General features: G+C 72.7%; 374 protein-coding genes and 6 pseudogenes (2 of these 380 running past the window's edge). 200 read left to right on the top strand and 180 right to left on the bottom strand.

The annotated features are described in order from the left end of the window. Nucleotides 1–787: the 3' portion of an oxygenase MpaB family protein gene (locus ACIQ6Y_RS18280; RefSeq protein ID WP_404039529.1), read on the top strand. Its footprint begins 188 nt before the window's first position; only the last 787 of its 975 coding nucleotides appear in the window; the start codon falls outside the window, past its left edge; it ends in the stop codon at nt 785–787. Here ACIQ6Y_RS18280 and ACIQ6Y_RS18275 read toward each other — a convergent pair. Continuing rightward, entirely contained in the window at nt 773–1,297 is a 525-nt protein-coding gene (locus ACIQ6Y_RS18275; protein WP_404039526.1) for a PadR family transcriptional regulator, read from the bottom strand. The genes ACIQ6Y_RS18280 and ACIQ6Y_RS18275 overlap by 15 nt on opposite strands. 153 nt (nt 1,298–1,450) lie before the next feature. Here ACIQ6Y_RS18275 and ACIQ6Y_RS18270 point away from each other — a divergent pair, with 153 nt between their 5' ends. Continuing rightward, a complete protein-coding gene (locus ACIQ6Y_RS18270) occupies nt 1,451–2,206 on the top strand; it encodes an alpha/beta fold hydrolase (protein WP_404039523.1) in 756 nt (251 codons plus the stop codon). Nucleotides 2,207–2,278: 72 nt separating this feature from the next. Here the strand turns inward: ACIQ6Y_RS18270 and ACIQ6Y_RS18265 are convergent, their stop codons facing one another. Continuing rightward, nucleotides 2,279–2,878: a methyltransferase domain-containing protein gene (locus ACIQ6Y_RS18265; RefSeq protein WP_404039520.1), complete on the bottom strand. Its 600-nt coding sequence runs from the start codon at nt 2,876–2,878 to the stop codon at nt 2,279–2,281. A 152-nt stretch (nt 2,879–3,030) separates the two neighbouring features. Between ACIQ6Y_RS18265 and ACIQ6Y_RS18260 the strand changes: the two genes are divergently transcribed. The 5 genes from ACIQ6Y_RS18260 to ACIQ6Y_RS18240 all read left to right on the top strand — a co-directional run bounded on the left by ACIQ6Y_RS18260 (nt 3,031) and on the right by ACIQ6Y_RS18240 (nt 8,009). Then, nucleotides 3,031–3,801: an MHYT domain-containing protein gene (locus tag ACIQ6Y_RS18260; RefSeq protein WP_404039517.1), complete on the top strand. Its 771-nt coding sequence runs from the start codon at nt 3,031–3,033 to the stop codon at nt 3,799–3,801. 142 nt (nt 3,802–3,943) lie between these two features. Beyond that, a complete protein-coding gene (locus ACIQ6Y_RS18255) occupies nt 3,944–6,412 on the top strand; it encodes a nitrate- and nitrite sensing domain-containing protein (protein ID WP_404039514.1) in 2,469 nt (822 codons plus the stop codon). Next, nucleotides 6,409–6,846 (top strand): roadblock/LC7 domain-containing protein, encoded by a 438-nt coding sequence (locus tag ACIQ6Y_RS18250; protein WP_404039511.1) that lies wholly within the window; start codon nt 6,409–6,411, stop codon nt 6,844–6,846. Before ACIQ6Y_RS18255 ends, ACIQ6Y_RS18250 begins: the two co-directional genes overlap by 4 nt. Before the next feature lie 21 nt (nt 6,847–6,867). After that, entirely contained in the window at nt 6,868–7,281 is a 414-nt protein-coding gene (locus ACIQ6Y_RS18245; RefSeq protein ID WP_404039508.1) for a DUF742 domain-containing protein, read from the top strand. A 122-nt stretch (nt 7,282–7,403) separates the two neighbouring features. After that, nucleotides 7,404–8,009, top strand: a complete 606-nt coding sequence (locus ACIQ6Y_RS18240) for a GTP-binding protein (RefSeq protein ID WP_404039505.1) — start codon at nt 7,404–7,406, stop codon at nt 8,007–8,009. A gap of 15 nt (nt 8,010–8,024) precedes the next feature. On the opposite strand, the gene ACIQ6Y_RS18235 is transcribed toward ACIQ6Y_RS18240, so the two are convergent. Next, nucleotides 8,025–8,453 (bottom strand): PPOX class F420-dependent oxidoreductase, encoded by a 429-nt coding sequence (locus ACIQ6Y_RS18235; RefSeq protein WP_404039502.1) that lies wholly within the window; start codon nt 8,451–8,453, stop codon nt 8,025–8,027. Nucleotides 8,454–8,557: 104 nt separating this feature from the next. Between ACIQ6Y_RS18235 and ACIQ6Y_RS18230 the strand changes: the two genes are divergently transcribed. Together ACIQ6Y_RS18230 and ACIQ6Y_RS18225 are read left to right on the top strand one after the other, a co-directional pair. Further along, entirely contained in the window at nt 8,558–8,971 is a 414-nt protein-coding gene (locus ACIQ6Y_RS18230; RefSeq protein WP_404039499.1) for a roadblock/LC7 domain-containing protein, read from the top strand. Nucleotides 8,972–9,096: 125 nt separating this feature from the next. Next, nucleotides 9,097–10,059, top strand: coding sequence for a DUF6397 family protein (locus ACIQ6Y_RS18225; RefSeq protein ID WP_404039496.1), 963 nt, complete (start codon nt 9,097–9,099; stop codon nt 10,057–10,059). Nucleotides 10,060–10,064: 5 nt separating this feature from the next. On the opposite strand, the gene ACIQ6Y_RS18220 is transcribed toward ACIQ6Y_RS18225, so the two are convergent. Then, complete coding sequence (locus ACIQ6Y_RS18220; protein ID WP_399644138.1) at nt 10,065–10,931, bottom strand: acyl-CoA thioesterase; 867 nt, start codon at nt 10,929–10,931, stop codon at nt 10,065–10,067. Nucleotides 10,932–10,950: 19 nt separating this feature from the next. Next, nucleotides 10,951–13,464: a DEAD/DEAH box helicase gene (locus tag ACIQ6Y_RS18215; RefSeq protein WP_404039493.1), complete on the bottom strand. Its 2,514-nt coding sequence runs from the start codon at nt 13,462–13,464 to the stop codon at nt 10,951–10,953. A 145-nt stretch (nt 13,465–13,609) separates the two neighbouring features. Here ACIQ6Y_RS18215 and ACIQ6Y_RS18210 point away from each other — a divergent pair, with 145 nt between their 5' ends. After that, nucleotides 13,610–14,404, top strand: coding sequence for a metal-dependent hydrolase (locus ACIQ6Y_RS18210; protein WP_404039490.1), 795 nt, complete (start codon nt 13,610–13,612; stop codon nt 14,402–14,404). Nucleotides 14,405–14,460: 56 nt separating this feature from the next. Here the strand turns inward: ACIQ6Y_RS18210 and ACIQ6Y_RS18205 are convergent, their stop codons facing one another. The 4 genes from ACIQ6Y_RS18205 to ACIQ6Y_RS18190 form a co-directional block, all read right to left on the bottom strand. Further along, complete coding sequence (locus ACIQ6Y_RS18205) at nt 14,461–14,724, bottom strand: type B 50S ribosomal protein L31 (RefSeq protein WP_404039487.1); 264 nt, start codon at nt 14,722–14,724, stop codon at nt 14,461–14,463. A gap of 54 nt (nt 14,725–14,778) precedes the next feature. Next, a complete protein-coding gene (locus ACIQ6Y_RS18200) occupies nt 14,779–15,249 on the bottom strand; it encodes a DUF5709 domain-containing protein (RefSeq protein ID WP_404039484.1) in 471 nt (156 codons plus the stop codon). A 672-nt stretch (nt 15,250–15,921) separates the two neighbouring features. Further along, nucleotides 15,922–17,766: an ABC transporter ATP-binding protein gene (locus ACIQ6Y_RS18195; protein ID WP_404039481.1), complete on the bottom strand. Its 1,845-nt coding sequence runs from the start codon at nt 17,764–17,766 to the stop codon at nt 15,922–15,924. Beyond that, a complete protein-coding gene (locus ACIQ6Y_RS18190) occupies nt 17,763–19,604 on the bottom strand; it encodes an ABC transporter transmembrane domain-containing protein (protein ID WP_404039478.1) in 1,842 nt (613 codons plus the stop codon). Before ACIQ6Y_RS18190 ends, ACIQ6Y_RS18195 begins: the two co-directional genes overlap by 4 nt. 186 nt (nt 19,605–19,790) lie before the next feature. Between ACIQ6Y_RS18190 and ACIQ6Y_RS18185 the strand changes: the two genes are divergently transcribed. After that, nucleotides 19,791–21,389 carry a peptide-N4-asparagine amidase gene (locus ACIQ6Y_RS18185; RefSeq protein WP_404039475.1) on the top strand — a complete coding sequence of 533 codons (1,599 nt, stop codon included), beginning with the start codon at nt 19,791–19,793 and terminating at the stop codon, nt 21,387–21,389. A 67-nt stretch (nt 21,390–21,456) separates the two neighbouring features. Here the strand turns inward: ACIQ6Y_RS18185 and ACIQ6Y_RS18180 are convergent, their stop codons facing one another. Beyond that, entirely contained in the window at nt 21,457–21,945 is a 489-nt protein-coding gene (locus ACIQ6Y_RS18180) for a MarR family winged helix-turn-helix transcriptional regulator (protein WP_404039472.1), read from the bottom strand. A gap of 95 nt (nt 21,946–22,040) precedes the next feature. On the opposite strand from ACIQ6Y_RS18180, the gene ACIQ6Y_RS18175 reads away from it, so the two are divergent. Both ACIQ6Y_RS18175 and mltG read left to right on the top strand, forming a co-directional pair. After that, nucleotides 22,041–23,843, top strand: a complete 1,803-nt coding sequence (locus tag ACIQ6Y_RS18175) for an ABC transporter ATP-binding protein (RefSeq protein WP_404039469.1) — start codon at nt 22,041–22,043, stop codon at nt 23,841–23,843. Nucleotides 23,844–23,886: 43 nt separating this feature from the next. Beyond that, the gene (gene mltG, locus ACIQ6Y_RS18170; protein WP_404039466.1) at nt 23,887–24,729 is read left to right on the top strand and encodes an endolytic transglycosylase MltG; all 843 of its coding nucleotides are present in this window, start codon (nt 23,887–23,889) and stop codon (nt 24,727–24,729) included. Nucleotides 24,730–24,741: 12 nt separating this feature from the next. Here the strand turns inward: mltG and ACIQ6Y_RS18165 are convergent, their stop codons facing one another. Further along, the gene (locus ACIQ6Y_RS18165; protein ID WP_404039463.1) at nt 24,742–25,818 is read right to left on the bottom strand and encodes an NAD(P)-binding domain-containing protein; all 1,077 of its coding nucleotides are present in this window, start codon (nt 25,816–25,818) and stop codon (nt 24,742–24,744) included. A gap of 115 nt (nt 25,819–25,933) precedes the next feature. Here ACIQ6Y_RS18165 and ACIQ6Y_RS18160 point away from each other — a divergent pair, with 115 nt between their 5' ends. Continuing rightward, complete coding sequence (locus ACIQ6Y_RS18160) at nt 25,934–26,356, top strand: secondary thiamine-phosphate synthase enzyme YjbQ (RefSeq protein ID WP_404039460.1); 423 nt, start codon at nt 25,934–25,936, stop codon at nt 26,354–26,356. Between the two features lie 211 nt (nt 26,357–26,567). Beyond that, a complete protein-coding gene (locus ACIQ6Y_RS18155) occupies nt 26,568–28,124 on the top strand; it encodes an MFS transporter (protein ID WP_404039457.1) in 1,557 nt (518 codons plus the stop codon). Nucleotides 28,125–28,169: 45 nt separating this feature from the next. On the opposite strand, the gene ACIQ6Y_RS18150 is transcribed toward ACIQ6Y_RS18155, so the two are convergent. The 3 genes from ACIQ6Y_RS18150 to ACIQ6Y_RS18140 form a co-directional block, all read right to left on the bottom strand. Further along, nucleotides 28,170–29,084: a peptidoglycan-binding protein gene (locus ACIQ6Y_RS18150; protein WP_404039454.1), complete on the bottom strand. Its 915-nt coding sequence runs from the start codon at nt 29,082–29,084 to the stop codon at nt 28,170–28,172. Nucleotides 29,085–29,438: 354 nt separating this feature from the next. Further along, on the bottom strand, nt 29,439–30,761 hold the full coding sequence (locus ACIQ6Y_RS18145) for a hypothetical protein (protein WP_404039451.1): 1,323 nt from the start codon (nt 30,759–30,761) through the stop codon (nt 29,439–29,441). Between the two features lie 58 nt (nt 30,762–30,819). Next, complete coding sequence (locus ACIQ6Y_RS18140; RefSeq protein WP_404039448.1) at nt 30,820–31,212, bottom strand: DUF5997 family protein; 393 nt, start codon at nt 31,210–31,212, stop codon at nt 30,820–30,822. A 381-nt stretch (nt 31,213–31,593) separates the two neighbouring features. Between ACIQ6Y_RS18140 and ACIQ6Y_RS18135 the strand changes: the two genes are divergently transcribed. Beyond that, nucleotides 31,594–32,376: a LysR substrate-binding domain-containing protein gene (locus tag ACIQ6Y_RS18135; RefSeq protein ID WP_404039445.1), complete on the top strand. Its 783-nt coding sequence runs from the start codon at nt 31,594–31,596 to the stop codon at nt 32,374–32,376. Between the two features lie 18 nt (nt 32,377–32,394). Here the strand turns inward: ACIQ6Y_RS18135 and ACIQ6Y_RS18130 are convergent. After that, a pseudogene (locus ACIQ6Y_RS18130) lies at nt 32,395–33,120 on the bottom strand (glycosylase); the annotation flags it as partial. A 213-nt stretch (nt 33,121–33,333) separates the two neighbouring features. Here ACIQ6Y_RS18130 and ACIQ6Y_RS18125 point away from each other — a divergent pair. Continuing rightward, nucleotides 33,334–34,278, top strand: coding sequence for a sigma-70 family RNA polymerase sigma factor (locus ACIQ6Y_RS18125; RefSeq protein WP_404039442.1), 945 nt, complete (start codon nt 33,334–33,336; stop codon nt 34,276–34,278). Between the two features lie 130 nt (nt 34,279–34,408). Here the strand turns inward: ACIQ6Y_RS18125 and ACIQ6Y_RS18120 are convergent, their stop codons facing one another. Then, on the bottom strand, nt 34,409–34,888 hold the full coding sequence (locus tag ACIQ6Y_RS18120) for an Lrp/AsnC family transcriptional regulator (protein WP_404039439.1): 480 nt from the start codon (nt 34,886–34,888) through the stop codon (nt 34,409–34,411). Nucleotides 34,889–35,148: 260 nt separating this feature from the next. Here ACIQ6Y_RS18120 and ACIQ6Y_RS18115 point away from each other — a divergent pair, with 260 nt between their 5' ends. Beyond that, nucleotides 35,149–36,651, top strand: a complete 1,503-nt coding sequence (locus tag ACIQ6Y_RS18115; RefSeq protein WP_404039436.1) for an FUSC family protein — start codon at nt 35,149–35,151, stop codon at nt 36,649–36,651. Between the two features lie 177 nt (nt 36,652–36,828). Further along, nucleotides 36,829–37,860, top strand: a complete 1,032-nt coding sequence (locus ACIQ6Y_RS18110; RefSeq protein ID WP_404039434.1) for a lactonase family protein — start codon at nt 36,829–36,831, stop codon at nt 37,858–37,860. 71 nt (nt 37,861–37,931) lie between these two features. Here the strand turns inward: ACIQ6Y_RS18110 and ACIQ6Y_RS18105 are convergent, their stop codons facing one another. The 4 genes from ACIQ6Y_RS18105 to ACIQ6Y_RS18090 all read right to left on the bottom strand — a co-directional run bounded on the left by ACIQ6Y_RS18105 (nt 37,932) and on the right by ACIQ6Y_RS18090 (nt 41,967). Continuing rightward, on the bottom strand, nt 37,932–38,855 hold the full coding sequence (locus tag ACIQ6Y_RS18105) for a sirohydrochlorin chelatase (protein ID WP_404039431.1): 924 nt from the start codon (nt 38,853–38,855) through the stop codon (nt 37,932–37,934). A gap of 167 nt (nt 38,856–39,022) precedes the next feature. After that, nucleotides 39,023–39,970, bottom strand: a complete 948-nt coding sequence (locus ACIQ6Y_RS18100) for an N-acetylglucosamine kinase (protein ID WP_404039428.1) — start codon at nt 39,968–39,970, stop codon at nt 39,023–39,025. A gap of 164 nt (nt 39,971–40,134) precedes the next feature. Further along, nucleotides 40,135–40,812, bottom strand: coding sequence for a uracil-DNA glycosylase (locus ACIQ6Y_RS18095; protein WP_404039425.1), 678 nt, complete (start codon nt 40,810–40,812; stop codon nt 40,135–40,137). 69 nt (nt 40,813–40,881) lie between these two features. Next, complete coding sequence (locus ACIQ6Y_RS18090) at nt 40,882–41,967, bottom strand: WD40/YVTN/BNR-like repeat-containing protein (RefSeq protein ID WP_404039422.1); 1,086 nt, start codon at nt 41,965–41,967, stop codon at nt 40,882–40,884. Nucleotides 41,968–42,308: 341 nt separating this feature from the next. Between ACIQ6Y_RS18090 and ACIQ6Y_RS18085 the strand changes: the two genes are divergently transcribed. Further along, complete coding sequence (locus tag ACIQ6Y_RS18085) at nt 42,309–42,896, top strand: hypothetical protein (protein WP_404039419.1); 588 nt, start codon at nt 42,309–42,311, stop codon at nt 42,894–42,896. A 333-nt stretch (nt 42,897–43,229) separates the two neighbouring features. On the opposite strand, the gene ACIQ6Y_RS18080 is transcribed toward ACIQ6Y_RS18085, so the two are convergent. Next, entirely contained in the window at nt 43,230–44,885 is a 1,656-nt protein-coding gene (locus ACIQ6Y_RS18080) for a DNA alkylation response protein (RefSeq protein ID WP_404039417.1), read from the bottom strand. A 96-nt stretch (nt 44,886–44,981) separates the two neighbouring features. Here ACIQ6Y_RS18080 and ACIQ6Y_RS18075 point away from each other — a divergent pair, with 96 nt between their 5' ends. Beyond that, entirely contained in the window at nt 44,982–45,722 is a 741-nt protein-coding gene (locus tag ACIQ6Y_RS18075; RefSeq protein WP_404039414.1) for a PaaX family transcriptional regulator C-terminal domain-containing protein, read from the top strand. 87 nt (nt 45,723–45,809) lie between these two features. Here ACIQ6Y_RS18075 and ACIQ6Y_RS18070 read toward each other — a convergent pair whose 3' ends face one another. After that, nucleotides 45,810–46,589 (bottom strand): pectate lyase, encoded by a 780-nt coding sequence (locus tag ACIQ6Y_RS18070; protein WP_404039412.1) that lies wholly within the window; start codon nt 46,587–46,589, stop codon nt 45,810–45,812. A gap of 251 nt (nt 46,590–46,840) precedes the next feature. Between ACIQ6Y_RS18070 and ACIQ6Y_RS18065 the strand changes: the two genes are divergently transcribed. From ACIQ6Y_RS18065 to ACIQ6Y_RS18055, 3 genes are all read left to right on the top strand, one after another. Next, complete coding sequence (locus tag ACIQ6Y_RS18065; RefSeq protein ID WP_404040108.1) at nt 46,841–48,121, top strand: PHB depolymerase family esterase; 1,281 nt, start codon at nt 46,841–46,843, stop codon at nt 48,119–48,121. A 140-nt stretch (nt 48,122–48,261) separates the two neighbouring features. Beyond that, complete coding sequence (locus ACIQ6Y_RS18060) at nt 48,262–48,690, top strand: hypothetical protein (protein ID WP_404039409.1); 429 nt, start codon at nt 48,262–48,264, stop codon at nt 48,688–48,690. A 15-nt stretch (nt 48,691–48,705) separates the two neighbouring features. Beyond that, nucleotides 48,706–53,064, top strand: coding sequence for an HAD-IC family P-type ATPase (locus ACIQ6Y_RS18055; RefSeq protein ID WP_404039407.1), 4,359 nt, complete (start codon nt 48,706–48,708; stop codon nt 53,062–53,064). Between the two features lie 62 nt (nt 53,065–53,126). Here ACIQ6Y_RS18055 and ACIQ6Y_RS18050 read toward each other — a convergent pair whose 3' ends face one another. Continuing rightward, on the bottom strand, nt 53,127–54,206 hold the full coding sequence (locus ACIQ6Y_RS18050) for an NADH:flavin oxidoreductase/NADH oxidase (protein WP_404039404.1): 1,080 nt from the start codon (nt 54,204–54,206) through the stop codon (nt 53,127–53,129). Between the two features lie 97 nt (nt 54,207–54,303). Between ACIQ6Y_RS18050 and ACIQ6Y_RS18045 the strand changes: the two genes are divergently transcribed. Continuing rightward, nucleotides 54,304–54,657, top strand: a complete 354-nt coding sequence (locus ACIQ6Y_RS18045; protein WP_404039401.1) for an ArsR/SmtB family transcription factor — start codon at nt 54,304–54,306, stop codon at nt 54,655–54,657. Here the strand turns inward: ACIQ6Y_RS18045 and ACIQ6Y_RS18040 are convergent. The 9 genes from ACIQ6Y_RS18040 to ACIQ6Y_RS18000 all read right to left on the bottom strand — a co-directional run bounded on the left by ACIQ6Y_RS18040 (nt 54,654) and on the right by ACIQ6Y_RS18000 (nt 67,592). Beyond that, the gene (locus ACIQ6Y_RS18040) at nt 54,654–55,982 is read right to left on the bottom strand and encodes a UDP-glucose dehydrogenase family protein (RefSeq protein ID WP_404039399.1); all 1,329 of its coding nucleotides are present in this window, start codon (nt 55,980–55,982) and stop codon (nt 54,654–54,656) included. The genes ACIQ6Y_RS18045 and ACIQ6Y_RS18040 overlap by 4 nt on opposite strands. Nucleotides 55,983–55,999: 17 nt before the next feature. After that, nucleotides 56,000–57,313: a beta-galactosidase gene (locus tag ACIQ6Y_RS18035; RefSeq protein WP_404039396.1), complete on the bottom strand. Its 1,314-nt coding sequence runs from the start codon at nt 57,311–57,313 to the stop codon at nt 56,000–56,002. Beyond that, nucleotides 57,310–58,410, bottom strand: a complete 1,101-nt coding sequence (locus ACIQ6Y_RS18030; protein ID WP_404039393.1) for a glycosyltransferase family 4 protein — start codon at nt 58,408–58,410, stop codon at nt 57,310–57,312. The genes ACIQ6Y_RS18035 and ACIQ6Y_RS18030 overlap by 4 nt, the downstream gene beginning before the upstream one ends. Then, complete coding sequence (locus ACIQ6Y_RS18025) at nt 58,397–59,950, bottom strand: ArnT family glycosyltransferase (RefSeq protein WP_404039390.1); 1,554 nt, start codon at nt 59,948–59,950, stop codon at nt 58,397–58,399. Before ACIQ6Y_RS18025 ends, ACIQ6Y_RS18030 begins: the two co-directional genes overlap by 14 nt. Continuing rightward, nucleotides 59,947–61,833 carry a glycosyltransferase gene (locus ACIQ6Y_RS18020; RefSeq protein WP_404039387.1) on the bottom strand — a complete coding sequence of 629 codons (1,887 nt, stop codon included), beginning with the start codon at nt 61,831–61,833 and terminating at the stop codon, nt 59,947–59,949. The genes ACIQ6Y_RS18025 and ACIQ6Y_RS18020 overlap by 4 nt, the downstream gene beginning before the upstream one ends. Then, on the bottom strand, nt 61,830–64,211 hold the full coding sequence (locus tag ACIQ6Y_RS18015; RefSeq protein ID WP_404039384.1) for a lipopolysaccharide biosynthesis protein: 2,382 nt from the start codon (nt 64,209–64,211) through the stop codon (nt 61,830–61,832). Before ACIQ6Y_RS18015 ends, ACIQ6Y_RS18020 begins: the two co-directional genes overlap by 4 nt. Further along, on the bottom strand, nt 64,208–65,644 hold the full coding sequence (locus tag ACIQ6Y_RS18010) for a glycosyltransferase family 4 protein (RefSeq protein WP_404039381.1): 1,437 nt from the start codon (nt 65,642–65,644) through the stop codon (nt 64,208–64,210). Before ACIQ6Y_RS18010 ends, ACIQ6Y_RS18015 begins: the two co-directional genes overlap by 4 nt. Nucleotides 65,645–65,648: 4 nt before the next feature. Further along, on the bottom strand, nt 65,649–66,443 hold the full coding sequence (locus ACIQ6Y_RS18005; RefSeq protein ID WP_404039378.1) for a glycosyltransferase: 795 nt from the start codon (nt 66,441–66,443) through the stop codon (nt 65,649–65,651). A gap of 96 nt (nt 66,444–66,539) precedes the next feature. Further along, complete coding sequence (locus ACIQ6Y_RS18000) at nt 66,540–67,592, bottom strand: GNAT family N-acetyltransferase (RefSeq protein WP_404039374.1); 1,053 nt, start codon at nt 67,590–67,592, stop codon at nt 66,540–66,542. A 185-nt stretch (nt 67,593–67,777) separates the two neighbouring features. Between ACIQ6Y_RS18000 and ACIQ6Y_RS17995 the strand changes: the two genes are divergently transcribed. The 3 genes from ACIQ6Y_RS17995 (at nt 67,778) to ACIQ6Y_RS17985 (ending at nt 73,903) form a co-directional block, all read left to right on the top strand. Beyond that, nucleotides 67,778–71,962: a glycosyltransferase gene (locus tag ACIQ6Y_RS17995; protein ID WP_404039372.1), complete on the top strand. Its 4,185-nt coding sequence runs from the start codon at nt 67,778–67,780 to the stop codon at nt 71,960–71,962. Further along, nucleotides 71,959–72,753, top strand: coding sequence for a PIG-L family deacetylase (locus ACIQ6Y_RS17990; RefSeq protein WP_404039370.1), 795 nt, complete (start codon nt 71,959–71,961; stop codon nt 72,751–72,753). The genes ACIQ6Y_RS17995 and ACIQ6Y_RS17990 overlap by 4 nt, the downstream gene beginning before the upstream one ends. 76 nt (nt 72,754–72,829) lie before the next feature. Then, the gene (locus ACIQ6Y_RS17985) at nt 72,830–73,903 is read left to right on the top strand and encodes a GNAT family N-acetyltransferase (RefSeq protein WP_404039367.1); all 1,074 of its coding nucleotides are present in this window, start codon (nt 72,830–72,832) and stop codon (nt 73,901–73,903) included. A 44-nt stretch (nt 73,904–73,947) separates the two neighbouring features. On the opposite strand, the gene ACIQ6Y_RS17980 is transcribed toward ACIQ6Y_RS17985, so the two are convergent. Next, complete coding sequence (locus ACIQ6Y_RS17980; protein ID WP_404039365.1) at nt 73,948–75,279, bottom strand: FAD-dependent oxidoreductase; 1,332 nt, start codon at nt 75,277–75,279, stop codon at nt 73,948–73,950. Nucleotides 75,280–75,499: 220 nt separating this feature from the next. Between ACIQ6Y_RS17980 and ACIQ6Y_RS17975 the strand changes: the two genes are divergently transcribed. Next, complete coding sequence (locus ACIQ6Y_RS17975; RefSeq protein WP_404039362.1) at nt 75,500–76,075, top strand: DUF6214 family protein; 576 nt, start codon at nt 75,500–75,502, stop codon at nt 76,073–76,075. A gap of 10 nt (nt 76,076–76,085) precedes the next feature. Here the strand turns inward: ACIQ6Y_RS17975 and ACIQ6Y_RS17970 are convergent, their stop codons facing one another. After that, complete coding sequence (locus ACIQ6Y_RS17970; protein ID WP_404039359.1) at nt 76,086–76,751, bottom strand: DUF305 domain-containing protein; 666 nt, start codon at nt 76,749–76,751, stop codon at nt 76,086–76,088. A 197-nt stretch (nt 76,752–76,948) separates the two neighbouring features. Between ACIQ6Y_RS17970 and ACIQ6Y_RS17965 the strand changes: the two genes are divergently transcribed. After that, nucleotides 76,949–78,451 carry an LVIVD repeat-containing protein gene (locus ACIQ6Y_RS17965; protein ID WP_404039356.1) on the top strand — a complete coding sequence of 501 codons (1,503 nt, stop codon included), beginning with the start codon at nt 76,949–76,951 and terminating at the stop codon, nt 78,449–78,451. A 4-nt stretch (nt 78,452–78,455) separates the two neighbouring features. On the opposite strand, the gene ACIQ6Y_RS17960 is transcribed toward ACIQ6Y_RS17965, so the two are convergent. From ACIQ6Y_RS17960 to ACIQ6Y_RS17935, 6 genes are all read right to left on the bottom strand, one after another. Then, nucleotides 78,456–79,130 carry a TetR/AcrR family transcriptional regulator gene (locus tag ACIQ6Y_RS17960; protein WP_404039353.1) on the bottom strand — a complete coding sequence of 225 codons (675 nt, stop codon included), beginning with the start codon at nt 79,128–79,130 and terminating at the stop codon, nt 78,456–78,458. Between the two features lie 176 nt (nt 79,131–79,306). Beyond that, on the bottom strand, nt 79,307–79,996 hold the full coding sequence (locus ACIQ6Y_RS17955) for an HAD family hydrolase (RefSeq protein WP_404039351.1): 690 nt from the start codon (nt 79,994–79,996) through the stop codon (nt 79,307–79,309). Between the two features lie 25 nt (nt 79,997–80,021). Beyond that, complete coding sequence (locus tag ACIQ6Y_RS17950; protein WP_404039348.1) at nt 80,022–80,717, bottom strand: phosphatase PAP2 family protein; 696 nt, start codon at nt 80,715–80,717, stop codon at nt 80,022–80,024. Between the two features lie 187 nt (nt 80,718–80,904). Continuing rightward, complete coding sequence (locus ACIQ6Y_RS17945) at nt 80,905–81,843, bottom strand: M56 family metallopeptidase (RefSeq protein WP_404039345.1); 939 nt, start codon at nt 81,841–81,843, stop codon at nt 80,905–80,907. Nucleotides 81,844–82,057: 214 nt separating this feature from the next. Next, nucleotides 82,058–82,606, bottom strand: a complete 549-nt coding sequence (locus ACIQ6Y_RS17940) for a DUF5134 domain-containing protein (RefSeq protein ID WP_404039342.1) — start codon at nt 82,604–82,606, stop codon at nt 82,058–82,060. A 142-nt stretch (nt 82,607–82,748) separates the two neighbouring features. Then, nucleotides 82,749–83,141 carry a VOC family protein gene (locus ACIQ6Y_RS17935; protein WP_404039340.1) on the bottom strand — a complete coding sequence of 131 codons (393 nt, stop codon included), beginning with the start codon at nt 83,139–83,141 and terminating at the stop codon, nt 82,749–82,751. Between the two features lie 69 nt (nt 83,142–83,210). Here ACIQ6Y_RS17935 and ACIQ6Y_RS17930 point away from each other — a divergent pair, with 69 nt between their 5' ends. Next, complete coding sequence (locus ACIQ6Y_RS17930; RefSeq protein WP_404039337.1) at nt 83,211–83,756, top strand: GNAT family N-acetyltransferase; 546 nt, start codon at nt 83,211–83,213, stop codon at nt 83,754–83,756. A gap of 3 nt (nt 83,757–83,759) precedes the next feature. Here ACIQ6Y_RS17930 and ACIQ6Y_RS17925 read toward each other — a convergent pair whose 3' ends face one another. After that, on the bottom strand, nt 83,760–84,443 hold the full coding sequence (locus tag ACIQ6Y_RS17925; RefSeq protein WP_404039334.1) for a glycerophosphodiester phosphodiesterase: 684 nt from the start codon (nt 84,441–84,443) through the stop codon (nt 83,760–83,762). Between the two features lie 232 nt (nt 84,444–84,675). On the opposite strand from ACIQ6Y_RS17925, the gene ACIQ6Y_RS17920 reads away from it, so the two are divergent. From ACIQ6Y_RS17920 to ACIQ6Y_RS17900, 5 genes are all read left to right on the top strand, one after another. Next, nucleotides 84,676–86,073, top strand: a complete 1,398-nt coding sequence (locus ACIQ6Y_RS17920) for a DUF6421 family protein (RefSeq protein WP_404039331.1) — start codon at nt 84,676–84,678, stop codon at nt 86,071–86,073. Between the two features lie 38 nt (nt 86,074–86,111). Further along, entirely contained in the window at nt 86,112–86,858 is a 747-nt protein-coding gene (locus ACIQ6Y_RS17915; RefSeq protein ID WP_404039328.1) for an SDR family NAD(P)-dependent oxidoreductase, read from the top strand. Further along, nucleotides 86,855–87,925 carry a threonine aldolase family protein gene (locus ACIQ6Y_RS17910; RefSeq protein WP_404039325.1) on the top strand — a complete coding sequence of 357 codons (1,071 nt, stop codon included), beginning with the start codon at nt 86,855–86,857 and terminating at the stop codon, nt 87,923–87,925. Before ACIQ6Y_RS17915 ends, ACIQ6Y_RS17910 begins: the two co-directional genes overlap by 4 nt. A gap of 83 nt (nt 87,926–88,008) precedes the next feature. Next, nucleotides 88,009–88,602: a transglutaminase domain-containing protein gene (locus tag ACIQ6Y_RS17905; RefSeq protein ID WP_404039322.1), complete on the top strand. Its 594-nt coding sequence runs from the start codon at nt 88,009–88,011 to the stop codon at nt 88,600–88,602. Between the two features lie 156 nt (nt 88,603–88,758). Further along, a complete protein-coding gene (locus tag ACIQ6Y_RS17900) occupies nt 88,759–89,952 on the top strand; it encodes a hypothetical protein (protein ID WP_404039319.1) in 1,194 nt (397 codons plus the stop codon). Between the two features lie 15 nt (nt 89,953–89,967). On the opposite strand, the gene ACIQ6Y_RS17895 is transcribed toward ACIQ6Y_RS17900, so the two are convergent. The 3 genes from ACIQ6Y_RS17895 to ACIQ6Y_RS17885 form a co-directional block, all read right to left on the bottom strand. Then, the gene (locus ACIQ6Y_RS17895; protein WP_404039317.1) at nt 89,968–90,990 is read right to left on the bottom strand and encodes a hypothetical protein; all 1,023 of its coding nucleotides are present in this window, start codon (nt 90,988–90,990) and stop codon (nt 89,968–89,970) included. Between the two features lie 155 nt (nt 90,991–91,145). Next, nucleotides 91,146–91,874 carry a lysophospholipid acyltransferase family protein gene (locus ACIQ6Y_RS17890; RefSeq protein ID WP_404039314.1) on the bottom strand — a complete coding sequence of 243 codons (729 nt, stop codon included), beginning with the start codon at nt 91,872–91,874 and terminating at the stop codon, nt 91,146–91,148. A gap of 188 nt (nt 91,875–92,062) precedes the next feature. Beyond that, on the bottom strand, nt 92,063–92,479 hold the full coding sequence (locus tag ACIQ6Y_RS17885) for a DUF4395 domain-containing protein (protein ID WP_404039311.1): 417 nt from the start codon (nt 92,477–92,479) through the stop codon (nt 92,063–92,065). Between the two features lie 75 nt (nt 92,480–92,554). Between ACIQ6Y_RS17885 and ACIQ6Y_RS17880 the strand changes: the two genes are divergently transcribed. From ACIQ6Y_RS17880 to ACIQ6Y_RS17850, 7 genes are all read left to right on the top strand, one after another. Then, nucleotides 92,555–92,977, top strand: a complete 423-nt coding sequence (locus ACIQ6Y_RS17880; RefSeq protein WP_404039309.1) for a TlpA family protein disulfide reductase — start codon at nt 92,555–92,557, stop codon at nt 92,975–92,977. A 63-nt stretch (nt 92,978–93,040) separates the two neighbouring features. Next, nucleotides 93,041–93,121: a putative leader peptide gene (locus ACIQ6Y_RS17875; protein WP_399644847.1), complete on the top strand. Its 81-nt coding sequence runs from the start codon at nt 93,041–93,043 to the stop codon at nt 93,119–93,121. A gap of 43 nt (nt 93,122–93,164) precedes the next feature. After that, nucleotides 93,165–93,674: a flavin reductase family protein gene (locus tag ACIQ6Y_RS17870; RefSeq protein ID WP_404039306.1), complete on the top strand. Its 510-nt coding sequence runs from the start codon at nt 93,165–93,167 to the stop codon at nt 93,672–93,674. A 219-nt stretch (nt 93,675–93,893) separates the two neighbouring features. After that, the gene (locus tag ACIQ6Y_RS17865; RefSeq protein WP_404039303.1) at nt 93,894–94,682 is read left to right on the top strand and encodes an electron transfer flavoprotein subunit beta/FixA family protein; all 789 of its coding nucleotides are present in this window, start codon (nt 93,894–93,896) and stop codon (nt 94,680–94,682) included. A 53-nt stretch (nt 94,683–94,735) separates the two neighbouring features. Beyond that, nucleotides 94,736–95,698, top strand: coding sequence for an electron transfer flavoprotein subunit alpha/FixB family protein (locus ACIQ6Y_RS17860; RefSeq protein WP_404039300.1), 963 nt, complete (start codon nt 94,736–94,738; stop codon nt 95,696–95,698). A gap of 160 nt (nt 95,699–95,858) precedes the next feature. Next, nucleotides 95,859–97,154: a DUF6986 family protein gene (locus ACIQ6Y_RS17855; protein ID WP_404039297.1), complete on the top strand. Its 1,296-nt coding sequence runs from the start codon at nt 95,859–95,861 to the stop codon at nt 97,152–97,154. A gap of 95 nt (nt 97,155–97,249) precedes the next feature. After that, entirely contained in the window at nt 97,250–99,013 is a 1,764-nt protein-coding gene (locus tag ACIQ6Y_RS17850; protein ID WP_404039294.1) for a serine/threonine-protein kinase, read from the top strand. On the opposite strand, the gene ACIQ6Y_RS17845 is transcribed toward ACIQ6Y_RS17850, so the two are convergent. Next, nucleotides 98,959–99,762: a hypothetical protein gene (locus ACIQ6Y_RS17845; RefSeq protein ID WP_404039291.1), complete on the bottom strand. Its 804-nt coding sequence runs from the start codon at nt 99,760–99,762 to the stop codon at nt 98,959–98,961. The two genes, ACIQ6Y_RS17850 and ACIQ6Y_RS17845, sit on opposite strands and share 55 nt — an antisense overlap. A 7-nt stretch (nt 99,763–99,769) precedes the next feature. Then, nucleotides 99,770–100,846 (bottom strand): LacI family DNA-binding transcriptional regulator, encoded by a 1,077-nt coding sequence (locus tag ACIQ6Y_RS17840; protein ID WP_404039288.1) that lies wholly within the window; start codon nt 100,844–100,846, stop codon nt 99,770–99,772. 192 nt (nt 100,847–101,038) lie between these two features. On the opposite strand from ACIQ6Y_RS17840, the gene ACIQ6Y_RS17835 reads away from it, so the two are divergent. Next, on the top strand, nt 101,039–101,986 hold the full coding sequence (locus tag ACIQ6Y_RS17835; protein ID WP_404039285.1) for an ROK family protein: 948 nt from the start codon (nt 101,039–101,041) through the stop codon (nt 101,984–101,986). A gap of 160 nt (nt 101,987–102,146) precedes the next feature. Continuing rightward, complete coding sequence (locus ACIQ6Y_RS17830) at nt 102,147–103,301, top strand: MFS transporter (protein WP_404040105.1); 1,155 nt, start codon at nt 102,147–102,149, stop codon at nt 103,299–103,301. 33 nt (nt 103,302–103,334) lie between these two features. On the opposite strand, the gene ACIQ6Y_RS17825 is transcribed toward ACIQ6Y_RS17830, so the two are convergent. Next, nucleotides 103,335–104,873 (bottom strand): MFS transporter, encoded by a 1,539-nt coding sequence (locus ACIQ6Y_RS17825; protein ID WP_404039283.1) that lies wholly within the window; start codon nt 104,871–104,873, stop codon nt 103,335–103,337. A 174-nt stretch (nt 104,874–105,047) separates the two neighbouring features. Between ACIQ6Y_RS17825 and ACIQ6Y_RS17820 the strand changes: the two genes are divergently transcribed. From ACIQ6Y_RS17820 to ACIQ6Y_RS17810, 3 genes are all read left to right on the top strand, one after another. Beyond that, nucleotides 105,048–105,962, top strand: a complete 915-nt coding sequence (locus tag ACIQ6Y_RS17820) for an RNA polymerase sigma-70 factor (RefSeq protein ID WP_404039280.1) — start codon at nt 105,048–105,050, stop codon at nt 105,960–105,962. Between the two features lie 160 nt (nt 105,963–106,122). Next, nucleotides 106,123–106,332 carry a hypothetical protein gene (locus tag ACIQ6Y_RS17815; RefSeq protein WP_404039277.1) on the top strand — a complete coding sequence of 70 codons (210 nt, stop codon included), beginning with the start codon at nt 106,123–106,125 and terminating at the stop codon, nt 106,330–106,332. Nucleotides 106,333–106,476: 144 nt separating this feature from the next. Further along, nucleotides 106,477–107,517, top strand: coding sequence for an NUDIX domain-containing protein (locus ACIQ6Y_RS17810; RefSeq protein WP_404039274.1), 1,041 nt, complete (start codon nt 106,477–106,479; stop codon nt 107,515–107,517). Between the two features lie 128 nt (nt 107,518–107,645). Here the strand turns inward: ACIQ6Y_RS17810 and ACIQ6Y_RS17805 are convergent, their stop codons facing one another. Further along, nucleotides 107,646–109,001, bottom strand: coding sequence for a dipeptidase (locus tag ACIQ6Y_RS17805; RefSeq protein ID WP_404039271.1), 1,356 nt, complete (start codon nt 108,999–109,001; stop codon nt 107,646–107,648). A gap of 133 nt (nt 109,002–109,134) precedes the next feature. Between ACIQ6Y_RS17805 and ACIQ6Y_RS17800 the strand changes: the two genes are divergently transcribed. Next, the gene (locus tag ACIQ6Y_RS17800; protein WP_404039268.1) at nt 109,135–110,439 is read left to right on the top strand and encodes a geranylgeranyl reductase family protein; all 1,305 of its coding nucleotides are present in this window, start codon (nt 109,135–109,137) and stop codon (nt 110,437–110,439) included. Here the strand turns inward: ACIQ6Y_RS17800 and ACIQ6Y_RS17795 are convergent. Then, nucleotides 110,429–110,899, bottom strand: coding sequence for a nitroreductase family deazaflavin-dependent oxidoreductase (locus tag ACIQ6Y_RS17795; protein ID WP_404039266.1), 471 nt, complete (start codon nt 110,897–110,899; stop codon nt 110,429–110,431). The genes ACIQ6Y_RS17800 and ACIQ6Y_RS17795 overlap by 11 nt on opposite strands. A gap of 234 nt (nt 110,900–111,133) precedes the next feature. Between ACIQ6Y_RS17795 and ACIQ6Y_RS17790 the strand changes: the two genes are divergently transcribed. Beyond that, nucleotides 111,134–111,865 carry a TetR/AcrR family transcriptional regulator gene (locus tag ACIQ6Y_RS17790; RefSeq protein WP_404039263.1) on the top strand — a complete coding sequence of 244 codons (732 nt, stop codon included), beginning with the start codon at nt 111,134–111,136 and terminating at the stop codon, nt 111,863–111,865. On the opposite strand, the gene ACIQ6Y_RS17785 is transcribed toward ACIQ6Y_RS17790, so the two are convergent. Continuing rightward, nucleotides 111,849–112,634 (bottom strand): BTAD domain-containing putative transcriptional regulator, encoded by a 786-nt coding sequence (locus ACIQ6Y_RS17785; RefSeq protein WP_404039261.1) that lies wholly within the window; start codon nt 112,632–112,634, stop codon nt 111,849–111,851. The genes ACIQ6Y_RS17790 and ACIQ6Y_RS17785 overlap by 17 nt on opposite strands. A gap of 108 nt (nt 112,635–112,742) precedes the next feature. Between ACIQ6Y_RS17785 and ACIQ6Y_RS17780 the strand changes: the two genes are divergently transcribed. Genes ACIQ6Y_RS17780 through ACIQ6Y_RS17770 form a run of 3 tightly spaced genes read left to right on the top strand, consistent with a single transcriptional unit; the run spans nt 112,743 to nt 116,795 of the window. Further along, the gene (locus ACIQ6Y_RS17780) at nt 112,743–114,878 is read left to right on the top strand and encodes an MMPL family transporter (RefSeq protein WP_404039258.1); all 2,136 of its coding nucleotides are present in this window, start codon (nt 112,743–112,745) and stop codon (nt 114,876–114,878) included. A gap of 52 nt (nt 114,879–114,930) precedes the next feature. After that, nucleotides 114,931–116,133, top strand: a complete 1,203-nt coding sequence (locus ACIQ6Y_RS17775) for a sensor histidine kinase (RefSeq protein ID WP_404039255.1) — start codon at nt 114,931–114,933, stop codon at nt 116,131–116,133. After that, a complete protein-coding gene (locus tag ACIQ6Y_RS17770) occupies nt 116,130–116,795 on the top strand; it encodes a response regulator (protein ID WP_404039252.1) in 666 nt (221 codons plus the stop codon). The genes ACIQ6Y_RS17775 and ACIQ6Y_RS17770 overlap by 4 nt, the downstream gene beginning before the upstream one ends. Here the strand turns inward: ACIQ6Y_RS17770 and ACIQ6Y_RS17765 are convergent. Together ACIQ6Y_RS17765 and ACIQ6Y_RS17760 are read right to left on the bottom strand one after the other, a co-directional pair. After that, complete coding sequence (locus ACIQ6Y_RS17765) at nt 116,756–117,040, bottom strand: DUF6332 family protein (RefSeq protein WP_404040102.1); 285 nt, start codon at nt 117,038–117,040, stop codon at nt 116,756–116,758. The genes ACIQ6Y_RS17770 and ACIQ6Y_RS17765 overlap by 40 nt on opposite strands. A gap of 96 nt (nt 117,041–117,136) precedes the next feature. After that, nucleotides 117,137–118,630, bottom strand: coding sequence for an MFS transporter (locus ACIQ6Y_RS17760; RefSeq protein ID WP_404039249.1), 1,494 nt, complete (start codon nt 118,628–118,630; stop codon nt 117,137–117,139). Nucleotides 118,631–118,715: 85 nt separating this feature from the next. Here ACIQ6Y_RS17760 and ACIQ6Y_RS17755 point away from each other — a divergent pair, with 85 nt between their 5' ends. Next, nucleotides 118,716–119,117, top strand: a complete 402-nt coding sequence (locus ACIQ6Y_RS17755; protein ID WP_404039246.1) for a MarR family winged helix-turn-helix transcriptional regulator — start codon at nt 118,716–118,718, stop codon at nt 119,115–119,117. A 68-nt stretch (nt 119,118–119,185) separates the two neighbouring features. On the opposite strand, the gene ACIQ6Y_RS17750 is transcribed toward ACIQ6Y_RS17755, so the two are convergent. Continuing rightward, a complete protein-coding gene (locus ACIQ6Y_RS17750) occupies nt 119,186–119,926 on the bottom strand; it encodes a maleylpyruvate isomerase family mycothiol-dependent enzyme (protein WP_404039243.1) in 741 nt (246 codons plus the stop codon). A 270-nt stretch (nt 119,927–120,196) separates the two neighbouring features. Here ACIQ6Y_RS17750 and ACIQ6Y_RS17745 point away from each other — a divergent pair, with 270 nt between their 5' ends. Continuing rightward, a complete protein-coding gene (locus ACIQ6Y_RS17745) occupies nt 120,197–120,649 on the top strand; it encodes a phospholipase (protein ID WP_404039240.1) in 453 nt (150 codons plus the stop codon). Between the two features lie 41 nt (nt 120,650–120,690). Here the strand turns inward: ACIQ6Y_RS17745 and ACIQ6Y_RS17740 are convergent, their stop codons facing one another. From ACIQ6Y_RS17740 to ACIQ6Y_RS17730, 3 genes are read right to left on the bottom strand one after another with little or no spacing between them, the layout of a single operon-like run. Next, a complete protein-coding gene (locus ACIQ6Y_RS17740) occupies nt 120,691–122,196 on the bottom strand; it encodes an amidohydrolase (protein WP_404039237.1) in 1,506 nt (501 codons plus the stop codon). 21 nt (nt 122,197–122,217) lie between these two features. Further along, on the bottom strand, nt 122,218–124,050 hold the full coding sequence (locus ACIQ6Y_RS17735; RefSeq protein ID WP_404039234.1) for a glycoside hydrolase family 15 protein: 1,833 nt from the start codon (nt 124,048–124,050) through the stop codon (nt 122,218–122,220). 60 nt (nt 124,051–124,110) lie between these two features. Continuing rightward, on the bottom strand, nt 124,111–124,890 hold the full coding sequence (locus tag ACIQ6Y_RS17730; RefSeq protein WP_404039231.1) for a DeoR/GlpR family DNA-binding transcription regulator: 780 nt from the start codon (nt 124,888–124,890) through the stop codon (nt 124,111–124,113). A gap of 147 nt (nt 124,891–125,037) precedes the next feature. Here ACIQ6Y_RS17730 and ACIQ6Y_RS17725 point away from each other — a divergent pair, with 147 nt between their 5' ends. Beyond that, nucleotides 125,038–125,919: an SIS domain-containing protein gene (locus ACIQ6Y_RS17725; RefSeq protein ID WP_404039229.1), complete on the top strand. Its 882-nt coding sequence runs from the start codon at nt 125,038–125,040 to the stop codon at nt 125,917–125,919. A 107-nt stretch (nt 125,920–126,026) separates the two neighbouring features. Continuing rightward, nucleotides 126,027–126,893, top strand: coding sequence for a ketose-bisphosphate aldolase (locus ACIQ6Y_RS17720; RefSeq protein WP_404039226.1), 867 nt, complete (start codon nt 126,027–126,029; stop codon nt 126,891–126,893). 31 nt (nt 126,894–126,924) lie between these two features. On the opposite strand, the gene ACIQ6Y_RS17715 is transcribed toward ACIQ6Y_RS17720, so the two are convergent. Then, nucleotides 126,925–128,058 carry a methyltransferase gene (locus tag ACIQ6Y_RS17715; RefSeq protein WP_404040099.1) on the bottom strand — a complete coding sequence of 378 codons (1,134 nt, stop codon included), beginning with the start codon at nt 128,056–128,058 and terminating at the stop codon, nt 126,925–126,927. 67 nt (nt 128,059–128,125) lie between these two features. On the opposite strand from ACIQ6Y_RS17715, the gene ACIQ6Y_RS17710 reads away from it, so the two are divergent. Then, complete coding sequence (locus ACIQ6Y_RS17710) at nt 128,126–128,782, top strand: alpha-ketoglutarate-dependent dioxygenase AlkB family protein (protein WP_404039223.1); 657 nt, start codon at nt 128,126–128,128, stop codon at nt 128,780–128,782. 25 nt (nt 128,783–128,807) lie between these two features. Then, a complete protein-coding gene (locus ACIQ6Y_RS17705; protein WP_404039221.1) occupies nt 128,808–130,052 on the top strand; it encodes an ROK family protein in 1,245 nt (414 codons plus the stop codon). Between the two features lie 13 nt (nt 130,053–130,065). Here ACIQ6Y_RS17705 and ACIQ6Y_RS17700 read toward each other — a convergent pair whose 3' ends face one another. From ACIQ6Y_RS17700 to ACIQ6Y_RS17690, 3 genes are all read right to left on the bottom strand, one after another. Then, a complete protein-coding gene (locus ACIQ6Y_RS17700; RefSeq protein ID WP_404039218.1) occupies nt 130,066–130,830 on the bottom strand; it encodes an SDR family NAD(P)-dependent oxidoreductase in 765 nt (254 codons plus the stop codon). 4 nt (nt 130,831–130,834) lie between these two features. After that, on the bottom strand, nt 130,835–132,439 hold the full coding sequence (locus tag ACIQ6Y_RS17695; RefSeq protein ID WP_404039215.1) for an MFS transporter: 1,605 nt from the start codon (nt 132,437–132,439) through the stop codon (nt 130,835–130,837). A 74-nt stretch (nt 132,440–132,513) separates the two neighbouring features. Beyond that, nucleotides 132,514–133,098, bottom strand: coding sequence for a TetR/AcrR family transcriptional regulator (locus tag ACIQ6Y_RS17690; protein ID WP_404039212.1), 585 nt, complete (start codon nt 133,096–133,098; stop codon nt 132,514–132,516). Nucleotides 133,099–133,303: 205 nt separating this feature from the next. On the opposite strand from ACIQ6Y_RS17690, the gene ACIQ6Y_RS17685 reads away from it, so the two are divergent. Then, nucleotides 133,304–137,860: a DNRLRE domain-containing protein gene (locus ACIQ6Y_RS17685; RefSeq protein WP_404039210.1), complete on the top strand. Its 4,557-nt coding sequence runs from the start codon at nt 133,304–133,306 to the stop codon at nt 137,858–137,860. A gap of 1 nt (nt 137,861) precedes the next feature. Next, nucleotides 137,862–138,305 (top strand): hypothetical protein, encoded by a 444-nt coding sequence (locus ACIQ6Y_RS17680; protein ID WP_404039207.1) that lies wholly within the window; start codon nt 137,862–137,864, stop codon nt 138,303–138,305. 51 nt (nt 138,306–138,356) lie between these two features. On the opposite strand, the gene ACIQ6Y_RS17675 is transcribed toward ACIQ6Y_RS17680, so the two are convergent. From ACIQ6Y_RS17675 to ACIQ6Y_RS17665, 3 genes are all read right to left on the bottom strand, one after another. After that, entirely contained in the window at nt 138,357–138,542 is a 186-nt protein-coding gene (locus ACIQ6Y_RS17675) for a DUF1272 domain-containing protein (RefSeq protein WP_404039205.1), read from the bottom strand. Nucleotides 138,543–138,654: 112 nt separating this feature from the next. Then, nucleotides 138,655–139,239 (bottom strand): DUF4865 family protein, encoded by a 585-nt coding sequence (locus ACIQ6Y_RS17670; RefSeq protein WP_404039202.1) that lies wholly within the window; start codon nt 139,237–139,239, stop codon nt 138,655–138,657. Between the two features lies 1 nt (nt 139,240). After that, nucleotides 139,241–139,819 carry a TetR/AcrR family transcriptional regulator gene (locus ACIQ6Y_RS17665; RefSeq protein ID WP_404039199.1) on the bottom strand — a complete coding sequence of 193 codons (579 nt, stop codon included), beginning with the start codon at nt 139,817–139,819 and terminating at the stop codon, nt 139,241–139,243. A 138-nt stretch (nt 139,820–139,957) separates the two neighbouring features. Here ACIQ6Y_RS17665 and ACIQ6Y_RS17660 point away from each other — a divergent pair, with 138 nt between their 5' ends. The 3 genes and pseudogenes from ACIQ6Y_RS17660 to ACIQ6Y_RS17650 all read left to right on the top strand — a co-directional run bounded on the left by ACIQ6Y_RS17660 (nt 139,958) and on the right by ACIQ6Y_RS17650 (nt 143,549). Beyond that, nucleotides 139,958–140,245: an SHOCT domain-containing protein gene (locus ACIQ6Y_RS17660; protein ID WP_404039197.1), complete on the top strand. Its 288-nt coding sequence runs from the start codon at nt 139,958–139,960 to the stop codon at nt 140,243–140,245. Further along, nucleotides 140,242–140,991: an ABC transporter ATP-binding protein gene (locus tag ACIQ6Y_RS17655; RefSeq protein WP_404039194.1), complete on the top strand. Its 750-nt coding sequence runs from the start codon at nt 140,242–140,244 to the stop codon at nt 140,989–140,991. The genes ACIQ6Y_RS17660 and ACIQ6Y_RS17655 overlap by 4 nt, the downstream gene beginning before the upstream one ends. Continuing rightward, nucleotides 140,988–143,549: pseudogene (locus ACIQ6Y_RS17650) on the top strand (ABC transporter permease). Before ACIQ6Y_RS17655 ends, ACIQ6Y_RS17650 begins: the two are co-directional and overlap by 4 nt. Nucleotides 143,550–143,741: 192 nt before the next feature. Here ACIQ6Y_RS17650 and ACIQ6Y_RS17645 read toward each other — a convergent pair. Beyond that, nucleotides 143,742–144,281: an ATP-binding protein gene (locus ACIQ6Y_RS17645; RefSeq protein WP_404039192.1), complete on the bottom strand. Its 540-nt coding sequence runs from the start codon at nt 144,279–144,281 to the stop codon at nt 143,742–143,744. A 414-nt stretch (nt 144,282–144,695) separates the two neighbouring features. After that, entirely contained in the window at nt 144,696–145,019 is a 324-nt protein-coding gene (locus ACIQ6Y_RS17640; protein ID WP_404039189.1) for a hypothetical protein, read from the bottom strand. A 438-nt stretch (nt 145,020–145,457) separates the two neighbouring features. On the opposite strand from ACIQ6Y_RS17640, the gene ACIQ6Y_RS17635 reads away from it, so the two are divergent. Continuing rightward, nucleotides 145,458–146,582, top strand: a complete 1,125-nt coding sequence (locus ACIQ6Y_RS17635) for a PLP-dependent cysteine synthase family protein (protein WP_404039186.1) — start codon at nt 145,458–145,460, stop codon at nt 146,580–146,582. A 7-nt stretch (nt 146,583–146,589) separates the two neighbouring features. On the opposite strand, the gene ACIQ6Y_RS17630 is transcribed toward ACIQ6Y_RS17635, so the two are convergent. Together ACIQ6Y_RS17630 and ACIQ6Y_RS17625 are read right to left on the bottom strand one after the other, a co-directional pair. Then, on the bottom strand, nt 146,590–147,060 hold the full coding sequence (locus ACIQ6Y_RS17630) for an SRPBCC family protein (protein ID WP_404039183.1): 471 nt from the start codon (nt 147,058–147,060) through the stop codon (nt 146,590–146,592). Nucleotides 147,061–147,119: 59 nt separating this feature from the next. Beyond that, entirely contained in the window at nt 147,120–147,965 is an 846-nt protein-coding gene (locus ACIQ6Y_RS17625; RefSeq protein WP_404039180.1) for a DeoR/GlpR family DNA-binding transcription regulator, read from the bottom strand. 279 nt (nt 147,966–148,244) lie between these two features. Here ACIQ6Y_RS17625 and ACIQ6Y_RS17620 point away from each other — a divergent pair, with 279 nt between their 5' ends. Further along, nucleotides 148,245–150,752 carry a hypothetical protein gene (locus tag ACIQ6Y_RS17620; protein ID WP_404039177.1) on the top strand — a complete coding sequence of 836 codons (2,508 nt, stop codon included), beginning with the start codon at nt 148,245–148,247 and terminating at the stop codon, nt 150,750–150,752. 69 nt (nt 150,753–150,821) lie between these two features. Here the strand turns inward: ACIQ6Y_RS17620 and ACIQ6Y_RS17615 are convergent, their stop codons facing one another. The 4 genes from ACIQ6Y_RS17615 to ACIQ6Y_RS17600 form a co-directional block, all read right to left on the bottom strand. Continuing rightward, nucleotides 150,822–153,251: a right-handed parallel beta-helix repeat-containing protein gene (locus ACIQ6Y_RS17615; protein ID WP_404039174.1), complete on the bottom strand. Its 2,430-nt coding sequence runs from the start codon at nt 153,249–153,251 to the stop codon at nt 150,822–150,824. Between the two features lie 335 nt (nt 153,252–153,586). Continuing rightward, a complete protein-coding gene (locus ACIQ6Y_RS17610) occupies nt 153,587–154,189 on the bottom strand; it encodes a hypothetical protein (RefSeq protein ID WP_404039171.1) in 603 nt (200 codons plus the stop codon). Between the two features lie 172 nt (nt 154,190–154,361). After that, nucleotides 154,362–155,183 carry an MOSC domain-containing protein gene (locus ACIQ6Y_RS17605; protein ID WP_404039169.1) on the bottom strand — a complete coding sequence of 274 codons (822 nt, stop codon included), beginning with the start codon at nt 155,181–155,183 and terminating at the stop codon, nt 154,362–154,364. A 43-nt stretch (nt 155,184–155,226) separates the two neighbouring features. Continuing rightward, nucleotides 155,227–155,667, bottom strand: a complete 441-nt coding sequence (locus tag ACIQ6Y_RS17600) for a DUF6643 family protein (RefSeq protein WP_404039167.1) — start codon at nt 155,665–155,667, stop codon at nt 155,227–155,229. A 319-nt stretch (nt 155,668–155,986) separates the two neighbouring features. On the opposite strand from ACIQ6Y_RS17600, the gene ACIQ6Y_RS17595 reads away from it, so the two are divergent. Then, entirely contained in the window at nt 155,987–157,315 is a 1,329-nt protein-coding gene (locus ACIQ6Y_RS17595) for a TerD family protein (protein WP_404040096.1), read from the top strand. 16 nt (nt 157,316–157,331) lie between these two features. Here the strand turns inward: ACIQ6Y_RS17595 and ACIQ6Y_RS17590 are convergent, their stop codons facing one another. After that, entirely contained in the window at nt 157,332–158,525 is a 1,194-nt protein-coding gene (locus ACIQ6Y_RS17590) for a glycosyltransferase (protein WP_404040093.1), read from the bottom strand. Between the two features lie 39 nt (nt 158,526–158,564). Between ACIQ6Y_RS17590 and ACIQ6Y_RS17585 the strand changes: the two genes are divergently transcribed. Beyond that, on the top strand, nt 158,565–159,359 hold the full coding sequence (locus tag ACIQ6Y_RS17585) for a glutamate racemase (protein WP_404039164.1): 795 nt from the start codon (nt 158,565–158,567) through the stop codon (nt 159,357–159,359). 107 nt (nt 159,360–159,466) lie between these two features. After that, a complete protein-coding gene (locus ACIQ6Y_RS17580; protein ID WP_404039162.1) occupies nt 159,467–160,012 on the top strand; it encodes a hypothetical protein in 546 nt (181 codons plus the stop codon). A gap of 3 nt (nt 160,013–160,015) precedes the next feature. On the opposite strand, the gene ACIQ6Y_RS17575 is transcribed toward ACIQ6Y_RS17580, so the two are convergent. Continuing rightward, nucleotides 160,016–161,062, bottom strand: a complete 1,047-nt coding sequence (locus ACIQ6Y_RS17575; protein WP_404039159.1) for an O-antigen ligase family protein — start codon at nt 161,060–161,062, stop codon at nt 160,016–160,018. 201 nt (nt 161,063–161,263) lie between these two features. On the opposite strand from ACIQ6Y_RS17575, the gene lnt reads away from it, so the two are divergent. From lnt to ACIQ6Y_RS17555, 4 genes are all read left to right on the top strand, one after another. After that, nucleotides 161,264–162,874: an apolipoprotein N-acyltransferase gene (gene lnt, locus ACIQ6Y_RS17570; protein WP_404039156.1), complete on the top strand. Its 1,611-nt coding sequence runs from the start codon at nt 161,264–161,266 to the stop codon at nt 162,872–162,874. Between the two features lie 56 nt (nt 162,875–162,930). Then, entirely contained in the window at nt 162,931–163,410 is a 480-nt protein-coding gene (locus ACIQ6Y_RS17565) for an NUDIX hydrolase (RefSeq protein WP_404039153.1), read from the top strand. A 54-nt stretch (nt 163,411–163,464) separates the two neighbouring features. Then, a complete protein-coding gene (locus ACIQ6Y_RS17560) occupies nt 163,465–164,274 on the top strand; it encodes a 3-hydroxybutyrate dehydrogenase (protein WP_404039151.1) in 810 nt (269 codons plus the stop codon). A 76-nt stretch (nt 164,275–164,350) separates the two neighbouring features. Then, nucleotides 164,351–166,294 (top strand): helix-turn-helix domain-containing protein, encoded by a 1,944-nt coding sequence (locus ACIQ6Y_RS17555; RefSeq protein ID WP_404039148.1) that lies wholly within the window; start codon nt 164,351–164,353, stop codon nt 166,292–166,294. Between the two features lie 45 nt (nt 166,295–166,339). Here ACIQ6Y_RS17555 and ACIQ6Y_RS17550 read toward each other — a convergent pair whose 3' ends face one another. Together ACIQ6Y_RS17550 and ACIQ6Y_RS17545 are read right to left on the bottom strand one after the other, a co-directional pair. Next, nucleotides 166,340–167,728 (bottom strand): MFS transporter, encoded by a 1,389-nt coding sequence (locus ACIQ6Y_RS17550; RefSeq protein WP_404039146.1) that lies wholly within the window; start codon nt 167,726–167,728, stop codon nt 166,340–166,342. Between the two features lie 535 nt (nt 167,729–168,263). Beyond that, nucleotides 168,264–168,776, bottom strand: coding sequence for a transposase (locus ACIQ6Y_RS17545; RefSeq protein ID WP_404040090.1), 513 nt, complete (start codon nt 168,774–168,776; stop codon nt 168,264–168,266). Nucleotides 168,777–168,906: 130 nt separating this feature from the next. Between ACIQ6Y_RS17545 and ACIQ6Y_RS17540 the strand changes: the two are divergent. Next, nucleotides 168,907–168,996, top strand: a pseudogene (locus ACIQ6Y_RS17540) (alpha/beta hydrolase); the annotation flags it as partial. A 148-nt stretch (nt 168,997–169,144) separates the two neighbouring features. Here the strand turns inward: ACIQ6Y_RS17540 and ACIQ6Y_RS17535 are convergent. The 3 genes from ACIQ6Y_RS17535 to ACIQ6Y_RS17525 form a co-directional block, all read right to left on the bottom strand. After that, the gene (locus tag ACIQ6Y_RS17535) at nt 169,145–170,479 is read right to left on the bottom strand and encodes an enolase C-terminal domain-like protein (RefSeq protein WP_404039143.1); all 1,335 of its coding nucleotides are present in this window, start codon (nt 170,477–170,479) and stop codon (nt 169,145–169,147) included. 55 nt (nt 170,480–170,534) lie between these two features. Continuing rightward, complete coding sequence (locus ACIQ6Y_RS17530; RefSeq protein ID WP_404039140.1) at nt 170,535–171,872, bottom strand: gluconate:H+ symporter; 1,338 nt, start codon at nt 171,870–171,872, stop codon at nt 170,535–170,537. Nucleotides 171,873–172,339: 467 nt separating this feature from the next. Next, entirely contained in the window at nt 172,340–173,215 is an 876-nt protein-coding gene (locus ACIQ6Y_RS17525; RefSeq protein ID WP_404039137.1) for a LysR substrate-binding domain-containing protein, read from the bottom strand. A 154-nt stretch (nt 173,216–173,369) separates the two neighbouring features. On the opposite strand from ACIQ6Y_RS17525, the pseudogene ACIQ6Y_RS17520 reads away from it, so the two are divergent. The 3 genes and pseudogenes from ACIQ6Y_RS17520 (at nt 173,370) to ACIQ6Y_RS17510 (ending at nt 177,320) form a co-directional block, all read left to right on the top strand. Further along, nucleotides 173,370–174,558: pseudogene (locus ACIQ6Y_RS17520) on the top strand (mandelate racemase/muconate lactonizing enzyme family protein). A gap of 158 nt (nt 174,559–174,716) precedes the next feature. Further along, on the top strand, nt 174,717–175,637 hold the full coding sequence (gene kdgD / locus ACIQ6Y_RS17515; RefSeq protein ID WP_404039134.1) for a 5-dehydro-4-deoxyglucarate dehydratase: 921 nt from the start codon (nt 174,717–174,719) through the stop codon (nt 175,635–175,637). A 54-nt stretch (nt 175,638–175,691) separates the two neighbouring features. Beyond that, entirely contained in the window at nt 175,692–177,320 is a 1,629-nt protein-coding gene (locus ACIQ6Y_RS17510) for an aldehyde dehydrogenase (NADP(+)) (RefSeq protein ID WP_404039131.1), read from the top strand. Nucleotides 177,321–178,301: 981 nt separating this feature from the next. Here ACIQ6Y_RS17510 and ACIQ6Y_RS17505 read toward each other — a convergent pair. The 5 genes from ACIQ6Y_RS17505 to ACIQ6Y_RS17485 all read right to left on the bottom strand — a co-directional run bounded on the left by ACIQ6Y_RS17505 (nt 178,302) and on the right by ACIQ6Y_RS17485 (nt 184,157). Continuing rightward, a complete protein-coding gene (locus tag ACIQ6Y_RS17505; RefSeq protein WP_404039128.1) occupies nt 178,302–179,774 on the bottom strand; it encodes a glycoside hydrolase family 32 protein in 1,473 nt (490 codons plus the stop codon). 39 nt (nt 179,775–179,813) lie between these two features. Then, nucleotides 179,814–180,686 carry a carbohydrate ABC transporter permease gene (locus tag ACIQ6Y_RS17500; protein WP_404039126.1) on the bottom strand — a complete coding sequence of 291 codons (873 nt, stop codon included), beginning with the start codon at nt 180,684–180,686 and terminating at the stop codon, nt 179,814–179,816. A gap of 1 nt (nt 180,687) precedes the next feature. Beyond that, nucleotides 180,688–181,527 (bottom strand): carbohydrate ABC transporter permease, encoded by an 840-nt coding sequence (locus ACIQ6Y_RS17495; protein ID WP_404039123.1) that lies wholly within the window; start codon nt 181,525–181,527, stop codon nt 180,688–180,690. A gap of 170 nt (nt 181,528–181,697) precedes the next feature. Beyond that, nucleotides 181,698–183,002, bottom strand: coding sequence for an ABC transporter substrate-binding protein (locus ACIQ6Y_RS17490; RefSeq protein WP_404039121.1), 1,305 nt, complete (start codon nt 183,000–183,002; stop codon nt 181,698–181,700). A gap of 141 nt (nt 183,003–183,143) precedes the next feature. Next, nucleotides 183,144–184,157, bottom strand: a complete 1,014-nt coding sequence (locus tag ACIQ6Y_RS17485) for a LacI family DNA-binding transcriptional regulator (RefSeq protein ID WP_404039118.1) — start codon at nt 184,155–184,157, stop codon at nt 183,144–183,146. Nucleotides 184,158–184,451: 294 nt separating this feature from the next. Here ACIQ6Y_RS17485 and ACIQ6Y_RS17480 point away from each other — a divergent pair, with 294 nt between their 5' ends. The 4 genes from ACIQ6Y_RS17480 (at nt 184,452) to ACIQ6Y_RS17465 (ending at nt 192,625) form a co-directional block, all read left to right on the top strand. Beyond that, nucleotides 184,452–187,385 (top strand): GH32 C-terminal domain-containing protein, encoded by a 2,934-nt coding sequence (locus tag ACIQ6Y_RS17480; protein ID WP_404039116.1) that lies wholly within the window; start codon nt 184,452–184,454, stop codon nt 187,383–187,385. A 224-nt stretch (nt 187,386–187,609) separates the two neighbouring features. Beyond that, the gene (locus ACIQ6Y_RS17475) at nt 187,610–188,599 is read left to right on the top strand and encodes a carbohydrate kinase (RefSeq protein ID WP_404039113.1); all 990 of its coding nucleotides are present in this window, start codon (nt 187,610–187,612) and stop codon (nt 188,597–188,599) included. A gap of 182 nt (nt 188,600–188,781) precedes the next feature. Continuing rightward, entirely contained in the window at nt 188,782–192,138 is a 3,357-nt protein-coding gene (locus tag ACIQ6Y_RS17470) for a GH32 C-terminal domain-containing protein (RefSeq protein WP_404039110.1), read from the top strand. Between the two features lie 304 nt (nt 192,139–192,442). Beyond that, nucleotides 192,443–192,625 (top strand): hypothetical protein, encoded by a 183-nt coding sequence (locus ACIQ6Y_RS17465; protein ID WP_404039107.1) that lies wholly within the window; start codon nt 192,443–192,445, stop codon nt 192,623–192,625. Nucleotides 192,626–192,770: 145 nt separating this feature from the next. Here the strand turns inward: ACIQ6Y_RS17465 and ACIQ6Y_RS17460 are convergent, their stop codons facing one another. Next, the gene (locus tag ACIQ6Y_RS17460; protein ID WP_404040132.1) at nt 192,771–192,908 is read right to left on the bottom strand and encodes a hypothetical protein; all 138 of its coding nucleotides are present in this window, start codon (nt 192,906–192,908) and stop codon (nt 192,771–192,773) included. Between the two features lie 246 nt (nt 192,909–193,154). Between ACIQ6Y_RS17460 and ACIQ6Y_RS17455 the strand changes: the two genes are divergently transcribed. Then, the gene (locus ACIQ6Y_RS17455; protein WP_404039104.1) at nt 193,155–194,060 is read left to right on the top strand and encodes a universal stress protein; all 906 of its coding nucleotides are present in this window, start codon (nt 193,155–193,157) and stop codon (nt 194,058–194,060) included. Nucleotides 194,061–194,187: 127 nt separating this feature from the next. Here the strand turns inward: ACIQ6Y_RS17455 and ACIQ6Y_RS17450 are convergent, their stop codons facing one another. Further along, entirely contained in the window at nt 194,188–196,311 is a 2,124-nt protein-coding gene (locus tag ACIQ6Y_RS17450; RefSeq protein WP_404039101.1) for a SpoIIE family protein phosphatase, read from the bottom strand. Nucleotides 196,312–196,445: 134 nt separating this feature from the next. On the opposite strand from ACIQ6Y_RS17450, the gene ACIQ6Y_RS17445 reads away from it, so the two are divergent. From ACIQ6Y_RS17445 to msrA, 3 genes are all read left to right on the top strand, one after another. Further along, nucleotides 196,446–196,685, top strand: coding sequence for a hypothetical protein (locus tag ACIQ6Y_RS17445; RefSeq protein WP_404039099.1), 240 nt, complete (start codon nt 196,446–196,448; stop codon nt 196,683–196,685). 303 nt (nt 196,686–196,988) lie between these two features. Then, nucleotides 196,989–198,179: a S8 family serine peptidase gene (locus ACIQ6Y_RS17440; protein ID WP_404040087.1), complete on the top strand. Its 1,191-nt coding sequence runs from the start codon at nt 196,989–196,991 to the stop codon at nt 198,177–198,179. Between the two features lie 204 nt (nt 198,180–198,383). Continuing rightward, nucleotides 198,384–198,905 (top strand): peptide-methionine (S)-S-oxide reductase MsrA, encoded by a 522-nt coding sequence (gene msrA / locus ACIQ6Y_RS17435; RefSeq protein WP_404039096.1) that lies wholly within the window; start codon nt 198,384–198,386, stop codon nt 198,903–198,905. Nucleotides 198,906–198,911: 6 nt separating this feature from the next. Here the strand turns inward: msrA and ACIQ6Y_RS17430 are convergent, their stop codons facing one another. Both ACIQ6Y_RS17430 and ACIQ6Y_RS17425 read right to left on the bottom strand, forming a co-directional pair. Beyond that, entirely contained in the window at nt 198,912–199,781 is an 870-nt protein-coding gene (locus ACIQ6Y_RS17430) for an SGNH/GDSL hydrolase family protein (RefSeq protein WP_404039093.1), read from the bottom strand. Between the two features lie 28 nt (nt 199,782–199,809). Then, entirely contained in the window at nt 199,810–200,061 is a 252-nt protein-coding gene (locus ACIQ6Y_RS17425; protein WP_404039091.1) for a hypothetical protein, read from the bottom strand. A gap of 453 nt (nt 200,062–200,514) precedes the next feature. Between ACIQ6Y_RS17425 and ACIQ6Y_RS17420 the strand changes: the two genes are divergently transcribed. Further along, nucleotides 200,515–202,395: a rhamnogalacturonan lyase gene (locus tag ACIQ6Y_RS17420; RefSeq protein WP_404039089.1), complete on the top strand. Its 1,881-nt coding sequence runs from the start codon at nt 200,515–200,517 to the stop codon at nt 202,393–202,395. 63 nt (nt 202,396–202,458) lie between these two features. Here ACIQ6Y_RS17420 and ACIQ6Y_RS17415 read toward each other — a convergent pair whose 3' ends face one another. The 11 genes from ACIQ6Y_RS17415 to ACIQ6Y_RS17365 all read right to left on the bottom strand — a co-directional run bounded on the left by ACIQ6Y_RS17415 (nt 202,459) and on the right by ACIQ6Y_RS17365 (nt 218,559). Further along, nucleotides 202,459–203,691, bottom strand: coding sequence for a cytochrome P450 (locus ACIQ6Y_RS17415; RefSeq protein ID WP_404039086.1), 1,233 nt, complete (start codon nt 203,689–203,691; stop codon nt 202,459–202,461). 3 nt (nt 203,692–203,694) lie between these two features. Beyond that, nucleotides 203,695–204,453 (bottom strand): FkbM family methyltransferase, encoded by a 759-nt coding sequence (locus ACIQ6Y_RS17410; protein ID WP_404039083.1) that lies wholly within the window; start codon nt 204,451–204,453, stop codon nt 203,695–203,697. A gap of 14 nt (nt 204,454–204,467) precedes the next feature. Beyond that, entirely contained in the window at nt 204,468–204,677 is a 210-nt protein-coding gene (locus ACIQ6Y_RS17405) for an MbtH family protein (RefSeq protein WP_404039080.1), read from the bottom strand. Between the two features lie 40 nt (nt 204,678–204,717). Next, nucleotides 204,718–207,408 carry an amino acid adenylation domain-containing protein gene (locus ACIQ6Y_RS17400; protein WP_404039078.1) on the bottom strand — a complete coding sequence of 897 codons (2,691 nt, stop codon included), beginning with the start codon at nt 207,406–207,408 and terminating at the stop codon, nt 204,718–204,720. Further along, nucleotides 207,405–208,121, bottom strand: coding sequence for a thioesterase II family protein (locus ACIQ6Y_RS17395; protein WP_404039075.1), 717 nt, complete (start codon nt 208,119–208,121; stop codon nt 207,405–207,407). Before ACIQ6Y_RS17395 ends, ACIQ6Y_RS17400 begins: the two co-directional genes overlap by 4 nt. 26 nt (nt 208,122–208,147) lie before the next feature. After that, the gene (locus ACIQ6Y_RS17390) at nt 208,148–211,336 is read right to left on the bottom strand and encodes an amino acid adenylation domain-containing protein (protein WP_404039072.1); all 3,189 of its coding nucleotides are present in this window, start codon (nt 211,334–211,336) and stop codon (nt 208,148–208,150) included. Beyond that, a complete protein-coding gene (locus tag ACIQ6Y_RS17385) occupies nt 211,329–213,140 on the bottom strand; it encodes an amino acid adenylation domain-containing protein (protein ID WP_404039069.1) in 1,812 nt (603 codons plus the stop codon). The genes ACIQ6Y_RS17390 and ACIQ6Y_RS17385 overlap by 8 nt, the downstream gene beginning before the upstream one ends. Then, nucleotides 213,137–214,774 carry a PhpK family radical SAM P-methyltransferase gene (locus ACIQ6Y_RS17380; protein ID WP_404039066.1) on the bottom strand — a complete coding sequence of 546 codons (1,638 nt, stop codon included), beginning with the start codon at nt 214,772–214,774 and terminating at the stop codon, nt 213,137–213,139. Before ACIQ6Y_RS17380 ends, ACIQ6Y_RS17385 begins: the two co-directional genes overlap by 4 nt. Before the next feature lie 55 nt (nt 214,775–214,829). Then, nucleotides 214,830–215,855 carry a TauD/TfdA family dioxygenase gene (locus ACIQ6Y_RS17375; RefSeq protein ID WP_404039064.1) on the bottom strand — a complete coding sequence of 342 codons (1,026 nt, stop codon included), beginning with the start codon at nt 215,853–215,855 and terminating at the stop codon, nt 214,830–214,832. Next, nucleotides 215,852–216,547, bottom strand: coding sequence for a thioesterase II family protein (locus ACIQ6Y_RS17370; protein ID WP_404039061.1), 696 nt, complete (start codon nt 216,545–216,547; stop codon nt 215,852–215,854). Before ACIQ6Y_RS17370 ends, ACIQ6Y_RS17375 begins: the two co-directional genes overlap by 4 nt. Before the next feature lie 224 nt (nt 216,548–216,771). After that, a complete protein-coding gene (locus ACIQ6Y_RS17365) occupies nt 216,772–218,559 on the bottom strand; it encodes a condensation domain-containing protein (RefSeq protein WP_404039058.1) in 1,788 nt (595 codons plus the stop codon). Nucleotides 218,560–218,989: 430 nt separating this feature from the next. Between ACIQ6Y_RS17365 and ACIQ6Y_RS17360 the strand changes: the two genes are divergently transcribed. Both ACIQ6Y_RS17360 and ACIQ6Y_RS17355 read left to right on the top strand, forming a co-directional pair. Next, nucleotides 218,990–222,181, top strand: coding sequence for an amino acid adenylation domain-containing protein (locus tag ACIQ6Y_RS17360; protein ID WP_404039055.1), 3,192 nt, complete (start codon nt 218,990–218,992; stop codon nt 222,179–222,181). Nucleotides 222,182–222,287: 106 nt separating this feature from the next. Beyond that, nucleotides 222,288–223,139, top strand: coding sequence for an alpha/beta fold hydrolase (locus tag ACIQ6Y_RS17355; protein WP_404039052.1), 852 nt, complete (start codon nt 222,288–222,290; stop codon nt 223,137–223,139). Between the two features lie 45 nt (nt 223,140–223,184). On the opposite strand, the gene ACIQ6Y_RS17350 is transcribed toward ACIQ6Y_RS17355, so the two are convergent. Then, nucleotides 223,185–226,415, bottom strand: coding sequence for an amino acid adenylation domain-containing protein (locus ACIQ6Y_RS17350; RefSeq protein WP_404039049.1), 3,231 nt, complete (start codon nt 226,413–226,415; stop codon nt 223,185–223,187). A gap of 243 nt (nt 226,416–226,658) precedes the next feature. On the opposite strand from ACIQ6Y_RS17350, the gene ACIQ6Y_RS17345 reads away from it, so the two are divergent. After that, the gene (locus ACIQ6Y_RS17345; RefSeq protein WP_404039046.1) at nt 226,659–227,927 is read left to right on the top strand and encodes an MFS transporter; all 1,269 of its coding nucleotides are present in this window, start codon (nt 226,659–226,661) and stop codon (nt 227,925–227,927) included. A gap of 117 nt (nt 227,928–228,044) precedes the next feature. Here ACIQ6Y_RS17345 and ACIQ6Y_RS17340 read toward each other — a convergent pair whose 3' ends face one another. Further along, on the bottom strand, nt 228,045–228,869 hold the full coding sequence (locus tag ACIQ6Y_RS17340) for an SDR family oxidoreductase (RefSeq protein WP_404039043.1): 825 nt from the start codon (nt 228,867–228,869) through the stop codon (nt 228,045–228,047). Between the two features lie 192 nt (nt 228,870–229,061). Between ACIQ6Y_RS17340 and hchA the strand changes: the two genes are divergently transcribed. The 6 genes from hchA (at nt 229,062) to ACIQ6Y_RS17310 (ending at nt 239,948) form a co-directional block, all read left to right on the top strand. Continuing rightward, nucleotides 229,062–229,937, top strand: a complete 876-nt coding sequence (gene hchA / locus ACIQ6Y_RS17335) for a glyoxalase III HchA (RefSeq protein WP_404039040.1) — start codon at nt 229,062–229,064, stop codon at nt 229,935–229,937. 87 nt (nt 229,938–230,024) lie between these two features. Beyond that, nucleotides 230,025–231,209: a MalY/PatB family protein gene (locus tag ACIQ6Y_RS17330; protein WP_404039037.1), complete on the top strand. Its 1,185-nt coding sequence runs from the start codon at nt 230,025–230,027 to the stop codon at nt 231,207–231,209. Between the two features lie 151 nt (nt 231,210–231,360). Beyond that, nucleotides 231,361–234,489, top strand: coding sequence for a type 2 lanthipeptide synthetase LanM family protein (locus ACIQ6Y_RS17325; RefSeq protein ID WP_404039034.1), 3,129 nt, complete (start codon nt 231,361–231,363; stop codon nt 234,487–234,489). A 175-nt stretch (nt 234,490–234,664) separates the two neighbouring features. Next, the gene (locus ACIQ6Y_RS17320) at nt 234,665–234,865 is read left to right on the top strand and encodes a hypothetical protein (protein ID WP_404039032.1); all 201 of its coding nucleotides are present in this window, start codon (nt 234,665–234,667) and stop codon (nt 234,863–234,865) included. A gap of 95 nt (nt 234,866–234,960) precedes the next feature. Further along, the gene (locus ACIQ6Y_RS17315) at nt 234,961–237,969 is read left to right on the top strand and encodes a helix-turn-helix transcriptional regulator (RefSeq protein WP_404039029.1); all 3,009 of its coding nucleotides are present in this window, start codon (nt 234,961–234,963) and stop codon (nt 237,967–237,969) included. Between the two features lie 197 nt (nt 237,970–238,166). Next, on the top strand, nt 238,167–239,948 hold the full coding sequence (locus ACIQ6Y_RS17310; RefSeq protein ID WP_404039026.1) for a BTAD domain-containing putative transcriptional regulator: 1,782 nt from the start codon (nt 238,167–238,169) through the stop codon (nt 239,946–239,948). Between the two features lie 19 nt (nt 239,949–239,967). On the opposite strand, the gene ACIQ6Y_RS17305 is transcribed toward ACIQ6Y_RS17310, so the two are convergent. The 6 genes from ACIQ6Y_RS17305 to ACIQ6Y_RS17280 form a co-directional block, all read right to left on the bottom strand. Beyond that, nucleotides 239,968–241,335, bottom strand: a complete 1,368-nt coding sequence (locus ACIQ6Y_RS17305; protein ID WP_404039023.1) for an MFS transporter — start codon at nt 241,333–241,335, stop codon at nt 239,968–239,970. Beyond that, nucleotides 241,332–242,249 (bottom strand): DUF6895 family protein, encoded by a 918-nt coding sequence (locus ACIQ6Y_RS17300; protein WP_404039020.1) that lies wholly within the window; start codon nt 242,247–242,249, stop codon nt 241,332–241,334. Before ACIQ6Y_RS17300 ends, ACIQ6Y_RS17305 begins: the two co-directional genes overlap by 4 nt. A 2-nt stretch (nt 242,250–242,251) precedes the next feature. Beyond that, nucleotides 242,252–243,475, bottom strand: a complete 1,224-nt coding sequence (locus ACIQ6Y_RS17295; protein ID WP_404040084.1) for a radical SAM protein — start codon at nt 243,473–243,475, stop codon at nt 242,252–242,254. 56 nt (nt 243,476–243,531) lie between these two features. Then, on the bottom strand, nt 243,532–244,494 hold the full coding sequence (locus ACIQ6Y_RS17290) for a DUF6895 family protein (protein ID WP_404039017.1): 963 nt from the start codon (nt 244,492–244,494) through the stop codon (nt 243,532–243,534). Continuing rightward, a complete protein-coding gene (locus tag ACIQ6Y_RS17285) occupies nt 244,466–245,686 on the bottom strand; it encodes a glycosyltransferase (protein ID WP_404039014.1) in 1,221 nt (406 codons plus the stop codon). The genes ACIQ6Y_RS17290 and ACIQ6Y_RS17285 overlap by 29 nt, the downstream gene beginning before the upstream one ends. A 119-nt stretch (nt 245,687–245,805) precedes the next feature. Then, on the bottom strand, nt 245,806–245,928 hold the full coding sequence (locus tag ACIQ6Y_RS17280; RefSeq protein WP_404039011.1) for a hypothetical protein: 123 nt from the start codon (nt 245,926–245,928) through the stop codon (nt 245,806–245,808). 285 nt (nt 245,929–246,213) lie between these two features. Between ACIQ6Y_RS17280 and ACIQ6Y_RS17275 the strand changes: the two genes are divergently transcribed. Genes ACIQ6Y_RS17275 through ACIQ6Y_RS17250 form a run of 6 tightly spaced genes read left to right on the top strand, consistent with a single transcriptional unit; the run spans nt 246,214 to nt 253,267 of the window. Further along, entirely contained in the window at nt 246,214–247,296 is a 1,083-nt protein-coding gene (locus ACIQ6Y_RS17275) for a radical SAM protein (protein WP_404039008.1), read from the top strand. Further along, entirely contained in the window at nt 247,293–247,940 is a 648-nt protein-coding gene (locus ACIQ6Y_RS17270) for an iron-containing redox enzyme family protein (protein WP_404039005.1), read from the top strand. The genes ACIQ6Y_RS17275 and ACIQ6Y_RS17270 overlap by 4 nt, the downstream gene beginning before the upstream one ends. After that, nucleotides 247,937–248,146, top strand: a complete 210-nt coding sequence (locus ACIQ6Y_RS17265; RefSeq protein ID WP_404039002.1) for an aroma-sacti cluster domain-containing protein — start codon at nt 247,937–247,939, stop codon at nt 248,144–248,146. The genes ACIQ6Y_RS17270 and ACIQ6Y_RS17265 overlap by 4 nt, the downstream gene beginning before the upstream one ends. A 32-nt stretch (nt 248,147–248,178) precedes the next feature. Next, on the top strand, nt 248,179–251,832 hold the full coding sequence (locus ACIQ6Y_RS17260; protein WP_404038999.1) for an adenylate/guanylate cyclase domain-containing protein: 3,654 nt from the start codon (nt 248,179–248,181) through the stop codon (nt 251,830–251,832). Next, nucleotides 251,829–252,662, top strand: a complete 834-nt coding sequence (locus tag ACIQ6Y_RS17255; protein WP_404038996.1) for a S8 family peptidase — start codon at nt 251,829–251,831, stop codon at nt 252,660–252,662. Before ACIQ6Y_RS17260 ends, ACIQ6Y_RS17255 begins: the two co-directional genes overlap by 4 nt. 26 nt (nt 252,663–252,688) lie before the next feature. Further along, entirely contained in the window at nt 252,689–253,267 is a 579-nt protein-coding gene (locus tag ACIQ6Y_RS17250; RefSeq protein ID WP_404038993.1) for a GAF domain-containing protein, read from the top strand. Nucleotides 253,268–253,329: 62 nt separating this feature from the next. Here the strand turns inward: ACIQ6Y_RS17250 and ACIQ6Y_RS17245 are convergent, their stop codons facing one another. The 6 genes from ACIQ6Y_RS17245 to ACIQ6Y_RS17220 form a co-directional block, all read right to left on the bottom strand. Then, a complete protein-coding gene (locus ACIQ6Y_RS17245; RefSeq protein ID WP_404038990.1) occupies nt 253,330–254,232 on the bottom strand; it encodes a squalene/phytoene synthase family protein in 903 nt (300 codons plus the stop codon). Continuing rightward, nucleotides 254,189–255,973 carry an ABC transporter ATP-binding protein gene (locus ACIQ6Y_RS17240; protein WP_404038988.1) on the bottom strand — a complete coding sequence of 595 codons (1,785 nt, stop codon included), beginning with the start codon at nt 255,971–255,973 and terminating at the stop codon, nt 254,189–254,191. The genes ACIQ6Y_RS17245 and ACIQ6Y_RS17240 overlap by 44 nt, the downstream gene beginning before the upstream one ends. 8 nt (nt 255,974–255,981) lie before the next feature. Continuing rightward, complete coding sequence (locus ACIQ6Y_RS17235) at nt 255,982–256,398, bottom strand: lasso peptide biosynthesis B2 protein (protein WP_404038985.1); 417 nt, start codon at nt 256,396–256,398, stop codon at nt 255,982–255,984. A 15-nt stretch (nt 256,399–256,413) separates the two neighbouring features. Continuing rightward, nucleotides 256,414–256,689, bottom strand: coding sequence for a lasso peptide biosynthesis PqqD family chaperone (locus tag ACIQ6Y_RS17230; protein ID WP_404038982.1), 276 nt, complete (start codon nt 256,687–256,689; stop codon nt 256,414–256,416). Continuing rightward, a complete protein-coding gene (locus ACIQ6Y_RS17225; protein WP_404038979.1) occupies nt 256,680–258,530 on the bottom strand; it encodes an asparagine synthase-related protein in 1,851 nt (616 codons plus the stop codon). The genes ACIQ6Y_RS17230 and ACIQ6Y_RS17225 overlap by 10 nt, the downstream gene beginning before the upstream one ends. Nucleotides 258,531–258,611: 81 nt before the next feature. Continuing rightward, nucleotides 258,612–258,722 carry a keywimysin-related RiPP gene (locus ACIQ6Y_RS17220; protein ID WP_399644456.1) on the bottom strand — a complete coding sequence of 37 codons (111 nt, stop codon included), beginning with the start codon at nt 258,720–258,722 and terminating at the stop codon, nt 258,612–258,614. A gap of 425 nt (nt 258,723–259,147) precedes the next feature. On the opposite strand from ACIQ6Y_RS17220, the gene ACIQ6Y_RS17215 reads away from it, so the two are divergent. The 4 genes from ACIQ6Y_RS17215 to ACIQ6Y_RS17200 all read left to right on the top strand — a co-directional run bounded on the left by ACIQ6Y_RS17215 (nt 259,148) and on the right by ACIQ6Y_RS17200 (nt 262,614). Then, nucleotides 259,148–259,579: a tetratricopeptide repeat protein gene (locus ACIQ6Y_RS17215; RefSeq protein WP_404038976.1), complete on the top strand. Its 432-nt coding sequence runs from the start codon at nt 259,148–259,150 to the stop codon at nt 259,577–259,579. Between the two features lie 115 nt (nt 259,580–259,694). After that, on the top strand, nt 259,695–260,063 hold the full coding sequence (locus tag ACIQ6Y_RS17210) for a family 43 glycosylhydrolase (RefSeq protein ID WP_404038973.1): 369 nt from the start codon (nt 259,695–259,697) through the stop codon (nt 260,061–260,063). A 72-nt stretch (nt 260,064–260,135) separates the two neighbouring features. After that, nucleotides 260,136–261,806, top strand: coding sequence for a hypothetical protein (locus tag ACIQ6Y_RS17205; protein WP_404038970.1), 1,671 nt, complete (start codon nt 260,136–260,138; stop codon nt 261,804–261,806). Between the two features lie 61 nt (nt 261,807–261,867). Next, nucleotides 261,868–262,614: a hypothetical protein gene (locus ACIQ6Y_RS17200; protein WP_404038967.1), complete on the top strand. Its 747-nt coding sequence runs from the start codon at nt 261,868–261,870 to the stop codon at nt 262,612–262,614. Between the two features lie 18 nt (nt 262,615–262,632). On the opposite strand, the gene ACIQ6Y_RS17195 is transcribed toward ACIQ6Y_RS17200, so the two are convergent. Beyond that, entirely contained in the window at nt 262,633–264,414 is a 1,782-nt protein-coding gene (locus ACIQ6Y_RS17195) for an FAD-dependent oxidoreductase (RefSeq protein ID WP_404038964.1), read from the bottom strand. Between the two features lie 272 nt (nt 264,415–264,686). Here ACIQ6Y_RS17195 and ACIQ6Y_RS17190 point away from each other — a divergent pair, with 272 nt between their 5' ends. Both ACIQ6Y_RS17190 and ACIQ6Y_RS17185 read left to right on the top strand, forming a co-directional pair. Then, nucleotides 264,687–268,067, top strand: coding sequence for a S8 family serine peptidase (locus ACIQ6Y_RS17190; protein WP_404038961.1), 3,381 nt, complete (start codon nt 264,687–264,689; stop codon nt 268,065–268,067). A gap of 173 nt (nt 268,068–268,240) precedes the next feature. Beyond that, complete coding sequence (locus tag ACIQ6Y_RS17185) at nt 268,241–268,651, top strand: SseB family protein (protein WP_404038958.1); 411 nt, start codon at nt 268,241–268,243, stop codon at nt 268,649–268,651. A 1-nt stretch (nt 268,652) separates the two neighbouring features. On the opposite strand, the gene ACIQ6Y_RS17180 is transcribed toward ACIQ6Y_RS17185, so the two are convergent. The 7 genes from ACIQ6Y_RS17180 to ACIQ6Y_RS17150 all read right to left on the bottom strand — a co-directional run bounded on the left by ACIQ6Y_RS17180 (nt 268,653) and on the right by ACIQ6Y_RS17150 (nt 274,795). After that, a complete protein-coding gene (locus ACIQ6Y_RS17180; RefSeq protein ID WP_404038955.1) occupies nt 268,653–269,480 on the bottom strand; it encodes an arylamine N-acetyltransferase in 828 nt (275 codons plus the stop codon). Nucleotides 269,481–269,514: 34 nt separating this feature from the next. Beyond that, entirely contained in the window at nt 269,515–269,928 is a 414-nt protein-coding gene (locus ACIQ6Y_RS17175; protein WP_404038953.1) for a MarR family winged helix-turn-helix transcriptional regulator, read from the bottom strand. A 69-nt stretch (nt 269,929–269,997) separates the two neighbouring features. After that, complete coding sequence (locus ACIQ6Y_RS17170) at nt 269,998–270,348, bottom strand: VOC family protein (protein ID WP_404038950.1); 351 nt, start codon at nt 270,346–270,348, stop codon at nt 269,998–270,000. Between the two features lie 268 nt (nt 270,349–270,616). Then, on the bottom strand, nt 270,617–271,648 hold the full coding sequence (locus ACIQ6Y_RS17165; protein ID WP_404038948.1) for a LacI family DNA-binding transcriptional regulator: 1,032 nt from the start codon (nt 271,646–271,648) through the stop codon (nt 270,617–270,619). After that, complete coding sequence (locus tag ACIQ6Y_RS17160; RefSeq protein ID WP_404038945.1) at nt 271,645–272,550, bottom strand: carbohydrate ABC transporter permease; 906 nt, start codon at nt 272,548–272,550, stop codon at nt 271,645–271,647. The genes ACIQ6Y_RS17165 and ACIQ6Y_RS17160 overlap by 4 nt, the downstream gene beginning before the upstream one ends. Then, nucleotides 272,547–273,470 (bottom strand): carbohydrate ABC transporter permease, encoded by a 924-nt coding sequence (locus ACIQ6Y_RS17155; protein WP_404038942.1) that lies wholly within the window; start codon nt 273,468–273,470, stop codon nt 272,547–272,549. Before ACIQ6Y_RS17155 ends, ACIQ6Y_RS17160 begins: the two co-directional genes overlap by 4 nt. After that, nucleotides 273,467–274,795: an ABC transporter substrate-binding protein gene (locus ACIQ6Y_RS17150; RefSeq protein ID WP_404038939.1), complete on the bottom strand. Its 1,329-nt coding sequence runs from the start codon at nt 274,793–274,795 to the stop codon at nt 273,467–273,469. Before ACIQ6Y_RS17150 ends, ACIQ6Y_RS17155 begins: the two co-directional genes overlap by 4 nt. Before the next feature lie 183 nt (nt 274,796–274,978). Here ACIQ6Y_RS17150 and ACIQ6Y_RS17145 point away from each other — a divergent pair, with 183 nt between their 5' ends. The 8 genes from ACIQ6Y_RS17145 to ACIQ6Y_RS17110 all read left to right on the top strand — a co-directional run bounded on the left by ACIQ6Y_RS17145 (nt 274,979) and on the right by ACIQ6Y_RS17110 (nt 282,656). Next, a complete protein-coding gene (locus ACIQ6Y_RS17145; protein WP_404038937.1) occupies nt 274,979–277,000 on the top strand; it encodes a beta-galactosidase in 2,022 nt (673 codons plus the stop codon). 153 nt (nt 277,001–277,153) lie between these two features. Further along, a complete protein-coding gene (locus tag ACIQ6Y_RS17140; RefSeq protein ID WP_404038935.1) occupies nt 277,154–278,713 on the top strand; it encodes an arabinogalactan endo-beta-1,4-galactanase in 1,560 nt (519 codons plus the stop codon). Between the two features lie 188 nt (nt 278,714–278,901). Beyond that, the gene (locus ACIQ6Y_RS17135) at nt 278,902–279,189 is read left to right on the top strand and encodes an ArsR family transcriptional regulator (protein ID WP_404038933.1); all 288 of its coding nucleotides are present in this window, start codon (nt 278,902–278,904) and stop codon (nt 279,187–279,189) included. Between the two features lie 32 nt (nt 279,190–279,221). Continuing rightward, entirely contained in the window at nt 279,222–280,205 is a 984-nt protein-coding gene (locus tag ACIQ6Y_RS17130) for an SMP-30/gluconolactonase/LRE family protein (protein WP_404038930.1), read from the top strand. Between the two features lie 75 nt (nt 280,206–280,280). Continuing rightward, nucleotides 280,281–280,730: a fluoride efflux transporter CrcB gene (crcB, locus tag ACIQ6Y_RS17125; RefSeq protein ID WP_404038927.1), complete on the top strand. Its 450-nt coding sequence runs from the start codon at nt 280,281–280,283 to the stop codon at nt 280,728–280,730. Further along, on the top strand, nt 280,727–281,089 hold the full coding sequence (locus tag ACIQ6Y_RS17120; protein ID WP_404038925.1) for a DUF190 domain-containing protein: 363 nt from the start codon (nt 280,727–280,729) through the stop codon (nt 281,087–281,089). Before crcB (ACIQ6Y_RS17125) ends, ACIQ6Y_RS17120 begins: the two co-directional genes overlap by 4 nt. Beyond that, the gene (crcB, locus tag ACIQ6Y_RS17115) at nt 281,086–281,460 is read left to right on the top strand and encodes a fluoride efflux transporter CrcB (protein WP_404038922.1); all 375 of its coding nucleotides are present in this window, start codon (nt 281,086–281,088) and stop codon (nt 281,458–281,460) included. Before ACIQ6Y_RS17120 ends, crcB (ACIQ6Y_RS17115) begins: the two co-directional genes overlap by 4 nt. 176 nt (nt 281,461–281,636) lie before the next feature. Continuing rightward, nucleotides 281,637–282,656, top strand: a complete 1,020-nt coding sequence (locus ACIQ6Y_RS17110) for a LacI family DNA-binding transcriptional regulator (protein WP_404038919.1) — start codon at nt 281,637–281,639, stop codon at nt 282,654–282,656. Here the strand turns inward: ACIQ6Y_RS17110 and rfbB are convergent. Then, nucleotides 282,651–283,625 (bottom strand): dTDP-glucose 4,6-dehydratase, encoded by a 975-nt coding sequence (rfbB, locus tag ACIQ6Y_RS17105; protein ID WP_404038917.1) that lies wholly within the window; start codon nt 283,623–283,625, stop codon nt 282,651–282,653. The two genes, ACIQ6Y_RS17110 and rfbB, sit on opposite strands and share 6 nt — an antisense overlap. Next, nucleotides 283,622–284,683, bottom strand: coding sequence for a glucose-1-phosphate thymidylyltransferase (locus ACIQ6Y_RS17100; RefSeq protein ID WP_404038914.1), 1,062 nt, complete (start codon nt 284,681–284,683; stop codon nt 283,622–283,624). The genes rfbB and ACIQ6Y_RS17100 overlap by 4 nt, the downstream gene beginning before the upstream one ends. A 263-nt stretch (nt 284,684–284,946) precedes the next feature. Here ACIQ6Y_RS17100 and ACIQ6Y_RS17095 point away from each other — a divergent pair, with 263 nt between their 5' ends. The 14 genes from ACIQ6Y_RS17095 to ACIQ6Y_RS17030 are packed head-to-tail and all read left to right on the top strand — an operon-like array spanning nt 284,947 to nt 303,419. Further along, nucleotides 284,947–286,242, top strand: a complete 1,296-nt coding sequence (locus ACIQ6Y_RS17095) for an aspartate aminotransferase family protein (protein ID WP_404038911.1) — start codon at nt 284,947–284,949, stop codon at nt 286,240–286,242. Beyond that, complete coding sequence (locus ACIQ6Y_RS17090) at nt 286,239–287,276, top strand: ATP-binding cassette domain-containing protein (RefSeq protein ID WP_404038908.1); 1,038 nt, start codon at nt 286,239–286,241, stop codon at nt 287,274–287,276. Before ACIQ6Y_RS17095 ends, ACIQ6Y_RS17090 begins: the two co-directional genes overlap by 4 nt. Then, on the top strand, nt 287,273–288,082 hold the full coding sequence (locus ACIQ6Y_RS17085) for an ABC transporter permease (protein WP_404038905.1): 810 nt from the start codon (nt 287,273–287,275) through the stop codon (nt 288,080–288,082). Before ACIQ6Y_RS17090 ends, ACIQ6Y_RS17085 begins: the two co-directional genes overlap by 4 nt. Next, the gene (locus ACIQ6Y_RS17080) at nt 288,079–288,885 is read left to right on the top strand and encodes an ABC transporter permease (protein WP_404038902.1); all 807 of its coding nucleotides are present in this window, start codon (nt 288,079–288,081) and stop codon (nt 288,883–288,885) included. The genes ACIQ6Y_RS17085 and ACIQ6Y_RS17080 overlap by 4 nt, the downstream gene beginning before the upstream one ends. Nucleotides 288,886–288,892: 7 nt before the next feature. After that, the gene (locus tag ACIQ6Y_RS17075; protein ID WP_404038900.1) at nt 288,893–290,323 is read left to right on the top strand and encodes a hypothetical protein; all 1,431 of its coding nucleotides are present in this window, start codon (nt 288,893–288,895) and stop codon (nt 290,321–290,323) included. A 2-nt stretch (nt 290,324–290,325) separates the two neighbouring features. Further along, the gene (locus ACIQ6Y_RS17070; protein WP_404038897.1) at nt 290,326–292,422 is read left to right on the top strand and encodes a glycogen/starch synthase; all 2,097 of its coding nucleotides are present in this window, start codon (nt 290,326–290,328) and stop codon (nt 292,420–292,422) included. After that, nucleotides 292,415–293,548, top strand: a complete 1,134-nt coding sequence (locus tag ACIQ6Y_RS17065; RefSeq protein WP_404038894.1) for a sugar phosphate nucleotidyltransferase — start codon at nt 292,415–292,417, stop codon at nt 293,546–293,548. Before ACIQ6Y_RS17070 ends, ACIQ6Y_RS17065 begins: the two co-directional genes overlap by 8 nt. Then, nucleotides 293,545–294,465 (top strand): carbohydrate kinase family protein, encoded by a 921-nt coding sequence (locus ACIQ6Y_RS17060; RefSeq protein WP_404038891.1) that lies wholly within the window; start codon nt 293,545–293,547, stop codon nt 294,463–294,465. The genes ACIQ6Y_RS17065 and ACIQ6Y_RS17060 overlap by 4 nt, the downstream gene beginning before the upstream one ends. Before the next feature lie 15 nt (nt 294,466–294,480). After that, on the top strand, nt 294,481–297,528 hold the full coding sequence (locus tag ACIQ6Y_RS17055; RefSeq protein ID WP_404038888.1) for a Cof-type HAD-IIB family hydrolase: 3,048 nt from the start codon (nt 294,481–294,483) through the stop codon (nt 297,526–297,528). Further along, nucleotides 297,525–299,744, top strand: coding sequence for a 4-alpha-glucanotransferase (malQ, locus tag ACIQ6Y_RS17050; RefSeq protein ID WP_404038886.1), 2,220 nt, complete (start codon nt 297,525–297,527; stop codon nt 299,742–299,744). The genes ACIQ6Y_RS17055 and malQ overlap by 4 nt, the downstream gene beginning before the upstream one ends. Nucleotides 299,745–299,751: 7 nt before the next feature. Then, the gene (locus ACIQ6Y_RS17045; protein WP_404038883.1) at nt 299,752–300,918 is read left to right on the top strand and encodes a sedoheptulose 7-phosphate cyclase; all 1,167 of its coding nucleotides are present in this window, start codon (nt 299,752–299,754) and stop codon (nt 300,916–300,918) included. After that, nucleotides 300,915–301,286 (top strand): cupin domain-containing protein, encoded by a 372-nt coding sequence (locus ACIQ6Y_RS17040; protein WP_404038880.1) that lies wholly within the window; start codon nt 300,915–300,917, stop codon nt 301,284–301,286. The genes ACIQ6Y_RS17045 and ACIQ6Y_RS17040 overlap by 4 nt, the downstream gene beginning before the upstream one ends. After that, on the top strand, nt 301,283–302,362 hold the full coding sequence (locus tag ACIQ6Y_RS17035) for an ROK family protein (RefSeq protein WP_404038877.1): 1,080 nt from the start codon (nt 301,283–301,285) through the stop codon (nt 302,360–302,362). The genes ACIQ6Y_RS17040 and ACIQ6Y_RS17035 overlap by 4 nt, the downstream gene beginning before the upstream one ends. Nucleotides 302,363–302,402: 40 nt before the next feature. Further along, nucleotides 302,403–303,419 (top strand): SDR family oxidoreductase, encoded by a 1,017-nt coding sequence (locus ACIQ6Y_RS17030; RefSeq protein WP_404038875.1) that lies wholly within the window; start codon nt 302,403–302,405, stop codon nt 303,417–303,419. Between the two features lie 44 nt (nt 303,420–303,463). Here the strand turns inward: ACIQ6Y_RS17030 and ACIQ6Y_RS17025 are convergent, their stop codons facing one another. Further along, entirely contained in the window at nt 303,464–306,430 is a 2,967-nt protein-coding gene (locus ACIQ6Y_RS17025; RefSeq protein ID WP_404038872.1) for a carbohydrate binding domain-containing protein, read from the bottom strand. 481 nt (nt 306,431–306,911) lie between these two features. Between ACIQ6Y_RS17025 and ACIQ6Y_RS17020 the strand changes: the two genes are divergently transcribed. From ACIQ6Y_RS17020 to ACIQ6Y_RS16985, 8 genes and pseudogenes are all read left to right on the top strand, one after another. Beyond that, nucleotides 306,912–308,612: a carbohydrate-binding module family 20 domain-containing protein gene (locus ACIQ6Y_RS17020; RefSeq protein WP_404038869.1), complete on the top strand. Its 1,701-nt coding sequence runs from the start codon at nt 306,912–306,914 to the stop codon at nt 308,610–308,612. A gap of 208 nt (nt 308,613–308,820) precedes the next feature. Next, a pseudogene (locus tag ACIQ6Y_RS17015) lies at nt 308,821–311,946 on the top strand (alpha-amylase family glycosyl hydrolase); the annotation flags it as partial. 73 nt (nt 311,947–312,019) lie between these two features. Beyond that, nucleotides 312,020–315,133: pseudogene (locus tag ACIQ6Y_RS17010) on the top strand (alpha-amylase family glycosyl hydrolase); the annotation flags it as partial. 268 nt (nt 315,134–315,401) lie between these two features. After that, complete coding sequence (locus ACIQ6Y_RS17005) at nt 315,402–316,079, top strand: FadR/GntR family transcriptional regulator (RefSeq protein WP_404040081.1); 678 nt, start codon at nt 315,402–315,404, stop codon at nt 316,077–316,079. Beyond that, nucleotides 316,076–317,560: an amino acid permease gene (locus tag ACIQ6Y_RS17000; RefSeq protein WP_404038866.1), complete on the top strand. Its 1,485-nt coding sequence runs from the start codon at nt 316,076–316,078 to the stop codon at nt 317,558–317,560. Before ACIQ6Y_RS17005 ends, ACIQ6Y_RS17000 begins: the two co-directional genes overlap by 4 nt. 44 nt (nt 317,561–317,604) lie before the next feature. Next, a complete protein-coding gene (locus ACIQ6Y_RS16995; protein ID WP_404038863.1) occupies nt 317,605–318,615 on the top strand; it encodes an asparaginase in 1,011 nt (336 codons plus the stop codon). Between the two features lie 123 nt (nt 318,616–318,738). Next, on the top strand, nt 318,739–320,151 hold the full coding sequence (gene aspA / locus ACIQ6Y_RS16990; RefSeq protein WP_404038860.1) for an aspartate ammonia-lyase: 1,413 nt from the start codon (nt 318,739–318,741) through the stop codon (nt 320,149–320,151). A gap of 36 nt (nt 320,152–320,187) precedes the next feature. Next, nucleotides 320,188–321,129 carry a glutaminase gene (locus tag ACIQ6Y_RS16985; protein ID WP_404038857.1) on the top strand — a complete coding sequence of 314 codons (942 nt, stop codon included), beginning with the start codon at nt 320,188–320,190 and terminating at the stop codon, nt 321,127–321,129. 266 nt (nt 321,130–321,395) lie between these two features. Here the strand turns inward: ACIQ6Y_RS16985 and ACIQ6Y_RS16980 are convergent, their stop codons facing one another. Both ACIQ6Y_RS16980 and rho read right to left on the bottom strand, forming a co-directional pair. Further along, a complete protein-coding gene (locus ACIQ6Y_RS16980) occupies nt 321,396–322,592 on the bottom strand; it encodes a D-alanyl-D-alanine carboxypeptidase family protein (RefSeq protein WP_404038854.1) in 1,197 nt (398 codons plus the stop codon). 75 nt (nt 322,593–322,667) lie between these two features. Continuing rightward, the gene (rho, locus tag ACIQ6Y_RS16975) at nt 322,668–323,834 is read right to left on the bottom strand and encodes a transcription termination factor Rho (protein ID WP_404038851.1); all 1,167 of its coding nucleotides are present in this window, start codon (nt 323,832–323,834) and stop codon (nt 322,668–322,670) included. 289 nt (nt 323,835–324,123) lie between these two features. Here rho and ACIQ6Y_RS16970 point away from each other — a divergent pair, with 289 nt between their 5' ends. After that, on the top strand, nt 324,124–325,365 hold the full coding sequence (locus ACIQ6Y_RS16970; protein WP_404038848.1) for a cytochrome P450: 1,242 nt from the start codon (nt 324,124–324,126) through the stop codon (nt 325,363–325,365). Nucleotides 325,366–325,384: 19 nt separating this feature from the next. Next, on the top strand, nt 325,385–326,146 hold the full coding sequence (locus ACIQ6Y_RS16965; RefSeq protein WP_404038844.1) for a class I SAM-dependent methyltransferase: 762 nt from the start codon (nt 325,385–325,387) through the stop codon (nt 326,144–326,146). Here ACIQ6Y_RS16965 and ACIQ6Y_RS16960 read toward each other — a convergent pair. The 5 genes from ACIQ6Y_RS16960 to ACIQ6Y_RS16940 form a co-directional block, all read right to left on the bottom strand. Next, nucleotides 326,124–326,867 carry a GntR family transcriptional regulator gene (locus ACIQ6Y_RS16960; RefSeq protein ID WP_404038841.1) on the bottom strand — a complete coding sequence of 248 codons (744 nt, stop codon included), beginning with the start codon at nt 326,865–326,867 and terminating at the stop codon, nt 326,124–326,126. The two genes, ACIQ6Y_RS16965 and ACIQ6Y_RS16960, sit on opposite strands and share 23 nt — an antisense overlap. Nucleotides 326,868–326,991: 124 nt before the next feature. Then, a complete protein-coding gene (locus ACIQ6Y_RS16955) occupies nt 326,992–327,960 on the bottom strand; it encodes an acetylxylan esterase (RefSeq protein ID WP_404038838.1) in 969 nt (322 codons plus the stop codon). Between the two features lie 111 nt (nt 327,961–328,071). Further along, the gene (locus ACIQ6Y_RS16950) at nt 328,072–328,656 is read right to left on the bottom strand and encodes a hypothetical protein (protein ID WP_404038835.1); all 585 of its coding nucleotides are present in this window, start codon (nt 328,654–328,656) and stop codon (nt 328,072–328,074) included. Between the two features lie 129 nt (nt 328,657–328,785). Then, the gene (locus ACIQ6Y_RS16945) at nt 328,786–329,544 is read right to left on the bottom strand and encodes a ferredoxin reductase (protein ID WP_404038832.1); all 759 of its coding nucleotides are present in this window, start codon (nt 329,542–329,544) and stop codon (nt 328,786–328,788) included. Continuing rightward, nucleotides 329,537–330,142 carry a sulfite oxidase-like oxidoreductase gene (locus tag ACIQ6Y_RS16940; RefSeq protein WP_404038829.1) on the bottom strand — a complete coding sequence of 202 codons (606 nt, stop codon included), beginning with the start codon at nt 330,140–330,142 and terminating at the stop codon, nt 329,537–329,539. Before ACIQ6Y_RS16940 ends, ACIQ6Y_RS16945 begins: the two co-directional genes overlap by 8 nt. A gap of 155 nt (nt 330,143–330,297) precedes the next feature. Between ACIQ6Y_RS16940 and ACIQ6Y_RS16935 the strand changes: the two genes are divergently transcribed. Next, the gene (locus ACIQ6Y_RS16935) at nt 330,298–330,999 is read left to right on the top strand and encodes a GNAT family N-acetyltransferase (protein WP_404038826.1); all 702 of its coding nucleotides are present in this window, start codon (nt 330,298–330,300) and stop codon (nt 330,997–330,999) included. Nucleotides 331,000–331,003: 4 nt separating this feature from the next. Here ACIQ6Y_RS16935 and ACIQ6Y_RS16930 read toward each other — a convergent pair whose 3' ends face one another. Next, complete coding sequence (locus ACIQ6Y_RS16930) at nt 331,004–331,462, bottom strand: MarR family winged helix-turn-helix transcriptional regulator (RefSeq protein WP_404038823.1); 459 nt, start codon at nt 331,460–331,462, stop codon at nt 331,004–331,006. A 92-nt stretch (nt 331,463–331,554) separates the two neighbouring features. Between ACIQ6Y_RS16930 and ACIQ6Y_RS16925 the strand changes: the two genes are divergently transcribed. The 3 genes from ACIQ6Y_RS16925 to ACIQ6Y_RS16915 all read left to right on the top strand — a co-directional run bounded on the left by ACIQ6Y_RS16925 (nt 331,555) and on the right by ACIQ6Y_RS16915 (nt 334,607). Then, nucleotides 331,555–332,592, top strand: coding sequence for a hypothetical protein (locus ACIQ6Y_RS16925; protein ID WP_404038820.1), 1,038 nt, complete (start codon nt 331,555–331,557; stop codon nt 332,590–332,592). Between the two features lie 174 nt (nt 332,593–332,766). Beyond that, a complete protein-coding gene (locus ACIQ6Y_RS16920) occupies nt 332,767–333,567 on the top strand; it encodes a putative protein N(5)-glutamine methyltransferase (RefSeq protein ID WP_404038817.1) in 801 nt (266 codons plus the stop codon). Between the two features lie 137 nt (nt 333,568–333,704). Beyond that, nucleotides 333,705–334,607 carry a hypothetical protein gene (locus ACIQ6Y_RS16915; RefSeq protein ID WP_404038814.1) on the top strand — a complete coding sequence of 301 codons (903 nt, stop codon included), beginning with the start codon at nt 333,705–333,707 and terminating at the stop codon, nt 334,605–334,607. A gap of 6 nt (nt 334,608–334,613) precedes the next feature. Here the strand turns inward: ACIQ6Y_RS16915 and ACIQ6Y_RS16910 are convergent, their stop codons facing one another. After that, a complete protein-coding gene (locus ACIQ6Y_RS16910; RefSeq protein ID WP_404038811.1) occupies nt 334,614–336,692 on the bottom strand; it encodes a SpoIIE family protein phosphatase in 2,079 nt (692 codons plus the stop codon). 275 nt (nt 336,693–336,967) lie between these two features. Between ACIQ6Y_RS16910 and ACIQ6Y_RS16905 the strand changes: the two genes are divergently transcribed. From ACIQ6Y_RS16905 to ACIQ6Y_RS16890, 4 genes are all read left to right on the top strand, one after another. Next, nucleotides 336,968–337,840, top strand: coding sequence for a hypothetical protein (locus tag ACIQ6Y_RS16905; protein WP_404038809.1), 873 nt, complete (start codon nt 336,968–336,970; stop codon nt 337,838–337,840). Between the two features lie 168 nt (nt 337,841–338,008). Beyond that, nucleotides 338,009–338,377 carry a hypothetical protein gene (locus ACIQ6Y_RS16900; RefSeq protein WP_404038806.1) on the top strand — a complete coding sequence of 123 codons (369 nt, stop codon included), beginning with the start codon at nt 338,009–338,011 and terminating at the stop codon, nt 338,375–338,377. 99 nt (nt 338,378–338,476) lie between these two features. Beyond that, nucleotides 338,477–340,492, top strand: coding sequence for an FAD-dependent oxidoreductase (locus ACIQ6Y_RS16895; RefSeq protein WP_404038804.1), 2,016 nt, complete (start codon nt 338,477–338,479; stop codon nt 340,490–340,492). A gap of 22 nt (nt 340,493–340,514) precedes the next feature. Next, nucleotides 340,515–341,060: a PadR family transcriptional regulator gene (locus ACIQ6Y_RS16890; RefSeq protein ID WP_404038801.1), complete on the top strand. Its 546-nt coding sequence runs from the start codon at nt 340,515–340,517 to the stop codon at nt 341,058–341,060. Nucleotides 341,061–341,066: 6 nt separating this feature from the next. Here ACIQ6Y_RS16890 and ACIQ6Y_RS16885 read toward each other — a convergent pair whose 3' ends face one another. After that, entirely contained in the window at nt 341,067–341,603 is a 537-nt protein-coding gene (locus tag ACIQ6Y_RS16885; RefSeq protein ID WP_404038798.1) for a hypothetical protein, read from the bottom strand. Nucleotides 341,604–341,799: 196 nt separating this feature from the next. Further along, entirely contained in the window at nt 341,800–342,774 is a 975-nt protein-coding gene (locus ACIQ6Y_RS16880) for a fibronectin type III domain-containing protein (RefSeq protein WP_404038795.1), read from the bottom strand. Between the two features lie 509 nt (nt 342,775–343,283). On the opposite strand from ACIQ6Y_RS16880, the gene ACIQ6Y_RS16875 reads away from it, so the two are divergent. Then, nucleotides 343,284–344,000: a glycoside hydrolase family 75 protein gene (locus ACIQ6Y_RS16875; protein ID WP_404038792.1), complete on the top strand. Its 717-nt coding sequence runs from the start codon at nt 343,284–343,286 to the stop codon at nt 343,998–344,000. 19 nt (nt 344,001–344,019) lie between these two features. On the opposite strand, the gene dhaM is transcribed toward ACIQ6Y_RS16875, so the two are convergent. The 3 genes from dhaM to dhaK are packed head-to-tail and all read right to left on the bottom strand — an operon-like array spanning nt 344,020 to nt 346,055. Continuing rightward, complete coding sequence (gene dhaM, locus ACIQ6Y_RS16870) at nt 344,020–344,430, bottom strand: dihydroxyacetone kinase phosphoryl donor subunit DhaM (protein ID WP_404038789.1); 411 nt, start codon at nt 344,428–344,430, stop codon at nt 344,020–344,022. Then, complete coding sequence (gene dhaL / locus ACIQ6Y_RS16865; protein ID WP_404038786.1) at nt 344,423–345,022, bottom strand: dihydroxyacetone kinase subunit DhaL; 600 nt, start codon at nt 345,020–345,022, stop codon at nt 344,423–344,425. The genes dhaM and dhaL overlap by 8 nt, the downstream gene beginning before the upstream one ends. 40 nt (nt 345,023–345,062) lie before the next feature. Continuing rightward, the gene (dhaK, locus tag ACIQ6Y_RS16860) at nt 345,063–346,055 is read right to left on the bottom strand and encodes a dihydroxyacetone kinase subunit DhaK (RefSeq protein ID WP_404038784.1); all 993 of its coding nucleotides are present in this window, start codon (nt 346,053–346,055) and stop codon (nt 345,063–345,065) included. Nucleotides 346,056–346,231: 176 nt separating this feature from the next. Here dhaK and ACIQ6Y_RS16855 point away from each other — a divergent pair, with 176 nt between their 5' ends. Then, on the top strand, nt 346,232–346,873 hold the full coding sequence (locus ACIQ6Y_RS16855; protein WP_404038781.1) for a TetR/AcrR family transcriptional regulator: 642 nt from the start codon (nt 346,232–346,234) through the stop codon (nt 346,871–346,873). Here ACIQ6Y_RS16855 and ACIQ6Y_RS16850 read toward each other — a convergent pair. Next, entirely contained in the window at nt 346,858–347,325 is a 468-nt protein-coding gene (locus tag ACIQ6Y_RS16850; protein WP_404038778.1) for an ATP-binding protein, read from the bottom strand. The genes ACIQ6Y_RS16855 and ACIQ6Y_RS16850 overlap by 16 nt on opposite strands. A gap of 155 nt (nt 347,326–347,480) precedes the next feature. After that, complete coding sequence (locus ACIQ6Y_RS16845) at nt 347,481–350,669, bottom strand: TIM-barrel domain-containing protein (RefSeq protein WP_404038775.1); 3,189 nt, start codon at nt 350,667–350,669, stop codon at nt 347,481–347,483. Between the two features lie 302 nt (nt 350,670–350,971). Here ACIQ6Y_RS16845 and ACIQ6Y_RS16840 point away from each other — a divergent pair, with 302 nt between their 5' ends. Genes ACIQ6Y_RS16840 through ACIQ6Y_RS16830 form a run of 3 tightly spaced genes read left to right on the top strand, consistent with a single transcriptional unit; the run spans nt 350,972 to nt 353,969 of the window. Beyond that, nucleotides 350,972–352,231, top strand: coding sequence for an extracellular solute-binding protein (locus ACIQ6Y_RS16840; protein WP_404038772.1), 1,260 nt, complete (start codon nt 350,972–350,974; stop codon nt 352,229–352,231). A gap of 5 nt (nt 352,232–352,236) precedes the next feature. After that, on the top strand, nt 352,237–353,133 hold the full coding sequence (locus tag ACIQ6Y_RS16835; protein ID WP_404038769.1) for a carbohydrate ABC transporter permease: 897 nt from the start codon (nt 352,237–352,239) through the stop codon (nt 353,131–353,133). Further along, on the top strand, nt 353,130–353,969 hold the full coding sequence (locus tag ACIQ6Y_RS16830) for a carbohydrate ABC transporter permease (protein WP_404038766.1): 840 nt from the start codon (nt 353,130–353,132) through the stop codon (nt 353,967–353,969). The genes ACIQ6Y_RS16835 and ACIQ6Y_RS16830 overlap by 4 nt, the downstream gene beginning before the upstream one ends. A gap of 3 nt (nt 353,970–353,972) precedes the next feature. On the opposite strand, the gene ACIQ6Y_RS16825 is transcribed toward ACIQ6Y_RS16830, so the two are convergent. Beyond that, on the bottom strand, nt 353,973–354,758 hold the full coding sequence (locus tag ACIQ6Y_RS16825; protein ID WP_404038763.1) for a DeoR/GlpR family DNA-binding transcription regulator: 786 nt from the start codon (nt 354,756–354,758) through the stop codon (nt 353,973–353,975). Between the two features lie 172 nt (nt 354,759–354,930). On the opposite strand from ACIQ6Y_RS16825, the gene ACIQ6Y_RS16820 reads away from it, so the two are divergent. The 5 genes from ACIQ6Y_RS16820 (at nt 354,931) to ACIQ6Y_RS16800 (ending at nt 359,407) form a co-directional block, all read left to right on the top strand. Then, nucleotides 354,931–355,830 (top strand): SIS domain-containing protein, encoded by a 900-nt coding sequence (locus tag ACIQ6Y_RS16820; RefSeq protein ID WP_404038761.1) that lies wholly within the window; start codon nt 354,931–354,933, stop codon nt 355,828–355,830. After that, nucleotides 355,827–356,747, top strand: coding sequence for an ROK family protein (locus ACIQ6Y_RS16815; protein ID WP_404038758.1), 921 nt, complete (start codon nt 355,827–355,829; stop codon nt 356,745–356,747). The genes ACIQ6Y_RS16820 and ACIQ6Y_RS16815 overlap by 4 nt, the downstream gene beginning before the upstream one ends. Beyond that, the gene (locus ACIQ6Y_RS16810) at nt 356,744–357,691 is read left to right on the top strand and encodes a 1-phosphofructokinase family hexose kinase (protein WP_404038755.1); all 948 of its coding nucleotides are present in this window, start codon (nt 356,744–356,746) and stop codon (nt 357,689–357,691) included. The genes ACIQ6Y_RS16815 and ACIQ6Y_RS16810 overlap by 4 nt, the downstream gene beginning before the upstream one ends. Continuing rightward, nucleotides 357,679–358,572 (top strand): ketose-bisphosphate aldolase, encoded by an 894-nt coding sequence (locus ACIQ6Y_RS16805; protein WP_404038753.1) that lies wholly within the window; start codon nt 357,679–357,681, stop codon nt 358,570–358,572. The genes ACIQ6Y_RS16810 and ACIQ6Y_RS16805 overlap by 13 nt, the downstream gene beginning before the upstream one ends. A 265-nt stretch (nt 358,573–358,837) precedes the next feature. Continuing rightward, nucleotides 358,838–359,407, top strand: a complete 570-nt coding sequence (locus ACIQ6Y_RS16800; RefSeq protein ID WP_404038751.1) for a TetR/AcrR family transcriptional regulator — start codon at nt 358,838–358,840, stop codon at nt 359,405–359,407. Here the strand turns inward: ACIQ6Y_RS16800 and ACIQ6Y_RS16795 are convergent. Further along, a complete protein-coding gene (locus tag ACIQ6Y_RS16795) occupies nt 359,358–359,822 on the bottom strand; it encodes a TetR/AcrR family transcriptional regulator (protein ID WP_404040078.1) in 465 nt (154 codons plus the stop codon). The two genes, ACIQ6Y_RS16800 and ACIQ6Y_RS16795, sit on opposite strands and share 50 nt — an antisense overlap. Before the next feature lie 103 nt (nt 359,823–359,925). On the opposite strand from ACIQ6Y_RS16795, the gene ACIQ6Y_RS16790 reads away from it, so the two are divergent. Together ACIQ6Y_RS16790 and ACIQ6Y_RS16785 are read left to right on the top strand one after the other, a co-directional pair. Further along, entirely contained in the window at nt 359,926–360,741 is an 816-nt protein-coding gene (locus ACIQ6Y_RS16790) for an oxidoreductase (RefSeq protein WP_404040075.1), read from the top strand. 88 nt (nt 360,742–360,829) lie between these two features. Beyond that, nucleotides 360,830–362,764, top strand: a complete 1,935-nt coding sequence (locus ACIQ6Y_RS16785; RefSeq protein WP_404038749.1) for an alcohol dehydrogenase catalytic domain-containing protein — start codon at nt 360,830–360,832, stop codon at nt 362,762–362,764. A gap of 40 nt (nt 362,765–362,804) precedes the next feature. Here the strand turns inward: ACIQ6Y_RS16785 and ACIQ6Y_RS16780 are convergent, their stop codons facing one another. Continuing rightward, nucleotides 362,805–363,425, bottom strand: a complete 621-nt coding sequence (locus ACIQ6Y_RS16780; protein WP_404038746.1) for a dihydrofolate reductase family protein — start codon at nt 363,423–363,425, stop codon at nt 362,805–362,807. A gap of 193 nt (nt 363,426–363,618) precedes the next feature. On the opposite strand from ACIQ6Y_RS16780, the gene ACIQ6Y_RS16775 reads away from it, so the two are divergent. Then, a complete protein-coding gene (locus ACIQ6Y_RS16775; protein WP_404038743.1) occupies nt 363,619–364,650 on the top strand; it encodes a LacI family DNA-binding transcriptional regulator in 1,032 nt (343 codons plus the stop codon). A gap of 44 nt (nt 364,651–364,694) precedes the next feature. On the opposite strand, the gene ACIQ6Y_RS16770 is transcribed toward ACIQ6Y_RS16775, so the two are convergent. From ACIQ6Y_RS16770 to ACIQ6Y_RS16760, 3 genes are all read right to left on the bottom strand, one after another. Beyond that, on the bottom strand, nt 364,695–365,909 hold the full coding sequence (locus tag ACIQ6Y_RS16770; protein ID WP_404038741.1) for a cation:proton antiporter: 1,215 nt from the start codon (nt 365,907–365,909) through the stop codon (nt 364,695–364,697). 336 nt (nt 365,910–366,245) lie between these two features. Beyond that, nucleotides 366,246–367,136 (bottom strand): Gfo/Idh/MocA family protein, encoded by an 891-nt coding sequence (locus ACIQ6Y_RS16765; RefSeq protein ID WP_404040072.1) that lies wholly within the window; start codon nt 367,134–367,136, stop codon nt 366,246–366,248. Between the two features lie 83 nt (nt 367,137–367,219). After that, on the bottom strand, nt 367,220–368,131 hold the full coding sequence (locus tag ACIQ6Y_RS16760; protein WP_404038738.1) for an NUDIX domain-containing protein: 912 nt from the start codon (nt 368,129–368,131) through the stop codon (nt 367,220–367,222). A 204-nt stretch (nt 368,132–368,335) separates the two neighbouring features. Between ACIQ6Y_RS16760 and ACIQ6Y_RS16755 the strand changes: the two genes are divergently transcribed. The 8 genes from ACIQ6Y_RS16755 to ACIQ6Y_RS16720 all read left to right on the top strand — a co-directional run bounded on the left by ACIQ6Y_RS16755 (nt 368,336) and on the right by ACIQ6Y_RS16720 (nt 380,308). Further along, nucleotides 368,336–369,526 carry an MFS transporter gene (locus tag ACIQ6Y_RS16755; RefSeq protein WP_404038735.1) on the top strand — a complete coding sequence of 397 codons (1,191 nt, stop codon included), beginning with the start codon at nt 368,336–368,338 and terminating at the stop codon, nt 369,524–369,526. 20 nt (nt 369,527–369,546) lie between these two features. Beyond that, nucleotides 369,547–371,310 (top strand): beta-galactosidase family protein, encoded by a 1,764-nt coding sequence (locus ACIQ6Y_RS16750; RefSeq protein WP_404038732.1) that lies wholly within the window; start codon nt 369,547–369,549, stop codon nt 371,308–371,310. Further along, nucleotides 371,310–373,676: a beta-galactosidase gene (locus tag ACIQ6Y_RS16745; RefSeq protein WP_404038730.1), complete on the top strand. Its 2,367-nt coding sequence runs from the start codon at nt 371,310–371,312 to the stop codon at nt 373,674–373,676. The genes ACIQ6Y_RS16750 and ACIQ6Y_RS16745 overlap by 1 nt, the downstream gene beginning before the upstream one ends. A gap of 53 nt (nt 373,677–373,729) precedes the next feature. Beyond that, nucleotides 373,730–374,797 carry a LacI family DNA-binding transcriptional regulator gene (locus tag ACIQ6Y_RS16740; RefSeq protein WP_404038727.1) on the top strand — a complete coding sequence of 356 codons (1,068 nt, stop codon included), beginning with the start codon at nt 373,730–373,732 and terminating at the stop codon, nt 374,795–374,797. A gap of 309 nt (nt 374,798–375,106) precedes the next feature. After that, on the top strand, nt 375,107–376,087 hold the full coding sequence (locus ACIQ6Y_RS16735) for a RimK family alpha-L-glutamate ligase (protein WP_404038724.1): 981 nt from the start codon (nt 375,107–375,109) through the stop codon (nt 376,085–376,087). A gap of 28 nt (nt 376,088–376,115) precedes the next feature. Continuing rightward, nucleotides 376,116–377,396 (top strand): TerD family protein, encoded by a 1,281-nt coding sequence (locus ACIQ6Y_RS16730; RefSeq protein WP_404038721.1) that lies wholly within the window; start codon nt 376,116–376,118, stop codon nt 377,394–377,396. 29 nt (nt 377,397–377,425) lie between these two features. Continuing rightward, nucleotides 377,426–377,884, top strand: a complete 459-nt coding sequence (locus ACIQ6Y_RS16725; RefSeq protein ID WP_404038718.1) for an RpiB/LacA/LacB family sugar-phosphate isomerase — start codon at nt 377,426–377,428, stop codon at nt 377,882–377,884. Between the two features lie 54 nt (nt 377,885–377,938). Then, complete coding sequence (locus tag ACIQ6Y_RS16720) at nt 377,939–380,308, top strand: glycoside hydrolase family 65 protein (protein WP_404038715.1); 2,370 nt, start codon at nt 377,939–377,941, stop codon at nt 380,306–380,308. 61 nt (nt 380,309–380,369) lie between these two features. Here the strand turns inward: ACIQ6Y_RS16720 and ACIQ6Y_RS16715 are convergent, their stop codons facing one another. Further along, the gene (locus ACIQ6Y_RS16715) at nt 380,370–380,720 is read right to left on the bottom strand and encodes a hypothetical protein (RefSeq protein WP_404038712.1); all 351 of its coding nucleotides are present in this window, start codon (nt 380,718–380,720) and stop codon (nt 380,370–380,372) included. A 15-nt stretch (nt 380,721–380,735) separates the two neighbouring features. Beyond that, the gene (locus ACIQ6Y_RS16710; protein WP_404038709.1) at nt 380,736–381,086 is read right to left on the bottom strand and encodes a DUF6479 family protein; all 351 of its coding nucleotides are present in this window, start codon (nt 381,084–381,086) and stop codon (nt 380,736–380,738) included. Between the two features lie 60 nt (nt 381,087–381,146). On the opposite strand from ACIQ6Y_RS16710, the gene ACIQ6Y_RS16705 reads away from it, so the two are divergent. Together ACIQ6Y_RS16705 and ACIQ6Y_RS16700 are read left to right on the top strand one after the other, a co-directional pair. Continuing rightward, nucleotides 381,147–381,560, top strand: a complete 414-nt coding sequence (locus tag ACIQ6Y_RS16705) for a ferredoxin (RefSeq protein ID WP_404038706.1) — start codon at nt 381,147–381,149, stop codon at nt 381,558–381,560. A 173-nt stretch (nt 381,561–381,733) separates the two neighbouring features. Beyond that, a complete protein-coding gene (locus tag ACIQ6Y_RS16700; RefSeq protein WP_404038704.1) occupies nt 381,734–382,912 on the top strand; it encodes an acyl-CoA dehydrogenase family protein in 1,179 nt (392 codons plus the stop codon). 7 nt (nt 382,913–382,919) lie between these two features. On the opposite strand, the gene ACIQ6Y_RS16695 is transcribed toward ACIQ6Y_RS16700, so the two are convergent. After that, nucleotides 382,920–385,055, bottom strand: a complete 2,136-nt coding sequence (locus ACIQ6Y_RS16695) for a SpoIIE family protein phosphatase (protein WP_404038701.1) — start codon at nt 385,053–385,055, stop codon at nt 382,920–382,922. Nucleotides 385,056–385,179: 124 nt separating this feature from the next. Here ACIQ6Y_RS16695 and ACIQ6Y_RS16690 point away from each other — a divergent pair, with 124 nt between their 5' ends. Then, nucleotides 385,180–386,775, top strand: coding sequence for a phytoene desaturase family protein (locus tag ACIQ6Y_RS16690; protein WP_404038698.1), 1,596 nt, complete (start codon nt 385,180–385,182; stop codon nt 386,773–386,775). A 52-nt stretch (nt 386,776–386,827) separates the two neighbouring features. On the opposite strand, the gene ACIQ6Y_RS16685 is transcribed toward ACIQ6Y_RS16690, so the two are convergent. Then, nucleotides 386,828–388,573, bottom strand: coding sequence for a serine hydrolase (locus ACIQ6Y_RS16685; protein ID WP_404038695.1), 1,746 nt, complete (start codon nt 388,571–388,573; stop codon nt 386,828–386,830). 138 nt (nt 388,574–388,711) lie between these two features. On the opposite strand from ACIQ6Y_RS16685, the gene ACIQ6Y_RS16680 reads away from it, so the two are divergent. Together ACIQ6Y_RS16680 and ACIQ6Y_RS16675 are read left to right on the top strand one after the other, a co-directional pair. After that, nucleotides 388,712–389,821 (top strand): NAD(P)H-dependent flavin oxidoreductase, encoded by a 1,110-nt coding sequence (locus tag ACIQ6Y_RS16680; RefSeq protein ID WP_404038692.1) that lies wholly within the window; start codon nt 388,712–388,714, stop codon nt 389,819–389,821. Further along, on the top strand, nt 389,818–391,362 hold the full coding sequence (locus tag ACIQ6Y_RS16675; RefSeq protein WP_404038689.1) for an acyl-CoA synthetase: 1,545 nt from the start codon (nt 389,818–389,820) through the stop codon (nt 391,360–391,362). The genes ACIQ6Y_RS16680 and ACIQ6Y_RS16675 overlap by 4 nt, the downstream gene beginning before the upstream one ends. A 15-nt stretch (nt 391,363–391,377) precedes the next feature. On the opposite strand, the gene ACIQ6Y_RS16670 is transcribed toward ACIQ6Y_RS16675, so the two are convergent. After that, the gene (locus ACIQ6Y_RS16670) at nt 391,378–393,789 is read right to left on the bottom strand and encodes a penicillin acylase family protein (RefSeq protein WP_404038687.1); all 2,412 of its coding nucleotides are present in this window, start codon (nt 393,787–393,789) and stop codon (nt 391,378–391,380) included. Nucleotides 393,790–393,901: 112 nt separating this feature from the next. On the opposite strand from ACIQ6Y_RS16670, the gene ACIQ6Y_RS16665 reads away from it, so the two are divergent. Together ACIQ6Y_RS16665 and ACIQ6Y_RS16660 are read left to right on the top strand one after the other, a co-directional pair. Continuing rightward, nucleotides 393,902–395,425 (top strand): acyl-CoA synthetase, encoded by a 1,524-nt coding sequence (locus tag ACIQ6Y_RS16665; RefSeq protein ID WP_404038685.1) that lies wholly within the window; start codon nt 393,902–393,904, stop codon nt 395,423–395,425. A 144-nt stretch (nt 395,426–395,569) separates the two neighbouring features. Next, nucleotides 395,570–396,487, top strand: a complete 918-nt coding sequence (locus ACIQ6Y_RS16660; RefSeq protein WP_404038683.1) for a hypothetical protein — start codon at nt 395,570–395,572, stop codon at nt 396,485–396,487. 11 nt (nt 396,488–396,498) lie between these two features. On the opposite strand, the gene paaK is transcribed toward ACIQ6Y_RS16660, so the two are convergent. After that, a complete protein-coding gene (gene paaK / locus ACIQ6Y_RS16655; protein WP_404038680.1) occupies nt 396,499–397,794 on the bottom strand; it encodes a phenylacetate--CoA ligase PaaK in 1,296 nt (431 codons plus the stop codon). Nucleotides 397,795–398,003: 209 nt separating this feature from the next. Here paaK and ACIQ6Y_RS16650 point away from each other — a divergent pair, with 209 nt between their 5' ends. Next, nucleotides 398,004–398,855: an alpha/beta fold hydrolase gene (locus ACIQ6Y_RS16650; RefSeq protein ID WP_404038677.1), complete on the top strand. Its 852-nt coding sequence runs from the start codon at nt 398,004–398,006 to the stop codon at nt 398,853–398,855. Here the strand turns inward: ACIQ6Y_RS16650 and ACIQ6Y_RS16645 are convergent. Both ACIQ6Y_RS16645 and ACIQ6Y_RS16640 read right to left on the bottom strand, forming a co-directional pair. Further along, nucleotides 398,827–400,548, bottom strand: a complete 1,722-nt coding sequence (locus tag ACIQ6Y_RS16645; protein WP_404038675.1) for a sulfatase — start codon at nt 400,546–400,548, stop codon at nt 398,827–398,829. The genes ACIQ6Y_RS16650 and ACIQ6Y_RS16645 overlap by 29 nt on opposite strands. A gap of 144 nt (nt 400,549–400,692) precedes the next feature. Then, nucleotides 400,693–402,303 (bottom strand): acyl-CoA synthetase, encoded by a 1,611-nt coding sequence (locus ACIQ6Y_RS16640; RefSeq protein ID WP_404038672.1) that lies wholly within the window; start codon nt 402,301–402,303, stop codon nt 400,693–400,695. 166 nt (nt 402,304–402,469) lie between these two features. Here ACIQ6Y_RS16640 and ACIQ6Y_RS16635 point away from each other — a divergent pair, with 166 nt between their 5' ends. The 8 genes from ACIQ6Y_RS16635 to ACIQ6Y_RS16600 all read left to right on the top strand — a co-directional run bounded on the left by ACIQ6Y_RS16635 (nt 402,470) and on the right by ACIQ6Y_RS16600 (nt 409,025). Continuing rightward, complete coding sequence (locus tag ACIQ6Y_RS16635) at nt 402,470–403,270, top strand: crotonase/enoyl-CoA hydratase family protein (RefSeq protein WP_404038670.1); 801 nt, start codon at nt 402,470–402,472, stop codon at nt 403,268–403,270. An 18-nt stretch (nt 403,271–403,288) separates the two neighbouring features. Beyond that, entirely contained in the window at nt 403,289–404,239 is a 951-nt protein-coding gene (locus ACIQ6Y_RS16630) for a Zn-ribbon domain-containing OB-fold protein (protein WP_404038667.1), read from the top strand. After that, nucleotides 404,236–405,285, top strand: coding sequence for a thiolase domain-containing protein (locus ACIQ6Y_RS16625; RefSeq protein ID WP_404038664.1), 1,050 nt, complete (start codon nt 404,236–404,238; stop codon nt 405,283–405,285). The genes ACIQ6Y_RS16630 and ACIQ6Y_RS16625 overlap by 4 nt, the downstream gene beginning before the upstream one ends. Then, on the top strand, nt 405,282–406,448 hold the full coding sequence (locus ACIQ6Y_RS16620) for a thiolase domain-containing protein (RefSeq protein ID WP_404038661.1): 1,167 nt from the start codon (nt 405,282–405,284) through the stop codon (nt 406,446–406,448). The genes ACIQ6Y_RS16625 and ACIQ6Y_RS16620 overlap by 4 nt, the downstream gene beginning before the upstream one ends. Before the next feature lie 83 nt (nt 406,449–406,531). Next, nucleotides 406,532–406,774, top strand: a complete 243-nt coding sequence (locus ACIQ6Y_RS16615) for a DUF397 domain-containing protein (RefSeq protein ID WP_404038658.1) — start codon at nt 406,532–406,534, stop codon at nt 406,772–406,774. Between the two features lie 109 nt (nt 406,775–406,883). Next, on the top strand, nt 406,884–407,801 hold the full coding sequence (locus tag ACIQ6Y_RS16610) for a universal stress protein (protein ID WP_404038655.1): 918 nt from the start codon (nt 406,884–406,886) through the stop codon (nt 407,799–407,801). A 21-nt stretch (nt 407,802–407,822) separates the two neighbouring features. Continuing rightward, entirely contained in the window at nt 407,823–408,392 is a 570-nt protein-coding gene (locus ACIQ6Y_RS16605; protein ID WP_404038653.1) for a CGNR zinc finger domain-containing protein, read from the top strand. Nucleotides 408,393–408,527: 135 nt separating this feature from the next. Then, nucleotides 408,528–409,025, top strand: a complete 498-nt coding sequence (locus ACIQ6Y_RS16600; RefSeq protein ID WP_404038651.1) for a hypothetical protein — start codon at nt 408,528–408,530, stop codon at nt 409,023–409,025. A 69-nt stretch (nt 409,026–409,094) separates the two neighbouring features. Here the strand turns inward: ACIQ6Y_RS16600 and ACIQ6Y_RS16595 are convergent, their stop codons facing one another. After that, nucleotides 409,095–411,026, bottom strand: a complete 1,932-nt coding sequence (locus ACIQ6Y_RS16595; protein ID WP_404038648.1) for an N-acetylmuramoyl-L-alanine amidase — start codon at nt 411,024–411,026, stop codon at nt 409,095–409,097. A gap of 266 nt (nt 411,027–411,292) precedes the next feature. Continuing rightward, nucleotides 411,293–412,471 (bottom strand): aminoglycoside phosphotransferase family protein, encoded by a 1,179-nt coding sequence (locus ACIQ6Y_RS16590; RefSeq protein WP_404038645.1) that lies wholly within the window; start codon nt 412,469–412,471, stop codon nt 411,293–411,295. A gap of 245 nt (nt 412,472–412,716) precedes the next feature. On the opposite strand from ACIQ6Y_RS16590, the gene ACIQ6Y_RS16585 reads away from it, so the two are divergent. Next, nucleotides 412,717–414,210 (top strand): hypothetical protein, encoded by a 1,494-nt coding sequence (locus ACIQ6Y_RS16585; protein ID WP_404038642.1) that lies wholly within the window; start codon nt 412,717–412,719, stop codon nt 414,208–414,210. A gap of 33 nt (nt 414,211–414,243) precedes the next feature. On the opposite strand, the gene ACIQ6Y_RS16580 is transcribed toward ACIQ6Y_RS16585, so the two are convergent. Further along, on the bottom strand, nt 414,244–415,650 hold the full coding sequence (locus tag ACIQ6Y_RS16580) for a PP2C family protein-serine/threonine phosphatase (protein WP_404038639.1): 1,407 nt from the start codon (nt 415,648–415,650) through the stop codon (nt 414,244–414,246). A gap of 405 nt (nt 415,651–416,055) precedes the next feature. On the opposite strand from ACIQ6Y_RS16580, the gene ACIQ6Y_RS16575 reads away from it, so the two are divergent. After that, nucleotides 416,056–416,469, top strand: coding sequence for an SsgA family sporulation/cell division regulator (locus ACIQ6Y_RS16575; protein WP_404040069.1), 414 nt, complete (start codon nt 416,056–416,058; stop codon nt 416,467–416,469). Nucleotides 416,470–416,490: 21 nt separating this feature from the next. Here ACIQ6Y_RS16575 and ACIQ6Y_RS16570 read toward each other — a convergent pair whose 3' ends face one another. The 3 genes from ACIQ6Y_RS16570 to ACIQ6Y_RS16560 all read right to left on the bottom strand — a co-directional run bounded on the left by ACIQ6Y_RS16570 (nt 416,491) and on the right by ACIQ6Y_RS16560 (nt 420,408). Beyond that, entirely contained in the window at nt 416,491–417,504 is a 1,014-nt protein-coding gene (locus ACIQ6Y_RS16570) for a Gfo/Idh/MocA family protein (RefSeq protein ID WP_404038637.1), read from the bottom strand. 100 nt (nt 417,505–417,604) lie between these two features. Further along, nucleotides 417,605–418,699 (bottom strand): chemotaxis protein, encoded by a 1,095-nt coding sequence (locus tag ACIQ6Y_RS16565; RefSeq protein WP_404038634.1) that lies wholly within the window; start codon nt 418,697–418,699, stop codon nt 417,605–417,607. Nucleotides 418,700–418,767: 68 nt separating this feature from the next. Continuing rightward, nucleotides 418,768–420,408, bottom strand: a complete 1,641-nt coding sequence (locus tag ACIQ6Y_RS16560; RefSeq protein ID WP_404038632.1) for an alpha/beta hydrolase — start codon at nt 420,406–420,408, stop codon at nt 418,768–418,770. Between the two features lie 299 nt (nt 420,409–420,707). On the opposite strand from ACIQ6Y_RS16560, the gene ACIQ6Y_RS16555 reads away from it, so the two are divergent. Then, the gene (locus ACIQ6Y_RS16555) at nt 420,708–421,415 is read left to right on the top strand and encodes a chaplin family protein (RefSeq protein WP_404038629.1); all 708 of its coding nucleotides are present in this window, start codon (nt 420,708–420,710) and stop codon (nt 421,413–421,415) included. Nucleotides 421,416–421,759: 344 nt separating this feature from the next. Beyond that, nucleotides 421,760–423,541, top strand: a complete 1,782-nt coding sequence (locus ACIQ6Y_RS16550) for a glycoside hydrolase family 15 protein (protein ID WP_404038626.1) — start codon at nt 421,760–421,762, stop codon at nt 423,539–423,541. Here ACIQ6Y_RS16550 and ACIQ6Y_RS16545 read toward each other — a convergent pair. The 10 genes from ACIQ6Y_RS16545 to ACIQ6Y_RS16500 form a co-directional block, all read right to left on the bottom strand. Next, complete coding sequence (locus tag ACIQ6Y_RS16545; RefSeq protein ID WP_404038623.1) at nt 423,513–424,277, bottom strand: class I SAM-dependent methyltransferase; 765 nt, start codon at nt 424,275–424,277, stop codon at nt 423,513–423,515. The two genes, ACIQ6Y_RS16550 and ACIQ6Y_RS16545, sit on opposite strands and share 29 nt — an antisense overlap. Nucleotides 424,278–424,289: 12 nt before the next feature. After that, on the bottom strand, nt 424,290–428,618 hold the full coding sequence (locus tag ACIQ6Y_RS16540; RefSeq protein ID WP_404040066.1) for an aminotransferase class I/II-fold pyridoxal phosphate-dependent enzyme: 4,329 nt from the start codon (nt 428,616–428,618) through the stop codon (nt 424,290–424,292). A 187-nt stretch (nt 428,619–428,805) separates the two neighbouring features. After that, complete coding sequence (gene galE, locus ACIQ6Y_RS16535; RefSeq protein WP_404040063.1) at nt 428,806–429,906, bottom strand: UDP-glucose 4-epimerase GalE; 1,101 nt, start codon at nt 429,904–429,906, stop codon at nt 428,806–428,808. 5 nt (nt 429,907–429,911) lie between these two features. Further along, nucleotides 429,912–430,166, bottom strand: coding sequence for a hypothetical protein (locus ACIQ6Y_RS16530; protein WP_404038621.1), 255 nt, complete (start codon nt 430,164–430,166; stop codon nt 429,912–429,914). Between the two features lie 157 nt (nt 430,167–430,323). After that, nucleotides 430,324–430,710: a hypothetical protein gene (locus ACIQ6Y_RS16525; protein ID WP_404038618.1), complete on the bottom strand. Its 387-nt coding sequence runs from the start codon at nt 430,708–430,710 to the stop codon at nt 430,324–430,326. Between the two features lie 4 nt (nt 430,711–430,714). Further along, complete coding sequence (locus ACIQ6Y_RS16520; protein WP_404038615.1) at nt 430,715–432,160, bottom strand: hypothetical protein; 1,446 nt, start codon at nt 432,158–432,160, stop codon at nt 430,715–430,717. A gap of 544 nt (nt 432,161–432,704) precedes the next feature. After that, nucleotides 432,705–433,058, bottom strand: coding sequence for a hypothetical protein (locus ACIQ6Y_RS16515; RefSeq protein ID WP_404038612.1), 354 nt, complete (start codon nt 433,056–433,058; stop codon nt 432,705–432,707). A 4-nt stretch (nt 433,059–433,062) separates the two neighbouring features. After that, nucleotides 433,063–433,791 carry a VWA domain-containing protein gene (locus ACIQ6Y_RS16510; protein ID WP_404038609.1) on the bottom strand — a complete coding sequence of 243 codons (729 nt, stop codon included), beginning with the start codon at nt 433,789–433,791 and terminating at the stop codon, nt 433,063–433,065. Between the two features lie 57 nt (nt 433,792–433,848). Next, complete coding sequence (locus tag ACIQ6Y_RS16505) at nt 433,849–434,955, bottom strand: hypothetical protein (protein WP_404038606.1); 1,107 nt, start codon at nt 434,953–434,955, stop codon at nt 433,849–433,851. Next, nucleotides 434,952–435,971 carry a protein phosphatase 2C domain-containing protein gene (locus tag ACIQ6Y_RS16500; protein WP_404038603.1) on the bottom strand — a complete coding sequence of 340 codons (1,020 nt, stop codon included), beginning with the start codon at nt 435,969–435,971 and terminating at the stop codon, nt 434,952–434,954. Before ACIQ6Y_RS16500 ends, ACIQ6Y_RS16505 begins: the two co-directional genes overlap by 4 nt. A gap of 498 nt (nt 435,972–436,469) precedes the next feature. Here ACIQ6Y_RS16500 and ACIQ6Y_RS16495 point away from each other — a divergent pair, with 498 nt between their 5' ends. Beyond that, nucleotides 436,470–437,246 (top strand): GNAT family N-acetyltransferase, encoded by a 777-nt coding sequence (locus ACIQ6Y_RS16495; protein WP_404038601.1) that lies wholly within the window; start codon nt 436,470–436,472, stop codon nt 437,244–437,246. 95 nt (nt 437,247–437,341) lie between these two features. Here ACIQ6Y_RS16495 and ACIQ6Y_RS16490 read toward each other — a convergent pair whose 3' ends face one another. The 3 genes from ACIQ6Y_RS16490 to ACIQ6Y_RS16480 form a co-directional block, all read right to left on the bottom strand. After that, nucleotides 437,342–437,782 (bottom strand): SPW repeat protein, encoded by a 441-nt coding sequence (locus ACIQ6Y_RS16490; protein ID WP_404038598.1) that lies wholly within the window; start codon nt 437,780–437,782, stop codon nt 437,342–437,344. A gap of 164 nt (nt 437,783–437,946) precedes the next feature. Beyond that, nucleotides 437,947–439,329: a cryptochrome/photolyase family protein gene (locus ACIQ6Y_RS16485; protein ID WP_404040060.1), complete on the bottom strand. Its 1,383-nt coding sequence runs from the start codon at nt 439,327–439,329 to the stop codon at nt 437,947–437,949. Nucleotides 439,330–439,495: 166 nt separating this feature from the next. Continuing rightward, the gene (locus tag ACIQ6Y_RS16480) at nt 439,496–440,791 is read right to left on the bottom strand and encodes a PQQ-binding-like beta-propeller repeat protein (protein WP_404038595.1); all 1,296 of its coding nucleotides are present in this window, start codon (nt 440,789–440,791) and stop codon (nt 439,496–439,498) included. A 120-nt stretch (nt 440,792–440,911) separates the two neighbouring features. Here ACIQ6Y_RS16480 and ACIQ6Y_RS16475 point away from each other — a divergent pair, with 120 nt between their 5' ends. Beyond that, on the top strand, nt 440,912–441,832 hold the full coding sequence (locus ACIQ6Y_RS16475) for an aldo/keto reductase (protein WP_404038592.1): 921 nt from the start codon (nt 440,912–440,914) through the stop codon (nt 441,830–441,832). Here the strand turns inward: ACIQ6Y_RS16475 and sph are convergent. The 3 genes from sph to ACIQ6Y_RS16460 form a co-directional block, all read right to left on the bottom strand. After that, nucleotides 441,805–442,791 (bottom strand): sphingomyelin phosphodiesterase, encoded by a 987-nt coding sequence (gene sph, locus ACIQ6Y_RS16470; protein WP_404038589.1) that lies wholly within the window; start codon nt 442,789–442,791, stop codon nt 441,805–441,807. The two genes, ACIQ6Y_RS16475 and sph, sit on opposite strands and share 28 nt — an antisense overlap. Nucleotides 442,792–442,931: 140 nt before the next feature. Beyond that, nucleotides 442,932–443,390 carry a pyridoxamine 5'-phosphate oxidase family protein gene (locus tag ACIQ6Y_RS16465; protein ID WP_404038586.1) on the bottom strand — a complete coding sequence of 153 codons (459 nt, stop codon included), beginning with the start codon at nt 443,388–443,390 and terminating at the stop codon, nt 442,932–442,934. 80 nt (nt 443,391–443,470) lie between these two features. Then, nucleotides 443,471–443,887 carry an ester cyclase gene (locus tag ACIQ6Y_RS16460; RefSeq protein WP_404038584.1) on the bottom strand — a complete coding sequence of 139 codons (417 nt, stop codon included), beginning with the start codon at nt 443,885–443,887 and terminating at the stop codon, nt 443,471–443,473. 269 nt (nt 443,888–444,156) lie between these two features. On the opposite strand from ACIQ6Y_RS16460, the gene ACIQ6Y_RS16455 reads away from it, so the two are divergent. Both ACIQ6Y_RS16455 and ACIQ6Y_RS16450 read left to right on the top strand, forming a co-directional pair. After that, complete coding sequence (locus ACIQ6Y_RS16455) at nt 444,157–444,549, top strand: VOC family protein (RefSeq protein ID WP_404038581.1); 393 nt, start codon at nt 444,157–444,159, stop codon at nt 444,547–444,549. A gap of 47 nt (nt 444,550–444,596) precedes the next feature. Further along, nucleotides 444,597–445,661 (top strand): adenosine deaminase, encoded by a 1,065-nt coding sequence (locus tag ACIQ6Y_RS16450; protein ID WP_404038579.1) that lies wholly within the window; start codon nt 444,597–444,599, stop codon nt 445,659–445,661. On the opposite strand, the gene ACIQ6Y_RS16445 is transcribed toward ACIQ6Y_RS16450, so the two are convergent. Together ACIQ6Y_RS16445 and ACIQ6Y_RS16440 are read right to left on the bottom strand one after the other, a co-directional pair. Beyond that, complete coding sequence (locus ACIQ6Y_RS16445) at nt 445,649–446,158, bottom strand: DinB family protein (RefSeq protein ID WP_404038576.1); 510 nt, start codon at nt 446,156–446,158, stop codon at nt 445,649–445,651. The two genes, ACIQ6Y_RS16450 and ACIQ6Y_RS16445, sit on opposite strands and share 13 nt — an antisense overlap. A gap of 17 nt (nt 446,159–446,175) precedes the next feature. Next, entirely contained in the window at nt 446,176–447,069 is an 894-nt protein-coding gene (locus ACIQ6Y_RS16440; RefSeq protein ID WP_404038573.1) for a LysR family transcriptional regulator, read from the bottom strand. A 120-nt stretch (nt 447,070–447,189) separates the two neighbouring features. On the opposite strand from ACIQ6Y_RS16440, the gene mgrA reads away from it, so the two are divergent. From mgrA to ACIQ6Y_RS16415, 5 genes are all read left to right on the top strand, one after another. Continuing rightward, nucleotides 447,190–448,182 (top strand): L-glyceraldehyde 3-phosphate reductase, encoded by a 993-nt coding sequence (gene mgrA / locus ACIQ6Y_RS16435; RefSeq protein ID WP_404038570.1) that lies wholly within the window; start codon nt 447,190–447,192, stop codon nt 448,180–448,182. 200 nt (nt 448,183–448,382) lie between these two features. Continuing rightward, the gene (locus tag ACIQ6Y_RS16430) at nt 448,383–448,793 is read left to right on the top strand and encodes a hypothetical protein (protein ID WP_404038567.1); all 411 of its coding nucleotides are present in this window, start codon (nt 448,383–448,385) and stop codon (nt 448,791–448,793) included. A 59-nt stretch (nt 448,794–448,852) separates the two neighbouring features. Beyond that, complete coding sequence (locus ACIQ6Y_RS16425) at nt 448,853–451,201, top strand: FHA domain-containing protein (protein ID WP_404038564.1); 2,349 nt, start codon at nt 448,853–448,855, stop codon at nt 451,199–451,201. Between the two features lie 6 nt (nt 451,202–451,207). After that, entirely contained in the window at nt 451,208–451,795 is a 588-nt protein-coding gene (locus ACIQ6Y_RS16420; RefSeq protein WP_404038561.1) for a hypothetical protein, read from the top strand. Beyond that, complete coding sequence (locus tag ACIQ6Y_RS16415; protein WP_404038558.1) at nt 451,785–452,759, top strand: serine/threonine-protein kinase; 975 nt, start codon at nt 451,785–451,787, stop codon at nt 452,757–452,759. Before ACIQ6Y_RS16420 ends, ACIQ6Y_RS16415 begins: the two co-directional genes overlap by 11 nt. Nucleotides 452,760–452,824: 65 nt before the next feature. On the opposite strand, the gene ACIQ6Y_RS16410 is transcribed toward ACIQ6Y_RS16415, so the two are convergent. Further along, entirely contained in the window at nt 452,825–454,087 is a 1,263-nt protein-coding gene (locus ACIQ6Y_RS16410; protein ID WP_404038555.1) for a streptophobe family protein, read from the bottom strand. Between the two features lie 179 nt (nt 454,088–454,266). Here ACIQ6Y_RS16410 and ACIQ6Y_RS16405 point away from each other — a divergent pair, with 179 nt between their 5' ends. The 3 genes from ACIQ6Y_RS16405 to ACIQ6Y_RS16395 all read left to right on the top strand — a co-directional run bounded on the left by ACIQ6Y_RS16405 (nt 454,267) and on the right by ACIQ6Y_RS16395 (nt 456,473). Further along, a complete protein-coding gene (locus ACIQ6Y_RS16405; RefSeq protein ID WP_404038552.1) occupies nt 454,267–455,385 on the top strand; it encodes a DUF6777 domain-containing protein in 1,119 nt (372 codons plus the stop codon). Nucleotides 455,386–455,476: 91 nt separating this feature from the next. Beyond that, nucleotides 455,477–455,932, top strand: a complete 456-nt coding sequence (locus ACIQ6Y_RS16400; RefSeq protein WP_404038550.1) for an ATP-binding protein — start codon at nt 455,477–455,479, stop codon at nt 455,930–455,932. Nucleotides 455,933–456,056: 124 nt separating this feature from the next. Then, on the top strand, nt 456,057–456,473 hold the full coding sequence (locus ACIQ6Y_RS16395) for a helix-turn-helix domain-containing protein (protein WP_404038547.1): 417 nt from the start codon (nt 456,057–456,059) through the stop codon (nt 456,471–456,473). A gap of 6 nt (nt 456,474–456,479) precedes the next feature. Here the strand turns inward: ACIQ6Y_RS16395 and ACIQ6Y_RS16390 are convergent, their stop codons facing one another. Both ACIQ6Y_RS16390 and ACIQ6Y_RS16385 read right to left on the bottom strand, forming a co-directional pair. Continuing rightward, the gene (locus ACIQ6Y_RS16390) at nt 456,480–457,082 is read right to left on the bottom strand and encodes a ClpP family protease (protein WP_404038544.1); all 603 of its coding nucleotides are present in this window, start codon (nt 457,080–457,082) and stop codon (nt 456,480–456,482) included. Nucleotides 457,083–457,084: 2 nt separating this feature from the next. Beyond that, on the bottom strand, nt 457,085–457,391 hold the final stretch of the coding sequence (locus tag ACIQ6Y_RS16385; protein WP_404038541.1) for an ATP-dependent Clp protease proteolytic subunit. The gene runs 332 nt beyond the window's last position; only the last 307 of its 639 coding nucleotides appear in the window; its start codon lies beyond the right edge, outside the window — the gene reads right to left on this strand; the stop codon is at nt 457,085–457,087.

Here is a 457,391-nt window from a genome sequence, read left to right as displayed (position 1 = left end):
CGACCGCACCCAGAAGCGCTACGACGACACCTCGCTGCTCCTCGACGCCGTCGTGGAACACGGCTTCGACAGCGAGCAGGGTCGCGCCGCGATCCGCCGCATCAACCAGATGCACCGCAGCTTCGACATCAGCAACGACGACATGCGCTACGTCCTCAGCACGTTCGTCGTGATGCCCAAGTGGTGGATCGACGCCTACGCCTGGCGCAGGATGTCCCGCCACGAGATCGTGGCCTCCACCGTCTACTACCGCACCCTCGGCCGGCGCATGGGCATCAAGGACATCCCCGAGACGTACGAGGAGTTCGAGACCTGCCTCGACGACTACGAGGCCGCCCACTTCGCCTGGGACGAGGGTGCGCGCCGGGTCTCCGACGCCACGCTCGACCTGATGGCCTCCTGGTATCCGCGCCCCATGGCACCGCTGCTGCGCACCGCCACGCTCGCCCTGCTCGACGACTCGCTGCTGCGGGCCTTCCGCTACGCACCTCCCCCCGCCGCCACGCGTACGCTCGTGCGCCGGGCGGTGCGGCTGCGCGGGCGTGCCGTCCGACTCCTGCCCCCGCGCCGCGCGCCCCACTACGCGCGGCAGAACTGGGAGATCAAGGGCTATCCCGACGGCTACGAGGTGAACGAACTGGGCACCTGGCCGGTTCCCGGAGTGCGCGGTTGCCCGGTCCGGCACCTGGACACCTCGGGCACCTCGGAGGCCCCGGTCGCGGACACCTCGGGCGCTCCAGGCGGTCCAGGCACTTCAGGCGCTCCGGGCACTTCAGGCGCCGAGTGACCCGAGCGTGGCACGCAGCCAGGTGAGTTCGGCCCGGGACGTGGCGCGCGCGATGGTGAGGATGCCGCGCCGGAAGGGGTCGTCCAGTTCCTCGGCGGACAGCGGCCGGTCCCCGTCGTAGAAGAAGCTCGCGGGCTCCTCCAGGAAGCCGAGCCTGCGCCGTAGTACGGCCGCCTGGGCGGCGGGGTCGTCCAGGTGCCGTAGGAAGGCGAGCACCGTGAACCAGCGGTTCTCGTCCGTGATGTCGAGCCGGTCGGGCTCGGCTAGTCGACTGCGCAGGTCGTCCCGGCCCGCCTCGGTCAGGGACAGGACGTGCCGCGGGGCGGCTCCCGCGCCGGGCTCCGTGGTGCGCTCCAGGAACCCCGCCTTCTCCAGGCGCTTGATGGCCGGATAGAGCGTGCTCTCCGCGACGGGCCGGACGTGCCCGGTCAGCGCCGTGATCCGCTTGCGCAGCTCATAGCCGTGCAGCGGGGCGTCGTAGAGGAATCCGAGGATGGCGAGCTCCAACATGCCCGCATTTTCGCATCCCGCTGTACATCGGTTGAGCGGTACCTCAGGTGGGTCATACATCTGCGCTGCAATACATCGGTGGCGAAGTACTACGCCACCGATGTATCTTCCGGTGTGCCGGAAGCGAGCCGGTGGCGGCGAGAGGAGCATGTGATGCGTCAGACGGAGTTCGACGACAAGGGCAGCTGCATCCGGTGGACGGAGGTGCCGGGTGAGGAACCCGCGCGCGTGTATGTGCACGGGCTCGGGTCGATGTCCTCGGTGTACCACGCGCATGTGGCCGCGCGGCCCGAACTCGCGGGGCGGCGCAGCCTGTTCGTCGATCTTCCCGGTCACGGCATCAGTGACCGGCCCGAGCGCTTCTCGTACAGCCTTCAGGCCCACGCCGACGCCCTCGCGGCGGTGCTGGACGCGACCGGGCTGAGCGGCGCCGAGCTGATCGCGCACAGTATGGGCGGCGCGGTGGCGCTCGTCCTGGCCCACCGCCGGCCCGACCTCGTCTCCCGGCTGGTGCTCACCGAGGCCAACCTCGATGCCCACCCGCCCCTCACTGCGGCGAGCAGCGGCATCACCACCTGGGACGAGGACGCCTTCGTGGAGCACGGGCACACGCGCGTACTGGAGAAAATCGGCCCTGTGTGGGCGGCGACGATGCGTCTGGCGGACCCCCGCGCGCTGCACCGCACGGCGGTCGGGCTCGTCGGCGGATCCACGCCCGTCATGCGCACGATCCTGGAGGCGGCGCCCGTCGACCGTGTCTACCTTCAGGGTGAGCTCAGCGGCGAACTGGCGGGCAGGAAGGCCCTGGAGGCGGCAGGCGTGCGCGTGGTGACGGTGCCGGGTGCGGGGCACAACGTCATGTTCGACAATCCGGAGGCCTTCGCGGCCGCCGTCGCCGGACGTCTCTGAGTGCCAGTCCGTCGGCATGGCCCGGGCGAGGCCGAGGCTCAGTCCTCCGCACGGCCCGGGCGAGTCCGAGGCTCAGTCCGTCCGCACGGCCAGGGCGAGAAAGCGGGCGTCCTCGTCGACGTACGACGTCATGCGCCAGCCCGAACGTGCCAGCAGCGGGCGGAGGTTGGGCTCGGCGCGAAGATCTGCCGGGGTGATCTGCCGTCCCTGCCGCGCCGCCAGGGCCGCCCGGCCGATCGGGTGGAAGAGTGCCAGGGTGCCGCCGGGGCGCACCACACGCCACAACTCCCGGAGGTTCTCCTCCGGTTCGGACAGATGCGAGATGAGTCCCGCGCCGAAAACGGCGTCGAGCGCCTGCGAGCGCAGCGGCAGCGCGGCGACGTCCGCGAGCAGCAACTGTCCGTCCCGGTCCCGTCCGGCCGCCACGGCGGCCTCCAGCATGGCCGGCGTGAGATCGGCCCCGAGGACCACTCCCGAGGGCCCCACGGCGGCGCGCAGCGGCGGCAGCGCCCGCCCGGTGCCGCAGCCCGCGTCGAGCACCCGGTCGCCTTCCCGCAGGCCGAGCTCGGCCACGGCTGACGCGTAGGCGGGGCCGTCGGCGGGGAAGCGGCTGTCCCAGTCGGCGGCGCGGGCCGTGAAGAACTCCTGGACGTGCGTGCGGTCGTCGCTCATGCTCCGCATGATCCCTCACCGACACGGATGACGCCTCGGTGCACATGTTCGAGCGGGAGGCGATCGTTCCGGAACATCTAGGCGTCATATTCCAGCAGCTTTCGAAATGCGCCCCCTCTGTGCGCCCGTGCCCCCGCTAGCGTCCCCGGGCCATGGGACACCTGGACCACGCCACCTTCGGCTGGCTGACCCCCGCGCTGTCGTACCTGATGGCCTGCACGGGCGCAGCGCTCGGACTGCGATGCACCGTGCGCGCCCTCGGCGCCACCGGACGGTCGCGCCGCAACTGGCTCTTGACCGCCGCCTCGGCCATCGGTACCGGCATCTGGACCATGCACTTCGTGGCCATGCTCGGCTTCGGTGTCCATGGCACCGACATCCGCTACGACGTGCCGCTGACCATCCTCAGCCTGCTCGTCGCCATGCTCGTCGTCAGCGCCGGCGTCTTCGCCGTCGGCTACGGCCGCGAACGGGGCCGGTCGCTGCTGATCGGCGGCCTGACCACCGGCCTCGGCGTGGCGAGCATGCACTACCTGGGCATGGCGGCGGTGCGGCTGCACGGCGATGTGACCTACGACCCCGTCATGGTCGCCGTCTCCGTCCTGATCGCCGTCGTCGCGGCCACGGCGGCTCTGTGGGCGGCGCTGAACATCAAGTCACCCCTCGCGGTCACCGTCGCCTCCCTGGTCATGGGCGTGGCGGTCAGCAGCATGCACTACACCGCCATGTTCGCGGTGGACGTGCGAGTCACGCCCTCCGGCGAGGTGCTGCCCGGGGCCACGGCGATGCAGTTCATCTTCCCCCTCGCCGTCGGCCTCGGGTCCTACCTCTTCCTGACCTCGGCCTTCGTCGCCCTGTCGCCGACGGCGGGGGAGCGCGAGGCGACCGCGTCGGCCCAGCGGCCGGTGGAACTCGCCCGCTGACCCGCCGCCGTGGAGCCCCGGCCTTCACCTCATGGCCGCGACCGGCGGCCCACCACCCGCGACCGCCCCCGTCACGCCCACGGCCACCGTCTCGGCGGGCCCTGACGGCACGTCCCCCGACCCCCTTCCGAGCGAGGAGGCCATGCGTACACCCCGCAGCACCCCCATAGGCGCCCAGTCGCCGCCCCCACCGCCGCGCGGCCGCCGCGCCCACGCCGGGCTCCCGGCCGACGAGAACCTCGCCGACCCGACAGGTGCCGGCCCGGAAACCGCGCCCACGCGCGTGGGACGCCGGTGGACTCGTCCGCGCACGGTGCGCGCCCGGATCATCTGCCTGCTGATGGTGCCGGTGGTGTCGCTGCTGGCGCTGTGGGCGTACGCGACCGTGACCACCGCCCAGGACGTCTCCCGACTGCGGCAGTTGCAGCGCGTGGACGCCGAGGTCCGCACGCCTGTCACGGCCGCGGTCGCCGCCCTCCAGGCCGAGCGCGCCGCGGCCGTCCGTCGGGCGACCTACCCCGCCGCCGGCAGCGGCGACGACCTCGACCGCCTCGCGCGCGCCACCGACCGCGCGGTCGCCCGGCTGCGGCTCGACGAGCACAACACCGTCGCCGACAGCCAGGAACTGCCGCCCGGAGTCGCCCAGCGCCTGGAGGCCTTCGTCACCGGCGCCGAGCGGCTGCGCGGACTGCGCACCGACCTGAAGGACGGACGTGCCGACTGGCAGGAGACGTACGAGCGCTACAGCCGTACCATCGCGGACGCCTTCGCCGTGGGCGGCGCCCTCAGCGGCATCCAGAGCGCCGAACTCGGCTCCGACACGCGCGTGCTGCTGGAGTTCTCCCGCGCGGGTGAGGCGCTGGCCCGGGAGGACGTGCTGCTGGCCGGCGTAGGTCCGGCCAAGGGCTTGTCAGGCGAGCGGCTGCGGCTGTTCACCGGGGCCGTCGACACGCGCCGTACCCTCACCGAGTCCGCCGTCGTCGACCTGCGCGGCTCGGAACGGGCCGCCTGGCGCGAGCTCGCCGACAGCGACGCCTACGCCACCGTCACCGCACTGGAGGACGAAGCCCTCACAGGTGAACCCGCCGGCGCCGCCTGGAACAGCGCCCACGCGCGCGTGCAGAGCGAGATGCGGGCCATCGAGCAGGACGCGGCCCGTGACGTGGCCGGCCGGGCCGACCCGCTGACCCACGGACTGCTCACCCCGGCCGGCGCGGCCGTGCTGTTCGGGCTGGCAGCCGTCGCCGCCTCCCTCGTCATCTCGGTGCGCATCGGCCGCGGCCTCGTCGTGGAACTCGTCAGCCTGCGCAACAGCGCCCTGGAGATCGCCCGGCGCAAACTCCCCGACGCCATGCGCAAGCTGCGCGCGGGCGAGGAGATCGACATCCGCGCGGAGGCGCCGCCGGGGCCGCCTGCTGAGGACGAGACCGGACAGGTCGCCGAAGCTCTCAGCACCGTGCACCGGGCAGCCCTGCGGGCCGCCGTGGAGCGCGCCGAACTCGCCAGCGGCATCTCCGGCGTCTTCGTCAACCTCGCCCGGCGCAGCCAGGTCCTCGTCCACCGCCAGCTCAGCCTGCTCGACAGTATGGAACGCCGCTCGGACGACCCGAACGAGCTGAGCGACCTCTTCCGCCTGGACCACCTCACCACCCGCATGCGGCGCCACGCCGAGAGCCTGATCATCCTCTCCGGCGCCGCCCCCGGCCGGGCCTGGCGCATGCCGGTCTCGCTGACCAATGTCGTGCGTGCCGCGGTCTCCGAGGTCGAGGACTACGCGCGCGTGGAGGTACGGCAACTCCCCGAGGCGGCCGTCGTCGGCGCGGCCGTCGCCGACCTCACTCACCTGCTGGCCGAGATCATCGAGAACGCCGCCCAGTTCTCCCCGCCGCACACGCGTGTGCGGGTCACCGGCGAGCCCGTCGGCAACGGCTACGCCATCGAGGTGGAGGACCGCGGCCTGGGCATGGGCAAGGAGACCCTCTCCGAGGCCAACCGGCGCATCGCACAGTCCGAGGCCCTCGACCTGTTCGACAGTGACCGCCTCGGTCTGTTCGTGGTGAGCCGCCTCGCGGCCAGGCACAGCATCCAGGTCCATCTGCGGCCCTCGCCCTACGGCGGCACCACCGCGGTCGTCCTGCTGCCCGTCGCGCTGCTGCACAACGGGGCGGCGGAACGATCCGGCAGTCAGGCCACCGGGACACCCAGGCCCACCGAACGCGAGTACGCGCGCGTGCCCGCAGGCGCCCCGCATCAGGAGACCGTCCACCGGGCCGCCGACCGTCCGGTGCTTGCCGCCCCCGCCCCGCCCTTGTCCGACACGCCACCGCCGGGGGTGACCGCCTTGCGCCCGCACCGCACACCGGACGACACCGAGACGTCCGAGAACCTGCCGCGTCGGGTCCGCCAGGCCTCCCTCGCCCCCCAGTTGCGGAAAGGGCGCCCCGAGGGACCCGCCCGGCCGCCCGGGCCCCCCGACGACGACGGGCGCACCCCCGAACTCGTACGGGACCGCATGGCCGCCTACCGCGACGGCTGGGCACGCGGCGGCGGCAGACGACCCGGGCGCGGCGCGGGCCCGGCAGGCGACAGCAGCGAAGGAGACCCCGCATGATCCAGGACCCGAGCAGAAGAACCGCCCAGCGGTCCGGCGAACTCGACTGGCTGCTGGACGACCTGGTGCTGCGCGTACGCGAGGTACGGCACGCCGTGGTGCTGTCCAACGACGGGCTCGCCGTGGGCGCCTCCAGCGACCTCAGCCGCGAGGACGCCGAGCATCTCGCCGCGGTCTCCTCAGGATTCAACAGCCTCGCCAAGGGCGCGGGCCGGCACTTCGGCGCCGGAGGCGTACGCCAGACCATGGTCGAGATGGACGAAGGCTTCCTGTTCGTGGCGGCCGCGGGCGACGGCTCCTGCCTCGCCCTCCTCACCGCCGTGACCGCCGACATCGGCCTCGTGGCGTACGAGATGGCACGTCTGGTCAAGCGTGTCGGCGAGCACCTCCACACGCCGCCCCGCGTCACCGCGCGGCCGCCCGCGGCGGGATGAGTGGGAAGGCGGTCCACGACGATGACCGACGACCTGCGGGGCGCTCCGAGCGAACCGGGCAGCCAGTGGTACGACGGCGAGGCCGGCCCGATCGTCCGCCCCTATGCCATGACCGGCGGCCGGACCCGGCCCGGGCCCACCGGAGTCCGCTTCGACCTGATCGCTCTTGTCACCCTCGACCCCGCGGCGCCGGGGGCCGAGGACGACGCCGCGCTCGGCCCCGAACACCGCGCGCTGGTCGACCTGTGCCGTACGGAGACACAGTCCGTCGCCGAACTCGCCGCAGGCACCGACCTGCCGGTCGGCGTGGTCCGGGTGCTCCTCGGTGACCTCCTGGAACTGGGCCGGGTCACCGTCACCCGTCCCGTACCACCCGCTCAGCTCCCCGACGAACGGATTCTGCGCGAGGTGATCGAAGGGCTGCGGGCGCTGTAGAGGAGCTTGCGAAAAACGAAGTGGGCGCGCACCGGCGCTCATTGAAGACGCATCGGCACACCGCCCGTGCGCCCCACACCCCCCACGTCGACCGATTCCGGCACTCCCGAGAGAAGTGATCCATGGTCTCCGAGCACTCCGACGCCACAGACGACGAGACGGCCGCACTGGCGTTGAAGATTCTGGTCGCCGGCGGTTTCGGCGTGGGCAAGACGACCCTGGTGGGCGCGGTCAGCGAGATCAGGCCGCTACGCACGGAGGAACTGCTCAGCCAGGCGGGCCAGTCGGTGGACGACACCGACGGCGTGGACCAGAAGGTCACCACCACCGTGGCCATGGACTTCGGACGGATCACCATCCGGTCCGGGCTGTCCCTCTACCTGTTCGGCACCCCCGGACAGGACCGCTTCTGGTTCCTGTGGGACGAGTTGGCACAGGGCGCGCTCGGCGCCGTCGTCCTCGCCGACACCAGACGCCTCGAGGACTGTTTCCCGGCCGTCGACTACTTCGAGCACCGGCACATCCCGTTCGTGGTCGCGGTCAACTGCTTCGCCGGTGCCCGCGCACATGACGTCGCCGATGTACTGCGCGCGCTCGATCTCGACCAGGGCACACCGGTCGTGCTCTGCGACGCCCGCGACCGGGACTCCGGCAAGGAAGTGCTCATCCGGCTCGTGGAGTACGCCGGACGCGTGCACAGCGCCCGGCTGCTCGACTCCGTCGGCTGACGTCCGGCAGCGGTTTCAGCCGGAGACGGCCTTCTCGGAGACGACCTTGTCGATCGACACCCGGACGAGAAGCTCACCCGGTACGGCGTTGCGCGCGCCGAACTCCTCGGCGCGCTCCTCGCCCATGTACCGCGCCCCCAGGCGAGTCGCCCAGTGACGCAGGTCCGCCTGGTCCTCCGACACCCGGGCGCGACCCTGCAGCACCACGAAGTCGAAGGGTGGCCGGTCGTCGTCCACGCACAGGGCGACCCGTCCGTCGCGCACCAGATTCCGCCCCTTGACGGTGCGGCTGCCGGTGGTGAACACCACCTCGTCGCCGTCGAGGAGGAACCAGATCGGCGCCACGTGCGGGCTGCCGTCAGCCCGGACGGTGGACAGTTTGCCGGTGCGTGTTCCGTGGGAGACGAACGCCCGCCATTCGTCGTCGGTCATCTTGTGTGCCATGGCCACATCCTCCTTGCCCGCACGCCGCTCGTGGGGAAGGCTGGCGAAGAGTTCCTCCGACACGGAGGAGACGTCACACGGGGAGAACACGGGGAGACCGGAACATGGGGCAGAACCAGGGACTCGGCTGGCTTCTGGACGATCTGACCGAGCGCGTCGACCAGGTACGGCACGTGCTGGTGCTGTCCAACGACGGACTGGTCACCGGCGCGAGCACCGGACTGCGGCGCGAGGACGCGGAACACCTCGCCGCCGTCGCATCCGGACTGCACAGCCTCGCCAAGGGCTCGGGACGCCACTTCGGCGCCGGACAGGTACGCCAGACGATGGTCGAGTTCGACGACGCGGTGCTCTTCGTCACCGCCGCGGGCACCGGAAGCTGTCTGTGCGTCCTCAGCGGCGCCGACGCCGACATCGGGCAGATCGCCTACGAGATGACGCTGCTCGTCAACCGGGTCGGCGAGCACCTCGCCGTCGACGCCCGGCATCCCGAGCGCACCCCCTCCATAGATCTCTGACCTGCGCTTTCATCTCCCGTCGCAAAGTTATCCACAGGCTCGCCACGAGATCGGCCGCGGCCGCTACGGTCTTTTCCACGGGCATCGCACCGAGCGAGCCACCGACTCCACGGGGGAGACCGACCATGTCAGGCGACACCATCACGCGACCCGACCACCTCACCTGCACGCCGAGCCGCGCCGCCCGCGAACTGGGCCTCAAGCGCAACGACTTCGATCTCGCGGTGCACCTCGGGCGTATCCGTACCGTGCCCGACGAGGGCGGCGGAGGCCGCCGGGTCCCGTACGCCGAACTCGACCGACTGCGCGCCGAGCCGGACTTCCCGCAATCCCTTCAGGACAGCGTGCGCGTCGTGGGCACCAGCGAGGGAGCGGCCCTCATGGAGGTGCCCGCCACCCGGTTCACCCGGCTCGCCCGCCTGGGCCTGGTGGTGCCGGTGCGCTTCTATCTCAACCGCTACCGGGCCGTGGTCTGGCTGTATCTCGCCGACGAGCTCCGGCAGTTCGCCGCCGACGCGGACAACACCCCACTGCTGACCGGGCGGATGCCCGCCGGATTGCGCGGCCAGGCCGAGGACGGCCTCGACCTGCGGGCCCGGAACTGGCGCGGACGCCACCTCGGATTCCTGCTCCGCCAGGCCGACGATCCCTGGCAGCGCGCGGGAGCACTCGCGGCCCTGCTCGCGCCCGTCGAGATCGCCCAGCTCGTGCCGGACCCCTACGAGCGCTCCCATGTGAACCGCTTCCGCCCGGGACCGCCCGGCAACGGCTCGCCGGGCTCCCCGTCCGCCCATATCGCCGAGCGCATCATGACGGCGGGCGACCCGGACGAGATCGCCTGGCTCAGGTCCGAGCTGACCGCGACGCTGGAGGAAGCCCGCCGACACCGGCCCGCACCGCGCCCGGCGCACCGGCAGGACACCCCGCCGGCCCCAGCCGAGCCCAGCGGCAGCGAGATGGCTCTCCCTGAAGAGGCCCGCGGGTCCACACCCCACGCCCCCGGGCGAACCCGGACGGGGCTGCTGGGCCGACTGCGTCGCGGCAGGGCACGTGTCCGACGCGCGGAACGCGCACCGCAGCGCTCCTGACCGGGCTACAGGGCCCTGAACAGGCCTTCCTGGACGACCGAGACAAGCAGCCGGCCCTCCAGGTCGTAGATCCGGCCGCGGGCCAGTCCCCGCCCGCCCGTGGCGATCGGCGACTCCTGGTCGTAGAGGAACCACTCGTCGGCGCGGAACGGCCGGTGGAACCACATCGCGTGATCCAGCGACGCCATGTCGAAACCACGCGGCCCCCACAGCGGTTCCACCGGGATGCGCACCGCGTCCAGGAGGGTCATGTCACTGGCGTACGTCAGCGCGCAGGTGTGCACGAGCGGGTCGTCACCCAGCGGCCCCACCGCGCGCATCCACACCGCGCTGCGCGGATCGGAGCCCTGGACCTCTTCCTTGGTCCAGCGCAGCCGGTCCACGTACCGGATGTCGAAGGGCTGACGGCGCGCCATCCGCTCCAACTGCTCGGGCAGTGCGCCCAGATGCTCCCGGATCTCGTCCGTGACCGTCGGAAGGGACTCCGGGTCCGGGACCTTGCGGGCCGGCGGCAGCTGGTGCTCGAAGCTCCCTTCCTCAGGCTTGTGAAAGGAGGCGGTCAGATTGAAGATCGTGCGGCCCTGCTGCACGGCGGTGACCCGGCGGGTCGTGAACGACCGCCCGTCCCGCACCCGCTCCACCTGGTACACGATCGGCACGCCCGGCCGGCCCGGACGCAGGAAGTACGCGTGCAGCGAGTGCACCGGGCGGTCGCCCTCGGTGGTGCGCCCGGCGGCCACCAGCGCCTGGCCGGCCACCTGCCCTCCGAAGACCCGCTGCAGGGACTCCTCGGGGCTGCGGCCACGGAAGATGTTGACCTCGATCTGCTCCAGGTCGAGCAGGTCCACGAGCCTCTCGGCCGGGTTCGTCATGGGCGTGTCTCTCCTGTGCTCACAGCTGGCCGACGTCCGTCACACGGACAACCGCGCGTCCCTCCGCGTCGGAGGCCTCCAGGTCGATCTCTGCGCTGATGCCCCAGTCATGATCCCCGTTCGGGTCGTCGAAGATCTGCCGGACCCGCCACAGTCGGTTCTGCGGTTCCTCCTCGATGACGAGAAGCTTGGGACCACGGGCGTTCGGACCGGTGCCGAGATCCTCGTACTCGTCCCAGTACTTGTCCATCGCCTCGCCCCAGGCGTCCGCGTCCCAGCCGGACTCGGCGTCCATCTCGCCCAGCTCGTCGACCTGGTCGAGGGCGGCCAGCTCCACCCGCCGGAACATGGCGTTGCGGACCAGGACCCTGAAGGCACGCGCGTTGGTGGTGACCGGCTTGACCTCGTCGGCCTTCTCCTGCGCCTCCTCGGCGGTCATCACCTCCGGGTTGGCGAGCTGCTCCCACTCGTCCAGCAGGCTGGAGTCGACCTGGCGGACCATTTCGCCGAGCCACTCGATCAGGTCTTCGAGATCCTCGGACTTCAGGTCGTCCGGGATGTTGTGGTCGAGAGCCTTGTAGGCGCTGGCGAGGTAACGCAGCACGATGCCCTCGGTGCGGGCCAGTTCGTAGTGGGAGACCAGCTCGGTGAAGGACATGGCCCGCTCGTACATGTCGCGGATCACGGACTTCGGCGACAGCGGGTGGTCGCCGACCCAGGGGTGGCTCTTGCGGTACGTGTTGTACGCGTGAAAGAGCAGCTCCTCCAGCGGCTTGGGGTAGGTGACGTCCTGGAGGCGCTCCATGCGCTCCTCGTACTCGACGCCGTCCGACTTCATCGCGGCCACGGCCTCGCCGCGCGCCTTGTTCTGCTGGGCGGCGAGGATCTGCCGCGGGTCGTCCAGGGTGGACTCCACGACCGACACCATGTCCAGGGCGTACGACGGCGACTCGGGATCGAGGAGCTCGAACGCGGCCAGCGCGAAGGTGGACAGCGGCTGGTTGAGCGCGAAGTCCTGCTGGAGGTCGACCGTGAGCCGGACGATACGGCCCTCGGCGTCGGGCTCGTCGAGCTTCTCGACGATGCCGCCGTCCAGCAGCGAGCGGTAGATGGCGATGGCCCGGCGAATGTGCCGCAGTTGCTGCCTGCGCGGCTCGTGGTTGTCCTCCAGCAGATGCCGCATCGCCTCGAAGGCGTTGCCGGGACGGGCGATCACCGACAGCAGCATCGTGTGCGTGACACGGAAGCGGGAGGTGAGCGGCTCCGGCTGGGACGCGATCAGCTTCTCGAAGGTGTCCTCGCTCCACGCCACAAAGCCCTCGGGTGCCTTCTTGCGCACCACCTTGCGCCGCTTCTTCGGGTCGTCGCCCGCCTTGGCGAGCGCCTTCTCGTTCTCGATGACGTGCTCGGGAGCCTGCGCCACGACGAAGCCCGCCGTGTCGAAGCCGGCCCGGCCGGCCCGGCCCGCGATCTGATGGAACTCCCGGGCGCGCAGCGTGCGCACACGGCTGCCGTCGTACTTGGTGAGCGCGGTGAACAGCACCGTGCGGATGGGCACGTTGACGCCGACGCCGAGGGTGTCGGTGCCGCAGATGACCTTCAACAGGCCTGCCTGCGCGAGCTTCTCCACCAGACGCCGGTACTTGGGCAGCATGCCCGCGTGGTGCACGCCGATGCCGTGCCGGACGTACCGGGAGAGGTTGCGGCCGAACTTGGTGGTGAAGCGGAAGTTGCCGATCAGCTCGGCGATCTGCTCCTTCTCGTCCTTGGAGCACATGTTGATGCTCATCAGCGCCTGCGCCCGCTCCACGGCCTGCGCCTGGGTGAAGTGCACGATGTACACCGGCGCCTGCTGCGTCTGGAGCAGCTCGGTGAGCGTCTCCGTCATCGGGGTGCGCTGGTACTCGTAGGACAGCGGCACCGGGCGGGTCGCGGAGCGGACCACCGAAGTGGGGCGTCCGGTGCGTCGGGTGAGGTCCTTCTCGAACATCGAGACGTCGCCGAGTGTGGCCGACATCAGGATGAACTGCGCCTGCGGCAGCTCCAGGATGGGGATCTGCCAGGCCCAGCCGCGGTCCTGCTCGGCGTAGAAGTGGAACTCGTCCATGACGACCTGGCCGACGTCGGCGTTCCTGCCGTCGCGCAGCGCGATCGAGGCGAGCACCTCGGCGGTGCAGCAGATGACCGGCGCGTCGGCGTTGACGGAGGCGTCGCCGGTGAGCATGCCGACGTTCTCGGTGCCGAAGAGCTTGCACAGCTCGAAGAACTTCTCCGACACCAGCGCCTTGATCGGGGCCGTGTAGAAGGTGACCTCGTCACGGGCGAGCGCGGCGAAATGGGCGCCCGCGGCGATCATGCTCTTGCCGGAGCCCGTGGGCGTCGACACGATCACGTTCGCGCCGGACACCACCTCGATCAGCGCCTCCTCCTGATGGGGGTAGAGCGTGAGACCCCGCTCCTCGGCCCAGGACTCGAAGGCTTCGTAGAGGGCGTCGGGGTCTGCGGTCGGCGGGAGCTGATCGATGAGGGTCACGCCCCCATCTTGCCTGGCCTCCGCCCCGATGCGGGAATCGGATGCCCGCCCGAAGATCACGACCGCTACGCTGTGTCGCCGACGTGGCGTCAGTCCACGCGGCCAACTGGACAGCGGCAGACGAGGAACGGGGCGGGCAACGGCGATGATGGGACCAGCACACTCACTCTCGGGCGCCGCGGCCTGGCTCGGCGTCGGAGCGGCCGCCGCCGCGGCCGGGCACACGATGCCCTGGCCGGTCCTCCTGGTCGGTTCCCTGCTCTGCGCCGGCGCGGCGCTCGCCCCGGACCTCGATCACAAGGCGGCCACCATCTCGCGCGCGTTCGGTCCGCTGTCGCGGGGTGTGTGCGAGATCGTGGACAAGCTCTCCTACGCCGTCTACAAGGCCACCCGCAAGCAGGGCGACGCGCGCCGTTCGGGCGGGCACCGCACGCTGACGCACACCTGGCTGTGGGCGGTGCTGCTCGGGGCGGGCGCCTCGGCGCTGGCGATCACGGGCGGCCGCTGGGCGGTCCTGGCGATCCTCTTCGTGCACATGGTGCTGGCGATCGAAGGTCTGCTGTGGCGGGCCGCCCGCGGGTCGAGCAGCGACGTGCTGGTGTGGCTGCTGGCCGCGACCAGCGCGTGGATCCTCGCCGGAGTGCTGGACAAGCCGGGCAACGGCGCGGACTGGATGTTCACGGCGCCGGGCCAGGAGTACCTGTGGCTGGGCCTGCCGATCGTGCTCGGCGCTCTGGTGCACGACATCGGGGACGCGCTGACGGTCTCGGGATGCCCGATCCTGTGGCCGATCCCGGTGGGCCGCAAGCGCTGGTACCCGATCGGCCCGCCCAAGGCCATGCGGTTCCGGGCGGGAAGCTGGGTGGAGCTGAAGGTGCTGATGCCGGCGTTCATGGTGCTCGGGGGAGTGGGCGGCGCGGCCGCGCTCAACTTCATCTGAGCGATCCGCGCCGCGGTCCCAACCGTCGGCGTGGCGGTTGGCTTCGGCGCCTGCGGTCAGGCGTTGCCGCCGGACTGGGCACCGCCGTAGCGCCGCTCGAAGGCGGCGACGCGGCCCTCGGTGTCGATGGTGCGGGCCTTGCCCGTGTAGAACGGGTGGCTCTCGGAGGAGATCTCCACGTCGACGACCGGGTAGGTCTCGCCGTCGTCCCACTCGATGGTCTGGTCGCTGCTCGCGGTGGAACGGGTGAGGAAGGCGTATCCGGCGGCCCGGTCACGGAAGACGACGGGGTGGTAGTCGGGGTGCTTGTCCTGCTGCATGCGTGCTCCTGGTGCGGCGTGGAAAGAGGGTCGGGCGGAAGGTCGGGTGCGACGTCAGCCGTACAGGGCCTCCTCGTCGACGATGTGCATGGCCGCCTCCTCGGCGGAGGCCGCCGCACCGTCGATGCCGACGTCCGTGGCGACGAGCGCGCTCTCCTCGTCCTCGTGCGCTCCCTCGTCGGGGGCCACGAGGCGGCCCGAGCGAGCGGCGCCGACCTCGTTGTCCAAGAGCTCGCCGTCGGTGTCGCGGTCGCCGATGCCGTCCCCGTCATCGGCCGCGTCCACGTCAGGCACCTCCTCGGCCAGCCGCTGGTCCAGGGTCTCGCCCTGCCAGCGCTCGGCGGCCGTCACACCGTCGTGCTCGACGGCCCAAGGCTTCTCCGGAGGGGACCAGCCCCGGTCCAGTGGGTCGCCCACACCGTCGTACTCGAGGGTGTCCTCCGCATCGAGCAGCCCGGTGTCCTCGCGCTGGTCGGACGCGTCGGGCTGGTAGACGTCGTCTCCCCATCCGTCGGCGCTGTTCACGGGTACCTCCAGGTGGTGGGGACGGTGCCGTCACGGCCTCGGGTGGCGGGATGTCGTCCCCGCGCGGTGCGTGGGCCGTCACGGCATCGGCGGGCCGCCGGGTACTCCCGCGGCCGGTGCCGCTTTCCAGAGTTCCACCCTTCGTCGGAACCGCGCAACGGCACGAGGCGGGGCCCGGCCGGGGCCGGGCTCCCGCACCCGTCGCCCGGCCGCGCCGCAGGTGGGCCCACCGACACCGTGGCCTGCGACAGCACCCCCGCGCTCCCTGTTCCGACCCTCTCGGGAGGCGCTTCACGGACCCGTCGAGGCTTTCTGATGTTGGTCCGCGGGGGAAGGCGCAGGTGGCCGGGGCGAGCGCGCCGGGCGGACGAGCGGGGGAGGGTGCCGGCCGTGGTGAGGGCCGGGTCTTCCGGCCTGGCGCGTCCCGGGGCTCGGTCGGAGGGCTGGTGGGATTCGCTGTCGAGGGACGGTGCCGAGTCCCGCGACCCGGTGCGTCCCGGGTCGCGGGCGGACGGCCGATACGGGGTGCCGTCGCTGGTCGGGGCCGCGTGCCCCAGCCTGGTGTGTCCCCGGACCGCGTCCGGTGGTCACGGCGACGGGCCTACGGTGGGACGCGCCGAGTCCCCCGGCCCTGCGCGTCCCTCGATCCCGGCCCTCCGTGGGCCGGTCGTGTCATCCGTGCCAGGACCGCCACAGTGCCGCGTAGGCCCCGTCCGCCGTGACCAGTTCGTCGTGGCTGCCCAGTTCGCTGATGCGGCCGTTCTCGACGACGGCGATGATGTCGGCGTCGTGGGCCGTGTGGAGGCGGTGGGCGATGGCGACGACGGTGCGGCCGTCGAGGACGCGGGCCAGGGACCGTTCGAGGTGCCGGGCCGCGCGCGGGTCGAGCAGCGAGGTCGCCTCGTCCAGGACGAGGGTGTGCGGATCGGCCAGCACCAGCCGGGCGAGCGCGATCTGCTGGGCCTGGGCGGGGGTCAGGGCGAAGCCGCCCGAGCCCACCTCGGTGTCCAGCCCGTCCTTGAGCGCGCGCGCCCAGCCGTCCGCGTCGACCGCGGTGAGGGCCTCCCACAGCTCGGCGTCGGTGGTGTCCTCCGACGAGCCCGGCGCGTGCCCCTGCGCCGGCACCACTGCGCCCGCCCCGAGCCGCGATCGCGGAACAGCGAGCAGCAGGTTGTCGCGCAGGGTGCCCACGAAGACGTGGTGCTCCTGATTGACGAGGGCCACATGGGAGCGGACCCGTTCCGCGGGCATCCGGGACAGCTCGGCGCCGCCCAGGGTGATGCGGCCGGACCGGGGCGCGTAGATGCCGGCGAGGAGGCGGCCCAGCGTGGACTTGCCCGCGCCGGAGGGTCCGACGAGGGCCAGCCGGGTGCCGGGGGCGACGGAGAGGGACACCTTGCGCAGGACGTCCACGCCCTCGCGGTAGCCGAAGTGCACCTGGTCGGCGTGCACGTCCCGCCCCACCGGGGCCACGGCGGCGTCACCCGCCTCGGGCTCGATGTCCCGCACGCCGACGAGCCGGGCGAGGGACACCTGGGCCACCTGGAGCTCGTCGTACCAGCGCAGGATGAGGCCCACCGGGTCGACCAGCATCTGCGCGATGAGCGCGCCGGTCGTGAGCTGGCCGACGCCGATCCAGCCCTGAAGGACGAAGACCCCGCCGAACATGAGCACGGAGCCCAGCACCGTCACATGCGTGATGTCGACGACCGGGATCAGCACCGACCGGAGCCACAGCGTGTAGCGCTCCCAGCTCGTCCACTCCTTGATGCGCTGGTCGGACAGGGCGACCCGGCGTTCGCCCAGCCGGTGCGCCTCGATGGTGTGCCCGGCGTCCACGGTCTCGGCGAGCGCGGCGGCCACGGCGGCGTACCCGGCGGCCTCCGAGCGGTAGGCGGCGGGCGCCCGCTTGAAGTACCAGCGGCATCCGACGACCAGCAGCGGCACGGCGACCAGCACGGCGGCGCCGAGCGGCGGTGCCGTGACGACCAGCCCGCCCAGCAGCAGCGCCGCCCAGACGAGGCCGATCGCCAGTTGCGGGACTGCCTCGCGCATGGCGTTGGCGAGCCGGTCGATGTCGGTGGTGATCCGGGACAGCAGGTCACCGGTTCCGGCCCGCTCCAGGACACCGGGAGGCAGGCCGACCGACCGCACCAGGAAGTCCTCGCGCAGGTCGGCCAGCATTCGCTCGCCCAGCATCGCCCCGCGCAGCCGCACCTCGCGCACGAAGACGGCCTGCACGAGCAGCGCGGCCACGAACAACGTGGCTGTCAGCCCGAGATGCAGCTCGCGGGCCTCGTCCGAGACCCGTTCCACCAGGTCGCCGAGGAGATAGGGCCCGACCATCGAGGTGACCACGGCGATGGTGTTGACGCCGATGAGCAGCAGAAAGGCGCGGCGGTGCCGCTGGAACAGTTCCTTCACATACGCGCGTACGGTCGCCGGGGCACCGACGGGGAGTGTGCTCGCCGTCGTCGGGGCCGCCGGGTCGTACGCCGGTGGCGCCACGCCGATCATGCCGTCTCCTCGATCTCTTCCAGTGCGTCGGTCTCTTCCAGTACCTCGGTGTCGTCCAGGGCGTCCGTCAGAGCGGCGTCCGCCCGGGAGCGCGAGCCCGCGGCATCGTCCTCGGTGTCGCGGGTGACCACCGCCCGGTACCGGGGCTCGGCGTGCACGAGTTCGCGGTGCGGGCCCACCGCGACGACCTCGCCGTCGTGGACGAGGACGACCCGGTCGGCCCGGTCCAGCAGCAGTGGGGAGGAGGTGAAGACCACCGTGGTGCGCCCGTCGCGCAGTTCCTGCAGCCCCTGCGCGATCCGCGCCTCCGTGTGCGAGTCGACGGCGGAGGTCGGCTCGTCCAGAACCAGCACCTCGGGGTCGGTCACCAGGGACCGGGCGAGGGCGAGGCGCTGGCGCTGGCCGCCGGACAGCGAGCGCCCGCGCTCGGTGATCCGGGCGTCCATCGGGTCCTCGGCGTCCAGCGAGCCCTGCGCGAGCGCGGCCAGCACGTCCTCGCACTGTGCCGCGGACAGCGCGTCGCGCGCGTCGACGTCACCGGAGGCGGGTACGTCGAGCAACTCGCGCAGGGTGCCGGACAGCAGCACGGGGTCCTTGTCCTGCACCAGCACGGCAGTGCGCGCGTCGCCGAGCGGCAGATCGTCCAACGGCACCCCGCCCAGCAGCACCGAGGTGCCCGGCTCGCTCGGGTGCCCGCCCAGCCGCTCCGCGAGCCGGCCCGCCGCGTCCGGGTCGCCGCACACGACGGCGGTGAGCCGCCCTGCCGGTGCGAGGAGGCCGGTCGTCGGGTCGTACAGATCGCCGGCCGGTGCCTCACCCGCGAGGGATCCGCCGCTGTCGGTGGCGCGTTCCAGGGACAGCACACGGGCGGCCCGGCGCGCGGAGGGGCGGGAGAAGGAGTAGGCCATCGCGATCTCCTCGAAGTGCCGCAACGGGTACGTGAGGATCAGGACGGAGCTGTAGACGGTGACGAGTTGACCGACCGTGATCCGGCCCTCGCGGGCCAGGTGGACGCCGTAGCAGACGACGAAGATCAGCAGCAGCCCGGGCAGCAGGACCTGGATCGCCCCGATGAGCGACCACATACGGGCGCTGCGGACGGCGGCGTGGCGCACCTCCTGGGAGGCACGGCGGTAGCGGTCGAGGAACAGTTCCTCGCCGCCGATGCCGCGCAGCACGCGCAGGCCCGCCACGGTGTCGGAGGCCAGCTCGGTGGCGCGTCCTGCCTTCTCGCGCTGCTGGTCGGCCCGCCGGGTGGCCCGCGGCAGCAGCGGCAGCACCGCCAGCGCCAGGACGGGCAGTCCGACGGCGACGACCACGCCCAGCGCCGGCTGGTAGACGACGAGTCCGACGCAGACCACCACGACCGTCAGCGCGGCGGCCGTGAACCGGGACATCGCCTCCACGAACCAGCCGATCTTCTCCACGTCGCCCGTGGACACGGCCACCACTTCTCCGGCGGCCACCCGCCGGGTGAGGGCCGAGCCGAGTTCGGCGGCCTTGCGTGCCAGGAGTTGCTGGACGCGTGCGGCGGCGGTGATCCAGTTGGTGACGGCGGCGCGGTGCAGGCCGGTGGAGCCGATCGTGTTGCCCGCGCAGGCAAGCGCCATCAGTCCGCCGGCGGCGGCCAGGCGGGCGCCGGACCGGTCGACCACGGCCTCCACCGCCAGGCCGACACAGAAGGGCAGCGTGGAGACGGACAGGAAGTGCAGCAGCCCCCAGGCCAGGGACTTCAGCTGCCCTCCCACCTGGTTCCGGCCGAGCCACCACAGGAATCGGGGCCCGGAGCGTGCATCGGGAACGCCCGGGTCGGGATACGGAAGGTCTTGGATCTGCATGACGTCCCAGTGGCTCGTCTCAGGAGTACGGGACCGCCCACCGGCGGCAACAAACCGTGAAAGGTTCGCGTCCTTGCGTAGTCGATGGCAAGCGCTTTTCCCGATGCCCGTACGGCATCGGCCACTTGAGGACGCCTTGCGGAACGCCTCATTGCCACAGCGCCCGACTCCCCGTAGAACACCGGCATGAGAAACCGGATCATCATGTCCATGCTCACAGGGGCGACCCTCCTGGCGAGCACTCTTCTCGGGGCGGGTCCAGCCCGATCGGCCGACGTCCCGGCCGAGTTCGGCACCGACTGGCACGACCCGGTCGTCGCCGCCCCGCCGGTCACCGAGCCCGCCGGGAAGACCTGCCGAGTGACGCTCGCCGAGGCACAGTTCCGCGACTTCACGCCGTACAAGGGCAGATACAGCCCGCCCGAGGGCTGCGGCGACCGCTGGAGCAAGGTCGTGCTGCGGCTCGACGGCAAGGTGAAGGGACGGCAGTACGACCGCCTCGGATACGTCCATGTCGGAGGCGTCGAGATCCTGCGGACGTCGACCCCGCAGCCCTCGCCCGACGGCATCGAGTGGTCGGTGTCGAAGGACGTCACCCGCTACAGCGACACCTTCCGGGCCGACCGGGACGTGGAGATGCTGATCGGGAACGTCGTCAACGACACCTACACCGGCGTCATCGACGTCAAGGTCACGCTCACCTTCTTCGCGGGAGGCGCCGCGGCCCGCCGCACCCCCGACCAGGTGCTCACCCTCACGGACGGCGCCACCCTCACCGCCCCGCGCAACAGCGAACGCATCCTCGCCGAGGTGTACGCCACCGGATCGGGCGGCGGATGCGAGGAGTACTGGTACCTGACCGTGCCCGGCTCCGCCCCCTACTCCTGCCCGGCCGACGACGGCCCGTACCGCGAGGTGCAGATCCGGGTCGACGGCCAACTCGCCGGAATAGCCGCCCCGTTCCCGACGGTGTGGACAGGCGGATGGTCGAATCCCTTCCTCTGGTACGTCGTACCGGGCCCGCGCGCCTTCGACATCAAGCCGATCGAGTACGACCTGACGCCGTTCGCCGGCCTCCTCAACGACGGCCGCCCGCACCGCGTCGAGGTGTCCGTCGCCGGTGTCCCGGCAGGTCAGAGTGGCTGGAGCACACCGGTGAACGTACTGGTCTGGCAGGACGCCGGCCGCACCCACGTCCCCGGCGCGCTCACCTCGACGAAGGCCACCGACCTGGTGAACGACTCCTCGTACACGCCCGGTTCGGAGCACCGCGTGGACACCGAGGGCGGCCATGCGCTGACCGTCGCCGGGTACGTCGACACCTCGCACGGCCGGGTCACGACCACCGTTTCCCGCACGCTGGCCAACACCTCGGTGCACCGCTGGACCGACGGCGAGACGGTCGACGGGCTCGACGCCACCTGGACCGACGCGGAGAGCCGGACCGTCGACGGGCCGGGTGCGGCGCGGACGACCCGTACGCAGCGGACGTACGCGATGGACGGCACGACCACCCTCGGCGCCGCCGACCGGCTGCGCACGGTGCTGACTCTGGGCGACCGGGCCGCGACCACCGAGACGCGAGGCGGCGTCCGCACCGCCTGGTCACGACTCGACGACACCTACACGGGCGACGCCACCTACACGATCAACGTGCCGCGTGACCAGCGGCACGCGGTCGGTACGACGAGCGAGCGCTACCGGCTGTACGGCTCGGCGGGCTGCTACGACCGCACGCTGACGACGGCTCAGGGTGTGCTGACGGAGGACCGCCTGCGCTGCTGAGCGCACGGCATCGCGCCTGCCGCGGCCGCTCCCGCCAGGGAGCGGCCGCAGTGGCGTCCGAAAGGTTTCAGCAGCGTCCCGTCCCGACGCCGCCCATGCCACCGATGCCCCCCAGGCCCTCCCCGTCGCCGTCGATCAGTGTGTCGAGGAGCCCCAGCAGCACCGTCCGCTCCGCCGTCGTCAGCGGGGCGAGGATCTCCTCCGCGGCCGACCGCCGCGCCTCGCGCAGCTCCCGCAGGGCCTTGCGGCCCTCCTCGGTGACCTCGATGCGGATGACCCGGCGGTTGGCCGGGTCGGGCACCCGGCGCACCATGCCGCTCGCCTCCAGACCGTCGACCAGCGTCGTGACCGCACGGGGCACGACCTCGAGGCGCTCGGCGAGGTCGGCCATCCGCGGCGGTGAGCCGAAGTGTGCCAAGGTGCGCAGCAGCCGGGACTGGGCTGGAGTGATGCCCAGGTCACGGTGTTCCAGATGCCGTTTCTGGATGCGGTGCACCCGGCGGGTGAGCCGCAGGAGTTGCTCGGCGAGCAGGCCCTCGGAATCTGGGGTGGTCATGCGGGAACAATATCAGGACCCCATTCATTGTGAGTATAGGTAACAATGAGCTACGATCCGTCGGCCACCGGCCTCGTCCCATCCCGTAGGAGCCCATGCACCCCGATCACGACCCCACCTGGATCCCGCCCGCCGACGCGGGCGAGCAACCCCGGCAGGTGCGCCGCATCCTGGCGCTCTTCCGCCCCTACCGCGGCCGTCTGGCCGTCGTCGGCCTGCTGGTCGGCGCCGCCTCGCTGGTCTCCGTCGCCACGCCCTTCCTGCTGAAGGCGATCCTCGACGAGGCGATCCCCGAGCGGCGCACCGGCCTGCTCACCCTGCTGGCTCTCGGCATGATCCTCAGTGCCGTGCTGACCAGCGTCTTCGGCGTGCTGCAGACCCTGATCTCCACCACGGTCGGCCAGCGCGTCATGCACGACCTGCGCACCGCCGTCTACGGCCGGCTCCAGCGCATGTCGCTCGCCTTCTTCACGCGCACGCGCACCGGCGAGGTGCAGTCCCGCATCGCCAACGACATCGGCGGCATGCAGGCCACCGTCACCTCCACGGCCACCTCCCTGGTCTCCAACCTCACCGGCGTCATAGCCACGATCGCCGCGATGCTCGCGCTGGACTGGCGGCTCACGGTCGTCTCGCTGCTCCTGCTGCCGGTGTTCGTGTGGATCAGCCGCAGAGTGGGCAACGAACGCAAGAGGATCACCACCCAGCGCCAGAAGCAGATGGCCGCCATGGCCGCCACCGTCACCGAGTCGCTGTCGGTCAGCGGCATCCTGCTCGGCCGCACCATGGGCCGCGCCGAGTCGCTGACGCAGTCCTTCGCCGATGAGTCCGAGCGGCTGGTCGAGCTGGAGGTCCGTGCGAACATGGCGGGCCGCTGGCGGATGGCCGTCATCACGATCGTCATGGCCGCCATGCCCGCCGTCATCTACTGGACCGCCGGCCTCGCCTTCCATCTGGGCGGCCCCGACGCCTCGCTGGGCACCATCGTGGCGTTCGTCTCGCTCCAGCAGGGCCTGTTCCGGCCCACGGTCAGCCTGCTCGGCACCGGTGTGCAGATCCAGACCTCGCTCGCGCTCTTCCAGCGCATCTTCGAGTACCTGGACCTGCCGATAGACATCACCGAGCGCGAACGCCCCGTACGTCTCGACCGGATCAAGGGCGAGGTCCGCTTCGAGGAGGTCGAGTTCGGCTACGACGCCAAGGACGGCCCCGTCCTCGACGGCATCGACGTCACCGTCCCCGCGGGCGGCAGTCTCGCGGTGGTCGGCCCCACCGGCGCGGGCAAGTCCACGCTCGGCTACCTGGTGCCGCGGCTGTACGACGTGACGGGCGGGCGGGTCACGATCGACGGGGTCGACGTGCGCGACCTCGACTTCGACACACTCGCCCGCGCGGTCGGCGTCGTCTCCCAGGAGACGTACCTCTTCCACGCCTCGGTCGCCGACAACCTCCGCTTCGCCAAGCCCGACGCCACCGACGACGAGCTGCACGCGGCGGCGAAGGCCGCGCAGATCCACGACCACATCGCGGCGCTGCCCGACGGTTACGACACGGTCGTCGGCGAGCGCGGCCATCGCTTCTCCGGCGGGGAGAAGCAGCGCCTCGCCATCGCCCGTACGATCCTGCGCGACCCGCCGGTGCTGATCCTCGACGAGGCGACCAGCGCGCTGGACACCCGCACCGAGAGCGCGGTCCAGCAGGCGATCGACGCGCTGTCGGCCGACCGGACCACGCTCACCATCGCGCACCGGCTGTCCACCATTCGGAGTGCCGACCAGATCGTGGTTCTCGACGCCGGCCGGGTGGCCGAACGGGGCACGCACGAGGAGCTGTTGGGGCTCGACGGACGGTATGCGGCCCTGGTGCGAAGAGACGCCCGACTGGAGCCGACAAAATGAAGATATGCCGGGTTTGTGGCGATATGCGGGTTACCGTGCCCACATGCAGACGAACACTCCGCCACGGAGCTCGATCCGGCTGACGCGCCGGGGCCGTATCGTCCTCATCGCGACCGGGGCCGTCGTGGCCGCCACCGCCGTGGCGGTGCCGCTGCTGACACTGGGCGGCGAGCAGGACGCCAAGCCCACCTCGCTGGTGATCCCCGAGGGCTGGCGCGCCGGCCAGGTCTACGAGGCTGTCGACAAGGCCCTCGAACTGCCGCCGGGCGCCACCAGGAAGTCCCTGGCCAAGGCCCACCTCAGGCTGCCTATCGACGCCGAGGGCAACCCGGAGGGCTACCTGTTCCCGGCGACCTATCCGCTCCAGGAGAAGGCGACGCCCGAGTCGCTGCTGGCGTACATGGTCGACACGGCGAACAAGAAGTTCAACGGCGCGCCCATCGCGGCCGGTGCCCAGCGCAACGCGATGAACGTCTACCAGGCCGTCACCATCGCCAGCATCGTCCAGGCCGAGGCCGCCACCAAGGCCGACATGGGCAAGGTGGCCCGGGTGATCTTCAATCGGCTGGAGCGGGGCATGCCGCTGCAGATGGACTCCACCATCAACTACGCGCTCGGCCGCTCCACGCTGCGGACGACGCTGGACGACACCCGGCTGGACAGCCCCTACAACTCCTACCAGCGCATGGGTCTGCCGCCCACGCCGATCACCAACCCCGGCGAGGACGCCCTGCGCGCGGCGATCAGCCCGACGCCGGGCGACTGGCTGTACTTCGTCACCGTCAAGCCGGGCGACACCCGCTTCACGGCCGACTACGCCGAACACCAGCGCAATGTGGCGGAGTTCAACGCCCAGCAGAAGAAGAGCGCGCAGCCCGCAAAGTGACCTGGTGAGGCGTCACGCGGCGACCGGCTCCCCGGCCAGCAGCCTTCTGATGTCCCGTACGGCGGCGCGGCCGGCACGGTTGGCGCCGATCGTGCTGGCGGACGGGCCGTAGCCGACGAGGTGGATGCGGGGATCGGCGACCGCGCGGGTGCCCTCGATGCGGATGCCGCCGCCTGGCTCGCGCAGCCGCAGCGGGGTGAGGTGGTCGATCGCCGCGCGGAAACCGGTCGCCCACAGGATGACGTCGGCCGCGATCTGCCGGCCGTCGTCCCAGGCGACCCCGTCGGGTGTGATGCGGTCGAACATCGGCTGCCGGTCCAGGGCTCCGTCCCGCAGCCCCTGCCGGATCGCGTCGTTCAGTGGCAGTCCGGTCACCGACACCACGCTCCTCGGCGGCAGTCCCTGCCGCACGCGCTCCTCGACGAGGGCGACCGCGGCGCGGCCCGCTTTCTCGTCGAAGGGGCCCTCGCGGAAGACGGGCGGCCGCCGGGTGACCCAGGTGGTCGAGGCGGCGTACGGGGCGAGCTCCAGCAGGTGCTGCGTCCCGGAGGCACCGCCGCCGACCACCACGACGCGCTGCCCGGCGAACTCCTTGGGGCCCGGGTACTGCGCGGTGTGCAACTGGCGTCCGCGGAAGGTCTCCTGGCCGGGATAGCGCGGCCAGAAGGGGCGGTCCCAGGTGCCGGTGGCGTTGATCAGCGCCCGGGTCGCCCAGGTGCCGGCCGAGGTCTCCACCAGCAGCCGCCCGTCCGGGCCCTCGCGGACCGCGCGGACGTCGACGGGACGCCGTACGCGCAGGTCGAAGGTCCGCTCATAGTCGGCGAAGTACTCGGAGATCACCTCCGAGGAGGCCCGCTCGGGGTCCGCGCCCGTCAGCTCCATGCCCGGCAGGGCGTGCATGCCGTGCACCTTGCCGTAGGTGAGCGAGGGCCAGCGGAACTGCCAGGCGCCGCCGGGTCCGGGGGAGTGGTCGAGGACCACGAAGTCGCGCTCCGGCTCGAAACCGGAGCGGCGCAGGTGATAGGCGCCGGCCAGACCCGCCTGCCCGGCGCCTATGACGACGACCTCGACCTCACTCAAGTTGTTCACGTTTCTACCAACCGCGTGGGTGCGGTAGATCTTCCCGGCCGGCCCGACCACGGCGAGACACCGGAGGGAGACATCCTGAGCCGGCAGCGGCCGTCCATGGGCCAGGATGGAGGGCATGCCAGATGCGTTCACCACCCATGTGCTGCGGGTCTCCTCCGGTTCCAGCGAGCGGATCGTCGACCTCACCGCCGACTGCGAGGCCTTCCTCAGGGAGGCGGCCGACGGCCGTGACGGCCTCCTCAACGTCTTCGTCCCCCACGCCACCGCCGGCGTCGCCATCATCGAGACGGGCGCGGGCAGCGACCACGATCTGCTCGCCGCCCTGCACACCCTGCTCCCCGCCGACGACCGCTGGCAGCACCGCCACGGCAGCCCCGGCCACGGCCGCGACCACGTCCTGCCCGCCATCGTGCCCCCGCACGCGACCCTCCCGGTGATCGGTGGCCGCCTGGAACTCGGCACCTGGCAGTCGGTCTGCCTGGTGGACACCAACAAGGACAACCCGGACCGTCAGGTACGCCTGTCCTTCCTCGGCTAGTTCCCGTAGCGCGCGGCGCACCGGAACGAGCCGTGTCAACTGGGGAATCGGGCGGGCCCTTGGACCGCTGGGGCGTGCAGGGCGTCACCTGGAGCCGAGGCGATGATCGACTGGTGACGCCCGGAGGGCGGGCGTAGCGTCGGACGGGTGGACCAGCGGTGGACGCACCCGTCCGTCCACCGACCCCCCTCGCCCCGAGGGCGTGACGCGCATGAGCAGCCATCCCCAGCCGACCTCCGCAGCACACACCGCCACCCCCGAACCGGGTGGCGGCGGCAACGCGATGGCCCTTCTGGTCATCGCGTCCTGCCAGCTGATGGTGGTGCTGGACATCACCATCGTGAACATCGCGCTGCCGGACATCCAGCGCTCCCTGGAGTTCTCCACCACCAGCCTGTCCTGGGTGGTCAACGCCTACACCCTCACCTTCGGCGGCCTGCTGCTGCTCGGCGGCCGGGCCGGCGACATCCTCGGCAGACGGCGCGTGTTCGTGTTCGGCGTGCTGCTGTTCGTGCTCGCCTCCCTGCTCGGCGGACTCTCCCAGAACGCCGGTCAGCTGCTCGCGGCACGCGCACTGCAGGGCGTCGGCGGCGCCATCGCGTCCCCCACCTCGCTGGCACTGATCAGTACGACCTTCCGCGAGGGCCCGGAACGCAACCGGGCGTTCGGCGTGTTCGCCGCGGTGTCCGCGGGCGGCGGCGCGATCGGACTGCTCATGGGCGGCATCCTGGTCGAGTGGCTGGACTGGCGGTGGGTGCTGTTCGTCAACGTGCCCATCGGCCTGCTGATCGTGCTCGCCACACCACGCTGGATCAAGGAGTCCGAGCGGCACCCCGGCCACTTCGACATCGCGGGCGCACTCACCTCCACCGCGGGCATGGTGCTGCTGGTGTACGGCTTCATCCGGGCCGCGCAGGACGGCTGGCGGGACGCCTACACGCTGGCGTCGTTCGGCGCGGCCGTGGTCGTGCTGGCGGCGTTCGTCCTGATCGAGCGCCGGTCCAGGCAGCCGATCACGCCGCTGCACATGTTCGCCGACCGCAACCGCGCGGGCACCTACGGCATCATGCTGTGCCTGGCCGCGGCGATCTTCGGGATGTTCTTCTTCCTCACGCTGTTCGTGCAGAACGTCCTGAACTTCAGCCCGCTCGCGGCCGGGTTCGCGTTCCTGCCGGTCAGCGCGGTCATCGCGGTCGGCGCCGGACTGGCCTCACGGTTCCTGCCCGTCTACGGCCCCAAGCCCTTCATGGTGCTCGGCGCGATCCTGGCCGCCTCCGGCCTCGCCTGGCTGACCCTGACGGACGTGCACTCCACGTACGCCGGCAGCATCCTCGGCCCGATGCTGGTGTTCAGCCTCGGCATGGGCATGGAGTTCGTGTCGCTGACGCTGATGGCGCTGTCCAACGTCGCCGTCCGCGAGACCGGCGCGGCGTCCGGGCTGCTCAACGCCACCCAGCAGGTGGGCGGCTCGCTGGGCCTGTCCATCCTGGTCACCATGTTCGGCACGGCCAGCGGCAACGAGGCCGACAAGCAGATCCCGCTCTTCCTGCAGCAGGCCACTTCCGTCGAGAGGCTGCGCTTCGAGAAGACGGGCCAGCTGCCGCCGCCGTACGCCGACGAGATCCTGACCGCCGGCGTGTCCAGCGCGTTCATCGTGGCGGCGATCTTCACCGCGCTCGCCGCGCTGATCGCGGTCCTCGTCATCCAGGTGCGCCCCTCCGATCTGGAGCGCCTCCAGGGCGGCGGCTTGGGCCCCGGCCCCGGCTGAGTCCGGAGCCAGGGTGCCGAGGTGCCGCGATGATGGGGGGCGCTGTCAGGAGAACAGCAGCTTCCAGGTCAGCGGCCCGGGGAATCCGTCGGCGTCGCCGCGCAGCTCCGGGCGGGACTTCTGGAAATCACGCACGTTGAGCCGGTCGGCCTCGCCCCAGGTCCGGCCCGGGCCGACCTTGTAGTGGTCGCCGAAGCCGCGCTTGACCAGCTGCTTGCCGAGCTTCAGGACATGGTCGTTGATCGCGCCCTCGCCGAAGAACTTGCGGCCCGGGAACGCCGGGATCTTCGGCCGGCTCGGCGCCGGCTGGGCCGGCGGTTCGTCCAGGTCCAGGTCCGCCCTGGCGCGCCGCAGGATGTCGGTGAAGTCGATCGCGCCGGGGTCGCCGTGCTCGTTCTCGGGGACGTGCATATGGCCGCACACTCCCGAGAACTTGCTCCACTTCGAGTGGCTCATGCGCTGCTTGTGGCCGTTGCCGAACGAGTCGGGGTAGGCCGGCCACGCCTTGGGTCCAGCGAGGGGCACGCCGTGCTCCTCGTGCATCCAGGACAGGAACCGCGCGACGCCTTCGAGCGCCCATTCCGGGGCCTCGGGCCAGAAGATGTGCTCCTGTCCCGCCTTCTTCCACTTGCGGTGCGTCTTGGGGTCGCAGGTGCCGACCAGCTCGACCTGGCAGACGTTGAGCGTGTTCGTCTCGACGCCGCCCTTGAGATTCTGCAGCGCCCGGGAGGAGACCTCGACGTCGAAGTGCTGGAACCAGCGCAGCCGCTTCGCGTCGAGGTCGGGCACCGCGGTGAGGTTCGGAGCGGAGCCACCGCCGCCGTAGCCCGGCAGGTTCGGGCCTTCGGTGGTGTGCAGGACGACGACGTTGACCTCCATCGGGTCACCGGGGAAGTCGTCCTGGTACCAGTTCGCGCGGCTGGAGCCGGGGTACCGCTGGGGGCCGGTTTTCACGCTCATGCGCAGCCTTTCCGAGTCATGAGGTTCCCGGGGGCCTGGTGCGGCCCGGGGCATGCCTGATGATGTCTCAGTTGGCTGGCCACATGCTGAAGTTGACGGAACGCGACACGTTTCGTGCATGCTTCGTGACAATTTGGACCGAGCGGGGACGAAGTGGATGCTCGGCCAGCGGGCCAGCGGGCCAGCGGGCCAGCGGGCCAGCGGGCCGCCGGGCCGCTGGAGTAAGGAGAAGTGCCGGCTCGGCCCCGGCCGCTGGGGCGCTGGAGTAAGGAGAAGTGCCGGCTCGGCCCCGGCCGCTGGGGCGCAGGAGTAAGGAGAAGCGCCTGTTCGGCCCCGGCCGCTGGGGCGCAGGAGTCAGGAGAAGCGGCTGCTCGGCACCGGGCCGCTGGATCGCAGGGCCGTGCGCTCGCCGCGCAGCCAGGTGCCGCGCATCGCCGTGGCGAATGCGGCGAACGCCTCGTCGGGGTCGGCCGGTGTCTCGCCGTCGCCCTCGTCGGGGGCGGGGTCGGCGGACAGGATCTCCTCGGCGATCCGCGCCGCGGGCCGCTCGTCGGCCGGCTCCGGGCCCACTTCGCCGTCCTCGCCGACCCGCAGCCGCTCGCCCCAGGGCGCGACGGCCGACTGGTGCAGCAGCGCCACGCTGTCCGCGGTGACCGTCGGGGCGTCCGTCCAGCAGCTCGCGTGCTCGTGCAGCACCTGACCGGCGGCACGCTCGTGCAGCTGCCCCAGCAGCTCCGGGCCCTCGGGCGTGTCGAGTAGCCCGTTCAGGTCGTAGGCGACCACGACGGTGTCCTCGCGGCCGGGTACGAAGGGCTCCGCGGGGAGGCCGAGCAGGCCTGCCGCCGCACGGCCGAGGATCTCGCTGTCGCGGTCGGGCAGCAGGGACACGGACCGCGGCCGCAGCTCGGCGGCCTCCATCAGCGTCCTCAGCCGCAGCAGCCCGCGCAGGCACAGCTCGGGCGTGTCCTGGAGCCAGGCGAAGCGACCGTTCATCCCGGCCCCGAAACCGTACGGAGAGATCGTGCCGAGGATGCTCCCGCCGATCACGTACTGCCATCCGCGCAGGTCGGACAGGTCCAGCGGGGTCGTCGGCGCGGCGGCCGCGGCGCGCTCCAGCATCCGGGTCTGCCGCTGCCGCGCGGGCAGCCACTGCGGGTCCTCGGGGTCGGCGAGCAGCGCGTGCTGCCTGCGGGCCAGCTCCAGGTCGCCCGCCATCAGCGCGTTGTACACGAGCAGATAGCGGTCCGGCCACGGCGGGAGCGCGGCGTCGTACCGGCCGAGCAGCTCGACCGCCTCCCCGTGCCGGCCCTCCCGCTCGTACGCCGAGACCAGCTCGCGCACCACTCCGAGCGCGTCCGGGTGGGAGCGCAGCACCTCGCGCAGTGCGGGGACCGCCAGGTAGGACACGCCGCGCTCGACGCAGGCGTACCCGAAGTCGTACAGCGCCTTGGCGTCCTCCGGCCGGGCGGCGAGCGCCTCCGCGGCCTGCCGCAGGTCGTCGAAACCGGCCCCCTCCGCGGCCCGCGCCGCCACCAGCGCGACCTCGCCCAGCGGCAGGGTGTCGGTGTCGGAGCGCAGCCGCCGCAGGGCGCCGGGTATGTCACCGGAGTCCAGCAGCTCCCAGGCCTCGAGGACGGCGGGGGACTTCGGGCGGCGGCGATTCCTGCGGGAGAACATGGCGGTGATCATCACCGAGGGCGGCGCACGCCCTCAACCGGATTTCCCGCCCGGGACGTCAGTGCTGCTGCTGCGCGCGCTCCGCGTCACGCTTCTTCAGCCGCGCCGCCTCCTTGCGGACCTCCGCCTGCGTGGCGCGCTCCTTCTGCAGCCACTCGGGCATCTCGGCCTTCAGCGCCTCGATCTGCTCGGTGGTGAGCGCTTCGGTGACGCCGCCCCGGGCCAGACCCGCGATGGACACACCGAGCTTCGCCGCGACCACGGGGCGCGGGTGCGGACCGTTCTGTCGCAGCTCGCTCAGCCACGCGGGCGGGTTCGCCTGCATCTCGTTCAGCTCGGCGCGCGTGACGACCCCCTCCTGGAACTCGGCGGGGGTGGCGGGCAGGTACACACCCAGCTTCTTCGCCGCGGTGGCGGGCTTCATCGTCTGGGCGGTCTGGTGCGACTTCATGCAGACCAGACTATCCGCCGGGTGCGGGGTCGCCGACCACAGCGCCGCGCGCGGGGCGCGGGGCCGCGGGCTACAGCGCTGTTCAGCGGGCGCGGTCCGCCGGCCGCAGTGCCGCTCGCCGGGTGTGCGGGCAGGGCCCCGCAGTGCTGTCCGCCAAGCCCGGCCCCGCCGGCCACAGCCCCCGCCCGCCGATCCCAAGCCCAGCCCCGCCGGCCACAGCCCCCGCCCGCCGATCCCAAGCCCAGCCCTGCCGGCCACAGCCCCCCGCCCGCCATCCCAAGCCCGGCCCCGCCGGCCACAGCCCCTCCGCCCAGCCCAAGCCTGCCCACCCCCACGGCCGCCCGTGCGGGTCGGCCGGCTCGTACCCGGTAACCTGGCGGAGTGACAGGCCCCGAAACACCCCCCTCGTTCCGGCTCGCGTACGTTCCCGGGGCCACGCCCGGAAAGTGGGTGCGGATCTGGGCGGAACGCCTGCCCGACGTCCCGCTCGTGTTGCTGCCCGTGGCTGCTGCGGAGGCTCCCGAGGTGTTGCGGGCGGGGGAGGCGGACGCGGGTGTGGTGCGGCTGCCGGTGGACCGTACGGTCTTCAGCGCGATTCCTCTCTACACCGAGACGTCGGTCGTGGTCGTGCCCAAGGACCACCTGCTGACCGCGGCCGAGGAGGTGACGGTCGAGGACCTCGCGGACGATGTCGTGTTCCACCCCCTGGACGACGTACTCGGCTGGGAGCGGCTGCCGGGCAAACCGGCCATCGAGCGGCCCGCGACGACCGCGGACGCGATCGAGCTGGTCGCGGCGGGCGTCGGTGTCCTGGTCGTACCGCAGTCGCTGGCGCGGCTGCATCACCGTAAGGACCTCACCTACCGCACGGTGACCGACGCGCCGCAGTCGAGCGTCGCCCTGTGCTGGCCGGAGGACGCGCACAGCGACTTCGTCGAGGACTTCATCGGCATCGTGCGTGGCCGCACGGTCAACAGCACGCGCGGCCGGCAGCGGACGGCCGAAGAGCAGGAGCGCAAGCAGGAGCGTAAGCAGAAGCCGGCCACCGCTTCCGCCGCCCGCCGCAAGCCCGCCCCCGCGAAGGGCGGCCGCCCCCGCACGGGCGGTGCCAAGGGCGGCGGCAAGGGCGGCGCGGGCCGCGGCAAGCCGCGCCGCCGCTCCTAGACGTCAGCGTCGATACCGTCAGCGTCGATACGACGCTCCCTCAGCCGTTCGTACGACCGTGTCGGCGTCGGCTCGCGACAGCAGCCCGGCCGCGACCCAGGCGTCGGCCGTCGCCCGTACGCGTACGACCAGCGCGTTCCTGCTCGCGAAGGGCGCGCCCGCCCAGATCTCGTCGAGCAGGGTCGTGCCGTCGGCCTTGGCCGGGTTGGCCACGCCGGAGTCGATGCCGCCGAACACCACGCGTGGCTCCGAGCGCCGGAAGTAGGCGTGGGTGGGGTCCTCGGTGCCCTCCAGGAAGGGGGCGATCTCCCGGCCGTCCAGCGTGAAGTGCAGGGGCTTGCCGGTCACGGGGGAGAGCGAGGGCAGCAGGTCGCCCGACAGGGCGGCGTTGCGGTACAGGCCCAGCTGGAGATGCGTGGTCGCCGGGTTGCGACCAGGTTGACCGGGCCGAGGAACAGGGTCTGCAGCGACGGGTCGTCCAGGGCCTTCTCCACCCGCAGCCGGAAGGGGAAGGAGACCCGCACGAGGTCGCCCGAGCGCCAGGTGCGGGACACCGGGAAGTAGGAGCAGGGCCGCGGAGTGCCGCTGACCGCACGGCCGTTGACCGTCACCCAGGAAGACCGCGGTCGCCCAGGACGGCACGCGCAGCAGCAGCGTGACGGTGCCGCCGCCGCGGACGGTGAGCGTGCTGCCCTGCTCGAAGGGGGAGTCGGTGGTCTGCGTGACGGTGATGCCGCGCTCGGCCGGTGAAGTGGCCGCGCAGATTGCCGTCGCGGCGAGCAGTGCGCCGCCGATCAGGGTGCGTTGGGACAGGGGCGGGGCCATGTACTCTTCCCCGGTTGTTCGATATCGCGAACGCTGTGCGGATGGTCGTCCGGACGCTAGAGGCGTGCGGAAAGGTCGTCAACGGTACTGACAGGTTCGGCAGTTGCGGCCGGGGCCGGTAACGTCACCCCCATGGGGGATACGACGACCGACCTGGAACTCGACGCGTACCGTGCCGAACTCACCGGCTACTGCTACCGGATGCTCGGCTCGGCCTTCGAGGCCGAGGACGCCGTGCAGGAGGCGCTGCTGCGGGCGTGGAAGCACGGCGACCGCTTCGAGCAGCGCTCGTCGGTGCGCACCTGGCTCTACCGCATCACCACCAACGTCTGTCTGGACGCCCTCGCCGCCCGCGGCCGGCGCGTCCTGCCGATGGACCTCACCGAACCGGCCGTCGGTGCCACCTCACCGGGTGCGCCGCTCGACGCCGCCATGTGGATCGAGCCGTGCCCGTACGGCGACCCCGCGCACGCGGCCGCCGCCGACGAGTCCGTACGCCTCGCCTTCGTCGCCGCGCTGCAGCACCTGCCGCCCAAGCAGCGCGCCACGCTTCTGCTGCGCGAGGTGATGGGCTTCTCCGCCCAGGAGGTCGCCGAGCTGCACGAGTGCAGCGTGGCCTCGGTCAACAGCGCGCTCCAGCGGGCCCGTGCCACCCTCGCTGCACGCCGCGCGCCGGACGGGGAGAGCCCGGCCGAGCCGTCCGGCACCGTCCGGTCGGCCCTCGCCCGGCGCTATACCGCCGCCTTCTCCCGCTTCGACATGGAGGAGCTCGGCATGCTGCTCCACGTCGACGCCACGCTGTCCCTGCCGCCGTACACCGTGTGGATGCGCGGCGCCTCCGACATCCGGGCCTGGCTGAGCGGGCCGGCGGTCGGCTGCCGCGGGTCACGCCTGGTGCCGGTCGAGGCGAACGGCTCGCCGGCCTTCGGGCAGTACCGGCCCGCCGGCGCGACCTACGCGCCGTGGGCGCTCCAGGTCCTCGACGTGCGCGGCGACCGGGTCACCGCCATCCACGCCTTCCGGGACACCGAGCGGCTGTTCCCGCTGTTCGGGCTGCCGGAGAGTATCCCGGCCTAGGGCCGCCTCGCGCCCTGCCGATTCTCCCGGCCTCGCCGCCCGGCCGCTTCTTCCCGGCCCAGGACTGCCTCGCCGCCCGGCCCGTTCTCCTGGCCCAGGACTGCCTCGCCGCCCGGCCCATTCTCCTGGCCTAGGACTGCCTCGCCGCCCGGCCGATCGACTCGACCAGAGGCAGCAGTCGGTGCGGGACGCGTTCGCGCAGGGCGACCTCGGTGCGGGTGCGGACCACGCCCGGCAGACTGATCAGCTTCTGGATGACATCCTCCAGATGCGCGTTGTCGCGGGCCACCACGCGGGTGAGCAGATCGCCCCCACCCGTGATGGAGAACGCCTCGACGATCTCCGGCACGGACGCCAGCGCGTCGCCCACGTCGTCCAGGTGCCCCTGGGTCACCTCGATGTGCACGAACGCCAGCACCGGATGGCCGAGCGCGGCGGGGGAGAGGGCCGGACTCGTGCCGGTGATCACGCCGTCCCGCTCCAGCCGGTCCAGGCGGGCCTGGAGGGTGCCGCGGGCCACGCCGAGGATGCGGGCGTACTCGCGGACGCTGGTGCGGGGCTGCTCCAGGAGCAGCCGCAGAATGCGGGTGTCCAGTTCGTCCACGGCCATGGCGCACGGCCTCCTCGTCGCTTGTTGATCTTCATCGACTGTACCAATGGCCCATCACCGCGCGACCGGGCTGGACCACGGCCGGTGGTCCGTTGGCCCTCCTCTGGCCGAGCAGCGATGGCCCCGGCTGTGCCATTGGCCCACCGGTAATGAGCCGACTTGAGCCACTGGCGGCCGGGATGCTGTCATGGAGATGTCGATGGCGCTGCGGATCCCGCGGCGCCTTTTTCATGCCGGTCGTTACGAGGGGGCGGTAGACAGTGCTGAAGAGGGTGTTCGTGGCGGCGGACCCGGGGCGGACGCGACTGCGTTTCGCCACGCGGGCCGTCCTCGGCATCGGGCTCGCCGTGGTCGTCTGCGGACTGGCGGGGCATTCCCTCGTCGGCGCCGTCATCGGTGGTCTCGCCGCGCTCCTCGCCCTGTTCACCGTCACCGACACCACCATCCGCGGTCAGGCGGTCACCACCGCCCTGCTGCCTGCCGTCGGCCTGCCGGTGCTCGCCCTCGCGGCCGAGCTGCACGACCGGCCCGTCGCCCGTGACCTCGCCTTCCTGGCCGTCGTCGGGGTCGGCGTGTACGCCCGTCGCTGGGGGCCGCGCGGCCACAGCCTCGGCGTGTTCGCGTTCATGACGTACTTCATCGCCCAGTTCCTGCGCGCCACCCCGGACCGGCTGCCCGAGCTGTACGCCGCCGTCCTGCTGTCGGTGCTGTCCGCGGCCGCGGTGCGCTTCGGGCTGTGGTGCTACGAGCGCCGGCTGCCTCCGCCGCCCGCGGTCGCGCCGCCGGGCGGCACCGGGCTGGCCCGCATCACCACGCGGCAGGCCGTGCAGGCCACCGCGGGAGCGGGCTTCGCGCTCGTCGTCGGGCAGCTGGTGTCCGGGCAGCGCTGGTACTGGGCCGTCGGCGCCACCTGGTGGATCTTCGTCAACACCACCTCGCGCGGCGAGACCCTGGTCCGCGGCTTCCGCCGCGTCCTCGGCACGGTGATCGGCATCGGCATCGGCCTGCTCGTCGCGGTCCCCGTGGCGGGCGACCCCGTGGCCACCTGCGTTCTCCTCGCCGCCTGTGTCTTCGGCATCTTCTACACGGCCGCCGTGTCCTACACCTGGATGATGCTCTGCGTGACGCTGCTCGCGTCCCTCCTCTACGGCCTGCTGGACCTGCTCGACCCCGCCCTGCTCGCGCTGCGGCTCGCCGAGACGGGGGTGGGCGCGCTCGGCGCGGTCCTGGCCGTGCTGTTCGTCCTGCCCGTCACCACCCACGCCGTCACGGACGCCTGGATCCAGCGCGCCCTGACCTGCGTACGGGCCGCCACCACCGAGGCCGCCGCGCGGATGGCCGGCGTTCCGGACGCCGACCCGGCGCCGCGCGTGGCCGAACTCGAGCAGCTGCTGGGCCGGGTACGTCTCGCCGTCGCGCCCCTCGTCCACCCGCTGAACCCGATGCTCGTCCGCAAGCGGCGCGCCCGCCAGGTGCTGGCCCTGCTCGACGCCTGCGCCCGCGAGATCCGCGGCCTGGTCGCCGTCGCCGCCGACCCCGAGGCCTCCCACGACGCCCGCCTGGCCACCGCCTGCCACCGCGTCGAGGCCTCCGTCCAGGCCCTGATCGACAGCCCGGCGAGCAAGGGCCCCCGCCCGCCCGAGCCCGGCCCCGCGCCGGTCGCCGAGCCCGCCCTCGCCCACCTCCACGGCCTCGAACGCGCTCTCTCCGAACTGGCGACCCCACTGCGGGCCCCTTCGGGCTCGCCGCTCGTGGGGGCGTGACGCGCCCCACCCTCCCGCCGCACGGCCGTCTCGGTACGCACCACCGTGCCCGACACCCTCCCGCCGACCCGCCTCACGGCCGTCCCGGCACGCACCACCGTGCCCGCTCGCACCCTTGGTCTAGACCGCAACTGCTACCGTCGCCTCCGACGGGCAGTCGACCGAAAGGGGACAACGGTGGCAGACGGCGGCATGCGGCGGGTGCGGGCGTTCATCGGGTCGTTCACGGCGGCCGGGGGCCCCGGGGTGGTCGTGGCGGCCGTGGAGCCCGCCGATGGCTCACTGGCCGTCGTGGGCGGCGTCAACGGCCTGCCCGACCCCTCCTACCTGGCGCTCTCGCCCGACGGCGGCACGCTGTACGCCGTGAGTGAGACGGCCGACGGCGCCGTCGCCGCGTACCGGGTGGCCGGGGACGCCCCCGAACCCCTCGGCAAGCCGGTGTCCGTCGGCTCGGGACCCACCCACCTCAGCGTCTTCGCGGACCACCTGCTGACCGCCGACTACGGCTCCGGCAGCGTGTCGGTCGTGCCCCTGCGGCCCGACGGTACGCCGGAGGGCGCCGCGTCCGACGTGCTCCAGCACACCGGCTCGGGCCCGCACACGCCCCGCCAGCAGGGCCCGCACGCCCACCAGGTGCAGCCCGACCCGAGCGGCCGCTGGGCGGTCAGCGTCGACCTCGGCACCGACTCGGTGCGGGTGTGCACCCTGACGGACGGCAGGCTGAAGCTGCACCGCGAGATCGCCCTGCGCCCCGGCTGCGGGCCCCGCCACCTGGCCTTCCACCCCGACGGCGACCGCGCCTACGTCGTCAACGAGCTCACCCCCACCATCACCGTCTGCCACTGGGACGCCGCCGACGGCACCCTCAGGCCGCTCACCGAGACACCGGTACTGCCCGGCGCTCCCGACGGCGACGCCTACCCGTCGGGGATCGTGGTCTCGCCCGACGGCCGGTTCGTGTGGACCGCGGTCCGCGGCGAGGACGTGCTGTGCGTGCTGTCCGTCGAGGGCGACGAGCTGCGCCTGGTCGCCACCGTCCCCTGCGGGGGCCACTGGCCGCGCGCCCTCACCGTCTCCGGCGGCTGCCTCTACGTCGCCAACGAACGCTCCGGGGACGTCACCTGGTTCCACCTCGACCCGGACACCGGACTCCCGCGACGCACGGGCTCCCTCCGGGTGCCCGCCGCCTCCTGCGTCGTCGTCGGCTGACCGCACAAAAGGGCCCGCTCCCCGGCCGGGAGCGGGCCCTTCGGTCGTACGGCGTCCAAGGCCGGCCCGGGTCAGCGGACCGGCGCGCCCTGCGGGGTCTGCGGGGCGATGCCCAGGGCCGTGGTGTACTGCGCCAGCGCGAGCTTGCCGATCGCCGGGTAGGGGCCGAGCGCCTCGGCGGCGGGGCAGCCCGCCTCCTGCGCGGCCGCCTCGACCAGCGAGGCATCGATCTCCGGGCCGATCAGGTACGGCGCCAGCGCCAGCTGCTGCGAGCCGGAGGAACGCAGCTGCTCGGCGACGGACGTGATCGAGCCCTCCTGGTCGAGCGCCGCGGCCATCACCGGCACGGCCAGCCGCGCGGCGAGCAGCATGCCGGTGATCCCGGCCGCCTGCACGGCCTCCTCGCCGCCCACGGACGCCAGGATGATGCCGTCCGCGGCCGTGGCCACGGTGAACAGCCGGGCACGGTCGGCGCGGGCCAGACCGGCCTCGGACAGCCGCACGTGCAGCGCCTCGGCGAGCAGCGGGTGCGGACCGAGGACGTCCGTCAGCTCGGCGGCGACCCGGCTGTCCATGACGGCCTGACGGACCTGGCGCAGCAGCGCGTTGTCCGGGCCGGCCAGCAGCGGCACGACGACCGCGACGGGACCCTCGGGCTCCTTGGCCTCCAGGCCGGCGACCAGCGCCTGCTCGTAGCGGGCGGTGCGCTCGTCGGCCGCGTGCGCGAGCACGGCCTGCAGCGAGGGGAACTCCGCGTCGTCCCCGTCGAGGTACCCGATCCGGGCATCGAGGCCGGGCAGCTCGGAGCGGGCGATGCTCACGACCTCCTCGGCAAGGCCGCGGGTGGCGGCGCTGGGCGTGCCCGGAACCGCGAGGACGAGCGCGGGCGCGCCCTCGGGAGCCGCCAACGGCTCGGGTCGGCGGTGCCGCCCGGGCTGGCGGGGGCGCGGCATTCGTACTGGCAGGCCGGACGCGGGCCCAGTGGGGGAGCTCATGGCGCCGCATGTTACTGGTTTCCTGGGCTCCCCTGTTCGGGGAGGGGGCAGGTGAGCGGTATCCGTCCGGTTTTGTCTGATGAGTTCTGATGAGTTACGGGCGGATCAGCCACGATCCGTCCACAACTCGGCCCTCACCGGCCCCCGTCACGTGCTGTGACCGCCCGTCACCTCTCCAGGGTCATGACCTGCAGCATTCGCTCGTCGCGCGGCAGCGCGAGCCGCCCCTCGGCGAGCGCCGTCGCGACGCGCACCGCGCCCAGCATCGGATCGCCCTCGGCCTCCACCTGCCGCGCCCGGGGCAGCCGCTGCCCCAACTCCTCGGCCAGCGGTTCCAGCAGCGGCTTGCCCATGCGGAACAGCCCGCCCGTCAGCGCGATGACCGCCTCGCCCTCGCCGGGGCACACGGCGGCGGCCGACTCGGCGATGTGCCGTGCCGCGGCCCCGAGGATCCGCTCGGCGACCGGGTCGACGTCCGCGCACGCGGCGACCTGCGGCGCGAACGAGGCCAGCACGGCGGGCCGGTCCGGCCGCGGATACAGCTTGCCCGGCAGCCCCGCCATCGGCCCGAACACCTCCTCGGCGCGCGAGAGCAGCAGCGCGGAACCGCCGTCGCGGCCGTCGTGGGCGCGCAGCGCCGCCTCCAGTCCGGCCCGGCCGATCCAGGCCCCGCTGCCGCAGTCGCCCAGCAGATGCCCCCAGCCGTCCGCCCGGCGCCAGCGCGTCAGATCCGTACCGATCGCGATCATGCCGGTGCCGGCCGCGACCACGGCACCCGGCCGCTCCCCGAGGGCACCCACGTACGCGGTGACCGCGTCGGCGGCGAGCGCGACCGTCCCGACCCCGAACTCCCGCCGCAGAGCACCCGGCAGTTCGGCGCGCAGCGCATCCCCCAGCGTGCTCAGCCCGGCCGCGCCGACCGCGGCGGTGCCCAGCTCGGCGACCCCGGTCTCGGCCCTCAACGAGCGGACCAGCGGCAGCAGTTGGGTCATGAGATGGTCGGGGTCGATACCCCCGGGCCCGGTCCGCACCGGCACCGCCGACTCGCGTCGCGCCGACACGGCACCGTCCGCCGTACCGACGACGACCCGCAGGCCGGAGCCTCCGGAGTCCACGGCGAGAAACCCGGCGGGCCCGCGGCCCCCACGCCCGGTGCAGGACAGCGGTGCGCTCCCTGCGTCGGCCGCCCCGTCCGTCGCCGACTCCGGTGTCCGCGACGGCCGTGGTGTCGGCGACGGCCGTGGCGTTCGCGGTGTCGGCGCCGTTCCCCCCGGACCGGTCACGGCAGGCGCCAGTCCACGGGCTGGCCGCCCTGCTGGATCAGCAGGTCGTTGGCCCGGCTGAACGGCCGCGAACCGAAGAAGCCGCGGTCGGCGGACATGGGGGAGGGGTGCGCCGACTCCACCGAGGGCAGGCTGCCCAGCAGCGGCCGCAGATTGCGGGCGTCCCGGCCCCACAGGATCGACACCAGCGGCTTGCCCCGTGCGGCCAGCGCGCGGATCGCCTGCTCGGTGACCTCCTCCCAGCCCTTGCCGCGGTGCGCGGCGGGGCGGCGCGGAGCCGTGGTGAGCGCCCTGTTGAGCAACAGCACGCCCTGCTGGGTCCAGGGCGTCAGATCGCCGTTGGACGGCTGCGGGACGCCGAGGTCGGAGTTGAGCTCGCGGAAGATGTTGATCAGGCTGCCCGGCAGCGGCCGTACCTCCGGCGCCACCGAGAACGACAGCCCGACCGCATGCCCCGGGGTCGGATACGGGTCCTGCCCGACGATGAGGACGCGGACCTCGTCGAAGGGCTGCTGGAAGGCCCGTAGGACGTTCGCCCCCGCGGGGAGGTAGGTGCGCCCCTCGGCGATCTCCCTGCGAAGGAAGTCGCCCATCTCGGCGATCCGCCCGGCCACCGGTTCCAGAGCCTTCGCCCAGCCCGGTTCGACGATTTCATGCAACGGTCGTGGTGCCACGGCGTCACCCTACTGCCGTACACGGCACGGCGATCAACCGGTGGCGGCCGACGGCGGATCGGGAAGACCTCATCCGACCACCGCGGCCCGCACGCACAGCACATCCGGCAGATGCGAGGCCAACTGCCGCCAGCTGTCGCCGTGATCGGCCGAGGCGAACACCTCGCCGTTGCGATTGCCGAAGTACACCCCCGCGGGGTCGGCGTCGTCGGTGCACAGGGCGTCGCGCAGCACGGTGCCGTAGTGGTCCTCCTGCGGCAGGCCGGCCGTGAGCGGCTCCCACGACTCTCCTGCGTCCTCGGTGCGGTAGACCCGGCAGCGGCGGTCGGCCGGGACCCGGTCGGAGTCGGCGGTGATCGGGAACACGTAGGCGGTGTCGCCGCGGTGCGGGTGGGTGGCCATCGCGAAACCGAACGTCGACGGCAGGCCCGCCCCGATGTCCGTCCAGTGCGCGCCGGCGTCGTCGCTGCGGTACACGCCCCAGTGGTTCTGCAGGTACAGCCGGTCCGGGGTCACCGCGTCCCGCGCCACCTTGTGCACGCACTGCCCGAACTCCGGGTTCGGGTCCGGCAGGAACACCGCGGAGACACCGGAGTTGGAGGGCGCCCAGCTCGCGCCGCCGTCGGACGTACGGAACACGCCGGCCGTGGAGACGGCGACGGTGATCGCATCCGGGTCGCGCCGGTCGGTGAGGACGGTGTGCAGGCCCTCGCCGCCACCGCCCGGCACCCACTGCGAGCGCGTCGGGTGCTCCCACAGCGGCCGCACCAGCTCGAAGCTCTCGCCGCGGTCCTGCGAGCGGTACAGCGCGGCCGGTTCCGTGCCCGCGTACACCACGTCCGGCTCGGCCGCCGCGGGGTGCAGCTGCCACACCCGCTCCAGCGAAGCGCCCGTGTCCTGCGGGAACTTGACGGCCGGCCGGGCCGGTTCGGTCCATGTCCGGCCGAGGTCGTCGGAGTGGAACACGGACGGGCCCCAGTGCGCGCTGTCGCCTCCGGCCAGCAGGCGCGGGGTGTCGCCGCGGGTGTCGATCGCGACCGAGTAGACGGCCTGCGCGTTGAAGTAGGGAGTCTCGTCGAACTCCCATGCGCCCCCGCGCCGGCGCCCGATGAAGAGGCCCTTCCGGGTGCCCACGGCCAGCAGTACGTCGGACATGCCGCTCACCTCCGCTGTGCTTCGACGTATGCGTCTCAGACACCGGCCAGTCTGCACCCCACCACTGACAGTCACCCCTGGAAGCGGCGTCGCCGCAGGTCAGGGCGTGTCGATGGGCGCCGGGGCAGGAAGGCGGGAGCGGCGGCGGGAGCACATCCGAGCCACCGTCGGGGGACTTTTCCGCGAAGTCGCCCGCACGGAATGCGGCGCATGGCACCGTCTTGGCGGAGGCCGCCCCTGAGCATCGGCGGGCCGCCGCCCGTATGGGAGGCCGGTGGGGTGGTCGTGCGCTGATGAGGAGGCGGGCTTCGATGGGCCTGCAGGGTGTGAGGGGTCGCCGCATGCGGCGCGTGCGGCGGATACGGCGGGTGTGGCTGTGGCGCTGGCGGCGCAATCCGCTCAGGCGCCGCTCCGACGCGGTCGAGGCGTGGGTGCTTCTCGGAGCGTGGACGTTGACCGTGCTGTGCGGGGTGCTCGCCGGGGTGACCGTCGCCGGGTCCGTGGAGCGGGGGATGGCCCGCGAGCGGGTGGAGTGGCGTCCCACCACCGCCCGGCTCACCGAGGACGCGGTCGGCACGTCCGCCGTGCCGGCCGCGGCGGGCGGCTCCCAGGTGTGGGCGAAGGTGGGCTGGACCGCACCGGACGGCTCCCCGCGTGCCGGACAGGCCCGGGTCCGTCCCGGCACCGCCGAGGGCACCCCGGTCACCGTGTGGATCGACCGCACCGGCCGCCTCGTCACCCCGCCCGCCAGCCCCGACCAGGCCCGTGTCCGCTCCGCCCTCGTCGGCACCCTCGCCGGCCTCGGCGCGGCCGCCGTTCCCCTCGCCTGCGGCCGCGCCGTCCGCAGCCGCCTGGAGTCCCGCCGCCTCGACCGTTGGGACGCCGACTGGGCCCACTTCGACCCGTTGTGGGGCCACCGCACAGGGTGAGACGACGACACGTCGGCGGCCCCCAAGGGACGCGGGGAACTGCGCGACCGGCTATACAGGCCCCCGCACCCGGAAACGCACAGCAACCACCCCCGACAGGCGCCGGCCACTGCGCCCTCCAGCGAAGGCCCCTCCCCGCTCCGGAGGCCTGGCCCGAGGCATGGGCGAGGCGTGTGGCGCAGAAGGCGTCGGCGACGGCGGGAAGGGCGTGCCGGACAAGGACCCGGCACTGGCGCTGGACCAACGGGGGCCCCGGGCCGGACGCACCACCGGGCCAGGCGGCTCCCGGCCCGGCGGCACCATCAGGCCCGGCCGCCCCGCCCGACCCCGCCCTCAGTGACCGAACCCCAGCGCCCGCCCCAGAATCCCCTCCAGATCCGCCGAGTCCGGCAGCGTGCCGAAGGCGTGGCCCCAGTCGCCGGCCAGGCGGGTGGCGCAGAAGGCGTCGGCGACGGCGGGAGGGGCATGCCGGACGAGGAGGGAGGCCTGGAGGGCGAGGGCCATGGCCTCCACCAGGCGGCGGGCGCTCGACTCGGACGCCGTGGTCAGGCCCTCCTTCAGACGGCTCACCGCCGCGTCCAGCCGGGCGTCCGCCCCCTGGGCGAGGGCGAGTTCGGCGAACAGGGCCTCGGACGTGCGCGGGTCGCGGGTCAAGGCCCGTAGGACGTCGAGGGCGTTGACGTTCCCGGAGCCCTCCCAGATGGACAGCAGGGGCGCCTCGCGGTAGTGGCGGGGCATGCTCGAGTCCTCGACATAGCCGTTGCCGCCCAGGCACTCCAGGGCCTCAGCGGTGAAGGCGGGACCCCGCTTGGTGACCCAGTACTTGCCGACGGCCGTGGCGATCCGGCGGAACGCGCGCTCGCCCTCGTCCCCGCGTACGGCCCGGTCGGCCGCCCCGGCGAGCCGCAGGGTGAGTGTCGTCGCGGCCTCCGACTCCAGCGCCAGGTCGGCCAGCACATTGCGCATCAGCGGCTGGTCGGCGAGGCGCGCGCCGAACGCGCTGCGGTGCCGCGCGTGATGCCCCGCCTCGACAAGGGTGCGGCGCATCAGCGTCGCCGACGCCATTACACAGTCCAGGCGGGTGCAGTTGACCATCTCGATGATCGTCTTGACGCCCTGCCCCTCGGGCCCGACCAGCCAGGCGACCGTCCCGTCGAACTCGGGCTCGGAGGAGGCGTTGGACCGGTTGCCCAGCTTGTCCTTGAGCCGCTGGATGCGGAAGGCGTTGCGGGTGCCGTCCGGCAGCACGCGCGGGACGAGGAAGCAGGAAAGGCCCCCCGGCGCCTGGGCCAGCACCAGGAACACATCGCACATCGGCGCCGACGTGAACCACTTGTGCCCGCGCAGGGTGTAGACGCCGGACTCCGAAGTCGGCGTCGCCGCCGTGGTGTTGGTGCGGACGTCCGAGCCGCCCTGCTTCTCGGTCATCCCCATGCCGGCCAGCAGGCCGCGTTTCTGCGCCGGCACCCGCAGCCCGGGGTCGTACTCGCGGCTGGTCAGCAGCGGTTCGTAGACCTTGGCCAGCTCCGGCTCCCGGCGCAGCGCCGGGATCGCCGCGTACGTCATCGAGGTGGGGCAGCCGTGCCCGGCCTCGCTGTGCCCCCAGACCAGCCCACCGGCCGTACGGGCGACATGCGCGCCCGGCCGGTCGTCCGCCCAGGGTGCCCCGGCCAGGCCCTCGGCGACCGCGACGCCCATGAGGCGGTGCCAGCTCGGGTGGAACTCGACCTCGTCGACGCGATTGCCCCACCGGTCATGGGTGCGCAGCTCCGGCTCGTGCCGGTTGGCCTGCTCGCCCCACTCCTGCGCCTCGGCCCCGCCCGCCAGCAGCCCGAGCCGGCGGACGTCCGGCTCGGCCCAGCCGGCGCCCTCCCGGCGCAGCCCCTCCAGCAGGGCCACGTCCTCGGAGGCGTCGTAGGGGGCCAGCGGCGGAGGCTGGTTGGTGACGTCGTGCGTCGCGTACGGCAGCTGCGCGGGTGTCGGGACCATAGCCCGAGTGTTGCACTCGTGCTGCGGTCGCAGCAATAGTGCAACACCTGCCGGTGGCCCGTACAGTACGAGGCCATGGCCGGCCCACCACAAGAGATGACCGCTTCGGATGCCGTCGAGCTGCGTCCGCTGTCCGCGCGGTCCGTCGTCCTGAGCCTGCTGCTCGGCGCGGACCCGCCGGAGATGGCGGCGAAGGACCTCGCCCGCGCGGTGGCGCCCTTCGGGGTCGGCGGGTCGACCCTGCGGGCCGCGCTCAGCCGGATGGCGGCCGCGGGCGATCTGCGCCGCACCGGCACCGGCTACCGGATCGGCGAGCGGCTGCTGGAGCGCAGACGCCGGCAGGACGACGCCGTACGGCCGCGCACGCGCGCGTGGGACGGAGACTGGGAGATGGTCGTGGTCACCGCGACTGGCCGCGGCCCCGCCGAACGCGCCGATCTGCGCACCCGGCTGGCCGGCCTGCGCCTCGCCGAACTCCGCGAGGGCGTCTGGCTGCGCCCCGCCAGCCTCGCCCGGGAACTGCCCGAGGATCTCGGGCAGGTGGCCGAGTGCTACACCTCCCGTCCCGCCCGGCCCGCGCGCGAGCTGGCCGCGAGCCTGTGGCCCCTGGAGGCCTGGGCGGCGACGGCCGACGCCCTGCTGGCCCATGTCGCGCGCGTGGAGCGCCCGGCCGACCGGCTCACCGCCTATGCGGCCGTCGTACGGCACCTGCTCGCCGACCCCGTCCTGCCGGACGCCCTGCTGCCCGCCGAGTGGCCGGGCCCGGCCCTGCGCGCCGCCTACGCGGACTACCGCCGTGAACTGCAACAGCAGGTGCACGCGCGCGTGGCGGACTGAAACGCGGACGCGCAGAACAGCACAGGCGGCCGTACGAAGCGCGGTGCGGGAACGCTCCGTACGGCCGCCGCCCTCACCCCCGAGCCGTCACCGGTAGGTGATGTCCGAGGCGGAGTAGAGGCAGTTGGTGCTGTCCGGGCCGACACCGACCGCCGTGTTGTTGTTGTACTTCTGGCACGGGATCACCTTGCGCGAGGCGTCGTTGAGGATCGTGATGCCGCGCAGGGTGGCCACGTCGTTGCGGTTGACGTTGATGCCCACCAGCCGGGCCGTGGTGCCGGTGCCGGTCACCTCGATGGTGTTGAGGTTGACCTTGCGGGTGTACTGCGTGGAGCAGTCGCCGCAGGAGCGGTAGAGCGTCTTGAACTCCTGCACCGCGAAGTTCGAGATGTTCACGGTGCCGCCGCCGTTGTGCTGGAACACCTTGTCGGACGCCTTCTTCGCGCCGCCGCCGACGACGTTGTAGGTGGCGCCGCTGCCCCCGCGGAAGGTGGCGGCGTCCTCGCCGACGTCCTCCCACCAGACGTTCTGCAGCGTGCAGCTGCCCAGACAGTGGATGCCGTCGGCGCCGGGCGCGCCGATGATGACGTTCTTCAGCGTGACGCCGCCCGCGAGCGTGAGGATCGGCTGCTGGTCCTCGGACTGGTCGCCGGTGCCGAGGGCGCCGCTGCCGTAGAGGCGCAGCATGCCGTAGTCCTTGGAGCTGGTCAGGTTGATGGTCGCGGTGACCGGCTGGCTGCCGGAGGCGGACGGCCAGGTGGCGGCGTGCGCCGGAGTGAGCGCGCCACTGGTCATGAGCATGCCAACAGAAAGCGCGGCCAGTGTCCCGACGTGCCTCCGGCCGTGCGGGTGTCGTGCGTGGGGCATGTCCCGATTCCTTCTTCCGTGTCGTGGGGTCTGCGGCTCGAATCGGTCATGGTGCTGAACGGAACGTAGATGGAAAGCGCTTACTGGTCAAGGGTGTGTGGGAGCGCTTCCACGTCGGGCGTGTCCATGTCACCATGCTTCTCGGGACGTCTCTCCTCACGAAGGGGCAGTCGATGTCGACTCCACGTATGTGTACGTACGTCAGCGGGCTGATCGACCGTGCGGGCAGAGCCCCCGGCAGGGCGCCCACCCTGCTCCGCACCCTCCTCGCAGCGCTCGTGCCCCTGCTGCTGGCCCTGCTCGCGGCACCCCCGGCCGCCGCGCGCGGCACCGAGGCCGAGCCGGTCGCGCCCACCGCGGCGCTGACCGAGATCACCGGCTTCGGCGCCAACCCCAGCAACCTGCAGATGTACCTGTACGTCCCGGACAGCGTCACCGCCCACCCGGCCGTCGTGGTCGCCGTGCACTACTGCACCGGCTCCGGCCCGGCGATGTACAGCAACACCGAGTACGCCTCGCTGGCCGACCGCCACGGCTTCATCGTGGTCTACCCGTCCGTCACGCGTGCCAGCAAGTGCTTCGACGTCGCCTCCCCGCAGGCCCTGCGGCGCGACGGCGGCAGCGACCCGGTGGGTATCAAGTCGATGGTCGACTGGGTGGTGCGCACCTACGACGCCGACACCCGGCGGATCTTCGCCACCGGCATCTCCTCGGGCGCGATGATGACCAACGTCCTGCTGGGCGACTACCCGGACGTATTCGCCGCGGGCGCCGCCTTCTCCGGGGTCCCCTTCGCCTGCTTCGCCACCACCAACGGCTCCGAGTGGAACAGCGACTGCGCGAACGGCACCGTCATCCGCACCCCGCAGGCCTGGGGCGACCTCGTCCGCCGGGCGTACCCCGGCTACACCGGACCGCGGCCCCGGATGCAGCTGTGGCACGGCACCGAGGACGACGTCCTGCGCTACCCCAACTTCGGCGAGGAGATCAAGCAGTGGACCAACGTCCACGGCCTGAGCCAGACGCCCTCCGCCACCGACAGCCCCGCCGCCGGCTGGACCCGTACCCGCTACGGCGGCACCGGTGACCAGGCACCCGTCGAGGCCATCAGCCTCCAGGGCGTCGGCCACAACCTCTACGCGTCCGGCATGGGCGCCCGGGCCGTCACCTTCTTCGGCCTCGACACCGAGGGCCCGGCCCCGCAGCCCCAGCCCGGCGGATGCCGGGTCACCGTCACCACCAACGCGTGGAACACCGGCCTGACGGCCTCCGTGACGATCACCAACACCGGCAGCACCGCGATCAACGGCTGGAAGCTGGGCTTCACCCTGCCGTCCGGCCAGACCGTCACCAACGGCTGGGGCGCCGCCTACGCCCCCACCAGCGGCTCGGTGACCGCCACGAACGTGTCGTACAACGCCACGATCGCGCCGAACGCGAGCGTGAGCATCGGCTACCAGGCCACCCACACCGGCAACAGCGCGGCCCCCTCGGCCTTCACCCTCAACGGTGCCGCCTGCGCCACCGGCTGACCTCGCCGTCGTACGGCGGCCCCGGACGCCGACCCGGGGCCGCCTGCGCTTTTGCCTCCATGTCGGACGGATGAGCGGCCGGATCATGGGCACTCGGCGGTGCGCAGAGGCCGATCACTGTCTGGGAGGCGAGTAGAGCCATGGCACGCGAGAATGCCGGCCTTCCCCAGCCGCTGCGCGCCACCGCGTCGGTGCTGGGCCGGGTGCCGGGAGCCGGAGCGGTGGGCCACGCCGCCGAGGGCGCGCTGAACGCCGTCGGGACCGTGTCGCCGCGCGGCCGGCGGATGGCCGCGTACGCGGGCGCCGGAATCCTCGGCGCCGCCGGAGTGGTGGAGTGGCCCGTCGCCCTGACCGGGGCGGCCGTCGTCTGGCTCACCCAGCAGAAGCCGGGTGCGCGGAGCGAGAAGACCGGGAAGGCGACGTCCGGGGCCGCCGGCTCGCCGAGCCGAGCCAAGAGCGCCACCATCGCTGCAGGCCGGCCGAAGGGCACCGCCGGCACCCCCACGCGCACGGCGTCCCACCCGGGACACGGCCGCGCACATCACAGCCGTACCACCGAAGGCGACTGAGGAGGCGGGCAGCGGATGGGGCTGATCACCGGAACCACGGCGGCGGTCCTCGCCGGACCACGGCTGCTCGCGCGCGGTGCCGTGCCCGCGGCCGGGGCGGCCGCCGGCGCCGCGGCGGGGGCCGCGCGGGCCGGGGTGCGCGGCGCCGACAGCGCGGTGCGGGTCGCCCGCGTCGCGCGCAACGCCCTGCCCGGCGGCGAGCGGTCCTGGCGCTCCGGCCGACGGGCCCACCTCGCGCTTCAGCCCACCGCCCCCGCGCAGGTGCAGCGCGCGGGCGGCACCCAGCGGGCCCTGCGCAAGACCGCCGCGGCGATCGCCGAACGCCCCGAGGTCGCGTACGCCTACTGGGACGGAGGCCTGCGCCGGCTGGTGGTGGCCGCCGTCGACGACGCGGTCGCGGACCGTGTGGTCGAGCGGGCCACGGCCCTCGCCGCCCGGCACGGGCTCGGCCCGGCGGACGGCGGCGTGGAGGAGTTCTCCCACCCCGGCGACCCGGCGGGGGTGCGGTTCGCCGCCGCCGCGCTGGCCGCCGACGTGGCCGGTGCCGCCGTCGCGGTCACCGCCCGCGCCCTGCGGCTGCCGCCGACGCCCCGCACGCTCACCGCCACGGTGTCGGTGCTGCGCGAGAACCCCGCCTTCCGCGGCCTGCTGCGCTCCCGCCTCGGCCGCTCCCGCTCGGACCTGCTGCTGGCCGTCGCGCACGCCGCCGCACGGGGCGCCGGCCAGTCGTCGACCTCCTTGCTGCTCGCCGCCTCCCTGCGGGCCCTCCAGCTCGGGGAGACCGTCGCCCGCGCGGCCGCCTTCGACGCCGACCACGACCGGCTGTGCGTCCCCGGCCGCGAGGACGTCGCCGCCGACCGCTGGCCCAGGCCGCCGCTGCGCAGCACCCCCGCCGAGGACTACGCCGGTTCCGCCTCGGCCGGTCGGCTCCTCGGTGCCGCCGCCGCGCTGGTCGTCAAACGCGACACCAACGAGGCGGCCGAGGCGGCCCTGGCCGGTTCGCCCAAGGCCGCCCGCTACGGGCCCGCCGCCTTCCACGCCGTCCTCGGCTGCGCGCTGGCCCGCACCGGCGTCCTGGTCCGCGACACCGACCGGCTGCGGCAACTGGAGACGGCCGGGACACTGCTGCTGCACCCCAGCGCGCTGTGCCGGCAGCAGGAGTCGGGCGAGGACGCCTGCGACCCCTGGGGCGAGGCCGTGCTGGACGCGGCGCGGCGGGCCGGTATGCGGGTCGTCGTGGTGGACGACCCGGTGGTGGGCGAACTCACCGGCCTGGCCGACCAGGTCGTGGAACCCGGGCGGCCGCTCGCCGACGTCGTCGCCGAGCTGCGCGAGCCCGACGGCACCGTCGTGACCGTGGCGCGGCCGCGGTCCGCCGACGACGAGGACGTCCTGTCCGGCCTGCTCGCCGGGGACATCGCCGTCGCCCTCACCGACCCCGGTGCCGCCGTCGCCTGGGGCGCCGACGTCCTCGCGGTGCAGGGACTCCTCGACGTGTGGCGGCTGCTGGTGGCCGTCCCGGCCGCCCGCCGTGTCGGGGACCACGCGCAGGTGCTCGCCAAGTCCGGCGCCGCGCTGTCCGGGCTGCTCGTCGCCATCGGCGAGTCCCCGCACGGCAGGCGGCGCAGGGGCCTGGCCGCGCTGCGGGACGTGCCCGTCGAGACGGCCGCCGCCGCCTCCCTGTTCAGCGGGGTGCGCGCGGCCCTCGGCGTGGCGGTCACCCGTGCCCCGCACCCGCGGCCACGCGTGGCCTGGCACGCCCTGGGGACGGACGCCGTGCTGTCCCGGCTGGAGCAGGAGCCCGGCGTACGGCCCGAGGGGCTGGCCCGGACCGCCGACCGGGTGCGGACGAGGGCGCGGTCCGTCGGGCGGACACCGGTGCTGGCGCCCGCCCGCTGGACCCTGAGCCTCGCCCGCGCGGTACGCGGCGAACTGGACGACCCGCTCACCCCGATCCTCGCCGTCGGCTCCGCCGCCGAGGCCATCCTCGGCTCCGCCGTCGACGCCCTCCTCGTCCTCGGCGCCCTCGACCTCAACGCCCTGGTCGGCGGCGCCCAGCGGCTGCGCGCCGAGCACGCGCTGTCCAAGCTGGTGGCGGAGCAGAAGCAGAAGGCGCGGCTCGCTCCGCGCGAGGAGGCCGGGGCAGGCCAGGACACCGGGGCCTCACCGTCGTACGGCACCGCCCCCGAGGACGAACCCGCCGACGCCCTGCGTACGGTGGACGCCTCCCGCCTCGCCCCCGGCGATGTGATCGACCTGCGTGCCGACGACGTGGTGCCCGCCGACGCGCGGTTGCTGTGGCAGGACGGCCTGGAGGTCGACGAGTCCGCGCTGACCGGCGAGTCGCTGCCCGCGGACAAGCAGACCGACGCGACCCCGCGGGCGACGGTCGCCGACCGGCACTGCATGGTCTTCGAGGGCACGACCGTGGTCGCGGGCCGGGCCCGTGCCGTGGTCGTCGACACCGGCGCCCACACCGAGGCGCACCGGGCCGTCGCCCTGGCCGCACGGACTCCGCCGTCCGCCGGTGTGCAGGCCCGGCTGCGGGAACTCACCGAGAAGGCCCTGCCGATGACCCTCGCGGGCGGTGCCGCCGTCTCGGGCCTGGCCCTGCTGCGCGGTACGCCGATCAGGGAGGCGGTCAGCGGCGGCGTCGCGGTCGCCGTCGCCGCGGTGCCCGAGGGCCTGCCGCTGGTGGCCACGGTCGCCCAGCTGACGTCGGCGCGCAGGCTAAGCCGCCGCGGCGTGCTGGTGCGCACCCCGCGCACCCTGGAGGCGCTGGGCCGCATGGACACCCTCTGCTTCGACAAGACCGGCACCCTCACCGAGAACCGGCTGCGCCTGGTCCGGGTCTCCGACGCCGCGGGGACGGTGCACCGGCCCGGCGAGGACGGCGCCGACCCCACCCTGCGCGCTGCCGCACGGGCCTGTCCGCGCCTGGACGGCGGCGACGAACGCCCCGCGCACGCCACCGACGAGGCCGTCCTGGACGCGGCCGGCCCCGACCCTGAGTGGGAGCAGAGCGAGGGCCGGCCCTTCGAGGCGGCCCGCGGGTATGCCGCCGCCGTCGGCCGTGCGGCGGACGGCTCGCCGGTGCTGGTGGTCAAGGGCGCCCCGGAGACGGTCCTGCCCGCCTGCCGCGACGTGCCCGACGACGCGTCCGACAGGGCGCACCGCCTGGCCCGCGACGGACTGCGGGTCCTCGCGGTGGCCCAACGGAGCCTCAGCGAGGGCGAGTCGGCGGCGGAGGTTCTCGAAGCGCCGCTGCAGGAGCTGGAGTTCACCGGCCTGCTGGGCCTCGCCGACACGCCCCGTGAGACGTCCACGGCCCTTGTCGAGGGCCTGCGCAACGCGGGCGTACGGCCGGTGATGCTGACCGGCGACCATCCGCAGACGGCCCGGGCGATCGCGGCCGAACTGGGCTGGCCCGAGGACACGGTGGTGGTGACGGGCGAGGAACTCGCCGCCGCGGACCGCTCGGTGCGGGCACGGATGCTGCGTGACGCCGGAGTCGTCGCGCGGGTCGCGCCCGAGCAGAAGCTCCAGGTGATCGAGGCGCTCAGGGACGCGGGCCTGGTGGTCGGCATGGTCGGCGACGGCGCGAACGACGCCGCGGCGATCCGCGCCGCCGATGTCGGCGTCGGCATCCAGGCGCGGGGCTCGGCGGCCGCCCGCAACGCCGCCGACATCGTGCTCACCGGCGACGACCTGACGGTGCTCATCGAGGCGGTGGGGGAGGGGCGCGCCCTGTGGCACGGCGTCGCCGACGCCGTCGCCATCCTGATCGGCGGCAACGCCGGCGAGGTCGGCTTCGGCATCCTCGGCACCCTGCTCTCGGGCGCCGCGCCGCTGTCCACCCGGCAGATGCTGCTGGTGAACCTCTTCACCGACCTGTTCCCGGCGATGGCGGTGGCCGTGACGCCGAAGGGCGAGGAGGGAGGTGCGGAGGACGGCGTGCCCGAACCGGGTCCGCAGCCGCTCGGCACCTCGCTGCTGGGCGCCCCGCTGATCCGCCAGATCCGCCATCGCGCCCTGACGACCTGTCTCGGCGCGACCGCGGCCTGGCTGTTCGGCCGCTTCACGCCCGGCACCCGGCGCCGCTCCACCACGATGGCCCTGTGCGCCCTGGTCGGCACGCAGCTCGCCCAGACCCTCGCCGACCGGCGCGGCAGCCCCCTCGTCCGGGCCACCGCGATCGGCTCCGCGGCCGCGCTGTTCCTCCTGGTCGAGACCCCGGGCGCGAGCCAGTTCTTCGGCTGCACCCCGCTGGGCCCCTTCGCCTGGGCGGCGGTCGCCGCGTCGATCGCCCTGGCGGTCACGGGCCAGCGGGCCCTGCCCCGCCTGGAGCGGACGGTGTCCCGGCTGGCCCGCTGAGACGGCGCGGCCGACCCGGGACGGTGTCCCGGCTGGCCCGCGACGGCGCGGCCGACTCGTCGTCAGACCGCCCAGCCGTACTGGTCGGGCACCCGCACCTCGTCGCCCAGCTCCTGGGCGGCGTGCCGGGCCCAGTAGGGGTTGCGCAGCAGCTCGCGGCCGAGGAGGACCGCGTCGGCCTCGGCATTGGCGAGGATCTTCTCGGCCTGCGAGGCATCGGTGATCAGGCCCACCGAGGCGACCGGGAGGGTGGTCTCGGCCTTGACCCGGGCGGCGAAGGGCACCTGGTAGCCGGGGCCGGTGGGGATACGGGCGCCTGCGACGTTGCCGCCGGTGGAGACGTCGAGCAGGTCGACGCCGTGTGCCTGGAGGTCGCGGGCGAAGCGGACGGTGTCCTCGGCGCTCCAGCCGCCCTCGTCGAGCCAGTCGGTCGCCGAGACACGGAAGAACACCGGCTTGTCCTGCGGCCAGACCGCGCGCACCGCGTCGACGACCTCCAGGGCGAAGCGGGTGCGGTTCTCGTACGAGCCGCCGTAGGCGTCGGTGCGGCGGTTGGAGTACGGGGAGAGGAACTCGTGGACCAGGTAGCCGTGGGCGCCGTGCACCTCGACGACCTCGAAGCCCGCGGCGAGCGCCCGCCGGGCCGCGTCGGCGAACCGGCCGACGATCTCCCGGATCTGCTCCACCGTCAGCTCCTCGGGCACGGCGTGCCCCTCCTTGAACGGCACCGCGCTCGGCGCGAGCGGCGTCCAGCCGTGGGCGTCGGCGCCGACCGGCTCGCCGCCCTTCCAGGGCTGGGCGGTCGAGGCCTTGCGGCCGGCGTGCGCGAGCTGGATGCCCGGTACGGTGCCCTGCGCGACGAGGAAGCGGGTGATCCGGCGGAACGCCTCGGTCTGCGTGTCGTTCCACAGACCCAGGTCGTACGGCGAGATACGGCCCTCGGGGCTCACCGCGGTGGCCTCGGTGAGGATCAGCCCGGTACCGCCGGCCGCGCGGGCCGCGTAGTGACCGAAGTGCCAGTCGTGCGGGGCGCCCGCTTCGGGGCCGTCCGGCGCGGCCGAGTACTGGCACATCGGGGCCATCCACACACGGTTGGGGATGGTCAGTTCACGCAGGGTGTAGGGCTCGAAGAGCGCGCTCACTGCGCCTCCATTCGTCGCGGGTCCGATGCCGAGTCGTACGATAGTCATCGTAGTACGGGAAATGTCAAACTACGAGAATCCTCGTACAATGGCCCGCATGGCCATCACCGCACCCACCGGCAGCCGCGACCTCCCCCATCCGGACCGCGAGGAGATCCGGCTGGAGGACGTCCTGCACGCCCTCTCGGACCCGCTGCGGCTGCAGATCGTGCGGGAACTCGCCGGCACCGGGGGCGGGGAGCTCGCCTGTTCCCAGTTCGTGGTGCCGGTCGCCAAGTCCACGACGACCCACCACTTCCGGGTGCTGCGCGAGGCAGGCGTGATCCGGCAGATCTACCGGGGCACGGCCAAGATGAACGGCCTGCGCAAGGACGACCTGGACGCTCTCTTCCCGGGCCTTCTCGACGCCCTCCTGGCCGGCGCCGACCGCCAGGCCGCCCGGCTCGGCTAGACCGCCGGCCGGTCGAGCCTCGGGCGGCCGGGTGCGCGCAGGGTCCAGCCGGCCGCGCGCCAGAGGGCGGGATCCAGCGTGTGCCGGGCGTCCACGACGGCCGGGACGCGCACCACGGCGGCGAGGGCCTCGGGGTCGAGTCCCCGGTACTGGGCCCACTCGGTGAGGTGCAGAACGACATCCGCCTGCTCACAGGCCTTGCCGACCTCCAGGGCGAACTGAAGGGCGGGATGGGCCGCTCGGGCGTTGTCGACCGCCTCCGGGTCGTGCACCCGGACCTGGGCGCCCCGTTGCCGGATCGCCTCCGCGACGGCGAGCGCCGGCGAATCGCGGACGTCGTCGCTGCGCGGCTTGAAGGCGGCTCCCAGGATCCCGACGTTGCGACCGGCGAAGGACCCGCCGACCAGCCGTTCGGCGAGCCGGACGACCCGCAGACGCTGCCGGGTGTTGATGGCGTCGACCTGCCGGAGGAAGGCCACCGACTCGCCGAGGCCCAGTTCCTCGCCATGGGCGGCCAGCGCCCGGATGTCCTTGGCCAGGCAGCTGCCGCCGAAGCCGAGACCGGGGACGAGGAAGCCGGAGCCGATCCGGGAGTCCGCGGCCATCCCGCCGGCCAGGGTGAGGACGTCCGCACCGGTGGCGTCGCAGATCTCCGCCATGGCGTTGATGAAGGAGATCTTCGTCGCGAGGAAGGCGTTGGACGCGAGCTTGACCAGCTCGGCGGTCGCGGTGTCCGTGACGATGAGCGGCGTGCCGGCCCGTGCCATCGGCGCGTAGATCTCCCGCAGCCGCGCCTCGGCGTGCGGCGTACGGACGCCCGCGACGACACGCTCGGGGCGCAGGGTGTCCTGGATCGCGTGGCCCTCGCGCAGGAACTCGGGATTCGAGGCGACGTCGGCGGCCGGGCCCAGCCGGGCGACGAGCCGCTCCGCCGTTCCGACGGGCACGGTCGACTTGCCGACGAGCAGGACCTGGTCGCGGCCGCACGCCCGTGCGTACGTCATCACGCTGTCCGCGGCGGCCTGGAAATGGCTCAGGTCGGCCGCGCCCGAGTCGCGCCGCTGCGGCGTGGGCACGCACAGGAAGTGCGTGTCGGCGAACTGAGCGGCCTCGGTCAGGGAGGAGGTGAAGCGCAGCCGGCCCGAGGCGAGGGTCCGGCGGAGCAGGGCGGCCAGGCCCGGCTCATGGAAGAACGGGCGACCGGCGGCGAGGGCCGTGGCCTTCTCGGGGTCGATGTCCACGCCGAGGACGGTATGGCCGAGATCGGCCATGCAGACGGCGTGGACCGCTCCGACGCGTCCGGTGCCGATCACTGTCATTCGCATGTCCGTCTCCCAGGAGGCTAGTCCAGCCGCCGGATCATCGCCGCGTAGTCGTCGAGCGAGGAACCCGGTGTCCCGTCGTAGAGGTTGTCGTCGAAAGCCCACATCAGGCCCTGGAGGTGACAGGACCGGACCTGGGCGGCGGCGTCGTCCATCACGCCGTTGTAGTACGGATGCACATGCGTGCCCGCGCTCTCGCCGCTGACGGCGAATCCCTCGCGTCGGGCGATCGCGGTGACCCAGCGCACCGAGGACCAGCCCCGTACGCGGGAGTCGTCCACGGAATCGAGGTCGACGGCCGCGTCCGCGACGGGCCGGCAGGAGTTCGCGGGAGGATCGCCCGTGCCGTTGACCAGGGACGTGGCGACGATCTGGACGTCCTTGTCCTGCCTGAGCTTCCCGATCGTCCGGTAGAAGCCGGCGCCGAGACCGAGCAGTTCGCTGACGTCAGGCCCGGCGAAGTACTCGTCCACGGCCTCCGCGTAGTCGCTCGGGTAGTACCCCTGGCCGGGGACCAGCACCTTGAGCAGACCGTCGTACCCCAGCGAACGGTAGGTGCGCTGCTGCCAGTTGACGGCGTCGGCCAGAGCGTCGAGATACCAGTCGTACCAGCGGGCCGCCTCTTCCCGGGTGAAGTACTTGCCGCGGTACTCCCGCTGACCCGGCCGCCAGCCCGGGTACGGATTGGGCGGCACGGTGGCCGCCCGCTCGTCCGGCGGCGACTCCCGCTGCGCGTTGCTGTCGAAGGCCCAGTAGTCGGGGCCGGGGCGGTCGTCGTCCGGCACCTCCGGCGGATAGGTGAACTCGCCCGTGTCGTTGGTCCCGACACGCACGGCCCAGAACTTGTCCAGGCCGACCTTCTCGTCCAGGACCTGGATGTAACGGCGTACCTCGTTCCTGATCTCCTGGCTGAAGACGACGTTGGCGATGTCCTCGTAGCGGTCGCCGTGCTCGTCGGTGAACGTCGCGTCGGGGTACTGCTCGTACACCCACTCCGGGGCGTGGTTGACGCCGATCCCGACCTCGACGCGGGCGCCGGCGTCACGCAGGGCCCGCAGGTCGTCCTTGATCTTGTGGACGTAGGCCTCGTCGTACTCACCGTCCTCCGGCTCGAACTGCGCCCAGCGGATGGTCATGTGCGCCACGTCGATGCCGTTGCGATGCTCCAGGTGCGCCTTGTCCGGGTCGGTGCGGAGCGTGCCGAAGTAGTACGTCGGACGCTCCGCCTGGGAGTCCGCCGACCGGTCCCTCGACGGCAGGGCGAGCACCGCTCCGCCGGCCAGGACCGCGAGGGCGAGTCCGGCCGGCAGATGACGGCGCAGGGCGGCCCTCATGGCAGCAGCTCACGGTAGAGAGCGGCGTACCGCGCGGTGAACCGGTCGACGCCGAACCGGGCTTCCACCGCGCGCCGGCCCCGCTCGGCCAGCAGATTCCAGCGCCGGGGCTCCTGGAGCAGCCGGCACAGCTGCCGGCCCGCTTCGGCCGGGGCGTCCCGCGGGGCGCGCACCACCGCGTCACCGAGAGCGCGGAACTGGGGATGGTCGCTCAACACCGCGGGGCGCCCGGTGGCGAGGGCCTCCAGGACGGTCAGGGGGATGTCCGCCTTGCCACCGAGCCGGCGCGGCAGGTACAGCAGGACGTCCGCGCGGTCCATCAGCGACCGCATGTCGTCGACGGTGCCGAGCACCTCGACGTCGGGGATGCCGTGCTCCGCCGCCCGGGCGCACAGCTCGGCCCGCAGCGCCCGCGGGTTCTGCCCCGACCGGGGCCTGAGGGCCATGACCAGCCGCAGGCGCACCCCGGCCGCGGCGGCGGCCGCGACGGCCGCGAGGCTCTCCTGCGCGCCTCCCGCCGGGTCGTGATGGCCGGTCACCAGGACGACCGGCACGGCGTTCGACGACCGCGGACGCCGCGGCCAGCGGTCGATGCGCAGGGGAGGCGGGATCACGGACACGTCCCCGAAGCCGGCCCGCAGCAGATCGCCCGCGGTGGCTTCGGAAAGCGCCACGGTCCTCCCCAGGGGGCGGCACCGGCGCAGCAGGGCGGGGTCTCTGACGCCGGGCACCGTGTGCAGCACCGGCCGGCCGCGCAGCAGCGGCGGCCAGAGCCGGGAGAACAGCGGATAGCCCGCGCCGATCGTCAGCACGGCATGGACCAGGTCGGCCCGGTGCCCCAGGACGGTGCCGGCGGCGGCCACCTGGAGCCGCTGCCATGGATGGGGCAGTCCGTCCAGGGACACCACGGGAACCGGCCGCCCGCCGGCCACCCGGGGCCGCAGGCCGCGGCTCGGCCAGCGGGTGAACCACAGGAAGTCGACGTCCGGCACGGTCTCGGCGAGCACCGCCGCCAGCTGGATGTCGGCGCCCTCCTGCCCCTCCAGCGGCCCGCTGGTCAGGAGCAGCACGCGCGGCCGTGCCCTAGTGGCGCACATCGGGCTGCCCCTTGACGGAGCGCTGGGGCGGCAGCAGGTAGAGGGCCACCGTGCCGTACATGTCGCTGTGGGTGCTGTGGAGCAGCGTGCCGTTGCCGACGATGCGCCGCATCTGGTCCGGCGTGAAGCGTCCATAGCCGTCCTCGAGGAGTTTCCAGGGGACGACGATGTAGCGGAACCTGGACGGGTGCGGTCCCAGCCGCCTGACGTCGTAGATGTCCCTGAGGACCCAGCCGGTGATGCCACGCGTGGTCACGCCGTCCCCCGAGATGACGGTGCTGCCCTTCGGGACGTGGGCCGTCATGTAGCTCCGCATCTGCGCGTAGGCGTCCTGCGTCTGCGTCCGGGACCGCGCATAGGACACGCCGGAGGCGGTCACGACCGCGACGACGAGGACCGCCGCCGCGACGCGCAGGACGTCGTGCCGCCGGCTGGGCACCGGCCGTTTCGCCACCGCCTCGGAGAAGGCCACGGTCACCGCCGCCAGGTTGGGGACCACGAGCAGGTAGAGGAACTGCTCCTCCAGCGTGCCCAGCGCGAGCGCGTACGCGAGCGTGAGCCCCGCCGACAGGTGGAACAGGGCCAGCAGGCGGTGCGCCCGGTCCCGGTGCCGCAGCAGGAGGGCCAACGCGATCGGTCCGAGGGCGAGCAGGAGGTAGGTGGGCCAGAAGGTGGGCAGTTCCTCGTAGAGGCGCTCGGACAGCGAGTTGCCCCTCGGGGCGTTGAACCCCGTTTCCTGGACGAACCCCAGCAGGCGGCGGATGCCGTAGGTCTTCACGTCCAAGTAGAGGGGCAGGTGGCCCGAGGCCGCGACGATGCTCACATAGACGCCGTAACAGGCCACGGCGACACCGGTGGTCAGGGCCACGAGGCGGCGCGGTGGCCCCCACTTCAGGACCAGGGCCAGCACCATGGGCAGCACCGTGATCAGGGTGCTGTGCTCCTTCGTCAGAATGGCCAGGCCGAAGCAGAGCCCGGCGCCCGCGGCTCGCAGTGCCGCCCGTCTGGGCGGCGGGTCCTTGGTGAGGGCGAGGAGCAGCACATAGCCCGCCACGACCCACAGCATGGTCTCGGTCTCCAGCTGGGCCCGGTTGTTGTGCCGCAGGCAGTACGGGTCGACCGCGAAGATCAGGCCTGCCACGAGACCGGCCCGCCAGGTCGCGAGACGGCTCACGAAGAGCACCAGGAGGGCTGCCGTGGCGGCTGCCAGCACGGCGTTCAGGGCCCTTCCGTCGTACACGCCGACGACGACGTCGGGAGGGTCGCCGAGCAGGAGGCCCCAGCCCGCCCGCAGATAGAAGAAGCCCGGCGGGTGCAGGAAGAACAGCCCGTTGTCGTCGTGGGGGAAGCCCCCGTGCCCGGTGCTCTCGCTCAGCTCGTAGTAGATGATCTCGTCGACGAACAGGTCCGCCGAACGCTCGGACCCCAGCAGCCTCAGCACGCAGGTCAGCACGCCCACCGCGGCGGCGACGGGAAGCAGCGGCGTCGTGGCCGCTCGGACCCGGGACGGCGTGGGGCTGGGAGCTGTCGTCGTGATCACCGTGGTCTCCGGCTGGCTGCTGTGTCGGCGGGACGGGTGTGCCGCACCCCGCCGCGTGCGGGGGCCTGAAGGTCCGCGGCGGGTTCGTCGAGCACTCGCTCGACGAGGGAGAGGTAGTGCTGGGCCATGGCGTCGGCGGTGAACCGCCGTGCCGTGCGGGCGGCTTCCTCGCCCAGACATGCGCGGCGGACGGGGTCGGCGGCGAGCTCCTTGATCCGGTCGGCGAACAGACCGACGTCGAAGGCCGGTACGCGCACCACGCCGGCGCCCCCGGTCCAGCGCAGGGCGGGCAGATCGAAGTGCACGACGGCTTTGCCGTGGGCCATCGCCTCCAGCGCCACCACACCGAATGTCTCCTGGCGCGACGGCATGACGACGAACGTGCTGCCCTGGATCAGACGGCGCTTGCGCTCGCCCTCGACATGCCCCACCGCCCGCACCGCCGGCAGGCACCCGCCCCCGTCGCCGGCGGGCAGGCGCAAGGCGGCGAGGAGCCGCGCCAGCCGCTGTTCCTCGGCCTTGGTGCCCCGGCCGGCGAGGACCAACGGCAGGCTCACGCCGGACGCGGCATAGGCGGTGAGCAGCAGATCGAGGCCCTTCTGCCAGGTGTCGATCCGTCCCAGGAACAGCAGATAGCCCTGGCCGTCGTCTTCGTCGGCGCCGGCCGGGCCCGCGCCGGCCTCGTCCCGCTCCATGGCGTCCGGCGTGGTCGGGTCGACGCCGTTGGGGATCACCTCGACCGCGGTACGGGGACTCAGTCTGCGGATCTCGGCGGCGTCGGCGTGGTTCATGACGATCAGGTCCTGGTAGCGGCGGTAGCCGACGCGTTCCACGAAGCCGAAGGGGAGGTGGTACTTGCGCCGCATGAACTCGCCGTAGCGGACCTTGTCGATGCCGACGACGGGGGCGCGTGCCACCAGCGGCAGCAGGCCCGCCGGGAACGGCGGGGTGAAGTTCTCCAGCCACAGGTCGTACGACAGGCGGCGGGCGATGAACGGGAGCATGGCCTGGAAGAGGATCTGCCCTCCGCGCGGTCCGGCCCAGGACACCGGCAGGATCCGGTACGTCACGGCGCCCTCGGTGCGGGTCAGGGCGTGCCGGCCGGCGGTGACCACCGTGACCTCGAACTCCGTGGCGAGGCTGCGGGCGACCCGTTCCAGGGTGACGGCGCTGCCTCCGGCGTACTCGCGCAGGCCGGTGTTGTCGAAGTTGGAGATCACGACATGGCGCCGCCGTACGCACGCGGCAGGGGCGCCCGCGGACTCCTCGAGGACCAGGCGCAGCGCGTCGGCCGACTGCAGGGAGACATGCCGGCCGGCCTGCATCCGCCGCACCGACGGTGCGCGTCGCGCCCACCGCTCGTACCGGACGGTCCGGCGGTCCGCCGGTCCGGCTCCGTGGAGCCGCGCTCCGAGAGGCGCCGGCGGGCCGTCGAACAGCAGGGTGACGTCGTAGCGGCCGATCAGCCGGGCCAGCCTGCGTGCGGTGGCGGAGTCCGGGGCGGGGTCGAACTTGGCCAGGGTGTCCAGGGGTCCCCGGTCGGTGATGATCACGGTGGGCCGGCCGTGCCGGCGCCGCAGGGACCGGCGCGCCGCGGCGAGACGGGTCCGCAACTCGACGGTCTCCACGAGCGCGTGGCCCTGAGCCACCCGCAGGCGCAGGGCGGCGCGCAGACCGTGCCCGCGCTCCGGCTGGTCACGCCAGTGTCGGTGCAGGTGCAGCCGTCGGCAGAACACGCAGCCGTAGCAGTGGAAGCCCGCCACGGCGTATCCCCGTCGCCGCAGGGTGACCGCGAGGAGGTGGGCCAGTGTGGTCTTGCCGCTGTGGTCGGGGCCGGACACCGCCACCATCAGCGGCCGGGCCACCGTGCTCGTCGAGGTCATGAGCGGCCTCCCCTCAGGGTCTTGGTGACCACCAGCGGCAGGCGCAGCGCGGCCTCGCGCGCGGCGGTTCGCCCTGCCCCGCGGCCGGCGAGGTGCCGCGCGTGCTCGGCACCGGCACGCAGCGACACCGGCACGGGCAGCGTCACGGGCAGCGGCACCGCGTCGCCGTCGTCGAGCCGCTCCACGGCCGCCGTGGCCACGCCGAGGGCCGCCAGGAAGCCGGACTGCCAGCCCTCCCGCGCCGCGTGCCGCCGGGCGCGCGCGATGACATCCGGTCGCAGCAGGGGGCGCAGGGCCAGGAGTTCGGAGAGGTTCAGGGTGAGGTTCTGGAACAGGGCGTGGGCCAGCCAGATGCGCAGTGCGGCCGCCTCCTCGGGCAGCAGACAGCCGCAGGACGGGTCCGGTGCCGCCTGGGCGAGCAGCCGGTCGGCGGAGATGACGGGTACGCCGAACCAGGAGACGGCGGAGTGCAGATGCGCGGCCGGTCCGCGGGGCGGCCGGAGCAGGACCTTGGTGGAGCGCTCCAGCCAGTACGTCTCCCGGCGCACGGCCCACCCGGACAGAGCCTGTTGGGCGTCCTGCCACTGGGCGGCGGGGACCACGAGATCGAAGTTGTCGTAGGTGTAGACACCGGCCGGGTCCCCCTTGATGAGCACCGCGGGGACGCCGTGCGCACGCAGGCGGTCGGTGGCCTCGGCGAGGTTGTCGCGGAAGTCCCGGGTGGCCGACTCCGCTGCTGCCAGCGTGTCCGCCAGCTGCTCGGGATAGGCCCGGGCGAGGTGGCCCTCCACCTGGTTGCGCCGGGCGAGAGTGAGGGCGCGGCGCAGCGTGTCGTCGGTGGCGGGGGGAGGCGTGCCGGTCCAGAGGGCGTCGCGCAGGACGCGGGCGGCGTCGCCGTCCGGCGCGGTCGGGTGCGGTGCCGCCGCCTTGGCAGGGCGGGCGTTCGGGTCGGCCGGGGGCGTACCGCGGTGCCCGAGGAAGCGCGCGGCCGTGCGGACGCCGGCCAGCGTGGCGACCGCCAGCCAGATCAGGGGGGCGGGTCGGACGGCGATCAGGACGGCGGTGATCAGCAGCGGCTCCAGCAGGGCGGGCCGGGCGAGGAACCCGATGCCCCGCCGGCGCATCTGCCGTCCGACGAGCAGGGCCGCCGCCGGTACCGTTCCGCACACCGAACCCGCCGCGAGGCCGATGATCCCGCCGGCCTGCCATCCGAGCAGCGGCGCCGCCACGCACAGGACGAGGCCCACCGCCTGGGTCCGCACGCACCGGAAGTCGTCGACCGCCTGGGAGAACGTGGCCGCGAGGTTCAGTGCGCCGACCGCGCAGCCGGACACCGCGGCGAACGCCAGCAGTGCGCTCATCCGGGCGTACTCGGCGGGGAAGAGGACGCCGATCACGGCGGAGGGAACCGTCGCGCAGACCGCCGAGACGGGCAGGGCGATCACGAGGTACATGCGGACGGCGCTCGCGGTCAGCGAGTTCGTGTCGCCGCGCCGGGACAGGGCCGGGAAGAACGCCGTGGAGATGGCCCCCGCCAAGAACAACGGCACTCTGCCGAGCATGGCGCTGGCCTGGTAGCTGGCGGCGTCCGCGTCCGCCACGGGCAGCAGGGCGACCAGCACCACGTCGACGGAGGCGACCAGGGCGACCATCGCCTGCACGGCGGCGATGCCGCGGACCCGGCGCCCGAGGTCCCGGTGCACGCGCGTACGCGGCCGGCGGACGGTCCGTGCGGCGTGCGCCCGGTAGGGCCAGCAGACCACGAGGGGCAGGACGCAGATGCCGAGGGCGGCGACGGCACCGGTGTCGCTCAGTCCGACGACGGCCACCAGCAGCACGCCCGCGGCGAACTTCAGCGCCGCCTCGCCGACCGTGATGCAGGCCAGGGTGCGCAGCCGCTCCGTGCCCTGCAGCCAGCCGAGCGTCGTGGTGGTGACGTACATGAGCAGGGTGGCCAGGGCGAGCATCAGGGTGGTGGCGGGACCGGCGAACTGCCCGGCGATCAGGGCGACCACGCCCGCCGCGACCAGGCCGGACACCAGTCCGAGGGCGGCGGTGAACCGGATCGCTCCGCCCCGTTCGGCCTCCGAGCCGGCCCGGGCGAGGGCCTGCGCAAGCACCCACGGAAGGGCGACGAGCGCCACGCTCGCCGCGGCCAGCACGACACGCTGTCCGGCGGCGAACACCGAGAAGGCCCGTACGTCCAGCAGCCGGGTCAGGACCAGCGCGTAGCCGTAGTTGAGCACTCCCACGGCCACCGCGCCGGCGGTGATCCACCGGGCGCCGCGCTCCGCCGTGCCGTGGTGGGGGGCCGACGGGGGCGGCCGGTGCGGCAGGCTCGGCGCCGTGTGGTCGAGACCGGTGTCCGACACGGTCATGAGCCTTCCTTCCCGCCCAGCAGAAGGTCCCGTCGCCCGGCGAGCCGGGTCTGGGAGATCTCGCTCTCGCTCACCCCGAGCCGGCGCAGCACGGCACGGGCCTGCACTTCGTCGCAGCCGTGGAGGAGCACCTGGAAGGAGGTGCCGGACCGGTCCCACTCGTCGGTGTCGCGCAGACCGCGGCGCAGGGCCCGTTCCATGGCGTCCGCGTTCCCGTCCCCGGCGTGGAACCGCGTGCGCACGGTCAGGTCGACGGTCCGGCGGCGGGAGCGGCGGTGGCGGTGGATGCGGTGCAGTTCCTCGACCACCACCGCGGCCAGCCGCTCCGCGCTGTGGTCCCAGGAGAACGCCCGGCTCCAGCGACGGCACCGCTCGGCCCACCGCTCCCGCTCGGCGGGGTCGGCGAGCTGCTCCAAGGCGCTCTGGACGCCGTCCGCGAGGTCGGTGCCGGGCGCCAGCAGCCATCCGGTGGAGCCGTCCAGGACGGCGTCGCGCAGCCCGGGCACGTCGAAGGCGAGCGCCGGCTTGCCGAGGGCGTTGGCCTCGATCACCGTGAGCCCCCAGCCCTCGGCGGCGGAGGGCACGACGGTCAGCCAGGCGCGGGCCAGTACCTCCCGCTTGCGCTCCTCGCCGACATGGCCGTGGAACGTCACGCTCTGCGCCACCCCGAGGCGGGCGGCGTACTCGCGCAGCCGGGGCAGGGCCTCACCCGTGCCGCAGATGTCGACCCGCAGCCGCGGGGTGCCCGCCAGGAGCTTGGGCAGTGCGCCGATGAGCAGATCGACCCTCTTGTGCGGCACCAGTCGGCTCACGACGGCGACGGTGGGGGTGGCGGCGACGGGCGCGGGAGCGGGGTCGGACGCGAGTGGTTCGGGAGCGCCGTTCGGGACGATGTGGGTCGGATTGCGGAAGCCGAGGACGCGGCGGATTCCCTCACGGGTGGACGGCGAGACGACGACGATCGGGCGTCCTCGGTAGACCCACCTGCTCAGCCGCTTCTCCATGAACCGCCCCACGGCGTTGAGCGGCCAGGGGAACCAGACGTCGAACTGCTCCTGGTGCACGTGATGGATGACGCAGATGTCGGCGGTCCAGCGCGGCGTGAACAGGGGGGAGTAGAAGGGGATGCCGTTCTGGAAGTCGATCACCGCGTCGTACGCGTGCCGGTGGCTCAGCATGTGCCACGCGGCGGCGGCGTACACGCCGAACGCACCGCCGCCGCGGAGTATCCGGACGCCGTCCTCCTGGACCGTGCGGCGGACGGCGCCGGGATGACGGGCCGTGAAGACGGTGACCGCGGCGCCGGCGTCGGCGAACCGCCGTGCCATCTCGAAGCAGTACGCCTCGGCGCCGCCGGCCTGGGGGTGGCCGGGACCGCGCCAGTTGAGGAAGAGGACGTCCGTCGTGGACAGTCGATCGAGCGCAGTAACCACCGTGTCACCGCCAGGAGAGAGAGATCCTCAGAAGGTCGGCCATCGAGCGCAGGCCGTCGCGGCGGGCCGAGAACGTCGAGCCGGGGACGTCGGACCAGGCGACCGGGACCTCGACCACGTCGTGTCCGGCGCGGATCAGGGCGGCGAGGATCTCGACGTCGAAGGCGAATCCGTTGACGCGGCAGTCGGCGATGACGTCCCGTACGGTGTCGCCGTCGAAGAACTTGAAACCGCACTGGCTGTCGGCGATGCCGGGCAGTGTGAGCCGGGTCAGTTCCCGGAAGACCCAGGAACCCCAGCGGCGGCTGAGCGACTGCTCCACCTCGTAGTGCGCACCGGGGGCTCGCCGGGAGGCGATGACGGCGCGGTGCCCGTCCTGGAGCAGTGCCATGACCTGGTCGAGGGTGTCGATGGGGGTGGCGCTGTCGGCGTCCAGGAAGCCGACGAACCTGGCCCGGGAGGTGGCGATGCCGCGCCGCACCGCCGCGCCCTTGCCGCGCTCGCTGCACCCGATGACATGGAGGGGGACCGGGGCGGCGCCGAACCCGTCGGCGGCCTCGAGGGTGCCGTCGACGCTGTTGTTGTCCACGACCACGACGGCCGACGTCCAGCGCCTGCTGGTGAGGTAGTCGAGGGTGACGCCCAGGGTGCGAGGCAGCCGGCGTTCCTCGTTGAAGGCCGGGACGATCAGTTCCACGTCCACCGCGGGGCGGACCAGTCCGGCGGGCAGGGGGGCGGATCGTGCCGCGTACCGTCGTAGGGCGAAGACACCCGAGCCGGCGCGTGTCGACTGAGTCAACGGGATCACTCCCCATCAGTCGTTCGTTTACGACGTATACGTACACAGTCGGCCCAAGGTGCCGGAATTGTCAACTCCTGCCCGGCTGTGCCCAGATCAGTTGTCCTGGAAGCGAATCGCCCGCTTGGCGGCCGTCCGTAGCGCGCGGTCGACCGTATGGGCCCCGAGCCGCTCGCGGTAGTAGCGCGGGGACGGCAGCTCCCGCGTCCCGAAGGTCTGCTTGAAGTGGGCCAGCGGGGCGCCCGGGCGGGCCTCTCCCATGTCGTACTGCCGGCAGCCCGCCTCACAGGCGTCCTCGATCGCCAGCCGGTGCAGAAGATGGTTGGCCCGGACGGGGTGGGCCAGTTCTCGGTTCATGGCCCCGTGCCAGTACAGGGCGTGGTGGCCGTGCCGCAGGACGACGATGGCCGCCGCGGGCTCTCCGGCGTACCAGGCCGTCCAGATGGTGCAGGACTCGCCCAGCCCGGCGGTCACCGTCTCCAGCAGCCGCTGGGGGAAGAGGTGCTTGCGGCGCCACCGGGCCAGCGGCAGGGGTTCGTGCTGCTGGGCGGCCCAGCGCACGATCGACTGCTCGAACAGGTCGTAGAAGACCGGCACCAGGCGTCCGGCGCGGTCCACCTCCACCTCCACGCCGGAGCGCTCCGCGCGGCGGACCCCGCGGCGCACCCCCTGATCGAAGCGGCGCTCCCAGACGGCGCCGAATCCGCCGTCCAGATCGAGCACATGCGCCCGGTGCTCCTCCAGCCGGAAGCCGGCCGGCACGGCCCGCGCCCACACCTCGCCGTCCTCGGGCCGCAGCCACACCCCGACCCGGGCGGCCGGCCGCCCGGCGAGGTCCTCGAACACCACGCGGGCCTCGGCCGAGCTGATCCCGCCGGGTGACACCGGCCCCCCGACGCCCCACTCGCCCGGCCAGGACTCCTCCGTCGCCAGCCACCGCGGGCGCCGCGCGGACACCAGCGGAAGAACCAGCCGCCCGCCGCCCTCGAAGCGGTACAGCCGGCTGGTGTCCCGGTACGGCCCCGCGGCGCAGACGCAGTCGAGCCAGGCCGGTGTCTGCGTGACCTGGGTCGCCGGGTCCTCGGCGGCAAGCTCCCACCAGGTCTCGCGGGGGGCCGGGGTGGTGATCTGCACGGCCGGTGCGCTCATGGCCTGCTCCTGCGACGGGGGAACAAAATGGAGCATTTCTTACAAAAGGAGAGTATGGTCGTTTACGGCGTAAACTTCCAGCGCATACGGAAGGGGCGCTGTATGTCCTCGGACCAGGCCGTCGGGTCACCGCTCCCGTCACAGCGGGCCCCGGCGGCACGCCGTGAAACCGACCGCGCTCCGACATGACCTCCACGGACAGTTCCGTCGCCCTCGCCGCGGCATGCCCGGACGACGTCACCACCGTGCGCGGAGCGCGCTGGGTCACGGCGGCCTCGTTCGCCGTCGGAGCGCTCAACTACGGCTATGCCCTGCTGCTGACGCGGCTGCTGGACGTCGACGTCTTCGCGACCGTCGCGGCGGCCCAGGGACTGCTGCTGTGCGCGTCGACCGTCGCCTCCGTCGCGATCCCGTGGGTGCTGGCCCAGGCCCTGGCCCGGGCCTCCTCGCAGACCGCACGCCGTGACGCGGCCAGGTTCGCCACCGGCATCGCGGTCCTCGGCGGCACCCTGGCCGGCGGGATCGTCGCCGCCGTGGCGGCGCAGTTCGCGGGGCCCGGCGTCATCGCCGTACTCGGTGTCACCACGCTCCTGGTCTACCTCAGCCGGGTCGGCAGCGGCTGGCTGCAGGGCACCGAGCGGATGCGGACGCTGTCCTGCGTCCTGGCCGGCGAGGCCGCCCTCAAGGTCGTCATCGGCCTGCTGTTCGTCGCGGCACTGGGCCTCGGAGCCGTCGGCGCCCTGGCGGCGTACGCGGTGGCGGCGGTCCCGGTCCTGATCTGGTGGCCGTACCGCGTGATCAGCAGCGGCCAGGGGCGGTGGTTCTCCCCCCGGGCACACCGCGAGCTGTGGCATCGTGCGGTCGAACTGGGCGCCGTGCAGGGCCTGGTGGCGGTGATGGCGACGGTCGATGTCGTCGTGATCGCCCTGCTGCCCGCCGACGGGCCGGCCACCGCCAGCTACCAGGCGAGCGTCATGGTGGGGCGCGTCCCGCTGTTCCTCGCCGGTGCCATCGCGGTGGCCTTCTTCCCGGCCCTGTCCCGGCGCCGCATGGGCGCCCCCCTGGCCGCGAACGCCGTGCGCATGTACCTCATCGTCGCCCTCCCGTTCGCGGCCGTGTGCGCCACCGCGCCGGACGAGGTGCTCGGCGTCCTCTTCCCGTCCGGGTACGAGACGATGGGCCGACTGGTGATGTTCACCGCCGTGTCGGGGTTCGCCATCGGCGGCGTCGACCTCGTCTCCACGTTCTTCCAGGCCGTCAACGACCAGTCCTGTCTGCGTCGCCAGGTGCTCGGCGTGTTCGTCTTCCTCGGATGCGCGCTGGCCGGCTGGTCGATCGCCGGAGTGCAGGGATTCGCGAGCGGCGGCGCCGTCGGTGCCGTGGCGGCTCTGCTGCTGTTGGTCCACCTGTTGGTGCGCCACCAGGGAGGCGGCGTCTTCTCCCAACTCCCCTTCCTCGAACCGGTCGTCGTCGTCGGCGTGCTCGTGATGCTGCGTGCCCTGCCCCTCGTGTGGCTGATCGCCGCGACCGCCACCGGAATCGTGGCGATGGCCCGGTTCTTGGGCCACCGGCCGAGTCCCCCCGACCCTGAGCCCGGCATCGCGGGCTCACCGCGGGACGCGGGCGGGGAGCCGGTCGCACTGCTCCTCGACGCCGTCTGGCACCGCGTCCCGCGGCCCGCCGGGGACGAGGAACTGCGCCGGGCGCTCACCGCCGCTCGCCGCGGCGGGGCCGACGGTCTGCTCGCCCGTGCCTACCCGCGGCAACTGGCCGGGACCGTCGTCGAGGTGAAGCGCGCCGAGGCGCTGTTCCGCAGCACGGTGCGCCAGGCGACCGAGCGGCTGCACGACGCCGGCATCCGCAGTGTGCTCGTCCTCGCGGACGGGCCGGGCGACCACCGCCGCGGCGACCTCGACCTCCTGGTGCCCGACGGACAGTGGGCGGCGGCACAGGAGGTCCTGGTGCGGTGGCGCGGGCGCCCCGGGCGGAGCGGGCCGGAGCACGGCACGAAGCCGGACGGCCCTGCCGTGCGCCTGCGTTCCCTGGTGCGCTGGTTCGGCGTCCCCGTGCTCTCAGACGCCCCCTTGTTCGACCGCGCCGCCCGCGCGGACGGGCATCCCTGGCTGGAGCCCCGTCCCGCCGACCGGCTGCGCATCCGGCTCGCCCACGGTCTGTTCCGCAAGCGGGCGCTCGATCTGTCGGATCTGCTGGCGATCAGGCCGCTGCTGCGGGCGGACGTGCTGGCCGAGGCCGCGCGGGAGGCGGGCCGGGAGGGGTGGGGCGAGGCACACGCCCACGCCCTGCGGACGGCCCGCGAGGCCGTCGACCGGATCGACCGGGGGGAGGTCGTCGACCTGCCGGTGCCGCTCGCGGCCTCGCTCGCGCACGGTGCCGCAACGACATACGCAGGCCGTGCGCCGCAGCAGGACCGGCTCGGCGTCGCCGCACGGAAGGCCGCGCTGCGGGCCTCCTCTGTTCCTCGCCGGACAACCGTTGTCAGCCAGGAGGACGGAAGCCGCGTCACCACCGCCCCTGCCCCGCCCAGGACGCCCGGCGGACCCGCGCCCACCGCCCGCCACGGGCTCGGGCGCCGCCATCGGCCGCCGGATCTTCTGCTGGTGGCCGTGTCGGGCCCCGACGGAGCCGGCAAGACCACCCTGGTCGGTCATGCCGCGTCGGCGCTGCGCGAGCACGGCTACACGGTCGCGAGGACGTACTGCCACGGCTGTGTGATCTGCCGCCGGTTCCCCGGCCGCCCCCGGTCCGGGCAGCGCACGGTTCCCCCGTCGAGGCCCAGGAGCTGGGCCGGTACGGCGCACGCACAGCTCGACGCCGCCGAACTCGCCCTGAGGCTGGCCGGCGCCCGGATCAGGGCGGCATGCCACCGCCACGACCACCGCCCCGCCGTGATCCTCACCGACCGTGGCCCGCTGGACTGCCTGGCCGAGTTCGCCCCGGCCCCGGGCTCACGCACCGCCGCACTCTTCGAGCGACTGAACGGCGCCTACGACCTGACGCTGCTGCTCGGAGCGGACCCGGCCGACTCGGACCGCACACGGGAGGGATGCGGACGCCCCCCTCGCACCCGCTACCGGCGATGGGCGGACAGGGAGACCAACGTCGTGAGGTTCCCCGGCTGGGACGCCCGCCCGGCGACCGATGCCGACCCGGCCCTGCAACTGATCGAGGAACGCGCCGAGGCCCTGCGGCCCGCCCCGCTCGGCCCCACCGCCCCCCGCGGGCGCGGCCGCGTCGCCATCTCGATCTTCGACGACGCCGACAACGCGGACTACCGGGGCGGCGGCTCCGTCGTCGTGGAGCGGGTGGCCCGGCGGCTGGCCGGGGAGTTCGACGTCACCGTCGTCACCGCGGCACGACACGGGGGCACGCGGATGCGGGACGGAGTGCGTTACCGCTTCCTGCCCGTGTGCCGGGCCGGACCACGGGTCGCCCAGCTGCTCTTCCAGGCAGCGCTGCCCTTCATGGCGCGGCGCGTCCCGCACGACGTGTGGCTGGAGAGCTTCACGCCGCCCTTCTCGACGAGCTTCCTGCCCCTGTTCACCGGCAAGCCCGTCGTCGGGATCAACCAGTGCCGCGGCAGCGAGGTCACCTGGCGGAAGTACCACGTGCCGACCTTCCTCGTCGAACGTCTCGGTCTGCGCCTCTACCGCCATCTCGTCGTCCTCAACGACACGGACGCCGCCGACGCCCGGCGCCACAGCCCCAAGGCGGACGTGCACCTGATCGAGAACGGCGTGGACGTGCCGGACCTCGACGACGCTGCGTTCGGCGCGGGCGGGCACATCGTGTACCTGGGCCGGGTGGACATGCGGGCCAAGGGCCTGGACCTGCTGCTCGAGGCGTACGAGAAGGCCGCCCCGGACCTGCCCCTGTACATCGCCGGACACGGCACACCTGCCGAGGAACGCAAGCTTCAGGCGGCGCTGGCCCGGACTCCGGGAGACGTCCGCTGGCTGGGTTACACCGTGGGGGAGAGCAAGGAGCGGCTGCTCGCCCAGAGCGCCTTCATGGTCATGCCCTCGCGCTACGAGACCTTCGGCCTCGTCGCCCTGGAGAGCATGGCCCACGGCAAACCCGTGATCCACTTCGCGCTGCCGTGGCTGCGCTGGATGGCGGGGAAGGGAAACGTCGGGGTGCCTCCCTTCGACGCGGACCGGCTGGCCGAGGAGATCGCCCGTCTCGCCGCGCACCAGGACGTCCGCCGGGCGCTGGGCCGACAGGCCCACCGGGCCGCCGGAGACTACACCTGGGAGGCGATGACCGGTTCGTATCTGGCCCTGGTCCGGAGTCTGCTCGCGACCACCGCGGCGCCCTTCGAGGCGCCCGGCACGGCAGGTGGCCACCCATGACCGCAGATCCCCTCACCGCGGCCCTCGACCGAGGCGCTCCTGTGGTGGTGCTCTCGCCCCACCTCGACGACGCGGTGCTGTCCTGCGGAGCGCTGATGGCACACGCGCGGCCTCGGGTGCCGGTCACCGTCGTCACCGTGTTCACCGCCGGCTCGCCGCCGCCCTACACCCTGTCGGGGCGGCGCTGTCTACGGCTGGCCGGGATGCGTGACGCGCGGGAGCTGTACGCGGCCCGCCGCGCCGAGGACGAATCGGTGCTCTCGGACATGGGCGTCGCCTGGCGGCATCTGGGGTTCTCGGAGGGGCTGTTCCGCGTGAAGCCGGGACGCGGCGGCCGGGTGCGCCGACTGCTGCCGGAGCGGGACCACGTCTATCCCACCTACCGCGGGCATCTCACCGCGGGCCGGATCTCGCCCCACGACGACGAGGTGCTGCGCTCGATCACGCAGACCGTCACCGCACTCGCCGCCACGGCCGGGCCGGCGCCGCCGCTGCTGCTCGCACCGCTCGCGGTCGGCGGTCACGTCGATCATCTGCTGCTCAGGCAGGCCGCGGAGCGAAGCGGGCGGCATGCCGTCTACTACAGCGAGTTCCCCTACAACCGGCGTCATGAGCCCGACGCCGAGTTCCTCCGGCGCAACGCCCTCGGCAGACCGGTCACCTGGTCCGCCGGGGTGCGCGACAAGGAGCCCTGGATCCTCGGCTACCGCACACAGGCCCGTGCCATGTTCCCCACGGGGAGGGTTCCGCTGCGCCCCGAGCTCTATCTGTGCACCGGAGACCCACCGTGATCGGCCGGGTTCACGACCCAGTACACCGGCGGGTGCCCTCCCCGTCCCTCGCCCGTCCCCGGAAAGGAGCCGCCCCGTGACGACGACCGTCCTCCACCCGGACGACCTCGGCGCCGCCGACCTCGCCGCGTGGCGCGCCCTCCAGCTGGCCGTCCCGGCCCTGGCCAGCCCCTTTCTGTCGCCCGAGTTCACCCGCGCCGTCGGCCGCCGGCGGCCGACGGCCCGCGTGGCGGTGCTCTCGGACGCGTCGGGGCCGGTGGGCTTCTTCCCGTTCGAGCGGCATCGGTTCGGCCTCGGCCTGCCCATCGGCAGCGGAATGAGCGACGCCCAAGGGCTGGTCCACGCCCCGGGACTGGACTGGGACGCGCAGGCAGTGCTGCGGGCATGCGGGCTCAGAGTGTGGCGGTACGACCACCTGGCCGAGGGACAGACGCCGTTCGAAGGGGGCCTGGTGCGCCGGTCGGCGTCACCGGTGATCGATCTGACGCGGGGCTACGAGGCCTACGACGCCGCGCTGCGCCGCGCATCGGTCGACCGGGCCAGGCAGCTGAGGGCGAAGGAGCGCAGACTGCGGGCCTGCCTGGGCGAGCTCCGGCTCGTCTTCGACGAACGGATGCCCGAGCATCTGGACCTGCTGATGCGATGGAAGTCGGCCCAGTACCGGGCGAAGGGACGCGTGGACCTGTTCGCACGTCCCTCCGCGGTGGCCCTGCTGCGGGAGCTGAGCCAGGCGCGGTCCGCCACCTGCACCGGCACGCTGTCGGCGCTGTACGCGGACGAGCGGCCGGTGGCCCTGCATTTCGGGCTGCGCTCCGGACGTGTCCTTCAGTACTGGTTCTCCGCCTACGCGGTCGAGGCGGCACGCTTCTCGCCCGGCATCCTGCTGCTGCTGAGGCTGGCGCAGTCCGCGGCGCAGGAGGGGATGGAGCTGCTGGACCTCGGCAAGGGCGGCGAGCGCTACAAGCAGGAGATGAAGACGGGCGACCTGAGCGTCGGGGAGGGGCAGGTCACGCTGGGCACCGTGCCGGCGAAGCTGCTGCACGCCCGGGCGGAGTCGGCACGCAGACTCCGGGCGACGGTCTCGGCCCACCCCGCACTCCGCTCGGCCGCCCTCCGCGTACTCAACTCCACAGCAGGCCCAGGCAGTTGACAGGAGAACGATCAAGGGGCCGTTCACGATAGGAAGGAAGCGGCCTACACCGCCGAGTCGGCCGCCTGCGCCGCGGTCAGCAGCGACTGCCAGTCGGGGAGCTTCACCACGCCCCGGCCCAGCGACGCGCCGAGTTCCGCCTCGGCCCGTTCGATGGCCTGCCACCCCGCCCACTCCACCGGGGCGAGGCCCAGCGCGCGCAGGGCGGGCAGCGGATCGTCCGGTACGTCCGCGAACGCGAGCACGGGCGCGTCCTCCAGCAAGGACATCACCGTCTCCTTCGCGCAGGGACGGTTGGTGCCGATGACCCCCGTGGGACCCCGCTTGATCCAGCCCGCCACGTACACGCCGGGCGCGACCCGGCCCGCGTCGTTCGGGACCGTGCCGGTGGCCTCGTCGAAGGGCAGGCCCTCCACGGGCACCCCGCGGTAGCCGACCGAGCGCAGCACCAGCTGGGCCTCGATCTCCTCGAACCGGCCCGTTCCGACGACCCCGCCGCGCCCGTCGGGCACGGTCCGCTCGAAGCGCACCGCGCCCACCCGGCCGCCGTCCGCGAGGAGTTCGACCGGACGCAGGAAGAAGCGCAGGCGGATGCGGCGCGGCGCCTCACCCGGCGGCAGCGCGGCCCAGCCGCGCAGCACCTCCACATTGCGCCGCGGCACGGCAGGCAGTTCCGACGGGTCGGTGTACGCCGGGTCGAGTGCCAGCTCCGCCGGATCGACCCGGACCTCGGCGCCCGGCAGGGTACCGAGCTCGCGCAGCTCCTTGGTGGTGAAGCGGGCCTGGGACGGTCCGCGCCGGCCCACCATGTGCACGTCGGTCACCTGGCTCGCCGCCAGGGCGGAGAGCGCCGCCTGAGGCATGTCCGTCGGGCTCAGCTCGTCCGCGCCACGCGCCAGGATGCGGGTGACGTCGACCGCGACATTGCCCACGCCGATCACGACGGCCGACCGCGCGCCCCGGACGAACCCGTCGTCGACGGCGTCCGGATGTGCGCTGTACCAGGACACGAACCGTGTCGCCGACCAGCTGCCCGGCAGGTCCTCGCCCGGGATGCCGAGGTGCCGGTCGGTGGCGGCGCCCACGCAGTACACCACCGCGTGGTACAGCTCCTGCAGCCGGGCCGCCGGCACGCCCCGCGCGCCCACCTGGACGCCGCCGAGGAAGCGGATCCGCTCGTGCTCCAGCACCGTACGCAGATTGTTCTGCAGCGACTTGATCTTCTCGTGGTCCGGCGCCACGCCGTAGCGCACCAGGCCGTAGGGGCAGGGCAGCCGGTCCAGGACGTCGACCAGCACCCCGGGGTCCCGCTCGACGAGGGTCTGGGCGGTGTAGACCCCGCTGGGTCCGGAACCGACGACGGCGACACGCAGCACTGCGGAACTCCTTGTCCGACGGTGTGGCAGGAGATCGCTGATGTCTCCAGCATCGCACCGGCGGGCCCGCGGGGGGAGGGGGCGGGGCTGCGCCGTCGGAGTGCCCGGTGTGCGTGTCCCCTGGGTGCTTTCGTATGGAATGTGATGATGCGGTTACGTTGCGTGTGTGCTAGAAGCATCCTTTCTTAATCTTTCTGATCGCCGTTTCGAGGACGGTGCGGTGTCCGTGTGGCCCGCCTGGGAAGTGCAGGAGAGCGACGGGGCCACCTCCTGGTTCCAGGTGCGGCTCGGCTTCGCCGACGGCGCCCGCGTCGACGCCCTGGCCGTGCTGACCGCGGGATGCCTCTCCATCGAGGACGTCCGCGCCCAGCCGGCGCTCTCCCTCGCCGACCTCACCGTGCTCGCCGACTGGATCGAAGGACCGCTGGCCGAGGCGTGCGGCATCGAACCGGGCGAGGAGGAGGCATACGACGAGGAGGCGCGGGCCGATCTCCCCGCGCAGGACGGCCTCCCCGCGCAAGACGGCCTCCCCGCGCAGGACCGCCTCCCCGCGCGGGCCGGCCTCCCCGCACAGGACGCCGACCCGCCGGCCCCGTACCGCGCCCGCCCCGCCTGGCCGCGCGGCATCGAGGGCCGCAGGCTGGTCGCCCAGGAGTACCGGGCGGCACAGGAGGAGGGCTTCGATCCCGTCCTCGCGGTGATGTGCGCGACGGGCCACAGCCGCCGCAGGTCCCTCAAGCTGATCGCCCAGGCCCGCGACGCGGGCTTCCTGACGCCACGTCACGCCCGGCGCTGAGCCGGGGCGTTCAGATCATGTCCCGCATCCGCGAGATCTCGCTCGTCTGCTGGGCCACCACATCGTCGGCCATCTCCTCGACCTGGATGTTGTTGCCCTGCGCCTTCACGTCCGTGGCCATGGTGATCGCCCCCTCGTGATGGGCGATCATCAGCCTCAGGAACAGTGCGTCGAACTCCCTGCCCCGCGCGGCCCGCAGCTGCGTCAGCTGGGCCTCGGTCGCCATCCCCGGCATCGCGGTGTGGTCGTGGCCCGAGGCCTTCTCGCTCTGCCCGTGCGTCTCCAGCCAGCCCTTCATGGCGCCGATCTCGGGCCCCTGCGCGGCCGTGATGCGGTCGGCGAGCCGCTTCACCTGGGTCGACCCCGCCTGCTTCGGGGCCAGTTCGGACATCTCCAGGGCCTGCTGGTGGTGCTCGATCATCATGCGTACGTACGACACGTCCGCCGAGTTGGGGGTGTCGTCCTCGGCCTGCTGAGCCGCCGCCTCCTCGGCCGACAGGGTCCGGTTCTCCTCACCCGGAAGCCCCGGCACCAGCACCGAAGGCCCGCTCGCCGCGGGCGACTTGGCGCCGTCGGCGGAGTCCGCGTCCGAGTCGCAGCCGGCGAGCGCGAACGCGGCCAGTGCGGCGAGCGACGCCGTGGCGAGGGATGCGCGCAGGGCGCGGCGGAAGTGCACGACGGCCTCCTGTGGCAGGCGATGTGAGAGGGGCACACCTTGTGAGTGTTGGTGACTGTCCTAGCACTGTTCCGTGCACGACTGATCAAAAACCTGGATTACATCTACGTTTCACCCCTGTTGATCTGTGCATGATGAAGACGATACTTCGGGGGTCCGTGAACCGTTCCACCGCGAACGGCACAAGGGAGGAAGCAGTGACCCTGTCCAACGATCCCCGAACGCGGCGCAGACGTCTGGGAGTTGCCACCGCGGCGGCCGGACTTCTGGCCGCGCTGCTCACGGCCCACCCGGCGATCGCGACCCCCGACCCCGGGGACGCCCCGACGACCCAGAAGGAAGTGTCCCGCAGCGACCAGGCCGAGGTGCGGGAGGCCATCGCCGACGGCGCGATACCCGGCCAGGACGAGATCGTCCACTCGGCCAACATCGAGCACCTGGCGAACGTCCCCAAGGACCTGGTCAAGGGCACCAACTCCGACCTCGCCTTCCAGGGGAAGTACGCCTTCGCCGGCAACTACGACGGCTTCCGCATCTTCGACATCAGCGACCCGAGCGCCCCGAGGACGGTCGCCCAGGTGCTGTGTCCCGGCTCGCAGAACGACATCTCGGTCTCCGGGAACCTGCTGTTCCTGTCCACCGACTCCTCGCGCAGCGACAGCAGTTGCAACAGCACCACGCAGCCCGCGACCGAGAAGTCCTCCTGGGAGGGCATGAAGGTCTTCGACATCAGCGACAAGGCGAACCCGAAGTACGTCGCCGCCGTCGAGACCGCCTGCGGCTCGCACACCCACACGCTGGTGCCCGAGCGCCGCAACGTCTACATCTACGTCTCCTCCTACTCGCCGAACGCGACCTACCCGGACTGCCAGCCCCCGCACGACGGCATCTCCGTCATCAAGGTGCCGCGCAGCGCCCCCGAGAAGGCGGCGGTCGTCGGCTTCCCGGTCCTCTTCCCCGGTGACGGACCCGACGGCGGCGGCAACCCGGGCGGGCCCACCAACCCGGGCGTCAGCAAGACCACCGGCTGCCACGACCTCACCGTCCTGCCCTCCAAGGACCTCGCGGCGGGCGCCTGCATGGGTGACGGCATCCTGTTCTCCATCGAGGACCCCGAGCACCCGAAGGTCATCGACCGGGTCCAGGACAACGTCAACTTCGCCTTCTGGCACTCCGCGACCTTCAACCAGAAGGCCAACAAGGTCGTCTTCACCGACGAGTTGGGCGGCGGTGTCGGTGCCACCTGCAACACGGCCACCGGCCCCACCCGCGGCGCCGACGGCATCTACGACATCGTCGGCCGCGGCGAGAACCGCAAGCTGGTCTTCCGCAGCTACTTCAAGATCCCGCGCATGCAGGCCGACACCGAGAACTGCGTCGCCCACAACGGCTCGCTCATCCCGGTCAAGGGCAAGGACCTGATGGTCCAGGCGTGGTACCAGGGCGGTGTGTCCGTCTGGGACTTCACCGACTCCTCGAACCCCAAGGAGATCGCCTACTTCGAGCGCGGCCCGCTGTCCACGGGCAGCCTCACGGTCGGCGGCTCCTGGTCGGCGTACTACTACAACGGCCACATCTACTCCAACGACATGGCCAAGGGCTTCGACGTACTGAAGATCAGCGACAAGCTGACCGACCCGGCGCGCCGCGTCCGGCTCGGCGAGCTCAACGTGCAGACGCAGCCGGACTACTTCGACTGACGCCCTACTCCTGCTGATCCGCGGGCCGCTTGTCCGTGGCGAAGAACCGCGACAGATCCGTGTCGCACGTCCCGCCGGGTGCCTCGGTGTCCGGCGGGACACCCATGTTCCAGTCCAGGCCGTAGCGCCGGAACAGCTCCGCGCGCAGCGGCGCGATCGGCATGCCCACATTGGGCAGCACCATCGCGTACACCGCGCCCATCAACTGCGCCCGCAGCAAGGGGTAGTCGACGTCCGGGTCGCAGGAACCGTGCCGGGAGACCGTCTCCAACAGCAGGTGGGCGAGCCGCTGTTGCTCCGGGCACTGCACGAAACCCTCGGCCTGCAGCAGACCCGCCATGTGCTGGCGCATGAGGACCGGGCGGTCCCGGGCCAGCCCCAGGATCGCGTCGATCGCCCGCGCCATGCGCTCGCGGCCGTCGTCCGTGCGCGGCTCGCGCTCCAGCCCCTCCTCCAGCGTGCGGTGCATCAGCCGGTGCACCGCGGACTGCACCAGCTGGCGCTTGCCGGGGAAGTAGTACGACACCAGACCCCGTGCCGAGCCGGCCCGGTCCGCGATGTCGCCGAGGGTCGTGGCGTCGTAGCCGTGCTCGTTGACCAGCTCGACCGCCGCCTGCAGAAGCCGTTCCCGAGAACGCCGCCGCAACTCTTCATTGACCTGGGCGCTGCGCGGGGACATCCTGGACTCCTGCGTTGACTGGCTGCCAGCCAACTATACTCAGCGCAGCGGGATCCGCCTCTGGATCGGCGTGGTTCCGTTTTGCCGTCCGCCCTGGGCGACGCGGGGGATCGTCCAGGGTGGACGTCTTCTCTCGCACATAAAGTCGCCTGAGGCGACTTGGCCGGGGGGGCTCGTCAGCCCGCCAGCTCCAGCACCGGCCGCAGCCCGTCCGGGCGCCGCTCGGCCGGCAGCGGATCCACGAAGTGCACCGGACAGCCCAGCGCGGCCGCGCCGCCGTCCGCCCGCCGGTCGTCGCCCACCATCAGCACCTCCCGCGGCTCTGCGCCGAGCGCCTCGCACGCCGTACGGAACAGCCGCGGATCGGGCTTGCGGATGCCGTGCTCGTACGACAGGACGTACGCGTCGACGAACGGGTCCAGGCCGTGGGCGCGGAACACCGGGCGCAGATCCCAGCCGATGTTGCTGACCACGGCCACCTTGATCCCGCGCTCGCGCAGCCCGCCGAGGACCTCGGCCGCGTCCGGGTAGGCCGTCCACGCGGCGGGCGTCCTGTGGCGCTCGTACAGCGCGTCGTGCAGCCCCGGATCCGGCAGGACGACCTGACGGGACAGGCCCGTGTACGCGGCCCGGTGCAGCTCGGCGCTCTCGTCACGGGTCTCCCACACCTCGGCCAACTGCCCGGGCACGCGCAGCGGCGGCGCGCCCCCCGGCAGCGCCCCGGCCTCCTCCAGCGCCCGCGCGGTGTCCGCCAACTCCCGCTCGGGCAGCGCGATCCGCGCGTCGGAGAGCACCGCGCCGAGCCAGGACTCGGCGGACTCGATACGGAAGAGGGTGCCGGAGAAGTCGAACATCACAGCGAGCATGACCGGAGTGTAGGGTCCCGCTTTCCTACGGCGCCGAGCCGGGCGTCCGCCGGGGCGGCTCGGGGCGCCACCGCTGATGTGCCGCCACCGCCAGGGCGACGAGCGTCCCGCCCAGGAGCCAGCCGCCGAGCACGTCCGTGAGCCAGTGGACGCCCAGCCAGACGCGGGTCAGCCCCACCCCGACGACCGAGACGGCCGCCACCGCCAGCCCGGCCCGGAACAGGCCCCGGCCCACGCCGAAGCCGTGCAGCAGCCACAGCAGCAGACCGCACACCACGGTGGCCGTCATGGCGTGCCCGGACGGGAAGGCCGCGTAGTGCGCCGAGTCGACGGGGTCGGGCCACACCGGTCGCTCCCGGTCGACCGCCGCCTTCAGGCCCTGCTGCACGAGGGTGCCGACGGCGACGGTGAGCGCCAGCCAGGACGCCGTCCACCAGGCCGCTCTGCGCCACACCAGCCACAGGATCACTATCAGGCACAGCAGACGCATGGTGGTCGGGTCCCAGACCCAGTCCGTCAGGATGCGGCAGGCGTGGGTGAGCGTCCGTTCGTCCACGGCCCAGCGGTGCGTGGTGCGGGCGACCTCGCGGTCGGCGGAGATCAGCGGGTGCCATGCCGTGCCGACCAGCACGAGGAGGACGAGTGAGCACCCGGCCAGGGCGCCGGCGAGGCGCAGCGGGGTGCTCCGCTGGGGGGCCTGAGTCGGTGAGGCGGTGCGCATGGTGCGATCCTCGCGGAAAGGGGCCTTCCGGTGCCAACCCCTCCGGTGCCAACCCCTCCGGGGTCTCGCCCCGGGGCTTTCCGTGCGTTGCCAGGTGCGGGCCCTTCGTGGCTGGTCGCAGTTCCCCGCGCCCCTTTGAGGGACATGCAGCTGATGGGCCTTAAAAGGGCGCCCCTCCCGAGGCCGACTACCCCAGGGCGCGCAGGCCCGGGACGAAGGCCACCAGCACCGGCACCACCGGTACCAGCGCGGCCGTCGCCGTCAGGCGCAGCCGGTGGGCCGCGGTGAGGCGGTCCGGCGGGGCGAGCAGGCGGTGCACGCGCTGGGTGACATGCGCCTGGGCCGCGGGACCCGGGCCGAACACGCCGCGGCCTTCGTTGAGTTCCACCAGGGCCAGCGCGGTCGTGAGCCGCCCGAAGCGCCGGGAGGCCATGTCGTCGGCGGCCAGCTCGACCAGCCGGTGCATCTCGTCGCGGAACGCCGCGAAGACCGGGACCTGCGGAAAACCGGCGGCCAGCGCGGCCGAGCAGTGCAGCAGCCAGTCGTGGCGCGCCTGCGCGTGGCCCTGTTCGTGCGCGACGACGGCGTCGAGCTGGCGTCCCTTGAGCCGGCGCAGCGCCGCGGTCGTGATCACCAGGCGGGGCGTCGCGCCCGACAGCCACCAGGCGTCCGGCCGCTCGCCCTCCAGCACCACCAGCGGTCCGCCGCCGGGCTCCTCACCGGGCAACAGCGGGGCCCGTACGAGCAGTTCGGCCCGCCGCTGCCGGCCCCTCGCCCGCGCCCGGACGACCTCACGCACCAGCATCGCCCCGCTCCACGCCCCGGCGAGCGCCAGAGCCACCGCCGTGGCCGCCGCCCAGGGGCCACCGGCCGCGCCGAGGGCGTAGGCCTCCACGACCGGGCGCGGGGCCGGGGCGAACAGATGGCCGCGCACCGCCTGCCAGGCGGCCGCCGCGCTGAGCGTCATCGACAGCGCGCAGCACAGCAGCACGGCCGCGACCACGCACTGCCACGCCCACAGCGCGACCACCGGCTCACGGTCGGGCCAGTCGACCCGGGACAGCAGGCGGGGCGCGACGAAGGCGGTCAGGGCGCCGAGCAGCATCAGTGCCACGGGGACCATCATGTCCGCCACCCTAAGAGCCCCGGCTACTGCGCGGTACGGCCCGCGGCGGCAAGTGACGCAGACCACGGTTTCGTACGGCCGTGGCTCACAAGGCGCCGGTACGGCCGGAGTTCACAACGCGCACGTACAGCCCGGGTGCACAACGGGCATGTACAGCCGGGGTTCAGGACGCGCAGGTGCAGCCGGGTTCACGACGCGCAGGTGCAGCCGTGGTTCACAACGTCAGCAGCATCGCCACCATCGCGATCCCCATCGACAGCCGGCAGGCCCGCGACAGTTCCGGCCGGTCGCCCCATGCGACGGCCCCGCCCGGCCCGGCCGGAGTACCGGCGACGGGCACGAGCCGCGCACCGGACAGCAGCACGTATCCGCTGAAGTACAGCAGCAGTACGCCGGTCAGCGCGGGCACACCGGAGCCGCCGTGGCCGTGGCCGCCGGGGGAGCCGGCCATCGCCAGGGCCATGTACACCATGGCCGTGTCGCCGACCAGGTGATGCAGATGGTGCGCGTCGGCGCGCGCGGCCCACAGCGCGCGCAGCGCGGCCCCGCCGAACACCGTCGCATAGGCGGCCGCGGCCCACGGCGGCGGCGCGAACACCGCGGCGGGCACCGCCATCGCGGCCATCCCGAACCCCATGAGCGCCTCGGTGCCCGCGCTGCGGCGCTGCTCCTCGACCCCGCTGCGCATGCGCAGCAGGCAGTACGCGCCGGTCGCGGCACACAGCGCGACGAGCAGCCAGCCGGGCGACGCCGGTCCGTGCACACGTACCCCCTCGCTCGAAGGTCGCTCCAGCGAAGCGATGCCCGAGCCGTGCGGGGCGTACGCAAGCGCAAGGGTGTACACGGGGAGCACGCGAGGGAGCGCGGCGCCTGTCTTCCTCTCGCGGCCGGCGGCGCAGGCCGCCTCAGATGCCGGGCCGGAAGCGCAGGGGATGCTCGGCGGGCACCTCCACCAGCACGATCTCGGTGCCGTCCGGGTCCCTGATCCACATCTCGACCAGACCCCACGGCTCGGTGACCGGAGGCCGCACGATGTCGACGCCCTTGGCGCGCAGTTCCTCGTGCGCCGCCGCCACGTCCGCGACCTGGAGCCACAGCCGCACCGCCGGGGACGGCCCCTCCTCGGTGCGCCCGGAGACCTCCAGGAATCCGCCGCCGAGGAAGTAGACGGTCCCGCGCTCGGGCCCCGTACCGAACTCGCGGTACACGGCGAGGCCCAGATCACCGCCGTAGAAGGCCCGTGAGCGCTCGGGGTCGTGGGGGCGCAGGAGGATGCGGCTGCTCAGTACATGCACCATGGCCTCGGAGCGTAGTGGCGGGGTTAGGCTCGTCCTGCTTCAGCCGCGCCACAGAACGGAGCCGCCTCCATGGAATCCGCCGTCACCGCCACCGGACTGACCTTCCGCGATGCCACCGACGCCGATGTGGACGTCCTCGTCGCGCTGATCGAGTCGGCGTACCGGGGTGACGCCAGCCGGGCGGGGTGGACGACCGAGGCGGACATCCTGGAGGGGCAGCGGACCGACGCCGAGGGCGTGCTCGCGGTGATCAAGTCGCCGGACAGCAGGCTGCTGACGGTGGAGCGGGACGGCGAGGTCGTCGCCTGCTGCCAGCTCGAACACCGCGGTGATCACGCCTACTTCGGGATGTTCGCGGTCAGCCCCCGGCTGCAGGGCGCGGGCCTGGGCAAGGTGATCATCGCGGAGGCCGAGCGGCAGGCCCGCGCGACCTGGGGCGTGACCGAGATGCACATGACCGTGATCTCCGTGCGCGACGACCTCATCGCCTGGTACGAGCGCCGCGGCTACCGCCGTACGGGCCGGATGACTCCCTTCCCGTACGGCGACGAGCGCTTCGGCGTCCCGCAGCGCGACGACCTCCAGTTCGAGCTGCTGGTCAAGCCGCTGGGGTGAGTCTCACGCGGTGAAGCGGCCGGTGCGTTTGATGTCCGGGTGGTCGGTGGTCGCGCCGTCCAGCTCCAGGGCGCGCACCAGCCGCAGATGGTCCTGGTTGTTGACCACCCAGCCGAAGATCCGCAGGTGCGCCGCGCGCGCCCGCTCCACGACCTCCAGGGTGATCCTGCGGATGTTCAGACAGAGGGTCGGGGCACCGGCCGCCACCGCGCGGTCCACGATGTCGGTGCCGTAGTGGCTGCCGATGAGGGCGGTACGGACGCCCGGCACCAGGCGCGCGATCTCGGTGACCGCCTCGTCGTGGAACGAGGACACCTCCACGCGGTCCACGAGGCGCCGCTCGCGTATCACGTCGGCCAGCGCTCGCGCCGCCGCCACGTCCTTGATCTCGGCCTGGAGCGGTGAGCGCACCGCGTCCAGCACCTCCTCGAAGACGGGGATGCGCTCGCCGCGCCCGGCGTCCAGGGCCCGCAGCTCGGCGAGCGTCTTGTCGGCCACGGCGCCGGAGCCGTCCGTGGTGCGGTCCACGTCCTCGTCGTGGATGACGACGAGGGCGCCGTCCTTGCTCAGATGCAGATCCAGCTCGATGACGTCCAGGCCGGCGTGCTCGGCGGCGACGAAGGACCTCAGGGTGTTCTCGGGCTCCACGCCCATGACTCCGCGGTGACCGATGGTGAGGAAGTTCAAGGCAGACCTCGCTTCCGTCGACGGCAGTCGGGGCCGCAGCCTAACCGCCCGCGCGCGCCGTGCACCCGGACGTGCAAGGAAGCGCGGAAGCATCCCTTCCCGGGCCGCCATGCAGAAAAACCTACGGTGACCAAGGGGGGTCGACAGAAGAATTTCCCGAGGTCCTCTTGCTGGACGCAACCGCATATGCCTACGGTGTCCTTACGCGAGGTTCTCCCGTGGAGGATGGGACATGACGGAAATTCTTGTGCAGGCGGCGACGGGGGAGCAGCTTTCTCCCACGGCCAGGGTGGTGGAGCACCCGGCATGGCCGGTGCTCAAGGATGCCGTGGAGCAGATCCGGCCCTGGCAGTCGAAGGACGGCTCGATCGACTTCGAGGCCGAGGGCGCCCCCGGGCGCGCCGACGCCGAGGCCGCGGTGCGCCGGATCACGGACGCCGTCGAGGCGCTCTCCCCGCTGCTCCCGCACGACGCCGAGTACCACAAGGCCCTGGTCGCCGACCTGAGCCGGTGGGCCGCCGAGGGCTTCCAGGTGCCGGACTTCCTGGACTCGCTGCTGGCCTTCCAGCCCGCGGCGAGCCGCGCGGACGGCCTGCAGCACCTGGTCGTCTTCCCGATGTACACGCAGAACGGCAACCCGGACCGCAACCTCGAGGCGGTCGTGCTGCGCATGGTCTGGCCCGACTGGCTGGCCGAGCTGGAGCGCACCCGCTACGACAACCCGCTGTTCTGCGGCATCAAGTTCGAGGACTTCACGGCCGGCTACGACACCAACTCCGCCGTGCTCTTCCCGGAGACCATCGCCGTGCGCGAGGCGCCGGAACGATTCACCTGGGGCGGCATCTTCTGCGACCGCGAGGCCGCCCGCTTCCGCCGCGTCACCGACGCCGCCGTGGACATCCTGGGCCTGGAGCTGCCCGAGGACATCGCCGCGATGGTCCACGACCAGAAGCGCTGCGAGGAGGCCTTCGTCCTGTGGGACATGGTCCACGACCGCACCCACAGCCACGGCGACCTGCCGTTCGACCCCTTCATGATCAAGCAGCGCCAGCCGTTCTGGATGTACGGCCTGGAGGAGCTGCGCTGCGACCTCACCGCCTTCAAGGAGGCCGTGAAGCTGGAGGCCGACGGCGTCCCGCAGGCCCGTGACGTCCAGTACGCCGTGCTGTTCGACCGGATGTTCCGCTTCCCCGTCACCGGCGACCGCAACCGCAACTACGACGGCCTCGGCGGTCAGCTGCTCTTCGCCTACCTGCACAAGCACGACGTGGTCCGCTGGACCGACAACAAGCTGTTCATCGACTGGCAGCGCGCCCCGCAGGTCACCAACCAGCTGTGCGCCGACATCGAGAAGCTCTACCGCGACGGCATCGACCGTCCCAAGCTCGTGCACTGGTTCGCCGGCTACGAGCTGGTCTCCACCTACCTCGCCCCGCACCCCGGCTCCAAGTGGGCCAAGGGTCCGGACGCCCTGGATCTGACCCAGCCGCCGCGCAAGCTCGTCGATGACGTGCTTCCGGACGAGTTTCCGCTCAGCATGTTCTATGAGGCACTGTCCAAGAAGCTCAAGAACGTCATCGCGTCGACCCGCGGCATCACCGCGTCCGGCGCCGAGCGGGTCGCCGCGTGAGCGACCGCCTCCAGAACACGGCCGTGAAGGGGAAGAACATGGGGAACGGGGCTCTCGACGGTGCGGTGATCGCGGTGGCCGGCGCGGGTGGACCCGCCGGCCGGGCGGCACTGCTCCGCCTCGCCGAGGCCGGCGCCACGGTCATCGGCGCCGACAACGACCCGGAGCGGCTCGCCGAGGCCGTGGACGCGGCGCGCTACGCGTCCGGCGGCGCCACGGTGACCGGCGAGACGGTCGACCTGCTCGACCTGCAGTCCACCCGCGACTGGGCCGCGCGCACCGAGAAGGAGTTCGGGCGCGTCGACGGCCTGGTCCACCTGGTGGGCGGCTGGCGCGGCAGCGAGACCTTCACCAAGACCAGCCTGGACGACTGGGACTTCCTGGAGCTGCTGCTGGTGCGCACCGTGCAGCACACCTCCCTCGCCTTCCACGAGGCGCTCCAGCGCAGCGACCGCGGCCGCTACGTCCTGATCAGCGCGGCCGGCGCCACCAAGCCGACCGCGGGCAACGCCGCGTACGCGGCGGGCAAGGCCGCCGCGGAGGCGTGGACGCTGGCCATGGCCGACTTCTTCCGCAAGGCCGGGGGCGAGCAGGGGGCGACGTCCGCTGCTGCGATCCTGGTGGTGAAGGCGTTGGTCCACGACGCGATGCGTGCCGAGCGGCCCAACGCGAAGTTCGCGGGCTTCACGGACGTCAAGGACCTCGCCGAGGCGATCGTGGGCGTCTGGGACAAGCCCGCCGCGGAAGTGAACGGAAACCGTCTGTGGCTCACCGAGAAGCCGTGAACCCGCCGAAGACCGACGCGCGTCGCCACCACGACCCCGAGGTCCGCGGTTTCGCCAGCGACAACTACGCCGGGGCGCATCCCGAGGTGATGGCCGCCCTGGCGCTGGCCAATGGCGGCCATCAGGTCGCGTACGGCGAGGACGACTACACCGAGAACCTCCAGGGGATCGTCCGCAGCCACTTCGGGCCCACGGCGGAGGCGTTCCCGGTCTTCAACGGCACCGGCGCGAACGTCGTCGCGCTCCAGGCGGTCACCGACCGCTGGGGCGCGGTGATCTGCGCCGAGAGCGCGCACATCAACGTCGACGAGGGCGGCGCACCGGAGCGGATGGGCGGCCTGAAGCTGCTCACCGTGCCCACGCCGGACGGCAAGCTCACCCCCGAGCTGATCGACAAGCAGGCCTGGGGCTGGGAGGACGAGCACCGCGCGATGCCGCAGGTCGTCTCGATCACCCAGAGCACCGAGCTGGGCACCCTCTACACGCCCGACGAGATCCGCGCGATCTGCGAGCACGCCCACGCGCACGGCATGAAGGTGCACCTGGACGGCTCCCGGATAGCCAACGCGGCCGCGTCCCTGAACGTGCCCATGCGCACCTTCACCAACGCGGTCGGCGTCGACATCCTCTCCCTCGGCGGCACCAAGAACGGCGCCCTGTTCGGCGAGGCCGTCGTCGTGATCAACCAGGACGCCGTCCGGCACATGAAGCATCTGCGCAAGCTGTCCATGCAGCTCGCCTCCAAGATGCGCTTCGTGTCGGTCCAGCTGGAGGCGCTGCTCGCCAAGGACCTCTGGCTGCGCAACGCCCGCCACGCCAACGACATGGCCCAGCGCCTCGCCGAGGGCGTCCGCGCGGTGCACGGCGTGGAGATCCTCTACCCGGTCCAGGCCAACGGCGTCTTCGCCAAGCTGCCGAACGCCGTCAGCGAGCGGCTGCAGAAGAAGTTCCGGTTCTACTTCTGGGACGAGGCCGAGGGCGTCGTGCGCTGGATGTGCTCCTTCGACACGACGGAGGAGGACGTGGACGCGTTCCTCGCGGCCCTCAAGGAGGAGATGGCCCGCTAGACGGCCACACGCGAGTGCATAGCTATGCGGTCACCTGAAAAGTCATTGACTGTCGGGTGATCGCATTCCTATGCTCTGCAGCCATGGAGCTGATCCAGAACACGCCCGACCTGTCCGCGTACTTGGCCGCTGACGAGGTCATCGACCATCACCACCCGCTCGTCCGCGAGACAGCGGCACGTCTGGCCGACAGCGCCGACGACTCGTATGACTATGCGCGGCGTGCGTTCGAGTTCGTCCGCGACACCATCCCGCACTCCGCCGACGCCGACGACCCGCGCGTGACCTGGCGCGCGTCGGACGTCCTGCGGGAGAAGACCGGCATCTGCCATGCCAAGGCCCATGCCCTGGCCGCGCTCCTGCGGGCCGAGGACATCCCGACCGCCCTGTGCTACCAGCGGCTCCTGCACGACGACGGCTCGGGCCACTGCGTGCACGGCCTCGTCGCGGTCCGCTTCCACGGCGCCTGGCACCGCCAGGACCCCCGCGGCAACAAACCGGGCGTGGACGCCCAGTTCTCCCTCGCCGGCGAACAACTGGCCTTCCCGGTCGATGTCTCGTCCGATGAGGTGGACTACCCGGACCTGTACGCAGAACCGCATCCGACCGTGGTCGGCGTACTCAAGGCGGCCTCGGACCGCGAGTACCTCTGGAAGACACTCCCCACGGTGCTGTGAGCCGGGAGGTGGGGGGATGATGTTTGGAGGGACGTCGGCCGCATGTCCCTCAGGGGCGCGGGGAACTGCGCGAACGGCCCACGACCACCCGCAGCCGGCAACGCCACAAGGCCCCCGGACGAAAGGCCGAAAAACCCTCCCGCTAGGGTCCACCGCATGAACGACGGGGGAGCAACACAAGACGTGGTGACGGTCGACGAACAGGGCGGCGGCCGGTGGTCATGGCTGAGACGGCACCGGCTGATGGCCTCGGCCATCGCCCTCGTCGTCGTCGCCGGCGGCACCACCGCCACGATCACGCTCGCCGCAGGCGAAGACGCACCCCCCTGCCAGACCGTCCCGAAATCCACCCGCACCCTCGCCGCCCGGCCCGCGGCAGCGACCCGCGCACTGGACCCCGGCGACGACCTCTCCCGCTTCGACGCCGTACGCGACCTCCTGCGGTACGACAACCCCTGCGGCGACGGAGCCGAGGTGCTCGGCGCGGTCGTCGAGGCCGCCACCCGGGCGCCCGGCCCCGGCACCCCGCACAGCCTCGCCCAGGCGCGCGCCGCCTACGGGGTCGCCGCCGCCCTGGACGGCGCCGAGGTGCCCGAGGGCATGGCCCCCGCGGTGGCCCGCATGCTCGCCGACTATGTCGTGGACGAGGCCCGCTACCTCATGCACGACGACGAATCCGGCGGCCCCGCGGTGTCCGCCGAGGCCGCCGCGCCGGACCCGTACGGCTGGACGTCGTACGGCCGATTCCTCGCCCCCGGCGAGGCCCACACGGACTTCGAGTACGACCAGCCCTACGGACCCGCCGAGGCCGACCCGGAGATGCTCGTGGCCGAACTCGCCGAGGACCCCGAGGCGTTGGCGATCCTCTACGACGCCGAGCGCGCCTACTTCGCGCACTACCTGGAGCGCCTGACGAGCCAGGGCGGCGACCCCGCCTTCCGCCCCGACCCGAAGGAGAAGAGCGACTACGCCAGCACTCCGACGACCTGGCCGGACAACGACCTCGAGGACATCGCCGAACGCGTCGGCAACCTGATGAAGCACCGGGCCGCCCTGGCCCGGGAGGGCACGACCGACGACCTCGACGCGTACGACGACGTCGTACGCCGGCATCTGCGCGGCACCTACCGGACCGCCCCGCGCCAGGTCATGACCCGTCCGCCGATGGCCGCCATCGCCGCGCGGCCGGTCGACGGGCCGATCGAGGGCGACCCGATGGACGGCCGGCACCAGCTGTTCACGGTGTTCGACGCCTGGGCGAAGGACCGTGGTGTGCCCGCCGGGCGGGCCGCCGCGATGCGGCAGATCATCGACGACGCCTATGTACGGGGCCTTTGGATGAGGTTCTGAAGCCCTGCTCGGGTCTCAGCCCGTCACGCGCAGCCCCGTGCAGTCCCGCTCCCGTACCTGGGCCTGCGCGAACGCCTCCAGCAGCTCCCGCTGTTCGACCTTGCCGACGCCCGGGATGCCCTTGTCGGCGGAGAGGGCGAAGCTCGCGGTCTCGCCGTCGCAGCGGGCGGTCGCCGTCAGGCTGCGCGGCACGCCCTCGTAGGTGACCAGACGCCCGCTCCAGTCGCCGTACCAGGCGGCGAACGTCATCCCCAGCTCGCCCTCGCCGTTCTCGTCGTCCTGCCCGGTGAGCAGATCGCAACGGCCGGTGGGTGCGGCGGCGTTGAGTCCGTCGGCCAGCCGCCACTCGGACGGCCGCGGCAGTACGGTATTCAGCGCGCGGGCACAGGTGCTGTCGGCCGCCTTGTCGAAGGGGACCGTGCGCAGGTCGTCCTCGGGGTCGGGTGGTGCGGCGTCGCCCTTCGGCGCGTCGAGCGGCTCGGCACCGCAGCCGAGCCGGTCGGAGGCGGCGGCGACCAGCGCGACGGCGGCCTCGTAGGCGGCGCGCTGCCCTGCGGCGGCGTCCCGGCCGAACGCCGTGCGCACCAGCATGCGGCGCTGCCGTCCGTCGTCGTCGCGGCCCAACTCCGGGCAGGGGACGAGGAACTGGAGGCTGCCGAAGCGGTCGGTGAAGCCGGGCAGTCCGTCGGGCAGGGCCGCCTGCGGGGTGAAGCCCTCCTCGTCGAAGAGGGACCTGTACTCCCGGTCCTGGTCGTCCCGCCGGGTGTACGCCTCGGCCCTCAGCAGCAGTTCGCTGTCGCCGTCCTCGTCCTCGAAGGACACGGAGCAGCTGAAGGAGCCCAGCCGTTCGTGCGTGGCCGACTCGGCCTCGGTGAAGTGCGAGCCGTGCACGGCCAGTTCGCGGACCGCGTCACCGGGCAGGCCGCCCGCGCACGCGCTGCGCAGCAGCATCCAGTCCTGGACGTACGGCTCGGCGATCCAGCCGCCGATCCCCAGGACGGCCGCAGCCGCCACCGCCACTTTGACCCAACGCCGCATCGAAGCGCCCCCGTCAGCCGCCGACCGTCCGCCTTACCGCGGGGACCCTACCGGCCGCAGTCGGGCCGTACGGACGCGGGGTCGGCCGCCCGGGCGCTGCGCGCCGAGGGACACGGGGTCGGCCGGCCAGGGCACTTCGCGCCGAGGGGCGCGGGTCAGCCGGCCTCGGCCGCGCGGACCTCTTCGGGCGTCGGCGCGGTGCCGCCCAGGTGGGCCGGGAGCCACCAGCTGTCCTCGGGGCCCTTGGGGCGGCTCGGGTAGGCGCGCTGGGCGGCCTCCAGCAGTTCCTGCACGCGCCCGCGCAACTGGCGGGTGATCGCACCGGCGTACTTGTCCTTGGGCGCCTCGACCGCCTCGCCCACGCGAATGGTGACGGGGATGTGGCTGCGCCGGAAGTTGCGCGGGTGGCCCTTGGTCCACAGCCGCTGGGTGCCCCACACGGCCATCGGGATCAGCGGGACGCCCGCCTCCTGGGCCATGCGCGCGGCACCGGACTTGAAGCTCTTGAGGGCGAACGACTGCGAGATCGTCGCCTCGGGGAACACGCCGACCACCTCGCCGGAGCGCAGCGAGCGCAGCGCGTGCTCGTAGGCCGCCTCGCCCTGCTTGCGGTCCACCGGGATGTGCTTCATGCCGCGCATCAGCGGGCCGGACACCTTGTGCCGGAACACCGACTCCTTGGCCATGAAGCGCACCAGGCGCTTCTGCGGCAGCGCCGCCAGGCCGTTGAAGACGAAGTCCAGGTAACTGATGTGGTTGCTCACCAGCACGGCGCCGCCCGACCGCGGGATGTTCTCGGAACCCTCGCAGTCGATCTTGAGGTCCCAGACCTTGAACAGCGTCTGGGCGAACCCGATGACGGGGCGGTACACGAGCTCAGCCATAGGTGGGACGGGCCCTTTCTGCTCTGCCTGGGAAAGGGGGCTCCCGGCGGGAAGTTACGCAGCCGTAGGTTTTACGGCATGTCGCAGATCGTGCCCCAAGAACGCGTGGGGAGCCAGCCCGCGTGCCCGTCCAGGGCGAGATTCTCGTCACGTCGCCCCGTGATCCACCTCGGTGTTTTAACGGCCCTTTACTCCGGGCGTACCGTCAGCCTCCGGAGCAGCAGGTACATCTCGCACCCGAGGCAGTATCCGAACGCCGCGTTGAGAAAGGCCGCCGCGAGCGCCGCCCCGGTCGCCGCGAGACCCAGCCATTCGGCGCCCGTCGCGTATCCGACAAGCCCCACGCCGGCGAAGACCAGCCCCACCGCCTGCGCGAACCTCGGCGGCTCGGGCGCCTCGAAGTCCGTGGGCGGCCCGAGCCGCGGCCGCACCAGCCTGCGGAACACCCAGCCATAGGGCGAGCGCCCCACCCCGCCCGCCGCGCCCAGCGCGAACGCCAGCGTCTGCCACGCCAGCAGCCAGGCGCTCCCGGTGACCAGAACGGCCGCCAGCACCACGGCCGTCACCGCCGCGCCGAACCGCGGCCCCCTCACGTCGATGTCCATGAAGCAAGCATTCCGCATGCCGGACCGTGCCAGGGCTCGGGAATCTTTGCGGTCGTGTGAACGCTGCACCCCAGGATGACCGGACTTGTGGTGTGCGTGGCGTTGCTCGCGGCGGCGAGCGCCTTCGGAGTGCTGCAGCGGCGGCGGAACGGGAGAGTACGGGTGCGCGGGCGCGACGAGGGCAAGCTGCTCGGGCCGGCCGAGCTGGGCGAGGACCTGGGCGAGCGCGCCACGCTGGTGCAGTTCTCCAGCGCCTTCTGCGCCCCCTGCCGGGCCACCCGCAGGGTGCTCGGTGAGGTCGCCGCACTGGTGCCCGGGGTCACCCATGTCGAGATCGACGCGGAGGACCGCCTGGAGCTGGTCCGGGCCCTGGACATCCTCAAGACCCCGACCGTGCTGGTCCTCGACGCGAACGGCCGCGTGGTGCGGCGGGCCGCAGGACAGCCCCGTAAGGCGGACGTCATCGCGGCCCTCGGGGAGGCGGTCGGGGCGCAGTGAGGCCGCTCCCATATCCCGGGACGTACTTGACTGGGCGTACCACATATCGCCAGCCTGGCCGGTATGCCTTCGGAACTCCTTCTCCACGGCCGGGTGCACATCGACCTGGTCCGCACCGCGAGCGCACGCTGTCCGGGTTGCTGAGCACCCGCGACCCGCTCGTCCCCTCCAGCAGAAGGACAACTCCATGACGGCCACGTCCGACCTCGGCACCGTCCAGCTCGCCTCTCCCGACCTGCTGCGCTCCGTCTTCCGGCGGCACGCGGCGGGTGTCGCGGTGATCACCGCGCGCGGTGCCGCAGGCCCCGTCGGCTTCACCGCCACCTCCCTCACCTCGGTGTCCGCCGAGCCCCCGCTGATCTCCTTCGGCATCGGCACCGGTGCCTCCAGCTGGCCCGCGATCGCCGAGGCCGAGCACGTGGGCGTGCACATACTCGGCGAGCACCAGCAGGCGCTCGCCACCACCTTCGCCCGCAGCGGCGCCGACCGCTTCGGCCCCGCCACGGCCTGGCACGAGGGCCCCGAGGGCGTGCCGGTCCTCGACGACGTGCCGGCCTGGCTGATCGGCCGGGTCGTGAGCCGCGTACCGGCCGGAGACCACCGGATCGTGCTGGCCGAGGTCGTCCTCGGCGACCCCTCGGGCGCGGGCCGCCCGCTCCTCTACCACCAGGGCCGGTTCACCGCTCTGCGGGATTGATCACGCCTCGCCGCTTCTGCGGAGCCGTCCGATTCCGGTTACGCTGCGTTGCGAAGGTCACAGTTCAAAGCGCTTGCTTAGCGGGCAGGAACTGGGTGTACTGACGAGTAATATTTCGGTCGGAGCGCGGTGTCGCCCCGACCGGGATCGGCCACTTGAGGCGCCTATGCTGCCTGCAAGAGGCAGCCGAGAAATGACGATTGCAGTAGGAGAGCCGGCGTGAGCTTGAGGATCGTTGTCACTGTGAAGTACGTGCCCGACGCCACTGGCGACCGGCACTTCGCCGATGACCTGACCGTCGACCGGGACGACGTGGACGGTCTGCTCTCCGAGCTCGACGAGTACGCCGTCGAGCAGGCGCTGCAGATCGCCGAGAACTCGGACGACGACGTCGAGGTCACCGTCCTGACGGTCGGCCCGGAGGACGCCAAGGACGCCCTGCGCAAGGCGCTGTCCATGGGCGCCGACAAGGCGATCCACGTCGAGGACGAGGACATCGAGGGCACCGACGCCATCGGCACCTCCCTGGTGCTGGCCAAGGCCATCGAGAAGGCCGGCTACGACCTGGTCGTCTCCGGCATGGCGTCCACCGACGGCACCATGGGCGTCGTCCCGGCCCTGCTGGCCGAGCGCCTGGGCGTCCCGCAGGTCACCCTGCTCTCCGAGGTCTCCGTCGAGGACGGCACCGTCAAGGGCCGCCGCGACGGCGACGCCGCCTCCGAGCAGCTCGAGGCCTCCCTGCCGGCCGTCGTGTCGGTCACCGACCAGTCCGGCGAGGCCCGTTACCCGTCCTTCAAGGGCATCATGGCGGCCAAGAAGAAGCCGGTGGAGTCCTGGGACCTGTCCGACCTGGACATCGACGCGGACGAGGTCGGCCTGGAGAACGCCTACACAGTCGTCGAGTCGGCGGAGCCGCGCCCGGCCCGCACGGCCGGCACCATCGTCAAGGACGAGGGCGAGGGCGGCAAGCAGCTCGCTGAGTTCCTCGCGGGCCAGAAGTTCATCTGAGCCCGATCAGTCGCTGACCGCCCCTCAACTTCGTTACGCAGGAGAGCAATCCCATGGCTGAAGTCCTCGTCTACGTCGACCACGTGGACGGTGCCGTCCGCAAGCCGACCCTCGAGCTGCTGACCCTGGCCCGCCGCATCGGCGAGCCCGTCGCGGTCGCGCTGGGCAACGGCGCCGCCGACACCGCCGCCGCCCTCGCCGAGCACGGCGCGGTGAAGGTCCTCACCCACGACGCGTCCGAGTACGCCGACTACCTGGTCGTGCCGAAGGTCGACGCCCTCCAGGCCGCCGTCGAGGCCGTTTCCCCGGCCGCCGTGCTGGTCCCGTCCTCCGCCGAGGGCAAGGAGATCGCCGCCCGTCTGGCGCTGCGCATCGGCTCCGGCATCATCACGGACGCCGTCGACCTCGAGGCCGGCGCCGAGGGCCCGGTGGCCACCCAGTCGGTGTTCGCCGCGTCCTTCACCACCAAGTCCCGTGTCTCCAAGGGCACCCCGGTCATCACGGTCAAGCCGAACTCGGCCGCCGTTCAGGCCGCCCCGGCCGCGGGTGCGGTCGAGGCCCTCGCCGTGACCTTCTCCGACAAGGCCACCGGCACCAAGGTCACCGCGCGCACCCCGCGTGAGTCGACGGGCCGTCCGGAGCTGACCGAGGCCGCGATCGTCGTCTCCGGCGGCCGTGGCGTCAACGGCGCGGAGAACTTCGCGATCATCGAGGCCCTCGCCGACTCGCTCGGCGCGGCCGTCGGCGCCTCGCGTGCCGCGGTGGACGCCGGCTGGTACCCGCACACCAACCAGGTCGGCCAGACCGGCAACTCGGTCTCCCCGCAGCTGTACATCGCCTCCGGCATCTCCGGCGCGATCCAGCACCGTGCGGGCATGCAGACCTCGAAGACCATCGTGGCCATCAACAAGGACCCCGAGGCCCCGATCTTCGAGCTGGTCGACTACGGCGTCGTCGGCGACCTGTTCGACGTCGTCCCGCAGCTGACCGACGAGGTCAAGGCCCGCAAGGGCTGATCGCCGCCCGGCTGTCCGAGGCCCCCGTGACCCACGCCGGTCACGGGGGCTTCTGCGTGCCGGGGTGCTGTACTGAGGGTGTTGACCAGTCGGAGGTCCCCGGATAACTTTCATTCAACGGATTGTTGATTCCGTACAGCGGAAAACTGGAGGGTGTGGGATGGGTCAGGGCCAGCAGGAGAAGGTGGCGACGAGCCTCGCGGGCACCGTCAGCGAGGAGATCAGCGCCTCCCTCGCCGAGGTCGACGCCGAACTGGAGCGCGTGTACCCCGGAGACCCCGGCACCCGCCAGCCCGTCCACACCGTCTACGTCCCCGGCGACGTCTTCGCCGCCGACACCCTGCGCACCTGGGGCGACCAGGCCCTCGCCGCCCTCGACGAACACGCCCCCGACGCCGCGTCCTTCGCCGCGGTGCTGGGCCTCGCGGACGAACTGGCCGAGCCGGTGTACTCCCGCGTCCGCGCCAAGCTGGAGCGCGAGCCGATCGAAGACCTGCGCGTCGACTTCGAGGACGGCTACAAGGGCCAGGACGAGGACCGGGACGCGGCCCGCGCCGCCCGCCTGATCGCCGAGGCCTACGCGAACGGCACCGCGGCCCCGTACATGGGCATCCGCATGAAGTGCATGGAGGCCCCGGTCCGCGACCGCGGCATCCGCACCCTCGACATCTTCCTCACCGGCCTGATGCAGGCGGGCGGCCTGCCCGACGGGCTCGTCCTCACCCTGCCCAAGGTGACCTACCCCAAGCAGGTCACCGCCATGGTCCGGCTCCTGGAGTCCTTCGAGAAGGCGCACGCCCTGGAGCCCGGCCGGATCGGCTTCGAGATCCAGATCGAGACCAGCCAGTCCATCCTCGCCGCCGACGGCACCGCCGCCGTCGCCCGGATGATCCAGGCCGCCGAGGGCCGCGCCACCGGCCTGCACTACGGCACCTTCGACTACAGCGCCTGCCTCGGCGTGTCCGCCGCCTACCAGGCCAGCGACCACCCCGCCGCCGACCACGCCAAGGCGATCATGCAGGTCGCCGCCGCGGGCACCGGCGTACGCGTCTCCGACGGCTCCACCAACGTCCTGCCGGTCGGTACCACCGCCAAGGTTCACGACGCCTGGCGCCTGCACTACGGCCTCACCCGCCGCGCCCTGGCCCGCGCCTACTACCAGGGCTGGGACATGCACCCCGGCCACATCCCCACCCGCTACGCCGCCGTCTTCGCCTTCTACCGCGAGGGCTTCGAGCAGGCCGCCGGCCGCCTCGCCCGCTACGCCAGCCACACCGACGGCGACGTCATGGACGAGCCCGCCACCGCCAAGGCCCTCAGCGGCTACCTCCTGCGCGGCCTGGACTGCGGCGCCCTCGACATCGCCGAGGTCGCCCGCCTCACCGGCCTCACCCGCGCCGACCTGGAAGGCTTCGCTGCGCCGAGGCGCGGTGACCTGACGGCTTCGGCGAAGTAGCGGAATCGTCACAGCAGCCACCGGCGACTGCCGCTGTCACCCCTGCCCCGTAGTCTGTACGGCACTCATGGACGTGTCACAGGAACGGGGCAGCGGTGTCTTCGGGGGAGTACGGCGAGCACGGCCAGTACGGCCATACGGACGGGGTCGGCAGACTGCTGGCCGGGCGCTACCGGGTCACGGCGCGGCTCGGGCGCGGCGGCATGGGCGTGGTCTGGCGGGCCGTCGACGAGGTCCTCGGCCGTGAGGTCGCCCTCAAGGAACTGCGCACCTACACCGACTCCGGCGGGCCCGAACTCGCCGACCTGCGGCTGCGCATGCAGCGCGAGGCCCGCGCCGCGGCCCGGGTGCGCCACCCCGGCGTGGTCGCCGTGCACGACATCGCGGAGGTCGACGGCCGCCCGCTGATCGTCATGGAGCTGGTGGACGGCCCCTCCCTGGACGACGTCCTGCGCGAGCGCGGCACCCTCGACCCGCGCGAGGCGGCCGGAATCGGCGCCAAGGTGATGGACGCCCTGGCCGCCGCCCACCGCGTCGGCGTCCTGCACCGCGACGTCAAGCCCGGCAACATCCTCCTCGACCGCTCCGGCCGGGTCGTCCTCACCGACTTCGGCATCGCCGCCATGGACGACCCGGGCGACGGCTCCGCCACCCACCTCACCCGCAGCGGCGAGATCATCGGCTCCCTGGACTACCTGGCCCCCGAGCGCGCCCAGGGCGGCGACCCCGGCCCGGCCTCCGACATCTGGGCCCTCGGTGCCACCCTCTACGCGGCCGTGGAGGGCGACTCCCCGTTCCGCCGTACGTCGACGTTCTCGACTCTCACCGCCATCGTCTCCGAGCCGCTCCCGGAGCCGCGCAGGGCCGGCCCCCTGGGCCCCGTCCTGGCCGCCCTCATGGCCAAGCACCCCGACGCCCGCCCGGACGCCGACCGTGCCCGCGAACAACTGGAGTCGGTGGCGGCGGGCCCTGTCACGGACGTCCCCACGTCCTCCCTGCACGGCACGCCACCTCCCCCTCGCACCGAGACGGAACTGAGCGTGCCGTCGGTGCCTCCGGGGTTCGGGCCCGCGCAGCCCTGGCCGGGCGCGGCCGGGCACATCCCCGCCGCCCCGACCGGCACCCCCGCGACGAACCCCACCGCCACCACCCCGCCACCCCGTCGGCAGCGCGGCCGCGCCCTCTCGGCCGCTGCGGCCGTCACCGTCGTACTCGCCGCGGCCGGGATCACGGTGGCGCTGCTGGACAGACCGGGCGACGCGGAGCCGGGAGCCGCGCCCGGCGCGTCGGCGGCGGCCATCAGCGGGTCGGCGTCGGCGTCCGGCGCGCAGTCGGCGAGCCCGCGGGCCACCGAGGCGAGCCCGAAGGCCGAGGCGTCCGAGAAGGGCGAAACGGCGTCCCCGAGCGCTTCGCAGACACGGGTGGACAAGGACAACAAGGGGGACGAGGAGGACGAGCAGAACAAGGACGAGACGGGCGCAGGCACCTCCACCGGCCGGACCGCGAGTCCGTCCCCCTCCAAGACTCCGACGAGCGGTACGGGCGACGGCGGCGGCACCGCCACCCAGGAACCCGCCCCCGTCTGTCACCCGATCGACGGCGGCAAGTACAACTGCCAGGTCTGGCGCACCGCCAAGTCCTACACGGCGTCCGGCACCGAGGTCGGCATCCTCGGCGAGGGCACCAACTATTTCTACTGCCAGCAGAACCTGGGCCGCCGCGAGACGTACGGCGAGTGGACCAACGTGTGGTGGGCCAGGACGGACGACGACAGCGGCAACACGAACGTGTACGTCAGCGACGTCTACATCCAGGGCGGCGACAACGACGCCCCGGTGCCGGGACTGCCCGTCTGCTGAGGGCGCACGTACGCCTCGAGGCCGGACGCCGTCACCAGCTTCTCCTCGGCGAACAGCAGCGTGCCGGCCTCGCACAGCGCCGCGTCGGCACGTGCCCGGGTGACGAACTCCTCGGGCGTCATCCCGAACAGCTCCCGCAACCGGGGGAGCGCGAGGAGAAGTTCGCTGATCAGCGCCCGCTGACCCGGGTGCGAGCGCGGCGCGCCGGTGCCGTTGTGCAGGACGCCGCGCCGGTTGACGTACGAGTACACGCCCGGCAGCGCCTGCCCGTCCTCCAGCTCCACGCGCACGACGGAGTCGGGCAGCCACGCCCGCCGGAAGTTGCCGGCCGGCAGCGGGACGCCCTCGCTGGCGTCCACCACCGCGAGCTGCTCGGCGTCCAGCCACGTCACGAACAACTCCCGTACCGCGCAGGGCGCATGGACCGGCGAGGCGGAGACGTAGCCCATGCGGCTGACATGCGCGGAGACGCCCACGGCGATCCCGGTGACGCGCGCCCTGACCATCGGCAGGGGAGCGCGGATGCCCGACAGGGCCATCTTGCGGCGAAGTTGGGCGGGGGAGGCGTTGGAGCCGACGGCGAGCACCGGGGTGCGTTCGGGGTGGACCAGGCGGTCCAGGGGTAACAGCCGGTCCCCGTCGAGGAGTCCGGACCGTGCGGGCCAGACGCCCGGGTAGCTCAGCGGGTCGTCCCGTGGCACGCCGGCCAGCCCCAGGGCCTCCAGCGTGTGCGCGTCCGGTTCGTCCATGGGCCGCTCAGTCCGCGGGCGGCAGTTCGCCGGAGCCGCGGGTGACCAGGCGGGTGGGCAGTTCGATCCGCTCGGGCGTGACCAGGGTGCCGTCCAGCTGGCGGAAGAGCCGCTCGGCGGCGGTACGGCCGAGCGCCGCCGCGTCCTGGGCGACCACGGTGAGTCCGGGCTGGAGCAGGTCGGCCAGCTCGATGTCGTCGAAGCCGACGAGGGCGACGCGCCGGGAGTGCTCGGCGAGCACCCGCACGACGGTGACGGTCACCCGGTTGTTGCCGGCGAAGATCGCGGTGACCGGGTCGGGCCCGGACAGCATCTCCTCGGCCGCCCGCCGCACCCGCACCGGATCGGTGACGCCCAGGGACATCCAGGACGCGGCGACCGGTATCCCCGCGTCCTCCATGGCGGCCCGGTAGCCGCGCAGCCGCTCGGCCGCGGTGTGGATACGGGGCATGTCACCGATGAACCCGATCCGGCGGTGCCCGTGCGCGATGAGGTGGGCCACGCCGTCGCGCGCGCCGCCGTAGTTGTCCGACAGCACCACGTCCGCGTCGATGCGCCCGGCGGGCCGGTCCACGAACACCGTGGCCACACCCGCCCGGATCTCCGGCTCCAGATAGCGGTGGTCGTCCCCGGCCGGGATCACCACGAGCCCGTCCACCCGCCGCGCGCACAGGGCCAGCGCCAGTTCCTGCTCGCGGTCCGGGTCCTCGGCGCTGGAGCCGTTGATCAGCAGCGCGCCATGGGCGCGGGCGACCTCCTCGACGGCGCGGCTGAGCGGGCCGTAGAAGGGGTCGGCGAGATCCTCCAGGACCAGGCCGATGCTGGCGGTGCGGCCCTTGCGCAGCACGCGCGCGCTGTCGTTGCGGCGGAAGCCGAGCGCCTCGATGGCGTCCTGCACACGCCGTTCGGTGTCGGGCGTGACGCCCGGCTCGCCGTTGACGACCCGGGAGACCGTCTTCAGGCCGACGCCGGCCCGCGCGGCCACGTCCTTCATCGTCGGGCGGTTTCCGTAGCGGGCGGCGGTGAGACCGTCTGCTCGGCGGATGGCATCGGCCACGGTGCGGTGTCCTGTCCTGTGATCCACGGTGATCACGTTCGATCTAGGGCGTGCGTCGATCCGAGGATTGTATGAGGATGTGGCGTCGAGCATAGAGCCTGGACAACGTTGTCATACGCAGGGGAGACTGTCCACCGCACTCTGCGGCCCCGCGCGCCCCACTTCCGGACGGGACTGCACCTTTCCTGCACTGTCCCAGGTTGACGGGGAGAACTGACCTTGACGCACACCGCCCTCGTGGCCGCGCTCGACATCGGCGGCACCAAGATCGCCGGCGCCCTGGTGGACGGCGACGGCCGCCTTCTGGTGCGCGCTCAGCGCCCGACGCCCGCCCAGGAGGACGGTGACACGGTCATGGGCGCGGTCCGCGAGGTGCTGCGGGAACTGCGCGCCTCGCCCCTGTGGAGCCGCGCGAACGCCGTCGGTATCGGCAGCGCCGGCCCGGTGGACGCCTCCACCGGCACGGTGAGCCCGGTGAACGTGCCGGGCTGGCGCGACTATCCGCTGGCCGCGGGCGTCCGGGAGGCGACCGGGGGACTGCCGGTCCAGCTGATCGGCGACGGCGTGGCGATCACGGCCGCCGAACACTGGCAGGGCGCGGCCCGCGGTCACGACAACGCGCTGTGCATGGTCGTCTCCACCGGCGTCGGAGGCGGCCTGGTCCTCGGCGGACGCCTGCACCCCGGCCCCACCGGCAACGCCGGGCACATCGGCCACATCAGCGTCGACCTCGACGGCGATCCGTGCCCCTGCGGCGCGCGCGGTTGCGTGGAGCGCATCGCCAGCGGCCCCAACATCGCACGCCGCGCCCTGGAGTCGGGCTGGCGGCCCGGCCCCGACAACGACTCCTCCGCCGCCGCGGTGGCCGCCGCCGCCCGTGCCGGTGACCCCGTCGCCGTCGCCTCCTTCGAACGCGCCGCCCAGGCCCTCGCCGCCGGCATCGCCGCGACCGCGACCCTTGTCGAGATCGACATCGCGGTCGTCGGCGGCGGCGTGGGCAAGGCGGGCGAGATCCTCTTCACGCCCCTGCGCAAGGCCCTCGCCGACTACGCGACCCTCTCCTTCGTCCGGCGCCTCACGGTCGTCCCGGCCCGCATGGGCACGGACGCGGGCCTGGTGGGAGCCGCGGCCGCCGCTCTGACGGGCCGTACGGCAGCGGGCGTCTGACACCCCGGCCCTTATGCGGTTGCGGCTCGGTCGATCCGCCCGCTGAGGTGGGCCCATGGACCGGGCCACCGAGCAGGCGCAGCGGACGAGACCAGGACGTGACGGCAAGGGCGTGCTGCGACCGTCTCCGTCGGCCAGGGTGGCTTTGCTCGGGGCGCTGATGCTGGGCGCGTTCACGCTGAACACGGCCGAGAGTCTGCCGGTCGGTCTCCTGGAGCGCATCTCCGACAGCCTGCGGGTGTCGGAGGCGGCGGTCGGACTGCTCGTCACCGGGTACGCCGTGACGGTGGCCGTCGCGTCCGTGCCGCTGGCGCACGCAGTGCGGCAGGTGCCCCGGCGGCAGGTGCTCGTGGGGCTGCTGGCCGCGCTGGTCGTGGCCGGCCTGGTCGCCGCCCTGGCCACCTCCTACGGGCTCCTCCTCGCCGCGCGGCTGCTGACCGCGCTCGCGCAGGCCCTGTTCTGGGCGGTGATGGGGCCGGTGGCGGTCGGGCTGTTCGCGGTCGAGGTGCGCGGGCGGGTCGTCGGGGCGCTGTCCATGGCCGGTTCGCTCGCGCTCGCGCTCGGTGTGCCGGCCGGAACGTGGCTCGGCAGGCAGAGCGACTGGCGGGTGCCCGTCGCGCTGCTCGCCGTCCTGGGCCTCGTCTCGCTCGTCACGATCGCCGCACTGCTGCCCGTCTCCCCGCCGGAGAAGGAGCCCGCCGCCTACGGCACCCGCCCCGACACGCGCCGCTTCAGGACCGTGCTGGCCGCCGGGACCCTGTCCGCCGCGGGGGCCTTCGCCGGATACACGTACATCGTGACGTTCCTCGGCCGGGTGAGCGGCTTCTCCCCGGGCGCGGTCAACGTCCTGCTCGTCGTCTTCGGCGCCGCCTGCCTGGCCGGGGTGAGCCTCACCGGGGCGCTGCTGGACCGCTTCCCGCGCTCCGCGCTGACGACGGCCGTGGCCACCCAGACCGTGGGCCTGCTCGGGCTGTACGCGGCCGGCTCCCACCCCGTCGCGGCGGTGGTCTTCCTGGTGCTGACGGGCGGGGCGCTCGGCCCGGTGTTCATGGCCACCCAGAACGAGATGCTGCACTGCGCTCCGGGCCGCACCGACCTCGCCCTGGCGGCCAACTCCGGCCTCTACAACGCCGGTATCGCCGCGGGCGCCGCGGTCGGCGGACTCGTGCTGTCGCTCGCCGACGTACGGGGCGCCTTCCTCGCCGGCGGGGTGCTGGGCGTGGCGGCCTGCGCGGTGCTGCTGGGGTCTTTCGCAAGACCACGCCGGACTGTGTCGTCGTACGACAGGAAGGCGCCAGTGAGGCCCGTGCGCTGACGGGGTCTCGGCGCACGGGCCCCACGCCTGGGGTCAGCCCGCGTGGACCGGGGTCTCGAAGGCCTTGGTCTCCCGGCCGGGTCCAGGTGCTCCGGCCTGGCGGCCCGGTGCCCCTGCGTTGATGAGGACGCCCGCGACCAGCGCGGCCAGCAGCATGATGCCCGCGGAGATCCAGGTGGCCACGGAGTAGCCGTGCACCGTGGCCTCCGCGAGCGCCGCCCTCACCTGCGGTGTCTGCCGCGTGGGGTCGATCCGGTGGTCGGCCAGCCAGTCGGTGGTGACGCCGGCCGCGATCGTGTTGAGCAGCGCGGTGCCGACCGAACCGCCCACCTGCTGCATGGTGTTGAGCGTCGCCGAGGCCGCCCCCTGCTCCTGCGGGGCGACCCGCCCCGTGGCCGTGGAGATCGCCGCCATGAAGGTGACACCCAGGCCGAGGCCCATCATGCAGATGCCCGGCAGGACACGGCCCGCGTAGGGCGCGTCGACGTCGATGGTGGCCAGGACGGCCAGCCCGCCGGCGGCCAGCGTCAGACCGGGCACGATCAGCGTCCGGGCCGGCACCTTCTGCAGCAGCCGCGCCGAGATCTGCGTCGACCCGATGATCATGGACGCGGTCATCGGCAGGTACGCCACACCGGTCCGCAGCGGCGACCAGCCCTTGATGCCCTGCAGATAGAAGGTCAGGAACAGGAAGACACCGAACATGGAGATGGTGACCAGGGCCATCGTCACGTAGGCGCCCGCCCGCTGACGGTCCCTCACGATGTGCAGCGGCAGCAGCGGCGTCCGGGCGCGGGTCTGCCACAGCGCGAAGAGGCCGAGGAGCGCCATGCCGCCGATCAGCAGCGTCAGCACCAGGCTGTCGTCCCAGTCACGGGACTCGGCCTCACTGAAGCCGTAGACGATGGACAGCACCCCGGCGGTGCCCAGCAGGGCGCCCACGATGTCCAGCCGGGCGCCTGCCGTGCGGCCCGGGTCCTTGAGCAGCACCAGCGCGCCGACCACCGCGACGGCGGCCACCGGCGCGTTGACGTACAGGCACCAGCGCCAGTCGAGGTACTGGGTCAGAGCGCCGCCCACCAGCATGCCGATGGCCCCGCCGGCGCCCGCGATCGCGCCGAACACCCCGAAGGCCTTGCCGCGTTCGCGGGGGTCGGTGAACGTCGTGGTCATCAGCGACAGCGCCGCCGGGGCCAGCAGCGCGGCGAAGACGCCCTGCAGAGCCCGGGCCGCGAACAGCATGCCGGGGCCGGTGGCGGCGCCGCCCAGCGCGGAGGCCACGGCGAAGCCGATCAGACCGACGACGAAGCTGCGCCTGCGTCCGAACAGGTCACCGAGGCGGCCGCCGAGCAGCAGCAGACCGCCGAAGGCGAGCGTGTAGGCGGTGACCGCCCACTGCCGGTTGCCGTCGGTCATGCCGAGGTCCTGCTGCGCGGACGGCAGGGCGATGTTCACGATCGTCATGTCCAGCACCACGATCAGCTGGGCGAGAGCGATGACCACCAGCGCCCACCAGCGCCGGGGGTCGGGGGAGGGCGGGGAAGAGGCGCCTGTGCTCATGTCTGTGGTCATGTCCATGCTCCTGTCCGTGCCTTTCGTGCAGCGACAACCACGAGACGTCGCCCGTGCCGCCCCTGTGACACCGCCGTCGTGTGACGTGGGCCACTCGCCGCGATGTCACAAAGCGGCGGCCCACGGCGTCTTGTGCGCATGGCAGTGCTGAGGAACAACAGTCAGGAGCGGGGCATGGGCGAACGCGGCGAAGAAACGACGGCAGAACGGGTGGACCGCGCCACCGAGGCGTTCGTCACCCACCGCAACCTGCTCTTCACCGTCGCCTACGAGATGCTCGGCTCGGCCACCGATGCCGAGGACGTCCTTCAGGAGACCTGGCTGCGCTGGGCCGGCGTCGACCCGGGCGGCGTGCGCGAGGAGCGCGCCTACCTGGTGCGCATCGTCACCCGGCTCGCCCTGGACCGGCTGCGCGCACTCGGCCGCCGCAAGGAGTCCTACGTCGGCCCCTGGCTGCCCGAGCCGCTGCTCACCGCGCCCGACGTCGCCGAGGACGTCGAGCTCGCCGAGAGCGTCTCCATGGCGATGCTGCTGGTCCTGGAGACCCTCACCCCGACCGAGCGGGCGGTGTTCGTGCTGCGCGAGGTGTTCGACCTCGACTACGACGACATCGCCGAAGCCGTCGACAAGAACCCCGCCGCCGTACGCCAGATCGCCCGCCGGGCCCGCGCCCACGTCGCCGCCCGCCGCCCCCGGGGCACCGTCTCCCCGGCCGAGACCCGGGCCGTGATCCAGGCCTTCCAGCGGGCGGTGGAGACCGGCGACCTCCAGCGGCTGCTCGACATCCTCGCCCCGGACGTCGTCGCCCTCAGCGACGGCGGCGGGGTCAGACGCGCCATGCTGCGGCCGATCCTCGGGGCCGACCGGGTGGCCCGGCTGCTGGCCACCGGCTGGTACCGGCGCGACGCCGCGAGGTCGCTGGAGCCGGTGCAGGTCAACGGCAGCCCGGGACTGCTCGTCCGGCTCGACGGCGAACTCCACGGCGTGCTGGCCCTGCGCATCGACCACGGCCGCGTGAGCGGCCTCTACCACGTGCGCAATCCCGAGAAGCTGTCGTACGTGGACCGGGAGACACCGGTGAGCCGCTGAGAATCGTCGAGAGTCGCTGAGAATCGTCGAGAGCCGTTGAGGAGCCGCATAGAACCGCATAGAACCGCTTAGAACCGCTCAGAGCTGCTTAGGACCGCTTAGGGCCGCCGCCCGAGGCCCCGGGCGTGACCATCCCGGCCCCGACGCCGTTGGAACGGACATGAAGAAGCGCAGCATGCTCGCCATCGCCTCCCTCGCCACCGGGTTCGTCGTCGCGGCGGTCAGCCCCTCCCACGCCCTCGGCGACTCCCCCCTCGGGGACCTCGACGTGCAGGACACCCTCAGCACCCTCGACCACACGATCGCCAGCGAGAGCCTGTCGGGGGTCGACGAGTCCGCCCTCGGCGGAGAGGCCGGCGCCGACGGCTGACCGCCCGCACGTTCCGCCCACAGGGTGCCGGACCCCGCAGCAGGGGCCCGGCACCCTGCTGTGCGTACACCCTCAACTGCGCCTGGTTTCCATGGCAGGGTGTTGCGGGCAAGCCACAGGGGGCCGAACAGAAGAGGGGGCAACGTGACCGTCGTCTGGATCAACGGCGCGTTCGGTGCGGGAAAGACGACCACCGCACGGGAGCTGATCGACCTGATCCCGAACAGCACGCTCTTCGACCCCGAGCTCGTCGGCGGGGCACTCACCCAGCTGCTCCCGGCCAAACGCCTGGCCGAGGTGACCGACTTCCAGGACCTGCCGATCTGGCGCAGACTCGTGATCGACACCGTGGCCGCACTGCTCGCCGAACTCGGCGGCACCCTCGTGGTGCCCATGACCCTGCTGCGCCAGGAGTACCGCGACGAGATCTTCGGCGGACTCGCCGCCCGCCGGATCACCGTACGCCACCTCGTCCTGACCCCGGCGGAAACGATCCTGCGCGAGCGGATCGCCCAGCGCGAGGTCCCGCCGGACCCGCCCTACGGCGAGATACGCCCGCGCCAGTGGGCCCTCGACCACATCGAGCCCTACCGTGCCGCCCTGGCCGGCTGGCTCGGCGCCGACGCCCACCCCGTCGACAACGGCACCCTCACCCCGTACGAGACCGCCGTGCGCATCGCCGCGGCCGTCGCCTCCGAGGCCGCGCCCGCCTGCGCCATCGTGCAGACCGCCGAGCCCACCGCGGAGACCGTCGCCTCGGGTGTGCTGCTCTTCGACGAGCACGACCGGGTGCTGCTCGTCGACCCCACCTACAAGCCCGGCTGGGAGTTCCCCGGCGGCGTCGTCGAACCCGGCGAGGCACCCGCCCGCGCCGGCGTGCGCGAGGTCGCCGAGGAGACCGGCATCCGCCTGGACGACGTACCGCGACTGCTCGTCGTCGACTGGGAACGCCCCGCACCGCCCGGCTACGGCGGACTGCGCCTGCTCTTCGACGGCGGCCGCCTGGACCGCGCGGCCATCGACGGACTCCTGCTGCCCGGCCCCGAACTGCGCGGCTGGCGCTTCGTCACCGAGGAGGAGGCCGCCGCCCTGCTCCCACCCGTCCGCTACGAACGCCTGCGCTGGGCCCTCCGAGCGCGGGAACGGGGCGCGGCGCACTACCTGGAGGCCGGGGTGCCCGTGTAGCGGACCTCAGGTCGACGCACCCAGGGGCGCGGGGAACTGCGCGACCGGCCACGACGGGCCCGCAGGCCCGAAACGGTCGGTCACCACGCAGCTCGGACCGCGCCCTGCACCGCCGCAGCTCCCCGGCGTCAGCTCGCCGCGTAGTTCCGCAGGAACAGCGCCTCCGCCACCGACAGCCGCTCCAGCTCCTGCGGGGACACGCTCTCGTTCACGGCGTGGATCTGCGCCTCCGGCTCGCTCAGGCCGATCAGCAGGATCTCCGCCTGCGGGTACAGCGCGGCGAGGGTGTTGCACAGCGGGATCGACCCGCCCTGACCGGCGTACTGCATCTCCTCACCCGGGTACGCCACCGCCATCGCGTCGGCCATCGCCTGGTACGCCGGGCTGGAGGTGTCCGCGCGGAACGCCTGCCCCTGACCGACCTGCTCCGTCACCACCCGCGCACCCCACGGCGTGTGCGCCTCCACATGCGCCTGCAGCAGCTTCGTCGCCGCGGCCGCGTCCACGCCCGGCGGCACCCGCAGGCTGATCAGCGCACGGGCGCTCGCCTGCACCGACGGCGTGGCGCCGACGACCGGCGGGCAGTCGATGCCGAGCACGGTGACCGCGGGCCGCGCCCAGATCCGGTCGGCGACCGTGCCGGAGCCGATCAGCCCGACCCCGTCCAGCACCTTGGCGTCCTCGCGGAACTGCTCCTCGTCGTACTGCAGCCCGTCCCACGGCGTGCCCTGGCCGAGCCCGTCGACCGTCGTGGAGCCGTCCTCCGCCCGCAGCGAGTCCAGTACGCGGATCAGCGCGGCCAGCGCGTCCGGCGCGGCCCCGCCGAACTGGCCGGAGTGCAGGTTGCCCCGCAGCGTGTCGACCTGCACCCGCAGCAGGGTCATCCCGCGCAGCGTGTTCGTCACCGTGGGCAGGCCCACGCGGAAGTTGCCCGCGTCGCCGATGACGATGGTGTCGGCCTGGAGCAGCTCCGGGTGGGCCTCGGCGTACCGCTCCAGACCGCCGGTGCCCATCTCCTCCGAGCCCTCGGCGATGACCTTCACGTGCACCGGTATGCCGCCGTTCGCCTTCAGCGCGCGCAGCGCCAGCAGGTGCATGATCACGCCGCCCTTGCAGTCGGCGGCGCCCCGCCCGTACCAGCGGCCCGCCCGCTCGGTCAGCTCGAACGGCGGGGTGTCCCAGCCGGCCTCGTCCAGCGGCGGCTGCACGTCGTAGTGCGCGTACAGCAGGACCGTCTTCGCGCCCGCGGGCCCGGGCAGGTAGCCGTACACCGACTGCGTGCCGTCCGGGGTGTCCAGCAGCGCCACGTCCTCGAAGCCCTCGGCGGCCAGCGCGTCGGCGACCCAGCGCGCAGCGCCCTCGCTCTCGCTCTTCGGGAACTGGTCGAAGTCCGCCACCGATTTGAAGGCCACCAGCTCGGCGAGCTCCGCCTTCGCCCTGGGCATCAGGGAGGCGACGGTCTCGGCGACCGGATTCGACGACATGGGCACGCTCCTCATGGGTGCGACGTGGGACATGTGGGTAACGCGATCCTCCCACAGTGGCCTGCGGTGATGTCGGTCGTAGGATGCGGGGGACAGATGCGGCAGGCGGCTGGACCGGGAGCGGTAGACCATCGTGAGCAGCGAGAACTCTTCGGCGGACTCTTCGGCGGACTTTTCGGCGGATCACGAGCGGCAGGTGTGGGACGTCGTCGTGGTGGGCGCGGGACCCGCGGGAGCCTCGGCCGCGTATGCGGCGGCGGTCGCGGGGCGGCGCGTACTGCTGCTGGAGAAGGCCGACCTGCCCCGCTACAAGACTTGCGGCGGCGGCATCATCGGCCCCTCGCGCGACGCCCTGCCGCCCGGCTTCGAACTGCCCCTGCGCGACCGGGTGCACGCGGTCACCTTCTCCCACAACGGCCGCTTCACCCGCACCCGCCGCTCCAAGAACATGCTGTTCGGGCTGATCAACCGCCCCGAGTTCGACCAGCAACTGGTCGAGCACGCCGAGAAGGCGGGTGCCGAACTGCGCACCGGCGTCACCGTCTCGCGCGTCGAGCAGCACGGCTCGGCGGTGCCCGACCGGCGCACGGTCGCCGTGGTCCTCCAGGGCGGCGAGACCCTGCTCGCCAGGGCCGTGGTCGGCGCCGACGGCAGCGCCAGCCGTATAGGGGCCCACGTCGGCGTCAAGCTCGACCAGGTCGACCTCGGCCTGGAGGCGGAGATCCCGGTGCCGGAGACGGTCGCCGAGGACTGGAAGGGCCGGGTGCTCATCGACTGGGGCCCCATTCCCGGCAGTTACGGCTGGGTCTTCCCCAAGGGCGACACCCTCACCGTCGGCGTGATCTCGGCGCGTGGCGAAGGCGCCGCCACCAAGCGCTACTTGGAGGACTTCATCGGCCGGCTCGGCCTCGCCGGCTTCGAACCGAGCATCTCCTCCGGCCACTTGACCCGCTGCCGCGCCGACGACTCGCCGCTCTCGCGCGGGCGTGTGCTGGTCTGCGGGGACGCGGCCGGGCTGCTGGAGCCGTGGACCCGCGAGGGCATCTCCTTCGCGCTGCGCTCCGGGCGGCTCGCGGGGGAGTGGGCCGTCCGCATCGCCGAGGCGCACGACGCCGTCGACACCCGCCGCCAGGCCCTCAACTACGCCTTCGCCGTCAAGTCGGGCCTCGGCGTCGAGATGGCCGTCGGCAAGCGCCTGCTCGCGGCCTTCGAACGCCGCCCCGGGCTCTTCCACGCCGCCCTCACCGGATTCCGCCCCGCCTGGCGCGCCTTCATGGACATCACCCGCGGCTCGACGTCCCTGGGCGAACTCGTCCGCAACCGCCCGATCGCCCAGCGCGCGCTCACGGCATTGGACCGCCGGCCGGTGGCCGACCCGGCGAGTGAGCCGGTGACCGGTCCGGACAGGCCCGGTGACGTCGAGGACGTCACTTCCTGACCGCGATCCGGAAGACCGGGTGGTCGCAGGCCGCCGCGAGGAGCTCCTCGTCGGAGGACTTCGCGGTGACGCCCTGGAAGTACTGGTTGACCTCCCAGCCCCACTTCTCCAGATAGGTCCGCAGGATCGGGAGCTTCTCGGCGTCGGGAAGCTCCTGTGCGGTGAAGGTGCGCACCTTGCGCCCCACGCGCAGCTCGCCCTCGCCGGCCGCGCGCATGTTCCGCACCCACTGGGAGTGGCCCCGGGCCGAGACCAGGTACTGCGCGCCGTCGTGGCTGTGCGGGTTGACGGGCAGACGCAGCATGTTGCCGCTCTTGCGTCCGCGCACGGAGAGCTCCGCGGTGCCGGCGAGGCTCAGACCGTGCCGGGCGAGCCAGCCGATGGCGCGGTTGAGGCGGGTGGCGACGGGGCCGGCCTTGAGGTAGTAGGGCGAGGCGGCGGACGAGGACGACGACGACATGGGGACCCCCGGGGCGATGGTCGGGTGGAGCGGCGCTCTGTTTTGTGAGCGGTGCTCTCGCTTGAGAACAGTGTGCACGGGAGCGGCGCTCCAAAGCAAGAGCAGTGCTCTCAATTTTGAGCGCCGCTCACGCGCATCGGCTCGCCGCCGCCACCCCCGCGTGCGCGTCCAGCCCGCCCGGAGCACTGCTCTCGTTTGTGTGCACTGCTCTCCCCCTATGGCAGACTGCACCCCATGAGCACCGCACAAGGAGCCCGCGCTCGCGCCAGGATCGAGATCACCGCCGCCATCAAGGACGAGGCGCGCAGGCAACTCGCCGCCGAGGGCGCCGCCAAGCTGTCCCTCCGGGCCGTCGCCCGCGAACTCGGCATGGCCTCCTCGGCGATCTACCGCTACTTCCCCAGCCGGGACGACCTGCTCACCGCGCTGATCATCGACGCCTACGACTCCCTCGGCGCAGCGGCCGAGGCGGCGCATGACGCTGTCGCCGACGCCGGGCCCGTGCGTCGCTGGACGGCGGTCTGCGAAGCGGTACGCGCCTGGGCGCTCGCGCATCCGCACGAGTACGCGCTGATCTACGGCTCCCCGGTCCCGGGGTACGCGGCGCCGCAGGCGACCGTCCAGCCCGCCTCCCGGGTCGGCCTGCTCCTCATCGCCATCGTCCGCGACGCCCACCGCGGCCTCGGCGTGGCCCGCCCGAAGCTGCCGGCCGAGCTGCGCGCGGAGGCGGACCGGATCGCGGCCGACCTCGCTCCCGACCTGCCCGCCGAGGTGGTGGCGACGCTGGTCGCGGCCTGGGCGCAGCTGTACGGGCTGGTGGGGTTCGAGTTGTTCGGGCAGTTCAACCGGATCGTCGAGGACCGCGAGCCGTTCTTCCGTCACGCGGTCACCCAGCTCGCGCACTCGGTGGGCCTGGTCTACCCGCAGGAAGGCCGCTCGAAGGGCGCGGTCAGCCCGCGGCCGTAGCCAGCAGCACCGGGTCCTGGCGCAGCACCCGCGCGTGCAGGGCGCGCAGCGCGGGCCCCGGATCGGCGCCCAGCGCGTCGGCGAGCCGCCGCCGGGCCGCCTCGTAGGCGGTGAGCGCGTCCGTCGGGCGCCCGGTCCGGCACAGGGCGAGCATCAGCAGTTCGACGAGCCGCTCCCGCAGGGGGTGCGCGGAGACGAGCCGCATCAGTTCGTGGACGTACCCGAACGCGCGGCCCAGCTCGATCTCGCCCGAGAGCCGTTCCTCCAGCACGGTGAGCCGCTTCTCGGTCCAGCGCAGCCGCTCCGCCGCGAGCCAGGGCGCCCGTAGCCCCTCGGCGAACTCGCCCCGCCACAACTCCTCGGCCTGCCGGGCCAGTTCGACGGCACCCGCGGTGTCCCCGGCGTCCCGTGCCGCCAGGGCCGCGTCGACCAGCAGCCGCCGCTCGCGCAGGTCGGCGACGTCCGTGCCGGTCAGCCGGTACCCCGTGCCCGTCCACACCAGCTCGGGCCCCTCGCCGAGCGCCCGGCGCAGCCCGGAGACGTACTTCTGCACGAGGTTGCGCACATGGACCGGCGGGGCGCCGCCCCAGACGGCCTCGACGAGCCCGTCGTAGGAGATCGGCCGCCCCTCCTGGAGCAGCAGGACCGCGAGCACCGCGCGCTGCATGGGCGGGCCGAGCGGGATCTCCACGCCGTCGCGCAACGCCCGCAGTGGGCCCAGCAGTTCGAAACGCAGGCCGTGCGCTGCCCCGGTCGTCCCCTCACCCATGGGCCGAGCCTAACCCGCGGGCCGCGTTCCAGTGGATCTTCCAGCGGACGTTCCAGCGGGCCGGGCGACGGTGTCCGCCACCCCGAACTCCTGGCGAAAGGCCCCCTCATGCTCACCCGGCTCGGCCGACTGGCCGTGCACCGCAGCCGTGCCGTCCTGATCGGCGCCCTGCTCACCTTCCTCGGCCTCGCCGCGTACGGCGCCGGCGCGCAGGACGACCTGGACCTGTCGCGGTGGAGTTCGCCCGGCACGGAGTCGGTGCGTGCCGCCGACGAGCTGCGCGACTCCTTCCGCACCGGCAACCCCAACCTCGCCCTGCTGGTCACGCCGCGCGACGGCGACGTGGACAGCCCCGCCACCGAGCGGGCCGCACGCGAACTCGTCGTCGAAATAAGCGCGTTGCCGCTGGTCACCGACGCCACCTCCTACTGGGACGCCGACAGCCCCGCCCTTCGCTCCACCGACGGCCGCCGCGCGCTGATCCTGGCCCGCCTCGAAGGCACCGCCACCGAGACCCGTGAGGAACTGGCGGAACTCTCCCCGCAGTTGACCCGTACGACGCCCGCGATCGACGTCCGTGTCGGCGGTCAGGAGGAGATCTCCCGGCAGGTCGGGGAGGAGGCCAGGGCGGACTTCCTGCGGGCGGAGGCGTTCGCGCTGCCGGCCGTGCTGCTTCTGCTGATCCTGGTGTATCGCCGCACGGTCGCCGCGCTGCTGACCGTGGCGGTCGGACTGTTCGCGGTGGTCGGCACCCTGGCCGGGCTGCGGGCGATCGCGCAGTTCACGGAGGTGTCGACGTTCGCCGCGAACCTCGCGCTGGTCCTCGGACTCGGCCTCGGCATCGACTACAGCCTCTTCGTCATCACCCGCTACCGCGAGGAGCGGGCGGCCGGTCACGACCAGCCGCGGGCCGTGGTCCGGGCGACGGCGGGGGCGGGCCGTACGGTCGTCTTCAGCGGCGTCACGGTCGCCGTGTCGCTGTGCGCGCTGCTGGTGTTCCCGTTCTTCTTCCTGAGTTCCTTCGCCTACGCCGGAGTCCTCGTCGTCCTGGCCGCCGTCGCCGGGGCGGTGTTGTTCCTGCCCGCCGCGCTGGCGCGCTGGGGGCACCGCGTGGAGCGTTCCGCGGTCCCGGCGTCCGGCTTCTGGCATCGCACCGCGCTGCGCGCCATGCGCCGCCCGCTGCTGGCCGGTGCCGGGGTCCTCACCGTGCTGCTGCTGGCCGCCTCCCCGGTGCTCGGGCTGCGCTTCGGCCTGCCCGACGAACGCACGCTGCCCGAGGGGACGTCCTCGCGGACCGTCTCCGCGACCGTGCACCGGGAGTTCGCGGCCGAGCCGACCGACACGGTCCAGATCGTGCTGAACGAGAAGGCCGACACGCGCGCGTACGCCGCCGAACTCTCCCGGCTCTCCGGTGTGTTCCAGGTCGACGCACCCGAGGGCACCTACCGCGACGGCCTGCGCACCGGCGCCCCCGGCCAGGACCGGCTGACCGCGCCGGACGGCCGGGTGCGGCTGGCCGTCGTACCGACGCAAGGGGCGATGTACGGCGACGTCCCGGGGTTCGTCGAGCGGCTGCGGGACACGCCGTCGCCGGCGCCCGCGCTGGTGGGCGGGTACCCGGCCGAGACCACCGACTTCCGGGCGACGCTGCTGGACCGGCTGCCGCTCGCGGTCGGGATCGTGCTGGTGGCGACGTACGTGATCCTCTTTCTGATGACCGGCAGTGTGCTGCTGCCCGCGAAGGCGACCGTGCTCAATCTGCTGAGCCTGTCGGTGATGTTCGGCTGTCTGGTGTGGGTCTTCCAGGACGGGCATCTGTCCGGGCCGCTCGGGTTCACGCCGACCGGCGCGATCGAGCCGAGCATCCCGGTGCTGATGTTCTGCGTGGCGTACGGCCTGTCGATGGACTACGAGGTGTTCCTGCTGGCCCGGATCAAGGAGGAGCACGACCGCACCGGGGACACAGGCCGGGCGGTGGGGGAGGGCATCAGGCGCAGCGCGCCGCTGGTGACGGCCGCGGCCGGAATCCTGGCGCTGTCCTTCCTGTCGTACGCGACCTCGGGGGTCGTCTTCCTCAAGGAGCTGGGCGTCGGCACGGCCCTGACGATCCTCGTGGACGCCACCCTGATCCGGGTCGTGCTGCTGCCGGTGACGATGCGGCTGGCGGGGCGGGCCAACTGGTGGGCGCCGCGGTGGCTGGCAAGGTGGCGCGTGCGGGACGTACTTCCTGGGGAGTACGTGTGATCACCTCGCCCGGCTGACGCCCCGGGCGGCGGGCGCGGTCTAGCGTGGCGGCATGGAAGCACAGCCCGTCCGTCAGCCGTGGGCGCACGACCGTGAGGTCTCGTGGCCCTGGCGCTCGACCCTGCTGATCACCGTGTTCGTGCTGGTCGGCTCGCACTTCGCGGCCGAGCAGCAGGAGGGCGAGCGGGCGGCGCTGGACGTCTTCGCGCGGGTGCTGCTGGTGCTGGCCTGCGGACTGCTGCTGTGGCGGCTGCGGCATCCGGTGCCGGTGGTGTTCGGCACGGCGGCCGGCGCGGCCGTCTACCTGGGTGCCGGGTATCCGTACGGGCCGGTCTTCCTGACGGTCGCCGTGGCCTGTTTCAGCGCGGTCGTCGCCGGTCACCGGCGGGCTGCCTGGACGGCCGTGGGCATGCTGTGGGCCGCGCATGTGCTGGTGGCGCACTGGCTGTACCGGTGGCTGCCGCCGTCGGGGGACTCGGCCGCGTCCTGGGGGCAGGAGGCGGTGATCGCCGCCTGGGTGGCCGCGATCGTGGCGCTGGCGGAGCTGGCCCGCGTACGGCGCGAGCAGTGGGCCCGTGAACGGGCCGAGCGCGCCCAGGCGGCCCGGCGCCGCGCCGACGAGGAGCGGCTGCGCATCGCCCAGGAACTGCACGACGTCCTCGCCCACAGCATCTCCGTGATCAATGTGCAGGCCGGTGTGGGGCTCGCCCTGCTGGACACCGACCCCGAGCAGGCGCGGGCCGCGCTCACCACCATCAAGTCCGCCAGCAAGGAGGCGCTCGGCGAGGTCCGCCAGGTCCTCGACACCCTGCGCACCCCCGGCGACGCGCCCCGCGCCCCCGCGCCCGGCCTGGACCGGCTGCCGGAGCTGGTGGAGCAGGCGGCGAGCGCTGGCCTCACCGTCCGGGTCGAGGGCGAGGTGCCGCGCCTGCCGCCGGGCGCGGACCTCGCCGCGTTCCGGATCGTGCAGGAGGCCCTCACCAATGTCGTACGGCACTCGGGGTCGCGCCGCGCGCGCGTGCGGCTCGATCACGGCGACCGTACGACGCTACGGCTGTGTATCGACGACGACGGACCGGCGACGGGCGCCGACGCGGGCGGCAGCGGCAACGGGCTGGCCGGAATGCGGGAGCGGGCGGCCGCGCTGGGTGGCACGATCGAGGCGGGCCCCCGGTCCGACGGCGGCTTCCGGGTGCTCGCCGTGCTGCCGTTGCGCACTGAGCCGAGGTCGAGTGGTGAGGAGGCCGGCCGGTGATCCGAGTGCTGCTCGCCGACGACCAGTCCCTGGTGCGGGCCGGTTTCCGCGCGCTGCTGGACGCGCAGCCGGACATCGAGGTGGCCGGTGAGGCCGCCGACGGCGAGGAGGCGCTGCGCGCGGTGCGTGAACTGCGCCCGGACGTCGTGCTGATGGACATCCGCATGCCCGTGCTCGACGGCCTGGCCGCCACCCGGTGCATCACCGCGGACGCGGACCTGAAGGACGTGAAGGTGGTCATGCTGACCACGTTCGAGCTGGACGAGTACGTCTTCGAGGCGATCCGCTCCGGCGCGTCGGGCTTCCTGGTGAAGGACACCGAGCCGGACGAACTGCTGCGCGCGGTACGGGCGGTGGTCGCCGGGGACGCCCTGCTCTCGCCGGGCGTGACCCGCAGGCTGATCGCCGAGTTCGCGGCCCGCTCCAAGGAGCCCGCGGCGGCCGGCGAACTGGCCCGGCTCACCGAACGGGAGCGGGAGGTGATGGCCCTGGTCGGCATCGGCCTGTCGAACGAGGAGATCGCCCGCCGCCTCGTCGTCAGCCCGCTCACCGCCAAGACCCACGTCAGCCGCACGATGGTGAAGCTCGGCGTGCGTGACCGGGCCCAACTCGTGGTGCTGGCCTACGAGTCGGGGTTGGTGCGGCCGGGCTGGCTGGGCTGAGCCGGCCGCCGGAAACGTACGAGAACGGAGATCACGCGGGCGACGAACAGGACGGCCGCGAGGGCCATACCCGTGCGCAGAAGGAGTGTCTCCACCCTGCCCGGCAGGTCGAAGAACAGTGCCGGGCCGGCGATCGCTCCGAAGACGACCGCGGCCGCGAAAGCGGCGCTGAACAGCGCGTATCCGATCTCGATGGTGAGCGCGTCCCGTTGGGCCTGGGTGCGCCGTCCCGTGTGCGTGGTCATGAGTCCCCCGTGCTTGGTCATGACCGGAGTCAAACAGGCGAGTGCCCGGCGGGGCAAACGGCCCCGCCGGGCACTCGTGGAGGCGGTACCCCCGGTTCAGTCGCGGACCGCAACGCGCTCCGCGTCCGCCTCCTTCACGGTGGACCTGGCGACGACGACCGAGTGCGCCTTCGGCCGGCGTCGGGTGAGCAGACCCGAGAGGGTGATCAGCAGGCCGAGCGCGGCGACCCCGGCGACCACGAGAAGACCGGGCCGGTAGCTGTCGAGGACGGCCTGCGGGGTGGCGTCCTCGGGGGCGCCGGCGGTGACCACGGCCGTCACGACGGCGAGGAAGATCGCGCCGCCCACCTGAAGGGAGGTGTTGAGCAGTCCGGAGACCATGCCCTGCTCGTGGTCGTCGACGCCGTTGGTGGCCTGGATGTTGAGCGAGGGGAAGACCAGCGCGCAGGCCGCGCCGATCAGCAGCATGCTCGGCAGGATCGCGACGGCGTACACCGGGTCGAGGTCGACGCCGAGGAACAGCGCGTAGCCGACGACCATCAGGGCGAAGCCGGCCGCGATCAGCCGCTGGGTGCCGAACCTGTCGACGATCGCACCGACCTTCGTGGACGAGATCGCCACCAGGGCGCCGGCGGGCAGGAAGGCGAGCGCGGTGTGCAGCGCGGACCAGCCGAGCAGCGACTGCATGTACAGCGTGACCAGGAACTGGAAGCCGACGTACGAGCCCAGGAAGGTCATGGCGCCGAGCTGGGCGCGGATCTGGTTGCCCGAGCGCAGCACCCCGAGCCGGATCAGCGGTCCGGCCGAGCGCCGCTCGACGAGGACGAACACGGTCAGCAGGACGGCGACGGCCAGGAAGGACAGCAGGGTGCGGGCCGAGGTCCAGCCGACCTCGGGGGCCTGGACGACGGTGAAGACCAGCAGCAGCATCGAGGCGGTGCCGAGGACGGCGCCAGGGACGTCGTAGCCGTTGTGGTTCTTCTCGCGGGTGGTGCGCGGCAGCAGCTTCAGGCCGGCGGCCAGGGCGATCAGGGCGATGGGCGCGGGCAGCAGCATGGTCAGGCGCCAACTGGCCTCCGTGAGCAGGCCGGACAGCACCAGGCCCATGGAGAAGCCGGTGGCGGCGCAGGTGGTGTAGATGGACAGGGCGCGGTTGCGCAACGGGCCCTCGGGGAACGTGGTGGTGATGATCGACAGCCCGGCCGGGGCGGTGAAGGCCGCGCTGAGGCCCTTGATGAAGCGGCTGGCGATCAGCAGGGGGCCGGAGTCGACGAGGCCGCCGAGCAGGGAGGCAAGCGCGAAGACGCCGAGGGCGACCAGGAACACCTGGCGCCGGCCGAGCAGGTCGGCCGTGCGTCCGCCGAGGAGCAGCAGGCCGCCGTAGCCGAGGATGTACCCGCTGACGATCCACTGCAGCGTCGAGGTGGACAGGCCCAGGTCGGAGCCGATGGAGGGAAGGGCGACGCCGACCATGGACACGTCCAGGGCGTCGAGGAACATCGCGGCGCAGAGCACCAGCAGGGTGCCCCAGAGCCGGGGAGTCCAGCGAGCCGTCGACGCGGCCGCCGAAGTGGTGAGCGGAGAGGTCATGGCGAAGACACTACATGCATGTGCATGAGATGCAAGCGCATTTAATTCCGATGCAATGAAGTGGAGTCTCTGCTACGGTGCGCCCATGTCGGCGAAGAATGCCCAGCAGGCGCTCGTGGACCAGTGGCGCGACATCCTGGCGCTGCACGCCCGCACCCAGTGCGAACTCGACCGTGCCCTCGGGCAGCACGGCCTGTGCGCAAGCGACTTCGAGGTGCTGGACGTGCTCTCCGAGGGAGGCTCCTACCGCGTCCAGGAGATCTCCGAGCGCGTACACCTCAGCCAGAGCGCGCTGTCCCGGCTGATCGCACGGCTGGAGAAGGACGGCCTCGTCGAGCGCGGCCTGTGCCCGGAGGACCGCCGCGGCGTGCGGGTGGCGCTCACCGGGAAGGGGCGCGCACTGCACGGGGCGGTCCTGCCGGAGCAGCGCGCTGTGCTGACGAGGATGCTGACGGCCGAAGAGGGCGAGGATCTGCAGTCGGCCTGAGCCGGCGGGCTGGTCCTAGGGCCTGTCCGACACATTCCCGCCTGCCCCGCGGCGACGCCTGACAGGCCCTAGCCGATCGCCGACCGCTCGCGCCACAGGGTGGCGAGTGCCGCGTCACCGGTGATGTGCGGAACCGGCAGCCGGTTCCACAGGGCGAGGTACAACTCCCGTGCCGGGCCGGAGAGTTCGGCGTCCGCCGGGTCGTCCTCGTCGAGCGTGGTCACCGGAGGCGCCGCCGCCGACAGCCGTACGCTCCACACCGCGTCCGGGTCCGACGCCCGCACCCGCAGCAGGCGCGGCTCGTCCGTGCGCACCCGGCTCCTGTCCCGGGCGTGGAAGCCGCGCAGCAGCTCGTCGATGCCGTCGGCCGCGAACTCCCCCTCCACCGCGGCCGGTTGTCCGCCGAGCGCGCTCTGTGCGTCGAACCGGTGCACGGTCGTCTCATGGGCCTGGCGGCGGGTCCAGAACGCCAGGGGCGAGGGGTTCGGCGCCGGGTGGAAGGTCCAGCACTCCACATCGGCCGGCGCCTCGGCCAGGGTGTCCACGAGCCGGCGGTGGCTGTCGCGGTACCAGGCGACCAGCTCGGCGCCGTCGAGAGCGGGCTCCTCGGCGATGGGGCGGGGCTCGGTGATGCCCTCCCGCACGAACGCGGCGGCCCATACATGCACGGCCCCCGTGTGCCGCAGCAGGTCACGTACCTGCCAGTCCGGGCAGGTGGGCACCTTGGCGTCCACTCCGGCCTCCGCCGCGGCGTCCGCGAGCATCCGGCCTTCGGCGTCCAGGGTTGCGAGGTGTCGGGCGATCTCCATGGCAGGAGTCTGCCTGATGGAGTGTGCTCCAGCGCAAGCCGTTTGCGCCGCCGGTGAGGGCGGTCCCGTCAGCCCGCCCGAGGCGGACGGTGCGTCGGCGTCGCACCTGCCCCTGCGCGCGACTTCCGCCTTGCCGTCAAGTGGCCTGTGGGGCCCCAGAGTTCACTGAGCATTGGGGTGAGGTAGGGGTATGCGGCCGCCCTCCCGGCGAATCATCTTGGCATGAACCTGCGGCCCGATCGGCGGGCCGCAGCCTCATGGAGGTGTGGGATGCACCGCAGACTCGCCACCGGTCTGGCCGGCTCGGCTCTCGCCCTGGCCACCGTCGTCGGCACCGCGACCGCCGCCGACGCCGTACCGGCCGACAAGCAGCAGGTCCTCTCCAGCTGGACCCAGACCAGCGCGTCCAGCTACAGCCTCTGGGCGTCCGCCCGGGCGAACCAGTCCGCCTGGTCCGCCTACGCGTTCGACTGGTCCACCGACTACTGCTCCTCCTCGCCGGACAACCCGTTCGGCTTCCCCTTCAGCATGTCCTGCGCCCGCCACGACTTCGGCTACCGCAACTACAAGGCGGCCGGGACGTTCAGCGCCAACAAGGACCGACTGGACAGCGCCTTCTACGAGGACCTCAAGCGCGTCTGCAACAACTACAGCGGCGCCACCAAGACCGCCTGCAACAGCACCGCCTGGACCTACTACCAGGCGGTGCGGGCGTTCGGCTGAGACCCCGCCGGGGCGCGGCGGCCCGCACGGCCGCCGCGCCCTCAGCTGGGGCCGTGCGTGAAGCGCCCCGCCAGCAGCGTGGCGTGCACCGGCAGCTCCCGCAGCGTCCGCACGTCCGCCTCCAGCGGGTCCACGTCCACCACCACCAGATCCGCCGGGTCCCCGGCCCGCACCGCCACGCGCCCGCCCGCCGACGCCGCGAGGGACGCCCGGACCGGGAGGCACTGCTCCGGATGCCAGGCAGGGCGCTCGTCCCGGGTGCGGCCGACCGCCGCCGCGATCGCCGACCAGGGGTCCAGCGGCGCCACCGGCGCGTCCGAGCCGAACTCCAGCCGGGCGCCGGCCGCCAAAAGGTCGGCGTAGGCGAAGGCCCGGCCGGTGCGCCCGGCCCAGTGCCGTTCGGCCACGTCACGGTCGTCCGGCGCGTGCGCGGGCTGCACCCCGGCCGTCACCCCGAGCGCCGCGAACCGCGGCACGTCCTCGGCCGACAGCAACTGCGCGTGCTCGATCCGGCCCCGGCAGCCGACCTCCGCGAACGCGTCCAGCGCCAGGGTGTTGGCCCGGTCGCCGATCGCGTGCACGGCCGGCTCGATGCCATGCGCCCAGGCGTGCCGCATCAGCCGCACCAGCTCCTCGTACGACGTCTCCTGCACGCCGTACGCCTCCGCGGTGCCCTCCAGACCGGGATAGGGGTCGCGGCACAGGGCGGTACGGGTGTTGAGGGAGCCGTCGGTGAACAGCTTCAGCGGGCCCACCCGCAACAGGCCGCCCGTTCCCGGCAGTTCGTCGCCGGTGCGCAGGCCGCGCTCGATCGCCGCGTCCAGGTGGGCCGGGTACACCGCCGCGTCCACGCGCACCGTGAGAGGGCCCGTCGCGGCGCGCCGCGCCCAGTCGGTGAGGTTGTCGGCGAAGTGGAAGTCGATCAGGCCCGTGACCCCGCGCGCCGCGGCGGCCCGGCAGGCCTCGGCCACCCAGCGGTCCACCACCTTTGCGGGCACCTGCGGCAGCGCGGCCACCGCCGCGAAGCACTCGCCCTCGCGCAGCAGCCCCGTCGCATGCCCGGCCCGCCCGACCAGCGCCAGCCCGGCCGAGTTCAGCCATGCCGCGTGCAGATCGGCGCTCACCAGCGCGACCGGCCGCCCCGGACTCACCGCGTCCAGCAGCGACTTGTGCGGCGCGTCCGGCCACAGCCCGTCCCGGAACCCGTAGCCGACGAGCACCTCCCCGGCAGGCAGCGCGGCCGCGTACCGTCGTACGGCGTCGGCGGCCGCGCGCGCCGAGTCCGCGCCGGCCAGGTCCAGCCGGTGCCGTACGCTCGCCCACTGCGCGGCGTGCACATGCGCGTCCCGCAGACCGGGCAGCAGGGTGCGCCCTTCGAGGTCGAGGGCCGGACCTGCGGGGGTCTGCGTCATGACCGCGGCCACCCGTCCGCCCTCGATCCGCACCGAGCCCAGCGGACCGCCCGGCCCCAGCCGTACCCGCGTCAGAGTCAACCCCTCAAGGGGTTCGTCGGGCCGGGGCGGCAGGGCTGTACCGAGGCTCGTCATCCAGGCTCCAGGTCGGGGTCGTCAGCCGAGGGCGCGGTCGAGGTTGAAGGCGGCGCTGATCAGGGCGAGGTGGGTGAACGCCTGGGGGAAGTTGCCCTGTTGCTCACCGGTGCTGCTGATCTCCTCGGCGAAGAGACCGAGATGGTTGGCGTACGTCAGCATCTTCTCGAAGGCGAGTCGGGCCTCGTCCAGCCGGCCCGCCCGCACGAGCGCCTCGACGTACCAGAAGGAGCAGATGGAGAAGGTGCCTTCGTCGCCGCGCAGCCCGTCGGGGCTGGCCTGCGGGTCGTAGCGGTAGACCAGCGAGTCGGACACCAGGTCCTGGGTGAGGGCGTCCAGCGTGGACAGCCACTTGGGGTCGGTGGGCGCGATGAACTTGGCCAGCGGCATCATCAGCACGGCCGCGTCCAGGACTTCACCGTCCTCGTGCTGCACGAAGGCCTGCCGGGACGCGGACCAGCCACGGCTCATGATGCGCCGGTAGATGGTGTCGCGGGCCTCCCGCCAGCGGTTGAGGTCGGCGGGCAGCCCGCGCCGGTGGGCCATCCGGATGGCCCGCTCGATCGCCACCCAGCACATCAGGCGCGAGTAGAGGAAGTTCTTGCGTCCGCCCCGGGTCTCCCAGACGCCCTCGTCCGGCTGGTCCCAGTGCGCGCACACCCAGTCGACGAGCGCGCACACGTCGTCCCACTGGTCGCTGGAGACGGGCTTGGCCCACTTGTCGTAGAGGTAGACGGAGTCGATCAGCGCGCCGTAGATGTCGAGCTGGAGCTGGTCGGCGGCGGCGTTGCCGACCCGGACGGGCGCGGAGCCGTGATGGCCTTCCAGATGGGGGAGTTCACGCTCCGTCAGATCGGTGCGGCCGTCGATGCCGTACATGATCTGCAGCGGTCCGGAGGCGCGGCCGTCGCCGGGGGTGATGTGCCGGGTCACGAACTCCATGAACGCCTCGGCCTCGCCGGTGAACCCCAGCCGCAGCAGGGCGTAGACGCAGAACGCGGCGTCACGCACCCAGACGTAGCGGTAGTCCCAGTTGCGTTCGCCGCCGAGCTGTTCGGGCAGGCTGGTGGTGGCCGCGGCGACGATCGCGCCGGTGGGAGCGTACGTGAGCAGCTTCAGGGTGAGGGCGGAGCGGTGCACCATCTCGCGCCAGCGGCCCCGGTAGCGGGACTGGGCGAGCCAGCGCCGCCAGTACGCGACCGTCGCGGTGAACTGCCGTTCCGCCTCGGTGCGGGCGCAGCCGCGCGGCTGGACGTCGCCGCCGACCTGGTCGAGGGCGAACACCGCCGACTCGCCCTCGGCGAGCTTGAAGTCGGCCCGCGCGTCCGGGCCCCGGACCTCCAGCGGGACGGTCGAGGTCAGCGCGAGGGAGAGCTTCTCGGACTCGAACACCGCCATGTCGCCGACCATGCGCAGGGTGTGGGACAGCGCGCCGTAGTCGAAGCGGGGCGCCACCCGCACCCGGAACGGCAGCGAGCCGCGCACGCACACCACCCGCCGGATCAGCCGGTGCCGGTCGGCCTCGACCGACTCGCCGCCGACCGGCATGAAGTCCTGCACCTCGCCGACGCCGTCCTCGGTGAAGAAGCGGGTGATCAGGACATTGGTGTCGGGGAAGTAGAACTGCTTGGTACGGGCCGGGCCGATCGCCGCGAGCTCGAAGCAGCCGCCCCGGTCGGCGTCCAGGATCGAGGCGAAGACGCTGGGCGCGTCGAAGGCCGGGCAGCAGTACCAGTCGATCGTGCCGTTCGTGCCCACCAGGGCCACACTGCGCAGGTCGCCGATCAGGCCGTGGTCGGAGATCGGCAGATACCGGCCCTCACCGACCGCCTCGAATCTCGGTGTCCCGGCCATCGCAGCCTCCCTCACGGGCTCGCACAGCGCGGCTACCAGCTTAGACACGAACCCCGTGGGTCACACGGCGCGGACGGTGATCCCGGCCTCCTCGAAGCGGCGGACCGTCTCCTCCTCCACCGCCGAGTCGGTGACCAGCGTGTTCACGGCCTCGGCCGCGCAGATACGGGCGAAGGCGCGGCGGCCCAGCTTGCTGGAGTCGGCGGCGACGACCACGCGCTCGGCGCGCTCGCACAGCAGCCGGTTGATGGCGGCCTCGGCCTCGTCGTGCGCGGCGGCCCCGTGCGTCACGTCGAAGGCGACGACCCCGAGGACGGCGACATCGAGGGTGATCTGGCCGAGCACCCCGTCCGCGAGCGGCCCGATGAGCTCGTACGACTGCGCGCGGGCCACCCCGCCCGTCACCACGATCTTGAACTGGGGCCGCACCGCCAGCTCGTTGGCGATGTTCAGCGCGTTGGTCACGACGGTCAGCGCCGGCGAGCCCGAGGTGAGGTCGGCCCGCACCGCCAGGGCGCGCGCCACCTCCGTGGTGGTCGTCCCGCCGGTCAGGCCGACCGCCTCGCCGGGCGCTATCAGGTCCCCGACGGCCCGCGCGATGCGCTGCTTCTCCGAGGCGCGGCGGGCCGTCTTGTAGCGCAACGGCAGCTCGTACGACACCCCGTGCACGACCGCGCCGCCGCGCGTGCGCACGAGCATCTGCTGCTCGGCGAGCTGGTCGAAGTCGCGCCGGATCGTCGCGGCCGACACCTCCAGCTCGGCCGCCGCCTCCTCGACATCCAGCCGGCCGCGCTCCACCAGCAGCTCCAGCAGCGTCTTCCAGCGGGCGTCGCGCGACATCCGCACCTCCAGCCAATCCCAAGGTCACCGGCGTTCCGGGCGACCCTAGCGCACCCGCCGCCAGCAGGAATGGCAGCGAAATGCTTGAAGATGCTCGAAAGCCCGCGCTATCTTGCATGAACAATCACCGCTCGGGAGGGGTACGGCATGACCCATGTCGAGGACGAGCTCAGCAGCCAGCCGGAGTGCTGGACGCGGGCCGCGCAAGCGGCACCGGAGCACCGCGCGGCGCTGCCCGCGGCGGGGGAGCGTGTCGCGATCGTCGGCTGCGGCACCTCGTACTTCATGGCGCAGGCGGCCGCGGCCCTGCGCGAGGGTGCGGGTCAGGGCGAGACGGACGCGTTCGCCGCCTCGGAGTTCCCGCGCGGCCGGTCCTACGACCGTGTCGTCGCCCTCACCCGGTCCGGCACCACCACCGAAGTCCTGGAACTGCTGGCCGAGTTGCGGGGACGCGCACGCACGACCGCGATCACCGCCGACCCGCACACCCCGGTCATGGACGCCGCCGACGACCTGGTCGTCCTCGACCACGCCGACGAACGCTCCGTCGTCCAGACCCGGTTCGCCACCACCGCGCTGACGTTGCTCCGCGCCCATGTGGGCCTGCACAGCGACTCCGCCGTGACCGACGCCCGCACCGCACTCACCGAGCCGCTGCCCCAAGGCCTCGTCGAACTCACCCAGTTCACCTTCCTCGGCCGGGGCTGGACCGTGGGCCTGGCCAACGAGGCCGCGCTCAAGATGCGCGAGGCGTCCCTGTCCTGGGCGGAGGCCTACCCGGCGATGGAGTACCGGCACGGGCCGATCAGCGTCACCGGGCCCACCACCGCGACCTGGATGTTCGGCCAGGCGCCCGAGGGGCTCGCCGACCAGGTGCGGGCGACCGGCGGCCGCTGGCTGGCCGGGGGCCTCGACCCGCTCGCCGAACTCGTCCGCGCCCAGCGCCTCGCCGTCGCGATCGCCGCCGCGCGCGGCCTGGACCCGGACAATCCGCGCCATCTGACGCGGTCGGTGATTCTCACGCCGTGAGCGCGTGAGCGCGTGAGCGCGTGAGCGCATGAGCGCATGAGCGCGTGAGTCCCTGAGTTTCTGAGCCCCTGAGTCCCCCGACAGCCCTCGCCCCAGGGAGAGCCCGCGTGTCCCTCAGCACCACCGGTGAGCTCGTCGCCCGCGCTGCCGCGGACCGTCGTGCCGTCGCCGCCTTCAACGTCGTCACCCTGGAGCACATCGAGGCCGTCATCGCAGGCGCCGAGAGCGCCGGCGCGCCCGTCGTGCTCCAGGTCAGCGAGAACGCCGTCAAGTTCCGCTACGGACGCCTGCTGCCGCTGGCCCGCGCCGCCGTCGCCGCGGCCGAACGGGCCGATGTGCCCGTGTCCCTGCACCTGGACCATGTGCAGAGCGACGCACTGCTGCGCCAGGCACCCGAGGCGGGGTTCAGCTCGGTGATGTACGACGCCTCACGGCTGCCGTACGCCGAGAACCTCGCCGCCACCCGTGCCGCCGCCGACTGGGCCCACGCTCAAGGCCTCTGGATCGAGGCCGAGTTGGGCGAGGTCGGCGGCAAGGCAGGGCGTCCCGCGCTGGACGCGCACGCGCCGGGTGCCCGGACCGACCCCACTGAGGCCCGGGCGTTCGTCGCGGACTCCGGCGTGGACGCCCTCGCCGTCGCCGTCGGCAGTGTGCACGCCATGACCACGCGCACCGCCACCCTCGACCACGACCTGCTCAAACGCCTGTCGACCGCGCTGGACGTGCCGCTCGTGCTGCACGGCTCCTCGGGCGTCCCCGACGACGAGCTGACCGCCGCGGTCACCGGCGGCATCACCAAGGTCAACATCGGCACCGCCCTCAACGTGGCCATGACCGGCGCCATTCGGGAGTTCCTCGCCGCCCACCCCGAGGCCGTCGACTCCCGCACCTACCTCAGCGTGGGCCGCGAGGCGATGGCGCAGGCGGTCGCGGGCACGGTGCGGCTGCTCGGCAGCGGCCCGGCCGCCGCCTGACGTCTGCGCCTGACGTCCCGCCCCCGGGCGACTACCGCCTGACCGCCTTCAGTACCACGAACTTCGGGTCGCTCGCGACGAGTTGGCTGTTGCCGAACACCTTCCGCAGCTTCACGTGGTACCCCAGGTGCCGGTTGCCGATCACCCACAGCTCGCCGCCCGGCCGCAGCACCCGCCGCGCCCCGGTGAACATCCGCCACGCCGTCGAGTCGGTCGTCGCCTGGTGGGAGTGGAAGGGAGGGTTGTTCAGCACGAGGTCGACACTGCCCTCCGCCACTCCCGCCAGCCCGTCCCCGACCCGGAACTCGGCATGCCCCGGCACGCCGTTCGCCCGGTACGTCGCCTCCGCGGAGGCCACCGCCTGGAACGACTCGTCGGTGAACAGCACCTCCGCCTCGGGGTTGGCCAGCGCCACCGCCGTACCGACCACGCCGTTGCCGCAGCCGAGGTCCACCACCCGGCGGGCGCCGCGCGTGGCGGGCAGGTGGCCGAGGAAGAACCGGGTGCCGATGTCGAGGCGGTCGGCGCAGAAGACGCCCGCGTGGTTGACGACCGTACGGCCCGAGACGGGACCGACTCCGCCGGGGAGGTCGTAGCGGTACGGCCACGGGTTGGCGGGCCGCTCCAGCGCGGCGTCCGGCGTGCAGAAGATCAGCCGTGCCTTCTTCTCGGCGAGCGAGGTCCGGGTCGGGCCGATGATCCGCTCGAACAGCTGGAGCGTGGAGGTGTGGATCTCCTTGACCATGCCGGTGCCGACGACGACCGTGCCCTCGTGGAGCGCGGGCGCCAGCCGCTGGAGCTGGTCCTCCAGCAGGGCGAGGCTCTTGGGCACCCGCACCAGCAGCACGTCGATCCTCGGCGGCGGCGTGTCCTGCGTGGTGAGCAGCTGCACGGCGCCCGGCTCCACACCGGCCCGCGCCAGGTTGGCCCGGCTCGCCTCCTGGCCCAGATAGGAGTCGGTGATCTGCACCGGCCGGTGTGCCGCCAGTGCCGTCACCAGCGCGCCCCACCGGTCGCCGAGCACCACGACCGTTCCGGACAGGTCGACGCCCGCGTCGGCGAGATGCCGCAGCAGGTACTCGTCGGAGGCGTCCCAGGCGCGCAGCCTGTCGCGCGGGTCCTCGGGGAAGCGGGCCAGCTGAAGCTCGCCCCAGGGAGTCGTCATACGGTCGTTCATCGTGCGTCCAGGCTAGCCGAGCCGCAGCTCAGCACAGGTGGGGGAGGATGGGCACATGGACGCCGAGCTGTTCCCCCGCGTGCGCACGGAGCCGGCGCCGGGCGCGGTCCATGTGCCGGACTGGCTCGACGAGGCCCGCCAGCGCGAGCTGCTGGCCGCCTGCCGCGGGTGGGCGCGCCCACCCGCCGGCCTGCGCACGGTCCGCACCCCCGGCGGCGGCACCATGACCGCCCGCCAAGTGTGTCTGGGCTGGCACTGGTACCCGTACGCCTACGCCCGCACCGTCGTCGACGGCGACGGCACCCCGGTCAAGCCCTTCCCGGCCTGGCTCGGCGAACTGGGCCGGCGGGCGGCGAGCGAGGCCCTGGGGGAGCAGGCGCCCCCGTACGACATCGCGCTGATCAACTTCTACGACGGTGACGCCCGCATGGGCATGCACCGCGACGCCGACGAGCGCTCCGACGCGCCGGTGGTGTCGCTGAGCCTCGGCGACACCTGCGTCTTCCGCTTCGGCAACACCGAGACCCGTAACCGGCCGTGGATGGACGTCGAGCTGCGCAGCGGGGACCTGTTCGTGTTCGGCGGGCCGTCGCGGTACGCGTACCACGGTGTGCCGAGGGTGCTGCCCGGCACCGCGCCCGCCCGGCTGGGCCTGACCGGACGGCTGAACGTCACCCTGCGGGTCAGCGGCTTCCCGGTGATCGGCCCCTGATGGGGATCATGGGAGACTCGCCCTCATGAGCGGCAAGGCGGACCCCCGGCCGGCGGGGGAAGGGACCACCTCGAGGACGCGGTTGGACCGGGGGCGCGGTGCGCTCGGGCCCGCGTTGGAGCTCGTGCACACCGGACGGGCGCCCACCCGCGCCGTGCTGACCGCGGAACTCGGCGTCACCCGCGCCACGGCCGGCGCGGTCGCGGCGGAGCTGGAGGCGCTCGGCCTGATCCGGGTCGACGCCCGGCCGGGAGCCGCCGCCGGTTCGCAGGGCCGGCCCTCGCACCGCCTGGAGGTTGCCGAGAACGGCCCTGTGGCACTGGCCGCGCAGGTGCACTCCGACGGGTTCCGGGCGGCGCTGGTCGGCCTCGGCGGGCGGATCGTGGCGACCGCGCCGGGCTGCGAGGTCGTCGACGCCGACCCGTCGAAGGTGCTCGGCTCGGTCGTGGAGGCGGGCGCCCGGCTGCTGCGGGAGACCGGGCGGCGCTGTGTCGGCGCCGGGCTCGCCGTGCCGTCCGCGATGGCCGAGCCGGAGGGCCTCGCCCTCAACCCGCTGCACCTGGCCTGGCCGGCGGGCGCTCCGGTGCGGGAGATCTTCGCCGACTGTGTGCGCGAGGCGGGCATCGAGGAGCCCGCCTTCGCCGCCAACGACGTCAACCTCGCCGCGCTCGCCGAGCACCGGCACGGAGCCGGACGCGGCGCCCGTGACCTGCTGTGCGTGGCCACCGGGCACCGCGGCGTCGGCGGCGCCCTGGTGCTCGACGGCCGGCTGCACACCGGCAGCGGCGGGCTCGCCCTGGAGGTCGGCCACCTCACCGTCAACCCCGAGGGCCGCCCCTGCCACTGCGGCAGCCGCGGCTGCCTCGACGTCGAGGCCGACCCGCTGGCCCTGCTCACCACCGCCGGACGCACCCCCGGCCCCGAGGTGTCCCTGCTTCAGCAGGCCAATGACCTGCTCCGCCGGGAGTACGCCGACCCGGTCGTGCGCACCGCCGCCGAGGCCCTCATCGACCGCCTCGGCCTCGGCCTCGCCGGGCTGGTCAACATCCTCAACCCGGACCGCATCGTCCTCGGCGGCCTGCACCGTACGCTGCTGGAGGCCGACCCGGACCGGCTGCGGGCCGTCGTAGCCGACCGCAGCCTGTGGGGCCGCAGCGGTGGCGTCCCCATCCTGGCCTGCTCCCTGGACCACAACAGCCTGGTCGGCGCGGCCGAACTGGCCTGGCAGCCGGTCCTGGACGACCCGCTGGGGGCACTGGCCAGGACCTGAGCCATCGGTACGGCTACAGCGCGGCCCCTCCGTCGATCACCAGGTCGGTGCCCACCACCGAGCCCGCCGCGTCGGACGCCAGGTACAGCACCGCCTGGGCCACCTCCTCCGTCGCCGCGACACGGCCCAGCGGCGACTCGTCCTTCATGCGCACGGCGCGATCGGCCTCGGTCTCCCCGGGGTGGAGGGACATGGTGGTGTCGGTGGCGCCCGGGCTGACGGTGTTGATGCGGACGCCGTCGGCGATGTACTCCAGGGCCGCGCCGCGGGTCAGCGAGGTGACGGCCGCCTTGCTCGCCGAGTAGGCGGTGGCGCCGGGGACCTGCTTGTGCCGGCCCAGGTTGGAGGAGACGTTGACGATCGCGCCGCTGCGCGGCTGGCTGCGCATCTGCGCCACCTCGGCCCGCAGAGCGAGGAACACACCGGTGACGTTGATGTCGAACAGCTCCCGCCAGTCCTCCTCCGGCATGTCGGCGACCGGCCCGCCCCGGAAGACGCCGGCGTTGTTCACGGCCACGTCCAGCGACCCGAACTCCTCGGCCACGCCCCGCACGAGCGCCTCCACCTCGGCGGCCCGTGACACATCGGCGACCCGGGCGACGGCCGTGCCGCCGGCCTTCTCCGCGAGGGCGACGGTCTCCTCCAGCGCCCCGATGCGGCGCCCGGCCGCCACGACACGGGCCCCCTCGGCGGCGAACGCGAGGGCGATGGCCCGCCCGATGCCGGAGCCGGCGCCGGTGACAAGGACGGTACGGCCGGAGAAGCGGTTGTCGGACATGAGATCAACTTCCTTTCGGTGAACGGAAATCCGAGGGCCTGCCGAGCGCGAACGCGGCGCAGGCGAACAGGACGGCCGCCGCGGCGAGGCTCGCCCGGTCGCCGCCGACGGCGAGCAGAAGGGCGAAGACGACGGTCGGGCCCGTCTCCATCGCGGCGTTGTGCACGCTGCCGGCGAGCCCGGTGCGCTCGGCGGGCACCCGGTCGGTGGCCAGTACGGCCGCCCCGGCGAAGGACGCGGCCGCCCCGGCAGGCAGCAGCAGAAACCCGGGCAGCACCCCGACGGCGTACGGCACGCCGGTGTCGAGCCCGAGCAGGGCGAGCAGCGCGAGCCCCGCGGCGGCCACGGCCAGTCCGCCGCCGGCGACGACGGCGGGGCCCAGACGCCCGACGAGCGGTCCCGCGAGGCGCCCGGCGGCGAGCAGCGCGAGGGCGAACGGCAGGAAGGCGGCCGACGTCCGCAGCGCCGACCAGTCGCGCACGTCCTGGAGGTGGAGGGAGAACAGCACGAACACCGTGCTGGTCCCGGCCGCCGTGAGCGCGGTGGCGGCGAGCCCCCGCACCCGCCGGCCGTCGCGCAGGAACCCGGGCGGCAGCAGCGGGTCCCGCACCCGCCGCTCGACCAGCGGGAACCCTGCGAGCAGCACGACCCCGACGGCCAGCGGAACCAGCACCCGGCAGGACGCCCAGGGCCAGGCGTCGGTGAGCACGAGCCCGTAACTGGCCGCCACGATCCCGCCGGTGGCCATCACCGCCCCGGCGACGTCGAGTCCCCCACGGCCCGCCGTACGCGCGCCGTCGGCCGGCAGCGTCTCGGGGACGCCGAGTCCACCGCGGCCCGCCGTACGTGCGGGGCCGGGCGGCAGCTCCCTGGTGACGTCGAGTCCACCGCGGCCCGTCGCACGCGCGCCGTCGGCCGGCAGTGTCCCGGGGATGCCGAGGTCCTCACGGCCCGCCGCACGCGCGCCGCAGGCCAACACCGCCTCGGCGACGTCGAGACCCCCACGGCCCACCGCACGCGCGCCGCCGGCCGGCAGCACGCGGGGTGCGAGCAGCAGCGCGGCCGTGGCGGCGACCGGTGGCAGGGTGAGGGCCCAGCGCCAGGACAGCAGGGCCGACACCACCCCGGACAGCAGGTTCCCGGCCGTCGCGCCCAGTACCGACAGGCCGCCCCAGGTCGCCATCGCCCGCCGGTACGAGGCCGGTTCGGCGAACAGCGTCCGCAGGGCGGCCATCGCGGCCGGCGCGGTCAGGGCCGCCCCGGCGCCCTGCGCGAACCGTGCCGCGAGCAGGGCGCCGTACGCCGGGGCGAGTGGTGCGGCGGCCGACGCGACCGCGAAGATCGCCAGCCCGGTCAGCAGCGCGCGCCGGCCTCCCCAGCGGTCCGAGAGCCGGCCGCCGAACAGCAGCAGCCCGGCGAAGGTCAGCCCGTAGGCGGCGCTCAGCAGCACCAACTCCTCGCGGCGCAGGACGAACCGGGCCCCGATCTCGGGCAGCGGCACGGCGATCGCGGCCAGCGTGAAGATCAGCGTGACCTGGATCGAGCCGAGCAGCGCGAACGCCCCGCGCGTGCCGGGCGCAGTCCGCGTGACACGGACGGTCGTGGTCATGACTCCCCCTTTCTTGACCGATCGGTTCAGAATCTGGGCGTGCGAAACCCCGCCCTGGCGACGGGCGGGTCCGCTCAGTCCAGCAGCCCCAGTGCCTGTTCCGCCGCGTCCCGCACCCGGGCCGGGTCCGTGGAGGCCTTGCCGACCACCCGCAGCCCCTGCATCAGCACCAGCAGCATGCGGGCCAGGGCCGCCGGATCGCGGTCCCGGGGGAGTTCGCCCTGCTCCTGGGCGCGTACCAGTGCCGAGTGCAGCAGCGTCTCCAGGTGCTCCCAGCTCAGCTCGACGCGGCGGGCCATCGCGCTGTCGTGCGGGGCGAGTTCGGCAGCGGTGTTGGTCATGAAACAGCCGGTCTCGCGGCGGGAGTCGTCGGCGGCCTCCGCCGCGAACCGGCGCACCACCGTGCGTACGGCCGGCAGTGCGGGCCCCGGCTGCGACAACTCGCGCAGCAGATGCGGGTCGGACTGCTCGCCGTACCGGTCGAGCGCCTTCAGGTACAGGTCGCGCTTGTTGCCGAACGTGGCGTACAGGCTGGCCCGGCCGATGCCGAGGTGCTCGACGAGGTCGGCCATCGAGGTGGCCTCGTAGCCGCGCCGCCAGAACAGCTCCAGCGCGGACTGCAGAACGGCGTCGGGGTCGAACTCCTTGGTACGGGCCATGAGTTGAACTCTAAGCAATTCAAGAACGATCGGTCAACTATGACCGAGGGAACCGGACTTGCCGCTTCCCTTTGTGGGCGTGACATGTGCAGGTCTAAGCTCAGCCGATCTTCAGCCAGGATGACTGAAAGGACCCCCTGTGCCTCACTCCGCGTCGGCCGGCCCGGCCTCGGGCGGGCGAAGACCCCGCCGCAAGCAACGAGCCGTGGCCGCAGCGCTGTTGGCCGCCCTCGTGTGCGCCCCGCTGCCCCTGCTCACCGACCCCGCGTTCGCCGAGGACACCGACCCGGCCGCCGGGGCCGCCGCGGCGCCGGAGGCACCCCGGGCCGCGCGGACCGAACTCGTCTCCGAGCGCACCGAGTCCACCACCACCTGGGCCAACGCCGACGGCTCCACCACCGTCGAGGCGTACACCGGCCCGATCCGCGTCAAGCAGTCCGACGGCACGTGGAAGCCCGTCGACACCACCCTCGTCGCCGAGGACGGCGTGGTGCGGCCGAGGACCGCGGCCGCCGACATCGCCTTCTCCGGCGGCGGTTCGGGCGAACCGCTGGCCGAGGTCTCCCGCGGCGGCCGCACCCTGGGCCTGGACTGGCCCGGGAAGCTGCCCGAGCCGCGCCTCGACGGCCCGACCGCCGTCTACCCGGGCGCCGTCGAGGGCGGCGATCTCGTGGTGACCGCCCTCAAGGAGGGCTTCTCCCACTCCGTCGTCCTCAACGAGCGCCCCGACGGCCCGGTCAGCTACCGGCTGCCCGTCTCCGCCGACGGCCTCACCCTGCACGAGACCGCGGACGAACGCCTGCGCTGGAGCGACAGCAGCGGCCGTACGGTGGCCACCGCGCCGCTGCCGGTCATGTGGGGCGCCGGGGAGAGGACCGCCTCCGGCGAGCCCGAGGACCTCGCGGCCATCGACGTCACCGTCGAGCGGGACACGGCCACCGGCGACCAGGTGCTGGTCCTTGAGCCCGACGACGAGTTCCTCTCCGACCCAGGCCTCGAGTACCCGGTCACCATCGACCCGACCGACTCCCTGCTCGGCCCGGTGACCGACACCTGGGTGCAGTACGACGACTACCTCACCTCGCAGCGCGGCTCGACCGAGCTGAAGGCCGGTACCTACAACGGCTCCGAGAAGGCCCGCTCGTACCTGAAGTTCGACGTGGCGAAGTACGCCGGCAAGCACGTCCTGGACACCGACCTGCGGCTGTACTCGTACTACTCGTCCACCTGCAACACCGACAACGCCGGCAACCAGGTCCGCCGTATCACGTCCTCCTGGGACCCGTCGGCCATCACCTGGGACGCACAGCCGACGACCACCTCGACCGGCGCCGTGACCTCCACCGCCGCCAAGGGCTACAACTCCACCTGCCCGGCCGGGCATGTCTCCTGGGACATCGACGGCATCGTGCAGGCCTGGGCGGACGGCCAGCCGAACCACGGCGTGCGGATCGCGGCCGTGGACGAGACCGACCCGCTGACCTGGCGCCGCTACCACTCGGCGAACCAGACGGACGGCTCGCACAACGCCGCCTACGAGCCCTCCCTCACGGTCACCTACAACTCCAGGCCCGGTACCGCGGCGGCCGTCTCCCCGCTGTCCGGCACCTACACCTCGGACACCACGCCCACGCTGTCCGCGAAGGCCGTCGACGACGACGGCCAGCAGCTCACGCTGAGCTTCGAGGTGTGGGCGGCGAACGGCACCGCGGCCCTGCAGACCGGCACCTCCGCCTCCGTCGCCTCCGGCGCGGTCGCCACCCACACGGCCGCCACGCTGACGCCCGGCGACTACAAGTGGCGGGCCAGGGCGTCGGACGGCACCGACACCGGGGCCTGGACGGCGTTCCAGACGTTCACCGTCGACACGACGGCCCCCTCCACCCCGGCCCTCACCTCCACCAGCCACCCGTCCACGACGGCCTGGTACGGCGCCACCACGTTCACCGGCACGCTCGCCTCGACCGACGCCTCCGGCGTGACCGGCTACGCGGTCAAGCTCGACCAGAGCCCGACCACCGCCGCCGGGACCACCGTCACCCAGACGACCCCCGACGTGACCTGGTCCGGGCGCACCGACGGCACCTGGTGGGTGCACGCGGCCGCCCAGGACAAGGCCGGCCTGTGGTCGCCGACCCGGCACCTGTCCTTCAACGTCGACACCACCGCCCCCGGCACGCCCGGCGGCCTGGCCTCCTCCACGCACCCCGTGACGACCAGCGCGTATGCCGGCCGCACCGCGTCCTTCAGCTGGTCGGCACCCACCGACCTGTCCGGCGCGGCCGGGTACGCGGTCACCGTCGACCGCGTCGCCGACACCCTGCCGGCCACCACCGGCACCGTGCAGACGGGGACGAGCCTCACCACCACCGTCGACGCGGACGGCACCTGGTACCTGCACGTACGGGCCAAGGACCGGGCCGGCAACTGGTCGGCCGGCGCGGCGCATCTGCCGTTCCGGGTCGACATGACGCTGCCGCCGAGCCCGGTGATCAGCTCCACCACCCACCCGGACCAGAGCGGCGCGTACAAGAGCGGCTCCTTCAGCGCCACCTGGACCGCGCCCACCGGGGCCTCCGCCGGCTACAGCGTCGTCGTCGACGCCCTCGCCGACACCGTCCCGGACACCACCGCCGAGACCACCGCGACCTCGTACGGCACGACCCGTACCGAGGGCACCTGGTACCTGCATGTGCGCGGCATCGACGGCAACGGCACGGGCGGGGCGGCCTCGCACTACCGCTTCACCGTCGACACCACCGCACCCGGCGCCCCGGCGGTGACCTCCGCGGCCTACCCGGCGGACGCCTGGGCCGGCGGCGCGAACGTGACCGGCACCTTCACCCTGACGCCCGCCGGCACCGACACCCGCAGCCTGACGTACACGCTGGACGGCGGTGCCGCGCAGACCGTCACCACCACCGGCGGCCCCGTGGACCTGCCGGTCACCCCGGCGACCGAGGGCAGCCACCGGCTCACCGTCACGGCCACCGACCGGGCCGGCAACGTCTCGGCCGCGACCCAGCGCGCCTTCCACGTGGGCCGGGCCGTCGTGACCGCGCCCGCCAACGGCGAGGTGCTCGTCGGCACGGTCGACCTCGCGATCGCCGCCCCGGCCTCGCTGACGGACGTCACCTTCCTGCAGCGGGCCTCGTCCGCCGACCCCTGGCAGGTCATCCCGGTCGCGCAGGTCACCCGGGTCGACGGCACCGCCGTGACCTGGCCGGTGGCGCTCACCGGCGGCAGCGCGCCCAAGCTGCTGTGGGACACCTCGTCCCTCTCCGGCAGCGGCGGTCTGCAGATCGGCGCCCGCTTCGGCGGCGCCTACGCCCCACCCGCGGCCGAGCCGGTCTCCGTGGTCGTCGACCGTGTCGAGGTCATCGACGGCGGCGGCGCGGGCGACGTGCCGGAGGCCGAGCCCGCCCAGGCCTACGCCCTGCAGCAGGCCGAGGCCCGCGCCGCCGAGGCGCCCGACGCCTACGCCCCTCCTTACGTCGACCCGGTTTCGGGCGACCTGGTCGCGCCGGTCGTCGAGGAGTCGTCCGCCGACGAGGCGGCCGCCCCCATCCAGGTGACGCAGGTCCCCGCGGACGAGGGCACCGGTCTGCCCGCCGAGGACACCGAGGAGGGCACCAAGCCGGACACCACCACCGACGAGTCGGAGGTGGCGGTACCGCCCGCCGACGGCTCCGCGGAGACCACCGGCGAGGAGTCCTACCCGATGCCGGAGGACACCCCCGAGACGGCCCCCGCTCCCACCGGCACGACCGTCACCGAGCAGATCACCCCGCACACCGAGGTCGTGGAGAACAGCGTCACCGCACTGCAGTCCGTGCGCGACGAGGTCCTCCTGCTGCCGGAGACGGAGCTGCCCGGCGCCGGCGACCTGCACGTCGCCTATGTCGACGCCGTGGAGAACCGCGTCGTCGTGGAGACCGAGACGGCCGCACCGGCCCTCGTCACGGCCCTCGGCGAGCGCTACGGCACCGACGCGGTGGCCGTGGAGGTCGCGCCCGGCACCGCCGACGTGCAACAGCAGGCCAACCGCCAGTACGACACCTCGCCCTACTACGGCGGCGCGCGCATCAAGTCGTACGTCTCCGACACGTCGGCCAAGTGGTGCACCGCCGGCTTCTCCTGGCGGTACGACGGCAAGTGGTACATGGTCACCGCCGGCCACTGCACCTCCGGCAACGGCGCCATCCTCGACCCGGCCGAGAAGGACTACATCGGCCCCGTCGTCCGCGACAACTGGAAGAACGGCTCGGGCTCGGTGAAGCTGTCCGGCCAGAGCTACTACTCCGGTGACCTCTCCCTGTACCGGGTCCTTCCGGGCAGCACGGCGTCGGCCCGTATCTACAAGGGCGGCAAGACGTCCAGCACCTCGCGGGAGGTCCACGACTACTGGCGGCGCTGGGCGCAGAGCGGTGACCAGTTCTGCACGGGCGGCATGATGACCGGCGAGAAGTGCGGCTGGAAGGTGAAGTCGACCCAGGCGACCATCAAGTACGACGAAGGCTCCGTCGCCAAGAACATGGTCGTCGCCAAGAAGACCTCCGGCACCTGCACCATCAAGGGTGACTCCGGCGGCCCGACGTACACCGTCGACGGCAGCGGCCGCGCCTACGCCAAGGGCATCATCTCCGGCGGCGGAGGCGGCGGCGGGGACAACAGCGGCGGCCTCTTCGACCCGTGCTGGCTGTACTTCACGGACATCGGGCTGGCCAACAGCGCGTTCCCCGGCACGGTGGCGAGGTACTGACATGCGCCGCGCATTTCTCCCGCCCCTGCTGGCGCTGGCCCTGACCGGATGCTCGTTCCTCGGTCAGGACACGCCCTGCACCCGGGCCGACGGGGAGTCGGCGGTCTCGCTCGTGTGGCGGCCGTCGGACTTCGGCGGCCGGGACGCGGCGACGATCCGGCTGTGTGTGAACGACGCCTGCAAGGAGCGGACTTCGGGCGATCCCGCGGACCCGTTCATGTCGGTGTCGGTCCGCCTCGCCGACGACATCGGGGCCACCACGGTCCCGGTGCGGCTGCTCGTCGACTTCGCCGACGGCCGGCCCCCGCTCGCGCAGGACAGCACGGCGAGGCTGAAGGAGCAGCACCCCAACGGCTCCGCCTGCCCGCCCACCGTCCGGACGGCGACCTACCGCGTCGACCCCGACAAGGGCCTCACCTCACCGAAGGGCCTGTCCCTCCAGTAGCGGCCAAGTGCCCGTCCTCCCAACCGGCTTGGGGGGACGGGCACCCGCCGTTCAGACCTCGACCGCGCGCCGCGGCCTCGCAACCAGCTCCCCGCCGCAGTTGGGGCACACCCCGGCCATCGCCTCGGTGCACGGCACACAGAAAGTGCACTCGTAGGTACAGATACGGGCCGGCGCGTCGTACGGCAGCTCCGCCGTCGTACACCGCTCGCAGCGGTCGCGCATCTCCAGGGCCATGGCCGTTCTCCTCGTCTCACGCTGTGCGTACGCCCTCATCGTCGTCGCACGGCACCCGCGCGTCAGCGCCCGCGAGGGCCAGAGATCCTCAGGATCGGGCCACCGACCGGGCTCACCACTGCCGGCCCCTCGGCAGCGACTTGCGGCCCGGCGCCGACAGATGCAGCACCTGGAAGACATCGCCCTCCGCCTCCGGCCGCTCCCGCGCCCACAGCGAGAAGTGCACCGTCTCCCACCGGCTCGGATCCACGGCCGCCGCCGCGCACACCGCCCCGTCGCGCCCCGCGAGCCGCCCCGCCTCACGCGCCGCGTCCTCCATCACCTCCGCCAGCACCCGTCCGTCCGGAACCGGCCGCGTGTGCCGTACGGCGACCAGGGCGGGCGCATCGGCCGCGCCGCCCTCCTCGTAGGCGAGGCCCGTCCACTGCCGCACCACCGGCCGGCCGAAGTCGTCGGGGATGCCCTGGAACGGGCCGCCCCACAGGAAGGAGTTCATGCCCTCGACCGTGTTCCACAGGTAGAAGGGCGCGTACTCGTTCACGGGCGACCCGGCCACGCCGCGCTCCCGCATCAGATACGCCTTGAAGCCCAACCCCTCGAAACCGTCCATGAGATGGCCGCGGGTGGCGACCCGGGTGCGGATGATGTCCATGTCGTAGTCGGCGGGCAGGGTGACGGGGTAGTGCAGTGCGTGCATGTCATCTCTCCTCAGGGGCCAGCAGGGTGAGCAGACCTCGGACGCCGGCGTCGAAGGCGGCGGTCGAACCGGAGGCGCGGGCCAGGACGTAACCGCCCTGCACGGTCGCGACGACCGTCGCGGCGATCTCCTCGGGCACCAGAGCGGGCCCGAACTGCCCCTGGTCCTTGCCCTCCTGGACGATCCCGGCGAGCCGGGCATGCAGCCAGGCGAGCGTCTCCTCGACCGGCGCCCGCAGTTCCTCGCTCGCGATCACGTCCGGGTCCATCGTCAGCCGGCCGACCGGACAGCCCCGCAGCACATCGCGCTCGTGCAGCAGATAGGCCCGGACGCGCTCGTACGGCGTGCCGGGCCCGCCCAGCACCGCCTCGGCGGCCCCGCGCAGCTGTTCCGCCGTGCGCCGGATGGCGGCCAGGGCGAGATGGGGCTTGCCCTTGAAGTGGTGGTACATGCTGCCCTGCCCGGCGCCGGCGCGCTCCAGGATCGCCTTGGGGCTCGTGCCCACGTACCCGCGCTCCCAGAGCAGCTCCTGGGCGGACTCGATCAGACGCTCCGAGGTGCTCATGCCACCACTGTACATACTAGTAGTTACAGACGTCCGTACTCCCCGGGAGGTATCCGCACTGCCCCCGCCCGTACGACGACCCGGACCCCCTCCCGGAGCCAGGCTCGAGACATCACTCGAAGTCCGTTCCTGGAAAGAGGGAGTTGAACCGCCATGCAGACACTCGCCCACTGGGACGGCGGCCCCGGGCCGTGGATCCTGCTCTTCCCCGTGATCTGGGCGGCCGTGGTCGTCACCGCCGTCACCCTGCTGCGCCGCACCGTGTGGCGCGGGCGCCGCGCCCCCTGGCGGCCGCCCGAGGACCGCACGCCCTCCGGCGACTCGCCCATCGCGATGCTCGGCCGCCGGTTCGCCTCCGGCGAGATCGACGAGGACGAGTACTGGCGCCGGCTGTCCGTCCTCGACGAGCAGTTCGGCCGTACGAAGGGCGGTGCGGCATGACGGTGACCACCGAGGTGCGCACCGCCGCCCGGGTCGTCGACGCCGTGAAGGTCTACGGCCACGGCGACACCGAGGTCAGGGCCCTGGACGGGGTGAGCGTCGGCTTCCCGGCCGGCCGCTTCACCGCGATCATGGGGCCCTCCGGCTCCGGCAAGTCCACCCTGATGCACTGCGCGGCCGGCCTGGACACCCTCACCTCGGGCGCCGCCTTCATCGGCGACACCGAACTCGGCGCCCTCGACGACCGCAGGCTGACCCTGCTGCGCCGCGACCGGGTCGGGTTCGTCTTCCAGGCGTACAACCTGGTGCCCACGCTGACCGTCGCCGAGAACATCACCCTCCCGCTGGACCTCGCGGGGCGCGGCGGCGACCCGGAGTGGATCGACACGCTGATCGACGTCGTCGGCCTGCGCGACCGGCTGCGGCACCGGCCCGCCGAACTCTCCGGCGGCCAGCAGCAACGCGTCGCCGTCGCCCGGGCGTTCGCCGGCCGCCCCGACGTGGTCTTCGCCGACGAGCCGACCGGCAACCTCGACTCCCGCAGCGGCCAGGAGGTCCTCGGCCTCCTCGGGCGTGCCGTGCGGGAGACGGACCGCACGGTGGTCATGGTCACCCACGACCCCGTGGCCGCCGCCCACGCCGACGAGGTGCTGTTCCTGGCCGACGGGCGCCTCGTCGACCGGATGGAGGACCCGACCGCCGACAAGGTCCTGGACCGCATGAAAGCCTTCGAGGTGCCCTCATGAACGCCTCCCTGCGCCTGAGTCTGTCGTCCCTGCGCGCCCACAGACGGCGCTTCGCCGGTACGTTCCTCGCCGTGCTGCTCGGCGTGGCGTTCCTGGCCGGCACGCTCGTCATGGGCGACACCCTGCGGGCCAGTTTCGACTCCCTGTTCGGCAACGCGACCGCCGGCACCGACGCGGTCGTCCGCAGCGCCGACGCGATCACCACGCCGGGCGAGAGCCAGGGCGTGCGCGAACCGCTGGACGCCGGCCTGACCGACCGGATCGAGGACGTGCCCGGCGTCGCCGCCGCCGCGCCCGACATCCAGGGCGCGGGCCAGCTCGTCGGCAAGGACGGCGACCCCGTCGGCGGCCAGGGCCCGCCCACCCTCGCCGGCAACTGGATCACCGACCCCGAGCTCAACCCCTACCGGCTCGCCGAGGGCCGCGCCCCCGAGAGGTCCGGCGAGGTCGTCGTCAACCGCGGTGCCGCCGACAAGGGCGGCCTGAAGATCGGCGACACCACGACCCTCCGTACGCCCGACCCCGTACGGGTCACCGTCGTGGGCCTGGCGACCTTCGGCGGCGAGGACGGCATGGCCCAGGTGACCTTCACCGGCATGACCCGCGCCGACGCGGAGAAGTACCTCACCGCCCGACCGGGCGAGGCGGCGTCGATCCTGGTGCGGGCCGAGCCCGGAGTGGGCCAGGAGGAACTGGTCGACCGGCTGACCCCGGCCCTGCCGAAGGGCGTCGAGGCCATCACCGGCCAGGACGCGGCCGCCGAGAACACCGACATGATCTCCAGCCAGTTCCTGACCCTGTTCACCACCTTCCTGCTGGTGTTCTCCGGGATCGCGCTTCTGGTCGCGACCTTCTCGATCCACAACACCTTCGCCATCGTCGTGGCCCAGCGCACCCGCGAGAACGCCCTGCTGCGCGCCCTCGGCGCCTCCCGCCGCCAGGTCACCGCCACCACCCTCGCCGAGGCGACCGTCGTCGCGGTGAGCGCGTCCGCGGCCGGCCTCGCGGGCGGCATCGGCATCGCGGCCGGACTCCAGGCACTCTTCCCGGCGATCGGCTTCCCCTTCCCCGACGGCGACCTCGTCGTCACGACCCTGTCGATGGGGCTGCCCCTCGCGGTCGGTGTCGTGGTCTGCCTGCTCTCCGCCGTGCTGCCCGCCGTACGCGCCGGACGCACCGCGCCCCTGGCAGCCCTGCGGGAGACGGCCGTCGACACCTCGGGCGCCTCACGCGCGCGTGCCGTCCTCGGCATCGGGGTGCTCACCGCCGCACTGGCCGTGACCCTCACCGGCGTACTGCTCTCCCCGTCCCTGTGGCTCGCGGGCACCGGCGCGGTCCTCGCCCTGGCCGCGTTCGTGATCCTCGGCCCGGTCGCCGCCGGTTCGGCCGTACGGGTCCTCGGCGGGCCCCTCGACCGGCTGCGCGGCGTCACCGGCTCACTCGCCCGGCGCAACGCCCTGCGCAACCCCGGGCGGACCGCCGCCACCGCCAGCGCGCTGATGATCGGCGTGGCCGTGGTGTCGCTGTTCACGGTGTTCGGGGCCTCGCTGAAGGCGACCATGGACCAGACGGTGTCCCGCTCCTTCGCGGGCGATGTCGCCGTCAGCACTCCGTCCTTCGGCGCGGGCGGCAGCGGGCTGAGCCCGAGGCTCGCCGGAGCGGTCGCCGCCCTGCCCGAGGTGGACACGGCCGTCGGACTCGGCCGGGGCGTCGCCGAGGTCGAGGGGCAGGGGCGGGCCCTGACCGTCACCGACCCGGTGGCCCTGGAACGCACCTTCGACCTCGGCCAGGTCCGGGGCTCCCTCGGCGACCTCGGCACGGACGGCATCGCCGTCACCGAGAAGGAGGCCGAACGGCAGCACCTCGCGGTCGGCGACCCCGCCCGACTGACCTTCACCGATGGCGAGCGGCGGACCTTCACCGTCCGCGCGCTGTACGAGCAGTCCGAACTCGCCGGCGACTACGTCGTCACCCGCGCGGCGTGGGCCCCGCACCGCACCCAGGACGCCGACTCGCTGGTCGCCGTCTCCTTCGAGGACGGGGTGGACACGGCCGCGGGCAAGGCGGCGGTGGAACAGGTCGCCGAGCACTACGGCAATCCCGAGGTGCAGACCCGTGACGAGTAAGCCGAGTCCTCCGCCGGCGGCATCGACATGATGCTGACCTTGGTCTACGCGCTGCTCGCCCTGGCCGTCCTGATCGCCCTGCTAGGCATCGCCAACACCCTCACCCTGGCCGTCCACGAGCGCACCCGCGAACTGGGCCTGCTGCGTGCCGTCGGCCAGACGCGGTCCCAGCTGCGGGCCATGGTCCGCTGGGAGTCCGTCCTGGTCGCCGCCTTCGGCACAGCCGGTGGCCTGGGCCTGGGCGCCTTCCTCGGCTGGGTCCTGGTCAAGTCCTCCGACGCGTCGAGCGACAGCGCGTTCGCCTTCGCGCTGCCGCCGATACAACTCACCGTGGTCGCACTGGTGGGCCTGGCGGCGGGCGCCCTCGCCGGCTGGAGGCCGGCGAGGAGGGCGGCACGGCTGGACGTACTGAGGGCGGTGGCCATGGAGTGACCGGACTTCGGGGGCAGGGTGGCAGTGCCTGTACGAGGCTCGGAGCAGTGCCCTCAGGGGCGCGGGGCCGTATCGACATGCGGCTCCGCCGCGTGGGCGCGAAAAGCCACGACGAACCCGCACCCGGAGGACGACCTCGCCGCAGCTTCCCGCCTCGCCGCTCCTTCCGGCGAAGCGTTCCTCACCGCCCGGTCAGCCGACAACGGCCGACCGGGCGGGAGCGTGTTCGACCAACGGCGCGTCGGCCGCGACGGCGACAGGCTCCACCTCGGGGAACACGGTCGTCTCCAGCCCGGCCCGCCGCAGCGGGCGCCCAGCAGCGTCGCTCTTCCCGGCGACAGCCGTCGGCAGGCTGAACCACACCACCTTGCCGTCCTCGCCGTCCGGCCGCGCGCCCCAGCTCTCGCTGACCGCCGCCACCATGGCGAGCCCACGCCCGCAGGTCGCGAGCGGATCGGCGTCTTCCACGACGGGAAGCCGTGGGTCGTGGTCGCGCACCGACACCGTCAGCCGGTCGAGCAGCAGCTCGATCTGCACAGTGCACGTCTTGTCGGGTTGGGCATGCCGGTGGACGTTCGACAACAGCTCGGTCACACCGAGCGTCGCCCGGTCTATCAAGGGATCAAGATGCCAGTAGCGCAACTGCGCAGAAAGGATTCTGCGGACCTGGCCGATCCGCGACGGCAGGGCTTGGAGCTCCACCGTGCAGTGTCTGCTTGGGTGACTGATCACGGCTGCGACTCCCCGACGTTGAGGTCCGGAAGAACACGGAGGACGGATCCAGCAGGGGTCCGAGTCGAGACGACCGCCTGCTGTCGTGCCCGGCGGGCTGGTTCGCAGCGTTGTCGCCGGTAAACCCAGAGTGACGTGAGACCAGAGTGACGCAAGGGGTGAAGAGCCGCAACTCGCCGTGCCGCGACGGTCACACCGCGCAGCTCTTCCGGAGGCCCGGCGGTCGCGCCGCGCGGCTTCGGCGGTGGCTCGGCCGTCGCCCCGCGTAGCTTCGGCGGAAGCTCGGCGGTCGCCCGTCGGGGCTTCCGCGCAGGCTCGGCGGTCGCCCGTCGGGGCTTCCGCGCAGGCTCGGCAGTCACCCTTCGGGGCTTCCGCGCAGGCTCGGCGGTCGCCGGCGCGGCTTCGGCGGAGGCCTCAGCGGTCGCGCCCCGTGGCCCGGCGCACGGCCTCGACGAACCGGCGCGCCGCGGGTGGCCCCGACTCGCCGGGAGCGGGGTCGTGGTCGCCCAGCGTCAGCGTGTACCGCTTGCCGCCGAGGTCGGCGACGGCCCGGTCCTCGGACCCGAACCACGGCTTCGACGCCCGCACCGTCTTCAGCGGCGCGCTGTCGATCTCGCTGCCGTAACTGGTGAGCAGCTCCAGCCTGCCGTCGTTGATCCGGACCTGCCCGGCGCGGGTGAGCGACCGCAGACCCTTCCCGATCCGCACGCCCGTCGCCGTGAACTCCGGCTCCGCCATGGCGCCCTGCCCCCTTGTCGCATGTGCCGTATGCGGCCGTACGCCCGAACGGGTCGCCGGCCGCGTGTCGTGAACCCCTGTCGACACCGACGGGACACCCTTCGGGTACCCCGCGCGTGCAGTCTGCCTCCACCCGGCGCCCCGCACCAGTGCGCGCGTGGGGCTCGCGCCGGGCGCGGAAGCACTCGGCCGAATGCGCCCCGGTCCGGCAGGCGGGCCGCGGCGGGTCTCCCGAGGGGCTCGCGCCGGAGCGCCGCAGGGGCGTGCGCCGGTGCCTCGTACGCCTGCGTGTCGGTGCTTCGTACAGCCGTGCCCCAGGGCGCCTTTGGGTGGCTCAAAGATGCGTTTATGCAGGTGGGAAGCGTTCGGAGAGGTGCTTATGATCGAAGGGACGGCACCGCGCGGACGCGGGTGCCGCGCAGCGTGAGGAGCGACGCCGTGAGCACCATCCAGCAGATCCCGACCGGCGCGACCCTTGACGTCGACCGCACTGACGCGCGCTACCGCGACTGGCTGAAAGAAGCCGTCCGCAAGGTCCAGGCCGACGCCAACCGGTCGGCCGACACGCACCTGCTGCGCTTCCCGCTGCCGGAGAAGTGGGGCATCGACCTCTACCTCAAGGACGAGTCCACCCACCCCACCGGCAGCCTCAAGCACCGGCTCGCCCGCTCGCTGTTCCTCTACGGGCTGTGCAACGGCTGGATCCGCCCCGACCGCCCGGTCATCGAGGCGTCCAGCGGTTCGACGGCCGTGTCCGAGGCGTACTTCGCGAAGCTGATCGGCGTGCCCTTCATCGCCGTCATGCCGCGCACGACCAGCGCCGAGAAGATCCGCCTGATCGAGTTCCACGGCGGCCGGTGCCACTTCGTGGACGACCCGCGCACGATGTACGAGGCCTCCGCCCGCCTCGCGGCCGAGACCGGCGGCCACTACATGGACCAGTTCACCTACGCCGAACGGGCCACGGACTGGCGCGGCAACAACAACATCGCCGAGTCCATCTTCCGCCAGCTGGAGCTGGAGCGGTTCCCCGAGCCCGCCTGGATCGTCGCCACGGCCGGCACCGGCGGCACCTCCGCGACCCTCGCGCGCTACGTCCACTACATGCAGCACGACACCCGCATCTGTGTCGCCGACCCCGAGAACTCCTGCTTCTTCGAGGGCTGGACCACGGGCGATCCGGACGTCACCTGCGACTGCGGCTCACGCATCGAGGGCATCGGCCGGCCACGCATGGAGCCGAGCTTCGTGCCCGGCGCGATCGACCGCATGATGAAGGTCCCCGACGCGGCGAGCGTCGCCGCCGTACGCGCCCTGGAGCGGGCCATCGGCCGCAAGGCGGGCGGCTCGACCGGAACCGGGCTGTGGAGCGCGCTGAAGATCGTCGCCGAGATGGTCGCCGCGGGGCGGACGGGCAGTGTCGTCACCCTGCTGTGCGACCCGGGCGACCGCTACCTCGACAAGTACTACTCCGACGACTGGCTCGCCGCGCAGGGCCTCGACATCGCCCCCTACGCCGCGGCCATCGACACCCTGCTGGACACGGGCGTCTGGCCGCACTGAGCGAGGCTCAGCGGCCCAGCCGCCGGTCCAGCGCCGTCATCGCGCCCCGGAAGGAACGGTCGAGGCCGGGGCGGGCCAGCCGCAGCGCCAGCAGGAAGGGCGCCGTGCCGTCGGCGGCGAAGGTCCAGCACACGCGCGTGCCCGCTCCGGCGGGCGCCAGCCGCCACTCCTCGACCAGGGCGTGCGCCCCCGGCGCGTTGGTGACATCCACGCGATAGACGTACAGGTCGGGCTCCTTCGCGACGAGGACCGTCTCCTCGAACCGCGTACCGCCCCGCAGCCGGACCTCCCGCCCGGCGCCGTCCCGCAGCGGCCGGGCGAGTGTCACCGCGCCGAACCACTCGCTCCAGCCGGGTACGTCCTCGGCGAGCGCGCGGTAGACGTGCTCGGGCGCGGCGGCGATGTTGCGCGCGAACACATGACGTACGGGCGCGTCCCGCACGAAGCCGGCCTCGACCGGACGCAGACGGCGAGCCATACGAACCCCCAGGGCGGTGCACGACGGCAGGACGGCCGCCCACCTTACCTGACCGATCGTCAGGCGTCTGCACCACCCGGCTCGCCCAGCTCCTCGTCCTCGCCCGCCACCACCAGGCGCCGCAGATGCTCCGACACCTGCGCGCGTGCCTCGGCCGGCAGGCCCGCGTCGGTCACCAGCGTGTCGACCTGGTCCAGCGTGGCGAACGAACTCAGGCCCACCGTGCCCCACTTGGTGTGGTCGGCGACCACCACCACCCGGCGCGCCGCCTGCACGAGCCGCCGGTTGGTCTCCGCCTCCGCGAGGTTCGGCGTCGACAGACCGGCCTGCGGCGATATCCCGTGCACACCGAGGAACAGCAGGTCGAAGTGGAGCGTGGAGATGGCCTGATCGGCCACCGGGCCCACCAGCGAGTCCGACGGAGTGCGCACCCCGCCGGTCAGCACCACCGTCGCAGCGCCCTGCCGCGGACCCGTCGACCGCTGCGCCGCGTGGAACACGTCCGCCACCCGCACCGAGTTGGTGACGACCGTCAGATCGGGCACGTCCACCAGCTGCTGCGCCAGCGCGTACGTCGTCGTACCGCCCGACAGCGCGATCGCGCTGCCCGGCGGGACCAGGCGGGCGGCGGCCCGCGCGATGTCCTCCTTGGCCGTCGGCTCCAGACCGGACTTGGCCTCGAAGCCGGGCTCGTGCGTGCTCGCCTCCACGACCGGGACCGCGCCGCCGTGCACCTTCTCCAGCACACCCTGACGCGCCAGCGCGTCCAGATCACGGCGTACGGTCATGTCCGACACACCGAGCTTGCGGGTCAGCTCGTTGACCCGGACCCCGCCGCGGCGCCGGACCTCGTCAAGGATCAGGGCGCGCCGCTGCTCCGCGAGGAGGTTCTGATTCTCGCTCACGTACGCTCCGGTCCTTTCGTCCACTGCCGTCCGACCCGTCCTCACACCTGCTCCGACAAGGACGTTTCCCTGTCGTCGCGCGCGCGGGCGTCCCATCCTCGCACGACCCGGCACCGGTCGCGCCACCGGCCGTGCGGTCGCGCACATGCCACCCACGACCCCTGTTCCTCGCACGGATCGGGGAGATTCGGTGACGAGGGGTGTACGCAGAAGGCCCTGTCGAGATCCTGATGCGTGCACGAACAGTTGCCGACGCAGCGTCACGGGGGAAGTGGCACAGTGGAACGCACTCAGGAAAAGACCCTCACGGAGGACCCGGCGACCGCCCTGGAGCTCCTGGTCCACGGCGTCGGCGGCACCACGCCGGAGCAGATGCTCGGCGATCCGCGCACCGTACGGATCACCGGGGACGACACCGCGGCCGTCTTCCGCCGCGCCGCCGACACCGCACCCGAGGCCGACGCCGACGCCACGAGGCGCCGTCCGGTCCCCGAGGCGTACGTCTGGTGCAACCTCACCTCCGGCAACGGCACCCGCGCCCTGTGGCTGCTGTTACTGCCGTTCATGGTGGTCAACCTGGCGCACTGGATGCGGCCGGGCGCCCACGGCCGGGTCCGGACCGTGCGCCTGTACGGACTCCTGGTGCGGCTCGCCGGCCTCACCCTGACCGTGCTGCTCGTGGCCGGGGCCTGCGAGGTGGCGCTGGATCTGGCGGCCTGGCAGTGCGCGGGCACACGCCCGTGCGCCGACCGGCACAGCTGGCTGGGCTTCCTGTCGCCGGCCGGCTCCGACGGCGGCTGGTGGAGCCGCCCCGGCCGCCGGCTCGCCCTCGCCGCATTGCTGCCCGCCGCCCTCACCGGCCTGCTGTGGTACCTGTCCCACCGCACCTGGAACGCGTACGAATCCCAGCGGCCCCTGGCCTTCAACGCCGGCCCCGGCGAGGACAGTGGCAGTACGGCGCTGGGCGGATGCGGTGAGGGCAGTGGCAGTACGGCGCTCGGCGGATGCAGTGAGGGCAGCGGCAGTACGGCGCTGGGCGGACGCGGTGAGGGCAGCGGCGGCACGGCGCTCGGCGGATGCGGTGAGGGCAGCGGCAGTACGGCGCTGGGCGGACGTGGAGAGGACGACGGCAGCACGGCCCTCGGCCGGCCCGGCTTCTGGTACGGCCGCCGCCTGGTGGCACGCCTGCGCGCCGCGCACACCGCGGCCGGGCTGCTGACGGTCGCCGCCGTGCTCACCGCGGCGGCCTCCGGACACGACCGCGAGCCCGGCGGCCCGGCCGCCCTCGACCTGCTGGGCCGGCTGCTCGGCGCGGGACTGCTCGCCGGGGCGCTCGCCGTGGTGTGGGTGGTGTGCCGACGGGGCCGCAGCGAGCGGCGCCTGGACCGCGAGCTCGACGCCCGCCTCGCCAGGCTCCTGCCGCTCGGCGCCCTCGCCGCTCTCGTGCTCGCCCTGGTCTACGCCGGCTGGGAGCGGCCCGGCTGGCAGTCGGCCGGGCGACTGCCCGGCGACGCGGCCTTCGGCGGCATCGCCCTCGCCCAGGGCGTGCTGGTGATCGCCCTCGCGGTCGTCGCGCATGTGCTGCACCGGGCCCTGCCCGACCCGCGCGCCGCGCTGCGCGGGCTCGGCGGGCCCGTCGTCGCCCTGCTGGGCTGCGCGCTCGGCGGCGTGATGGCGGGCGGTGTCTCGCAGCGGGTCGCGGACTGGCTGGACGGCACCGGCGCCTCCATCCCGGGGCCGCCGGTGCTGCTGACCTGGCAGGCCTCCGTCATCCCGCCCCTGCTGCTGGTCCTCCTCGCCGTCTGCGCCCTCCTCGGGTGGCGCACCGTGCGGCTGGCCCGCGCCGAGCGGGCGGCGGTCGAGCGCGACTACCCCGACGAGATGCGCGAGCCCGCGCGCACCCGCCGTATCGCCCGGGTCCGGGCCCTGGCCACGCTCACCGACAGCGCGCCGCTGATCGTCGCCGTCACCGCCGTCACCACGCTGCTGCTCGGCGCCGGCGCCCTCGTCGGAGCCTGGCTCAGCGACCGCACGCCCGGCCGGGCCGCCGAGCACGCCCACCCCTTCGTCCAGGGCGCCGCCGAGACCGCGCAGGCGCTGGGCTCCTGGCTGATCGGCCTCGGCTTCATACTGTTCGTCACCTGGGGCCGGCGCGCCTACAAGGACGCCTCCGCGCGGCGCACCATCGGCATCCTCTGGGACGTCGGCACCTTCTGGCCGCGCGCCGCCCACCCCTTCGCCCCGCCCTGCTACGCCGAGCGCGCGGTGCCCGACCTGACCTGGCGCATGACCAGTTGGACCCGTGCCACCGGCGGACGCCTCGTCATCTCCGGGCACTCCCAGGGCAGCGTCCTCGCGGCCGCCGCCGTCTGGCAGCTGAGCCCGGCCGACCGCGGCCGTGTCGCCCTGCTGACCTACGGCTCCCCGCTGGAGCGCCTCTACGGCCGCTGGTTCCCGGCCCACTTCGGGCCCGCCGCGCTCGGCGCGCTGCACCAGGAGCTGGACTGCTGGCGCAACCTGTACCGGCGCACCGACCCGATCGGCGGGCCCGTCCGCCTGCCGGGCGACTGCGGCCCCGAGGTGGACCGCCCCGCGCTGAAGGACCCCCTCGCCCACGGCCGCACCGACCGGCATCCGCTGCCCGCGCCCGTCCTCGGCCACTCCGAATACCAGGCCGACCCGGCCTTCGCCGAGGAACGCGAGCGGCTGCTGGCCGACCTCGGGCCCGGCGGCGGCGTGCCGACCCCGCGCCACACGCGTGCGCGGCGGGAGGCGCAGGGCATCTGAGGCAGGTCTCTGCTGTCCGGCAGGAGGCTCAGGGCAGCTGAGGCAGGTCTCTGCTGTCCGGCAGGAGGCTCAGGGCAGCTGAGGCAGGTCCTCCTCGAACAGCAGCGTCAGATCGTCCGTGCTCGGCTCCACCACCTGCGCCACCCGGCCCGCGTGACGCTCCACCATCGCCTCGAACGTCTGCCGCGCGGTGCGGCCGTTGCCGAACGCGGGCCCCTTCGGCAGGTCGGTGAAGTACTTCAGCAGCGCTTCAGGCGTGCCCGGCGCCAACCGGTACTCGTGCTCCTCGGCCTGCTGCTCCACGATCCGCAGCAGTTCCTCGGGCCCGTAGTCGCCGAAGGTGATGGTCCGCGAGAAACGGGACGCCACACCCGGGTTGACGGACAGGAAGCGCTCCATCTCGGCGGTGTAGCCCGCGACGATCACCACGACCGCGTCGCGGTGGTCCTCCATCAGCTTCACCAGCGTGTCGATGGCCTCCTTGCCGAAGTCACGGCCCGCGTCCTGAGGCGACAGCGCGTACGCCTCGTCGATGAACAGCACACCGCCACGCGCCCGTTCGAACGCCTCCTGGGTGCGGATCGCCGTCGAGCCGATGTGCTCGCCGACCAGATCCACCCGGGACACCTCGACCAGATGGCCCTTCTCCAGCACACCGAGGGAGGCGAGGATCTCGCCGTAGAGCCGGGCGACGGTCGTCTTGCCGGTGCCGGGGGAGCCGGTAAAGACCAGATGCCGCTTGACCGAGGCCGCCTTCAGGCCGGCTCGCTGCCGGCGTCGGCCCACCTCGATCATGTCGGTGAGGGCCCGGACCTCCCGCTTGACGCTCTCCAGGCCCACCAGCGCGTCCAGTTCACCGAGCACCGCCTTGGAGGTGCGGGCCGGTTCCTGCTCCGGGGCGGGCTCGGGGGTGGCGGGACGCTGGTCGGGCACCGCGCCGAGCAGCCCGGCGGTCTGCGTGACCGTCGCGACGGCCGGTTCCGACGCGGCGGCCTGCCGTCGGACGCCCGCGCTCTCGTCGCTGGTGCAGTCCTCGACGACCGGCCCGGAGCCCGACCCGGTGTCCGGGCCGCCGTCCGCGAACTCGTAACCCCCGCGCGCGCACCGCTCCGTCCGGCACTTCTTCAGCGTCGTACGGCAGCCGTCGATCACATGGAAGCCGTAGCCGGCACTGCCGGTCACCCGGCAGCCCAGGAAGCTGCCGCGGCCACCGGCCGACACATAGAAGCCGGCCTCGGTGGGGGAGTCGACCGTGCAGCGCTCCACGGTCGGGTCGGCGCCCTTGGTGACGATCACGCCGGTCTGGGTGCCGTCCAGGGTGCAGTTGCTGAGCGTGCCGCCGCTGCCGTGGTCGCGGAACCACGCGCCCGTCGCCGCGTCCCGGATCCGGCAGTCGTCGAGCTGCGCCGTCGCCCCGTCGCTCACGGACACGGCCGTGTTGCGCACCTGCGACAGGTCGGTGTCCACCACGTCGGCGCGTGAGCCGCGGTCCAGCACGAACAGCGCGTCCGGTACGTCGTGCACCCGGCAGGAGTCCAGCACCGCGGTCGCGCCGTCGCTCACCCACACCGCCGGGTAGTCGCCGGTGCTGTCGAAGATCTCGCACTGGTGGGCGTCCACCCGGGTGCCCGGGTCCCACACCGACAGGCCGTTGCGCCCGAACTGCCGCACGCTGGTGCGGGTCAGGGTGAGGACCGAGCGGGAGCGCAGGTCGACCGCGTTCTCCGGGATGTCGTGGATCCGGCAGTCGGCCAGGGTCAGCACGGCGTCCGTGTCCAGGGTGACCCCGTCGGCGGTGGTGCGGTGCACATCGCAGTTGACGAGGTGTCCGGTGGCGTGCGCGGTGACCTGCACACCGCTGCCCCGCACCTCGTAGACCTCGCAGCCCACCGCCTCCAGCGAGGAGTTCTCGCCGGTCACCGCGAGGCCCGTGCCCGCCGCGTGGTGCACCCGGCAGCGCTCCAGCCGGGGATGGCCGCCGCCGCGCACGGCGACGCCCGCCTGCCCGGCCGCCAGCACCTCGCACTCCTCGAACACCCCGCCCCCGCCGTCGACCACCGCGATACCGATACCGGCCGGGTTGTCGACGGTGCAGCGCCGCACGGTGGGCCGCGCCGTGCCGCGCACCTCGATCCCGGCCGCGGACCGCGTCACGATCCGCAGGTCGGAGATCTCCGGGGTGCCGTCCTCCACCAGCAGCGCGGGCGCCGCCGCGTCCTGCCCCTCCACATGCAGGTCCTGCACGACCGCGGACGCGCGCACCGTCAGCGGCACGCCCTCCGTCGGCGCGATACGCACCGAGCCGGGGGAGCCCTCCGGGCCGCGCAGGGTCACCGCCCGCTGGACGACGAGGTTCTCCCGGTAGGTACCGGGGGCGATGGTGAGCACGTCACCCTCGGCCGCGGCCTCCAGGGCGGCGGCGAGCGATGCGTACTCACCTGTGCGGCGCCGCCACCGCGAAGTGCCGGTGTGCGTCACCTGGACCGTGCCCTGTGCCATGGCGTTGCTGTGCCCCCACCTCGTCGTACTGATGGCTCGCTCGCGCGCATTGATGCCGAAGGGGTTCGGCCGGTCCACCGTAGCGTGCGGGAGGGCAGTGGGTTGACCGGAGCGGGAAGGCGACCTACGGCCGCCAACTGTCGGGCTGTGCCCGGCGGGAGGGGGCGGTGTGCCGGGTCGGTGTGCTGCGGGGCGTGCTGTGTGCTGTGTGCTTTGTGGCCGTGTGCTGCCTGCCGCGGGCGGATTCGGCGCGGGAGGCCGTCGCGTGCCGCGTGCGGTTCCTTAGCCAACAGCCAACCCCCTGCACGTCCGCTGCCCGTCCGAGCAGGACCTCGTCAGATGCCCGTGCCCGTTCGGCCCCAGTCCGGGCCCGCTCGGTCCCAGGCCTGGTCCCAACAGGCGTATCTGCGGCGGATCATGCGCCACAGCGCGAGGCGGCGGGCGAGTTCGACGAGGAGGGCCGCGAGGAGGGCGGCGCCGATGCCGGCGATTACGGCGTGGGTGGTGGCGGTGGCAGGGTCGAGGGGTCTGACGGCGGGGCGGCCCTGCCGGTCGGTCCATAGCGCGAACCGGTCGCCCGGCTCAGGGTCGCGCAGCGGGGCCGTCACCGGGCCCCGCCGCTCGGTGCCGTCCGGGGCGGACCAGGAGGCGAGGACCCGGCTGCGGGTGTCGCGCGAGGCGGTCTCCGGGTCCGCGGCCGGTGCGGTGTGCTTCAGCTCCTCGACCACCCGGGCCGTCACCTGATGGCGGCGGCGCTGCTGCTCACGCACGGAGCGCTGCAGGGACTCGTCCGCGGCGGAGCCCACCAGGGTGCCGATCACGGGAGCGGCGACCAGCATCAGCAGCAGCGCGGCCAGACACACCCAGGCCTCGGCCAGATCCGTCCCGCGACGCAGCGGGTTGTGCCGCCAACGCCAGAGACCAGAGATCGCCCGCACTCTTCCGCCCCCTTCCCCGCTCCGTGATACCTCCTGGCGGAGGCGTCCACCGCGGACCCGGCCGAAGAGAGAGTGACGTCACCTTCAGGGAAGGGCGGCACCGCGTCGGCCGGGACCTCTCACGAACTGCTCACGCAAGCCCAACGTCCGGGCCCGGGGCCGAGGTTCCCGGCTACTCCAGGATCCGCACCTCGTCGCCGACCCGGATCGTGCCGCCCGACAGCGGGACCAGGTTCTGCCCGAAGGCGAGCGAGCCGGCGAAGCGCCGGTGCCGGCCGAGGGTGTGCAGGGGCTCCTTGCCCCGTACGGCGGTGTCCTGGTCGGTGGTGGTCACCACGCAGCGCCCGCACATCTTGGCGACGCGGAAGGTGACCTCCCCGATGGCGACGCGCGACCAGTCGTCCTCGGCCCACGGCTCGGTGCCGGACACGACCACGTTCGGCCGGAAGCGGTTCATCGGCAGGGGCCCCTCCGCGGCGTGCGGGCCCTCGGCGATCAGGGAGTTGAGGGAGTCGAGCGAGGACGCGGTGGTGAGCAGCAGCGGAAAGCCGTCGGCGAAGGAGACGGTCTCACCGGGCAGCGCGAACTCGGGGTCGACGGGCCGGCGCGTGGCCGGGTCGTCCATGTGCACCAGCCGCACCGGGACACCGAGATAGGCGCTGGCCCAGTCGTGTGCGCTCCGGTCGGCGAGGACGCCCTCGACCTTGTCGCCGAAGATGTCGAGCGTGACCGTGTCCCCCGGCTCCGGGACGGTGACGGTCAGCGGCTCGGCACCGGGCGCGGACAGCACGACGCCGCCGGGTACGAGCCCGGCGGCGGCCTGCGCGAGATGTGGCTGCTGGCGTTGTGTGACGACCTTTCCCCCGTCGTCGATCAGCACCCAGCGTCGGTCTCCGGCCAGCCCCCAGGGCTCCACGACAGCCTCCCGGGGTGCCAGACCCCGGAACGCCTTGACCGGATGGACGTGTATCGACTGCAGTTTCGCGTTCCCCATGGGGCCATCGTGCCACTCGGCACCGACAGCCCGGGAGATCGCGTCAGTAGCCGCGGTACTGCTGGTTGTTGTACGGGTCCTGGTACGGCGTGGGGGCCGGACGGGGAGCCGCGGGGCGCATCGACTCGTAGCCGGCGGCGCCCGACATCGGCGGACGCTGCGGCTGCTGCTGCGGGCCGGGGTACCCGCGCGGAGCGGCGGCCTGCTGCGGGATGTAGGCCGTGGGCGCAGCCTGGTGCAGCGGCGCGGGCTGCTGCATCTGCTGCGGGTAGCCGTAGGAGGGCTGGGAGGGGGCCGCCGGGAGGGCGGGCAGCGCCGACGGCAGCGCGGGCAGGCTGCTGCCCGGCGTGTCGTAGGCGGCGGGGACCCGGATCGGGGCGATCTGCGGGGTGCCACGCTCGGCCACGAGCGAGTCGTAGATCGGGGTGTCCGGGAAGGAGGCGGAGTAGTAGCCGCCGCCATAGGTGGAGCGGGGGGAGGTCATGGCACATAAGTTAAGCCCACGATGTGCTGGTTGGGGAGACCGATAAGAGGGTTGTTTTCCGTGTCCGCGGAGGCCCGTGTTCCCCAATGCGAGCGAATTCGGAGAAAAAGGGGCGGCAAACCTCGCCCGGATCGTGTAAAGCCTCAGCTCCCAAGGGGTTACCGGCGGTTGGACACCCCCTGTTCCGGCCCTTCGGGAGGGCTTGTGGAGCCGTCCGCATAGGTTGTCCGCGGCGGTCCGCATAGGTTGGGCGGACACAGGCCGATGGAACTGCCGGGCGCGACCGGCACGGTGACCCGCGATGGGGGCGGACATGTCAATGCCGAAGGGATCGAACGTTCCGGTGCCGACGACGGCCCTGCGGGTCGAGCTGGGCTGGCGTGCCGGACCGGGCGTGCCCGACGCCGACGCCTCGGCCCTGCTGCTGACCGGCCGCAGGGTACGGTCCGACGCGGACTTCGTCTTCTACAACCAGCCGGCGCATTCCTCCGGAGCCGTACGCCACGAGGGCAAGCGCACCTCCGGCGGGCAGGTGACCGACACGCTTCTCGTCGACCTCGCGCGCGTGGAGCCCTCGGTGGAGACGGTGGTGCTCGCCGCGTCCGCCGACGGCGGAACGTTCGGCCAGGTGCCCGGCCTCTACATCGAGGTGCGGGACGCGGGCAGTGGCGCGGTGGCCGCGCGGTTCGACAGCACGGACGCGAGCGTCGAAACCGCCTTCGTGCTCGGCGAGTTCTACCGCCGCCAGGGCGCCTGGAAGTTCCGCGCCGTGGGCCAGGGCTACGACAGCGGCCTGGAGGGCCTCGCCACGGACTTCGGCATCACGGTCGACGAGCCGCAGCACACGGCCCCGCCGGTGACGGCGGCACCACCCACGGTCACCGCGCCGCCTCCCGCCCCGCCGACGGCTCCCACCCTCGCCGCGCAGCCCGTCCCGCCCGCGTACACGCGCACGCCCCCGCCGCCGCCCGCCCCGCCCATGGCCCCGCCTCCGCCGCCGGCCGCGCCGGTGAGCCTGTCCAAGGTCACGCTGACCAAGGCGGCCCCGTCCGTGTCGCTGACCAAGCAGGGCGGCACCTCGGGCGCGATGCGGGTGAATCTCAACTGGGAGGTGCGCAAGCAGTTCTCCGGCTGGGCCGGCAAGTTCGGCCGCCCGGTCGCGATGCACTCGGACCTCGATCTCGACCTGTGCGCCCTCTACGAGCTCTCCGACGGCAGCAAGGGCGTCGTCCAGGCCCTCGGCAACGCCTTCGGCTCCCTGCACCAGCCGCCGTTCATCCACCTCGACGGTGACGACCGCACCGGCGCGGTCGCGAGCGGCGAGAACCTCACCATCAACCTCGACCACAAGCGGTACTTCCGGCGCATCCTCGTCTTCGTCACCATCTACGAGGGCGCCCGCTCCTTCGCCGACCTGCACGCCACGGTCACCCTCCAGCCGCAGTTCGGCGCGCCCATCGACTTCTCCCTCGACGAGTGCACGGTCCCGTCGACCGTGTGCGCCCTCGCCCTGATCACCGCCCAGGGCGACGACCTGATCGTCCAGCGCGAGGCCCGCTACCTGGTCCCCGAGCGCGGCGTCAGCCCGCAGCGCACCGTCGACTACGCCTACGGCTGGGGCATGAACTGGACGCCCGGCCGTAAGTAACGCCTGTACGGCGCCCTCAGCCCTCGTCGGCGACCGTGTCCGGACGTGCGTAGGTGCGGCCCTTCCAGGCCGCGCCGCGCCCCCGGTAGTGCTGCACCGCCGAGTCGACGGTCATCAGCAGATACAGCAGGGCCGTGAACGGCAGCAGCGGGGCCAGCCACAGCGGCTGCCCGTAGTAGCGGACCATCGGCGTGTACGTGCCCGTCATCACCAGCCACGCCAGCCCGCCGCACACCGCCGTCGCCCAGCTCCCCGCGGCCAGGCCCAGCACCAGGGCCGCGGGCGGCACCAGGTACACCAGGGCGAGCCCCGCCACCGTGCCCGCCAGCAGCAGCGGGTTGTGCCGCAGCTGGGCGTAGGCGCTGCGCGAGACCATCCGCCACAGGTCGGCCAGACGCGGATACGGCCGCACGCTGTCCACCCGGTCCGCGAGCCCCAGCCAGATGTGCCCGCCGCCCTGCTTCACCGCGCGCGCGAGTGCCACGTCGTCGATCACCGCGTGCCGGATCGCGTCCGGGATCCGCGCCCGCTCGGCCGTCTCGGCCCGCAGCAGCACACAGCCGCCCGCCGCGGCCGCCGTACGCGACCCTCTGCGGCCGATCCGGCGGAAGGGATACAACTGCGCGAAGAAATAGACGAACGCCGGCACCACCAGCCGCTCCCAGCCGCTCGCCACCCGCAGCCGCGCCATCTGCGACACGGCGTCGAAGCCGCCGGTGCGCGCGGCCGCCACCAGCGTGCGCAGACTGTCCGGCGCGTGCGCGATGTCGGCGTCCGTCAGGAGCAGGAATTCCGGCTCACGCGCGCGTGCCAGCGCGATGCCGTGCCGCACCGCCCACAGCTTCCCGGTCCAGCCCGCGGGCGGCTCACCCGGTGAGCCGACGGTGAGGGGCAGCCCACCGTGCCGCCGCGCGAGGTCGCGCGCCAGCTCACCGGTGCCGTCCGTGCTGCCGTCGTCGACGAGGAACACCTCCGCGCGCCCCGGATAGTCCTGGGCGAGCAGCGAGGGCAGGCTCGCGGCCAGCACGGCCGCCTCGTCCCGGGCCGGTACGACGACACAGACGGACGGCCAGTCGTCGAGGTCGCGGCGCGGTGGGAGACGTACGTCCGTACGCCAGAAGAAGCCCTGACACAGCAGCAGCCACAGCCAGGCGGCGAGTGATCCGGCGGAGATCCACACGAAGGCGCTCACCCGCGCAGTGTGCCCCACGCCGGCGGGCCGCCGGAGCACATCGTCTATCGTGGCCGGGTGAAGATCGCGCTCATGGACTCCGGAATCGGCCTGCTGGCGGCCACCGCCGCGGTACGGCACCTGCGGCCCGACGCAGATCTCGTGCTCTCCCTGGACCCCGACGGCATGCCCTGGGGGCCGCGTACCTCCGAAGACCTGACCCGGCGGGCCCTGGCCGTCGCCGAGGCCGCCGCCGCGCACGGGCCGCAGGCGCTGATCGTCGGCTGCAACACCGCCTCCGTGCACGCCCTGCCCACGCTGCGCGCCCGGCTGGAACCGGGACTGCCGGTCGTCGGTACGGTCCCCGCGATCAAGCCGGCCGCGGCCGGCGGCGGCCCCGTGGCGATCTGGGCCACCCCCGCCACCACCGGCAGCACCTACCAGCGCGGTCTGATCCGTGACCACGCCGACGGCGTCCCGGTCACCGAGGTGCCCTGCTGGGGTCTCGCCGAGGCGGTGGAACAGGCCGACGAGGCGGCGATCGACGCCGCTGTCGCCGCGGCCGCCGCCCTCACCCCGGCGGACGTCACGACCGTCGTGCTCGGCTGCACCCACTACGAGCTCGTCGCCGAGCGCATCCGCGCCGCCGTGCAGCGCCCTGGCATGCCGCCCCTCGTCCTGCACGGCTCGGCCGACGCGGTGGCCGCGCAGGCGCTGCGCCGCATCGGCGAGGCCCCGGCCCCCGACGCCCCCGCCTCCGGCACCCTCACCGTGCTCCTCAGCGGACGCGAGGGCGCGCTGCCGGCAACCGCGCTGGCGTACGAGGAGGGACGGCTGCTGCCGACCGCGATCACGGCGGCAAGCCTCGGGTAGGGGCATCCCGACCCCTCGCCCGCGCCCGGAATCCCGGCACGCCCATCCGGAGCAGTCACGCTCTGCGACCTGGTAACGGCGGAGCGAAACCTGAGTAACCTCGAACCATGAGGGAGCACCCCCACGGCGTCGACGCGCCGCATCCCGATGTCTGGACCGGGCGGGCGACCAACCGGTTCCAGTGGTTGCTGGCGCTGGTCGGCGCCGCCTGCGTGGCCCTCGGCATCGAACTGGCCGTGGCCTCTCCCTGGGACTTCGGGGCGGCTCCCCTGGTGATGGCCGTGGTCGGCTGCATCGCCGGCGGCCTGCTGGTGCTGTTCGGCACCGTCGCCTTCGTGCATGTGGCGCTGAAGGTCGACAAGGAGTGCCTGGAGGTGCGCTGCGGCCACATGGGTGTGCCGCGCCGCCGTATCCCCCTGTCACATGTGGCCGGGGCCGACTTCGCCCCGCATGTCACGCCCCGCCACTGGGGCGGCTGGGGCTACCGCTGGCGTCCCGAGAGGGGCACCGCGGTCGTCGTACGCCGGGGTGAGGGCGTGGTGCTGCGGCTGTGGGACGGGCACACCTTCACGATCACCGTGGACAACGCCGAGGCGGCCGTGAGCGTCATCAGGGACCGGCTGCACGCGGGCCGGGCGGGCACCGCGCTCTGACCATCACCGCGGGTCGTACGACGGCTCCGCGAGCGGCTGTGCCGTGGCCAGGCCCGCCAGCAGCCCGGCGCCGACCGACACGGGGGTGAAGCTGAGCGCGTTGCCGACGGCGGCGACGGCCGCGAGGGCGGTCAGCGCGGCCCCCGCGGTGAGCGCGACCGGTGTCGGGCGGGCGGTGCGCCACAGCGCGTGCAGCACCCAGGCGAACGCGGCCCCCAGCAGCACCAGCCCGACCACGCCCTGCTCGGCCAGTTGCTGAAGCGGCGCCGAGTGCGGCTTGCCGTCGGGAAAGGGAGCCGCGGCCGCCGCCGGGCTCAGTTCACCGAAGCGGCCCGGACCCACGCCGAGCAGCAGGTCCTCGCCGCTCAGGTGCAGCGCGTCCTGCCACAGCTCGACGCGCTGCGCGGTCAGCCGGGCCTGGAGGGACAAGGCGAGGCCGTCCGGCAGGGCGTGCTCGGCGACGGCCCAGATCGTGCCCGTGACCAGCGTCGCGGCCAGCGCGAGGCCCGCGATGCCCGTCCCGCGGCTGCGCATCGCGCCCGCGGCCAGCGAGCACAGCAGCACCGCGACGCACAGCACGGCCCCGGCCGGCGAACCCAGCAGCGCGGCGGCCACGGCGACGCCCGCGGCCAGCACACGCAGAGCCAGCCGCAGCGCCGGTACGGCGGTGCCCCACGCGGCACAGCAGGCCGCGCCGGTGCACAGCACGAGCAGGCCCGCGGCCGCGCCCGCGTGCCCGAGCGGTACGCCCGGCTCCGGTCCGGGCACGAGGTACGGCGTGCCGATGGCCAGGCCCAGTCCGGCCAGGGCGGCGCCACACAGCGCGGCGACCGGCAGCAGCGCGCCGCAGATCCGCCCGGCCGCGTAGCCGGCCGCCACCGCCAGCACCGCGAGCAGCACACCCTCGGGCCGGCCGCCGTGCACGCTCGCGGAGATCACCGACCAGATCGCGCAGGACCCCAGCACCACCACGCCCGCGCCGTCGGACACCCGGCGTCTGTCGCCGTCGGCCTGCGGCCCGGCCGTGGACGTCGTCCTCGTCGCCCCCATCTGTCCCCCCGTACCCCGGTCGCCCCCGACCCGCGCCGCACCCCCTCGCCCCCGGATCGGACGCACGGCTGGGCACACCGTAACGGCTCGCGGGCCGAATGTGGATGACTGGGTGCGAGGGGTGCAGGAACGTTGCAGCAGGGGCGAGGGGGACGTAGCCGCCGCTGTCGGCGCTCCTGACGGGCGCCGTACACTCCGGGAGTGACCGTCACCGCAACCACCGTGGGTGAGTCGGACCAGGCCCCGCCGCAGACCGTGCCCGTTTCGGGTCGCGCGCGGCTGCTGCGTCTGGTGCCGGCCGCCGTCGCGGCGCTCTCCGGAGTGCTGCTCTACGTCAGCTTCCCGCCGCGCACCCTGTGGTGGCTCGCCCTGCCGGCCTTCGCCGGCCTCGGGTGGGCCTTGCGCGGCCGTGGCTTCAAGGCGGCGCTCGGTCTCGGCTATCTCTTCGGCCTCGGCTTCCTGCTGCCGCTGCTGGTGTGGACGGGCGTCGAGGTGGGCCCCGGGCCGTGGCTGGCCCTGGTGGTGATCGAGGCGGTGTTCGTCGCGCTGGTCGGCGCGGGCGTCGCCGCCGTCTCCCGACTGCCCGGCGGGGCCGTGTGGGCCGCCGCGGTGTGGACGGCGGGCGAGGCGGTACGCGCGCGTGCCCCCTTCCACGGCTTCCCCTGGGGCAAGGTCGCCTTCGGCCAGGCCGACGGCGTCTTCCTGCCGCTGGCCGCCCTGGGTGGCACCCCCGTACTGGGCTTCGCGGTCGTCCTGTGCGGCTTCGGCCTGTACGACGTCGTACGGCTCCTTGTGGAAAACCGCCGCACACGCGTGTGGCGGAAGGGCGCCGCGGCCGCCGCACTGCTGAGCGTGGCCGTGCCGGTGGGCGCCGCGCTGGCGGCCCGCACCCTCGTCAGCGACAAGGCCGAGGACGGCACCCTCACGGTCGCGGTCGTGCAGGGCAATGTGCCGCGGGCGGGGCTGGACTTCAACGCCCAGCGCCGGGCCGTCCTCGACTACCACGCGCGCGAAACGCGCCGGCTGGCCGCCGAGATCGACGCGGGCCGGGCGCCGCGGCCCGATGTGGTGCTGTGGCCGGAGAACTCCTCCGACATCGACCCGTTCGCCAACTACGACGCCCGCGCGGTCATCGACGGGGCCGCCAGGGCGATCGGCGCGCCCATCTCCGTCGGCGGTGTGGTCGAGCGCGACGGCAAGCTGCTCAACGAGCAGATCCTGTGGGACCCGGACAAGGGCCCGGTCGCCACGTACGACAAGCGGCAGATCCAGCCCTTCGGCGAGTACCTCCCGCTGCGCGGGCTCGTCGGGGCGATCAACGACAGCTGGACCGGTATGGTCCGCCAGGACTTCAGCCGCGGCGACGAGCCCGGCGTGTTCACGGTCGCCGGGACGAAGATCGGCCTGGCCACCTGCTACGAGGCCGCCTTCGACTGGGCCGTGCGCGACACCGTCACCGACGGCGCCCAGCTGATCTCCGTGCCCAGCAACAACGCCACCTTCGGCCGCAGCGAGATGACCTACCAGCAGCTCGCGATGTCCCGCATCCGCGCGGTCGAGCACAGCCGCACCGTCACCGTGCCGGTGACCAGCGGGGTCAGCGCGATCATCCTGCCCGACGGCACGATCACCCAGCGGACCGGGATGTTCGTCGCCGACTCCCTCGTCCAGAAGGTGCCGCTGCGCTCCTCCCAGACGCCCGCGACCCGGCTGGGCATCCTGCCGGAGATCGCGCTCGTGCTGGTCGCGGCCGGCGGTCTCGGCTGGGCGGGCGCGGTCGCGGTGCGCGGGCGGCGCGCGGGTGGCGTGTAGCGGTACACCCGGCGAACGCCCCCGAGCCGCAAGATCGTCTCGGTTAGGGTCGGGACATGCCTACTCCTGACTTCATCCGCTCGCTCAGGGCCTCGGTCGGCCACGACCTGCTCTGGCTCCCCGGTGTCAGCGCCGTCGTCCTCGACGACGAGGGCCGGGTGCTGCTCGGCCAGCGCTCCGACAACCGCCGGTGGTGCGTGCCGTCCGGGATCCCCGACCCGGGTGAGCAGCCCGCGCAGTGCGCGGTGCGCGAGGTGTACGAGGAGACGGGCGTGCGCTGTGTCGTCGAGCGGATCGTGGCCGTCAGGGCCACCAAGCCGGTGACCTACCCCAACGGCGACCAGTGCCAGTTCATGGACGTCACCGTGCGCTGCCGGGCCGTCGGCGGTGAGGCGCGGGTGGGCGACGACGAGTCGCTGGCCGTCGGCTGGTTCGAGGTGGACGCCATGCCGGAGATGACGGAGTCGCAGCGCTTCCGGATCAAGCAGGCGCTGTCCGATGAACCCACATGGTTCGAACCTATGCCTTCTGAGTGAAGTGTGGTGTCTGACCACATGGGGCGGGGCGTGGGCGCTGCCTAGGGTCGATCCATGACCCCGCCCTCCCTCCTCCCGGGCCTGCCCGGCCCCCACGCTCCCGCACTCGACCTCGGCGGCCGCACCGCCCTCGTCACCGGCGCCGCCGGCGGCATCGGCCGTGCCTGCGCGCTGCGCCTGGCGGCCGCCGGGGCCAAGGTCAGAGCGGTCGACCGCGACGACACCGGACTCCAGGCGCTCGCCGAGGGGGCCGCGGGCCTGCCCGGCAGCATCGAGCCCCAGCTCCTCGACCTCACCGACCTGGACGCCGCCGAACTCGCCGCCGCGGGCACCGACGTCCTGGTCAACAACGCCGGACTGCAACTCGTACGGCCTCTGGAGGAGTTCCCGCCCGACGTCTTCCACACCGTGCTCACGGTGATGCTGGAGGCGCCGTTCCGGCTCATTCGCGGTGCCCTGCCGCACATGTACGGGCAGGGGTGGGGCCGCATCGTCAACATCTCCTCCGTCCACGGACTGCGCGCCTCCGCCTTCAAGTCCGCGTACGTCGCCGCCAAGCACGGCCTGGAGGGGCTGTCGAAGACCGCCGCCCTCGAGGGTGCGCCGCACGGCGTCACCTCCAACTGCGTCAATCCCGCCTACGTCCGCACGCCCCTGGTCGAGAAGCAGCTCACCGACCAGGCCCGGGCGCACGGCATCCCCGAGGAGCGCGTCCTCACCGAGGTGCTGCTCCAGGACAGCGCCGTCAAGCGCCTGATCGAGCCGGAGGAGGTCGCCGAGGCCGTGGCGTACCTGTGCAGCCCGCAGGCGTCCTTCGTCACCGGCACCTCGCTCGTCCTCGACGGCGGCTGGACCGCCCACTGAGCACGGCCGAGGCCGGGGCGCCCGGAGTTATCCACAGGGCTGCCGGGACGCCCAGGTCATGGGGAATCCTGTGAGCATGTCCCGCGATCACGTGCAGTCCGCCGACCAGGCCGTCCGCCACACGGACCTCGGCCCGCCGGCCGAGGCTCCCTTTCTCGAGCTGCTCGCCCGAGGCGCCTCCGCCGACGCCTACGAACAGCTCGTGCTGGCCGCCCGCGCCCTCGGCCTGCCCGCCGAGCGGATCGCCGAGCTGGAGCGGGCCAAGCTGCTCGCCCTGCGTGTGCGCTCCGAGCTGGAGGGGCGCCGCCGCCGGGAGGCCGAGCTGTCGGCGTTGTTCGAGACCGCGCACGACCTCGCGGGACTGCGCGACCTCGACGCCGTCCTCCAGGCGATCGTGCAGCGCGCCCGCTCCCTGCTCGGCACGGACGTGGCCTACCTCAGCCTGAACGACCCCGCGCGCGGCGACACCTACATGCGTGTCACCGAGGGCTCGGTCGCCGCCCGCTTCCAGCAGCTGCGCCTCGGCATGGGAGAGGGCCTCGGCGGGCTCGTCGCCCAGACCGCGCGGCCGTACGTCACCGACGACTACTTCAAGGACGCGCGCTTCCAGCACACCAGCAGCATCGACGCGGGCGTCCGCGACGAGGGGCTGGTCGCCATCCTCGGTGTGCCGCTGATGCTCGGCCACCATGTGATCGGCGTGCTCTTCGCCGCCGACCGGCGCGCCCGGGTCTTCGAGCGCGAGCAGATCGCCCTGCTCGGCTCCTTCGCCGCCCTCGCCGCGGCCGCCATCGACACCGCCAACCTCCTCACCGAGACGCGCTCGGCCCTCGCCGGCCTGGAGCGCGCCAACGAGATCATCCGGGACCGCAGCGCCGTCATCGAGCGTGCCTCCGACGTGCACGACCGGCTCGCCGAACTGGTGCTGCGCGGCGGTGGGGTGCACGACGTGGCCGCCGCCGTCTCCGAGGTCCTGGAGGGCACCGTCGAGTTCACCGAGGCCCACACCGCGCCCCCGTCCGCGCTGGAGGCCTCCCGCGCCGAGGGCCACGCCGTGCGGCACCAGGACGACTGGATCGCCGCCGTCGCCGCCGGCGGTGAGCTGCTCGGCGCGCTGGTGCTGCGCGGCCACCCCGGACTCGACCCCGTCGACCAGCGCACCCTGGAGCGCGCCGCGATGGTGACCTCCCTGCTGCTGCTCGCCCGCCGCTCCGCCGCCGAGGCCGAGCAACGCGTGCGGGGCGAGCTGCTGGACGACCTTCTCGACGCCCGCGACCGCGACCCGCGTCTGCTGCGCGAGCGCGCGGCCCGGCTGCGCGCCGACCTGGACGCCACCCAGGTCGTGCTCGCCGCCCGCCTGGACGGCCCCACGGCCGACGCCGAGCAGGAGGCCGACGCCCGCAGACGCCTGTGGTCGGCCGCCTCCCATCTGGCCGCGACCCGCCAGGGCCTGGCCGCCGCCCGCGACGGAGGCACCGTCCTGCTGCTGCCGCTCGCCCCCGGCGACACCGCCACCGACCTGGCCCGCCGCACCGCACGCCAGCTCGGCACCGCCGTCCACGAGGCCGTCACCGTCGGCGCCTCCGCGCCCGTCGAGCACCTCGCCACGCACCCGGACGCGGTCGCCGCGGCCTACGCCGAGGGCCGCCGCTGCCTGGACGCGCTGCGCCTGCTCGGCCGTACCGGCGACGGCGCCGCCGCCGAGGACTTCGGCTTCCTCGGCCTGCTGCTCGCCGGGGACCGGGACATCGCCGGCTTCGTCGACCGTACGATCGGCCAGGTCGTCTCCTACGACGAGCGCCGCGGCACCGATCTGGTGCGCACCCTCGACGCCTACTTCGCCTGCGGTATGAGCCCCGCGCGGACCAAGGACGACCTGCACGTCCACGTCAACACCGTCGCCCAGCGGCTGGAGCGGGTGGGCCGGCTGCTCGGCGACGACTGGCAGAGCCCGGCCCGCGCCCTGGAGATCCAGCTCGCCCTGCGTCTCCACCGGCTGGCGTCACCCGCACAGCACTGACCCCCGTACGCGGGGAGCGCACGGGGGTCGGTACGGCGGAGCGGGTCAGATGGTGTGCACGTCGGCGGGCCGGGCGGGTGCCGGGTCCGTGGTGTCCGCGTCGTCCTCCACCTCGGCCAGGTCCCGATGGCGGGTCTCCTTCGCCACCCCGACCGCGATCAGCGTGATCACGGCCGCCGCGATCACATACAGGGAGATCCAGGTGGAGCCGCCGGTGCCGTCGAGCAGGGCGGTGGCGATCAGCGGGGCGGGTGCCCCGGCCGCGACCGAGGCGAACTGGGCGCCGATGGACGCGCCCGAGTAGCGCATCCGGGTCGCGAACATCTCCGAGAAGAACGCGGCCTGCGGGGCGTACATCGCGCCGTGCAGCACCAGCCCGACGGTCACGGCGAGCAGCAGGCTGCCGAAGTCGCCGGTGTCGACGAGCGCGAAGAACGGGAACATCCACAGGCCCACCCCGGCCGCGCCCAGCAGATAGACCGGACGGCGGCCCACCCGGTCCGACAGCGCGCCCCACATCGGGATCACCGCGAAGTGCAGTGCGGAGGCGATGAGCACCGCGTTCAGCGCGGTCTGCTTGGTGACGTCGGCGGCGGTGGTGGCGTAGACGAGGATGAACGCGGTGATCACGTAGTAGCTGATGTTCTCCGCCATGCGGGCGCCCATCGCGACCAGCACGTCACGCCAGTGGTGGCGCAGCACCGAGACGAGCGGCAGCTTCTCGGCGGGCGCGTCGCGCTCGGCCTTGCGGGCCTCCGCCTGCGCCAGCGCCTGCTTGAACACCGGCGATTCATCGACAGAGAGACGAATCCACAGACCGACGATCACCAGGACCCCGGACAGCAGGAACGGAATCCGCCAGCCCCAGGTGTTGAAGGCGGAGTCGGACAGCACGGCCGTCAGCAGCGACAGCACACCCGTCGCCAGCAACTGACCCGCCGGCGCGCCGGTCTGCGGCCACGACGCCCAGAACCCGCGCCGCCGCGCGTCCCCGTGCTCCGACACGAGCAGCACCGCGCCGCCCCACTCGCCGCCCAGCGCGAAGCCCTGCACCAGGCGCAGCACCGTCAGCAGCACCGGTGCGGCGGTGCCGACCGTCGCGTGCGTCGGCAGCAGACCGATCGCGAAGGTCGCCCCGCCCATCAGCAGCAGGCTCAGCACCAGCAGCTTCTTGCGGCCCAGCCGGTCGCCGTAGTGCCCGAACACCAGCGCGCCCAGCGGCCGCGCCGCGAACCCGACGGCGTACGTCAGAAAGGACAGCAGCGTGCCGACCAGGGGGTCGGAGTCGGGGAAGAACAGCTTGTTGAAGACGAGCGCCGCTGCGGAGCCGTAGAGGAAGAAGTCGTACCACTCGATGGTCGTGCCGATGAGGCTGGCGGCGACGATGCGCTTGAGGCTGTTCGGGGATGGGGGAGCGGATGCTGCGGAGGCCATGTGCGCCACTTCCTCGTGTGCGGTGGGGACGATTGTGTGTCGCCACACCGTAGGAACGCGCAGGTCAGAGGCGTATGTGGTGGGACACCATAGTTCTTGGGACCAGAGTGCGTGCGCGCACCATGGGTCGGGGTTCGTTGGCTTCGAGTCGGTGTCGACGGCAAGGGATGGGCGATGTCCAAGTTGCCCTGTTGGGACATGGTTTAGAGGTGGGGTGCTGGCTCCCGTGCTGGTTCGGTGCTGACTAAAAGCCCACGTCATCACCCGTCCTCACCTCTCCCGTGCTGACTTGGTGCTGACTTGGTGCTGACTACGCTGCGTTGAACTCGAGCAAAGCGCGCCTTGAGGCGTGGCATGCGCTCCCCGGTTCCGCCTTCCCGGTAGCAGTACGGAGCCGGTAGTTGGCTCGGTCCGGAGTGTGAAACGTGGAACCTTCGCCGGTCGAGCCTCAGCGGTCCTGGACCGAGGGAGGTGCCGGAACTTTGGGTCCAGAGAGCGCGGAGCGGTTCCCGCTGGAGGGCGTCTGAAAAGCCTGTCAGCGGGCTGATCTTGCAAGGCGGCGCACGAGGAGCATGGCCATGGTGAGGTAGATGGCGTTCTCCGAGCAGACGCGCAGGTACTCGTAGTCCTTCGACAGGCGGCGACACCGTCCCAGCCAGGCGAACGTCCGCTCTACCACCCAGCGTCGCGGTACCACCGAGAACAGGGGCACTGCCGGAGGCGGTGCCCCTACCTTCGCCCAGGTCGAGCGGAACCCTCCGTCGCGGCGCTGCACGACCTCCACGATGGCCGCGCTGGGAAGGGGATCACGACCGAGCTGCACTCGCTCGCGTTCGCGCAGCGCCGTCAACATTCGCTCCCACACGCCCTCTTGCTGCCATCGCCGCCAGTAGTGGTAGACGGTCTGCCACGGAGGCAGATCATGCGGCAGCAGTCTCCAGGCACAGCCGGCCCGCAGCCAGTACGCCAACGCGTTGAGGATCTCCCGCCGCGCGTGTTTCGCCGGTCGCCCACCGGGCTTGACCGCTGGAACCAGCGGACAGAGGATCTCTCACTCCGGATCGGACAGATCCGTTGAGTAGCGGGTACGCAGCCCGCACACCCCGGCCCCCGAAAGTGCGTCACCGCCCCGCTACCAGGCAGCTTGCCCGCTGACAGGCTTTTCAGACGCCCTCTAACGGCTGCCGGTCCTCGACCTGTTCGACGCCTTCGGCACCGAGGAGAAGACGCTGCACGCCAATCTGGGCGGGCACGCCGGCACCCTGTGATTCGAGGTTGACCACGCGGCCCGGTTCTTCGCCGGGCACCTGAAGTGATGCCGGGCCGTAAGGCCGACAGCGGACGGTAGGCGGTGGCCTGCGGATGCACGCTCGCCCCGAACAGGCGGTACCGGCCGATGACCACCGCCGTCACGAACTACCGGACCAGGCAGGGCCGCTTGGGGTCGAACTTCCAGTCGTCCACCAGGTACTGCATGCCGAGCGCGTCGTCCCGGGCGCCCAGCGCCTTCTCCTTGTACAGCTCGTGGGCGGCGAGGAGGCGGTCCATGTCGAGCTGGACACCGAGGCCGGGGGCGTCGGGTACTGCGATCTCGCCGTCGATGATGCGGGGCGGGGACAGGGTGAGCTGTTCCAGGCCCTCCTGCCATATCCAGTGCGTGTCCAGGGCGTTGTACGCGCCGGGCGCGGCGGCTCCGCAGTGCGTGACCATGGCCAGGGAGATGTCGAAGTGGTTGTTGGAGTGGCAGCCCCAGGTCAGGCCCATGGCGTTGCAGAGCTGGGCCACCCGTACCGAGCCCTGCATGGTCCAGAAGTGCGGGTCGGCCAGCGGGATGGAGACCGACTGGAGGGCGAGTGCATGGGTGAGCTGCCGCCAGTCGGTGGCGATCATGTTGGTCGCGGTGGGCAGCCCTGTCGCGCGGCGGAACTCGGCGAGAACCTCACGACCGGAGTAGCCGCCTTCGGCACCGCAGGGGTCCTCTGCGTAGGCGAGGGTCCCGACGAGAGGCGTGCAGAGTTCGATGGCCTCGCGCAGCGACCATGCCCCGTTGGGATCGAGGGTGATCCGCGCCTGGGGGAAGCGCTCCTTGAGCGCGCGTACCGCCTTGACCTCCTCGGCGCCATCGAGGACACCACCCTTCAGTTTGAAGTCGCGGAAGCCGTACAGGTCGTAGGTGGCCTCGGCCTGGCGGACGATCGCCTCGGGGGTCAGGGCCTCCTCGTGACGGATGCGGTACCAGTCGACCTCCGCGTCGGGGGCGCGGACGTAGTCCAGGTCGGTACGGCCGGGGTCGCCGACATAGAAGAGGTAGCCCAGGACTCGTACACTGTCGCGCTGCTGGCCGTCTCCGAGAAGTGCCGCGACCGGCACGTCGAGGTGCTGGCCCAGAAGGTCCAGGAGCGCCGACTCCACCGCGGTGACGGCGTGCACGGTGGTGCGCAGGTCGAAGGTCTGGGCGCCGCGGCCGCCGGCGTCGCGGTCGGCGAAGCGGTGCTGGATCTCGCGCAGGACGCGCTGGTAGTCGCCGATCCTCGCCCCGACCACGAGGGACTCGGCGTCGCGCAGGGTCTGGGTGATCTTCTCTCCGCCGGGCACCTCTCCCAGGCCCGTACGGCCCTCGGAGTCGGTCAGGACGACGATGTTGCGGGTGAAGTAGGGGCCGTGGGCGCCGGACAGGTTGAGCTCCATACAGTCGCGGCCCGCTACGGGGTAGACGGCGAACGCGGTGATGGTCGGCTGCTTCGTGCTCATGCTCTTGGCGATTTCCTTGTGAGGGAGCGGGGCGGGTGGCGGTGAGGTCCCGGTGTCAGAGGCCGAGGGCGGTGATGGTCCATTGGCCGGCCAGTACGCCGCCGAGACCGAGGCCGGCCAGCACCGTGGTGTACGACGTACGGACCTTGATCGCCTGGATGACGGAAAGGTTGAAGTACTCCTTGAACAGCCAGAAGCCGGGGTCATTGACGTGCGAGAAGGCGATCGACCCGCAGGAGACGGCGAGCACCATCATCTCGGGGCTGACGCCGCTTCCGGCGAGCAGTGGCAGGACCACCCCGGAGGCCGTGACGACGGCGACGGTCGCCGAGCCGAGCGCCACCCGGAGGATGACGGCGATCAGCCAGGCGAGGACGAGCGGGGATATGGGCCAGGAGTGGGTGACGTCCTTGATGTAGTCGGAGATGCCGCCCTCGACGAGGACGTTCTTGAAGGCGCCGCCCGCACCGATCACCAGCAGGATCATCGCCATTGCCTGGGCCGCAGAGGTGCACGAGGCGCTGACGTCGGACATGCTGCGGCCGATCCTCGGTCCGAATGCCCAGATGGCCAGGACCAGGGTCAGCAGCAGCGCGATCGGCGCCGAGCCGATGAACGCGATGGTGTGCAGGAGGGGGCTCTCGCCGGAGACGGCCATGTCGGTCACCGCGGCACCGGCGATGAGGACGACGGGGAGGAGAGCAACGGACAGTGACCAGCCGAGGCCCGGCATCTCCTCGTCGGTGAACTCGCGTTCGCTCACCAGGCCGGTGGGGATGGTGGGATTCATCGCCTTGATGAACGGCAGGCGGGGCCAGAGCAGTGCGATGAGCGCACCGGCCGGCACTGCGATGAACAGGCCGTAGAAGAGGGTCAGTCCGACTGAAGCGTGGAAGGTGGCCGCGACGGCGGTGGGTCCGGGGTGGGGCGGCAGGAAGCTGTGCATCGTGGACAGGGCGATCGACATCGGCAGCCCGACCCACAGCAGCTTCGCGCCGGTCACCCTGACCAGGGTGAACGCGATGGGCACGATGATGATGAAGGCCACCTCGTAGAACATGGTCACGCCGATGAGCATGGAGGTGACCACCATTGCGACCTGCACCCAGCGTGGCCCGAACGCGTCGAGGAGCTTGGAGGCGATCCGCTGGGCGGCGCCGGAGTCCCCCATGACGCGGCCGACCATGGCACCGAGCCCGATGGTGAGCATCGTGTCACCGATCTGGCCCCCGATGCCGTCCGAGAGGACATCCGGGATGTCCTTCACCGGGATCCCCTGCACCAGGGCGACACCGACCGCCACCAGCAACAGGGCCGCGAAGCCGTTCAGTTTCAGCCTGGTCATGAGTAGCAGCAGGACCAGAACACTGATCGCGACTACGACGAGCGGCATGTCAGCTCCCCTTTGAACTGTGGAGTGGAGCAGCCGGACCTCATGGGCAGGGGCGGTACGGCTGTGATGCGGACTGGAGCCAGCCGGCCGGGGGGCACGGGGGTCGGCCTGGTGGCGCCCGGGAGTACGGGGGGCGAGGCGGACGCCGGCAGCACTCCGGGGTTCTGCGACATGGGAGACGGCCGGCGCCCACCGGCTCACGGTTCGGCGGCCGACGACACCCTCGGGTTGCCTGATCGGCGGGGCTCGTCCTGCCGGACGGGAGCAGGCATGGTCGTTCTCCTAGACCTGGGGAATGCGGCGGCGATGCCGCATGCGGTCCGAGCCACAGAACGGGTGGCTGAGTTGACCGTAGAGATGGTTTCGATTCACGTCTAAGTCGAATTTTGTTGGCTGCCATACCTTCTCTGTATGGCGGCCTCCCGGCACAGCTCCGCCTGCCGAATGCCGCTGAGGTCGTGCGGGTGTCACAGGTGCCGCAGAAGTGCCTTGAGCGCTGGGTTGTCGTTGCCTTCCCGCCACACGTAGTCCAGTGCGACCGGCTGCGGCTCCGGCAGGTCCACCGGCCGGAAGACGATGCCGCCGTAGCGCATCCGGACCGCGCCCTCGGGTACGAGGGCGATGCCCCAGCCTCCGTTCACCAGGGCCAGCATGCTGTGCACCTGGGTGAGGTACTGGGTGAACACCGGCTGTGCTCTCGCCGAACGGAAGACGCTGACCAGCAGCTCATGGAAGTAGCGCGCCTCGATGGGCGAGTACATCAGGAAATCCTCGCCGGTGAGGTCCTCGACGCGCATGGGTTCCGCGCCGGCGGCCAGCCGGTGCCCGGCGGGCAGCGCCGCCACCAGGCCCTCCCGCACGGCAGGGCGGGAAACGAGGTCCGGTCCTGTGGCCGACGGACGGACCAGCCCGAGGTCGAGTGAGCCTTCGCCGAGAGCCTTGAGCTGGTCGCGGGTGACGAGCTCCTGCAGGAGGATCTCGACCCCCGGCAGGGCCGCCTGCGCGGTTTCCAGGAGGCTGCCGAGCGCGGAGTAGGCGCTGGCCGCCGTGAAGCCGACGGCGATCGCCCCCGTCTCTCCGGTGGAGACGCGCCGCACAGCGAGTGTGGCGTGCTCGGACTGGTGCAGGATGCGGCGCGCCTCGGTCAGGAAGGCCCGGCCGGCCGGGGTGAGTCTGACCGTGCGGTTGGTCCGGTCGAGTAGCTGGACACCCAGGTCGTTCTCCAGCAACTGGATCTGCCGGCTCAGCGGTGGCTGTGTCATGTTCAGGCGCTCCGCGGCACGCGTGAAATGCAGTTCTTCTGCGACCGCCACGAAGCTCGTCAGCTGGGCCAGCGTGAACATTGATGCTCTCCAGGTATTGCAGGATCCAAAACCGGTGTTGGACGTGAATTATTGACGACCGTAGCGTCACGTTCAGACGGACGCGGCGCCGCCCCTGCCGACCGGTCTCGGGGCGTCAGAGCCAGCCGCTCCCTCGCAAACCTCCAGCATCGAAGTGGTGAGCACGATGAACACGACGCAGGACGGCCCGCCCGGGCAGAGCGCGGGAGAGGCGACGCTCGACCGGATCGCATGGCTTCGCCTGTCCTCGGTGACCCTCCCGCCGGCCGCGCCGATCAGTGACGCGAAGGCGTTCACCGGCCGGCAGAAACCGATGACGGAGGTGGCGGTCCTCTTCGTGGAGATCGTCACAGAGCAGGGCCATGAGGGACTCGGGTTCGGCTACTCGAAGCGAGCCGGGGGCCCCGGCCAGTTCGCCCATGCCAAGGAGATCGCCGAGCAGGTGATCAGTGAGGACCCCAGTGACATCGCCAGGATCTGGACCACGCTCGTGCGGGCCGGAGCATCGGTGGGCCGCAGCGGCCTGGCCACGCAGGCGATCGCCGCGTTCGACGTGGCCCTGTGGGACCTGAAGGCCAAGCGGGCCGGACTGCCGCTGGCGAAACTCCTGGGTGCGCACCGGGACTCGGTCCGCTGTTACAACACCTCGGGAGGCTTCCTGCACGTCCCGACCGAGCAGCTCCTGGACAACGCGGCCGCTTCCCTGGCCGACGGCATCGGCGGCATCAAGATCAAGGTCGGACACCCCGACAGCCGGTACGACCTCGCCCGCCTGACCGCCGTACGCGAGCGTGTCGGTGACGACACCCCACTCATGGTCGATGCCAGCCAGCAGTGGGACCGGGCTGCAGCGCAGCGCTTGGGCCGTGCCATGGAGGAGTTCGGCCTGGTCTGGATCGAAGAGCCCCTCGACCCCTACGACGTCCAGGGCCACGCCGCGCTGGCCGCCTCCCTGGACACCTTCGTGGCCACCCGGCGAGATGCTGTCCAGCGTCGCCGAACACGCCGAGCTGATTCGCCACCGGGCCGCCGACTTCATCCAGCCGGACGCCCTTCGCATCGGCGGCATCACCCAGTTCCTCAGGCTCGCCGTGCTGGCCGAACAGCACCACCTCCAGCTCGCGCCGCGCTTCGCCATGGAGATTCACCTCCACCTCGCCGCCGCCTACCCGACCGAGCCCTGGGTGGAGCACTCCGACTGGCTGGAGCCCCTCTTCAACGAGCGCATCACCATCCGTGACGGTCGCATGCACATCTCCGCCCGTCCCGGGCTTGGGGTCACGCTGACCGACAAGGCCCGCGCCTGGACCGTCGCCACCTTCGAAGCGGGCGTCCGTCCCTGACGCCGGGCGCCGAGAGCCGGCGCGGGCGGCGCCGAAACGGACAGCCGCGCCGCCCGCGCCGCACTCCCCGCCGCCGGCGAACGGCTGTCGACGGCCGGCACCGGCACAACACCGCACCGCCTCCGCCCCCATCACGCACGACATCAAGGAGCACTCCCATGACGTCCTTCACCCCCGCAGAGCTCGGCCGGCGTATCGGCTCCGGGCTGCTGTCCTTCCCGGTGACGCACTTCCGTGACGACCTGTCCTTCGACGAGGCGGCCTACCGTGAGCACGTCGTCCGGCTGTCCAAGTACGACGTCGGAGGGCTGTTCGCCGCCGGCGGCACGGGCGAGTTCTTCTCCCTCACCCCCACCGAGGTCGAACGCGTGGTGGCCGCGGCGGCCGACAGCGCGCCGGACGGCACCCCGATCCTGGCTCCCGCCGGGTACGGCACCGCCACCGCCATCGAGTTCGCCGCCGCGGCCGAACGGGCCGGCGCCGACGGCATCCTGCTCTTCCCGCCCTACCTCACCGAAGCCGGGCAGGAGGGCCTGGCCCGGCACGTCGAGGCGGTCTGCCGTGCTACATCCCTCGGCGTCGTGATCTACAGCCGTGCCAACGCCGTCTACTCCGCCGACACCGTCGCCCGCCTGGCGGACACCTGCCCCAACCTCGTCGGGTACAAGGACGGCGTAGGCGACATCGACACCGTCACCCGCATCCACGCGCGGCTGGGCAACCGCCTCACGTACATCGGTGGCCTGCCCACCGCGGAGACCTTCGCCCTGCCCTACCTCCAGCTGGGTGTGACGACCTATTCCTCGGCCATCTTCAACTTCCTTCCGGAATTCGCCCTCGCCTTCTACGCCGCCGTTCGAGAGCAGCGGCAGGCCGACGTCACGAGGATGCTCTCGGCCTTCGTCCTCCCGTACACCGAGATCCGTGACCGCCAGGCCGGGTACGCGGTCAGCATCGTGAAAGCCGGCATGGCGGCGACCGGCCGGAGTGCCGGACCAGTCCGGCCTCCGCTGACCGACCTGACCCCGCAGGAGCACGACTCCCTTACGGCCCTGATCGCCCGAGTGCCCACCGCCTGATCCACGCCCTCCACCGCGTGACCCGTGCCCCCGCTCAGGAAGAAGGCTTCGCCCATGAGCAGCACCCCCGCCCCCGGCCCTTCGGCCCACCCGCCGGCGACCGATCTGACGGGGGCCATGTTCATCGCCGGTGAACGAATCACCGGTGCGGGCGCCGAGATCCGTTCCGTCGACGCCCGCACCGGCCAGGAGCTCGACCCGCCGTACCGCTACGGCGGCACGGCCGATGTGCGGCGGGCCTGCCGAGCCGCCGAGGACGCCTTCGACACCTTCCGCGACCTGCACCCTTGGCGCCGCGCCCGCTTTCTCGAAACGATCGCCTGCAACCTCACCGCCCTGACCGACGCCCTGGTCGACCGCGCCCACCAGGAGACCGGGCTGTCTACCGACCGGCTGGCCGGCGAAGTCGAACGGACAACGGGCCAGTTGCGGCTGTTCGCCTCCGTCCTGACGGAGGGCAGCTGGTACGGCGCCCGCATCGACCCCGCACAACCCGACCGCACGCCCCAGCCCCGTCCGGACATCCGCCAGCAGCGCATCCCCCTCGGCCCGGTGGCGGTCTTCGGTGCCAGCAACTTCCCCCTGGCCTTCTCCGTCCTGGGCGGGGACACCGCCTCCGCCCTCGCCGCGGGCTGCCCCGTCGTCGTAAAGGCGCACGATGCACACCTGGGCACCAGCGAGCTCGCCGCCCACGCCGTCCAGGCGGCCGTCGCCGAGCATCAGCTGCCGCCAGGTGTCTTCTCCCTGCTCATCGGCGACGGCCCCACCCTGGGCATCGATCTCGTCACCGACCCACACATCCAGGCCGTCGGCTTCACCGGGTCCCGCAACGCCGGACTCGCCCTCCTGCGCGCTGCCGCCGCACGGCCCCAGCCCATCCCGGTCCACGCCGAGATGAGCAGCATCAACCCCGTCGTGCTCATGCCCGGGGCCCTCGCCCGACGCGCCGAGGGCCTCGCCGAGGCGTACACGACGTCTCTCACCCTGGGGGCGGGCCAGTTCTGCACGAACCCCGGCCTCGTCATCGCCGTGGACGGCCCCGATCTGGAACGCTTCCTGTCGAGGGCGCGCAGAGTGGTCGACGGCTACGCCGGGGCCACCATGCTCGCGCCGCGCCTGGCCATGTCCTACCGCAGGGAGACCGAGACCGTCTCCTCGCGCCCGGGTGTCGAGGTCCTCGCGCGGGGCGCCGAACCGCGGTCCGCCAGCCCCGGCCGGGCCCTGCTGATGAGCGTCCACGCGGACGACTTCCTCGCCGATCCGGAGCTCCGGCGCGAGATGTTCGGGCCGGCCGGCCTCGTCGTACGCGCCCGCGACCTGGCCCAGCTGACCGACGTGCTGCACCGTCTGGAGGGCCAGCTCACCGCGACCGTTCACACAGCGGACGACGACCTCCCGCACGCCCGCCGACTCCTGCCCCTCCTCGAACGACGCGCCGGCCGTGTGCTGTTCGACGGCTGGCCCACCGGGGTCGAGGTCGGCCACGCCATGGTCCACGGAGGCCCCTACCCCGCCACCTCCGACAGCCGGACCACCTCGGTCGGCTCCCGCGCCATCGAACGATTCCTGCGTCCCGTCGCGTACCAGAACGTCCCGCACGCTCTCCTGCCGCCTTCCGTGCGGGACGACAACCCCTACGGCGTCCCGCGTCGCGTCGACGGCAACCTGCGCTCCACCGACTGAGTCGCTTTCGGACAGCGACGGGCTGCCGCCGGCGTGCGGACCGCTGCCGCGAGGGCGCCTACCGGCTGCTCGCCCAAGTCCACCTGTCCTCGCGAGACACGGCGGCCGCCCTGCAAGAAATCCGTATGCCGCGTGATCCAGTTGTCGTACTGGTCGCGGATGATGGCGAGGGCGTCTGCCACCGTGGAGGTCCGGCGGACGTGAACGGCGTAGTCGTAGGCCGGCAGATATCGCTCGGCGATGGCCCGTGCTGCGTGGCCGGCAAGGGGCGGCAGGACGATGCTGTGTGGGGCGTGCGGATCGCTGTGTCCTTCGCCAAATCGTTCGGGCGCGAAGGCCCCGATGAGATAGCCCTGCTGGCGGCCTGGGCGGTCAGAGCAGCAACTAGGTGCCCGAGGCCGAGCCCCTCAACGCCGGGCACATCGGTCCACGAGGTCAGCCACTCAGTAGTGCTGGGGAACGCCCCGTTCATCTGTTGTCGGAGAGTCGAGTTCCAGGCATGCTCGGGCGCACCAGCCTCGCGGGGTCTCGTCGACCTGCAGGTCGCGAGCGACTGCGGCCACAATGGCCAGGCCACGCCCGTGCTCCATGCAGCACAGCATTGGTCAGGAGCTCGCTGATCACCAGTTCCGCAGTGGCCTGGGCCTCGGCGCTCAGCGTCCAGGCGGCGAAGAGAGTGGACGCTCGTTTCCTGAGAAGGCCGACGGATTCAGGCCGTGCTGGTGCTGTCACGCGCACACTGCGGACCGTGGAAGCCAGGTACCGGGGTCGGCGGGGCTCTGTGCGGGAGGTCCTGATGAGATGCATGGTGCTTCCCAGAGGTTGGGGCGTGTCAACCGTCACCGCTGCAGGCTGCTCGTCCGCAACCTGTCCGGTTCCGGGTCTGGTTCCGCAGCTGGCTCCTGCCGTCGCGGCCGCCCCAGTTTCACGGCTGGGGCGGCGGCCTCACGGGCGACAGGTGTCACGGACGGGCGAGGCGCTTCATGTGAGCGCGGACTGGGCGCTCGCTTCTTCTTCACGCCGCACGGTGTACGGGCGCAGGTTCCACGCGGCGACGGTGTAGCCGATGTGACCCCCTCCTGCGGCGTGGGCTTCGAGGCGCCACGGGCTGCCACCGGTGGGGTAGAACCGCAACGTCAGGGTCCGGCCCGAGGGAAGGTACAGCTCGGCGACGGAACGGTCCACCACCAGACGCAGCTCGATCGCGGCACCGGAGGCGGTCTTCGCCTCGGGGCAGGGGATGCGGTACGTACCCCCGTGTGCGCGCGGGTCGAGTGAGGCATGCTCACGGTCCACGACGAGCTCGCCGGTGGTGGGGTCGATCCTGATGTCGAGGTACTCGCTGCCGTCGGCAGAGGTCACCAGCCGCAGTCCGCCTGACGTCGCCGGGGCGTGGAGTTCCAGACGGGCGGTCAGGTCGAAGCTCGGGTCCACGGTGCCCAGTTGGGCGGCTGAGGAGGTCTCGCCTGAAGCCGTGAGGGCACGTCCGTCGCGCAGCGACAGGAGTTCTCTGGCCGGCTGCTGTCGTACGGAGCCGTCCTCGCCGAGGGTGACCTCGCGCGGCAGGGTCAGCAGGCCGGCCCAGCCGGCCGCATTCACCCACTGCTGGTCGCGGGCCTCCCATGACCAGCCCCACAGCAGCCACCGGCCGTCAGGAGCGGGCAGCAGCGCCGGTGCGTAGAAGTCGGGGCCGTGGTCAAGTAGGACGGGGGCGTCGGCGAGGAAGCGACCTTCCCGCTCACGCCCGGAGTAGGCCACCGTCCGGCGGGGTCCGAGCTCCGGGTCCCAGGCGCTGACAATGAGTGCGCCGCGTCCGTCCGGGCCGTGCAGGTACTGGGGGCATTCCCAGCCCAGCCCCGTGTCAGCGCCTGGTGCCAGAGTCTGGGGGGTCCGGTCCAGGAACGGGCCCTGGTAGTGCCACTGTTCGAGGTCGGAGGACTCGTAGAGGAGGGCTGCTGCGCGGCCGTCCGCCAGGGCGGAGCCGACCAGCATCCGCCAGCGGCCGCCCTCGCGCCATACGTAGGGGTCGCGGTACATGCTGACGCCCTGGGGCAGATCGGGTATCAGCAGGCTGCCGCGCGGTGTCCAGGTGCGGCCGCCGTCAAGAGACTCGGCGGTGGTGACGGGCTGTGCCCAGCGGTCGGTGCGGAAGGCGGAGTAGAAGGCGACCATGCGCTCGCCGTCGGAGACGGCGTTGCCGGAGTAGCAGCCGTCGGCGTCCTCGCCGCCCGGGGTGGGGGCCAGGGCGACGGGGAGCTCCTCCCAGGTCAGCAGGTCGGTGCTGCGGAAGTGGCCCCAGTGCATGTTCGCGTGCTCGGGTCCGTACGGGTTGTGCTGGAAGCACACGTGGTAGTGGCCGTCGTGGAAGGCCAGCCCATTGGGGTCGTTGATCCAGTTGCGGGGCGGGCGCAGGTGCGCGACGGGCAGGTGGGGGTCTGCGGGCAGGACGGACACGCGGAGGTCCTTTCCAGTGAGGGTGTCGAAGGCGTGCTGTCAGCCCTTGACGCCGGTGGAGGCGATGCTGTTGACGAAGGAGCGCTGGAAGGCCACGAACAGGGCCAGGATCGGCACGGTGATCATGGAGGAGTAGGCCATGATCTGGCCCCAGCCGACGTTGAGTTGGAAGAAGTAGGAGATGCCCACCATCACCGGCCGGAGGTTCTCGCTCTGTACGACCATGAGCGGCCACAGGTAGGAGTTCCAGGCGGGCAGGAAGGTGAGGATGGCTACGGTGGCGACGGCCGGTCCGGACAGCGGCATGATGATCCGCCGGTAGATGGTGAACCAGCCGGCGCCGTCCATGACCGCGGCCTCGTCGATCTCCTTGGGGATGCTCTGGAAGTACTGGTGGAAGAAGAAGATCGAGAAGGCGTTGGCCACGAACGGCACGATCTGCACCTGGTAGGTGTCCATCCAGCCGGTGGTCCACTCCAGGTGGAAGCCGTTGACGCGGAGCAGCGGAAGCTGGTTGACCCACCACACCAGCGGCAGGGCGAAGGTCTCGAACGGCACGATGAGGGTGGCGATGACCGCGGTCAGGACGACCTTGCGGCCGGGCCAGGTCATCCGTGACAGGGCGAAGGCAGCCATGCTGTTGATGACGATGCCGAGGATCACCGTGACTGACGAGATGATCACCGAGTTCAGCAGGAACTGTGCCGCGGGGACGCGCTCGAAGACGTCGGTGTAGTTGTCCAGGGACAGGGCGCCGACGGGGAGGAAGGAGCGCAAGGAGCCCAGGTCGTCGAAGATCTGGTCGTCCGTTTTGAACGAGGAGACCAGCATGAAGAGGAGTGGGAGCGCGAAGACCAGGGTCAGGACGACCCGTCCGGCGTGACCGCCGAGGTTCTTGAGGAAGGAGGTCATGTCAGTCCTTCTCCCGGGTCAGGAAGCGCTGGACGAGGGACACGCTCAGGACGAGCACGAAGAAGACCAGGGAGATGGCCGCGGCGTAGGCGGTCTGCTGCTGGTCGTAGCCGGCGTGCACCGCCTGGTAGACGACCGTCGTGGTGGAGTCCAGCGGCCCGCCTTGGGTCATCACCCTGATCTGGGTGAAGAGGCTGAACGCCGCGATGGTGATGGTGACGAGCACGAAATTGCGAGTGGCGCGCAGGCCGGGCCAGGTGACGTGCCAGAAGCGGTGCCAGCGGGTGGCTCCGTCCAGGTCGGCGGCCTCGTACAGCTCGGCGGGAATGGTCTGCAGCCCGGCCAGCCAGATGATCATGTGGAAGCCCACGCCTTGCCATACCGACATCAGGATGATGGCGGGCATGGCGGTGTGGGGGTCGCCGAGCCAGTCCGGGCCCTCGACATGGCCGAAGGTGAGGGCCGAAATCACGTGGTTGACGAGGCCGTCCTTGCGGTAGAGGAAGGTCCACAACAGGGAGACGACGACCATCGAGGTCACGACGGGCAGGAAGTAGACGGTGCGGAAGAAGTTGACGCCGCGCACTTTCGCGTTGACCAGCAGCGCCAGCGCGAGGGCGAGGCCGGCCTGCAGCGGGACGACGACGGCGGCGAAGTACGCCGTGTTGCGCAGGGACTTGTAGAAGACCGGGTCGTCGAAGAGCAGTTGAAAGTTGCGCAGGCCCACGAAGCGGGCCGGGGTGGGCGAGACGAGTCGTGCGTCGGTGAATGCCAGGGCGAAGGCGAGGACGACCGGTACGACGAGGAAGACGATCAGCAGCACGATGGCCGGTGTGGCCATGCCGAGGGCGGTGAGGCTCTCACGGCGACGGGTACGTGTCGGTCGTGTTCTCTTTACCGGACGCAGCCGGCCGAGGGCTGCGGTCTTGGTGGTCACGGTAGCTCCAGGGGATCCGGTCCGGTTCGGGCACGCGGGGAAGCGCGGTCAGGCCCGAACCGGACCGGGGTGGGTCATCCGGCGTAGTTGTTGTTCGTCTTGAGGTTGTTGTCGATGTCCTTCGCGGCCTGGCCGAGCGCGTCCTTGGGGTCGGCGCCGGCCAGGATGTCCTGGGCCGCCTTCTCGAACTCGGTGGAGATGTAGGGGTAGGCCGGGGTCACCGGGCGCACCACCGCGAACTTCCGCGCGAACTCGACGAGGTCGTTGAACTTCCCGCCCGGCTGGTAGCCGTCGATCTGCTGGGCCGCGGCCTCGGTGGCCGGGAGCGTGCCGGTGGCCTTGGCGTAGTCGACGAAGTACTTCGTCTGGCGGGAGAACTTCAGCCACGCCTGGGCGCCGTCCTTGTTGGAGCAGCTGGAGCTCATCGCCCACTGCCAGGAGGCGCCGCCGATCTTGGGTCCGTTGCCGAAGTCGACCGGCGGGATGATCGCGAGGTCGCCTCCAAGCTTGTCGGCGTTCTTGGCCGCGTTCCAGCTGCCGTCCCACTGGATGGCGCTCTTGCCGGCCAGGAAGTCCTTGTTGGGGTCGGCGCCGGACTTCTTGGCGATGTACCCCTTGGAGACCAGGGACCGGAACCAGGTGGCCCATTCGACGGCGTCGGGGCCGTCGAGGGTGCCCGAGGCGGTCTTGTATCCGTCGCGGTCGATCAGGTCGCCGCCGAAGCTCTGCAGCTGCGGGGAGTAGGCGTAGGACCACCATTCACCGCTGCCGCCGGTGCCCATCTCCAGCGGGTACTCGAACTTCCCGCTCTTCTTCAGCTTGGCCAGGGCCGCGTCGAACTCGGCCTTCGCCCAGGGCTTGTCCATGGTGGGGATGCGGATGCCGTGCTCTTCCAGCACCGACTTGCGGGCGAAGTGGGTCAGGGCGACGTCGTAGAAGCCGAAGGCGTACAGCTTGTCCTGGTAGCGGCCGACGGTGCTGGGCAGCTGGTCGGTGAGGGGAACCTCGCTGCCGGAGACGTCTATGGGGGCGAGGTAGCCGCCCCATGCCCAGTTGGCGACGTTGGGGCCGTCGACATCCAACAGGCAGGGCAGCTTGCGGGCCGAGGCCGCGGCCACGACGGAGCTGTTGTAGTCGTTCTGCGGGAATGCCTGGAGCTTGACCGTGTACGTGGTCTGGGAGGCGTTGAAATCCTTGATGATCTTCTTGACGACGTCGAGCTCGGCCGAGTTGCCGGCGTTGTGCGTCCACAGGGTCAGTGTGTCGCCGCTGGCTCCGGACGTGGCTCCGCCGTCTCCGGACGCGCATCCGGCGACCAGGGCGGCCGCCGTTGCAGCGGCTACACTCGCACCAGCGAGGCGCCTTGTTTTCCACACCACGGGGTTTCCTCCATCTCACTGAGGCGGGTCTTGCCGGACCCGCCGGGGCGACCGGTTGCGTCGGTCGCTGTCTTTCGGTGACCGTCCTGTCGCCTGGGTCTTCGCCCGGGCGGCGGGACGAGCGTTTTTCGGGGGCCGGCGTCAGTCCGTGGCGGGGGCGCCGATGGAGTCACGCTCCTGCAGAGGCATGGCCACCCGGTGGACGGCTGCTTCGAGCGGTCCCTGGCTCACGATCAGCTCGACGGCCAGGCGGCCGAGCTGATAGTGCGGCAGCTTCACGGTCGTGAGCGCCGGGCGCAGCGCGGTCGCGATGTCCTGGTCGTCGAAGGACACCACCGAAACGTCCCGGGGCACGGACAGCCCCGCCTCGCCCAGCGCCTGGTAGGCCCCGTGGGACACCCGGTCGGTCAGGCACACCAGCGCCCGCGGGCGGTGGCCTGCGGCGAGCAGCGCGGAGACTTCCCGGTAGCCGTCCTGGGTGTTCCAGTCGCACTCGATGACGCCGTCCAGGCGGGCACCGCCCGCTCGCAGGACCTCTTCCAGGCCGCGCATCCGCTCGTTGCCGGCGATGTTCCCCTGAGGGGAGGCGGGCACGGCCAGGTGGCCGCCGATCGCCCAGATGCCCTTGGTGTGGCCGGCAGCGAGCAGGGCGCGGGCCGCGTCGCGGCCGGCCTGCAGTTCGTCGGGGACGACCGAGGGCGCGTCGAAGCCGGGGGCCAGGCAGTTCAGCAGCACCACCCGCTGCCCGTAGAGCTCCCTGGGCGGAGTGATGTAGCGGGTGAACATGGCGGCGTAGATCACGGCGTCGACCTGGCGGTCGAGCAGCGCGTGGACCAGCGATGACTCGGCGGCACGGTCTCCGCCGGCTTCCGTGATGAACAGCAGGTGATCGCGTTCACGGGCGGCCTCGAGCGCGCCGCGGATCACGTCGCCCGCGAACGGGGTGGTGGTGATCATGTCGGACACGAACCCGATGGTCTGGGTCGACTTGGTGCGCAGGCTGCGTGCCGTGACGTTCGGGCGGTAGCCCAGTTCCTTGGCGGCCTCCAGTACGCGGGCACGGGAGGCGTCGGAGATGCGCATGTCGGTGCGGCCGGAGAGGGCGAACGACGCAGTGGTCGGCGAGACACCCGCTAGACGGGCAACGTCAGCCATCGTTACGCGGCGTTCAGACATCGGTGGCTCAGCTCCGTTGTTAAATCGGATTAGCAAGGTTGTGACGAGATTGAATCGCTGGTAGCCCGATGTCAACACCTTGGGCGTTGCAAACCGCCGACGGGTGCTTGTCTGTCCTTTTTGTTCGATATGTTCGGTTTTTAGGCAACGCAAATGTAACTCGCTGTGCGTTAGCTCTTGCGTTAGCGGATACGGCAGGCGAACGATCCGAGCCACGCAGTTAAACCGATTTGGCACGGGCGTAGCCGTGCCGCACCGTTCCAGGAGTCAGCCATGAGGAGAAGAACGGCCCTCGGCGTCGTGTCCACCGCCGTGGGCGGCGCGATCGTCCCGTTCTCGTTCGCTTCCGCCCCCGCCGCCGCGCGGAACCGGGCCCTGCCCGCACCTCCGACCGCCCGCTGGGACTTCGACGAGCGAGCCGGCGCAGTCACCCTCGAGGCCGTCTCCGGTACGGCCGACCCCATCGGCTACGTCTTCAACGACGCCCGCTACAAGCCGGACAGCGATCCCCTGCGGCGCCGCGGGGTTCGCGGCCGGGCGCTGTACTTCGACGGCTACTCGACCGTCGTCACCGCACAGGGACCCGGCGACCTCGACCCCGCAGGCGGGATCACCGTGGATGTGTGGATCGCGCCCTACGCCTACGAGCACGGCATCGACGGCAAGCCTCAGGCCCTGGTCAACCAGCACAACCCCGATACCCGGAGCGGATTCCTGCTCGGCCTGCGCCGCTTCGGGCAGATCGTCTTCCAGCTCGGCTTCGCCGACAGCCTGATCGAGGTCCAGGGCGCCCCGGATCAGCCCGCCGCCAAGAACCGGTGGACGCACGTGGCGGCGACCTACGACCCCGCCGCCCATCAGCTGCGCCTCTACCGCGACGGCCGGCTGATCGGCACCGCCGCCACCCCGGACAAGGCCCCCGTACTCGCCCCTGACGAGGCGCTGCTGATCGGCAGGCACAACCGCTCCACGCTGCTGGGCGGCGAGTTCCACGCCAACATGTACATGGGGCTGATGGACAGCCTCGTCATCCGCCCCGGCAGCCTGGACGATGCCACCGCGCAGCAGGAACACGCCGGGCAGATCGCGGCCCTCGCGGGCCATCGGGTACCGCGGCCGGACCTCACCCCGCACCGCAGCCGTTTCGACGGGGACCGGCACCGCCCCCAGTTCCACATGCTGCCGCCCTGGCACTGGATGAACGAGCCGCACGCCCCGGTCTACTTCAAGGGCAAGTACCACATCTTCTACCAGCACAACCCGCTCGGCCCGTTCTGGGGCCAGATCCACTGGGGGCACGCGGTCAGCACCGACATGGTGCACTGGCGCGACCTTCCCATCGCACTGGCACCCGCCGCCGGCTCCGTCGGACCGGACGGCTGCTGGTCGGGCTCGGCTTGCGTCGACGGCGAACGCGGGCCGGTCCTGTTCTTCACCGGCGGCGACGACCGGCTGCCCTACCGCCAGCGGACCGGGCTCGCCGTGTCGTCCTACCCGGCCGACAAGGACACCGACCTGCCGACCTGGACGATGAAGTCCGAGCCGGTCACCGAAGCCCCCGCAGGTCTGCCCGCCGGGCCCGGCACCGCATGGGCGGAGAACTTCCGCGACCCGTTCGTCTGGCAGGAGGACGGCGTCTGGTACCAGCTGGTCGGCAGCGGCATCGTCGACTACGACGGCACCCGGGTCGCCCGCAAGCACGGGGGCGCCGCCCTCGTCTACACCGCCCGCAGGCCCGAAGGCCCCTGGACGTACCGCGGACCCCTGCACCACAACGACCTCGCCACCCGCCCGGAGCCCGGCGAGGTGTGGGAACTGCCCGTCCTCCTCCCTCTTCCCGGCCCCGGCGGCAGGCGCAGCGGCAAGCACATCCTGCTGATCTGTCCCTGGTGGGAGGGGTTCAACCCCAACGCCGTCAAGCACACCTACTACTGGATCGGCACCTTCGACAAGCGGGAGTGCCGCTTCGTGCCCGACCACGACGAGCCCCGTGAGTTCGACTTCGGCGAGCACTTCACCGGCCCGTCCGGCCTCGTCACCCCCGACGGCCGCTCCGTCGTCTTCAGCATCACCCAGGACCGCCGCACCGAGCAGCAGCACGCCCAGTCCGGCTGGGCCCACAACGCAGGCATGCCCGTCAGCCTCTCCCTGCTCCGTGACGGCCGCCTCGGTGTCGAACCCATCGCCGAGGCCGCCGGACTGCGCGGCAAGCAGCTCACCCGGATCCGGCAGACCTCCGTCAAGGAGGCGAACCGGCAGCTGGCCGAGGTCCGCGGCGACCTGCTGGACGTCCACGCCGTCATCGAGCCGCGCGGCGCGCGGACCATCACCCTGGCGGTGAGGACCTGCGCCGAGGGCATCGAGGAGACGCTGCTGTCCTACGACACAGCCGAGCGCCGCTTCTACATCGACCGCAACCGCTCCAGCCTCGACCCGGACGTACGCAAGGGCGTGCACGGCGGCACCGTCGAACTGGACGACGGACGGCTGCGCCTGCGCGTCCTGCTCGACCGTTCGATGCTGGAGGCCTACGTGAACGGGACCAACAGCATCACCAGCCGTGTCTACCCCACCAGAGAGGACGCCACCGGCCTGCGCCTGACGGCGGAGGGAGGCTCCGCGAGGGTGGTGGAGCTGGACGTCTGGCGGATGAACGGCGCCTGGGACACCCCCGTCGCACCGGCCGCCTATGACCCGCCCCGCCCGACGGACGTCGACGCACTGCCCAACCACGACTTCGCCACCGGCGACCTCACCGGATGGACCGTGGTCTCGGGCACGACCTTCAGCGACGCCAACGTCACCACCCGCACCGACTGGGGCTGGGGCGGCCCCTTCTACCAGGCCGACACCGACGAAGATCCGCACGGCCACCACCTGTGGGGCTTCAACCCGGACGCGGGCGGCGACGACGCCACCGGCGTGCTGCGCTCCGCCACCGTGGTCCTCGGCGGCGACGGCCTCATCGACCTGCTCGTCTCCGGCGGAAACGACCCCGACCGGCTCTATGCCGCTGTCGTCCGCGCCGACGACGGCAAGATCCTGGCCAAGGCGACCGGCCGCGGCGGCGAACAGTACCGCCGCGTCATGTTCGACCTCGCCGCCCACATCGGTGAGCGCATCTACATCGAGGTCGTCGACCGGGCGGCGGGCGGCTGGGGCCACATCAACGTGGACGACGTCAACGTCCCCGTCCGCCGCCGGTGACACCCCGCGACCCGGCGGACGACCCCCCCCGCGCCGCCGGGTCAGCTGATCTCAAGCCCGCGCGACCGGCCGGTCACTGCAGCACCGCGACCGGCCGGCGGGCGGCACTCCACCGTGCGCCGCGCCGGTGCGTCCTCCGCAGTCGGCAGCACCCCAGGCTCCAGCGCGTTGCCCCCCGGCACGCCCTCATCCGTACGCGTTTCTCAGAAGGACAGACCCCCACCATGCCTCGACCCCCCTCCTCCGGCGGCGTCACCGTACTCGGCGAGTGCGTGGCCGACGCCTTCGCCGACCCGGCACGGTCCGGCCCGCAGGAACTGGACCTGCGCGTCCTGCCCGGCGGCGGCCCAGCGAACACCGCAGTCGCCCTCGCCCGGCTCGGCACCCCCACCCGCCTGCGCGCCAGGCTCTCCCATGACGTCCTCGGAACCCTCTTCCGCAACCGCCTCACGGACGCCGGCATCGACCTGTCCGCCGGCGTCAGCGCCGACGAGCCCAGCGTTCTGGCCATCGCCGGCCTCGACGAGAGCGGCCAGGCCACGTACACCTTCTACGCCGACGGTGCCGCCGACTGGCAGTGGAGCACCGACGAACTCGCCGCCGCCCCGTACGATGACACCCTCTGCCTCCACACGGGCTCCCTCGCGCTGATACATCAGCCAGGCGGCAGCCGGATCGAGGACCACCTCGCTGCTGTGCGCGAGCAGCTCACCATCTGCCTCGACCCCAACGTCCGCCCCCACCTCGTACCGCCCGCCGCCTATCGTGAACGGCTTCCCCGCTGGTGCGCCCTGGCCGACATCCTCCGCCTCAGCGAAGACGATCTCGCTCTGCTCCTGCCGGAGGCCGGCCCGGAACAGGCCTGCGACATCTGGCACGCCCTGGGCGCGCCCCTCGTCGTCATCACCCGCGGCCGCCACGGCGCTCTGGCCTCCCTCAACGGCCGACGCGTCACCGTCCCCGCCCCCGCTGTCGACGTCGTCGACACCGTCGGCGCGGGCGACTCCTTCACCGCCGGCCTGCTGCACCGCCTCGCCGCCCTCGGCCATCTCGGCGGCCGGCTCGACGCGCTGAAACTCGACGACCTCGCCGACGCCTGCTCCTTCGCCGCCCGCGTCGCCGCCCTGACCTGCTCAGTGCCCGGCGCGAACCCGCCCAGCGCCGAACAGGCAGCACAGACAGGCGACTTCGAACGGCTCCGGCCGCCCGCCTGACACGGCACGCTGCGGGTCTCTGTCCCTGCCGCAGCACGCGCAGCCATCGTGTCGGCGCTTGCCTGCGCGCAGCAACAAGGCATCCGTCTGCCTGGTCACGGACTCTTCCGCGTGCCGCCGACGGCTTCGAAGGCGGCGCACGACCTGGCCTGTTCCCTCATCACCCACCACCGGAGGTATGCATGCGCACCCGCTCGCCAGCAAGAGGCACGTCAAGTCCCCCGCTCACCCTCGTACGAGCGCTGCTCGCGCTCGCCCTGTGTCTCGGCCTCATGTCACCGCTGATGACGGCGACCGCCCGCGCCGGCGAAACCACTCTGTCGAATCCGGGTTTCGAGAGCGGCAGCCTGAGCGGCTGGACGACGACGGGGACGGCGTTCAACAACGCCGTCAGTAACAAGCCCGGTTGGGGGTGGGGCTGTTGCTTCAACCAGCAGGGGACGTACCACCTGTGGGGCTTCGCCTCAGGCGGTGACGCGCCCACCGGAACCGTCACTTCCGAGCCGTTCACCCTGACCGGCACCGGCATGGTCAGCGCGCTCGTCTCCGGTGGCCGTAACGACAGCGATCTCTACGTCGCTCTGACCACCCTCGACGGCACGGTCCTGAACAAGGCCACCGGCACCGACGACGAGACCTATCGCCGCGTCACCTGGGACGCCCGCACGCACCTGGGCGAGCAGCTGCGCATCACCGTCGTCGACAAGGCCACCGGAGGCTGGGGCCACATCAACCTCGACGACGTCCGCGTCGGCACCGACCCGGCACCGAGTGTGAGGATCCTGTCCAATCCGGGTTTCGAGAGCGGCAATCTGAGCGGCTGGACGACGACCGGGGCAGCCTTCACCGGGGCGGTCAGTGACAAGCCGGGCTGGGGGTGGGGCTGTTGCTTCAACCAGCAGGGGACGTACCACCTGTGGGGCTTCGCCTCAGGCGGTGACGCGCCCACCGGTACCGTCACTTCTGAGCCGTTCACCCTGACCGGCACCGGCATGGTCAGTGCCCTTGTCTCCGGTGGCCGTAACGACAGCGATCTCTACGTCGCTCTGACCACCCTCGACGGCACGGTCCTGAACAAGGCCACCGGCACCGACGACGAGACCTATCGCCGCGTTACCTGGGACGCCCGCACGCACCTCGGCGAGCAGCTGCGCATCACCGTCGTCGACAAGGCCACCGGCGGCTGGGGCCACATCAATCTCGACGACGTCCGCGTCGGCACCGACCCGGCGCCCGACCCGTCCCAGGTCGGACTGGCCGCCCACTGGGACTTCTCCGAAGGCCAGGGCACTGCGACCAGGGAAAAGGTCAGCCAGGCCGCCGACCCCATCAGCTACGTCTTCAACGATGCACAGTACAAGCCCGACAGTGACCCGCTGTGGCGGCCCAAGCGCGAGGAGGACGGAGTCCTTTCCGGCGCGCTGCTGTTCGACGGGTACTCCACCTGGGTCTCTCGCGCCGCCGCACAGACCCAGCTGCCCACCGACGGCCTGACGGTCCAGGCGTGGGTCGCGCCGCGCGCCTTCGAGTGGGGAGATGACGGCAAGCCCTCCGCGGTCGTCAACCAGCAGGACAAGGGCGCCAAGCGGGGCTTCTCCCTCGGCGTCGGCCGACACGGAAGGTGGCAGTTCGGCATCGGCACGGGCGACGCGTGGTACGAGGTGACTGTCCCCAAGACCGCCGCCCTGACGGCGGGCAAGTGGGCGCACCTGTCCGCGGTGTTCGCACCCGCCGACGGAGCCATCAGGCTTTTCCTCAACGGCCAGCAGGTCGCCCAGACCTCCATCCCCACCAGCGCGCGGCTGGCCAAGGCCGACGTCCCGCTGATCATCGGCCGGCACAACCAGCCCGCCATCATCAACGGCACGTTCGCGGTGAACATGTTCAACGGCCTCATCGACGAGGTGAAGATCCACACCGGGGCGCTCACCCCCGCGTCGGTGGCCGCCGGACACCAGAACGACGTCCAGACCTTCGCCGGCGGCGTCACGCCCACGGCGCGGATGGCGATGGACCGCTCACGCTACGACGGTGACCGCTACCGTCCGGGCTACCACTTCACCGCCCCCAACCACTGGATGAACGAGCCCCACGCCCCCATCCAGTACAAGGGCAAATACCACCTCTTCTACCAGCACAACTCGCACGGCCCCTACTGGCACAACATCGCCTGGGGACATGCCGTCAGCGAGGACCTGGTGCACTGGCGCGACCTGCCCGTCGCGCTCGCACCCACCGAGGACAGCGTGGCACCCGACGGAGTCTGGTCCGGCGACGCCGCCTACGACGAGAACGGCGTACCCGTCCTGTTGTTCACGGCCGGCAACGACTCCCAGCGCCCCAACCAGGCCACCGGCCTGGCCCGTCCCGTCGACCCCAGCGACAGCGACCTCGTCGAGTGGAAGATGCATCCCACCCTCGTCACCAGCCAGACCGCCGACCTCGACGTCGGCGCCGGGCGCAAGGTCCGCTTCGGAGACTTCCGCGACCCGTTCGTCTGGCAGGAAGGCGACACCTGGTTCCAGTTGATGGGATCCGGCGTCCAGGCCACCGACGGCCGCGACATCGGAGGCACGGCCCTTCTCTACACCTCCAAGAACCTCACCGACTGGACGTACTCCGGACCGCTGATGGTCGGTGACGTGGCGGCCTACCCCAAGACCGGCCAGGTCTGGGAGCTGCCCACCTTCCTGCCGATCGGCAAGGACGCTCAGGGCCGCGAGCGCCGGGCCCTGCTCGTCAACCCCGCCTTCCCCGCCGGCCCCGGCGAGTACAGCAGCAAGTACGTCTACTACTGGGTCGGGACCTGGGACGGCCAGGCCCGACGCTGGACACCCGACACCACAGAGCCGAAGCTGATGGACTACGGCGACCACTTCACCGGCCCCAGCGGAACGGTGGACGACAAGGGACGCTCCCTGGTCTTCAGCATCGCCCAGGACCGCCGCACCGAACGTGCCCACTACGACGCCGGATGGGCCCACAACGCGGGCCTGCCCATCCAGCTGTCCATGCGGCCCGACGGCGACCTCGGTTTCAGCCCAGTCGAAGAAGTCGCACGCCTCCACGACGGCGAACCCCTCGTCAACATCACGGCCCCTACGTCCGTCGCCGCCGCGAACGAGCGCCTGACGAACGTCAAGGGCGACATGCTCCACATCAAGCTGACACTCGAACGCGGCGGTGCCAGCACCTTCGGCCTCGACGTCCTGCGCAGCCCAGGAGACGAAGAGCGCACACGCCTGTTCTACGACGCAGCCGGCGCGCAACTGGGAGTCGACCGAACCAGGTCCGGGAACAACTCGAGCGCCGAGCCCAACCTCGGCATCCACAAGGGCCCACTGACACTCTCCAACGGCACCCTGACGCTAGACGTCTTCGTCGACCGCTCGGTGATCGAGGCATACGCCAACTCCCACAAGTCGATCACCACCCGTGCCTATCCGTTCCGCCAGGACTCCCTCGGCCTGCGCCTCTTCGGCGACGGAAGCACCGTCAAGTCCATGACCGTCTGGAAGATGAGCAGTATGACCAGCTGACGTGGCACGCGCCCCTCAACGGCACAAACTACAGAAAGGAAGCACAGGCAAAGAACCGCTCACCCAAGCTGAGCGAGCCAGGGAGCCGAGCAGGAAGACGGACATTCCTTTCCAGCCGCTAGTGTCCCTGACCGAACGCAGCCCACAGCGACGCCCCGCTGACACAGGTCGGCGGGGCGTTGCCTTGACGCGTAACAAAGGGCGGCCGCGAGGGCTAAGAGGGGCCCTTGAACCCGACCGAAAGTCGCGGGGACGAGACCGCTTCGTCCACACAGACAGCAGCCGAATCACCCTCGACCCGAGCGTGCAGATCGACTGGACCGAGTTCCGTAGCCTCGCGCGCGGGGCCTTCGACGCCGATGCCGGCCGAGACGCCGTCCTGTTCGGTCACCAAGCCATCGCGCTGCGGCATTGGGGAGAACCGCGTCAATGCCGTCGTGACAAAGTGCGGCCCGCATCCCCTGAGCGGGGCATCGAGCAGGACTAGACGGCGATTGCCCCCGAGGCCACTACGGTGAGTGACCGTTTTCGGCGCCTGGCGTCATGGGCTGCGGTCGGTCTCAGCAGGCACACTCTCGATTCCCACCCAGCACGAGACTTCCTGGTGCTGGTTCGGTGCTGACTTTCGAGGGTCAATGACGGGAAAACAGCAGGCCGTAGCTCTGGTCGGATGAGTTGTCGTACCACTCGATGGTCGTGCCGATGAGGCTGGCGGCGACGATGCGCTTGAGGCTGTTCGGGGATGGGGGAGCGGATGCTGCGGAGGCCATGTGCGCCACTTCCTCGTGTGCGGTGGGGACGGGTGCGTGCTGGCACACCGTAGGAAGACGCAGGTCAGAGGCGTATGTGGTGGGGCACCATAGTTCTGGGGCCAGCTATGCGTGCGGCCACCATGCCTCGGAGGAGGGAGGCTGTACGGCCCTCGGCCGGGGCCGGTCGGCCCCTCTTGGGTCGGCGTCGACGGGGCACTCTGGGAGCAGGGCGTGGACCCGACGATGACCTGGGAGGTGAGGGTCATGATCAGGTCGGTCGTGGCCGGTGTGGACGGTTCGCGCGACAGCGTGGCCGCGGTGGACTGGGCGGCCCGGGAAGCCCTGCGCCGAGGTCTTCCGCTGCGGCTGGTCCACGCCTGGGAGGCGGGCCTGCCGGGCGGCGACGCGGCCCCCGACTCCTCGCCTGAGCTCAGGGCCGTGCAGCAGCACGCCCGCCAAGTGCTGCGCAGCGCGCTCGACCGGCTGAGCCGGCGGTACCCGCCGCTGGCCGTCTCGGCCGAGCAGGTGGGCAGGCCGCCCGTGCCCGCCCTGCTCGCCGAGGCCGAGAACGCCGACCTTCTGGTGATCGGCGGGCAGGGGAGCAGCGGGCTCGGCGGATTCGTCTCCGGAACGGTCGCGCTGGCCACCGCGGCCCGCACGGAACGGCCGATCGTCCTGGTACCGGCCGGTGAGAGCGCCGAGACCGAGCACCTTCCCGACGCCGACGGACGACCCTCGGTCGACACGCCCTTCCGTGACGTCACGGTCGCCGTCGACATCGACGGGACGTACGACGACGTCCTGGACTTCGCCTTCCGGGCCGCCGAGGTGCGCGGGGCGCCGCTGCGCGCGGTGCACGCCTGGCACGTGCCGTTCCCGCACAGCCGCCCGGCCGCCGGGGAGCGCGCCCGCCTGCGAGGCGCCGCGGAGGACGAGCTGGCCCGGCTGCTGGAACCCTGGCGGGTGAAGTATCCGGCCGTCGACGTCCGCGAGGACCTGCACGAGGGCCGCCCGGCCCACGCCCTCGTCCGCGCGACGGGCGGAGCGGGCCTGCTCGTGGCCGGCATCCGCCGCCACCGCACGGTGGCCGGACGGCCCACCACCGGGGCGGTCGCGCATACGCTGATCCATCACGTGAGGTGCCCGGTCGCGCTGGTCTCGCACGAGTGAAGACATCGACCGTGCGCGGACTCGCGGTGCGCGCGGCGGCCGAGGACAGCGCCTGCGCCATCTGGACAGGATCCGCACCCACGGCACCGACCGGCCCCCCTCGGCCGACCGGGCCCGCCGCCGGAGGCTACCCAGGCCCGCCCATATGGTGCAGGACGAGCAGCGCGACGTCGTCGGTGCGCTGCCAGTGGGTGCCCGCCTTGTCCACCAGGGTGTCGATGAGGCGGTCCAGGTCCCGGTCGTCGGCCTCGGCGAGGTGGTGGGCGAGCTCGGCGATGGAGTCGTCGATATCGGCACCAGGTGTCTCGACGAGACCGTCGGTGTAGAGGGCGAGCATGAACCCGGGCGTGAACGGGATGTCCGTCAGCGGGAAGACGGCATCGGGGTCGATGCCCAGCAGGGGACCGGGCGGCACGTCGACCGGCCGGGCGCCGTGCCCGGGGCGGCGCACGATCGGGGGCGGATGACCGGCGCTGGCCAGGGACACCCGGCGCCCGGCCAGGTCGAGGCGGACGTAGAGGCAGCTGGTGAACAGTTCGGCGTCCAGGTCGATGAGGAGGCGATTGGTGCCGGACAGCACCTGGTCCGGGGTCGCACCGACGGCGGAGTGGGCGTGGACGGCCGTCCGCACCTGCCCCATGAGAGCGGCAGCCGCCGCGTCATGTCCCTGGACGTCGCCGATGACGGCCGCGACGGCTCCGGCGCCGAGGGGGATGAGGTCGTAGAAGTCCCCGCCGATGTCCATGCCTCGCGTGGCCGGCAGATAGCGGGCCGCCACCCGCAGGCCGGTGACCTGGGGCAGCGTCCGCGGCAGCAGCGCCTGCTGGAGGCTGTGCGCGAGGTCGTGCTTGGCGTCGTAGAGGCGGGCCCGGTCGAGGGCCTGGGCGACGAGCCCGGCCAGCGAGGTCAGGACGGCGCGTTCCTCGGCCGGGAAGTCGTGCGGCCGGTCGTAGGACAGGATGCAGCAGCCGACGGGCCGGCCGGAGACGATCAACGGCAGGAAGGCCCAGGCCTGCTTGCCGCTGATCTGCGGCGCCTCGGGGTAACCGCGTCGCAGCTCCTCCGGATCGGCGAAGAACGCGGGTGCGCCGGTGCGGAGCACCTGGCCGGCCGGGGTGAAGGCGGTGTTCAGGGGCAGGCCGTCGAGGCGCTCGATGGTCTCGGGGGAGTAGCCGCGGTGCCCGGTGATGCGCAGCCGCCCGGCCTCGGCGGAGGACAGCACCAGGCCCTGGGCGCCGAAGGCGGGCACGATCTGGTGGGCGATCAGATCGATCACGTCCTGGACGCCGACGACCTCCGTCAGCCCGGCGGCCAGGTGCGTCAGCTGGTAGAGCCGGCCCGCGCGCGTCGGGGTGACCGAGTCCTGGGGCCGGTGGGGCGCCGGAGAAGGCGGCGGCGGTTCACCGCTCGGGATGATCCGTACGCTGATGCCGCTCGCGTCGGGATAGAGGTGGAAGTCCAGCCAGCGGTCCGGAGGGCGGCACGCGGTGAACGCCACGGGCTCACGGGAGAGCACCGCCGCGCGGTAGCGGTCCTCGTACGACGGGTCGTCCAGCCAGCGCAGGGAGTGCCACGGCCGGGTGCCCAGCAGCTGATCGGCCTCCCGCCCGAGCAGCTCGCAGGCGCCTCGGCTGAGCAGGGTGAAACGGCCCTCCAGGTCCAGCGCGCAGCTGCCGCCGGGCAGCCGCTCGACGAAGTCCGCGGCGCTGTGTGCCGGGTCCGTCGACCAGCGCCACGAGCCGGCGGAGACCACCCGGGGCCCGTCGGCGGGCGCCGGCGGCGGGCCGCTGTGCAGGGCGTCCTCCAGCACCCGGGCGAGCCGTCCGCAGCTCGCCCTGATGTGCCCGCGCTCGCGCCTGGTCATGTACCCCGGCCGGGTGGCCGGCCACATCAGCATCAGGGCGCCCCATCGACGGACGCCCGCGACCGGCGCGGCGGCCAGCGCCAGCGGGTACGGCAGGGCCATCGCGGTGCGCGGATAGAGGCGGGCCATCTCCTGCCGGCTGCCGACCCACACCATGCGGTCCTCCCGCACGGCCTCGGCCACCGGCGCGGGGGCGGTCATCGGAACCGTCCTCCAGGGCGCCGCCAGCTCCGCCGGCGCCCCGCACAGCACGTCCAGGAACAGCTGCTGCCCGTCCGGCGTCAGCAGGTACAGGGCGCCGACCGACGCCCCTGTCGCGCGCACGGTCTCCACGAACGCGGCGTCCAGGCCGTCCGCGTACGCCGCCGTCTCACCGGCTCCCGCCACGGCGCACCTCCCGCACTGTTCGGGAAGGCTCCGGACAGACACGGCAGCGACCCGCCCCGGGCCACTCGTACACCCACGCCCGACTTCCCCTACGGGGACGCTACGCCCCTACGCCGAGGTCGGCACCCCTGCGGGTGACGCGGGTCCGCTTCGGCGCCGCGGCGGGTTCCTCGGGGAAGCCACCGGCACGAAACGACGAGGCCGAGCAGGACGAGGCCCGGCCGGCGAGCCCGGGGTCCGACGGGGCGGCGGGTCCTGCGGGGCGGGCCGGCGGTGCCCGCTGTTTCGTCCACCTCACCTCGCCGTACGCGTCCGCCACCACCGGCGGCGCCGTACGCGTGGACGGCGGCTACGTGGACTCGATCCTGCCGTGAGGGGGGAAGGGCGCGCCGGCGTGTGCGGACGGTGAAGAAATCCGCACGGATCATTCGAGTGCGTTTCTTGGCGATTCAACCACCGTGAGGTGCTGGGGGTTTGCAGTCGGGTTGCTTCACCTTTGCGGGAATCCTGTGGAGATCACCCCGCCCGCCAAAGGCTGACGCACGTCAGGGGATTGATCTGCTCGCGACAAGTCGGCAGGCTCCAGGGCACGCGCAGCGCTGCCGTTCGAACGCAAACCCCCCACGTCAACCCCCCACTTCACGAGGAGACCCCTCTTGACGGCGCATCACATACGCATGGGCAAGGCCAAGGTCGTCACCGCGATCGCGGCCGTCGCGACAGTCGCCGGCACGGCGCTGTTCGTCTCCCCCGCCGCTCAGGCGGAGCAGCCCGCGCAGGGCACGGTCTACGGCCTGAACGCCGAAGGCGCGGTGCCCGGCAGCTTTGTCGTCCTGCTGGACGAGAAGACCTCCGCGGCCGAGAAGCGAGAGCTGGCCGCGGAGTACGGCGGCAAGCTCAGCCGTACCTACGGCTCGGCGGTCAACGGCTTCTCCGCGGGCAGCCTCACCGCGACGGAGGCCAAGCGCCTCGCCGCCGACCCCGCGGTGTCCACCGTGGTCCAGAACAAGAAGTTCCACATCACCGCCACCCAGGACAACCCGCCGTCCTGGGGCCTGGACCGCCTCGACCAGGCGGACACCGCCGGCGACAGCAAGTACACCTACCCGGACAAGGCCGGGGAAGGCGTGACCGCATACGTCATCGACACCGGCGTACGCATCACCCACAAGGACTTCGAGGGCCGCGCGTCCCACGGCTTCGACGCCGTCGACAACGACGAGACCGCCGACGACGGCAATGGCCACGGCACCCATGTGGCGGGCACCATCGCCGGCGCGTCCTACGGTGTGGCCAAGAAGGCCAAGATCGTCGCGGTCCGCGTGCTCGACGACAACGGCTCGGGCACCACCGAGCAGGTCGTCGCGGGCATCGACTGGGTCACCAGCCACCACCAGGGGCCGTCGGTGGCCAACATGAGCCTCGGCGGGGGCGCCGACCCGGCGCTCGACGCGGCGGTGCAGAAGGCCATCGCGGCGGGCGTCACCTTCGCGGTCGCCGCCGGCAACGAGTCGTCCGACGCGGGGCAGGGCTCGCCCGCCCGGGTCCCCGAGGCCATCACGGTCGCCTCCAGCACCAAGGACGACGCCCAGTCGGACTTCTCCAACTTCGGCCAGATCGTCGACCTGTACGCGCCGGGCTCGGACATCACCTCCGCCTGGAACGACAGCGACGAGGGGACCAAGACGATCTCCGGCACCTCCATGGCCACGCCCCACGTGACCGGAGCGGCAGCCGTCTACCTGGCCGGGCACCCCGACGCCGCCCCTGCGGACGTCGCCGCCGCGCTCGTCGGCGGGGCCACCAGCGACAAGATCACCAACCCGAGCAGCGGGACCCCGAACAAGCTGCTGAAGGTGACCGAGTAACCGCTCCAGGTCACCCCGCCGGCCCGGAACGGCCGTGAGGGCCCGGCGGTGCCACCCGCTCCTGCGAGGTGGCGCCGCCGGGCCGCTCGGGTTCGCGGCGGCCGTCGTAAGCTGGGAGATCTGCACTAGCTGGGGGAGCCGGGAACCGTACGGCCTGGACAGGCGCGCCCACGGAACAGCGGCTCGAATGTGAGGGAGCAACCGATGACGTCGCAGACCGAACGAGCCGTGCTGGCCGGCGGTTGTTTCTGGGGGATGCAGGACCTGATCCGCAAGCAGCCGGGCGTGCTGTCCACCCGCGTCGGCTACAGCGGCGGGGACACGCCGAACGCCACCTACCGTGACCACGGCGACCACGCCGAGGCGATCGAGATCCTCTTCGACCCCGCCGTGACGAGCTACCGCGACGTGCTGGAGTTCTTCTTCCAGATCCACGACCCCACCACCCGGGACCGCCAGGGCAACGACATCGGCCGCAGCTACCGTTCCGCCATCTATTACGCCGACGAGGAGCAGCACCGCGTCGCCCTGGACACCATCGCCGACGTCGAGGCGAGCGGCCTGTGGCCCGGCAAGGTGGTCACCGAGGTCGAGCCGGTCGGTGACTTCTGGGAGGCCGAGCCGGAGCACCAGGACTACCTGGAGCGTTACCCGAACGGCTACACCTGCCACTTCCCGCGCCCCGACTGGAAGCTCCCGCGCCGCAGTTCCTCCCAGGCGGGCTGAGACCCCCTACTTGAGATACGGGGCGAGCGCGAGGTTCTGCCTGCGTACGTCTCCTGCGACGAGGCCTGCGACGCGCTGGGCGCCGTAGGTCTCGAAGTGGGTGCGGTCGTTGCAGAAGAAGGCGCCGACGGGGCCCGAGCCCCAGTCGCCGGTGTGGGGGCAGAAGCGAAGGCTGTTGTAGAGGGACACGCTCAGGGTCTGCAGGTCGATGACCGGTGACCCGGTGGCGGTACCGGAGGCGTAGGTCTCGCTGACGAAGCCGCGGTTCTTGGTGGCGATGGAGCCGGAACACGTGAGGGCGGCGACCGGGGTCAGGAGCACCGGGTGGGCGCCCCGGGCCAGGGCGGCCCTCGCCATCATGGTCATCAGCTGCTGGTAGCGGGCCGTGCCGACGTGCCGGGGGCAGGTCGGGGAGGAGTCGTTGATGCCGAACTGGATGAACAGATAGTCGCCGGCTTTCATGCCGGTGGTGGAGTTCAGCATCGCCTGCCAGCGCGACGAGTAGGCGGTGGAGGTCAGCACGCACTCGCCGTCGGAACCCATCGTGCCGCTCACGGCCGACTCGTACAGCCACGTCTGGATGCTGCGGCCGCCCACGGCGAGATTCCGGACGGTGACGTCACTGGTGAACAGGGCGCCGAACTGGCTGCCCCAGCCGACCGGGCACGCCGCGCTCGGGTTGGCCATGGTGGAGTCACCGGCCAGCCAGACGGTGACCGGCTCGGCCACCGCCGCCCCCCTGCCGGCCGGTGCCGCGGGGCGCGAGGCGTCCGCGCAGTGCGCCGCGGTGCTGTCGGCCGCCGAGGCGGCCTGTACGCCCAGGCTCGACAGGGCGAGCGCCAGGGCGGTGGTCAGGAGGATCCGGAGCTTCTTCATCGTCGTGTCTCCTGGGAACGGGCGCCGGTCAGCGCAGGGAGGAGGCGAGCGGCAGGCCCTGCTCGCGGATGCTCTGGAGCACCAGCCCGGCCATCCGGGTCGCGCCGTACTGCGAGAAGTGGGTGTTGTCCGTGACGCCGTCGACGGAGGAGCGGAGGTGGAGCGCGGCGGACGCGGTCGGGCCGCGGGACTCGACCAGCGCCCTGCTCCTCGCGGTCAGATCGACGACCGGCACCCGCTGCGCCGCGCCGACCGCGCGCATCTCCGCGGGCAGGTCCACCCCGACGCCGTTGATGGCCGACGGCCGCCTTGAGTGTCGGGCGCCGCTCGGCCGCGGCGAGCGCTCCACCGTCGCCCATCGAACGGCCCACCACCGACAGCCGGTTGGGGTCCACCCGGTCCCGCACTGGGCAAGCCCAGGACAACGGCGACAACTGAGGCGATTCATGAGCGAGTTCGAGATCGGGTGTGTTCGTCCGACAGCAAGGTGAACCTCCTTGGCGGAGCGTTGTGAACGTTCCCAGGCGCTTCCCAGATAAGAGGGTCCATCGTCAGGCTGTCAATCAGTCGGAGCCAACAAAGTAACGGATCCAAACATTGCCGAACACCGAACTCCGACAGAATCCTTGACGACGCGTCAGCGCCTCTCTACCCTCACACGCCGTGGGAGCGGTCCCACATTCTCCCCCGAGCGCACCCGCACCCGCACACCCCCCTCGCATCGGAGGTCGTCGTGACCTACGCACGCCCCACAGCACACCCCCGGAAGGTGAGACGCCGACTCATCGGCGGCATCACGGCCGCCGCCGCGGTGGCCGCCTCCACGCTCGTCGGACTGCCGCAGACCGCGCACGCCGCGACCGCCCGGCAGGTGGAACGCCTCGACCGGGGACTGACCAGCGTCCACACCAGCAGCGGCAACCTGGTGTCCTGGCGCTGGCTGGCCACCGACCCGAACGACGTGGCGTTCAACGTCTACCGGGGCTCCATCAGGCTCAACTCCTCGCCGATCACCGCCTCGACGAACTACTTCGACTCCGGCGCCCCGGACTCGGCCGACTACACCGTACGAGCGGTCGTGGGCGGCACCGAGCAGCCGGCCTCCGAGCATGCGCTGCAGTTCAGGGCCGGCTATCTGGACGTGCCGATCTCACCGCCGGCCGGCGGCACCACCCCGGACGGAGTCGCGTACACCTACGAGGCCAACGACGCGAGCGTCGGCGACCTCGACGGCGACGGCCGGCTCGACCTGGTCCTGAAGTGGCAGCCGACCAACGCCAAGGACAACTCCCAGTCCGGCTACACCGGCAACACGATCGTCGACGGCATCAAGCTGGACGGCACCCGGCTGTGGCGCGTCGACCTGGGCCGCAACATCCGCTCCGGCGCGCACTACACGCAGTTCCAGGTGTACGACTACGACGGCGACGGCAAGGCCGAGGTCGCCATGAAGACGGCCGACGGCACCCGGGACGGCGCGGGCACGGTGATCGGCAACTCCTCGGCCGACTACCGCAATTCGTCCGGCTACATCCTGTCCGGCCCCGAGTACCTGACGATGTTCAACGGGCAGACCGGCCGGGCCATGCAGACGGTCGACTACGTCCCCGCCCGCGGCACGGTCTCCTCCTGGGGCGACTCCTACGGCAACCGCGTCGACCGCTTCCTCGCCGGCACGGCCTACCTGGACGGCGCCCGCCCCTCCCTGATCATGGCGCGCGGCTACTACACCCGTACGGTGATCGCCGCCTGGGACTGGCGGAACGGCCAGTTCACCCGCCGCTGGACCTTCGACACCACCTCCTCCACCAACGCGGGCAAGGGCTACGACGGCCAGGGCAATCACGCCCTGTCGGTCGCGGACGTCGACGCCGACGGCCGGGACGAGATCGTCTACGGCGCGATGACCGTGGACGACAACGGCGCCGGACTCTGGACCACGAAACTCGGCCACGGCGACGCCGCCCACCTCGGCGACCTCAACCCCTCCCGAGCGGGCCTGGAGTACTTCAAGGTCTCCGAGGACTCCAGCAAGCCCGGCTCCTGGATGGCCGACGCGCGCACCGGCCAGATCCTGTGGCAGACCGCCTCCGGCTCCGACAACGGCCGCGGTGTCTCCGGCGACATCTACGCCGGCAGCCCCGGCGCCGAGGCGTGGTCGGCCTCCGACACCACCCTGCGCTCCGCGACCGGCGCCTCCCTCGGCCGCGAGCCGTCCAGCATCAACTTCCTGTCCTGGTGGGACGGCGACACCGTCCGCGAACTCCTCGACGGCACCCGCATCGACAAGTACGGCACCTCCGGCGACACCCGCCTGCTGACCGGGTCGGGCGTCTCCTCCAACAACGGCACCAAGTCCACCCCGGCCCTGTCCGGTGACCTCCTCGGCGACTGGCGCGAGGAGGTGATCTGGCGCACCAGCGACAACCGTGCCCTGCGCATCTACTCGACCCCGAGCCAGACCGGCACCAGGATCACGACCCTCCTCCACGACACCCAGTACCGCACCGCGCTGGCCTGGCAGAACACCGCGTACAACCAGCCACCGCACCCGAGCTTCTTCATCGGCTCCGGCATGCCCACCGCACCGCGCCCCACCGTCTACACCCCCTGAGCGACGACCGCGGCCGGGGCCCCGTGGGTGTGTTCCCGAGGCCCCGTGCGGGCGTTGCGGTGATCAGCGCAGGGTGACCGGCAGGCGCTCGATGCCCCACATGAAGTTGGAGCGCAGTCGCTCGACCGGCCCGGCCAGTTCCATGTGGGTCACCTTCTCGGCCAGCACCTGGAGCAGCACCTTCAGTTCCGCCTTGGCCAGCGGAGCGCCGATGCAGAAGTGGGGGCCGATGCCGAAGGTGAGGTGACGGTTCGGAGTGCGGCCGAGGTCGAAGCGGTCCGGGTCGGGGAACACCGTCTCGTCGCGGTTGATCGAGGAGTTCCACAGGGCGACGGTCTCCCCGGCGCGGACCAGCTGGTCGCCGACCTGGACGTCCTTCTTGGCGACCCGGGTGACATGCAGGGCGGGACTGGTGTACCGCAGCACTTCGTCGACCGCGGCCTCGATGTCCACCTCCCCACCGCGCAGCCGCTGCCACTCGCCCGGGTTCTCCATCAGCGCGAGCAGCCCGGCGGCGGAGGCGTGCCGGGTGGTCTCGTTGGCGCCGGTGAGCAGCCCGTCGCAGTTGAGCAGGACCTCCTCGTCGGTGAGCCGGCGTCCGTCCAGGTCACCCTGGATGAGCGCGCTGACCACATCGGCGCCGGGATTGCGCCGCCGCTCCTCCACCAGCTCCGTGTAGTAGAGGAAGATCTCGGCGTGCGCCTCGGTCTTCTCCATGGTGCTCATCGGGCACTTGGCCTCGCCACCGACCGAGGCGCCGAACGCCTTGCTGGTCAGGTCGATCATCATGGCCCGCTCGGACTGCGGGATCTCCATGATGTCGCAGATGATCGCCGCAGGCAGCACCGCGGCGATCTCGCTGACGAAGTCGACCACGTCCCTGCGCAGCGCCTCCTCCACCAGCGGCTCGATCACCCTGCGCATGGACGCCTCCAGCGTGGCGACGACCCTCGGCAGGAAGGCCGAGTTCATCAGCTGGCGCAGCCGGGGATGCGTCGGCGGGTCGGTGACGATGAGCATCTTCCCGGCCGCCGCCTCCACCGCGGCCGGGTCGGAGTCGACGCGCATCCCCAGCTCGGAGGTGAACGCGTCGGTGTTCCGGTACACCTGCAGCGCCGGCTGGTACGCCATGACGGCCCAGAAGCCGGGCCCCGGCGGGTGGTTGTTCCAGTGGACGGGAGAGGTGGCCCTCAGGTGCGCCCACAGGGCCACCGGGTCCCCGGACTCGTAGAGCGCCGGGTCCGCCACATCGATCGTGGCGGGGTCGGCCGCCGCGAAGCCGATCGTGTCGACCACGCCTCAGCCCGCCTTCCGTACGGCGAAGACCTCGTAGATCTCCGTGTCCGCCAGCAGCGCGTCCTGCTCCACCGCCACGTCGAAGCCGTGCTCGTCGAGGAGCGACACGAACGCCTTCAGGGTGCCGTCGAGGTCGTGGACCTCGGCGACGACCTGGCGCACCTTCGGCCAGTCGGCCTCCGACAGGCCCCGCAGGACCTCCAGTTCGCTCTTCTCCACGTCGACCTTGAGCAGGTCGATGGAGGTGACGCCGCGCTCGGCGATGACGTCGGACAGCGTCCGCACCGGCACCTCGATCTCCACGGTGTCGTGCCGGCCCGCCAGCATGTCCTCGACGTCCTCCTCGTCGAAGCCGCTGCGCACCAGGAAGGTCCGGGTGAGCGCCGCCTCCGACTGCGCGTCGGCGTGGAAGCCGGACATCACCGTGGAGTCGGGGTAGTACGTCAGCCGGCCGGTGCCCGCGTGGTCGGACAGCGCGCACCGAGTGGCCGTGGCGTCGATCCCGTGCGCCGCGATGTTGGCGCTCAGCGCCGCGTACGGGTCCGGTGCCGGCTCGAAGGCGTGGAAGGTGAGGCCTGCGCACTCGGTGTGGAAGAACAGCGTCGACATCCCGATGTTCGCGCCGACGTCGAACACGGTGGAGCCGGGGGTCAGCGTGATGCCGTGCTGCATGTAGCAGCGCTCGGCGAAGATGTCCCGGTAGAGCAACGCCGTCTCGCCCGTGCTGACATGAGACACCGTCAGGCCGTTGGGCAGTTTCATCGTCTCCATGGTCGTTACGCCGCCGAGCCGTCCAGAGCCTGGCGCAGGCTCAGCGGACGCATGTCGGTCCAGTGCTCGTCGACGTAGCGGACGCACTCCTCCTCGGTGCCGGTGAAGTCAGCGGGCCGCCAGCCGGCCGGGGTGGGCAGCTCGGCCGGGAACAGGCCGTACTGCTCCTCGGCGTTGATCAGGACGGTCCAGCGCTCGGGGCCGTTGTCGCTCATGGTTCGTTTCCTCCGGTGTGCTGTGGTGGGTGTAAGGCGGTCAGGGCGCGGTCAGGGCCTCGGCCAGTCGCCGGACGGTGGGGTGGCGGTAGAGCATCCGGACGGGCGCGTCCGTGATGCCCTGCTCCCGCAGCCGGACCATCACGCGGATGGCCAGCAGTGAATTGCCGCCGATCAGGAAGAAGTTGTCGTCCGGGGCGACCGGGGTGCCCAGCACCTCGTGCCAGGCCCCGGCAATCCGCGAGGCGAGTTCGGGCGTCTCGGGTGCCGGTGCGGCGGGGGGCGGTTCCGGAGCCCGGCCGGGCTCCGGCAGACGCGCCGTGTCCAGCTTCCCGTTCCCGGTCACGGGCAGCCGGTCCAGGACCGTGAGCGTGCTGGGCACCATGTAGGCGGGCAGGGTCCGCTCCAGGTGCTCGCGCACCGTGGCCGGGTCGGCCGCCGGGCCCACCACGTACGCGTCCAGGTGCGCGTCGCCGGCCTCGCCGCGGCGGCGCAGCACGACGGCCGCCGCACGCACCTCGGCCGCTTCGAGCAGACGGTTCCTGATCTCGTCGAGCTCGATGCGGTACCCGCGCACCTTCACCTGCCCGTCGAGCCGCCCCAGATGCTCGAGTTGGCCGTCGTGGCGCAGCCGCCCGCGGTCGCCGCTGCGGTACAGCCGGGCCCCGGGGACCCCGGACAGATGGTCCGGCCGGAACCGCTGCGCGGTCAGCCCGGGCCTGCCGTGGTAGCAGCGGGCCACTCCCGCACCGCCGACATGGATCTCACCGGGCACACCGGCCGGCAGCGGACGGCCGTACGGATCGAGGACGTGGAGCGTCCAGCCGGGCAGCGCGGTGCCGATGGACCGGCTGCCCGCGAGCGCGTCGCGCCGGGTGAGGTCGGTCCAGGTGCAGTGCACGGTCGTCTCGGTGATGCCGTACATGTTGACCACGCGGCACCGGTCCTCCGGGTGCGCGTCGAACCAGGGCAGCAGGGTGCGCGAGTCCAGCGGCTCACCGCCGAACACCAGCAGCCGTACGTCGAGCGGCGACGCCCCGGCCGTCTCGGTGGACAGCAACTGCACGAACGCCGACGGGGTCTGGTTGAGGACGGTGACGCGCTGGGCGTGCAGCAGCTCCCGGAACTCCTCCGGCACCCGGGTCACGTCCTCCGGTACGACGACCAGCCGGCCGCCCGTCGCCAGACAGCCCCAGATCTCCCACACCGAGAAGTCGAACGCGAACGAGTGGAAGAACGTCCACACGTCACCCCCGCCGAACCCGAACTCCTCGCGCGTCCCCGCCAGCAGCGCGGCGAAGTTGCGGTGCTCGACCACCACACCCTTGGGCCGGCCGGTCGAGCCCGAGGTGTAGATGACATACGCGGGGTCCGCGGGCACGGCGTCCTTGCCCACGGCCGGCACGTCCTCGGCCACCGGCGGCGGCACCAGGTGCGGGCACCCGTCGAAGGCCGCGCGGGGCTCATGGGCCAGCACCAGCGACAGCCCCGCGTCCTGGGCGAGGTAGCGCAGCCGGTCCTCGGGGTATGCCGGGTCCAACGGCACATACGCCGCACCGGACTTGAGCACGCCGAGCAGCGCGGCCACCAGCTCCGCGCCACGCCGCAGGCACACACCGACCCGGTCCCCCGGGCCGATGCCGCGCGAGCGCAGCGCATGACCGATCGTGTCGGCCCAGCAGTCGAGTTGACGATACGTCAGCTTGCCGTCGGGTGCTGTCACGGCGACGGCGTCCGGCCGCTCCTCGGCCCGCGCGGCGACCAGGCCGTGGATCGTGGCATCGGCCGCCACCTCGCTCACGCACGGGGCGACGGCCGGCCCTGTCTCCCCGGAGACGTACCCGGCCACCTCCGCGAGCAGCGCCTCCACCGCCTCGCGCGCCACGACATCGGCGGCGAAGTCGCAGGTCAGCGTGGCTTCCTGGGTATGGGTGTCGAGGTCGAAGGACAGCACGGCCGACGCGGGCGCCGTCCGCAGCAGCAGCCGCAGCCCCGCCGCCTCCAGCCGGTCGGCGGTGGCCGGGGGAGCGGGCAGCCGCAGTTCCACGTCGTGCGCCGGGACCGGCCCCGACGACCAGCGCGCGGCGGCGAGGACCTCCTCGGCCACGCTCACCGAACCTCCGCCGTCCGGCTGTACGGTGGTGGCAGTGTCCTTCCTCGTCAGGTCGCCGTCGGCCGGGCCGGGCCGACGCAGCGTCAGGTGCGGGGCGTCACCGCCCGTCCGGCGGGCCAGCGCCGTGGCCAGCGCCGCCAGGAGGGCCGCCTCGCCGGCCTCGGCGCCCAGCGGGACGGCGAGGCTGTCCCGGGTGCCGGGCCGGGCGCTCGCGCCCGACGCCCAGTCCAGGGGGAGCCGCTCGACCGGCTCCGGCTCCGGCTCGCCGGCAGGCCGGGGCAGCGACACCGGCCCCGACGGCTCGCCGACCAGCAGGCAGGCCAGACTCCCCAGGCCACCCTCGTCCAGCACCTCGGGGCGCGCGCTCACCACCAGGTCCTGGACGCGGTCGGCGTACGTCAGCAGGCACACCCGGACGGCGGGACCGTCGCCCGGGGCGAGCGGACGCGAGGCCGTGCGCCGGCGGAGCCGGTCGGCGCGCGGGTCCTCGCTCGGGTACGGCAGGGCCTCGGCCCACACGGCCGGGTCGCGCGCCCACGGCCCGGAGAGCCCGCCGAGCCGCTGCCGGACCGCGGCCGCGTCCACCCGCCGCAGCGCGCGGAGCACCAGGGCCCTCACAGGCGCTCCGGCTGCGGCCGGGCGGCGACCAGGTCGGCCATCGCGCGCAGCACGGGCACCGGGTCCTCCGCGAGGTACATGTGACCGCCCGCGAACTCCACCTCGGAGCAGTCCTTCGTGGTCACGTCGGCCCAGCCCCGGCAGTCCTCCTCGCTGACCAGATGGTCGGCCGAGCCGCGGAACACGGTGACCGGCACCGGCAGCGGCTCGCCGTCCGCCGGCCGGTAGGACTCGTGCAGGGCGACGTCGGCCCGCAGCACCGGCAGCACCACCTCGCGCAGGTCGGGGTCGGCCAGCGCCGGGTGGACGTACCCGGCGAGCTGCTCCACCCGGGCCACGAACTCCTCGTCGTCCAGGCCGGCCGAGTGCCGGCCGAGCGGCACCCCGGGCGCGGCCGAGCCGCTGACCATGAGCCGGCCGGGCGCGGGCAGCCTGGCGGCGGGCAGGGCCCGGGCCAGTTCGTAGGCGAGGATCGCGCCGAAGCTGTGCCCGAACAGGGCGTACGGCCCGGCCTCGGCGTACGGGGCGACCAGCCGGGTCAGGTCCGCCACCGCCGACTCCAGGTCGGTGTACGGGTCCTCGTGGTAGCGCTCCTCGCGGCCCGCGGGCTGCAGCGGGACGAGGTCGATGCCCGGGGGCGGCGCGGGCCAGCCGCGGTAGAAGGTCGCGCCCGCTCCGGCGTAGGGCAGGCAGAGGATCGAGGTCGGGGTCATGGGGTGCTCCAGTCTTCGAAGGGGGCTCAGGAGGAGGCCATGCGCTCGCGGATGGCCTCCTCGACGTAGGCCGCCAGATCCCTCAGGACGGGGTTCTCGAAGACGGCGGTCATCGGGATGACGAGCTGCGCCTGGCGCTTGAGCCGGGCGACCACCCGGATGGCGAGCAGCGAGTGGCCGCCGACCTCGAAGAAGTGGTCGGTGGGGCGTAGCCCCTCCACCCCCAGGACCTCCTGGCAGATCCGGATCAGCAGTTCCTCGGTCGCGGTGCGCGGGCCGTCGTCCGCGGCCTGCGCCGAGGGCTCCTCCGCCTCGCCGGGCGCGGCCGGCTTGAGCTCGGCGAGCGCCACCCGGTCGAGCTTGCCCGCCGGGGTCAGCGGCATCTCGTCCAGGAGGGTGTAACTGGAGGGCCGCATCCACTCGGGCAGCCGCTGCTCGGCGTGCTCGCGCAGCTCGCGCACCCCGGTGCCCGGGGTCGTGCGGACGTACGCCGCGAGGACGGCCTCGCCCTCGTGCTCCTTGCGGACGACCCCGCAGTCCAGCGTGCCGGGGAACTCGGCGAGCACCGACTCGATCTCGCCCAGCTCGATGCGGTAGCCGCGCACCTTCACCTGGTGGTCGGTGCGCCCCAGGTACTCCAGGCGGCCGTCCCAGGTCCAGCGAGCGCGGTCGCCGGTGCGGTACATCCGGGAGCCGTCGGCCGCCCACGGGTCCGGCACGAAGCGGGAGGCCGTCAGGCCGGGGCGGCCGAGGTAGCCGCGGGCCACCGAGGGGCCGCACACGAACAGTTCACCGGGCGTGCCCACCGCCACCGGCCGCAGACCGGCGTCCAGCAGCCGTACGGTCCGGCCGGGCAAGGTGGAGCCGAGGTGCGGCGCGAAGCCCTCGCCCACGGCTGCCCAGGTCGTGTCGACGGCCGTCTCGGTGGTGCCGTAGACATTGACGGCGTCGAGGACGCCCCGGTCGGTCAGCTCGCCGAGCCGCTGCCACAGCGCCGCCGGCAGGGCCTCGCCGCCGATCCACAGCCGCAGCCCGCTGCCGGGCCGCAACGCCTCGGCCAGCGGGCCGACCAGGTGCTCGGCGTGCGAAGGGGTGAGGTCGAGGTCGGTGAGGCGCTGCTCGGCGACGGACCGGGCCAGCTGCTCGGGGTCGCGGCGCACGGCCTCGTCCACGATCACGACCGTGTCCCCGCGGCAGACCCGGACCCACTGCTGCACCGAGGCGTCGAAGGACGGGCTGGCGTTCCAGCCGACCCGGCCTGTGGACGGGCGCACGACACCGGCCTGCTCCAGGCCCGCCAGCAGACCGGCCACGGCACCGTGGCTGACCTGGACTCCCTTGGGGCGTCCGGTGGAGCCGGAGGTGTAGATGACGTAGGCGCACCGGTCCGAATGGATCTCGGCGACCGGGCCGGGCGTGCTCGCGGGGACCTGCGCGGAGTCCAGCAGCACGACGGTGGCCAGGTCGTCGAACCGGCCGTCGTACGACGTCGAGGACATGGTCAGGACCAGCCGCACCCCGCTGTCGCGGACCAGGTGGTCCAGGCGTTCGGCCGGGTACTGCGGGTCCAGCGGAAGATAGGCGGCACCGGCGCGCAGGACGCCGAGGATCGCCGCCAGGAGTTCGGCGGAGCGCGGCAGGCACAGGCCGACCACCGTGTCGGGGCCGACGCCGTGGGCCGTGACGAGCCGGGCGATGTCCGCGGCGCGCGCGTCCAGTTCGGCGAACGTCAGGACGGTGTCGCCGTCCACGACCGCCGGGACGTCCGGGCGCGCCTCGACCGCCGCGCGGAACCGCGCCGGAAGCAGGGGCGCGTCGGCGGTGGCCTCCGGTCCCGCACCGAGAGCCAGGACGCGGGCCTCCTCCTCGGCGTCCAGCACCGGCAGCACGGCCAGGGAGGCGTCCGGCCGTTCGGCGACCGTACGCAGCAGGAACGCGAACCGGCGGGCCAGGCCCTCGATGCTCTCCTGCTCGAACAGGTCGCTGGCGTAGTAGAAGTCGCAGCGCAGGGCGCCCGACGGCTGCACGATGTAGTCGACCGCGAGGTCGTAGCGGGTGATGTCGGGCTGCACGTCCAGCGCCTCGACCGCCACGCCGTCGATGCTGAGCCGCGGCTGCTTCTCCATGTTGAACGCGACCTGGACCAGCGGGTTGTGGGCCAGCGTCCGCTCCGGCGCGATCTCCTCCACCAGACGGTCGAAGGACAGCCCCTGATGGTCGTAGGCGTCCAGGGACGACTCGCGGACCCGCGCCACCAGGTCGCGGAACGTGCCGGACGGGTCCACGGTGGCGCGCAGCGGCAGCAGGTTCATGAAGAAGCCGACCAGCTCCTCCGTCTCGGACGCCTCACGGTTCGCGGCCGGCATGCCGACGACGAAGTCGTGCTGCCCCGACCAGCGCGCGATCAGCAGCTGGAACGCGGCGAGCAGCACCATGTGCGCGGACGCGCCGCACTCCTTCGCCAGCGCGGCCAGCGCACCCGCGTCGGCCGCGGGCACCTCGAACGACAGGAACCGCCCGTCGAAGGACTGCGCGGCCGGCCGCGGACGGTCCAGCGGCAGCGCGAGCACATGCGGACAGCCGTCGAGGTGCTCCCGCCAGAACGTCAGGTCCTCGGCGAACTCCCCGGCCGCGAACCGCTGCCGCTCCCAGGAGGCCACGTCCACGAACTGTACGGCCAGCTCCGGGAATTCGGCCTCGCGCCCGGAACGCAGCGCCTCGTACGCCTCGCCGATCTCCCGGAAGACGATCTCCATCGACCAGCCGTCGGTGGCGATGTGATGGATCACCAGCAGGAAGACATGCTCGTCCGGCCCGACCTGGAACAGCCGGGCCCGCAGCACCGGTCCCGTCGCCAGGTCGAACGGCCGGGCCACCGCGTCACGGATCTCGCCCTCCAGCGCCTCCGCCTCGACCGGCGTGGCCTCGAGTCCCAGCGAGAACGGCATGTTGACCACCTGGAGCGGCTCGCCGTCACGGGAGACGAAGGTGGTGCGCAGCGTCTCGTGCCGGGCCACCACCGCGTCGACCGCACCGGCGAGGGCCCGTACGTCCAGCCGGCCGGTCAGCCGCAGCGCGTACGGATAGACGAACTCCAGCCCGCGCCGGCCCATCTGGTCGGCGAACCACAGGCGCGCCTGCGAGAAGGAGGCGGGGGACGGACCGTCCTGGCCGAGACGGGTCAGGAGGGAACGCTGCGCAGGCTGATCAGTCACGGGGCGGGATTCCTTCGTTGCTCGGTAGGGGGGACGGGGACAGCCGTTCGGTCTCGTGGCGTACGGCCGCGGCGAAACCGCGGAGCGTGGGGTTCTCGAAGAGCGCCCGGGCCCGCAGCCGCACCCCGAAACGCTCCCGGCACCGGTTGAGGACTTTTCCGACCGCCAGGGAGTCCCCGCCGAGGTCGAAGAAGTTGTCGGCGGCGCCGATGCGCTGCACGCCCAGCACCTTCGTCCAGATCAGCGCGACCTCCCGCTCCAGCGGGCTCGCGGACTCCTCGGGGGCCGCCGCCGTGAAGGCGGGCCGGGGCAGGGCGGTGTGGTCCACCTTGCCGTGCGGGCCGACCGGCAGCGCGTCCAGCAGCACGACGACCGCGGGGACCGCGTGCCCGGGCAGCAACGCGCCCAGCCGCTCGCGCAGCACGGGCCCGTCCACGGACGGCGACCCGCCCGCGGCCGGTACGGCGTACGCGACGAGGCCCGGGCCCGCCGGGAGGTCGTCGCGCAGCACCACCGCGCCGCCCGCGACCTCGGGCAGCGAGGTCAACGCCGCCTCCACCTCACCCAGTTCGACCCGGTGGCCGCGCACCTTCACCTGGCGGTCACGGCGCCGTACGAACTCCAGCCGGCCCTGGTCGTCGTACCGTACGAGATCCCCCGTGCGGTACATCCGCCCGCCGTCCCCGGCGAACGGGTCGGGCAGGAAGACGGCCGCGGTGCGCCCGGGCTGCCCGCGGTAGCCGCGTCCGACACCGGGCCCGGCGAGGAACAGCTCACCGGTCTCGCCTGCCGGTACGGGCCGCAGGGCGGTGTCCAGCACATGGCAGCGGACGTCCGGCAGCGGGGCGCCGAGGTGCGGAGTCTCTCCGTCGACGGGTGCCGTGGTGGCGTCGACCGTGCACTCGGTCGGGCCGTACATGTTCCAGGCGCGCAGCCCCTGCGTGTGCCCCAGACGGCGCAACTCCGCCCACAGGGCGGGGGCCACGGGCTCACCGCCGACCAGCAGGCGCAGCGGCAGGCCCGCGGCGGCCAGGGGCCCCGTCAGCAGCGCGAGGTGGGAGGGCACCACGTCCAGGTCGGTCACGCCGTGCCGTACGAGGTCGTCGACCAGGGCGGCCGGATCGGCGCGGACGTCCTCGTCCAGCAGGACCAGCGTGTCCCCGCGGCACAGGCGCACCCACTGCTGGACGGAGGCGTCGAAGCAGACACTCGCGTTCCAGGCGACCCGGGCCGGGCCGACCCCGCTCAGCACCGACGCCTGAAGGCCGCGCAGCAGGCTCGCCACATTCGCGTGCGTGACCTCGACCGCCTTGGGGCGGCCGGTGGTGCCCGAGGTGTACAGCACGTACGCCAGGTCGTGCGGGTGGACCGTTCGTACGGCGGTGTCGTCCGACGGAGGAGCCGGGGGCGACGGGGGCAGCGGCAGGGCCACCTCCGTCACCGGGCAGTCGACCGGCCAGTCCTGCGGCGGCTTCAGGCCGGGCCCGGTCAGGAGCCGGGCGGCGCCGGAGTCCGTGACCATGTGACGCAGCCGGTCGGCCGGATAGCGGGGGTCGAGCGGCAGATAGGCGCAGCCCGCCTTCAGCGCGGCCAGCAGCGCGACGACCTGCTCGGCGCTCCGCGCGAAGTGCAGGCCGACCACCGACTGCCGGGCCGTCCCGGCGCGTACCAGGTGTGCACACAGCCGGTCGGAGAGGTCGTCCAACTCCTCGTACGTGAGGGTGACTTCGTCGGTGACGACCGCCGCGCGGCGCGGATGGGCACGCGCCGCGGCGGAGATCGCCCCGTGGACGCCGGCGGTCATGAGGTGGCGTAGCCGAAGCGCGCGGGGGCCATGTCGAGGGCGGCCACGTCCTTGGCGAGCTGCTCGTTCAGCACGGCCACCCGGGTCGGGTCCGGGCGCTGCCCGTCGCGCTCGCGCATCAGCTCCTGCGTGGTGCGCAGCAGCGGGACCAGCTCGTCGACGCCCAGGCCCTTGCCGTCCAGGTACGGCAGCGACCAGAAGTCGAAGTCGTACAGCGGCAGCCACACCGACTCGGTCACCCGGTCGAACATGGTGTCGCACCAGGCGGCGGCCTCGGCCGAGTTCATCGTCGCGTGGCGCCAGTCGTAGGCCGCGCCCTCGATCCCGTACACCTCCTTGTTGCGGTAGACGGGCGAGCGCGGGTTGCCCCACCAGGGCTGGGCGCGCCAGAAGGTCGGGCCGGTCTCGTTGACGAAGTCGATGGTGTTCTGCATCGTGCGCTCGTTCTCGCCCGGGAAGCCGACGATGATCGAGGCGAAGGTGGTGATGCCGCGCTCCTTCAGCCGGGCGATGCCGGCCCGGTACTGCGAGTCCTGCGCCAGCTTGTTCATGTTGGCCAGGATGTCGGCGTCACCGGACTCGATGCCGAGGAACACGCCCCGGCAGCCGCTCTGCGCGGCCAGGTCGAAGGTCTCCTCGTCGCGCGCGTTGGAACAGCGGAAGTAGGAGTACCAGTCGAGACCGAGGTCCTCCTCGATCATCATCCGGCACAGCTCCTTGAACCGCTTCGGCGGCACGTTGAACGTGTCGTCCACGAACACCAGGTTCTTCACGCCCAGTTCGGCCATCGCCCGCAGCTCGCGGCGGACCGTGTCCACCGACGCCGTGGTCAGCGCGCCGGCCCGGGTGGGGTAGTCGCAGAAGCTGCACTTGAAGGCGCAGCTGCGGGCCGTGCGGGTCTGCGCGGTCACCCCGATCTGCTCGGGCGTGAAGCTCTGCCAGTCGATCGCGCAGGCGTCCAGGTCGTTGGCCTCGGGCTTGCGCCGGTTGGCGACCCAGTCGTCCTCCGGGCAGGTGATCAGGTTGGCGACCTCCTCCAGCGGCTGTCCGCGCAGCACCGCCCGGCACAGCTCGGCCAGCGCGTGCTCGCCCTGCGACTCGCGGACGTAGGAGTCGGCGCCCATGCCGTGGAACAGGTCCTGCACCTCGTCGGTGATGCCGTCCAGGCACAGGTTGTCGATCAGCGGGCCGCCCACCACGATGTGCGAGGTGGGGGAGTGGCGCCGGACGAAGTCGACGATCGGCGTGACCGACAGGATGTTGACGTAGAACGTCGTGGTGATCGCCACGACCGCCGGGCGCTCGGCGAGCAACCGCGCCAGCCGCTCCTGCTCGGCCCCGAACAGCGACACCGCGTCGGTCCGTATGCCGTGCCGGCGCAGGAAGTTGGTCAGATACAGGCCGGCCAGGTTGAAGACCTCACCGACGTGATAGCGGTCGTTGCGTCCGGTCGCCCTGTTGCGCAGGGTGCTCAGGACGTCCATCCACGGCATGGGGCGGCCGTCGATCTCCAGGTGTTCCTTGCGGTAGATCTGCCACTCGGGCGAGTTCGGGCCGCTTCGCTCGCACATCAGGCGGTAGTCCTGGAAGTCGCCCTCGTTGTAACCGATGACGACGCAGTCGAGTTCCGGCATCTGGTGGATGCTCCAAGTCTGGGGAGGAGAACGTTCGGGCGAGTGACGGGAACGTTCAGGCGAGGGGCCCGGGAGCCGGCCGCACGGTCGGTGCGCAGTCCTCGAGGGTCACCGGCTCGCCCATGGCGACCAGGATCTTCCGGCCGCCCTGGTAGGCGTCGCGTCCATGCGCGGACAGGATGTTGTCGACGAGCATCAGATCGCCCGGCTGCCAGCTCTCGCGCCGGGTCGCCGCGTCATAGGCCGCGTTGAGCGTCGCCACGTCCTCGGCGGTCAGCGCGCCGCCGTCGCCGAAGGCGGTGTCGAAGGGCAGGCCGTCCTCGCCGTAGGTCATGGTCAGCACGTCGAGGACCTCCTCGTCCAACGACCAACGGCTCCAGAACGCGGCGTGGTTGAACCACACCTCCTCGCCGGTCGCCGGGTGGCGGACCAGCGCGGAGCGGCGCTGGACGGTGCGCAGGCCGGACTCGCCGGTCCACTCCCAGCCGATGAGATTGCGCGCGCAGTACTCCTCCACCGCCTCGGGGCGGTCGGTGGCGAACGCGGTGGGCCAGGGCAACCCGACATGGCTGTGGTAGTTGCGGGTGAGCAGCCAGCCCGCCTTCCGGAACCGCTCGACGAGGTCGTCGGGCAGCGCCGCGAGCACCTCGCGGACGTCCGCCACGGTGGTGGCGCCGCCCTTCTCGGGAGCCTCCAGACAGCAGAAGACCAGCAGCCCGGGGAAGTCCAGCGTGTAGCTGTTCTCGTTGTGCAGGTGGATGGGCTGGGCGGGCGGCAGGTCCGTGGAGGAGTACACGTCGTCGCCGTACGCGCTGCGGGGCGTGGCCTTCTCCTTGTAGGCGGCCCGCGACTCCACCAGGACGTCGCGCAGTTCGGCGAACTCCTCGGGCCGGGTGATCGGCAGGCCCCGGATCAACAGGTGCCCGTGGCGCAGCAGTTCGGTACGGATCGCCGACCGCTGCTCCGACAGCCAGGCGCGGGCCCCGGCGAGGTCCGGCAGCTCGGGTGCGGGCAGGACGGGTGGCTTGCCGGGCTCCAGGAGGAGGGGCAGTTCGGTGGGGGCAGTTGCGTCGGGATTCATATGAGGGAACTCCGCTCCTGAAGGTGCCGGCGCACCACCGCGGTCAGGGTGGCCATGTGGTCGTGGAGGTAGAAGTGGCCGCCGGACAGGACGTGGATCTCGCTGTGGCCGGTGCCGAGTTCGCGCCACCGCTGGAGCCGGTCGACGGGGACGGCCGAGTCGCTGTCGCCGCCGAACGCGATGACCGGGCAGTCCAGGCGGCGGTCTTCGTCCCCGTAGGCGTAGCTGTCGGTGACGGCCATGTCCGAGCGGCAGGCGTCGAGCACCAGGTCGATCAGGTCGGGCTCCGCCAGGATGTCCTCCGGCATGCCGCCGCGCTCCTTGAGCAGCGCCAGCAGCTCGTCGTCGGTGAGCCGGGCCGGGGAGACGGCCGCGGAGCGGTGGGCATGCGCCGCGGCGGCGGCCGACGGGTAGAACGCGGCCGCCGGGCGCCCGGCCTGCTGCAGCCGCCAGCACACCTCGAAGCCGAGCAGCGCGCCGAGGCTGTGACCGAAGACGTGCACCGGCGTGTCCAGTCCGGCCAGCACCTCGGCCAGCGGGTCGGCCAGGGCCGCGATCTCGGTGGCCGGTTCCTGCCCGTAGCGGGCGCCCCGGCCGGGGTACTGGGCGGCGACCACACGGACGCTGCTCGGGAACCACTGGCCCCAGTCGCCGTAGGCCTGGGCGGAGCCGCCGGAGTGCGGCAGCAGCACGAGTGTCTGGCCGACAGCTGCGGGGCGGGGGGTGACGTCCCAGAGCCAGTCTCGGGGCTGGGGCGTTCCCGTGTGGTCGGGTGCGGGTCGAGTGTGGTTGCTCGCGCCGTTCCCCGCGCCCCTTGGGGCCGTGGGGGGTGAGGGTGTGTGGTTCTGTGCGGGTTGTGTGTGGTTGGTCGCGCAGTTCCCCGCGCCCCTGGTTGATGCCGGGGTCGGTAGTTCGGTCATGTGCGGTCGGCCCCCTCGGACCCCATTTCGGCTGCCTGGGCTCCGGCGGCCTCTCGGATCAGCCCGGCAAGATGGGCGGCCAGGGCGGCGAGGCCGCTGTTGCGGAAGACGTCTCGCACCGGGACCCGTACGCCCAGCTCCTCCGAGAGGCGGTTGGCGACCCGGGACGCGGCCAGCGAGGTTCCGCCGACCTGGAAGAAGTTGGCCTCACGGGTCAGGGAGTCGCGGCCGAGGAGCTCGCTCCACACGGAGGCGACCAGTTCCTCCAGCACGCCTTGGGGCGCGGTGCCCGCCGGTTCGGGGGCCTGAGCTGTTTCGTCGGAGGGCGTGTGCCCGGCCGGTACGGCCGCTTCGGTCGTGAGCTGCTGGAGCGTCAAGTCGGGCTGCCCGGCGGCCGTTTCGAGGAGGCGCAGGTAGGCCCCGCCCAGCTCCTCCATCGTCGAGCGGTCGAACAGGTCGGTGCGGAAGGCGAAGTCGCCCCGGACGCCCTGGGCGCCGGAGGTGAGGTAGAAGGTGAGGTCCTCCTGCACGTCGAGCCCGTGCGGCGGCAGGTGCTCGACGGTGAGGCCCGACAGGGCCAGCGGCGCGGTGAGTTCCTGGTGCGAGGCGACCGTGACCTGGACCAGCGGATTGTGGCCCGCGGCGCGCGGCAGCTCCAGCCGCTCCAGCAGCAGCTCGAAGGGCAGCTCGTCCTGCTTGTAGGCGTCGATCAGGCTCCGCCCGGTGCGGACCAGCACGTCGGCGAAGCTCTCGTCGGGGGAGAGGACACCGCGGATCGGCAGCACGTTGACGAAGAACCCGATCAGCTCCTCCGTCTCCGGCAGGGCGCGGTTCGCCGTCGTGATGCCGGTGATCAGGTCCCACTGCCCCGACCAGGCGGCGAGCAGCGCCTGGAACGCCGCGAACTGCACGGCGAAGGGCGTCGTCCCGCGGGCCGTCGCCAGGTCCGCGACGGCGGCCGAGACGTCCGACGGGACGGCGAAACCGATGCGGTCGCCCGCGCTGGAACGGACGGCCGGACGCGGCCGGTCGGTCGGCAGCGCGAGCAGGTCCGGCGCCCCGGCGAGCACCTCGCGCCAATGCGCCAGGGCTTCCTCGTGAGCTGCCTCGTCGTCCGCGAGAGAACGCTGCCAGACGGCGAAATCCGGATACTGCACAGGGATTTCGGCCAATTCCGCGACGTCCGCCAGAACCTTTACATCGGTCACCGACGGCAGATCGGACGCGGCGTCGTAAAGCGCGGCCAGCTCCCGGTGGAAGACGTCCATCGACCAGCCGTCGTTGGCGATGTGATGGAACACCGCGACCAGCACATGCTCCTGCGCGTCGAGCCGGAACAGCCGGGCCCGCAGCAGAGGATCACGCTCCAGGTCGAACGGCAGCCGCGTGAAGTCCCGTACGGCGGCGTCCAGTTCCTCCGGGCCCGCGATGTCCTCGGGGACCAGCCGGAAGGGCGTCGGATCGGCCACGACCTGGAACAACTCGCCCTGCCGGACGGCGAATCCGGTGCGCAGCACCTCGTGCCGGGCGAGGACCGCGCCCAGCGCAGAGGCCAGCGCGTCCACGTCGAGCGGGCCGGTCAGCCGGTAGGCGTGCGGGGCGGTCAGCGAACGGTCGTCGTCCCCGGCCACCTGCTGGGCGAGCCACATGCCCTGCTGGGCGTGCGACGCCGGCAGCGGCCGCTCCCGGTCCGCGCGGGGCACCGTACAGGCCGGAGCATCTCCCGCCCGGTCGAGCCACGCCTGGAGTATGTCGACAGCCGGATCAGGCTGTTGGTCAGCCATGCAGAAGCGCCCTTTCCCCCGGGATAACGGTGCGAAAACGCTTGGCGGTGAATTGACGGTCAGTCAATGCACCCGGATTGGTTGCTGGTTGAAGCCAGTATGAGGATGAACTCCGAACAAGATCCAGTCTTGACTCTCGTGATTTTTGAAGCATATGTTGCCGTGAGTATCGACCCGCACCGCAGATTTTTCGGACATCAGGCACCAGATCCGTCGCACCGGTGAGCGCCGCTGAGCACCGGTGGGCACCGGTGGGCACCGTCCATCGTCCTGGTGCCGCGCTGCGGCTCTCCGGCCCGGACGTGAGCGGACGTAAGGGCTCCGTCGACAGTTCCCTGACATTCCCGCCGAGCCGGGGTCGGCCCCGAGCGGGCGCACGGGCCGGGGTCACCGACCGGCTTCAGCCACACCGAGGAGAAGTGGGATCCCCATGAGCTCGTCCCAGCAACCGGCTGCCGACCCGGACGACCGGGCCCAACTGCTGCAGCGCTGGCTGGCCGGCCGGCGCGGATCTTCGGACGCGCCCGCCGTCCCGCGCGCCGACCGGTCGGCCCCGCTGCGCGCGTCCTCAGGCCAGCGCAGACTCTGGTTCCAGGACCACGCCGAGGACGTCTCCGGGGACCGCAACATCCCCTTCGCCTGGCGGCTGACCGGCGCCCTCGACACGGACGCGCTGTTCGGGGCGCTCGACCTGATCGTGCGCCGCCACGAGGCCCTGCGCACCGCCTTCCGAGAGGACGACGCCGAACTCCTCCAGGAGGTGCGCGACCCGTACGCGTTCGACCGTACGGTCGTCGAGGTCGCGGCGGAGGCACTGGCCGGACCGGTCGAGACCGCCACCTACGAGCCGTTCGACTGGACCGAGGGCAGGCTGCTGCGCGCCCGCCTCTTCCGGCTCGCGCCCGACCGGCACGTCCTGCTGCTGGTGGCACCCCACCTTGTGGTCGACGACTGGTCGGCCGGTACCCTCCTCGCCGAACTGACCGCCGGATACACGGCCCTGACCGCGGGCGACGAGCCCGCACTGCCCGAACTGGCCGTGCAGTACCCCGACTTCGCCGAATGGCAGCGCACCCGGCTGGAGAACGGGGCGCTGCAGCCCGGCATCGACTTCTGGCTGCGGGCCCTGGACGGCGCGCCCACCGTCCTGGACCTGCCCACCGACCGGCCGCGCCCCGCCCACAGCAGCCACCGGGCCGGCTGGACGCCGCTGCGCGTGGACGCCGCGACCGCACGGGCCGTCGAGGAGTTGTGCGCCCGGGAGAAGGCCACCTCCTTCATGGCCCTGCTCGCCTCCTACGCCGTCCTGCTCGCACGCCGCTCCGGCAGCCGGGACCTGGTCATCGGCAGCCCCGTGGCCGGCCGGAGCCTGTCCGAGCTGGAACCGCTGATCGGCTTCTTCGTCAACACCGTCCCGCTGCGCGTCCGCGTCGATCCGCAGCAGCCGTTCAGCGCCCTGCTGCGGCAGGTGCGGGAGACCGTGCTGTCCGCCATGGAGCACCAGGACGTGCCCTTCGACCACTTGGTGCAGCTGATCGCCCCGGAGCGCTCGACGGCCGCCAACCCGCTGGTGCAGGTGGCGTTCTCGCTGAACGCCGCCGCCGGACGAGCCCGCCCGCTGCCCGGCCTCGAACTGGCCGACCACCCGGTGGCCGGCCGCTCCAGCCGCTACGACCTCGTCCTCGCCCTCGCCCCCGAGGACGAGGGCCTGCACGGCGAAGTCGTCTACGACGCCGACCTGTTCGACCCGGAGACCGCCGAGCAGCTGGCCGCCGAGTACCTCGCGACCGTGCGCGCTCTGGTGGCCGACCCGGAGCTGCCCCTGCTGCGCCTGCCGGGGGAGACGGCCGACGCGGCGCTCGACGGGCCTGTCGCCGACTTCGACGCCGGCCTGAACGTGGCCGAGCTGGTCGCCGAGGTCGCACGGCAGGACCCGGACCGGGTCGCCGTACGGGCACCCGACGGTGGGTTCGACTTCGCCGGACTGGACCGGCGGGCGAACGCGCTGGCGGCCGCCCTGCGCGAGCACGGCGCCGGACCCGAGCACGCCGTGGGAGTCCATCTGGGCCGGTCCCGTGACCTGGTCGCGGCGCTGCTCGCCGTGTGGAAGACCGGAGCGGCGTTCGTGCCGCTCGACCCGGCCCACCCGGTCGACCGGCTGGCCGCCACGGTCCGGGACGCCGGTGTGACGGTGCTGGTCGCGGACGCCGCCGCCCCCCTGGCGCGGACTGCCGACGGTGTGCCCGTGCTCGACCCCGCCACTCTGGCGGCGGCCGAGGCCCCCGAGGTGCGCCCGGAGCGCGCGCTGCCCGACGCACTGGCGTACCTCGTCTACACCTCGGGCACCACCGGCGAGCCCAAGGGCGTCGGCGTCAGCTACCGCAACCTCGCCAACCTGGTCGCGGCCGTCGCCCCGCTCGCCCCGGCGCGGGACGGCCTCGGCGGCAATGTGCTCGCCCCGGCCTTCGACGGCTGGATCTGGTCCACCGTCCTGCCGCTCGCCCACGGCCGCGGTGTCGTGCTCGCCGACCCGCTCGACGGGATGGACACGGTCCTCGACGGGACCGTGGACCTGATCACGGCGACCCCCTCGCTGCTCGCCGCGCAGCCGACGCCGGCCGCCGGATCGGGTCCGCGGACCGTGGTCGTCGCGGGCGAGGCGTCCGCGCCCGCGCTCGTCGAACGCTGGTCGCAGGGACGGCGGTTCATCAATGCGTACGGCCCCACCGAGACGACCATCTGCGCCACCTGGGCCGACTCGGCCGCAGGCGACGATCCGGTCACCATCGGCCGGCCCCTTCCCAACTACCGCATCCGCGTGCTCGACCGCTATCTGCGGCCGGTCCCGGCCGGCACGCCGGGCGAGCTGTTCATCGCCGGCGAGGGCGTCGCCCGCGGCTACCGCAACCTGCCCGGCCGGACCGCCGCCCGCTTCCTGCCCGACCCGCTCGGCGACGGCGGCCGCATGTACCGCACCGGCGACCTGGTGCGCGTGCGGCCCGACGGGACACTGGAGTTCGTCGGACGGGCCGACCAGCAGATCAAGGTCCGCGGCTTCCGGGTGGAACCCGCCGGCATCGAACGCGCCACCAGCGCGGTGCCCGGCGTCCGCAGCGCGGCCGTCTTCACCGTGCCGGGCCCGGTCGCGCCCGCGCTCGGCCTGGCCGTCGTCCCCGACGACACGGCAGGGGAGAAGCTGGAGACCGAGGTGCGCACCGCGCTGGAGGCGGCGCTGCCCGACTTCATGGTGCCCTCGTACGTCCTGCGCGTCGACCGGCTCCCGCTCACCGCGACCGGCAAGGTCGACGAGCCGGCCCTGGTGCTGCTCTGCGAGGAGAACACCGACCGCGACCGTGCGGGCGAGGCGCCCTCGACGCCCTCCGGGCGGCTCGTCGCCAGGGCCTGGAGCACCGTGCTGAAGAAACCGGTGGACAGCGTCGAGGACAACTTCTTCGAGCTCGGCGGCCACTCCCTGGTCGCCACCCAGGTGGTGTCGACGCTGCGCAAGGAGACCGGGCTGCGGCTGCCGATGAGGCTGCTGTTCGCCCACCCGACCGTGGGCGCGCTGGCCGCCGAGCTGGACCGGCTCGCGGCCGAACGGGAGGCCACGCCCGAGGCGTGACCGCGCGCCGACAGGCCCCGGCGGCAGGCCGTACGCCGCCGCCGGGGCCTGTCGGCATGCCCGCACCCTTCACGGACCCCGCATCCCCGACCGAAAGGCAGCAGACATGCCCACGTTCACCGCGTCCGACGGGACCCGGCTCGCCTACCAGGTGCTCGGTGACGGGCCGCCCCTCGTCTGCGTCCCCGGCGGACCGGGCCGCGCGGGCACGTACCTCGCCGGGCTGGCCGGGGCCGTGGGTCGGCGCTCCCTGATCCTGCTCGACAACCGGGGCACCGGCGCCTCCGCGGAACCCGCCGACCCGGCGTCGTACGGGATGGAACGGCTCGTCGACGACATCGAGGCGCTGCGCATCTGTCTCGGCCTGGAGCGCATGGACCTGCTCGGCCACTCGTCCGCCGGGAACACCGCGCTGCTGTACGCCCTCCGCCGGCCCGAGCGCGTCGCGCGGCTGGTGCTCCTCGCGCCGAGCACCCGGGCCGTCGGCATCGGGGTCGACGACTTCGAGGAGGCGCTGGACCGGCGGGCCGACGAGGACTGGTACGAGAGCGCGCGGGCCGGGATCACGGGCTGGCTGGGCGCGCCCACGATCGCCGACAGCCTGCCCCACCGCGAGCAGGCGGCCCCCTTCTTCTACGGCCGCTGGGACGAGGCCGCCCGCGCGCACGCCCGCGCCGAGACGGAGGAGCTGTCCGAGCCGGCCGCGGCCGGCTTCTACGCCGACGTCACCCTCGATCCCGCCGAAGTGCGGGCCGTGGCCGCCGAGTCGGCGACGCCGGTGCTCGTGGTGACGGGCGAGCGGGACCCGTTCCCCACCCCGGCGACCGGGGAGCGGCTAGCCGCGCTGTTTCCGCACGGTGAGTCGTACGTCCAGCCCGGCGCGGGCCACTACATGTGGCTGGACGACCCGAAGGCGCTGGGTGGAGCGCTCGACGCCTTCCTGGCCCGCGCGGTCTGAGGCGGGGGTGGTGCGGGCCGTGGACGGCGGCCCGCACCCGAGCGGCTACCCGTCCGCGGTGGCGGCCGCGACGACCGCCTCCTCCAGTTCACGGGCGAGGTCGGCCAGCACCGGATGGTCGAAGACGGTCCGCAGCGGCAGCCGGCAGCCGCTGAGGTCGGTCAGCCGGGACAGCACGCGCGTGGCGAGCAGCGAGTGGCCGCCGATCCGGAAGAAGTCGTCCTCCGCGCCGACCCGTTCCACACCGAGCACCTCCTGCCAGACCTCGGCGACCAGTTCCTCGATCGGGCCGCTGGGCGCCCGGTAGGCGGCGGCCGCACGGAACTGAGGCGCGGGCAGGGCGGCCCGGTCGACCTTGCCGTTCGCGGTCAGCGGCAGCTCCGCAAGCACGGTGTAGGCCGCGGGATGCATCCAGACGGGCAGCGCCCGCTCGGTGTGCGCCCGTACGGCGTCCAGGTCCGCGCCCGCTCCCAGGCAGACGTACGCGCACAGCTGCGCCTCGCCGCCCGGCTGGGCGTGCAGGGCGACCGCGGCCTCGGTGACGCCGGGGTGGGCCGCGAGCACGGCCTCGATCTCGCCGGGCTCGATGCGGTGGCCGCGGATCTTCACCTGCGCGTCGGTGCGGCCCAGGTACTCCAGGCGCCCGTCGGCGCGCCACCGCGCCCGGTCACCCGTGCGGTACATCCGGCTGCCGCCCCCGCCCCACGGGTCGGGCACGAAGCGGCCGGCGGTGAGTCCGGGGCGGCCCAGATAGCCGAGCGCGACACCCGGCCCGGCCAGGAACACCTCACCCGGGGTGCCCACCGGGACCGGGCGCAGCCAGGCGTCCAGGACACGCACCCGCATTCCGCGCAGCGGGCCGCCGATGTGGACGGCCCCGCCCGGCTCCAGTCGGCCGCAACTGGCCGCGATGGTCGCCTCGGTGGGCCCGTAGAGGTTGTCGAGCGTGAAGGGCAGCTCCGGCGGGACGCCGGTCAGGCTGTCCCCGCCGATCTGGACGGAGCGCAGGGAGGGGCGGTCGGAGGGCAGGGGCTCGGGCGCGGCCGCTGTCGCCGGCGCGTCCGCCGTTGCTGCCGTTGGTGCCGCTGCCGACGCTGCCGCCGCGAAGAGCGGCGTGGTCAGGAAGGCCACCGTGACCCCCGCCTCCGCCAGCCGGGACCAGAGCCGGCCCGGGTCGAGCCGGGCCTCGTCCGGCAGCACGGTCAGCGTCGCCCCCGCGGCCAGCGCCGGAAGGGTGTCCAGCAGACCCGCGTCGAAGCTGGGGCTGGCCAGTTGGGAGAGGCGGTCGTGCGGGGTGAGGGCGTAGTGGTCGACGTACCAGGAGACGAAGTTGCCGATGCCCTCGTGCGACACGAGGACACCCTTGGGCCGGCCGGTGGAGCCGGAGGTGTAGATCAGGTACGCGGGCTGCAAAGGCTGTACATCCGGGCCAGGTTGGGCGGCGGACGACGGTGTCGACACATCGAGGAGGTCGACATGTGCGGGCCATTCGGGCCGGGACCGGGTGGTGTCGTCGGTGAGCACCAGAGGGCAGCCCGAGTCGCGCAGCAGATGGTCGAGGCGCTCGGCGGGGTAGGCCGGGTCGAGCGGCAGATACACCGCCCCTGCGCGCAGTACACCGAGCAGGGCCGCGACCTGGGCGGCCGAGCGCGGCAGGCAGACCCCGACCGGAGTGGCCGGGGACGAGAGGCGGGAGGCGATCAGAGCGGCGACACGATCCACCTCGGCGCCGAGCTGGGCGTAGGTGAGCCGCGTGTCGCCGTCCACCACCGCCTCCGCGTCGGGGCGTTCGCGCAGCTGCCGGTCGAAGAGGTCGAGGACCAGCGGCGGTGCACCGGCGGGCGCGCCGGTGGCGAACGCGTCGAGTTCCGCGGCCTCTCGGTCGGTGACCGTCGGGATCAGCGAGAGCCTCGTGCCGGGGGAGTGCGTCAACTCCTCCAGCAGGGCGACGAATCGCTGTGCCAGCCCTTCGATGGCGCGAGGTGTGAACAGGTCGGCGGCGAAGTGCGCGTCGACGGCCAGTGCGCCCCCCTCGCCCGGGCCCGCGGCGAAGGTCAGGTCGAACTGGGTCCGGGTGGTCTCCCGGAACTCCAGCCGCTCGCCCCACGCGGACTCCGTCCCGGGGACCGGCTCGGCCAGGGTGAACACCGCCTGCACGAGCGGGTTGTGTCCCGGTGCACGGGTGGGCGCGACGGCCTCGACCAGCCGGTCGAAGGACACGCCCTGGTGGTCGTAGGCGTCGAGGACGGTGTCCCGGGTGCGGGCGACCAGGCGCGTGAACGGCTCGGACTCGTCCACTCGGCCGCGCAGCGGCAGCAGGTTGACGAAGAGGCCCACGATCGGCTCGGTCTCGGCGGAGCGGCGGTTGGCCGCGACCGAGCCCACGATGAGATCCGGCTGACCGGTCCAGCGCGCCAGCAGCACCTGGAAGGCCGCGAGCAGGGTCTGGAACACGGATGCTTCGCAGTCCCGGGCGATCCGCTCGACCGCCGCCACGGTGGCGGCCGGAATCTCGAACGGGTGGCACCCGGCGGCGAAGGTACGGTCCGCGGGCCGGGGCAGGTCGGTCGGGAAGGACAGCACCTGGGGCACCCCGGCGAGGTGCTCCCGCCAGTGCGCGAGGGCGTCCGCGAACGCCCCGCGCTCGAACTCGGACTGCTCCCATGCGGCGAAGTCGGCGTACTGATGGTCGAGTTCAGGAAGATCCGCGGCGCGTGAGCGGTAGAGCTCGCCGAGTTCGCGGTGAAGCAGGTCCATCGACCAGCCGTCGGTGGCGATGTGGTGGATCACCAGGAAGACGATGTGGTCGCGGTCCGTCAGCGTGAACAGCCCGGCGCGCAGCAGCGGACCGCGCTCCAGGTCGAACCCGGCGGCGAAGAACTCCGCCATCCGCGCCCGACGGACCTGTTCGTCCCCGCCGCAGTCCTCGACATGCAGCTTCAACGGCCCGGAGGAATCGACGAGTTGATGGAGTACGCCGTCGGAGGCGAGCGAGTAGCGGGTGCGCAGCGACTCGTGCCGGGCCACCAGGGACTCCACGGCCGTCTGGAGGGCCGCCCTGTCGACCTCCTCGCGCAGGCGCAGTGCCAGCGTGGAGTGGTAGACGGTGCCGCCGTCCGGGTCCGCCTGGGAGCGCAGTTGGTGGTCGAACCAGAGCCGGCGCTGGGCGGTCGACGCGATCAGCGGACGGGACCGGTCCGCGTGCGGCATGGCGGCCCGGCGCGGGCGGGAACGGAGCCAAGCGGTGATGTCGTCGTCAGGAGAGTCAAGCGACACAGTGCCCTCCGAAAGGGGCTGTTGCGACGGGATCCTTGGGGGTGGGCGGTGCCGTCGACGGCACCGCACAGTTGATCAACTCGCGCCGGACGGCAGCAAGGCTCCCGGCAAGTGACCTGCGCCACTCGGGAGTTGGCCGACGCGGAGCATCTGTGGCCGGAACCGGAGGGCGCCGCAGCACCTGCGGTCGCGGGAGCTTCGAGCGCAACGCCCTGCGGTGTCGGGCGACTGTAGAGTCCCCGCATGACCGGACGACGAGACCGGGCCACAAGCCCGCTGCCGCGCGCCTATTACCTCTGGCTGTCAGGAGCACTCGCCTCGATCCTGGGCGACGCGGTCCTGTATTTCGCCCTCGGCTGGGCGGCGGCCACGCACGGCGGCGCGGTGGCCGGTCTGGTGCTCACCGCGATCAACCTGCCCCGGGTACTGCTGCTGATCGTCGGCGGCACGGTCGGCGACCGGTTCGGTGCCCGCCGGGTGATGATCGCCGGTGACGCGGTGATGCTGGCCGGCACGATCGTGCTCGCGGCGGTCTCCCACCGGACCGGACCCGCCGTCTGGCTGCTCGTGGCCACTGGCGTCCTGGTGGGCGTGAAGGACGCCTTCTATCTGCCCGCCTCCGGGTCCATGCCGCTGCGGCTGGTCGGCAAGGAGCCGCTCCCGCGCGCGCTCGCGATGCGGCAGGGCGGCGCCCAACTGGTGACCTTCGTCGCCGGCCCGCTGGGCGGCGCGCTCGTCGCCGCGGGCGGCCTGACCGGGACGGCCCTGCTGAACGCGGCGACCTTCGCCGTCATCCTCGTCGTCCTGATCGCCGTACGTCCCGTCTTCGACATACCGCCCGCCCAGAGCAGCGGGAGCTTCCTGCGCGACGCGCTGGACGGCGTCGGCACCGGCATGAAGGACCCCGTGCTGCGCGCGGCGCTGCTCGTCACCGGCGGGGTGGCGGGCTTCCTGCTGCCCGTGATCCCGCTGCTGCTGCCCCTGCTGGCCCGTCAGGAGCACTGGAGCGCGGGCTGGACCGGCGTGATCTTCGGCGCGCAGAGCCTGGGGCTGCTCGGCGTCACCCTGGTGGTCATGGTCCGTGGCGCCCTGGGCCGGCCCGGCCTGGCCGCGGGAGTGGGCGTGCTGGTCGCGGCCGCGGGTCTGGGCATACTCGCCCTGGCCCCGGCCGCCGCAGTCCCGGCGGCCGTCCTGGTCGGCCTCGGCTCGGGGCTCTTCGCCTCCCACATCGGCCCGCTGGTGCTGATGAGCGCCCCGCACTCGCACCTCGCCCGGATGCAGGCGCTGCTCACCCTCGTGCAGAGCGTGGCGCTGCTCGCCATGAACAACGTCCTGGGCAACCTCTCCCGGCTGACCGGCCCCGGCACCGCGATCCTGGCCTGCGGGGCGGCGATCGCCCTGACCGGCCTCGCGGCGCTGGCGTCCCGGCCCCTGCGCACGGCGACCACCGCTGCGCCGGAGCCGGAGCCGGAGGAGGAACTGAGCACAGCAGGCGCGGCAGACCCGGCGTGAGGGGCCGGCGACTCGTCGAGCCGCCGCGGCCGGATCCCGTCGGGGGGCCTCAGCGCACCGTGAACCCGCCGTCCACGGGTACGACCGCCCGCCGGGGCCGGATCCCGCCGATGGGCCTCAGCGCACCGTGAACCCGCCGTCCACCGGTACGACCGCCCCCGTCACCTGACGGGACTCGTCACTGGCCAGCCACACCGCCGTGGAGGCGATGTCGGTGGCCTCGACGAGCCGGTTCATGGGCTGGGACTCGGCGAAGGTGCGCTCGTGGTCGGCGGTGGGCACGTCGAGGCAGCGGGCGATCTCGACGAGCATCCGGCCCTCCAGGGCGGGTTCGTCGCGCACCGAGCCGGGGCACAGGGCGTTGACCCGGATGCCGTGGGGAGCGTAGTCGAGGGCCGCCGCACGGGTGAGGCCGATCAGCCCGTGCTTGGCGGCGACGTACGCCGCGAAGTAGCGGTAGCCGACCATGCCCGCGGTCGAGGAGACGTTGATGACGCTGCCCGAGCGCTGGGCGACCATCGCCGGCAGCACCGCCCGCATGGCACGCCAGGAGCCGCTGAGGTCGATGTCGAGCATCAGGCCCCACTCGTCCTCCTCGATCTCGTGCACCGGGCGTCCCGAGGGCGCCGCGATGCCGGCGTTGTTGACCAGGACGTCGATGGTGCCGAAGCGGTCGAGGGCGCTGTCCGCGGCCGAGCGGAGATCCTCGGCGACCCGCACGTCACCGGCCTGCTCGACGACCGAGGCACCGGCGGCCCGGCACTCCTCCGCGGTCGCCTTCAACTGGCTGGCCGTGCCGAGGGGATACGGACAGCCCGGCGCGTCGGCGCAGATGTCGAGCAGCACCAGGTCCGCGCCCTCCTTCGCGAAGGCGACGGCCGTGGCGCGGCCTATGCCGCGCGCCGCCCCCGTGATCAGTGCCGTCTTGCCTGCCAGCCGCATGGGTGAACCCCTTTGGACGTAGGTCACGAATGGACGTAGGTCACGAACGTAGGTCCGAATCCTATGACGCATGATCACCTCGGCACCGGCCCCGCAGAAGTCCGCCCGGCGTGGCTGTCCGGTCGCGTCCCTCCAGGGCCCCGGGCAGTATGGCCAGTGTGATCTGGAACACCTAGCGAAACGGGTCGTCGCATGTCGCAAGCCGCACCTGAGCCGAGCAGGGCCCCCACGCCGGACCCGGCCGAGGACGACGCCTACTTCCCGTCGCCGTACTCGCTCGGCCAGTACACCGCGCCCCGGACCGACTTCGACGGGGTGCGGCACAAGGGCGCGTACACGCAGGGCAGGTGGAAGGTGCTGGTGATCGCGGCGGAGGAGCGCTATGTGCTGATGCAGAACGGCACGCAGTTCTCCAGCGGGAACCACCCGGTCGAGACGCTGCTGCCGCTGCACCACCTGATGGAGGCCGGCTTCGACGTCGACATCGCCACCGTCGAGGGCTACCCGGCGAAGCTGGAGCTGTGGGCCATGCCGCGCGACGACGAGGCGGTCCTCGGCACGTACGAGGCCCTGAAGCCGAAGCTGAAGCGGCCCAGGAGGCTCGCCGACGTGGTCGCCAAGGAGCTGGGCCCGGACTCGGACTACCTCGCCGTCTTCATTCCGGGCGGACACGCGGCCATGGTCGGCCTGCCGACCAGCGAGACCGTGGGCCGAACGCTCGACTGGGCCCTGGCCGAGGACCGCTTCATCATCACCCTGTGTCACGGCCCGGCGGCGCTGCTCGCCGCCAAGCTGGGCAAGACCGAGTCGCCGTTCAAGGGCTACTCGCTGTGTGTCTTCCCCGACGCCGCCGACGAGGGCCCGAACGTCGACATCGGCTACCTCCCCGGCCGCCTGCCCTGGCTGGTCGCCGATCTGCTCAGCAAGCAGGGCCTGAACATCCTCAACGACGGCCTGACCGGCAGCACCCACCAGGACCGCAGGCTCCTCAGCGGCGACAGCCCCCTCGCCGCCAACAAGCTCGGGCTGCTCGCGGCGGACGCCCTGGTCGAGGCGGCCGCGGGATAGCGAACCGGCGGACCCGCGGGGGAGCCGCACCTGCGGAGCTGCGGGGAAGCCGCACCTTCCCGGCCCGGGCTCGCCTACGTTCGGCCCATGGACAGGATGACGCGTGACACCTTCGCGGCGGACGGCACCGGCCCGCTGTCCCGGCTCACTCTGACGCAGCTGCGACGGCGTACGAGCATGAAATGGCGGACCTACCCCGAGGACGTACTGCCCCTGTGGGTGGCCGAGATGGACGTCCCGCTGGCCGAGCCGGTCGCGCGGGCCCTCACGGATGCGGTCGCGCTGGGGGACACCGGCTACCCGGCCGGAACGGCGTACGCCGAGGCACTGGCCCGGTTCGCCCGCGCACGGTGGGGCTGGGACGAACTCGCCGTGGAACGCACCGCGATCGTGCCCGACGTGATGCTGGGCATCGTCGAGATGATCAAGCTGCTGTCGGGCCCCGGCGACCCCGTCGTGGTCAACTGCCCTGTGTATCCGCCCTTCTACCAGTTCGTGGGCAGCATGGGGCGGCCCGTCGTGGAGGCGCCGCTGGACCCGCACGGGCGGATCGACCTCACCGCGCTGGAGGATGCCTTCCGGCGGGCCGCTCGGGGTACGGGCCGCCCGGTGTACCTGCTGTGCAGCCCGCACAACCCGACCGGCACCGTGCACACCGCCGCGGAGCTGACGGAGGTCGCGCGGCTGGCCCGGACGCACGGCGTGCGCGTGGTGGCGGACGAGATCCACGCCCCGATCGTCGCCTCGGGCGTGTCCTTCGTGCCGTATCAGAGTGTGCCCGGCGGCCAGGACGGGATATCGCTGATGTCGGCGTCCAAGGCCTGGAACCTGGCCGGGCTGAAGGCCGCCCTCGCCGTCGCCGGGCCCGAGGCGGCCGGCGACCTCGCCCGCCTCCCCGAGGAGGTGAGCCATGGCCCCAGCCACCTCGGGATCATCGCCCATACGGCGGCCCTGGACGAAGGCGGCGACTGGCTCGACGCCGTGCTGTCCGGGCTCGACGCCAACCGCCGTCTGCTGGCCGGCCTGCTCACCGAACACCTGCCCGCCGTGCGCTACTCACCCGCGCAGGGCACGTACCTCGCCTGGCTGGACTGCCGCGGACTCGGCCTCGGCGACGACCTGGCGGCCGTCTTCCTCGACCGCGGCCGGGTCGCCCTGAACTCCGGGACACCGTTCGGCACCGGCGGCACGGGATTCGTCCGGATGAACCTGGCCACCTCCCCGGAACTGATCACCGAGGCGGTGCGCCGGATGACCACCGCCCTGTCCTGACCTGCCCGTGCTCCCGTGCTCGGAGGCCTCTGCGCGCAGGCCCCGAAAACATGGGGGGTAGTTCCCCATGTGGCCATGGGGGTCCTCGTACGAGGATCAGGTGTGCCGGGGGAGCACACCGGCGGGGGGAACGGGAAGCGGGGGAGGGACGATGGCGGCAGAGGCCGGACAGGCACGGGCGGGGGCGCCGCTGTCGGAGGCCGGGCGGTGGTGGGAGGCCGGCCTGGTCAGCGGGGACGCGGGTGAAATACGCCCGGACTGGGCGGAGTTCGCGCAGGAGGCCTCGGCCGCGGCCCCGGCGGAGGCCGTCGCCCCCGAGGGGGACCAGCCGGGGCTGAGCGGCTTCGAGTGGGTGCTGCGGCCCTTCACCGCCCGTGCGGGGGAGCGCCTGGAGCAGAGCGTGTCCGGCCGGGCCCGCGCACTCGCCGACATCACTGCCGTACGGCAGGACCTGGAGCGGCAGCTGGCCGGCCGGCTGGCCCGGGCGGCGGCGCGGACGCTGGTGCTGGAGCTGCACGAGGCGCGGACCGCCGAGCGGCTCGACGGGGACGAACCCCGTGCCCGGTTCCGCGACTTCCTGGGGCGGATCGGCTCGCGGAGCGGCCTTTCCGCCCTGCTGGCCGGACGGCCGGTGCTGGCACGCATCCTGGGGCGGACGGCGCTGGACGCGGCGGACGCGACGACCGAGATGCTGGAGCGGCTGGCGGACGACCATGCGCTGCTGACCCAGGGGGCTGGCCTGTTGGCGCGAGCGGGGCATGGCCCAGGGCTGCTCGTGGGTGTCGAGGCGGGAGCCGGTGACGGACACCGGGGCGGACGGGGCGTGATGCTGCTGCGCTTCGCCGACGGCACCCGGCTCGTGTACAAGCCGCGGCCCCTCGCCGCGCACCGGCACTTCAACGACCTCGTCGGCTGGTTCAACCGGCTGCCCGGCTCCGTGGACCTGCGCACCCTGCGCCTGCTGGACCAAGGTGCCTACGGGTGGGTGGAGTTCGTCGCCGCGCAGCCCTGCGGCTCGGCCGCCGACGTGGAGACGTTCTACCGCCGTCAGGGCGCCCTGCTGGCGCTGCTGCATCTGCTCGACGGGACCGACCTGCACCACGAGAACCTCATCGCGGCCGGCGCCCACCCGGTGCTGGTCGACGTGGAGACCCTGTTCCACCCCCCGCTGCCGGACGCCGCCACCCCGGACCCGGCCGCCCGCGCCCTGCACGACTCGGTGTACCGGGTCGGGCTGCTGCCCCAGCTGCTGGTCGGCGACCACAGCGCGCTGGACGTGTCCGCGGTCGGCGGTGGCCACGAGGCCGTGTCACCCGTCGTACGCGCCGACTGGGCCGACGCCGGCACCGACCGGATGCGCCTGGTGCGCCGGGCCGGCCGGTTCGCCGAGTCCGCCAACCGGCCACGCCTGGCGGGCGGTGAGCCCGCCGAGCCGGGGGCCCATGTCGAGGCGCTCTGTGCCGGTTTCCGCGCCGGGTACTCGGCGATCAGTGCGGCGAGGGAGGAACTGCTCGGTTCTACGGGCCTGTTGGCCGCGTTCGCGCAGGACGAGGTACGGGTGGTGCTGCGCCCGACCTGGGTGTACAGCATGCTGCTCGACGAGTCGACCCACCCCGATCTGCTGAAGGACGCGGACGCCAGGCAGCGCGTCCTGGAGACCCTGCGGACCGACCTGCTCGGCACGGCTCCCGGGTCCGGCCCGGTCGACGAGGAGATCGGCCAACTCTGGGCGGGGGACGTGCCGTTGTTCACCGCCCGCCCCGGCCAGGACGAGCTGTGGGGCACCCCCGGGCGAGGGCCGGCCGGGCGCACGGAGCTTCCAGGGCTCGACCGTGTCGCCGCGAAGCTCGCCGCACTGGACACCGTGGACCGGCAGGACCAGGAGTGGATCGTGCGGGCCGCGATGGCGACGACCTCCCGCGAGCCCGCGCACCGGCCCGCCGAGGGCCGCCGCCGCACCCGTACGGCGGACCGTGCCCCGGAACCCGACCGGCTGCTGTCGGCGGCCCGGTCCGTCGGGGACCAGCTCGTCTCCCTCGCCTACCGCGAAGGCGCCCGCAGCAACTGGATCGGCCTGGAACTCCTCGACGACCGCTACTGGCGCATCGGCCCGATGCCGGCCGACCTGGCCGGCGGCTACACCGGACCCGCCCTGTTCCTGGCCCAGTTGGCCGCCCTCACCGGCGCCGGGCACTACGCCGAAGCGGCCCGTACGGCCCTCGCGCCGGTGCCCGCGCTGCTGGACACGCTCCGGGCCCGGCCCGGCGACCTCGGCGCGGTGGGCTCGGGCGCCTTCTGCGGCCTCGGCGGCATCGCGTACGCCCTCACCGAGACCGCGCGGCTGCTCGACGACCCGGAGATCGGCTCCTGGGCGTCGGCCCTGCTCCGGCTCGTCGGCGGGGCGAGCCGGTCCGAGCGGGAGTACGGGGTCGGCACGGGCGTCGCGGGCGGGCTCGTCGCCCTGCTGGCCGCGCACGAGGGCGGTGCTGGGGCGCAGGAGGACCGCAAGGAGAACTGGCTCGCGGCCCGTGCCTGTGCGGAGCGGCTGCTCACCGCCGACCTCGCGGCTCTCGGCCGGGACTTCGCGACAGGGGCGGCCGGGATCGGCTGGGCGCTGCTGAGGTTCGCCGACAGCGCCGACAGCGCCGACAGCGCCGACAGCGCCGACAGCGCCGACAGCGCCGACACCAACGACACCGCCGACAGTGCCGCGGCTACCGGCTCCGGTGACGAGCTCGCCGGACGCTGCCGTACCGCGGGCCTGTCGGCTCTGCGGGTCGCCACCGGCGGGGGACCGGACGGGGCGCGTGGCTCGGCGGAGGGCCGGCACGAAGAGGCCACCGACCGCGACGCCAGGCCCTCCGCCTGGTGCCGGGGCCGGGCCGGGATCGCCCTCGCCGTGCTGGACGCGCCGGGCGCGCCGGAGGACCCCTGGCTCGCGGGCTGGTCCCGCGCGACCGTCGAGGAGCTGGGCCGGGACCGGCCGGCTCCGGACGACAGCCTGTGCCACGGCGAGGCCGGACTGTGCGAACTCCTGGGCCACGGCGCGCTTTACGAGGCCCGCCCGCACTGGGTCCGCCGGGCCGGAGCCCTGCTCGCCTCCGTCGAGGAGAACGACGCCCGCAGCGGCGCCCCCGACGGGGTCCCGCACCCCGGCCTGCTCACCGGCCTCGCGGGCATCGGCCACGGCCTCCTGCGGGCGGGCTTCCCGGAGCACGTACCGCCCGTGCTCCTGCTGCGGACGACGGCGCCGGAAGCCGACTCGAAGGACGGGCCCTGACCCGGTCCACCACCGGAACCCGACCCGAAGGACCGGCCCCGGCCCGGTCCACCACAGACCACCCTTCCGCACCACAGTCGCACCATCACAGGACCACCCATCCGCACCACCACCGCACCACCGGCACGGCTCGCACCACCCCACACCCCTGCGGACAAAGGACGAGCGAGGACCCATGCAGATCAGTGACTCGGTGAGGTACGTCGACGGCGCCACCGGCCCGGACACCGCGGCCCAGGACCACCCGGTGGGCGAGGTGACCCTCGGCGCGAGCGCGGCGCTGGGGCTGCGCAGCCGTCTGCTGAGGACGGTCGACTGCGACGCGGTCGCCTCGCTGGACATGCCCTTCACCACCGGCACCATCACGGTGTGCTGAGGCAGGACCACACGTAAGGCGAGCAGGACGAGCAGAGGGCCGGGGGACCCCCCGGCCCTCTGCCGTGCGCAAAAAGGATCACGTAGCCTGCGCCCATGCGAGCGACGTCGTCGGTCATCGTGGGGCGGGACGCCGAGGTCGGGCTGCTGGATCAGGCCCTGGACAGTGCGGGGAGGGGGGCCGGACGGGCGGTGTTCCTGGTCGGCGAGGCGGGGATCGGCAAGTCCCGGCTGGCCGGCGAGTGCGCGCTTCGCGCGTACGACCGGGACATGCCGGTGCTGCGCGGCCGCGCCACGTCCACCGGGCTCGTCGTCCCCTTCCGGCCCCTGGTCGAGGCGCTGTCGTCGCGGTTCCGCGCGGCCGGCGCCCCGAACGACCCCGAACTGGACCCGTACCGGCCCGCGTTGGCCGGGCTGGTGCCCGAGTGGCGCTCCGGCACGGCGGCGCCCGGTTACACGATCTCGCTGGTCGAACTGGCCGAGGCGCTGCTCAGGCTGCTGGCGGTGCTCGGCCGCGAGCGCGGCTGCGTGATCCTGCTGGAGGACCTGCACGACTCCGACACAGAGACGATCGCGGTCGTCGAGTACGTCGCCGACAACGTGGCCGGGCTGCCGGTCCTGCTGGTCGGCACCCTGCGCCCGGACCCCGGCCCGGCACTCGACCTGGCGCTCGCCGCGGAGCTGCGCAACACCGCCGCGTTACGGGAGTTGACGCCGCTGGACGAGACCGCCGTACGGGACATGGTGGAGGCGTGTCTGGACGCCGGGCCGGGTGAGGTGCCCCCGGCCGCGCACCGGCATCTCGCGCAGCGAGCGGGCGGCAACCCCTACCTGGTGGAGGTGCTGCTGGCCGACCTGCTGGACACGGGACGGCTCAGCCGGGCCGAGGGCGGCTGGCGGATCGCCGACCAGGGCGGGGCGAGCGTACCGACGGGTGCCGTGCGCAGTTGGGCGCGCCGGCTGAGCCGGCTGGACGAGCCGGTGCGCGAACTGCTGCTCCTCGCGGCGACGCTCGGCGGCCGGTTCTCCGTCGAGGCGCTCAGGGCGGTGACGGGGCTGGACGACCGCGCGTTGTTCGCCCATCTGCGCTCGGCCTCCGAGGTGGGGATCATCGCCCCGGACGGGGCCGCCCACGACCACTACACCTTCCGCCACGTCCTGACCGCGGACGCACTGAGGGCCTCGCTGCCACCCGCAGAACAGGCCGCGCTGGCCCGGCGCGCGGCCACCGCCATCGAGGAGTCCGCCGGTGAACTGACCGGTGAGCAGCGCCAGTTGGTGGCCACCCTGCGCCTTGCGGCGGGCGACAAGGTGACGGCGTCTCGGCAGTTCGCCCAGGTCGGCCAGGAGTTGCTGGACGCCGGTGCGTCCGGCTCGGCCGCCGTGCTGCTGGAGCGCGCCCGCGGTCTCGCCGCCGACGAGGACCGCGAAGCGATCACCGTCCATCTGGCCATCGCCGAGGCCGAGTCCGGGCGGCTCGACGCGGCGTCCGCGCTGCTCGACGACCTGCCCCCGGCGCCCGCCGGGACGCGCGCGGCACAGGAACGGGCCCAGGCGCACACCCAGGTCGCGTGGGTCGCGACCATGGCCGAGCAGCAGCAGGAGGCGCACCGCCGCATCCGCGCGGCCCGCGCCCTCCTCGGCACGGCCCCGCGCCCGGAACAGGAAGCGGCACTTGTGGTGGTCGAGGGCCATCTCGCGCTGCTCCCGGAACCCGACGGCGCACGCGACTCCCGGCATGGGCTGCCCGATTCCGCCCCCACTCCCGCCGACAGACGGCGGCTTGAAGAGGCGGAACGTTCCGCCCAGGCCGCCGCGCTCACCGCGGAGGAACGGGGGCGGCCCGTCGTGGCGTGCCGGGCCTGGCAACTGCTGGCCCTGCTGTCCCGGGCGCGCGGATTCGACGAGGCCGACGCCTGTCTGGTGCGCATGCTGGAGGTCGCCGAGAAGCACCGGCTCGCGCCCTGTCGGGCCGAGGCGCTGGTACGGCTCGGCACCAACGCGTTCATGCGCACCGGCGAGGCCACCTCCCTGGAGACCGCCCGTGCGGCGGCCCAGGAGCTCGGTCACCTGGCCCTGCTCCAGACCACCGACGGCCTGCTCGCCATGCAGAGCGTGCTGGGCGCGCGCTGGGACCGGGCCCGGGAGATCGTCGAACGGTCCCTGGAGGCCAGCGCCCGTCTGCAGAACCTGTCGGCGCACCGCTATCTGCTCCTCGTCGACGCCACCCTCGCCGCCCACCAGGGCCACGCCCGCGAGCAGGACCGCGCCCTCGCCCGGTTCCGCCGTGCGGGCGGCGAGGAGTCGATGCTCGTGCCCCTGCAACGGGGACTGTGCCAGGCCATGGGCGCCCTCATGGCCGAGGACCGGCCCCGGGCGACCGCCGAACTCGACGCCGCCCTGGCCTGGGAGCGCCGCCACCCCAGCTTCTTCTACCTCAGCGGCCGCTACGGCCTGCGCCCCTTGCTGCGGGCCCTCGACGGCGACGCCGACAGCCGGGACATCCACCAGGAGGCGCTGGCCTCGCCCGGAGGCCAACTTGCCTGGAACCGCATGTTCCTGAGCCTCACGGACGCGGTCCTGCGCGGCCGGGCGGGCGACCCGGACGGTGCCCGGCACGCCGTGGCGGAGGCCGCCCGGTCGGCGGCGCTGTTCCCGCAGGCCTGGCACCTCGCCCTGCGGCTGACCGCGGAAGGCGCGCTCGCGGACTCCTGGGGCGAACCCGTCGCCTGGCTGCGCACCGCCGAGGAGTACTTCCACGAGGCGGGCGTCCAGCCCGTCGCCGGCGCCTGCCGCGCCCTGATGCGGCAGGCCGGCGTCAGCGTCCCGCAGCGCCGCGGCGGCCACGAGCGCATCCCCGCCGAGCTGCGCACCGCGGGTGTCACACCGCGCGAGTACGAGGTGTTCGTGCTGCTCGCCGAGCGGCCCGGCAACCAGCAGATCGCCCAGCGCCTGTGCATCTCGCCCCGCACGGTGGAGAAACACATGGCGAGCCTCATGGCCAAGACCGGCTCCGCGGACCGCTCGGCCCTGTGCAAGCTGTCGGCGGACCGGGCCGAGGACCAGGGACGGCCCGGCGCCGCCCGGCCGGTGACCCCCGCCTGACCCGCACGGACGGCCGTTCCTGGGGGCTGCGCGGGCCCGGCATGGGGGACGCCCCCGCCCGTATGGGGGTCCGTTCCCCCAGGAGGCGCGTGAGCGCGCCGTGACTCTGCGGGCCCGGCCCCGATGCGGGCCGGACCGGGGCGGCGGATCATCGATCCGACCGACCAACCCCCCTCGCCCTCACGGAGGTTCGCTCGATGCCGCGTCCGTCCGCGCAGCCCGCAGCGTCACCCGGCCCGCTCCGGTTCTCCGTCCTCGGCCCGCTCGCGGTCCACCGCGACGGCCGCGCGCTGCCCCTCGGCCCGCTCAAGCAGCGCGTCGTCCTGGCGACGCTGCTCGGCTCCGCCAACTCCCCGGTGTCCGTGGACGCGTTGACCGACGCGGTCTGGCCCGAGGAACCCCCGCGCACCGCCCGCAAGAACCTCCAGGTGTACGTCAGCGCCCTGCGCGCCCTGCTCGGCGAGGCGGACGGCGGTCCACGGCTCACCCACACCTGCGGCGGGTACGTCCTGCGCGTCACCGAGGACGAGTTCGACCTCCTGCGGTTCCGCTCCCTGGTCCGCGCCGCCGAAGGACAGCCCCCCGGCTCGGCCGCCCCGCTGCTGCGCGAGGCCCTCGACCTCTGGCAGGGCCCGCCGTTCGGCGACGACCTGCGGCACTCGCCCCGGCTCGCCGAGGAGGCCGAGCGCCTCGAACTGCGCCACGTCACGGCGTACGAGAACTGGGCGGAGGCCGAACTGGCGGTGGGCGGCGCGTCGGCCGTGGTGGAGGGGCTGCGCGATCTCGTGGAGCGGCATCCGCTGCGCGAGCGGCTGCGCTCCGCCCTGATGTGCGCGCTGAGCCGCTCCGGCCGGCAGGCCGAGGCACTCGCGGTGTACGACGACTACCGTCAGCTCCTCGCCCGCGAACTGGGCCTGGAACCGAGCCGCGCCCTGGCCGCCCGCTACCGGGCAGTCCTCGCGGGCGAGGACCGGCCCCGCGCGCGGACCCCGTCGGGCCGTGACGCCCTCCCGCCCGACCTCGCCGACTTCACCGGACACACCGACGAACTCGCCGACGTCCTCCACCTGTTGGACGGCTCCGGGGGCGTCGTCCTGCTGTCCGGCCCCGCCGGAGCCGGGAAGACCGCCCTCGCGGTACGCGCCGCCCATCTCCTCGGCGACCGCTTCCCCGACGGCCGCCTCTGTGTGAGCCTGCGGGACGCCGACGGCGTACCCCGCCCGCTGCCCGACGTCCTCGCCGAACTGGCCCAACACGTCGGCCACGCCGGGCCGTTGACGCCCGAGTCCTGGCGGGAGTGGCTGGCGGCCCACCGCGTGCTGGCCGTCCTGGACGACGTACCCGGAGAGAGTGCCGTACGCCCCCTGCTGCCGTACGGCGGTCAGGGCCGGGTCCTGCTCACCGCACGGGGCCAGCTCGGCGGCCTGGCACCGGTGCACCGGGTCCCCGTACCCCCGCTCCGCACCGCCGAGGCCCTGCACCTGCTCACCGGGCTGGTCGGCGGCAGCCGGGTACGGGCCGACCGGGAGGCCGCGCTGCGCATCGTGCACGCCTGCGGCGGCTCACCCCTCGCGGTGCGGGTGAGCGGGATGCGGCTCGCGGTGCTCCGCCATGTGCCGCTGCGGGAGTTCGCCGACCGCCTCGCCGACCCGGTCGGCGCGCTGGACGAGCTGACCTCCGGAGACGTGTCCGTACGACGCCGGCTCGCACGCGGCTGGCAGGCGCTGCCGGCCGAGTGCGGGCGGCACGCGTCCCGGCTGGCCGAGGGCACCGGGGACGGCCCGTTCGGCCTGGCGGAGGCGGCCGAGGCCCTCGGCTGCGACGAGCGGCACGCCGTACGGGTCGTGGAGACGCTGATCGACGCCGGGATGGTCACCTCACCGGGCGGCGAGGTGACGGCCCACGCGGCACAGTACGAACTGCCGCACCTGATACGGCTCTACGCGCGCGGTGCACTGGCCGGCAGCACTGCTCCCTAGAGGCCGTCGGAGCGTTGAGTCACTCGTCGTCGTCGCTGTGGGCGACGACCTCGATGTCCTGGTTCTTGCTCTTGCTCGGCGCCGGGTCGGCCTCGTCGGCGCTCTCTGCGCCGGGCAGCGCGATCCAGGCGTAGAACCCGGCCAGCACGACGATCACCCCGGACGCGGCGAAGACCAGGTCGACGGGCCCGAAGTGGAGCCCGCCGAACGAGCCTCCGGCGTCCCGCAGCAGCGAACCGGCGAGCCAGCCCGACAGTACTGCGGAGAGCATCGACGCGAGCTTGGTCACCGGATAGAACACGGCCATCACCCGGCCCCGGTACTCCGCCGGCGCTGCCGCCAGCAGCAGCGGGGACATCGCGGTGTTGAGCACGGTGAGCGGGACGGTGAAGACGAAGAGCAGGGCCAGGCCGCCGAGGAAGTCCGTCTGCCGGGAGTAGGCGACCAGCAGCACACCGCTCACCAGCAGACCGGCCCAGGTGGCCCGCCGCGCCCCGAACCACTGCACCACCCGGCCTCCGCACAGCGCGCCGACGATGCCGCCGACCCCCATCGCCATGCCGAGGTAGCCGTACAGATGGGCGTCCGCGTGCAGGTTGTCGGTGGTGAAGAAGACATTCAGCGTGCTCAGCGCGCCGACCCCGAACTGCCCGATGACGGTGAGCACCAGCAGCGCGACGAGGAACCTGCTGCGGGCGAAGAAGCGCAGCCCGTCCACGAACTCCCGGCGCAGTCCCCGCCGTTGGGGTGGGGTCGCCTTGCGCGGGCCCGGCGTGCGGACGCCGATGGAGCGGATCGCGAGGTACGACACGACGTACGACAGGCCGTTGCACAGCAGTGCCCACTGCAGTCCGGCGGTGAACAGCAGTGGCGCGGCCAGCGGCGGCCCGATGATCCAGGCCGTCTGCCCGGTCGCCTGGCCGATCCCGGCGGCGCGGGCGCGGTCGGCCTCCCCGGTCACCAGGTCGGCGAGGACCGCGAAGCGCGCCGGGTTGAAGAACTGGCCCGCCGCGTTCAGCAGCAGCACGGTCGTGTAGAGGACAGCGAGCCAGACCCCGGCCGGCAGGGCGTCGCGCGGCAGCAAGGTCACGGCGGTGAGCACCGCCACGAGGCCGGCCCGGAACCACTCGGTGCGCAGCATCGTGGCGCGCTTGTCCCAGCGGTCGACGAAGACACCTGCGAGCGGCCCGATCACCAGCACGGCCGCGCTGGACGCCATGAGGATGCCGCTGACCGCGACCGGCGCCCACGGCTCGTCCTTCGCCAGCACGGTCGCCACCCACAGCACCAGCGTCGTGCCGAACACGGCGTCCCCGACGGACGACACCGCCTGGCCGAACCACAGCCGTGTGTAGTCGCGGTTGATCAGCGTCAGCCGCGGGCTCATGACGGCCTCGGCGAGGCGACGATCAGCGCCGCCAGGGCGGTGACGAGGGTCGTGTGGTACGCCTTGGCGAAGAACTCCCCGGGCGAGGCCGACGGCTGGGCCGCGAGCGCGGCCGACCGTCCCGGGAGCGCCCCGTCGGGCCGCTGGGCCCGCACCAGACACTCCACGGCCGCCGCGCCCTGCGGGGTGTCCAGCGGCTCGCTCCCCAGGACGAACTGCGTGAGCACCAGTTCGGCCGCCAGGTCCCACAGCTCGTGCTCGACACAGTGCCGCAGCAGCCGGCCCACCAGGTCCCGCGCGTGGACCAGCGCCCCGCCGCCGAGACCGGGCGATGTCCGGCCGAAGTCCCCCAGGTAGAACGCCGTGTGCGTCAGGGCGTACGCCCGCGGCATGCTCAACGGCGCCCCGTCCTCGGCCGGCTCGTCGGCCCGGTACGCCACCAGCGGGCTGTGCGCCAGGAGTTCGGCGTACGGCTCGACGGTGTGCCGGACCCCGGCCTTGTCCGCGTAGTGGCGGATCTCGATGCGCTGGTAGGGCGACTTGCCCCGGGGCGAGAGGAACTCGGGCTCCAGCAGGGCGAGTCGGGCGCGGACCTGTGCGGTGTCGATGCCGTCGGGGGCCAGGGCGGCGTAGATCAGCCCGTACGTGGAGCTGTGCCTCGGCACATCGTCGAAGAGGCGGGGGAAGTCCGGGTCCTGCCAGAGCTTGCGGACGAGGGCTCTCGCCCCGGCGAGTGTGTCCGGGGGCTCGTCCAGGCGGGCCGCGCAATGGCATAGCAGCGCCAGCTCCAGCGCGGCCTTCGCCGTGCCGTGGGTCGCCGGCCGGCCGCTCGCCGAGAACGGGTCGAAGTGGTCGAGGTTCCCGGCCAGCCAGCCCAGCGCGCCGGCGGCCAGCCGCTCCAGGGGTTCGGCCATGGCTACAGCCGTCCCGTCGCGTGCAGATGGTCGAGCAGGGCCGTGTCGACGGTGTCCCGGAACCGTGCCAGGGTCCGCGCGTCCTCGTCGTAGCGGTACAGGTCCTGGCAGCCGATCCAGCGGTCGCGGGTCACCGCGCTCGGCAGATAGCCGTCGGTGACGGTGCCGACCTCCCAGTCGGGTTTGCCCGCGGTCTCCCAGCAACTGGCCAGGGTGCCGTCCGCGCTCACCACCGCACCGTAGCGCCCGTCGGTGTGACCGCAGGTGACACAGGTCTTGCGGGCGCCGGGGCGGCTCACCGTGAAGCCCAGCTCGAGCGCCCGGCGCTGCCAGCGGGTGAACGCGGCCGCCAGGTCGCCGTTGTGCAGCAGGCTGTTGGCGTAGCCGACGCCCACGTCGCCGATCCGGGCGAAGTACAGCGAGCAGCGGGCCGGGTCGAGTGTGCCGGCGAGCCGGTCGATCAGCGCGTCGACGCCGTCGAAGGTCTCCTGCGAGACGTTCACCCGCAGGGTCCAGCGCAGCGGTGAGACCTCGGAGGCCCGTGCGATGTTGCGGACGATCTTGTCGAAGGTGCCGCCGCCGTCCGCCCTGCCGACCCGGATCCGGTCGTGGTCGGGGCGGTCGCCGTCGAAGGTCACCTGGACCGAGGCCAGCCCCAGTTCGGCGAGCCGGCGCGCCAGGTGCGGGGTGAGCAGCGTGGCGTTGGAGATCATCCAGGCCGAGGTGGGCGCGATCTTCCCGGCCCGCTCCAGCAGTTCGACACAGCCGCGCGGGTTGAGCAGCGGCTCCCCGCCGAACAGCAGGACGCTGAGCTTCTCCAGGCCCGCGGCGGCCATCTGCCGCTCGGTGAAACCGAGGATCGAGGTGATCGTGTCCGAGGTCAGCCGGGTCCGCGCGATGCGGGGCGGCCGGCTGCCGCCGCCCTGGTCCTGGGCAGTGTTCTGGAAGCAGTACCCGCAGCCGAGGTTGCAGTGGGTGCTGGTGAGGACGGTCAGCGCGTACGCGCCGATCCGGGGCGTCGTGAACAGGCCGCTCTCGTGCAGCCGGCGCTCCGCCTCCGGGCGCAGGCCCCCGTCGGCCGTGACATGCCGGTCGGCGAGGCGAGCCACTCCGCCGGGACCCAGGAACCACCAGTTCCGCTCGCCCTTGAGCAGCCGCGCCCCGGAGGGCAGACGGTCGGCCGGCTCAGGCGCCGCCGGCCTCGTCGGCGTCCCCGCTGCGTCGATGCTCACCCCTGCGTCGATGCCCACCGCTTGGTCGATGCCCACCGCTTGGTCGATGCTCACCGTGCCTCCCCTGCTGCCGATGCTCCCGTCGTGGTCAGCTCCCCGGCCCGGCCGCTGGTGACGGTCAGCGTCATCAGCGCCACGATCAGGGTCACCTTGTACGCCTTGCGGAAGTACTCCACCGGCGTCGCGTCCGCCGGGGCCCGCTCGGCGGCGCAGCGACCGGGCATCGAACCGTCGGCGGCCTGGGCAGAGGCGAGCATCCGCAGGCCGGCCGCGCCGGACGGGGTGCGCCGCGGGTCCGCGCCCAGGCAGCACTGGGCCAGCACGAGCTTCGCGGCGATGTCCCAGTCGTCGAGCCGTACGAAATGGTCCGTCAGCCGTTCCACGACCCGCAGCGCCCGGTCGCGCTCGTCCTCCGTCAGGCCGGGGTCACGGGTGCCGAAGTCGCTGAGGTAGAAGAGCGTGTGAGCCACCCGGCAGCCGTCCAGATCGGCCACGGGCAGCGTGGCGGCCGGCGGCAGCGGACTCGCCTCGTACAGCTCCCGGTACGAGGCGAACCGGTGCTCGGCGCCCGCGAGATCGGCGTAGAAGCGGGCCTCCAGATGAAGGAACGGCGGCTTGCGGCCCGGCGTCAGATAGCCGCTGGACGCCAGCCGGGTCAGCACGGCGCGCGGCGCGTCCTCCGGAACCCCGTCCGGTGCGAGCGCCGCGTACATCAGCTCGAACTGCGGTGCGTACCGCGCCTCCAGGGTGAGCAGGCGCGGGAAGTCCGGCCGCCGCCAGGCCTGTTCGACGACCGAGGCGACCTCCGCCAGGGCGGGGTCGCCGGGCGCGCACCTCTCCCACTGGCGCCGGAGCGTCGCGAGCTGCAGCAGCGCCTTCACCCGCGGAGTCACCGGCAGTTCGGCATGGGCGGCCGGGGAGTCGAGGTAGGCCGCGTGCAGCCGTATCCACTCGCGGGCGCCCGCCGACAGGCTCGTCACGGCCTCATCGAGGCCCGCTGGTCGCGTACTCATGGTTCTCCTTCGAGAAAGCGGAGGCCCGGACCGGGAGAGCGGACGCCCCGGCGACCTGCTCGACGACGTCGGCCGCACGCTCCGCGCCGTCCGCCGCGGCAAGCCTGCCGCCGAGCGCCCGCGCGTGGGACCGCAGGCCGTCGTCGCGCCAGGCGGACTCCAGCAGGGCCGAAGCCGGCACAGAAGGGCTCTTCGGGAAGTGCAGGGCCACACCCGCGCGCAGGCAGGCGCCGGTGAGCAAGGGCTGCTCGGAGCCGTTGGGGGACAGGGCGAGGGGCCGGCCACGCAGCAGCGCCGCCAGCACCGGGGCGGAGGTGCCGTTGCTCAGCACCAGCCCGGCGCGGTCGACGAGGGGGCCCAGCCACGGCTTGCGCACCAGCAGGACATCGGCGTCCGGCGCGGGCCGCGGATCGGTGGACCGGCCCTGCTCGACCACGGCCTGGAACCGGCCTCCGGTGAAGGCCTCGTTGAGCCGGGGCCACAGACTCCTGCCCTCGAAGAAGCGGCCCAGATGGACGTAGACGACAGGCTTGCCGGACCGCGCCAGCTGCTCGTCGATCGCCGCGACCTCCCCCGGGTCGGGCGTCGGCTCCCAGGACAGCGGCCCCACCTGCCGGACCTGCTCGGGCAGTTGGGCCCCGGGGTACTCGAGCGCTGGGTCCCCGCGCAGCAGCAGCGCGTCCCCCAGCAGCGCGCCGTCCCCCCACCGGCAGGCGCGCCCGGCCAGACCGGCCTGGTCCCGTACGGCGGCATGGAGCAGCAGGCTGTCGCGGGTCCGGCTCTCCCGGGTCCGGCCCAGCTGCGGCTCGCCTTCGCCGCCCGACCGGTAGTCCCACAGATGGACCGAGAGCCCGACCACCACCACCGGCAGATCCAGCGCCTCGGCGGCGACCAGAGCGCCGTTGCAGAGTACGGAGGTGACGAGCAGGTCCGCCCCCGTCTCCCGGGCCGCGCGCAGGACGGCCCGGTACTGGGCCGGCCCGGTCTTCCCCCACCAGGTGGCGGAGAACGCCCGGCGTCCGCCGAACTCCTCCGCCGCCGCGAACGGCAGCCCGGCCTCGGCCACGACGGGCGCGACGGACTCACGGCCCAGGACATTGATGTCATGTCCCCGCAGCCGCAGTTCACGGCCCACGGCGAGCACCGGGTAGAGATAGCCGCCGTCGCTGAGCGGGCAGAGCAGGACCTTCACGACGAGCCGCTCCCTCTACGTGTCCGGTGCCGGGACGGATGGCCGCGGGCCCCCGGTCCCGGCAGAAGACTGCCGGGAACCGGGTGGCCCGCGCGGTGCTCAGGTGCGAGTCCGCCGTGTCAGGAGAGCTCGCTGGAGTTGTTGATCACGCAGCCGGAGTCGACGACCTCTTCGGTCTCGCCGTGCGCGACGACCTCGATGTCCTCGTTCTCGGTCGGCTCGGGGTTCGTGTTCTCGGGCATGTGGATCCTCCTTGGTCGACGGCGTCGCTGCGCCGGCTGAGAAAGAACGTACGGACGCCCGGTATGGGAACGCCTGACCGGCGGTTCGACGCCGGTAAAAGCCGACCGTGCGCCGCCGCAACGCCCCGCAAGCCGCCCCCGCATCCGGCCGTACGACTGCCCCGACCTGCGCATTAACCGATCGCCAGGCGCCGGTGAACCGGAACTGTGCCGGCCGCGGGCACGATCCGGGGCATGCTCCGCGCGCGGCACGAGCTCGCGGGGAGGAGACCCGGAGGAGACGACGTGGACCTGGCGGAGCTCATCGGCCTGCGGCCCGTGCCCTGCGGCGGCCTCCTGGTGGCGCTCACCCGCCGCTGCCCCCTGAGCTGCGCCCACTGCTCCACGGACTCGTCCATGGCGGCCACCGACCGTCCCGACCCGGAGCAACTGCTCGACTTCATCGGCTCGTTCGGCGCGGACGACCGCCCCGAGGTGGTCCTGCTGACCGGCGGCGAACCCCTGCTGCTGCCCGAACTCGCCGCCCGGCTGACCTCGCTCGCACACGCCGCCGGCTCCCGGGTCGCGCTGCTCAGCGGGATGTTCTTCGCCCGCGACGGACACGTACCCGACCGGATCATGCGCACGGTCGAGGCCCTCGACCACTTCTCCGCGAGCCTGGACGTCCACCACGAGCGCGAGGTCCCGCGCGCGCAGACGCTGCGCGCCCTGCGGACCGTGCTCGACGCCGGCGTCCCCGTCAGCATCCACCTCACCGGCACCGGTCCCGACGACCCCTACCTCGCGGACGCCGTCACCGACGTCCACCGCACCTTCGGGCGTCAAGTGCCCCTGCTGGTCAACGAGATCAGACCGCTCGGCCGCGCCGCCGGCCTCGTCCCCGCGACACCGCCCGGACCGGACGGCACCCGGGCGGCCCCCTGCACCCTCGCGGCCTGGCCGGTCGTCGCCTTCGACGGGACCGTCGCCGCCTGCTGCAACCAGTGGACCGTGGACCGGCGCCCCGTCCCCGCGCATCTGCGGCTCGGACACATCGCCGACGACGACTGGCCGACCGTCCGCGCCCGCTCCCTCGGCTCCCCGGTGCTGCGGATGCTGCGCACCGTGGGACCCCGGCGGCTGCACGCCCGCTACGGCGGTACGCCCGCCCCGGACGGCTACTGCCGCAGCTGCCACGCCCTCGCCGACCGCCCCGACGTCCTCGCGGGCGCGGCCCGGGACGCAGGCGGCCGGGTCGGGGAAGTCCTCGACCGGCTCGGCGCCGCACAGCAGCGCGCCGCCGGACCCACCGCACTGGTACGCCGCCTGGGCTGCGCCCGCTACGCGCACCTGGTGGAGTCGCCCGTGCAGGACGGGAGCCTGCGATGACGGCCCCCGCGTCCCTCGCGCTGCGGACCAAACTCACGCCCGTCACACCGGTGTTGCGGGCGGCGACCGCGGCCCTGTGGCGTCCCGACGGACTGCGGCAGCGCTACGTCCGCTATCTGACCGCCATGCATCCGCTCGTACGGGCCTCGGTGCCGCTGCTGGAACGCGCCGCCGAACGGTGCGCCGAGTCGGCCGACCTCGCCGCGTACTACATCCGGCACGCGGAGGAGGAGCGCGACCACGACACCTGGCTGCTGGAGGACCTGGCCGCCGCCGGTGCCGGACCGGCCGCCGTGCCGCACCCCGTCGTCGTCGAGCTGGCCGGGGCGCAGTACTACCGCATCGAGCACGAGCACCCCGTCGCGCTGCTCGGCTACATCGCCGTCCTGGAGGGCAACGCCCCCGGGCCCCGGCTCGCGGACCGGCTCACCGAGGCCACGGGGCTCCCGGCCGGGGCGTTTCGCACCCTGCGCGAGCACGCGGAGCTCGACGGCGGCCACCTCGCCGACCTGCACCGGCTGCTCGACGACCTCGCCCTGCCCCCGGACCGGCAGACCGCCGTGTCCGTCAGTGCCCTGCACACCGCCCAGCTGCTCACCCGGCTCTTCCTCTCCCTGGCCGCCGAACCCGGAGGACATCCGTGACCGACAACGACCCGCCCCGGCCCACCCTGGCGACGCTCGCCGCCGCCGGGTTCAACGTCGACGCCCTCAGCGACGAGCAGCTTGAGGTCGTGGCCGCGCTCACCCCGGAGGAACTGGCCCTGCTCATCGAGATCCGGGGACGGCTCGACGCCGCCGCCCCCGAGGTTCAGGCCCACGCCGACGTTGCGGGCGGCGCCCTCTTCTGACCCCCACACCCCGCGCCCACCCGGAGGAACCCATGCCCTGCGCCTCGTGCCGCGCCGCGCTGCCGCCCGACGCCCGGTTCTGCCCCGCCTGCGGCAGCCCGTGCGCGACCCGGCCGGTCACGGCCAGGCCGACCGGCCGCAAGGTGGTGACCCTCCTCTTCTGCGACCTGGTGGGCTCCACGGCACTGTCCGGGGCGCTGGACGCGGAGACCCTGCGCTCGGTGACACTGCGCTGGTTCGACCTGATGCGGCAGCGCATCGAGGAACAGGGCGGCACCGTCGAGAAGTTCATCGGGGACGCCGTGATGGCCGTCTTCGGCGTGCCGACCGTGCGCGAGGACGACGCCCGCCGGGCCGTCGCCGCCGCCCTGGCCATGCGCGAGGCGCTCGCAGCCTTCAACACCTGGCTGGAGGAAGCCGTCGGCGTGACGCTGGAGATGCGCATCGGTGTCAACACCGGTCAGGCCGTGACCGGTTCGGCCACCCTGCGCCAGGCGATGGTCTCGGGCGAGGTCGTCAACATCGCAGCCCGCCTGGAGCAGAACGCTGGCGCCGGGGAGATCCTCATCGGGCCCGACACCCTGGCCGCCGCCGGACCGGGTGTGCGCACGACACCGATCGGGCCGCTGCTGCTCAAGGGCAAGCGCGACCGGGTCACCGCCCACCGCCTGCTCGGCCTGGACGAGAAGGACGACCCCGAGGCGCTGCGCCGTTTCGACCTCGCCTTCGTCGGCCGCGCATATGAACTCACCCTGCTCGACGAGGCGTTGGCGCGGGTCGGACGGACCCGCCGGCCCGGCCGCCTGGTGATCGGCGGGGAACCTGGCCAGGGCAAGACCCGACTCGTGCGGGAATGGCTCCAGCGCGCCGGAGGCTCTCCCGGCGGCGGCCCCCGCAACGGTGTCGGGCGCTGTCACGCCCGCGGTGTACAGCCCAGCCTCGGACCGCTCGCCGACGCCGTGACCGACCTGCTGAACACCGGCACCCCGGCCGAACCGACCCCCGAACTCGACCTGCTCCGCCAGGGGTTGCTCCTGAACGGCACCCCCAACCCCTCACCCGCGGACACCTGCGCGGCCCTCGCCAAGGTCCTCGCCGACCTGTCCCGCACCCGCCCCGTCGTCCTCGTGCTCGACGACTGCCACTGGGCCGCCCAGCCGCTCTTCGACGCCCTCGACCGGCTGCTGCGCGCCCTCGCCGACGCGGCCGTCCTGATCGTCCTGCTCACCCGGCCCCCACTCTTCGACGCACGCCCCGAACTGGCCCAGGAAGCCGTACCGCTCGGCGGGCTCTCCGACGCCGACGCGCGGCTCCTCGCTGCCGAACTGACCGGCCGTACGACGGACGGCGAACCGCTCGCCGCCCAGATCCTGGCCAGAGTGGGCGGCAACCCGCTGCACCTGGAGCAGCTGCTGCTCGCCGGTCAGCCCGTCGACGCCGACCACGTCCCGCTCCCGCTCCAGGCCCTGATCGGCGCCCGCATCGACGCGCTCGACCCGCCCGAACACCGCGCCCTTGGCCTCGCGTCGGTCCTGGGCGGCGACTTCACCGCCGACGACATGGCCGCGCTCGCCGGACGCCCCGAGGAGACCTGGACCCCGTCCGAGCTGCGCTCCACTCTGCACCGGCTGGTCCGCCACCGGCTGGTCCGCCCGCACGGCGAGGCCTTCCGCTTCGCCGGAGGGCTCATCCAGGAGGTCGTCTACGCCAGCCAGTCCAAGCAGGACCGGGCCGACCGGCACGAACGGGCCGCACGGCTGGACTCCGTCCGCGACCGGGGCGACGCCGCGGTCGGCGCCCACCTGGAACAGGCCCACCGCTACCGCGTGGAGCTGGGCGCCCAGGACCCGCACACCGACCGCCTGCGCCGCCGCGCCGCCGACGCCCTCGCCGAGGCCGGCCGCCTGGCCCTCGCCCACGCCGACCCCGCCTGGGCCGCCGACCTCCTCACCCGAGCCGCCTCCCACTACACCCCCGGCGAACCGGGCCGCATCCCGACCCGCCGCCGCCTCGGCCAGACCCTGCTCGACCTCGGCCACGGCGAAGAGGGCCGGGCCCTGCTGGAGGAGGTCCTCACCGAGACGGGTGCCTCCGGCGGTGGGGCGGGGGTGGGGGCCGCGTTGGGGGGAGGGGTTGTGCTGGAGGGCGTGGTGGGGGAGGCCGTGGAGGTCACCGACCGTGGCTCGGGCGCCGTAGAGACCTCCGCCCTTGACTCCGACGCCGCAGCGGCTGTCACCCGCGGTGTGGACGCCGTAGCAGCCTCCGCCCGTGACGCCGACGCCGCAGAGGTCGTCGCCTGTGGCGTGGAGGCGGTGGAGGCCCCCGCCCATGGCTCCGGAGCCCTGGCGGTCAGCGCCCGTGGCTCGGGCGCCGTAGAGCCCACAGCCCACGGCGCGCATGCCGAAAAGCTCCCCGTCCACGGTGCGCACGCCGAAAAGCTCCCCGTCCACGGTGCGCACGCCGAAAAGCCCACCGTCCACGGTGCGCACGCCGAAAAGCCCACCGTCCACGGTGCGCACGCCGAAAAGCCCACCGCCCACGGTGCGCACGCCGAAAAGCTCCCCGTCCACGGCGCGCACGCCGAAAAGCCCACAGCCCACGGCGCGCGCGCCGAAAAGCCCCCCGCCCACAGCACCGCCCCCACCCCCGACGCCGTAGAAGCCGCTCACGCCCGGCTCGCCCTCGCTTCCGCCGGGCCGGTCGCGGGGAGGGAGGGCGAGTCGCCCGCCGAGGCGGCTGCGGCCGCGTTGCCGGTGTTCGCTGCGGCCGGGGACGAGCTCGGTCAGGCGAGGGCCTGTCTGCGGCTCGCGCAGGCGGCGCAGGAGCATGGGCGGCACCGGGCGGCGGAGCGGCTGCTCGATCGCGCGTTGCGGCATGCGGTGCGGGCCGATGCCGAGCCGGAGCGGGCGGCCGCGCTCGGGGCGGTCGGCGTGTCGCTCTGGCGCGGCCCCCAGCCGGTCGAGGAGGCGGTGGCCCGCTGCCGTGCGCTCCTCGCCGACCAGGGGCCCGGTCGCCGGGCCGTACGGCTGACGCTCAACTGCCCCCTGGCAGTGGTCCTCGCGCTGCACGACGACCGCGACGGCGCCCTGGCCTGTCTCGCCGAGGCGGAGCACCTCGCCAAAGGGCTCGGCTACGCGGAGGCCGACGCCTTCCTGCCGATCTTCACCGCGACCGTGGCCGACCTCGCGGGCCGCGCGGAGGAGGCGCTGGCCTGTCTGGAGCGGGCCGCCTCCGCCGCGCGGGACCTGGGCGCGACCGCGCTGCTGCGCAGTGCCCTGCTGGACGCCGCCCGTATCAGGCTGGACCTCGGCGAGGTGCCCGCCGCCGAGGCCGCTCTCGCCGAACTGGCCGGACCTGCGCGGCCGCGTGCCGAGTCGGCCGACCTCGACGGGCTGCGCGCCCGGATCGCCGCCGCGCGCGGACACGACGGGACCGCGACCCGGCTGGCCGCGAGGGCGTCGGCCACCGCGGCCTGCACCGATTCGCCCATCGTGCAGGGCCTCGCCGCCCTCGACCTGGCCCGCACCGCCCTCGCGCTGGGCCGCCCGGCCGACGCGGCCCCGGCGGCCCTGCGCGCACGCCGGCACTTCGCGGCCAAGGGCCACCTCCCGGCCGTACGCCACGCCGAGGCCGTGGCCGCCGGATGCCACGGCGTCACCGCCGCCGGACAGGAGGCACGACGATGACCACCGCGCAGCGACCGGCGCCCGGACTCACCTGGGGCCTGCGGGGGCGCGGCCCCGCCGACGTACCCGTGGAGGCCGACGGGCCGCCGGACGCGCCCCCGCAGGGCCTGGTCGGCGGCACGGGCCGGGGCGTGCGCGTGTGCGTGGTCGACTCGGGCGTCGAACCCGACCATCCCATGGTCGGCCCGCTAGACGGCTCCTGGCGCGTCTTCAAGGACGCCGACGGCGTCCACGTCGAGGAGACCGACGAGGGCGACGCCTGCGGCCACGGCACCGCCTGCGCCGGGATCATCCGCCGCACCGCGCCGGAGTGCGAACTGACCAGCGTACGGGTGCTCGGCGAGCGCTTCTCCGGCAGTGGGGACGTCCTCCTCGAAGGCCTGCGCTGGGCGGTGCGCCAACGGTTCGACGTGGTGAACCTGAGCCTGTCCACCAGCCACGCCCGTTTCGTGGAGGAGCTGCGCCGGCTGGCCGACGAGGCCTACTTCCAGCAGACCGTGATCGTCGCCGCGGCTCACAACACGCATGTGGAGAGCTTCCCTTGGCGCTTCTCCTCGGTGATCTCGGTCGGCAGCCACCAGGAGGACGACCCCGACCTGCACCTGTACAACCCCGACCCGCCGGTGGAGTTCTTCGCTCCGGGGCAGCGGGTCCAGGTGGCCTGGCTCGGCGGTACGTCGATCCGCAGCTCCGGCAACAGCTTCGCCACCCCGTTCGTGGCGGGCCTGTGCGCGCGGATCCTGTCGAGCCGGCCCCGGCTGACGCCGTTCCAGCTGAAGAACGCCCTGTATCTGTCCGCAGCCAACGTCCGTGTCCACGGACGCCGGTAACGACCGGCGCCGGAAGGGAAGCCCCCATGGCCCAGACGATCGTCCCCGCCGTGTCCGCGAGCCCCAGGCCCGATCCGGCCCTGGCGGAGCTCCTGCAGTCGGTGGTGGACACCGCGCGCGCCATCTTCGGCGCCCAGGCGAGCTCCATCATGCTGCTGGAGGCCGCGGCGGACGAGCTGGTCTTCGAGGCCGTCTCCGGGCAGGGCCAGGAGTTCCTGGTGGGTCGGCGCTTCCCGGCGGGCCGGGGAATCGCCGGCTGGGTCGCCGCCTCGGGGGAGCCGATGGTGGTCGACGACCTGCGTGACAACACCGCCTTCGACCGGGACATCGCCGAGTCCACCGGCTACGTCCCGAACGCCCTGATGGCGGTCCCCCTCCTGCACGGCGACCGCGTCCTCGGCGTCCTGGAGGTCCTCGACCCGTCCCCGCAGGCCCGCGCCGGCCTGCCGGAACTCGACCTGCTCTGCCTCTTCGCCCGCCAGGCCGCCGTGGCCCTGCACCTCCTGACCCGGCAGGCCCCCCGCCCCCCGCTCCCGGCCGCCCCCGAGGACCGCACCGAACTCCTGCGCCTGCTCGGCGAGGCCCGCCGCCTCCTCGGCGACTGACGACAACGCGGCAGATGTGCGTGCCAGGGCCCGTGACGCCGGCGTGATCCGGAAGACAGGCCCTACCCGCGCGCCGCCCGGCGTTCCCGCAACAGCGTCCGCACCGTCCCGACCGGCGGCGGCGACGCCGGGCCGCGCAGCAGACCCGCCCCACGCCCAAGTGCCGCGTCGGCCGTACGGAGTTCGATGTCGACCAGCGCCCGCATCAGCGGCCGGCCCTCGGGCGCGGCCAGCCCGCTCTGCTGTCCGGCTGCCAGCAACGCGGCCCGCGCCAGCCCCAGTTCATGCGCCACCAGGTCACCGAGCCCGGTCGGCCGGCGGCCCTCCTTCAGGTCCTCCACCGTCACCGAGAAGCGTTTCAGCGTCTCCTCGGGGATGCCGAGCCGGCCCTCCCGCAGGTCCTCGGCGAGGTCGTTGACGAAGTCCAGCCGCTGGCTGCCGTCGATGAGCGTCCGGCAGGCCGCGCGGAACCGGCCGTCGTCGTCCTGCGGTCCCAGCAGCGTGGCGACCAGCATGAACGCCGGATGCGAGTAGGCGTCGACATACGCCTGGTAGTCGTCCTCGGTGGCGAAGCCCTCGAATTCCAACTCGGCTGCGGCGGTGGACAGATACTCCGCCACGACCGGGCGGAGCCGCGGATACGAGCCGATCGTGTGCAGCAGCGTGTGGATCAGCGGGTCGTCGGCCCGCCCGGTCTCCAGCGCTGTGCGCACCTGCCGCTCCCACGCCGCCCACGCGGTGGCCCGCTGCGAGGTCGTGCCGGTGTCGAGGAGGTTGTCCCCGTGGTGCATGAAGGCGGTGGCGGCCATCGCATGGGGGAGCACGGCCGGAGGGAGCAGGACCCGGGCGGCCAGATAGGAGCTGCGGCGGAAGCGGCGTACCACCTTGCGCTGGGCGGAGTAGTCCCGGCGCAGCCCGGGTTCATGGATTCCCGCGGCGTCCAGGCCCCGCTTCCACACGCTCATGCGCCGATCGTAGGCGGCCGTCGGAGTGGAGCAGTTCGGCGGGGGTGCCGGTGGCGACGACATGGCCGTCGGCGAGGGCGATGAGGTGGTCGGCCGCCTGGACGGTGGAGGGGCGGTGGGCGATGACCAGGAGGGTGCACTCGCGGCTGATGCGACGCACCGTGCGGCGCAGCGCGGCCTCGCCGACCGGGTCGAGCTGGGAGGAGGGCTCGTCGAGGAGCAGCAGCGCGGGCCGGGCGAGCAGGGCGCGGGCGATGGCGACGCGCTGCCGTTCGCCGCCGGACATACGGACGCCGCGCTCGCCGACGTCCGTGTCGAGGCCCCCCGGGAGCCGCGCCGCCACGGTGTCGAGGTCGGCCAGGGCCAGGGCGCGGCGCAGTTCGGCCTCGCCCGCGTCGGGGGCGGCGTACAGGAGGTTCTCCCGCAGCGTGCCGTACAGCACCGGCGCCTCCTGCTCCACCAGCGCCATCCGGCCGCGGGACTCCGACCGGTCCAGGCCGCGCAGGTCCTCGCCGCACAGCAGGATGCGGCCGCGGTCGGGGTCGTAGAACCGCTCGGTCAGCGCGAAGACCGTCGACTTGCCCGCGCCCGACCGCCCGACGAGCGCGGTGGTCCGCAGCGCCGGCACCTGGAACGACACCCCGCGCAGCACCGGCCGGCCCGGCTCGTAGCCGAACCACACGTCCCGGAACTCCAGCGCGACGTCCCCGCGCCGCGGCCTCGGCGCGACGGACACCCGACCGGACCCGCCGGACCCGGGCTCCGGCGGCAGTCGCAGGGCCTCCTCGATGCGCTGCAGGGCGCCGCTGCCCTGCTGGAGCGCGCTCATCGCCTGGAAGACGGCGTCGATCGGCATCACCAGATACGTCATGTACAGCAGGAACGCGACGAGGTCGGCGACCGAGCCCTCGCCCTGCGCGACCCGCAGCCCGCCGACCAACAGCACCACCAGGAAGGAGCCGTTGACGGCGAGCCGGGTCGCCGGGCCGATCACCGCCTCCAGGCGGGCCATGCGCAGGCTCGCCGTGTAGGCGCCGCGCGCCTGGACGGCGATCCGGTCGCACTCACGCTCCTCGGCCCGGCTGGCCCGCACCGTGCGGATCGCGCCGAGCGCCCGCTCCAGATCGGCGGCCATGGCACCCACCGCCGTCTGCCGGTGCAGCGAGGCCCGCCGCAGCCCGCGCAGCGCGCCGGCCACCGCGAGCCCGCCCACGGTCACCAGCACCAGCACGATCAGGAAGAGCACCGGGTCCAGCCACACCATGAGCGCCACGGCACCCGCCACCCCCACCACGCCCGTCACGGCGTCGGCGAACGAGTCCGCCACCAGCCGGCGCACCTCCGCGCCGTCCGTGCCGAGCCGCGAGATCAGATCCCCGGTGCGCTGCCGCTCGTACACCGGCATCCGCAGCCGCAGCAGCCGGCCGATCAGGCCGAGCCGCAGCCCGAGGGTGACCTGTTCGCTGGTGCGGGCCAGCACATAGCGCGCGGCCGTCTCCACCGCGGCCTCCGCGACGAACAGCCCGACCAGCGCCACGACGAGGCCGGCGGAGACGCCGCCGGTGCCCGCGTTCTCGATGACCTGCCGGACCAGCAGCGGCTGCGCGAGTGCCAGACCCGCCCCGGCGAGGGTCAGCGCGCAGGCGAGAAGGACCCACCGGCGGTACGGGCCCAGCAGCCGCAGCACATGCCGAAGCCCCGCCGGGCCGTCCGGCGGCCGAGGACCCTCGGGTGCGGCCATGGCGTCCTTCACGGGACGGTGAACAGGGTCCGGAAATAGCCGGGCGGGAAGTCCTCGCCGACGGCCTCCCCGTCGGCCTCCACCCACGCGTGCGCCCCGAACGGCGCGGTGTAGCGCACCCCGAGGCACCAGGTGGGCCAGCTGCCGTGCAGCCGGCACAGCAGTGCGGTGGCCAGCGACCGCGCCAGACAGCCCTCGGGCCCGCCGCAGGCGAGACTGACCGCGACCACCGTGTCCCGCGCCTCTTTCGCCTCGGCGGTCCCGGCGGGCCGGGCGCCGCGCCGGAGCAGTCCGAGGACGCCGCGGATCCGGCGCGGCGAGCGGGTGGCCAGCAGCCGCGCCGCGCCCACCACCGCATGCGCCTGAAGCCGCCGCGGAAGGGGCACGGACCGTGGATCGTGCAGGACCGCGCCCTGCATCGTCATCGCGGACCACCTCCCCTACGGTGTGCCGGGCGCCGTCGTCTCGATCAGCCCGGCCGTGCGCAGCGCGGCGACCAGTTGCTCGACGTCGTGTTCCGCGGTCGCGGTGTCGACGGCGTACTCCTCGGCGATCCGCCGGGTCGCCTCACCGGACGTGCCGCCGTCGAGGAGCGTGCGCAGCACGACCGCGCCGGTGGGGTTCAGCGCCCAGTAGTCGCCCGAGTCCTCGTCGAGCAGGGCGATGCCGTCCTCGGTCGGGGCGAGCGACACATGGCCCCGCAGCCTCACATCCATGTCTCCTCCTGCCGGTTCGGTACTCCGGTGGCCTGCCGCTCGACGGCACGCAGCCAGGTCTCGCAGGCGATGGTCTGGTAGAGCACGTCCATGCCGAGCCGCGGATCGAGCGGCCGGGCGCACACCTCCCGTACGGCGCCGGCGTCGATGAGACCCAGCCGGGCCAGCCGCGAGTCCTCCCACAGGGCGAGCAGTTCGGCCCGGTGACGGCGCAGTCCGGGCGCCTCGTCGCAGTCGGCGGTGGCCTTGGTCTGCCGGGCGCGGCTCGCCTCGGGGACGACCCCGCGCATGGCCTCGACGATGAGCGGCTTGTACCGCCAGGGGGTGATGCGGTCCTCGGGCCGTACGGCGAGACCTGCCTCGACGACCCGGTCGTCGTAGTACGGCGAGCCGACCCTCACCCCGATGCGCGCGCCCAGCTCCTCCACCTCGGCGGCGACCCGGGACACGGCCTGCATGGCGGCCAGCTCCCGGTGCTGCCCACGGCGTTCGGCGAGCGGCGGCGCCTCACGCGCGGCCCGCCGCAGAAGACCGCGTACGGCGGTGACGGCGTCCGGCGTCGTCCAGGGCGGCAGCCGCGGGCTGAAGCCCCAGGCCAGCAGCGGTTCGTTGAGCGGCGGGGGCGGCTCGGTGAGATGGTCGGCGACGGAGGCCAGCCAGGCCCCGTACGGACGGCCGTCGGCGAGCTGGCGCAGCACGGCGGCGCGCGGCCAGCGGTACTTGGCGGCGAAGCCGCGGACCAGCCGGGCGGCGAACGCGGGGCGGGTGCGCGCCAGGGTGTGCAGATGGGCGAGCGACCCGTACAGCAGCTCGTCGCCGCCCATCCCGGTCAGATGGGTCCGCGACCCGAGCGCGGCGGCGCGGCGCACGGTGACGAGCCCGCGCTCCCGCTCACCGCCCAAGGTGGGCTCCTCCAACGGATCGTCGAGGCGGTGCACGCCCGCGTAGAACAGCGGCACGTCCTCGGGCGGGATCACATGGTGCTCCACGGCGTCGAGCGCGGCGGACGTGCGGCCGGCCCACAGCACGTCGTCGCCGCGGGCGTCGCGCAGGGCGACGGTGCAGGCGATCACCCGCGGCGTGCTGCGGGCGGCGAGCGAGCAGACGGCGGTCGAGTCCAGACCGCCGAGGTCGCAGCTGACCGTGGCGTGGCCGTCGGTGCGTACGGCGACCGCGGCGGCGAGGGCGTCGCGCAGGGCGGGCGCGCCCTGCGCCATCGGCACCACCGGCTCCGGCGGGGTCCACCAGCGGACCTGCCGGGGCCGCCCCGCCGCGTCGAGGAGGAGGTAACTGCCGCCGGACACTTCGGTGACCGCACGCCAGACGGGCGTACGGGTCAGCGGCGGCAGGATGAGCGGTTCCAGCAGCCGCAGCGCGAGCAGGGACTCGTCGGGGGAAGCGCCGGTCAGCCGGGCCAGGACGTCGGCCCGGTCCGCGGCGACGGTCACCTCGCCCACGCGCGCGTGGCAGACGCGGCGCATCGACGTCACGCAGCCCTGCACGCGTACGACGCCGTCGACCGACGCGATCAGATGGGCGCTGCCGGCTGTACTCCGGGCCAGGCCGTCCAGCGCGGCGGGCCCGTGCAGGCGTGCGGCGGCGTGGGACAGCTCTTGCTCTGTGCGGGAGTGCTGGCCGAGCAGGGCGATGCGGTTGCGGCCCGCGCCGCCGAGGGCCAGCGCGTGGCGGGGCCAGTGGCCGAGGATCCAGGGGCGCCCGGAGGGATGGTCGATCCGCTCGGGGGCGAGATCCCGCAGGGCCGTCGCGGCGGGCTGAGCCGACCGGCAGTCGGGCAGCACCGCGAACCAGCCGGGTGTCGGTTCCGGGGACGTGCGCGTCACCGCCCTCCTGCGCCAGGTGGCGGGCCGGGCCGCAGCGATCTGCGCCACCCGGTCCGCCGGGTGGGATGCGATCCTTCGGCGTCAGAGAAGCTGGTGCCGGAAGAGCAGGTCTCTCGGACCGTGCCCGCCGAGACCGGTGAGGCTCCTGAAGGAACCCGCCAGGGTCAGGGTCGGAGGCTCGTACGTACGCATGCCATCCACCTCCCTTCTCCACGCTCTTACATACCCCTCTCATCCATTCTTATCACCAAATATACGGACTTCTCGGGGAATTAAGATGGGCGAAGCTTCAACTACTCAGCCGGGACAGGTGACTTGGTCGACCACATTCGCCCGCTGTCGGAACGCCTGCGGCCCGAAGCGGCCCCAGGCCGCGAACACGGCGAGGGTGAGCGGTACGGCGTTCGTCACGACCGGCTGGGTCTCCCCGCGCCGGTCGTGCGTGATCGCCGCGCCGAAGCGGACGTGGGCCAGGCGTGGTCACGGTTTGTTGCGGGATTCAGGCCTTGAGTCACCTCCGCACTGCAACTTCTGGTGATCACACCCCCGGAATACGCCGCACCCCCACCCCGTTCAAGCATATGGTTGAACGGTCAACAAGCTGGAGGGTGAGCGGCATGACCACCGACTTCAACGGGTACGCGCCGAACGACGGTGTGGCGCCCGACCGTTGGGCCAGCGCCCTGCACCTCTTCGACAACGGCCCCGGCGCGCCGCGCGAGGAGACCACCGCCGAGCGCTGGGAGCGGGCCCGGCTGCTGTTCGAGGCCAAGGACTACGCCGGTGCCGCACGACTGCTCGCCGCCGTCGTCGACGAGGTCCCGGAGCAGACCGGCCCGCGGCTGCTGCTGGCCCGCGCCTACTACCACTCCGCCCAACTCGGCCGCGCCGAGGAGCAGTTGCGCAGCGTCGTCGAGCGCGACCCGGTCGAGCACTACGCCCACCTGATGCTCGGCCGCACGCTGGAGCGCCAGGGGCGCGCGCTGGAGGCGGAGCCCTGGCTGCGGATGGCCGCCGCGTTCGCGGGAGAGTTCCCGGCCGAAGACTGACCGCGACACGGACGCCCGGCCCTGACGGGGAGCCCCTGTCAGGGCCGGCGGTCGTCCGCAAACACGTTCGACACTACGGTCCGCTGTGATCGAGTCGGCCGGAGGGGGAGTCGCGGTGGGGGGCGTACGGCACGGGTCATCCGTCATCCGGTGCCGCACTGAGCTGCCGCTGCAGAAGGCGGGGCACGGCAACCAGGTCCAGGCCGGGGACGACGAGTGGTACCTGGCCTACCTCGTCGCCCGTCCGCTCGGCCGGCGCGGACCCTGCGTACTGGGCCGCGAGACCGCCCTCGCGCCCGTGACCTGGACACCCGACCGCTGGCCCCGCACCCCGACCGGCCTGCCGGCCACCGAGGTGCCCGCGCCCGCGATGCTCCCGGCGGCCGGCCGGGACATGCCCGCCGAAGACGGGGCCGACGGCTTCGACGCCCCCGTCAGAGGGTGCCTCGCGGCGGTGGGGCGTTCGGGCGGTGCGACCGAGTGATTCCGCGGGGATCGCGCTCCGCCCCGGCGTGGGCGCGGGCCGATCCGGCACGGTCGTGAAGATCATGACCATATGCTCGTCGAACGTATCCGCTCGCGGGCGGCGTTATTGCTGCTCGGCCTCGCGGCCGCCGCTGCCGCCGCGGGCCCGGCCCCGCCGGCCGCCGCCGACGGCACGGGGACGAGCGGACTCGCGCTGGAGGTGTCGGTGAACACCCGCCCCGGCCTCGGCGCGCTGGACCCGGGCATCCGTTCCGGGCGCCCGGTCATCAGGACGTACCGGCTGATCAACCGCGGGGGAGCGGACCTGTACGACGTCCGTGTGACCGACCCGGGTATGCCCGGGGTGCGCATCCGCTGTCCCGGCGGCCGTGACCACGTCCCCTTCCTGCGCGGGATGAGCTCGACGGCATGCATGGCCCAGACCGTTGCCCGGCAGGGGACTTGGGTCACCGTCGTGACGGCCCGTGGCCGCATCCCCTATCTGCACACCGAGTCCCGCGCGCGGGCCCGGTCGGGTTACGCCGGTGTCGGCGGTGCCCTCGTCCTGTCCGAGTCGGTCCGGGTGAGCGGCACCCGGGCCGTCGTCACGTACACCGTGAGCAACCTCGGCAACCGTGCCGTGTACGGCGTCCGGGTCACCGACGCGGTGCTCCGGCCGGCCCGGATCGACTGCGGCGGGCGCGGCGCCGTCGTGGCGCACCTGGCGCCCGGCCGGTCCGCGCGGTGCACGGCGGCGGTACGGCGACCGCCCGGCACCTACCCCAGCGCGGGCCTCGCCCGGGGCGACGACCGCCTGCACACGCTCGGGCCGTACGGGCGGAGCGAACCTCCGCCACTGCTCACGGCACGGGCCGGGCTGCGGTTCACGATCCCGAAGCGGCCTCCGCCTCCACCTCCACCTCCACCTCCACCGCCTCCGTCCCCGCCTGCACCTCCGCCGGGCGCGTCCGTTCCTGTGCGGCCGACCGCCTCGGTCCTTCCTCCGTCCGCTGCCTCTCCCTCGGCCTCACCGGCGCCGGGGGCTCCGCCGCCGCCCGCCGGTCCACCGGTCGGACTGCTCCCTCCGCCCGTGCTTCCGCTCCCACCCGGCGCGGCGCCACCGCCTCCGTCACCGCCGCCGGGGATCGCCGCACCCGGGGTGGCCGAGGCGGGGGCAGCGGCGGAGGCCGGTGAGCTCGGTGCAGCCGCCGGCGGCACGGCCGCCGGAACGGGCGGCGGCGCCGCCGCGGGCACCGGCAGCGGGACCGCCGCGGGCGCGGGTGCCGGAGCTGCCGCCGGTGCCGGTGCCGGTGCTGGGGCTGCCGCGGGCGCCGGGGCTGCGGCGGGTGCGGGAGCTGCGGCGGGGGCTGCCGCGGGTGCCGGCTCCGGGGCTGCCGCCGGTGCGGGTGCGGGCGCCGGAACTGCCGCCGGTACGGGCGGCGCCGCCGCGGGAGCGGATGCCGGAGCTGCCGCCGGTGCCGGGGCCGGGACCGCCGCCGGCGCGGGCGGCGGGGCCGTCGCCGGGCAAGGGGAAGCTCCTGCCCGGCCCGATCGACCCGATCAGGGCACTCCTGAGACACCCGGCGCCCGGGTCACCCCGCCCCGCGACCAGGCGCTCACCCCCGCCACCCCGCTCCTGCGCCGTCTGATCCGCCCGAACGGCGAGCCCACCGGACTGGGCATTCTCTCCATCCTGTTGCTGCTGCTCCTGCCCGCCGCCGTGGCGGCCGCGGTCATCGGATCGCGGCGCCTCGGCCCCTAGGCCCCGAGACTCCCAGGCACCCAGGCACGTACGCCCGCACCCAGAGGAGCCACTGACCCCGATGACCGAGACCCTTGCCATCGTCCTCGGCTGCGCCCTGCTCGCCGCCGCAGTCGTCCTCGTGAAGAACCGCCTGTGGCCGCTGGGCGCGGACGAAGAACCGCGCGAGGACGTGGCGGAGTACATCTCGATGATGGTCGGCGTGCTCTACGCGCTGGTGCTCGGGCTGTCGATGGTCTCGGTCTGGGACACGCGGTCGGGGGCGGAGGAGCATGTACAGGCCGAGGCGAGCGCCGCGCACCAGATCCGGATGCTGTCCGACGGCCTGCCGCCCGCGCAGGCCGAGCACACCCGCCAGGGCATCGAGGCGTACGTCCGGCATGTCACGACGGCCGAGTGGCCGGCCATGGAGGAGGGGTCCTTCCCGGCCCAGGAGGGCTGGGTGCTGCTGGACCGCCTGCGGGCCGAGGGACAGGTCCCGGCGGGCGCCACCGCGGCCCAGCAGATCACCGCGCAGGAGTCCCTCGCCCAGCTCAGCGCACTGGGCGAGGCCCGGCGCGGACGGGAGACGGACGCCGGGGAGGCGCTGTCGCCGGTGCTGTGGTTCGGGCTGATCGTCGGTGGGCTGCTCACCGTCACCTTCATGTTCATGTTCGGCGTGAAGCGCAGCCTCACCCATGTCGTGATGGTGATGGGCCTGACCGCTCTGATCACCTTCACGGTGCTGCTCATCCACCAGATGAACACCCCGTTCAGCGGCCTGTTCGCGGTGGACGACGGCCCGTTCACGCGCTACTTCGGCACCTGACCGCACGCACCCGGTGTGTCACCCCAGGTCGAACAGGTTGGGCAGGCCCAGCCGGTACCGGGTCAGGTCGTGCCGCCGCAGCGGCGCCAGCTCCGGCGCCTCGAACAACGGCGTGACCGTGCAGCGCGGAGCCGTCGAACCCGTGCGGTCCAGCAGGGCGTTGACCGCCTGGCGGGCGGAGGCGTTGGCGCCCTCCATGGTGGCGAGGTCGATGTCGACGGCCACATAGTCGCCGGCGAGATAGAAGTTGGGGACGCGCGTGCGGGCCGAGGGGCGGCGGTGGAAGGTGCCGACCGGGTGGATGAGGAGCTCGTCGTCGTTCACGGGGTTCGGGGTGCCGAGGCCGGAGACCCCCGGGTCGAGGTACCACGAGTGCAGGGCGCTGTCCTTGAGGACCGTGCGGCCGGTGTCGTTGAGCGCCGCCTTCAGCTGGGCCCACACCTCGCGCGCCACCTGGTCCCGGGTGCACTGCTTGGCCGTCCTGCCGTAGAGGATGCCGGGCCGGTCCCACTCGGAGATGTCGACGGACAGGCAGTTCACCGCCGTACCGTCGCCGTAGTCGGCGGCGAAGTCGCGGTCCGGCCAGTGCTCGGCCTGCTGGATCGCGGTCAGCGACCAGGGGGAGTCGATGAGGTTGAGATGGCCGTGCAGGAGCGGGGCCGACTCGGTCAGATAGAACTGGATGCCCGTCATCCAGTCCGTGCGCAGCGCGTCGCAGCGCGCGAGTTGGGGGTCGGCCGCGCGCAGGGCGGGGCCCCAGGTGCGGCGGGCGTGCTCGACCGGCATCGCCGAGATGTAGTGGTCGGCCGTCACCCGCTGCCGTACGCCCTGCGGGTCCTCGATCAGCGCGGCGGTCACCCGGCCGTCGCCGTACGCCACCTCCCGGACCGTCCAGCCGATCCTGAACTCCACGCCCAGTGAGGTGAGATGGGCGGTCCAGGGGTCGATCCAGGCCTCGTTGGTGGGGGCGTCGAGGATGCGGTCGAGCGGGCCGTCGGCGCCGCGGCCGAGCGCGTTGAACAAGAACGCCTCCAGGAGTGAGGCGACCGTCCGGGTGGAGGCCTCCTCGGCCTTGGTGGCGACGATGTTGCGGGTGACGCCGACGGCGAGGATGCGCTGGTAGTCCTGGGACATCCGGGCCGCGCCGGTGAACTCCCACCAGGGCCGCGCCTCCCAGGTGTCGTTGCGCCGCTCGGCGCAGCTGGTGAGGAAGACGACGAGCCGGTTGACGAAGTACGCCACCTCGTACGCGGGGATGGCGGTGACCGTGTCGAGGAGCGCCGTCAGCGCGCGCCGGATCTCGTCGAGGGTCAGCTGTGCGCCCCGGTGGCCCGGCCAGGGCAGGGGTGCGCGCAGATCCTCGCGGCCGGTGCGGGCCAACGCCATCTCGGGCGGCGCCACGAGGTTGTCCCACACGCCGTTCGGATTGCCGGGGAAGGGGATGCGGCGCATGGTGTCCGGCAGGTTGTGATAGATCCCCGGGATGAACCGGAAGCCGTGCTCCGCGGGCAGCGGCCGGCGCCCGCCCCGCGCGCTGTCGGGTACGTCCATGGAGCGCGCCTTGCCGCCCAGTGCCCGGCGCTCGTACACCGTGACGCGAAAGCCGCGCTCCGCCAGCTCATGAGCCGCCGTCAGACCGGCGACCCCACCCCCCAGTACGGCCACCGTGGGCGCCCCCGAGACCTCGGTGCCACCCGTCGCCGCCACCGCCGGTCTCGCGACGGGAAGCCCGGCCGCGGCCGCGGCCGCCCCCGCACCGGCCCCCGCCAGAAACGTCCGCCGCCCGCTGAACTGCCCCATGATCCGGCCCCCTTACCGTTGGTAACCCAGTGGTAGGCGCAGGAGCATACGGACGTCACCCGAACCCCGGAAGACACGTGCGACGCTCTGGCCGAATCCCGGCGCCTGCCGGCGGCTCTCCCCGTCCCGGTCCCTGACCAGCGGCTTCGGCCCACCTGTGGCGGATAGCGGCCATGGCGGGAATCCGTCAGTCCGCGGGGCGCCGCGGGCCGTGCGCGTCTGTCAGTGTCACCGGTCAAAGCACCTCCGGCTCACGTGAATTGGGGATACGCATGCGTGCGACTACGCGCCTGGCCCTCGGTGCGGCGACCGCCGTGGCCCTGGCCGCCACCGCGGTCGTGCCGTCCGGCGCCGCACCACAGGACGACGGACCGGTACACAGACCCATCGTCGGCAGCACTCAGGACGGCAGTGACACGGCCACGGTCACGCTCGTCACCGGCGACCGCGTCGCCGTGGCCACCGACGCCGCCGGACACAGCACGGCGGTCGTACTGCCGGGCGCCGACGGTGAGGCACCGCTGGTGCAGACCCGGCAGTACCGCGGCGACCTGTACGTCTACCCGGCCACCGCGGCCGAGGCGCTCGCGGACGGCCTGGTCGACGAGGAACTCTTCAATGTCACCAGCCTGATACGCCAGGGCTACGACGACACGCACTCCGCCACGCTGCCCCTCATCGCCCAGTACGACGCTCAGGGCGGCGCCGCCCGCAGCGCACCGGCCACGCCCCGTGGCGCCGAGCGCGGGCTTGCCCTGCCGGCCGTGAACGGTGTCGCCCTCGAGGCGGACAAGGACACCGCGGCGACCTTCTGGCGGGACGTCACCGAGCCGCGCACACGGGGCACTTCGGCCCTGGAGCGGCTGTGGCTGGACCGCAAGGTCACCGCCACACTCGACCGCTCCACCCGCCAGGTCCACGCCGACCGCGCCTGGGCCGAGGGCCTGGACGGCACCGGCACCAAGGTCGCCGTCCTCGACACCGGCGTCGACGCGGACCACCCGGACCTGGCCCAACGCGTTGCCGCCACGCGGGACTTCACCGGCTCGCCCACCGGAAGCGAGGACCACGCCGGCCACGGCACGCACGTCGCCTCCACCGTCGGGGGCTCCGGCGCCGCGAGCGACGGCCGCAACAAGGGCGTCGCGCCGGGCACTTCGCTGCTCGTGGGCAAGGTGCTCGACGACTCCGGTTCCGGCCAGAGCTCCTGGATCATCGCGGGCATGCAGTGGGCCGTCGACCAGGGCGCCGACGTGGCCTCCATGAGCCTCGGCTCCAACGCGATCGGCGCCTGCGACGACCCGATGGCCCAGGCGGCCCGGGAATTCGGCGCCTCCACCCGCACCCTGTTCGTGGTCGCCGCGGGCAACTCCGGGCCCGGCACCGAGACGGTCTCCTCGCCGGGCTGTGTCCCCGAGGTGCTCACCGTCGGCGCAGTCGACCGCGACGACACCACCGCGCCCTTCTCCAGCCGCGGCCCGGTGGCCGTCACCCACACCCTCAAGCCGGAGATCGCGGCCCCGGGCGTCGCCATCTCCGCCGCCCGCGCGGGCGGCCGTGGGGTGTACGCCTACACCGGTATGTCCGGCACCTCCATGGCCACCCCGCATGTCGCGGGCGCCGCGGCGATCGTCCGCCAGGCCCACCCCGACTGGACCGCCCAGGAGGTCAAGGCCGCACTGGTGGCCTCCGCCCGCACCGGCGGCGAGGTCGCGGACGCGGCCGAGGCCGGCGCCGGTGTCCTCGACGTGGCCGCCGCCGCCCACCAGCGGGTGACCTCCGTCCCGGCCGTGCAGGCGGGCACCTACGCCTGGCCGCAGACCTCCGCCGACCGCATCACCGTGGACGTGCCGTTCACCAACACCGGCCGGAGCCCGGTCACCCTCGGCCTCGACCTGGACGGCGTCCGCGGCAACGACGGCAGCCGCGTCACCACGCCGGTCGCCCGCCTCGGCGACCGACGCGTCACCGTCCCGGCGGGCGCGACCGTGCGGGTGCCGCTGCGCATCGACCCGACCGCCCGGCTCAGGGACGCCCAGTACGGCGCCGTCACCGGCCGCGTCCTTGCCACCGGCCGCGGCACGCACGTCTCCGTGCCCTTCACCCTCTACGTCGAGCCGGAGACCGTCACCCTGGACGTGCAGGTCCTCGACCGCGACGGCGAGCCCGCCACCGGCGCCTCCTCCCTGGACGTCGTCTCCCTGGACGCCGACCGCGGCGAGCGCCGCCCGACCGACGGGGCCGTGCAGACCTACCGCGTCCGCCCCGGCGACTACCTGATCAGCGCCTTCGCCGTCGGCTACGACGACACCGGCGCCCCCGCCTCCGTCACCTACCTGGGCCGCCCGCAGACCCGGATCATCGAGGACACCACCCTGGTCCTGGACGCCCGCCGGGCCCACCGCATCCAGGTGGCGACCGACCGCCCGTCGACCGTGGCCCGCACGGCACTGTCGTACGCCCGCGTCTGGGACGACACCTGGCTGCTGAGCGGTGAGCTGTCCGCGACCTCGGCCGTGCGGGACTACTACGCGTCCGTCGACCGGCGGGCGACGCACGGCACCTTCGAGTTCCGCTCGACCTGGCGCGCCCTCGGCACGGACGACGACGGTGGCGCGTACGTCTACAACCTGTCCTTCCCGACCGAGGGCCCGCTGACCGGGCCCCGCACCTATCACCCGCGCGACGGGCGGCTGGCCCGTGTCACCGAGCGGTGGAACGCGGTCGGCAAGGAGGCCGACTACCGCGACGCGCTGAGCCTGCGCCCGTCCTGGAGCGGCGACACGTACGTCACCGTCGGCCTGCTCGACCCGGTCCATGTGCCCGCCACGCGCACGGCGTACTACACCACCGGCGACGACGCCTGGGAGCACGGGGTGATGAGCAGCTTCCCGTGGGGCGCCTTCCTGTTCGACCAGGACCGCACGTACGCGCCCGGGGACACCCGCACCGAGGAGTGGTACCGCGGGGTGCTCCGCCCGGCCGCCGCCCGCGACCAGGACGGCGAGCCGACGCTCGCGGCCGAACGGCAGGGCGGCCTGATGGGCTTCCAGAGCGCCTTCTGGGTCGACGGCTCCGGCGACCACTGGTCCGGCGGCGCCTCCTTCGGCGACATCGGCAACCTCGTCCTGAAGCGCGAAGGCGAGGAGATCGGCACCAGCAGCTGGCCGTTCGGCGTGTTCGAGGTCCCGGCCGGCGACGCCCGCTACGAGCTGACCCAGAACCTGCTGAAGCTGCCCAGCTCCGACCGCAACTGGCACCGCTCGACCGCGATCACCACCACCTGGGGTTTCCGCTCCCACCTGGAGGAGGACGTCTTCTCCCGCGGCCTGCCGATCCTCTTCCCGTCGTACGACGTCCCGGTCGACGGCCTGAACACGGTCCCGGCCGAGAACGGTGTGCGCATCGGCGTCACCGCCGAGGGGCACGCCGGATACACCCCGGGTGCCCTGACGGAGGTGTCCCTGGCGTACTCCTACGACGGCGGCACCACCTGGACCGAGGCGCGGACCGTCCGTGAGGGCGGCGCCTGGACCGCGGTGCTCGACCACACCGGCGCCTCCGGCAAGCCGGTCACGCTGAGGACGGAGATCACCGACGACCGGGGCAACACGGTCGCGCAGACGGTGACGCGCGCGTACGACGTGCGCTGACCCGCCGCCTGGAAGGCCGCCCGCCGGGGTCGGCGGGCGGCCCCGACGGGGGGCTCCGAGCCTGTTCCCAGCGGGTGGCATGGTCCGGGCCGCACCGGGTACGCGGGGGACACCGCACCGGGGCCGATCTTGGCCCGGGCCGCTCCCCGACCGCCGTCACCAGGGAAGACGTCATGGACACACCCGCGCACCGCAACAACTACACGCCGGCCCAGCGCGCTCTGGACGCGCTCGCCGAGAACACCGAGGACGCGGCGGCACTGGACACCCTGGCCGGAAGCCACGTCCTGGTGCCCGTGCCCGACGACGCCACCGACGCGGAGGCCACCGACCCCACGACGGTGACCCTGCCCGTCATCGAGCATCCGGGCGGCTCTCCCGTGGTGCCGGTGTTCACCTCGGAGCCGGAGATGGCCCACCTGCTGCCGTACGTCTCCCGCTACCGGCTCGTCCCGCTGGGCGCCCTCGCCTCGCAGTGGCCGACGGACGAAGGGCTGTCCTTGACCATCGACGCGGCCTCCGAGCACGGGCTGACCCTGACCTCGGAGGGCGTCCGCACTCTGCTGGCCCGCCCGCAGGGCTGACTCAAGGCAGCAGCGTCACGTCGTCGGGCGCGGTGATGCCGAAGAGCTCGTCCAGGACACGGCGGGCCTCCTGCTCGTCGGTGAGCTCGCGCTCGGTGACGGAGCCGTCGGCCGCCGTCTCGCTGAGGAGGGACCCGGACAGCAGCAGATGGCCCTCGGCGGTGGTGCGCTGCACATAGGCACTGCCCGTGAACGGCGAGCGGGGGTGCGTGCCCACGTACCAGTTGGCGACCTCGTAGTCCTTCGGTACGACGGTGTCGAGGGTGAAGACGTACTGATCGGCCCACTGCTCCTTCTCGTACGCCTGGAGCGTCCACAGCGGCAGCGGGCCCCAGTCGGGTCTGAGGAGCAGACGATTGCGGCGCGTGCCGGAGCGGAACTCGGTGTCCGCGACCAGGGGCACGGACTCCAGCAGCGCACCGGGGCTGCCGAAACCGGCGTCGGCGAGGTAGGGCTGCTCGTCGCCGGGCACCCGCACCTCCAGCAGCATGTGGGTGCGGGGACGACTGGTGATGTCGTCGGCGCCGACCACGACGCGGCCGGCGATCTCCCGCACCGCGAAGCCGAGCGCGCGCAGCGCGTCGCGCAACAGCGCGTTGTGCTCGAAGCAGTAGCCGCCGCGTCTGCTGTGCACCAGCTTGGCCATGAGGTCGGCCGGTTCCAGGGAAGGGGCCCGACCGGCCAGCGGGTCGAGGTTCTCGAAGGGGATGGACCGGACGTGCGCCTGCTGCACGCCGCGCAGTGTCGTCACATCGGGGCGGCGGGGCCCCTCCCAGCCGATCCGGCGGAGATAGGCGTCAAGGTCGAACTCAGCGGTGTCATCGGACATGGAGCCGACTCTAGGCACACCGCCGAGGCGATGATCACTCTTTTTCGGCGAGGTCCTGGGTGGCGCCCAGCATGCGGGACAGCACCGACCGTTGCAGCGGCAGCACCTCGGCGTGCAGATCGCGGCCCTTGCGGGTCAGCGACACCCACACCCCGCGCCGGTCCTCGGCGCACACGGAGCGCTCGACGAGCCCTTCCTTCTCCAGGCGGCCGATGAGCCGGGACAGCGCGCTCTGGCTGAGGTGCACCCGTCCGGCGAGGTTCTGCACCCGGCACTGCTCGCCCTCCTCGCCCAGATCGGCGGCGAGGAGGTCGAGCACCTCGAAGTCGCTGGCGCCCAGGCCGTGCGGATGCAGGGCCCGGTCGATCTCGCACATCGTGCGCGCGTGCACCGACAGGATGTCCCGCCACCGCTCTTCCAGCCGGGCATCGGCCGTGTTGACTGCCATACCCGCACGGTAACACCGTTCCGACCATTGTTGACTGTGCAACTATCACCGGTGGCCGGGTCGAGGCGGTCAGGCCGCGGGGTCCTGGAGCAGCCCGACGAGGTTGCCGTCCGGGTCCTTCACGGAGGCGATCAGGCGGCCGCCGCCGACGTCCCGTACGTCCTGCAGCGGCGCGGCCCCGGCCTCCAGCAGGGCCGCGAGCGTGGCCCGGATGTCGGTCACATGCCAGTAGGGCACCGGCCCGGTCAGGCCCTGGGCGTGGCCGTTGGGGTCGAGCCCGACGTCCTGACCCGCGTCCTTGTACCCGACGTAGTAGGGCTCGTCCGCGTACGGCTCCACCCCCAGCAGCGCGCCGAACAGGGCCTTCGCCCGGTCCAGGTCCTTGACGGGGTAGATGATCGTCTTCAGGCCGGCGGTCATGGCGTACTCCTCGTGACGTTCCGCGTGGACCGGCGCCCGTTGCGCGCCGGTGATCCCACGCTAGGACCGGGCGGGCCCGGGCGGCTTCTCCGATCCTGACCGGTTGCTCCGGCCGAGCGCGTACGGCACCGGGAGTGTGACCACCGCAGACGCGGCAGGGGGCAGGTCACTGGGACCCGCCCCTGCACCAGGACGGGGGCAGGTCACGGGGACCCGCCCCCCGAACGCCGACAGGGGCAGGCCCCCCGGACCCGGCCCGCCCCCTCCGTCACGTCGACGCGCGCTTGACCAGCTCCGTCGGGAGGATCACCGCCGCCGGGTCCTCGCCTCCTATCTGGGCGAGGAGTACGCGGACCATCTCGGCGCTGATGCGGTCCCAGGGCTGCCGTATGGTCGTCAGCTCGGGGCTGGCGGCCAGCGCGGCGGGGGAGTCGTCGAAGCCGCCGATGGCGATGTCCTCGGGTACCCGCCGCCCGGCCCGGTGCAGGGCCGTGAGGACGCCCTGGGCCATCAGGTCGGAGGCCACGAACACCGCGTCCAGGTCGGGCACCTGGGCGAGGAGCCGTTCGGCGCCCGCCTCACCGCTGGCCCGGCTGTAGTCGCCGGGGACGATCAGACGGTCGTCGATGTCGATGCCCGCGGCGGTGAGCACCTCCTTGTAGCCGGCGAGGCGCTCGACACCGCCCGGGGTGTCCAGCGGACCGGTGACCACGCCGATCCGGCGGCGGCCCAGGGACAGCAGATGCCGGACCATGTCACGGGCGCCGTCGCGGTCGTCGGCGGCCACGTAACTCACCTTCGAGGCCAGCCCGATCGGCTTGCCGCACGCGACCAGGGGTACGCCCGCCTCGCGCAGTCGCTCGGCGACCGGGTCGCCGGAGTGGCTGGAGACCAGCAGCACCCCGTCGACGTGCCCGGCGGTGATGTAGCGCGTTATCCGCCGCCGTTCGTCCTCCGTGCCGGCGATCATCAGCAGCAGCGGGATGTCGTGCGCGGCCAGCGCCTGCGTGCAGCCGCGCAGCAGGACGTTGAAGTTGGGGTCCTCGAAGAACCGCTCCTGAGGCTCCGTCAGCAGAAAGCCGACCGAGTCGGAGCGGCCCGTGATCAGCGAGCGCGCGTGCCGGTTCACGACGTAACCCGTCTTGCGGATGGCCGCGTTGACGGCCTCTGCCGCTGCCGGGCTGACGTAGTGGCCGCCGTTGAGGACGCGCGAGACGGTGCCGCGCGAGACACCCGCCTCGCGCGCCACGTCGTGGATCGTCGGCGGCTTGCGCCGGCCCCCCGTGTTGCTCATGGTCATGACTTTACGGCTCCGGACAGCAGATCCAGGCTCCAGAACCGCTGAATGACCAGGAACAGCGCGATCAGCGGGAACACCGCGAGGAACGCGCCGGTGATCACCAGGGTGTACAGGGCAGGTGTGTTGGCGCCCTGCTCCAGCAACGTGTGCAGACCCACCGTGATCGGGAACTTCTCGTCGTCGCTGAGCATGATGTACGGCAGCAGGAAGTTGTTCCAGATCGCGACGAACTGGAACAGGAACACCGTCACCATGCCCGGGACCATCATCGGCAGCGCGATCCGCGTGAAGATCCGCCACTCGCTCGCCCCGTCCATCCGGCCCGCCTCGACCACGTCACCGGGCACGGCCGCCGCGGCGTAGATCCGCGCCAGGTACACGCCGTACGGGGAGAGGATCTGCGGGAGCAGCACGGACAGGTAGGAGTCCGTCAGGTCCACCTCGGCCATCAGCAGGTACTGCGGGACGGCGAGGATGATCGGCGGCATCAGCACACCCGCCAGCAGGACGTTGAACATCGCCTCGCGGCCGCGGAAGCGGTACATGGCGAGCGCGTAGCCGCTGAACGCCGAGACCACCGTCGACAGCAGGGCGCCCAGGACGGCGTAGAGGGCGGAGTTGCCCATCCACTTCCAGTAGACGCCGTCGCGGTAGGCGTTGAGGTCGGACAGGTTGTCCGTGAAGCCCGTGCCCGGCAGGAAGGTGAACGTGGAGAACAGCTCACTGCCGGACTTGGTGGAGGCGATCACCACCCAGGCCACCGGGAGCAGACAGTAGATCGCGCCCACGAGCAGCGTGATCGTCGGGACGAGCGCGATCCGGCTGCGCAGCGGCGGACGGCTGTGCCGGGCACCGGCGGTGCCGGCCGCCGAGGGGGCCTTCTGTACGGCAAGAGAACTCATCGTGCTGCCCCCTGCTTGTTGCTGCGGTTCGCGGTGCGCAGGAAGCCGAAGCTGAGCACCAGCGTGACGATCGCGATGATCACGGCCTCGGCGGCCGCCGCATAGATGTCACCGGTGCCGAAGGCGTCCCGGTAGACCTTCATCAGCGGGCTCCAGGTCGTCGACATCGCGTTGGTGAGCGGCTTGAGCGTCATCGGCTCGCTGAACACCTGGAGCGTGGCGATGATCGAGAAGAAGAAGGTCAGCACCAGCGAGGGCGCCACCATCGGGATCTTGATCCGCAGCGCGATCTGCAGCGGGGTGGCGCCGTCCAGCTTCGCCGCCTCGTACACCTCGGCCGGGATGGCCTGGAGCGAGGTGTAGATGACGATCATGTTGAAGCCGGTGCCGCCCCAGACCGCGATGTTCGACAGGGCCAGGTACAGCGGACCGCCGTCCAGCAGGTCCGGCTGCGGCAGGCCGAACTTCTCCAGCACGAAGTAGAACGGGCTGACGTCCGGCAGGTACAGGAAGCCCCACAGCAGCGCCGCCACCACGCCGGGGATGGCATACGGCAGGAAGATCGCGAGGCGGGTGAAGGGGGCGAGCCTGACCTTGTCGGAGTCCAGCATCAGCGCGAACAGCAGGGCGAGGCCCAGCATCACCGGCACGACGATGCAGCCGTAGCCGAGGACGCGCAGGGCGCCGTCGAGCAGCTCGCTGTCGCTGAGGGCGGACGTGTAGTTCTCCAGCCCGGCCCAGACCTCCTTGCGGGCACCGGACCCGAGGCCCAGCCCGGAGACCTTCACCTTGTGGAAGCTGAGCCAGACCGCGTAGCCGATGGGGAGCGCGAAGAACAGCGCGAAAAGGATCGTTGCGGGGAGGAGGAAGGCGTACGGGGCCCCCTTGACCCCGTACGACTTCCGGCGTGCGGTCGTCACTCGGAAACCTCGAAGCCCTGCTTCTTCATGTCGGCGACCGTGTCGTCCTGCATCGTCTTCAGGGCGGCGCCGAAGTCCGACTTGTTCTTCGCGGCGGCGCCGAAGGCGTCCTTGAAGCTGGTGTAGGCGACGTTCACGTTCGGGCCCCACGCGGCGGGCGCGGTGGTCTTCGCGATCTTCGCGGCCTGCTGGTAGAAGTCGGGCTGGTTGGCGAAGTACTCCGGCGGGGTGGTGAAGGCGCCGCTGAGCTGGGCGGCGGAGGAGGCCGGGTAGATGCCGCTCTCCTTGGCCAGGGCGTTCAGGGCGTCACCGTCGGTGTTCAGCCACGCGGCGAACTTGGCGGCGGCCTCCTTGTGGCCGGAGTCGGTGGTCACCGCGGTGGAGGATCCGCCCCAGCTGCCGGTGACGTTGTCGCTGTCCGTCCACTGGGGGAGCGGGGCCATGGCCCACTTGCCCTTGGTGTCGGGCGCGGCGGTGGTCAGGGTGCCCGGCGCCCACACGGCGCTGACCCAGGCGATCTGCTTGCCCGTGTTGAGCGCCTTGTTCCAGGCCGGGGTGTACATCGGCTGGTTGTCGATGGCGCCCTCCTTGACGAGGTCGCCCCAGAACGTGGCGACCTTCTGGGTCGCCGCGTCGTCGATGCCGACCTTCCACTTCTCGCCCTCGGTGGTCCACCACTTCGCGCCGGCCTGCTGGGCCAGGCCCGCGAAGAGGCCGGAGTCGTTGGCGGAGAACGTCGTCAGGTCGGTGCCCGGCGCCTTCTTCTTCAGCGCGCGGGCGGTCTCGGCGAACTGTTCCCAGGTCGTGGGGACCTTCAGGCCGTACTTCTTGAACAGGTCCTCGCGGTAGTAGAACATCATCGGGCCGATGTCCTGCGGGACCGCGTAGACCGCGTCCGTGCCCAGCGTGGTCTGCTGCCAGACACCGTCGGCGAACTTGTCCTTGACGTCGTCCACGTCGCCGGAGATGTCCGCGAGGGCGTCGTTGCTGACCAGCGTCGGCAGGGCCTGGTACTCGGCCTGGACGAGGTCCGGGCCCTTGCCGGCCTTGTGCGCCGTGAGGATCTTGGTGACGAGTGTGTCGCCGGAGGCCTGCTTCTTCACCGTGACGGTGATCTGCTGCTCCTTGCCCGGGCCCTTGTTCCACAGGTCGACGACCTTGTCCATGCCGGGCGTCCAGGTCCAGTAGGTGAGCGAGACCGGGCCGGACTGGGCCTCGTTCTCGTCGTCGGACCCGCCGCAGGCGGCGAGGGCGGTGGTGCCGAGTGCGACGGCGACTGCGGTGGCTGTGACCCGACGGAGCCCGCGGCGCTTCGTGATGGGCATGGATCTCTCCCCTGACCTGGGTCTCCGCCTGTTGCGAAGACCTGCCATGCTTCTGTGAGCGTTCACAGTAGAGAAACATCCCAGACACTTGTCAATGGTTGTTGCTGTGCGGTTATGTTGGGCTCGCACCGCTGAGCGTGTGTGTGCACGTTCCCAAATGATCGATTACCCGGGAGAGAATCCATGCCGGACGCCACCCCCAGGGGCCTCACCAGGCTCGCCTTCGGCGGGGACTACAACCCCGAGCAATGGCCGGAAACCGTCTGGCACGAGGACGTCCGGCTCATGCGTGAGGCCGGCGTCTCGATGGTGAGTGTGGGCATCTTCTCCTGGGCGCTCCTGGAGCCTTCACCCGGGGTGTACGACTTCGCCTGGCTCGACCGGCTTTTCGATCTTCTGCACGAGAACGGCATCCATGTCGACCTCGGCACCCCCACCGTCGTCCCGCCGGTGTGGTTCTACCGCGCCCACCCCGAGGCCCTGCCGGTGACGGCCGACGGCACCCGCTACGAGTTCGGCTCGCGCGGCGCCATCTGCCACAGCAACACCGACTACCGAGCCGCCGCGGCGAACATCGCCACCAAGCTCGCCGAGCGCTACGGCGACCACCCGGCGCTGGCCATGTGGCACGTCCACAACGAGTACGGCGTCCCCGTCTCGGCCTGCTACTGCGACTCCTGCGCGGGCCACTTCCGACGCTGGCTGCTGGGGACGTACGGCACGATCGAGTCGCTGAACGAGGCCTGGGGCACCGCCTTCTGGGGCCAGCGCTACGGCGACTTCGAGGAGATCAACCCGCCCCGCGCCACCCCCACCGTGGGCAACCCGGCCCAGGCGCTGGACTACCGCCGCTTCGCCGACGCCACCATCCGCGAGAACTTCCTGATGGAGCGGGACATCCTGCACCGCCTCTCGCCCGGCGTCCCCGTCACGACGAACTTCATGACCGCCCTCAGCCAGTGCGACTCCATCGACTACTGGGCATGGGGCCGCGAGGTCGACATCGTCACCAACGACCACTACCTGATCACCGACGGCCGCCGCACCCACGTCAACCTCGCCATGGCCGCCGACCTCACCCGCTCCGTCGCCGGCGGCGCCCCCTGGATCCTCCTGGAGCACTCCACCTCGGGCGTCAACTGGCAGGCCCGCAACCCGGCCAAGGCCCCCGGCCAGATGGCCCGCAACTCTCTCGCCCATGTGGCACGTGGCTCCGAGGGCGCCATGTTCTTCCAGTGGCGCCAGTCCCGGCGTGGCGCCGAGAAGTTCCACTCCGCGATGGTCCCGCACGGCGGCACCGACACACGCGTGTGGCGCGAGGTCGTCGAACTGGGCGCCACCCTCGACACCCTGAACCCGATCCGCGGCACCCGCACGGTCGCCGACGTGGCCGTGCTGTGGGACTGGCAGTCCTGGTGGGCGCAGAACCTCGACTGGCGGCCCAGTGAGGACCACGACGCCCGCGAGCGCGCCGACAGCTTCTACGAGGCTCTCTACGACCGGCACCTCACGGTCGACTTCGCCCACCCGGAGGCCGACCTGTCGGCCTACCCGCTGGTCGTCGTCCCCGCGCTGTACCTGATGACGAAGGCCGCGGGCGACAACCTACGGCGCTATGTCGAGCAGGGCGGCACCCTCGTCGTGTCGTACTTCTCCGGCATCGTCGACGAGCACGACGCAGTCCACGAGGGCGCCTACCCGGGCGTGCTGCGCGACACCCTCGGCCTGACCGTCGAGGAGTTCTCGCCGCTGCTGGGCGGCGAGCGCGTGCGCCTGAGAGGCCCCGACGGCGCCGAGCTCGACGGCGACGTGTGGACGGAGTTCGTGGTGCCGCGCGGCGCCGAGACCATGTGGACGTACACCGACGGCCTCACCGCCGGCCGCCCCGCCGTCACCCGGCACCGCCTCGGCGAGGGCACCGCCTGGTACATCTCCACCCGCCTCGGCACCGACGGCGTCGACGCCGTCCTCGCCCGCGCGGCCCAGGACGCGAGCCTCGCGCCGCGCACCGAGCTGCCCCGGGACGTCGAGGTCGTCCACCGCACGGGCGAGCAGGGCAGCTACCTGTTCGCGATCAACCACACCGCCACCGAGGCGAAGGTGCCGCTGGACACGCCCGGCACCGAACTGCTGACGGGCGAGCGCGCCGCGGGCCGGCTGGCCGTGCCCGCGGGAGCCGTACGGGTCCTGCGACTCGACGGCTGAGCCGACTCCCCTCCGCCCGCGCGAGCCGCACGAGCCGCGGGCGGAGGGGCCGCCTCCACCCGAGGTCCTTCCAGGGAGCCCCGGGAACCCCGGTCTCACCGCCGCGGCGGAGGCACCCCCATCCCCATCACGTCGAAGGGACGACGGACGACGATGTTCCATCCCAGACGCACCATCAAGGCCCTGCTGCTCCCGCTCGCCGCGGGCCTCGCCCTCACCTCCCTGCCCGCCCAGACCGCACAGGCGGCGAGCACCCTCACCAACGGCGGCTTCGAGACCGACGGAGCCGGCACCGGCACCCCCAGCGGCTGGTCCGAGTACGGCGACACCGGCGCCTCCTTCTCGGAGTCCGGCGGCCACGGCGGCAGCTACCGGCTCAGCCACTGGGCGTCCTCCGCCTACAAGGTGGAGACCTACCAGTACCTGTCCGGGCTGACCAACGGGAACTACAAGCTCACCGCCTGGGTGCGCTCCGGCGGCGGCCAGAACGCCGCCTACATATCCCTGAAGAACTGCGGCGGCACCGAGCAGCGCACGAACCTCCCGGTCTCCGCCAGCGGGTGGATCCGTATCGTCGTGCCGGTCAATGTGACCAACAACCAGTGCACGATCAGCATCAACAGTGACGCGAACGCCGGCAACTGGATCAATGTCGACGACCTGACCTTCACGTCCGGCACGTCCGGTACATCCATCCATGGTGCCGACATCTCCTCCCTCGCCAAGAGCGAGGCCAAGGGCGGCGTCTACCGGAACAGCTCCGGCACCACCGGTGACCCGGTCGCCGTCCTCAAGTCCGCCGGCATGAACTACGCGCGCCTGAAGGTGTGGGTCAACCCCGCCGACGGCTACAACACCAAGACGCAGGTCCTGGCGACGGCCAAGCGCATCAAGGCCCAGGGCATGAAGCTCCTGGTCGACTTCCACTACTCGGACTTCTGGACCGACCCCGGCCAGCAGGCCAAGCCGTCCGCGTGGTCCGGCCACTCCTACAGCCAGCTCAAGACCGACGTGTACAACCACACGTACGACGTGCTGAACGCCCTGAAGGCCCAGGGCACCACCGCCGACATGGTCCAGGTGGGCAACGAGATCAACGGCGGCATGCTCTGGAACGAGGGCTCCACCGCCAACTGGTCGCAGCTCGCCGGTCTGCTCAACTCCGGCTACGACGCGGTCAAGGCGGTCAACTCGTCGACGCAGGTGGCCCTGCACCTCGCCAAGGGCGGCGACCTGGCGGGCACCCGCTCGTGGTTCGACAGCGCGGTCGCCCAGGGCGTGAAGTTCGATGTGATCGGCCTGTCCTACTACGGCTACTGGCACGGCTCGCTCTACGACTTCCAGACGACCCTGGACGACGCGGCCGCCCGCTACGGCAAGCCGGTCTACGTCGCCGAGACGGCCTACCCCTTCCGGCTGGGCAGCGAGGACTCCCACGAGGACGTCATCGACCTCAGCAGTGAGCTCGTCTCCGGCTACCCGGCCACCGTCGCCGGGCAGACCAGGTGGATGAACGACGTCGCGAGCATCGTGGAGGCCGTCCCGAACGGCCGCGGCCTCGGTGTCTTCTACTGGGAGGCCACCTGGACCGCGGTCACCGGCAACGGCTGGGACCCGACCGACGCCTCCTCCGGCAACGCCTGGGAGAACCAGGCCCTGTTCGGCTACGACGACCGGGCGCTCGCCTCGATGTCCTGGTTCAGCCACCGCTGACCGCCCTTCCCGAGGGGCCCGGCCGCCACCCCGGCGGCCGGGCCCTTGGCGCGCCCGGGTCGGCGAACACCTCGATGCCGTACGGCAGTTCGATACCGGACAAGAGTGGCGAAGTGCCGGACGCGGCGGCGTGTGCGGCGCCAAAGTGGGAATGCGCTGTACGAGCGCCCGTAGTCGAGGGGGACGAGATGCTGAGGACTCCCACCAGCGAACTGCGCCTGGACATCCTGGAGGTGCTGAAGGACCCGGTCGCCCATTTCCCGCCCGGCCGCCAGGGCGACCTCCTGGAGGACGGGGTCACCTGCGAGGCCGTCGCCGCCCGGCTCGGACTGCGCCGTGAGGTCGCCGCGACCCACCTCGGCCTCCTCGCCGAGCTCGGCCTGCTGCGCACCCGCCGGGTCCGGCGCGCGGTCCACTACCGGCGCGACGAGGTGCGCATCGCCGAGGTGGCCCGGATGTTCGAGAAGGGCTGGTAGCGTCACCTCCCCGGCGGAAGGGCAGGGCGTCGATGACCGCACCCCAGGCACGCGCACCGCAGGCACTCGCGCCGCGCAGACTGATCGCCCTCGGCGCGCGGGGGCCCGAGGACGTCGTGGCCGACACGCGAGGACGCGTGCTGACTGGCGTCGAGGACGGCCGCATCCTGCGCCTGGACGGCCTGGCCAACCCCGCCGGAGGCCCCCGCGTCGAGGTGCTCGCGCGGACCGGCGGCCGCCCCCTCGGCCTGGAACTGCTCCCCGGCGACGACACGTTGCTCGTCTGCGACGCCGAACACGGCCTGCTCCGCGTCGACCTCGCCTCCGGCGCCGTACACGTTCTCGCCGACACACTGGCGGGGGAGCGGCTGCGGTTCTGCAGCAACGTCGTCGCCCTGTCCGACGGCAACGTCTACTTCACCGTCTCCAGCACCCGCTACCCCCTCCACCAGTGGATCGGCGACCTGGTCGAACACACCGGCACCGGACGCCTGCTGCGCCTGGCGCCCGGCGCCTCCGTGCCCGAAGTCGTCCTGGACGGGCTGCAGTTCGCCAACGGACTCGCGCCCGCCGCCGACGAGTCCTTCCTGGTCGTCGCCGAGACCGGCGCCCGCCGGCTGACCCGCGTGCCGCTCACCGGGCCGTCCGCGGGGCAGGCGCAGCCCTTCGCCGAGAACCTGCCCGGCATGCCGGACAACCTGTGGCGCGGCGGACCGGACGGCCCGATCTGGGTCGCGCTCGCCGGACCCCGCGTCCCGCCCCTGGACCTGCTCCACCGCGCCGCCCCCGCCGTCCGCCGCGCCGCCGCCCGGGCCGCCGTGCACGCCCCCTTCCGCCCCACCGGCGCGACCGGCGTCCTCGCCTACGACGACCAGGGCAGCGCCCTGCACCACCTCACCGCCCGCCACTCCCGCTTCCGCATGGCCACCAGCGTCTGCGAGGCCTCCGGCCTGCTCGTCCTCGGCAGCCTGTGGGAACGCGGCGTGGCGGTGTGCGAGCGGCCCGCCGTGAAGTGACCCGGTCCGTCCGACGGCGTTACCCTTTGACGGTCCGCGATCACCGCGGAGCGGCGGTGCAGGAGACGTACGACCATGACAGCCCAGGACACCGGCACGGACGCCCCCGTGCGCGCGGCGCGCCGGCACGGCCAGGCACCCGTCGTCGCGGCGGTCGCCGTGGGCGGGGCGATCGGCGCCACCGCGCGGTACGCGGCCTCCCTGCTGTGGCCCGCGCACAGCGGCGGCTTCCCCTGGACGACCTTCTGGGTCAACGTCACCGGCTGCGCCGTGATCGGCCTGTTCATGGTGCTTGTCGTCGAGGCCCGGTCCGTCCACCGCCTGGTGCGGCCCTTCTTCGGCACCGGTGTGCTCGGCGGCTACACCACCTTCTCGACGTACGCCGTGGACATCCAGAAACTCCTCGACGACGGCCGCACCGCCACCGCACTGGCCTACCTGGCCACGACCCTGCTCGCCGCCCTCACGGCCGTATGGCTGGCGGCGACGGCCGCCCGCCGGCTGCTGCTCCGGAGGCCCCGATGACCGGACCGACCGCCGCCCGGGCCCTGCGCCTGACCGTGTTCGTCGACGAGGACGACACCTGGCACCACCGGCCCCTGTACTCCGAGATCGTCCACCGCGCGCACGAGGCCGGCCTGGCCGGCGCCAGCGTCTTCCGCGGCATCGAGGGCTTCGGCGCCTCCGCCCTGATCCACACCTCGCGCCTGCTCTCCCTGAGCGAGGACCTGCCGGTGGCCGTCGTGATCGTCGACACCGAGGAGCGCGTACGGGCCTTCCTGCCGCGCCTCGCCGAACTGGTCGAAGAGGGGCTGGTGACCCTCGACGAGGTGGAGGTCGTCCGCTTCCCCCAGAGCGGCGCGGACGGGCAGGCCGGCCGATGAACTGGCTGCTGGTGGCCGTCGGCGGCATGATCGGCGCCCCCCTGCGCTACCTCACCGACCGCGCGGTCCAGTCCCGGCACGACTCCCTCATGCCCTGGGGCACCTTCGCGGTCAACGTCACCGGCTCCCTGATCCTCGGCCTGCTGACCGGCGCCGCCGCGGCGGGCGTCACCGGCTCCCACACCCGACTGCTGCTCGGCACCGGCCTGTGCGGCGCGCTGACCACCTACTCCACCTTCTCCTACGAGACCCTCCGCCTCACCGAGGACGGCGCCCGGGGCTACGCCCTCGCCAACGCCGCCCTCAGCGTCCTGGCCGGCCTCGGCGCGGCCTTCGCGGGCGTGGCCCTGGCCCGCGCGGTGTGGGGCTAGGGCCTCCGCCGACCCTGATCCGGACGACAGGCCCTGGCCCCCTGCCGCGGCGGACCCGGCGCAGGGTGGCGCTCCGCCACACGTCAACTCCCGCGGCCGCGGACGTCATTCAGTACCGCCGCACGACCCGGGGCCGTGTGGGCAAGACCGTCGGCCGGCAGGTACAGTCCACAGCCATGAGCGCGCGACTTGCCGACATCGCGGCCGCGGCGGGGGTCAGCAAAGCCACGGTCAGCCGGGTGATCAACGGCACGCGCGGCGTCGCCTCGGACACGCGGGCCTCCGTGCTCGCCGCGCTGGACACCCTCGGCTACGAACGGCCGTCACGGCTGCGGCCGAGGGCCTCGAACCTGATCGGCGTCATCACCCCCGAGCTGGACAACCCGATCTTCCCCGCGATGGCCCAGGTCGTCGGGCAGGCGCTGACCCGCCTGAGCTGCACCCCGGTGCTGGCGACCCAGAGCCCGGGCGGGTCGACGGAGGACGAGCTGACCGAGATGCTGGTCGAGCGCGGGGTGTCCGGGATGATCTTCGTGTCCGGTCTGCACGCCGACACCACCGCCGACACCGCCCGCTACGCCCGGCTGCGCGAACAGGGCGTGCCGTTCGTGCTCGTCAACGGCTTCTCGCCGGCCATCAGCGCCCCCTTCGTCTCCTGCGACGACCGCTCCGCCATGGCCCTGGCCGTGACGCATCTGACCGCGCTCGGGCATGAGCGCATCGGACTCGCCGTCGGACCCGCCCGGTACGTTCCGGTACAGCGCAAGACCGAGGGCTTCCAGCGGGCCGTCGGTGAGCGGCTGGGGCTGTCGCCCCGTGAGTCGGCGCGGTGGATCCGGAACACCCTGTTCACCCTGGAGGGCGGACAGGCGGCCGCGGCGGAACTCTTCGACCAGGGCTGTACGGCGGTGGTGTGCGCCAGCGACATGATGGCCCTGGGAGCCATACGCTGCGCACGCCGGCGCGGGCTCGCCGTCCCCGAGGACGTCTCCGTGATCGGCTTCGACGACTCGCCGCTCATCGCCTACACCGACCCGCCCCTGACCACCATCCGGCAACCGGTGCGGGCCATGGGGCAGGCCGCCGTCGACGCGCTGATGGAGGAGCTGTGGGGCACGCCCGCCCCGCACACCGAGTTCGTCATCATGCCCGAGCTGGTGGTGCGGGGGTCGACCGCGGCCGTACCCCGGTCATAGCCGCGCAGGCAGCGCCCGCCACCAGTGCGCGTGCTGCTTGTACCACTCGGCCGTCGCGGCCAGCGCGGTTTCGAACGGACTGCCCGGGCGGTATCCCAGCTCCTGAGTGATCTTCGTGTGGTCGACCGCGTACCGGCGGTCGTGACCCTTGCGGTCGGCAACGGTGACGATCCGCTCCGGACCCGCGCCGCACAGCGCGAGCAGACGGTGTGTCAGATCGAGGTTCGTCAGCGAGGTCCCGCCGCCGATGTTGTAGATCTGCCCGGGCCGGCCCGAGAGCCTGACCAGTTCCAGCGCCCTGATGTGGTCGTCGACGTGGAGCCAGTCCCGTATCTGCAGGCCGTCGCCGTACAGCGGGACGGTGCCGCCGTCCAGGAGCGCGGTGAGGAACCGCGGGACGAGCTTCTCCGGGTGCTGGTACGGCCCGAAGTTGTTGGAGCAGCGCGTCACCCGGACGTCGAGGCCGTGGGTGTGGTGGTGGGCCAGGGCGAGGAGGTCGGAGGCGGCCTTGGACGCGGCGTACGGCGACGACGGCCGCAGCAGGTCGGTCTCCTTGGCCGCGCCGTCGGGCAGCGAGCCGTAGACCTCGTCGGTGGAGACGTGCACGAAGGTGCGCACGCCGCTCTCCAGCGCCGCGTCAAGCAGGACTTGGGTGCCGAGGACGTTGGTCCGGGTGAACTCGGCGCCGGCCGCGATGGACCGGTCGACGTGCGACTCGGCGGCGAAGTGCACGATCTGGTCGTGCCCGGCCACCAGCGCCGACACCAGCGACGCGTCGCACACGTCGCCCTGCACGAAGGTGAGGTCGGGGTGCGAGCGCACCGGGTCGAGGCGGGAGAGGCTGCCCGCGTAGGTGAGCTTGTCCAGGACGGTCACGGCCGTTCCGCGCGAGGCCTGCGGGCCGAGCACATGGCGGACGTAGGCGGACCCGATGAAACCGGCTCCGCCGGTGACGAGGATGCGTGTCATGGCGTGAGATGCACCTTGCTGTGGTCGCCGATCACGAGACGGTGGGCGTGCGGTGGGCGCGGGGCCTGTCCCACCACGGCCCCGCGGCCGATGAGGGAGGACTCGATCCGGCCGGCCCCCTCGATCTGCGCCCCGCGCAGCAGCACGGAGTACTCGATCGCGCTGTCCTCGACCCGGCAGTCGTCGCCGATCGAGGTGTACGGTCCCACGCTGGAGTTGCTGACGACCGCGCCGGCGCCGATGACCACCGGGCCGACCACCCGGGAGGCGCGCACGACGGCGCCCTCGGCGACGCGGACCCGGCCGACGAGGGTGCTGGCCGGGTCGACCTTGCCCTCGACACCGCCCTCGATACCGTCCAGCACCTCACGGTTGACCTCCAGCATGTCCTCCACACTGCCGGTGTCCCGCCACGGCCGGGTGGTGACCGTGGCGCGCACCGGATGCCCCTGGTCGATGAGCCACTGGACGGCGTGGGTGATCTCCAGCTCGCCGCGCGCGGAGGGCCGGACGGCGCGCACCGCCTCGTGCACGAGGGGAGTGAAGGCGTACACGCCGATGAGCGCGAGATCGCTGCGCGGGGTGTCGGGCTTCTCCTCCAGCGCCAGCACCCGGCCCTCGGCGTCCACCTCCGCCACGCCGAAGCGCGACGGGTCGGCGACGGGGGTCAGCAGCAGCCGGGCCGCGGCGGGGCCGCCCGCGCGGAGGAGTTCGCCGACGCCCTCGGGCAGGTAGTTGTCGCCGAGGTAGAGCAGGAAGTCGTCGTCGGCGAGGAAGTCCCGCGCGATCAGCACCGCGTGGGCGAGCCCCAGCGGCCGCGACTGGGTGATGTAGGTGATCCGCAACCCGAACTCACCGCCGTCACCGGCCAGTTCGCGGATCGCCGGGCCGTGTGCGCCGACGACGATCCCGACGTCCTCGATGCCGGCCGCGGCCAGCGACTCCAGGGCGTAGAACAGCACGGGCTTGTTGGCGATCGGCAGCAGCTGCTTGGCGCCGGAGTACGTGAACGGTCGCAGACGGCTGCCGGTGCCCCCCGCCAGCACCAGTGCCTTCACCTGGGCCTCCGTGCTAACGAGGCCGGTCGGGGATGTTGTGGTCTCAACGGTCTCTCCTCGGTCAGGAGGCGTGGTGCGGCCGGAAGGCCGTATCGACTCAAGCAGACCGCCCCCCGGCTGTGCAAGGAATTCCTGAAAGTTTCAGAACGCTTGCGAACCGTCTTGCCAGGGTGTTTGACTCACCTCTCGCACCGCCAACGCCCTTGCACTGCAAGGCGTTTCAGTCGACCGCAGGGAATCCGTCCGTATTCCAGGGGGCTGTAGTGACAGGTATCCGGCAAGCCCGACAACTGCGAAGAGAGGCCCGGCATCTGGCACCCGGCGCCTCCGAGGAGGCCGAGCACGGGCGCCGGGTGTTCGCCGAGGGCCGGGGGCCCGTCCTGACCGACCTCGACGGCAACCAGTACCTCGACCTCGCCTCCGGCACCCTCACCCAGTCGCTGGGCCACGGCCACCCGGAGGTCGTCGCGGCCCTGACCGCGCAGGCCCAGCGGCTGTGGAACGTCCACGACAGCGCCACCCCGGACCGCGCCGACCTGCTGGAACTGCTCGCCCGGCTGCTGCCGGACCACCTCGACACCTACGCGTTCTTCTCCACCGGCGCGGAGGTCGTGGAGGCGGCGCTGCGGGTCGTGCAGGCCACGGCCGAACCGGGCCGCAACCGCATCGGCGCCCTGCGCCACGGCTTCCACGGCAAGACCATGGGCGCGCGGATGCTGGTCCACTGGGACATCGGCCACCAGTCCTTCAGCGGCAACAGCGTGCTCGGCTACGCGCCCTACTGCTACCGCTGCCCGCTGGAACTGGAGTACCCCGGCTGCGACTTACGCTGCGCGTCCCTGGTGCGCCGGCACATCGCCGCCAAGCCCAACGTCTCCGCGCTGGTCTTCGAGCCGGTCCTCGGCGCGGCAGGGGTGATCGTGCCCCCGCCGGGCTACTGGGAACGGGTCGGTGAGGCCTGCCGTGAGGGCGGGGTGCTGCTGGTCGCCGACGAGGTGCTCACCGGCGGCGGCCGCACCGGAGCCTTCCTCGCCAGTGAACCGCTGGGCGTGGAACCCGACTTGGCGATGCTGGCCAAGGGAACCGCCAACGGGTTCCCGTTCGCCGTGCTGGCCGGCCGCTCCGAACTGCTGCGCAGGCCCGAGGCCGCCGTACCGGGCGCGTACGCCTCGACGTTCGCGAGCAACCCGCTCGGCATCGCCGCCGCCCGCGCCACCCTGGAGGTCATCGAACGCGACCGGCTGATCGACCGCGTCCGCGTCCTCGGCGAGCTGATGGAAACGCGGCTCACCGCACTGCAACGGCGCTTCGACGTCCTCGGGCAGGTCCGCGGCCTGGGACTGCTGTGGGGACTGGAGTTCGTCACCGACCCGCACAGCCGCACCCCCGCCCCGGACCTCGCCCGCGCCGTCTACACCACGGCCCTCGACCTCGGCCTCAGAGTGGCGCTCGGCGGACACATCCTGCGTCTGGCACCGCCGTTCACCATCGACGAGGCCCTGCTCGACGAGGGACTGACGCTGCTGGACACGGCGATCGAGCAGGTGGTCGCGGCATGATCGTCGCCGAGCACCTCGTCAAGGAGTTCCGGCTCGCCGAGCGCGGGCCCGGACTCCTGGGCAGCCTCTCCACCCTGTTCACCCGGCGCCACCGCATCGTCCGGGCCGTCGACGACATCTCCTTCGAGATCCCGGCCGGCACCAAGACCGCCTATCTGGGCGCCAACGGAGCCGGCAAGTCCACCACCATCAAGATGCTCACCGGCATCATGACCCCGACCTCCGGCCGCTGCCTGGTCGGCGGCATCGAGCCCTACCGCAACCGGCAGCTCAACGCCCGCCGCATCGGCGTGGTGTTCGGCCAGCGCAGCCAGCTGTGGTGGGACCTGTCCGTCCCGGACTCCTTCCGCATCCTGCAACGCATCTACGACATCCCCGAGCCGGTGTACCGGCGCAACCTCGCCCTGTTCCGGGAACTGCTCGACATCGACGCGCTCGGCACCACCCCCGTACGCCTGCTCAGCCTCGGCCAGCGCATGCGGGCGGAGATCGCCGCCAGCCTGCTGCACGACCCGGCGGTGCTCTTCTGGGACGAGCCGACCATCGGCCTGGACATGGTCCTCAAGGACGCGGTGCGCGAACTGGTCAACCGCGCCCACCAGCAGCTCGGCACCACCGTGCTGCTCACCAGCCACGACATCGCCGACATCGCCGCGATCTGCGACAGCGTCCTGGTCGTCGACCACGGCCGGGTGGTGCACCAGGGGCCGCTGCACGAGCTGTTACGCACGGCCGCCCACCGCTCGGTCGTCTTCGACCACCGCGACAGCACCTCCACCGCCCAAGCGCTGCGCGGCATCGAGACCGGACTGCCCGGCGTCCACGCCATCGCCGACACCGACGGCCGCATCCGCGTCACCTACCCCACCGGCCGGTACACCTCCCGCCAGGTCCTCTCCTTCCTCCTCGACCGTTTCGACCTCGCCGACTGCTACGCCCCCGAACCCGACCTCGAGGACGTCCTGCGCCAGATCTACGGCCGCCCCCTCGCACCGCAGGGCGCCGACGACACGACACCGGGCGGCACCGCATGACCGGCCGGCTGCGCGTCTACACACCCTTCGCGACCGGCGGTCTGCAGTCGCTGCTCCAGTACCGCTCGACCTTCGCCATGACCGCGATGACCGCCGCGGCCGGTGCCGCGGTCACCGTCTTTCTGTGGCGGGCCGTGTACGCCGCCGGCCCCGGCGCCGGCCCCGGCGGCTTCGACCGGGACAGCATCACCACCTACCTGCTGGTGGCCCAGTTGCTCCAGGTGCTGCACAGCAACCGGGTGGACGACGAGGTCGCCGCCGAGGTGTACCGGGGTGATGTGGCGGTGATGCTGGTGCGGCCCGTCAGCTACCCGGTGATGCGGTTCTTCGCCTGTCTGCCCGTGGTGTGCGCCAACGCGGTCCTGGTCGGCGTACCGGTGCTGGGGCTGTTCGCGCTGCTGGTGCCGCTCACCGTGCCCCGGCCGTTGGACCTGGCGCTGTTCGTGCTGTCCACCGCCGTGTCGGTGCTGCTGGCGTTCTGCGTGAACCTGCTGACCGGCATGACCGGGTTCGTCACCACCAACACCTGGGGCGTGCGCATGGTCAAGCAGGCCGTGACCGCCTTCTTCGCCGGCCAGATGGTCCCCATCGCCCTCATGCCCGAACCACTGGCGACCCTCGCGCGGGCCCTGCCCTTCAGCGGCATGGTGGACGGACCCCTCACCCTCCTGCTGGGCCGCTACGACGGCTGGACGTCCGCCGCAGCCGTACTGGCCGGACAACTGGCCTGGGCGGCCGGACTGACCCTGCTGTGCGCGGTGCTGTGGCGGGCCTGCCTCGGGCGGCTGGAGGTGCTGGGCGGATGACCCGTACGCGAACGGCGGGGCGCTATGTGCGGCTGGCGTGGTTCCTCGGCGGAGTGGGGCTGCACCGGCTGACCGCGTACCGCATGGACTTCCTGATGGGCGCCGGAGCCTTCCTGGTCCGGGTCGGCATCCAGACCGCGGTCGTCGGGCTGGTCTTCCGCCAGGTCCCCGCCGTCGGCGGCTGGTCGTACCACGAGGTGCTGTTCCTGCTCGGCTTCTCCCTGCTGCCCAGGGGACTGGACCATCTGTTCACCGACCAACTGTGGGAGCTGGGCCGCAAGCTGGTGCAGCGCGGGGAGTTCTACCGCCATCTGATCCGGCCGGTGAACCCGCTGTTCTCGCTGCTGTCGGAGCGGTTCTTCCACCCCGACGGGCTCGGCGAGCTCGCCGTCGGTGTCGTCCTCGTCTGCTACGCGGGCTCCGGACTCGGCCTGTCCCCGACCCCCGAACAGTGGCTGCTGGCACCGCTGCTGGTGCTGTGCGGCGCGCTGGTCCACACCGCGGTGAAACTCTTCTTCGCCTCGCTGTCCTTCTGGACCGTCACCAGCATGCCGTCGATGTACGCGGCGAGCCAGGTGTCGGAGTTCGCCGCCTACCCGCTCGACCTCTACCACCCGAGCCTGCGCGGACTGCTGACCTGGGTCCTGCCGTTCGCCTTCACCGCCTATGTGCCGAGCACCTATCTGCTGCACGGCTCGACGGACCTCCTCGGCTGGCTGCCGGTGGTGACCGGCGCGGCCCTCGCGCTCGCCCTGATGGTGTGGCGGCGCGGCATCGACACCTACGAGATGACCGGGAGCTGACTCGGCCGTGACCGACGACGACGCACTTCACGCCCTTCTGCGCGCGGCGCCCTGGATGGACGAGGACGGCCGCCGGGCCGCCCGGTACGAGACGACCGACGAGGTGGCCCTGGACGACCGCACCCGCCTGCTGGTGGTGACCGCGGCCGGACGCCGGTACGTCGTGCCGGTACGCCTCACGGACGGCGGAGCCCTGCAAGAGGCTCACGGTGAGCTGGACTTCGACCGGCTGGTCTGGCAAAAGGCGCAGTCAGGAGCGGAGTTGACGACCGTACGCGGCGGCAGCCTCCGGTTCCGCGGCACCGGCGCACCGGCCGGCCCCCTCGGGCGGCTGCCGTTCGACCGCGGCTGGTCCTCCAACGCCCTGTCCCTGCTGGACGCCTCGGGCACCCCGTACGTCCACAAGACCTACCGGCGGCTGGACGAGCCCGCCCGCGAGCCGGAGCTGCTGCGACTGATGGACGGCACCGGCCGCACGCCCGAGTGGGCCGGGGACTACGTCTACACCGACCCGGCCGACGGCTCCCGGCACCCGCTCGGCGTGTTCTACCGCTACGTCCCGGGCGACGGCCTGGACACCCCGCTGCGCCACAACATGCGCTCCCTGTGGCCGAAGATCACCGCGGGATGCGACATCGAGCGCACGGTCCGCACCCATCTGCGGCCGCTCGCCGCCGACCTGACCGCCGCCGGCCGCTTCCTGACCGGGTTCCACCACGACCTGGCCGCACGCCTCGGCGGCGCCCCGCACCCCTACCCGGTACGGGACGCGCTGGACCGCGCCGAGGATCGGGTGGCCGTCCTGGAGTCCGCCGCCGTCGCGCTCCCCGAGCGGGCGTGGAAGGCGGCCTTCACGGCGCTGCGGGCCGAGACCGCCGCACTGCGGACCGCGTTCGCGTCCCGCCCGGGCGCCTTCCTGTCCGGCCCCGCCCACGGCGACCTGCACCTGTCGCACCTGCTGTGCCGCACCGGCGAGGACGGCGGCTTGACGATGACCGTCATCGACATGTCGACCCCCGCGATGAGCCCCCGGGAGCCCGGCTGGGCCGCCCAGTCACCCGTGCAGGACCTCGTCGCCGTCGAGCGGGCCCTGGAGTACTTCGCCGCTGACGAAGCCGCGTTCGAAAGCGCCGGACGGCTCGGCGTCGACTCCCTGGACACCATGACCGACGCCCTGGACGACACCGCCGGCCGGCCCGAGGCGCTGCGCCTGGTCTTCCACGCGGCGGACGTCTGGCGGACCCAGGTGCGCCGGCTGCTGCTCGGCCCGCCGTCCGCCGACCCGCCGCACCGGCTGCTCTACCTGGCCCGGCTGCTGCACGAACTCGCCTACAACTGCGACCACGCCCGCCCCTACCACGCCGCGATCGACCTGCGCCACGCGCTGACGCTCGGCGCGCACGCCCCGGCCCCGACCACCACCTCAGCGAGGACGTGAACGTGACCGTGCCCGAACCCCGTATGCACATCGTCGAGACCTACTTCGAGTGCTGCGGCTTCGACCACACCTTCCTGCAGGGCGGCACCTCGGTGTACCTGTGGAACCTCTCCAAGGCGTTCGCCGCCCGCGGCCACCGGGTCTCCATCGTCACCCCGGCCCACGGCCGCCTCGACGACCTGCGCGGCCGCTACGACGTCGAGGATCTGCCCTACACCGACCCCTACACCCTGCCCCTGGTCCTCGACCCGGACGTGTGGCGGGACTTCCCCGCCGAGGTGGAGGTGGAGCTGACCACCACCGCGCACCGCATCCGGCTGGACGGCGTCGACCTGTACTTCCTGTCCGACGACTACCTGGACCGGCTCCCCGACACCTTCTACCCGCCGTACTCCGCCAAGGGCCGCGACCTGGACTTCTTCAAGCCGCTGGCCTTCCAGGTCGCCGCCGTGCGCTTTCTGCGCGGCTGGTTCGGCGACGAGAAGACGCTCGTGCACGCCCACGAGCCCTACTACCACTACCTGGTGCCCGCCGCCCTGCGCGACGACCCCCTCAAGCCGGTGGTCGGCACGGTGCAGAGCAACATGCCGATCGACAAGAAGGTGTACGCCCCCGAGGTGCGCCGGCTGCTCGCCCTGCTGGACGCGGACGTGCCGCTGCCGCTGGACCCGCCGCCCGCCGCCGCCCGCCCGGACCCGGTCCGCCAGTACCAGCAGCTGACCCACCTGCACTACGACTACCCGCCCGACCATGTGTCCGTGTACCGGCTCGTCCTCGAGCACGCCGGCCTCGTCGACTTCCTCTCCCCGGGCCAGTTGGACTTCTACGCGTCCTTCGCCGACACGCCGTTCGAGTCCCTCTTCCGGGAACTGCCCGTCGCCGGGGCGGTGCGGGACAACGCGCACAAGATGTTCGTCGGGGGCTGTGCGATCTCCGACCAGTGGCTGGCCTGGGACCCGGCAGAGGTCGACCGCGCTCAGGTGCTCTCAGGCATCGGCCTCGACCCGGCCCTGCCCACCTTCTTCCACAACGCGCGCTACGCCCTGCACCACAAGGGCCAGTTGGAACTGCTGCGCGCCGTCGACCGGGTCCTCACCGAGGGCCTCGCCGCGAACTTCGTCCTGCGCTGCATCTCGGGCGCCCCGCTCGACGACCCCTGGTTCCAGGAGGTGGCCGAGCGGCACAAGGGCCGGCTGCACCTGGAGTCGCAACGGGTCGACGAGCGGCGGGTGTTCGAGTACGCCGCCGCGAGCGACTTCTGCCTCTTCCCGTCCAAGTTCGAGATGGACACCTTCCTCATCGCCCAGGGCGAGGCGATGGTGTGCGGTGCCGTGCCCATCGCCACGGCCCAGCAGGGCATGGCCCACTTCGGGCACGCCCGCACCGGAGCGGACGCCACCGGCTTCGCCGTGAACCGCTCCTTCGCCGAGGACGACGCGCTGCTCACCGACGCCCTGGCCGCCCGGATCCACGAGGCGGTCACGCTCTGGCACACGGACCCCGCCCGATATCGCGAACTGTCCGAGCGCGCGGCCACGGTCGCCCGCCGGTTCACCTGGGAGCACTGCGCCGACCTGCACCTGGCGGCCTTCGCCCCGCTCTGGCGCGGTGAGACGCCCCGGCTGCCTGTGGAACGCGCCCTGCGCCACGGCTGGTTCGACCTGGTCGCCGACCACGACCTCACCGAGGAGGCGCTGCTGCGCCACGGCGCCCTGACGGCCTACGAACGCCTCGCGCCCCTCGACGCCCCGGCCGCCCGTCGGTTCTACGACGCCGCCTGGGAGCGGGCCGACTTCGCCACCTGCCGGCACATCCTGGACCGCTTCCCCGACGCCGTGCCCGACGACCTGACCCGGCTGCTGCACGACCGCCACCACCTCACCGACGGCACCCTCACCTACCGGCTGCCGCACGCCGAGCGGGTCGAACTGGTCACTCCCACCGAGCGGGAGGGCTCCGCCCGCGCCCTGCCGACGGTGCAGCGGCTGCGCCGCGCCGCCCCCGGGGTGTTCGAGGGCCCGGCGCCACAGCCCGGGGCCCGGCTGCTGCTGACCCTCAGCACCGGCCGCGTCACCTGGGACGAGGTGCGCCATGACTGAGCGCGACACCGTCCGAGCCGTGCTGCTCGCGGGCGGCGAGGGCCGGCGCATGGGCCCCCTCGGCACCGGCCGGCTCAAGCCGCTCGTGCCGTACGGCGGCGCCTGCCGGCTCATCGACTTCAGCCTGGCGAACGCACGCGCCTCGGGCCTGGGCGAGGTGCTGCTGCTCTCCCAGTACGAGGAACGGCAGCTCATGGACGACCTGCACCGGGTGTGGAACACAGGCAGCGGCTTCCGCGTGCACTTCGGGCCCTACGACCGGGCCTACCGCGCCGCGGGCGACGCGCTGCCCCGGGAGCTGCCCGAGCGGACCTGGCCGGCCGAGCGGGGCACCGCGGACGCGCTGATCCGCAAGGCCGAGTACGTCTTCGACGGCGACCCCGAGCAGCTCCTCGTCCTGCACGCCGACCACGTCTACCGCTTCGACCACCGGCCGCTGATCGCCGCCCACCGGGCCTCCGGAGCCGCGCTGACCCTCACGTACCAGAGGATCGAGCGGCGCTGGGTGCACCTGTTCGGGATGGTCCGCTTCGACGGGGCGGGCCGGCTGGCGGAGTTCGTGGAGAAGCCCGCCGAGCCCACCAGCGACCTGGTGTTCGCCGCGTTCTGCGTCTTCGACACGGCCGTGCTGCGCCGCTACCTGGAGAAGCTGGACGGCACCGACTGGCAGCACGACATCAGCCGGGACGTGATCCCGGCGATGCTCGCGGCCGGAGAGCACATCCGCGGCCACGAGGTGACCGGGCACTGGGAGGACATCGGCACCGTCGAGCGCTACCACCGCGCCCACCTGCGGCTCGCCGCCGACGGCCCGCGCTCCCGGCTGCCCGTCGAGAACATGCCCTGGACCGTCCGCCCGGACGTGGCCCGCGCCTGGGTCGCCCATGCCCCCGGCATCACCTCGTCGTTGGTCCCGGCGGACCTGGTCAACGACGGACTGGTGGAGGACAGCGTGCTCTTCCCCGGCGTACGGGTCGGGGCGGGCGCGCGGGTGCGGCGCAGTGTGCTGCTGCCCGGCACGACCGTCCCGCCGGGCAGCGACATCGACTCCGCGATCGTCCTGGAGAACGGCCGGGTCCAGCACGTCCCGCACACCCCACCCGCAACGGAAGGAACCCGCGCATGAGCCTGCCCCCCTACGACGTCCTGGTGGTCGGCGGCGCCGGCGTCGACACCGTCGTACGCGTCGAGCGGCTGGAGGTCCCGCCGGGCGACTCGCTGCACGTGCCGCCCGTGTACGACTATGTCGCGCACACCGGCAACGGAGTGGCGCTCGGCTTCCACACGCTCGGACGCCCCACCAAGTTCATCGACTACCTCGGCGACGACGTCCAGGGACACGCGGTCCTCGCCGCGTACGCCGGGCACGGCCTGGACTTCAGCCACCTGGTGTCCCCGCACGGCACCCCCCGCGGCATCAACCTGGTCGACGCCCAGGGCCGGCGCTTCTCCTTCTACGACTCCCGGCACCCGGCCGACCTGCGGCTGCCGCGCGAGTTCTACCTGCCGCATCTGGAACGGGCCCGTCACGTCCACCTGTCGATCACCGGCGTCAACCGCGACATGTACGAGGACATCCACCGGCTCGGCGTCACCTGCTCCACCGACCTGCACGACTGGGACGGCGTCAACCCGCACCACCTGACCTACGCGCTCTCCTCCGACCATGTCTTCCTCAGCGCGGCGGGCCTGGGCGCCCGGCTGGAGGAGGTGCTGCACCGCATCGTCGACGAGGGCCGGGCCAGGTTCGTGGTGGCCACGGCCGGCGCGGACGGCTGCCATCTGCTGGTGCGCGGCGAGGAGAAGTCGCGGCACTTCCCGGCGGTGCGCCCGGAGCGGCCGGTCGTCGACAGCAACGGCGCGGGCGACGCGTTCGTCACCGGCTTCCTGCACGCGCTGATGGAGGGACAGCCGCTGGAGGACTGTGTGCTGGCCGGTTCCGTCTCCGGCGCGTTCGCCTGCGGCAGCGCCGGCACCCACACCGAGTTCATCGATCTGCCCGGTCTGCGCGCGGCTGTCGCCCGCGCCGTACCGGCCGGGTGAGAGGGATCCCCTGGGATGCACATCATCGCCTTCTCCTTCGAGTGCGGCGGCTTCGACAACCGGCTGATGCGCGGGGGCCTGTCCCCGCTGGTGTGGAACCTGTGCCGCCAGTACGCGGCACGGGGCCACCGTGTGTCGCTGGTGACCCCCGCGCACGGCCATCTCGACGCGCTCCGCGAACGGTTCGACCTCGAGACACTGGACGACCCCGTCACGGACACCGTGCCGCTGGTGCTCGACCCGAAGGTCTGGCCCGCCCAGCCGCCGACGGTCGAGCTGCGGCTGACCACCCGGGCCCACCGGATGCGGCTGGACGGCGTGGACGTCCACTTCCTGTCCAGCGAGTACCTGGACCTGCTGCCGGACCGGCTGTATCCGCCGCCCGGCCTGGAGGGCCGGGACCTGGCCCACTTCAAGCCCCTGGTGTTCCAGGTCGACGGACTGCGGTTCATCCGGCGCGCCCTGGCAGGCGAACCGGCCGTCGTGCACGGCTTCGAGCCCTACTACCACTACCTCCTGCCCGCCGCCCTGGCCGGCGACCCGCGCTTCCGTACGGTCAGCACGGTCGCGGCCAACGCGCCCGTCACCCAGAAGGTGTACCGCCCCCAGGCGGAGCGCCTGCTGGAGCTGCTCGGCGCCGACGCCACCGGCCTGGACGCCCTGGACGGGCCGCCGCCCGCCGAGGACTCGCCCGAGGCCACCATGGCGCGGGCCCTGGCCGGCACCCGGATGCACACGGAGTACGGGCCCGACCATGTCGGCCTGTTCCCCCTGGTGGCGCAGTACGCGGACCTGGTGGACTTCGTCTCACCGGGCCAGCTGCGGCACTACACCACCTTCCAGGACACCCCGATGGAGGCGCTGTTCGCGACGCTGCCGGTGGCCCGGCGTCTGCGCGAGCAGTCGCACAAGCTGCTGGCCGGCGGCTGCGCCGTCGCCGACAGCTGGCTGGCCCGCGACCCCGCCGCCGTCGACCGGGACGCCGTCCTGCGCGGACTCGGCCTGGACCCCTCCCGGCCCGTCTTCTACCACGCGGCCCGCTACGCGGTGCACCACAAGGGCCAGTTGGAGCTGATGCGGGCCGTCGAGGACGTCCTCGCCACCGACCCCGAGGTCAGCTTCCTGATCCGCTGCTCGGCAGGCGGCGGAGCGGACGGGCCGGGAACCGTGGCGAACGCCGCGTTCCAGGCCATCGCCGACCGCCACCCGGGACAGGTGCGCCTGGACTGGCGACTGGCCGACGAGGACACCCTGTTCACCGAGGCGGCGGCCGCCGACTTCTGTGTCTTCCCCTCCAAGTTCGAGCTGGACGGCTTCCTCATCGCCCAGGCCGAGGCCATGGCGTGCGGAGCCGTACCCCTCGCCACCGCGCAGCGGGTGACCGGCCACTTCGGCCATGACCGTCCGCCCGGCGACCCCGACGCGACGGGCTTCTCGGTGCGCGGCTCGTTCCGCGACGACGACGTCGGCCTGGCCGTCGAGCTCGCGCAGCGAATACGCGAGGCCGTGGCGGTCCACCGCACGGCCCCCGACACCTACGCCCGGCTGTCGGCGAACGCCCGGCGCGTCGGCCGCTCCTTCACCTGGGCCCGCAGCGCCGAGACCCGGCTGGCCGCCTACGAACGGGCCCTGCGCGACGAACCGCGCCCGCTGCCCGTCGAGGAACTGCTGGCCCTCGGCTGGCTGGACCGGCTCCCGGAACCGGCCTGGACCGAACACCGCGACCAGATCGAGCGGGTGGCCCTGGAGCGCGGGGACGCCGACGCCTACGCCCGCGTGCTCGGCGTCGACGTCACCGACCTGGACGCCGACGCCTACGAGCGGCTCTTCGAGGCCGCCCATGCCCGCGCCGACTTCGCCCGTTGCGCCGCGCTGGCCCGGCGGTCCGGCCGCCGCGACCTGACGGCCCGGCTTGCCGGACGCTGCCGGCTCACCCAAGAACCGGACGGCACCTGGCGGGTCGACTACGCCCATCCCGAAGCCGACCACGTGGAGGTGGTCGTCGAGTCGGCGTCCCCCGCGGACGAAGGGCGAACCGACGCCGCGGACCCGGTCGGCGAGTCCGCCACCGAGGCGCTGGCCTCCGACGAGCCGGCGCCCACCGGCAGCGGGGCCGCCCTGAGGTCCCTGGCGTCCGACGGCGCCGGCCACTTCACCGGCGTCCTCGATGGGCCCCCGGTCGGCCGGCACCTCGTCGCCCAACTGACCCTGCGCTCGGGCCGGGTGGCCTGGGACGCCGTGCCCGTGACCGTCCCGCCCTTCCTGCTCGTCGCCACCGACCTGGACGGCACGCTGCTGCGCAGCGACCTGTCGGTCTCCGAACGCACCCGCCGGGCCCTCGCCCTCGTCAGTACGTCCGGCGCCCGGCACCTCGTCGTCACCGGCCGCCCCGCGGTCGCCTGCCGACAGCTCCTGCGCACCATCGGCTACCAGGGGCTCGCCGTCTGCGGACAGGGCGCACAGCTCTACGACGCCGGCGCCGACCGGCTGCTGTCGTCGCTGCCTCTCGACCTGGACCTCGCCCGCGAGGTCGTCGCCCGGGTCGAGGACGTGCTCGGCCGGGTGGAGCTGGGCATCGTCACCTCGCCACCGGACAGCCGGTTCAAGGTCACGCCCCGGTTCGGGGAACGCGTCCGGCACGGCTGGGACGTCACCACCGATCCGGCGCTGCTGTGGAGCGAGCCGATCGACAAGCTGATCCTCCATCACCCGGACGTGGACGAGGACCGGCTGGCCGCCACCGCGCGCGAGCTGATGGGGGACGCGGTGACCGTCGTGCATTCGGTCAAGGGCATGGTGGAGATCCTGCCGGCCGGCACCGACAAGGGCACCGGCGTGGCCCGCGCCGCGCGCCTGCTCGGCTTCACCGGCGCGGACACCGTCGCCTTCGGCGACATGCCCAACGACATCCCGCTGCTGGCCTGGGCCGGCCACGGGGTGGCGATGGCCGGTGGCCACCCGGACCTGCGGGCGATGGCCGACGAGATCGCGCCCGGCAACGACGAGGACGGCGTCGCCGCCGTCCTGGAACGGCTGTTCGGCGCTCCGGAGGTCCGCTCATGACCGCCGCGCTCCGGGAGCTGGCCCGTCTGCGCGGCATCGCCACCGACTACACCACCGACCGGGGACACCGGGTCACCGTCCCGCCGGACACGCTGGTCGCGGTCCTGGCGGCGTGCGGGGTGGACGCCGCCACGGACGCCTCGGCCCGCGCCGCGCTCGCCGACCTGCGCGGGGACGCCAGGGGCGGCGGGGGCGCCGGGGTTGCCAAGGACGGCGGGGTCGCCGGAGACCGCCGGGGCGGCGGGGTCGCCGGAGACCGCCGGGTTGGCGGGGACGCCAGAGACCGCCGGGTTGGCGGGGACGCCAGGGTTGGCGGAGTCGCCGGGGTCGGCGGGGGCGGCGGCGCCGCCGGAGGTGGCGCCCTGCCGCCGTGCGTCGTGGTCCGCGCCGGCTCACCCGCCCGCCCCGCACTCCCTTCGCACGCGCAGGCGTACGTCGCCCTGGAGGACGGCGGCAGGGCCGCACCGTCCGACCCGCTGCCCCCGGGCCACCACCTGCTCCACGTCACCCACGCCGGACAGGACAGGACAGTCCCGCTGCTGGCCGTGCCCGACCGCATCCCCGTACCGGGGCAGCGCAGTTGGGGCTTCCTCGTCCAGCTCTACTCCGTCCTCTCCCGCCGCTCCTGGGGCATGGGCGACCTCGGTGACCTGGCCGGCCTGGCCGCCTGGTCGGGGTCCGCGCTGGGGGCCGGTTTCGTGCAGCTCGGCCCGCTGCACGCGATGGAGCCCGGCCCCCTGCCGGACCCGTCGCCGTACCGGCCGAGCTCCCGCAGGTTCCCGGACCCCATGCACGTACGGGTGACGGACGTACCCGAGTACCGGCAGCTCACCGGGCCCGCCCGGGCGGAGGCGGAGTCCCTTGCCGCCCGTGCGCGGGAGCTCAACGACGGGGTGCTGAGCGGTCGGACGCTGATCGACCGCGAGACGGTGCGCGCGCTCAAGCACCGGGTGCTGCGGCTGGTGCACGCGGTGCCGCTCGCCCCGGCCCGCCGGGCCGCCTTCGAGGCGTTCACCGCCCGCGAGGGGCAGGACCTGACCGACTTCGCCACCTGGTGCGCGCTGGCGGAGGTGCACGGCGGCGCCTGGCGCTCCTGGCCCACCGCCCTGCGCGACCCCCGGTCGGCGGCCGTGGCCGCGGCGCGCCAGGAACACGCGGACGCCGTCGCGTTCCACCGCTGGCTGGCCTGGATCACCGACGAGCAGCTCGCCGCGGCGCAGCGCACCGCCGTCGAGGCGGGCATGGACATCGGCCTGATGCACGACCTCGCGGTCGGGGTCGCCCCGGAGGGGGCCGACGCATGGGCGTTGCAGCACTGTCTGGCGGCCGGGATGAGCGTGGGAGCGCCGCCCGACGACTTCAATCCGCACGGCCAAGACTGGGGCCAGCCCCCGTGGCGGCCCGACGCGCTGGCCGCCGAGGGATACCGGCCGCTGGCCGCGCTGCTGCGCGCCGGCATGCGGCACTCCGGTGCCCTGCGGGTCGATCACGTCATGGGCCTGTTCCGGCTGTGGTGGGTCCCCGAGGGCCGGTCCCCGTCGGAGGGCACCTACGTCCGCTACGACGCCGAGGCGATGCTCGGTGTGCTGCTGCTGGAGGCACACCGGGCGGGCGTGCACGTCATCGGCGAGGACCTCGGCACCGTAGAGGCGGGCGTCCGCGAGGAGCTGGCGGCGCGCGGGGTGCTCGGCACGTCCGTGCAGCGCTTCGAGTACCTGGGCGGCTCCGAGGGACGGCACGGGCCGCTGCCCGCCGCCCGGTGGCGCACGAACTGCCTCGCCACGCTGACCACCCACGACCTGCCGACGACCGCGGCGTGGCTGACCGGCGAGCACGTCGAACTGCGCGCCCGGCTGGGCCTGTTGACCCGCCCGGAGACCGAGGAGAAGGACGAGGCGGCCGCCGAGCGCGACGGCTGGCTCGCCGAGCTGGAGCGGGAGGGACTCCTCCCGGACCCGGACGGGGAAGCCGTCGCCCTGCACCGCTTCCTGACCCGCACCCCGTCCCGGCTGCTCGGGGTGTGGCTGCCGGACGCCACCGGCGACCGCCGGCCGCAGAACCTGCCCGGCACGGCCACCGTCCACCCCAACTGGCGCCTGCCCGTGGCGGACCGGGACGGCCGGCCGGTACCGCTCGACGAACTGCCCGGCCGTCCCGGCGTCCAGACCATCGCCCGTGTGTTCACCTCCGGTGCACCGCACCGAACCGACCGCTAGGAGAAAGATGTCAAGCCAGGCCCTTGTCCGGGTCGAGGGGGTAGTCGAGGACGCCGGAGGTTTCGACCTGCTGGCGCCGGAGGGCACGCGCTACCGCGTGGACGTCACCGACGCGGTGTTCGACCCCGGCAACAGCCTGCTCGCCGAACGCCTCGAAGGACGCCGTGTGGTGGCCTTCGTCGGCCCCACCGTGCACCGGCTGTACGGCGAGCGCCTGCGGGCGTACCTCGACGCCCGTCTCGCACCCGGAAGTTGGAGCATCCATGTGATCGCCACCGGGGAACGCAACAAGACCCTCGCGTCCGTGGAACAGGTGTGCGCCGTCGCCAAGGCGGCCGGGCTCGACCGCCACGGCGTGATGCTCGCGGTGGGCGGCGGCATCGTCGCCGACGTCGTGGGCTTCGCCGCGTCGATGTACGCCCGCGGCATCCGCTACATCAAGGTCAACACCACCCTGGTGGGGCAGGTCGACGTGGGTGTCGGAGTGAAGACCGGGGTCAACGCCCTGCACTCCAAGAACATGTTCGGCGCCTACCACCCGGCCCACGCCTCCCTCAACGACCCCTCGCTGCTGGCCACCCTGCCGCCCCGGGAGATCCGCTGCGGTCTCGCGGAGATCGTCAAGATGGCGGTCATCCTCGACGGCGACCTGTTCACCACGCTGGAACGGCACCCCGACGCGTTCCTCCACACCCCGAACGGCGACGTCGAGACCTACGTCCTGCGCACCTCGATGCGGCTGATGATGGAGGAACTCTGCCCCAACCTGCGCGAGTCGGAGCTCGCCCGGCTGGTCGACTTCGGCCACACCTTCAGCCCGGTCGTCGAGACGGCCGGTGGACACCGCCTCGAACACGGCGAGGCCGTCGCCGTCGACATGGCCCTGTCGGCGCACATCGCCCGGCTGCTGGGCCTGGCCGACGCCGACACCTGCGAGCGCATCGTGGCCCTGCTCACCCGGATCGGGCTGCCCGTCCTCGACCCGGCCACCTGCACCGAGGACCTCATGACCCAGGCGCTCCAGGCGTCCTGGCAGCGCCGCGGCCGCAAGCTGCACCTCGTCGTGCCGACCGGCATCGGCAAGGCCACGTTCGTCGAGGAACTCACGGACCTGCCCGCCGAGGTGCTGCGGGCGGCCCTGCGGGCCCTCGGAGCCGGGGGAGGCGCACAGTGACGCCGTACGACGTACCGCAGGACGTGACGAACCTCGTCGAGCTGTTCGCCGCCAAGGAGCACGACCACGGCGGCCTGGGCACGATCCTCGCGCACCGGCTGTTCACCCGCACCGAGGGCGGCGAGGGAGCCGAGTTCGTCGACCTGGCCGTGCTGCCGCCGGGCACCTCCATCGGCCGGCACCGGCACGGCCGGGACCGGGAGACGTACGTCGTGCTGCGCGGCAACGGCCTGATGCACCGGGACGGCGCGGACTTCCGCGTCGGCACCGGGGACGTCGTCGTCAACCGCCCGCACGGCGAACACGGGCTGCTCAACGACTCGGCCGACGAACTGTGGCTGCTGGTGTTCGAGGAGGTGCTCCGATGACCGTTCCGCGTTCCGGCCGGCTCGTCCCGGCAAGAGCGGCAGGCACCGAGGGCACCGGCACCTTCACCGTCCTCGACGTCGGCGGCACCACCCTGCGCACCGGCACGTACGACCCGGTGACGGCGACCCTGTCACGGGTGCGCCGGGTGCCCGTGGAGGGCATCGCCCGCCACCCCGGTGACCCGGTGCCCGTCCTGCAAGACAGGGTCGTGGAGCAGATCGTCCATGAGATCACCCGGCACGCCGGTGGCAGGGGCACCCGCGCGGTCGGCGTCGCCTTCGCCGGGCCGATCTCGGCGAGCGGCCTGGTGCTCGCGGCACCCACCGTGTGGGGGCGGCGCGGTGCGCCGCTGCCGCTCGGGCAGCTCCTGGCGCGGCGGACCGGCGCCCCGGTCGTCGTGGTCAACGACCTGACCGCGGCCGCCTGGCGGTACGCCGCGACCGAGGCGGAGCCCTTCTGCCTGCTGACCGTCAGCTCCGGGATCGGCAACAAGGTCTTCCGGGGCGGCGAGGTGCTGCTGGACGCCGACGGGCACGGCGGCGAACTCGGCCACTGGGTGTGCGACCCGTCGCCCGACGCGCCGCTGTGCGACTGCGGAGGCCGCGGCCATCTCGGCGGCATCGCCTCCGGACGCGGCGTGCTGGCCGCGGCCCGCCGCGCGGCGGCGGCCGACCCGGCGGGCTTCGCGCACTCCCGGCTCGGGCAGTTGTGCGACGGCCGCGCCGGCGCGCTGGACAACCCGGCCATCGCGCGGGCGGTGCGCGAGGGCGATCCCTTCGCGACCCGGGTGCTGCGCGGCACGCTGGTGTATCTGGCGCAGGCGATCGGCGCCGTCTTCACCTCCATCGGGATCTGCCGGTACGTCATCATGGGCGGCTTCGCCCTGGCCGTCGGGGAGCGCTACCGCGAACTCCTCGTCGAGGAGCTGGTGCGGCTCGGCTGCTTCGGGCTCGACGCCGCCGCGGTGGACGCCTCGGTGGCGCTGGGCCGCGCGGACGACGACCACGGACTGATCGGCGTGGGACGGCTGCTGGCCGACCGCACGGCCTCACTGGCCCACCAGGAGGCGGGATGACGACCTCGCGTACGGCATCGCAGATCCGAGGGGAGGCGCCATGACCGGCGGGCGCACGCTGGTCGTCGGCAGTGGCTTCGTGGGAACCGGCATCGCGCGCCGCCTGGCGGCGGACGGCAAGGAGGTGACATTGGCCTCGCGGACCCCGGTGACGCCGCCCGACGGGGTCGGCTGGACACCGCTCGACGCCACCGACGCCGGGGCGTGCGGGCGGCTGCTGGAACGGCTGCGCCCGGACCGGGTGGTGCTGGTGCACGGGCCCTCGGACGTCACCTGGTGCGAGGAGCACCCGGACCGCGCGGCCGCTGCCCACACCGCGGTCGCCGCGCACTTCGCCGCGCGCGCGGGCGGGGCGCGGCTGGTGCTGATCTCGACGGACAACGTCTTCGACGGCACCCGGGCCGACAACACCGAGGACACCCCGATCCGCCCGGCGAACGCCTACGGGCGGGCCAAGGCCGCCGCCGAACAGGCCCTGCTGGAAGCCGCGGACGCCCTGGTGCTGCGGGTCAGCCTGGTCTACGGCCATGAGCCCGCGGACGCCGGCAAGTGGCTGAACTTCTTCGCTGCGTGCGCCCACCGGCTCGTCCGCGGTGAGCCGGTCACCGCCCCGGCGGACCAGTGGACGACTCCGGTGCTGGTCGACGACGTGGCGGAGGTGACCGCCGCCCTGCTGGACTGCCGGGACCCGCTGCCGCCGGTGCTGCACCTCGGCGGCCCGGACCGGGTCGGCCGGGCCGCGTGGGCATCGGTGATCGCCGACGCGCTGGGCGCCCGTCCCGGCCTGGTCGTCCCGACCGCCAGGGCGGGCACCCGGTACGCGTCACGGCCGGAGAACACCTGCCTCGTCAGCACCCTGCTCGGCCGGCTGCCGGCCACCCGAGGCCTCCGCGTGCGCGGGGTGCACGAGGGTGCGCGACTGCTGGCGCGGGCCTTCGGGGAGCGGGCCTTGGGGGAGCGGGCCCACGGGGAGCAGGTCTTCGGAGAGCGGGCCTTCGGAGAGCAGGCCTTCGGAGAGCAGGCCTTCGGGGAGCGGGCCTTCGGAGAGACCGTCTGAAGGCGCCGCCGGCCCCGGTGTCCGGGACCGGCGGCGCCGTAGGGTCACTTCAGGTAGGGCCCGTCGGCGCCGATCTTGCCGGGGCCGTCGAGGACGTACACCCGCAGGTTCCCCTTCCCGGGTGCGGCGACGGACAGCGTCCCGCCCGTGACGGTCCTGACATCGCCGGTGACCGCGTCCCGGTAGGTGCCGTTGGGGATGCCGGTGTAGGTGGCGCCGCCCGAGACGGTGACGAGGGCGAAGCTGTCCGTGCCGCCGCTCGTGTAGCGCCGCTTGTAGGCCATTCCGCCCGAGATCCCGTCGGTGGAGTACTGCCCCATCTGCAGTGCGGGGATCGCCCGCCGGATCTGGTTCAGCCGCTGGACGTGCTTGACCAGGGGCTGGCTCAGGGTGGTGGCCACCTGGCCGGAGGCCGAGTCGACCTTGGAGAAGTCCGACACCGTCAGGCTGCCCTTGAGATGGTCGCCGAAGTAGGCGCGCCCGGTCGTGGCGAGCGGACAGGTCGGCCCGCAGTCGATCCGCGCGCCCTTCTGGAACTCGATCTCCGAGCCGTAGTACAGCGTCGGGATGCCGCGGAACGTCCACATCAGCGACATGTTCTCGGCCCAGGCGTCGGTGCCGCCCGTGTAGCGCGTACTGCTCTTGTTGGGGCCGTAGTCGTGGCTGTCGACGTAGACGACGTTGTAGGTGGCGTCGTTGTAACTGTCGTCCGAGTCCTTGCCGTTGGAGAAGGCGTTGTACGCGTCACCGAAGTTCATGTGCATCCGCATGTCGATGACGTTCATGCCGGAGAACTTGCTGTGGTCCGGCGCGTGGTAGCTGTTGCCGTTCAGGAAGGCGTTGGTGGACGTCGGCTGGTTGCCGGTGCCCTGCTGCTGCTCGTAGTCGTACTGCTCGAGCGCGGCCGCGGTGTCGTCGGCGCTGTACTCGCGGCGCTCCTTCCAGGTGTAGAACTGCGCGGAGTGGTTGGGGGAGCCGCGGTTCCACTTGTCGTTGACGAACGCGGCGACCTCGCCGAAGACGAAGAAGTTGTCGGCCGCCTGAGCACCGAACCGCTGGGCGACCCGGTCGTGGATGGCCGGCAGGAAGCGGCGGTTCCAGGTGACGCGCGGGATGTGCACCGCGGTGTCCACGCGGAAGCCGTCGACGCCCATGTCGATGTACTTGTTGTACGCGCCGATCAGGTAGTTCTGCACGGGCGCCGACTCGGTGTTGAAGTCCGCGAGGTCCTCGTGCAGCCAGCAGGAGCGGGAGTCCTCGCCCTCCCAGTTGCCGATCCAGCACTGGTGGTAGTACGCCTTCGGGAACATGCCCGAAGTGGGGCTTGGCCACTGGCAGTTGTAGACGGTGTAGCCCTCGGCGCTCTTACCGCCGGTGGGCTTGCCCCAGTTCAGACAGGTGTTGCCGGTCGGCTCGGCGGTGGACCACAGGTCGCCGTTGTAGTACGACTTGCCCGACTGCGGGTCCACGGTGAGGCCGTCGTACTCGAAGCCCTCGTTCTTCGCGTCGTAGTACCAGCTCCACTGGCTGTCGCGCACGCCGTACACGGTCGGCGTGAACAGGCCCTTGGCGCCCCAGCGGGAGGAGTGGTTGTAGACCACGTCCTGGTAGATCTTCATGCCCTTGGCGTGGGCGGCGTCGATGAGGTCCTGGTAGGACGCGCCGGCCGACTCCAGACGGGCGTCGACCTTGTAGAAGTCGTAACCGTGGTACCCGTGGTAGTCGTAGTCGGAGCGGTTGAGCACGACCGGGGTGATCCACACAGCGGAGAAGCCGAGGCCCTTGATGTAGTCGAGCTTGTCGACCAGGCCCTTGAAGTCGCCGCGGAACATGGGGTCGTCGTTGGCGGCATTGCCCGACTTCACATGTTGGCTGCCGCCACGGTTGTTGGAGCTGTCACCGTCGTTGAAGCGGGCGGTCAGCACGAAGTAGATGGGGTCCTTGCGCGGGTCCGTGCCCAGCGGGGTGCCCGTGGTGGGCTGCGGGGCGCTCCCGGTCGTCACCCGGGCCGCAGCGGAGGCCGCGGAGATGTTCCCGGCGGCGTCCACGGCCCGCACCGTGTAGCTGTAGGCGGTGTTCGCCTCCAGGCCGGTGTCGGAGAGGACGGTCGAGGTGACGTCGGTGACCGTCGTGCCCTTGGTGCCGCCGGTGCGCGTCACCTGATAGCCCGTCACCCCCACGTTGTCGGTGGCGGGTTGCCAGGACGTGACGACCGAGGTGCCGGTGGCCGAGGCCGTGACGCCGGACGGCACGCCGGGCGCCTGGGTGTCCGGCTGCTGCGGGGCGCACGGGTCGGCCGCGCCGCCGGTGACGGTGTTGTTCTTCACCGTGCTCGTGCCGGAGGGGATGGCGTAGTCGGCGCCGTTGTTGTTGTCCCAGGTGCCGTTGCCGTTGTTGAAGGCGGCCTTCAGTGAGGTCGCCGAGCCGAGGTCGACGGTCTGCTTCCACCAGCCGGCGCAGGCCGCCTGCATGCCGACGCCGGGCACGGCCGTCCAGGAGCCTCCGGCCGGCTGGTAGTGGAGGTTCACCGTGGTCCAGCCCAGCGACTGCGAGGAGTAGTAGACCGTGGCCGACTGCCCGGTGCCCGGGCCCGGGTCGGCGCAGGGGTTGCTGTGGGCCACGACGCCGTCCTTGACGGTGATGTCGCCCGTGCCCAGGGCGTAGTTCTGCCCTCCGTTGTTGTCCCAGGTGCCGGAGCCGTTGTTGAAGGTGGCCTGGAGGCCGGTGGCCGAGCCCAGGTCGACGGTGAGCTTCACCCAGTCCGTGCAGGCGGCCTGCATCCGGGTCCCCGGCACCGTGGTCCAGGAACCGCCGTTCGGGGCGTAGTGCAGATAGGTCGAGGACCAGTTGCGGGTCTTCGTCGAGTAGTAGACCGTAGCCGAGTTCGCGGTGGCGGCCGTCGGCTCGGTACGGGGAGCGGCCGGGGGACCGGTGACGGCCGCAAGGGCCAGCAGCCCTCCGGCCAGGGCGCCCGCGGTCCAGCCGCGGACGAGGGGTCTGTCGCGTCTCATGTGCGTCTCCGGTGGGGTGGGGAGTACCGGGCGGAGCAAGCGCCTCCCTGGCTGGCATGCGCATGCCATACCAGAGCTGGTGGGTGCACGCCTTTACCGCTACGGGTGCCTGGAGCTGGGCAACCGGCCCGGGAGGTCCGGGCGCGTGAGGGAACGGAGTTGGTGCCGCCCCACCGGATCCCGGGCCGGAAGTGTGGGTGAACGTAACACCGTTGCAATGGTTGCGAAAGAGTTTTCAGTCAGCCAACTCGGGCCCGACTGGCTGACCTTGGGCTTCCGAAGGTCTGCAACAGGTGTTGTTTGAAGGGTTGACCAGCGACGGCGGCAGCTCGTACCTTCACGACCGCAAGATGTTCCGTCGAGTTTCAGCAAGAAGCGACAACAGGCCCCCTGGCATGGCGCGTTGCTGCGTGAGGCCTCTCATCCGCATTCCCGCTTCGTGGATCAGTTCGTGGATCAGTTCGTGGATCAGGGAGGAACCATGGCCAGCACAACCGTGGCCGCTGCACTCGCGCTTGTCGCGGGAGCCGCTGTGGCCGTCACGGTGCCGGGCACCGCTCAGGCGGCACCCCCCGGTGTCAAGGACGTCACCGCCGTGATGTTCGAATGGAAGTTCAGCTCGGTCGCCAAGGCGTGCACGGACCAACTCGGCCCGGACGGCTATGGATACGTCCAGGTGTCGCCGCCGCAGGAACGCATCCAGGGCGCCCCCTGGTGGACCGCCTACCAGCCCGTCAGCTACAAGATCGACACCAGGCTGGGCGACCGCGCCGCCTTCAAGGCGATGGTGGACACCTGCCACGCCGCCGGCGTCAAGGTCGTCGTCGACACGGTGATCAACCACATGGCGAACACCTCCGGAACGGGCTCCGGCGGCTCCAGCTTCTCCAAGTACAACTACCCGGGCACCTACTCCGCGTCCGACCTGGACGACTGCACCACCTCGGTCGGCAACTACCAGGACGCCTGGAACGTCCAGCACTGCGAGCTGGGCGGCCTGCCCGACCTGGACACCGGCGAGGAGTACGTCCGCAAGACGATCGCCGGATACATGAACGACCTGCTCTCCCTCGGGGTCGACGGCTTCCGCATCGACGCGGCCAAGCACATCGCCCCGGCGGACCTGAGCAACATCAAGGGCAGGCTGACCAACCCCGGCGTCTACTGGAAGCAGGAGACCATCGGCGCCACCGGTGAGGCCGTGCAGCCCGGCCAGTACACCGGCACCGGGGACGTCCAGGAGTTCGGCTACGCCCGGGACCTCAAGCGCGTCTTCAGCGGCGAGAAGCTGGCCTACCTGAAGAACTTCGGCACGGCCTGGGGCTACGGCCCCAGCGCCACCTCCTCCGTCTTCGTCGCCAACCACGACACCGAACGCACCGGCGCCTCCCTCAGCTACAAGGACGGCGCGAACTACACCCTCGCGCACGTCTTCATGCTGGCCTGGCCCTACGGCTCGCCGGACGTCCACTCCGGCTACGAGTTCACCGGCCACGACGACGGCCCGCCCAACAACGGCCAGGTCAACGCCTGTTTCACCGAGGGCTGGAAGTGCCAGCACGCCTGGCGCGAGATCGCCGGAATGGTCGGCTTCCGCAACACCGCCGGCACCGCCGCGGTCACCGACTGGTGGGACAACGGCGCCAACGCCATCGCCTTCGGCCGCGGCGACAAGGCCTTCGTCGCGATCAACCACGAGTCGTCGTCGCTGACCCGCACCTACCAGACGTCCCTGCCCGCAGGCACCTACTGCGATGTCCAGAGCGACAAGCCCGTCACCGTCGACGGCTCCGGCCGCTTCACGGCGACACTCGGCGCCCACAGCGCGCTCGCCCTGCACATCGGGGCGAAGGAGTGCGGCGACAGCGGCAATGAGAAACCCGTCGAGCCCGTCGGCGCGTCGTTCAACGTCAACGCGACCACTGCCTGGGGCCAGAACATCTACGTCACCGGCAACCAGGCTGCCCTCGGCAACTGGAACCCGGCGAACGCACTGAAGCTCGACCCGGCGAGCTACCCCGTGTGGAAGCTCGACCTCGACCTCCCTGCCGGAACCACCTTCGAGTACAAGTACGTCCGCAAGGACGCCTCCGGCAGCGTCACCTGGGAGAGCGGCGCCAACCGCACCGCCACCGTCCCGGCCGGCGGCAGGATCACGGTGAACGACACCTGGCGCAGCTGAGCCGGGCCCACCGCGGTCTCGCCCCCCACCGACACCCCCGCCCGTCGCCCTGCGGCGACGGGCGGGGTGACCACGCACCACCCACGCCGCCCGCGCCCGCGGGCGGCACGTCCCATGTGAGACCGTTCAGGAGAAAGGCCCCGTGACCTTAGCCCCGCCCCGGCGCCGGACCGCCGGGTATCTCGCCCTCGCGCTGGCCGTACCGGCGTTGACCGTCCTCGCGCCCACCGCGCCCTTGGCGTCGGCCGCCGTATCGGAATCGGCTGCCGTATCGGCGTCGGCCGCTGATTCGGAATCGGCCGCTGTACCGGAAGCGACCCTCGCGCCTGAGTCGGCCACCGCGCCCGAGCCGCCCGCCGACGCGGTGCTCGCGCGTGAACCGGCCCGCCCCGCCCCCTCCCGCGAGCAGTTCTATCTGCTGCTCCCCGACCGTTTCGCCAACGGCACCCCGGCCAACGACCGGGGCGGCCTGTCCGGCGACCGGTCGCACACCGGGTTCGACCCCACCGACAAGTACTACTTCCAGGGCGGCGACCTGAAGGGGGTCACCGACAGGCTCGACTACATCAAGGGCCTCGGCACGACCGCCCTGTGGATGGCGCCGGTGTTCAAGAACAAGCCGGTGCACACGGTGGGCCGCCACCAGTCGGCCAACTACCACGGATACGCGATCACCGACTTCACCCAGGTCGACCCGCACTTCGGCACCGACGCCGACCTGAGAGAACTGGTCGACCAGGCCCACGCCAAGGGCATGAAGGTGTTCTTCGACGTCATCACCAACCACACCGCAGACACCGTCGACTACGCCGAGAAGCAGTACGGCTACCGCTCCAAGGGCGCCTACCCCTACCTCGACACCGAGGGCCGTCCCTTCGACGACAGCAAGGGGATGCGCGAGGTCGACGCCGACAGCTTCCCCTACACCCCGCAGCCGCGCACCGGCGAGCACGACCGCATGGTCCCCGACTGGCTCAACGACCCGACCATGTACCACAACCGCGGCGACTCCACCTTCGCCGGCGAGAGTGCCCTGTACGGCGACTTCCTCGGCAACGACGACCTGTGGACCGAGCGCCCCGAAGTGGTCGAGGGCATGGCCCGGATCTACGAGAAGTGGGTCGACGACTTCGGTGTGGACGGCTTCCGCGTCGACACCGCCAAGAACGTCAACATGGAGTTCTGGACCGAGTGGGCCACCGCGCTGGACGCCTACGCGGCCCGGCAGGGACAGCCCGACTTCTTCGTCTTCGGCGAGGCCTTCTCGGCCGACCCCGTGGTGATGGCCCCCTATCTGGTCCAGGGCCGCCTCGACGGCACCCTCGACTTCCCGCTCCAGGCCGCATTCCGCAACTACGCCTCCCGAGGCGCCCCGGCCACGGACCTCTCCCACGTCCTCGCCCAGGACTACCGGTACACCACCGACAAGGCCAACGCCTACAACGAGGTCACCTTCCTCGGCAGCCACGACATGGGCCGCATCGGCAGCTTCATCGCCCAGGACAACCCGGGCGCCAGCGACACGGAACTGCTGAAGCGCGACCGTTTCGCGCACGAGCTGCTCTTCCTGTCCCGGGGCAACCCGGTGATCTACGCAGGCGACGAACAGGGCTTCACCGGCCCCAGCGGCGACGTCGACAGCCGCCAGACGATGTTCGCCTCACAGGTCCCGGACTACCTGGACGACGACCAGATCGGCACGGACCGCACCCACGCCTCGGACGCCTATGACACTGGGCATCCGCTGTACCGGTCGATCGCCTCTCTGTCACGGCTGACCAAGGCGCACCCGGCCCTGCGTGACGGCGTCCAGACCGAGCGCTACGCCGACCCCGGGCAGGGCGTGTACGCGTTCTCGCGCACGGACGCCCGGCAGCGCGTGGAGTACCTGGTCGCGGTCAACAATGCGGCCGAGCCGAGAACGGTGGAGCTCCAGACCGGTTCGGCGCGGACCAAGTTCAAGTCCCTGTACGGCAGTTCGGCGAGCGTCCGCAGTGACGCCGGCCGCAAGGTGCGAGTCACGGTCCCAGCCCTCTCGACGGTCGTACTGAAGGCGGACCGGCGCCTCCCCGCCCCGGCCGCCTCGCCCACGGTCACGCTCAAGGCCCCCGCCCCGGGCGCCACCGGCGACGTCGAGATCGACGCACAGGTGTCGGAAGGCCCCCTGAACCGCGTGGTGTTCGCCGCGCAGGTCGGCAACGCCCCCTGGCAGGTCCTGGGCTCCGCCGACCACGCCCCCTACCGCATCACGCAGCACCTCACGGACACGGTCCAGGCCGGAACACCCATGCGCTACAAGGCCGTTGTCGTCGACAGCCGCGGCCGCACGGGCAGCGCCCTCGCCGTCACCACCGCGGGACAGGCCCCCGTCCCCGAGAAGCCCACGGTGAAGCGGACCTACGGGGTCGTCCACTATCAGCGGGCCGACGGTGACTACGAGGGGCTCCGGCTGAGGACGGCGACGGGCACGACGGCCTCCTTCGACGGACGGGACGCCTACGGTGCCTTCGCCTGGATTCCGTCGACCGGCGGCCCGGTCCGTTTCACCGTGGAGAAGGACGGCGTCGCGGACGGGCCGGAGCGCTCGGTCGACTTCGCGGTGGCAGGCGAGGTGTGGACCAGCGAGGGCACCGACACGGTCCGCACCGACCGGCCCCAGCAGGCGCGGCCTCCGCAGGACATCACCAAGGCGGTCCTGCACTATCACCGGCCCGACGGCGACTACGACGGCTGGGGCCTGCACACATGGACCGGCTCGGAGAACCCGCCGGAGTGGAACGACCCCATCAGGCCCGTGCGCCGGGACTCCTTCGGCCTCGTCTTCGAGGTGCCGCTCAAGGAAGGCGCCGCCTCCCTCAGCTATGTCCTGCACAAGAGGGAGGAGAAGGACATCCCCGTCGACGAGGCCCTCGACTTCTCCCTGTACGGCCACGAGGTGTGGCGCGTCGCCGGCGACCCCGTCTACCTCGCCCCGTCCCTCAGCGGCGCCTTCGGCCTGGACCTCGACGCCTCGGCGGCCACCTGGCTCGGCGACGACACCGTCGTATGGGCGGGGGAGGGCACCGGTGTCGCGAGCCAGCAGCTCGTTTACGCGCCCGAGGGCGGGCTTGAGCTCGTGCGGGGCGCGCTGCGCGACGAGGGCCGATGGCTGCGGCTGGTGCCCGCGGAGCTGACGCAGGCGCAGAAGGAGGCGTATCCGCAGTTCGCGGACGCTTCCGTGTTCCGGGTGGACCCGCGCGACCGCGACCGGGTCCCCGAGGCGCTCAGGAGCGAGCTGATCGCCACACAGCGGGCCGACAGCGGTGCCCTCCTGGGCGCGACCGGCGTCCGCACCCCAGAGAACTGACCGGAAGGACCGAGTGGTGACTGCTTCACCCCGACATCTGACAGACCCCGACGACACCCCGATGCGGGCGCACGGGACCCGGCGAAGAGCCCTGCCCACGGCCGTGGTGGCCGTCGCCGCCGCGCTGCTCGCCGGTTCCGTGCACGCCGCCCAGCCCGCGACGGCGGGCCCCCGGCCGCAGGACCCGCCGTCGGACGCCCGCCTGGCCGCCGAGCCCGCCCGGCACGACCTCACCCGGGAGCAGGCCTACTTCCTGCTGCCCGACCGTTTCGCCAACGGCACCACGGCCAACGACCGGGGCGGCCTGTCCGGCGACCGCACCAGGACCGGCTACGACCCCACCGACAAGGGCTTCTACCAGGGCGGCGACCTGAAGGGGGTGATCGACAGGCTCGACTACATCAAGGGCCTCGGCACCACGGCCATCTGGCTGGCGCCCATCTTCAAGAACAAGCCCGTGCAGGGCGGCGGCGAGTCCGCCGGCTACCACGGCTACTGGATCACCGACTTCACCCAGGTCGACCCGCACTTCGGCACCAACGCCGACCTGGAGAGGCTCATCGACCAGGCCCACGCCAAGGGCATGAAGGTGTTCTTCGACGTCATCACCAACCACACCGCCGACACCGTCACCTACGCCGAGAAGACGTTCGGCTACCGCCCCAAGGGCGCCTACCCCTACCTCGACACCGAGGGCCGCCCCTTCGACGACAGCAAGGAGACGCGCGAGGTCGACGCGGACAGCTTCCCGTACACGCCCGTGATCACCGAGGGCGAGGAGACGACGAAGGTCCCTGCCTGGCTCAACGACCCGGCCATGTACCACAACCGGGGCGACTCCACCTTCGCGGGGGAGAGCGGCCTGTACGGCGACCACACCGGCCTCGACGACCTGTGGACCGAACGGCCCGAGGTCGTCCGGGGCATGGAGCGCATCTACCAGAAGTGGATCAGGGACTTCGACGTCGACGGCTTCCGTGTGGACACCGTCCGCAACGTCGACATGAACTTCTGGACCCAGTGGGCCACGGCGATCGACGCCTACGCCGCGAAGAAGGGCCGCGAGGACTTCTTCGTCTTCGGCGAGACGCTGTCCTCCGACCCGGCCGTCATCGCGCCCTACGTGACCCAGGGCCGCCTCGACGCCACGCTCGACTTCCCGCTGCAGAACACCGTCCGGGGCTACGCCTCCCAGGACAGGCCCGCCGCCACGCTGTCCGCCCTGTTCGCGCAGGACTACCGGTACACCACCGACAAGGCCAACGCCTACAACGAGGTCACCTTCCTCGGCAACCACGACATGGGCCGCATCGGCAGCTTCATCGCCCAGGACAACCCGGGCGCCAGCGACACGGAACTGCTGAAGCGCGACCGCTTCGCGCACGAGCTGCTGTTCCTGTCCCGGGGCAACCCGGTGATCTACGCCGGCGACGAGCAGGGCTTCACCGGTCCGGGCGGCGACAAGGGCGCACGCCAGACGATGTTCGCGTCCAAGGTTCCCGACTACCTGGACGACGACCAGATCGGCACGGACCGCACCCACGCCTCGGACGCCTACGACACTGGGCATCCGCTGTACCGGACGATCGCCTCTCTGTCACGGCTGACCAAGGCCCACCCTGCTCTGCGTAACGGGGTCCAGACCGAGCGCTACGCCGACCCCGGGCAGGGCGTGTACGCGTTCTCGCGCACCGATGCCCGGCAGCGCGTGGAGTACCTGGTCGCGGTCAACAACGCCGCTGAGTCCAGGACGGTGGAGCTGGAGACCGGTTCGGCGCGGACCAAGTTCAAGTCCCTGTACGGCAGTTCGGCGAGCGTTCGCAGTGACGCCGGCCGCAAGGTACGGGTGACCGTCCCGGCCCTCTCAGCGGTCGTACTGAAGGCGGACCGGCGCCTCCCCGCCCCGGCCGCCTCGCCCACGGTCACGCTCAAGGCCCCCGCTCCGGGCGCCACCGGAGACGTGGAGATCTCGGCCGAGGTGCCCGGAGACGCGCTGAACCGCGTGGTGTTCGCCGCACAGGTCGGCAACGCCCCCTGGCAGGTGCTGGGTTCGGCCGACCACGCGCCCTACCGTGTCACGCAGCACCTCCCGGACACCGTGCGGGCCGGAACGCCCTTGCGTTACAAGGCGGTTGTCGTCGACAGCCGCGGCCGCACGGGCAGCGCCCTCGCCGTCACGACCGCCGGACAGCCGCCGAAGCCGGCCCGGCCGCGTGCCGTGGAACGCGACTACGCAGTCGTGCATTACCGCCGCCCCGACGGCGACTACGACGGCTGGCAGCTGACGGCCGGCACGGCGACGACGGACTTCACAGGGCGGGACGCCTACGGCGCGTTCGCCTGGGTCGACCTCGACGAGGACGCCGCCGACGTGACGTACACCGTGCGGAAGAACGGCGTGGCCGACGGCCCTGCCCGCACCATCGAGCTGGCCAGGACCGGAGCCGTCTGGATCGAGCAGGGCAAGGACAGCCAGGCGGAGAGCGCGCCCGAGGGCACCTATCCGCCGCAGGACGCCCGCAAGGCGGTCATCCACTATCACCGGTCCGACGGCGCCTACGACGGCTGGGGCCTGCACGCCTGGACCGGCGCCGCCGCACCCACCGACTGGACCAAGCCACTGCTGCCGGTCGGCCGGGACTCCTACGGCGTCACGTTCGAGGTGCCCCTCGCGGAGAACGCGACCTCGCTCAGCTACATCGTCCACAAGGGCGACGAGAAGGACCTCGCGAGCGACCGGTCCCTGGACTTCGCCACGTACGGCAAGGAGGTCTGGCTCGTCGGCGGGGCGGACAGCTATCTGCTGCCCACCGTCGGCACCGCCCCTGATCTCGATCTGTCCAGGTCCGAGGCGCACTGGATCGGCGCGGACACCCTGGTGTGGGACGTGAAGGCCACCGCGGCGACGACGCAGCAGCTGGTCTACCCCGACCGGGGCACGCTCGGCATCGTGGACGGAGCCCTCTCCGACGAGGGCCGGTGGCTGCGGCTGAGGCCGGCCGAACTCACGGCCGCCCAGAAGGCCGCCCACCCGGACCTCGCCGGTCTGCCGGCCTTCACCGTCGACCCGCGCGACCGCGACCGGATCGCCGAGGCGCAGCGCGGTCAGCTCGTCGCGACCCAGCGCGTCGGCAACGGCGCCCTGCTCGCGGCCACCGGGGTGGACGTGCGCGGCTGAGGCCTGACGCCTGCCGAGGGTGCGGGAACGGCCTTCCGGTCGCTCCCGCACCCTCCCGGGGAACGGCCTTCCGGTCGCTCCCGCACCCTCCCGTGACCTGGCCTTTCGCCCCGCAACCGGTCGCAAGCCGCCTTACATGGCTCCTGCACCGCTGAAACTTTCCTTTCACCCGCCTTGACAGCAGCCTCGGCTCACCCGGAACATCTGTCCCGTGAACCTGTCAGACAGCCAGACAGGTGGAGCGGTCCCGCGGCGCGTCAGCGCCATGGAAGCGGTGCTGGCCCATCTGCGCGGTGCCATCGAGCGCGGTGAGTACGCCATAGGGGACAAGCTCCCCTCCGAGGCGGAGCTGTGCCGCACCCTCGAGGTCTCCCGGCCGGTCCTTCGCGAGGCGCTGCGCGCCCTGCAGACCATGGGCCTGACCAGGTCCCGAACCGGCAGCGGCACCTTCGTCGTGGCCAACGCCGTGGAGGACCCCACCTTCGGCGACTACGCGGCCAGCGACCTGCTGGAGGTGCGCCGCCATGTGGAGATCCCGGTCGCCGGGTACGCGGCCGTGCGCCGCACCCCGGAGAACCTCGACCACCTCGCGCACCTGATGGAGCGCATGGAGCGGGAGACCGACACCACCGCGTGGGTCGCGATGGACACCCTGTTCCACCTTGCCGTCGCCGAGGCCGCGCAGAACCCGGTCTTCCGCCGGGTCATCGAGGAGATCCGCGACGCACTGGCGCGTCAGTCGGCGTTCCTCAACGAGCTGGGCGGACGCCGCGAGCAGTCCAACCGCGAGCACCGCGCCATCGTCGAGGCGCTGGTCGACGGTTCCGAGCACGACGCGATCGAGGCCATGAGCCATCACCTGGACCGCGTCGAGACCACCCTCACCGACATCGTGCGCTCCCCTCGCACGAGCAGCCCCACGGAAGGCGGACCCGAGGCGTGAGCGAGCAGTCCCTGCACAACGACGTGCAGATGCAGAAACGTTCCGGCGAGCAGGACGAGCTTGCCGGAACCGGCGGACGTCACGGACATGTGGACGCCGGAGACGCCGGCTACAGCAAGTCCCTGAAGCACCGGCACGTCAACATGATCGCCATCGGCGGCGCCATAGGCACCGGCCTCTTCCTCGGCGCCGGCGGCCGCCTCGCCGACGCCGGACCCTCCCTCTTCATCGCCTACGCCGTCTGCGGCGTCTTCGCCTTCCTGGTCGTCCGCGCGCTCGGCGAGCTCGTCCTGTACCGCCCGTCCTCCGGCGCCTTCGTGTCGTACGCCCGTGAGTTCCTCGGCGAGAAGGGCGCGTACACCGCGGGCTGGATGTACTTCCTCAACTGGGCCACCACCGGGATCGCCGACATCACCGCGGTCGCGACGTACACGCACTACTGGGGCATGTTCTCCGACATCCCTCAATGGTTGATCGCATTGATCGCCCTCGCGATCGTGTTGACCGTCAACTTGATCTCGGTCAAGATCTTCGGCGAGCTGGAGTTCTGGTTCGCGATCGTCAAGGTCGGCGCGCTCGTCGTCTTCATGTGCATCGGCATCTTCCTGCTGGTCACCCAGCACCCCGTCGACGGCACCACCCCCGGCCCGTCCCTGATCACCGACAACGGCGGCATCTTCCCCAACGGCCTGCTGCCCATGCTGCTGATCGTCCAGGGCGTCGTCTTCGCCTACGCCTCCGTCGAGCTGGTCGGCGTCGCCGCCGGTGAGACCGAGAACCCCGAGAAGATCATGCCCAAGGCGATCAACTCGATCATGTGGCGCGTCGGCCTGTTCTACGTCGGCTCGGTCGTCCTGCTGTCGATGCTGCTGCCCTGGTCGTCGTACCGGGCGGAGGAGAGCCCCTTCGTCACCGTGCTCTCCAACGTCGGCATCCCCGCGGCCGGCGGCGTCATGAACCTCGTCGTCCTGACCGCGGCCATGTCCTCGCTCAACTCCGGCCTGTACTCCACCGGCCGCATCCTGCGCTCCATGGCCGTCCACGGCTCCGCCCCCAGGTTCACCGGCGTCATGAGCCGCAGCCAGGTCCCCTACGGCGGCATCCTGCTCACCAGCGGCATCTGCGTCCTCGGCGTCGGCCTCAACTTCGTCGTGCCCGAGGACGCCTTCGAGATCGTGCTCAACTTCGCCGCCCTCGGCATCCTCGCCACCTGGGGCATGATCATGGTCTGCCACCTCCTCTTCTGGCGGAAGACCGAGAAGGGCGAGCTGACCCGCCCCGGCTACCGGCTGCCGGGCTCCCCCTGGACCGAACTCGTGACGCTGGCCTTCCTCGCCTCCGTCCTGGTCCTCATGTACGCCGACGGCGGCGCGGGCCGCACCACCGTGCTGTGCCTGCCGCTGATCGTCGCCGCGCTGGTCACCGGGTGGTACGCCATCCGCGGCCGACTGAAGCGCACCTCCACCGGGGCCGACGCGTGACCCGCGCACCGGCCGACACCCGCCCACCAGTGATCCAGGCAGTCATGTACAGCAACGCCCTCGCGGACGCACCCGCGATCCGTGAACCCCTGCACGCCCCCGTCGCCCACCTCGTCCGCGGCGGCGTCGTCGAGGGCATCCACCACGGCTCCGTCGTCGTCCTCGGCGCCGACGGCCGGGTCGAGTTCCAGCTCGGCGACATCGAGGCCGCGTTCTACCCGCGCTCGGCCCTCAAGCCCGTCCAGGCCGTCGCCATGGTCCGGGCCGGGCTGCCGCTGGAGGGCGAGCTGCTGTCCCTCGCCGCGGCCAGCCACTCCGGCGAGGAACGGCACATCGCCGGGACCCTGCGCATCCTGGACATGGCCGGGCTGAGCGAGGGCGACCTGCGCAACACCCCGGACATGCCGTTCGGGCCCGAGGTCCGCGACAGCTGGATCCGCGACGGCCGCGGGCCCTCGCGGCTCGCCCAGAACTGCTCCGGCAAGCACGCGGCGATGCTCTACACCTGCCGCCTGAACGGCTGGTCCCTGGAGGACTACCTCGATCCCGGGCACCCCCTCCAGAAGGCCGTCGCCGAGATCGTCGAGGACCTCACCGGGCAGCGGATCGCCCGGGTCACCGTGGACGGCTGCGGGGCGCCCCTGTTCTCCGTCTCCCTGCACGGGCTCGCCCGGGCCGCGGCACGCATAGCCACCGCCGCGCCCGGCACGCCCGAGGCGCGGGTCGCCGACGCAATGCGTTCTCACCCGGAGATGGCGTCCGGCGCAGGGCGGGACGTGGCCGCGCTGATGCGGGCCGTTCCCGGACTGCTCGCCAAGGACGGGTTCGAGGGGGTTCAGGTCGCGGCGCTTCCCGACGGCCGGGCCGTCGCCGTGAAGATCGCCGACGGGGCGAACCGGGCGCGGATTCCGGTGGCCGCGGCGGCGTTGGCCCGTGCGGGCGTTGACCCCGAGCTGCTCGGGGCGTTCGCGGGGGAGGCGTTGCTGGGTGGGGGTGTGCCGGTGGGTTCTGTGCGGCCGGTGCGTGCGCTCGACCCTGTTGCTGTGACGTCCTGATCGCGGTTCGAAGGGGGACTGCGGGCCGTCTTCGGTCCACCGGCCGCTTGTGGCCGGTCGCGCAGTTCCCCGCGCCCCTGGGGACGCTCCCCGAAGCCTCATTCAGAAAGTAGAAGACACTTTATGACCGCCGTCGTCACCCGTAGCGAGCACGACCTCCTCGGGGACCGGGACGTTCCCGCCGAGGCCTACTGGGGCGTGCACACGCTGCGCGCCACCGAGAACTTTCCGATCACCGGGACGCCGATCTCCGCGTACCCGCACCTGATCGACGCCCTGGCCGCCGTCAAGGAGGCCGCCGCTCTCGCCAACGAGGAGCTCGGGCTGCTGGCTCCCGAGAAGGCGCGGGCGATCGTCGCCGCCTGCCAGGAGATCCGGGCCGGCAAGCTGCACGACCAGTTCGTCGTCGACGTCATCCAGGGCGGCGCCGGCACCTCGACGAACATGAACGCCAACGAGGTCATCGCCAACCGGGCGCTGGAGCTGCTCGGACACGCCAAGGGCGAGTACCGGTACCTGCACCCCAACGAGGACGTCAACCTCGGGCAGTCGACGAACGACGTCTACCCGACCGCCGTCAAGGTGGCGACGGTGTTCGCGGTGCGCGGGTTGCTCAAGGCGATGGCTGTACTGCAGGACTCGTTCGCCCGCAAGGCCGTCGAGTTCCGCAATGTGCTCAAGATGGGCCGTACACAGTTGCAGGACGCGGTCCCTATGACGCTCGGTCAAGAGTTCTCGGCCTATGCCGTCATGATTGACGAGGATCGCAACCGTCTTGACGAGGCCGTCGAGTTGATCCATGAGATCAACCTGGGCGCCACGGCCATCGGCACCGGCCTCAACGCCCCCGCCGGATACGCCGAGGCCGCCCGCCGTCACCTCTCCGCCATCACCGGCCTGCCGCTGGTCACCGCCGCGAACCTGGTCGAGGCCACCCAGGACTGCGGCGCGTTCGTGCAGATGTCCGGTGTGCTCAAGCGGATCGCGGTCAAGCTGTCGAAGAGCTGCAACGACCTGCGGCTGCTGTCCTCCGGCCCGCGCGCGGGTCTCGGCGAGATCAACCTGCCGCCCGTGCAGGCCGGTTCGTCGATCATGCCCGGCAAGGTCAACCCGGTCATCCCCGAGGTCGTCAACCAGGTCGCCTTCGAGGTGATCGGCAACGACGTGGCCATCACCATGGCCGCCGAGGCCGGCCAGCTCCAGCTGAACGCCTTCGAGCCGATCATCCTGCACTCCCTCTCCGAGAGCATCACGCACCTGCAGCGGGCCTGCGTGACCCTCGCCGAGCGCTGCGTGGACGGCATCACCGCCAACACCGAGGCGCTGCGCGCGAGTGTGGAGAACTCCATCGGCCTGGTCACCGCCCTCAACCCGCACATCGGCTACACCGCCGCCACCGACATCGCCAAGGAGGCCCTCGTCACCGGCCGCGGTGTCGCCGAACTCGTGCTGGAGAAGGGCCTGCTGCCCGCCGACAGGCTGGCCGCGCTGCTGCGGCCGGAGGTCGTCGCCGGCAACGGCTCGCCCCTCGCCTGAGCCGCGGATGCGCGCCAGGACCGGCCCGGAGGCACAATGGTGATCATGCCCGTCGCGTCATCGTCCCTGTTCTTCCAGCCGGTCCTGGAGCGGATCGCCGAGGAGATCGAGCACACCCCCGGCCGGGGCCGCCCCGCCGACTACATCCCGGCGCTCGCCGCCTGCGACCCGCGCCGCTTCGGCATGGCCGTCGCGGAGGTGGACGGCACGGTGTACGGCGTCGGCGACTGGCGCGAGCCGTTCTCCACGCAGTCCATCACCAAGGTCTTCACCCTCGCCCTGGACCTGGCCCGCGAGGGCGACGAGCTGTGGGAGCACGTGGGCCGCGAGCCGTCCGGCAACCCGTTCAACTCCCTGGTCCAGCTGGAGTACGAGAACGGCATCCCGCGCAACCCGTTCATCAACGCGGGCGCGCTCGTCGTCACCGACCGGCTGCACACCCGTAGCGGCGACGCGGCCGACGAACTGCGCGCCTTCCTGCGCGCCGAGAGCGGCAACACGGACCTCGACTTCGACCATGAGGTCGCCGCCTCCGAGTCCGCGCACGGCGACCGCAACGCCGCCCTCGCCCATTTCATGGCGTCGTACGGCAACATCGACAACCCCGTCCCGGAGCTGCTGGACCAGTACTTCCGCCAGTGCTCCCTGCGCGCCTCCTGCGCCGACCTCGCCCTGGCCACCGCCTTCCTCGCCCGCCACGGCGTCCGCGCCGACGGCACCCGCCTGCTCACCCGCAGCCAGGCCAAGCAGGTCAACGCCGTCATGCTCACCTGTGGCACGTACGATGCCGCGGGCGACTTCGCCTACCGGGTGGGTCTGCCCGGCAAGAGCGGGGTGGGCGGCGGCATCATCGCGGTGGTGCCGGGCCGCTGCACCATCTGTGTGTGGAGCCCGGGGCTCGACGAGAGAGGCAACTCGGTGGCAGGGGTGGCGGCCCTGGACAGATTCACCACCCTCACCGGCCTGTCGATCTTCTGAAGGCGGCCGGTCCCAGTAGGCCGGTCCCAGCGGCTGATCGGCACCGGGCTGCGCGACTGTCCCGCCAGCCGCCCCACACACCCTGCTCCCGGCGTTCGCCGTGCCGGACGGGGCCGGCCGGGCCCGGGGCGCGGCCGGCCTGTACGCGGTGCTGTGCACCAGCGTGGTGTGGCTCTGGACGGACGACGCGTCCGGCGGCGACGGCTTCCTCGGTGCCAACGCTTACGCCTGGATCGGCTCGGCCTGCTGCTGTGGCTGCCGGCCGGTCAGCCGCGTGCCGCCGAGCGGCGGTTCAGCAGCCGGATCACCCAGGCCGTCAGGGCCGCGCCGAGGACGGCGGCGCCCGTGATCGCCGGCCAGGCCGGTGCCCCGCCGCCGGACGGGGCGGGAGCGACCGCCGCCGCCACCGCCGCGGGCTTGGCCCGCGGGCCGGGGTGCGGCCGTGGCTTCAACGCGTCCAGCGAGCCGACCGGTTCGACGTGCCCGGCCGCCTCGAACCCCCAGTCGAGCAGTGAGCGCGCCTCCTCGTAGACGGTGAAGCCGCCGCCCGACTGCGGGTTCATCACGGTGACGACCAGGGTGCGCCCGCCCCGGCGGGCGGCGGCCACGAGCGTGTGACCGGCGTTGGTGGTGTAGCCGTTCTTCACCCCGATCAGCCCGGGATAGCGGTCCACTCCGTCGGCGCCGGTCAGCAGCCGGTTGGTGTTCTGGATGTCGTACGACCATCCGCCACCCCGGCCCGGGAACTTCGCCTCGGCCGTGCCGCAGTACCGGGCGAAGTCGGCGTTGCGCAGCCCCGCCCGGCCGAACACCGCGAGGTCGTAGGCGGACGACACCTGGCCCGGCGTGTCGTATCCGTCGGGCGAGAGCACCCGGGTGTCGCGGGCGCCCAGGGCGCGGGCCTTGTCCTGCATACGGGCGGCGGTGGTGCGCCAGCCGCCGCCCAGCGAGGCCAGCACGCGCACCGCGTCGTTGCCGGAGCTGAGGAACACGCCGCGCCACAGGTCGGCGATCCGGTAGGTGTGGTCCTCGGCCACGCCGACCAGGCTGCTGCCTGCCCCGATGCCTGCCAGCTCCTCCTCCCGGACCCGGTGCCGCAGGCCCGCGGGCAGGGCGGGCAGCACGGTGAGGGCGAACAGCGTCTTCAGGGTGCTCGCGGGCGGCAGCCTGCGGTGGGCGTCGTGCGCGGCCAGCACCGCGCCGCTGCCGGCGTCGGCCACCACCCAGGACAGGGCGGAGACGTCCGGCACCTCCGGTGCCCCGGAGCCCGGCCGCACCTGTGTGCCCGAGCGGTACAGCAGGGACGCCCGGGGCGCGGAGGACCGAGGCCCGACCGGAGCGCCGGGGTCCGTCCCGGCCGGGACGGCCGCCGCGACGGGGCCGAGCATGAGCAGGCTCGTGACGCACAACGCGCAGGCCGACACAGCCGACCGGGAGCTGAAAGAGGATGATCCGATCTTCATACAAGAAACCTAGGAACGCGCCCCCGCCACACCGTGCTGCCCTCGCCGTGCGACGCACGCGAGCACCCGGATGCCCTAAGCACTGGACCTGGTCGACGGTTCCTGGTCGGTGGGCAGCGTCGGCAGGACGCGGCGCAGGAACGTCGCGTTGTCGGGGGTCGCCCGCAGGCGCTCCAGGAGGGTCTCCAGGTGCGTGTGGCCGTCGCGGGTGGTGACGGCCCGGCGCAGGGCGCGCACAGCGGCCGTCTCGGCCGGGCCGAAGAGGAGTTCCTCACGGCGGGTGCCGGAGCGCTGGATGTCGACGGCGGGGAAGACCCGGCGGGAGGCGGGCTCACGGTCCAGCCGCAGCTCCATGTTGCCGGTGCTCTTCAGCTCCTCGAAGAAGAACTCGTCGGCGCGCGACCCGGTCTCCACCAGAGCCGTGGCGAGGATGGTCAGCGAACCGCCCTCCTCCGCCAGGCGCGCCGCGCCGAAGAACCGCTTGGGCCCCTGCAGCGCGGCCGCGTCGACACCGCCGCTGAGGGTGCGGCCCCCGGAGGCGGCCGCGTTGTTGTGCGCCCGGCACAGCCGGGTCAGCGAGTCGAGCAGGATGACGACGTCCTCGCCCGCCTCCACCAGCCGCTTGGCGCGCTCCACGACCAGCTCGGCCAGCGCGATGTGCTGCCGGGGCGTGCGGTCGAAGGTCGAGGCGTACACCTCGCCGCGCACCGAGCGCCGCATGTCGGTGACTTCCTCGGGGCGTTCGTCGAGCAGCACGACCATCAGCCGGCACTCGGGATGGTTGCCCGCGACTGCGGCCGCGATCTGCTGGAGCAGTACGGTCTTGCCCGTCTTGGGCGGCGCCACGAGCAGCCCGCGCTGCCCCTTGCCGACGGGCGCGAGCAGGTCGAGGATCCGGCCGGACAGTCCGGAGGCGGGGTGTTCCAGGCGCAGCCGCTCACGCGGGTGCAGCGGGGTGAGGTCGCCGAAGCGCGCCCGTCCGCTCAGCTCCTCGGGCGGACGGCCGTTGATCAGCCCGACCTCGGCGAGGGCCTGCCGGTCGCCGAGGAGACCCTCGACGACGTCGCCCTTGCGCAAGCCGTGACGCCGGATCAGGGCGGCCGGGACCTGGGGGTCGGCGGGTGTGGCGAGGCAGTCCAGGGGCCTCAGATGCCCCTTCCCGTTGCCGTCGACGTCCAGGACGCCTACGCAGAGCCGGGCCGGGGACTGCCGGACAGGAGGGTGTTCGATGGTGGTGGTCATGAGAGGCGGTCCTTTCGCGGACGGCGGCATGAGGCATGCGTGGGGAAGGGGAGAGGCGCTCGCCCGGAGGCGGCGAAGGAACGACACCTGGCGCACGGCAGGAAAAGCCCGGCAGGAAAAGCCCGGCAGGAAAAGCCCTGGTCACGAGGTGTGCTGGGAAACCGGATGCCGGTCCGTGCGGACGGGCTGGTCGGTGTACCGAGAAGAAACTGGCACCCGCGCCCCGGACGGGGCGTACACAAGTGCTGCCTGCACCGTACCATGCGCTCACTCGAAAAGGAGTTCGCCGGTGACTGTCTCGCCCGTCACACCTCATCGCCTCGACCCCGCCGGGGGCTGCCCGCACGCGGACAACGCCCGGCTCCTCGCCCACGGCGCCCTCGCGACGGTCGAACTGCCCGGCGGGATCGAGGGCGTGGCCGTCCTCGGGCACGAGGCGCTGAAGGAGTTCCTCGCCCACCCCGAAGTCGCCAAGGACGCAAGGCACTTCACCGCCCTCACCGAGGGCCGCATACCCGAGGGCTGGCCGCTCGCCACCTTCGCCACCGTGCGTGGCATGACCACCGCCGACGGCGACGACCACCGCCGGCTGCGCTCCCTGGTCAGCCGCGCGTTCACCGCCCGGCGCGTGACGGAACTGCGGCCTCGCGTCGAGGAGTTGACCGAGACCCTGCTCGACGACCTGGCGGACGCGGCCGCCGACGGCGGGGGAGTGGCCGATCTGCGCCGTCACTTCGCGCTGCCGCTGCCGATGGGCGTGATCAGCGAACTTCTGGGCGTCGCACCGGAGTTTCGCGACCGGCTGCACCGGCTGTCCAGCCAGGTGGTCGCCACCGACATCGCCCCCGAACAGGCCGTCGCCGCCAACCGTGAGCTCGTCGCCGTCCTCGCCGCGATCGCCGCGGCCAAGGCCCAGTCGCCATGCGACGATCTGACCAGCGCCCTGATCGCCGCCCGCGAGGAGGACGGAGACCGGCTCTCGCAGGAGGAGCTGATCGGCACCCTCGTGCTGATGATCATCGCCGGGCACGAGACCACCCTGAACCTGATCACCAACGCCGTACGCGCCCTGTGCGGCCACCGCGACCAGCTCGGCCTGGTCCGCGAGGGCGAGGCGGACTGGGCCGACGTCGTCGAGGAGACCCTGCGCTGGGACGCCCCCGTCAGCTACTTCCCGTTCCGCTACCCGGTCCGTGATCTCGCCGTCGGCGGTACGGTCGTCCCGCGCGGCACGCCCGTCCTCGCGGGCTACTCCGCGGCCGGCCGGGACGCCTCCGTGCACGGCCCGGACGCCGACCGCTTCGACGTCACCCGGCCCCGCCGCCCCGACGCCGTACGGCATCTCTCGCTCGGGCACGGCGCCCACTACTGCCTGGGTGCCCCACTGGCCCGGCTGGAGGCGGGCATCGCGCTGGAGCGGCTGTTCACCCGCTTCCCCGACCTGGACCTCGCGGTCCCGGAGAGCGACCTCACCCGCCACTCCAGCTTCGTGGGCAACAGCGTGCGGGCCCTCCCGGTGCGGCTGGGATGACCGGTCTACGCTGACGGGGATGTTCAGTCCCGAAGGCCCCACCTTCCGCGAACTCGCCGTACAGGCCCTGTCGTCCGTCGAGCGCGGCTACGACCTGCTCGCGCCGAAGTTCGACCACACCCCCTTCCGCACACCGGACTCGGTGCTGCGGTCGGTCGCGACCGCGCTGCGCCGCGAGGGCGGCTACGACGACGGGCTCGATCTGTGCTGCGGCACGGGTGCCGGGACGGGCGCGCTGGCCGGAGTGTGCCGGCGCAGTGTCACCGGGGTCGACTTCAGTGCCGGGATGCTCGACGTGGCCCGGCGCCGGGTGCGGGCGGCCGGGCCACGGCTCGCCTGGGTGCGGGCCGACGCGCGAGCCCTGCCGTTCGGGCGCGCCTTCGACCTGGTGGTGAGCTTCGGCGCGTTCGGGCACTTCCTGCCCCGTGAGCTGCCCGGACTGTTCGCCGAGGTGCACGCCGTGCTGCGGCCCGGCGGATGCTTCGCCTTCCCGGTCGTCGCGCCGCCCCGCCCGGGCACACGCGCGTACTGGATGCTGCTCGGCTTCGACGCCGTGATGCGGGTGCGCAATGCGCTGTGGCGGCCTCCGTTCGTGATGTACTACCGCACCTTCCGGCTCGGAGACGTCACCCGCGAGCTCGAACGGGCCGGTTTCCGGGTCGAGTTGACCGACCTGCTCGAGTTCGGGCGGCGCCACGACGGCAGCCCCCGCGTCCGGCTGGTGCTGGCCCGGCGCGAACCGGACGGCGCGCCCCGGGTCAGCCCGCCGCCGGCACCGTGAACTCGTAGACCAGCGCGTCCTGTTGGGCGTCCACCACCAGGTCGGTGATCTCCAGCGGCCGCGCGTACTGGTCGTGCACCAGCCGGGTCACCCGGACCGACGGCGTGTCCGGGAGCGGGGTGATGCTGTCGCGGTGGTGCAGGGTCAGTCCCGCCCGGCGCATCCAGTCGTAGGCGCGCCGCAGTTGGGCGGCGCAGGTGCCGTCCGCGCGGTAGCGGTAGCGGGCCAGCTCCTCGACCTCGGCGAGCGCCACGGCCGAGAAGGAGGTCACCGCGGTGCGCCGGCCGTGTCCGCCGCTGCCCGCGGACTCGTAGCGGTGGACCAGGGTCGGCCGGTGCGGGGCGAGTCCGAGGGCCTCGGCGTGCGCCGGCGGAGGCGCCTCCCAGGTGACGGTGGCCCGGTCGGCGGCGCCCGGCCCGCCGGGGTCGCGGGAGCCGACCGGGAAGGCCAGCGCGGAGGGCGGCTCGACCGGCGCGGCGGGCAGGGTGGCGTGGCTGCCGCGCCGGTCGGTGGCGACGTGCCCGTCGCGCCGCAGCAGCTCCAGCGCCTGCCGTACCGTCTCCCGGCTGACGCCGAAGTGCTCGGCCAACTGCCGTTCGCCCGGCAGTCGTTCGCCGGGCGGGACCGTGCCGTCGCGCAGCTCGCCGAGCAGCTCCGTCGCGATGCGCTGGTAGAGCGGTTCCCCTGCGGGAGGAGAGTCGTGCGGGGTGGTGCGGGCCATGCCGCGCCTCCTGTGGTGACGTACCGTAGCCGTGCGGGCTCATTGTGCCACCAGATCTAGCATTGGTCTAAACCACCAGGGAAGGGCGGCCCGCCGGTTCGGCCGAAACCGTATGGTCGCGCTCTCAGGCGTACGACCGCAGCCAGCGCAGCTTGGCCGCCTCGTGGAAGGGTCCGCCGCCCTCGTGGTCGTTGAAGTCGTAGACCTCGATGGCCTTGTCGTCCGCGCCCCAGGCGTTGAACGCGGCGAACACCGTCGACGGCGGGCACGTCTGGTCCTCCAGCGCCACCGAGAACAGCGCGGGCGCCCGGCCGCGCGCGGCGAAGTGCACCCCGTCGAAGTAGGACAGCGTGCGCAGCGCGTCCTCGGTGCGGCCGCGGTGCGTCTTGAGGTACAGGCCGATCTCACGGTAGGGGTGACGGTCCGTCAGTGTCGTCGCGCGGGGGAAGTCGCACAGGAACGGCACGTCCGGCGCCACCGCCACCAGGTCGGGCACCAGACCGCCAACCGCGATGGAGATGCCGCCGCCCTGGCTGGCGCCGAGCGCCACGGTCCGCGAGGCGTCCGTCAGCGGGTGCGAACGGGCCGCCTCCACCGCGCGCACGGCATCGGTGAACACCCGCCGGTAGTAGTAGTTCTCGGGGGCGTCGAGGCCCCGGGTCATGAAGCCGGGGTACTGGGGCGCCCCGCCCACCGGGTCGGCCGTGCCACCGCCGCCGCCCCAGGCGCTGCCCTGGCCGCGGGTGTCCATCACGAAGTGCGCCCGGCCGCTGGCCGCCCACAGCAGGTTCTCGTGGGGCAGCCCGCGCCCGCCGCCGTAGCCGACGAACTCCACGACCAGCGGCAGCGGTTCCTCGGTCGCCGCGGGCAGCCGCAGCCAGCCCTTCACCGGGTGGCCGCCGAACCCGGCGAACGTCACGTCGTACACCCGCACCGCCGACAGGCCGGTGTCGACCGGCTCGAACGTCGCGTCCAGGTCGAACTCACGCGTCTCCTGAAGGGTCTTGGCCCAGAACGCGTCGAAGTCCTCGGGCGCCACAGAGGTGCTCCGGTACTCGTGGAGCTCGTCGAGAGGAAGGTCGAACAAGGCCATGCGGGACCGCCCTAGCTAGGAGTCGATGATCGATCACACCGTACGTGGGAGCGTGCACAGCCGCCAGAGCCTGTCCGACGGGCGGGCTTTCGACGCTGCCGCCCCCGCGGTTCACGCCCGGCGCCGGGTCCACTGCGGCTCGGTGCGCGCCCAGTCCCGCTCCCACTCGGCCAGCCGGTGCCGCTCCGCCGAGCGGCGTACGACGGAATGGCCGAGCAGCACCACGGACGCCGCGCCCGCCGTGCCGCAGATGCCGAGCGCGAGGGAGTGCTGCCACACCACGGAGTCGTCCGGCGGCGGCGGGACGGCCCGGCCGCGGGAGTCCAGCCACAGATCGACCACGTCGCCGCGGCGGGCCTCGGCCGGGATCGCGGCCCTGCCGGTGTGCGCCGAGCCGTCCTCGTCGGTCCAGCGCACCATGACCCGCTGGGTGACCGGACGGCCGCCCTGCACCGACGGCACCGCCGCCCGGGCCTCGCCGAGGACCTCGGCCCGTACGGTGTGCCGGTCCGCCCGCAGCGCGTCCGCGTGGGCGCTCGCGTCGCTGTACGCCCACCAGCCCGCCGCGAAGCCCACCAGGGGAGAGCCGATCAGCAGCAGCACGGCGACGGCCAGCACGGTCCAAGCTTCGACGACGTCCGAGCGGCGGCGCAGTTCGTTCGGCCGCCATCGCCAGTCGCACCGCCCGCTACGCATGCCGACCTCCTCGCCGGGGACGCGGAGTGCCCTCACCCCACGCGTACCCCGAACGGCCCGCGTCGTTCACCGCGAGGGGGGAACGACGCAGGAGGTCGGCCGGAAACGGCCGGTCGGACCGGCCGCGGCTCAGCCGAAGCGTTCGATGCGGATGCGGTCCACCGGCTGACCGGCCGCGACCAGCAGCCGCGAGGCGTGCTCGGCGAAGGAGTTCGAGCCGCAGACGTACGCCTCCCAGCCGCCGGCGGGCGCATCGGCCAGGAACCCCGCCAGATGGTCACCGGTCAGCCGCCCCACCGGCACGCCCTCGGGAGCGCTGCGGGTGAACACGGGCAGCGTCTCGGCGCCGTACTCACGCGCGTAGATGAGGTCCTCGGGGCTGCGCGCCGACACCACGAGCCGCAGCGGCACGTCGAGCGCCTGCGCCCGGTGGTGGCGGAGCATCGACATCAGCGGTACGACACCCGAGCCGGCGCCGATCAGCAGCGCGGGCCGGTCGCCCGGCCAGGCGAAGAACCCGCTGTGCGGGCCGCGCACCTCGACGGTGTCGCCGGGGCGGGCCTCGGTGTGGAACCAGCCCGAGACCTCGCCGCCCACGACGTGGTCGAGGGTCAGCTCGACATGGCCGCTGCCGTCCGGCGCGGAGGCGAGGGAGTAGTGGCGCTGCGCGGTGTAGCCGTCCGGCGCGGTCAGCCGCAGTTGCAGATGCTGGCCGGGCACATGGCCGGCCCAGGCAGGCACCGCGAAGCGGAAGGTCGCCACGCGCGGGGTCTCGCGACGGATCTCGGTGAGCGTGGCGGTCTGCCAGGCGGTGGCCACGTCCGTGGGCACGGAGATCCGGCCGGGGATCGCGAACCGGGTCAGGGGCGCGTAGGTCGTGTCAGTCACCGGAGAACCTCTGCTCCTCCCAGGGGTTGCCGCGCTGGTGGTAGCCGTTCTGCTCCCAGAAGCCCGGCTCGTCGTGGTCGAGCAGGCGCAGGCCCGCGATCCACTTGGCGCTCTTCCAGAAGTACAGGTGCGGCACCAGCAGCCGGGCCGGGCCGCCGTGCTCGGGCGCCAGCGGCTGCCCGTCGAACTCCCAGGCGATCCACGCCTTGCCGCCGGTCACGTCCGCGAGCGGCAGGTTGGTGGTGTAGCCGGTGTGCGCGTACGCCACGACATGGGTCGCGGACGGCAGCGGTCCGGCCGCCTCCAGGAAGGCGTCCAGCGACACCCCGCCGAAGCGCACACCGAACTTGGACCAGCTGGTCACGCAGTGTATGTCGCCCTCGTAGACCGAGCCGGGCAGCGCGTGCGCCGCGTCCCAGTCCCAGGTCCGCGGCCGCTCCACCAGGCCGTCGATCCGGAAGGTCCAGTCCGCGGGCGCGAGGTCGGGGGTGACCTCGGCGGACAGGACGGGCCAGTCGTCGCCCGCGTCGTACTGGCCGGGCGGCAGCCCGGGGTTGTCGACGCGTGGCCGCCCGGAGAAGCCTCGGGTGACGTTCATGGAGGTGGTGCCTGCCTACGGGAGACGCGTGCGGGTTGCTTACACATTCAACCGTACGGGGTGTGCGGGGCCGTCCCCGCCCTCGGCCGTTAAGGCCGTATGAACTCTCCTGAACTGCGGGAATAGTGATCCCCGGACGCGAGATTGTGGTGACCATGACCGCACACGTCCTGGACAACCCGGCCCTCGCCTCCCTCACCGGCCCGCACGCCCGCTTCGCCGAACAGCGCGGCCGTGTCCTGCGCTACCCGCGGGACGTCTCGCCCTGGCTGGCCCTGCCCGACGACCCCGACGCCCAGGACTGGGCGGACCTGGCGGCGCTCGCGGGGCCCGGCGTGGAGGTGCCGCTGGCCGGTTTCGTGGGCCGGGTGCCGGCCGACTGGGAGATCACCTTCCAGGCGGAGGGTGTCCAGCTGGTCGACGACGGGGTGGCCGCGGCGCCCGACCCGGAGGCCGTCGTCCTGGGCCCGGCCGACGTCCCCGAGATGCTCGACCTGGTCGAGCGCACCCGGCCGGGCCCGTTCCTGCCCCGCACCGTCGAGATGGGCACCTACCTGGGCATACGCCGCGACGGCGCCCTGGTCGCCATGGCCGGCGAACGTCTGCACCCGCCGGGCTGGACCGAGATCAGCGCCGTCTGCACCGACCCGGCCGCCCGCGGCGAAGGGCTCGCCACCCGCCTGGTCCTCGCCGTCGCCCACGGCATCCGCGCCCGCGGCGAAACCCCGTTCCTGCACGCCGGCGCCCGCAACACCGACGCCATCCGGCTGTACGAGTCCCTCGGCTTCCGCCTGCGCCGCCACACGCTGTTCTTCGCGGCGCGCACCCCGCAGGAGCAGGCCGTGGGGGTGGCCTGATCAGTCAGTCGGACCCGGGTGGCGGCCACGCGTTGTAGCGGACCAGGAAGTCCGCGAACCGCTCCAGGTCGGCCTCGGGCCACTGAGCGAGGCGCTCCCGGAACGCGGCCCGGCGGCTCTCCGTGACGCGGTCCAGGATCGTGCGGCCGGCGTCCGTGAGGTGGAGGAGCTGGACGCGGTGGTCGTCCGGGTCGACGCGGCGCTCGATGAGGGCGGCGTGCTCCAGGGCGGCGACCTGGCGGCTGACCGTGGACTTGTCCAGGGCGTAGTGCGCGGCGAGGTCGGTGGCACGGCAGCCGCCGACCTCCTCCAGGTGGCCGAGGAGGGTGTACGCGACCAGGGACAGCTCCGGGTGCATGCGCCCGGCCGCCGCCCGGGCGCGCCGGGCGAAGCGGGTCATCTCGCGCTGGATCGTCTCCACGGCGGTCGTCCGGGCTGTCACCGGGTGTCTCCCTCGTCTCATCTGCCCCCGCGCCGGCTCCACCGCGCGGATGTAGTTGTATAGTACAACTTGAAGTGAGAGTTGTATAAGCCAACTATTTGGAGGTCGCCCGCATGAGGTCGCCGGCGCTGCGTCATGTGCTCACGCACCTGATCACCCCGCTCCTGATGTGCATCGGCATGGGGCTCGCCTACATGGGGGCCTTCGTGACCCCGGAGCCGCACCATCTGCCCGTGGCCGTCGTCGGCTCGGGCGCCGAGGCCAAGACGTTCGCGCAGACCGTGAAGGACCGCGCGGGCGACAAGCTCGACGTACGGACCGTCCCGGATCGCGCCGCGGCGGTCGGTCTGCTGAAGTCCCGCGACCTCACCGGCGCCTATCTGCCGGACCCGAAGGCGCCCGAGCTGATCGTCGCCACCGCCTCCTCCGACATGGGCGCCCTCGCCGTCGAGAAGGTCTTCACGCCCGTCGCCGCGGGGCAGGGCCTCCCGCTGAAGGTCACCGACGTGGCCACACCCGTCGACGACGACCCCAGCGGCCAGGGCCTGTTCTTCCTGATGATCGCCGTCAGCATCGGCTCGTACGCCTCCGTCGCCGTCCTCGGCGCGGCGGGCGGCACCCTGCCGATGCGCGTCCGGGCCCTGCTCACCGTCGGCGTCTCCGCCGTCGTCAGCGGCATCGGCGCCCTGCTCGCCGGCCCCGTCTTCCACCTCGCCCACCACGACCTGGCCGGCGTGTGGGCCATGGCCTGGCTCTACTCGGCCGGCATCCTCTTCATCGGCGTCGGCCTGCACACCTTCCTCAAGCGCTGGACGACCCTCGCGATGATGGTCCTGTTCGTGATGCTCAACTTCACCAGTTCCGGCGGGTTGTTCCGGCCCGAGCTGCAGAACGGCTTCTTCGGCAGCCTGCACGCCTTCTGGAACGGCGCCGGGTTCGTCGAGGGCCTGCGCGGCCTGCTGTACTTCGGCAACGAGGGCCTCGCCCGCAGCGTCTGGACCCTGGCCGCCTGGCTGGCCGCCGGTCTGGCGCTGACCGCCGTCGCCGCCCGCCACGAGCGCTCCACGCAGACCGCGGCAGTGGAGCCGACGGCCACGCAGCACACCGTGGAGGAGGTCGAGGAAGAGGTCGAGGAGGCCGTGGGCGTGTGATCACCAGGGTGTAGGGTGAACCCGGCCGTGGACGTTCCCGGCCGGGTGAGACCGAGGAGGTGAGACCCATTACCGCTGTTCAGGTCGGGTGCTCTCACCTCAACCCGCCGCGGGCCACCGTCACCCGGTGACCCCGAGAGCGCCCTTCGGCTCGTCGAAAGGCTCTCGGCTTCCATGCCTTCCTCACGTTCCCTGTACGACCCCTCGTCCCGCTCCTCGTTGGTCTCCGCGCTGCGCGCGGCCGGCTGTGTCTTCGCCGAGGACGAGGCGGAGCTGATCCTCGCCGCCGCGCGCACCCCGCAGGAGGCCGCCGCCATGGCGGACCGGCGCGTGGCCGGACTTCCCCTCGAACTCGTCCTCGGCTGGGCCGAGTTCGCGGGCCTGCGGATCACCGTCGCGCCCGGCGTGTTCGTGCCGCGCCGGCGCACCGAGTTCCTGGTGCGACAAGCCCTCGCCGAAGTCCCGGACGCCCGGCTCGTGGTGGACCTGTGCTGCGGCTCGGGTGCGCTCGGCGCCGCCCTGGCCGCCGCCCTCGGCCCGGTCGAACTGCACGCCGCCGACATCGACCCGGCCGCGGTGGCCTGCGCCCGCACCAACACCGCCGCCGCGGGCGGCCGCGTCCACGAGGGCGACCTCTTCGAGGCGCTGCCCGCCGAACTGCGCGGCCGCATCGACATCCTGGCGGCCAACGTGCCCTACGTCCCCACCGGCGAGGTCGGCCTGCTGCCCGCCGAGGCCCGCGACCACGAACCCCTCGTCGCCCTTGACGGCGGCACCGACGGCCTCGACGTCCTGCGCCGCGTCGCCACCGAGGCACCCCAATGGCTGGCCCCCGGCGGGCGGTTGCTGGTCGAGACCAGCGAACACCAGGCGCCTGCGGCCATCGAGGCCTTCACCGCCGCCGGGCTCACCACCCGCCTGGCCGTCGACGAGGACCTCTACGCCCGGGTGGTCATCGGCACGCGCACGGGCTGAGCCCGCACTTCACCGACAGGCCCCGCTCGGCGAGGTCGGACGCTCCCGCCGCGGGCGTCCTTCCTCGCCCCGGAGGTGAACGACGTACCGCCCCTGTGCGTCGTAGAAGCACCACACCGCCGGTCCCAGGGGGAACCATGCGCACCCGCACCGCTCAACTGCTGTGTCTCATCGCCGTACTGGCCGCCGGCTGCGGCCAGGGACGCTCCGGCGGCGACGGCGGTGACGACGGCGGCGGCTCGGCCGGGAAGGGGGACGCGGGTCGGCGGGCCCGGCAGGTCGCCGCGGCCTGGGACGGCTCGGACGCCGCCGAGGCATGGCGGCGGGGCTTCTATCCGATGGCGGACCTGGTCCAGCTGCCGGACCACGCCTTCCGCAGCGCCGCGGACAAGGAGGCGTACCAGCTGCAGAACTTCGCACTGCGCGGCCAACTCCCCACCACCGCGGCGCAGAAGGGCACGGTGAAGTGGGGCGACGGCCGTGCGCTCACCCTGCCGGTGATGGACGCGCGGGAGGCGTTCGGGACGCTGGACCGCTACAGCGGCGAGGGCCCCGAACTCGTGGTCACCGGGGCGCGGCTCGGCCGCACGGAGCTGGCCACCAGCCGGGGCCCGGCGACCGTCCCCGCCTGGCTGTTCACGATCCGGGGCTACGACACTCCGCTCAAACGCGTCGCCCTGGCCCCCTCCGAGGCGCCCAAGTCGCCGATCGGGCCCGCGGCGGAGGTGCCGTCCGACGTCCTGTGGCCGCTGGAGCAGGTGAAGGAGACGGCGCAGGACGGGCGGTCCGTCACCGTGCTGGCCGGGCACGGTGACTGCGACGACGGACCGGCCGTGGACGTGCTGGAGACCGGCGGGTCCGTGGTGCTGTCCGGGTCGATCCGAAATCCGAGCGAGGGGGACTGCCCCGCCGTCCTGAAGATCACCAAGGTGACCGTGACGCTCGCCCGGCCGCTCGGCGACCGGGTGCTGCTGGACGCGTTCACCGGGCGTCCGGTGCCCTACGGCACCGAGTTCGGGCGGAACCCGAGCTGGGACTGACCCCTCTCACTCCGCCTCGCGCGCGCGGGCGATGAGCAGCGCCACGTCGTCGTGGTTGTCGGGGTGGTGCAGGGTGCGCACCAGCAGGTCGCAGACCTCGTCCAGCGGGCGGGTGGGGCCGTGCAGCAGGGCGAGCAGGGTGTCGAGGCGCTCGTCGAGGGAATGGCGGCGCGTCTCCACCAGGCCGTCGGTGTACAGGACCAGTTCGTCGCCCGGGCAGAAGTCGAAGGTGGTCGTCGTGAAGGCCACGCCGCCCACGCCGAGCGGGGCCCCGGTGGGCAGGTCCAGCAGGACGGGGTCGGTTCCCCGGCGCACCAGCGCGGGCGGCAGATGGCCCGCGTTGGCGATCCTGCACTGGCCGAGCTCCGGGTCGTGGACGGCGTACTGGCAGGTGGCGATCGCCTGGTCCAGGCCGGCCGTGATGCGGTCGAGGTGCTCCAGGAGCACCGCGGGGTCCAGGTCGAGGCCGGCGAGCGTGGTGGTGGCCGTGCGCAGCCGGCCCATCGTCGCGGCGGCCGAGATGCCGCTGCCCATCACATCGCCCACGACGAGCGCGGTCTTGCCGCCGCCCAGCGGGATGACGTCGAACCAGTCGCCGCCGACCTCGGTGGTGGCGCCCGCCGGCTGGTAGCGCGAGGCGACCTCGAGGCCTCCCGTCACCGGCGGATGGCTGGGCAGCAGACTGCGCTGCAGGGTGAGCGCGGTGTCGCGGGCGTTCTGGTACCAGCGGGCGTTGTCGATCTGCACGGCCGCCCGGGCCGCCAGCTCCCGGGCGAGCAGCACGTCGTCCTCGGTGAACGGCAGCGGGTTGCGCGTGCGTTTGAGGTCCAGGGCGCCCAGCACCTCACCCCGGGCGATCAGCGGCACCGCGAGGTAGGAGTGGACGCCCGCGCGGGCGAGCTGCACGGCCGCCTCGGGGGAGCGGGCGATCCGCGGCAGGTCCGCCGCCTCCACGTGCGGCAGCAGCACGGGATGCCCTGAGCGCACGCACTCGGTCACCAGCCGGTCCGGGCCGTAGCGGGCCACCTGTCCGGGCGGGTCGGCCGCCTCCAGCGCCAGCGGTGAGCGGTCGGCGCGCACGGCCAGCGCCCGGATCACGGCCGCCTCGGACGGGCCGAGACGGGTGCGCCGGCCCGCCACCACCGCGTCCAGCAGATCCACGGCCGCGACATCGGCCAGCTCGGGGACGGCCACGTCCGCCAGCTCGCCCGCGGTGCGGTCCAGCTCCAGCGTGGTGCCGATCCGGGCCGAGGCGTCCGCGATGAGGGCCAGCCGCCGCCGGGCCGCCTCCGCCTCGACGCCCGCCCGGTGCTGCTCGGTGACGTCCACGACCGACACGGCGACGCCGAGGACCGTCTCCAGGGCGTCCTCCAGCCGGTACAGCGACACCGACAGGACGTGGTCCTCCTCCGGGTCGGCCGGGATCCGGCCCACGACCGGCCGGTCCACCACCGGCCGCCCGGTCGCCAGCACCTCGCGGGCCGCGGCGTGCAGGCCCTCGACGTCCAGGTGGGGCAGCACCTCGCGGGCCGTGCGGCCCAGGTGCTCCTCGGCGGGGACACCGTTGATGCGCTCCAGCGCCGGGTTGACGGAGACGTACCGCAGGGTGGTGTCGAGCACCGCCAGACCGATGGGGGACTGGGCGACCATACGGGTGGACAGCGCCACGTCCCGCTCCAGCCGGCGCACCGTCGTCTGGTCCGCGCACAGGCCCAGGGCGTAGGTGTCGCCGCGGTCGTCGAGCAGCCGCATGTTGCGGAACTCCACCAGCCGGGTCGAGCCGTCCTTGTGGCGCACGGGAAAGGCCCCCGCCCAGCCCTGACCGGTGGCCATGACGTCGGCGAACAGCTTGACGACCACGTCCATGTGCTGCTCGTGCACCATGACCTGGGCCGCGTAGCGTCCGAGCGCCTCCGCGGCCGAGTAGCCGAACAGCTCCTCGGCCTGCGGGCTCCACAGCACGATGCGGCCCTCGTCGTCCAGGACGATCGAGGCCACGCCGATGACGTCCAGCAGTCCGCTGGGCCGCACCGGACCGCGGACCGGTTCTCCGCCCGCTGTCACGGGAGGTCCGGCTGCACCCATCGCACGCACCGCCTTCGCCCGTCCTCACGGCACGTAGTCCCCCGTGCCGACTCCCCATGCCGTACCACGCTCAACCATCTCTCTTACGCCACCGCGTCCCTCTCCACCATCCCTCAGGATCCGCCGAGTCGTCCTGGGATGCACCGGCCGGGTGCGTCGGAGGGGCTTTCCTTCGGGTGTCGGTGGTCTGTGTTGTTGGTCTGTACATGACCACCGACCCCGGTCAGACTGTCCGCCGAGCGGAACTCCACCCCCCTACCGAGGAGCCGACGCGCATGCGCCTGCCTGCCCGGCAACGCCGTCACGCCCTGCTGACCGGACTCGTAGCCCTCACCACCACCGCCGTACTGTCCGCAGCGCCGCCGGCCGCCGCCGCGGACACCTGGACGGAGGCCGGCTCCGACCGCGCTCGTCCGCTGACCGAGAGCCAGGGCCTGACGTCCGTCGAGGTCCCCGCCGGCAGCCCCAACCGCTACACCGGCATCGGCACCATCCCGCTGGACGTCTCGAGCCGGGGCTGGAACCACGTCGGCGACCCCGACGCCTCCTACGACGGCTTCTACGTCGAGCCGTACCAGCGCGACTCGGGCGGCGCGAAGATGTTCCGCGTCCAGGCGCCCGGCGGCACCTGGTCGGAGTACGTGCACACGCTGAGCCCCGGCGAGGCCGCGAACAACTCCTGGGCGGCCATCGCCCCGGACGGCCGGTGGATGCTGTCGGGAGAGTGGGGCACCATGACGCGCCTGCTGGTGTTCCCCACCCCCGGCATCAACCCGGCCACCTCCCCCTCGGCGAACCTCCCCCAGGCGGCCACCGTCCACCTCGACCACGCCGTACGCGACCTCCAGGGCTGCGACTTCTCCGGCCCCACCACCCTCCTGTGCTCCTCCGACGACCCCGAGGGCACCCTCTTCGGGCTCACCAAGCCCCTGCTCCAGATCGACCTCTCCGCCCCGGCGGGCCCTTCCGACATCTCCGGCCACGTCACGGCCCTGCGCCAGCTCCCCCTGCGCAGCGGCTGCTCCGGCTCCTTCGAGACGGAGGGCATCGACTACGACCGCCGCAGCGGAACCCTCCGGGTGATCGTGATGTCCCCGGGCTTCTGCATCCTCACGGACAGCAAGACCTACAGATTCGTGCGGGGCTAGAGGTCACCTTTTACGGGCGCGGGGCTGTTTCGACATGCGGCTCCGCCGCGTGGGCGCGAGCAACCACGACGAGCCCGCAGCCGCCGGAAAACAGTGGTTTTCTAGGTGATGTGGCGCATATCGCGGGGAACCCGCGACCGTGCCGCCGCCCACGAGAGGAGCCCCACGATGGACCGCGAGCGACAGCATGAGGAGTCCGTCTCCGTAGAGATCAGCGGCTGCAGCAAGGAAGACGCCCGCATCGTCTTCGACGCCCTCTGCACCTGCTTCGAGTCGGACCGCGGCAGCGACGAGGTGCCCCAGCAGCTGCACGAGACCCGCCCCATGGTCTGGCTCGGCACCTTCGAGGTCACCGACGCCCACACCTGCCCGGCGCCCGCCCGGCTGTCGTCCACCGTCGAGGTCGACGCCCAGGGCGGCTACTGGGCGATCGACCGGCTCCGCAAGACCCTCGACCCCCTGTTCACCGTGCGCGACCTGTCCACCGCCTCCGGCGACCAGGAGCGCGAACTGCATGTCCTGCTCGAAGGGCGGTGACCTCGGCCACAACACCCCCGGGCCTGTTGTGCAACTAGTTGCACAATCCGTGCGCGGTCCTCTACAACTACGAGGACGACACCGCGCACGGAGGGCCCGATGAGCCGTTTTCCCCACCTGCTGAACCCGCTCGACCTGGGCTTCACCACGCTGCCCAACCGCGTCCTGATGGGCTCGATGCACGTCGGCCTGGAGGAGGCCGAGAACGGCTTCGAACGCATGGCCGCGTTCTACGCCGAGCGCGCCCGCGGCGGCGTCGGCCTCATCGTGACCGGCGGTATCGCCCCCAACGAGGAGGGGCGGCCGTGGGGCGGCGGTGCCAAGCTCACCAGCGCGGCGGAGGCCGAGGAGCACAAGGTCATCACGGACGCCGTGCACCGCGAGGGCGGCCGGATCGCCATGCAGATCCTGCACTTCGGCCGGTACGCCTACCACGAGGACCTGGTCGCACCCAGCCCCCTCCAGGCGCCGATCAGCCCCTTCCCGCCCCGCGAGCTGACCGACGCCGAGGTCGAGCGGACCATCGACGACTACGCCCGCGCCGCCCGCCTCGCGCAGCAGGCCGGCTACGACGGCGTGGAGATCATGGGCTCCGAGGGCTACCTCATCAACGAGTTCATCGCCCTGCAGACCAACCACCGCACCGACCGCTGGGGCGGCTCGTACGAGAACCGCATGCGCTTCCCGGTGGAGATCGTCCGGCGGGTGCGCGAGGCCGTCGGCGAGGACTTCATCCTCATCTACCGGCTCTCGATGCTGGACCTCGTCCCCGGCGGCTCGACTCTGGACGAGGTCATCACCCTCGCCAAGGCGGTCGAGGAGGCCGGCGCCACGATCATCAACACCGGCATCGGCTGGCACGAGGCCCGTATCCCCACCATCGCCACCTCCGTGCCGCGCGGTGCCTACACCTGGGTCACCAAGCGGCTGATGGGCGAGGTGTCCATCCCGCTGGTCACCACCAACCGCATCAACACCCCCGAGCTGGCCGAGCAGTTGCTCGCCGACGGCACCGCGGACATGGTGTCGATGGCCCGCCCGATGCTCGCCGACGCCGCGTTCGTGAAGAAGGCCGCCGAGGGCCGCTCCGAGGCCATCAACACCTGCATCGGCTGCAACCAGGCCTGCCTGGACCACACCTTCAGCGGCAAGATCACCTCCTGCCTGGTCAACCCGCGCGCCTGCCACGAGACCGAGCTGGTGCTGTCCCCGACCCGGCGGCGCAAGCGCGTCGCGGTCGTCGGCGCCGGCCCGGCGGGCCTGGCCTGCGCCGTGGCCGCCGCCGAACGCGGCCATGACGTCACCCTGTTCGACGCGGCGAGCGAGATCGGCGGCCAGCTCAACGTCGCCCGACAGGTCCCCGGCAAGCAGGAGTTCGACGAGACCCTGCGCTACTTCCGCCACCGCCTGGCCGAGGAGAAGGTGGACGTCCGCCTCAACACCCCTGTCTCGGAGGGTGACTTGGGCGACTTCGACGAGGTCGTCGTCGCCACCGGCGTCACCCCCCGCACCCCCGAGATCCCCGGCGTCGACCACCCGAAGGTCGTCGGCTACCTCGACGTGCTGCGCGACCGCGTGCCCGTCGGCGAGCGGGTCGCCGTCCTCGGCGCGGGCGGCATCGGCTTCGACGTGGCCGAGTTCCTCACCGACGGCGGCGACAAGGCGAGCGAGGACCCGCAGACGTACTTCCGCCAGTGGGGTGTCGACATGGACTACCAGGCCCCCGGCGGCCTCGCCGCCCCCGAGCGGCCCGCCCCGCCGCGCACCGTCCACCTGCTGCAGCGCAAGACCAGCAAGGTCGGCGCCGGACTCGGCAAGACCACCGGCTGGATCCACCGCGCCGAGCTCAAGCACCGCGGCGTGACCATGGTCCCGGGCGTGCGCTACGACCGTATCGACGACGCCGGACTGCACATCACGGTCGGCGAGGAGAGCACGGTCCTGGAGGTCGACACCATCGTGCTGTGCACCGGGCAGGAGCCGCGCCGGGACCTGTACGAGGCGCTGGTCGCGGCCGGCCGCAGCGTGCACCTGATCGGCGGCGCGGACGTGGCCGCGGAGCTGGACGCCAAGCGCGCGATCCTGCAGGGCACCGAGGTCGCGGCCGCCCTCTAGGGGGCGTCCCTAGGATGACCTCATGTCACTCCCGCACGCGATCCTGACCGCCCTGGTGGAGAAGCCGTCCTCCGGCCTCGAGCTGACCCGCCGGTTCGACCGGTCGATCGGCTACTTCTGGTCGGCGACGCACCAGCAGATCTATCGCGAGCTGGGAAAACTGGAGGCCGAGGGATACATCCGGGCCCTGCCGAGCGAGCAGCCGGCCCGCGGGCAGAAGAAGGCCTACGAGGTCCTGCCCGCGGGCCGCGCCGAACTGGCCCGCTGGACGGCCGCGCCGCAGGAGCCGAAGGCGCAGCGCGATCCGCTGCTGCTCAGGCTGCGCGCCGCGGCCGTCGTCGGCACCGACGGCATCGAGGCCGATCTGCGCCACCATCTCGACCTGCACCGGCGGCAGTTGGCCGAGTACGAGGAGATCGAGAAGCGCGACTTCCCGCCCGGCAAGGACAGCGCGCAGGACCGTCTCCAGCATCTGGTGCTGCGGGCCGGCATCGAGCTGGAGACCTTCTGGACGCGGTGGCTCACCGACGCCCTGGAGGAGTTCGAGCGGCTGCCCGAGGGGGAGTGACCGCGCTCAGAGCCGGTAGGGCTTCGAACGCCGCCGCAGGAACCACACCGTGGCCCCACCACCGAGGGCGACGAGCGCGCCACCGCCGACGAGGGTGATGGTGCCGTAGTCCCTGGAGCCGCCGCCCAGACCGCCCATCACACCGCGCGACGGCGAGGCCGTGGCGGAGATGGTCGGCGTGGAACCGGACGAGACGATCACGGACTGGGTGCCCGCGGTGGAGCCGTTGGCGCACACCACGATCACCGTGTAGGTGCCCGGGCTGACGCCCGACCACGCGGCCGACTGCAGGGCGCTGCTTCCCGACAGCGCCACCTGCCGGCCCTGGGCGAAGTTGGCCTGGCTGCTGGTGAGCAGCGAGGCGTTGCCCCAGCTGCCGTTGATCTGCTGGGCACAGGCGCTGGTCGTGACCGACACCGTGGAGCCGTTGGTGCTCACCGAGATGCCGGTGCCGGCCTCGGCGGGCCCGGCGGCGAGGGCGAGTGGCAGCGCTGCGGCGGCTGCCGCTGTCAATCCGCGCAGAAGGGGCGTTGAGTTGGGCATGGAAGTGTCCTCCGGCGGCACGGTTGGCGGTACATCCCTTGCGCCGCCTGGGGTCGGGGAACGCCCGTGCTGCCTCAGGGTCAGCCAAGGCCCGACCGGCCCGCACCGCACTTCGGCCGCCGCCGGCCAGGTGACGGATTACCCCGTCCGGCCCACAGCCGCCTAAGGCGAACAGGGCGCCGGCCCCCGTCGTCGCTCAGCCGTCCGACCCCGTGATCACCGTGCGCTCCGCCGACAGCGCGCCCCAGGTGCCGTCGGGCAGCCGCGCCCGCAGACGCACCCGGTGTGCCACGCCCGCCGTCCGGCCGACGTAGAAGCTGTACGAGGCCCGGTCCCGGGGCGCCTGCCCGCCGAAGACGAGCGAGGTGGCCGCGCGGCCGTCCAGCTGGACCTCGTACTCCGTGACCACGCCGTCGGCGCGCGGCGGCACCCATGACAGGTCGAGGTAGTACGCCCCGTCCTTCGCCCGGTGCGTCACCGCACGGAAGCCCGCCGGGGCGGTCGCCGCGCCCTCGTCGGCGCCCGCAGCGGTGGTGAGCCGTACGGCACCGCTCGCCGGAGAGAGGTTGTCGGCGGCGTCCCGGGCCCGGACGGTGAAGGTGTAGCGGGTGCCGGGCCGCAGCCCGGTGACCACTGTGGCGGTCTGGTCCCCGCCGACGCTGTGGATCTTCGTCCCCGACTGGTGGACGTCGTACGACACCACCTCCCGGTCGTCCGTCGAGGCGCTCCAGGACAGCTGGACCGCCCGGCTGCCCACGGCCTTCCCGCGCACCGAGCCCGGGCGGGAGGGAGCGGAGGTGTCGGCCGCGACGGCGGCGGGGGTCGTCGCCCGGACCTGCCGGCTGCTCGGGCCGAGGCGCCCGTCGCCGTCGCGGGCGCGCACCGAGAAGACGTACGACGTGCCCGGCCGCAGCCGCGTGACGTCCACCATGTGGCGGTCGCCGGGGACTTCCTGGACCTTGGCGCGGCCGCGGTACACCTCGTACGCCGTGACCGGGGGCTCCCCGGCGACCCGGTTCCACATCACATGCACACTGGTTGCGCTGCCGGCCGCCGCGGTGACGCCCGTCGGCACACCCGGGGGCCGTTCCCCGCCGGCCTCCCGCGCGCAGGCGCTCACCAGCAGCAGCGTGCCGCACAGCAGCGCGGCGGGAACGGGAACGCGTCGCACGGCTCTGCCTCCCGGGACGGGCACGCGGCAATGGTACGGACCAATATGACGGTCTGACGCGACCACATCAAGAGGGGGTGTTGGCGGGCCCGCCCGGGAGTTACGTATGCTGTGCCTCCTTGTGGCCGAACTCTCCCTACAGGACGGGGAGTTCAGGCCCGTGGCGCGGAACCGCTGTCGTCGCTGATCCCCGCGCCGACGGCCGGGGCCCGCGGCCGTCGACAGGCCGCGGGCACCCGGTCCCCGCCGGACGCCGAGCCGTGCGGTCCGTTCGTCCCGGCTGGACGCGGCGCCGTGCTCCCGTCCTTCCCCGCCCGACGCTGTGCCGCACATGCCGTCCGTAGGCCCGTTCCCGCCGGACGCTGTGCCGCGCGTCCCGTCCGTAGGCCCGTCCCCGCCGGGCCGCGAGTCGTGCACCCCGTCCGGCCCCCTCGGAATGGCCGCGTCCCCGAAAGGGCATCAGATTGGGCTGAGTGTCCGTCAGACCGCCCAGGAGAGGGACCTCTATCGTGCGTGTCCAGTCGCTGACGCTGGCCGCGGCGAGCGCCGCTCTGCTCGCCCCGACGACGCAGCCCACCCCAGCCACCGCCCCCGTGGGCCTGCCCGGCCCTTCGGCGGTGCGCGCCGACGCCCCCGTGCGGGCCGCCGACCTGCTGGAGCGGGTGCGCGTGTGCGAGCCCGTCTCGCCCGGCCGCTACCGCACCGACAGCGGCAGGCCCGCCACGGTCCCCGTCTGCGGCACGAAGGAGGCCGTCTTCTGGAAGGCGGACCTGGACATCGACTGCGACGGACAGCCCACCCTCCGCTGCAACAGCCGTACCGACCCCTACTTCTCGTCCAGCACGGCCTACTCGCAGTCCGACGGACGCCCGCTGGACGCCGAGCGGCTGCCGTACATCGTGGTGCCGGTGCCCAGCCGGATCTGGGACCACCGCGACCACGGGGTGCGCGGCGGGGCGGTCGCCGCGGTGATCTACGGCGACCGCGTGCAGTACGCCGTCGTCGGCGACGCGGGCCCGTACGACCTCGTCGGCGAGGCCTCCTACGCCACCGCCCGGGCCCTCGGCATCAACCCGGACCCGCACGGCGGCGGCACGCCCTCGGGCGTCACCTACATCGTCTTCAAGAACTCCCGGGCGACGCCCATCGAGAGCCGGGACGCCGCCGAGGAGACGGGGGAGCGGCTGGCCCGGCAGTTCGTGCGGGGGAGCGGGGGCCGGGAGTGATTCCCGGCCCCCTCCCGTGTCAGGCCTTGCGGTAGTCGTACGCCTCCGAGGCCGCCGCCGCGACCGCGTCCAGGTCGGCGCCCGTCGAGGCCGTGACCACCGCCGCGACCGCGCCCTCGACGAAAGGGGCGTCGACCAGCCGGGTGCCGTCGGGCAGTTCGTCGCCCTCGGCGAGCAGCGCCTTGACCGTGAGGACGGCGCTGCCGAGGTCGGTGAGGACGGCGACGCCGGCGCCCCGGTCCACCGAGGCGGCCGCGGCGGCGATCAGCTCGCTGCTGGTGCCGAGGCCGCCGTCCTCGGTGCCGCCCGCCGCAGCGACGGGCACCGACGCGCCGCCCCCGGCCAGCCCGCGCGCCAACTCGGCCACCGACGCGGCCACCTGCGCGCTGTGCGACACCAGCACGATCCCGACCAGCTTCTCGTCACTCACCGGCGGCCTCCACCAGTCCCGCGATCAGCAGCGACGCCGAGGTCGCCCCCGGGTCCTGGTGCCCGATGCTGCGCTCTGCGAGATAGCTGGCCCGGCCCTTGCGGGCCTGGAGCGGAGTCGTGGCCTCGGCGCCCTGCTCGGCGGCCGTGCGCGCCGCGGCGAAGGACTCGCCGAGCGCCTCCACCGCGGGCAGCAGCGCGTCGATCATCGTCTTGTCGCCCGGTGCCGCGCCCCCGAGCTGCATCACCGCCTCGACGCCCGCGCGCAGGGCGTCGGCGAACTCCTGCTCACCGACCTCCGGCGCGTCTCCGAGCGCCTTGCCGGTGCGCCGCAGCAGGGTGCCGTACAGCGGCCCCGAGGCGCCGCCGACCGTCGAGATGAGCTGCCGCCCGGCGAGGATCAGTACAGCGCCGGGTGTGCCGGGTGCCTCCTTCTCCAGGGTGGCGTCGACGGCCCGGAAGCCGCGCTGCAGATTGCTGCCGTGGTCGGCGTCCCCGATGGGGGAGTCGAGGGCCGTGAGCCGCTCCGCCTCCCGGTCGACGGACGCGGCCGTCGCCGTCATCCAACGGCGGAAGAAATCGGCGTCGAGCACTGGATCTCCTTGCCTGGTAGGTACGTTGCCGCCCGCTGTCTCACATGCCCCAGCGCAGCGCGGCCGTGCTGACGGGCGCGTCCCACAGCCGTAGCAGCTCCTCGTCGACCTGGCACAGCGTCACCGACGCGCCCGCCATGTCGAGGGAGGTGACGTAGTTGCCGACCAGGGTGCGCGCCACGGGGACACCTCGCTCGCCGAGCACCCGCTGCACCTCGGCGTTGAAGCCGTACAGCTCCAGCAGCGGTGTCGCGCCCATGCCGTTGACCAGCACCAGCACCGGATTGCGGGGCCGCAGGTCCTCCAGGACCGCGTGCACCGCGAAGTCGGCGATCTCCCCGGAGGTCATCATCGGCCGCCGCTCCCGGCCCGGCTCGCCATGGATGCCGATGCCCAACTCCAGTTCGCCCGGCGGCAGATCGAAGGTGGGGCTGCCCTTCGCGGGCGTGGTGCACGCGCTGAGCGCCACACCGAAGCTGCGGGAGCACTCGTTCACCTGCCGGGCGATCGCCTCCACCCGCTCCAGCGGCTGACCCTCCTCGGCGGCCGCGCCCGCGATCTTCTCCACGAAAAGAGTGGCGCCCGTGCCGCGCCGCCCGGCCGTGTAGAGGCTGTCGGTGACCGCCACGTCGTCGTCGACGAGGACCTTGGCGACCTGGATGCCCTCGTCCTCGGCGAGTTCGGCCGCCATGTCGAAGTTCAGCACGTCACCGGTGTAGTTCTTCACGACGAACAGCACGCCCGCCCCGCTGTCGACGGCCGCGGCCGCCCGCACCATCTGGTCCGGCACCGGCGAGGTGAACACCTCCCCGGGACACGCCGCCGACAGCATCCCCGGCCCCACGAACCCACCGTGCAACGGCTCATGCCCCGACCCGCCCCCGGACACCAGCGCGACCTTCCCGGCGACGGGGGCGTCCCGCCGTACGATCACGCGGTTCTCCACGTCGACGGTCAGCTCGGGGTGAGCAGCGGCGACACCCCGTAGGGCGTCGGCGACGACTGTCTCCGGAACGTTGATCAACATCTTCATGGGTACCTCCTAGTGAACCCCGCCCGTCCGCAGTATCGACCTTGTGGCAGCGAAGGTCACGTGCCCACGGGTCGAGCAGCGACGGCATGGGCGTGAAGTCGGGCGCGCGCGTCGGGGGCGCGCCAAAAAGTAGGGGGTCAAGGTTTTGAGCGGCCGACGAGGGCTAGAGTGCGGGGGTGAGTAGTACACGCGGGTCCCGGGGGCCGTACGCGAAGACCGCTGCCAGGCGGCAGGAGATCCTCGATGCCGCCCTGGCGGCCTACGCCGAGGCGGGCAGCCGGGGGGTGTCCGTGCGGGACATCGCCCAGCGGGTGGGCATGACCGACGCGGGGGTACTGCACCACTTCGGCAGCCGGGAGGCCCTGCTCGCGGCGGTGATCGAGGCCCGGGACACCGTGGCAGCCGAGGAGTACGCCCCGGAGACCGTGCTGTGGCGCACGGAGCTGCTCGCCGAGAACGCCGCCACGCCCGGGCTGGTCAAGCTGTTCCTGGACATCGCGGCGGCGTCCGCCGACCCCGACCACCCCGCGCACGCGTTCTTCACCGGGCGTTACCGCCGGCTGCGGGAACAGATCGCCGCCCTGCTCCTCGTCGGCCCGCCGCCGGGGCTGAGGTCCGCCGGGCCGGTGTCCGACCCGGACGCCGACTGGGCCGCGCGGGTGCTGCTGGCCGCGACCGACGGCCTGCAGCTCCAGTGGCTGCTGGAGCCGTCCGTCGATATGGCCGGGGACATCGGACGGTTGCGTGATGTGCTGGTGGAGGTTCTGGAGCGCGAGGGGCGCGGCGAGGGCGCGGCCGGTTCTCAGCCGACGGAGTAGGCCGCATCCGGGGCCCCGGTGCCCAGCGTCACGGCCACCCGCGTGCCGCGAGCCGTCCGCACGATGGCGCAGTCCAGGGCGTACGCGCGCACCAGAGTCAGACCACGGCCGCAGCAGGCGTCGGTGCCGTCGCCGGGCAGGCTCGGGCGCCGTCGCCGCCACCGTCCGGTGTCCTGCACCTGGACGGCCATCGCGTCTCCCGCTGCCATCAGCAGGACGGCGACATCAAGGCTGCCGCTGTGCCGTACGGCGTTGGCGACGAGCTCGGTGACGATCACGCCGAGGGCCTCGTGCACGTGGTCGGCCAGGTTCCAGTGGTGTGCCGTGTCCCTGGCGAAGCGCCGGAGTGCGGGCACCGCCTCGACCGTCGCGGCCATGACGGACAGGGCCTGGCGAGTGCCGTGCAGGCCCGGGCCGGGCTGGTGGGCGGGGGGTGAGGCGATGGTGCTCATGGGGGGCTCCTCGGCGCCTGGGGGCGGGGCGCGGCCGACGGCTGGAACCGTCCGGTTCTCCCACGGTAGATGTGAAAACTTTGTGTGTCTAGGTTTTCGAATGGCCGTGCCTCCGGCCGTGGGAGAGTGGCCGGAGGAACGGGTCGGGGCAGGGATCAGCCGGTCGGTGTCCAGCGCTGGGCGGCGGCGCCCGTGCAGCCGGCGAGTTCCAGCTTGGTGCCGTTGGCGGTGCCGTTCCGGACGGGTGCGAGGCAGCGGCCGCCGCTGATCACACTCGACTGGGCGCCGAGCTGCCACTTCTGACCCGCCGAGCCGTCGCACGCCCGCACCGTGACGGTCGCCCCCGAGCCGTCGAGGCAGACGCCGTCCTTGCCGGTCACCGTCCCGGCGGACGTGAAGGTCCAGCGCTGGTTCGTCCCGCCGTGGCAGGTGTACAGCGTCGGCTCGCTGCCGGTGCTCGTGTCGCCGTACGGCAGGTCGACGCACGACGAGGAGGCCGCGTTGACGAGGGTCGCGTTCGCCGGGAGCGGGGTCGCCTTCCCGGTGGCCGAGATCTCGGCGGCGGCGGTCCACGGCCCGCTGTCACCGGCCTCGGTCAGCGCCTTCAGCCGCAGGTAGCGGCCCGTCTTCATCGCGAAGGTGACCTTCTTCTCGGTGGCGGTGTCGGCGAAGGTGCCCGTGGCGACCGGGCTGCCCCAGTCGGCCGTGGTGTCCGAGACGTACACCTCGTAGGAGCCGATACGGCCGTTGGTCCCGCCGTCCTGGCGCGGCAGGTAGGACAGGCTGTCGACGTCGTACCGCGTGCCCAGGTCGATCTGGATCTCGTGGGGGAGCGGCGCGTCGGGGTCGCCGGTGTAGGCGGTGTGCCACTTGGTTGCGGTGTCACCGTCGATGGCGTTCGCGGCGGCCCCGTTCTCGGCCGAGGTCTCCTCGCTGTCGACGTGACTCACCTTCCAGTCGGCCTTGGAGATCGGGGTACCGGTCGCGGGCACCGCCGTGGCCGGGAGCAGCGTCAGGCCGTTCGCCCTGACGGTGAACGCCCCGGACTTCGAGCCCGTCTTCACCCACAGGGTGCCGGAGCGGTCGGCGGCGTCGAAGTACCAGCCGGTCGTCGCCGAGTCGTACGCGCTCTTGGAGGACAGCACGGGCAAGGCGCTGCCGTCGACGGTGACGCCGCTGGGGGCGGCGGCCGCGTGGACGGTGAACTCGTAGCCACGGGAGGCGGGTTTGCCGGCGTACGTGCCGGTGCTCGCGCCGACGGCGATGCTCACGTCGCCGGTGCCGGAGGCCGGTGCGGTGACGTCGACCTTCTGCTTGGCGAAGGCGCCGCTCTTGTAGGCGCGTGTGATGCCGTCGTCCTCGTAGAGCGTGAAGGTCGACGAGCCGCGCGGGTAGACGTCGTAGGTGAGCGTGTCGACCGGCTTCTCGCCTGTGTGGTTCATCTGCGGCCACATCGGCACGATGCCACCGCCCTTGACGAAGAGAGGCAGGGTGTCGAGGGGCGCGTTGTAGCCGTTGAGCCAGCCCGGGCCGGTGTACGTCTTGCCGGTCCAGTAGTCCGTCCACGTGCCGGCGGGCAGGTAGATGCCGTCGCGGGTCGTGGTGTCGGTGACGACGGGCGCCACCAGGAGCGAGTCGCCGGACATGAACTGGCCGCTGGTCTGGTTGCCGCGCGCGACCGGGTCGTTCGGGTACTCCAGGACCATGGCACGGACGGTGGGCGTGCCGGTCTCGGTGGCGACACGGCTCGCCGAGTACAGGTACGGCATCAGCCGCATCTTCAGCTTGAGGTACTTGCGGTTGATGGAGAGGTACGGGTCGCTAAACCGCCAGGGCTGCTTGTCCTGGTAGCCGGCCTCGGGGTTGGTGGCGCCCCAGCCGGACATCGTCATGAACGCCGGGGTGAACGCCTTCCACTGCAGGTCGCGGACATACGTCTTCGGGCTGCCCTGGAAGATGCCGTCGATGTCACCGGCGGCGTAGTTGAAGCCGGACAGGCCCGCGCCCGTGATCGCCGGGACGTGCCAGCGCATGGCGTCCCAGGTGCCGGGGGTGTCGCCGGTCCACACGATCGCGTTGCGCTGGGTGCCGGACCAGCCGTCGACGGTCCAGACGTAGCGGCGGGCGTCGGAGTTCTTCTCGATGCCGTCCACCGCCTGCTGCACGCCGTCGAAGGCGTACTTGTAGCCGGGGCCTATCCAGGCCACATCGGTCTTGACACCGCGGCTGCCGGCGGTGCCGACCTCGGTGTCGATGTTCGCGAGACCGGTGGAGGTCCACAGGCCGGTCTGGAAGCCCTTCGCCTTCAGGCCGTCGACGGTCGCCTTGAGGTCCGTGTAGCCGCAGCCGTAGCCGTCGTTGGGCAGGAACCAGCCCGACGGCATGTCGGCGGCGCGGGCGTCGGCCGCGTACCCGAGGACGTCCTTGGTGGTCTGGTGGCGCAACCGGTTGTGGTCACCGGTGTAGTCAGGGCTGGAGGCGTTCCAGCAATCGGCGTTGCCGAGCTCGAAGCCCCACATCGGAGCCATGAACGGCTTGCCGCTGACATCCGTGTACGCGTCGAGCACGCCCTTGAGGGAGTCGCCCACGAAGTACCAGGCGTCGAAGCGGCTCTCGTTGTGCGTGAACGTGCCGGGCGCGCCGAAGCTGTACGTGCCGGGTGCCCAGGTGTTGCGCATGACGCCGTAGCCGTTGGTCGACATGTAGAAGGGCGCGGGGCTCGCGTTGGTGTTCTCCTTCCACGTGTTGGCGACCGAGACCGGCACGGTCCTGCCGCGCAGCGCCCACTCGCCGAGCCGCAGGCCGGTGCCGTAGAACTGCTCGTCGGCGCCCTGGGTGAGGTACTGGCTGGTCTGGCTGCTGGTCCAGGACAGCGGCTGGGCCTCGGACCAGACGACGGTGCTGTTGTCGGCGCGGTAGACGGAGAACCGCAGCGGGGACTTGTTGACGCGGATGTTCAGCGCCGGGGTGGTGATGCGGTAGTACGAGCCGGCGTCGCTCACGCTCGTGGTCACCGGCCCGAAGTCGGTGTCGATCGCGAGGGCGCCTCCCGCCGGGTCGTCGGTGAAGGTGCCGTTGGGCGACACCCAGATGCGGAAGATGTCCTGCCGGGCGATCACCACGCGGGCCTTCGCCGCCGTCGACGTGCTGATCGTGACGGTGTTCCCGGACTGGCTGACGCCCGTGGCGTCACCGGCGCTCGCCGCGGCTGCGGGGGAGGTGGGCCCGGCGACGGAGAAGACGGCCGCCACGATGGCGGCGACCAGGCCCAGGATCGCGGGGCGTCTGCCGCGAGCCCGGCCACCTCCCCCTCTGCGCGGGGGTCGTACGGATCTTTGGTGCATCACAGCCGCCTTTCCGGCCATGCGGGCGCCGTCGTCCGGCAGGCCCGCCGACAACACGTGCTGACGTACTGCGCGTCATGACAACAGCCCCTCTGTTTGACGTCAAGTGATCGATGATGCTCTGTTTCAATCAAAAATACGCACGACCACTCAGGCGGTGGTGGACAGCGCTTTCACGGTCACAACTGCATAACTCGCCCAGGTTCGTCGATGACATCCGGTGCGCCGCATGCTCAAACTTGAGCACTTCTCGATGTACCTGCTCATCTATGAGCGTGGTTCTTGCAAAGGCGGTAGTTGCCATGAAGCGACGTCACCTCGCCCTGTCCGCCGCCGGGCTCACCGGCGCGCTCGTCCTCTCGCTCGCGGCATGCGGGGGCGGCGGGCCCGGGACCTCGGCCGACGGGGTCACCACCATCGAGTTCGTTGCCGCGGACTACGGCTCCAACGGCGACAACCCGAGTCAGGAGTACTGGCAGGATGTGATCAAGGCGTTCGAGCGGCAGAACCCGAAAATCAAGGTCGACCTCCAGGTGATCAACTGGAACGACATAGACGCCCAGGTCAAGACCATGGTCCAGAACGGCGACCAGCCCGACATCCTCCAGACGGGCGGTTACGCGGACTTCGCCAAGAGCGGGCTGCTCTACTCCGTGCCCGAGGTGCTCTCGGTGGGCACCGAGGGAGACCTCATCCCGGCGATGGCCGAGGCCGGCAAGCAGGAAGGCACCCGCTACGGCATCCCGTTCGTCTCCAGCGCGCGGATGTTCCTGATCAACAACGCGCTGTTCCGCAAGGCCGGACTCGACCCGAAGGAACCACCGAGGACCTGGGCCGAGGTCACCACCGCGGCCACCGCGCTGAAGAAGGCGGGCGTCGAGGTGCCGCTCGGCATCCCGCTCGGCAAGGAGGAGGCCCAGGCCGAGGCGTTCATCTGGATGATGGGCAACGGCGGCGGCTACCAGGACTCCACCGGCGAGTACGCCATCAACTCCCACGCCAACGTCGAGACGTTCACCCAGCTCAAGAGATGGGTCGACGCCGGTCTCACCGAGAAGAGTCCCGCCTCGGTCAACCGCACCGACCTGACCAAGACCTTCGCCTCCGGCAAGGTCGGCATGCTCAACGGCTTCCCCGGCCAGCTCGCCGAGGTCGAGGACATGGACGTCACCTGGACCGCCATGCCCGGCAAGGACGGGCAGAGCCCCACCACCCTGGGCGTCGCCGACTGGGTCATGGCGTTCAAGAAGGGCGGCCACAAGAAGGAGATCAAGGCGTTCCTCGACTTCGCCTACCACAAGGAGCACACGGTCCGGTTCGCCAAGACGTACAACCTGATGCCCGTCACCCACTCCGCGCTGGCCGCGCTCCAGAGCGACCCCGCGCTGAGGGACCTCGAGCCGTTCCTCGACATCCTGCCGAGCGCCACGTTCTATCCGCTCAGCGACCCGACCTGGCCGGGGGTCTCCGCGCAGATCAAGACCCAGATCGGTACGGCCGTCAGCGAACCGAAGGAGACGCTCGACGCGCTCCAGCAGGCCGCGCAGAACGCGGGGCAGTGACGGCCGTGTCCCACCGCACCGCAGACCCGGCCCGGCGCCCGCGCCTCGGCGCGTGGCCGTGGATATCCCCGGCCGTCCTGCTCATCCTGGCCGTCGTCGTCTGGCCGGTCGTCGAGATGGTCCGCACCTCGCTGCGCAGGATCGACACCTCCGGCGTCGACCAGGGGCCCGCCGGGTTCGACAAGTACCGCAAGCTGTTCGCCGACTCGCGCCTGCCCGACGTCCTGACCTGGACGGCCGTGTGGACCGTCGCCGTCGTCGCCCTCACCATGGTTCTCTCGCTGGGCCTGGCCCAGCTGTTCGACCAGCGCTTCCCGGGCCGCCGGATCACCCGCTGGGCGCTGATCGCCCCCTGGGCGGCCTCCGTCCTGATGACCGCGATCGGCTTTCGCTGGATGCTCGACCAGGTCGGGGGCGTCCTCAACCGGCTCCTCCTCGACCTGGGCGTCATCGACACGGCCGAGGCGTGGACCGGGGACGCGGCCCACGCCAAGCCCTGGCTGGTGTTCGTCGCCGTCTTCGTGTCCCTGCCCTTCACCACGTACACCCTTCTCGCCGGACTCCAGACGGTCCCGGCCGAGGTGTACGAGGCGGCCCGTGTCGACGGGGCCTCCCGGCTCCAGACATACGTGAGGATCACCCTGCCGCTGCTGCGGCCTGCGTTCCTCGTCGCCCTGGTGATCAACCTGATCAACGTCTTCAACTCGTTCCCGGTGATCTGGGGCATGACCCAGGGCGGGCCTAACGCCGACACCGCCACGAGCACGGTGTTCATGTACATGCTGCGCGGTTACGACGTCGCCGAGTCGGCAGCCATGTCCGTGGTCAACTTCGCGGCCGTCATCGCCATGGTGCTGGTCTTCCTGAAGGTCAGCGGCTGGAAGGAGGAGACGGACCGATGAGCACGCCCACCGCACGAACGAGGCCGCGTGGCACGACCGTCGCGCTGACCGTCACCGCATGGGCGCTGGCCGCGCTCTTCCTCCTGCCGTACGTCCTGGTGGTCCTCACCGCCGGACGCCCCTCCGACGAGCTGCGGGACAACAGCTATCTGCCGTCCCGCTTCGACTGGTCGGCGTTCACGAAGGTGTGGACCGACACCACCCTCGGCCAGAACCTGTCCAACACCCTGCTGATCGCGGGCGGTTCGACCCTTCTGGTGCTGCTGGTGGCGCTGCCGGCCGCGTACTGCACGGCCCGGGTGCGCTTCCGGGGACGTACCGCCTTCCTCCTGCTCGTCCTGGTCACGCAGATGTTCCAGCCGACGGCGCTTCAGGTGGGCCTCTACCGGGAGTTCCACGCACTCGGGCTGCTGGACACGACGGCCGTCCTGATGGTTGCCAACGCGGCGTTCAACCTCGCGTTCGCGGTGTGGATCATCAGCGCGTACATCGGCTCGATCCCCGTGGAGCTGGAGGAGGCGGCGATGATGGACGGCTGCGGCCGGGCCCGGGCGCTGCTTCGGGTGACGTTGCCGCTGGCGATGCCGGGCATCGTCACCGCCGTGATCTTCACGTTCATCGCGGCGTGGAACGAGTTCATCATGGGCCTGACGCTGACCACGTCCCCCGAGCGGCAGCCGCTGACGGTAGGCATCAACAACATGATCGGCGCCTACAGCGTGCAGTGGAACCAGGTGTTCGCGGCGTCGGTGGTCGCGATCGTCCCGGTCGTGATCCTGTTCGCGGTCATCGAGCGCCATGTGGTGTCGGGGCTCACCGCGGGCTCCGTCAAGTGACGCCTATACGCAGTGGACGTCGACGCCCTGCAGGGTGAGTTCTTCGACGAGGTCGTCGGGGGCGTCGTGGTCCGTGATGAGGACGTCGATCTCCGCGATCGTGCAGACCCGGGCGAAGGCCCGCTGGCCGAGCTTGGTGGAGTCGGCGACCACGACGACCTTGTCGGCGCGCTCGGCCATGGCCCGGTTGGCGCTCGCCTCGCTCTCGTCATGCGTGGACGCGCCGAAGCGTGGGTCGACGGCGTTGACGCCGAGGATGGCGTAGTCGAGCGACAGGCCCTGAAGGGCGGCGGCCGCGAGGGGGCCGGTCAGCTCGTAGGACTGGGGGCGGGCGACACCGCCCGTCACCACGGTCTTCACATACGGGCGGACGGCCAGCTCGTTGGCGATGTTCACGGCGTTGGTGACGACCGTCAGCGCGGTCCCCGAGCTGTGCTCGGCCAGGTCGGGGCGGGTGGCCAGTTCACGGGCGACCTCCGAGGTGGTCGTGCCGCCGGTCAGCCCGACGACGGCGCCGGGCGGTACCAAGGCGGCGGCGGCGCGGGCGATGCGGTGCTTCTCGTCGGCCTTGCGGGCGGTCTTGTAGCGCAGGGGCAGGTCGTAGGAGACGCCGCTGGCCACCGCGCCGCCCCGGGTGCGGGTGAGCAGCTGCTGCCGGGCCAGCTCCTCCAGGTCCCGGCGGACGGTGGCGGGGGAGACGCCGAGCAGCTCGGCGGCCTCGCCGACCTCGATGCTGCCCTTCTCGCCCAGAGCGTCGAGCAGCCGCGTCCACCGCTCGTGCGTGCCCATCGCTGTTCTCCTCGCTTCACGACCTTTGCGGGTGCTGAGCGTAACCCGCACGCTCCTACTCATGCGTATTGCTGCACATGCTTGCTCAAAGATGCGTGCGATAGCTATAAATTAGTCAACTTCAATCATGCGGGCTGGGTGTCAGCCCGCCACGGCCCTTCCAGGAGCCACCGTGAGTCATGTCGACAGGGAAATCGCGAGCCAGCCCGACTGCTGGCGCCGCGCGCTTCAGGCCCGCCCGGCCGGACTGCCGCAACCCGGCGAGCGCGTCGCCGTCATCGGCTGCGGCACCTCCCTCTACATCGCCCAGGCGTACGCGGCGCTGCGCGAATCCGCCGGGCTCGGGGAGACCGACGCCTTCGCCGCCTCCGCGTATCCGGCGACCCGCCGCTACGACCGCGTGGTCGCGATCACCCGTTCCGGCACTACGACCGAGGTGCTCGCCGCGCTGCGTCAGGTCCCCGGGGGCACTGAGACCGTCGCGCTCACCGGAGACCTCGACACACCGGTCCGGGACGCCGCGGACACGGTCGTGGACCTGTCGTTCGCCGACGAGCAGTCGGTCGTTCAGACCAGGTTCGCCACCACGGCTCTCGTGCAGCTGCGCGCCGGCCTCGGTCTCGTACCGCCGGATCTCGTCGAGCAGGCCGAGCGGGCCGTGCTCGCGCCCCTCGCCGAAGAGGTCGTCGCCGCCGAGCAGTTCACCTTCCTCGGCACCGGCTGGACCGTCGGTCTCGCGAACGAGGCCGCGCTCAAGCTGCGCGAGGCGGCCGGGGCGTGGACCGAGTCGTACCCGGCGATGGAGTACCGGCACGGCCCGATCAGCATCACAGGCCCGGGCAGGGCCGTGTGGTTCTTCGGCGCACCGCCGGCCGGCCTGGTCGCCGAGGTGCGGGCGACCGGCGCGTACGCCTCCGTCTCCCCGGCCGACCCGCTCGCCGAACTGGTCCGCGCCCAGCGCCTCGCGGTCGCCCTCGCCGGCCGCCGCGGCCTCGACCCCGACCGGCCCCGCAACCTCACCCGCTCCGTCGTCCTGGCCGACGCCGGGGCCGAGGCCAGGGCCGTGTCATGACGGTCATCGCCCTGGACGTCGGAGGCACCTGCATCAAGGGCGGCGTCGTTCTCGACGACGGTCGCCTGCGCCACACCGAGCGCTGGTACACCCGGGCGGAGCGCGGCCAGGACGCCGTCCTGGAGACCGTGCTGGACTGCGCCGCCCAACTGGCCGTCCGCTGCCCGACCGCCGACGCCGCCGGGATCGTGGTGCCCGGCATCGTCGACGAGGACGAGGGTGTCGCCGTACGGGCGGCCAATCTCGGCTGGGGCGACGTACCCGTCCGGGACTGGTTGGCCGAACACCTCGACCTTCCGGTGGCGTTCGGCCACGACGTGCGGGCCGGTGGGCTCGCGGAGGCCAGGGCGGGGGCCGGGCGCGGCTGTGCCGACTTCCTCTTCGTGCCGGTCGGCACCGGCATCGCCGCCGCCGTGTTCAGCGGGGGCCGCGCCAGAGCCCTGACGGGCGGGCACGGCCGGGCCGGGGAACTGGGCCATGTCGTGGTGCGGCCCGGGGGAGAGCGGTGCCGGTGCGGTGCGCGAGGCTGTCTGGAGACCGTGGCGTCCGCGTCCGCCGTCGCCCGCCGCTACTCCCGCGCCACCGGCCGGCGCGGCGTCACCGCCCACGAGGTCCGGGCCTGCGCCGACGCGGGAGACGCGGCGGCCCTCACCGTCTGGTCCGAGGCGATCGAGGCCCTCGCCGACGCACTGGCCACCGCCATCACCCTGTACGACCCCGCGCGCGTCGTCATCGGCGGCGGACTGTCCCGGTCCGGCGAGTCCTGCCTCACGCCCCTGCGGGCGGCGCTCGCCGAACGCCTCACCTTCCAGGACCCGCCCGAGGTCGTCGCCGCCGGGCTCGGCGACCGGGCGGGCTGCCTGGGCGCGGCATACCTCGCTCAGGACCTCCTGGCCCATGCGGGAGCCGCGGCATGATCCTCACCGTCACGCTCAACGCCGCCCTCGACATCACCCACCGCGTCGACCGGCTGCGCCCCCACGCCGCGCACCGCGTGTGCGAGGTGGCGGACCGGGCGGGCGGCAAGGGCATCAACGTCTCCCGCGTCCTGCGCGCCTTCGGACACCCCACTCTCGTCACCGGCCTGGTCGGCGGCGGAACGGGAGCGTCGGTCCGCCGCGATCTCGCCCGGGCGGGCCTGGCGCAGCACCTGGTTCCCGTCGCGGGCGAGACCCGCCGCACGGTCGCCGTCGTGGACGCCCGTACCGGCGACACGACGACCCTGCTGGAACCGGGCCCCGAGGTGCTCCACGAGGAGTGGGAACGTTTCCGCGAGTCGTTCGACGCGCTGCTGCTCCGGGCCGGCGTGGTCGTCCTCTCCGGCAGTCTGCCGCCCGGCCTGCCCGAGGACACCTACGCGGTCCTCGTCCGGGACGCCCGCGCGCGCGGTGTCCCCGCCCTCGTCGACACCAGTGGCCCGGCACTTCTCGCCGCCCTGCCGGCCGCCCCGGCCCTGGTCAAACCCAACGCCGACGAACTCGTCGAAGCCACCGGCCGGTCCGACCCCCGCGTGGCGGCCGAGGCGTTGCGCACCGCCGGGGCAGAGGCCGTGGTCGCCTCGCTCGGCCCGGAGGGGCTGCTCGCCGTCACCCCGCAGGGTGCCTGGCGGGCCCGTCCGGCGGAACGCCTGCGGGGCAATCCGACCGGCGCCGGCGACGCCGCGGTGGCCGCCCTGGCCGCCGGACTCCTGGCCGGTGACACCTGGCCCGTGCGGCTGGCCGAGGCGGTGGCGCTGTCGGCCGCCGCCGTGGCGGCTCCACTGGCCGGCTCCTTCGACCCCGTGGTCCACCAGCGGCTGCGCACGCGGGTGGACGTCGTACCCCTGCCCCGTGAAACAGGAGAAACGCCATGCCCCTCGTAGGGACGGCCGACATCGTCGGTCCCGCCGCAGCCGCCGGAAGCGGTGTCGGCGCGTTCAACGTCATCCAGCTCGAGCACGCCGAGGCCATCGTGGCCGGAGCGGAGGCGGCGGGCGCCCCGGTGATCCTCCAGATCAGTGAGAACGCCGCCCGCTTCCACGGCGCGCTCGCCGCGATCGGTACAGCGGCCCTGGCCGTCGCCCGTGCGGCGAGCGTCCCGGTGGCGGTCCACCTCGACCACGCGACGTCGCCGGGGCTCGTCGCCGAGGCGGTGGCGCTGGGCTTCACCTCGGTCATGTACGACGCCTCCGCCCTGCCGTACGAGGAGAACGTCCGCGTCACAGCGGACGTGCGGGGCCGTTGCCACGCCGCCGGAGTCTGGGTCGAGGCCGAGCTGGGCGAGGTCGGCGGCAAGGACGGCGTGCACGCCCCCGGCGTCCGCACCGACCCGGACGAGGCGGCGGACTTCGTCGCGGCCACGGGCGTGGACGCCCTGGCGGTGGCGGTCGGTACCTCCCACGCCATGCTCACACGTGACGCCGCGCTGGACTTCGCCCTCATCACCGCGCTGCGCACGGCCGTCTCCGTGCCGCTGGTGCTGCACGGCTCGTCGGGCGTCGCGGACCGCGACCTCGTCACCGCCGTCGACCACGGCATGACCAAGGTCAACATCGCCACCCACCTCACCCTGGTCTTCACCGGCGCCGTTTGCCAAGCCCTCTACGAGAACCCGGAGTTGGTCGACACACGCCACTACCTCGGCGCCGCACGCACGGCGATGGCCCGTGAGGTCACCCGCTTGCTCGGCGTCCTGAAAGGCACGGTCGGGCGGGCAGAACGGTCTCGTACCGGGCCGGGGTGCGAGGGCCGATGCCGGTCGTGAGGCGTTCCGTATCCGTGAAGCCGTGGGACGAATACGCGCGGGGGAGTAGCCGGCGAAGTGAGTCGTGGCGGGATGCCCGTGTGTCACCGGCACCCCGCCCACAGGGTCAGCCCACAGCGACGGGGACCGGCTTGTGGGTGTTCGGTCGGCGCGTCGGTCTCCTTGATGCCGAACCGGTCGTAGAAGCGTGCCAGTGGTCCCGGCGCCCACCAGGCCTGGAAACCGATCAGTTTTCATTGTGCCGGGATCGAGTTAACCTCGCAGCATGACCACCGGAGTGAAACAAAGCCCCAGGGAGCGGCTGCTGGAGGCGGCGGCCACGCTCACCTACCGAGACGGCGTCGGCATCGGAGTCGAGGCGCTGTGCAAGGCGGCGGGGGTGTCGAAGCGCTCCATGTACCAGCTGTTCGAGAGCAAGGACGACCTGCTCGCGGCGAGTCTGGAGCAGCGCACTTCCGCCTATGTGGCGGCACTCCTGCCCGCGGCGGACGACGACCGTTCACCGCGGGAACGGATTCTGCATGTCTTCGAGCAGGTGGAATCGCAGTCGGGCGCGCCCGAGTTCTACGGCTGCCCCTTCCTGGCCGCGCAGATCGAGCTCAAGGACCAGAGCCACCCCGCGAGCCGGGTCGCCCGTCAGGTCAAGGAGAACCTGACCGCCTTCTTCCGCGCCGAGGCCGAGCAGGGCGGGGCGAGCGATCCCGGTCTGCTGGCCCGGCAGCTCAGCCTGGTCTTCGACGGTGGCAGCGCCCGCGCGGGCATCGGAGCGGACGAACTGACAGGGCTCATCGCGCCCACGGTGATCGCCCTGCTCGACGCGGCAGGCATGCGCTGACACCTCGCCCCTCCTGAACGCTTCCCTGCCGCCCGGCGTTCGGGGGAAGCCCCATAGCCGCAAGAGCGTTGCCGAGCATGCCGCAGGCGAAGAAGCCTGCGGTCCGGTCGGCATCGGCGCCCAGCGGCAGGTGCACGGTCAGCTGCGCGTACGCGTTCGTCATGGCCTGAAGGGCCCGCTCGCCGCCTTCCGCCCCGTCGGCCGCCCCCTCGAAGGCCAGCCGAGTGTCTTCCGCGCTCCGCATCAAAGCGGCGACGAAGATCGCCTTCTTGTCCGGGAAGAGCCGGAACAGATACGGCTGAGTGACGCCGACCCGCCTGGCGATCGCCGCGGTGCTGGTGCCGTGGTAGCCGGCGATCGCGAACGCGGCGATCGCCGCGCGGACGACACTCTCGCGCCTCTCCAGCGCACTGATCCTGCCCGTACGGTCCTTCTCCCTGCCCGCGCTTGCACGAGGAAACCGATCGGTTTACTGTGGTGGAAACCGATCGGTTTTTTCAATGAGCGCGGGAGTCATGATGACGACAGAGCGGCCGGTTGCACTCGTGACGGGTGCGTCATCCGGCATCGGAAAGGAAACCGCGCTCGCACTGGTCGCAGCGGGTTTCGACGTGGTCGGCACGAGCCGCGACACCTCACGCGTCACCCCGCTCGACGGCGTGACGTTCCTCGACCTCGACGTGGCCAGTGACAAGTCGGTCACCGCCGCTGTCCAGCAGGTGATCGAGCAGTTCGGGCGGATCGACGTCCTGGTCAACAACGCCGGTGTCGGCTCGATGGGTGCGGCTGAGGAAACCTCCCTCGCGCAGGCCCAGGGCATGTTCGACACCAACGTCTTCGGGGTCATGCGCATGGTGAAGGAGGTCCTGCCGCACATGCGCGCCCAAAGGCGCGGGCGCATCATCAACATCTCGTCCGTACTCGGGTTCCTGCCCCAGCCCTACATGGCCGCCTATGCCGCCTCCAAGCATGCGGTCGAGGGCTACACCGAGTCCCTGGACCACGAGGTCCGTGACCACGGCGTACGGGCGCTCATCGTCGAACCCGCCTACACCAGGACCGGATTCGAGGCCAACAGCGCGAAGCCCGACACGCCCTTGGAGGTCTACGCGAAGCAGGGGCAGACCGTCGACCGTGTGATGGCGGAGGCGGTCAGGGACGGCGACGCCCCCGCCGTTGTCGCCAAGGCGATCGTCGCGGCGGCGACCGACGCCAGGCCGAAGCTGCGCTACACCGCCGGCCCCATGGCCGGACGCGCGCGCATACTGCGCCGCGTCGCTCCCGCCCGGACCTTCGACAAGCAGATCCGCAAGATGAACCGCCTGGCCGGCTGACGCGCAGGTCTGACGAGCACCTGATTCGCCCCGGCTCCGCCAGGCCGGGGCGGAGGTCTTCGTCGGTGACCTGCCCACCATCGCCGACGTGACCGCCGCGCTGAAGGGCGTCCGGCGCATCTACTTCAGCATGAGCCTGTCGCCGTACTACACCGACGCCGTCAGCCTGATGGCCGCGGCGGCGCGGGCCCAGGGCGACATCGAGGTGTTCGTCAACATGATGACCTGGCTGGCGCTGGAGCCGCTGAGCAGGGGTGAACTGCGCCTGCCTTTCGGCGACCACCGGCTCGCGCCCATCGCCGGTCACGACGTGGCGGAGCTCTGCGCGAAGATCCTCACCGACCCGGCGCCGCACCTCTCGAAGTCCTACGACCTCACCGGCCCGGAGCTTAAAGGACATGCACGGGTTCGCGGAGGACTACGCGGCCGTGCTGGGACGCCCGGTCACGTACGTCCCCGAAGACGTCGAAACCTGGAACGAGACCTACGTCGACCCCGCCCTGGCTGCGTTTCCGCACGCCGAAGACCGTGCGGTGGGCACCGGAGAACCAACCGCGCATCCGAAAGCCGGCGGCTGCCTGAGTCGCTGAGCGGTCCGGAGCAGGACAAGGACGTCTCCCGCCGGAAGGTCACGCGGCGGGCGGTTTCGACGTCCATGGGGAGGAAACCCCAGGAAACGGAAGATGCCCGTCACCCCGCGATGCGCAGATGGGACATGCACATGAAGGCTGTGGTGTGGCACGGAGTCGGGGACATCCGTCTCGACAGTGTTCCGGAACCCAAGATCCAGGACCCGTACGACGCGATCGTGCGGATCACCACTTCTGCCATATGCGGCACCGACCTGCACTTCGTGCGCGGCACGATGCCCGGGATGCAGGAGGGACGCATCCTCGGACACGAGGCGGTCGGCGTCGTGGAGGAGACAGGCGAGGGAGTGCGGAACTTCCGTCCGGGCGATCGGGTGGTGGTGCCGTCCACGGTGGGGTGCGGGACCTGCAGCTACTGCCGTGCGGGCTACTACGCGCAGTGCGACAACGCCAATCCCCAGGGCCCACGGGGCGGCACGGTGTTCTTCGGCGGGCCGGAGGCGGCGGGCGGGCTGGACGGCCTGCAGGCCGAGTACGCCAGGGTCCCGTTCGCGCACGTCGGACTGGTTCCCCTGCCGGACACCGTGGACGAGGCGCAGGCGATCCTGCTGTCGGACATCTACCCCACGGCCTGGTTCGGAGCCCGGCTCGCCGAGGTCGGGGACGGGGACACGGTGGCCGTCGTCGGCGCCGGCCCCGTCGGACAGGCCGCCATCGCCTGTGTCCGCCTTCAGGGAGCGGGACGCATCATTGTGGTCGACGGCGTGCAGGACCGGCTGGAACTGGCCCGCGCCCAGCACGCCGAGGTGATCGACTTCAATGCCGAGGACCCCGTCGAGGCGGTGCGTGACCTGACCGGAGGCATCGGTGTCGACCGTGTCATCGACGCCGTGGGCGTGGACGCCCAGCGCCCGTCGCAGGGACCGGCCGCCGACGCGGTGCGCGAGCAGTCCGAGCAGTTCGACCACGAACGCGCCGAGGCCGCGCCCGACCAGAACCCGGACGGGGAGACCTGGGTGCCGGGGAACGCGCCGACCCTGGCCGCGCGGTGGTCGGTGCAGATGGCGGCGAAGGCCGGGACGATCGGGACCGTCGGCGTCTATCCGCCACAGGTGCAGCACTATCCGTTCGGTGAGGCGTTCATGAAGAACCTCACCCTGAAGTCCGGCAACTGCAACCACCGCCGCTACCTGCCCGAGCTGGTCTCCCTGGTGGCGGAAGGCCGGCTCGACCCGACCCCGCTGGTCACCCGCTGGGGCGGCGTGGACAGCGCGGTGGAGGCCTACCGGCGCTTCGACCGGCGGGAGGCGGGCTGGACCAAGGTGGCCCTCGGCGTGGCCGACGAGGGCGCCGTCGCTCCCGGCCTCGGCGAGGCCGCCGGCACCGGCGCGGCCACCACCGCAGGCACGCCCGGCCCGTCCGCCGAGGAATGACGGACCTGCGGGACGACCGGCTTCAGGCCACGGACGCGGCTCAGGACAACACGCGGTAGGTCACGTGCGTGACCAGACTCGACGCACGCGACAACACCTGCTCCAGCCTCAGCGCGGGCACGCCCTCGAACAGCCGTGTGCCGGCGCCGAGCGTGAGCGGCACGATGTGCAGGCGCACCTCGTCGACCAGGCCGGCGGCCAGGTACTGGTTGATGGTGGCGGCGCCGCCGAGCACCGCGACGTCCCCGTCGCCGGCCGCCGCGCGCGCCCGCGCCAGCGCCGAGGCGATCCCGTCGGTGACGAAGTGGTACGTCGTCCCGCCCCGCATCGGCTGCGGCTCGCGGGCGTGGTGGGTGAGCACGAACACCGGCGCGTGGAACGGCGGATCGTCGCCCCACCAGCCGTTCCACGGCCGATCCCACGCGCCGCGCACGGGGCCGAACATGTTGCGCCCCATGACGAACGCGCCGGCCGCGGTCATCTCCTCGACCTCCGCCCGGTTCTCGTCGGGGGTGTCGAACATCCAGGCGTGCAGCCGGTCGCCCGAGCCGTCGCCCCCGTCGTCGCCGAACGGGCGCTCCTCGGTCTGGTTCAGGCCGGCGGAGTACCCGTCGGCCGAGATCGTGATGTTGCAGATCACCTTGCCCATGCGCTCGGTCATCGCCCCAGCATGAAACACATCCCCAGCATGAACACATTTACGGGCTCGGGCGTACGGCCGCGCCGCGCGGCAGGCCTTGCGTGTTATCGATGCCATCCGTCGCTGTCGGATCGGACGCTCACCCGGCAACCGCCCCCACGACAATCGATGTGGTCGATATCATCGACGGCACACCGGAGGCGGAGAGGCACTCATGAGCAAGCGCAGCGACGGCAAGGAGACGCGTCCGCCGGGCATGGTGGACGTCGCCCGGGCGGCGGGTGTCTCGCCGCAGACCGTCTCGCGTGCCCTGGCCGGCCACCCCAACGTCCAGGAGAAGACCCGCGCCAAGGTGCTGGCCGCCGTCGAACAGCTCGGCTACCGCCGGAACAACGCCGCGCGCATGCTCTCCTCGGGCCGCAGCCGCACGATCGGCGTCGTCACCCTCCAGACCAACTTCTACTCCCGGGCCGCCGTCACCACCGGCATCGAGCACGCCGCCCACGACGCCGGCTACACCGTCAGCACCGCCACCACCACGTCCCTCGACACGTTCGCCATCGAGAACGCCCTGTCCCGGCTGGTCGACCAGGACGTCGAGGGGATCATCCTGTCCGTCCCCCTGATCCACACCAGCCGGCGCATCGAGCAGCTCACCCGTGCCACGCCGACCCTGACCATCGACGGCTCGCGCACCGACGCCACGGAGGTCGTCGCCGTCGACCAGACCCTGGCCGCGCGCCTGGCCACCCAGCACCTCCTGGACCTCGGCCACGAGACGGTGTGGCACATCGCTGGACCCGACGAGTGGCTCGAGGCAGGGCAGCGCCGGGACGGCTGGCGCGCGGCGCTGGAGGCCGCCGGGCGTCCGGTGCCGCCGCCCCTCGAAGGCGACTGGACACCGCCGTCCGGCTACCGCAACGGTCTCGTCCTCGCACGCATCCCCGACCTCACCGCGATCTTCGTGGCCAGCGACGAGATGGCCTTCGGTGTGATCAGGGCGCTCCACGAGGCGGGGCTGCGCGTACCGGAGGACGTCTCCGTCGTCGGCTTCGACGACATCGAGCTCGCCGAGTACTGCTCACCCTCCCTGACCACCATCGCCCAGCCCTTCCAGCACATGGGCCGGCTGGCCGTGACCCACCTGCTGCGCCACATCGAGGACCCCGGCACGGTCCCCGACCCCCACACCGTCGCACCGCGCCTGGTGGTCCGCGCGAGCACCGCGCCCGCGCCCGCCTGCTGAACCCTCAGAGGGGCCCTCGCAGGCGCCCCGCGTGCGTCACCACGTCACCACGTCTCCTCTTCGACGGCGCTCTCCCGAGGCGACCGGGTGCCCGCCACCTCGGCGCGCGACCGCTGGGCGAGCAGCGGGAAGACGAGGACGGAGATCATGGCGGCGCCGACGAGTGCCGCCGCCTCCGAGGTCCGCAGGACCTTCTCGTCCAGCCCGATCGTGGTGATGGCCACGACGAGGGGCAGACAGGTCGAGGCGTACAGCCCGAGGGCCCTGCGATCGGTGCGGCCCAGGTCCCGCGGAGCGAGGACGTACGCCGGGAGGCCGCGCACCACCAGGAACAGGAGAAGGAAGACCGGCAGCAGGAGCAGCGCCCGCCCGCCGTCGAGCAGCGCGGCGAGGTCGAACTCGATCCCGGTGACGACGTAGAACAGCGGCACCAGGAAGCCGAAGCCCATCGCCTCCACCTTGCCGAGCACCTCCGTGCTGCTGTCCGGCGCCGCGCCGTGCAGCACCAGGCGGGTGAGCAGGCCCGCGGCGAAGGCGCCGAGCAGGATGTCGAGGCCGAAGGCGTGGGACAGGGCGAGCATCGACACCAGCAGCAGCATCACGAAGCGGACCGCGAACTGGCCGCTGGAGTGCAGCGTCTTGGCGATGACCTGCGAGAACCACGGCGGCCGCGGCCGCATCGCCCAGAACAGCGCGGCAGCTGTGACCAGCGAGAACCCGATCAGCAGCAGCGAGGACCGGCCGATGTCCCGTCCGCTCAGCAGCAGCGAGACGGCCAGGATCGGCCCGAACTCGCCCACCGCGCCGAAGGCCAGCATCACCGTGCCGAACCGGCCGTGCAGCACGCCCGAGTCCCGCAGGAGCGGCAGGACCGTGCCGAGGGCGGTGCTCGTCAGGGCCGTACCGACGACCATGCTCTTGGACACGTCGGCCCCCGTCACCGCCAGCGCCAGGGCGAGCCCCGCGACCAGTGCGACCAGCCACGCCCACACCGCACGCCGGAGGGTGTCGCCGCGCACGGCGGCGAACTCGATCTCGTACCCGGCCAGGAAGATCAGCATCGACAGACCGAGATCGGACAACGAGTCGATCAGCTGGTCCTCGTGCGCCCAGTCCAGCAGGTGCGGTCCGATCAGGATGCCGAGGACGATCTCGAAGATCACCAGGGGGACGCGGATCCAGCGGCCCACCGCGTGGGCCAGCAGCGGCGCGAGGACCGCGACGGCCATGATGAGGATGAGGGTGCCCGGGTGCGACATGACGCTTCAGCCGCGCTCGCCCGCAGCCCTGCCCCGCACCTCGGCGCAAGGGACGGCCTGCTTCTCCCGGCCTTGGCGGCACCGGTCGGGCACCCCCTCGGCCGAGGCCGGCGTACGGATCCGGAGGGGAGGGCAGCGGCGCATGACGCGGGCACCTTTCACCGGGAGACGGGGCCAGACCGGTTCCACGCACCTCCACCCTCCCGGCACACCACCAGCGGGGCCAACCGGGACTGGGCCGGGGAGGTGACACCGGGTCCGGCCGTACGGGGCCGCCGGCAAGCCCGACCGGTCAGCATGAGAGGTGAGAGGCGAGGGCAGGCCCCGCCCCCGCGCTCACCCCTCCAAGAGCCGCCCGATGACCTCCTCGCACCACTCATGGCTGACCAGCGCATCCCCCGCGTCGAGGCGCTCGCCCGTCCGCACCGCGTCCAGGAAACGCCGGCACATGCCCTCGAAGCCGCGGCGCCGCCCGACGGGCTCCCAGTCGGAGCCCCGGCGCAGGGCAGGCGCGCCGTCGTGGTCGATGACGTCGGTCAGGTTGACGACGTCAAGGCGATGGTCGGCCCCGGCCGTCTGGAGGACCTCGCCCGCCGAGCCGCCGGCCCGGTTCATGACGGCGAGGCCGGTGAAGCCCGGAGCCGTGGCGCGCAGGACCACATGGTGCAGCAGGCCGTCCTCGACCTTGCCGTGAGCGTCGAGGCCGACCTCGTCGGGGGCGAGCATGCGCAAGGTGTCGACGAGGTGGATGAAGTCGTCCAGCACGATGGTGCGTACGTCTCCGGTCCGGGCGCGCCGGTCCTTCTGCAGGACGACGAGATCGCGCGGGCCGTCGAGCGCCGCCAGATAGGCGGGGGCGTGGCGGCGGTTGAAGCCCACCATCAGGGACCGGTCGCGCTCCCGCGCCAGTTCCACCAGGCGGCGGCTCTCGTCCAGCGCGTAGGACAGCGGCTTGTCGACCAGGACGTCGACGCCCGCGTCGAGAAGCCGGCTCACGATGGCGTAGTGCTGCTCCGTGGGCGCGTGCACGAAGGCGGCCCGCACGCCCGAAGCGATGACCGCGTCCAGGTCGGTGAACAGGTGCCGGACCCGGTAGGCGCTGCCGAGCCGGGCGAGCTTCTCGGGGTCCCGGGTCATGAAGTGCAGGTCGACGTCCGGCAGCGCCCCCAGCACGGGCAGGTACGCCTTCTGGGCGATGCTGCCGAGACCGATCACCGCCACCGGCAGAGCGCCGTCGGCCGGCGTGTGTGCCGTCGTTTCCACTGTGCGACCCCTTCACTGACATGTCTAGACCACTGGGCAGCCTATCGTCAGGCCTCCCCCCACCCCAGCTCCGTGTACGGCCGGCCCTCCCGGATGCCCTCGATCGCGGCGCGCGTGTACCCCACCAGCGGCTCCGGCAGCGCGTCCACCGGCCACCACGACCAGCCGAGGCACTTGTCCGGCTCCATGACCCGCGGTTCGCCCTCCCAGTGCCGCGCCCGGAACACGAGCTGCATCCGGGGCTGCGTACCGGGGCCGTCGGTGACATGGACGGCGTGCACGAACTCCACGTCCCGCGCCGCGACGACCAGCCCGGCCTCCTCCTTCGCCTCCCGGATCAGACAGGCGACGGCGGACTCCTGCTCGCAGTGACCGGCCAGGAAGTGGTACGTCGACGGCGCGTAGGGCGAGTCGGGGTGCCGCAGGCCCAGCAGGGTCTCGCCGTCCCGCTCCAGGTAGAGGTGGACGCCGATGACGTTCGGGACCGTCCGTGAGCCGACTCTGCGCACGTGGATCACGGGCAGCGGGTCGTCGGTACGGCCGCCCGCCGCCTGGTGGTGCTGGAGGACCGCCGTGGTGCCGGGGTCCATCGTCAGCCACCGGGTCTGCTCGAACTCGGTCCAGCGCAGCATGATCCCCTCCGTGAGGGGGAGTGCGGCGGCATCGCCGTTCCAGGTGCCGAGGTAGACGCGGACCCGGCTGACGGTCCGGTCGCTGTCGTCGGTGGTCTCGACCGTGGCGAAGGGTGCCAGATCCGCGACGCGCAGTCCGGCCTCCTCGACCAGCTCACGCGCGATCGTCTCGTCGAGGCTCTCTCCCGGTTCGGGGTGCCCGCCGGGCAGACCCCACTGTCCGGCGCTGTCGATGTTCTTGTGGGCGTCGCGCAGGTGCAGCAGATAGCGGCCGTCGTCATCGACCAGCAGGGCGGCGGTGGTTGTGCGCACATGCGGTGCGGTCAAGGTCGTCCTCCTGGGTTCGGGTCGCGGTCCATGATCCCGCTCCGGCGCGGGACGGAGAAGTGCCTTGACGCGTCTCGTGTTACCGGTAACACTGCGCGGGTGACCTCACCCCCGACCCGGCCGCACCCCGGCCCTGCCGCCGCAGCCGCCGTGGACAGCCCGGCCCCCGTGGACAGCCCGGCCCCCGTGGACAGTCCAGCGCCCGTGGCCAGCCCGTCCCCGGTGGGCAGCGCGGCCCCCGTGTTCAGCCCCGCCGCCGTGGTCGCCTCCTGTGCCGGCTTCGTGCTGATCGGCGCGCTCCAGGCGCTGTACGGCCCCGCGATCCCCGCGCTGCGCAGGGAATTCGGGCTCTCCCCGTCGGCCGCCGGGCTCGCCCTCAGTGCCCACTTCGTGGGCGGTGTCGCCGGTGTGCTGCTCTTCGACCGGCTCCACGGCAAGCTTCCGGCCCGGCGCGTCCTGGGCGCCTCCTACGCGCTGATGGCGATCGGCGCGGCAGGTTTCGCCCTCGCCCCGAACTGGCCGCTCGCCCTGGTCACCGCCCTCCTGGCGGGCCTCGGCTTCGGCGGCATCGACTACGGCCTCAACCAGCTGTTCGCCACCGGCTTCGGCCGCCGCTCGGCGGCGATGCTGAACATCCTCAACGCCCACTTCGGCATCGGCGCGATCCTCGGCCCCACCCTGATCGGCGCGGTCGGCGCGAGCCACTACCCGGCGGTGTTCCTCGCGTTCGCGCTGGCCGACGTGCCCCTGCTGCTGTGTCTGAACGGCGTACGGGACCGGGTGCCCGGCCCGGCCGACGACGGGTCGGGCGAGGCCGCCGGACCCGGTGCGCTGCGCCGCAGCCTCGCCTCGGTGCTCGGCGTGTTCGTTGCCCTCTACGTCCTGCACGTCGGCATCGAGGCCGGCGTCGGCGGCTGGGAGCCGACCCACCTGGAGGCCGTCGGACACGGCGCGGGGGCCGCCGCGACCGCCACCTCGGTGTACTGGCTGATGATGACCGTCGGCCGGTTCCTCGTCGCACCCCTCGCGCTGCGCTTCAGCGCCCCCGCCCTGATCACCGTCTCCTGCGCGGGCATGACCGGCTGTCTGCTGCTGGCCGGTGTGCCCGCCCTCGCGCCCTACGCGTACGCGGGCGTCGGCCTGTTCATCGCGCCGATCTTCCCCACCGGCCTGCCCTGGCTGCACCGGGCCGCGCCGCGCGCCCGCCGGGCCGGGGCGGTCGTCATCGCCGCGTCCATGATCGGCGGCGTCGCCGCGGGACCCGCGCTCGGCAAGTCCATCGAGTGGTCCGGCATCCGCTCGGTCCCGCTGCTGCTCGCCGCCGTGTCGGCGGTGTGCCTGGCGGCGACCGGCTGGCTGACGTACGCCACCAGATCCCTTCGTGCCACCCGCTGACCCCTGGAAGGACATCTCCCATGCCCGCCCTGACCACCACCGCCGCCGGCTTTCTGCTGCACGGCGAACCGTTCCGGATCGTCTCCGGCGCGCTGCACTACTTCCGCGTCCATCCCGGCCAGTGGGCCGACCGGCTGCGCAAGGCCCGGCTGATGGGCCTCAACACCGTGGAGACGTACCTGCCCTGGAACCTCCACCAGCCGGACCCCGAAGGGCCGTTGGTCCTCGACGGCATCCTCGACCTGCCGCGCTACCTCGCCTTGGCGAAGCAGGAGGGCCTGCACGTCCTGCTGCGGCCCGGCCCCTACATCTGCGCCGAGTGGGACGGCGGCGGGCTGCCCGCCTGGCTCACCGCCGACCGGGACATCCGGCTGCGCAGCAGCGACCCCCGCTTCACCGGCGCCGTCGACCGCTACCTCGACCTGCTGCTGCCCCCGCTGCTGCCGCACATGGTGGCGAACGGCGGTCCTGTGATCGCCGTACAGGTGGAGAACGAGTACGGCGCGTACGGCGACGACACCGACTACCTCAAGCACCTGCACGAGGGCTTCCGCTCCCGTGGCGTCGAGGAACTGCTGTTCACCTGCGACCAGGCCGACCCCGCCCACCTTCAGGCGGGCGGGCTGCCGGGCACCCTCGCCACCGGCACCTTCGGCAGCCGGATCGAGCAGAGTCTGGCCCGGCTGCGCGCCCACCAGAGCGAAGGCCCGCTGATGTGCACCGAGTTCTGGGTCGGCTGGTTCGACCACTGGGGCGAGCCGCACCACACGCGCAGTGCCGCCGACGCGGCCGCCGACCTGGACCGGCTGCTGTCCGCGGGAGCCTCCGTCAACATCTACATGTTCCACGGCGGCACCAACTTCGGCTTCACCAACGGCGCCAACCACGACCACGCCTACGCGCCGGTCGTCACCTCCTACGACTACGACGCCCCGCTCACCGAGCACGGCGACCCCGGCCCCAAGTACCACGCCTTCCGCGAGGTCATCGCCCGCCACGCCCCCGTCCCGGCCGAACCGGCCCCCGCACCCGCCCCCAAACTCGCTTCGTTCACCGTCGAGTTGACCCACCGGGCGCCCTTCCTGCCGTACGCCGTGCGGACCACGGAACCCGTCGGCGCCGAAGTCCCGCTCACCATGGACGAGTTGGGCCAGTCGACCGGATACGTGCTGTACCGCACGACCGTCCCCGAGGCGGGGGACGGGCTCCTGCACTTCGCGGGAGGCGTCGGCGACCGTGCCCAGGTCTTCCTGGACGGCGCGCCCGTCGGGGTCCTGGAGCGCGAACGGCACGACGAGACGCTGGCCGTGCGCGTTCCGCGGCCTGACGCCACACTGGACGTGCTGGTGGAGAACCTGGGCGGCGTCAACTACGGGCCGCGCATCGGCGCCCCCAAGGGACTGCTCGGACCGGTGACGTTCGACCGGGCCCCGCTGCACGGCTGGTCCTGCCACCGGCTGCCGCTCACCGACGTCACCGGGGTGCCGTTCGAGCCGTCCGACCGGGCCGACGACCATGAGCCCGCCTTCCACCACGGCACCTTCGAGGTGACCGAGCCCGCCGACACCTTCCTCGCGCTGCCCGGCTGGACCAAGGGCCAGGCCTGGATCAACGGCTTCCACCTCGGCCGCTACTGGAACCGTGGCCCCCAGCGCACGCTGTACGTCCCCGCGCCCGTTCTGCGGGCCGGCCGCAACGACCTGATCCTGTTGGAACAGCACGCCACCACCGCGCGCCGCGCCCAGTTCACCGACACGCCCGACCTCGGACCGGAGAAGCCCTGATGCCCCACCTCGTGCGCGTGCCCGCCCCCGCCGGACCCCCGGCGACCGGCCACCTGCCCTTCGCCGACGCGCTCGGCGTCGCCGACCCGATCGAGGTCACCAGCCGCTGGCTGACGCGCGGCGGACGCCCCTGGTTCCCCGTCTCCGGCGAGTTCCACTACTCCCGCCATCGCGCCCGCGACTGGGAGGAGGAGCTGCTGAAGATGAAGGCGGGCGGCGTCACCGTCGTCGCCTCCTACCTCGTCTGGATCCACCACGAGGAGCGCGAGGGCCACCTCCGCTTCGACGGCGACCTCGACGTGCGCCGCTTCGCCGAACTGTGCGCCCGCCACGGCCTGGACTTCGTCCCCCGCATCGGCCCCTGGGTGCACGCCGAGGTCCGGGGCGGCGGCCTGCCCGACTGGCTCCTCGCCCGCGACTGCGTCCCGCGCACCGACGACCCCGCCTACCTGGAGCCCGTACGGGCCTGGTTCACGGCGATCGCCGGCCAACTGCGCGGCCTGGACCGGGCCCACGGCGGCCCGATCGTCGCCGTCCAGATCGAGAACGAGCTGTACGACCAGCCCGGCCACCTCGCCACCCTGAAGCGGATGGCGCAGGAGGCGGGCCTGAGCGCCCCGCTGTGGACGTCCACCGCGTGGGGCGGCGTCCAGCTCCCCGGCGACGAGCTGCTGCCGCTGTACGGCGGCTACCCGGAGGCCTTCTGGACCGAGGCGGACGCCGGCTGGCCCGACACCTGCCGCAAGCACTTCTTCTTCACCCACCAGCGCGACGACGAGGGCATCGGCGCCGACCTGCGCCCCACCACCGTGCGCGGCGGCGACGCCGACGCCGACGCCCACGCGGACCGCTTCCCCTGGGCCACCTGCGAGCTGGGCGGCGGCATGGCCGTCGCCTACCACCGGCGCCCGCGCGTGGAGGCCGCCGACATCGGCGCGCTCGGCCTCACCAAGATCGGCTGCGGGTCGGTGTGGCAGGGCTACTACATGTTCCACGGCGGCACCAACCCGACCGGCGAGCTGACCACCCTCCAGGAGTCCCACGCCACCGGCTACCCGAACGACCTGCCGGTCCTGACGTACGACTTCCAGGCCCCGCTCGGCGAGTTCGGCCAGCTCCGCGACTCGTACCACGAGCTGCGCCTCCAGCATCTGCTCCTCGCCGACTTCGGCGACCGCATCGCGCCGCTCGCCTCGGTGCTGCCCGAGCGGCAGCCGGCCGGCCAGTCCGACCGGGACACCCTGCGCTGGGCCGTCCGCGCCGACGGCACCTCGGGCTTCCTCTTCGTCAACAACCACCAGCCGCACGAACCGCTGCCCGACCACCCGGAGGTGTCCTTCACCGTCGAGTTCGCCGACGCCCCCGCCCTGACCCTGCCCAGCACCCCGGTGACCGTCCCCCAAGGCGCGTACTTCTGCTGGCCGTTGCGGCTGGACGTGGCCGGGCTGCGGCTCGACTGGGCCACCGCACAGCCCGTGTGCCGCCTCGACGACGACGGCCGTACGGTCCTGGTCCTGGCCGCCACCGACGGCATTGCGCCCGAACTCGCCCTGGACGCCGACACGGTGGACTCCGTCACCGCCGCCTGCGGCGAGGTCGCGCCCGTGGGCGACCGGGTCCTCGTCACCGGACTGCGGCCCGGCACCGACGCGCTCGTCGAGGTCACCACCCCCGGCGGCGACCGGGTCGGGCTGCTGGTCCTCGACGCGGCGACCGCCCGCACCGCCTACCGGGGACACGCCTGGGGCGCCGAGCGGCTGGTGCTGGCCGAAGGCGCCGTCGTCTTCGACCACGACGAGGTAAGGCTGCACAGCCGGGCAGCGCAGCCCTCGCTCGCCGTGCTGCCCGCGCCGGGCAGGCCCCCGGCCGGCGCGCTGAAGGCCACGGCCGACGGCGTGTTCACGCGCTACACCCTGGTCGGCGGCGAGGCCCACGCCGCGACCGACCTGCCCGTCACCCTCGTACGGGCCGCCGGTGCGCCGCCCGAGCCCCGGACCGGCGTCCAGGGACGGGCCAGTGCCCCCGCCGACTCGGCGTACGACACGGCCGCCGCCGAGTACCGCGTGGACGTGCCCGACGGCCTCCGCGACCGGCCCGGCCGCACGCTGCTGCGCGTGCACTGGAGCGGGGACGCGGCGCGTGCGTACGTGGGGGACGCGCTGGTGGCCGACCAGTTCTACGCGGGCCGCACCTGGGACATCGCCCTGGACCGGCTGCCTCCCGGCCCTCTGCGGCTGAAGGTGCTGCCCCTGCCGGGCGAGGCCCGGGTGTACGTGCCCGGTCATGAGCCCGGGACGCCGATCCCCGCCGAGGTGAGCCGGGTGGCGGTGGTCACCACGCGCACCTGGGGCCTGACCGCCGGGTGACCGGCCTATCCTGTGGGTCCGCCCTGCCGACCTCGAAGGACATCCGACCCGTCATGACCGCCAGCACCCCCGAGGGCCCGGCGCCCAAGGGGCGCAGCCGCCGCAGTTTCGCGGGGACGCGCCCGGTCATGGCCGACGTGGCCCGGCTGGCCGGAGTGTCCAAGCAGACCGTCTCGCGGGTGCTCAACGACCATCCGGCCGTGCGCGCCGAGACCCGCGAGGCGGTGCTGGCGGCGATGCGGACCCTGGGCTACCGGCCCAGCCGCAGCGCCCGTTCGCTGGCCAGCGGCCGCACCCGGATGCTCGGCGTGATCTCCTTCGACGCCGCCCGCTACGGGCCGGCTTCCGTCCTCACCGCCGTCAACACCGCCGCGCAGGCCGCCGGTTACCTGGTCAGCTCGATCGCCCTGGACACCGCCGACCGGGACACCGTCGTCCGCGCGGCGGACCGGCTGTCGGCCGAGGGGGCGGACGGGATGATCGCCATCGCCCCGCAGGAATGGGTCGGCAGCGCGCTGGCCGAGGCCGGCCTCGACACCCCGCTGGTCGTGCTGGACAGCGACCTCGGCGACGGCACGCCCGTGGTCACCGCCGACTCCCGCACCGGCGCCCGGCTGGCCACCGAGCACCTGCTGGGCCTCGGCCACCGCACCGTCGCGCACATCGCCGGCCCGACCGGCTGGACCTCGGCCGACCGGCGCACCGAGAGCTGGCGGGCCACCCTCGCCGCGGCCGGCGCCGAGGTCCCCGAGCCGCTGTTCGGCGACTGGAGCGCCGACTCCGGCTACGAGCTGGGCCGCACGCTCGCCGCCCGGCCCGAGGTCACCGCCGTGTTCGCCTCCAACGACCAGATGGCCCTCGGCCTGCTGCGCGCCCTGCACGAGGCGGGCCGCCGCGTCCCCGAGGACGTCAGCGTCGTCGGCTACGACGACATCCCCGAGGCCGCGCATCTGCTGCCGCCGCTGACCACCGTACGGACCGACTTCGCGGAGCTCGGCGGGCGTTCGCTGCGGCTGCTCCTCGACCGGATCGACGCGGTGACGGACACACCGGTCGACCCCCTCGTGCCGGTGGAACTGGTCGTCCGGCGCAGCACGGGACCGGCGGCCCCAGGGGCCTGACTCGGCCGGGATGGCCGAGAGACCGCCGGGCGCACAGGGGATGCGGACGGCGCAGAGGCGGGAGCAGGAGGTACGGGTGCGTGCGCCCTGCCACGGGCGCCGTACCGGCGCCTACAGTGTGGCTCCCCACAGCTCTGCGCCCCGCCGCCAGAGCGTGGCCCACTGCTTCGGTCACCGGCCGCCCGGGCCCGGCGCGGCCCGCCCCGCGCACCGATGACCGCCCGCGTGTCAGGCACCACCCGTGAGACCGCCCGGTCCGCGCCCGCCAGTGCGCGCGGCCCGGCGCGGCGACGAACGCTGGAGGCCGCTGTGTCCCGACCCCGTATCGCCCTGATCGCCGACCCCACCTCCACCGAAGGCTGCGCGGACGTCCTCGCGCAGGCGGTGGACCTGCTCACCGGCGCCCCGCCGGTCCGTATCGACTCCCGGCACCTCGCCACCGGCGGCAGCGGGCGCGCCGTACCCGCCGGGGAGCGGTTACGCCTGGTCGTGCCCGAGCAGGGTGTCGACCTGGTCCCGGACATCGTCGTGCTGTACGAGATCCCGCCGCACCGCAGGAGCGCCCTCGCCCCGTTCCAGCTGGACCTGGCCCGGCACGACGTGGTCACGCTCGCCGCGGGACCCGAGGCCTGGCGTGCGGCCACGCAGAAGAACCTGACCGTCGAACGGCTGCGCCGGGACGGCATCGCCCACATGGAGACCCTGCTGCTGTCCCGGCCCGCCCCCGAGGAGGCCCGGGCCGCCCTGGACAAGCTCGGCGGCGACGCCTGGGCCCGGCCCGTCGTCGGCACCGGCGGCAACGACACCTTCCATGTCACCGACCCCGAAGCCCTGCTGCGCGCCGCGGACTTCTACGCCGGGCGGGGCACCGACTGGCTGCTCTCCCGCGACGCGGGGAACTTCACCGCGACGGGGGCCCGTCACCAGTTCCGGGTGTTCGTCCTCGGCGGCCGGGTCGTCCACGCCCGGGAGCACGTGCAGGCCTCGCCCGACGTCCCCTGCAACACCTGCCAGGGCGCCGTCCCGACGCACATCGCCCCGCCCGACCTGCCGTCGCGGCTGACCGAACTGGCCGTCGCCGCGACCGCGTCGATGGGGCTGCCCTTCGCCGGGGTGGACCTGGCGATCGAGCACGGCGGCGTCGTCTTCGAGGTGAACGTGCAGCCCGCCTTCGTCGACGGCGAACTGCACACCGTGGCCGTGCCGTACATCAGGGCCCACCTCGATGCGTACGCCGCCGCCCGCGGCGAAGCCCTGTGCGAGGCATCGCTGAACCCCGAACCGATGTGACATGGTGAGCCGAGGCCGACGGGGAGACGTGCTGGGGGTGGACGGCGTGGCGGAACTGGCCAAGGGCGGCAACACGGCGGTGGGCGAGGGGCGCCTCACGGCCGAACTCCACTTCCAGGGCGACCAGGTCGACCTCAGTGCACTGCTGGTGGCCGCCGACGGCCACGTCCGCTCCGACGACGACCTGGTCTTCTACAACCAGCCCGAGGCCGAGTCCGGGGCCGTCCGCCACCGGCCCGCCGACGCCGCGGGCCCCGAGCGCGTCGAGCTGGACCCCGCCGGGCTGCCCGCCGACGTCGACCGGGTCGTCCTCGTCGGCAGCTGCGACCCCGACGACCGGTCCCGTACGTTCCGTACCGTCCGGGACGTGCTCGTGCGCGCTCGGCAGGACGGTGTCGCCGAACCCGTGGACTTCCGGCCGCCGCCTTTGGTGGACGGCGAGCGGGCCGTGCTGCTGATGGAGCTGTACCGCCGCGGCACCGGCTGGAAGCTGCGCGCCATCGGCCAGGGGTACGCGAGCGGCCTGGCGGGCGTCGCCACCGACTTCGGCATCGACGTGGCGGACGAGGAACCCCCGCGGCGGACCGCCCCTGCACCCCAGCCGCCGGTACCCGCCCCGCCGCCCGCCCCCATGAGCCTGCGCAAGCCCCCGCTCGGCAGCGTCAGCCTCGACAAGGGCAGCCAGGTCTCCCTCAGCCTCGACAAGCAGGACCAGGAGCTGGTCGTCACCGCCGCCCTGGAGTGGGACGGCGGCAGCGACGCGCGCCGCCGCCAGGGCGCCGACCTCGACCTGTACGCGCTCTACGTGCCCGCATCCAAGGCGGTGCGGGGCACCAAGGAGCCCGGCACCCTCGTCAAGACCGGCCACAAGCAGCGGGGCAAGGGCAGCGCCGACGTCGTGTACTACAAGCAGCTCGGTGAGCTGGGCAAGCCACCGTACATCCAGCTCGACGGCGACGCGCAGGTGCCCGGCCGCGAGACCGTGCGGATCGTCCGCCCGGACCAGCAGGGCTACGTTCTGCTGTGCGCGTACTCCGCGCTCAGCAACGGCTTCGGCTCCTTCCGCAGCTTCGGTGCCAAGGTCGTCGTCAGCGACGGCCGGGGCTCCACCGTCACGGTGCCGCTGTTCGAGAACACCAAGACCCGCTACTGGGTGGCGATCGCCCTGGTCGACTTCACCGACCCCGACGGCGCCGCCATCCGGCACATCGAGGCGTACAGCGCCCGCATGACCGAGCGCCGACCGGTGCTGCACCCCGACGGCACCATCGAGATGAACGCCGGACCGGTGGAGTTCAAGCGGCGCTGACCCGCTCCGGCACGGGTACGCTCCGAAGCATGCGGATCTCCGTCTCCTCCGACATGGACGAACCCGTCGCCCGGCGGCTGGTACAGGAGCTGCGCGAGCGCGGCCACGAGGTCGGCGCGCACGGGGCGCTGCGCCCCGGCGACGACCCGCAGTGGGCCGTGTGCTCCGCCGCGGCCGCCCGCGAGGTCGCAGACGGCACCGCCGACCAGGCCGTCGTGTGCTGCTGGACCGGCACGGGCGCGTCGATCGCGGCGAACAAGGTACCCGGCGTGCGCGCGGCCCTGTGCACGGACGCCGGCACCGCGGACGGCGCCCGCCGCTGGAACGACGCCAACGTCCTCGCACTGAGCCTGCGCCTGACCTCGGAGCCCCTGCTCACGGAGATCCTGGACGCCTGGTTCGCCGCCGCACCCAGCGAGGACGCCGAGGACAGAGAGAACGTGGCCCGCGTCGACCGGCTCGACGCGGCCAGGGGGACGCCCGGCTGACCCGCGGGGCACGGGGGGTCGCGACCGTACGCAAGCCGCCGGCAAGGAGGCGCGGTGACGGACTGGACCTGGGAGTACAAGGGCTACGAGCCCACGGAGGAGCGGCTGCGCGAGTCGCTGTGCACCCTCGGCAACGGCTACTTCGCCACCAGAGGCGCGCTGCCCGAGTGTGCCGCCGACGACGTGCACTACCCGGGCACCTATGTGGCCGGCTGCTACAACCGGCTGACCTCGCGGGTGGCGGGCCGCTCGGTCGAGAACGAGGACATGGTCAACGTCCCCAACTGGCTGTCGCTGCGCTTCCGCCCGCACGGCGGTGCCTGGCTGACCCCCGACACCGCCGAGGTGCTGGAACACGTCCTGGTGCTCCACCCGCCCTCCGGTGTGCTGGAGCGGCACACCCGCTACGTGCTGCCCGGCGGCGGCACCCTGGCCGTGCGCCAGCTGCGGCTCGTGCACATGGCCGACCCACACCTCGCGGCGATGCGCACCGAGTTCACCGCCGAGGGCCACACCGGAGAGCTGGAGGTGGAGGCGGCCCTGGACGGCGGGGTGAGCAACGCCCAAGTGGCCCGCTACCGGGAGCTGGACGGCCACCACCTCACCCACGTCCACACCGGCTCCTCCGACACCGACACGGTGTGGCTGCGCTGCCGCACCCGCACCTCCGACATCAGGATCGGCATGGCCTGCCGCCTCGACTGCGAGGCGCCCGTGGCCGTACGGCACACCCGCCCGCGCACCGTCCAGTGCACCCGCCTGGAATTGACACCGGGCGACACCGTCACCATCGACAAGATCGTCGCCCTGCACACCTCGCGCGACCCGGCCATCAGCGACCCGCTGTTCGCGGCGGTCGCCCGCGTCGAGCGCGTACCCGGCTTCGACGCGCTGCTCGCCTCGCACCGCACGGCCTGGGCCCAGCTGTGGCACCGCGCCGATCTGGAGGTGCCCGGGGAGGCCGGCCGCATCCTGCGCCTGCACCTGTTCCACGTCCTGCAGACGCTGTCCCCGCACACCGCCGACCTGGACGTCGGCGTCCCCGCCAGGGGCCTGCACGGGGAGGCGTACCGCGGGCACGTCTTCTGGGACGAGCTGTTCGTGCTGCCCTACCTGGACCTGCACTTCCCCGAGACGGCCAGGGCCCTGCTGCGCTACCGGCACCGCCGCCTGGAGCAGGCCTGCACCGCGGCGCGGGCCGCGGGGCGGCGGGGCGCGATGTATCCGTGGCAGAGCGGCAGCGACGGCCGCGAGGAGACCCAGCAGCTGCATCTCAACCCGCGCTCGGGCCGCTGGCTGCCCGACCGCTCGCACCGGCAGTACCACGTGGGCTCGGCGATCGCGTACAACGTGCTCAGGTACTGCGAGGCCAGCGGCGACGCGGAGTTCCTGCACACCAAGGGCGCCGAGATGCTGCTGCAGATCGCCCGCTTCTGGGCGGACGCCGCCACCTGGGACGCCGGCCTCGCCCGCCATCGCATCAAGAGCGTCATGGGCCCCGACGAGTACCACGACGCCTACCCGGACGCCACCGAGCCGGGCCTGGACGACAACGCGTACACGAACGTCACCGCCGCCTGGGTGCTCGCCCGCACCCTGGAGGTGCTGCGCACCCTGCCCGAGCCGCGCCGCCGCGAGCTGGGCGAGCGCACCGGCCTGGACGAGCGCGAGCTGGACCACTGGGAGGAGGTCTCGCGCACCCTGTACGTGCCGTTCCACGACGGCGTCATCAGCCAGTTCCACGGCTACGGCGACCTCGCCGAGCTCGACTGGAGCGGCTACCGCGCCCGCTACGGCGACATCCGGCGCCTGGACCGCATCCTGGAGGCCGAGGGCGACACGGTGAACCGCTACCGGGCCTCGAAACAGGCCGACGTGCTGATGCTCGGCTACCTGTTCTCGCCGCCCGCGCTGAAGAGCCTGTTCGCCCGGCTGGGCGTGCAGCTCAACGACGACCTGTGGCGGCGCACGGTCGACCACTACCTGCACCGCACCAGCCACGGCTCCACGCTCAGCGGCTTGGTCCACGGCTGGGTGCTGGCCCGCGACCGGCGCGCGGAGGCCTGGGAGTTCTGTCTGGAGGCCCTGCGTGGCGACATCGCCGACGTCCAGGGCGGCACCACCGGCGAGGGCATCCACCTCGGCGCCATGGCCGGCACCCTCGATCTGGTGCAGCGCGGTCTGACCGGCCTGGAGACCCGCGACGGCGCCCTGTGCCTGGACCCCGTCCCGCTGCCGGAGCTGTCCTCCTACGGCTTCTCCCTGCGCTTCCACGACCACTGGGGCGTCCGGCTGCGGCTGCGCCACGGCCGCCTGGAGATCACCGTCCCGCCCTCCGACGCCGACCCCATCGACGTACGCCTGCCCGGCCGTGAGGTCCGCGTCGAGCCGGGGGAGACCGTGCAGCTGCCGCTGCCCGACTGAACCCCGTACGGAGGCAGGAAGGGGCCCGGCGACCGAGGCCGCCGGGCCGCTGATGCCGGTCTCAGGTGCGGTCTCCCTTCGGCCTGCCGCGCTGGTCGGGTGTGCCGTGCGGCGGCGGGCCGAAGGGCTGCGCCGACGTCGCGGGCGTCACCGGCGAACCGGCCCGGTGCCCGCCCTGTTCGGGGCGCAGCGCGGACGGGTCGCCGGAGGTCGGCCGCGCGCCGGAGCGCAGCTGGTCCAGCCGGTGGGAGAGCAGTTCGTTCACGGCGAGGCGGTCGGCGTGGTCGTGCTCATAGGTGATGAGCACCTCCACCTCGTCGGCGCTCAGAGCCCGTACCCGGCTCTCCAGACCGCCGATCGGCAGATGGTCGTAGTCGGGCAGCGGCAGCATGCTGCGGCCGGACTCGGCCATGGATCTCACATCCTCTCAATGGGCGCCCAGGCCGCCCCCGCCGAACGAGCCGCTGCTGCCCCGGCTCCAGCGCGGGCGTTCCTGCTTCTCGCTGGCCCGGGTCTGCAGGTTGGTCAGCTCGTAGGGAGTGAGCGGGCGGCCGTCCTTGTCGATCTGCGGGATCTCGTCGGGTTCGCGGTTCTCGCGGACCTCGCGCACGGGACCACCCGGCGGCATCTTCGGCTGCTCCTCCGGCGTCGGCCGGGGCAGCTCTCGGTTACGGATACGTGCGCCGAGCCAGAAGCTGCCGGCCAGCAGGACCAGAACGCCTGCTGCGGCCGCGAACAGTCCCAGACTGAGGAGACCGCTCTCTTCGGCTAGCTGCATGGATGCGGTACTCATACCAGGCGAATACCCGCGTATCGGACGCCGAACCTGTCCGTGTGCGTGTTTGGTGCGCTCGCCCCCGGCTACCCGCCCGGTGTGACTACGACGCCGCCAACCCAACAGGAGCTGTTCCGGTTCCTCGAGGACCGGTTCGCATGCGCCCAGGCGTGCACGGAGTGTGCGAGGGTGTGCGCGCTGCGCGCGAGCCTGGTGACCCCGGACGGAACCGCCGAGCAGGAACGACTGCGCCGTAAAGGCATCATGTGCGCCGAGGTGTGCGACGCCACCTGCCGCGTGCTGTCCGAGGAGAACCGGGTGGACGAGGAGAGCATCCTCGTCCAGCTGGAGTGGTGCCGCGCCATCTGCCTGGAGTGCGCCCACGCCTTCGAGGCGTGCGGCGGCTCCGAGGAGAGCGTGGCCGCCTGCCGCGCCTGCGCACGGGCGTGCTCGGACTTCATGGCGAGCCTCGGCTGACGTAGGCGAGTGCGGGACTCGCGGGGGCCGCCAGGTGGGCCACGCGGGGGCCGCCAGGTGGGTCTCGCGGGAGTCGCGAGGTGGGCCTCGCGGGGCGCCGCCATTCCCAATTTCTGGAACACGTTCTACGGTGTGCGCCGTCAGGACCGGACCGGCGGGACCCTGGAGGCGCCGTGCACCTGGACCACACCCCCGAGCAGCTGCGGCTGCGCAGCGAGCTGCGTGCCTACTTCGCCGAGCTGGTGCCCGACGAGGCCCACGCCCGGCACACCGACCCGGCCGCCCAGAAACGCTTCTACCGCGAGACGATCCGCCGCCTCGGCACCGACGGCTGGCTGGGCGTGGGCTGGCCGAAGGAGTACGGCGGGCGCGGACTGACCCCGACGGAACAGTTCGTCTTCTTCGACGAGGCCGCCCAGGCCGGCGTGCCCCTGCCGCTGATGGCCCTGAACACCGTCGGCCCGACGATCATGCGGTACGGCACCGAGGAGCAGAAGGCGTACTTCCTGCCCCGGATCCTTGCCGGCGAGATCGACTTCGCCATCGGCTACAGCGAGCCGGACGCGGGCACGGACCTGGCGGCGCTGAAGACCCGGGCGGTCCGCGACGGCGACACGTACGTGGTGAACGGCCACAAGATCTGGACCACCAACGGCGACACCGCCGACTGGGTGTGGCTCGCGGTACGCACCGACCCCGACGCCCCGGCCCACCGCGGCATCACCATGCTCCTGGTCCCGACGACCGACCCCGGCTACTCCTGCACCCTGATCAGGACCCTCGCCGGCCACGACACCACCGCCAGCCACTACGACGACGTCCGCGTCCCGGTCTCCCAACGGGTCGGCGCCGAGAACCAGGGCTGGCGGCTCATCACCAACCAGCTCAACCACGAACGCGTCACCCTCGCCGCCCACGGCACCATGGCGATCCGCGCCCTGCACGACGTCCAGCGCTGGGCTGCCGAGACCAAGCTCACCGACGGCCGCCGCGTCCTCGACCTGCCCTGGGTACGCCGCCGCCTCGCCCGGACCCACACCCGGCTGGACGCCCTCAAGCTCCTCAACTGGCAGATGGTCGGCGCCCTCCAGAACGGCACCCTCACCCCCCAGGACGCCTCCGCCGTCAAGGTCTACGGCTCCGAGGCCCGCCGCGACGCCTACGCCTGGCTCCTGGAGGTCACCGCCGCCCCCGGCGCCCTCCAGGAGGGCTCCACCGGCGCGATCCTGCACGGCGAACTCGAACGCGGCTACCGCTCCGCGGTCATCTTCACCTTCGGCGGCGGCAACAACGAGATCCAGCGCGAGATCATCACCTGGATCGGGCTGGGGATGCCCCGGGTGCGGCGGTGACGGTACGTCAGCCCAGCGGCCCCGAGCGCCCCGTCGGCAGGCCCTGTTCGGCCCAGATGACCTTGCCCTCGCGGCCGTGCCGGGTGCCCCAGCGCTCGGCGAGCTGGGCGACCAGCAGCAGGCCGCGCCCGCCCTCGTCCAGGGTGCGGGCCCGCCGCAGATGCGGGGAGGTGCTGCTGGCGTCGAAGACCTCGCAGGTCAGCGTGGACTCCAGGATCAGCCGGAGCTGGACGGGGCTCTTGCCGTAGCGGATCGCGTTCGTCACCAGCTCGCTGACCATCAGCTCGGTGGCGAAGGCCAGCTCCTCCAGGCCCCAGTCGGCGAGCCGGTCGTCGGTGAACTTGCGGGCCCCGGAGACGGCCGCGGGGTCCGACGGCAGCTCCAGCGTGGCCACATGAGCGGGGTCGAGCGCCCGGGTCCGGGCCACCAGCAGAGCGACGTCGTCGGCCGGCCGGCTGGGCAGCAGCGCCTCCAGCAGCCGGTCGCAGATCTCTTCCGGCGACTCCGGCGCCCGGGCGAGGACCTTGCCCAGCACGGTGCGCGCGTCGTCCACGTCGCGGGTACGGCTGCGGATCAGGCCGTCGGTGAACAGGGCCAGCACACTGCCCTCCGGCAGCGTGAACTGGGCCGTCTCGAAGGGCAGTCCGCCCAGGCCCAGCGGCGGCCCGATCGGCACCTCCGGGAAGTCGACCGTCCTGCGCACCGGGTCGGTGGCGCTGCCGTTCACCGGGGTCGCCACGGCCGGGGCCACATGTCCGGCGCTGGCCAGCGAGCACATCCGGGACACCGGGTCGTAGACGGCGTACAGGCAGGTCGCGCCGGTCTCGCCGTCCTCCCCGATCTCCTCGCGCTGGAGGCGGATGACCACGTCGTCCAGGTGCGTCATCAGCTCGTCGGGCATCAGGTCGATGTCCGCGAACGCCCGCACGGCCGTGCGCAGCCGGCCCATGGTGGCGGCCGCGTGCAGCCCCCGGCCCACGACGTCACCGACGACCAGCGCCACGCGCGCCCCGGACAGCGGGATCACGTCGTACCAGTCGCCGCCCACGCCCGTGCGCGAGCCGCTCGGCAGATAGCGCGCCGCCGTCTCCAGGGCCGCCTGCTGCACCGGGCGCCGCGGCAGCAGACTGCGCTGGAGCGCCAGCGCGGTGGACCGCTCCTGGGTGTAGCGGCGGGCGTTGTCGATGGACATCGCCGCCCTGGCCGCTATCTCCCCGGCCAGCAGCAGGTCGTCCTCGTCGAACGGCGCCGCGGTGCCGTGCCGGAAGAACTGGGCGAGGCCCAGGGTGGTGCCGCGGGCCTGTAGCGGCAGCAGCATGGCCGAGTGGACACCGGGGGCGTCCGGGCTGTCGGTGGGTGTCATGCTGCGCAGCAGAGGCTGTCCCGTGGCCAGCGCGCGAGCCGGTTCGGACCTCAGTGGGTAGGTGTGCACCCGGCCCGTGGCGACGGTGTCGTCCGGGCAGCCGTCCGGGACGGACCGCTGGGCGACGCGGCGCAGCGTCGGCGGCGGCGGGCCGTCCTCCCGCAGGACGTACTCGAAGAGGTCGACGGTGACCAGGTCGGCGAAGCCGTCGACGCCGACGTCCGCCAGTTCCTGAGCGGTGCGCGCGGTGTCCAGGGTGGTGCCGATCCGCCGGTCGGCCTCATGGGTGAACAGCAGCCGCCGCTGCACCCGGCGCTCGCGCTCCTCCTGGTAGGCGGCGACGACCTCCTCCGAGCCGTGGTCGACGTACTCGAACCCCTTCGTGATCAGCCGGCTTCCCGCCGCGTTGATCAGCTCCCAGTCGTCGGTGAGCCGGGTGACCTCGGCCTGGATCAGCTGGAACAGGTTGACGTGCCCGAGGCGGTAGGCCCGCAGCAGCTTGCTGATCGGCATGCCCCTGCGGGCATAACCGCGGGCCACCTCGATGGCGATGGGAGGCGTCTGGACCCGGCTCGCGTCCAGGTCGTGCTCCAGCACGTCCAGGAAGGCGATGACGTGCGCGGTCGTCTCCTCCAGCGCCAGCGGGGCCAGGTCCTCCTCCCGCCACAGCTCGGGCAGCTCCGCGCGCAGGCGCTCCAGCACCACCCCGGCCGACCGGGTCGCCCGTGGCCTGAGTGCTCGGGCCAGGCGACGCAGGAAGGCGTCGACATCGGTCGCCATACCGGAAACGTACCCAAGGCCCCGCTCGGGCGCCCGTCAGGACGGGGCCGGGTGTGCGCGGCAGGGGACGGTTCGCGGCGGCCGGGCCCTGGCCGACCGTGATCGGCTCGTGCTACGAAGAATCATGTCCGCACCCGAGGAAGCCCCCGCAGCCCGCTCCTACGACGCCGTGATCGTCGGAGGCGGGCACAACGGCCTGGTCGCCGCCGCCTATCTGGCCCGCGCCGGACGGTCCGTGCTGGTGCTGGAGCGGCTCGGCCACACCGGCGGCGCGGCGGTGTCCACCCGCCCGTTCGCCGGCGTCGACGCCCGGCTGTCGCGCTACTCTTACCTGGTCAGCCTGCTCCCCGGGAAGATCGTCCGGGACCTCGGCCTGCGCTTCGAGCTGCGGACCCGCGCCATCTCGTCGTACACCCCCGTGGAGCGCGCCGGACGGCCCACGGGCCTGCTCGTCGGCGGCGGTGAACAGCGCACCCGGGAGGCCTTCGCGCGGCTGACCGGCGGCGAGGGCGAGTACGAGGCCTGGCGGCGGTTCTACGACCTGACGGGCGGGGTCGCCTGGGCGGTGTTCCCCACGCTCACCGAGCCCCTGCCCACCCGCGAGGAGCTGCGCCGCAGGGTCGGCGACGAGGAGGCCTGGCGGGCGCTGTTCGAGGAGCCGCTCGGCGTCACGATCGAGGACCGCTTCCACGACGACCTGGTCCGGGGCGTGGTCCTCACCGACGCGCTCATCGGCACCTTCGCCGACGCCCACGACCCGGACCTCGCCCAGAACCGGTGCTTCCTCTACCACGTGATCGGCGGCGGCACCGGCGCCTGGGACGTGCCCGTCGGCGGCATGGGCGCACTGACCGACGCGCTGGCGGCCGCGGCCCGGGAGGCCGGGGCGGTCCTCGCCACCGGCCATGAGGCGGTACGGATCGACACCGACGGCCGTACGGCGGAGGTCACCTACCGCACGGCCGACGGCGAGGGCGTCGCCGCCGCCCGGCACGTCCTGGTGGGCGCCTCCCCGCAGGCACTGGCGGCCCTGACCGGCGACGAGCCGCCCGCCCCCGCCGAGGGCGCCCAGCTGAAGGTGAACATGCTGCTCAGGCGGCTGCCGAGGCTGCGCGACCGGGACGTCGACCCGCGCGAGGCGTTCTCCGGCACCTTCCACATCGCCGAGGGCTACGACCAGCTGGCCGCCGCACACCGGCAGGCCTCGGCCGGCGAGCTGCCCGCCGCGCCGCCCTCCGAGATCTACTGCCACTCGCTGACCGACCCGACGATCCTCGGCCCCGAGCTCGCCGGGCAGGGCTATCAGACGCTCACCCTGTTCGGTCTGCACACTCCCGCCCGGCTGTTCGCCCGGGACAACGACCGGGCGCGGGAGGACCTCCTGAAGCTCACCCTCGCCCAGCTCGACGCCCACCTGGCCGAACCGCTCGCCGACTGCCTGGCCACCGACACCGACGGCCGCCCCTGCATCGAGGCGAAGACCCCGCTGGACCTGGAGCGCGACCTCGGGCTGCCCGGCGGAAACATCTTCCACCGCGCCCTGTCCTGGCCCTACGCCCAGGACGACACCGGCCGCTGGGGCGTGGAGACCCGGCATCCCAACGTCCTGCTCTGCGGGGCGGGCGCGGTGCGCGGGGGAGGGGTGAGCGGGGTGCCGGGGCACAACGCGGCCATGGCGGTGCTGGAGGCATCAGCTTCGGGATCTTCGGGCCGCCTCTGACACCGGCTCCCGGTCGGCCCGGTCGGCCTGCGACCCAGCAGCCCAGGTAGGCCTAGTCGGCCGACGCCGTCCAGCCCGTCGCCTCGATCCGCGCCCGGTCGGCCGGGCGGCCCTCGTCGAAGAGGACCTCGTCGTCGCCGGACTCGACCCGCAGCGCGTCGACGTAGACCCCGCGGCCGACGTACAGCCGGTCGGTCGCGTATCGCCACCGCAGGACCAGGTGCGGCTCGGCCGGCAGCGCCGCCGAGAGCCGGTGCCAGACGCGGCCCGACCAGCCGGAGACCGACCCGGCGGGGTGCTCCACCGTCTCCTCGCCGGGTCGGACCGTGACGAACGGCACCGGCCGCCAGGTCGCGCCCCCGTCCCCGGAGGCCTCCAGCACCAGCGGGTCCGCCTGCGGCTCGGTGTCCCACCACAGGGCACAGCGCAGCCGGGCGTCGCCACCGGAGGTGTCCAGGGCGGGCAGGGCGAGGGTCGCGGTCGTCGCGTTCGCCATCCCCGAGAACCACGCCGTACGACCGTGCCGTGGGCGTACGGCGACGGACCGCGCCAGGTTGTTCGCGGCCGCCACCCGGGGAGCGGATCCGGAGCGCCAACTGCGCACGGGATGCACGGAGTTGCCGAGGACGATCAGGAAGGAGTCGGTCGTCGGGTCGAGGACCAGCGAGGTGCCGGTGAAGCCGGTGTGGCCCGCGGTGCGGGGCGTGGCCATCGCGCCCATGTACCAGTGCTGGTACAACTCGAAGCCGAGCCCGTGCTCGTCGCCGGGGAAGGCCGTGTTGAAGTCGGTGAACATCAGCTCCACCGACTCGGCCCGCAGGATGCGCGCCCGCCCGTAGGAGCCGCCGTTGAGCAGGGCGCGGCCGAGGACCGCGAGGTCCCACGCGCAGGAGAACACCCCGGCGTGTCCGGCCACCCCGCCGAGGCTGAACGCGTTCTCGTCGTGCACCTCGCCCCACACAAGCCCCCGGTCCAGCCCCGACCAGGGCCGGCGGGCGACCTCGGTGGCCGCGATACGGGGCTTCCAGGAGGCGGGCGGGTTGTAGCGGGTGCGGTGCATGCCGAGCGGCGCGGTGATCTCGTCGTGGAGCAGCACGTCCAGCGTGCGGCCGGTGATCCGCTCCAGGACCAGCTGGAGCGAGATCAGGTTGAGGTCCGAGTACAGATACCGTGTCCCGGGCGGGTTGAGCGGCGCCTCGTTCCAGATGAGCCGCAGCTTCTCCTCGTACGTCGGCGCGCTGTACAGCGGGATCCAGGCCCGGAACCCCGAGGTGTGCGTGAGGAGTTGGCGGATCGTGATGTCCTGCTTGCCCGCCGCCCCGAACTCCGGCAGATACGCGGCGACCTTCGCCTCCAGCTCCAGCGCGCCTCGCTCGATCTGCTGCACGGCCAGGATCGAGGTGAACAGCTTGGAGACGGAGGCGAGGTCGAAGACGGTGTCCTCGGCCATGTCGATCTGCTGCCCGGGCGGGAACTCCACGGCGGTGTCGGTGGCGGCGTCGTACTCCGCGTACCGCACGGCCTTCCCGATCGGCTGATGCAGCGCCACGGTCCCGCCGCGCCCGGCGAGCAGGACCGCGCCCGCGTACCAGGGGTGCTTGGGGGAGGGGCCGAGGAACGCCTCGGCGTCGGCGACCAGTTGACGCAGCGGCGCGGGGAGCAGTCCGGCCCGCTCGGGCGAGCCGTGCCGCAGCGTCGCGTGCCCCAAGGACGCGGCCGCGGGCCCCGCGGGGAGGGAGGCCAGGGTCAGGGCGCCGCCGAGGACCACTGCGCCCTTGCCGAACTGACGTCTCGTCATGCCGTCCTTCACCACGAGCCCCTCCCGTCGTGCCGCCCGAACGTCTTCGCAAGTATGTCCACCGGACGGGCCTCGTAAATCTGACGAACCGTCAGCTCGGCTCTTCCGTCCTCCGCCCGGCTCCGGCATCCTGCGCCCATGCAGACGGAGCTGAGCCAGCATCTGGGAATCGAGCACGCCGTCTTCGGCTTCACGCCGTTCCCCGCCGTCGCCGCGGCCATCAGCCGGGCCGGCGGCCTCGGTGTGCTCGGCGCGGTCCGCTACACGGCCCCCGACGACCTCGAACGCGACCTCGACTGGATCGAGAAGCACACCGGCGGCCATCCCTACGGCCTGGACGTGGTGATGCCCGCGCGCAAGGTGGAGGGCGTCACCGAGGCCGACGTCGAGGCGATGATCCCGGCCGGGCACCGGCGGTTCGTCGCCGACACCCTCGCCGAGCACGGCGTCCCCGAACTCCCCGCCGACGAGACGGTCGGCTGGCGGATCACCGGCTGGATGGAGGAGGTGGCCCGCACCCAGCTCGACGTGGCCTTCGCCCACCCGATCCGGCTGCTCGCCAACGCGCTCGGCTCGCCGCCCCCCGATGTCGTCGCCCGCGCCCATGACCAGGGCGTGCAGGTCGCCGCCCTCGCCGGTTCCGCCCGGCACGCGGTCAAGCACAAGGAGGCCGGCATCGACATCGTCGTCGCCCAGGGCTACGAGGCCGGAGGGCACACCGGCGAGATCGCGACCATGGTGCTCACGCCCGAAGTCGTCGACGCCGTCGGCCCGTTGCCCGTCCTCGCGGCCGGTGGCATCGGCAGCGGCGAACAGGCCGCCGCCGCGCTCGCCCTCGGCGCCCAGGGCGTATGGCTCGGCTCGGTGTGGCTCACCACCACCGAGGCCGACCTCCACTCGCCCGCCCTCACCCGCAAGCTCCTCGCCGCGGGCTCGGGCGACACGGTGCGCTCCCGCGCCCTGACCGGCAAGCCCGCCCGCCAGTTGCGCACCGCCTGGACGGACGCCTGGGACGACCCCGACGGGCCCGGCCCCCTGCCCATGCCGTTGCAGGGCCTGCTGGTCGCCGAGGCCGTGTCCCGCATCCAGAAGTACGAGGTGGAGCCGCTGCTCGGCACACCCGTCGGCCAGATCGTCGGCCGGATGACGAGCGAGCGCAGCGTCCAGGCCGTCTTCGACGATCTCACCCGCGGCTTCGAGCGGGCCGTCGACCGCATCAACCGCATCGCCGGAAGGAGCGAGGGGTGAACCCCACCGGATTCTGGGCCCAGGCCACCGAGGACCCCACAAGGACGGTCCTCGTCACCGCCACCGGCGAGGAGTGGACCGCCGGACGGCTGCACGCCGCCGCGAACCGCCTCGTCCACGGCCTGCGCGCCGCGGGCCTGGAGCACGGCGACGCCTTCGCCGTGGTGCTCCCCAACAGCGCCGAGTTCCTCACCGCCTACCTCGCCGCCCAGCAGGCCGGGCTCTACCTCGTCCCCGTCAACCACCACCTGGTCGGCCCCGAGATCGCCTGGATCGTCTCCGACTCCGGCGCCAAGGTCCTCATCGCCCACGAGCGCTTCGCCGACACCGCCCGTCCCGCCGCCGACGAGGCAGGCCTCCCGGCGACGCACCGCTACTCCGTCGGCGCCGCCGAGGGCTTCCGGCCGTACGCCGAACTCCTGGACGGACAGCCCGAGTCGGCGCCCGCCGACCGCACCCTCGGCTGGGTCATGAACTACACCTCGGGCACCACCGGCCGCCCCCGCGGCATCCGCCGCCCGCTGCCCGGGAGGCCCCCCGAGGAGGCCCACCTGGGCGGCTTCCTCGGCATCTTCGGCATCCGCCCCTTCGAGGACAACGTGCACCTGGTGTGCTCGCCGCTCTACCACACGGCCGTGCTCCAGTTCGCGGGCGCGTCCCTGCACATCGGGCACCGGCTGGTGCTGATGGACAGGTGGACGCCCGAGGAGATGCTCCGCCTGATCGACCGGGAGAGGTGCACGCACACCCATATGGTCCCCACCCAGTTCCACCGCCTGCTCGCCCTCCCCGAGGAGGTACGCGCCCGCTACGACGTCTCCTCCATGCGGCATGCCGTGCACGGCGCCGCGCCCTGCCCCGACCACGTCAAACGGGCCATGATCGACTGGTGGGGCACCTGCGTCGAGGAGTACTACGCCGCGAGTGAGGGCGGCGGCGCCTTCGCCACCGCCGAGGACTGGCTGAAGAAACCCGGCACGGTCGGCAGGGCCTGGCCCATCAGCGAACTCGCCGTCCTCGACGACGACGGCAACCGGCTGCCACCCGGCCAACTGGGCACGGTCTACATGAAGATGAGCACCGGCGGCTTCGCCTACCACAAGGACGCGGACAAGACCCGCAGGAACCGCGTCGGCGACTTCTTCACCGTCGGCGACCTCGGCCACCTGGACGAGGACGGCTACCTCTACCTCCGCGACCGCAAGATCGACATGATCATCTCCGGTGGCGTCAACATCTACCCCGCCGAGATCGAGTCCGCCCTCCTCTCCCACCCGGCCGTCGCGGACGCCGCCGCCTTCGGCATCCCGCACGACGACTGGGGCGAGGAGGTCAAGGCGGTCGTCGAACCGGCCCCCGGCCACACACCCGGCCCGGACCTCGCCGCCGCCCTCCTCGCCCACTGCGCGGAACGCCTCGCCGGCTACAAACGGCCCCGCAGCGTCGACTTCGTCGCCGAGATGCCCCGCGACCCCAACGGCAAGCTGTACAAGCGACGGCTGCGGGACCCGTACTGGGAAGGACGGGCCCGCGCCGTCTGACCTCAGCTCCCGCTGTCAGCGCCGCTCGCGCGCGACCACCACCCGCAGCGCCGGCGACGCCAGGATGTCCTTCTCGCAGAAGCGCGACCTCACCCAGCGCTCGCCCGAGAACAGTCCCGTCTGGTCGGCGAAGTGGGCCGAGTCCGGGTTCGAGGACTGGGAGTACGACAGGACGGTCCGGGCCACCGGGCAGCGGCTGCCGTCCCAGCCGACGGCCTGGATGTAGCTGGAGCCGGTGGTGACCTCGGTGTATCCGCCGTGCGCCGGGTCCCACACGGGCTCGACCTTGTTCCACACGCCCAGCGCCTCCGTGCCGCCCGGCACCGGGATGCGCCGCCCGTCGCGTACGACGAACTGGTGCGCCCCGAGCGGGGAGTCGAGGACGATCCCCGCCGCCCGCAGCTCGGCGACCGCGTCCGCGAGGGCGGTCCTGAAGCCCGGCGCGGCGGTGTCGAGGGTGTTCGGCGTGCCGACCGGGTCGGCGGCCGAGAACGGCACCTTCCACAACTGGGCCGCCGGAACCCTGGCGAGCAGCTTCCGCCAGAACCGGTCGAAGAGCAGGGCACCCCGGCTGGAGGTGTCCGTCGTACGGTCCCACGCGGCGAGCACCCGGCAGGCCTCCGCCACGTCAACGGGCATGCCATCACTGGCTGTTGCCGTCCCACCCGGCAGCGCGGCACACGCCGTCGCCGTGTCGGCCGCGGCGAGCGAACCCGCCGGAACCCGGTTGGCGTACTGCTGCGCCTGGAGGTCGGCGACCGTCAGCCCGCCGCGCCCGGCGAGGGCGGACACGTCCTCGATCGCGCCCCGGGTGCGCATCGACCGCTGCGTGCCGACGGTGCCGAAGACCCGCTCGTACCCCGTCAGCGGCCGGTCCGTGTTGGCCAGCCAGGCGCTGTCGTTGGAGTTCTCCGCGTACGGCGCGTCCCGCAGCGTGGGCATGCGCGAGGGCCCGAAGATCCCCGGACGCACGGCGTCGGCGTCCCGGCCGAGCGCGCAGTCGCCGCGCGAGCCGTCCAGCACGGCCAGACCCGAGGACGGGTAGGTGACCCGTCCGAGCGGGGTCGAGCAGCGCTGGGCCAGCTCGTCGGTGATGCGCGGCACGACCTGTGCCTGCGTGAACAGGGTGTGCCCGCTGGAATCCGCCGCGATGGTGTTCACCCACGGCAGGCCCTGCGTGCGGTCCAGAGCCGCGAGCACGTCCCCGGTGTCCCGGGCCGTGCTGAAGCCGAGCGCGGTGTCGGCGGCGCGCAGGTTGTCGGCGTTCGGGTCGTTGAGCGCGTAGGCGGTCGTCGCCGTCCACGGCAGCGGCACGGAGGCGCCGAGGGAGTTCACGACCGGGCCGTAGCGGGTCCACCACTGGGTGCGGGCCACCGTACTGCCGTCTTGTAGAGCGACACTGACGGACCGTCGGGTCATGCGTTCGGGTCGGCCGTCCACCAGGTAGACCGTGGGGTCGGACGGGTCGAGGGTCAGCTGGTGGAGGTTGAGGGTGACGCCCGTGGCGACGGTGTGGCTCCACGCCACGCGCGCGTTGTGGCCGATGGAGATCGTGGGGGAGCCGAGCAACGAGCCGCCGGAGACGTCGAGTTCGCCGGGGATCGTCTGCTGCGACTGCCAGAAGCGGCGGCCTCCCTGCCACGGGTAGTGCGGGTTGCCGAGGAGCAGGCCGCGGCCGTTCGCGGTGGTCCGGCCGCTGAAGGCGACCGCGTTGGAGCCCATGTCGGCACTGTCCGCGGCGAACAGTTCGCGGGCGGCACGGGCGGTGTCGCGGGCGTCCGGGGCAACCGGGCCCGCAGGGGCGGTGGGCGGCTGGGCGGCCGTGATGCCGTCCACGGCCCGGCCCTGGCCGCCCAGCACCGCGAGGGCGTAGGAGCGCGCGGCCACGTCCAGCGAGGTGATCGGACGCACCCAGGGGGCGTCCTTGCACGCCGGGTCGGTGATCCGGTTCCGCTTCAGCCAGGCGTTGTAGCCGGCTGCGAACCCGTCCATCAGCTCACGGGCGGTCCGGCTCGGCCCGGCCGGAGCCGGCTGTGCGAGCAGCTTCTCCACCGTGCCCGCTTCCCGTACGCCACGGAAGTACAGGTCGCTGGAGAGGTTCCGGCTCGCCGAGGACAGCGAGAAGTCGGGCGCCGCGTCCGGCCCGAAGAACCGCGAGCGCTCACCGCGTACGGTGACGAACCCGTCGGCCAGCGTGCACACCTGGTCGGCGGCCTGCGCCCACCCCGTGCCGAAGCCCAGGCCGGCGTAACTGCGCGCCACGATGTGCGGGATGCCGTACTCGGTGTAGCGGATGACGGCCGACAGACCGCCGTGCGAGGGGTGTTCCTGACGGGACTGCGTCTGGGCCGCGGCCGCCGGAAGCGCGGACGCGGCGGTGAGCAGGGCGACCGCGGTGACCATGAGCCGCCTGGCGCGGGTGCGCAATGGTGCCTCCCAACATCGTCGAGGGAAGGAGCGGTTGAGCGTACCAACGGGTATGTGACGTGGGGGCCGGGATGCTTGACCTCGATCGGTGGCGGGCCGAGGATCCTGTGCCATGACGCCCGGACACGGCAGCACAGTGACGCCCGGCCACGGCAGCACGGTCGACGGGGTGCTGCGCCGCAGCGCCCACCGCACCCCGGCACGCGTCGCGGTCGAACACCGCGACCGCACCTGGACGTACGAGGCACTCGACGACGCCGTCTCGCGCGCGGCGACCGTCCTGCTGGCCGAGGGCCTCGCGCCCGGCGACCGGGTCGCCGCCTACGGCCACAACTCCGACGCCTATCTGATCGCCTTCCTCGCCTGCGCCCGCGCGGGCCTGGTGCACGTGCCGGTCAACCAGAACCTCACCGGCGACGACCTGGCCTATCTGATCGGCCAGCCGGGCAGCTCGCTGGTGCTCGCCGACCCGGACCTGACCGGCCGGCTGCCGTCCGGCGTACGGGTGTTGCCGCTGCGGGATGCCGAGGACTCGCTGCTCGCGCGGCTGGCCGAGGCGGCGCCGTACGACGGGCCCGAGGCGCGCGGCGACGAACTGGTGCAGCTGCTGTACACCTCGGGGACGACGGCGCTGCCCAAGGGCGCGATGATGACCCACCGGGCGCTGGTGCACGAGTACCTCAGCGCCATCACCGCCCTGGACCTGAGCGCGGGCGACCGGCCGGTGCACTCGCTGCCGCTGTACCACTCGGCGCAGATGCACGTCTTCCTGCTGCCCTACCTCGCCGTCGGCGCGACGAACATCATCCTCGACGCCCCGGACGGCGACACCCTCTTCGACCTGGCCGAACAGGGCCGCGTGGACAGCCTGTTCGCCCCGCCGACCGTATGGATCGGCCTGGCGAACCGCCCCGACTTCGCCACCCGCGACCTCGGCGGACTGCGCAAGGCCTACTACGGCGCCTCGATCATGCCGGTGCCCGTCCTGGAGCGCCTGCGCGAACGGCTGCCCCAACTGGCCTTCTACAACTGCTTCGGCCAGAGCGAGATCGGCCCGCTGGCCACGGTCCTCGGCCCCGACGAGCACCGCGACCGGCCCGCCTCCTGCGGCCGGCCGGTGCTGTTCGTCGACGCGCGGGTCGTCGACGAGAAGGGCGACGACGTCCCCGACGGCACACCGGGCGAGATCGTCTACCGCTCGCCCCAGCTCTGCGAGGGCTACTGGGACAAGCCCGAGGAGACCGAAGAGGCCTTCCGCGACGGCTGGTTCCACTCCGGCGACCTCGCCGTCCGTGACGCCGACGGCTATCTCACGATCGTCGACCGCGTGAAGGACGTCATCAACTCCGGTGGCGTGCTGGTCGCCTCCCGCCAGGTGGAGGACGCGCTCTACACGCACGAGGCCGTGGCGGAGGTGGCGGTGATCGGCCTTCCGGACGAGAAGTGGATCGAGGCGATCACCGCGGTCGTCGTCCCCCGCGGCGAGGTCACCGAGGCCGCGCTGATCGCCCATGCCCGCGACCGCCTCACGCCCTTCAAGGCGCCCAAGCGGATCGTCTTCACCGACTCCCTGCCCCGCAACGCCAGCGGCAAGATCCTCAAGCGTGAACTCCGGGACCGGCTGGGCGCTGGCTGAATCCGGACGATCGTCTGCCGTCCGGGCTCAGCCCGCTTTGAGAGGCGGCGCAGCGGGGATACCGCCAGAGAACCACCGCACCGGACGGCCGGCATCTGATCGGAGGCTGACCATGCGCCATGACCCGTGCCCCCAGAGCCCGTCGTGAGGACGGGACCCCAGCGCTATCCCGGCGCCTCGACCACCTACTGGTACCAGGACAACTACCCGGGCTCCGCGATGGAGACCAACGTGGTCCTGTGGCACTCGACCGAGGGCACCTCGCTGCCCTCCTACGGCGGCGGCGCGTCCGCGCCGAACCTGACCGCGCGCCCCGACTTCGCCAAGCAGCGGATGGTCTGGTACCAGCACTTCGACTTCGACGTCTCCAGCCGCGCCCTGCGCAACCTGCCGGGCGGCGTCGAGACCAACACCCTGAACGTGTGCCAGGTGGAGATCGTCGGCACCTGCGACCCGGCGACCCACCGGCGCTGGGGGAGCACACCGCACCTGTACATGCCGCAGCTGCCGCAGTGGGTGATCCGGGACCTGGCCGCCTTCGCCCGCTGGGCCCGCACCGAGCACGGCGTACCCCTGACCTCGGGGCTCACCTTCAAGCCGTATCCCAGCTCCTACGGCGCCAACGGCGTGCGGATGACCGCCGCCCAGTGGAACCGTTTCTCCGGCCACTGCGGCCATCAGCACGCCCCCGAGAACGACCACGGAGACCCCGGCAGCTTCCCGATGAACGCCGTCCTCGCCGCAGCCAAGGGAGACACCATGGACCTCACTCCGGCCAATCTGAGGGCCATCGCCGTCGCGGTCCTCACCGCCGACGGCATCATCGACAACCCCAACCCGGCCACGGCGGACGACAACCCGTACGTCGCGCTGGAGACCGTCGTCCGCAACCTGGAGATCATCGCCCGCCGCACGGAGAAGAAGCTCGCCACGCTCCAGGCCGCCGAGCTGACCGACGCGCAGGTGTCGGCCATCGCCGAGCGGCTCGCCGCGCATCCCGCGTTCGCCGACGCGCTCGCCGAGAAGCTGGCGGACCGACTCGCCGCCCGCGACAGCTCCTGAAATCAGGGCTTTCAGCGTGGCCGCTCGTCCACGATCCGGCGGATCTTGCCCACCGACCGCTCCAGCGTCTCCGGGTCGACGATCTCGACACCGACCGAGACTCCGATGCCGTCCTTGACGGCGGCGGCGATGGAGCGGGCGGCCGCCTCCCTGGTCTCCGGGGTCGCGTCCGCGCGGGCCTCCGCCCGGATCGTGAGGGCGTCCAGCCGGCCCTCGCGGGTGAGGCGCAGCTGGAAGTGCGGGGCGACCCCCGGGGTGCGCAGGACGATCTCCTCGACCTGCGTGGGAAAGAGGTTCACCCCGCGCAGGATGACCATGTCGTCGCTGCGGCCGGTCACCTTGCGCATACGGCGGAACACCCGGGCCGTGCCCGGCAGGAGACGGGTCAGGTCGCGGGTGCGGTAGCGCACGACCGGCATGGCCTGCTTGGTCAGCGAGGTGAAGACCAGTTCGCCCTCCTCGCCCTCCGGCAGCACCTCGCCGGTGACCGGGTCGACCACCTCGGGGTAGAAGTGGTCCTCCCAGATGTGCAGGCCGTCCTTCGTCTCCACGCACTCCTGCGCGACACCCGGGCCGATCACCTCCGACAGGCCGTAGATGTCGACGGCGTCGATCCCGAACCGCCCCTCGATCTCCCGCCGCATCTCCTCCGTCCACGGCTCCGCGCCGAAGATCCCGACCTCAAGCGAGGTGGCGCGCGGGTCGACGCCCTGGCGTTCGAACTCGTCCAGCAGGGTGAGCATGTACGACGGCGTCACCATGATGATCCGCGGCTTCAGGTCCTGGATCAGCTGCACCTGACGGGACGTCATGCCGCCGGACGCCGGGACGACCGTGCAGCCGAGCCGCTCGGCGCCGTAGTGCGCGCCCAGGCCGCCGGTGAACAGGCCGTAGCCGTAGGCGACATGGACCGTGTCGCCGGGCCGGCCGCCCGCCGCGCGGATCGAACGGGCCACCATGTCCGACCACATGGACAGGTCGTCGTCCGTGTACCCGACGACCGTCGGCCGGCCGGTCGTGCCGCTGGAGGCGTGGAGGCGGCGGATGCGCTCACGCGGCACGGCGAACATCCCGTACGGATAGTTCTCGCGCAGGTCCGCCTTGGTGGTGAAGGGGAAACGGGCCAGGTCGGCCAGGGAGCGGCAGTCGTCCGGGCGGACGCCCGCCTTGTCGAAGGCCTCCCGGTAGAACGGTACGTTCGCGTACGCGTGACGCAGCGAGGCGCGCAGCCGCTCCAGCTGCAGCGCCCGCAGTCCGTCCACGTCGAGGCGCTCGCCCGCGTCCAGCAGCTCCGTCGTATCCGCCATGGGGACGTCTCCCTCACCAACCGCACCAATCCGGGCGACCGATCATTCGGTCGAGGTGTTCGGAGATCAGTAATCCAGGCCACCGGGGGCGAGGCAAGGGGTCGGCGCCGACTTTCTCGCCGTGTCCCGGGCCGTATCTTCTGTCTCCCCGCCTCTTGTCTCCCTATCTCCATTGCGGCCCCCGGCGCCGTACGTCCATGATCGACCGCATGCCGACCTTCACAGCCCCCGACGGGACCGTCCTCGCCCATCACTCGCTCGGCGACCGCGGCGAGCCCGTCGTCGTCCTGCCCGGAGGCCCGATGCTCGCCTCGGCCTACCTCGGTGACCTCGGCGGGCTCGCCGCCCACCGACGACTGGCCCTGCTCGATCTGCGCGGCACCGGGGACTCCGCCGAGCCCGCCGACCCGGCGACGTACCGCTGCGACCGGCAGGTGGACGACGTCGAGTTGCTGCGGATCCACCTCGGTCTGGAGCGGGTCGACCTGCTCGGGCATTCGGCGGGCGCGAGCCTGGCCATGCTCTACGCCGCCCGGTACCCGGCCAGGGTGCGGAGGCTGGCGCTGATCACCGCCATTCCCCGGGCGCTCGGCATGTCCGCCACGCCCGAGGACCGGCTCGCGGCGGCCCGGCTGCGGGAGGGCGAGCCGTGGTTCGCCGCGGCCTTCCCGGCCTTCGAGAAGTGGCTCGCCGGCGGCGACTTCGACGACGCCGTCCTGCCCTTCTTCTACGGCCGCTGGGACGAGGCCGCCGCCGCACACGCCGCGGCCGCCGACGGCGACACCGACGAGGCCGCGGACATCTACCTCTCCGACGGCGCCTGGGACCCGCCCGCGACCCGCGCCGCGCTCGCCACACTCGCCGCCCCGGTGCTCGTGTACGCGGGCGAGCTCGACGGCGGCCCCCGCCCGCAGCTGGCCCGCCGTGCCGCGGACGTCTTCCCGAACGCCGAGTTCGTGGTCCAGCCGGGCGCCGGGCACTACCCGTGGGTGGACGACCCGGACGCGTTCGCCACGCGCGTGGCCGCGTTCTTCAGCGACCAGTCCCGTACGCCGTCATGAAGCGGTCGCGGAAGCGGTCCATGCCCCACACCGGGGCCGTGGGCGCGGGCTTGAGGCCCTCGGTCCAGCCCCAGTCGGCGATCCGGTCCAGCACGCGCGGGTCCTTGGCGACGATCGTGACCGGCACGTCCCGGCTGGTGCTGCCGGCGGTGACGGTGGGCACCGGCTGGTGGTCGCCGAGGAAGACCACGACCGTGTCGTCGTCGCCGTAACGCTCCAGCCACTCGGTCAGACTGCGCAGCGAGTATTCGATCGCGTGCCGGTACTCGGTGCGGACGCTGTCCGCGTCCTTCCAGACCTCCTCGGGGTCCTTGCCCCGCTCCTTGATGCCGTGGAAGACGGAGCCGTCGCCGAGGTCGTCCCAGTCGATCATGTGGGCGATCGGGGCCCACGGGTTGTGGCTGGACGCAAGGATGATCTCCGCCATGATCGGCTCGCGCTCGCCCCGGCCGTGCTCCAGGCGCTCGAACGCCTCCAGGCTGAACTGGTCCGGCACCGGCGTCCAGCTGAAGTAGGGCCCGTGATAGCCGAGATGCTCGGAGTCGTAGATGTGGTCGAGGCCGAAGAACGTGCCCTCCGGCCAGGCCCGGCGCACCCCGGGGACGATGCCGACCGTGCGCCAGGCGCCGGTCCTGCGGAAGTAGTTCGTCAGGGTCATACGGTCGCTCGTGGTGAGGCTGCGGTAGCGCTGCTGGTTCTTGATCCACAGCCCGGACAGGAACGTCGAGTGGGCCAGCCAGCTGCCCGCCCCCGTCACGGGTGAGCGCAGCCAGCCGCTGCGCGCCTCGAACCCCGCCGCGCCGAGCGAACGGGTGCCGTCCGCCAGCACCGCGCCGACCTGCGCCGCCATGTCGGGGTCCTCGACCGCGGTACGGCCGTAGCTCTCGATGAAGGTGAACAGCACGTCCTTGCCGCGCAGACCGGTCAGCAGCTCGTCGGGCGGGGTCGCGGCGAACGCGTCGACGGCCGCCTCCTTCTCGAAGACGCGGGCGTCCTTCAGCCCCTCCCGCACCATCGCCACGCGGTTGCCGAGCATCTCGGCCGTGCCCTTCGTGGCCAGCGGCGCGCCGATGCCCGGCACCCCGAAGGTGACACACACGATCCACGCGGTGCCGAGCGCGAGCGTCGTACGGGCGGCCACCTGGCGGTGCAGGACCATCAGCCGCGTCAGCCGCAGGGTGGCGAGGGTCGTCAGCACCAGGACGACGACCACCAGTACCAGCACCCCCGCCACGGCCAGCACCTGGCCCGTCCGCCCGAAGGACTCGCCCACGAAGTCCACCGCGTCGTCCAGCAGGATCCAGTCCAGGACCAGGTCGAAGGGCCGGGCCAGCACCTGGTGGAAGCCCATGTCCAGACACTTCAGGACGGTCACCAGCCCCAGGAACACCCCGGTGACGACCGACGCGATCCGCCGTGCCCTCGGCGGCAGCGCGAGCAGCAGACCGGCCAGCAGCACACCCTCGGCGGGGATGCGCAGGAACGCGCCGAACGACAGCCGCTCGACGCGGTTCGGCAGCAGGAGCGCGACCAGCACCAGCACCCCGGCCGCCACACTGGTGCCGACGGTGACACCACGGGCCGTACGGCGGTAGCGGTGCCGCCACCCGAACAGGCCTCGGCCGTTGCCCCGCGACTCCGGCTCCTCGTCGGCGGCTTCGGGTGGCCGGGTGGAGGGGCTCGTGAGCGACACGTGCGGGTCCTTCCGTACGGGCGGGGGGCGGGGCCGGGTCTGCCCTCACCAGTACGGTCGCACGTCGGACGGGGTTCAACTCCCGCGGGGGCACGGTTCACCCGTCCGGTGCGGCCGGGGGCTCAGTCCCTGCGGGGGCGGGAGTCACCCGTCCGCCGCGCCCGCCACCTCCCGGGCCCACCGGTAGTCCGCCTTGCCGCTCGGCGAACGCCGGATCGTGTCGGTGACCACCAGCCGGCGCGGCACCTTGTACCCGGCCAGCTGGGTACGGCAGTGGGCCTGGATGTCCTCCAGCGACGGCCGGGCCGCGCCCTCGCGCAACTGCACCACGGCCGCCACCCGGTTGCCCCAGGTCGGGTCCGGCACCCCGGCGACGAGGGCGTCGTACACGTCGGGGTGGGACTTCAGGGCCTGCTCGACCTCCTCCGGGTACACCTTCTCGCCCCCGGTGTTGATGCACTGCGAACCCCGGCCGAGGACGGTGACGACCCCCTCCGCGTCGACGGTCGCCATGTCGCCGAGCAGCACCCAGCGCTCGCCGTCCCGCTCGAAGAAGGTCTCGGCCGTCTTCGCCGGGTCGTTGTAGTAGCCGAGGGGGACGTGGCCGCGCTGGGCGACCCGGCCGACCTCGCCCACCGCCACCGGCTCCCGCGTGGCCGGATCGACCACCCGCGTACGGGCGTTGACCCGGATGCGGAAGCCGCGCCCGGGTCCGGAGTCGGGGGTGGCGGTGCCGTTGAAGCCGGACTCCGAGGAGCCGAAGTTGTTGAGCAGCATCACATGCGGCACCAGCTCCAGGAACTGCCGCCGTACCGTCTCCGACATGATCGCCCCCGAGGAGGACACGCTGAACAGGGAGGAACAGTCGGTGCCCTTCAGCGGCCCGGACAGCGCGTCGATCAGCGGCCGCAGCATCGCGTCGCCGACCAGCGAGACGCTCGTGACCTTCTCCTTCTCGATCGTGCGCAGCACGTCCTCCGGCACGAACTTGCGGTGCAGTACGACTCGTTGGCCGAAGTCGAACCCGATGAACGCGGTCAGGGTGGAGGTGCCGTGCATCAGCGGGGGAGTCGGGAAGAAGGTGATCCCGGAACCGCCCGCGGCGACCCGCTCGGCCAGCTCCTCCGGCGTCTTCACGGGCTCCCCGGTCGGCGCCCCGCCGCCCAGCCCGGCGAAGAACAGATCCTCCTGACGCCACATCACCCCCTTGGGCATCCCGGTCGTGCCTCCGGTGTAGATGACGAACTGGTCGTCGCCGGACCGGGCGGGGAAGCCGCGCTCCATCGACGCCGCCGCCTCGGCCTCCGCGAACGCCACCGCGTCCACGGCATCCCCCGCGGGCCCCACCTCGACCAGATGCCGCAACCGCGGGGCACGCGGCAGCGCCTGCGCCACCCGCTCCCCGAACTCCGCGTCGAAGACCACGGCCGTGAGATCGGCGTCCCGGTACAGATACGCCAACTCCTCGGCCACATACCGGTAGTTGACGTTCACGGGCACGATGCGTGCCTTCAGGCAGCCCAGCACCGTCTGGAGGTACTCGACGCCGTTGTACAGATGCAGTCCCAGATGCTCGCCGGGGCGGATGCCGCTGTCCAGCAGATGGTGGCCGATCCGGTTCGCGGCCGCGTCCAGCTCCGCGTACGTCAGCCGGCGCTCGGCACCGGTGCCGGGGTGGTCGACGTACACCAGCGCCTCGCGGTCCGGCACCACGTCGACGACCGACTCGAACAGGTCGGCAAGGTTGTACTCCACCGCTCCTCCTGACCGCGTCCCGCATCGGTTGCCGGTCATCAGAGCAAAGGAGGGCGCAAGGGGGAAGGCTCGCGGCATCAAAATCTGACTACCTGTCAGAAACCTCTTGTCCTGTACGGCGCCCTCCTGCAACCTGTTCTCGTTCCGGCAGAGGGGAGAGGGCGTCATGGGTGGTACGGAACATCTCACCGTGCGGCGCGAGGGCGCCACGCTGGTGCTCACGCTCAACAGGCCGCAGGCCAGGAACGCCCTCTCGGTCCCCATGCTCGTCGGCCTCTACGACGGCTGGCTGGAGGCCGATGCGGACGACAAGGTCCGCTCGATCGTGCTCACCGGCGCGGGCGGCTCCTTCTGCGCCGGCATGGACCTCAAGGCGCTGGCCGGCCAGGGCATGGCCGGCCAGGAGCACCGCGAGCGCCTCGAGGCGGACCCCGACCTGCACTGGAAGGCGATGCTGCGCCACCACCGCCCCCGCAAGCCGGTCATCGCCGCGGTGGAGGGACCCTGTGTCGCGGGCGGCACCGAGATTCTCCAGGGCACCGACATCCGGGTCGCGGGCGAGTCGGCCGTCTTCGGGCTGTTCGAGGTCCGGCGCGGGCTGTTCCCCATCGGCGGCTCCACGGTCCGACTGCCACGGCAGATCCCGCGGACCCACGCGCTGGAGATGCTGCTCACCGGACGGCCGTACACCGCGCGGGAGGCGGCGGACATCGGGCTGATCGGGCACGTCGTCCCGGACGGCACCGCCCTCGACGGGGCCCTGGAGATCGCCGAACGGATCAACGCCTGCGGCCCGCTGGCGGTCGAGGCGGTCAAGGCGTCCGTGTACGAGACCGCCGAGATGACCGAGTCCGACGGACTGGCCGCCGAACTGAAGCGCGGCTGGCCGGTGTTCGACACCGCCGACGCCAAGGAAGGCGCCCGCGCCTTCGCGGAGAAGCGACCGCCCGTCTACAAACGCGCCTGACCCGAAGGAGCGCAAGGGATGCCCGAAGTCCTCAAAGCCCCCCTCGTCGTCGAGTTCCCCTTCACCCGCTCCCTCGGCCCCGTCCAGAGCGCCTTCCTCACCGGCCTGCGCGAACGCGTCGTGCTGGGCGTGCGGACCGCCGACGGCCGCACCCTCGTCCCGCCCGTCGAGTACGACCCCGTCACCGCCGAGGAGATCCGCGACCTGGTCACGGTCGCCCCCACCGGCACGGTCACCACCTGGGCCTGGAACCCGGCCCCCCGCCGCGGCCAGCCCCTCACCACGCCCTTCGCGTGGGTACTGGTCCGCCTCGACGGCGCCGACACCGCCCTGCTGCACGCCCTCGACGCCCCCGGCCCCGACGCCGTGCGCACCGGCCTGCGCGTCCGCGTCCGCTGGGCCGCCGAACGCACCGGCGCCATCACCGACATCGCGTGCTTCGAGCCGTACGACGGTCCCGCCCCCGAAGTCGCCTGCCACAGCGGCGAGTTCGCGGACCCGGTCACCGGGATCGTCGCCCCCGCCCGCCTCGACTACACCTACGCGCCCGGCCGCGCCCAGTCCGCCTACCTCCACGGCCTCGCCGAGCGGCGCACCATGGGCGAGCGCTGCCCGTCCTGCCGCAAGGTCTACGCCCCGCCCCGCGGCGCCTGCCCCACCTGCGGCGTCGCCACCACCGAGCGGGTCGAGTGCGGGCCCCGCGGCACGGTCACCACCTTCTGCATCGTGAACATCAAGGCCGCACATACGGCGAATCTCGACATCGAAGTCCCGTACGTCTACGCCCACATCGCCCTCGACGGAGCCGACCTCGCCCTGCACGGACGCATCGCCGGCATCCCCTACGACCAGGTGCGGATGGGCCTGCGCGTGGAGCCCGTGTGGACCGACGGCGCCCGCTGGCCCGACCACTACCGGCCGACCGGCGAACCCGACGCGGACTACGACACGTACAAGGAGCTGCTGTGACGCGGGACATCGCGGTCGTCGCCTTCGCCCAGAGCGACCACCGGCGCACCACCGAGGACGTCTCCGAGGTGGAGCTGCTGATGCCGGTGCTGCACGAGGTGCTCGGCCGGACCGGCCTGAAGACCTCCGACATCGGCTTCACCTGCTCCGGCTCCTGCGACTACCTGGCGGGCCGCGCCTTCTCCTTCACCCTCGCCCTCGACGGCGTCGGCGCCTGGCCGCCGATCTCCGAGTCGCACGTCGAGACGGACGGCGCCTGGGCGCTGTACGAGGCCTGGACGAAACTGCTGACCGGTGACGCCGACACCGCGCTGGTGTACGCGTACGGCAAGTCCTCGCCCGGCTCCCTGAGGGACGTCCTGACCCGGCAGCTCGACCCGTACTACGTCGCCCCCCTGTGGCCCGACTCGGTCGCACTCGCCGCCCTCCAGGCGCAGGCGCTGATCGACGCGGGCGACACCGACGAGCACGAGCTCGCCGCGATCGGCACCCGCAGCAGGCGCGCCGCGACCCTCAACCCGCATGCCCAGCTGAGGGGTTCGGTCCCGCAGGGCGAGTACGTCGTACGGCCCCTGCGCACCGGCGACTGCCCGCCCGTCGGCGACGGCGCCGCGGCGGTGATCCTCGCGGCGGGGGAGCGGGCCCGTGAGCTGTGCGACCGGCCCGCCTGGATAAGGGGCATCGACCACCGGGTCGAGGCCCACTCCCTCGGGGTGCGCGACCTCACCGACTCGCCCTCCACCCGGCTCGCCGCCGAGAAGGCCGGCGCGTTCGAACGGCCGGTCGACACGGCTGAGTTGCACGCCCCCTTCACCGCGCAGGAGGTGATCCTGCGGGGGGCGCTGAGGCTCGACGACAGCGTTCGGGTGAACCTCTCCGGCGGCGCCCTCGCCGCCAACCCCATGATGGCCGCCGGGCTGATCCGCATCGGCGAGGCCGCGGCCCGCGTCCACCGCGGCGAGTCCGACCGGGCCCTCGCCCACGCCACCTCCGGCCCCTGTCTGCAACAGAACCTGGTCGCCGTACTCGAAGGGGATCCACGATGAGCAAGGAGCCCGTGGCCGTCGTCGGCATCGGCCAGACCAGGCACGTGGCGGCGCGGCGGGACGTGTCGATCGCCGGACTCGTCCGCGAGGCGGCCCAAAGGGCGCTCGCGGACGCCGAGTTGACGTGGGCCGACATCGACGCCGTCGTCATCGGCAAGGCGCCCGACTTCTTCGAGGGCGTGATGATGCCCGAGCTGTACCTCGCCGACGCGCTCGGCGCGGTCGGCAAGCCCCTGCTGCGGGTGCACACGGCAGGGTCGGTCGGCGGATCCACCGCCCTCGTCGCCGCGAACCTCGTCGCCGCGCGCGTCCACGGCACCGTCCTCACCCTGGCCTACGAGAAGCAGTCCGAGTCCAACGCCATGTGGGGCCTGTCCCTGCCGATCCCCTTCCAGCAGCCCCTGCTGGCCGGCGCGGGCGGGTTCTTCGCGCCGCACGTGCGGGCGTACATCCGGCGCAGCGGCGCCCCCGACACCATCGGCTCGCTGGTGGCGTACAAGGACCGGCGCAACGCCCTGAAGAACCCCTGCGCCCATCTCCACGAGCACGACATCACCCTGGAGAAGGTCCAGGCCTCGCCCATGCTGTGGGACCCGATCCGCTACTCCGAGACCTGCCCCTCCTCCGACGGGGCCTGCGCGATGGTGCTCACCGGCCGGGCGGGCGCCGCCCGGGCGCCGCGGCCGCCCGCCTGGATGCTGGGCGGCGCCATGCGCAGCGAGCCGACCCTCTTCGCGGGCAAGGACTTCGTCTCCCCGCGGGCGGGCCGGGACTGCGCGGCCGACGTCTACCGCCAGGCCGGGATCACCGACCCGCGCCGGGAGATCGACGCCGCCGAGATCTATGTGCCCTTCTCCTGGTACGAGCCGATGTGGCTGGAGAACCTCGGCTTCGCCGCCGAGGGCGAGGGCTGGAAGCTCACCGAGTCCGGCGTGACCGAGCTGGACGGCGAGCTGCCCGTCAACATGTCGGGCGGCGTGCTCTCCACCAACCCCATCGGTGCCTCCGGGATGATCCGCTTCGCCGAGGCCGCGCTCCAGGTGCGCGGCCGGGCGGGGGAGCACCAGCTGGACCGGGCCCGCCGGGTGCTCGGCCACGCCTACGGCGGCGGCGCCCAGTTCTTCTCCATGTGGCTGGTCGGCGCCGAGCCCCCCGAGTCCTGAAAGTCCTCCTCACGCGGCCTGTCGGGGGCGGGGGACGATCGATAGTCTGGCCGCGGACGACGCGAACCGGGAGGAGCACGGACGTGGCCGAGAGCACCATCCAGCAGCAGCCGCTCACGGGCTGGGACAAGCCGGAGCTGGACCTCAGCAACGCCGAGTGGCAGTCCAGCAGCCGGGGGCGGGGGGATGTCCAGATCGCCTTCGTCGAAGGTTTCATCGCGATGCGCAACAGCGGCCGGCCCGAGAGCCCTTCCCTGATCTTCACGCCCGCCGAATGGGGTGCGTTCGTGTCCAACGCCCGTGAGGGGGAGTTCGACCTGACCTGAGCCGCGCCCGACGGCACGCCGAACCGAGGGTGTTTCCGATCCAGGGGCCGAAGCCTGCGCCAGGCTGGCCCCAGCAAGCGGAAGGTCGCACTCCCGAGGTGAGGAACCCATGAGCACCCTGCCGGTCATCGCGGCGGTCGACGGTTCGGACGACAGCCTGCGCGCCCTGGACTGGGCCCTGGACACCGCCCGGCGCCGCGAGGCGCCGCTCACGGTGGTCCACGTACGGCACGAGACGGCATGGACGCAGCCCGGCGCCCCGGTCGTCCTGCCCCCGCCGGCCGAGGAAGATCCCGTGCTCGCCGACGCGCGCACCCGGCTCGCCCAGCACGCCGACGAGGTGGACACGCAGTACGCCGCGCTCGACGGCGCCCCGGGTGTCCTGCTGCCCGAACTGGGCGCCGAGGCCCAGCTGTTGGTGCTCGGCTCGCGCGGCCGCGGCGGCTTCGCCAGCCTGCTCATGGGCTCCAACGGCATCGCGGCCGCCCGCGACGCCGAGTGTCCGGTGGTCGTGGTGCCCCGGCCCGGCCGCGAGGTCGCGGACGCCCTGCCGCAGGAGCCCGGGCCGCGGATCGTCGTCGGCCTGAAGGTGGAGGGCCCCGACGAGGCCGCGCTCGACCTCGCCTTCACCGAGGCCGCCCTGCGCGGCGCCCGTGTACAGGCGGTCGCCGCCTACCCCTGGCCGGTCCAGGACTGGTCGATGTCCGCCGAGCTCGCCTCGGTGATGATCGACCGGGCGCCGATCGAGTCCGAGACCCGCACCCTCGCCGAGGGCTTCCTCGCCCCGCACCGGCAACGCCACCCCGACGTGCCCGCCGAAGCGCTCCCCGTCCCCGGCGACGCCGCAGGCGCCCTCGTCTCCGCCTCCCCGGGCGCCGAGCTGACCGTCGTCGGCCGTCACCGCAGGCGCCTGCTCGCCCCCGCCCGCATGCTCGGCTCCGTCACCCACGCCGTCCTGCTGCACGCGGCGAGCCCGGTGGCGGTGGTGCCCCCGGCCCCGGACCCCACCCCCGCCTCTAATGCCTGAGCGGCTGCCTATCATTAGCGCATGCAGGATGCGCAGCTCACCCTGGACCTCGCCCTCACCATCCGCCACGACGGCAACGGCGGCGTGGCCGACGACCTGACCGACCCGTCCGGCCTGACCGCCTGGCTCCACACCCACCCGGGCCTCGCCCCGACCGGCCACACCGCCGACGCCACCGCCCTGACCGCCGTACGAGAGCTGCGCGCCGCCGTACGCACCCTGTTCGCCCACGCCGTCCCGGGAGAACCGAGCCGCGCCGACACGGGCCGCCTGCTCCCGTTGGAGGAGGCGGTGGCCCGGCTCAACGGGGCTGCGGCGCGCACCCCCGTCGTTCCGGTCCTGGCCTGGCCGGAGGGCTCGGATCCCGTCGTACGTCACCGTCCCGCGACCAGCGACGACCTGACATCCACGCTTGCCCGCGCGGCCATGGCGTTCCTCGCAAGCCCGGACCGCGATCGACTCCGCGCCTGCCACGCCCCCCGCTGCGTCCGCTACTTCCTCAAGGACCACCCCCGCCAGGAATGGTGCAAGCCGAGCTGCGGAAACAGAGCGAGGGTGGCCCGCCACCATGAACGCCACAGAGGTGAGTGACCTCCAAGGGGCGCGGGGCTGTATCGATGTGCGGCTCCGCCGCGTGGGCGCGAGCAACCGACCACAGCCCGCACCCGGCCGACAACCTGAGCCCCCCGGACGCTCGACCGCCCTCGCCGCCGTAACATTGGCGGCATGTCGTTCCTCCGCCGCCGCAGCGCCACCCCCGCCGGCCCCGATTTCGACGTACTGGCCATGGACCCGGGCGACTGGCCCGGAAACCTGGGCGCCGGGCTGCTGCCCGCCCCCGACGGCACCTGCCAGGGCGTGTTCCTGCGCTACGACCTGTTCGGCGGCCGCGGCCCCGCGATGATCATCGGCAACCTCCCCGAGGGCTCACCCGCCCGCGAGGTCGCCGAGGACCAGATCCCCTTCGAGGTGGCCCAGCTCCTGCTCGCGCTGGAGAACGACGAGGAGGTCACGGTCGTCGGCATGGAGGACGTACCGGTGATGCAGGGCGACAACCTGCTGATCGTGCGCCGCCTCAAGCTCTCCGAGAGCCGCATCTCCTGCGTGCAGTTCGACCGCAGCGACAACGTCCTGGTGACCATCGCCGCCTGGGACCGCCCCATCACCGACGACCTGTACGCGCTGCTGAAGCCGCTCCCCGCCGAGCTGTTCCAGCAGGGCTGACCCCCGAGAACCGCAGAGCCCGCGAGGGGCCAGGCCGGGTCACCCGTCGGGTGGCCCGGCCCGTCCCTGTCAGGAACCCGACGCGGCGACGGTCACATCGGCGGCCCGCACGAACGCCACCCGGTGTCCGAACTGGATCTCGTAGTAGAGGTCCTTGCCGGTCACCACCCGGTGGCTCCCGGTGTCGAAGGTGACCGCGTAGTAGTACTCGCCCGGCACCTTGCCGCCCACCACGTACTTCTGCTTCTCCAGCAGCTTGTACGGCAGCGGGGACACCGCCTGCGCCGGAACCCCGGCCGGGTACGCGCTCGCCTCGGGGTACGCCCGGCCGTAGACCGGCACGCTCGCCAGGCCGGTCTTCGGCGTCACCACCAGGCCCTTGGCGTGCACGGCCGTCGGCTGCTGCTTCGGGTTCTTGAACCAGGCCTTCTGGCCCAGGTACCAGATCGCCGTCCAGTCGCCGTCGCGGTCCGCCACCGCGAACTGCTGGCCCGTGGACACCCGCGACCCGATGTCGTTGACGCCGATCGTGGACGGCTGGCCGCCCGGCCGCAGCCCGATGTCCTTGATCAGCGGATACGACTCACCCGGCCCGGCGTACAGCCGCACCGCGCTCGACCCGTGCACCGGGCACGTCTCGCCGCTGCTCACGCACCCCGTGTACGCGGGACGGTTCGTCGCGTAGTCGGGCCGGATCGTCACCAGGCCGCCGTTCGGGCCAGCGCTCGGCTCGATCGGGCGGCCCAGCAGCTGGAAGTAGTGCGCCCAGTCCCAGTACGGGCCCGGGTCGGTGTGCATGCCCCGGACCGTCGCCGTGGTCGGACCCGGCACCGTGTCGTGGCCGAGGATGTGCTGCCGGTCCAGCGGGATGTCGTACTGCTTCGCCAGGTGGCGCACCAGCCGGGCCGAGGAGCGGTACATCGCCTCCGTGTACCAGGAGTCCGGGTACGCCAGGAAGCCCTCGTGCTCCAGGCCGACCGACTTGGCGTTGACGTACCAGTTGCCCGCGTGCCAGGCCACGTCCTTCGCCTTGACGTGCTGGGCGATATGGCCGTCCGTGGAGCGCAGCGAGTAGTTCCACGACACGTACGTCGGGTCCTGCACCAGGTCCAGGACGCCCTCCCAGCCGCCCTCGGTGTCATGGACGACGATGTACTCGATCCGCTGGGACGCCGGGCGGTCGCCCAGGTCGTGGTTGCCGTAGTCGTTGTCGCCGAACTCCTCGTACGGCGCCGGGATCCACTCGCACGACACGGTCGGCGGGCACTCGGTCCCGGCCGCCGGGCGCGGAGCCCGCTCCTCGGCGGGGGCCAGCTCCGGCTGGGCCGCCAGGGCGATCCGCTGACCGTCGTCGGTGAAACGTTCCTCGCCGGTCCGCAGCACGTCGTAGACGTCATTGGCGTACGACACCCCCGTCGAGGTGTCTCCCGAGCCCGCCTCCGCGAACCGGGCCACCGCCTCGTACCAGTCGGCCGGGTCCTCGCTCAGCGGCCGGCCCAGCTCCCGCTGCGCGGCGGCGAGCAGGGCGGCGCCGCCCGCCACGTTGGCGGCCGGGTCGGTGCGCAGCGTCTCGGGGGACAGCCCGGTGAGGTCGGCCGCGCGGGGCAGGGTGCGCAGCCGGGCCGGGAGTTCGCCGGGCGCGGGCAGGTCCGCCTCGGGCAGCAGGGGCTCGCGGGCCTCGTCGCCGCGGGCGTCCTCGGTGCCCTCGCTGTGGTGGGGGGCCTCGGCCAGCGCCGTACGGGCGTCGGTGAGGTGCATCGGGCCGTAGCCGCCGGTCACGCTGGGCGCGCCGCCGTGGCTGTCCCAGCGGGACTGGAGATAGGACACGCCGAGCAGCACGCTCTGCGGTACGTGGTACTCGGCGGCCGCGGTGGCGAACGCCTGTTGCAGTCCGCCGTCCGCGGCGGAGGACTCGGGAACCGCGGCCAGCAGCGGCAGCAGCAGCGCGGCCGATGCGACGGCGCGGGCGGATCTTCGGGGATCGGTGACGGGTCGTCGCAAAGCAGCCTCCTGTGACGGTCGGGCGGGATGAGCCGTGCGGGGCCGGGCGTGTCAGTGGTACCGGCTGTCCGACGATCCGTCAATCATGCCCACAGGAGGGTGATTTCCCATGTCAGCGCGGGTGGTACGGAGTTTCGTGGCGGCGGGTGGCGGGCCTGGGGGGCGTCAGTGGAGTACACCAATGGGCTCTGCGTACCGGCCCCGCACACAGCGAGGTCCGTGGTGCGCCGCCCCGTCGTCGGGCGCACCACGGACCGCTGTCCCCGTCAGCGAGTGCCGACCGCCGCTCGGACGGCCCTGCGGGCCATCTGGCAGTCGTCGTGCAGCCGCCTGAGCAGCAGCCGCTGTTCCTCGCCGGACGGCGCAGCACCCGGGTGGGCCGTGCCCGGTGCCGCCGGGGTCGGTTCGTGCATCGAACGCTGCACGGCCGTCTCGTAGGTCCGGATCTCCCGGGTGAGCACCAGCATCAGGTTCACCAGGAAGGCGTCGCGCGAGGCGGGGCCCGCCGACTGCGCGATCTGGCTGATCTGCCGCCGCGCGCCGGGCGCGTCACCGAGCACCGACCACAGCGTCGCGAGGTCGTAGCCCGGCAGGTACCAGCCCGCGTGCTCCCAGTCCACCAGCACCGGACCGGCCGGCGACAGCAGGACGTTGTTCAGCAGCGCGTCGCCGTGGCAGAACTGGCCCATGCCGTGGCGGCCGGCGCCCGCCGCGATGCCGTGCAGCAGCTTCTGCAGGTCGCCCAGGTCCCGGTCGGTCAGCAGGCCCAGTTCGTGATAGCGGGAGATACGGGCCGCGTAGTCCAGCGGGGCGTCGAAGGTGCCCGCGGGCGGCCGCCAGGCATTGAGCCGGCAGACCGCGCCCAGCGCCGCCCGGATGTCGGCGCGCGGCGGGGCCTCGACGGGGTGACGCAGCAGGGCCGCCGGCCGGCCGGGCATGCGCTCGATGACGAGGGTGCAGTTGTCCGGGTCCGCCGCGATCAGCCGGGGCGCCCGCACTGGCGGGCGGTGCCGGACGAACGAGCGGTATGCCGCTATCTCGTGCCGGATCCGCTCGGCCCACGCGGGGGACTGGTCCAGTAAACACTTGGCTACGGCGGTGCTGCGCCCGGTCGTGCCGACCAGGAGCACGGAGCGGCCGCTGCGGCGCAGCACCTGCACCGGGGCGAACTCCGGGCAGATCCGGTGCACCGTGGCGATCGCCGCCCGGAGCTGGGCGCCCTGAGGGCCGGACAAGTCGAGTCTCCCGCTGAGCGGTGGGTTGCCGGGGCCCGCTCCGCGGCGGGGCCGGCCCGCGCCGAGCACGGGGGCGGCCGATCGCGCCGGGGCGAGGTAGGGGCCGCTGCCCTGCGGGGGGACTTCCCCCACTCGGGCGGAGCCGGGCGCCGGGGGGCGCGGGCGCAGCGACCGGGGCGGGGCGGACACGGAGGACGATGCTGCGTACATGGGCGATACAGATCCCTTCGTGAGCCCGACGACGATGCGCCGCCCGGCCCGGCCGCACAGGGGTGCACCCTGGGGAGTGCACCGGCTCTGGCGAACCGGCGACCGGGTCGGGGTGGCGCGTTCCTACCTGACACCCGGTGTCCCGTGGCACACCATCTGGCGCACCCTGGCGAACCCTGGCGAATAGTCGCCCGGCAACTTTTCAGGGGCTACGGTCAACTCAGCCGAGAACCTGGGGGCTTGACGTGAGCGGACAACCCAACACCCGCCTTGCGGACCTGTTCGGCCTGGCCGGCTGGTCCAAGGGAGAGCTCGCGAGGCTGGTCAACCGGCAGGCGGCGGCCATGGGCCACCCGCAGCTGGCGACCGACACCTCGCGTGTGCGGCGGTGGATCGACACGGGAGAGATCCCGCGCGACCCCGTGCCGCGGGTGCTGGCGGCGCTGTTCACCGAGCGTCTCGGCCGTGTCGTGACCATCGAGGATCTCGGTCTGGTCCGGCACGGGCGCGCGGGGAAACGGCCGAGCGGCGGGAGTGCGGAACATCCCGACGGTGTGCCGTGGGCGCCCGAGCGGACCGCCGCGGTCCTCACCGAATTCACGGGAATGGACCTCATGCTCAACCGACGCGGCTTGGTGGGTGCGGGTGTCGCGCTCACCGCGGGATCCGCACTCAGCAGCGCCATGCACGACTGGCTGCACACCGATCCGGCCCTCGCCGCCGACGCCCCCGTCCTCGACAATCCCCTGCACGCCGACCCCGCTGGGTTCGACCGCTACGAGGCCGCCCCCATCGGGTCGCAGGAGATCGAGGAACTGGAGCGCTCGGTGGAGGTGTTCCGGGCCTGGGACGCCGCCCGCGGTGGCGGCCTCCAGCGCAAGGCGGTCGTGGGCCAGCTCAACGAAGTGGGCGGCATGCTCGCCTACCGCCACCCACCCCATCTCCAGCGGCGCCTGTGGGGCGTCGCCGCCAACCTGGCCGTCCTCGCGGGCTGGATGTCGCACGACGTCGGCCTGGAACCCACGGCCCAGAAGTACTTCATCATCGCCGCCCATGCCGCACGTGAGGGCGGTGACCGGCCCCGGGCCGGCGAGGCGCTCTCCCGGGCGGCCCGCCAGATGGTCCATCTGGGCCGGCCCGGTGAGGCGCTCGACCTGATGAAGCTCGCCCAGTCCGGCTCCGGCGACCGGCTGCTGCCGCGCACCAAGGCCATGTTCCACACCATCGAGGCCTGGGCGCAGGCGTCGATGGGCAAGGGGCAGGCGATGCGCCGCACCCTCGGCCAGGCGGAGGACCTCTTCGTCTCCGAGAAGAACGAGGTGGAGACCCCGGACTGGATGCAGACCTTCAAGGACGAGGATCTGTACGGCATGCAGGCGCTCGCCTACCGCACGCTGGCCGAGTTCGACGCGGGCGCGGCCACGCACGCCCAGCACTTCGCGGAGAAGGCACTCGCCCTGCGGATCGACGGACGCGAGCGGTCGAAGATCTTCGACCATCTGTCCATGGCGTCCGCCTGCTTCATCGCGGACGACCCGGAACAGGCGGACCGCTACGCCCGCCTGGCGCTGATGTCGATGGGCTCCAACTCCTCCCGCCGCACCTGGGACCGGCTGCGCCAGATGTACCGGCTGACCGCCGAGTACGCCGAGTACCCGAAGATCAGCGACCTGCGGGAGGAGATCCGGCTGGCCCTGCCGAAGGCGAGGAGCAAGGGGGGCGGCACCGCACCGGCGTAGCCCCCTCGGGGCGCACGACCCGTCCGTCTCCGGTTACGCGACGACCTTGGCGACGAGCACGCAGGCCTCACTCTGGCGCGCTCCACCGCCGCACTCCTCCACGACCACCCGCAGGCAGTCCTGTGCGGTGTCCGCCGCGCCCAGGCGCGGGGCGAGGCCGAGGAGGCGCCGCACCACGGCCGCCTCGTCGTCGCCGGGCACCAGCCCGGGGGTGTGCAGCAGCAGGACGTCGCCGGCCTCGAGGGTCTCCTCGGCCTCGCCGTAGGAGGCTGTCGTGGTCGCGCCGAGCAGGACGCCGTCCGGGGCGTCCAGCTCGCGCCCCGTCCCGCCGCGGAACAGCAGAGGGGCGGGATGCCCGGCCCGCGCCCACAGCAGGGCGCGGTCGGCGGGCCGGTAGCGGCAGCACAGGGCGCTGCCGAGGGCGGGCTGGACGGTGGCGTCCAGGAGTTGGTTCAGCCAGGTCATCAGCGGGCCGGGCCGGGTGCCGGCCATCGCCATGCCGCGCAGCGCGCCGAGCAGCATCGCCATGCCCGAGGTGGCGGCGACGCCGTGGCCCGCGAGGTCGCCGACGCTCAGCAGGGTCTCGCCGTCGGACAGTTCCAGCGCGTCGTACCAACTGCCGCCGATCGCCGCGTGGGAGGGCGTCGGCAGCCGGTGGGCGGCGAGGTCCAGGGCGGGCGGGCCCTGGTGCGGGAGCCGCAGGGAGCCGCGCCACGGGGGGAGCACGGCTTCCTGCAGCTCGACCGCCAACCGGTGCTCGGTCTGCGCGTGATGCCGCTGACGACGGAGCGAGTCACGGGTCTCGCTCACGGTCTCCAGGCTGCGGCGCAGCGCGCTGACGTCGCGCAGCACGGCCCACATCGAGGCGGTGCTGCCGTCGCCGCCGAGCACCGGCTCGCCCATCATGTGGACGGTGCGCGTCTCGCCGTCCGGCCGTACGACGCGGAACTCGCCGTCGATGCGCTTGGCGTCGACGAGGCAGTCCGTGACCATCGCCGTCAGGCGGGGCCGGTCCTCGGCCGGTACCACGGACGGCAGTTCGTCGAGGGTGAGGGGCGCGGTGGCGGGGTCGCGGCCGAGGATCTCGTACAGCTCGACCGACCAACTCGCCTCGTCCGTCAGGAGGTTCCACTCCGCGCTGCCGACCCGGCTGAGCAGTGACTCGCTCGGGGGTGCGGGGCGTGGCGCGGGCAGTTCCTCGGGCTCGGGGCCGTCGCGCAGTTGGGCCAAGTGCTCGTCGAGGTCGTTGAGTTGGTGCAGGGCGAGGTCGTACAGCGCGCGCTGCCAGCGGTCCTGCGGGTCCGAGCCGTCGCCGGGCACATCGCGCCGTACCGCGTCCACGTCGCCCTTGAGCCGCCGCGTCTGTGTGATCAACGCGTCGACCGCGCCTCGTCCGGGCGGCTGGGCGGCTGGGCGGTCCGCGGAGAGATGGGGCGGCATGACGCACTCCGATGGGGGGACGGAACGACCAAGGCTGTCGGTGGGACCGCTACGACTGTCGCACAGCCCGCGACGCCCTGTAAGGGATTTGGCAACACACGATACGGTGGTGCTTCTGGCATATGCCACCGTCTTCACGGACCGGTCGCGGCACGCTTTCCGACTACCCGTCAGTGCGGGTAAGTCGTAGGAATCGTACGTGAGTTGAGGCAGTCCCGGCCGCCGTCCGCCCGGGTTCATTCTCCTGTTCGACGGGCGTGTGTTCTGCGCTCGCTCGAAGTGACGCAGGTCACATCAATTCTTTCGGGTCTCGGTGTAATGCGAACGCCCCTTTCGGGGTCGTACTCACATGCCGGAAGGACCGGCCGACCGCTCGACCGCAGGGGGACCCGTATGGACTCGCAGATCCAGATCACGCTCCAGCAGCCCGCCGCCGCCCGGCTGATCACCGCCGACGAACAGGAACTGCCGGTGCCCGCCACGCTCCGGTACGACTCGCGCGATCCCCTCGCCGTGCACATCGACTTCCCGGCCGAGGTCTCCCTGGAGGAGCGGAGCGTCACCTGGACGTTCGCCCGGGGCCTGCTCGCGGACGGACTCCAGGGCCCGGCGGGGACCGGGGACGTGCACATCTGGCCCTGCGGCCGGGCCCGCACGGTGCTGGAGTTCCACTCGCCCCACGGCCTCGCCCTGCTCCAGTTCGACACCGCCTGCCTGCACCGCTTCCTGCTGCGCACCTACGCCGTCGTCGGCGCGGGGCACGAGGACGTCAGCGAGGCCGTGGACCAGGGCCTGAGCGCGCTGTTCGACGGGGTCTGAGCGCAGCACTCGTGGACCTGATCACTCGTACAGGGCGGGGCGCGGAGCGAGGTCGACGGTGACCCGGGCGCCGCTCTCCTGCGCCCGGACCCCGGCCTCGGCGACCACGGAGGCCGCGTAGCCGTCCCAGGCTCCGGGGCCGGTGACCCTGCCCTGCCGGGTGGCGTCCACCCAGGCCTGCACCTCACGGTCGTAGGCGTCGGCGAACCGCACCAGGTAGTCCTGCGCGACCTCCTCGCGGGCGGCGCCGGCCGACGTGACGAGCATGCCGTGGCCCTCGCCGATCCGGGCGCTGCCCGCCTCGCACACGGCCTCGCAGCGCACCTGGTAGCCGAAGCCGCAGTTGACGAACACCTCCACGTCCACCAGGGCCCCGCCGTCCGTCTCGAACAGCACGAACTGCGGGTCGAGCAGGCCCTCGGGGGCCCGGTCGGAGGAGCGGGGGCGCAGGACGGTCACCGCCGTCAGCTCCTGGCCCAGCAGCCAGCGGGCCGCGTCGATCTCGTGCGCGACCGAACTGTCGATCAGCATCGCCGAGGTGAAGTCCGGCGGCGAGGACACATTGCGGTGCACGCAGTGCAGCATCAGCGGCCTGCCCAGCCGTCCCTCGTCCAGTACGGCCTTCAACTGCCGGTATTCGGCGTCGTAGCGCCGCATGAACCCGATCTGGGCCAGCCGGCGGCCCAGCCGTGCCTCGGCCTCGACCACCCGCAGCGCGCCGGCGGAGCCCGGCACCATCGGCTTCTCGCACAGCACCGGCAGCCCGCGCGCGAACGCCGCCAGCAGCGCCTCCTCGTGCGCGGGACCGGGCGAGGCGATCAGCACCGCCTGCACACCGGGCGCGTCGAGAGCCGCCTCCGCCTCGGTGTGCGTGCTCGCCCCGGCGATCCCGGCCAGGGCGTGTTCCGCGCGGTCGGCATCGGGGTCGGCCACGGCGACGACCTTGGCGCCGCTCACCACGTTCTCCAGGCGGCGTATGTGGTCGGCTCCCATGTGTCCGGTCCCCAGTACCGCCACACCCAGCAGGTCACTCACTCGCGCACTCCCTCGTCGCCGCCTGTCCCGCCGTAGCGTAGGCCGGGGCGGGACAGGGGCGTGGCGAGGGGTGCCGGGCGAGGGGATGCGGGGCGAGGAGTCAGTAGCGCAGGACTCCCGCGATGCCGCCCGTGTCGCCGAGGGTGCCGTCCGGGACGAAGCGGACCTCGGCGCCGGTCTCCAGGCACTGCTCGACGATCTCGTCCACGATGTCCTCGCGGGCGTCGAGGTCACCGCTCACGGCGGGCACCAGGTGGGAGCCGTCGTCGCGCACGGTGGCGCGGTAGTTCTCCTCGACGGCGAGCAGCCGGACGCGCGCCTCGCGGGCGTTCTGCCACACCTCGTCGAGCCCGGCCGCGAACTCCCTGCGCCCGCGCGCCGCTTCCAGCGCCCGGGCGACCTCGTCGGTGCCGCGCCGGGCCTCCTCCTCCACGACCGGCCGCAGGGCCTGCCAGACGGCCTCGGCGGAGGCGTGCGCGAGTCCGCCGCGCGGCACCCGGGGCACGCCCCTGGTGTGCAGGCCGACCTCGTCCAGCGCCGACAGCGCGGCCCGCTCGCCGGTGACGTACACCGGTCGCGGGGCGACCCGCAGGACCGCGCCCAGGGCCGTGTCGGCGTCGCGCAGGAAGCGACGGGTGTCCTCGTCACGGAAGGTGCTCGGACTGTCCCCGATGCGCTCGCGGCGCTCGGGGTCGAAGTTCTCCACGCGCCGGGTGAACGGGAAGCCACCGGAGCGCTCCTCGACGACCCGGTCCGCCCCGCCGTTCCACAGCGTGATCCGGTCGGCCGCGACGGACAGCGCCCAGAACGGCTGCTCGGCCGCCTGCGCGGAGACCAGGTTGCGGGTGAGGAACGTGTCCGAGAGCACGACCCGTTCGGGCACCTCCCGGGCGACCGACCACACCTGGTGCTCACCGGGAGCCGCGAAGATCACCAGACCGTCCTCGGCATGGGCGAGGTCGACCTCGGCGAGCGCCTTGTCGAGGTGGGCGACGACATCGGCCCGCCGCTCCCGGGTGACCGACGGATCGGACTCCAGCTGTCGTTTGGCCTCGGCCACCACATTGCGCAGCCGGACCGGGTCCTGGGCGTTCTCGGGTTCGCGGCGATGGGTCGGCGTCAGCACGGACACCGCGGGATAGGGGCGTGGACGCCGCAGTTCGCTGAGGGTCTCGGGACTGAGTGCGTGCTCCATGACATCACCGTAAGTCCGTTTCGTCCGTCGGGCATTCGGGGTGACCGACCCCCCGGTACGGCCGTCGCTCAGCGGTCCCGGTCGGGGCCGCAGGAGCTGCCGTCGGCCGGCAGGGAGCCGTACAGCAGGAAGTCGTCGACCTTGCGGTGCACGCAGGTGGAGGAGCCGTAGCCGGTGTGGCCCTCGCCGCGGTGGTCGAGCACCACCGCAGAGGACCCGAGGCGCTTGGCGGTCTCCACGGTCCAGCGGTACGGCGTCGCCGGGTCGCCGCGCGTGCCCACCAGCAGCATCTTCGGCGTGTGGACGTCCTTGACCTTCTCGCGGATGTAGTCGGTGCCCTTCGGGCGGCCGTGGCACATCAGCACCTGGGTGAGCCGGTAGACGCCGAAGACCGGTGAGGCACGCTCGTAGTCGGCGCGCAGCCGGGCCAGATCACGGGTGATCTGCCCGGCGGTCGGGCGGTCGGGATCGTCCGCGCAGTTGACCGCCATCAGCGCCGCCGGGAGGTTGTCCAGCGGGACGTCCTCCTCGTCCACGAGCGTGCCCCCGGTCTCCTCCCCGGCCTCTGTGTCCTTCTCACGTGTGTCCTTCTCACGCACCGGCAGGGCGATGCCGCCGCCGGCGAAGGCCTCGATCGCCCGGGTGTCGCCGTCCTCGACCAGCGAGGCGAGCGCCCGCTCCAGCGACGGCCACAGATCCTCGCTGTACAGCGCCTGCCCGATCGCGCCGACCAGGTCCTGGCCGCTGAACGGCCCGTTGTACGCCGTCGGCACCGGGTCCTCGTCGAGCGAGCGCACCAGGCGTACGACGTCCTCGCGGGCGCTGCGGGCGTCCTGCCCGAACGGACAGGCGATGTCCTTCACGCACCAGTCGATGAACGCGTCAAGGGCGACCTGCTGCCCCCGCGCGCCCACGATGCCCTGCTCGGTCAGCGGCTCGGTCAGCGTGTCCACGCCGTCCAGGACGAGCCGTCCCACCTTGTCCGGGAACTGCGCGGCGTACACCGCGGCGAGCCGTGTGCCGTAGGAGAAGCCCAGGTAGTTGAGCTTCTTGTCGCCGAGGGCGTCGCGGATGATGTCCAGGTCGCGCGAGACGTCCACCGTGCCCATGTGCTCCAGCACCGGGCCGGAGTGCGCGGCGCACTCCTTCGCCACCTTGCGCAACTTCCGCAGCACGGCCTGCGGATCGCTGAGCGCGTCGTCCGTGCCGTCCAGGTCCACGGCGGTCTCGTAGCCGGTGTCGCCACAGCTCACGGGGGAGGAGCGGCCGACTCCGCGTGGGTCGAAGGAGACCACGTCGTAGCCCTCGGCCAGGTCCATGAAGTCGTCGGCGCCCCAGGAGAGTTCGGCGACACCGGAGCCCCCGGGCCCACCGAAGTTCAGCACCACCGAGCCCCGCGACGACTTGCCCGTGGCGCGGTAGCGGGCGAGCGCCAGCTCCAGCTTGCCCGCGCCCGGGTGGGCGTAGTCGAGGGGGACGGTGACCTTGCCGCACTGCAGGCCCTCGGGGCGCTCGGTCTCCTCGGGGCTCTCGCACGCCTTCGCCGACCAGGAGATCTTCTGGTCGTAGAAGCGGGACAGGCCGGGTCCGTCGACGTCGCCGTCGTCAGCGGCGGCGGGCAGGCCCGCGCCGAGCAGTGCGAGTCCCGCGGTGCCGGTGAGTATGCATCGCCGGACCGCGGGCCAGTGCGGGGGCAGCTTGGTCGGCACGATCCCTCCAGTCCTCGGTCGGCACGACCCCTCCAGTCAGGGACGGGGAGACGAAGGCCCTCGGGCCACGATAAGCGGCCCCGTGGAGCGGCGCCCGTGGGCGGGCGGGAGGGCGACGGGCGGCGTACCCTGCGCCCGCTTTGATCGGAGATGATGATGATTTCGATCCTTTACCGCCTGTTCGACAAACCCGGCACTCGATGGGGTGAAAGGGCGTTTAGCCATAACTTCGATCGGTCGCGCGCGTTCTATCCGGTGCGGGCGAGTGCCCGTGTCCATGTCTGGAAGGCAGGGAACCTATGAGACGGGTGACCCGAAACGGTGTGATCGCCGTCGTCGCAGTCTCCGGCGCGCTGGCCGCGACGGGAGCCGCGCACGCCGAGTCCACGGCCGACGGGACCGCGGCCGGTTCGCCCGGCGTGATCTCAGGCAACAGCGTCCAGCTCCCGGTGAACGTCCCGGTGAACCTGTGCGGGAACACCGTGAACGTGGTGGGACTCCTCAACCCGGCCGCGGGCAACAGCTGCGTGAACGAGGCCGAGGAGAACAACCCGGCCGGTCCGCCGCCCGGCGCGACCGCGAGCGGCGAGACCGAGGGCTCGCCCGGGGTGATCTCCGGCAACGGCGTCCAGCTGCCGGTCGAGCTCCCGGTCAACGTCAGCGGCAACTCCGTGAACGTGGTCGGCATCGGCAACCCGGTCCTCGGCAACCACTCCGGCAACAACTCCGGCGAGCAGCCGGGGGAACCCACGGAGCCGCAGCACCCGCTGCCGCCGAAGAACCCCGTCGAGCCCGAGCAGCCGACGAAGCCCGGCCCGCGGAACCTCCCGCCCGCCGGCCGGCCCGACACCCCGCCGCCCCTCCACGAGGTGTCCGCCCCGCCCGCGCACGCCGCGCTCGCCCACACCGGCACCGACGCCATCCTGCCCGCCGCGGCCGGCAGCGCCGCACTCCTCCTCGGCGGCCTCGCCCTGCACCGCGGATTCCGCCGCCGGCCGACGGACTGACCGCCTGTCGGCCGACGGAGTGACCGCCGTCGGCTGGCGGACTGACCACCTGTCGGCCGGTGGACTGACCACCTGTCGGCCGGTGGACTGACCACCTGTCGGCCGGTGGACTGACCACCTGTCGGCCGACGGACTGACCGCCGCCGGCCGACGGACCGACCGCCCGCCGACCGTCCCGGACGGCCCCACCGGCCCCCGCCCGGTGGGGCCGTCCGGGACGTCGACCGGCCCCCGCACACCGACCGGGCCCCGCACACCGACCGGCCCCCGCACACCGGGCGCCCCCGCACCCGCCGTCGTAGGCTGGAAGTACGGCGAAGTGCAGGACGGCGTGACCTTCGATCATGAGCAGTCTCATCGAGGACTACGCCCTCCTCAGCGACCTGGAGACCGCCGCGATGCTCGGGCGGGACGGGTCGGTGGACTGGCTGTGCCTGCCGCGGTTCGACTCGCCCGCCTGCCTCGCCGCGCTCCTCGGCACCGCCGACAACGGCTTCTGGCGCATAGCCCCGCGCGGCACCTCGGGCCCCTGTACCCGCCGCGGCTACCGGCGCGACACCCTCGTCCTGGACACCGAGTGGGAGACCGACTCCGGCAGCGTCCGCGTCACGGACTTCATGCCGCCGCGCGCCCAGTTCCCCTGCCTCGTACGGATCGTCGAGGGCGTGACCGGCACGGTGACCGTGCGCAGCGAACTCCGGCTCCGCTTCCATCAGGGGCGGGTCGTGCCCTGGACCCGCAGCGACGCCGAGCGCTGTCAGGTCGCCGTCGCCGGACCCGACGCCGTGTGGCTGGGCACCGACGGGCCCGCCGCCGACCTCGGCGAGGACGGCACCACCGTCGCCGACTTCACCGTCGCCGCCGGCCGCCGCCTCGCCCTCACCCTCGCCTGGACGCCCTCGCACCGCACCGGCGCACCCGGTGCGCTGTGCGTGCCCGCCGACACCGCGCTGAAGGAGACCCGCGACTTCTGGCGGCACTGGGCCGCCCAGTGCCGCTACCAGGGACCGTGGCGGGACGCCGTGATGCGCTCGCTGATCACCCTCAAGGCCCTCACCTACGCCCCCACCGGCGGGATCGTCGCCGCGCCCACCACGTCCCTGCCCGAGCGCATCGGCGGCGAGCGCAACTGGGACCACCGCTTCTGCTGGCTGCGCGACTCCGCCTTCACCCTGTCCTGCCTGCTGCGCAGCGGCTACCGCGAGGAGGCCGGCGCCTGGCTCGGCTGGCTGGTGCGCGCCGTCGCCGGCGACCCTGCCCACCTCCAGACCGTCTACGGCGTCGGCGGCCAGCGCCTGCTGCCGGAGACCGAGGCGCCCTGGCTGTCCGGGTACGAGGGCTCGACACCCGTGCGGTTCGGCACCGCCGCCCCGGGCCGGGGCGCCCTCGGCGTCCAGGGCGAGATCGGCGAGATCATGGCCACGCTCTGTCTCTCCCTGCGCGCCGGGATCGAGGTGCCCCCGCATGTGTGGAGCCTGGTCAAGTCGCTGATGGGCCACCTCCAGGCGCACTGGCACGAACCCGACCAGGGCCTGTGGCAGACCCGCGGCCCGGCCCGCCAGTTCGTCCACTCCAAGGTCATGGCCTGGGTCGCCGCGGACCGGGCCCTCGCGCTCGGGGCGCTGCTCGGCGCCGAGGTGCCGGACGGCTGGCGGGTCATGCGGGACCAGGTGCGCGCGCAGGTGTGCCGCCAGGGTTGGCACGGCGGTCTGCGCTCCTTCGTGCAGGCTTACGGCAGCGAACGCCTCGACGCCTCCGCGCTGCTGCTGCCCGCGCTGGGCTTCCTGCCCGCCGGCGACCCCCGGATGCGGGACACCGTGCACGCCCTGGGGGCCCTGGAGCACGACGGCTTCCTGCGCCGCCACACCCCCGACGACGGTGAGGAGGGCACGTCGGTGGCCTGCTCGCTGTGGTACGCCGACGCCCTCGCCGCGCTCGGCGAGACCGGCCGCGCCCGCGACGCCTTCGAGCGGGTCCTCGCCATCCGCAACGACGTCGGTCTGCTCGCCGCGCAGTGGGACCCCGCCGCTGGGCGCCAGCTAGGCAACGCCCCACTGGCGTTCAGCCATGTGGCGCTGATCGGGACGGCGTTCGCCCTCAGGGACGCTCCGCCGCCGTTCCGGTGAGCAGCACCATCCCGGTGTCACCGTAGTCCGGCAGGGTCGGATCGGCGTCGATCCGGGTCACCGACAGCTCCCCGGTCAGCGGCGCGAACACCTCCGTCACCACGTCCGGGTCGACCGGACAGCCCGGCCAGCGCGAGGCGGGCCCGATGCGGTAGGTCGGCATGTTCTCCATGAACGCGGCCACCAGGTACCCGCCGGGCGCCACACACCGCACGAACAGCCCGCAGAACTCGGCGAACTCGGCGTAGTCCTCGGTCGCGCCCTCCGCCACGAAATGCATCGACGCCAGCCCGTACGCGCCCGGCTCCAGCTCCCGTACGTCGGTGTGGACCACGGTCACTCCCGCCAGTGCGGCCGCGAGGGTCGCCGGGACGTCCGGGTTCAGCTCCCGGCACAGCCGGTGGAACGGCTGCCAGCTCGCGTCCGGCGCGCACAGGATCTGCCGCTCCAGATAGGCGACGTTGCTCGCGCCCGTCTCCACCGCCTCGATCCGCCGGCACGCGCCCGACGCGAGGATCAGCGGATACAGGTTCGGGCCCGCGCCGAACTCCACCGAGCGGGCCACGCTCCCGCGCGGCAGACCGCGGAAGAAGGCCGAGTGATGGGCGATGACCGCGGCGTCCGAGGGGTGCAGCTCCCGGTAGTTCTCGGCGAGGTAGTCCGCCACCGGCCAGCGGTCCCAGTCGACGTCGTCGTTGTGGGTCGTACGGGGCCCGGGCGTCCCGTGTGTCGTCATGGCCCAGCCCTCTCAAGCCCTCGTCCGCAGCGGAAAGCGCTCCCTCAGCCGGGTCAGCGTGTCGTTGAGCCGCTCGATGTCGGCGTCCGAGTTCAGCGCGGTGATCTGGACGCGGAACCCCACCCGGTCCCGCGGCACCAGCGGATACGCGGCCAGCGTCACATAGATGCCCGCATCCCACAGGAACGCGCCGACCGCGTCGAGGTCCTCCGCGTCGGCCAGCGGCACCTCCAGGATCGGCAGCCGGTCGTGGTTGAGCGTGACCACCCCGAGCCGGTCCAAGTGGTCCAGTACTCGCGCCGTCTTGCGGTACAGGTCGGCCCGGATCACATCGCCGCGCCGCTCGTTGACGTCCAGCCCGGCCAGCGCCGTCGCCAGCGACGCCGTAGGGGAGGGACCCGAGTACAGATACGGCCCCGCCGCCGTCTTCAGCCGGTTCTTCAGCGCGGTCGGCAGCGCCAGGAACGCCAGCAGCGACGAGTACGCCTTGGAGAAGCCGCCGACCAGCACCATCCCCTCGTACGACTCCCCGGTGTGCCGCACCACGCTGTTGCCGCGCGAGCCGTACGGGCACAGCTCGCCGGGCCCGCGCTCGCCGATCACACCGAAGCCGTGCGCGTCGTCGACGTACAGCGTGGCCCCCCGGGAACGGCACACGTCGGCGAGCGCCGGCAGGTCGGGGATGTTGCCGCTCATGCTGTTGACGCCGTCCAGGCACACCAGCCGGGGCGTGCCCGAGGGCGCGGCCGACAGCAGCGCGTCCAGCTCGTCGATCCGCTCGGCGTGGAAGCGGCGCAGCGAGGCGCCCTGGGAACGGGCCGCGACACAGCCGTCGTAGATCGTCTTGTGTGCGGTCGCCTCCACGAACACGCTGCCCTGTTCGGCGAGGACCGGGATGACGGAGGAGTGGATCAGTGTGATCGTCGGCAGCAGCAGCGAGTCCGGGGCGCCGAGCAGTTCCGTCAGCCGCTCCTCGATCTGCGGGTACAGACTCGGGCTGCCCAGCAGGCGCGACCAGCTCGGATGGGTGCCCCAGCGGCGCACCGCCGGCTCGACCGCCGCGATGATCTCCGGCTCCCAGTCGAAGCCGAGGTAGTTGCAGGAGGCGTAGTCGATCAGCCACTGGTCGCCGCTGCGGATGTGCCGGCCGCGCACCTCGTCCAGGACCGCGTCGCTCATCGGGCTGGTGCGCCGCAGATGCTCCAGACCGGCCCAGCGGGCCGCCGGCCGCGAGGGGGCGCCCGCGTCGGCGGGGGCGCCGGGGACGGGCGCCGGGACGGACCCGGGTACGGCGAGGGTGGCGGGCGTGGCCGGGGCGGGCGGGGCGATCCGGGTGCCGTTGCCGTCGCGCAGCACCCGTTCGCTCTGCTCCACCGTCATCGGCCGCGCGAACAGGAAACCCTGCCCGAACCGGCAGCCCATGTTCGCCAGCAGATCCCGCTGCTCCGTGTCCTCGATCCCCTCGGCGATCACCTGAAGGCCCAGGGTGTCGGCGATCCGGACGATGCCCTCGACCAGGGCGACCTGCTGGGCGTCGCGGGTGAGGTCGTCGATGAACGTCTTGTCGATCTTCAGCACGTCGATGGGGAAGTCCCGCAGATAGCGCAGCGAGGAGAAGCCGGTGCCGAAGTCGTCGACCGCGATGTGCACCCCCAGCTCCTTCAGCGAGGCCAGCACCGACTGGATCTGCGCGTCCCGGCGCAGTAGCACGGTCTCGGTCAGCTCCAGCTGCAGCGAGCCCGGCGCGAGCCCCGGTGTGCGCAGGGCCTGCGCCACCTGGTCCAGGAAGCCGATGTCGCGGAACTGCCGTGCGGAGACGTTCACACTGACGTACGGCGGTACGGCCGGCCCGGGCAGCCGCTGCAGCCCGGCGATGTCGTGGACGGCGTTCTGCAGCACCCACGAGCCCAGCACCGCGATGTCCCCGGTCTCCTCGGCCAGGGTGATGAACTGCTCCGGGGCGACCGGCCGGTGCGCGGGGTAGGGCCAGCGCACCAGCGCCTCGAAGCCGACCACCTCGCCCGCGGTGATGTCCACCACCGGCTGGTAGCGCAGGGTGAACTCCCGCCCGGCCACGGCCTGGGCGAGCCTGCTCTGCAGGTCGTGCCGCTCGACCATGCGGGTGTGCAGCATCGGCTGGAAGCGCCGCCACTGCCGCTTGCCGGCCGCCTTCGCCGCGTACAGCGCGAGATCGGCATGGCCGAGCAGTTCCTCCGCGCCGGTGCTGTCGTCGGCCGTGGCCACGCCGATGCTGGCGGACACGGTCACCTTCTCGTCGGCCAGGTCGAAGGGCCGGCTGAGGGTCTGCACCACCTGCGCCGCCAGCAGTTCGGCGTCCAGGGGCCGGCGGGCGTCCTCCATCAGCACCGCGAACTCGTCGCCGCCCAGGCGCGCCGCGGTGTCCGTACGGCGCAGCGTGCGGGCGAGCCGGCCCGCCACGGCGACCAGCAGATGGTCGCCCGCGGAGTGCCCCATCGTGTCGTTGACCAGCTTGAAGTCGTCCAGGTCGATGAAGAGCAGACAGGTCAGCGTCGATTCGCGGCGCGACCGCAGCAGGGCGCGCTCGATGCGCTCCATCAGCAGCGTCCGGTTCGGCAGACCGGTCAGCGAGTCGTGGAAGGCGCGCTGGGTCAGCTCGTGCTCCAGGCGGCGCTGCTCGGTGACGTCCCGCAGCGTGATGACCAGGCCGCTCACGGTGCTCTCGGCGCGGAAGTCGCTGCACCGCACCTCCACCTCGACACGGGCCTCCCCGCGCCGCACCCACCAGTGGTCATGGGCGTGGCGCGGCCCGCTCTCCCGTACGGCCGTCAGTTGCCGGGCGGCGCGTCCCCGGTCGCGCGGGTCCAGCAGGTCGGGCAGGGCCCGGCCGATGAGGTCGGTGGTGCCGAACACGGACTGCGCCGACGGGCTGGCGTACCGGATCCGGTCGTCGTCCTCCAGGATCAGGATGACGTCGGAGGTGTTGCGCACCAGGGTGCGGAAATAGGCCTCGCTCTCCTGGCGGACCACCTCCTCGCGCAACTGGACCCGCTCCAGGGCCAGGCCGGCGTGCGAGGCGAGGATCTCCAAGGACCTGCGGGTCTCGTTGAGCTGCCGGGTCGGGCCAGCGACCAGCAGGACGCCGTGCGTCTGGTCGGCGGCCCGCTCGCGCGGTGTCAGCGGGCACACCAGCGCGGCCTCGAGACCGGCCAACTGGTCGGCGAGGTGCGGTCCGAGCCCGTCGGGCCGCAGCAGCCGCGGTGCCCGCAGGCCCAGCTCGGCGGCGCGCTGCGCGGACAGCAGCAGGGTGCGGTGGCGCACGTCCGGGCCCAGCAGCGTGTCCACCGCCCCCTCGCAGGAACGGGCCACCTCCTGGTGCCGTATCGCCGAGACCAGGGAGGCGGCCGCCCCGCGCAGGGCGTGCTCGCGGGCGACGGCCCTGCGGTGCGCCACCACCATCCCGGCGAGCCGCAGGATGACCAGCAGGAACAACACACCGGAGAACGCGGCGATGACGGACGCGTGCCGGGGCCGGTCGCCCAGCCCCTCGATCAGCAGCACGGCCGGTGCGATCAGCGTGGTCGCGGCGAGCAGCACCAGCCGGCGCGGCAGCGGCAGCAGCGACTCGCGGCGCGGCTCCGGAGCGGTCAGCTCGGCCATGGACGGGTGCAGCGCGGCCAGGCCCCAGGCGGTGTAGAAGACGATCCACCCGGCGTCCAGCGCCGTGCCGACCTGCCACATCGAGTTCAGCTGCAGGATGCCGTACGCGATGTCGAAGCCCAGGAGGGTGGCCGTGCCCAGGGCGAGCAGCTGCAGCGAGCGGTTGGACCCGGACTGCGGGCTGCGGATCAGCAACTGGGCCAGCAGCGCGAGCACCAGCACGTCCCCGAGGGGATAGGCGACGCTGATCGCCCGCTGCTCCCAGCTCATGCCCTCCACCTCCGACTGCGGCTGCACCAGGTACACCCACACCGGCAGGGCCAGGCCCGCGGTGACGATCAGCGCGTCCAGCAGGCTGGGCAGGTCGTGCCCGGACCAGCGGTAGCGCACCAGTCCGGCCAGGCCGATCGCGAAGAGGGGATAGGTGATCAGATAGCAGGCGTCCGCGGGGGAGGGGAACGGGTTGGAGGCGTCGAAGTACTGCTCCAGCACGTTGTAGTACGTGTCTCCGGTGACGAACATCAGCAGCCCGCCGGCCAGCACCCACCAGGGCCAGGCATGGGCGGGCCGGTGGACGCGGGTGCCGGTGAGCACCGCCGCCACGCCGGCCAGTCCGATCACGGCCCACAGCGGTGCCCGGGTGGCGGGCACGGTGAGGTAGACGGCCGTGACGGCGCAGACGAGCGTCAGATGTGCGGCCATGAGCCGCTGGGGCGGCACCAAGAGCGGTCGCCTCCTCCGAGGGGAGGGCGCCGGGCCGTCTGCGTGGTCCGGGCGGATCTCGATCGTAGGCATCGCCGCTCCGCGCCTGCATCTCGTACGCGATCAGGGCCCGCTGCGACAGGCCGGGGCCGCGCGCTCGCCGCCGTGCCACACGCACCGCATGACGTCACTCCTCCTTGCCGGGGCGCCGGGCCGAACCGGCGTAGCCGTGCGGGTTGAGCCGCTGGAAGTGCCAGCTGTCGCGGCACATCGCGGCCAGGTCCCGGGTGGGGCGCCAGCCCCAGGCCCGGGTCACCGCGCTCGCGTCCGCGACCAGCTCGGGCACGTCGCCGGGGCGGCGGCCGACGATCTCGAGCGGGATCGCCCGGCCGCACGCCGAGCGGAACGCGGTGACCACGTCCAGCACCGAGCTGCCGGTGCCGGTGGCGAGGTTGAACACCCGCATGCCGGACTCGTCGGCGAGATGGTCCAGGGCCACGCGGTGCGCTTCCGCCATGTCCATGACGTGCAGATAGTCGCGTACGGCGGTGCCGTCCGGGGTGGGGTAGTCGCCGCCGAACACGCGCAGCCGCTCGTGCCGGCCGACCGCGACCTGGGCGACGCAGGGCATGAGGTTGTGGGGCGTGCCGGCCGGGTCCTCGCCGAGCAGTCCGCTGGGATGGGCGCCGACCGGGTTGGAGTGGCGCAGGCACAGCACCACGAAGCCGGGCCAGTGGCGGCAGACGTCGCCGAGGATGCGCTCGCACAGCCATTTGGAGGACGCGTAGGGGTTGGTGGGGCGGGCGGGCGTCGACTCGTCGAGCGGGCCGCCGCCCGCGTCGCCGTAGACCGCGCACGAGGACGAGAAGACCAGGTGGCGGACGTGGTGCTCGTACATGGCGGACAGCAGGGACGTGGTGCCACCGACGTTGGTGTCGTAGTAGGGCACGGGCATCCGTGTCGACTCGCCCACGGCCTTGTGCGCGGCGAGGTGCACGACGGCGTCCACGGAGTGTCGGTCGAAGACGGCCGAGAGGGCGTGCCGATCACGGATGTCCAGTTCGTAGACCGCGCCGACGAAGCGGCCGGCGATCCGTTCCACCCGGGTGAGGACCTGGGGGGTGCTGTTGGAGTAGTCGTCGACGACGATCACCTCGTAGCCGTGGTCGAGCAGATCGACACAGGCGTGGCTGCCGACGAACCCGGCGCCGCCGGTGACGAGGACCGTCGACGGGGTGGACGGCGCGCTCGCCGTCCGGGGCCCGTCGTACGACGTCCTGGGGTCCACGGTGGTCACCGGCCCGGCGGGGCCACCTCGCGGGGCAGCCGTCCCCGGGCTGTCCGCGAGGTGGCCGCGGTGGACTCCGGGGGCGCGCCGGTCACGACGGACGCGAACGGCAGAGCGGGGATCGCGCGGTCGGGGCACAGCCGGCGCGTCGGCGGAGCGGGGAGGAAGCGGTGCGCGCACCCGATGCCCGCGGACACCCGGCGCCGGCCCGGCTCCCGGAGGGAAGGGGCTCGGCTGCCGCGTGGCTCGGTGCGCGTCATGGCGACGCTCCTGAGGGTGCGCTGTACGTAGACGGAGTATGTTTACGCCGTATATGTACGACTTTGCGCGCGTCGCGGGCGTACGTCAAGATGCGGAGCGGGCTCGTCCGGGCCCCGGTCTCCTCGCGAGAGTCCCGGGGCCCGTTGTACGGCAGGCTCAGAACAGCCCGGCCACGCTCTCCTGGATCGCGGCCACGTCCGCCGCGACCGCGGCGCTGCCGGCCACGGCCGGGGCGAGGGAGCCGAGCCAGCGCAGGAGGCGGGTGCGGCGGGGCTCCTCCAGGGCCAGCTCCTCCTCGACCAGCTCGGCGGTCTCGACGAGGTCGTCGCCGTCCTCGTAGGCCTCCCGGTGCTCGCGCAGGTGCTCCACCAGCAGCCGGGCGGCGCTGCGCAGCTCCTCGACGGCGGCCGCGCGGTCGGCCGGGGCGGCGGAGTTCACCGTGGCCGAGGAGCGGTTCACCGCGACCGCGCTGTCGCTCATGCTGAAGTCGCCGCCGACGGTGATGCCGCTGTTGCCCGGACCGGGGTTGTGGTGCTCCGACATGTCGTCACCTTCCTCTGGGTGCCGCGGGCGCGGGCGGGACCGGCGCCGGGGCGGACTGGGCCGCCCGGGCGCCCGAGCCACCGGACTGGCCGCGCTGGAAGACCCGGGCGATGCTGCCGCCGACGCCCACCGCGGAGCTGTTCAGCGTCACGTTGCCGCCCGCGTACAGGCCCGTGTTGTAGATGGTCGTCTGCCGCTGGACGAGTTCGCTCGAGTCGATGTCGTGGTCCTCCAGGAACTCCACCAGCGCGTCCAGCACCCGGTGTTCGACCGTCTTGGCGTACAACTCCCGGTCCAGCTGCTGGAAGTAGCGGTAGTAGTGCTGGTCGCTCGCGGCGTCACGGATGCTGAAGGACGCCCCGTAGTTGAAGGAACGGTGGCGGATCTCCCGCGCCTGCCGCCGCTGCTTGCGGAACTCGAAGAACGGCGAGAACACCCCCGCCGCGACCGAGAAGGGCGCCGAGAACATCAGCACGCCCGCGCGCACCCCGGCCCGACCCACCAGCGACCACCAATGGCGCAGGGTCGGCGTGCTCAGCAGCCGGTCGGCGATGCGGTACTGCTCCCGCACCGGCGCCAGCAGCGCGCTGCTGCCCTCGACGAACAGCATCCTGCGGTCGGACAGCAGGGCGAACCGCAGGAACAGCGTGCTCACCAGCTCGCCGCTCCAGCCGGTCACCCGGATCGCCAGATAGGGACGCGCCCGGCCCCTGCCGTCCTCGCGCAGATCGCGCATCAGCGGGTCGGTGACCTTCTCCCGCGGCGGCCCGGCGGTGTCGGGCAGCAGCTCACCGCGGGTGCGGTCGTCCACGCCGTACAGCAGGTCCTGCCCGTTGACCAGCAGCAGATCCTCGATGTTGACGCCGGGCAGCTTCAACTCGCCTATGCGCAGGCGCAGATGGTCGTTGAGGTCGTGGACCGTGAAGGGGCGCACCCGCTTGCCCTCCATGGGGCGTTCGGTGTTCAGCGGGAACGACCAGGTGCTCATCTCCTGGCCGTAGCCGATGAAGGGCGCGTACTGCGAGAAGACCACGACGTTGCCGCGGTCGCGCCGCTCGATCTCCTGGACGCGGCGCCGGTTCTCGGCGGACAGGGGCTGCGGGGCGCGGGTGTGGTCGAAGTTCTCCCGCTTCAACTGCCGGGCGACCACGCCGTAGTGCACCGCCAGCGAGTCCACGGCGACGATCACCCAGGCCACGAGGACCCCGAGGAGGAGGCTGAGCCCGGCGGTGGGTCCCGCCGCGACCAGGACGACCAGCAGCAGCACGCTGAGGATCACGTCCCGCCGCACCTGCCGGCGGCGGGCCGCCAGCGCGTGCTTGAGGACACAGCCGAGGTCCACGCCGGGCGAGGTGGCCACGGCCCGCCGCGGTTCCTCGATGATCTCCTCCACGGCCCGCCGGGCGAACGCGGTGTCCGTGTGGACGGCCGTGCACAGATACCGGGTCACGTCCCGCGCGAAACGCGGAGCGGGCGCCGGGGCGCCCGAACCGACCGGAGCGGGTGAAGGCGCCGGGCCCGGTGAGGGCGCCTGCGCGGGCGAGGGCGAAGCCGTCCGGGCCGGCGCGGCTGCGGGAGCCGGGACGGTGGGCGGCGGCGTCCACCGGGGCGGGGCCGGCTTCGCGGCGGCCGGGGGCGAACCCGTGCGCGAACCGGAGCCGGAGCCGGAGCCCGAGCCCGAACCAGGGGCCGTGCCTGAGCCGGAGCCCGAGCCCGAACCAGAGGCTGAGCCTGAGCCGGAGCCCGAGCCCGAAGCAGAGGCTGTGCCCGAGCCCGAAGCAGAGGCCGTGCCTGAGCCCGAGCCCCTGCCGGACGAGGCCGAACCCTGTCCCGAGCTCGCGCCCGGGTCGAAGACGCGCACGCTGCCGCAGCGCACGCACGCGGTGTAGTTGGGGTCGTTGTCGGCGCCGCAGCGTGGGCACCGGAGCGTCGGACGGGTCATGGGTGTCGTTCTCTGCTCGGCACGCCGGAACGTGCTGTGGGTTTCGGGCCCGTCACTGCCGGTCCGGTTCATGGTGCACCGGCGGCAGCTGGGGCGGGTCCGGGTACGAACGCGACGGCGACGTACCGGACTTGGGTGTGGTGGTGGCCGGGTCCGGCCGGTGCGCGGGGGGTGGCGGGTCGGTCCGGGAACGGTCGGGCGAAGGGCGGTGCGAGCGGGTCGGGGCCGGGTCGGCGGGCCGCTCGGACGGCGCCGCCGTGGCGGACCTCGGCCCGGGCCCGGGCGTCCCCTCCGGCTCCGTCCCGCCGTCCGGGGACACCAGGCGCAGCAGGGCCGCCACGGCGACCAGGGCGGTGGCGAGGAACAGAAGCCGGTTCTGCGAACGGACCGAGTGGCGGGCGGACATCGGCCTAGTCCATGTACTCCGCCGACACGGTCAGATACTCCGAGCTCACCGGCTGCTCGGTGAACCCGGGCGCGTGCCGCGGGATCTGCATCTCACCGGCCCGCGAGGAGGCGACCAGCGAGTTGAGCAGGCTCCCCAGCGCTTCGAGCAGCGCCCGGTCCTGGTCGACGCCCGCCTCGGCGAGGAACGCCGCCTTGGTGGCGACCTTGCCGAGCACATCGGGGTTGGCCGCCCCGAAGCCGTAGCTGATGACGTGCGGGTAGCGGTTCCAGGACCGGTCGACGAGCCGGCGGAAGGCGTCGTGCCAGTGTTCGTCGGTCGGGGCGCCGTCGGTGAGCAGGAACATCACCGGACGCAGCACGGCCATGCCCTGCGCGCGCAGGTCGTCCACGTCCGTCTCGATGCGGCTGCGCACCAGGTCGAAGGCCGCGGAATAGTTGGTGAGGCCGTTGCACACGACTTCCGGCATCACCTCGATCCGGTCGAGGTCGGTCATTTCGATGATCAGATGCGCTTCGGTGGAGAAAGCGATCAGAGACATGTGTGCGAATTCCGATACCCGGGGGCTCTCGGAAATCGTGGCGTGCAGTTGCGCGAGGGTCCGATTCAGCGTGCTCTCGTGCGGCTTCATCGACGTCGACGCGTCGATCACGAGATAGGTCGGCAGGCATTTCTGCTGCAGCCGATAGATATCTGCACCCGATCCGGGAACCGCGTCGTGAGGAAAGTCCATGAGCGTCCTTTTTCCGATCTGCTTGTCGATGCGCGCGTGCCGGTCGGGTCGGGCGTCTCACTGCGCCAGGACCACGAGGAGCACGAGCAGGGCGATGAAGGCGACGAGCGCCGCGACCTGCCAGGCCGCCGCTTTGTCCTGCTGCGGCGTGCCGGGCGCGGGCGGACCGCCGGGGCGGGGCGGCCTGCCGGGTGCGGCGGGCCGGGTCAGCGCGGTGGGGCGGGGCTGCGTCGTGGCGGGGCGCGAGGCCGCGGGCCGGGCGGGCAGCGGGGAGCGGGTCACGGCGAACCGGACCACCGGCCCGTCCTGCAGCGCCGCGAGCAGGACCGAGGCCCGCGGCCTGGCCCGGCGCTGATCCGCCCACAGCATGTCCAGCAGCAGCTGCGCCGCCTCCCGCGGAACCCCCGGCGGCGGCGCGGCCAGCGTGTGCAGCAGCTCGGCGAGGGGGCGGGTGCCGGTCAGACAGCGGCCCGCCAGCAGGGCGACCCGGTAGCGGTCGGTGTACGGGTCGGCGGGCGCGCCGGTACCGGCCAGCGGGTCCTCCCAGCCGGGCTGGTGGATGTCCGGCCCGGAGTCCTGCGCACAGCCGTCCATGTCGATCAGGAAGACGGACCAGTCGACCGGGCTCCAGAAGGCGTTGGCGTAGTTCCAGTCCGAGTAGACGAGCCTGCGCTGCTCCAGCGCGGCGGCGACGCCCACCAGCGAGCGGCACACGGCGAGCCGCTGCGCGGGCGTCGGCGGTGTGCCGCCCCGGGCCATCCGGCCGTCGGGCCGCGCCAGCAGGTCGATCTCCCGGAAGCCGCCGCCGGGCACGCGGTAGGCGTCCGGGGCGAGCGGAATCAGACAGCCGACGGTCGCGGACGTCGGGTCGGTGACCCGGGCCACCGGCCAGGACGTGCGGCGCAGCAGCACCTCACGGGCGGGGCGTCCGGCGTCGGCGGCGGAGCGGCCGAAGGCCACGAGCCGGTCCAGCCGCTGGGCGTCGGCGTCGTCGAGGGGCTTCTTGTAGCGCTTGAACAGCAGGTCGGGCCCGCTGCCGCGGCCGGCGATCCGGGTGACCTCGGAGCTCTGGCCGTTGTTCGTCGCGAGCTGCTCCCCGAGCGTGCCGAGGGCGGTCAGCGGGGTCACCGGCGGCAGCGCCCATGCGGAAGGGCGCGCGGTCATCTCGACCACCCGCCGGGGCCGCCGTCCCGCGCGGTCGCGGGGGCGCCCGGCTCGACCCATACGGTGATCGCCGTACGGTCGTCCAGGAACCGTTCGGCGTCGTAGCCGACGTCGTCGATGTACGCGGCGACCGGCAGCGGCAGCCGCCAGCGCTCGGCCAGATACGCGTTGAGGTCGTCCAGCCCGGCGAGCCCGTCGCCGACCCCGTCGGACACCAGCGACACCGCGTCCCCGGCGCGCAGCTCGACCTCCGCCTCGCGGGCGGCGTGCGGGTCGGCGGGCAGGGTGTGCAGGACGGCGTTGGACTCGTAGCCGCCGCTCGGGCCCTTGCGGTCGCCTGCCGCGTAGTGCCAGCGCCGCTCGCCCAGCCGCCACAGCGAGGTGTCACCGACCCACGCCGCCCACGCCGTGCGCTCACCGGAGGGACCCGTGGGCCGGGCGGGGACGACGGCGACGAGCAGCACCGCGCACACGTCGGACGGGTGCAGCCCCCGCCGCGCGGCCTCCCGCTCCATCGCCGCGGCCGCCTCCTCGAACAGGCCCACCGCCGACAGCCCCGCCGCCCGGTCGGGCTCGTCCAGCCGCTGCCGCAGCACGTTCACCGCGGTGGCGGCCGCCACCGCCGCCCCGAGTTCGGCGTGGCTGCTGCTGGACACCCCGTCGGCCACGGCGAGCAGCAGAAACTCGCCCGAGGCGTCCCGCGCGATGCGGTAGGCGTCCTGCCGCGCGGTGGCGGGCTCCTGACACCGATGGCCGGGGCCGACCACCGACGCCGCCCGTACGACGAGATCACCCAGCCGCGCCTCGTCCGCGGCGACCCCGGACGCGGCCGGGCGCAGCGGCAGCAGCCAGGGAAAACGCTGGGCCTTGGAACCGGGCCCGAACCGGGGCACGCTCCCGACGCCGGGCGGCGCGGCCGGGGCCGGGGCGGGAGGCCGCGGGCGGGAGGGTCCGCCGGGCGCGACCGGCGCGACGGGCGAGCCCGTGGAGACGGACAGGCCCGCGGAGAGGGGCAAGCCCCGTGAGTCCGATAAGCCCCGTGAACCCGGTGAACCCGGTGAGCCTGGTAAGCCCGGTAAGCCCGCCGAGCCGGGTGCCACCGGCGGCACAGCCGCGGCACCCGGAGGCACCGGCCGGCGCACCGGAGGAGGCGGACCACCGGCGTAACCCCCCATGGGCGCCGACGGGCCAGGGTGGCCCGCCATGGCCGCGGCCGGCGAGAACCAGCTCCGGACCGCCAGGAGCAGCATTCCGGCGGCGAACAGAACCAGAAGATCGATCACCAGCCGATAAAAAAGATGGTGCGCGGGGAAATAGATCACGAGAAACATTCCCCCGAAAACAAATGCCGCCCAGACCGGGCGCCCCCCTCGCAACCGCATGGCCGGAAAGGTAGCAGCCGCCGGACGCGTGAAGCGAGGGGGACGGCATATTCTTCCGGTGCTTTTTCGGCCTGCCGCTCCTGATTCGAAAATCTGTTGCGTCACGGGACGTCAGATGCTGGAGTGACACGCATGGATCATGCCGAAGCCCTCGCCCTCTACGACCGGGAGATGCGCGAGCACGCGCGCCCCGACGGCCCCGACGCGCGCGTCGAGCGGACCGGGCGGGTGGTGCGCCAGGTGGCCGGCCCGCTGGACTGGAACGGCATCCTCTGGTCCGGCCTCGACGGCTCCGACGCCGACGCGGTGATCGCCGAACAGGTGGCCCATTTCCGCCGGTTGGGCCATGAGTTCGAGTGGAAGGCGTACGCCCACGACCGGCCGGCCGACCTCGGCGACAGGCTCCTCGCGGCCGGCTTCACCGCCGAGCCCACCGAGACGCTGATGATCGGCGAAGCCGCCGAACTCGACCTCAGCGCCCAGGAACCCGACGGAGTCCGAGTCGTTCCCGTCACCGACGCGCACGGCATCGACCTGGTGGTCGACGTGCACGAGAAGGCCTTCGGCACGGACGGCTCCCGGCTGCGCCACCGCATGCGCGCGCAACTGGCCGCCACCCCTGACACGATCCTCGCCGTGCTCGCGCTGGCCGGGGACGAGCCGGTGAGCGCGGCCCGCATGGAACTCGTGCCCGGCACCGGCTTCGCCGGGCTGTGGGGCGGCGGCACCCTCCCCGCCTGGCGCGGCCGCGGCATCTACCGCAGCCTGGTCGCCCACCGCGCCCACGCCGCGATGTCCCGCGGCTACCGCTACCTCCAGGTCGACGCCTCCGACCAGAGCCGCCCCATCCTGGAACGCCTGGGCTTTGCCCCCCTGACGACGACCACGCCGTACGTCTACACGCCCTGACCCGGCTGGAGCGGGCCCGCCGCTGATGCGTAGGGGGCTGAGGCGAAGGGGCCGGCCCGCGGACCGGCCCCTTCGGTCGTCCTTCCGGCCGCCCCCTACGGCGCGGGGACAGTCTTCGCAGCCGTGGCGGCGCACATCAGCCCGAGGATCACGGCCAGGGCGCCGATGATGATGTTGTTCAGCACCACGCCCGCGTCGGGGCTGTCGCCGACGATCCACGGTGAGACGATCATCCACACGCCCAGCGCGCACATGGCCCAGCTCAGGCCGTACATGCGCTCCGGGGCCCGGGTGAAGCCCAGCGCCAGCAGGCCGATCGCGATGCCCATGATCAGGTTGTGCGGCACCAGGTCGGGCTGGCTGGTGGTGTAGTGGACGATCCACGGGGATACGGCGCAGTACAGACCGAGCAGGAACACCGGTCCGTCGACGAGCGCCACATCACGGCCGCCGAGCATACGGGCGTAGCGTTCCCGCATCTCGGGGGCGTCGGGATGAGTGCTGATATCACCTCTGGTGTGCGAGACGTTGGCCATGATGAGTCTCCTTCGACTGACAGGCCTGACCGCGTCCGGTGCGGTGGCGGCGTGCGCCGCGTATCTGCATTTTGCGCTTATTTCGCCTTTATGTGTAGAGATGGCGGACAGGTGGGCTCGCCCGGGCCGCGCGGCGGCCCCCTGGGCCGGCGCCCCGCACCTCTTCAGGACTGGTCCAGTCCACGGGCCCGCCGGAACCGGGCCAGCGCGTCCGGCAGGCCGACGATCGGGTCGGGATACGCCGGCGCGGTCCGGTTCCGGCCGGGCAGCTTCCACGGCTCGTGCACCGCGGACCCCTCGACCTCGGCCAACTCCCGCACCCAGCGCCGTACATAGTCCCCGTCCGGGTCGAACCGCCGTGCCTGCGCAAGGGGGTTGAGGACCCGGTTGGGCCGGGTGTCGGTGCCGGTGCCCGCGACCCACTGCCAGTTCAGCTGGTTGGCGGCGACGTCCCCGTCGACCAGCAGGTCCAGGAAGTGCCGGGCGCCCACCCGCCAGTCCACGTACAGGGTCTTGGTGAGGAAGCTCGCGGTGAGCAGGCGGCCGCGGTTGTGCATCCAGCCCTCGTGCCGCAGCTGCCGCATCGCCGCGTCGACGACCGGGTAGCCGGTACGGCCCTCCCGCCACGCCTCGACGTCGTCGCCCGCGTCCCGCTCCGGACGCCAGTGGTCCTGCCGGGACCGGTAGTCGGCACCGGCCGCGGCCGGGCGCGCCGCGAGGACCTGCCGGTGGAAGTCGCGCCAGGCGAGCTGCCGTACGAACGCCTCGGCGCCCGCGCCGCCCGCCGCGCGGGCCCGGTGCACGACTTCGACCGCGGACAGCGTGCCGAAGTGCAGATGCGGGGACAGCCGAGAGGTGGCGTCGCCCGCCAGGTCGTCGTGCCGGTCCTGGTACGCGCCGAGGCCGCCGCGCAGCCACGCCGTGAGCCGTCTCCTGCCCTCCGTCTCGCCGCCCCGGGCCGGCCCCGGCGACACCCCGGGGACGTCCGCGCGGGCGGGCGGCTCCTCCGAGCCGACGCCGTCCGGCACCCGCACGGTGCGGGGCGCGCCGAGCGGGTCGCGCGGCCGCTGCTGCGACCAGCGGCGGAAGTACGGCGTGAAGACCGCGAAGTGATCCTTGGCCGCCGGGGTCACCGCACCGGGAGCCACGGCCCCGGTCACCGTGTCGTGCACGTGCAGCCGTACACCCTCCGCCTCCAGGGCCCGCCGCAGCAGCCCCTCCCGGCGCTGGGCGTACGCGCTGACGTCGGCCGCCATGTGCACCTCGCCGGCCCCCGCCTCGACGGCGACCCGGCACACCTGCTCCACCGGGTCACCTGACCGCACCACGAGCCGGCCGCCCCGCGTGCGCAGGCTCGCGTCGAGATCGCGCAGGCAGTCGGCGAGGAACGCCAGCCGGTTCGGTGCGGCGAAACCGGCCCCGGCCACGGCCCGGTCCCGCACGAACAGCGGCACCACCGCACGGGCGCCGCCGCGCAGGGCTGCCCACAGCGGCGGGTGGTCGTGGATCCGGAGGTCGGCGGTGAACAGGACGACGGAGACGTTCATGGCGTGCAGCTCCGGAGCGGACGGGTCGGGCACGGACGGGACAGGAGATCCTTCCCCGCACACGGTCCCCGTCCCGCTCTCCTCAGGCGCGGTGTCGACAAAGGGACGTCGAAAGGGACGTCGATCAAGGGACGTCGACAAAGGGACGTCGACAAAGGGGCGACCCTCACGCCGGGCCCAGCCGGACCAGTTCCGTGCCGTCGCAGTAGGTGACCGGGCCGGCCTTGACGGCGGTGGGCCGGGCCCGGCAGGCCGAGCGGGTCTCCCAGCGCACCCGACCGTCGTAGGAGAGGAGGGCGAGGCGGGTGCCGTCCTGCCAGAAGTCGCCGGTCACGTGCTGCGCGGCCGGGCCGAGCCCCTTGGGGCGGGGGCGGTCGTAGGCGGGGATCGTGGAGGGGAACAGCAGACGGTCGGGGCGGCCGGCGGCGCGCACGATCTCCCGGGGGAAGCCGTTGCCGAGCAGGTACTCGCCGGGTGCCAGCCGATGGGTCCGGCGCAGCGGTCCCAGGGAGGGCTCCATCACGCGGGCCCCCCGTGCGTCGGGCAGGGCCAGCATGTGTCCGACGACGAGCGGGAGACGCCGGTCCCAGCGGCAGCCGGTGCGCGGGTCGCGGCGTGCCTGCGGCTGGTCCCACACGAACGCCGTCCGCCAGCCGCGGTCGTAGTACGTCGAGCCGCCGACGGCGAGGCTGCGGCAGGTGCCCTCGGCGGGTGCGGTGACCAGAACCGTCCGCTCGCCGGCCAGGGCGATCCGGTCGACGACCGCGCCCGCCGGGAGCCGCACCCCTTCCGCCCAGTGCAGCAAGCCGTTCTCCGGGTCGACAGCGCCGACACGGGAGGGAGTCACCACATGCGGCAGACAGCGCTCGGCCGGTTCCCCGCCGAGCGCGTCGGCCCGGCAGCCGTCCAGCACCCGCCCGGGCACCGTGCGCGACCACAGGCGCTGCCCGGACCGGTCCTGCAGCCCGGTCAGACGGCAGGACTCGGACCCCGCGCAGACGGCCGTGACCACCACGCCGCCGTAGAGGAAGACGCGGCTGCCGGCCGGCAGGGCCTGCCGCCAGGTCAGTGTCCCGCGCTCGACGTCCAGGCCCGCGACCGACGCGGGGCCGGAGCGCCCGGGCCGTCCGCCGACCAGCACGGACGGGGAGAGCGCGGAGTGCGGATCGCCGGGCGTACGGGAGGTCAGGGCGAGGTCGTCCGGGAGTCGCAGCCGCCACAGCATCGACCCGTCGGCGCCGAGCCGCACCACGGTACGGCCCTCACCGAGCAGGTCCGCGTCGCGCAGCGCCCAGGTGCCGTCGGCCCCGGGCCGTACCGGCACCGGCACCCGGAACACCTCCTCGGGCATCGACTCGCCGTCCCCGAAGTCCGGCGGCTGCGGAGCGAAACACCCGGCGACCGCCACCCCGCTCACGCACACCGCGAGCACCCTGCGCAGGAACTGCCTCACATCGGCCACGCCTCACGGTAGGAGCACCACCGCCCGCGACGGCCGCCCCTGACGTCATTCGTGATGGGCCCGTAGTCGAACTGCTGTCCGACGCAGGGCCGTTGACCAGGTCCGTGCGAGACTCCGCTGATGACCAGCGAGATCACCGCGGCCGCCGCGGGCACCTGGACCCTCGGCGACCTGACCGTCCACCGCATCGGCTTCGGCGCGATGCGCCTGACCGGCAGCGCCGCCTTCCACCACGGCACCCCGAGCGACCGCGACCGGGCGATCGCCGTCCTGCGCAGGGCCGTCGAGTTCGGCGTGGACCACATCGACACGGCCGCGTTCTACTTCTCGCGGCTGCGCTCGGCGAACGAGCTGATCAACAGCGCCCTGTCGCCGTACGCCGACGACCTGCTGATCGCGACCAAGGTCGGGCCTTTCCGCAACTACGCGGGGGAGTGGGGCACTTCGGCCCGCCCGGAGGAACTGCGTGGCCATGTCGAGGAGAACCTGCGCCAGCTCGGCCGCGACCACCTCGACCTGGTCTATCTGCGCCGGATGGGCCAGGAGTCGGTGGCCGAGCACTTCGGCGCCCTCGCCGAACTGCGCGAGGTCGGCCTGATCCGCCATCTCGGCCTGTCCGACGTCGAACCCCGGCACCTGGCCGAGGCGCAGGCCGTCGCGCCGGTGGTGAGCGTGCAGAACAGGTACGCGCTCGACCATGTCGACCCGCTCACCGAGGAGTTGCCGCGGATCTGCGGCGAACAGGGCATCGCCTTCGTGCCGTTCTACGCCATCGCCGGCGCGGTCGGCCCGCGCGGCGCGACCACCGCCCACGACGAGGCCGTCCGCGAGATCGCCGAGGCGCACGGAGCGAGCCCTGCCCAGGTCCGGCTGGCCTGGACGCTGAGCCGGGGCCCGCACGTGCTGGCCATCCCCGGCACCGGCAACCCCGCGCACCTGGCTCAGAACGTGGCGGCCGGCGCGCTGCACCTCACCGGCGAGGAGGTGCAGCGGCTCGACGCCCTCAGAAGCGCTCAGCCCGTGAAGCCGGTCACCGGGTAGTGGTCGGAGAGGTTGGTGTACGTGTAGGACGTACCCCAGCTCGACACCGTCCAGGGCGCGCTCTGTTCCTTGATGACGTCGTTCTTCCACACCGCCGGGCGGGCGTGCCCCGCCCGGTGCAGGACGTGGTCGAGGTCCTCGCGCGGGTCGTTCGGGTAGCGCTCGTGGGCGATGGAGTTCTCCTGCGTGTCGAAGGAGTACGGGTGCCCGGTGCGCGCGTCGGCGCCCACCAGGCCGCCGTCCGCGAGCATCGAGGCGTACTCGGAGCTGCGCGAGTCGACGTTGAAGTCGCCCGCCACCAGCACCTGTTCGCCCGCGGGGATGTTCTTGGCGTCCAGGAACGCGTCGATCGCCCGGAACTGCCGGCTGCGCATGGCGACCGCCTCACCGGGGTCGCACCCCGGGTCGGTCGACTGGGCGTGCGTGCCGACCACGTGCACCCGGCTGCCGTTCACGTCCAGGACGACGTACGCGAAGCCCTTGTTGGACCACCAGTCGGCGCCGCAGGCGTCCTTGTAGACGTACTGCTCCTTGCGCAGGATCGGCCACTTGCTGAGGATCGTGACGCCGCCGTCCTCCGGCGTGGTGGAGGAGTACGCCCCGCCCGTGGCGTTCCAGCCGGACGTGCTCCGGCCGACCACCGGGGTCTGGTACGGGTACTGCCCCGCCAGGGAGTTCTTGAGCGCGTCCGACGAGGAGTTGTCGAACGCCTCCTGGAAGACCACGACGTCGTTGCCCGCGACGAAGGGAGCCTTCGCGATCTGCGAAGCCCTGTGGTCCTGGCCCCAGTTGGGGTAGAGGCTCTTGCTGAAGAGGAAGACGTTGTAGGTCAGAACCCTCAGCGGCGGCGCCTGCTCGGCGGCCGACGCGGTCGGCGTCGCGCCCGCGAGACCGGCGGCGGCAAGCGTGAACGCGAGCACGGCTGCGCCCTGGGTGCGGCGCAGTGCGGAGTGCGTCACTGGATCTCCCTGTGGTGTAGGGGGGTTGAGTGGCGCCGCACATGAAACCACCTGGAGCTACTCCCAGGTAACTACCTTGCGGTAAATGGATGTCGGGCGGAAGTACGAGGGTGTCTGCGGGGCTGCGGGGCTCCGAGCCCTCACACGAGCCACGCGCCGTCCCGCATGAGCGTCCGCTTCGGCAGCTCGCGCACCTCGCACCAGGCCTGCACCACGACCGGCCGCACCCGGTAGTAGGCATACACCGCCTGCTCCGAACGCGGATCCCAGCCGTGCTTCCCCGCGAACACCTCGGCCCCAGCCGACGGCACGTCCCGCGCGGAGAACACCTCCACCTCGCCGTCGATCAATACGACGTCCCGCGTGTCCCCGAGCGCCAGCCGCGCCCGCCGGCCCGCGCTCAGATTGCGCCCGGTCGGATTCCCCGGCCGCGTCGCCAGCCACACATCGGCCCCGTCCCACGCGAACCACAACGGCACCAGATAGGGCACCCCCGCCCCGTCCGCCGACGCCACCCAGACGTCCGTCTCCCGCTCCAGCCGCCCCAGCACATCCCGCTTACGCTCCCCGGCAGTCCGAGGCCCCTTGTCGATCTTCATACCGCGACGCTACCGACCCGCACGGGGTTCCGCCTGAGGCTGCGGGACTACGTCAGGGGGCCTAGGTCCAGCCCCGGACGTCAGGACGACGGGAGCAGCTCCAGCTGCTGGAGCATCGACAGCTGGTCGACGACGTGCCAGTGCTCGGCGAGCCGGTCGCCGTCCATGCGGAAGATGTCGATACCGGCGAAGCGGCATGAGCGTCCCGTCGGGGGGATGCCCAGGAAGGTGCCGGAGTGAGTCGCGCTGTTGGTCCAGCGGATGACGACGCGGTCCCCCTCGGCGATGAGGTCGTCGATGGTGAACGTGGGGGCCAGCCCCTCGATGAGCATGGTCATGCGATCCTTCAGCCCCTCACGCCCCTCACGCTGTCCGGGGAACGGGTCGTGCTCCTGGTAGTCCGCCGCGACCAGCTCGTCGATGACCTCCATGTTCCGCCCGTTGAGCACTTCCTCGAAGAATCGGCGTACCAGCGCCTTGTTGGTCTCGGCAGACACGTATCCATCTCCTCGCCGGTGCCGGTGGGCGCCGGCCTTCCCGACGGCACCCGCTCTCCGGCGGACAGCATCTCCGAGCGGGTCGCGTCGCGGCCCGGTCGCCGCGCGGGTGCCCCGTCGGCTTCACTCCACCGGCACTGCGGACACCGGGACCGTCTCCTGCATCACACCCCCTCCCCACAGGACTGGCATGCGCTACGTTTTACGTATAACCTCATGCGTCAACCGGCCCCGACCGGCCCACCTCCCGGCCTCCCCGAAAGGTTCCGATGAAGCGCCTCGCCCTGGTCACCCTGGTCGTCGACGACTACGACGAGGCCATCCGCTTCTACACCGAGGCCCTCGGCTTCCGGCTCGTCGAGGACACCCCGCGCGGGGACGGCTCGCGATGGGTCGTCGTGGAGCCCGACGCGGGGGCGCCCGGCACGGGGCTGCTGCTCGCTCGGGCGAAGGGTGAGGCGCAGCGGGCCCGGGTCGGGGACCAGGCCGGCGGGCGGGTCGGGTTCTTCCTGTACACGGACGACTTCGCCCGCGACCACGCCCGGATGCTCGCGGCCGGTGTGCACTTCCTGGAGGAGCCGCGGCACGAGCCGTACGGGTCGGTCGCCGTCTTCCAGGACCTCTACGGCAACCGCTGGGACCTGCTCCAGCCCGCCGGCTGAGCCCTCCTCCGCCCCTCGAACAACCCCGCTCCAAGGAAAGCCCTGCCATGACAGCTACGCGCGTAGACGCCGATGTGATCCGCCGCCTCCCCAAGGCCGTCCTGCACGACCACCTCGACGGAGGCCTGCGCCCCGCCACGGTCGTCGAGCTGGCCCAGGAGGTCGGGCACACCCTGCCGACGACCGACCCCGACGAGCTGGCCGCCTGGTACTTCGAGGCCGCCAACTCCGGTGACCTGGTCCGCTACATCGCCACCTTCGAGCACACCCTCGCCGTGATGCAGACCCGCGAGGGCCTGCTGCGCACCGCCGAGGAGTATGTGCTGGACCTCGCCGCGGACGGCGTCGTCTACGCCGAGGTGCGCTACGCCCCCGAGCTGAACACCAACGGCGGCCTGGCCCTCGCCGAGGTCGTCGAGACCGTGCAGGAGGGTCTCGCCGCGGGTATGGCGAAGGCCGCCGCGGCCGGTACGCCCGTCCGGGTCGGCACCCTGCTGTGCGGCATGCGGATGTTCGACCGCGTCCGCGAGGCCGCCGACCTCGCCGTGGCCTTCCGTGACGCGGGCGTCGTCGGCTTCGACATCGCCGGTGCCGAGGCAGGCTTCCCGGCCGCCGACCACCTCGCCGCCTTCGAGCACCTGCGCCGCGAGAGCGTGCCCTTCACCATCCACGCCGGTGAGGCGGACGGCCTGTCCAGCATCCACCAGGCCCTCCAGATCTGCGGCGCCCAGCGCCTCGGCCACGGCGTGCGCATCACCGACGACATAGTCGACGGCAAGCTCGGCCGCCTGGCCGGCTGGGTCCGCGACCGACGGATCGCGCTGGAGATGTGCCCCACCTCCAACCTCCAGACCGGCGCCGCCACCTCCATCGCCGAGCACCCGATCACCGCGCTGAAGGACCTCGGCTTCCGCGTCACCCTCAACACCGACAACCGTCTGGTGTCGGGCACCACGATGACCCGCGAGATGTCCCTGCTGGTCGAGCAGGCCGGCTGGGGTCTGGAGGACCTGCGCACGGTCACGGTGAACGCCGTCAAGAGCGCGTTCATCCCGTTCGACGAGCGCAAGGCCCTCATCGAGGACGTCGTCCTGCCCGGCTACGCGCTCTGAAGCAGCCCGCGCACATAGGCCGCCTGTCCGACATGCTGCAGGTCGTCGGACAGGACGCTCACCAGCCGTACGCCCAGCGTGACCGGCGGGTCCCAGTTCTCGTCCACGACCCGCTCCAGGTCCTTGGCGGCCAGCGCGCGCAGACACTCCAGCGTCTGCGCGTGCACGGCGTCGTAGTACCCGGTCAGCAGCTCCGCCGAGTCGACCCGCACCTTGGCGACCTTGGCGGAGCTGTGGCCGTAGCCGGTGTCGCGGGGCGGCAGGCCGAGGCCGAACTTCTTGCTCCAGTCCTGGGCGAGCCACACCTGGTCCAGGCCGAAGGCGTCCGCGATGTGGTCGTCCTGGACGCGGGTGAGATGCCAGACGAGCCAGGCGATGGAGTTGGCGCCGTCGGCGGGGCGGGCGGCCAGCTCGTCGGGGCCGAGGCCCTCGACGCAGGCGTGGACCTCTTCCTGGATGCGGCCGAATCCGTCGATGAGGATGTCTTTGGCATGCATGGGTCCACCATCGCGCATCACCCGCAGTCGTGCGCCCCGGCGTCGAGCAGCTCCATCAGCGCCCGCGCCGCCGGGCTGGTCGCCTGCGGGGGCGGCAGCAGGGCCACCGTCTCGTAGACCACCTCGGCCGTGCCCTTCAGCGGTACGGCGGCCAGCGACTCGCGCTTGTGCCGGAAATGCCGCGGTACGGCGGCCACGCCCAGGTTCTCGTCCACCAGGTCCAGCAGCGTGTGCACGTCGTTCACCTCCAGGCCGACCGTCCGGCGCACGCCCGCCGCGGCGAACGCGGCGTCGGTCGCCCGGCGCGGGCCCCAGTCGGGGTGGAAGTCGACGAAGACCTCCCCGGCCAGGTCGTGCGGGGCGACGGCCGGACCGGCCGAGGCCAGCGGATGCTCCGGATGGCACAGCAGGGTCATCGGCTCGCCCGCCAGGGACACCGAGCGCAACTGGTCGGAGTCGTCGCGGGTGCGGTAGGCGAAGGCCAGGTCCAGTCGCCCGGCGGCGACCTCCTCGGCCAGCGCGAGGGAGCCGGACTGCCGCAGCCGGATCTCCACGTCCGGGTGCCGCCCCCGGAAGGCGGCCAGCAGCGCCGCCGCGTGCACCCCGGCGATGCACTGCTCGGTGCCCAGCGCGAGCGTGCCCCGCAGCACGCCCTGCACCGCGGCCACCGCCTCGTGGGCGGCCCGCACCTGCGCCAGGATGCGCTCGGCCTCGCCCAGCAGCGCCCGCCCGGCCTCGGTCAGCGTCACCCGTCGGGTGGTACGGACGAACAGCGGCGCCCGCAGCTCCCGCTCCAGCGCCCGGATGGACGCGGACAGGCCCGACTGGGACACCATGAGCCGTTCGGCGGCCCGGGTGAAGTGCTGGTCCTCGGCGACCGCGACGAAGTGCTGGAGGTGGCGCAGTTCCATGATTGAGCAGCTTATCCGCTCAATCCCATCGGATTCTTCTGTTGGACCACTGCCCGCAGGTCAGGGAAGAGTGGGAAGCGGCTCACCCCTCTCATGACCCCTCCCATGCCAGGAGTCGCGTTGTACACCGCACACCCCGACCGCTACACGGACATGCCCTACCGGCGCACCGGACGCAGCGGCCTGCAGCTGCCCGCGCTGTCGCTGGGCCTGTGGCACAACTTCGGCCCCGACCGCCCGGTCGAGACGCAGCGCGCGATCCTGCGCCGCGCCTTCGACCTCGGCGTCACCCACTTCGACCTGGCCAACAACTACGGCCCGCCGCCCGGCGCCGCCGAAGCGGCCCTCGGTGAGTTCCTGAAGACCGACTTCGCGCCGTACCGCGACGAGCTGGTGATCTCGACCAAGGCCGGCTACCTGATGTGGCCCGGCCCGTACGGCGAGTGGGGCTCGCGCAAGTACCTGCTGTCCTCGCTCGACCAGAGCCTGAAGCGGCTGGGCCTGGACTACGTCGACGTCTTCTACTCGCACCGCTTCGACCCCGAGACTCCGCTGGAGGAGACGATGGGCGCCCTGCACTCCGCGGTGCAGCAGGGCAAGGCGCTCTACGTCGGCGTCTCCAACTACTCCGCCGAGCAGACCCGCGAGGCCGCCCGCATCCTCGCCGACCTGGGCACCCCGCTGCTGATCCACCAGCCGCGCTACTCGATGCTCGACCGGCGCCCGGAGGACGAGGGCCTGCTGGAGGCGCTCGACGAGCTCCAGGTCGGCTCCATCGCCTACTCCCCGCTGGAGCAGGGCCTGCTCACGGGCCGCTACCTCGACGGCATCCCGGAGGACTCCCGGGCCGCGAGCGACAGCCCCTTCCTGAACCGCGACGCGGTCACCGAGGACCTGGTGGCCCGGCTGCGCGCCCTGGACGACATCGCCAAGTCCCGCGGCCAGACGCTGGCCCAGCTCGCCCTCGCCTGGGTGCTGCGCGGCGGCCGGGTGACCTCGGCGCTGGTCGGCGCGTCCAGCGCGCGCCAGCTCGAGGACAGCGTGGCCGCCATCGGCAACCTCGACTTCGACGCGGAGGAACTGGCCCGGATCGACGAGGTCGTCGCCCCCTGAATTCCACCGAAAGGCGCGGCGGGCGCGGCCCCCGCGCCTTTCGGCCAACTCGGGCCGTGAATATGCCAGGAGACTGGCTGGAAAGACATGGTGACAGTGGTTCAAGAGTGAAGATACTCGACCTCAGTGGGCAGTTCACCGCCCCGAGCCGCACGAGAGCGAGGCCCCACCGGCTGCTGAGCACATCGGGGGAGTGGATCGTGCACGACGAATTCCTGTGCCATGTCACCGCGTACGGAGTCTGCGACGGGCGGCGCATCGGCGTCCCGCTCGGCACCTACCGCGCGCCCACCCTGGCGCTCGCCCTGTGGTGGCTGCGCGACCGGGCCTCCTGGATCGCCGAGCGGCTCGACCCCGACCCCGAGGCCGGGCACTTACCCCCCAGCGCGCTGGTGCCGGTCGCGGACAATGTGCCCGACGTCCCGCAACTGCTGCGCGCCTGGTGCGCAGATCCCGGCCAACAGGAGTTGTGCGCCGACGAGTTGGCCGCCGGCCGGCTGGTACGCATCGCCGCGAGCGACGAGACCACCGAGTACGAACTGCTCGCCGAGTCCGTCGACGCCCTGCGCATGCAGCGGACCGGCCCCGCCCTGGTCATGCCCGTGGCCTAGCCGGCCACCGGCGCCCTGCAGCCCAGGCACACGGATGGACGTATCGGTAGAATTCTGGCATGGCGGAACGGCCGGTCGCGTCGACTGCGCCCGAACTCGTGCTGGAGACCGACTGGGGCTCCACGGTGATGAGCCCGGGCCGCGACTACCACGTGGGCCGCGACCCGCTGTGCGACATCGTCATCGACGACGCCCGCGTCTCCTGGCACCACGCGGTCCTGCACCCGGCGGGCGACCACTGGACCATCGAGGACGAGCACAGCACCAACGGCACCTGGGCCGACGGCCGCCCTGTCCTGGAGCGGGACATCGGCCCCGGCAGCGAGATCCGCTTCGGCAGCCCCTCCGACGGCCCCCGCGCCCTCGTCCTCGGCAGCGTCCCGCCCGCCCCCGAGCGCCCCTCCATGATCGCCGCGGTCTCCCGGCCCGGCGCCACCGGCACCTTCCGGCAGCCCACCAGCATCCGCCCGCTGCCCGCCCGCACCGTCCGCATCGGCCGCGCCGCCGACAGCGACCTCGTCATCGACGACCTCGTCGTCTCCCGCCGCCACGCCGAGCTGCGCGCCCTGCCCGACGGCGGCTACGAGATCGCCGACCTCGGCAGCCACAACGGCACCTACCTCAACGGCCGCCCCGTCACCAGCGCCCCCGTCGGCCCCGGCGACGTCATCGGCATCGGCCACTCCGCGTTCTGCCTGGTCGGCGACCAGCTCCAGGAGTACGTCGACACCGGCGAGGTCTCCCTCGACGTCCAAGACCTCACGGTCGCCGTCGACCACGGCCGCAAGACCCTCCTCGACCATGTGTCCTTCCCCGTCGGCGAGAAGTGCCTGCTGGCCGTCGTAGGCCCGAGCGGCGCCGGCAAGTCCACGCTGCTCCACGCCCTCACCGGCCAGCGCCCCGCCGACCACGGCACCGTCCTGTACGACGGCCGTGACCTCTACCGCGACTACGCCGAGCTGCGCCAGCGCATCGGCCTCGTCCCGCAGGACGACATCCTGCACGCCCAGCTCACCGTCCGCAGCGCCCTCGCCTACGCCGCCGAACTGCGCTTCCCGCAGGACACCGCCAAGGCCGAGCGCCGCGCCCGGGTCGACGAGGTCATCCGGGAACTGGGCCTGGAGCAGCGCGCCGCCCAGCCCGTGCACAGCCTCTCCGGCGGCCAGCGCAAGCGGGTCAGCGTCGCCCTGGAGCTGCTGACGAAGCCGTCCCTGCTCTTCCTCGACGAGCCGACCTCCGGACTCGACCCCGGCATGGACCGCTCGGTGATGCACATGCTGCGCGGCCTCGCCGACGACGGCCGCACCGTCATCGTCGTGACCCACAGCGTCCTCAGCCTCGACGTCTGCGACCGCCTGCTGGTGCTGGCCCCCGGCGGCCGGATCGCCTACTACGGACCGCCCGAGGAGGCCCTCGCCTTCTTCGGGCACGCCGAGTGGCCCGAGGCCTTCGAGTCCTTCGAGCACGACCAGGACCGCGACTGGGCCGGCACCTACCGCGCCTCGCTCCAGCACCGGCGCTATGTCGCCGACGCCAGTGCCCAGCCCCGCGTCCCCCGCTCAGGGCCGGTGATCATCGCCCCGCCGCCGAAGCCGCGCAGCCGGACCGCCCAGCTCGGCACCCTCGTACGCCGCTACACCGCGGCCCTGAGCGCCGACCGCACCTTCCTCGCCATCATGATCGCCCTGCCGTTCGTGATGGGCGCCATGGCCCGCGCCCTGGCCGGCGGCGAACTGACCCGCGACACCGCCATGAACGCGCTGCTCATCCTGTGCGTCGGCGGCGTCCTCACCGGCGCGGCCAACGCCGTGCGCGAACTCGTCAAGGAGCGCGTGATCTACCGGCGTGAGAGAGCCGTCGGCCTGTCCAGATCCGCCTACCTGATGTCCAAGGTGATCGTCCTCGGCACGATCACGGTCCTCCAGGCCGTCGTGCTCACCCTGGTGGCGCTGCTGGGCGTCGACCTCAACGCGCCCCGCGACGAAGGCGTGTTGCTGCCGCCGCTGGCCGAGATCACCGTCGCCGTCGCCCTGCTCGCGTTCACCGCGATGATGCTCGGCCTGGTGGTCTCCGCGCTGGTGCGCAAGGAAGAGGTGACGATGCCGCTGCTGGTGCTGCTCGCCATCGTCCAAGTCGTCTTCTGCGGCGCCCTGCTGAAGCTCGACGGCGTGCCCGGACTGGAGCAGCTGTCCTGGCTGGTGCCCTCCCGCTGGGCGCTCGGCGCGATGGCCGGCACCATCCAGCTGGCCCGGATCGTGCCCGGCGACCTCACCTCCGACCCGCTGTTCGAGCACTCGGCCGGGGTGTGGCTGCTGAACATCGGCATGCTGCTGGTGCTGTCGGCGCTCTTCGGCTACGTCGTCTCCCGGCTGCTGCGCCGGCAGGAACCCGTCGTGATGCGGAAGTAGGCGCCGATGACGACCCCCGGTTTCCGGCCCACGCATGTCGTCCCGGGCGAGGGCATGCCCGCCTGGGAGGCCCCCGACCCGGCCCGGCCCACCGTGCCCCTCGACCCGCTGCTGCCGGTCCGGCTTGTGGAGCGGAGCGGCGACTGGGGCCACGTCCTGTGCTCCAACGGCTGGTCCGCCTGGGTCGACGGCCGCCTCCTGGTCGCCGTACCGCAGGACCCGCCGGTGACCGGGCCGCCCGATGCCACCGCCGACCCGCGCCCCCTGTTGGCCCGCGCCGAGCAGACGCTCGCCCGCTACCGGGCCGCCGTCGAGGAGCTGGCCGTCGGCACGCTGGACGGCGAGGCCTTCGCGGCCCGCACCCGTGGCCTGCGGGCGGGGATCGTGGTGGACGGGGAGTCGGTGTGGCTGTACGACGCCGAGCAGGGGCGGTGGGTGTACGGCGAGGGCGTCCGCCAGGCCACGTACGCCACCGACGAGGGTCCGCGGCGGGCCGCCCCGGGCCCCGGTCCCGAGGGGCCCGCACCCACCGAGGTGGTCGCCGGGGACAACGGCTATACGCCCACCCAGGTCGTGACACCTGATGGCCCGTGACACCGGCCCCTTCTCCGGCCGGCCCTCCGAGCTGATCGGCCGCCGGGTCGCCGGCTACCGCATCGAGGCCGAGATCGGCCGGGGCGGCATGGCCGTCGTCTACCGGGCCCGTGATCTGCGGCTGGAGCGCACGGTCGCGCTGAAGCTGCTGGCTCCGGAGCTGGCCCGCAACGACACCTTCCGCCGGCGCTTCACCCATGAGTCGCGGGTGGCCGCCGCCCTCGACCATCCGCACATCGTGCCCGTCTTCGAGGCGGGGGAGACCGACGGTGTGCTGTACATCGCCATGCGGTACGTCTCCGGCAGCGACCTGCGCCACCTCCTGGACCGCGAGGGGCCGCTGCCGCTGCCCGCCGCGCTGCGGATCGCCGCGCAGGTCGCCTCCGCCCTGGACGCCGCCCATGAGCACGGCCTGGTGCACCGGGACGTCAAGCCGGGCAACATCCTCGTCGCGCGCGGCACCGACAGCGACCATCCCGAGCATGTGTATCTCACCGACTTCGGGCTGACGAAGAAGTCCCTGTCGCTGACCGGGTTCACCACCGTCGGGCAGTTCGTCGGCACGCTGGACTACGTGGCGCCCGAGCAGATCTCCGGGCGGCCGGTCGACGGGCGCTGCGACGTGTACGGGCTCGCCTGCGTGGTGTACGAGGTGCTCGGCGGGCGGCCGCCGTTCCGGCGCGACGACGACATGGCTCTTCTGTGGGCCCACCAGTACGACGAGGCTCCGCCGGTCACCCAGGCTCGGCCCGGGTTGCCCTCCGGGCTCGACCCTGTGTTCGCCAAGGCGCTCGCGAAGAGGCCTGATGACCGGTACGGGTCCTGCCTTGCGTTCGTGGCGGCCCTGCGGGCTGTCGCTGTCGGCGTGCAGGGGGACCATCCGCCGACTCGGGTGGTGGAGCGGAATGCCGTAAAGGCGCCTCCGCCGTGGGCTTCGCCTGTGTTCTCATCGCGTCTGCCGTGATCCGCCGTATGGCGTCCTCGCGTTCGTCGTGGTCGGTCGCGCCGTTCCCCGCGCCCCCAAGAGGCCTACTGCAGCTCTCCCCGTCTTCTCACTCCACGTGCCATCAGTGCGCCGAGGAAGCCCGTCACCAGCCCCCACAGCAGGGCGAGGCCCAGGGCCTGCCACAGCCGGGGGCGCAGGAAGAGGTCGCCGCCCAGATCGCCGCCCAGGTCCCCGATGCCGAGGACCGAGAGGCCGTAGTGGGCGGAGATGCGGCCGACCAGGCAGATCATGAGGACGGTCAGGGCGAGGGCGACGGCCATGTGCAGGGCGTGCTGCCAGGCACGGACGCGGGCGGGGGAGCGGGTCGCCATCACGAAGGCGGCCGCCAGCAGGAGAACGGCGTCGACCGCGACCAGCCACCACACCCGCCCGTCGTACTCGGCCAGCGTGGACAGGTTGAGGTCGGCGGTCTCGTCGGAGCGCAGCACCTGGTCCAGGACATGCGGCATCGGCAGCCCGAACGGGCCCTCCACCCGGCCGTTCCAGGTCGCACCGAGCCCGATGGTCAGCGTCAGCCACACCAGGTTCGGCAGACCGAGCAGAATCACCGCGAGCGTCTCGGCGGCATGCCCCCGGGTCACGGTGACGATCAGCCCGATGACGACGCCGAGGGCCACGTACGCCAGCAGGAGCAGGACCATGGCGTACGCGGCCGGGCGCACGGAGGTCCTGAAGCGCAGCAGCCTGCCCGGCAGCGGCGCCCCGCTGGACACCAGCAGCGCCAGGACGAGGATCCCGGCCAGCCACAGCAGGCCGAAGAACAGCGTGGGCAGCAGCGCGGTCTCGAAGCCCACCTCGGGCGAGATGCCGAACACATCGCCGAGGTCGGCCAGCGTGCCCTCGCCCAGCGGGATCACGAAGGTCCGGCGGGCGGCGAAGGACAGCGCGAGCAGCACCACCAGCCACAGCACGGCGAACCGGGCGGCCCAGCCGGCCAGCTCCCGCCCGCCGGCCACGGCCCGATGGCGCAGCGGGCGCAGAAAGCCCGCGGCGAGCACCAGCGCGCCGACGAGGGTGACGGACAGCGGGATCACGGTCAGCCCGGCGGAGGACTCGGCCAGTCCTCCGGCGTTCCCGGACAGTTCGATCGTGCCGCCGACGGCCGTGACGAGGGTCGCCGCGGTCACCCGCGGGAACGCCCCCTCCGGGAGGTCGGCGGCTCCGGCGGCCCACAGGCCCAGGGCCGCGGTGACGCCCATGGCGACCGTCGCGAGCAGCACGGCGACGCCGGCCTGTACCCAGCCGTGACGGGCGACTGCCTGGTCGGAGGGGGTCGGGGGGCTCACCCTTGCCACGCTAAGCAGGCCCTGCGGGAAGCGCCTGCCGGGAGGTCCGTCCGCGTCCGCCGAGGGGCGTGCCGTTCGCTTGGCGGGCCGGCCGGACCGGCGCACACAATGAGAGCAATACGCCCGAAGCGGTAGAAGACGGCGATTCCGTGTGCGGTCGTCGTCGGGAAGAAGGGCCCGTGAGCGTCGAACCGCCGTCGTCCGGCCGCCCCACAGGACCGCCCTCCGGCCCGCTGTCGGGCCCCGGACAACCGCCCTCGGGCCCGCCCTCACAACCTCCCTCGCAGCCGCCCCCGGGTCCGCCGTCCGAGCCGTCCGGCGGTGGCGGGGCGGAGCCCGAACCCCGTCGGCCCTGGTGGCGGTCCGTGCCGCGGATGGCGCTGCTCGCCGCCGTCGTGGTGGCCGCGGTGGTGGTGGCGGTGGTCCTGACCCGCCCCGACGGCGGCTCCGGCACCCGCGGCGAGGTCTTCCTCCAGGCCGCGGGCAAGTCCGGCCCCGACCCGTTCACCGGCTCCACGGCCACCGACAGCTCCGCGCCCCCGGTCACCCCCTCGCCGGCCCCCGAGTCCGTCCCCTCCAACGCCGTGCGCGGTGTCGACGGCGGCGCCCCCGGGCTCTACGGCGGCACCCGCAACGTCTCCACCTGCAACGTGGAGAAGCAGATCAGGGCGCTGAGGGCAGCGCCGCCCAAGAACCAGGCCTTCGCGTCCGTCGCCGGCGTCGACGCCTCCGGCGTCCCCGCGTATCTGCGCTCGCTCACGCCCGTGCAGCTGCGCATGGACACCCGCGTCACCAACCACGGCTACCGGGACGGCGCCGCCACCGCCTACCAGGCCGTCCTGCAGACCGGTACCGCCGTCCTGGTCGACGACCGCGGCGTGCCCCGGGTGCGCTGCGCCTGCGGCAACCCGCTCACCCCGCCGGTCGCCCTCCAGGGCACCCCGCGGCGCACCGGAGACTCCTGGACGTCGTACCGCTCCTCGAACGTGGTGACGGTCAACCCCGCGCCGGTCGTGATCAACGTCTTCGTCATCTACGACCCCGACCACGACGAGTGGATCAACCGCCACAAGGGCGACACCGGCCACCGGGACGAGCAGGCCGACCGGCCGCCCGACGACTCGACCCCTTCGGCGAGCGTCTCCACACCGACCTCGACGCCCCCCTCCTCCCCGTCCACCAGCTCCGAGCCCCCGTCCCCGGAGCCCCCTTCCTCCGAGCCCCCGAGCTCCGAACCGCCCTCCTCCGAGCCCCCGTCCCCCGCGGGCCCCCTGGCCATGCAGCCGGGCCGGCGTTAGGTTCACCACCGGCGGGGACTGCCGCGCCGCCGACTGGGTACGAGCATGATGCAGCAGTATCCGGCCAGGCCGGCCTCGGAGAGAGAAACGGATGATCGAGCACCGGGACGACACAGTCATGCCCACCGGCTTCGACGTGCCCGTCGAGCCCCTGCGGCGGGCGGCGCACTACACGGGCGAGCCGGGATGCATCGCCGAGGCACGGGCCTTCACGGCGGCCTTCCTCGAGCGGCTCAGGACCGAGTGGTGCGCCGGTATCGACGAGCGCACCGAGGGCGCCGTGCTCCTCGTGGTGAGCGAGCTGGTCACCAACGCCGACCGGCACAGCAACGGCCCGTACATCCTGGAGCTGGAGGGCACCGACGACGAGGTCTCGGTGTGCGTGTACGACAGCAGCGCCGCGCTGCCCCTGCGCTTCCCCCGTGACCCCGAGCGCGTCGGGCGGCACGGCCTGGAGATAGTCCACGCCCTGGCGGCGGAGGTCTCCGCCGAACGCGTCCCCGTGGGCAAGCGGGTCTGCGCGGTGCTGGAGCTCGTCACGGGGTGAGTTCCCCGAAGTCCGGCGCGCGAGGCGGTGGTCCCGGTGCAGGCGCTGAATGCGGCCCTCCGGTTCCACCCAGGGCGGAATGCCGTCCTCTTCCCTGCACGGTCAGGCCTCCTAGGCTGGGAAGGTGACCGATCAAGCGCCGAACGAAGCCCGCGTGATCCCCCTGCGACCGGGGAGCACCCGCCCGACGTCCGCCCGCCCCGCCACCCCGCCCCGGACGGGGCCGAGGCCCGCCGAACCACTGTGGCGGGACCTGGTCGGCGATGTCCTGCGCCGCGAGCGCCTGGCACAGGAGCGCACGCTCAAGGACGTCGCCGACGCCGCCAGGATCTCCATGCCGTATCTGTCGGAGGTGGAGCGCGGCCGCAAGGAGGCCTCCTCGGAGGTCCTCGCGGCCGCCGCCCGCGCCCTCGGCCTGGGCCTGGGCGACCTGTTGGCCCAGGCGCAGGGTGAGCTGGTGCGGCTGACGAGCCGTCACCCCGGAGCCCACGGCCGGACCTCCACCTCGTCCTCGTACAACGGACTGTGCCTGGCCGCCTGACGCCGCTCAGACGCGGACGAGGCGCCGGCTGAGCACCTCGTCCGCGAGGCCGTACGCCACGGCCTCCTGGGCGGTGAACACCTTGTCGCGGTCCATGTCCGCGCGCAGGGTCGCGATGTCGTGGTGCGTGTGCCGGGCGAGCACCTCCTCCACCTGCCCGCGGATGCGCACCATCTCCTTGGCCTGCAGGGCCAGATCGGACACCGTGCCCTGCCGGCCGCCCGCCGCGGGCTGACCCAGCAGCACACGCGCGTGCTCCAGCACGAACCGCCGCCCCGGGTCCCCGCCGGCCAGCAGCACGGCCGCCGTGGAGGCCGCCTGGCCGACGCAGAAGGTGGAGATCGGCGCCTGCACGAACGTCATCGTGTCGTAGATCGCCATCAGCGAAGTGAACGAGCCGCCGGGCGAGTTGATGTAGATCGCGATCTCGTTCTCCGGCGCCGAAGACTCCAGATGGAGGAGTTGGGCGATGACGACATTGGCCACCCCGTCGTCGATGTCGGTGCCGAGAAAGATGATCCGCTCGTTCAGCAGCCGGCTGAACACGTCGAAGGACCGCTCGCCCTGCGGGGTGCGCTCGATGACGTTCGGAATCGTGTAGCTCCCCATGGTCACAGCCCCATCCGTCGCTTCGTCGCGGCCGGGCGCACATCGGCGAACGACTCCACCACCCGGTCCACCATGCCGTACTCCCGGGCCTCCTCGGCCGTGAACCAGCGGTCACGGTCACCGTCCCGGGAGATCGTCTCCGGGCTCTGCCCGGTGTGCTCGGCGGTGATCCGTTCGATGGTCCGCTTGGTGAACTCCAGGTTGTCCGCCTGGATCTCGATGTCCGCGGTGGTGCCGCCGATGCCCGCCGACGGCTGGTGCATCATGATCCGCGCGTTGGGCAGCGCGTACCGCTTCCCGGCCGTGCCC

The organism is Streptomyces sp. NPDC096205, from assembly GCF_044763135.1.
Lineage (GTDB): Bacteria > Actinomycetota > Actinomycetes > Streptomycetales > Streptomycetaceae > Streptomyces.
This window is presented reverse-complemented; position numbering and strand designations above follow the sequence as displayed.

Bases quoted from the DNA above. Each gene is read 5' to 3' on its own strand.
- ACIQ6Y_RS17395 (WP_404039075.1), bottom strand. From the start codon at position 208,121: ATGACCCCGACCTCGATCCTCTGCCTGCCCTACGCCGGAGCGGGCGCG.
- ACIQ6Y_RS18230 (WP_404039499.1), top strand. From the start codon at position 8,558: ATGGGGCAGAACCAGGGACTCGGCTGGCTTCTGGACGATCTGACCGAG.
- ACIQ6Y_RS16980 (WP_404038854.1), bottom strand. From the start codon at position 322,592: ATGAAGATCGGATCATCCTCTTTCAGCTCCCGGTCGGCTGTGTCGGCC.
- ACIQ6Y_RS18260 (WP_404039517.1), top strand. From the start codon at position 3,031: ATGGGACACCTGGACCACGCCACCTTCGGCTGGCTGACCCCCGCGCTG.
- ACIQ6Y_RS17880 (WP_404039309.1), top strand. From the start codon at position 92,555: ATGACCGGACTTGTGGTGTGCGTGGCGTTGCTCGCGGCGGCGAGCGCC.
- ACIQ6Y_RS16605 (WP_404038653.1), top strand. From the start codon at position 407,823: ATGCAGGATGCGCAGCTCACCCTGGACCTCGCCCTCACCATCCGCCAC.
- ACIQ6Y_RS18055 (WP_404039407.1), top strand. From the start codon at position 48,706: ATGGGGCTGATCACCGGAACCACGGCGGCGGTCCTCGCCGGACCACGG.
- ACIQ6Y_RS17470 (WP_404039110.1), top strand. From the start codon at position 188,782: ATGCGCACCCGCTCGCCAGCAAGAGGCACGTCAAGTCCCCCGCTCACC.
- ACIQ6Y_RS16415 (WP_404038558.1), top strand. From the start codon at position 451,785: ATGGCCCGTGACACCGGCCCCTTCTCCGGCCGGCCCTCCGAGCTGATC.
- ACIQ6Y_RS17380 (WP_404039066.1), bottom strand. From the start codon at position 214,774: ATGCCGGAACTCGACTGCGTCGTCATCGGTTACAACGAGGGCGACTTC.
- ACIQ6Y_RS17230 (WP_404038982.1), bottom strand. From the start codon at position 256,689: ATGGATGTGAGGCTGCGGGGCCATGTGTCGCTCGCCCCGACCGAGGAC.
- ACIQ6Y_RS16450 (WP_404038579.1), top strand. From the start codon at position 444,597: ATGACAGCTACGCGCGTAGACGCCGATGTGATCCGCCGCCTCCCCAAG.
- ACIQ6Y_RS17615 (WP_404039174.1), bottom strand. From the start codon at position 153,251: ATGGCACAGGGCACGGTCCAGGTGACGCACACCGGCACTTCGCGGTGG.
- ACIQ6Y_RS17935 (WP_404039340.1), bottom strand. From the start codon at position 83,141: ATGGTGCATGTACTGAGCAGCCGCATCCTCCTGCGCCCCCACGACCCC.
- ACIQ6Y_RS17325 (WP_404039034.1), top strand. From the start codon at position 231,361: ATGGCGGCAGAGGCCGGACAGGCACGGGCGGGGGCGCCGCTGTCGGAG.
- ACIQ6Y_RS16725 (WP_404038718.1), top strand. From the start codon at position 377,426: ATGCGGATCTCCGTCTCCTCCGACATGGACGAACCCGTCGCCCGGCGG.
- ACIQ6Y_RS18155 (WP_404039457.1), top strand. From the start codon at position 26,568: ATGAGCAGCCATCCCCAGCCGACCTCCGCAGCACACACCGCCACCCCC.
- kdgD (WP_404039134.1), top strand. From the start codon at position 174,717: ATGACGTCCTTCACCCCCGCAGAGCTCGGCCGGCGTATCGGCTCCGGG.
- ACIQ6Y_RS17600 (WP_404039167.1), bottom strand. From the start codon at position 155,667: ATGACCTCCCCCCGCTCCACCTATGGCGGCGGCTACTACTCCGCCTCC.
- ACIQ6Y_RS18150 (WP_404039454.1), bottom strand. From the start codon at position 29,084: ATGAGCGTGAAAACCGGCCCCCAGCGGTACCCCGGCTCCAGCCGCGCG.
- ACIQ6Y_RS16905 (WP_404038809.1), top strand. From the start codon at position 336,968: ATGCGCCTGCCTGCCCGGCAACGCCGTCACGCCCTGCTGACCGGACTC.
- ACIQ6Y_RS16390 (WP_404038544.1), bottom strand. From the start codon at position 457,082: ATGGGGAGCTACACGATTCCGAACGTCATCGAGCGCACCCCGCAGGGC.
- ACIQ6Y_RS17110 (WP_404038919.1), top strand. From the start codon at position 281,637: ATGAGCGCGCGACTTGCCGACATCGCGGCCGCGGCGGGGGTCAGCAAA.
- ACIQ6Y_RS17270 (WP_404039005.1), top strand. From the start codon at position 247,293: ATGACGGCCCCCGCGTCCCTCGCGCTGCGGACCAAACTCACGCCCGTC.
- ACIQ6Y_RS16455 (WP_404038581.1), top strand. From the start codon at position 444,157: ATGAAGCGCCTCGCCCTGGTCACCCTGGTCGTCGACGACTACGACGAG.
- ACIQ6Y_RS17185 (WP_404038958.1), top strand. From the start codon at position 268,241: ATGGACACACCCGCGCACCGCAACAACTACACGCCGGCCCAGCGCGCT.
- ACIQ6Y_RS17995 (WP_404039372.1), top strand. From the start codon at position 67,778: ATGACCTCCACGGACAGTTCCGTCGCCCTCGCCGCGGCATGCCCGGAC.
- ACIQ6Y_RS16425 (WP_404038564.1), top strand. From the start codon at position 448,853: ATGGCGGAACGGCCGGTCGCGTCGACTGCGCCCGAACTCGTGCTGGAG.
- ACIQ6Y_RS17035 (WP_404038877.1), top strand. From the start codon at position 301,283: ATGACCGTTCCGCGTTCCGGCCGGCTCGTCCCGGCAAGAGCGGCAGGC.
- ACIQ6Y_RS17695 (WP_404039215.1), bottom strand. From the start codon at position 132,439: ATGACCACGACCGTCCGTGTCACGCGGACTGCGCCCGGCACGCGCGGG.
- ACIQ6Y_RS18070 (WP_404039412.1), bottom strand. From the start codon at position 46,589: ATGCCCCACGCACGACACCCGCACGGCCGGAGGCACGTCGGGACACTG.
- ACIQ6Y_RS17605 (WP_404039169.1), bottom strand. From the start codon at position 155,183: ATGGGGAACGCGAAACTGCAGTCGATACACGTCCATCCGGTCAAGGCG.
- ACIQ6Y_RS16465 (WP_404038586.1), bottom strand. From the start codon at position 443,390: ATGAAGATCGACAAGGGGCCTCGGACTGCCGGGGAGCGTAAGCGGGAT.
- ACIQ6Y_RS17565 (WP_404039153.1), top strand. From the start codon at position 162,931: ATGCCTACTCCTGACTTCATCCGCTCGCTCAGGGCCTCGGTCGGCCAC.
- ACIQ6Y_RS16525 (WP_404038618.1), bottom strand. From the start codon at position 430,710: ATGTCGGAGCACCACAACCCCGGTCCGGGCAACAGCGGCATCACCGTC.
- ACIQ6Y_RS16995 (WP_404038863.1), top strand. From the start codon at position 317,605: ATGTACAGCAACGCCCTCGCGGACGCACCCGCGATCCGTGAACCCCTG.
- ACIQ6Y_RS17045 (WP_404038883.1), top strand. From the start codon at position 299,752: ATGTCAAGCCAGGCCCTTGTCCGGGTCGAGGGGGTAGTCGAGGACGCC.
- ACIQ6Y_RS17300 (WP_404039020.1), bottom strand. From the start codon at position 242,249: ATGGCCGAACCCCTGGAGCGGCTGGCCGCCGGCGCGCTGGGCTGGCTG.
- ACIQ6Y_RS17255 (WP_404038996.1), top strand. From the start codon at position 251,829: ATGACCACCGCGCAGCGACCGGCGCCCGGACTCACCTGGGGCCTGCGG.
- ACIQ6Y_RS16545 (WP_404038623.1), bottom strand. From the start codon at position 424,277: ATGACGACACACGGGACGCCCGGGCCCCGTACGACCCACAACGACGAC.
- ACIQ6Y_RS17860 (WP_404039300.1), top strand. From the start codon at position 94,736: ATGGCTGAAGTCCTCGTCTACGTCGACCACGTGGACGGTGCCGTCCGC.
- ACIQ6Y_RS18125 (WP_404039442.1), top strand. From the start codon at position 33,334: ATGGGGGATACGACGACCGACCTGGAACTCGACGCGTACCGTGCCGAA.
- ACIQ6Y_RS17580 (WP_404039162.1), top strand. From the start codon at position 159,467: ATGAGGGAGCACCCCCACGGCGTCGACGCGCCGCATCCCGATGTCTGG.
- dhaK (WP_404038784.1), bottom strand. From the start codon at position 346,055: ATGAAGATGTTGATCAACGTTCCGGAGACAGTCGTCGCCGACGCCCTA.
- ACIQ6Y_RS18175 (WP_404039469.1), top strand. From the start codon at position 22,041: ATGCACCCCGATCACGACCCCACCTGGATCCCGCCCGCCGACGCGGGC.
- ACIQ6Y_RS16740 (WP_404038727.1), top strand. From the start codon at position 373,730: ATGACCGCCAGCACCCCCGAGGGCCCGGCGCCCAAGGGGCGCAGCCGC.
- msrA (WP_404039096.1), top strand. From the start codon at position 198,384: ATGACGTCGCAGACCGAACGAGCCGTGCTGGCCGGCGGTTGTTTCTGG.
- ACIQ6Y_RS16685 (WP_404038695.1), bottom strand. From the start codon at position 388,573: ATGACGAGACGTCAGTTCGGCAAGGGCGCAGTGGTCCTCGGCGGCGCC.
- ACIQ6Y_RS17870 (WP_404039306.1), top strand. From the start codon at position 93,165: ATGACGGCCACGTCCGACCTCGGCACCGTCCAGCTCGCCTCTCCCGAC.
- ACIQ6Y_RS17820 (WP_404039280.1), top strand. From the start codon at position 105,048: ATGGGCGAACGCGGCGAAGAAACGACGGCAGAACGGGTGGACCGCGCC.
- ACIQ6Y_RS17240 (WP_404038988.1), bottom strand. From the start codon at position 255,973: ATGGCCGCACCCGAGGGTCCTCGGCCGCCGGACGGCCCGGCGGGGCTT.
- ACIQ6Y_RS16825 (WP_404038763.1), bottom strand. From the start codon at position 354,758: ATGGGCACGCACGAGCGGTGGACGCGGCTGCTCGACGCTCTGGGCGAG.
- ACIQ6Y_RS18245 (WP_404039508.1), top strand. From the start codon at position 6,868: ATGACCGACGACCTGCGGGGCGCTCCGAGCGAACCGGGCAGCCAGTGG.
- ACIQ6Y_RS18080 (WP_404039417.1), bottom strand. From the start codon at position 44,885: ATGGTCCCGACACCCGCGCAGCTGCCGTACGCGACGCACGACGTCACC.
- ACIQ6Y_RS17060 (WP_404038891.1), top strand. From the start codon at position 293,545: ATGAGCCTGCCCCCCTACGACGTCCTGGTGGTCGGCGGCGCCGGCGTC.
- ACIQ6Y_RS17475 (WP_404039113.1), top strand. From the start codon at position 187,610: ATGCCTCGACCCCCCTCCTCCGGCGGCGTCACCGTACTCGGCGAGTGC.
- ACIQ6Y_RS16890 (WP_404038801.1), top strand. From the start codon at position 340,515: ATGTCACTCCCGCACGCGATCCTGACCGCCCTGGTGGAGAAGCCGTCC.
- ACIQ6Y_RS17930 (WP_404039337.1), top strand. From the start codon at position 83,211: ATGGAATCCGCCGTCACCGCCACCGGACTGACCTTCCGCGATGCCACC.
- ACIQ6Y_RS17140 (WP_404038935.1), top strand. From the start codon at position 277,154: ATGTTCCATCCCAGACGCACCATCAAGGCCCTGCTGCTCCCGCTCGCC.
- ACIQ6Y_RS17340 (WP_404039043.1), bottom strand. From the start codon at position 228,869: ATGCGGCTGGCAGGCAAGACGGCACTGATCACGGGGGCGGCGCGCGGC.
- ACIQ6Y_RS16440 (WP_404038573.1), bottom strand. From the start codon at position 447,069: ATGGAACTGCGCCACCTCCAGCACTTCGTCGCGGTCGCCGAGGACCAG.
- ACIQ6Y_RS18040 (WP_404039399.1), bottom strand. From the start codon at position 55,982: ATGCGAATGACAGTGATCGGCACCGGACGCGTCGGAGCGGTCCACGCC.
- ACIQ6Y_RS17675 (WP_404039205.1), bottom strand. From the start codon at position 138,542: ATGGCCCTGGAGATGCGCGACCGCTGCGAGCGGTGTACGACGGCGGAG.
- ACIQ6Y_RS17790 (WP_404039263.1), top strand. From the start codon at position 111,134: ATGAGCACCGCACAAGGAGCCCGCGCTCGCGCCAGGATCGAGATCACC.
- ACIQ6Y_RS16830 (WP_404038766.1), top strand. From the start codon at position 353,130: ATGAGCACGCCCACCGCACGAACGAGGCCGCGTGGCACGACCGTCGCG.
- ACIQ6Y_RS17725 (WP_404039229.1), top strand. From the start codon at position 125,038: ATGACCCATGTCGAGGACGAGCTCAGCAGCCAGCCGGAGTGCTGGACG.
- ACIQ6Y_RS17200 (WP_404038967.1), top strand. From the start codon at position 261,868: ATGACCGAGACCCTTGCCATCGTCCTCGGCTGCGCCCTGCTCGCCGCC.
- ACIQ6Y_RS16965 (WP_404038844.1), top strand. From the start codon at position 325,385: ATGTTCAGTCCCGAAGGCCCCACCTTCCGCGAACTCGCCGTACAGGCC.
- ACIQ6Y_RS16960 (WP_404038841.1), bottom strand. From the start codon at position 326,867: ATGGCCCGCACCACCCCGCACGACTCTCCTCCCGCAGGGGAACCGCTC.
- ACIQ6Y_RS17900 (WP_404039319.1), top strand. From the start codon at position 88,759: ATGAACGACGGGGGAGCAACACAAGACGTGGTGACGGTCGACGAACAG.
- mltG (WP_404039466.1), top strand. From the start codon at position 23,887: ATGCAGACGAACACTCCGCCACGGAGCTCGATCCGGCTGACGCGCCGG.
- ACIQ6Y_RS17280 (WP_404039011.1), bottom strand. From the start codon at position 245,928: ATGCCCGAGAACACGAACCCCGAGCCGACCGAGAACGAGGACATCGAG.
- ACIQ6Y_RS17005 (WP_404040081.1), top strand. From the start codon at position 315,402: ATGGAAGCGGTGCTGGCCCATCTGCGCGGTGCCATCGAGCGCGGTGAG.
- ACIQ6Y_RS17440 (WP_404040087.1), top strand. From the start codon at position 196,989: ATGGGCAAGGCCAAGGTCGTCACCGCGATCGCGGCCGTCGCGACAGTC.
- ACIQ6Y_RS17575 (WP_404039159.1), bottom strand. From the start codon at position 161,062: ATGGGGGCGACGAGGACGACGTCCACGGCCGGGCCGCAGGCCGACGGC.
- ACIQ6Y_RS16550 (WP_404038626.1), top strand. From the start codon at position 421,760: ATGAGCAGTCTCATCGAGGACTACGCCCTCCTCAGCGACCTGGAGACC.
- ACIQ6Y_RS17945 (WP_404039345.1), bottom strand. From the start codon at position 81,843: ATGATGGTCCCCGTGGCACTGATGCTGCTCGGCGCCCTGACCGCCTTC.
- ACIQ6Y_RS16690 (WP_404038698.1), top strand. From the start codon at position 385,180: ATGTCCGCACCCGAGGAAGCCCCCGCAGCCCGCTCCTACGACGCCGTG.
- rfbB (WP_404038917.1), bottom strand. From the start codon at position 283,625: ATGACACGCATCCTCGTCACCGGCGGAGCCGGTTTCATCGGGTCCGCC.
- ACIQ6Y_RS17065 (WP_404038894.1), top strand. From the start codon at position 292,415: ATGACTGAGCGCGACACCGTCCGAGCCGTGCTGCTCGCGGGCGGCGAG.
- ACIQ6Y_RS18105 (WP_404039431.1), bottom strand. From the start codon at position 38,855: ATGAGCTCCCCCACTGGGCCCGCGTCCGGCCTGCCAGTACGAATGCCG.
- ACIQ6Y_RS17315 (WP_404039029.1), top strand. From the start codon at position 234,961: ATGCGAGCGACGTCGTCGGTCATCGTGGGGCGGGACGCCGAGGTCGGG.
- ACIQ6Y_RS17030 (WP_404038875.1), top strand. From the start codon at position 302,403: ATGACCGGCGGGCGCACGCTGGTCGTCGGCAGTGGCTTCGTGGGAACC.
- ACIQ6Y_RS16815 (WP_404038758.1), top strand. From the start codon at position 355,827: ATGACGGTCATCGCCCTGGACGTCGGAGGCACCTGCATCAAGGGCGGC.
- ACIQ6Y_RS16600 (WP_404038651.1), top strand. From the start codon at position 408,528: ATGTCGTTCCTCCGCCGCCGCAGCGCCACCCCCGCCGGCCCCGATTTC.
- ACIQ6Y_RS17405 (WP_404039080.1), bottom strand. From the start codon at position 204,677: ATGAGCGACAACGGCCCCGAGCGCTGGACCGTCCTGATCAACGCCGAG.
- ACIQ6Y_RS16900 (WP_404038806.1), top strand. From the start codon at position 338,009: ATGGACCGCGAGCGACAGCATGAGGAGTCCGTCTCCGTAGAGATCAGC.
- ACIQ6Y_RS17290 (WP_404039017.1), bottom strand. From the start codon at position 244,494: ATGAGTACGCGACCAGCGGGCCTCGATGAGGCCGTGACGAGCCTGTCG.
- ACIQ6Y_RS16665 (WP_404038685.1), top strand. From the start codon at position 393,902: ATGACGCCCGGACACGGCAGCACAGTGACGCCCGGCCACGGCAGCACG.
- ACIQ6Y_RS16850 (WP_404038778.1), bottom strand. From the start codon at position 347,325: ATGAGCACCATCGCCTCACCCCCCGCCCACCAGCCCGGCCCGGGCCTG.
- ACIQ6Y_RS18210 (WP_404039490.1), top strand. From the start codon at position 13,610: ATGATGGGACCAGCACACTCACTCTCGGGCGCCGCGGCCTGGCTCGGC.
- ACIQ6Y_RS17205 (WP_404038970.1), top strand. From the start codon at position 260,136: ATGCTCGTCGAACGTATCCGCTCGCGGGCGGCGTTATTGCTGCTCGGC.
- ACIQ6Y_RS16950 (WP_404038835.1), bottom strand. From the start codon at position 328,656: ATGCGTAGCGGGCGGTGCGACTGGCGATGGCGGCCGAACGAACTGCGC.
- ACIQ6Y_RS16770 (WP_404038741.1), bottom strand. From the start codon at position 365,909: ATGTCGCACCCGGGCACCCTCATCCTCATCATGGCCGTCGCGGTCCTC.
- rho (WP_404038851.1), bottom strand. From the start codon at position 323,834: ATGACCACCACCATCGAACACCCTCCTGTCCGGCAGTCCCCGGCCCGG.
- ACIQ6Y_RS17555 (WP_404039148.1), top strand. From the start codon at position 164,351: ATGTCCCGCGATCACGTGCAGTCCGCCGACCAGGCCGTCCGCCACACG.
- ACIQ6Y_RS17595 (WP_404040096.1), top strand. From the start codon at position 155,987: ATGCCGAAGGGATCGAACGTTCCGGTGCCGACGACGGCCCTGCGGGTC.
- ACIQ6Y_RS17365 (WP_404039058.1), bottom strand. From the start codon at position 218,559: ATGGCTGACCAACAGCCTGATCCGGCTGTCGACATACTCCAGGCGTGG.
- ACIQ6Y_RS16745 (WP_404038730.1), top strand. From the start codon at position 371,310: ATGCCCCACCTCGTGCGCGTGCCCGCCCCCGCCGGACCCCCGGCGACC.
- ACIQ6Y_RS17245 (WP_404038990.1), bottom strand. From the start codon at position 254,232: ATGAGCGTGTGGAAGCGGGGCCTGGACGCCGCGGGAATCCATGAACCC.
- ACIQ6Y_RS16400 (WP_404038550.1), top strand. From the start codon at position 455,477: ATGATCGAGCACCGGGACGACACAGTCATGCCCACCGGCTTCGACGTG.
- ACIQ6Y_RS17020 (WP_404038869.1), top strand. From the start codon at position 306,912: ATGGCCAGCACAACCGTGGCCGCTGCACTCGCGCTTGTCGCGGGAGCC.
- ACIQ6Y_RS16580 (WP_404038639.1), bottom strand. From the start codon at position 415,650: ATGCCGCCCCATCTCTCCGCGGACCGCCCAGCCGCCCAGCCGCCCGGA.
- ACIQ6Y_RS16940 (WP_404038829.1), bottom strand. From the start codon at position 330,142: ATGAACGTCACCCGAGGCTTCTCCGGGCGGCCACGCGTCGACAACCCC.
- ACIQ6Y_RS17710 (WP_404039223.1), top strand. From the start codon at position 128,126: ATGGACGCCGAGCTGTTCCCCCGCGTGCGCACGGAGCCGGCGCCGGGC.
- ACIQ6Y_RS16750 (WP_404038732.1), top strand. From the start codon at position 369,547: ATGCCCGCCCTGACCACCACCGCCGCCGGCTTTCTGCTGCACGGCGAA.
- ACIQ6Y_RS18120 (WP_404039439.1), bottom strand. From the start codon at position 34,888: ATGGCCGTGGACGAACTGGACACCCGCATTCTGCGGCTGCTCCTGGAG.
- ACIQ6Y_RS16630 (WP_404038667.1), top strand. From the start codon at position 403,289: ATGCCCGAAGTCCTCAAAGCCCCCCTCGTCGTCGAGTTCCCCTTCACC.
- ACIQ6Y_RS17560 (WP_404039151.1), top strand. From the start codon at position 163,465: ATGACCCCGCCCTCCCTCCTCCCGGGCCTGCCCGGCCCCCACGCTCCC.
- ACIQ6Y_RS17250 (WP_404038993.1), top strand. From the start codon at position 252,689: ATGGCCCAGACGATCGTCCCCGCCGTGTCCGCGAGCCCCAGGCCCGAT.
- ACIQ6Y_RS17765 (WP_404040102.1), bottom strand. From the start codon at position 117,040: ATGACCACGCACACGGGACGGCGCACCCAGGCCCAACGGGACGCGCTC.
- ACIQ6Y_RS18205 (WP_404039487.1), bottom strand. From the start codon at position 14,724: ATGCAGCAGGACAAGCACCCCGACTACCACCCCGTCGTCTTCCGTGAC.
- ACIQ6Y_RS17885 (WP_404039311.1), bottom strand. From the start codon at position 92,479: ATGGACATCGACGTGAGGGGGCCGCGGTTCGGCGCGGCGGTGACGGCC.
- ACIQ6Y_RS17360 (WP_404039055.1), top strand. From the start codon at position 218,990: ATGAGCTCGTCCCAGCAACCGGCTGCCGACCCGGACGACCGGGCCCAA.
- ACIQ6Y_RS18000 (WP_404039374.1), bottom strand. From the start codon at position 67,592: ATGAGCGCACCGGCCGTGCAGATCACCACCCCGGCCCCCCGCGAGACC.
- ACIQ6Y_RS17090 (WP_404038908.1), top strand. From the start codon at position 286,239: ATGATCGTCGCCGAGCACCTCGTCAAGGAGTTCCGGCTCGCCGAGCGC.
- ACIQ6Y_RS17130 (WP_404038930.1), top strand. From the start codon at position 279,222: ATGACCGCACCCCAGGCACGCGCACCGCAGGCACTCGCGCCGCGCAGA.
- ACIQ6Y_RS18225 (WP_404039496.1), top strand. From the start codon at position 9,097: ATGTCAGGCGACACCATCACGCGACCCGACCACCTCACCTGCACGCCG.
- hchA (WP_404039040.1), top strand. From the start codon at position 229,062: ATGTCGCAAGCCGCACCTGAGCCGAGCAGGGCCCCCACGCCGGACCCG.
- ACIQ6Y_RS17195 (WP_404038964.1), bottom strand. From the start codon at position 264,414: ATGGGGCAGTTCAGCGGGCGGCGGACGTTTCTGGCGGGGGCCGGTGCG.
- ACIQ6Y_RS17535 (WP_404039143.1), bottom strand. From the start codon at position 170,479: ATGAGCACGAAGCAGCCGACCATCACCGCGTTCGCCGTCTACCCCGTA.
- ACIQ6Y_RS18060 (WP_404039409.1), top strand. From the start codon at position 48,262: ATGGCACGCGAGAATGCCGGCCTTCCCCAGCCGCTGCGCGCCACCGCG.
- ACIQ6Y_RS17495 (WP_404039123.1), bottom strand. From the start codon at position 181,527: ATGGCCACACCGGCCATCGTGCTGCTGATCGTCTTCCTCGTCGTACCG.
- ACIQ6Y_RS17165 (WP_404038948.1), bottom strand. From the start codon at position 271,648: ATGACCATGAGCAACACGGGGGGCCGGCGCAAGCCGCCGACGATCCAC.
- ACIQ6Y_RS16915 (WP_404038814.1), top strand. From the start codon at position 333,705: ATGCGCACCCGCACCGCTCAACTGCTGTGTCTCATCGCCGTACTGGCC.
- ACIQ6Y_RS17855 (WP_404039297.1), top strand. From the start codon at position 95,859: ATGGGTCAGGGCCAGCAGGAGAAGGTGGCGACGAGCCTCGCGGGCACC.
- ACIQ6Y_RS18250 (WP_404039511.1), top strand. From the start codon at position 6,409: ATGATCCAGGACCCGAGCAGAAGAACCGCCCAGCGGTCCGGCGAACTC.
- ACIQ6Y_RS18160 (WP_404039460.1), top strand. From the start codon at position 25,934: ATGCCAGATGCGTTCACCACCCATGTGCTGCGGGTCTCCTCCGGTTCC.
- ACIQ6Y_RS18140 (WP_404039448.1), bottom strand. From the start codon at position 31,212: ATGAAGTCGCACCAGACCGCCCAGACGATGAAGCCCGCCACCGCGGCG.
- ACIQ6Y_RS18255 (WP_404039514.1), top strand. From the start codon at position 3,944: ATGCGTACACCCCGCAGCACCCCCATAGGCGCCCAGTCGCCGCCCCCA.
- ACIQ6Y_RS17485 (WP_404039118.1), bottom strand. From the start codon at position 184,157: ATGGCTGACGTTGCCCGTCTAGCGGGTGTCTCGCCGACCACTGCGTCG.
- ACIQ6Y_RS17455 (WP_404039104.1), top strand. From the start codon at position 193,155: ATGATCAGGTCGGTCGTGGCCGGTGTGGACGGTTCGCGCGACAGCGTG.
- aspA (WP_404038860.1), top strand. From the start codon at position 318,739: ATGACCGCCGTCGTCACCCGTAGCGAGCACGACCTCCTCGGGGACCGG.
- ACIQ6Y_RS17690 (WP_404039212.1), bottom strand. From the start codon at position 133,098: ATGGCCCGTACCAAGGAGTTCGACCCCGACGCCGTTCTGCAGTCCGCG.
- ACIQ6Y_RS16935 (WP_404038826.1), top strand. From the start codon at position 330,298: ATGACCGCACACGTCCTGGACAACCCGGCCCTCGCCTCCCTCACCGGC.
- ACIQ6Y_RS17915 (WP_404039328.1), top strand. From the start codon at position 86,112: ATGGGGAACGGGGCTCTCGACGGTGCGGTGATCGCGGTGGCCGGCGCG.
- ACIQ6Y_RS17795 (WP_404039266.1), bottom strand. From the start codon at position 110,899: ATGTCGTCGTCGTCCTCGTCCGCCGCCTCGCCCTACTACCTCAAGGCC.
- ACIQ6Y_RS16885 (WP_404038798.1), bottom strand. From the start codon at position 341,603: ATGCCCAACTCAACGCCCCTTCTGCGCGGATTGACAGCGGCAGCCGCC.
- ACIQ6Y_RS17735 (WP_404039234.1), bottom strand. From the start codon at position 124,050: ATGGCCGGGACACCGAGATTCGAGGCGGTCGGTGAGGGCCGGTATCTG.
- ACIQ6Y_RS17920 (WP_404039331.1), top strand. From the start codon at position 84,676: ATGACGGAAATTCTTGTGCAGGCGGCGACGGGGGAGCAGCTTTCTCCC.
- ACIQ6Y_RS16790 (WP_404040075.1), top strand. From the start codon at position 359,926: ATGACGACAGAGCGGCCGGTTGCACTCGTGACGGGTGCGTCATCCGGC.
- ACIQ6Y_RS16710 (WP_404038709.1), bottom strand. From the start codon at position 381,086: ATGCAGCTAGCCGAAGAGAGCGGTCTCCTCAGTCTGGGACTGTTCGCG.
- ACIQ6Y_RS17760 (WP_404039249.1), bottom strand. From the start codon at position 118,630: ATGACCTCTCCGCTCACCACTTCGGCGGCCGCGTCGACGGCTCGCTGG.
- ACIQ6Y_RS16800 (WP_404038751.1), top strand. From the start codon at position 358,838: ATGACCACCGGAGTGAAACAAAGCCCCAGGGAGCGGCTGCTGGAGGCG.
- ACIQ6Y_RS17330 (WP_404039037.1), top strand. From the start codon at position 230,025: ATGGACAGGATGACGCGTGACACCTTCGCGGCGGACGGCACCGGCCCG.
- ACIQ6Y_RS17955 (WP_404039351.1), bottom strand. From the start codon at position 79,996: ATGCTCGCTGTGATGTTCGACTTCTCCGGCACCCTCTTCCGTATCGAG.
- ACIQ6Y_RS17845 (WP_404039291.1), bottom strand. From the start codon at position 99,762: ATGGACGAACCGGACGCGCACACGCTGGAGGCCCTGGGGCTGGCCGGC.
- ACIQ6Y_RS17550 (WP_404039146.1), bottom strand. From the start codon at position 167,728: ATGGCCTCCGCAGCATCCGCTCCCCCATCCCCGAACAGCCTCAAGCGC.
- ACIQ6Y_RS18185 (WP_404039475.1), top strand. From the start codon at position 19,791: ATGAGAAACCGGATCATCATGTCCATGCTCACAGGGGCGACCCTCCTG.
- ACIQ6Y_RS16910 (WP_404038811.1), bottom strand. From the start codon at position 336,692: ATGGGTGCAGCCGGACCTCCCGTGACAGCGGGCGGAGAACCGGTCCGC.
- ACIQ6Y_RS16715 (WP_404038712.1), bottom strand. From the start codon at position 380,720: ATGGCCGAGTCCGGCCGCAGCATGCTGCCGCTGCCCGACTACGACCAT.
- ACIQ6Y_RS17775 (WP_404039255.1), top strand. From the start codon at position 114,931: ATGGAAGCACAGCCCGTCCGTCAGCCGTGGGCGCACGACCGTGAGGTC.
- ACIQ6Y_RS16895 (WP_404038804.1), top strand. From the start codon at position 338,477: ATGAGCCGTTTTCCCCACCTGCTGAACCCGCTCGACCTGGGCTTCACC.
- ACIQ6Y_RS17430 (WP_404039093.1), bottom strand. From the start codon at position 199,781: ATGAAGAAGCTCCGGATCCTCCTGACCACCGCCCTGGCGCTCGCCCTG.
- ACIQ6Y_RS17260 (WP_404038999.1), top strand. From the start codon at position 248,179: ATGCCCTGCGCCTCGTGCCGCGCCGCGCTGCCGCCCGACGCCCGGTTC.
- ACIQ6Y_RS17305 (WP_404039023.1), bottom strand. From the start codon at position 241,335: ATGAGCCCGCGGCTGACGCTGATCAACCGCGACTACACACGGCTGTGG.
- ACIQ6Y_RS17025 (WP_404038872.1), bottom strand. From the start codon at position 306,430: ATGAGACGCGACAGACCCCTCGTCCGCGGCTGGACCGCGGGCGCCCTG.
- ACIQ6Y_RS17120 (WP_404038925.1), top strand. From the start codon at position 280,727: ATGACCGGACCGACCGCCGCCCGGGCCCTGCGCCTGACCGTGTTCGTC.
- ACIQ6Y_RS17055 (WP_404038888.1), top strand. From the start codon at position 294,481: ATGCACATCATCGCCTTCTCCTTCGAGTGCGGCGGCTTCGACAACCGG.
- ACIQ6Y_RS17700 (WP_404039218.1), bottom strand. From the start codon at position 130,830: ATGTCCGACAACCGCTTCTCCGGCCGTACCGTCCTTGTCACCGGCGCC.
- ACIQ6Y_RS16650 (WP_404038677.1), top strand. From the start codon at position 398,004: ATGCCGACCTTCACAGCCCCCGACGGGACCGTCCTCGCCCATCACTCG.
- ACIQ6Y_RS17215 (WP_404038976.1), top strand. From the start codon at position 259,148: ATGACCACCGACTTCAACGGGTACGCGCCGAACGACGGTGTGGCGCCC.
- ACIQ6Y_RS17755 (WP_404039246.1), top strand. From the start codon at position 118,716: ATGTCGGCGAAGAATGCCCAGCAGGCGCTCGTGGACCAGTGGCGCGAC.
- ACIQ6Y_RS17190 (WP_404038961.1), top strand. From the start codon at position 264,687: ATGCGTGCGACTACGCGCCTGGCCCTCGGTGCGGCGACCGCCGTGGCC.
- ACIQ6Y_RS18190 (WP_404039478.1), bottom strand. From the start codon at position 19,604: ATGCAGATCCAAGACCTTCCGTATCCCGACCCGGGCGTTCCCGATGCA.
- ACIQ6Y_RS16475 (WP_404038592.1), top strand. From the start codon at position 440,912: ATGACCAGCGAGATCACCGCGGCCGCCGCGGGCACCTGGACCCTCGGC.
- ACIQ6Y_RS17385 (WP_404039069.1), bottom strand. From the start codon at position 213,140: ATGACCGCCGGCGTCCACGGGGCGATCTCCGCCGCGGCGCGTGCCCAT.
- ACIQ6Y_RS17750 (WP_404039243.1), bottom strand. From the start codon at position 119,926: ATGGAGATCGCCCGACACCTCGCAACCCTGGACGCCGAAGGCCGGATG.
- ACIQ6Y_RS16810 (WP_404038755.1), top strand. From the start codon at position 356,744: ATGATCCTCACCGTCACGCTCAACGCCGCCCTCGACATCACCCACCGC.
- ACIQ6Y_RS17150 (WP_404038939.1), bottom strand. From the start codon at position 274,795: ATGCCCATCACGAAGCGCCGCGGGCTCCGTCGGGTCACAGCCACCGCA.
- paaK (WP_404038680.1), bottom strand. From the start codon at position 397,794: ATGGCGGATACGACGGAGCTGCTGGACGCGGGCGAGCGCCTCGACGTG.
- ACIQ6Y_RS16920 (WP_404038817.1), top strand. From the start codon at position 332,767: ATGCCTTCCTCACGTTCCCTGTACGACCCCTCGTCCCGCTCCTCGTTG.
- ACIQ6Y_RS16510 (WP_404038609.1), bottom strand. From the start codon at position 433,791: ATGGACTTTCCTCACGACGCGGTTCCCGGATCGGGTGCAGATATCTAT.
- ACIQ6Y_RS17680 (WP_404039207.1), top strand. From the start codon at position 137,862: ATGCGCCGCGCATTTCTCCCGCCCCTGCTGGCGCTGGCCCTGACCGGA.
- ACIQ6Y_RS17310 (WP_404039026.1), top strand. From the start codon at position 238,167: ATGCCGCGTCCGTCCGCGCAGCCCGCAGCGTCACCCGGCCCGCTCCGG.
- ACIQ6Y_RS17825 (WP_404039283.1), bottom strand. From the start codon at position 104,873: ATGACCACAGACATGAGCACAGGCGCCTCTTCCCCGCCCTCCCCCGAC.
- ACIQ6Y_RS18020 (WP_404039387.1), bottom strand. From the start codon at position 61,833: ATGACCTCGACGAGCACGGTGGCCCGGCCGCTGATGGTGGCGGTGTCC.
- ACIQ6Y_RS17670 (WP_404039202.1), bottom strand. From the start codon at position 139,239: ATGCACGCACTGCACTACCCCGTCACCCTGCCCGCCGACTACGACATG.
- ACIQ6Y_RS18265 (WP_404039520.1), bottom strand. From the start codon at position 2,878: ATGAGCGACGACCGCACGCACGTCCAGGAGTTCTTCACGGCCCGCGCC.
- ACIQ6Y_RS16775 (WP_404038743.1), top strand. From the start codon at position 363,619: ATGAGCAAGCGCAGCGACGGCAAGGAGACGCGTCCGCCGGGCATGGTG.
- ACIQ6Y_RS16925 (WP_404038820.1), top strand. From the start codon at position 331,555: ATGAGGTCGCCGGCGCTGCGTCATGTGCTCACGCACCTGATCACCCCG.
- ACIQ6Y_RS17815 (WP_404039277.1), top strand. From the start codon at position 106,123: ATGAAGAAGCGCAGCATGCTCGCCATCGCCTCCCTCGCCACCGGGTTC.
- ACIQ6Y_RS17530 (WP_404039140.1), bottom strand. From the start codon at position 171,872: ATGCCGCTCGTCGTAGTCGCGATCAGTGTTCTGGTCCTGCTGCTACTC.
- ACIQ6Y_RS17805 (WP_404039271.1), bottom strand. From the start codon at position 109,001: ATGTCGTCGAATCCGGTCGCCGAGACCGTCGCCTCCCTGATGCCCAGG.
- ACIQ6Y_RS17235 (WP_404038985.1), bottom strand. From the start codon at position 256,398: ATGACGATGCAGGGCGCGGTCCTGCACGATCCACGGTCCGTGCCCCTT.
- ACIQ6Y_RS18085 (WP_404039419.1), top strand. From the start codon at position 42,309: ATGCGGCGCGTGCGGCGGATACGGCGGGTGTGGCTGTGGCGCTGGCGG.
- ACIQ6Y_RS17170 (WP_404038950.1), bottom strand. From the start codon at position 270,348: ATGACCGCCGGCCTGAAGACGATCATCTACCCCGTCAAGGACCTGGAC.
- ACIQ6Y_RS16495 (WP_404038601.1), top strand. From the start codon at position 436,470: ATGGATCATGCCGAAGCCCTCGCCCTCTACGACCGGGAGATGCGCGAG.
- ACIQ6Y_RS17080 (WP_404038902.1), top strand. From the start codon at position 288,079: ATGACCCGTACGCGAACGGCGGGGCGCTATGTGCGGCTGGCGTGGTTC.
- ACIQ6Y_RS17990 (WP_404039370.1), top strand. From the start codon at position 71,959: ATGACCGCAGATCCCCTCACCGCGGCCCTCGACCGAGGCGCTCCTGTG.
- ACIQ6Y_RS16805 (WP_404038753.1), top strand. From the start codon at position 357,679: ATGCCCCTCGTAGGGACGGCCGACATCGTCGGTCCCGCCGCAGCCGCC.
- ACIQ6Y_RS18180 (WP_404039472.1), bottom strand. From the start codon at position 21,945: ATGACCACCCCAGATTCCGAGGGCCTGCTCGCCGAGCAACTCCTGCGG.
- ACIQ6Y_RS18145 (WP_404039451.1), bottom strand. From the start codon at position 30,761: ATGTTCTCCCGCAGGAATCGCCGCCGCCCGAAGTCCCCCGCCGTCCTC.
- crcB (WP_404038927.1), top strand. From the start codon at position 280,281: ATGACAGCCCAGGACACCGGCACGGACGCCCCCGTGCGCGCGGCGCGC.
- ACIQ6Y_RS16530 (WP_404038621.1), bottom strand. From the start codon at position 430,166: ATGACGCGCACCGAGCCACGCGGCAGCCGAGCCCCTTCCCTCCGGGAG.
- ACIQ6Y_RS17145 (WP_404038937.1), top strand. From the start codon at position 274,979: ATGCCGGACGCCACCCCCAGGGGCCTCACCAGGCTCGCCTTCGGCGGG.
- ACIQ6Y_RS17730 (WP_404039231.1), bottom strand. From the start codon at position 124,890: ATGTCGCGCGACGCCCGCTGGAAGACGCTGCTGGAGCTGCTGGTGGAG.
- ACIQ6Y_RS18045 (WP_404039401.1), top strand. From the start codon at position 54,304: ATGGCCATCACCGCACCCACCGGCAGCCGCGACCTCCCCCATCCGGAC.
- ACIQ6Y_RS18035 (WP_404039396.1), bottom strand. From the start codon at position 57,313: ATGAGGGCCGCCCTGCGCCGTCATCTGCCGGCCGGACTCGCCCTCGCG.
- ACIQ6Y_RS17740 (WP_404039237.1), bottom strand. From the start codon at position 122,196: ATGACGAGCCTCGGTACAGCCCTGCCGCCCCGGCCCGACGAACCCCTT.
- ACIQ6Y_RS16695 (WP_404038701.1), bottom strand. From the start codon at position 385,055: ATGGCGACCGATGTCGACGCCTTCCTGCGTCGCCTGGCCCGAGCACTC.
- ACIQ6Y_RS17175 (WP_404038953.1), bottom strand. From the start codon at position 269,928: ATGGCAGTCAACACGGCCGATGCCCGGCTGGAAGAGCGGTGGCGGGAC.
- ACIQ6Y_RS17525 (WP_404039137.1), bottom strand. From the start codon at position 173,215: ATGTTCACGCTGGCCCAGCTGACGAGCTTCGTGGCGGTCGCAGAAGAA.
- ACIQ6Y_RS17410 (WP_404039083.1), bottom strand. From the start codon at position 204,453: ATGAAACTGCCCAACGGCCTGACGGTGTCTCATGTCAGCACGGGCGAG.
- ACIQ6Y_RS17355 (WP_404039052.1), top strand. From the start codon at position 222,288: ATGCCCACGTTCACCGCGTCCGACGGGACCCGGCTCGCCTACCAGGTG.
- ACIQ6Y_RS17640 (WP_404039189.1), bottom strand. From the start codon at position 145,019: ATGGCGGAGCCGGAGTTCACGGCGACGGGCGTGCGGATCGGGAAGGGT.
- ACIQ6Y_RS17660 (WP_404039197.1), top strand. From the start codon at position 139,958: ATGCAGACACTCGCCCACTGGGACGGCGGCCCCGGGCCGTGGATCCTG.
- ACIQ6Y_RS16555 (WP_404038629.1), top strand. From the start codon at position 420,708: ATGAGACGGGTGACCCGAAACGGTGTGATCGCCGTCGTCGCAGTCTCC.
- ACIQ6Y_RS16780 (WP_404038746.1), bottom strand. From the start codon at position 363,425: ATGACCGAGCGCATGGGCAAGGTGATCTGCAACATCACGATCTCGGCC.
- ACIQ6Y_RS16985 (WP_404038857.1), top strand. From the start codon at position 320,188: ATGGTGATCATGCCCGTCGCGTCATCGTCCCTGTTCTTCCAGCCGGTC.
- ACIQ6Y_RS16485 (WP_404040060.1), bottom strand. From the start codon at position 439,329: ATGAACGTCTCCGTCGTCCTGTTCACCGCCGACCTCCGGATCCACGAC.
- crcB (WP_404038922.1), top strand. From the start codon at position 281,086: ATGAACTGGCTGCTGGTGGCCGTCGGCGGCATGATCGGCGCCCCCCTG.
- ACIQ6Y_RS17890 (WP_404039314.1), bottom strand. From the start codon at position 91,874: ATGGCTGAGCTCGTGTACCGCCCCGTCATCGGGTTCGCCCAGACGCTG.
- ACIQ6Y_RS17630 (WP_404039183.1), bottom strand. From the start codon at position 147,060: ATGGCTCGCCGTCTGCGTCCGGTCGAGGCCGGCTTCGTGCGGGACGCG.
- ACIQ6Y_RS17905 (WP_404039322.1), top strand. From the start codon at position 88,009: ATGGAGCTGATCCAGAACACGCCCGACCTGTCCGCGTACTTGGCCGCT.
- ACIQ6Y_RS16590 (WP_404038645.1), bottom strand. From the start codon at position 412,471: ATGTACGCAGCATCGTCCTCCGTGTCCGCCCCGCCCCGGTCGCTGCGC.
- ACIQ6Y_RS18235 (WP_404039502.1), bottom strand. From the start codon at position 8,453: ATGGCACACAAGATGACCGACGACGAATGGCGGGCGTTCGTCTCCCAC.
- ACIQ6Y_RS18075 (WP_404039414.1), top strand. From the start codon at position 44,982: ATGACCGCTTCGGATGCCGTCGAGCTGCGTCCGCTGTCCGCGCGGTCC.
- ACIQ6Y_RS16505 (WP_404038606.1), bottom strand. From the start codon at position 434,955: ATGACCGCGCGCCCTTCCGCATGGGCGCTGCCGCCGGTGACCCCGCTG.
- ACIQ6Y_RS17500 (WP_404039126.1), bottom strand. From the start codon at position 180,686: ATGACCTCCTTCCTCAAGAACCTCGGCGGTCACGCCGGACGGGTCGTC.
- ACIQ6Y_RS17665 (WP_404039199.1), bottom strand. From the start codon at position 139,819: ATGTACAGTGGTGGCATGAGCACCTCGGAGCGTCTGATCGAGTCCGCC.
- ACIQ6Y_RS17895 (WP_404039317.1), bottom strand. From the start codon at position 90,990: ATGCGGCGTTGGGTCAAAGTGGCGGTGGCGGCTGCGGCCGTCCTGGGG.
- ACIQ6Y_RS16840 (WP_404038772.1), top strand. From the start codon at position 350,972: ATGAAGCGACGTCACCTCGCCCTGTCCGCCGCCGGGCTCACCGGCGCG.
- ACIQ6Y_RS17830 (WP_404040105.1), top strand. From the start codon at position 102,147: ATGCTGGGCGCGTTCACGCTGAACACGGCCGAGAGTCTGCCGGTCGGT.
- ACIQ6Y_RS17510 (WP_404039131.1), top strand. From the start codon at position 175,692: ATGAGCAGCACCCCCGCCCCCGGCCCTTCGGCCCACCCGCCGGCGACC.
- ACIQ6Y_RS18270 (WP_404039523.1), top strand. From the start codon at position 1,451: ATGCGTCAGACGGAGTTCGACGACAAGGGCAGCTGCATCCGGTGGACG.
- ACIQ6Y_RS17480 (WP_404039116.1), top strand. From the start codon at position 184,452: ATGAGGAGAAGAACGGCCCTCGGCGTCGTGTCCACCGCCGTGGGCGGC.
- ACIQ6Y_RS16610 (WP_404038655.1), top strand. From the start codon at position 406,884: ATGAGCACCCTGCCGGTCATCGCGGCGGTCGACGGTTCGGACGACAGC.
- ACIQ6Y_RS17460 (WP_404040132.1), bottom strand. From the start codon at position 192,908: ATGGCCTCCGCAGCATCCGCTCCCCCATCCCCGAACAGCCTCAAGCGC.
- ACIQ6Y_RS16955 (WP_404038838.1), bottom strand. From the start codon at position 327,960: ATGGCCTTGTTCGACCTTCCTCTCGACGAGCTCCACGAGTACCGGAGC.
- ACIQ6Y_RS17160 (WP_404038945.1), bottom strand. From the start codon at position 272,550: ATGAGTTCTCTTGCCGTACAGAAGGCCCCCTCGGCGGCCGGCACCGCC.
- ACIQ6Y_RS17745 (WP_404039240.1), top strand. From the start codon at position 120,197: ATGCACCGCAGACTCGCCACCGGTCTGGCCGGCTCGGCTCTCGCCCTG.
- ACIQ6Y_RS17180 (WP_404038955.1), bottom strand. From the start codon at position 269,480: ATGTCCGATGACACCGCTGAGTTCGACCTTGACGCCTATCTCCGCCGG.
- ACIQ6Y_RS16565 (WP_404038634.1), bottom strand. From the start codon at position 418,699: ATGGAGCACGCACTCAGTCCCGAGACCCTCAGCGAACTGCGGCGTCCA.
- ACIQ6Y_RS16445 (WP_404038576.1), bottom strand. From the start codon at position 446,158: ATGCATGCCAAAGACATCCTCATCGACGGATTCGGCCGCATCCAGGAA.
- ACIQ6Y_RS17950 (WP_404039348.1), bottom strand. From the start codon at position 80,717: ATGCGCACCGCCTCACCGACTCAGGCCCCCCAGCGGAGCACCCCGCTG.
- ACIQ6Y_RS16680 (WP_404038692.1), top strand. From the start codon at position 388,712: ATGCAGACGGAGCTGAGCCAGCATCTGGGAATCGAGCACGCCGTCTTC.
- malQ (WP_404038886.1), top strand. From the start codon at position 297,525: ATGACCGCCGCGCTCCGGGAGCTGGCCCGTCTGCGCGGCATCGCCACC.
- ACIQ6Y_RS18195 (WP_404039481.1), bottom strand. From the start codon at position 17,766: ATGATCGGCGTGGCGCCACCGGCGTACGACCCGGCGGCCCCGACGACG.
- ACIQ6Y_RS17780 (WP_404039258.1), top strand. From the start codon at position 112,743: ATGCTCACCCGGCTCGGCCGACTGGCCGTGCACCGCAGCCGTGCCGTC.
- ACIQ6Y_RS17875 (WP_399644847.1), top strand. From the start codon at position 93,041: ATGCCTTCGGAACTCCTTCTCCACGGCCGGGTGCACATCGACCTGGTC.
- ACIQ6Y_RS16930 (WP_404038823.1), bottom strand. From the start codon at position 331,462: ATGAGACGAGGGAGACACCCGGTGACAGCCCGGACGACCGCCGTGGAG.
- ACIQ6Y_RS17085 (WP_404038905.1), top strand. From the start codon at position 287,273: ATGACCGGCCGGCTGCGCGTCTACACACCCTTCGCGACCGGCGGTCTG.
- ACIQ6Y_RS16515 (WP_404038612.1), bottom strand. From the start codon at position 433,058: ATGTCCGCCCGCCACTCGGTCCGTTCGCAGAACCGGCTTCTGTTCCTC.
- ACIQ6Y_RS17375 (WP_404039064.1), bottom strand. From the start codon at position 215,855: ATGAATCCCGACGCAACTGCCCCCACCGAACTGCCCCTCCTCCTGGAG.
- ACIQ6Y_RS18275 (WP_404039526.1), bottom strand. From the start codon at position 1,297: ATGTTGGAGCTCGCCATCCTCGGATTCCTCTACGACGCCCCGCTGCAC.
- ACIQ6Y_RS16540 (WP_404040066.1), bottom strand. From the start codon at position 428,618: ATGGCCGCACATCTGACGCTCGTCTGCGCCGTCACGGCCGTCTACCTC.
- ACIQ6Y_RS16620 (WP_404038661.1), top strand. From the start codon at position 405,282: ATGAGCAAGGAGCCCGTGGCCGTCGTCGGCATCGGCCAGACCAGGCAC.
- ACIQ6Y_RS17960 (WP_404039353.1), bottom strand. From the start codon at position 79,130: ATGTCCCCGCGCAGCGCCCAGGTCAATGAAGAGTTGCGGCGGCGTTCT.
- ACIQ6Y_RS16490 (WP_404038598.1), bottom strand. From the start codon at position 437,782: ATGGCCAACGTCTCGCACACCAGAGGTGATATCAGCACTCATCCCGAC.
- ACIQ6Y_RS18220 (WP_399644138.1), bottom strand. From the start codon at position 10,931: ATGACGAACCCGGCCGAGAGGCTCGTGGACCTGCTCGACCTGGAGCAG.
- ACIQ6Y_RS18090 (WP_404039422.1), bottom strand. From the start codon at position 41,967: ATGTCCGACGTACTGCTGGCCGTGGGCACCCGGAAGGGCCTCTTCATC.
- ACIQ6Y_RS17705 (WP_404039221.1), top strand. From the start codon at position 128,808: ATGAGCGGCAAGGCGGACCCCCGGCCGGCGGGGGAAGGGACCACCTCG.
- ACIQ6Y_RS16635 (WP_404038670.1), top strand. From the start codon at position 402,470: ATGGGTGGTACGGAACATCTCACCGTGCGGCGCGAGGGCGCCACGCTG.
- ACIQ6Y_RS17220 (WP_399644456.1), bottom strand. From the start codon at position 258,722: ATGCGTACGTACGAGCCTCCGACCCTGACCCTGGCGGGTTCCTTCAGG.
- ACIQ6Y_RS18015 (WP_404039384.1), bottom strand. From the start codon at position 64,211: ATGACCGTGTCGGACACCGGTCTCGACCACACGGCGCCGAGCCTGCCG.
- ACIQ6Y_RS18240 (WP_404039505.1), top strand. From the start codon at position 7,404: ATGGTCTCCGAGCACTCCGACGCCACAGACGACGAGACGGCCGCACTG.
- ACIQ6Y_RS17785 (WP_404039261.1), bottom strand. From the start codon at position 112,634: ATGGGTGAGGGGACGACCGGGGCAGCGCACGGCCTGCGTTTCGAACTG.
- ACIQ6Y_RS18030 (WP_404039393.1), bottom strand. From the start codon at position 58,410: ATGTGCGCCACTAGGGCACGGCCGCGCGTGCTGCTCCTGACCAGCGGG.
- ACIQ6Y_RS17715 (WP_404040099.1), bottom strand. From the start codon at position 128,058: ATGACGACTCCCTGGGGCGAGCTTCAGCTGGCCCGCTTCCCCGAGGAC.
- ACIQ6Y_RS16420 (WP_404038561.1), top strand. From the start codon at position 451,208: ATGACGACCCCCGGTTTCCGGCCCACGCATGTCGTCCCGGGCGAGGGC.
- ACIQ6Y_RS17345 (WP_404039046.1), top strand. From the start codon at position 226,659: ATGACCGGACGACGAGACCGGGCCACAAGCCCGCTGCCGCGCGCCTAT.
- ACIQ6Y_RS17135 (WP_404038933.1), top strand. From the start codon at position 278,902: ATGCTGAGGACTCCCACCAGCGAACTGCGCCTGGACATCCTGGAGGTG.
- ACIQ6Y_RS16845 (WP_404038775.1), bottom strand. From the start codon at position 350,669: ATGCACCAAAGATCCGTACGACCCCCGCGCAGAGGGGGAGGTGGCCGG.
- ACIQ6Y_RS17655 (WP_404039194.1), top strand. From the start codon at position 140,242: ATGACGGTGACCACCGAGGTGCGCACCGCCGCCCGGGTCGTCGACGCC.
- ACIQ6Y_RS17320 (WP_404039032.1), top strand. From the start codon at position 234,665: ATGCAGATCAGTGACTCGGTGAGGTACGTCGACGGCGCCACCGGCCCG.